The organism is Limnohabitans sp. MMS-10A-192, from assembly GCF_003063335.1.
Classification (GTDB): domain Bacteria; phylum Pseudomonadota; class Gammaproteobacteria; order Burkholderiales; family Burkholderiaceae_C; genus Limnohabitans_A.
The window spans coordinates 115,344-449,684 of the sequence record NZ_NERX01000004.1 but is presented as its reverse complement, the minus strand read 5'-3'; the positions used below and the strand labels follow the sequence as shown (position 1 = coordinate 449,684).

Sequence of the window (334,341 nt, the reverse complement as noted above, 5' to 3'; positions counted from 1 at the left end):
AAACAGCTTCCACAGGCCCTTGGATCTTTTTGACAAAAGCGCGGGCCAAGCCCGAACTGATGGCCCAAAAGAGCAAAAGGTGCAACACCACCACCAGCCCCAGCCCAATCAGGTGCTTGGTCGGCTTGCGTTGCCGGCTGGCGTAATCGTCCATTGTTTCTTTTCTCCTTGTTTTGAGTTTCATTCAATGCAATCGTTTGCATGATACCTGCGTTTCCCATTCTTCAACACCTAGGGAAAACACCGATCAATGAATTTTGGACTTGTCGAATCGCTTGTTGCTCTATATGCACACTAGGGAAAGTCCTAATATTTAGTGATTTCTCGAGTGAAAACACCCAGGTCATGCGACCTCCAAACCGCCACCACCAAAAAAACATTTATTGCAATCGTTTTCATAGATTTGCAAAATACGCTACATCCAAGCTGTGATCACGACACGTGACACTCATGGATCATCATCTGCAACAATCCATTTTTGGTTTTGCAATCGTTTCAATGTTCTGGAGACCCTTCTATGAAGAAGCAAAAAATCGCCACACAAACCAAAGTGGCCGCTGCCGCTGCGCTGGCAGTATTTCAGTTGAGCGTTGCACACGCTCAAGCCAACAACGACGCGCTCAAACTCGATGAGGTTGTCGTGACCGGCTCCGCCACTGGCGGCAGCAAAATGAAACAAAGCTTGTCCATCAGCACACTGGATTCCGAGCAACTGACTAACACCGTAGCCAGCAGCTCCGCTGATTTGCTGCGCTCGGTCCCTGGTGTACGTGCTGAATCCAGCGGCGGCGAAGGAAACGCCAACGTCACCGTTCGTGGCGTTCCAATTTCGGCCGGCGGTTCGCGTTATGTCCAATTCCAAGAAGATGGCTTGCCTGTTCTTCAAATGGGCGACTTCAACTTCGTGACCCCCGACATGTTCCTGCGCTCCTCCTTGGGCACAGACGGTCTTGAAGTCGTTCGTGGCGGCTCAGCCTCAACCATGGCCACAAACGCACCTGGCGGCATCATCAACTTCATCAGCAAAACAGGCGATGTGGAAGGTGGAACCATTTCCGCAACCACCAATGTCAGCGGCCCCAGCCAGCGCCGTGTCGACTTTGGCTACGGCAAAGCCACTTCAGACACCTCCTCCGTTTACCTGAGCGGTTTTGTTCGCTCCGGCGAAGGCCCACGCGACACGCATGGCGTGAACATGGAGTCGGGTGGCCAATTCAAGGCGTCCTTCAACAAGGACCTGGGCGGCGGCAACAGCGTCAAACTGCATGCAAAACTCTTGGATGACAAAACACCCACATTGATGGCGTCGCCTGTCAACACCGTCAATGGCCAAATCGTGGCGCTGCCCGGCGTAGACCCACGTACGTTCTCCCCCTATGCGTCGAACCTACCTGCCATCTCTCAATATGGCATGCACGGCGGCGCTGCCAGCATGAACGAAGGTCTGCGCTCCAAATCCACCGCCATTGGGTCCGAGATCAACCTGAACTTGGGTGATGGCTGGACATTGAATGACAAATTCCGTATCTCCAACAACAGTGGCGGCTTCAATGGCATCATGCCCGGCAACTATGCTGACAACGCATTGCCAGCATCGGGTGCAAGCAGCTACACGGCTCTCTTTCTGGGTGCCAAATTCAACGATGTGGGCTTGGCTGTTAACGACTTGAAACTGAGCAAAAAACACGCACTGCAAGATGGTGCCAAGCTGACCACGACCGCCGGCGTGTTTGCTTCAAGCCAAAAGCTGGACATTGATTGGGAAATCGGTGGATTCAATGCGCCATTGGTTCCTGCTGCGAACTCCACCTACGGCAGCTACACATCTTGGTACAAGCGCCACATCAATCAAACCTACAACACCGTCTCCCCATATGCAGCCCTGAACTGGGAAAAGGGTGCGTGGGTTCTGGATGGTAGCGTGCGCATGGACCGTCAATCTGTCACGGGAACATACAACGCCAATGGCGATTCCTTGGGTGCACGTGGTGTCGACTACAAGTCCAACTTCAACGCCTACTCATTCGGCGCCAACTACAACCTTGACAAAAATACCGCCTTGTTTGCTCGCATCAGCGATGGCGCATCGTTCAACAGCGACCGAGTTCTCTTCCAGGAGAGCACGAGCAAATGCGGATTGACCTGCTTTGTTGGCAAAACCGTTCCCGTCAACGAAGTCAAGCAATACGAAGCCGGTGTCAAAAACAAAAACGGCAACCTGAGCACGTTTGTGACTTTCTTCTTGGCCAAGACAGACGAGTCCAACTATGACCTCACCACCGGCACAACATCTTTCACCAAATACAGCGCCAAAGGTGTTGAATTGGAAGCTGGCTACCGCATGGGTGCTTTTCGCATCAATGGCGGCTTGACTCTGACAGATGCCGAAGTCACCAGCAGCAACAATGCAGCCTATGTTGGCAAAGCACCTAATCGCCAAGCGAAAGCCATCTACCAGTTGAGCCCAACATACAAGTTTGGCGACACCACGGTGGGGGCTGCGGTGATCGGCACGACAAGCTCTAAAGACGCTCAGACTGTTTCAGGCTTGGAAGCCACCCTGCCGGCTTACACCTACGTCAATGCCTTCGCAGCACATGAGTTGAACAAGTCGACCACCTTGACGCTGAGCGTGAACAACTTGACCAACACTTTGGGTTACACCGAAGTCAACAACGAACGCTCTGCTGCTCGTTCGATCACAGGTCGTACCGTCAAAGTGGGTGTGAAATACAACTTCTAAGTTGACGCAATGGGCATCTTCTGGTGCCCGTTCTTCAACTTACAACTTGTTCCAAACCGCCTTCGGGCGGTTTTTTTCTTTCAAAGGCTTCAGACCCTGAATCGATGAAGGCGTACTCCCGGTCATAAGGCCAAAACTGAACTGACTTGTAGCGAAGCATGAAAAAAGCCAGTCAGTGATCTGACTGGCTTTTTTCTTTGGTTGGTGCTTTAAAGCTTCACCGCAGTTCAAATACCACCTGTTCATCTGCAGTGAGGCCATGGACTATGCGCCCTGATCGGGTTGCCAAATCCACTTCCAAACGGGCGTATGCAGAACCGTTTTGCCAATTCAATGTCAAGAGGTGTGCCGCAGGTGCTGAGCTGCTGAATGCGCAACCAAAAGCTGGGTGGGTATTCCGCATGCACATCAGATCAAGCAGGCGCTTGACGACTGGCTTGTTCAGATCACTCAGCACTTCTTCGCGCGTGTAGTAGTGGCGGTTGATGTCTCGTCCTACCTTGGTGGCATCCAACAGATCCATGTCGTTTTCACCCGCCAGCAAGCCCACGTAGTAGACCTGCGGAATGCCTGGCACAAAGAACTGAATCGCTCGCGCCACCAGGTAGGCTGCTTCATTGCGACCCAAGGCATCAAAGAATGTGCAGTTGACTTGGTACAAGTCCAGATTGGATGCAGCCGCGCCGGTCGCCTGGCGGCTTTGGTTGTTCGAGTTGCGGTGCATGCGCTCGACCAACTCGTCCAGTTCATGTGGTGGCACCAGGCCCGGGTTGTTGGCTCGATCGGTGGCATCTGCGCCGATGTCGATGATGCCGATGCCGTCGTGCGTATCGAGAACCGTCACTGCGTTGTTGGGACGTTGTGCAATCCAGTCCAGCAGCGGGCCGCTGCGCCCAAACTCCAGTGCGTGCAAGACCAAGGGGGGCAAAGCGAAGTCATACACCCAGTCCACCTGCTTGGCGATCTCCATCTGGCGTTTGTAGTACGAGTGGATCTCGACCAGCACCTCCAAGCCCAGCTCACGGCCACGCTGCGCGAAGGCTTTGATGAACTCAAAGGTCTCTGGCATCATGAAGCAGTTCGTACCGGCTTTCTTGATGGCATAACCTACCGCATCCAAGCGCACCATGGTGACGCCGCTTTGCGAGAGCTTTTGCAATATCGACTCCAAATAGGCCTTGCCCGCTGGCGTGTGCACATCAATGTCAATTTGCTGGGGTGTGAAGGTGGTCCAGAGCAAACGGCGTTCGCCATTGGCCAATGTGGTCACCGTGAAGGGCATGCCCGGACGTGGGCGGTAGACTGCCAGCAAGTCCTTTTCAGTAGCACCGTTTGGGAAGACCGATTCCATCGTGAGAAACAGTCCGTCGTATTCAGAAGCACTGCCCTTCTGCGAATAATCAAGGAACTGCGGCGACTCAGAAGACATGTGGTTGACGATCACATCCGCCATCACGCCCATCTTCGTAGACAGGCTTGCAATGTCTTCCCAGTCTCCCACGCGGTCGTCCACGCGTGTGTGGTCAATGGGGTCAAACCCCGCATCGGCACCATCAATTTTGTGAAAGAACGGCAGCAAGTGGACGCCGCCTACAGCCCCCATCAACGGTCCAGTCAAGAGCTCCTGGAGGTCCTTCAAGGTCTTGCCGCCAAAGCGGTCGACATAGGTGATCAATTGAACTTCGTTACGCATTTTTCTGAGACGTCAATTTCAAAATACAAGTCATGCAAGCCGCTTCACGCTGTGCTTGCTTTTTTTTCGGCAGGCACTTTCACCCGCAAAGTGGCCAGTGCCGCCAACACGAGCAAACCACCGGCCAGCACCAGCACGTTCCGCGGATCTCCGCCCAAAATGGGGTGATAAATCAGAGGCAAGGTCACGCCCTGAATGAGCATCGGAATGACAATGAACATGTTGAAAATGCCCATGTAAACGCCTGTTCTCTCTGCTGGAATGCTGCTGGCCAACATCACATAAGGATTACCCATGATGCTGGCCCAACCCAGACCAACGCCAATCATGGGGAGGAACAAGAGTGCTTGGTTGTGGATTTGGGGGATGGTCATCATGCACAGACCTGCAGCCACCAGGCACAGCGCATGCATTTTTCCAGCGCCCCAGCGGCGCGTGAATGGCACCATGGCCAGTGCGGCCACAAATGCCACCGCGTTGTAAAAGCCACCGATCTGACCATTGACCAACACCGCATCTCGGAAGCCCATACTGGTAGGGTCCGATGTATCAAACAGATTGCGTGCGATCGCATAAGTCACGTATTGCCAGTAACACATCATGGCGTACCACTGGAACAGCTTCATCCACGCCAGCTGCCGCATGGCTTGTGGCATGTCTTTGATTGCATCCACAATTTCTTTGAGGGTGCTGAGCCAGCCTTGCTGCTTGACTTTTAACGCGGCGATTTCTTGGGATGACAAGGGCAACTCTGGCACTTTCCAGATAGACCAGACGATGGTAGATGCAGACAGCAATGCGCCAATGATGAAAGCCACCTGTGTGATTTGCGGAATGTGATTCCCGCCCACCGCATCCTTGTTCATGCCCATCCACACCATGATGGAGGGCGCTAGGTACGACAGTGTTTGAGCCAGTCCAGTGAAAGCGCTTTGCGTCAAATACCCCAATGCATGTTGGTCCTTGGGCAGACGATCACTCACATAGGCGCGATAGGGCTCCATAGTGATGTTGTTGGCGGCATCCAGAATCCAAAGCAAACTCGCAGCCATCCACAGCGCTGAGCTGTATGGCATCGCCAACAAAGAGAGCGAGCACAGCACTGCACCGATGAAAAAGTACGGTGTGCGCCGGCCCCAACGTGATGTGGTCCTGTCGCTCATGGCCCCAACTATGGGTTGCACCAACAAGCCAGTGACAGGTCCAGCCAATGCAAGCAATGGCAAAGATGCCTCGTCTGCACCCAAATAACTGTAGATCGGGCTCATATTGCTTTGCTGCAGGCCAAAGCTGAATTGCAAGCCCAAAAAGCCGACATTCATTTGCACGATCTGTGAGATCGACAAAGTGGGCGGTGATGTTCTGATGGATGTCATCGGTCTTTGAAATGAAGGCGCTGCACATTGCAGCAAAACGCTGTGCCCCAATTTATCCGACTTTGCAATCGATTGCAATAGGGTTTTTACCTGTCGTGCAAAGCAGCGGGCTTCTTCGAGGGAATATTGTTTTTGCTGCTGCTCAGCGAGCGAGGATCGTCCACAACGCAGCCAACTCTACAGCCGTGACATCACCGCTCACCTTCGCCAATTGCTGGCGCGCTGCAGCTTTTTGATCCGATTGAATCAGGCTGATGGCGTCATGCAATCGAACCTCGTGCTCTCGGCGAAGACCGCCCGACTCAATCGCTTTGACGTAGGCCAAATGCGCAGAGGACCAGTTTTGGCGCGAGAAATAAACATCGCCTACGGCAGCCCAAGATGCACCGTCTTTGGCCGACTTCTCAAGTTGCACAAACAAGGCATCGTCTTCCCGGAGTTTCTTCTGCGCATCCGTTCGCAACTTGGTATGCACAGCAGAATCGGCGCCCTTACCCAAAATACCCGCATCAAAGCCCTTGTTGAGAACACGGATCGCCTCAGCTGGCAAACCCGCTTTCAAAGCCAATGCGGCCATTTCCATGTATTCGGCCGCATCTTCCATGTTGTCCGTTTGCTCCAACAAACGGTACAAGTCCAACTCCAATCGAGCGTTCAAGCCGACTTGTTGCGACATACGTCCGAGTACTTCTGCCCAATAAGCCTTGCTGGGGTAGTTCGACAACAACTGCTTGAGGGTATTCACATACCCGACATCGTCCTTCAGCTGGCGATAACTGATGGCCAAAGTGCGCAGCTCTGGTTCAGGTGTTTTCTTAGCGGTCGAAGCATCCAATCGAATTTTCTCAAGGACCACCTTCACGACCTCTGCGTGTTGACCAGAGGCAGCCAAGGACTGGACCATCGCCAAATGCACGGATGGATTGCTGCCTCCTTCTTGCAAGTATTGCCGCGACCATTTAACAACACGGGCAGGGTCCTTCAATTGCAGGGAGGCATTGATCAATGACTCCAGCAAAGGCCGCTTGTCGGTTTGAGGCACATCGCTTGAACCCACCAAGGATTCCAACGCCTCGACAGCGGCATCCCATTTCTGGACACGCAGCGCAGCCACCGCTTGCGTGCGCATGACCATGCTCTTTTCAAGCGATGTGAGTTGGGGAACCGCCAAAGCGTCACGCAACAAACCTAAGGCTTGTTCGTTCTGGTTGCTCTTGAGTGCCTCTTGCGCCGCGGCCAAAGGCTTGATCACTTCGTAGCGCATACCGCCCTGCGCCATGGCAGAACCGACCATCAGGCCCACCGCACCGACCAACACACTCAACTGTTGCAAATACTTGTTCATGATGCACCTTGGGGTCATGGTTAAAAGTGATGAGATTGTCTTGAATAAAGACAGCAAAATCGATTTCAAGTTGGCCATGTAACCAAAATGAATCTTTCACACAACCCGCCGCAGGCGCGCAACCGCAGCATCTGAAACCACCAAAGCTGCCAGCCGCCTCACATGCCAGAGGTTCATTCATTTTGAAAGCCCTCCAGGCACGTCACCCCGGGCGAAGACCTGAGGTTCCATCCCGAAACCCTCACACGCATGTCACCCCGGGCGAAGACCCGGGGTCCAGGCTTTCAGAACAGCGGGTTCCCGCATCCAGTGCGGGATGACAAAGCGAAAGCAGAGGGGATTTCTGGCGTTTTGATCAACCCGCTTTGCGCGCCCGCCAGGCGCCAAACACGGCGATCAAACCCGGCACCAAAATCAAAGCCCAAATGATTTTGGACAAGTGCGTTTGCACAAACGGCAAGTTCCCAAACAGGTAACCGGCCAGGGTCAAACCCACCACCCAAATAACACCGCCCACCACATTGAACAGCGTGAACTTGCTGCGCGTCATCTCGGCCACACCGGCCACAAAAGGCACAAAGGTGCGGATGAAGGGCATGAAGCGCGCCAGGATGATGGTGATGCCGCCGTACTTTTCGTAAAAAGCGTTGGCCTGCATGAAGGCCTGGCGGTTGAAAAAGCGGGAGTTCTCCCATTTGAAAACCTTGGGGCCAAAGTAGCGGCCAATGCTGTAGTTCGTCTGGTCGCCCAAAATGGCTGCAGCCAACAACAGGGCCATGGTCAAGGGCAGGTTCAGCAAGTCGGCACCGCACAGCGCGCCGACGATGAACAGCAGCGAATCGCCCGGCAAGAACGGCATGATCACCAGGCCGGTCTCCACAAAAATGATCGCGAACAAGAGCGCGTAAACCCAAGCGCCGTGTTGGCCCACAAAGGCCTCCAGGTAACGGTCGACGTGGAGGATGAAATCGAGGAGTTGCAAAAGGATGTCCATCCCGTGATTATCCCTGCCCAAGCCCTAAAATCAGGCGGTGACCTCCCAACAAAGCCCGGCGACCGCGCGCCGCCCCATCCGCGAACTCCCCGATGAACTGATCAGCCAGATCGCCGCAGGCGAGGTGGTCGAGCGCCCTGCCTCGGTCGTGCGCGAGCTGGTGGACAACGCCATGGACGCGGGCGCGCAAAGCATCACGCTGCGCCTGATGGGTGGCGGCACACGGCTGATTTCGGTCGAAGACGACGGCGGCGGCATTGCCCCGGACGAGCTGGCCACGGCACTCAAACGCCACGCCACCAGCAAGATCGGCAACCTCGATGAGCTGGAATCGGTGATGACCATGGGCTTTCGGGGCGAGGCGCTCGCGGCCATCAATTCGGTGTCCGAACTCACCTTGCTCTCGCGCATGGACGGCCAACCCACCGCCTTTGCGCTGGACGGCCGCACAGGCGAGATACGCCCAGCGGCCCGCGCTGTGGGCACCACGGTCGAGGTCAAGGAGTTGTTTTTCTCAACCCCTGCCCGCCGCAAATTTTTGAAAAGCGACAGCACAGAGCTGGCGCATTGCATCGAAGCCGTGCGCCGCCACGCCCTGGCCCGCCCCGACGTGGGCTTTGCCATCTGGCACGAAGGCAAGCTGGTCGAGCAGTGGCGCGTACACCCTGGCGCGGCAGGCCTGGAGCAGCGCCTGGCCGATGTGCTGGGCGAAGAGTTCGTGGCGCAATCCATTGCGGTGGAGTACAACGCCGGGCCGCTCAAGGTGGTCGGCCGCGCCGGTCTGCCCGATGCCGCCCGCTCACGCCCCGATCACCAGTTTGCCTATGTGAACGGCCGCTTTGTGCGTGACAAAGTGGTCATGCACGGTGCGCGCAGCGCCTATGAAGACGTGCTGCACGGCCACAAGCAACCGGCCTATGCGCTGTTCATGCAAATCGACCCCACGCTGGTGGATGTGAATGTGCACCCCACCAAGATCGAGGTGCGTTTTCGAGACAGCCGCGCGGTGCATCAGGCGGTGCGTCATGCCATCGAAAACGCACTGGCCGCGCCGCGTTCGCAAAACCTGAGCGATTCAGCCACAGAGGCCAAGGCCGACTTCGACCTGAAAGCGCCCGCCGCCAAGATCCTGCCCGAGTCGGCCAGCTGGCAGCAAGGCGGCATGGCTTTCGAGCGCCCTGGCCCATCGACCTTTTCTGCACCCAGCTACAAGCCCGCAGACTTTGTGCGGCCCCGCGTGGACGGCGAGCAGGCCATGGCCGACCTCAAAGCACTGTGGAACCCGCCCGAGCCCCGACAAGAAGCACACGACTCGGACGCACCGCGCTGGTCCGCACCTGCGCCATCGTTGAATGCCAACACAGCGGCGTCTGCCCTGCCCGCGCCCATTGCCGAACCCACCCAAGCCCTGCCAGAAGGCGATTGGCCACTGGGCCGCGCTGTGGCGCAGCTGCACGGCGTCTACATCCTGGCCGAAAACAAGCAAGGTCTGGTGGTGGTGGACATGCACGCCGCGCACGAGCGCATCGTGTACGAGCGCCTGAAAAACCAGCTCAACACCGCCGATAGCGAAGGCCCGCGCATCGCCAGCCAACCGCTGCTGATCCCCGCCACCTTTGCCGCCAATCCGACCGAGGTGGCCACGGCCGAGGCCTGCGCCGAAGCGCTGGAACAACTGGGCCTGGAAATCTCGCCCCTGTCGGCCAAGACCCTGGCCGTGCGCGCCGTGCCCACCAGCCTGGCGCAAGGCGATGCGGTCGAGTTGGCCCGCAGCGTGCTGGCCGAGCTGGCCCAACACGACGCGAGCACCGTGGTACAACGCGCCCAAAACGAGATTTTGGCCACAATGGCCTGCCACGGCGCGGTGCGCGCCAACCGGCGCCTCACACTCGACGAAATGAACGCCCTGCTGCGCCAGATGGAAGAGACCGAACGCTCCGACCAATGCAACCACGGCCGCCCCACCTGGCGGCAAATGAGCATGCGCGATCTGGACGCCTTGTTTCTGCGAGGCCGTTGATGCACCGTCACTTTGTTGTTGTGTTGCTGGCCCTCTTGCTGGGCCTGCAAGCGGTCACGACCGACTTGTACCTGCCCACCTTGCCCGCGATTCGCGACAGCCTGGGGACCAGCATGGGCGAGATCCAGCTGACTTTGACCGCACTGCTGCTGGCCTTTGGCATTTCGCAACTGGTCTGGGGGCCCATGTCTGACCGCTTTGGGCGCAGACCTGTTTTGTTGTGGGGCATGAGCGCTTATGTGCTGGCCTCACTGGCATGTGTGGCCGCGCCCGGCATTGATTGGTTGATCGCGGCGCGCGCAGTTCAAGGCATCGCCATGGGGGCAGCCGTCATGGCGGCACGCGCCATTGTGCGCGACCTGTATCCGCCGCACGAGGGTGCCCAAGTCATGTCCCAAGCGCTCACAGGCTTGGGTGTGATTGCATGCACCTGCGCCCCGGTGGGCGGCCTGCTCAGCGACTGGGTCGGCTGGCGCTACGCTTTGTTTTCCGTGACCTTGTTTGGTCTGCTCACCTTGGGCCTGTTGCTTTGGGGCTACCGCGAAACCCTGCCGCAACGCCGCATGGACGCGCTGCAGTGGCGCTCCTTGTGGCAATCGAACGTGGAGATTTTTCGCCATCCGGTGTTCCTCACCTGGTGTGCCCTGTCCTCGGCGTCTTACCTGGGCTTGTTCACCTTTTTGGCCACCTCGTCTTTCGTCTTCACGCAACAACTGGGCTACAGCAAAACCACCTACGGCCTGCTGATGCTCACCATGTCCTTGTCCTACATCGTGGGCACTTTTTGGGGACGCTGGATGTTGCGACGCACCAGCATCCACCGCACGGTGGGCTTGGCCGCCGTGCTGTCGGTGCTGGGTGGCGCGCTGCTGACGCTACTGGCCCACCTGGGTGTAGGGCAGGCTTGGTACGGCGGTTGGGCTGTGATGCTGCCGGTGTACTGCTACATGTTTGCCCATGGCGTGCACCAGCCTTGTGGACAAAGCGCAGCGGTCGCCCCCTTCCCGTTCAAAGCGGGCACGGCCTCTGCACTCAACGGATTTCTGATGATGTTGGGCGCCTTCTTCATGGGCGATTGGCTCGGGCGCAACATGGACGTGCCGGTCTTCGCCTTGGCGCACGGCATGCTGGTTTGGAGCACGCTGTTGGCCATTGTGGCCTGGACTGCGGTGCAACGCCATGGCCGTCCACTGACGCTGGAAGCCGCATGAGCCAAAGCCCTCAAACGATCGATGCGATCGCCATCGTTGGGCCCACGGCCAGCGGCAAAACCGCTGCGGCCCTGGCCTTGGCGCAAGCCCTGCAGGCGCAAGGCGGTGCCGAGATCATCAGCGTGGACTCGGCCCTGGTGTACCGGGGCATGGACATTGGCACCGCCAAACCCAGCCGCGAAGAACTGGCCGCCGTGCCACACCACCTGATCGACACCATCGACCCCTTGCAAAACTACAGCGCCGCTGAATTTGCGCGAGATGCGACTCGACTCATCGGCGAGATCCGTGCACGAGGCCGCATGCCGCTGCTGGTGGGCGGCACCATGCTCTACCTCAAAGCCCTGCTCGAAGGCCTGAACGACATCCCCGCCGCCGACCCGCAGGTGCGCGAAGCCATTCAGGCCCGCGCCGAACAAGTGGGCTGGCCCGCCCTCCACGCCGAGCTGATGCTGGTGGACCCTGTGACCGCCGCCCGCCTGGCCCCCGGCGACAGCCAGCGTGTGGGCCGCGCTTTGGAAGTGTGGACCGCCACCGGCCATACCTTGTCTTCCTTTCACCAAAGCGCCAAAGCCACAGCGCCCGATTGGCACATCCCGGTGCTGAGCCTAGAGCCACTGAAGCGGAGCTGGCTGCACCAGCGCATTGCCCAGCGCTTTGAGCTGATGATGGCGCAAGGCTTCATCCATGAGGTGCACCAGCTGCGTGCCCGGGGTGACTTGAACCCCGACCTGCCCTCGATGCGCTGTGTGGGCTACCGCCAGGCCTGGCAAGGGCTGGACGAAGGCTGGAGCGAAAAAGACATCGCAGAGCGCGGCATCTTTGCCACGAGACAACTGGCCAAACGCCAGATCACCTGGCTGCGCAGTATGGACTCGCGCCATGTGATCGCGGCCGATGCACCGGATGCTTTGGCGCAGGTGCTGAAAACGGCACTGAACGCCCTCTCTCACACAAAGTGACAAGCAATCTGCAGGTCGGCGGCTTCAGCCCCAACACGGGCCAGTCCAGTTGCGCAGACTGTCGTCGCTGAAACTCCGCCCTGCAGGAGCACTTCACTCTTGCGAACGGCGTGAGGCTTTCAACTTGGACTGAATGGCTTTGCCCTGCAAGCGCCGCTGCACCGCGCCATAACTGGGTTTGGTGGCCTTGCGGGCTTTGGGCGCTTTGGCAAATTGGTCGAGCAGTTCGTACAGCCGCGTCCAAGCATCCTGGCGGTTGGCCTCTTGCGTGCGGTAACGCTGGGCCTTGATGATGAGCACGCCTTCTTGCGACAAGCGGCTGTCGCCCGACTGGAGCCAGCGCGCCTTCACAGCTTCGGGCAAGGACGAGCTGGCCACATCGAAACGCAGCTGGATGGCGGTGGAGACTTTGTTGACGTTTTGCCCGCCCGGGCCTTGGGCGCGGATGGCGGTCAGTTCAACTTCGGCCTCGTGAATGTGCAGGGTGTTCATGGACTGCAGCGAGTATGCCGCAGAGGCTGCGACTGGGTGGTCATGAAGACCACACAGCTTTACTGCAGCGGCTCTTTCAAGGCATCCGGCACAGGGAGCGGCATGACGTCGATGCCTTCGTCCAGCAAGGCTTCGGTTTCTTCGCGCGTGGCCTGACCACGGATGTTGCGCTCTTCGCGTTCGCCATAGTGGATCTTGCGGGCTTCTTCGGCAAATTGGGTGCCCACATCTTCGGTGTTGGCCATGACGTGGCGCACCATGTGCAGCAAGGCCGCTTGCATTTGCGCCAGGGGTTGGGCCGTGGCTGCGGCAGTCTTGGCGGGCGCGGCGCTCGGGGCAGCGGCCTCTGGCGCTGCAGGCGTTTGGACTGGCTCTGTGCCATGGCCCAGGTTCAGGCGCGGTGCTGACAGCATTTTGGTGATCTCGCTGTCGTTGCACATGGGGCATGTGACGAGGCCCCGCGCACGTTGCGCGTCGTAGTCGTCTTGCGAGCCGAACCAGCCTTCGAAGCTGTGGCCCTGACGGCACTGGAGGTCAAGGACTTTCATGCGGAATGTTCAGGTGGCGCTTTGCCAAGTCAGCGGCCATGCGCCTGACAGGACATTCTGCAACCAAAGCGCGCCAGTGAGGGTTTTGGCGTCGGTCACCAGACCTTGCTGGCACCAGGCCATCAGTTCTTCGGGTGTGGCGGTGAACACGTCCAGAAACTCCTCCGAGTCCAGCTGGCGTTCACCCAGTGTGAGGTCTCGCGCAAACCAGATCTCGATCACTTCTGTGGAATAGGCGATCACCGGGTGAAGCACGCCCGCTTTGGCCCATTCACGGGCACGGTAACCGGTCTCCTCCATCAGCTCGCGCTGCGCGCACAGCCAAGGGTCTTCGCCTGCGTCCAGTTTTCCTGCCGGGAACTCGATCATGACCTGCCCCACCGGGTAGCGGAACTGGCGCTCCAGCACCAAGCGCAGGCTGCCATCGGGCATTTGCAGCATGGGGATCACCATCACTGCACCGGGGTGAATCACGTATTCACGGGTGGCCAAGCCTTGGTTGGGCAGACGGACCGTGTCCCGAAATGCATGCAGGAAGTGGCCATGCAGCAACTCTTCCTGCGAAACGCGGTGCTCGATCAGATGATCGTCAGACATGAGGGAACTCAGTGCAAACCGACAGCGCTCAATGCTGGCGGTGCATCAGGTAACGGTAGACGAAACCTGGAAAGGCCAAGGTCACAAACATGGTGCCGGTGATGGCATAAAACTCCCAGCCTTGGGGAGCAATTTGGCCACCGTGGTTTTCCAGCGCCAAGCCCACAGCGCCGACCACAAAATACAGCAGCACCAACTCAGCCAGCCGGATGGCCAGTGATTTGGTGCTGCGAGAGGGTCCGACCAGCAAGATGCGCTGGTTGGCAAAAGGCAAGTTGGCGGCCAGCAATGCCAGCGCGATCAAGATGCCGATTTGCCAGGACGTGGACATGCTTGAAAACTCAGACGGCCAACATGCGGGCGACAGCGTCGGCGCACAAAGCCATCAGCGCGCCAGGCGCCATGCCCAGCACCAGGACCAGCAAACCATTCATGGACAGCACGACACGCACATCGGCATCGGCCGAGACGGTGGTGGCCGTCACGGGCTCGTCAAAGTACATGACCTTGACGACACGCAGGTAGTAGAAGGCGCCGATCAAGGACATGATCACGGCAAAGATCGCCAGACCGATGTAGAAACCTTGACCCGAAGCCACCAGGGATTGCAACACGGCCAGCTTGGCATAGAAGCCAACCATGGGCGGGATACCGGCCAGAGAGAACAGGCAAACAGCCATCACACCGGCGTACAGCGGGCTGCGCTGGTTCAGGCCGGCCAGGTCGGAAATCTCTTCGCTCTCGAACCCTTGACGGGCCAGCAGCATGATGATGCCGAAGCTGGCCAAGGTGGTCAGCACATAGCCGACGATGTAGAACATGGCCGAGCTGTAGGCGTTGGCCGCCAAGGTGGTCTGGCCGTTGATCACGCCAGCGACGAAACCCAGCAGGACAAAACCCATTTGCGCGATGGTCGAGAAAGCCAGCATGCGCTTGAGGTTGGTCTGCGCGATCGCAGCCAGGTTACCGATCAGCAAGGAGCCAATCGCCAGGAAGGACAACATTTGCTGCCAGTCGAAGGCCAAAGGCAGCAGGCCTTCGACCAGCAAGCGGATCATGATGCCGAACGCCGCCAGCTTGGGCGCGCCACCGATCAGCAACGTGGCGGCTGTGGGGGCACCTTGGTAAACGTCAGGGATCCACATGTGGAAAGGCACGGCACCGATCTTGAAAGCCAGACCGGCCACGATGAAGACCAAGCCAAACACCAGCACTTGGTGGTTGACGTGACCCGAAGCGATCGCCTTGAGCACAGCGGCCAGCTCCAGGCTGCCGGTCGCGCCATACATCATGGACATGCCGTACAGCAAGAAACCCGAAGCCATCGCGCCTAGCACGAAATATTTCATGGCTGCCTCTGTGGCCTGAGCATTGTCACGACGCAGGGCCACCAGCGCGTAGCTCGACAAGGTCAGCAATTCAAGGCCCAAGTAAATGACCAGGAAGTTTTGACCGGAAATCATCACGCTCATGCCCAGCAAGGCAAACATGCTCAGGCTGAACAACTCACCGCCGCGCAGCATGTCGCGGTCAGCCGCGTAGGGGCGCGAGTACACCAAGGTCACCATCACGGCGATCGAGGCAAAGCACTTGAGCCAATGGCCCATCGGATCGCTGACCACCAGGTGGCCAAAGCCATACAGGGTCTGACCGGCGTCGGCGTACATGGCGTTGAGCCAGGCCACGCCACCCAAAGACAACAATGTCAAGGCGTAGGTGGCGGTGCGCTTGGGGCTCTTCACGAACAGGTCGGCCAGCGCGATCACGCAAGCCATGACCAGCAACACGATTTCAGGATAGATCGTCATCCAGCTGGTGGTGTCCATCATCATTCTTTCTTTTCTTCAGTTCAGTACTGAATGTTCATTGGGGCAATTTGGACAGGGCCACGTGCTTGAGCAAGTCGGCCACCGAGGTATCCATCACGTCGGTGAATGGCTTGGGGTACAGGCCCATGTAGAGCACGGCAATGGCCAGCAAAGCCATGACCAGGAATTCACGGCTGTTGATGTCCGTCAGTTCCTTGACGTCGTCGTTGGCCACAGGACCGAGGTAAACGCGCTTGAACATCCACAGGGTATAGGCGGCGCCAAAGATCAGTGCCGAAGCCGCCAGTGCGCCGATCCAGAAGTTGAACTTCACGGCACCCAGGATCACCATCCACTCGCCCACGAAACCGGCTGTGCCCGGCAGACCACAATTGGCCATGGAGAACAGCAAGGCAAAAGCTGCAAACTTGGGCATGGTGTTGACCACGCCGCCATAGCTGGCGATCTCACGCGAGTGAACGCGGTCATACAAAACACCGATCGACAGGAACATGGCCGCCGACACGAAGCCGTGAGCGATCATCTGAACGATGCCACCAGACACGCCCAGCGGGTTGAAGATGAAAAAGCCCAAGGTCACAAAGCCCATGTGTGCGACCGATGAATAAGCCACCAGCTTTTTCATGTCTTGTTGCACCATCGCAACCAAGCCCACATAGACCACGGCAACCAAGGACAGCACGATCATGAAAGTGCCCCACTCGTGCGCAGCGTCCGGTGCGATGGGCATCGAGAAACGCAGGAAGCCATAAGCACCGAGCTTGAGCATGATGGCGGCCAGCACAGCCGAGCCACCGGTGGGCGCTTCGACGTGAACGTCTGGCAACCAGGTGTGGAAAGGCCACATGGGAACTTTCACGGCAAAAGCGGCAAAGAAGGCGAAGAACAGCAAGGTCTGAACACTGCCGGCCAACGGCAGTTTGTGCCAGGCCAGGATGTCAAAACTTCCGTTCGATGCGGTGTACAGGTAGATGAGCGCGATCAGCGTCAGCAGTGAACCCATCAGGGTGTACAAGAAGAACTTGAATGCAGCGTAGATCTTGTTCGGACCACCCCAGATACCGATGATCAGGTACATCGGGATCAGCGTAGCTTCAAAGAAGACGTAGAACAACATCCCGTCGAGGGCACTGAACACACCGATCATCAGACCCGAGAGGATCAGGAAAGCCGCCATGTACTGGTTGACTTTGCGGGTGATGACTTCCCAGCCTGCAATGACCACGATCACATTGATGAAGGCAGTCAACAACACGAACCACAGCGAAATGCCATCCACACCCAGGTGGTAGTGCACATTGAAGCGCTCGATCCAGGTGTATTTTTCGACAAACTGCATGGCCGACGTGCCGAGCTCAAAGCCCTTGTAAAGCGGCAAAGTGACCAGAAAACTGACGACGGAGCCGACCAAAGCCACCCAGCGCACAGCGCGGGCTTGGCTGTCACGACCGATGGCCAGCAAGATGACACCGAAAACAATCGGTGTCCAGATGGCAAGGCTTAACAATCCCATTTTGATATCGTCCTCTAAACCGTTAAGCGAGCCAGACGAAATACGTCATCAGCGCGAACACACCCAGGATCATGACCAGGGCATAGTGGTACAGGTAGCCCGACTGGAAGCGGCGAACGGCTCCAGAAATCAGGCCCACCACTTTCCATGAACCGTTGACCACCAGGCCATCGATCAAAGCGCGGTCGCCCACTTTCCACAAACCGGTGCCGAGCATGCGTGCGCCACGGGCCAGGATGTTTTCGTTGATCCAGTCCAGGAAATACTTGTTCTCGAGGATGACGATCACGGGACGCAAAACACGTGCGAAGAATGCAGGCACTTTGGGGTTGACGAGGTACATGTACCAGGACACCACCACACCGGCCAAGGCCAGCCAGAAAGGCGCCGTGCTCAAGGCGTGCACCGCCATGGCCACGGGGCCGTGGAACATCTCGGCCATTTCTTTCATGGCGGGGTGCTTCTCGGCGTTCACGAAGATCACGTCTTTGAAGAACTCGCCGTAGAGCATGGGCTCGATCGCCATGAAACCGATCACCACCGAAGGAATCGCCAGCAAGACCAAGGGCACCGTGACGACCCATGGGGATTCGTGCGGTTCGTGATGGTCGTCGTGGCCATGACCGTGGTCGTCGTGACCATGGTGGGCATCCGGATTCTGGTCGTAGCGCTCCTTGCCGTGGAAGACCAGGAAGTACATGCGGAACGAATAGAAAGCGGTCACGAAGACACCGGCCAGCACAGCGAAGTTGGCAAAGCCCGCAGCGGCCAGATGGCTCTCATGCACGGCTTCGATGATGCTGTCCTTCGAGTAGAAGCCCGAGAAGAACGGCGTACCGATCAAAGCCAGCGAGCCCAGCAGCGAGGTGATCCAGGTGATGGGCATGTACTTGCGCACGCCGCCCATCCAACGGATGTCCTGGTTGTGGTGCATGCCCATGATGACGGAGCCAGCCCCCAAGAACAGCAAAGCCTTGAAGAACGCGTGCGTCATCAGGTGGAACACTGCGACCGAATAAGCCGATGCGCCCAGCGCCACGGTCATGTAACCGAGCTGCGACAAAGTGGAGTAAGCCACCACGCGCTTGATGTCATTCTGGATGATGCCCAGAAAGCCCATGAACAGCGCTGTGATCGAGCCGATCACCATGATGAAGTTCAAGGCGGTGTCCGACTGTTCAAACAGCGGCGACATGCGGGCCACCATGAAGATGCCGGCAGTCACCATGGTCGCGGCGTGGATCAGCGCCGAGATGGGCGTTGGGCCTTCCATCGAATCAGGCAGCCACACGTGCAGCGGGAACTGGGCCGACTTGCCCATCGCACCGATGAACAGGCAAATGCAGATCACGGTCACCAGCATCCAGTCGGTGCCAGGGAATGTGAGTGCGCCCAGCTCGGCCGTCTTGGCAAAGGCTTCGGCGTAGTTGAGCGTGCCGGCATAAGCCGCGATCAGGCCAATGCCCAAAATGAAGCCGAAGTCACCCACACGGTTGACCAAAAAGGCCTTCATGTTGGCAAAAATGGCGGTGGGCTTGTTGAACCAGAAACCGATCAGCAGGTAAGACACCAGGCCCACGGCTTCCCAGCCGAAGAACAGCTGCAGCATGTTGTTGCTCATGACGAGCATCAGCATGGAGAAGGTGAACAGCGAGATGTAGGCGAAGAAACGGTTGTAGCCTTCGTCTTCTTCCATGTAGCCAATGGTGTAGATGTGCACCATCAGCGACACAAAGGTCACCACGCACATCATCATGGCCGTGAGGCTGTCGATCAAAAAGCCCACTTCCATTTTGAGGCCACCCACCACCATCCAGGTGTAGAGGGTCTCATTGAAACGGGCACCGTCGATCACGCTCTTGAGCGTCATGGCCGACAGAATGAAAGCCACCAGCACGCCCAAAATGGTCAGGGTGTGCGACAGGCGACGGCCAATCCAGTTGCCACCGAATTGCGTACCAAAGATACCGGCCAGTGCCGAGCCCACCAGGGGCGCGAGCGGCACAACCAGCAGCGTGCTTGCGTTGAGGGTTTGACTCATATTCTTATTAACCCTTGAGCGAATTGAGTTCGTCCACGTTGATGCTGTTCTTGTTGCGGAACAACAGCACGAGGATGGCCAAGCCGATGGCCGATTCAGCAGCCGCCACCGTGAGGATGAAGAACACGAACACTTGGCCGTGCATGTCACCCAGGTAGTGCGAGAAAGCCACAAAGTTCATGTTCACGGCCAGCAACATCAATTCGATGGCCATGAGCAAGACGATCAGGTTCTTGCGGTTCAAGAAAATGCCGATCACGGCCAATGCAAAGAGCATGGCGCCGAGCGACAAGAAATGTCCGAGGGTCAAGGCCATCATTTGTTCTCCTGTGCAGCTTCGGGTGCCACGGGGGCTGGGGCTGCCTGGGTGGCCGCCACTTTGACGACCTTCATGCGGTCAGCCGCACGCACTCGAACCTGAATCGAGGGGTTGATCGCCTTGCTGTCCTTGCGCTCACGCAAAGTCAGGGCAATCGCCGCCACCATGGCCACCAGCAAGATCGACGCAGCGATCTGGATGGGCATCAGGTATTCGGTGTACAGCAAGATGCCCAGGGCTTTGCTGTTGGACACGGGTGCCGCACCGGCAACCAACGCCACCGCCTTGGGCACCTCGGACAAACGGAAACCGCTCATCAGGACTGCGCCCATTTCAAGGGCCACGATGGCCCCCAAAGTGGCAGCCAAAGGAAAGTTTTTCCAAAAGCCCTGACGCAGTGTGTCGACGTTGATGTCCAGCATCATCACCACGAACAGGAAAAGCACCATCACCGCACCCAGATAAACCAGCACCAAAGTGATGGCCAGGAATTCGGCATTGAGCAGCAGCCAGATGGCTGAGGCCTGGGAAAAGGCCAACATGAGGTACAGCACAGCGTGCACAGGGTTGCGCGCCGTCACCACCCGGAAGGCTGAAAACATCAGCACCACCGAGAAGAGGTAGAAGAAACCGGTCTTGACGTCCATAGGTCTGTCTTTTTAAATGTTCAGGACTGAGCCACGTTCAACGGTAAGGAGCATCGGCCGCTTTGGCAGCAGCAATCTCTTTTTCGTAACGGTCGCCCACGGCCAGCAACATGTCTTTGGTGAAGTACAGGTCGCCACGCTTTTCGCCGTGGTACTCGAAAATCTGCGTCTCGACGATGGAGTCCACCGGGCAGCTTTCTTCGCAAAAGCCACAGAAGATGCACTTGGTCAGATCGATGTCGTAGCGTGTCGTGCGGCGCGAGCCGTCTTCGCGCTGGCCCGCCTCGATGGTGATGGCCATCGCGGGACAAACGGCTTCGCACAGCTTGCAGGCGATGCAGCGCTCTTCACCGTTGTCATAACGGCGCAGGGCGTGCAGGCCACGGAAACGTGGCGACAGCGGTGTTTTTTCTTCCGGAAACTGCACCGTCACCTTGCGGGCGAAAGCGTAGCGACCGGTCAGGGCCATGCCCTTGAACAACTCCACGAGCATGAAGCTCTTGAGGAAGTCCTTGATGGAGAAAGAAGATGTCATGGTGGTCATGTTCTGTACACCGCTCATTTCCAGATGTTCCAGGGTGAGAACAGCCAAGCGCCCACCACCAGCAGCCACACCAAGGTGACCGGAATGAAAATCTTCCAGCCCAGACGCATGATCTGGTCATAACGGAAGCGCGGGAATGTGGCACGGATCCAGATGAACATGGACACGACCAGGAAAGTTTTCAGGCCCAACCAGATCCAGCCGGGGATCATGTTGAACAAGGCGCTGTCGATGGGCGACAACCAGCCGCCCAGGAACATGATCACGGCCAGGATGGACACGAGCCACATGCTGGCGTATTCGGCCAGGAAGAAGATCGCAAAGCCCATGCCCGAGTACTCGACCATGTGACCGGCCACGATTTCGGCTTCGCCTTCCACCACGTCAAAGGGGTGACGGTTGGTTTCGGCCACACCCGAGATCAGGTACACCAAGAAAATCGGCAACAAAGGCAACCAGTTCCAAGACAGGAAATTCAGACCCATGCGGGCCATGCTGCCTTTGTCTTGGGCCAACACGATATCGGTCAGGTTCATGCTGCCCGAAACCATCAGGACGACCAGGAAGCAAAAGCCCATGGCAATCTCATAGCTGACCATTTGGGCCGATGCACGCAAAGCACCCAAGAAGGCGTACTTGGAGTTCGATGCCCAGCCCGCGATGATCACGCCGTAGACCTCGATCGAGGTGATGGCCATCACCAGCAACAAGCCAGCGTTCAAGTTGGTCAAAGCGACTTCAGGGCCAAAGGGAATCGCCACCCAGGCGGCCAAAGCCGGCATGATGGCCATGATCGGGCCCAGACGGAACAGGCCCATGCTGGCCGCAGTCGGGTTGATCAACTCCTTGGTCAGCAGCTTGAGCGCATCCGCGATCGGCTGCAACAAGCCCATGGGGCCCACGCGGTTGGGGCCGTGGCGCACTTGCATGAAGCCCAGCAGCTTGCGCTCCCAAAGGGTGAGGTAAGCCACAGCGCCCATCAGCGGCGCCAGGATGGCCACGATCTTGAGCAAGATCCACAGCACTGGCCAGACCAAGGTGGCCCACCAAGTGGCGGCAACCAGGTTCAGGCCGCCGTTGTACAGAGCGTCAATCATGCTGTCACCTCCTGGCGAGCGTCGGCAGTCAACTGCAGCGAAGGTGCGCGGCGCACGATGCCATCGAGTTGATAAATGGCAGCCACAGCAGGTGTACCGGCCGCAGCAGCCAGGTTGATCGCAGCACGTGTGGCGTTGGATGCCACCAATGGCTTGGCCGTGGCACGGGCCAGCACGTCTTGCGAGGTCTCAAAAGACACGCCCGGCACGTCCAGCAAATTGGCCAGCACGCGCAGCACTTTCCAGGCTGGACGGGTTTCGGCCAGAGGCTTGACCACAGCGTGGAAGCTTTGCAGGCGGCCTTCGGCATTGACGAAGGAGCCCGATGTCTCGGTGAACGGTGCGATCGGCAACAACACATCGCTGAAAGCCATGTTGGCTTTGAATGGGCTGAGTGTGACGACCATCTCGGCCTGGACCAGAGCCTGAGCAGCAGCACTGCCTGCAGCGCTGTCGAACTCGGGTTCGGTGTTCAGCAAGAGGGCGGCCTTCAAACCACCGGTCAGCATTTGGCCAGCGTGCTTGCCGCCGGTTTGCGGCTGAGCACCGACCCACTGCGCACCCACGGTGTTGGCAGACTCGGTCAGGTAACCCACGGTCGCGCCGGTTTGCTCGGCGATCCAGTTGGCCAGGGCCAGCAGGCTCGATGCATTGGCATGGTGCGCTGCGGCGTTGCCCAGCAACACGGCCTTGCGCTCGCCGCCCAGCAAAGACTTGGCGATGGCTTGGGCTTGCGCGGTGGCGTTGCCAGCCACAGGAGCGGCAACGCCCTTCTCTGCGGCAATCGCTGCGGCCACATCGGCCAGGGCTTGCGCCCAGCCCGATGCGTCGGCCAACACAGCTTGTGCCACGGGCATGGCCCAGGCATCGGCGTGGCTGAATGCAGCTTGCGAGGTGATGACGTTCAGCTGAGCGCCGTGGCGCACAGCGTGGCGCACGCGCAAAGCGAACAAAGGGTGGTCCTTGCGCAGGTTGGAACCCACGACCAGCACGCGCTGCAATGTGGACAGCGATGCAATCGATGTGCCCAAAGTGCGCACGCCTTCGGCAGCGCCAAACTCGGCGTTGCGCAGGCGGTAATCGATGTTGTCCGAACCCAAGCCGCGCACCAAAGCGCCAGCCAGGTACAACTCTTCAACCGTGCTTTGAGGGCTCACCAGTGCGCCGATGCTGTTGGCACCGTGGTCACGCTGGATGTTCTTCAGGCCATTGGCCACGTACTCCAAAGCGGTCTGCCAGTCGACTTCTTTCCACTCGCCGCCTTGCTTGAGCATCGGCTGTGTCAAACGCTCGGCACCGTTCAAGGCCTCATACGAGAACCGGTCGCGGTCGGCGATCCAGCACTCGTTGACGTCTTCGTTTTCCAAGGGCACGACGCGCATGACCTGGTTGTTCTTGACCTGAACGATCAGATTGGCACCCGAAGAGTCGTGTGCAGCAATCGACTTGCGGCGCGACAACTCCCAAGTGCGGGCGTGGTACCGGAAGGGCTTGCTGGTCAAGGCACCCACGGGGCAAATGTCGATCATGTTGCCCGAGAGTTCGGAGTCGATGGTCTTGCCCAGGAAAGTCTCGATCTCGGCGTGTTCGCCGCGGTGGGACATGCCCAGTTCCATTTGTCCAGCCACTTCCTGACCAAAGCGCACGCAACGTGTGCAGTGGATGCAGCGGCTCATCTCTTCCATGGAGATCAGTGGACCGGCTTCCTTGTGGAAGACCACGCGCTTTTCTTCTTCATAGCGCGAGGTGCTGCCGCCGTAACCCACAGCCAAGTCTTGCAACTGGCACTCACCGCCTTGGTCGCAGATGGGGCAATCCAGCGGATGATTGATCAGCAAAAACTCCATGACCGACTTTTGAGCCGCAATGGCCTTGTCGCTCTTGGTGCGCACGATCATGCCTTGCGTGACCGGTGTGGCACATGCGGGCATGGGCTTGGGGGCTTTTTCAACTTCAACCAAGCACATGCGGCAGTTGGCCGCAATCGAGAGTTTCTTGTGGTAGCAGAAATGGGGGATGTAGGTGCCTGCTTTTTCAGCGGCATGCATCAACATGCTGCCTTCGGCAACTTCCACTTTCTGACCGTCGAGTTCTATTTCAACCATGGGTCTTCACCGTTGTTGCGTCGGCACCGACCAGAGAGGTCTTGTGCTCGATGAGGTGTACAAATTCGTGACGGAAATGCTTGAGCATGCCGCGCACCGGCATGGCCGCTGCGTCGCCCAAGGCGCAAATCGTGCGGCCCATGATGTTGCCGGCCACGCTGTCGAGCATCTCGATGTCGCTGGCTCGGCCCTGGCCGTGCTCAATGCGGTCCACCATGCGCCACAGCCAGCCTGTGCCTTCGCGGCAAGGAGTGCACTGACCGCATGATTCGTGGGAGTAGAAGTAAGACAGTCGCGCCAAAGCCTTAACCATGCAGCGCGTGTCGTCCATCACGATCACCGCACCCGAACCCAACATCGAACCGCCCTCTTTGGCGATGCTGTCGTAGTCCATGGTGAGCTTCATCATCAACTCAGCGGGAATGACGGGCGACGACGAGCCGCCAGGGATCACCGCCTTGAGTTGGCGACCACCGCGCACGCCACCGGCGAGTTCGAGCAGCTTGGCAAACGGCGTGCCCATGGGCACTTCGTAGTTGCCGGGACGCTCCACGTCACCACTGACCGAGAAGATCTTGGTGCCGCCGTTGTTGGGCTTGCCGCATTCGAGGTAGGCCTGACCACCATTGCGGATGATCCAGGGCACTGCCGCGAAGGTCTCGGTGTTGTTGATGGTGGTGGGCTTGCCGTACAGGCCAAAGCTGGCAGGAAACGGTGGCTTGAAACGGGGCTGGCCTTTTTTGCCTTCCAGCGACTCGAGCAAAGCGGTTTCTTCGCCGCAGATGTAAGCGCCAAAACCGTGCGAGGCGTGCAACTGGAAGCTGAAGGTGCTGCCCAGGATGTTGTCGCCCAAATAGCCTGCAGCGCGAGCTTCTTCGAGGGCCGCTTCAAAGCGCTCGTAGGTGTGGAAAATTTCGCCGTGGATGTAGTTGTAACCCACGCTGATGCCCATGGCATAAGCGGCGATGATCATGCCTTCGATCACCGTGTGCGGGTTGTACTCCATGATGTCGCGGTCTTTGCATGTGCCCGGCTCGCCTTCGTCCGAGTTGCAGACCAGGTACTTTTGGCCCGGGAACTGGCGGGGCATGAAGCTCCACTTCAGACCCGTGGGGAAACCCGCGCCGCCGCGACCGCGCAAACCGGATTCCTTCACGGTCGCGATCACCTGGTCTTGGGTGAGGCCTTCGCCGCCGTCTTTGCCCAAGATCTTGCGCAAGGCCGCATAGCCGCCGCGACCTTCATAGTCTTTGATGCTCCAGTTCGAGCCATTCAGACCCGCGTAAATTTGCGGGTTGATGTGGCGGTCGTGGAAGCAAGTCTCCTCGCCCGTGGCCTGGAATTGGTTCAATACTTGTTGGACGTTCATCAGACGGCCTCCGCTTTCTTGAGGCTGTCGACCAACTGATCCAGTTTGTCGTGGCTCATGAAGCTGCACATGTGGCGGTCATTGACCAGCAGCACCGGCGCGTCAGCGCAAGCGCCTTGGCACTCGCTGGGCTGCAGGGTGAACAGGCCGTCTGCGGTAGTTTCGCCCGCATGCACGCCCAATTTGTGCTCCAGGTGCTCCAGGGCTTTTTGGCCACCACGCAGCTGGCAAGGGAGGTTCGTGCAGACGTTCAGCTTGAACTTGCCCACCGGCTTTTGGTTGTACATGTTGTAGAAGGTGGTGACTTCGTGCACGGCCATCACGGGCATGCCCAAGACTTCGGCCACGACTTGCTCACTGTCGGGGCTCACCCAACCAAGTTCTTGCTGCACGATCGACAGGCAGGCCATGACAGCCGACTGCTTTTGATCCGCAGGGAACTTGGCAACTTCACGCGCAAAGCGTGCTTTGGTTGACTCAGAGATCATCGGTCAATCTCTCCAAAAACGATGTCCATGGTCCCGATGATCGCGACCGCATCGGCCAGCATGTGGCCACGGGCCATTTCATCGAGGGTAGCCAAATGGGCAAAGCCCGGGGCACGAATTTTGAGGCGGTAAGGCTTGTTGGCCCCATCGCTCACCATGTAAATGCCGAACTCACCTTTGGGGTGTTCGACAGCGGCATAGGCCTCGCCTTCAGGCACATGGAAACCTTCGGTGAAGAGCTTGAAGTGGTGGATCAAGTCTTCCATGTTGGATTTCATGCCTTCACGCGAAGGCGGTGCAATCTTGTGGTTGTCGGTGATGACCGGGCCGGGGTTGGCACGCAACCACTTGACGCACTGCTGGATGATGCGGTTCGATTCGCGCATCTCCTGCACGCGCACCAGATAACGGTCGTAGCTGTCACCGGTCTTGCCGACTGGCACATCGAACTCGACTTTGTCGTACGCGTCGTAGGGCTGCTTCTTGCGCAAGTCCCAAGCGAAGCCGGAGCCGCGCAACATGGGGCCGGTCATGCCCAGGTTCAGGGCGCGCTCAGGTGGCACCACGCCGATACCGACCGTGCGCTGTTTCCAGATGCGGTTGTCGGTCAGCAGGGTTTCGTATTCGTCCACGCACTTGGGGAAACGCTGCGTGAAGTCGTCGATGAAGTCGAGCAAGGAACCGCTGCGGTTCTTGTTGAGCTGCTCGATGGCCTTGGCGTTCTTGATCTTGCTGACCTGGTACTGCGGCATGCTGTCAGGCAGATCGCGGTATACACCACCGGGACGGAAATAGGCTGCGTGCATGCGCGCGCCGGACACGGCCTCGTACATGTCAAACAAATCTTCACGTTCACGGAAGGTGTAGATCAGGATGGTGGAGCTGCCGCAGTCGTTGCCGTGGGAGCCGAGCCACATGAGGTGGTTCAGAACACGGGTGATCTCGGAGAACATCACGCGGATGTACTGCGCGCGCATGGGCACTTCCAGACCCAGCATCTTCTCGATGGCCAGGCAGTAGGCGTGCTCGTTGCACATCATCGACACGTAGTCCAGGCGGTCCATATAGGGCAGCGACTGGATGTAGGTCTTGTGCTCGGCCAGCTTTTCGGTGGCGCGGTGCAACAAGCCGATGTGGGGATCAGCGCGTTGCACGACCTCGCCGTCGAGCTCCAGCACCAAGCGCAGCACACCGTGTGCTGCAGGGTGCTGGGGACCGAAGTTCAGGGTGTAATTTTTGATTTCGGCCATATCAGTTCAGGCCTCCGTAGTTCTCTTCACGGATGATGCGGGGTGTGATTTCACGGGGCTCGATGCTCACGGGCTCGTACACCACACGCTTGCGTTCGGCGTCGTAACGCATTTCGACATGGCCCGACAGCGGGAAGTCTTTGCGGAACGGGTGACCGATGAAGCCGTAGTCGGTCAGGATGCGGCGCAGGTCGTTGTGACCTTCGAACACAATGCCAAACAAGTCAAAGGCTTCGCGCTCGTACCAGTTGGCAGAGTTCCACAAATCGTTGACCGAAGCCACCAAAGGCAGATCGTCATCAGGGCACAGCACCTTGACGCGCACGCGCTGGTTGAGGCTGACCGACAGCAAGTGCACGGTCACGCCGAAACGCGGGCCGTCGGTGCCGACTTCGCGGTAAGCGGAATAGTCCACACCCGCCAAGTCGATCAGTTGTTCAAATTTGCACCCTGCTGCATCGCGCAGGGTTTGCATCACGCTCAGGTAATGGGCTGCGTTGACATGCACTGTCACTTCGCCCAGAGCGATGGTGATGCGGGCAACGCGCTCACCCAGCGCAGCGGCCAGGGTGTCTTGCAGGTCTTCGGGGCGAATGGCGAAATCGGTCATCGTCGTCTTCCCCTCAAACACGCGCAATGGTGTGTGTGCGGCGGATCTTCTGCTGCAATTGGATGATGCCGTAGATCAAGGCTTCGGCCGTGGGCGGGCAACCTGGCACATACACGTCCACCGGCACCACGCGGTCGCAACCCCGCACCACCGAATAGCTGTAGTGGTAGTAACCACCGCCGTTGGCGCACGAACCCATCGAGATGACCCAGCGCGGCTCAGACATCTGGTCGTAGACCTTGCGCAAGGCAGGCGCCATCTTGTTGCACAGCGTGCCGGCCACGATCATCAGATCGGACTGGCGGGGACTGGCGCGAAAAACCTCGGCGCCAAAGCGACCGAGGTCATAACGGGCTGCAGCTGCATGCATCATTTCGACCGCGCAGCAAGCCAGACCAAATGTCATGGGCCAGAGCGAGCCGGTCTTGGCCCAGTTCACCACCGAGTCGTAACTCGTGGTGATGAACCCTTCTTTCATCACGCCTTCAATCATTTTTTATCCTCAAGCAGGCTGAATGCTGTTGTCAATGCGGACCATCATTCCCAGTCCAGGGCGCCTTTTTTCCATTCGTAGACAAAGCCCACGACCAGAATGGCCAAGAAAATCACCACGGCCACAAAGCCAGCGACACCGACTTCCTTGAGCGCAACCGCCCAGGGAAACAGGAAGGCGATTTCCAGATCGAACAAGATGAACAAAATGGCCACCAGGTAGTAGCGCACATCGAACTTCATGCGGGCGTCTTCGAAGGCCTCGAAGCCGCATTCATAAGGGGAGTTTTTTTCCGCGTCAGGTCGGTTGGGGCCGAGGATGTAACCCAAAACCTGGGGAATGATGCCGACAGCGATGCCGACCAAAATGAACAAGAGAATGGGGAGGTATTGGTCGAGGTTCATCTTGAGACTGACGGTATTACCGAATGAAGAGCCCAGGCCTTGAGCCCGGGCTTTTCTGATTGTCTGGTGCCGTCGGCGAGACTCGAACTCGCACAGCTTTCGCCACTACCCCCTCAAGATAGCGTGTCTACCAATTTCACCACGACGGCGGGATGCATTGTCCAGATGGCTTGAGGAAAGCATGTCGCCACACTTTTTGCTCTCCGAACAATCCCGAATTCTACTCTGAAAACAGGGTCATTTCCCTGTCAAATCTCGGAAATTTGTGCACAGCAACAAAGCTGAGCTGAAGCTTACTTGGCAGGTGCTGCCGGTGCGTTGCCAGGAATCTGCGAGGCGGTGCTGTTGTCCGCCGCGGGCGCTGCAGGCGCACTCACAGCCGCGCCTTCGAGCACACTGCCGGATGCCGCTGCCGGACGGTTGTTACCTAGATACGCCAGGAGCAATGTGCAGACAAAGAAAACACCAGCCAGCACAGCCGTTGTGCGCGACAGGAAGTTGGCGCCACCGGTAGCGCCAAACAAGCTGCCCGAACCGCCGCTGCCAAAAGCCGCACCCATGTCTGCGCCTTTGCCATGCTGCACCAGGATCAAGCCGATCATGGCCAAAGCAGACATCATTTGCACCACCAAAATCACGGTCATCAAAAAGCTCATCTTTTTCTCTCCAAAATCAATCTTCAAAATCTCAGCGGGACGCTGAATTCAAAATAGTCAAAAAATCATCCGCCTGCAAGGCCGCGCCCCCCACCAAGCCACCATCTATATCGGGCTGTGCCAGCAAGGTCGCCGCATTCACGGCATTCATGCTGCCGCCATACAGGATGGCAATCCGATCAGCTTGCGAACTGGCCGCCTGCAGCTGCTTGCGCAGCAAAGCGTGAACAGCCTGTGCCTGCTCAGGCGCAGCGGTCACGCCCGTACCAATCGCCCAGACAGGCTCATAAGCCACCACGATCTCACTGATGCAATGCCCATTGGCATGGATCACAGCAGCCAATTGGCGCTTGACCACGGCTTCGGTTTGGCCTGCTTCGCGCTCGGCCTGCGTTTCACCCACACACACAATGGGGGTGATCCCAGCTGACAGGGCACGCTGCGCCTTGACGGCCACCAACGCATCGGTTTCCGAATGGTATTGGCGACGTTCTGAATGACCAACGATGCAGTAACGCACCCCAAAGTCGTGCAACATGCTGGCTGACACTTCGCCGGTGTAGGCCCCTGCTTCATGGGCCGACACATCTTGCGCCCCCCAGGCCACAGGCGAGCCGGCCAAAAGTGTTTGCATCTGCGCCAAATAAGGCGCAGGCACACACACCGCAGCACGGCATGTCACACCGGACAACCCCGATTGAATGGCTTCCAGCAAGGCTGAATTGGTGCGCAGGCCACCATTCATCTTCCAGTTGCCAACAATCAGTTTGCTTTTCATGCCGGCATCCAAGTCAGAACAATCTTGCCCACGTGTTGGTTGGATTCCATCAGGGCATGCGCCTGCGCTGCACCAGAGGACAAACCACCACCGGCTTGTGTCGCAACAAACACGCTGTGAATCACCGGTTTGATGCGTCCCGATGCCAGAGCAGGCCACACGTTTTCGCGCAAAGCGCGAGCGATGGCCCCCTTGAATTCGATGGAACGTGGACGCAAGGTAGAGCCTGTGATGGTCAAGCGACGGCGCAAAACCAGGCCTGCGTTGAAGCCACTGTCCAGACCGCCTTGTACCGCGATGATGACCAAGCGACCGTCTTCGGCCAAAGCTTCGACCTCACGCGCCACATAGTCGCCAGCGACCATGTCCAAAATCACATCCACGCCTGCCCCGCCGGTCAGGCGCTTGGCCTCGGCGACGAAATCGTGGGTTTTGTAGTTGATGGCGTGGTCCGCACCCAATGCCAAGCAGGCTTGGCATTTGTCGTCCGATCCCGCCGTCACGATCACGGTGGCCCCTGCGGCCTTGGCCATCTGGATGGCCGTGACGCCAATACCGCTGGAGCCGCCTTGAATGAGCAAGGTCTCGCCCGCTTGCAGATGCCCGCGGTCAAACACATTGCTCCAGACGGTGAAGAAAGTCTCCGGCAGAGAAGCCGCTTCGATGTCGGTCAAGCCCTTGGGCACAGGCAGGCACTGGGCCACCGGTGCCACACAAAGCTCGGCGTAACCGCCACCAGCCACCAAAGCACATACCCGATCGCCCACAGAAAAACCGGATGCGGCCATGGCCAGGGCATCGCCCGCCATCACCACACCGGCCACTTCCAGGCCCGGAATGTCCGAAGCACCGGGCGGCACAGGGTACAGGCCTTTACGTTGCAAGACATCGGGACGATTGACCCCGCTGGCTGACACGCGGATGAGCAACTCCCCTGCCCCGGCAACCGGGTCAGGGCATTGTGCAGGCACCAGCACCTCGGGGGCGCCAGGACTTTGAATTTCAATGACGTTCATGAAGCAATGCTCGGTTGGAATCCAGAACGGGTGACCTCCGGGCCACCCGCAGCCCTTGATCAGCCCTGTGCAGGACGGTCCAACAAAGCCTTCATCGACAACTTGATGCGGCCTTTTTCGTCGGTTTCCATGACCTTGACTTTGACGATCTGGCCTTCGCTCAGGTAGTCAGACACTTTCTCAACGCGCTCGTGGGCGATCTGGCTGATGTGCAACAGGCCGTCTTTGCCAGGCAACAGGTTGATCAAGGCACCGAAGTCCAAGATCTTCGTGACTGGGCCTTCGTAGACCTTGCCGATTTCGACTTCGGCAGTGATCTGCTCGATGCGCTTCTTGGCGATCTCGGCCTTCTCGCCGTCGGTGGCCGCGATGGTGATCGTGCCGTCTTCAGCGATGTTGATCTGGCAACCGGTTTCTTCGGTCAGCGCACGGATGGTGGCGCCGCCTTTGCCGATCACATCACGGATCTTCTCGGGGTTGATCTTCATGGTGAAGAGCTTGGGCGCGAAATCCGACACTTCGGTGTTGGCCGTGCTCATCGCTTCTTGCATCTTGCCCAGAATGTGCATGCGGGCTTCTTTGGCTTGGGCCAAAGCGACTTGCATGATTTCTTTGGTGATGCCCTGGATCTTGATGTCCATCTGCAAAGCGGTGATGCCGTTGGTGGTACCGGCCACTTTGAAGTCCATGTCACCCAGGTGGTCTTCGTCACCCAAGATGTCGGTCAACACCGCGAAGCGGTTGTCTTCCTTGATCAGGCCCATGGCGATACCTGCCACGTGGGCTTTCATCGGCACACCGGCGTCCATCATCGACAAGCAGCCGCCGCAGACCGAAGCCATGGACGAAGAACCGTTCGATTCGGTGATCTCGGACACCACACGCAGGGTGTAGGGGAACTCTTCTTTGGTCGGTAACACAGCGGCCAAAGCACGCTTGGCCAAACGGCCGTGGCCGATTTCGCGGCGCTTGGTCGAGCCCATGCGGCCCACTTCGCCAGTGGCAAAGGGAGGCATGTTGTAGTGGAACATGAAGCGGTCTTCGAACTCGCCAGCCAAAGCGTCAATGCGCTGTGCATCGCGCTCGGTACCCAGGGTGGTGATCACCAAAGCCTGGGTTTCGCCACGTGTGAACAGGGCCGAGCCGTGTGTGCGGGGCAGCACGCTGTTGCGGATTTCGATGGGGCGCACGGTGCGTGTGTCGCGACCGTCGATGCGGGGCTCACCGGCCAAAATCTGGCTGCGCACGATGCGCGCTTCGATTTCGAACATCAGGCCGTCGAGCTTGACGCTGTCAAAGGCCACGCCCTCTTCAGCCAAAGCCACTTTGACCGAAGCGTAGGCTTCACGGCAAGCGTGTGTACGGGCTTGCTTGTTGCGGATTTGGTAAGCAGCGCGCAGTTTTTCTTCTGCCAAAGAAGCCAGCTTGGCTTCGAAAGCCGTGTCGCGGGCAGGCGCTTGCCAGTCCCACACAGGCTTGCCAGCTTCGCGCACCAGCTCGTGGATCGCGTTGATGGCGATCGCCGATTGCTCGTGACCGTACACCACACCACCCAGCATGATTTCTTCGGACAGTTGTTGGGCTTCGGATTCGACCATCAGCACAGCGGCTTCTGTACCAGCAACCACCAAGTCCATCACGCTGTCTTTGCGCTGGGTCTGGCCAGGGTTGAGCACGTATTCACCGTTGATGTAACCCACGCGGGCAGCGCCGATGGGGCCGTTGAATGGGATGCCCGAGATGGACAAAGCGGCAGACACGGCGATCATCGCGGCGATGTCGGCGTCCACTTCAGGGTTCAAAGACACGGTGTGGATGACCACGTGCACATCGTTGTAGAAACCTTCGGGGAACAGAGGACGGATCGGGCGATCGATCAGGCGGCTGGTCAGGGTCTCGTGCTCGCTGGGCTTGGCTTCACGCTTGAAGAAGCTGCCGGGGATCTTGCCCGCAGCGTAAGTCTTCTCGATGTAATCGACCGTGAGGGGGAAGAAGTCTTGACCGGCTTTGGCGATCTTGGAACCCACGACGGTGGCCAGCACCACAGTGCCTTCCATGTCGAGCAGCACGGCGCCGCCGGCTTGGCGAGCGACTTCGCCGGTTTCCATCTTGACCGTGTGCTGGCCCCATTGGAAAGTTTTGGTGACTTTATTGAAAATAGACATGTTCAGAACTCCTGAAAACAAAAGCGCATGAGGCTGCACTGTGGGCCCGGAAGTTGACGCTCTGAACTCGATGCCATTCCACAAAACCTTGAATTGAAAGCCTTGTGGAATGACACAGCGCGGGTTCTTTGTGACAAATTCCGACTGAAAAAAAGAATAAAGCGCCTGAGCTAGTGAACTAACTCAGGCGCTTTTCATCTGGAGAGACGATTACTTACGCAGGCCAAGCTTGGCGATCAGCGCAACGTAACGGTCAGCATCACGGGACTTGAGGTAATCCAACAGTTTGCGGCGACGGCTCACCATGCGCAGCAGACCGCGGCGACCGTGATGGTCTTTGGCGTGTGTTTTGAAGTGAGGTGTGAGCTCGTTGATACGGGCTGTGAGCAAAGCCACTTGGACTTCTGGGGACCCAGTGTCGTTGGCAGCACGTGCGTTGGCCTTGACGACCTCGGCCTTGATTGAAGATGCAATCATGGTATTTCCTTGTTTTTCGCCGGATTCTTGAGGAATTTCAGCGGGTTAATGACTTGCGCCAACGGCCGGAAAAGCTATTGGCGTGCGCTTTGCAAATCGCAAAACAGGCGGATTATAGCCCGTAATCGCTCACCCTGGACTTGATCCTGCACCAGTCTCCCCGGACCGCACCCCCCTTATCACCCCCCTTATCACCCCCCTTATCACGCCCGCCCCCTTGTCACCCCGGACTTGATCCGGGGTCCATGCAGCTGCACTGGATGCCGGGTCAAGCCCGGCATGACAAGCTGCACCCGAAAATGGCATTCAAAGGGTTTTCACCCTGCAAGTTCACAAGACAAATCCCTAAAGTGAAGGCAAAGGAGCCATTTGCATGAAATTGTCTTTCACTCAAACTTTGTCCAGCGCCCTGCTGATCGGTTTATCAGTCTTGCACGGCCCCAGCGCCATGGCCCAGACCTACCCCGCCAAGCCCATTCGGCTGGTGGTCACCTTCCCTGCAGGCGGCGCGCCCGACATTTTGGCCCGGCTCTTCAGCGAAAAAGCCCAGCTGGGCCAGCCGGTCGTCATCGACAACAAACCCGGCGCGGGCGGCAACATCGGGGCCGACATCGTGGCCAAATCACCAGGCGACGGCTACACCCTGGTCATGGGCACCGTGGGCACGCACTCGATCAACGGGGCGCTGTACGACAAGATGCCCTACGACATGGTGAAGAACTTTTCCCCCATCTCGCTCGTCGCCTCGGCCCCCAACCTGCTGGTGGTCAACAACGACCTGCCCGTCAAAAGCGTGCCCGAGCTGATTGCCTACATGAAGGCCAACCCCAACAAATTGTCGTTTGGCTCGCCTGGCACCGGCACCTCGGTGCACGTCTCGGGTGAATTGTTCAAGTCCATGACCGGCACCAGCATGACGCATGTGCCCTACAAAGGCCGCCAATTTGCCATCCCCGACCTGGTGGGCGGCAGCATCCAGCTCATGTTCGACAACATGCCCTCGGCCCTGCCCATGGCCCGCGAAGGCAAAATCCGCGCTCTGGCGCAAACCACCGCCAAACGATCCCCCGCCGCCCCCGATGTGCCCACCATGGCTGAATTTGTGCCCGGCTTCGAAGCCACCACCTGGTTCGCCATGTTCGCTCCGGCCAACGTGCCCAAGCCGGTCATCGACAAACTTAATGCTGAAGTCGTGCGCGTGTTCCGCCTGCCTGAAGTTCAAGATCGCCTGAAAACCCTGGGCCTGGATCCCGTGCTGTCCACCCCCGAAGAACTGGCCCGATACCAGGCGGTGGAAATCACCAAATGGGCTAAGGTGGTCAAAGAGTCCGGCGCCAAGGCGGAATGACCCCGGCCCTGAGGCTCAAGCGGCAGCCAGCCAGGCCTTGAGCCGCTCCACCCCCTGTGCCAGCCGGCTCAGGTCTTTCGACGCAAAGCACCAGCGCAGCCAGCCTGCGGCCTCGGGGGCGAAGGCTTCGCCGGGGCCCAGACCCAAGCCAGCTTCGGCCACCAGCCGTTTGGCGGTGGCGACCGAATCGAGATGGCCTTCGAGTTTGAAAAACGCGTACATGCCGCCTTTGGCCGGGGCCAGCTGAACGCCAGGCACGGCCTGCAACAGCGGCACCAGCGTGTCGCGGCAAGCTTTCAGGTGAGCCACCACGCGGGGCGTGATGTCGGCGGTGTTTTGCAAAGCCACCACACCGGCCCGTTGGGTGAAGACCGAGGCACACGAGGTGTTGAACTCGATCAGCTTACCCATGTGGTGTGTCATCGCCTCGGGCATGACCAGCCAACCCAAGCGCCAGCCGGTCATCAAGAAGCTTTTGGAAAAACTGTGCACCACGACCAGGCGGTCGTCGGGCTCGGCCACATCCAAAAATGAAGGCGCGCAGCCGTTGGCCGTGTCTGCTTCGTAATACAGGCGCTCGTACACCTCGTCGGCCAACACCCAGGTGCCGGTGGCGCGGCAGTGCGCCAGGATCTCGGCTTGCTCGGCGCGGCTGAGCGTCCAACCCGTGGGGTTGTTGGGCGAGTTGACGATGAGCATGCGGGTGGCGGGCGTGATGGCGGCTTTGAGCGCGGCCATGTCGAGCTGCCATTGGCCGTTCACCGGGCGCAGGGCCACGCATTTCAAATCGGCGCCCATCACCAGGGCTTGTGCCGTCAAGTTGGGCCACACGGGGGTGATGGCGACGACTTCGTCACCGGCGTCGATCAGGGCTTGAGCGGCCAGCATCAGGGCATTCACCCCGCCTGAGGTGATGGCGATGCGGGCGGTGCTTATGGGGCCATGCAAGGCCGACATGTAATCCGACACGGCCTGGCGCAGCTCGGGCAGGCCCAGGTTGTGGGAATAGAACGTCTCGCCCTTTTGCATGGAATCGATGGCGGCTTGGCGCACCACATCGGGCGTGACTTCGTCGGACTCGCCAAACCAGAAGGCCAGCACATCGGGGCGGCCCATGCCCGCGTTGGCCACTTCGCGGATGCGGGACTCTTCCAGATCGAGCACGGTCTGGCGCATGAAAGATGTTGAATGACTCATGCAGTGATCCTAACGTCTTGCGCCCTGTCCATCACCAAGCGCTTGCGAAATTGAACCGCTTGACTATCATGGACAGCACAAAAAACAGGGAGGAAAACATGCGCAAACGTTGGGTATCGGCATGTGTGGGCAGCCTCGGATTGAGCCTGTGCCTGAGTGTGATGCCACTGGCCGCTAAGGACTTCACAGCCACCAGTGGGACGGAAAAAATCACCAAGCCCAAAAAAGTCAAAGCACCCAAAATGCCCCACGACAGAAGCGGTTCAGAGAACAGCGCCCAACGCGACAAACGCTTGTTGCGCGAATGTCGGGGGCGGCCCAATGCGGGTGCCTGCGAAGGCTACGCCAACTGAGCTGGCCTGCGGGTGATCAGGTCCACCACTGCCGCAAGCCGCTAACCCGCACGCTGGGCCGTGCAATGGCCGCTTCGAGCAGCCCGGCCTGGGCTTCGATCAGGGTGAACTGTTCGCGGGCGCGGGTGATGCCGGTGTAGACCAGCTCGCGCGAGAGCACTTCTGCGCCGCCAGGCGGCAACACCAGTGCGGTGTGCAAAAACTCCGAGCCCTGGCTTTTGTGCACCGTCATGGCAAAAGCCGTTTCCACATGCGCCAGCCGCGTCACGCTGACCGAGCGCAGCTGATCGCCATCGAGGAACCAGGCCTTGAGCTGTCCTTGGGGGTTGGGCAGGACCACGCCCACATCGCCGTTGAACACACCCAGCTGGGTGTCGTTGCGCGTGACCATGACCGGGCGACCGGCAAACCATTCACCTTGGGGCTTGAGCCATCCTTGATCGGCCAGCGCTTTTTGCACCGATGCATTCAAGCCCTCGGTGCCCCACTCGCCCTGACGCACGGCGCACAGCAGACGAAAGCGGTCAAAGGCCTGCAAGACCGCTTGCACCCAGACTTCGTGCGCGCCCTCGCCAGGGCCACGGGCCATGCAGGCCAGGTAATCGGCATAAGAGGGCTTGCCGCTCAAGCCCCGCGCCAGATCGCTCACGGCCAAAGGACTCAACGCCTGCTGCGCACACAAAGGCTGCGTGCCTGCGCCAGCATCAGCGCCTTGCAGCACCTGGCTTGCAGCGGCCGCATCACCCCGGTTGACGGCCAAAGCGAGCTGGCCAATCGGGCCGCCAAAACGGCGGCTTTCGCGCAGCATCACGGTTTGCTGGGCCAAAGGCGGCGCTGACGAGCCAGCGGCCAGATACGCCGCACCCAGCGCCTGCCCGGCCACAGTCTGCACAAACTGGGCCGTGTCGGTGCTGTAGTGGCCTTGCGCCGCGTCGCGGCACAAATCGCCCAGCACCGCACCGGCCTCGACCGAGGCCAGCTGGTCCTTGTCGCCCAGCAGCACCAAGCGCGCATGCGGCGGCAAGGCTTGCAGCAAAGCGTCCATCATTTCCAGGTGCACCATCGAGGCTTCGTCCACGATGAGCACGTCCACATCGAGCGGCTGGGCCGCATGGTGGCGGAACTGGCGCGAATCGGGCCGCGCACCCAACAGCGAATGCAAGGTGCGCGCAGGCCCCATGCGCTCGACCAGCGCTTTGAGGTCCAGCCCCGCATCGGCGGGCACCGTCATGTCCTGCAGTGCTTTGTCGATGGATTGCTTCAAACGCGCGGCGGCTTTGCCGGTGGGCGCGGCCAGCGCCACGCGCAAGGGGCTGACCGTGTCGTGCAACGCCAGCAACAAAGCCAGCAAGCGGGCTGCGGTGTAGGTCTTGCCCGTGCCCGGCCCGCCGGTGATCACCGACAAGCGGGCACGCAAGGCCACAGCGCAGGCCATTTTTTGCCAATCGATCTCGACCGCTGTTACATCGGCCGGTGCAACATCGCGCGGTGCAAAAAAGCGGTCCAACCAGGCCCGCGCAGGGACCTCGGCCACCGGCAGGGGTTCGCAGGCGCGGTGCAGCAGGCCCTGCCCCACCCGCTGCTCGTAAGCGGCATAGCGGCGCAGGTACAAAAGCGGTGCATCGGCCGTGCCGCCCAGCACCAGGGGCTGCCCCGCATCGGGGGCACCGGGTGCGCGCAGGCAGGCGGCCTGCAATTGCGCACGCCAGGCGCTCACATCGGCGGGCAATTGCGCCCACAAGGCCTTGAGCCCCATCAGGCCATCGGCCCACAGCGCAGGCCAGCCCAACAGGTCCAGCGGCGCATCGCTCAAGGCCGCCACCGACAAACAGGTGTGGCCTCGCCCTTCCATCTGCGCCAGCACGGCAGCGGCCACCAGCACCGCCGCTGGGGCTTGCGGGTCCAGCCGGTGCAATTGCTCGGCCAAGGCACTGTCCAGGCGGCGCAGCAAGCCTTGGTCGGCCCAGTGGTGCAGCCACTGCAAAGCCTGCGCAGCACTCAGGGTTTGTGCAGGCAGGTCCTGCAGCCAATCCATCTGGGCCGCAGGCACCACCAGGGCGCGGGGGTTTTTGCGCACGTTCATGCGACCTCCTTGGGGGTCAACATGGCGTCCAGCGCATCGAGCAAAGCCACCGGCGCGGGCAAGGTGCAGCAGCCTCCTGCCGGCCCGTCGATGCCACGCAAAAACAAATACACCGCGCCGCCCAATTGCTGCGCCGGGTCATAGGCCTGGCCCAAACGGGCACGCAGCAAGCGGTGCAGCGCCAGCATGTACAGCGCCGCCTGCACCTCGTAGCGGTGGTGCGCCATGGCCTGGTCCAGCGCTTGCGCGGTGTAGGCCGCATCATGAGTGCCCAGGTGGTTGGATTTGTAGTCCAGCACCCAGTAGCGCCCCTCGTGCTCGAACACCAGATCGGCAAAGCCCATCAACATGCCGTGCAATTGCGCATCGGGCAGCTGCGGACGGCTCACACCGGGCAGCAAATGCTGCTGGCACAGCGCGTCGATTTCCTGCGCGTGCAAGCGCTCGGCAGGCAACCAAAATTCCATCTCGGGCAACAAGGTGCCCAGCGCATTCAATGCAGTCTCGGGCCCACGCAGCGGCTGGGCCACCACACGGCTGAGCCACTGCAGCACCTCGGGGGCCTGCGCTGCATAGCCTGCGCGTTCGCAGCGTTTGAGCAGCCGCTCCGCCAAGGGCGTGCCGGGCTGCAAGGCGAAGTTTTCGGCGGCCAACCATTCGAGCTGGTCGTGTAAGAAATTGCCCGCACTGGGGCCCCGTGCAAAACCATGCCAGGCCTGCGCAACGGGCGTGCTGGGCCACAGCAGGGCGTCCACGGCAGGTTCGTCGTCGGCCGGGCGCGGCGTGGCCATGTCCAGCCCGGTGTGCGCCAGCGGCTGCGAAGACAAGTCCCGCGTCAAGCGCGAAAAGCTGGCAATGGTCCAGCGCTTGTCGATGACGGCGGTGCTGTGCAGCGCATCGCGCAGGGCGGCCTGTTGTTCGGTGCGTTGCCAACAGGTCAAGGGCACTTCTGGCGGAGCTAGCGCGAGCTGCACCGACAGGGGCTGACCTTGCGCATTCGTTTCCAACGCCTGCCACCGGCTGGCCCAGTCGCTGGCCTCCAGCGCTTGGCCGCCGCTGAGCAAATGGCCCGCTGCGCTGTCGTGGTTCACACAGGTTTTACCGTTGCCGCGTTTGACCGCGCTCCAGCCCAGCCACAAAGCATGCCGCGCACGGGTCAGGGCCACGTACCACAGGCGCAGGTCTTCGCGTAAACGATCATGATCAGCGCCCTTGGCATCGGTCTTGTCAAAAGCCAGCGTCCAGCGGCGCTCGCCTTGGGCATCGCTCACTTGCAGCACAGCGGCCTTGTCGGCTGTCACCACGCGGTGGCTGTGCGCAAAGGGCAGGCAGACCACGGGGTACTCCAGACCCTTGCTCTTGTGGATGGTGATGACTTTGACCAGGTCTTCATCGCTTTCCAGCCGCACGGTCTGCTCTTCGTTCTCGCTGGCACTGCCGTCCAGCGCCTCGTCGATCTGCTGGGCCAGCCAGCGGATCAGGGCTTGCTCACCGTCCAGCTGCTGGCTGGCCGCTTGCAGCAACTCGGCCAGGTGCAGCACATTGGTCAGGCGGCGCTCGCCATCGGGCTGGCCACGCCAACGCCCGGCCAGCTGCAGCACATGCAGCGACTGGCGCAGCATGGCCAGCACGCCCTGGCTTTGCCAGGTCTGGTGCAGCTCGCGCATCTGCTCGGCACGCTGGTCCAGCAATTCGTCTTGCGTGGCCAGATCGTGCAACTCGTCCAGGCTCAGGCCCACGGTGCGTGTGCCCAAGGCGGCACGCACGCGGCGCATGTCTTGCGGCTCGGCCACCCCGCGCAACCACAAGCACAGGTCTTGCGCTTCGTCGCTGGCAAACACCGAGTCGCGGTCGGACAGGTAGACCGAGGCCACGCCACGCGCACGCAGCGCGTCGCGCACGGCCGCGGCCTCCACACCGGTGCGCACCAGCACCGCGATGTCTTTGGGTTTGAGCGGGGTGTCGCCTTTTTGCGGATCGACAAAGCGCGCCTGCGGATCGCTCAGCCAAGCCACGATCTGCTCGGCACACAGGGCCGACAAATGCGCGCGCGCATCGCGCTGGCTGCGCAGTGTGTCATCGTGCACCACGGTCATGGCGTGGATCGGGCCGGTGCTGCTGGTCAGCACTTCGGCGCGGCCCTTGGCGTCCACGCTCTGGAAAGGCAAGGGGTCGTCTGCGCCCTGGCGGTAACCAAAGGCGTCGGGCGGGATCTCGAACCAGCGGTTGACCACATCGACCACCGCTTGGGTGGACCGGAAGTTGGTGCCCAGCACATGGTGGCGGCCTTGCGTGGCGCGGCGAGCGGCCAGGTAGCTCTGGATGTCTGCGCCTCGGAAACCATAGATCGATTGCTTGGGGTCACCGATCAAGAGCAGCGCCGTGTCTGGCCGGTTCTCGGCCGTGCGGTAAATGCGGTCAAACAAGCGGAACTGCAGCGGCGAGGTGTCCTGGAACTCGTCGATCATCGCCACCGGGAACTGCTCGCGCAGGCGCTGGGCCAGGCGCTCCCCCGCCTCGGGATCGGCCAGCGCCACATCCAGGCGCTGCAGCATGTCGGCAAAGCCAAACAGACCGCCGCGGCGCTTGAGCTCGGCCATGCGTTGCTGCACATGCTGGCGGGCGTGCAAACGGGCGATCTGCGTCGGGTCTGGCAAGGCCAGCAAAGCGGCCTGCAAATCGGCATAGGCCTGGCTTTCTGGCGGCAGCTGCACCGCGTCTTCACCGGGCTTGCGGCAAGCGAGCAAGCCATCGGGGGTGAAGCGCTCCCAGCCGGTTTTCATGTCGGCTTGCAGGGTTTGCGCATCGGCCGGGCTTTGCGCCCAGGCCTTGAGCACGCCCAGCCATGCCGCACAGTTTTTATAGCTCAGCTTGCGGCCATCCCAGCTCGCCTTGTGATGCGCCAGCTGCGCCTCGATCCAACCCAGCAAGTTGTCGGCCTTGACATCCCAGCCCTGCTTGAGCGCCTGCAGTTGCGCAGCGCGTTCGGCCTGTGCCGCGCCGAACACCTGCGCCAGCGTACCGGGTTCAGCATCGGCCAAGGGCACGGCCATCAGGGCGCGCATGTCCTTGTCGAGGGCGGCCACATCGCGCCAGATGCCTTGCACCTGTGCCACGCCGGTGGTGGACATGGGGTAGAGCTGTTGACGCCAATAGTCCTGCACGGCTTCCAGGCGCAGCGCGGCTTCGTCGCCGACCAGGTTTTCTTCAAACAGGTTGCCGCTGTCAAAAGCGTGTTCGCGCAGCATGCGCTGGCACCAGGCGTCGATGGTGTACACGGCCGCATCGTCCATGGCCTGCGCGGCCAGCGCCAGGCGGTAAGCCGCTTGTTCGCGCTTCGGGCCTTCGGGGTATTCGGCCATCAGGCTGTTCAGGAAATCATCTTCGACAGTCAAGAGACCACGGAACACCTGGGCGGCCTCGGTCAGGCGCGCACGGATGCGGTCCGACAGCTCCCGCGTGGCGGCGCGGGTGAAGGTCATCACCAGCACATCTTGCGGCAGCATGGGGCGCACGGGCGCGGTGCCACCTTCTGTGTCCTGTGTCCCGTGGCCCAGCACCAGGCGCACATACAGCGCGGCAATCGTCCAGGTCTTGCCGGTGCCAGCGCTCGCCTCGATCAGATGGCTGCCGCGCAGCGGAAAGGTGCTGGCATTCAGGGCGTGTGCGGTGCTCATGCCTGCTCCTCGGCGTCATCGCCACTGTCGGCATTGGGCAAGGGCTCGATCACGATGTCTGCGGCCCAGGCTTGCAAGGGCGCATAAACCGCGTCGGCCAGGCGCTCGAACGCGCCAGTGTCCAGCAAGGACTGCAGCGTGGGGTAGGTGCGTGCCAGCGCCGGGTCTTCGCCCAGAGCGCCGCGTTTGAAGTCGCTGCCCTCATAAGCATCGGCCAGCGCGTTGCGGTTGTCCTTGTCTTTGAGCCACTGCAGCGCCAAGCCGGGCGGCAAAGGCAAGGGCCAACGCATGCCCTCGACCCAGGTGTCCAGCAAAACCTGCAACTGGGCACGGGCCTGCTCGGGGTCTTGCGGGGGCACGCGCAGCACGGCGTTACGCCCCACCACCACACAAGGCAAGGGCTGGTGCATGGCGGCAGCCGCCAAAGAAAGCAGCCAAATGTCGATCAGTTTGTCGGGGTAGGCCTGTGGCGTTTTGGGCAGCAAGTTGGCCAGCTTGCTGGCACGCAGGGTGAGCGAAAGCGCCCCGCCCTCTCCCCACAAGAGGCCGCTGAGTGCGTCTTGCAAATGCACGTTCGGTGGATCGTTCGGTGTGGCCTGCGCCTGCGGCAGATCGACCAAGAGGCGCTCGGCCACTTCGGGGTAGGCCAGGCGCTCTTGCAAGGCGGCGCCCAGCAGGGTTTGCAGCTGGTGACTGAGCTTTTGGGCTTCGAGCACACCCACACCGGCCAAGGGCAAGGCCCCGGCCTGGCGCAGGCGCTGCACCACGCGCTGCGCGTGCGCGGGCAGCTCATCCAAGCTCAGGTCGGTGGGCACATGCGCCAGCTCGTGGTCCAGCAGCTGGTACAGGTCCAGCCCGCCCAGGCCAAACAGTTCTTCGTCGTGCAGCGCGCTGCGCTCGTCGTCCAGATGGACTTGCAAACGCTCTCGAAAAAACGCGCCTACAGGCTTGCGCAGAAAGCGCGCCAGCTGGGTGAGCGTGATGACCGGAGTGCCGGTGGCGGACTGCAGAGGTGGCAACAAGACTGGATCGCCGCGTCGGTGCGCTCCTCGCGATGACGGCTTGGAGGCTTCGTCGTCGTGGGCGCCTTTTTTCTCGTCATCGCGAGCGAAGCGTGGCGATCCAGTCTGCGCTGCCCGCCACTCCTTGGCATAGGTATGCAGCGCACTGCCCTCTTCAAAATAAGCCCGGCTGAAGGGCTGCAGCGGGTGCACCGTGGTCAGGCGCTGGGCGTGACCCTGGCCCCAAAGCGCATCGATCTCGTCGCGCAATTGCGACACCAGCACCGAGGGCGGTTGTTCGCTGTTGTCGCGCACGCTGCGGCCGCTCCAGCTGACGTACAGCACGCGCCGCGCCGACAGCAGGGCTTCGAGCATGAGCTGGCGGTCGTCGTCGCGGCGCGAGCGGTCGCCGGGCCGGGCCATGCCGGGCAGGCCCAGCAAATCAAAATCGGCAAGCGGGCTACGGCGCGGGTAGTCGCCGTCGTTCATGCCCAGCAGGCACACCATCTGAAACGGGATCGCCCGCATGGGCATGAGCGTGCAGAAGGTCACGCCTCCGGCGCGAAAGCGTTGCTCCAGCTTGGGCACCTTGAGCGCTTCCAGCCAGGCCGAGCGGGCCACGGCCAAGGGCACGGCCTCTGCAAAATCGGCCTGCTCAGCCGCCTTGCCCCAGTCGTTCAGGGCCTGGTCCAGCGCCGACAGGGCATTGCGGTCGGTGTCGTCCTGCGGCTTGAACAGCGCCGCCAGCAAAGCCCGCCCGCGCTCGGCCCATTGCGCAGGGCTGGCCGCTGTGGCACTGCTCTGCCACCAATCCATCAGCGCCTGCAGCAAATGCGCCAACGCACCGGCCAGCTCGGCGTCAAGCCCACCGACTTCCGGGTACGGGTCAGGGCCTGAAGCAGCTGGCGGCATCGGGTCCGCTCCGCAGGCGTAACCCATCAACATGCGTTGCACGCCAAACAGGGCCGAGTTGTCTTCGCCACAAGCGGCCAGGCCCAGGCCTTGGCGGTGCTGGGCCGACAAGCCCCAGCGGATGCCCGAGCCCGCCATCCAGCGGGTGAGCGTGGGCAATTGTTCGGGCTTGACGCCAAAGCGGGCCGCCAATGCGGGCACTTCGAGCAGCTCCACCAACTCGCTCATGCGGCCACGCTGCTGCGGCAGGGCCAGCAGCCACTCCACCGCGTGGATCAAGGGGCTGTTGGCTTGCGCGCCCAGGTCGGCGATGTCAAAGGGGATGAAGCGGGCATCGCCCCGCTTGTATTGGCCAAACACGGCGCGGATCGCCGGGGCCATCACCTCGATGTCGGGCACCATGACCACCACGTCGCGCGGCGAGACCTCCGGCATCTGGTGGAACCATTGCAGCAACTGGTCGTGCAGCACTTCCAGCTCGCGCACCGGGCTGTGCGCCACCTGAAACACCACCGAGCGGTCATCGGCTTGCAGCGGGGCATCCACCGCGTCTTGTGCCGATTTCAGGTCGCGGATGCGGTTTTGCAATTGCGTGAGCAAGCCCGTGGCATCGGCCCCCGGCGCATCGTCGAACAAATCGAGCTTGACGCCGGGCACGGCTTCTTGCGCGGCCTGCACATCGTCGAACGCATCGAGCTGGCGGATGAAGTCGCGCCCTTGCCGGCCCCAGGCGGCCAGCAAGGCGGGCGTATGCCAATGCATTTGCGCCAAGGGCGTCTCGGACAGCGATTCTTTTTTGTAGCCATGACGCCTGCGCTCAGCCCGCAGCCATTCGCGCCCGTCCATGATGTCGCCCCAGTGGTACTGGCAGGGGTTGGGCACGGCCAGCAGCACCTGGCTGTGCGCGGCCAGCGCCGCCAGCATGTCCAGCAGCTGGCCAGGCATGTGGCTCATGCCAAACACCGACACGCGCCGCGCCACCGGGCTGGCCAGCGCCTCGCCCGAGCGCAAGCGGGCCAGCGCCCGCACATGCAAGGCCGGGCGCGTGGCCTGGCGTTCGGCCTCGTTCAGCGTGGCCAGCACGCGGCGCCACAGCGCGGCTTGCCACAGCTGGTCGGCGGGCAAGTCCGCCTGCCCTGCGGCTTGGCGCAACACGTCGCGGCCAGCGGCCCAGTCGTCAAGCCAGTCAGGCCGGTAAATTTGGTACTGGTCAAACAGGTCGGCCAGGCGGCTGGCCAGTTGCAGTAAGCGGTCGGGCTCATCGCCCCGCAAAAACCCCGCCACCGGCTGGAACACCGCATCGCCCATGCATTGGGGCAACAAAGCCATCAAGCGCCAGGTCATGGGCAGTTTGTCGAGCGGCGAGTCGGGCGGCACATTCTGCGCGCCCAGCACCTGCCGGTAGGTGCGCCACAAAAAGCGCGATGGCAGCTCCACCCGCGTGGCCGCGCACACGCCGCCCTGCTGGGCCAGCGCCATCTTAATCCACTCGGCCATGCCATTGCTTTGCACCAGCACCACCTCGGGCTCCAGCGGCCCCAAAGGCTGACGCGACAGCCAGCCCGACAGGGTTTCGGCCAACACCTCGGAGCGGTGGCTGTGCAGGGCAATGAAGCCCGAAGGAATGGCAGAAACGGACATGCGGAGGGGTCAGGCGATCAGGCTGGGAATACGACAAGAATAGCCGCAATCTTGCCCCGCGCCGGGCTCAAGGCACGAGCCACGGGCGCCCCGTTTTTTGCCCATTTTTTAAGCACAACGCGCCACACCAGGCAGGATGCGGCTTGGCGCAGTTGTTCATGGACTTATCCACAGCTTTGGGCACGGTCTGTGGGGAAAGTTGGACCACATCCACGCAACAGCCCAACCCTGCGCCGCCGTGGACCACTGTCACCCCGGACTCGATCCGGGGTCCATAGAGGCTGAAGAATGGATCCCGCATCCAGTGCGGGATGACAAACACCAAATGCATCACGCATCCATTGTGGGATGACAAATCCCCAATGCATCGCCTGACACGGGCTCAGTTGGCTTTGGTCTGAAACAGCTGTCATCGTCATGACTGGTCATGCCCGAAACCCGCACTACAGTGCAGGCATGACGCATTTTTACGAACCCCGCCTGGGCCACGGCCTGAAACACGATCCTTTCAACGCCATCGTCGGCCCGCGCCCGATCGGTTGGGTGTCGAGCCGCAATGCCAGCGGGGGGCTCAATCTGGCGCCCTACAGTTTTTTCAGCGCTTTCAACTACGTGCCGCCGCTGATTGGCTTTTCCAGCATTGGTCGCAAGGACACGCTGAACAACATCGAGGCCACCGGCGAGTTTGTCTGGAACCTGGTCACGCGGCCCTTGACCGAGGCGATGAACAAGACCTGCGATGCGGTGCCGCCGGAGGTCAGCGAGTTCGATGTGGCAGGCCTCACCCCGCAAGCGTCACGCATCGTCAGCGTGCCCCGCGTGGCCGAAAGCCCGGTCAGCTTCGAGTGCAAATGCACCCAGATCCTGCAGATGGAAGGCATCGATGGCCAAAAGGTCAACACCTGGATGATCTTTGGCCAGGTGGTGGGCGTGCACATCGATGAGCGATTGCTCAAGGACGGCATTTACGACACAGCCAACGCCCAGCACGTTTTGCGCGCTGGTGGGCCGGCGGACTATTTCACCATCGGGCCTGAGCAGTTGTTCAAGCTCTACCGGCCCGAAAGCTGGCAGGGCACGCTGCCCAAAAAGTAAAGCACCCGCTGCTCAGGCCTTGTTGGCTTGGCCAGCGTCGTGCACCAGTTGCGCGATCTCGGTGGGGCCCAACAACTGCAGCGGGTGTTGCTGCGCCAAGGCCACAGCGGCTGGGCTGAAGGACCCCAAACTCATGCAGCTGCACGAGAAGGCCTCTTGGCTCTCAACAGCGGCCAACAGTTCACGCAAGGGCTCGGCCCCCACGCTGGCGGCTTTCCAGCGTTTGGCGCTGACCAAGGTGATGCGGCCGTTTTTCTCAATCTTAAAATCTGCGGGGCCATTGTTCAGCGGGCGAACCTCAAAACCTTGCTTGCGCAAAGCGGTTTCGACCACGGCCGCAAATTCGCGCCAGGCCATGGCTCGGGCCTGCCCTGTGAGCGCGTCGATGCGATCGTTTGACAGTGCGTTTCTTTGCCGCCAGGCGGCCATGACGCCGATGACCAAAAACGGAAAGCCGCCCAGCATGCCCGCTGTTTTGTAGGCATCGGGCAACAAGGCACCGGCCGCCAAGGCCACCGCCAGCATCACCACAAAGCTCACCCACCATGGGGCGCGCAACAAGGTCGCGAACAGCGACTTTTCAGACATTTTCAATTTCATGGTCAGCTCAAATGAGGTTTACCGCAACACCCCACTGCAACTTCAGCTTGGCCACGGCACGCCAGTGTAGTAGGCCGCGCGACAGGCCCCATTGCCCCTGCGTGCTAAAGTGAATTCAACGTCACTTGCGCAGGTTTCAACCATGACCCATTCTCACGACCCCAGCCCCACACACGAGCACACCGAGACCGACTGGAAGCACGATGGCGTGCGCGTGGTGCCAGGCGATCAGCTGGACGGCAACGTGCCCTCCACCCCCGGCATGGACCGCAAAGCGGCCATCAACTTTGCCCGCGTCGGCGCCCAAAAACTTTGGGCCGGCACGGTGCACATCCACCCCAATGCCAAAACAGGTGCACACCACCATGGGCCTTTGGAGAGCGTGATCTATGTGGTCAAGGGCCGCGCCCGCATGCGCTGGGGCAATGCACTGGAGTTCACCGCCGAAGCTGGACCGGGTGATTTCATTTACGTGCCGCCCTATGTGCCGCATCAGGAAATCAATGCCAGCGCAGACGAAACGCTCGAATGCGTGCTGTGCCGCAGCGACGGCCAGGCGGTGGCGGTCAACATGGACATCGAGCCCGCCGAAAAACCAGAGACCGTGCTCTGGATCGACCCCACCCATCCGCAAGGCGGGGTCTGAACACTGCCCTTCACGCGGGCTCTGTGCGTCTCACCCGGCCAGGCGGCCGGGTGTTTTCGTGAGCGCCAATCAGTCCAGCGTCACGCCGGCATTCTTGACGACTTGGCCCAGGCGAATGGACTCTTTGCGGATCAACTCACCAAACTGCTGAGACGTGCCGCCCACCACCGGCGTGCCGATGGCTTCCCACTTTTTCTTGAATTCGGCGTCGTTGAAAATCGCGTTCAACGTGGTGTTGAGCTTTTGCACGATGGGCGCAGGGGTGCCCGCACGCACCGCGATGCCGTGCCAGCCCGTGATCTCATAACCGGCAATGCCCGCTTCCATCATGGTCGGCACATTGGGCAGCGAGGGGTGGCGCTTGGCCGAGGTCACCGCCAAAGGCTTGAGCTTGCCGCCCTGGATGTGCGGCAGTGAGCTGCCCAAGATGTCGAACATCACCTGCACCTGACCGCCGATCAAGTCGTTGAGTGCGGGGCCCGCGCCACGGTAAGGGATGTGCGAGATGTTGGTGTTGACTTGGGTGTTGAAAATCTCGCCGGCCAAATGCTGGGGCGTGCCGTTGCCCGCCGAGGCGAAGGCCAATTTGCTGTCGGGCTTTTGCGCCAGGGCAACCAGTTCCTTGACGTTGTTCACTGGCACGCTGGGGTGCACTTCCAGCACCAAGGGGAAGGACGAGATCTGGATCACAGGGGCCAGATCGGTCATGGGCACAAAGGGCATGCTGCGGTACAGCGTGGGGTTCACGGCCATGGGGCCGCTGGCGGCCAGCAGCATGGTGTAGCCGTCCGCTGGCGCTTGCTTGGCCACTTCGGCGCTGCCCAGGTTGCCGCCTGCGCCGCCTTTGTTGTCCACGATCACGGTGACGCCCAGGCGCGTGCTCAATTCACTTTGCAGCATGCGCGCCATCAGGTCGGTCGGGCCGCCCGGTGGGTAAGGCACCACAAAGCGGATGGTTTTGCTGGGGTAGTTGTCCTGGGCCAGCGCGGGCAATGCGGTGGCACCCAAAAGGGCCGCTGAGAGTGCTGCGACGAAAGTGCTGCGTTTCATGGTGTTGTCTCCTGTAGAAATGGGAAAGCTCAAGCGGCAAAAAAAGCTTCACGCGCTTGGGCTGCGGTGTAAAGGCTGCGACCCAGCACGCGGGCCGAGTCGGCGATCTGACGCACCAAGGCGGCGTTGTCCGGGGCCACTTGGCCGTTGTTGAGCAAGAGGTTGTTTTCAAAACCCACCCGCGCATGGCCGCCCAAGGCCACAGCGGTGGTGGCGCAAGCGTGCTCGCCTGCGCCAAAGGCGCACATGGACCAGGGCTCGGTACCGGTGTGGGCCATCACAAAAGGCAAGAGGTCTTTGGCCTCCGAGGTCTGGCCTACCGAATAACGGCCCAGCACAAACAAGAGCGACCAAGGCGCATCGGGGATCACGCCTTGCGCCCGCAGGGCTTGCCAGCGCTGCAGGTCGGCCACGTCGTACACGATGACTTGGGTCATCACACGCTCTTTGGCCAACCAGCCAAAGAACTGGGCCAGACCGGCCTCGCCGATCTCGGGCTGGTCCACTTCGCGCAGACCCACCGACACGGCTTCGGGCTTGAGCGCGGTGACCATGGCGATTTGCTCAGGCGCCTTGTACACACGCGCCGCTTCGCTGGTGATCTGGATGATGAGTTCATCCCCCACCGCCGCCTTGACCGCTTGCTGCGCATCGCGGTAGCCCTGCACGTCGAGGCTGTGGCGGCCCTCTGCGTCGCGGATGTGCATGTGGATCATGGCCGCACCGGCATCCAGGCACTGCTTGGCGGTTTTCCCCAGCTCCGTTGCAGTGATGGGCAGGGCCGCGTGGTCAGGGCGCTGCTTGTAGGCGCCATTGGGCGCGACGGTGATCAGCAGAGGATGCGAAAAAACAGCCATGGGTTTGCCTTGTCAAAAACGGGGGGAGGACATCAATCGTGGGGAATCAATCAAGCGGGTTCAGCGGCGGCAGCTCAGAGGCCAGCAAATCCAGGCCCTGGCGCAGCAAGCGGTCGTAGCGCTCGCGCTCGGCCTTTTGGGTTTCGGGCGTCCAGGTAAAAAAGCCCTGCCCCGTCTTCATGCCCAGGTCACCCCGAGCCACGCGCTCTTGCAACACGCGGGCGGGCTCGGCGTTCACCGCCAAGCTGGGGTACATGCTGGCGGCGGCGGCGGTATGCACTTCCAGACCGGCATGGTCACGTTGCATGACCGGGCCAGCGGCCAAAAACCGAAAGCCAAACCCAAAGCGCACGGCCGCGTCCACGTCTTCGGGCGAGGCCACGCCTTCGTCGATCAGGGCGAAGGCTTCACGCGCCAGAGCGTGCTGCATGCGGTTGGCCAAAAAGCCGGGCTTGTCCTTGCGCACCAACACCGGCACGCTGCCGCAGCCGCGCATGAAGTCGCACAGTTGTTCGGCTTGCTGCAAGTCGGACTGGGGGCCGAGCACCACCTCCACGAGCGGCACCAAATGCGCGGGCATGAAAAAGTGCAGACCCAACATGCGCTCGGCCGTGGGCAAGCCCTGGGCAATGGCGCTGATCGGGAAGCTGGAGCTGTTGCTGCACAGCAGGGTCTCGGGCGCGGCCAGTTGCGCCAAGCGCGCAAACAGGGTTTGCTTGAGCGGCAGCTTTTCTGGAATGCACTCGATCAAAAGGCTCACACCGGGCCAGCTCACATCGCTCAGGTCGGCCACGGCTTGGACTCGCTCGGTGCGGTGCGCCATGCCCAAAGGCTCCAGGTTGTGGCGCACGTGTGCGGCCAGTGCTTGGCGCTTGGCCGCATCGGGCTCGATGACGGTGACCTGGCTGCCACCACGGGCCAGCACGATGGCCACGTCCATGCCCATGGTGCCGCCGCCGACGACCACGGTGCGGGCTTGTGAAGGGTGTGAAGAAATCATGAAACGCGCATTTGTCTATGAGAATGCGCCGAGTCTAGGAAGGCCCCATTGCCTCGTCCAGCCGTTTTTTTCTATAAACTGATCTGTAATGCATATCAATTGGACACCCCGCGATCTGGACATCTTTCTGGTGCTGGCCGAAACCGGTAGTTTCAGGCGCACGGCAGCGCAAGTGCATTTGTCGCAATCGGCGGTGTCGGGTGTGATTGCCCGGCTTGAAGATGCGCTGGGCACCCGCCTGTTTGACCGCACCACACGCAGCGTGCACCTGACGGCCGCAGGCCAGGTGTTCGTGGAACAAGCCAAACTGCTCAACGCCCAAACCCACGAGGCCGTGCAACGCGTGCTGCACATCACGCAAATCCAGTCGGGCAAAGTGAGCCTGGCGGCCCTGCCCTCGCTGGCGGCCACGGTGGTGCCGCGCGTGATGGCCCGCTATGCCGAGCAACACCCGGAGATTGCGCTGCAATTGCACGACACCTTGTCTGGCCCTGCTTTTGACCTGGTGCGCGCAGGCACGGTGGACTTTGCGCTCACAGCGGCCAACCCCGACTACGCAGACCTGGACTACACGCCTTTGTCGGCCGATGGTTTTGTCTTGCTGATTCCCTTGAACCACCGCCTGGCCAAAGGCAAAACCCCTTTGAACTGGCTGCAGGTGGCCGAACTGACGCACATCTCGATGCCGCTGCCCGCCAGCGTTCGCCAGTACGCCAATGCGGCTTTCATCGAACACCGCATCGCCTTTCAGCCGCGCTACGAAGTCGAGCACATCGCCACCATCCACGCCATGGTCAAAGCCGGCCTGGGCGTGGCCGCTCTGCCCGAGCTGGCTGCGGCCTTTGTGCAGCAAGAAGGCGTGCTCACCCGCCGCCTGACGGGCCCGGACATCCAGCGCCCGCTGGGCGTGGTCACCCGCCGAAACCGCAGCCTGTCACCGGCCGCGCAAGAGATGGTGCGCATGCTGCGGCAAGAGACCACGGCCTTGCTGCCGTGAAATCGCCAAGCCACACCTTTGACCTCAAAATCCATTCTTTCCCGCAAAGTTCCCCAATGACACCAGCAACAGCCCGACTCTGCGACTTGGCACAAGCCGATGTGTCCACCATCATCGCCATGGCCTGGCAGGACGACACGCCATTCGAGGCCATTGCCGCGCAGTTTGGGCTGAGCGAGCCAGCGGTGATTGAATTGATGCGCGGGTCGCTCAAAACACGGTCGTTCCGGGTTTGGCGCATGCGGGTGCGCGGCCGTACGGCCAAACACCAAACCCGTCAAATCAGCGCCCAAGGAGATCAGGACAAGGTGAGCCCAGGTGACTTGCTCAAGCAAGCTTTGAGCGAAGCGCAGGAGACGTTTCCTTTGCCGCCATCGCCTCTGAGCCGCGAATCTCTGCGCTGAAATCCTCGGCGTGCTGAACGCCGGTCAGCAAAGCAGCAGGGTTTTCAAACCCCGAAGGGCTGGGCAAGATCGACTCCAAGACCATGAGCACGTTCTGCAAACGCGGGTCGTTGGCATGTGCATCGTCGGTGGTGTCGTTGATGCAAAAAAATTCCAACGCTCCAAACTCGGCCACCAGCGCCTGCAGTTGTGCGTCTTGATCGGCCTCGCCCGTCGAGACATACCGGTGGCGGTAAGGCCGCACACTGGCCACGCCATGCGCCAAGGCCCAGCGCAACACAAAGTCCGAGACGATGGTGGGCTTGTCCCAGCTGCGAAACACGGTGGACCGCACGGCGGCAAACAACTCGGGCGCCGTGTCCTCGAGCTCCAGCAAGATGGACTTGAGCATGGGTCGGGGTGAATGCGCAAAGGTGCGGAAGGTGCTTTGGTACAGCGGGTCTTGCTCGCGCAAGGCCGCTTTGCCCGATCGGGCTTTGTCGCTCAGCCACTGGATGGACAGGCGGCAAGCGTTTTCCAGCGAGGTGGCGTCCATGCGCATGGCTTCGTCGGTGACTTCCGGGTCGTCCGACCACGTGACATGAAAGCCGCCGGGATGGAACCAGTCATCCAGGCGCACCGGCGCGCCAAAAAACACGTCGTCGTTCAAATAGAAATAGCGTTCAGACAAACCGGGGATGTGGTGAATCCAGGACTCGATGTGCCCCGAATCAAAGGTGGGCAAGGACGCTTCGGGCATCAGGTCACGGTGGTCCACCAGCGTCAACCGGTCCGAGGGGCGCAGCCAATCGGGGGCCTGGGCGTCGGTGACGATGTACACATGGCCGTGGTCGGGGAAAAACTTCTCCAGCGCGCGCAGGCTGTAACGCAGCTCGTGGTTGTCGCGAAAACGGCCCTCCACATTGCTGTAGCGCGCCATGGCTGCGCTGGAGTCATGGGCCAGCTGCTGCAAAGCCGTCTGGCGCTTGGCACGCCAATTCGAATCGTTGCCGTCGACCCACAGATAAACGATGTCGATGGGCGAATCTGGGGCTTGGTAGTCTTGGTTTTGCGGCACCGGTGGAGTCTAGCAGCGGGGCCAAGGGGCTGGGCAATACCCCTGCAGTGGCCATGGCGCGGGTTGATCGGGTCTATCGCCCGCGTCACGTAAATTCGGAAATGGCCTCTTGCAGCTCGAACAGTTCGGTGATGGCTTGGCCAAATGAGCGGGTGCAGGCGATTTGTTTTTTAGGCGAGTTCATGGGCTGCAGGTCGAGTGCGGGCTAGCTGCCGTGTTCGCGCAGCTGGGCTGCGCCCATTTTGATGCCCAGTGCTTTGGCCACGTCAGAGCAGGCAATGGCGCAGCCGTCGTTGTTGGAGAGGACGACGAGCGGGCGGTATTGCCGCCAGGGCTAGAAAACGCGTTCGCAGCTGCAGTAGAAGTTGTTGCAGTCGATGAGGGTGAGTTGAGGTTTGGGGGTGGGCATGGGGTCGCCGGATTGTGTATGGATGAACCGTATATCGAGGCGATCAGGCTGTGGCGGACAAAGCTGGTTTGTAGCTAATTTGGGGGCATTTTGTCGCTATAGTTGGAAGCTTCTGCTGTGCCAGTGGGTACGGGAGGGTAATTGCAAGGGCCGGGTGCCGAGGTTGAATTGAAACCCATGGCGCAAGGCGATTGCAACGATTTCAACAAAAAGCTGTGTGGACGCGGACCGGGGTTTTGCACTGTGTTGACGGACATGTACGTTCATCGTGTGACCGTCATGCGGACTGCCATGAAAGGCTCTGGCGCCCACGACGCTTCCAAATTCGTACCAACCTGAAGTTTTGCGAAATCGGGTTGGTATTGATTTGGGCAGTTGCAACAATGTATGACTATGAAAAACCTGATTCGATTTGTAGTGCTTTGCCTGTTGGGTTGGGGAAGTGCTTGCGCCCAGAGTAATTTGCCTGCTTGTCAGGGTAGTGATGTAACTAGGTGGCGTAATTGCTTTGGTACTGTCGCCTTTTCTGATGGCGGTATATTTGTTGGTGAGGTCAAGGATGGGAACAACCGCAGCGGGAAAGGTATTTACACCTATGCTAATGGCGATAAATATATTGGTGATTTTTCTTATGGCAACCGCAACGGGCAAGGTACTCTATATGCCCCAAACGGCTCAATCGTTAATCAAGGTATTTGGGCTAACAATAACTTTGTCAGCTCTGCACCAGTACAGCAAGCAGCCACACCCAACAGAGAAATAGAAAGACTTCGTGCAGAAGCAGAAGAAGCTAAACGCAAACAAGCACAAGCCGAAGCAGAACTGAGACTTGCTCAACAGCAAGCCACACAAACAACACCCATTTCGCCAACCACGACCCCATCAGCAGTCCCTACGGGTAAGCGTGTCGCGCTGGTCGTTGGGAATAAAAACTACAAAGTCCGCCCACTCGCCAACCCGCTGAACGATGCAGATGACATGTCTCGCTCACTGCGCACCAGTGGGTTTGAGGTGATTGACCTCAGAGACGCAACACTCCAACAGATGCGTTCAGCTGTTCGCCAGTTCGGTGACAAACTCCTGAGCTCCGATGTTGGCTTGGTTTATTACTCTGGGCATGGTGTGGAGGTCAAGGGCCGTAACTACTTCATTCCAGTCAATGCAGACATACAGCGTGAAGATGAGATTACCGACCAAGGACTGGATGTGTCCTTGGTCTTGGAGAAAATGAGCACCGCAGGCAAGGGCGTCAACATCCTCATCGTTGATGCTTGCCGGGATGACCCCTTTGGCCGGAGCTTTCGCTCAGCATCAAGGGGTCTTGCGCAGATGGATGCGCCAAGAGGAACCATCATTGCCTACGCAACATCACCCGGAAAGGTGGCATCTGATGGTGATCCTAGAGAGCGTAATAGTCCGTACACAAAGCATCTTGTGAAGGCCATGCAGTCGCCCAATAAACCGATTGAACAAGTGTTCAAAGAAGTACGCCGGGCTGTGCAGGAAGAAACCAAGAATCAGCAGACCCCTTGGGAGAACACAAGCTTGAGCGGTGATTTTTATTTCAAGGTTTTGCGATAGGCGCCGCTCGAACTAAGTACGCCATACCGAGCGCGCCCATCGACAGCGTCACGCACAACGCCCTAAAAAAACCTCGCCCACATTGTGGGCGTCGTTGTCGTTTACGCCTTGGCCCAACTTCAGCCCTAGCTGGTCATCAGGCACGCGAACCTACCGATGCAGACATAAGCCAAGCGAAAATCCGAAGGCAAAAATCTGGACCGCCCGGAGGAGGAGTTCAAGAATTACAAGCTGGACAAGCACACCAGATGAAAAAAATCACTTTCTGAAAATAATCGCTTTTTTATGATCCCATCTGGAGCCTATGCTTCTGATGTTTGCAACGATAAGAAAGAGCGTGAAAGCACTGTCATTGAAATTACCTGCCGTATGTCTTTAGAGTTGGATATAAAAATGACGCATCCAATGATGGCATCATTTTTAAAACACGTGGAGATGGATAATGAATTGTGCAATTTTCCAGCCACACCAAGCCATCATAAATTTATTAAAAAATCACTAAACGACTAAGATACCTGCATGGGCAAATTATGGTTTTAATCAAGAAAAGGCAGAAATAAAAAATACTGGCAAATTTCCTAAATAATCTAAAACCGGATATTGCAGAACAAGATACGAAATGTATGGACCGAATTCGAAACCTTTTTTTCCGTTAGAAAATAATTAAACCCTCCTGGAAAATTTTAATGTATCAACATCGACCAGATTTAGATCAGCCAAAAGACGAGGTGGTTTTATGGCGTTACTTCACACTTGTGAAGTTTGAGAAACTCATCAAAGATCAATCGATATTTTTTTGCAGGGCGGATAAGTTCGATGACCCACTTGAGGGACGAACCCCAAGAGGAACTGTTCGTGAAATGTATAGATCTTCCCCTCCGTTTGTAGCCGGTGCCGTTCAGATGGTTCGGGACATGTTTCGAGGAAAAACATACGTATCGTGTTGGCGGGAAGACCAAGAAGAATCACAAGCTATGTGGTCAAGTTATGCAGCTAACGCGACTGGTGTTGCTGTAAAGACCACAGTTGGTCGTTTGAAATCGTCTATTACGGCAGAAGAGTCGTTTGTCCTAGCTAGGGTGCGGTATTTGGATTTTGATTCTCATCCAAATGTCAATGACATCCACCAACAAATGCTTATTAAAAGCCTTGATTTTCAAGGCGAGTCAGAAGTAAGGTTGATTCACTTGACAGATGTCGCTGGCGGACGGCTGGATGAGGTTATGCAGCCCAAAACAGAACCAGGTATAAATCTGAAGACGAATCTCTGCGATCTTATGGAAGAGGTCGTAATGGGAGCCAATGCGTCCGAATCTGATATGAAAAGTGTAAAAAGAGGACTAGTAGAAATCAACTGTTTAGCCAAGCTACGCATGTCCAATTTAGGACAGTCAAGTCCCACTCGCAAAGGCTGAAGTTGAGCGTTTGATGTTTGCCGCCGCTTGATATTGCAGAGATTCGCGTGGCACACAAGATACCGAGTCCCAACTCCCCCCCAGCGTCAACACCCCTGCGACCGAATCGGCACTGAAAAACCCCGCATTAAACGCTAACAGACCTCGCAAAATTGCACACCTCCTTGAATTTATGCACAATCAACCTTGTTTTTAAGCGCAACATATAAGGATTCCAGCATGCAAAGCATCACCCTAGAGCAGCTGCGTACTGCAAACGACGCCGGCGGTGTGTCGGGCGTAACCTTGAAAGGGCAAGGCGGGGCGTTCCTGGTTCAGATCGACACCCGTAGCGGCTCAGGTGCCCTGCTATCAAAGGCACGCAGCACCGAGCCGCGCCGCTTTGGCAATCCGCTGACGGCGTTCAATGTGTTGCGTGAAATTGGCATCACAGTGGGCCAGTTCGACGCGACCGACTACGACCCGTCCGACAAAGAGCCAAGTACGGGTAACCGAGGCAGGGCCATCGCCATGCGCGGCGCACACGAAGCCGCCGCCTATAACCAGTGGCTGGCCAGCGAAATTCAAGCATCGCTGGACGACCCGCGACCGAGCATTGCCCATGATGAAGTCATGGCCGACATGGACGCCGACCTGAACGCCTTGAGTCAGAAAATAGGAGCATGACGCAGCCGCTTTTTCGCGTCGAATGGCGTCCGATGGCCCGCGAAGACTTGCGAGCCATAGTGCGCTACATCGGCAAGGACAAACCAACGCGAGCCCAGAGCTTCGGCCAAGAATTGCGCGACAAGACCGGGAGGCTGGCACAGCATCCACAGCTTGGCCGACAGGGCCGGCCGGGTTTGCCAGAATGGTTGCGCGAACTGGTGGTGCACCCGAACTACATCGTGTTTTACCGCGTGCTGTCAGATACCCGAACCGTCGAAATTTTGAGAGTGAAACACGCAGCGCAACAAATGCCATAAGGTGCGTGCGCCAGCGGACCGACGCCTGGCCCTTCCATTTGCTTGAATACCCCCACACCCGTTTGCAAGCGAGCTTTTATGCGCTGGTTTTTTTCTGTTCTGTTCCTTTTTTGTGGAGCCGCCATGGCCGTTGAAGAACCGCGTTACACCGTGCTCGTTTCAGACCCACCTTTTGAGGTGCGCCGCTACGCCGCCTTCACGGTGGCCCAAACGCAAATCCAGGGCGACTTTGACGCTGCAAGCCGCAGCGGCTTTCGGCGGATTGCGTCTTACATCTTTGGCGACAACCTGCAAGCCGGGTTGGGTGCACAGCGCAAGATTTCGATGACCGCGCCCGTCACCGTGGTGCCCGAAGATCAAGGTTGGCGCGTGCATTTTGTGATGCCGTCGGCCGAAAGCGTGCAGACGCTGCCCCAACCGCTCAACCCGCAAATCGAGCTGCGCCCCGTGCCCGAGCACGATGTGGTGGCCGTGGGCTTTAGCGGCTTCACCACGCAGGCGAGCATTCAAGAACAAACCGGGCGGCTTAAGGCTTGGGCACAAGCACGCCAACTCAAGCTCAGCCCCAGAGCCCAAATCGCCCGCTACGACGACCCCTTCACGCTGCCGTGGAATCGGCGCAATGAAATCCTGATCGACCTGCTGCCTTGAGAGAGGGCCTGTGCGTCCTGGCCCAATGCATGTGTCAACGGTCATGGATCCCGGATCAAGTCCGGGATGACAAACCGGAGGGGTGCTTCTAAAGCGTGCACCCTACAACGCCAAAATCTCCACGCTCTGCGTGAGCAGCGGTCGGCACAGGATTTTGTAGCCGTCGGCGTCAAAGCCTTCAGCCACCTGACTTGCCACTTGGCTGAGCTGGTGCGCGGCTTCGGGGTTGGGCGCGCTGCCCAGGTAGCACCAGTGGTTGACGACGTGGATTTGCGTGAGTTCTTCATCGCGCTCGACCAAGCCCACCGCGCCCGGGTAAGGCCAGCATTCCACGCGCAGCGCCAGCAAGCTGGTGAACAGCCGCTCGCGGTGCGCCTGTGGGCTTTCATCGCCTCGGCATACACCGGCGCATTGGCGGATGGCGGCCCTGAAGCAGGCTTTGCCAGGGGGCAGTTTTTCCAGGCCCAGCGGGCCGTAGCACAGCTTGTTTTGGTCAGCGATGGCGCGCAGCGCGTCGAGTGCGGCATGGCGGCTGGCAAACAGGCCGTACAAATCGGGCTGCGCGGCAAAGTCGATGTCTTTGGAATACACCACCTCGGGGACCCCGTCGCTCACGCGCAGGCTGCACAGTTGTTTGTTGCGGCGCAGCTTCTGGTTGAACAGCGGGTGCTGGGCCTTGATCATTTGCGCTTCGAGCAAGAGCGCGCCGATCTCGCCCGCCGTGCGGATGTGGCTGATGCGCTGGGTCTGGCGCAGCATGCGCGCCTCGTCGGGCGTGCGCAGGTGCGACAGCAGGCGGGCGCGGATGTTGATGCTTTTGCCGATGTACAGCGGCAAGTCGCCCTCTTGGCCGTGGAAGGTGTAGACGCCTGCGCCCGTGGGCGCGTCTTCGATCGCTTCGCGCAGGTGCTGGGGGTATTCGTAGATCCGGCTTTCTTCAAAGTCGTCTCGGCGGCGGCGGGGCAAAGGCATGGTGGTGGATGGGCCAAACAGGGCAGGATGCGAAGAGCGCCAGAGGGGGTCAGAACTTGGCCCCAAAACACTGGTTATATTTACAGTATACTGAACGGGTCATGCTTTCCGCAGTTGCCTGACATGCTTGATTTGCGCCCCCTGCCTTGCGGCTCGGGGCGCTTTTTTATGCCTTGCGTTGAGCCCAGGGTTCAGCACATGCGGGCGCTCAAGCTGCCCAGCGGCGCAGAAAACTCGGCGCGCCAGTGTTCACCCACTTGCAGCGGCCAAGCGTCTGTCCAGGTGCCGGTGGTGATCACGTCGCCCGCTTGCAGGTCCACCGCGCCGGGGCATTGGCGCAGTTCTTTCAAAAAGTGGTGCAAGGCGTTGAGCGGGCTGTCGAGCACGTTGGTGCCGGTGCCCTGCTCCACCGCCTGGCCGTTTTTGAACAGCGTGACCTGGGACTGCGCCAGCAGGGTGTGCAAGGCCTGTGCATCGGCGGCCAGTTGCTGAACGGGCAGGCGCTGGCCCACCAGCAGGCGGGCGTGCAGGCCGCTGTCGGCCATGGTGTCGGTGGCGGTGAACTTCCAGTCCAGGCAGTGCGACTGCACGACCTCAAAACCCGGTGCGATCCAGTCGATGGCTTCGAACAGCTCCTGCAGGTTGGCGTTGGCCGCTGGCGTGATCTTCATGCCGAAGACGATTTCGGGCTCCAGCCGGGGCTGGCAGGTGTGGGTCAGGTCGATGCTGCCCTCGGCAGACCCCGATGCGGCGGGCTCGGCAACGCTAAGGCCTGTGTCCCAGACCGTGCCCCACATGGGGCCAAACACCTCGTAGCGTTGCCACAGCGTGCGGTTGGTGAATCCAATTTTGTAGCCCTTGGCCACTTCGCCGCGCTGCTGGCGCAACTGGCGCACGGCCAGGGCTTTCTGGTAGGCCGCCGCCGTGTCGGGGCCGCCCACCACGCCGGGGGCCTGGCCCCACAAACGGGCTTGGTCGTGGTGTTGCAAGAGTTGTTCGGGGCTCATGTTCGGTCTCCGGTCATAGAGGTTGAAATGTGAAGGTCAAACAGCCACATAGCGGCCATCGTCCAGCGCATGGATTTGCCCTTGCGCCTGCAGCTCGGCCAAGTGCATGCCAATGGTGTTGCGCTCGGCGCAGGGCACAAAGGGCACGTCGTAGCCTTGCGGGTACAGCAGGCGGCGGTCCACCAGCTCGTCCAGGCTGTGCGGGCTTTGCAGGTAGCCCAGCAGTTGCGCGCTGCGCTCGTCGATCTTGCTGGCAAAGCGGGCCAAATCGGCCAAGAACTGAGCCCGGTCGGTGATCACCGCTTTGTGGTGCGAGGTGGCCCAGATGCGGGCGTCCAGCTCGGCGACTTTCTTTAAGGTTTGCCGAAAGTCACTCAGGCTGGAGGTGGCGTCGCCGTAATACGGGCCAAAGCCGCTCAGGTCGATGTCGCCAATGAAGGCCAGGCCTTCGCTCTCGACCACCAGGGCGCAGTGGCCTGCGGTGTGACCCGGCAGGTGGTGCGCCCGCACGCGCACGCCGCCGCCCAGGTCCCAGACAGCGCCGTCGGTGTAGCCAGTGGCGTCGGGCCGGGGTTGGTAATGGAAGTCCTTTTGCACAATGGCGTGCATGGCGTCCAGCACCTCGGCGGGGTAACCGTAGTGTTGGCACAGGCCGTCCCACGATTGGGCCGCCGCCAAGTCGGCCTCGTGCACCTGCACGCGGGCTTGGGGCAGGCGGTGCAGCCCCGCCATGTGGTCTTCGTGCACATGGCCCAGGATGACCAGGTCCACCGTGTCCAGCTCGGGGCCAATGCGGTTGGCCACCTCGGGCGTGTCAAAGGCCACCCGCATGTCAGCGCCCTGCACAATCAGCTGGTTGCCGTCGGGGTATTTGCCCGATTTCTCTCCCAGGTGCACCCGCACCGCTCCAAAATTCAACACCGACGCCATTAGGGCCCTTCCTGAACAGCGCCCCATCCAGGGCGCGACAAGCCACTATAGCCAGCGTGACAGACCGGCGCTGGCACACGCGCTACAGTGATCCGCATGACCGACGACTTGCCCTCCCCCGCCACGCTGGCCGCCACGGCCTTGATCGACAGCGACCACCCGAATGTGATCGCTTTGGCGCGCCAGCACGCGCAAGGCGCCACCGACCGCGAACGCGCGGTGTCTCTGTACCTGGCGGTGCGCGACCATTTCCGTTACGACCCCTACCGCATCGAGCTGTCCACCGAAGGCATGCGCGCCAGCTCGGTGATTGCCCAGGGCTCGGGCTGGTGTGTGCCCAAAGCGGCCTTGATGGCGGCGGCTTGCCGCGCCGCAGGACTGCACGCCCGACTGGGTTACGCCGATGTGCGCAACCACCTGAGCACCGAGCGCTTGCGCCAAACCATGCAGACCGATGTGTTCATCTGGCACGGCTATGCCGACATCTGGCTGGACGGCCAATGGGTCAAGGCCACACCCGCTTTCAACATTGAGCTGTGCGACAAGTTCGGCCTGCTGCCGCTGGAGTTTGATGGGCGAAACGATTCGATTTACCACCCGTTCGACAAATCAGGCAATCGGCACATGGAGTACGTGAAACAGCGCGGCACCTTTGACGACATGCCGCTGGCGCAGATCGTGGCGGATTTTCAGACGGTGTATGGCAGCTGGATGGGCAGCCAACAAGCGTTGGACAGTGCTGACTTTCAGAAAGACGTGGACACAGAAACCCGTTGAGCAAGCCCCTGGCGCCCAGCCATCACAGGCCTGGGAAGAAAGTACCGCTCACACCCAGGCGCTGCGACCACACAAGGTCGACACCAAGCCCTGCGCCGATGCGTCATCAAGACCGTGGCCACGCCAGACCGTGTGGGCATCTGCACGAACCACCAGCAAGGGGTGTTTGTATTCGTCAGGCAAGTTCTTGACCTGTGAAACATCCAGCACCCGCAGTGGCATGCCTTGGTGTTCTGCCGCCGCTTGCAAAGCCTGCAGCGCATCGTCATGCCCCGGCTGCAAACACAGCAAGGTGTAAACGGGACCCAAGGCGTCGTACAGCGACTGTCCTTCACCCAACCAGAAATGCGGCGCACGGCAGCCGGGCACGGTGGATGCCGTGAAGCTGCCCATGCTGTACTCGGGCGCTTTTTCACCGTCGTAAACCATGACGGGTGACTGGTCGTAGTAGTAACCAAAGTTCAGGCCCGCGCAGCAGTATTGCTGCACGTTCAGGTCGTACAAGTTTTGGCCAAAGGCTTCGCGGGCGGCTTGCCCCTCTGGGCTGTCGTCTTCCAGATTCAAAGGAATCTCGCGGTGACGCTGGCTCATGGCGTGTGCGTGGTTCATGGCAAAGCGCGAGACCTGCTCGGTGATCGGGTGGCGCTCTTTTTCGTAGGCCGACAAGGCCTCGGGCGCGGCCCAACCTTCGATTTGCGCCGACAGGTGCCAAGCCAGGTTGGCCGCATCGGCCAGGCCCGCGTTCATGCCGTAACCGGCGTACGGCACCCACAGGTGCGCGGCGTCTCCGGCCAAAAACACGCGGCCTTCGCGCAGCTTGTCGCTCACCAGGCGGCGGCCAATCCAGTCTTCGCGGCTCATCTGTTCGTACTCGAAGTCTTCGCCCACACCGAGGATGGTGCGGATGGCCCAGTCGCGATCCACCGCGTCAAAGTCGGCTTCGTGGTCGCGCAGGTAGTTGTGGATGAGCCAGACTTCTTGGCCGTCGATGGCGTAGATGTTGCCGCTGCGCCGGGGGTTGACGGTGAACATGGCCCAGGCCGCCGGGGCATGCAGGCGCGCCTTCAGGCCAGGCGCGCGGATGCAGGTGCTTTGCACACGTTGCACCACCTCGTCACCCACCAATTTGGCCCCAATGGCTTTGCGCACCGCCGAACGGCCGCCGTCGCAGCCCACAAGATAAGCGGCCTGAATTTGCAGCGGCGGCGCATCGGGCGTGTCCAGGTTTTGAATGCGCACGCTCACCTGGCCGTCGGCTTGTTCAAAGTCCAGCACTTGGTGCCGGTACAAGGTGGTGATCAAGCCTTGCTGGGCCACATGCCCCTCCAAAATCGGCTCGATGTAGCGCTGGTTGATGCGGTGCGGTGGCTCGGGCGTGGGCCAGTCGCCGTCCGGGCCGCTGTGGTCGGTCAGGCGGGTGCTGCGCCCGGGAATGTGGATGCGGGCAATTTCTTGCCCCACCGTGCTGGTTCGGTACGACACGTCGTGCGGGTAATCGTCGGGCAGGCCTGCGGCGCGCAGGTCTTGGGACACGCCCAAAGCGCGAAACAGCTCCATGCTGCGGGCCGAGATGTGGTTGCATTTGACATCGGGCAGCGCGCCCGCAGGCCGCATTTCGACCAAGGTGCAGGCAATGCCGCGGCGCGCCAGGCACAGCGCCAGGGTCATGCCCACAGGCCCTGCGCCCACCACCACAACGGGTGCATTCCAACTCATAGCGGTACTTTCAAAGGGTCGTATTCAAACAGCCAGTCGTAGCGGCGGCGGACTTTCTCGGGCTCCCACTCGCTGCTGACGTAGTCCACCGCTTTGGCGGGATCGGACAGCTGGGGGTTGTGAAAGCGCTGGGCGTTGTCGCGCGAGCGGTTGACGATGTCGGCGGTGCGTTGCCAGCGCAGTTTTTCAAAGCGGGCCAAGGCGTGTTCGGTGGGTTCATCCAAGGCCAGGCAGCGCGCCATGACGGCGGCGTCCTCAATGGCCATGTTGGCCCCCTGCGCCAAAAACGGCAAGGTGGGGTGCGCCGCATCCCCCAGCAGGCAGATGTGGCCCTGCGCCCAGCCGGTTTGCGGGGCGCGGCCCAGCAAGGCCCATTTGAAAGGCTGATCGATGGCCGACATCAACTCACACACATCGGCATGCCAGTGGCCAAAGTCTTGCAACAGCTCAGCGTGCGTGCCGCGCTCGGTCCAGGATTCGCTGCGCCAGCCTTCACGTTCGATGATGCCCACCACGTTCATCAAGGCCCCGCCACGCACCGGGTAGGTGATGACGTGCGCCCCCGGGCCGACCCAATTGGTGCCGACCTGCGCCCGCAAGTGTTCAGACACGCGCTCAACAGGCACCAGCCCACGCCAGGCCAGCAAACCGGTGAATTGCGCCTTGTCTTCGCCCAACAACTGTTCGCGCAACACCGAGTGCACACCGTCGGCCGCCAGCAAAGCATGAGCGCTGTGCTGCGAGCCGTCGTTCAATTCAAATGTCACCCCCGAGCCTGTGGTGCTGGCCTTGACCACACGCGCGTTCAGGCGCACAGGCCGGTCTGAGCGGGCCTCGAAGGCGTCCAGCAAAATTCGGTGCAAATCGCCGCGGTGCACCATCCAATAAGGGGCACCAAAGCGGGCCAGGCAATCGTCGCCCAGATCGAACAGCGTCCAGCGCTGGCCGGTGTTCCACATGCGGATCTCTTTGCCCCGGGCCTGGCTGACGCAGCTTTGCAAAGCCTCGCCCAGACCCAGCGCCAGCAAGACACGAGAGCCGTTCGGCGAAATTTGCAAGCCCGCACCCAGCTCACCCAGTTGCGAGGCTTGCTCGAACACGTCGACCTGAAAACCCTGTTGCAGCAAAGCCAGCGCGGTGGTCAATCCGGCAATGCCGGCCCCGGCAATGGCGATGCGCCTGGGGGCCGTCATTGGGCTTTGATGTTGTTGTCTTTGGCCACCTGCGTCCACAACTGGATTTCGCTGGCCATGGTCTTGCCCAACTCGGCAGAACTGGTGCCCAAGGGGCGTATGTCGAGCTTGGCCATGCGCTCGGCCACATCGGGCAAAGCCATGATGCGGGCGACCTCTTCTTGCAAACGCTTGAGGATCGGCTCTGGGGTGCCGGCTGGCGCGAGCAAGCCGCTCCACAAGTTGACCGACAGGTCAATGCCCTGCTCTTTCAGGGTGGGCACTTGGGCGTAGCTGGCCAGGCGCTGCTCAGAAGTCACTGCCAAAGCGCGCAATTTGCCCGACTTGACCAAGGCGGCGATCGGGCCGGAGTCGATCAAGGTCATTTGCACTTCTTGCGTCAGCACGGCGTTGATGGACGGTGCACTGCCTTGGTAAGGCACGTTCAGCGCCTTGAGGCCAGACTTGGCTTTGACCAATTCCATGATCAGCTGAAAGGATGCCGATGGGTAGGAGTAATTGGTCTTGTCGGCATTGGCTTTGGACAAGGCCACCAGGTCCTTGAAAGTTTTGGCAGTCGAGGCTTCGTTGACAGCCAAGATCAAGGGGAAAGAGCCCACCATGGAAATCGGGGCCAAGTCGGTCAAGGGGTTGAAGGGCATTTTGGCCACCAACACCGGGTTGAACACCATGGGGCCGCTGGCCGCCATGAGCAAGGTGTAGCCATCTGGGGCGGCTTTGGCCACAAAGTCCGAGCCCACCACGGCGCCTGCACCCGGTTTGTTGTCGACCAAAACGGGCTGCCCCAGTACGGGGGCCAATTTCTCGGCGACCACGCGGGCCAGGATGTCGTTGGCACCGCCAGGTGCGTAGGGCACCACGATGCGCACGGCCTTGTTGGGCCAAGCCGCTTGCGCCCAGGACTGGGCCGGGGCCAAGGTGGCCAAAGATGCGGCCAAAGACATGGCAGCAGCAGCCACCAGCTTGCGGCGTGCAGCGGATGTGAGGCGAATCGTCATGGTGTATCTCCTGTTTTTTGAGGGATGAAAATCAAATCTTGGCGACCGAAGCCACCAGCAAAGCGGCCTGGCCTTGGTCGAGCGCTTGCAAGCAACGGGCAATGGCCGCAGGCAAGTCTTCGGCGCGGGTCACGCGTTCACCGTGCGCACCAAAGGCTTGGGCCACTTGTTCAAACCGGCGCTGCTCGCCCTTCAAGCGGGCCTGAAACTCACCCGCCTGGGCGGCAGGCCCATCCGGGTGCACGCGCAGCACCGCTTCCTTGACGGCTTGCCAGCCGCCGTTGTCCAGCACCACCGTCAGGATGGGCAGGCCTTGCGCTTGCGCCACCGCATAGACCGAAGTGGGCGTTGAGAAATGGAAACCGCCATCGCCTTCGATGTGCACCACCCGGTCGTTCGGTCGGGCCAGCTTGACGCCCAGCGCCATGCCGGCGCTGTAGCCCAAGCCCCCGCCTGCCCCACCCAGAAAACTCATGGGCTGAGTGCGCGGAATTTGCTGCAACACAGCAGGCGAGTTGCGAATGGCTTCGTTGATGACCACGTCGTCAGGGCGCAGCTGCGCGCCGATTTGGGCGCACACCCAGGCAGGGTTGAGGGCGTCTTCTGTTCCCGGGTTTTGTGCAGCGGCCGCCACACGCCCCAGCCGCTGCTGGCGCTGGGCGCTCCAGCTGGCCATGCGATGGGCCACTTTCTGATGAAAGGCCTCGTCGGCCAGAGACAGCACGGCCTGATGCAAATCGCGCAAGGCCTGCGCGCAGTCGGCAGGCCAGCGCAGGTCGCTGGCAAAACCCCATACCGGAAAATCTTTTTTGATCGGGTCCACGTCGATGTGCACCCAACGGGTGTCTTCGCGGGGGCGGGTTTGGTGCGGCAGCCAAGGCACGTCGATGTCGAGCAGCAAGCCCCAATCGGTGTCGGGCAAAAGCGGCGTTGGGTCAAAGCCAAAAAAGCACGGTGATTCGCGCGAGATGCACAGCCAAGTGGGGCTGAACTCCACCACCCGGATGCCGCACAACTCGGCCAAAGCCTCCAGCGCCTGCACCGCCTCGGGCTTGCGACCCAAATAAGAAGTGATGACCAGCGGGTTCTCGGCCGCCATCAACTCGCGGGCGATCTGCAGCGTGGCCTCGGCAGGCAAGGCCCCCATGCGCACCGCGCCGTAGCGGGCGGCCGGGTAAGACTTGACTTGCTCAGGCGTCCAGGGCTCGATCAAGGTTTCGCGCGGCAGTGTCATGTACACCGGACCGGCAGGCTCAGTGTGCATGACGCTGTGGGCGCGGCGCACCACCTCTTTGGCCACCACACCCGAGGGCAAGTTGTAGTCCCACTTGACGTAGGGGCGCACCAGCGAGGCGATGTCGAACGGGTCTTGCACGTAGTGCACATAGTTGTCGCGGGCACCGGGCACTTCGCCGTGCAGGGCATACGGGGCTTTGCCTGCCATCAGCAGCACCGGCAAGCGGGCGCGCATCAGGTTGTGCATGCCCATGGCCGCGTTGGCGGTGCCCGCGTCCACATGCACCATGACGCCCCTGCCCTTGCCCGGTCACCGCCGCATAACCCCCGGCCATGTGGATGGCCACGTTTTCATGCGGGCACAGCACCACCTCGGGCATGGCTTGGCCCTCGGCTTGCAGGCGCGCCATCTCGTCGATCAGGGTCACATGGTCGGTGCCCAAATTGGAAAACAGATAACGGATGCCGGTCTCTTGCAGGCCTTCCAGAAAGTACCGTGCCGTGGTGTGTTGCTTCTCGGGGTTTGTCGAATCGGTCATTGGGCGGCATCAATCGTTGCAGGGCATGAACACATGTTTGGTTTCCATGAAATCGTTGAGGCCTTCCACGCCGTGCAAACGACCAAAGCCACTTTGGCGGTAGCCACCTGTCTCGATTTCTGCAAACAGTCGGTTGTGGGCGTTGACCCACACATTGCCAAACTTGATGCGCCGAGCGATCTTTCGGGCCGCACGGTGGTCCTGGGTCCAAACCGATGAGGCCAGGCCATAGCGTGTGGCGTTGGCACGCAGCACCGCTTCATCGTCTGTCGTGAAGGTCTCCAGCGTGATCAGCGGACCAAAGATTTCATCTTGCACAAAATGGCTGTTCAAGTCCTGCGTCGCCACCAATGAAGGGGTGATGAACGCACCGCCACGGGGCGTGTCATCGGGCACGCGTCCGGCCAGCAACACGCGGCAGTCTTGCGATGCGGCGCGCACTTCCTCCAGCAAGCGGGTCTGGTTGCGTTGGTCGATCAGCGGGCCCATGCCCGAGCTGGGCTGGTCGCCCGGCCCCACTTTGACCTGCGCCAAAGCGCGGGCCAGTTGCGCCGAAAAATCGGCGGCCACCGATTCGTGCACCAGCACCCGGCTGATGGCGGTGCACATTTGCCCCGCCATGACGCAAGCGCCGCCCACAATGCCGCGCACCGTGGCGCTCAGGTCAGCGTCGGCCCGCACAATGGCCGGGGCCTTGCCACCCAGCTCGAGTGACAGGCGGGTCAGGTTCTTGGCGGTGGACAAGGCGATTTGCTTGCCCACATGGGTCGAGCCGGTGAAGCTGATGACATCCACCTCAGGGTGCGCACACAGGTGCTGCGTGGCCACGATGTCTTGCTCAATGAAGGAGTTGATGACGCCTGCCGGAATGCGCTCGTCGGCCACCAGACAGGCCATGACCTGGGTGTGCACCAGTGCGGTCTGGTGCGCGGCCTTGATGACCACGGTGCAGCCCGCAGCCAGCGCCGGGGCCAAGGAGCGCACCAGCAAAGTGACGGGGGCATTCCAGGGCACGATGATCGCCGCCACACCAATGGCTTCGCGCTCGATGTGCGAGTAAACCTCGGGCTCCATCTCAATGACGCGGCCAAACAGGTTGCGCGCCAAGCCTGCGTAATAGCGCAGCTCGGAAATGCTGGCCATGACTTCGCCTTCTGCCTCGCGCTGCAACTTGCCATTGAGTTGCACCAAGGTCTGTACCACCTGGGCTTTGTTTTGCTCCAGGCGGTCAGCAAACACCCGCAGCACATCCGAGCGCAGTTTGGGCTGCTGCGCCCAAGTGGTGTGTTCAAAAGCATGGCGGGCACAGGCGATGGCCGCCTCGACCTCTTGCACACTGGCGGCTACAAATTGCGCAGCTTTTTCGCCTGTGGCGGGATTGAACGAGTCGCCACGCATGGCGAGCGTGTGGTCCTTGACCCATTGGCCATGGATGTAGTTTTCTGCGAGGTGCACAGTGAAAGGCCTTGCGGTGAGCTGTCGGTACCCACCACAAGCTTCGGGTCGCAAGTTCGGGCATTTCGACAAGGGTTGTCCACGATTCCAAGCGATGCCATACAGTTAGCATACTAACGAAATCAGCTACCGAATCCTATCTGTGCGTGCCTTCGACTCCTATTGGGTCAAACCCTGAACGTGACTGAACAGCACAAGGCTGCAGCCGCAAGCGGGTGCACCGTCGCGGCGAGCATCCATGCGGACAGCTCAGGCCATGGCCCAATCGGCCATGTGGGGGTGTTCTGCCGCTGCGGGGTGCAGGGCTTGCTGCAAAGCGCACTTGAAAGCCGCCAGCACCACGCCATCGTCCAGCTGCATGATGCCGTCCTTGAACACCGATTGGAAGAAGACCTCTGGCGTGACCTGCGGCATGTTCTTTTTCAGATAGTCAGCAACCAGCTCCAGATAAAAACTGACAAATTCAGGCATCAAGGCCAGGGTCTGCCCGACTGGCAACAGACCCGCACGCTCGGGCACAGCCAACAACTTCAGGGGGTTTTCGTTGTAAAGCCCAAAACGCATCCACGCAAATTTGGGATAGTTGGTCTGCGCACGCCACGTTGGATAAGACGACTTGAAATAGGTCTGCATGCACTGGTCGGTCAGCACCATGGCCAGCAAGCTGAGCACAAAGCGGGGGCGGTCGTGGACGGCGATCAACTCCAAGTCCTGCGCCACATGTTTCCAGTCCTTGCCGCCAAAACAGAGCAGGTCTGGGTCGTGAAAAATGTCTTTCAAAACCTGTGGCACGGGGCTCAGTTGCAATGCGCCCAGGTCTTTTGGAAAGTCCTTGCTGAAGTAACGCTTGAATGTCATCGGGGCTGCCTTTCAGGATCGAGATCCGTTTGGAAGAGGTCTATCTATCAAACTCCCTGACGGGTACCGAAACCAAGCTTCAGCACCCAACTTTCTCAATCTTGATCACTGACCCATCAAGATTGATGTTTTTATAATTTTTGTTTATCTTAATATTCATTTTTAACAAGTAAACAAAACCTAGGGATGTTTTACAACTTGTTTCAATGCCCCGAAACATGGCGCAGGACCTTGCGGGGAATGGCACGGCCCCCAGCCGCAGCTGGACGAATGACAAAGCCAGACGAAAAAAAAGGCGGTGTCACCGCCTTTTCAATCCGCATCCGCCGCCACTTACGGGGCCGGGCATCAGCCAGGCCTCACCATGCTGCAGCTGCTGGGCATGCTGGCTTGCTCAGGCTTGATCTGGCGGATCACCTTGAAGCCGTAGCCTGAACCTTCCACATCAAAGGGCACGCCCGCTGCACCCTGGCGCTCCATGACGCCCACAACCAAGGGCTGCTGGAACTGGTGGTCTTGTGCGCGCATGGTGCCGGTCTGGCCGGCCATGCTGACGCGGGCTTTTTCCAGCGCGAGGGCCACCGCCACCGGTTCGGTGCTGCCCGCTTTTTCGACCGCTTGCGCCAAGGCCTCGACCATCAGCTGCATGCGCACATGCACATAGTCTTCCGAGGGCTTGGGAAAGCGCTGGCGAAAAGACCGGTAAAAGGCTTCGCTGGCCTTGCCCGGCACATTGGGCAGCCAGTCGGCCACCGCGATCACGCGGCCCACGCCGGCATCACCCAACGCCGCTGGCGCGCCAAGAGCGTTGCCATAGAAGGTGTAGAACTTGCCCTCGTAACCAGCTTCGCGTGCGGCTTTGACCAAGAGCGTCAGGTCATTGCCCCAGTTGCCTGTGATGACCGCTTGCGCCCCGCTGGCCTTGATCTTGGCGGCATAGGGCAAGAAGTCTTTCACCCGGCCCATGGGGTGCAACTCATCACCCACGATCTGCACATCCGGGCGCTTGTCGGCCAGCTGGCGTTTGGCTTCGCGCAGCACGGCCTGGCCAAAGCTGTAGTCCTGACCGATCAGGTAGGCCGATTTGATCTTTTTATCCTCCTGCAAAACCTGCATCAAGGCCGTCATGCGCATGTCGGCGTGCGCATCAAAACGGAAATGCCAGAAACTGCACTTCTCGTTGGTCAGCGCCGGGTCCACCGCCGAATAGTTCAAGAACAACACACGCTTGGCCGGTTCGCGCTCGTTGTGTTTGTTGATGGCATCGATCAGGGCTGCCGCGTTGGCCGACGAGTTGCCTTGCAAGACCACTTGTGCGCCGTCGTCGATGGCCGATTTGAGTGCCGACAAAGCCTCTTCGCTTTGGCCCTTGCTGTCATAGCGCTCCAGCGCCATGGGGCGCAGGCCCTGCGCGGTCTTGACGCCGCCGCGTGCGTTGACCCGTTCAACCGCCCAGGCAATGTTGCGCACCACCGCCTCGCCGGTGTTGCCAAAGGGGCCGCTCAGCCCTTCGATCAGGGCCAACTTGATGGGCGCAGGTGTTTGGGCCCAGACGGGAGACAGCGCCAGAGCACAGGCCAAGGACAGCACCGCGCGACGTGAAATGAAAGACAAATGCATATGAAAAAAAGAACCCATCCAAAAGTGGTTTGGAGCTAGAAAGGGGCGCAGTGTAACGGGTCTTGATCCAGGACTCTGAGACATGGACCCCGGGTCTTCGCCCGGGGTGACAAGGGATGGGCTTGCCGCCAGCTGCCATCCCGCACCCGATATGTGTCATCCCGCACCCGATGCGGGATCCATCTTCATGGCCATGCGCGCCAGGTCAGACCAGCTCGTGCAAAGGCCAGCGCGGTTTCACATCGAAGCTGTAACGTGCCTCGGCCGTCTGCGCGCCCGACTGCAAGCGCATCGCGGCGGCCATGGCGATCATGGCGCCGTTGTCGGTGCACAGGTGCAATTCGGGGTAATGCACGCGCACCCCAGCTTTGGCGCAGGCGGCATTGAGCTGCGCACGCAACTCGCGGTTGGCCCCCACGCCACCGGCCACCACCAGGCGCTTCATGCCGGTGGCCTTGAGTGCATTCATGGATTTTTTAACCAGCACTTCCACAATCGCGGCCTGGGTGGAGGCCGCCAAGTCGGCCCGCTCGGGCGCGCCTTCGGTGTGGGCAGCAGGGCCAATCTTCTGGCTTTGGGTGAGCACAGCGGTTTTGAGGCCCGCAAACGAAAAATCAAAGTCACCACTGTGCAGCAAAGGCCGGGGCAGCTTGTAGGCCGCAGGGTTGCCCTGCTCGGCCAGGCGCGACAGGCCCGGGCCACCGGGGTAAGGCAAGCCCATGAGCTTGGCCGATTTGTCAAAGGCTTCGCCTGCGGCGTCGTCAATGGTTTCGCCCAGCAGCTCGTAGCGGCCCACGCCGTCCACCCGCATCAGCTGGGTGTGCCCGCCTGACACCAACAGCGCAATGAAGGGAAACTCGGGCGGGTCGGCGCTCAAAAATGGCGAGAGCAAATGGCCTTCCAGGTGGTGCACGCCCAGCACCGGCTTGCCCAAAGCAGCGGCCAGCGCACAGGCCACGCCCGAGCCCACCAACAGCGCCCCGGCCAAGCCCGGCCCCCGGGTGTAGGCCACCACATCGACATCGAACAAAGTCGCGCCCGCCTCCGCCATGACCTGGCGCGTGAGCGGCAGCACCCGGCGGATGTGGTCCCGGCTGGCCAGCTCGGGCACCACGCCGCCATAGGCCTGGTGCATCTCGATTTGGCTGTAGAGCGCGTGCGACAACAGACGCGGCAAAGCCTCGCCGGTGGTCTCGACCAAGGCCACGCCGGTTTCGTCGCAAGAAGATTCGATACCCAAAATTCGCATAACAGGTAGTTTAGATGCGGATGCGCCCCCGCCTTGGCATTTGGTTTAATTCTTCATCTGCACTTTGACCCGAGCACACCATGTCCACCACCACCCTGCGCGTCATCTCTTCCATGGCCACCAAAGCTTTGTTGACCGACCTCGTTGCGCTGCTCAAAACCCACGCACCCCAATACGAGGTGCAGGTGGAATCGGTTGGCGGCGTCGATGCCGCCAAACGCGTGCAAGCCGGTGAAGCCTTTGACTGCGTGGTGCTGGCCAGCAACGCCATCGACAAACTGCTGCAAGGTGGCCAACTGCTGCCAGGCAGCCGAAAAGACTTGGTGCACTCCAGCGTGGCGGTGGCCATTCCTCAAGGGGCTGCGCTTGTCGACATTTCTACAGAAGAAGCACTCAAACAAGCCGTCTTGCATGCGCCCACACTGGGCATCTCTACCGGGCCCAGCGGCGTGCAACTGGCGGCGCAATTCGACCGCTGGGGCATCTCCGAGCAAATCCAAGACCGCATGGTGCAGGCAAAACCCGGCGTGCCGGTGGCCGCCCTGATCGCGCAAGGCGAAGTGGCACTGGGCTTTCAGCAACTGAGCGAGATGATGGGCGTGCCGGGCATCACCGTGCTGGGCCCCCTGCCCGAAGCGGTGCAGATCAACACCACCTTCTCGGGCAGCGTGGCCGCCACAAGCGACCAAGCAGACGCTGTGCGCACCATGCTGGCGTTCTGGGCATCGGCCGCTTGCGCCGGCACCAAAGTGCGGCACGGCATGCAGGCGGCTTGAACATTTGCCCCGGGCACTGCAGAGCCGGACGCTGCTTTTCCAGAAAGTCGGCGCGTTTCTTGCGTGTTTTGCCCCATGCCAGAAGCTTTGAGAATCGTCGTCATCATCTCCGACCCCGCCTTGGTGGCCGAGGGGGATGAGCAGGCACAAGCCATTGAAGAGCGCTCACGGCTGCTGCGCATTGGCCTGCTCGAAGCGGGCTACAACTTGGTGGCCACCCTGCCTGCCGATGTGTTTTTGACCGAGCGCCTGGCCCAGTTGCAGGCCGACATGGTGATCGTGGATGCCGAGAGCGACGCCCGCGATGCGCTCGAGCACGTGGTCATGGCCACGCGCGACGAGCGCCGCCCCATCGTGATGTTCACCAACGACAGCGACACACGGCCCATGAACGAAGCCGTGGCCGCAGGCGTGACGGCTTACATCGTGGCGGGGTTGGCGCCGGAGCGCATCCACCCCATCCTGACCGTGGCGATGGCGCGCTTCAAACACGAACAGGCCTTGCTGGCCGAACTCGACAGCGCCCGTGGCCAGCTGCAAGACCGCAAACTGATCGACCGTGCCAAGGGTCTGCTGATGCAGCGCCAGGGACTGAGCGAGCAAGAGGCCTATGGCAAATTGCGCAAGGCGGCCATGAACAAAGGCGTAAAACTCTCTGACATCGCGCAACAAATGGTCGAGATGGCCGAGTTGCTGGGCTGAACGGGCACCTTTCAGACGCACCTTTCAGACGCACCAGTGCAGTGCACCCGCACCCGACAGGTGCAATCAAAGCCCCAAACCCCCAAGAGAACCCTGGCACGCCAATTGCATTGAAATCAACAAGACCAACGAAGGTCACACGTGAGATCACCCAAAGGCGGGTGAGCTCACACCGGACAAAGGCGTCCCCATGCGTTCGCGCCCTGCACAGCAGGCGCGGGTGACATGAGGACGCCTTTTTTTGTTTTTCAAAACCGCACCAGGAGTTTCGCCATGACCGACATTCTGAAAACCAGCTTCAACCGCCGCACCGTGTTGCAGGCCGCCGCCGTGGGCGCAGCAGGCGTGTCGCCCGCCCTGCGCTCAGTGGTCTACGCCGCAGGCTCTGACGCCCCCGAGAAAAAAGAAGTCAAGATCGGCTTCATCCCTTTGACCGATTGCGCCAGCGTCGTGATGGCCTCGGTGCTGGGGCTTGATGTGAAGCACGGCGTCAAGTTCGTGCTGAGCAAAGAAGCCAGCTGGGCTGGTGTGCGCGACAAGATGGTCAACGGCGAACTCGACTTTGCCCATGTGCTGTATGGCCTGGTGTACGGCGTGCACTTGGGCATGTCGGGCCCCAAAAAAGACATGGCCATTCTGATGAACCTGAACCACAACGGTCAGGCGATCACGCTGTCCAAAAAACTGGCCGACAAAGGCGCCGTCGATGGCGCGGGACTGGCCAAGCTGATGCAAAGCGACAAACGTGACTACACCTTTGCGCAAACCTTCCCGACAGGCACCCACGCGATGTGGCTGTATTACTGGTTGGCGACCTACGGCATCAACCCGCTGAAAGATGCCAAAGTCATCACCGTGCCGCCACCGCAAATGGTGGCCAACATGCGTGTGGGCAACATGGACGGTTTTTGCGTGGGCGAGCCCTGGAACCACCGCGCCATCATGGACGGCATCGGGGTGACCGCCGCCACCACGCAAGACATCTGGAAAGACCACCCCGAAAAAGTACTGGGCAGCACCGCCGAGTTCGTCAAGAAATACCCCAACACGGCACGCGCCGTGACAGCCGCCATCATCGAAGCGGGCCAATGGATCGACGCGAGCTTGCAAAACAAGCTCAAGATGGCCGAGACCGTGGCCGACAAGTCGTATGTCAACACCGGTGTGGACGCGATCAACCAGCGCATTTTGGGCCGCTACCAAAACGGCATGGGCAAGACCTGGGACGACCCCAACCACATGAAGTTTTACAACGAAGGCACGGTGAACTTCCCCTACCTGTCTGACGGCATGTGGTTCATGACCCAGCACAAGCGCTGGGGCTTGCTCAAAGACCACCCCGATTACCTGGGCGTGGCCAAACAGATCAACCAGATCGCACTCTACAAAGACGCGGCCACTGCCGCCAAAGCTGCCGTGCCCAAAAGCGACATGCGCAGCCACAAAGGCATTGATGGCGTGGTCTGGGACGGCAAAGACCCCAAGAAATACGCCGACGGCTTCAAAGTCAAAGCGTGAAGGAGAACCCCATGGTCAGCGCCGTTTTCCATTCACCCACCGGGGGCAAAACTGCCTCTGTCAAGCGGCCCCCCCCGACTGCCGCAGAGCTTGCCGCCGCCACAGCCAAGGCTGCCACGCAAATGCAACGCGCTCGACAGTGGCACAACTTCTGGATGGCGGTCTTGCCGCCGCTCATGGGTCTGGTTCTGTTGATCGGTTTGTGGTCACTGGTGTCCATCACCACCAAGGGCAGCATCCCCAGCCCTTATGAAACAGGCGTGCAGGCCATCGACATCTTCAGTGATCCGTTCTACCGCAAGGGCCCCAACGACCAGGGCGTGGGCTGGAACGTGCTGATGTCGCTCGAACGCGTGGCGGTGGGCTTTGGCTTGGCGGCACTCGTGGGCATCCCGGCGGGCTTTGTCATCGGGCGCTTCACCTTCCTCTCGCGCATGTTCAACCCGCTGATCAGTTTGCTGCGCCCGGTGTCGCCATTGGCTTGGCTGCCGATCGGCTTGCTGGTCTTCAAAGGCGCAAACCCGGCGGCCATCTGGACGATTTTCATCTGCTCGATCTGGCCGATGATCATCAACACCGCCGTGGGTGTGCAGCGCGTGCCGCAGGACTATTTGAACGTGGCGCGGGTGCTCAACCTGTCGGAATGGAAGATCGCCACCACCATCCTCTTCCCGGCCGTGCTGCCTTACATGCTGACCGGTGTGCGCCTGGCCGTAGGCACAGCGTGGCTGGTGATCGTGGCCGCCGAGATGCTGACGGGCGGTGTGGGCATCGGCTTTTGGGTCTGGGACGAGTGGAATAACCTGAACGTCAAGAACATCATCATCGCGATCTTTGTGATCGGCTTGGTGGGCTTGATTCTGGAATACGCCTTGATCCGCATCGCCACCGCATTCACTTATGAGGACGTTGCATCATGAACAACGATTCCAAATACATCCAGATCCAAAGCGTTGAGCAGACCTTCAAAACCAACAAGGGATTGTTCCCGGCGCTGCGTGACATCCACCTGGACATCGCCAAGGGCGAGTTCGTGGCCCTGATCGGCCACTCGGGTTGCGGTAAATCCACCTTGCTCAACCTGATCGCTGGCTTGACCACCCCCACCGCAGGCGTGCTGCTGTGCGCCAACCGCGAGATCGCAGGCCCCGGCCCCGAGCGCGCTGTGGTGTTCCAGAACCACTCACTGCTGCCCTGGCTGACCTGCTTTGACAACGTGCACCTGGGCATCGAGCGGGTGTTTGGCAAGACCGAGAGCAAGGCCCAGCTCAAGGCGCGCACCGACGCCGCGCTGGACATGGTGGGCCTGACCCACGCTGCGCAAAAGCGCCCCGGCGAAATCTCGGGCGGCATGAAGCAGCGGGTGGGCATTGCCCGTGCGCTGGCCTTGGAGCCCAAGGTCTTGCTGATGGACGAACCCTTTGGCGCGCTGGACGCCCTGACCCGCGCCAAGCTGCAAGACGAACTGCTGGAGATCGTGGCACGCACCCAAAGCACCGTGGTCATGGTCACGCACGACGTGGACGAGGCGGTGCTGCTGTCCGACAAGATTGTGATGATGACCAATGGCCCTGCCGCCACGATTGGCGAAGTCTTGAGCGTAGATTTGCCCCGCCCGCGCCAGCGAGTGGAGTTGGCCGAAAGCGCCGACTACCAGCGTTACCGCAAAGCGGTGATCGACTTCCTTTACACACGCCAGGCGCATGTGGAAAAGACTGCTTAAGGACAAGACCATGGACATGCGCGTCAACACCAAAGAAAAAATGAAACTGGTCATGGTCGGTAACGGCATGGCCGGGGTCCGGGCCATCGAAGAGCTGCTCAAGCTCGCGCCCGACCTGTACGACATCACCGTCTTCGGTGCCGAGCCGCACCCCAACTACAACCGCATCCTGCTCTCACCCGTACTGGCGGGTGAGCAAACACTCGATGAGATCGTGCTCAACGACTGGGCCTGGTACAAGGACAACGGCATCACGCTGCACGCTGGGTGGAAGGTCACGGCAGTCGACCGCGTCCAGCGCGTGGTCACTGCGCAGAATGCGGCCGGTGAGAGCCTGCAAACGCCCTATGACCGACTGGTGATCGCCACCGGCTCCAACCCCTTCATCTTGCCCCTGCCCGGGAAAGACCTGCACGGCGTGCTGGCCTACCGCGACATCGCCGACACGCAGGCCATGATCGACGCCGCCACTCAATACCCACACGCAGTGGTCATCGGCGGTGGCCTGCTGGGACTGGAAGCGGCCAACGGCCTGATGAAGCGTGGCATGCAAGTGACCGTGGTGCATGGCAGCGACTGGCTGATGGAGCGCCAGCTCGACAAGGTGGCCGCGCAAATGCTGCAAACCTCGCTCGAAGCGCGCGGCATGCAGTTCCGCATGAGCGCGCAGACTTCAGCCTTGATCGGAGACGAGACAGGACGGGTCAGCAAAGTCGAATTCAAGGATGGCACGCATGTCCCCGCCGATCTGGTGGTCATGGCCGTGGGCATCCGCCCCAACACGGCGCTGGCCGAAAGCATGGGCCTGCATGTGCACCGAGGCATCGTGGTGAGCGACACCCTGCAAACCGTGACCGACCCGCGCATCTGGGCCGTGGGCGAATGCGCCGCGCACCGGGGTATTGCCTACGGCCTGGTGGCCCCGCTGTTTGAGCAAGGCAAAGTGCTGGCCAACCACCTGGCCGAGTTCGGCATTGCCCGCTACACAGGTTCTTTGACCTCCACCAAACTCAAAGTGACGGGCATCGACCTGTTCAGCGCGGGCGACTTCATGGGCAACCCCGAGTGCGAAGAAATCGTCATGAGCGACCCGGCTGGCGGCGTCTACAAAAAGCTGGTGCTCAAGGGCGACCAGTTGGTGGGTGCCTGCCTGTATGGCGACACGGTGGATGGCAGCTGGTACTTCAAGCTGCTGCGCGACGGCCGCAGCGTGGCCGACATCCGCGACAAGCTGATGTTTGGCGAATCGAACATTGGCGATGTGGGCCACCAGGGCCAAAGCAAAGCCGCCGCCATGGCCGACACCGACGAGGTTTGCGGCTGCAATGGCGTGACCAAGGGCGCAATCTGCAAAGCCATCAAGGACAAGGGCCTGTTCACGCTCGACGAAGTGCGCAAACAAACCAAGGCCAGCGCCAGCTGCGGTTCGTGCACCGGCTTGGTCGAACAGATTCTGATGTTCACCGCCGGTGGGGACTATTCGGCCACGCCCAAGCTCAAGCCCATGTGCGGCTGCACCGAGCACGGCCACCAGGCGGTGCGCGACGCGGTGCGCGACCACAAACTGCTCACGGTGGGCGGCGTGTTCAAGTTCATGGACTGGCGCACGCCCAACGGCTGCGCCAGCTGCCGCCCGGCCGTCAACTATTACCTGATCAGCACCTGGCCCAAAGAGGCGCAAGACGACCCGCAAAGCCGCTTCATCAACGAACGCAGCCACGCCAACATCCAGAAAGACGGCACCTACAGCGTGATCCCGCGCATGTGGGCGGGCGAGACCACCGCCGCCGAGCTGCGCCGCATCGCCGATGTGGTCGACAAGTACCAGATCCCCACTGTCAAGGTCACGGGTGGCCAGCGCATTGACTTGCTGGGCGTCAAAAAAGAAGACCTGGTGGGTGTGTGGAAAGACATCGGCATGCCTTGCGGCCATGCCTATGCCAAGGCCCTGCGCACGGTCAAAACCTGCGTGGGCAGCGAGTGGTGCCGCATGGGCACGCAAGACAGCACGCAAATGGGCAAGGACCTCGAAAAAGCCATGTGGCGCATGTACGCACCGCACAAGGTCAAGTTCGCCGTGTCGGGCTGCCCGCGCAACTGCGCCGAAGCCGGCATCAAGGACGTGGGCATCATCGGTGTGGACAGCGGCTGGGAAATGTATGTCGGCGGCAACGGCGGCATCAAGACCGAAGTGGCGCACTTTTTCACCAAGCTCAAAACCGCCGAAGAAGTGCTGGAATACACCGGCGCGTTCATGCAGTTGTACCGCGAAGAAGGCTGGTACCTGGAGCGCACGGTGCATTACATCAACCGGGTAGGTCTGGACTACGTGAAGAAAAAGATCCTGGACGACGCCCTGCTGCGCCAGGCCTTGTGGGCCAAGCTGCAAGCAGCGCTCGAAGGCGAGCCCGATCCGTGGTTTGAGCTGCAAGAAGCCAAGGTGGACACCCGCCAGTTCGAGCCCCTGACCACCGCCTGAATCAAGACAAGGAATCCCCATGACCGCATGGACAAAAATCTGCCGGGTGGAAGACATTCCGGTGCTGGGCTCGCGCCGCGTGGCGCGTGACCAAGGCCTGGACGTGGCCGTGTTCCGCAACGACGCCGACGAGGTGTTTGCCCTGCTTGACCGCTGCCCGCACAAGGGCGGGCCGCTGTCGCAAGGCATCGTGTTTGGCACCAGCGTGGCCTGCCCGCTGCACAACTGGACGATTGGCCTGTGCGACGGCCAGGCGCAAGCGCCCGACGAGGGCTGCACACCGCGCTTTGAAGTCAAGGTCGAGGCGGGCGTGGTGTTTTTGAATGCCGATGAATTGGTCGGTCATGCGACGGACCTGACACGGCCTGTTGCAGGACCGGTGTCACGCAAGGCCATGACCGCATGAACAATGTCCTCGTCACTGCGAGCGAAGCGTGGCAGTCCATACATGGATCGCCACGTCGCTGCGCTCCTCGCGATGACAGCGCCACACCATGATCCCCATCCTGCAAGAAACCCGCTCCACCTGCCCCTATTGCGGCGTGGGCTGCGGCGTGGTCATCGAGTCGCTCGGCGCTCAGATCACCGGCGTGCGAGGCGACCCTCTGCATCCGGCCAACTTTGGACGCCTGTGCACCAAGGGCCAGTCGTTGCACCTGACGGCGGCACCGCAGGTGACCGCGCAAACCCGGCTGCTCACGCCCCAGTGGCGCCCTGTGCGCGGCCAGGCACCGCAAGCGCTGGACTGGGACGCGGCCATGCACATGGCCAGCCAGCGGCTGGCCACCATCGTGCAAAACCACGGACCCGACGCGCTGGGCTTTTACATCTCGGGCCAGCTCCTCACCGAGGACTATTACGTCTTCAACAAACTGGCCAAGGGCCTGTTGGGCACCAACAACATCGACAGCAACTCGCGCCTGTGCATGAGCAGCGCGGTCGCGGGCTACAAGATGACCTTGGGGGCCGACGCCCCGCCTGCCTGCTACGAGGACATCGCGCACGCGCAGTGCCTGTTCATTGCGGGCAGCAACGCGGCCTGGGCCCACCCGATTTTGTTTCGCCGCATCGAAGACGCCAAACGCACCAACCCGGCGCTCAAGATGGTCGTGGTCGACCCGCGCCGCACCGACACCGCCGACATGGCGGACCTGCACCTGGCGATCCAGCCCGGCACCGACGTCATGCTGTTCCATGGCCTGCTGCACATCATGTTGGCCCAGGGCTGGACGCAACCACACTACATCGCCGCCCACACCTCGGGCTTTGAAGCTTTGCAAGCGCTGGTGGCCGACCACACCCCTGCGCATGTGGCCCAGATTTGCGGCGTGCCCGAAGCTGATCTGTTCACCGCGGCCCGCTGGTTTGCGGGCGTGCAAGAAGACGGCACTGAGCGCAGCCCGACCCTCAGCCTGTATTGCCAGGGTCTGAACCAGTCGAGCAACGGCACCGCCAAAAACGCGGCGCTCATCAACCTGCACCTGGCCACCCAGCAAATCGGGCGCCCTGGCGCAGGCCCCCTGTCGCTCACAGGTCAGCCCAACGCCATGGGCGGGCGCGAAGTGGGTGGCATGGCCAACCTGATGTCGGCGCACCGCGATCTGGTCAAACCGCAACACCGCGCCGAAGTGGCCGCCCTTTGGGGTGTGGCCGATGTGCCCGCCAAACCAGGCCTGACGGCCGTCGAGATGTTCGAAGCTGCTGCCGATGGCCAGATCAAGGCCCTGTGGATCGCTTGCACCAACCCGGCGCAGTCCATGCCCGATCAAAAAACCGTGCGCCGCGCCCTGCAACGCGCAGAGTTCGTGGTGGTACAAGAAGCATTTGCCACTGCCGCAACATGCGACTTTGCCGACCTGCTTTTGCCCGCCACCACCTGGGGCGAAAAAGAAGGCACGGTGACCAACAGCGAACGCCGCATCAGCCGTGTACGCGCTGCCGTGGCAGCACCAGGCGAGGCCCGCGCCGATTGGGCCATTGCAGCAGACTTGGGTCGGCGCTTGGCCGTGGCGCTGGGTCGCCCCCAAGACGCGCGACTGCTGAGCTACCCCACACCCGAGTCGGTCTGGAACGAGCACCGCGAGAGCACCCGTGGACGCGACCTCGACATCACGGGTCTGAGCTACGCCCGTCTGGAAAACGAAGGCCCCACCCAATGGCCCCTGCCCGAAGGGGCCAGCACCGGGCAAGCGCGCCTGTATGCCGATGGCCAGTTCCCCACCCCCGATGGTCGCGCACGCTTTGCCGCCGTGGCCTGGCAACCGGTGGCCGAAGAACGCGTGTCGCAGTTTCCGTTTTCCCTCACCACAGGCCGCTTGCGCGACCAGTGGCATGGCATGACCCGCACCGGCACCGCAGGACGCCTGTATGCCCACAGCCCCGAGCCCTGCGTGCAAATGAACCCGCAAGACGCCCAGCGACTGGGCCTGCAAGACGGCGAGCTGGTGCAGGTGCGCAGCAAGCGCGGCAGCCTGGTGCTGCCGGTGCAGGCCAGTCCACAGGTCGCCCCCATGCAAGCCTTCATCGCCATGCACTGGGGCCCCGAGGTGCTCAGTGGCCGCGATGCACAGGGCGAGGCGGGACTGGGCGTGAACGTGCTGACCACCTCCAGCTACTGCCCCACGTCCAAACAACCCGAGCTCAAGCACGCAGCGGTGCAGATCACCCGCGCCGCCCTGTCGGCCGATGCCAGCTGGCAAGTAGCAGCCATGGCCTGGCTGCCAGCCGACCAGGTCTGGACGGTGCGCCAGCAATTGCAAAAGCTGTTGCCGCAATTCGACTTTGCGCACCTGGTGCCCTTCACCGACGCCAGCGCGGCGCTGACCGATCAGGCCCCACGCACCGGTTTGCTGCTGCGGGCGGCCTGCAGTCAAGCTGTCGATGCCGCGCTGCTGCACACCGTGGCCGAGGCCCTGGGCCTGAACAGTCCGGACACCTTGCACTACCAAGACGCGGTGCGCATGCAGCGCCGCTCGGTGAAGCTCAGCGCATCCGATGTGCTCCCACCCAACACCCCAGGCCAGCGCAGCCTGCAAGGCTTTTTGGTGGCAGGCGACAGCCGCTCAGGCCGCTGGCTCAAGACCTTGTTGCAAGAAGCCACGCCACTCCACTGGCCAGCCCGCCAGTGGCTGATGGCCTCCGACGCGCCGCCCGAAGGGGCCGCGCCGGCCAGCCGCCAAGTGTGCAGTTGCCTCAATGTGCGCGAAGACGCCATTGCCGCCTGCCTGCGCACCCAAAGTGGCAACGAAGAACAGCGCCTGGCCGCGCTGCAAGGCCAGCTGCGATGCGGCACCCAGTGCGGCTCCTGCGTGCCCGAGTTGCGCCAAATCATCCGGCAGACAGCGGTGCCCGCCTGAGCACGTCCACGCATACCCATATAACGAACAGTTATCTGACTTCCTTCACAATCCGGCACATGGGAATCAGCCACTACATCAAGGACATCGGCCGCGGCAAAGACGGCGCGCGGGCGCTGGGCCGCGCACAGGCCGCCGACCTGATGGGCCAGATCCTCGACCAGCAGGTGAGCGACCTGGAGCTGGGCGCGTTTTGCATCGCCATGCGCATCAAGGGCGAGACGCCCGAAGAGATGGCCGGTTTTCTGGACGCCACCCATGCCCGGTTGAACAAGGTCCACACCGACCAAACACCTACAGTGGTGCTGCCCAGCTACAACGGCGCCCGCAAACTGCCGGTGCTCACGCCGCTTTTGGCGCTGCTGCTGGCCCGCGAAGGCGTGGCCGTGGTGGTGCATGGCGCGGCCACCGAAGACAAACGCGTGAGCAGCCAGGCGGTGTTGGCGCACCTGGGTGTGAATGCAGCGAACCCTGTGAGCCCCGCTGCTGCCGGGCAAGTGCAGTTCATCCTCACCGGCGTTTTGAACGCCGGGCTGGACCGCCTGCTGGCTGTGCGCCGCGTGGTGGGCCTGCGCAACCCCGGCCACAGCCTGGTGAAACTCATGAACCCCTGCGATGGTCCCGCGCTGGTGGTGAGCAGCTACACCCACCCCGAATATTTGCTGTCGATGTCGGCCACTTTTGCCCTGACAGGACAGCATGCCTTGCTGCTGCGCGGCACCGAAGGCGAACCCGTGGCCGATGCACGCCGCACCCCGGCGATGGACGTTTTTAAAAATGGCCAGACGGTGCGCGTGCAAGACCAACGAGAAGGCTCGCTCGTGCAAGTGCCTGAACTGCCCACGACCGACGCTGCCGCCACCGCCACATACACCGAGCATGTGCTGCAGGGCTTGCTGCCGGTGCCCGAGGCGATTGCACAGCAAGTCCAACACATTCTGCGCGAGGTGAAAACATGAAGACCCCTACACCGTTTTCAGACTTGGCCAGCACAGCGCACATCGCCCAAACTGGATCGCCACGCTTCGCTCGCGATGACAAGGCACAGGGCATGGGAAGTTGCACCCTGGTTGGCGCAGGCCCCGGCGACCCCGAACTGCTGACCCTCAAAGCCGTGAAAGCCATTGCCAGCGCCACGGTGCTGCTGGTGGACGATCTGGTCAACGACGCGGTGCTCGAACACGCCTCGCCCAGCGCCCGCATCGTGCATGTGGGCAAGCGCGGCGGCTGCAAGAGCACGCCACAGGCTTTCATCGACAAGCTGATGATCACCGCCGTGCAGGAGGGCGAGCATGTGGTGCGCCTCAAAGGCGGCGACCCCTTCATCTTTGGCCGAGGCGGCGAAGAGGTCGAACACCTGCGCCAAGCGGGCATCGACGTCGAGGTGGTCAACGGCATCACCTCGGGCCTGGCAGGCATGAGCAGCTTGGGCGCGCCGCTGACCCACCGCGAGCACGCGCACGGCGTGGTGTTTGTGACCGGCCACGCCAAACCCGGCGACAGCGGGACCGACTGGGTGCAGCTGGCCACCACGGCCCACCAGGCCAAGCTGACGCTCGTGATCTACATGGGCGTGAGCAGCCTGGACCACATCAGCCGTGGCTTGCTGCAAGGCTTGCCAGCACAGACCCCTGTGGCTGTGGTGCAGCACGCCAGCTTGCCCACACAGCGCCAGGCACTTACCACACTGGGCGAACTGGTGGCCACCGTTCAACACGAAGGCTTGCAAAGCCCCAGCATCATCGTGGTGGGCGATGTGGTGCAAGGGGCTCGGGCGTGGCATGGGTCACAAGAGTCCGCGCATCTGAACCATCGCACCGCCTGAGGTCTCTGACCGGGGCTTTACAAAAGAAAACACATTGCTCACAGCCTTGCGCCTGCGCTGGGGCCTTCGCCCCTAGACTCCTGCCTGCACGGCCCGCCGGGCTGGCTCAACAGGGAGAGAACCATGGGAATTTTTGATGCGATCGCAGGCCAGGTGGCCGGGGCTTTGTCCAACACACAACCATCCGCCGGGGGCGTGAATTTGATGGGTGTGGTGAGCCAGTTGCTCAACAACCCTCAGCTCGGTGGCCTGTCAGGTCTGATGGGGGCCTTCCAAAGCAAAGGGCTCGGTGACATCGTGGCCTCCTGGATCGGCACGGGCAGCAACCTGCCGATTTCCATGGAACAAATCCAGTCCGCCCTGGGCCACGGCCCCTTGCAGGCCATGGCCGAAAAAGCCGGTCTGTCCTCTGACCAAATGGCATCGACTTTGTCTGAGCACCTGCCCGGTCTGGTGGACCAGTTCACCCCCAACGGCAAACTGCCCGAAGGTGATCTGATGTCTCAGGGGCTGGGCATGCTGCAAGGCTTCATGAAGTCGAACGGCTAAATCAGCACAGCACGCCCATGCGGCGTGAGGCCCTTGGCCCTACACTCCTTGTCCATGAATACTTGGGACGTGGTGATCGTGGGTGCCGGGGCTGCCGGTTTGTTTTGTGCCGGCGTGGCGGGCCAGCGCGGGCTGAAAGTGCTGGTCATCGACCACAGTGACAAGGTGGCCGAGAAAATCCGCATCTCGGGTGGCGGGCGCTGCAACTTCACCAACCGGCGGCTCGACGCATCGGCGCCGCAAAAACACTTCATCAGCCAGAACCCGCATTTTTGCCGCTCGGCCCTGTCGCGCTACACGCCTCTTGATTTCATCGATCTGGTGCAAAAGCACGGCATCGCCTTCCATGAAAAGCACAAGGGTCAACTCTTTTGCGACCACTCGGCCGAAGACATCATCCGCATGCTGCTGGCCGAATGCGATGCCGGTGGTGTGACACTGCGCACCGCTTGCAGCGTCAAAGCTGTGCGCCATCTGGAGGGCGGCGGCTATGCGCTCGACACCCCCCAGGGCCTGTTCGAGACACGGTCACTGGTGGTGGCCACAGGCGGCCTGTCCATTCCCAAGATCGGCGCCACAGCTTGGGGCTACGAAGTGGCCACGCAGTTTGGTCTGCGCTTGGTCGAGCGCCGCGCGGGCTTGGTGCCGCTGACTTTTGACGGTGAGGCCTGGGCCCCCTATGCCCAGCTGGCCGGGCTGGCTTTGCCGGTGGGCATTGAAACCGGCGAGAAGAAAACACGCATGCACTTTGACGAGGATTTGCTCTTCACGCACCGGGGCCTGTCGGGTCCGGCTGTGCTGCAAATCTCCAGCTACTGGCAAGACGGCACCCCCATCCGATTGAACCTCGCACCGGAAGTGGACCTGCCCGCGCGATTGCAAGAAGCCAAGCTGCGCTCCAAAAAACTGTTGGGCAATGAACTGGCCACACTGGTGCCCAGCCGACTGGCCGAAGCCTGGGTGGGTCAGGACGCGGCCTTGCAGCGCACATCGGCAGAAGTGCCCGACAAGGCGCTGAACAAATTGGCCGAGGCCTTGTCCAACTGGTGCCTCACGCCCACCGGCAGCGAAGGCTACAAAAAAGCCGAGGTCACTCTGGGCGGCGTGGACACGCGCGATCTGTCCTCACAAACGATGGAATCCAAACAGCCTGGGCTGTACTTCATTGGCGAAGTGATCGACGTTACCGGCTGGCTGGGCGGCTACAACTTCCAATGGGCCTGGGCCAGTGCGCACGCCTGTGCGCAAGCGCTGCCGGGGCCAGCTTGAGCCCACGAAACAATTCACGCCACAACAGGCTTGCCCGAAATGGATTTTGGTCCATCCGCGTCTTGTGAAGCCAGCAGTACGCCCTCTTGGCGAAAACGCATGCAGATGTCAAACATGAGATCGGACACCAAGCCCTTTTGACCGTTTTGCAAGTCGTTGATCCAAAAGCTCGTTTCCAAATTCACCTCGCTGGCCGCGACCGAGACAATCAGCACATTCCCTGCGGGCTCGGGCAAGACCCTGGGAGTGGTCTTGAGCGACTGCAAAATCAAGTCGCGGGCACGTGGGTAGTCGGCCACATCGGCGATTTTCAACAGAAACGAGACACGAAAATCATCGTTGCTGAGGGTGTGGTTTTGCAACACACCTTTGATCACGCTGCTGTTGGGAATCAAGCTTTCTGTGCCCACCGAGTCGCGCACCACCACCGCGCGGCTGCTCAGCTGCACCACACGGCCCGTGATCTGGTTGATGGTCACATAGTCGCCAACCTTCAGGGCGCGTTCAATCAAGACGTAGACACCGCTCACAAAATTGACCACAAACTCTTGCAAGCCAAAGCCCAGGCCAATGCCCATGGCCCCGGCAAATGCGGCCAGGGTGGTCAAATCCACCCCCGAGCTGACCAAGACCCCGACCAGGGTGAAGACGAAAATGCCCATGCTGAACAGCCGCGTCAGGATCAAGGCATCGTTGGCCTGGATCGTTTCTTGGCGTGCATAGCGTTGCAACAAACGATCCACCAAATCGGCGATTTGCCCCGCCACGGTCAACGCCACCACGCCCATGAGCACACCGGTCAAGATGTTGGCGCCCTTGAACACCTGAGCGCCAATGGAAAACTCGATCGATCGAACCTGCGAAATCAGCGGCTGAAACAGGCCGAAGAATGTGAGCACAGTCACCAGGACCACCGACCACTCGATCAGGTGCAGAAAAATCCGCAATACCTCGTGCGGGTGCAGCACATGCCTGAAGAACCAGCCGGAGACACGGATCGCCATGACCCACAAGGTCAAAGACAAAACCTTCCACAAGACCATCAGCTCATGTGAAGTTTGTCCCAAGGCCCGGCCCATGAAAAACAAAGCCGCCATGCAAATCACGGCCACCACAGCTGGCCCCGTGGTTTGGACACCGGCATGCCAAAGCCGGGGCCACTGCCCTTGCACAGGGATGCGCTTGAGCAAGCGCCAGCGCACCAGATAGCCGAGCGCAATGCTGAGCAAACACAAGGTGCACTGCAGCGCAAAGCTGGCCAACTCCAAAGACAGGTAGGCGTGGTAGGCCATCGACTGGTAGAAACCATCGCCACTCATGACAACCTCGTCGATGCGCATAAAGTTCATGCTCACGTGATGACTCCCTGCTCAATAACTGAAGCGTCGGCCCAATTGCACAAAGACGTTGTAGACGCCACCGCTGCCCCGGGCGGTGCCCAAGTAGATGTCACCGATCTTGCTGTCGACGGCGACAAACAAAGTGCCGCTGTAGAGCTTCTTCATAGCCGAGCCTGAATTCCAGGCATCGCCCGTTTCAAGCACCGTGCCGATGTAGGTGCGCTGGTTGAACAGCCCGCCGTCGGTCATCCGGTACATGTAGGTGCCTTGAAGGTGGGCCAGTTGGTCGCCGACCAACTGGCCCATGCGGTAAGCCCCCATGGCCTGAAATCCGCCCAAGTACAACTGGCTAGGTGCGCGGCAAGTGTCGCAATCCAATTTCACGCGGTCTTGTGCCAGATTGAGGCCCACATTGAAAATGTGGGGCCCAAGCGCGTGGGCCCATTTCGCGTTCAAGCGCGCACCGGAATACACCGCCCCCGAGATGCCTTGCTCCAAACTGGCGTTCAAAAAATAACCGCGCGTCGGGAAGCTCAATGAATCCAGTTGATCCACTTGCACCTGGGTTTTCAAGCCGTTGTAGCGCAAGGTCTCGGTGTTCGAACCTGTGGTCGTTTCCAGCTCGGAGGTGGTGTCCAGCGATCGGCGAATGCTGCTCGATGTCAGGCCCACCTTGACGTTCACCTTGCGATCCAAGTCGTACACCAGCTTGGCATCCCAGCTCTGCGTGGTCTGGCTGTAGTAAGCCAGTTTGATGTTGCTGTGGTCCTCAGGGAAATAAGACGACCGATACAGCGGCAAGTTGTTGCGGTCCCAGGACACGCCCGTCTCTACGCTCCAACGGCCCGACAAAGGCTGGAGCAAACGTGCAGCCAATTCAGACTGTGTGCCCAGTCGGGCATCGAGCGAGAACTCCAGACCGGAAGGCGTCAACCAAGGACGCCGGTAACCGAACCCTGTTGTGAATTGGGTCATGCCGCCCACCTCGGATGAAAAGCCCAAAGTCGTTTTCAGGAAGTGTGGGCTGTAGGGCTTTTCGCGCACATGGACGATTAATTTGTATTGATGGCCTTGTTGTTGCTGCAAGCTGTAGCTCACCAAATCAAAGAATCCACTGGTGTAGAGCTCATCGATGTAGCGTTCAGTTTCGGCTGGGGTGAACTCTTGATTCACCAAGGGCGCCATGACCGACTGAATGTAGCTGGCAGACACATCTTCTTGTCCTTGGGCCTCGATCGCCACAATGTGCTTCTCCCGCTGGTCAAATGACAAACGATTGAGCGCCGGGGCATCCTGCGCTTGTGTCTTGACCGCCCTCAACACGGTCCAACGGTTTTCCACACTGGCGACGGCCGCTTGCCCGCGTTGGGCAATTTCGGCAGCCCGGTTGAAATCTGCAAAGCCAATGTCGGCCAACTGAGGCTTCACAAGAATGTCCTGCGGACGCAACAAAGCCAAGTTCCGTTTTTCATTTTGGCGAATCAAGATATCCACCATGCGGTTGGCCACCGCCAAGGCATGGTTGGCCGACTCCGTTTTCCCCTCTTCCGTGCCACCTGCCAGAAAAGAGGCCACGATGACATCAGCGCCCTCATGCAAGGCGACCTCGATCGGCAAGTTGGCCACCAAGCCACCATCGACATAGGTCTCGCCATCGACCTCGACCGGCGCAAACACAGCAGGCGCGGCCATGCTGGCACGGATGGCCAGATGCAAAGCACCTTGGTCAAACACCTTCATTTCGCCATCGCGGTAACGGGTCGCCACGGCCCTGAATGGGATTTTCAAATCATTGAAATTCACTTGTGGCGGCACATGGGCCGTCAAATTTTGCAGAAGTGCCAAAAACCGCTGACCGTCACTGACGCCACGAGCGAAACTGGGCCCACCGTTCTTGATGCCGAACTCAAGATCCACGGGGTATTTTTGCTGGTATGCCCGAGTGCGTGATGGCAGCTCAAGCCGGTTGAGCTGGTCCAGGGCCACTTTCGAAGGATCCAGCCCACCGACCACGCGCTCAATTTCATCCGTCGACAAGCCGCTGGCATACAGGCCACCAATCACCGCGCCCATGCTGGTGCCCACGATTCGGGCGATGGGGATGCGGTCTTGCTCCAGCTTGCGCAAGACGGCCAGATGGGCAAAGCCCTTGGCGCCACCACCGGCCAACACAACGACCACCGAGGGTGGCTTGGCGGCCTCCGTCGTTTGGCCCAGGGCAAGGCAGGAGGTCACGCCCAGGGACAGGGCCAAAATCAGCTGTTGAAAGAACATAGGGTGCGCTTGGTCACGAATAAATTGATCATTTTTGATGCATTTTATTAATTTTTCCAAATTACACCCGTGCAAGCGCGAGGTAAATTGCGTTCTTTCGTAACAAGCCCAGTGCAAAGTCGATTCAAGTGCGCAAAGCACTTGTTGCATGGGGCTATAATCCGAGGCTTTGCTGGCAAACCCCCGTCTGCCAAATACTAGTTCGTGACGGGGAACCGCTGGTATCGGGTTACAAGGCGCGATCTTCCTTGCAACAGCGACCGGCACACATTTTGGAAATTTGATTCAATGACCACCATCCGCGTGAAAGAAAACGAGCCGTTTGACGTTGCCCTGCGTCGCTTCAAGCGCACCATCGAAAAACTCGGTCTGCTGACAGACTTGCGTGCCCGCGAGTTCTACGAAAAGCCCACCACCGAGCGCAAGCGCAAAAAGTCGGCAGCCGTGAAGCGCCACTACAAGCGTGTTCGCAGCATGCAATTGCCCAAGAAGATGTATTGATCTTCTGCTTTGTATGACCCGCAAGGGTCTGCGAACAAGCCCGCTGGAGGACGCTCAGGCGGGCTTTGTTGTTTCTACCCTTCCCCTTTTTTGCCACTCACCAGGAGCCCCGCATGAGCCTGAAAGAACAGATCACCGAAGACATGAAAACCGCGATGCGGGCCAAGGACAGCGAGCGCCTGGGCACCATCCGCTTGTTGTTGTCGGCCATGAAGCAAAAAGAAGTCGATGAGCGCATCGAACTCGACGATGTGGCCGTGGTTGCCATCGTGGACAAGCTGATCAAGCAGCGCAAGGATTCGATCGCGGCATTTGAACAAGCCGCCCGCCAAGACTTGGCTGACAAAGAAAAAGCCGAAATGGCTGTGCTGCTGGCTTATCTGCCCGCCCGCATGTCGGCCGAAGAAGTGGCCACCGAAGTCAAAGCCATCGTGGCCGAGCTGAGCGAAGAAATGGGCAAAAAAGTGGGCCCCGCCGACATGGGCAAAGTCATGGGCGCAGTGAAAACACGTCTGGCCGGCAAGGCCGATATGGGCGAGGTGTCTGCCGCGGTGAAAGCGGCCCTGGCAAGCTGAGGCCTGAGACTCAGCCCGCCAGGCTGAGTGCGCTGTCTTGGAGGCATCCGATGAAGACGCTTTGCTGCGTCTTCATCCTCTCCTGCCGCAACCTGAAGCAACACATCGGGCCCCTGAGCAACTCTGCCGGGGCCGAAATGGTCCTCACCTGCATGGAGGCCTCAAACTGTTTGGCCTGCTGGTGGGCAATGGCCCACAGCATCGAGGTCTGGCTGATCAGACGGAGGGCGAGCAAGGACGAATCCGTTTGCACATCAGGCCCCCTGCCTGAGCGATCGCCACTGCGGTACACAGAGAGCATCCTGTCAATTTTGGGGCGCAAAGGGGTGTTGGCCGGTGGCAACACCCAAGCTTCTTGCGCCAAATCCGACCAACTGGGTTTTTTCTTTTTGTGCAGGCGATGCCCCGGAGCGGCCAAGATGGTGCTGTGCTCTTCGTACAGCGTTGTCACCTCCACCAGGTTCAAGTCCACCCGCAACTCGGCATGGGCCAGCATGAGGTCGATGCGGCCATCCAGCAATTGCTCATAAAGCACCTCCAGCGGCTGCATCTGGGTGCTCAACAACACATCGGGCAACATGTCGCGCGATCGCGCCATGGCACGCGCCAAGACCTCAGGCGAAAACGAAGCCAGCACGCCCACGCGCATCTCTGCGTTGACACCCGTCGACAGGCCCAGCAAATTCTCCTCAGCCAGATCGATTTCGGCCAGGACCCGGTTGGCATGCTGAATCAGGCTCAGCCCAGCCGAGGTGGGCACCATGCGCTTGGTGGTGCGCTGAAATAAGCTCAGTTGCAGCTGGGCCTCCAGTTGCAACAAGGCCCGAGAGGCCGCAGGCTGGGTGGTGTGCAAAAGCTCGGCGCAACGGCTGAGATTGAGTTCACGCCCCAAAACACTCACCAAACGGAGTTGTTTCAGTGTCAAAACCCTTTGCAAATTGAAAGCCATCACCAATCATACCGATTGAGGTATGAATTGGCATCAATTTCTCATTTGTCCCGCCCGCTCCAGCTTTGAATAATGGCCCATGCACCCGCTTGGGACTTGATCAAACAACCTGACTTGGAGACACCGCACCATGCGCACCAACCCAACTGCCCGTCGATGGACCCATGGCCTGCTGGCCAGCTTGCTGCTGGTGCTGGGCTCGTCCGCTCTGGCGCAAAACTACCCGAACAAAACAATCCGCATGGTGGTGCCTTGGCCTGCAGGCACCCCCGCCGATGTGGCCGGCCGCATCGTGGCCGAAAAAATGGGGGCAAGCATGGGCCAGCCCATCGTGGTGGACAACAAACCCGGGGCCGCGGGCACGATCGGCATGGCCGATGCATTGCGACAACCTGCCGATGGGTACACCCTTTACTTGCTGTCATCGGCCTCGCTGGTGGCCCCGCTGCTGTTTCCAACACAGACCATTCCTTTCAAAAATCTGGAAGCCGTCGGCCACATGGCCTGGAGCTACAACGTGCTGGTGGCCCCGATCACCAGCGCACTCAAGGGGCCGGCCGACATCGTGCAAACGGCCAAAGCCAAGCCCGGCGGCTTGAGTTTTGCATCAGGCGGCAACGGCACCCCAGCCCACCTGGCCGGGGAACTGTTCAAGCAGCAAACAGGCACCGTCACCACCCATGTGCCCTACAACCAGTTTGGCCTGGCCATTGGCGACCTGATCGCTGACCGCACCAACTTCATGTTTTTAACGGCCTCAGCCGCCATCCCGCAAATCAATGGCGGCAAACTCAAAGCCATGGCCGTCACAGGCGCCAAACGTCTGCCCGCCCTGAAAGACGTGCCCACCATGTCCGAACAAGGTTTCGGTGACTTCGTGCTGCGCTCGTTTGACGGCATGATGGTCAAGTCGGGCACCGCCAAAGAAGTGATCGATCGCCTGAACACCGAACTGAACAAAGCACTGAACCTGCCCGATGTGCGCGAGCGCCTCAGTGCCCTGGCGCTGGAGCCCGAACCCATGAGCGGGGCCCAATTTGACAGCGTCATTGCCACTGAAACCGAGAAATGGCAACGCATCGGGCGTGCAGCGCAAATCAAGGCCGATTGAATGCACGCCCCCATGACCGAAACCGACGTCATCATCGTCGGCGCGGGCTCTGCAGGCTGCACCCTCGCCGCCCGTCTGAGCGAAGACCCCACGTTGCAGGTGACCCTGATCGAAGCAGGCTCGCCATCCAGATACCCTTGGCTGAACATCCCGATCGGCTATTTCAAAACCGTGGGCAACCCGGCGCACGATTGGCGATTTGAAACCCAGCCCGAAGCGGGCATGGCCGAGCGGCGTCTGCCATGGCCCCGAGGCAAAGGCCTGGGCGGCTCCAGCCTGATCAACGGCATGCTGTATTTGCGCGGTCACCAGCAAGACTACGACCACTGGCAAGCACTGGGCAATCCGGGCTGGTCCTGGGCCGATGTGCTGCCGTATTTCCAGCGGGCCATGGGCACACGGCAAGTGCACGCCGCCGATGGGCAAAACGGGCCATTGTGGGTGTCCGACTTACCCCATGATCCGCTGTCCGATGCGTTCATCGCAGCGGCTGGCCAGAGCGGCATCGCACCGATCGACGACTTCAATGGCGGAGACAACACCGGCGCGGCTTACTTTCGCATGAACACGCGACGTGGACAACGCATGAGCACCGAGCGCGCTTACCTGCGCCAGGCCATGCAGCGCGCCAACCTGAAGGTCATCAGCGGTGCACAAGTGACCCACATCTTGATGCAGGGCCAGCGTGCCCAAGGCGTGACTTGGACGCGTGAAGGCCAGACCTGCCGATTGCATGCCCGGCATGAAGTGGTGATTTGCGCTGGCGCCATTCAATCGCCACAACTGCTGCAACTGTCTGGCATTGGGCCTGCCGAACTGCTCAAGCGGCACCAGATTGCACCCGTCATCGATTTACCGGGGGTAGGCGAGAACCTGCAAGACCATTTGCAGGTGCGCCCCTCCTTTCGCTGTCAAGGCGTCGAGACGCTCAACGACGTGGCCAACAGCCCGTGGCGCAGTGCCCGCGACTTTCTGCGTTACCAGCTCACGCGCACAGGCCCCTTGGCCACCGGGGTGTACCGCGCCGGGGCTTTTTTATCGCTGGACAACGCGGCACAGCCCGACTGGCCCAATGTGCAGATCCATTTCGGTCTGGTCAGCTTCGACCGCCCTCACCAACCACCCCACCCTTTTCCAGGCATCACGCTGTCGGCCTGCATCCTGCGCCCACAAAGCCGTGGGCGCATCCAGATTCGCAGTGCGGACCCCCTGAGCCCGCCAGACATCCAGGCCCACTACCTGAGCGCCGAAAGCGATCAGCGCCTGGCCGTTCAGATGGTGCGCAAGATGCGCGAGATCGCCCTTCAGGCACCACTGCAACGCTACATCGTGCAAGAGCACGAGCCTGGAGCCCCCACCCAAAGTGATGCCGACATCCTGGACTGGATACGCCGCCGCGCAGGCAGCATTTTTCACCCCGTAGGCACTTGCGCCATGGGTCCGAGCACAGACCCGATGGCGGTGGTCGATGCGCGGCTGCGCGTGCATGGCCTGCAAGGCCTCAGGGTGGTGGACGGTTCGGTCATGCCGCGCATCGTGTCGGGCAACACCAATGCGCCCATCATCATGCTGGCCGAAAAAGCCGCTGACCTGATCCGAGAAGACTTGCGGGCCTAAGCGCCGGGCGGAGATGCCTTCCAGCGGGCACGGCTGCCCCCCTGCCTGCGTCCGGTTGCACCTTCGGGCTTGTGCCTTTGCGCCACGGCTAATGCCCGCGCTTGCATGGCACTCAAACTGTGCGCCAAAGCCTGCCGCTGGGCTGAACCCAAGTCGTGCAACAGTTCATGGTGCACTTGCACCACACGTGGAAATATTGCGGCAAACAGCGAGCGCCCTGCTGGCGTGAGCAAGACCCTGGCGCGCCGACCATCACCCGGCACAGCCTGGCGCTCCACCAGCCCCTTGCTCATCAGGGCTCTGAGGGTTTTGGAAGCTTGGGAGCGGTCCACGGTGGTGCGCGCCGCCAGGTCCGAGGGCGACATGGCGTTCAGTTCGGCCAGCATGGCCACAAACTGCCACTCTTCGCGGGTGATGCCGTACTCGTTTTCGCAAATGCGGGTCACCAGCGAACCGCTGATGCCCAGGAGCTCGGACAGACGGAAGTTGAGCAAATCGAAAATCGATCGCGGATCTTCAAACTCGGGCAATTGGCTTTGCGCGGCCAGCGATGCTTTGGGAAAGCCCATGGTGAATGCGGCCTGTCTACGGGAAAAACCTGAGGATAATGGATTTTTTCCATCACCTGCTTGCTGCCTATGCTTGAGCGCATGAGCACAACACCCCTCAACGCCTCCATTCAATCGCCCATCGACATCCGCAGCGCCAACGCGCAGCACATGTACCACCCGATGATCGACCCCAAGGCGGTCCAGGCTGCACCGCCTTTGATCATTGACCGGGGCGAAGGCGTTCACGTCTACGACATCGACGGCAAGCGTTATCTGGACACCGTGGCCTCGCTGTGGAACGTGAACGTGGGGCACAACCGGCCCGAGGTCATCAACGCCATCAAGGCGCAGCTGGACAAGCTGGCTTATTACTCCACCTTTCAAAACACCTCCAACCCGCCCGCCATTGAACTGTCGGCGCGACTGATGCGCATGTTCGCACCAGAAAAAATGAACAAGGTGTTCTTTTCCTCTGGCGGCTCGGACGCGGTGGAAACCGCGCTCAAACTGGCGCGCCAATACTGGAAGCTGAACGGCCAGCCCGAGCGTCACCAGTTCATCTCGCTCAAATGGGGCTACCACGGGGTGCATTTTGGCGGGGCGTCCATCAACGGCAACCCGATGTTCCGCAACGCCTACGAACCGCTCCTGCCGGGCTGCCACCTGGCCGAAACGCCCTACACCTACCGCAATCCCTGGAACGAAAGCGATCCGGCCCAGTTGGCCCAGTTGTGTCTGACACAACTGAGCCAACTGATTGAGCAAGTCGGGGCGCACAACATTGCCGCCCTGGTGGCCGAGCCGGTGCAAGGCGCAGGCGGCGTGATCGTGCCGCACGAGCGCTACTGGCCGGGCCTGCGGCAACTGCTCGACCAGCACGGCATCTTGCTGATCAGCGATGAGATCGTGACTGGCTTTGGTCGCATCGGCGCCATGTGCGGTGCCCGCGCTTGGGGCGTGGCCCCCGACATCATGGCCATGGCCAAGGGCATCAATTCGGGTTATGTGCCCTTGGGTGCCACCCTCATCAACGAACGCGTAGCCAGCGCCTGGAACCAGCCCGGCGTGCCTGCCGCCCTGATGCACGGCTACACCTACTCCGGCCATGCGCTGGCCTGTGCTGCGGCCAATGCCAATCTGGACATCGTGGCCAGCGAAGACCTGCCCGGCAACGCCAGCCGCGTGGGGGCTTACATGCAAGACAAGTTGCAGGAACTAATGCACTACGCCCATGTGGGCGAGGTGCGTGGCAAAGGCATGATGTCCGCCATCGAACTGGTCACCGACAAAGCCAGCCGGGCCATGCTGGTGCCGCCCTCGGCCTACATCCAGACCCTGGTGGGCACGGCCCGCGACGCAGGCGCCATCATCCGCGTGCAAGGCAACCGACTGATCTTGTCGCCACCCTTGGTCTTCACGCGCGAGAACGTGGACGAAGCGCTCAGGGTTTTACACATTGCCTTCCAGGCCGCAGAAAAAGTTTAATCATTTCACCCACACACAAGACCGACAGGAGACCTTCATGACACACCGCATCCGACTGATCGCCCTCGCTGCCTTGGCAGTTGCCGCTGCCCTGCCCGCCCTGGCGCAAGACAAGTGGCCCAGCAAGCCCATCGAGATCATCTACCCCTACCCGCCAGGCAACGACATGGATGTGGTAACCCGCTTGCTGGCCGAAGGCATGAGCAAGCGCCTGGGCGTGCCGGTGCAGGTGATCAACAAGCCCGGCGGTGGCGGTGTGGTGGGCTTTGCCGAGATGACCCGTGCCAAACCCGATGGCTACACCATTGGCACCTGGACACCCGGACCCGGCATCTCCCAAATCATTGCGGGCAACACCCCCTACAAAATGGCCGACTACCAATCGGTGGGCGGCATGCTGATCAACGACTTTGTGCTCGCCTCGCGCGGTGACATCCCGGCCAACAACCTCAAAGAGTTTGCCGCCTGGGCCAAACAATCGGGCAAAACCGTGACCATTGGCAGCTACGCGCCGGCGGCCGTGCCCGCCCTGATTGCGGCCAAAATCGCCAAGAAAGACGGCTGGGCCTACAAAGTCGTGGCCTTTCCCAACCCCAGCGCCAAAGAACTGGTGGCCGGCGATGCCGATGTGACCACCGCCGGTGCCGAAGGTGCGGTCTCGTATGCCAAAGCCGGGCAAATCAAGATCCTCTCGGCCTGGGGTCCTTCGCGCAACCCGGTCTTTCCCAACGTGGCCACGCCCGTTGAAGAAGGCTATGGCGAGATTTACTCCTGGGGCGGCATGGCTGCACCGGCGGGGGTGCCCAAAGACATCGTCAACAAACTGTCTGCGGTGATGATGGAAGCCCTGAAAGACAAGCCCGTGCAAGACCAGTTCAAGAAAGCGGGCATCCCGGCCCTGCCCATGAGCGCCGATCAAATGAGCAAGCGGGTGATGGATGACGCCAAGTGGATCGCCGAGCTGATGTCTGAATTGGGTTTTGCCAAAAAGTGAAACCCTCATCTGACACTTTGACTCGGTCATGGGACAAGGGGCTGGTTTTGCTGCTGGCCTTGGCTGCTGCGGCGGCGATGCTGGCCACGCCCCAATTGATCAGCCCTTTTCCTGCGCAGGCGGCTTGGTTTGAATCGGCTGCTTTTTTTCCGCGCGTGACCTTGGCCCTGGCCTGTGCGGCAGGGGCGGTGGAGTTGTACCAACGGCGCAACGCCATCGAGGTGGCCGACTCCGATGAGCTGGACTCGAGCACCGCCAGCATGCGCCAGGCCTTGGGCATGCTGGCCTTGTTTGGGCTTTACATGCTGGCGGTGCCCTGGCTTGGCTACTTGTCGAGCACTTGGCTCTTTTTGATGGCCAGCGGGGCCTGGCTGGGTCTGAGCCGAGGTGCCACACTGGGCCTGAGTGTGCTGCTCTCCGTGGCCATGTGGGCGGTGTTTGTGAAAGTGCTGAAGGTCTACTTCGGCCATGGCTGGTTGATCTGAGTATGGAATTTTTCGACAGCCTGAGCCAAGGCTTTGCATCTTTGGGCACCTGGCCCATCGCGGTGTCTTTATTGATCGGTGCGGCCTTGGGCATCATCGTGGGTGTCTTGCCTGGTGTCGGACCTGGCGTGACGATCGCGGTGCTGTTGCCCTTCACTTACGGCATGGCCCCGTTGGCGGGCATTTCGATGTTGCTGGGGGTGTATTGCGGTGCGTTTTACGGGGGGGCGGTCACCTCCATTTTGATCCGCACGCCGGGTGAGGCGTCTTCGATCATGACCATGTTCGATGGTTACCCGATGGCTAAGAACGGCCAGGCACAACGGGCATTGTCTTTGGCATTCATGTCGGCTTTTGTGGGCGGCATCACCAGTGCTTTGCTGTTGGGGCTGGCGGCCAGGCCCATGGCCAGTTTTGCGGCACGCTTTGGTGCGCCGGAAAGCGTCATGGCCATCGTGCTGGCCGCCGTGTGTGTGGGCAAAGCCTACCGCAAGCAATTTGCATCGGCCATGATGATGATGGGCCTGGGCTTCTTTTTGGCCACCGTCGGGATCGACCCCAACTCCAACGAACAGCGCTACACCTTCGGCATCGACGGTGTGCTCAGCGGCATTCCGCTGGTGCCCGTGGCCGTTGGGCTGTTTGGCATGGCGCAAGCGCTGGTCATGGTCAGCTCGCCAGTGCCCCAGTTTGATGCCTCGCTCATCCAAAACGCGGGCTTGTCGTGGCGCGGATTTTTGGAGCCCTTCAAATACCCCAAAGCCATGGCCAAGGGTTTGTTTCTGGGCTCGGCCATCGGTGTGCTGCCGGCTGTGGGGGCTGCGTTGTCCACTTCCCTGGCCTACTTTTGGACCCAACGCGGTGCCAAAGACCCCACGCCGTTTGGCCAAGGCAACCCCGAGGGCATCGTGGCAGCCGAATGCGCCAACAACTCCAACTCCGGGGGCGCCATGATCACCGTGCTCACGCTGGGCATCCCGGGCGATGCGATCACCGCCATCATCATGGGCGTGTTCGTGGTGCATGGCATCGTGCCCGGCCCATCGCTGTTCATGGACCGCCCTGAAATCATCAACGGTGTCCTGGCCTCCTTGCTGGTCATCAACGTGGTGATCCTGGCCTTGCTGGTGATCACCGTCAAACCCTTGGCACGCCTGGCCTACGTCAATCCACGCATTTTGGGACTGGCGATTTTGGCCTTGTGTTTTGTCGGTGCGTTTTCAGCCGCCAACAGCATGTATTACGTGATCATCGCCGCCGTCTTTGGGGTGCTGGGGCTGGTGTGTGCACGCGCCAACATCCCGACCATTCCCCTGATTCTGGGCATGGTGATGGGCGACACACTTGAAGCCACGCTGCGCCAAACCCTGGGCCGCAGCGAAGGCTCCTTCATGCCCTTCATTGAACGCCCCATCTCGGCCATCCTGCTCGCCACCACGGCGCTGCTGCTGGTGTGGCCCCTTGTGACGGGCCTGTTGGCCAAACGCCTCTCCAGAACATGAACACCACCGCCTACATCACCGATGAATTGTGCTTTTGGCACGACCCGGGCAACTACGCCCTGATGCTCAAACCTGGCGGCTTTGTGGAGCCCTACAACCGCCACATCGAAAACGCAGATCCCAAACGGCGCCTGCACAACTTGCTGCAAACCAGCGGGCTGATGTCGCAGTTAAAAGTCATGCCCGCGCGTGATGCGCAGGTGCACGAACTGACCCGGCTGCACAGTGCCGATTACGTGAACAAAGTGCAAGCCATTGCCCAGCAAGGTGGTGGCGACACGGGCATTGGCGCGCCGATTTCATCCAACGGCTGGGATGCAGCAAGGCGGTCTGCGGGTTGCGCCCTGAGCGCTGTCGATGCCGTGATGGGGGGCCAGGCCCAAACAGCCTATGCCCTGACGCGCCCACCTGGCCACCATGCCGAGCCCGAGCAAGGCATGGGCTTTTGCGTGTTTGCCAATGCCGCCCTGGCTGCGGCCCATGCCATCGAGGTGCACGGACTGGAGCGCGTGGCCATCGTCGACTGGGATGTGCACTTTGGCAACGGCACCCAGAAATGTTTTGAACACCGCAGCGATGTGTTGACGATTTCGGTGCACCAACAAGCGGGCTATTTGTTCGTCAAAGGCGAGGCCGACGAACTGGGTCAAGGTGCGGGGGCCGGCTACAACATCAACATCCCGCTGCCGCCCGGCTGCGGATTTGGGGCTTACCGCGAGTCCTTCGAGAAAGTCATCCTGCCCGCACTGGACGCCTACAAACCCCAGCTGATCATCGTGGCCTGTGGCTACGACGCCGGGCGCTTCGACCCACTGGGCCGCATGATGCTGGACGGCGTGGCCTTTCGCTGGATGACCGATGCGGTGCTGTCCATGGCCCGCAAGCACGCGCAGGCCCGCATGGTCATGACCCATGAAGGTGGCTATTGCCCGGTGTCGGTACCGTTTTGGGGCATGTCGGTGCTGGAGCAAATGAGCGGCATCCGAACCGAAGTGGTGTGCCCCTTCACCGGACAGCACGACCAAATGCCTGCGCAAAAACTGCAGGCTGAACAAGCCCGTTTGGTGCAGTCACTGGCGGGCTATTTTGAAGACATCCGCCAGAAACATTGGGCCTGAAACCCTCCCCGATCAGCGCGCCAGACGTGGCTCCTGGCCGTTCAATGGTCAGCTGCCCGCCACCTTCATGCGGTTGATGAGGATGGAGCCCGTGGTCTTGGCACCCATGTTGTAGGTGTCCGAACCCATGGCTTCGATGCCCATGAACATGTCTTTCAGGTTTCCGGCAATCGTGATCTCCTGCACCGGGTAAGCGATCTGGCCGTTCTCCACCCAAAAGCCACTGGCGCCACGTGAATAGTCACCGGTGACGTAGTTCACGCCCTGCCCCATCAACTCGGTGACAAACAGGCCTGTGCCCAGCTTGCGGATCATTTCATCCAGGTCATCGCCAGCTTGCGTCAGGCGCGAAGTCATCGTCAGGTTGTGCGAGCCACCGGCGTTGCCCGTGGTCTTCATGCCCAGTTTGCGGGCCGAATAGCTCGACAGGAAATAGCCCTCGACACGGCCACCTTTGACCACCTGGCGGCGCACCGAGCGCACGCCTTCGTCGTCAAAGGGCGAGCTGCCTTTGCCACGCAACAGATGCGGGTCTTCTTCGATGTCAATGTGCTTGGGGAAGACTTTCTTGCCCAGCGAGTCGAGCAAGAAACTGCTCTTGCGGTAAAGCGCACCGCCACTGACGGCCTGCACAAATCCACCCAGCAAGCCCGCCGCCGCAGGCGACTCAAACAAAATGGGGCATTCGGTCGTGGCGATTTTGCGCGCGCCCAAGCGGGACAAGGCACGCTCGGCAGCGTAGCGACCCACCGCCTCGGCAGAGGCCAACTCATCCGCCGAACGCATCGAGCTGTACCAGGCGTCGCGTTGCATCTCGGCGTTGCGGCCTGGCAGCTTGGCAATCGGAGCCACCGAGATGCTGTGGCGCGAACTGGCATAGCCCCCTCGAAAGCCGTGTGTGTGGGCGCTGAAAAAATGGCTTTGCTGCGCCGAGACCGCAGCGCCATCGCTGTTGGTGATGCGGCGGCTGGTCTTGAGCGCTGCCGCTTCGCATTGCAAGGCCAACCGCGCGGCTTCTTCGCTGTTGATCGACCAAGGGTGGAACAAATCCAGATCGCGGTGTTGGGTCTCGATATCGGCCGCATCGGGCAGGCCAGCGGTGGGGTCTTCTGCGGTGAAACGGGCGATGTCATAGGCGGCTTGCACGGTGCGCTCGATCGCAGCCTTGGAGAAATCAGAGGTGCTGGCATTGCCACGGCGATGTCCAACATAAACCGTCACGCCCAAGGACTTGTCGCGGTTGCGCTCCACGTTTTCCAGCTCGCCCTTGCGCACGCTGACCGACAAGCCGCAACCTTCCGACGCTTCGGCGCCTGCGTTGGTGGCGCCCAGTTGCTTGGCATGGTGCAAGGCGGTGTCGACCAGTTCTTCAAAGTGGTCACGCGAGTAGCTGAAGCCATCGTGTGGCTTGGAAGTGGAAGCTTGGGCGGGTGCGGTTTTGTTCACGGAAGGGCTCTCGAGGCAGATGGTGGGCGCGAAGCCCACAGTGGCCGCTATGATACTTGCCACCCAGCCTGCGCGCTGTCCTTGAGAACGAGTTCCCCCAGTCATGTCCCGTAAACCCAAAAAAGGCTATTTCGTCCGTGGTCAATTTGTTGCCGAAGGCAGCGAACTGGACCTGGAGTTCAAACGCGAACTCAAGTTCGGACTGGAAGGTCCCAGCCGCACCGAACTCAAGCGCGAAAGCACCGAACTGCAAGAGCTGGGCGTGCAACTGCTGACCCTGCGCCGCGACCTGATGGCCGGGCTCAAACTCCCCGACAAACTGGCCGACGGTCTGGTCGAAGCCAACCGCATCACCAACTTTGAAGGCAAACGCCGCCAAATGCAGTTCATTGGCAAGCAAATGCGCTTGCTCAGCCCCGAAACCCTGCAAGCCGTGCGCGAAGCGCTCGAGATCCAGCGCTTGGGCAGCGCCAAAGACACGCAGTCGCTGCACTTGGCAGAGGCATGGCGCGATCGCCTGATCGCCGACGACGCCGCCGTGGGCGAGTGGATCGCACAGTACCCCCAAACCGACATTCAACAACTGCGTGCCCTCGTGCGCCAGGCCCGCAAGGACGCTGTTCCGGTCTCCAATGCGGCCGTATCGCAGGGGCTTGCCCCACGGCAAAGCCGGGCCTACCGTGAATTGTTCAAGCTGCTCAAAAACATTCTGACCGGCGAAGACGATGACACAGCAGAGGAAGGCAACGATGACTGAGCTTCAGCATGACCCCATCAAGATCGGGATTGTCTCCATCAGCGACCGCGCCAGCACCGGCGTGTACGAAGACAAGGGCCTGCCGGCCTTGCAAGAATGGCTCAGCCGCGCCCTGCGCAACCCCATCACGTTCGAGCCGCGCCTGATCCCGGACGAAAAAGACCGCATCAGCGCCACCTTGATCGAGTTGGTCGATGCCGGTTGCAGCTTGGTGCTGACCACCGGCGGCACGGGCCCTGCCCTGCGCGATGTGACACCCGAAGCCACGCTGGCCGTGGCCGACAAGGAAATGCCCGGCTTCGGCGAGCAAATGCGCCAGATCAGCCTGAAATTCGTGCCCACCGCCATCTTGTCACGCCAGGTGGCGGTGATTCGTGGCCAGAGCCTGATCATCAACCTGCCGGGCCAGCCCAAATCGATCGCCGAGACGCTCGAAGGCCTGAAAGACGCCGATGGCAAGCCGGTGGTGCATGGCATTTTTGCGGCGGTGCCCTATTGCGTGGATTTGATCGGCGGTCCTTACATGGAAACGAACGACGAAGTCTGCAAAGCCTTTCGCCCCAAAACAGCCATTCGGCCTTCGCGCTGACCAACTGGCGTCGGGGCTGAAGCCACCGATCTACAGACAAGCCCTCACGGGAGGTTGCCCATCTGTCTTTGGGTATAATCCATTTTTCTCGGCAAGAGCGACAGCAGCACCTCCGGCTAGACCACCGCCATCAGCGCGAAGCCCCCTATGGGTCGGTCACCGTTCCGCAAGGACTGCATTCCAAATGTTCGCCCCTCCATCTTGCCATTGCAGTTTTGACGCCCATATAGGACGTTGACCCTGTGTCTTAACAAGCCCGCGCCGGGATGTATTTGGCGCTGACTGTGTCTGTTTCCTTGTCTGTTTTGAAGTCTTGAGGTTGTTCATGCCCGCTCAAAAGCCGAAGAAGCCTGCCCAGGCCCCCGCCCAATCCAAAACCGTGGCCAAACCCGCACCTGCCAAAAAAGCCCCAGCGCCCGTCGCCAAAGCCAAGGCAAATGACAAAGTGACTGCCAAAGCACCGGCCAAGCCGACCGCCAAAGCAGCCGCCCCAGCGGCCAAGCCCACCCAAGCCCCGGCAACTCCTGCCAAGAAAGCCGCCTCCGTGCCTGCCAAGAAATCCGAAGTGACCGACAAGAAAACCACCGCCAAAGCCAAAGCGGCTGAAGCCGAAGTCGTGGTGAAAAAACCCAAAGCCACCAAAGCTGCCGATGTGGCCGAAGCGCCTGCCAAAAAGCCTGCGGCCAAGAAAGCCGTGACCGGCGCCAAACGCGGCCCCAAGAAAAAGGGCAGCATCGCTGAGCCCTCGTTCGACGATGAAATCATCGACATCGAAGAGGAAGTCGAAGCCGAACCCGTCTCGGACACCGCCGAGAAGGTCAAGCCCCTGCGCATGAAGATCAGCAAGGCCAAAGAACGCGCCTTGATGAAGGAATTCGGCCTGGACGAAACCGTCCTGACCGAAGCCGAGATGGTGCAGCGCCGTGACCGTCTGAAAGCCCTGATCAAGCTGGGCAAGACCCGTGGCTACCTCACCAACGGTGAAATCAGCGACCACTTGCCCGACAAACTGGTCGATGCCGAAACCCTGCAAGTGGTGATCGCCACTCTGAACGACCTGGGCGTAGCGGTGTACGAGCAAACGCCGGACGCCGAGAGCCTGATCATCACGGACAACGCGCCCACAGGCTCGACCGAAGAAGAAGCCGAAGAAGCCGCCGAAGCCGCCCTGTCCACCGTGGACAGCGAATTTGGCCGCACCACCGACCCCGTGCGCATGTACATGCGCGAGATGGGCACCGTGGAACTGCTGACCCGAGAAGGCGAGATCGAGATTGCCAAGCGCATCGAAGGCGGCTTGATGGACATGATGGCTGCGATCAGCGCATCGCCCGCCACCATCGCCGAAATCCTGCGCATGGCCAACGAAATCCGTGAAGGCAAGGTTGTGATCTCCACCGTGGTGGACGGTTTCGCCAACCTGAACGAGGCCGACGACTATGTGGCGGAAGAAGACTTCGACGAATTCGACGAAGCCGACGACGACGATGGCAAAGGCGGCTCCAAGGCCCTGACCAAGAAGCTCGAAGAGCTCAAGAACCAAGCGCTGGAGCGTTTTGACCGCATCACCGAATACTTCGAAAAAGTGCACAAGGTGTACGACAAGGAAGGCTGGGGCACACCGGCTTACGTCAAGGTACAAACCGCCCTGTCCGAAGAGCTGATGACCATCCGCTTCACCGCCAAGACCATTGAAAAGCTGTGCGACATGGTGCGCGGCCAGGTGGACGACGTTCGCAAGAAAGAGCGCGAACTGCGCCGCATCATTGTGGACAAGTGCGGTTACCCGCAAGACAACTTCATTGCCGACTTCAGCGGCCGTGACAAAAACGGCAAGCGCGTGGAATCGCAGTTGCTCAACCTCAAGTGGATTGAGAAACAAGCCGCTGCGGGCAAGAGCTGGAGCGCCGTCATGGGCCGCAACATCCCGCCCGTGCAAGATCTGCAGCAAAAGTTGATGGACCTGCAATCGCAAGTGGTGGTGCCGCTCGATGAGTTGAAAGACATCAACAAGCGCATGAACGCTGGTGAGCGTGCTTCACGCGACGCCAAGAAAGAGATGATCGAGGCCAACTTGCGCCTGGTGATCTCGATCGCCAAAAAGTACACCAACCGTGGTCTGCAGTTCCTCGACTTGATCCAGGAAGGCAACATCGGTTTGATGAAGGCGGTAGACAAGTTCGAATACCGCCGTGGCTACAAGTTCTCGACCTACGCCACTTGGTGGATCCGTCAGGCCATCACCCGCTCCATTGCGGATCAGGCCCGCACGATCCGCATCCCGGTGCACATGATCGAGACGATCAACAAGATGAACCGCATCTCGCGTCAGCACTTGCAGGAATTCGGCTTTGAGCCCGATGCCTCCATACTGGCCGAGAAGATGGAAATCCCGGAAGACAAGATCCGCAAGATCATGAAGATCGCCAAAGAGCCGATCTCCATGGAAACGCCGATCGGTGACGACGACGACAGCCATTTGGGTGACTTCATCGAAGACAGCACGCACACCGCACCCATCGACGCGGCCCTGCAAGCTGGCCTGCGTGATGTGGTCAAAGACATTCTGGACAGCCTCACGCCCCGCGAAGCCAAAGTGCTGCGCATGCGTTTTGGCATCGAGATGTCCACCGACCACACGCTGGAAGAAGTGGGCAAGCAGTTCGACGTGACCCGCGAGCGCATCCGCCAAATAGAAGCCAAGGCGCTGCGCAAGCTCAAGCACCCCAGCCGCAGCGACAAACTGCGCAGCTTCATCGACTCGATGTAAACCGCTCAAGCGGCCAAAGCACAAAGCCTCCCGACTGCAAAGTCGGGAGGCTTTTTCTTTGCGCAGCGGCGCACTGTGCCGCTGAAAAATCAGAATCACTCAAGGCCAACACACCCATAAAACCCAATTACTTTCTAAATTCACGTCGGAATGAAGCTCATATGTGCGAAACCGAACAATATAAATATTGTTTTTTATTAAAATAAATGTCAAGAACAGCAAAAAGGGCCGTAAATGCTAAGTCCGGGCAGTAATTTGATGGTTCAGCAATTGCCATCCGATAAATATGAAAAATTACGCCCGTCTTTCCAACTGGTTTGTCTGGAAGCCGACCAGTTGATCTTCCGGCCGCATGAAGCCATTCAATTTGTCTTCTTTCCGGTGAGCGCCATCATCGCCATGCAAATTGACATCTCGGATGGTTCTTCAGCCGACATTGTCCTGATTGGCAAAGAAGGCATGGTCGGCAGTGGTGTGATGGGCGGCAACCAGAATTTCAGCCGCGCACGCGTGAAATTTGCAGGGTTTGCCTACAAATTACCTTTGAGCGTGTTCCAGTCGGAATTGGCGCAAGACAGCGGGTTCCTCAAAATCTGGATGGCCACCACGCGACAGATGATTCTGCAGATTGCCATGCCCACCATCTGCAGCAGCAAACACAGCAATGAGCAGCAGATCGTTCGCTGGATCATGAACACCCTGGACAAGACACAAGGGCACACGCTCCAAATTACCCACCAGGACATCGCAGACACCTTGGGCATTCGCAGGGAATCGGTCACCCTGACCGCTGGCAAATTGAGCCACGAAGGGCTGATCGAAGTCAGGCGGGGGCAATTGGAAGTCCTGGATCGCTCCGGACTGGAAGCCAAGGCCTGTGAATGCTATCGGGCGATGCACCCTGCCAAGAAGCACTGAAAACAACACCTCACAATCACACCGGACCATGGGCATGTTCACCTCTTTAAAGACATCAAAACGTGCCTTGGGCTTTGGCATTGCCCTCATCGCTGCAGTGGTGCTCGTGCCAGCCCTGGCCAGCTTTCAAAGCATCAACGCCATCGTGAACACCCACTATGTGACGATCAAATCACCCATCGAGGGGGCCTTGGACGGCTTTGTAAAAATGCCTGGCCAGCCGATCGCGCAAGGCGAAGAATTGGTCCGAATCAGCAACACCCGATTCAAGGAAAGTGCCGTCAATGAGATGGAGGTGGAGCAAAAAACCCTGGCCGAAAGAAGCCTGGGCCTGCAGCAGCACCTCAAAAATCTGCAGCAGCTTCAAAAGGATTTGAAAAATCGGGTCTCTGTCCACCGCACGCACGAATTTCTCAGACTCGAGGAGCAACTGGCCCAGGCCCAATCCGAGAAAAAGGCCCAGGAAAGCCTGATCCGGGAGCAACAAATGCTGGCGCAACGCAACGCCCTGCTGGTCAAGGAAAACTTCATCTCCCCGGCCCAAAACGAGGCGGCGCAATACGCACTCGAAGTCACAAAAAGCAGACTCGACATTTTTCAGGCCCGCATCCGGCTTCTGGAAACCGAAAAGCAAGCCGTCCAAAGCTTTGTTTACCTGGGGGAAGGACGCAACGACGTGCCGTACACCCAGCAGCGGCTTGATGACGTGCGCCTGCAGATCACCGAGGTATCCGCTCGCCTGCGCGAGAACGAACGGCGCAGCGCCGATGTTCAACTGCAGATCAGCCAGGAACGCGACAACATGGCCATCTCGCGCGAGGTGCGGATGCAGTCACCCAGCACGGGGGTTTTGTGGCGCAAGTTTGGCAGCAACGGCACCGAGGTCGTGATAGGCACCGACCTGGCCCATGTGATCACCTGCGACAACCTGTTCCTCGATGTGGCGGTGCCGGAATCATCGCTCGAAACTTTTCAGATCGGCAAACCGGTCCAGTACCGCCTGATTGGCAGCACCCCATGGCGCACAGGTCACATCCTTGCCGTCACGGGCAGTGGCAACAACTTGCAAGACACGACCTTGGTCGCACAACTGCAGCGTGAAAAAAAAGACGCCCGGATATTCGTCAAGATCAATGCGGCTGACCTGGACAAACCCCAGGAAAACTTGTGCTTTGCAGGCCGCAAAGTCGACGTCAAAGTGCCTCGTGAATGGCGCCCCTCGGTGTGGCTGAGCCGCCTCAGCTCATTCCTCATGTAATCGCCCACATGGATTACATCCCCCTGCTGCTGGTCGCCGCATTCTTCTTGCTGGTTTGGGATGCCCCGCGCCACCAAATCAAGACTCGGCGAATGGTGTGCCTGATCCCCGCACTGCTGTGCCTGCAGTACCTGTCCTGGCGTTTGTTCAGCACCGTCTGGCCCGACAACGAGGACAGCGCCTGGGCTCAGACCTGGATTTGGGGCGTTTGGGGCATTGAAGTCTTGGCCTTCATCGAGGTGGCGGTCTTCTTGTTGATCATGAGCCGCACCAACACGCGAAGCGAAGAAGCCAACCAACACCAGATGCCCAGCCCGCTGCCTGAAGTGGACATCTTCATTCCCACTTACAACGAACCGCTGGACGTCCTGGAAAAAACCATTGTGGCGGCCGCAGCCGTGGACTACCCGCACAAAACTGTCTGGGTACTGGACGATGGCAAGCGTGACTGGTTGCGCACGTTTTGCGAAGAAACGGGCGGCGTGCGCTACCTGACCCGAGCCGACAACACGCACGCCAAGGCCGGCAACATGAACCACGCATTGACACACGCGAAGGGTCAGTTCATTGCCGTGTTCGATGCGGACTTTGTGCCCTCCAAGAACTTCATCCGACGCACCTTGGGATTTTTCAGCGACCCGGCGATTGGCATCGTGCAAACGCCCCAACATTTCTACAACAAAGACCCGATCCAGACCAACCTGGGCCTGATGCAGATCTACCCTGACGAGCAACGCTTGTTTTTTGACCAGATGGCGGCTTCCCGCGATGCGTGGCAAGCCGCCTTTTGCTGTGGCTCTTGCAGCATCATGCGTCGCCAAGCGGTCGATGCCGTTGGCGGCATTCCCACCCAAAGCATCACGGAGGATCTGTTGACCACCTTGGTCATGTTGCGCAAGGGGTACCAAACCATTTACCTCAACGAACGCTTGAGCATGGGTCTGGCGGCTGAATCGATCGAAGGCTTCTTCGTGCAACGTGAACGCTGGTGTCGTGGAGCCATTCAATCCCTGTTCCTCAAAGCAGGCCCTCTCGGTCCTGGCTTGAGTGTCGTCCAAAGGATCCTGTTTTTCCCCACCAGTTGGCTCACGCAATACGCCGTCCGCCTGATGCTCATCGCCATTCCTTTGGCGTATTTGCTTTTGGGTTGGCTGCCTTTTCACTTCACGGACGCGGCCGACATGGTGTTTTACCAACTGCCTGTTTTCTTGTCGTTTTTTCTGGCGATGCGTTGGCTGGTCGGTGGCCATTTTTCGCCGCTGGTCTCCGGGCCTGCGGGGGTGTTCGCCAGCTTCAGACTGGCGCCCACCGTGGTGGCTTCCCTCATCAAACCCTTTGGCAAGCCTTTCCGGGTCACGCCCAAGGGCTCGGACGCGGCCAATGGCGCTCGGGTGGAGTTCTTCAGCCTAGGCATGATTTTGCTGTGCATGGGTTTGACGCTGCTGGGCTTGCTGCTGAACGTGGTGCCGGAGTTGGCGGTGGTGCCCCATGACGAATTTTTCCCCATTGCCATGTTCTGGTCGATGTTGAACGTCGTCACCTTGGGCCTGGCGGCATTGCTGTGTTTTGAAGGCCCTCGCTTGAGAAAGGAAGAGCGCTTTTTGATGGCGGAATCGGCCATTGCCCACGATGGCGAAACCCAGGTGGCGGTGAACATCATCGATGCCAGCGTCGATGGCTGCAAATTGGCCCTGCCGTCAACAGGCCATGGCCTGTTCCAAAAAGGCACGGCCAGCCTCACGGTGGCTGGCGTAGGCCGCGTGAAGATCCATCCCGTGCGGCAAAACGCCACCCACTTGGCCGCCACTTTTGAATACGACAGCAAAGCGCAGCGCAACGCCATGATCTGCAAACTTTTTTCAGGGGAACACACCACGGTCGCCCCAGCAAGCAGCTCAACCCGGCAACTCATGTCTTCTTTATGGGAGAAAACATTCCATGGCTAAACACCCTTTGACGTCATTGAGGGGCATGCCTTGCAGCCTTCAACGCATGGTCCAAGCCCTGACTGCCATCGTCTGGACAGTCGCTGCGCAAGCCTATGCTCAAACCTCAGCGCCTCCACAACAAGCACCCGTGTGGATCGGATTTGACGACGCCTATGGGCTGAAAACCAACACCTCCGCCATCGCCACCGAATGGGGCATCAAGGCAGCGATCGAAGAAATCAACAACAAAGGTGGCGTTCTCAACGGAAGACCGCTGAAGCTGGTCACCACCGACAACAAAGGGATCTCCGCCCGAGGCAAGGACAATTTTGTTCAACTGGCAGGCACCCAGGATCTGGTCGCCGTGTTGACGGGCAAATACAGCCCCATCAGCGTGGAGATGCTGCCCGAGGCACACCGATTGAAAGTGCCCTTGATCAGCGTCTGGGGATCGGCAGACCCCATCACCGATCACGAGCACAAGCCCTCTTACTCGTTTCGGGTCTCACTCAAGGACGACTGGGGTGTCGAAGCCATGATGAAGCGCCTGTCCTCCAAATACAAGGTGAGGCAAGCCTGCGCCATCTTGCCCAACACAGCCTGGGGTCGCTCAGCAGAGCAAGTTATCCAGGCAAAGTCCGGGCCACAAACGGCCCAATTCCCGGTGGTGCGTTGGTACAACTGGGGAGATGCATCTTTGAAGGAACACTACAAAGCCTGCTTGGACTCCCGCACGCAAGGCCTGCTGTTTGTGGGCAATGAGAAAGAGGGTGCCATTTTGATCAAAGAAATCGCAGCGCAGCCCCCATCCATGCGCATGCCGGTGGTGTCGCATTGGGGCGCGGTGGGCGGCACCTTGCACGAGTTGGCCAATGAAGAGCTCAACATGGTGCGCATTGATTTCATCCAGACTTTCACCTTCATCAACAACAAGCGGCCTCGCGCCATCTATCTTGCAGATTGGATCCTGAAAAACAACGGGCTGAAAAGCACGCAAGATATTCCCAGTCCCGTTGGCGCTGCGCATGCTTACGACACGGTACACCTGCTGGCCAAAGCGATTGACACAGCAAAAACCACATCGCCTGAAAAAATCAGGGATGCATTGGAAAAATTGCCCGCATTCCAGGGGGCCGTCAAGAACTACCCCAAGCCGTTCACGAATCACCGTCATGACGCCTTGGACAAGTCACAAGTCCTTTTTGTCAAGTTGACACCCTTGGGCCAATTGATTCCGCAAGACTGACATGAGCCGTTTGAAGTCGCTCAAAACCCAGATCAGCCACGATGTTTTCAGGCTGTTTGGTGCCTACATCCTGGGGGTGACATCGATCAGCATGCTCTTGGCCATTTACGGGATTTTTTTCTACCAGCAAGAAGAGTTCAGGCATTACAAGGCATTGATCTCCACACGACTGGGTTCCGAAATCAGCGCATCCTTCCGACAAGCCAACGATTTGGCACAGTCTCCCGGGGTCTGGACCGGGCTGACTGACTCGGTGGGAAGGGCTTCGTATCTCCTGCCGCTGTTGGAAAAATCCAATCAAAACAAGTACTACAAGTTTGACCTTCTTGATTACCGTGGCAGATTTTTCATCCACAGCAGCAACGCTGTGGGTTTGCTTTTGGACAACCCTTCAAATATCCAGAGAACAATTGACGACAGCCAGCCCCATTTGGAAGTGGTCAGCATTGACCAGACCGACTATCTGACGGCCAGCATGCCGATCTCGGCCAACTTCACGGACAGCACCCTCGGCGTGGTTTTGCTGCACATGGATCTCGACAAGATCATGACCACGCTGAATTTTCCTGATGACTTGAATATCAAGTTCAGCCTTTCGCCATTTGTAGAAACCGCGTCTGATCTTTCCAAGCACAGCGATGCATTCAAATTTGAATGGAACGATGTCGGCAAAGACTACGCCATCCACATCCAACTGCAACAAAGTTATTTATCTGCTTTCCTGTTTGTCATGACAGGGCTGGGGGCCTCATTGGCCTGTGGAGGCCTGCTGTTTTTTGGGCTCAGGCGCTGGACCCGACTTTTTTCAGAACGCACCACACGCAGGCTCGACGATCTTGTGCAACTGGCCTCTGACACCGTCGAGGGACGGGGTGATGGCTCCCTCATTGACCATACCGGCGATGAAATTGCCAAGGTGTCAAACGCCTTGCAAAGCATGCTGGAAAAGCAAAGACTGGCAACGCAGAAACAGACGATTTTCTCTAGGGTGTTCGAGACCGCGGCTGAGGCCATTTTGATCACGAACAAACAGGGTCTGGTGGTGGAGGTGAATACCGCATTGACAGACATGACCGGTTACACCAAAGACGAACTGCTCAACCACCCTGCCGGTCGGCTGTACATCCAGGACGAGATGAGCATCGATTTTCCAACTATTGCCGAAAGCGTGCGGGAACGCGGCACCTGGCGTGGTGAAACTTATTTTTTAAGCAAACAGAAAACGCCCTTGCCTGTGCTGCTGTCGGTGTCCACTTTGCTGGATGCCCATGGCATGAGTCAGGGGCATGTTTCTGTTTTTTCAGACATCCGGGCCATTCGGGAGGCGGAAAAAAAACTCAAGGATCTGTTGAACGAAGACCAATTGACCGGATTGCCAAATTACCGGGGATTTCTGAAATACATCCAACAAAAAGGGGATACGTCGAAATTTGCCATGTTGTTCATCGACCTGGACAACTTCAAAAACATCAACGACACATTTGGGCACGATCAAGGCGACGAGGTGATTCGCCAAATCGCACAACATCTCAAAGCCAAGCTGCCCACAGGCAATTTCTTATGTCGCCGCTCGGGCGATGAATTCATAGCCGTGCTGGATGTTCATGAACCGCTCGCCGATTTTCAGGACAAGTTGAACCTGATTTTCAAACCCGCTGTTTTCAACGTCAACCACATGGGCACCGTGCACATCACTGCGACTTTCAGTGCGGGAGCGGCTTTGTTTCCTGATCACTCCCGATCGATCCATGAGCTGCTGATCTATGCGGATACAGCGCTGCTCAGTGCCAAGGAATCCGGGCGCAATCAGATCCAATGGCTCAATGCCCAGATGCTGGCGGCCACCTCCCGAAAAAGCAAAGTCGACAGCAAGCTGGCCGTGGCCATTCGCGAAGGCCGCATCTTCCCGCATTACCAAGCCGAAGTGGATCTGCTCACCGGGAAAATCATTGGGGTTGAAGCCTTGGCGCGGTGGCATGACGAAGAACTGGGCATGGTCAGCCCAGCAGAGTTCATCCCCTTGGCCGAGCAATCGGGCGCCATAGACCCACTGACACAAAACTTGTTCGCCCAAATCATCCAAGACAGCCGCGCGATACGCACGCGCTTTCCGGGCGCGACCATCGCTTTGAATTCATCACCTCAACTGCTGTCCGGAAAACGTCTGTTGACGATGCTGACACATCTGGCGTCAGAACTTGACAATGGATTGGATGGTTTTGTGCTGGAAATCACAGAAACGGATTTCGCCCTGAGTGCGCAAGAGTTGGCCAGTCAACTTCAAGCCATCATGCGGTTGGGCGTACGAATCGCGATCGATGATTTCGGCAAGTCCTATTCATCCCTTTTCCGTTTGGCCAGCATGCCGATTCAAAAATTGAAAATTGACATGTCATTCACAGCCGGCATGGAGCGGGAAGAAAACATCAAAATCATTTCCGGAATTCTGGCTTTGGCGCAATCGCTGCGGCTGGAGGTGACGGCGGAAGGCGTTGAAAACCGATTTCAGCAAGACACACTGATCAAGCTGGGTTGCCAACAAGCTCAGGGCTTTTTTTATTCAAAGCCCTTGAGTCTCCAGGAACTCCTCACGCTGCCCGACCATTTGGTTCCAGCGAAAACCCCATGAAAATCGCTACAAATCAAACACCCTATTTTTGACCCAAACTGACCGGGGCGTCACGGTCTGGACGCCCTTGATCGAGCGGCTTTCAACGCGACTGTGCTCTGTTGCCGTAAGGACAATGGTTCGGGCGTGGCCCCACTTGGGGATGCAAGCGGCAGGTGTTGGGGCGTTTGTCGTAGACCGTGCAACGCCGCGTCTTGGCGTCCAAAAACTGGCAATCGCCACTGGCACGGCGGGCCAGGCTGAAGATGCTGTTTTTAAAATTGAAGTGGTCGATCAACCCCGCCTTGGACAAGCGCTTGGCGATCTGCTTGGGGTCTTCGTGCTCGGCTTCAAACGGGTCCACCAGCTCCAGGCGCACCAGATCGGCCATCTTGACCTCGACCGGCATCGTGCAGCAATTGGCCGCGCAGCTGTCGCACAAGCCGTTTTTGTAACGGGTCCAAGTTTCGCAACGGTCAACGTCAACAACGGCAATGGGAGATCTCATGGCATGGATTATCCCCGGATGCGCACCGCCAGCTTGCCGAACTGCTGACCACTGGCCAGGCGATCCAGTGCCGCATGGATCTCGTCCAGGTCGTACGTGTGTTCGATGAGGGGCCGCACGCCCTGCTGCTGGCAAAACTGGGTGAGTTGTTGAAGCTCCGCCAGATTACCCAAGGTCGAGCCCAGGATCTGCAACTGACGGATGAACACCCGGCGCAGATCGGCTCCGGGCTGGTCGCCGGTGGTGGCGCCGCAGGTCACGATGCGCCCGCCCCGCACGGCCGAGCGCAAGGCGCTGTCCCAAACGGCCGCGCCCACGTTTTCGAACACCACATCCACCCCGCGCTTGCCGGTCAGGCGCATGACTTCCTGCACCACGTCCTGTTCGCGGCTGTGGATGGCGGCGTCGGCCCCCAGCGCCAGCGCACGGTCCAATTTTTCCCGGCTGGTGGAGGTGACAAAGACGCGTGCACCAATGGCCTTGGCCAGCTGCAGGCCTGCCAATGACACACCGCCCCCGATGCCAAAAATCAGCACCGTCTCGCCCGCTTGCAGCCGGGCGCGGCTGGTCAACATGCGCCAGGCCGTGAGGTGGTTCACGCCCAGAGCGGCCGCTTCTTCAAAGCTCCAGCCATCGGGCATGGGCACCAAGTTGCGGGCGGGCACGCTGATGTATTCAGACAAAGTGCCGTCGCGGTGCTCACCCAGCAAGCTCATGCGGGTGCACAGCACCTCTTCGCCTCTTTGGCAAAACTCGCAGGTACCGCACACCACGGCGGGGTACACCAGTACCGCTTGCCCGATGTGCAGGCCGTGATCGCCCTCATCCAGCGCCTCAATGACGCCCGCGCCATCGAGCCCCATGGTCTGCGGCAGCGTGTGGGTGATGCCCGCGCCGCTGTCGCGCATGTACAGGTCCACCCGGTTGAGTGTGGCCGCGTGCATGCGTACCAGCACCTCGCCCGGTTGACGCTCTGGCATGGGCCTTTCGCCCATGGTGACCACTTCGTTGCCGCCGTGGCCGGTCAGGTACGCCGCTTTCATGTTCGATCCTTGTGAGTTCAAGACGCTTGGGCTTCGCCCCAATAGTGGAAAGTCATCGGGCGCGGTCCTGCCAAATAAGCCGCTTGCGTGGTGGCGGCAAAGCCTGCGGTGTCGAGCAAACTGGGAATGTCGCGCCCCAGATGACAACCACCCGCCAGCGGACCCCAAAGCGGCTGCAAACGGTCTTGCCAGCGGCGCACGTTGGCGTCGGGCGCGCGGCCATGCTCGCAAAACAGCAGCTTGCCCCCCGGCACCAGCACCCGGCGCATTTCGCGCAGAGCCTGCGCCGCATCGGGGATGCTGCACAGGGTGTAGGTGCAGACCACGGTGTCAAAGCTGGCGTCATCTGCGGGCAATTGTTCCGCCGACAGGCCCATCAGCTCCACTTCGATGCCCGCCTCTCGGCTGCGTTTTTGGGCCAGACGGTGCATCTGCATGGCAGGGTCTACGCCCACCAAGCGGGTGATGCGGCTGCGGTCGTAAAACGGCAAATTGCGCCCGGTGCCCATGCCCACTTCGAGCACACGGCCATGGGCTTGCGGCACCAACTGGCGGCGCTGCTTTTGCACCATGGGCAGGCCGCAGGCGATGTCGATCAAGTAAGGCAGCAAGTGACGGTCGTACCAATTCATGGGGGTATTGTCAGCGGGCTTCTCAGAAGATGGGTTCCCCGGTCAAGCCGGGGAATGACAGCAATGAACTCGTCATCCTCGGGCTTGACCCGAGGATCCATGCCCCCAACCCATCAGCCCTTCTTGGCCACCAAGGTCAAGATGTCATAGCTGGCCACCACTTCGCCCAGCTGGTTGGTGACTTCCACGTCCCAGGCAACCACCCCTTGACCAACGCCGTTCGCGTCTTTCTTTTGGCGGTCGATCTTGCGCTTGGCCGTCAAGCGCGCCTGGATGGTGTCGCCAATGCCCACGGGCTTGATGAAACGCAGGGTGTCCAAGCCGTAGTTGGCCAGCACCGGGCCAGGGGCGGGCGAGACAAACAAGCCCGCCGCAGCCGACAGCACGAAGTAACCGTGCGCGATGCGCTTGCCAAAAGGCGAATCTTTGGCCGCGATCTCGTCGAAGTGCATGTAGAAATAGTCGCCTGACAGGCCACCAAAGGCCACGATATCGGCCTCACCCACGGTGCGGCGGTGGGTGAGCAGGCTCTCGCCAATTTGCAGCTCTTCAAAGTAGCGGCGGAAGGGGTGGACTTCGGTCTCGATCAACTTGGCGCCGCGCATGTACTCGCCCGTGACGGCGGCGATCATGGTGGGTGAGCCTTGCAGCGCGGTGCGTTGCATCAGGTGCTTGACGGCGCGGATGCCGCCCAATTCTTCACCGCCGCCTGCGCGGCCGGGGCCGCCGTGTTTGAGGGGTGGCAGGGGTGAGCCGTGGCCAGTGGACTCCACCGCCGATTCACGGTCGAGGATGTGCAGGCGACCGTGCAACGCTGCGGCGACCGGAATGATGCGGGCTGCGATTTGCGGGTCTTTGGTGACCAGCGTGCCGACCAGGCTGCCTTGGCCGCGAGCGGCCAGTTGCAGCGCTTCGTCGATGCCGTCGTAAGGCATGAGCGTGCTCACAGGGCCAAAGGCTTCCACGTCATGCACGCTGTCGGTCTGCAAAGGCTTTTGGCACAGCAGCAGCGTGGGCTGGAAGAACGCACCACCTTCGACGCCCTGACCCACAGGCTTGAAATCAGCACCACCGCCAAACACCAGCTCAGCGCTTTGGCGCAGCAAGGCCACGCGCTCGGCCACGTCGGCTTGCTGCGAATGTGAGGCCAGCGCGCCCATCTTCACGCCTTCGACGGAAGGGTCGCCCACCACCACTTTGGCCAAACGGGCCTTGAGCTTTTCGGCCACGGCATCCAGGTGCTGGCGCGGCACGATGGCGCGGCGAATCGCCGTGCACTTCTGGCCCGCTTTGACAGTCATTTCACGGGCGACTTCTTTCACGAACAGGTCGAACTCTTCGTCATCGGGCGTCACATCGGGCGCGAGGATGGCGCAGTTGAGCGAGTCGGCTTCGGCGTTGAAGGGGATGCTGTGCTTGACCACGTTGGGGTGCACACGCAGCATGGCGGCGGTGTCGGCCGAGCCGGTGAAGGTCACCACGTCCTGGCCGTTCAGGCGGTCGAGCAGGTCGCCGGTGGAGCCGATCACCAGCTGCAAAGCGCCTGCGGGCAAGATGCCCGATTGCTCCACCAAGCGCACCATGGCTTCGGTCAGGTAGCTGGTCGACGATGCGGGTTTGCCGATGCAAGGCATGCCCGCCAAAAAGCTGGGTGCGAACTTTTCCAAAAGGCCCCAGATGGGAAAGTTGAAGGCGTTGATGTGCACCGCGATGCCACCACGCGGCACCAGGATGTGCGTGCCCGCAAAGCCGCCCTTTTTGCCCAGCGGGAAAGCCGGGCCTTCGTGGATCAGGTTGCCGCTGGGCAGCTCGTTGCTGCCCATGCCGGAATAGGCAAACAAGGTGCCCGCACCGCCTTCGATGTCCACCCAGCTGTCGGCACGCGTGGCGCCCGTGTGGGCCGAGATGGCATACAGCTGCTCTTTGTGCTCACCCAAGTACTTGGCCAGGGCTTTGAGGCGCTGGGCGCGCTCCTGAAAGTCGAGCTTGAGCAAGTTGGGCAGGCCCACGGTGCGGGCGTAATGCACCGCGTCACCAAAGTCGAGTGCTTTGGCATGGGTTTGGTAAACCGTCTGGCCGTTGAGGGCGCTGCGCAGGGCTTGCGCGCCTTGTTGGCCGATCCATTGGCCACCGATGAAACTTTGCAGGACTTGGGACATAGGGTGAGCTTTCTAAATTGAACAAAGCCCGGTCCAAATGAATTAACCAACCGAGCGGTCGGGAAATTCTAGTCGTTTTGGATGTGGCATTCACGGTCGAAGAAGCAGGGGTTTCCCTTGCCTACTTTGGCAAGGGAAACCCCGCCACGTGAGCCCGTGGGTCAAGGGTTTTCCATGATCAGAAGTCACTTGTGCGTGATTCCATGAAATTAATAAGTATGCTTATAATCTCACCACTTTCTTCATGTTCACCCAATGGAGCTTCCATGAGTACAACGCCTTCCCAACTCCCCGTCATCGTCGCAGGTGGTGGCATTGGCGGACTGGCCGCAGCCCTCGCCCTGGTGCGTCAAGGCTTTCTGGTCACCGTGCTGGAACAAGCCCCCGAAATCGGCGAGATCGGCGCGGGCATCCAGCTCGGCCCCAACGCCTTCCACGCGTTTGACGCCCTGGGCATTGGCGACAAGGCCCGTGGCCGTGCGGTGTACACCGACTACATGGTGATGCACGACGCGATCGACGAGTACCAAGTCGGCAAGATCCCCACCGACGAAAAATTCCGCCAGCGCTTTGGCAACCCCTACGCCGTGATCCACCGGGCCGATGTGCACTTGTCCTTACTCGAAGGCGCGCAAGAAACCGGTCAAGTGCAGTTTCACACCAACACCCGCGTGGTGCGCATCGAGCAAGACGACACGGGCGTGACCGTATGGGACCAGAACGGCAAAGCCTTCAAGGGCTGCGCTTTGATTGGAGCCGACGGCGTCAAGTCGGTGGTGCGCGAGCAGTTTGTGGGCGACCCGGCCCGCGTCACGGGCCATGTGGTGTACCGCGCCGTGGTGGACAAAAAAGACTTTCCGCAAGACCTGCAATGGAACGCCGCCGCCATATGGGTGGGCCCCAACTGCCACCTGGTGCACTACCCCTTGCGCGGCGGCGAGCAATACAACGTGGTCGTGACTTTCCACAGCCGCGAACAAGAAGAATGGGGCGTCAAGGACGGCAGCAAAGAAGAAGTGCAAAGCTACTTTCAGGGCATTTGCCCCAAGGCACGTCAGCTGATCGACCTGCCCAAAACCTGGAAGCGCTGGGCCACCGCCGACCGCGAGCCGATTGGCCAATGGACCTATGGCCGCGTCACTTTGCTGGGCGACGCCGCCCACCCCACCACCCAATACATGGCCCAAGGCGCTTGCATGGCCATGGAAGACGCCGTCACTTTGGGCAAAGCCCTGCGCACGCACCACAACAACTGGCCGAAAGCACTGGACATGTACCAACGTGCCCGCGTGGCCCGCACGGCCCGCATCGTGCTATCGAGCCGAGAGATGGGCCGCATCTACCATGCCAAGGGTGTGGAGCGCTTGGTGCGCAATGACTTGTGGCGCGGCCGGGGCGCAGAGCGCTTTTATGATGCGATGGAATGGCTGTACGGCTGGAACGTGGGCAACTGCCTCGATGCCGCTCAAAACACCTGATTGCACGGAGACAAAAATGAACGATCTCGGACGAATCGAAGACCTGCCCAAAGACTATGTGCAGGACCTGCGCGACCTGAATCTGGTGCCCCTGTGGCCCAGCCTGCGCGGCGTGCTGCCGCCCAAGGTGCCCACGCGCCAGACCCAGCCCACTTGCTGGGCTTACAAAGACATCAAGCCGCTCTTGCTCAAAGCGGGCGAGTTGACCCCGATCGAAAAAGCCGAGCGCCGCGTGCTGGTGCTGGCCAACCCCGGTCATGGTCTGGACAAAATGCAGGCCTCAGCCGCCATGTACTTGGGCATGCAACTGCTCATGCCCGGCGAGTGGGCCCCCAGCCACCGCCACACGCCCAACGCGGTGCGCATGGTGGTCGAGGGCGAAGGCGCCTGGACCACGGTGGACGGCGAGAAATGCCCCATGAGCCGGGGCGACTTGATCCTCACGCCCACGGGCCTGTGGCACGAGCACGGCCATGACGGCACCGACCCGGTCATCTGGCTGGACGTGTTGGACCTGCCTCTGGTCTATTACATGGAAGCCAGCTACCACATCAACGGCGACCGCCAGACGGTGCAGCCTGGCCGCAGCGACCAGCAGTACGCACGTGGCGGCGTGGTGCCCAGCCATGTGTTTGATCGCAGCAAAAAGGCCTACCCCATGCTGCGCTACGCCTGGAAAGATGCCAAAGCGGCGTTGGAGGCGCTGGCCGCTGACAACACCGGTTTGGAGCAGGTGCAAGTGACCTACACCAACCCCGAAACCGGCGGCGACGCTGAAAACATCTTGGGCTTTTACGCCCTGATGCTGCGCCCTGGCCAAACCCTGCGCTTGCCTGCCCGCTCGCCCGCCCAGGTGTTCCACGTCATCGAAGGCGCGGTGCAAGCGCAAATCGTGGCCAGCACCTTCACACTGGCCGAAGCCGACACCTGCTGCGCGCCCGGCTATGAGGCCGTGACGCTTAAAAACATGAAGGCCGATCAAGCAGCCTTCATCTTCATCGCCGACGAATCGCCGCTGCACCGCAAGCTGGGTGTGTACGAAAACCGCGGCTGACATGACGCACCACCGTCATCGCGAGGAGCGAAGCGACGTGGCGATCCAGCAATGGATTGCCACGCTTCGCTCGCAATGACGAATTCAAAAAATACAAACACTGAAACCACTCAATGACCTCTTACCTCTTCACCCCGCCCGCCGTTCAATCTTTGCCCATTCGCGGCAAAACCGAGCGCTTCCCCATCAACCGCATCTTCTGCGTGGGCCGCAACTACCATGCACACGCCGTCGAGATGGGCCGTCCGGTCGACAAGAGCGTTGAGCAAGCCTTCTACTTCACCAAGTCGCCCCAGACCCTGGTAGAAAGCGGCGCGACCGTGGCCTACCCTCCCCGCACCAGCAACTACCACTTCGAGATGGAGCTGGTGTTGGCCATTGGCAAAGAAGGTTTTCGCGTGAGCGAAGCCAACGCGCATGAACTGGTGTATGGCTACGCCGCAGGTCTGGACATGACCCGCCGCGACCTGCAACTGGTGGCACGCGACAAGGGCCGCCCCTGGGACACGGGCAAGGACATCGAGCAAGGCTCGGTCTGTACCGAGATCGTGCCCATGCCCGGCGTGGTGATCGAGAACGGCGCCATTGCCCTCGAAGTCAACGGCACGACCAAGCAATCGTCCAACGTGGACAAGCTGATCTGGAACATCCGCGAAATCATCGCCGACTTGTCGACCTACTACCACCTGCAACCCGGCGACCTGATCTACACCGGCACACCCGAAGGCGTGGGTGCGGTGGTGACCGGTGACCAGATCACCGGCCGTGTCGAAGGCGTGGCCGAGGTGGCGCTGACGATTGGCGCTGCCGAGTAAGGCGGCTGCCCATCAGAAAAGTGCGGACCTCCATCACAATGCATGGATTGCCGCGCTTTGCTCGCAATGACAAACAATGAACCGTCCATGAAGCTCTACAACTTTTTCCGAAGCGGCACCTCGCACCGCCTGCGCATTGCGCTCAACCTCAAAGGCATCGCCACCGACTATGTGGCCGTCGATCTGCGGGTCGAAGAACACCTGAAAGACGCCTTCAAGTCGGTCAACCCGCAGCAGCTGGTGCCCGCGCTCGACACCGGCGAGCAAGTGCTGATCCAGTCGCCCGCCATCATCGAGTGGCTGGAAGAAAAGTACCCCAGCCCTGCCCTGCTGCCCGCAGGTTCTGACGAACGTGCCCATGTGCGTGCGCTGGCGGCGATTGTGGGCTGCGACATCCACCCGCTCAACAACCGCCGCATTCTGGAAACTTTGCGCAAGCAGTTCGGCGCCAACGAAGACGCCATCAACGCCTGGTGCGCCACTTGGATCAGCGCGGGCTTTGACGCCTATGAAGCCCTGCTGGCCGCCGACACAAAGCGCGGTGCATTCAGCTTTGGCAACACGCCCACCCTCGCCGATGTGTATTTGATCCCGCAAGTGGAAAGCTCGCGCCGCTTCAAGGTGGACCTGACACGTTGGCCCCTGATCTGCGCGGTTGAGAAAGCTTGCAACGCGCTGGAAGCGTTCCAAAAAGCGGCACCAGGCGCACAGCCCGACGCCTGAGCGATGGGCTGGGCGGTGCCTTTGGCGCTGTCAGTTTCAAACAATGCAGGTCCGGATAATTCGGCAGGATTCATTTCTGCCCGAGTTTCACCGTGTTAGAACGCTTGGTTTACCGCTCCAAAACCACCCACAAGCTGGGCAGTCTGCATTTGTTCAACCTGTTGAGCCTGTGCCGCGAGAAAAACAAGCGCCTGAACATCACGGGGCACCTGCTCTACACCGAAGAAATCTTTGTGCAATGCATCGAAGGGCCGCCCTCGTCCATCGAAGGTCTGTGGCAAAGCCTGCTGCGCGATGAACGGCACCACGACATCGAATTGCTGTCCCGTGGGCCTCTTCAAGAGCGGCACTTTACCGACTGGAGCATGGCTTTTTCCAGCTATGCGCACTTCAACAAATACAACATCGCTGGCTTTTTCCCGATCGACCGCGACGGCATGAACGATGCCGCCAAACGCTGCTCGGGCGACTGAGCCTTCAGGCAAACACCTCGGTATCGACTTCGCTGTTGGCCTGGTCGTTGTAGCGGTCACCGGCCACGGTGTTCTGGTTGATGAGCGCTTCCACACGCGTGATCAAACTGGCATCGAGCAGCACATCCACCGCCGCCAGATCGTCCAGCAAATGGTCGACCGAGGTGGTGCCCGGGATCGGGAGGATGTCTTCGCCCTTGTGCAGCAACCAGGCCAGCGCCAGCTGTGAGGGGCTGCAACCGGCCTCTTGCGCCAGCGCGTTGTAGGCGGGCAAGAGCTTCAGATTGGCGGCGTAATTGGCAGGCGCAAAGCGCGGCATGGTGCGGCGGATGTCTTTGGCGTCCAGATTTTCAAGGTCCAGCGGACCGCACAAAAAGCCACGTGCCACCGGGCTGAAAGCCACAAAGGCGGTGCCCAATTCGCGGCAGGCCTGCAACACCGCGATCTCGGGGTTGCGCGTCCACAGCGAATACTCGGTCTGCACGGCGGCAATCGGGTGCACCGCATGCGCTTTGCGCAGCGTGCTGGCCGACACCTCCGACAGGCCGATCGTCTGGATCTTGCCCTGGCGCACCAAATCGCTCAGAGCGCCCACGCTGTCTTCGATGGGCACGCTCTTGTCCCAGCGGTGCAGGTAGTACAGGTCGATCACCTCGGTTTGCAGGCGACGCAATGCGTCTTCGCAGGTCTTTTTGATCGTCTCGGGCCGGCCGTCGATCACACGCACCTTGGTGCCATCGCCCTTGTCCACCCCTTGCATGCCGCATTTGCTGGCCAGGGTGAATTTCTGGCGGTGCGGCTTCAGCACTTGGCCCACCAGCATTTCGTTGGCACCGAAGCCATACAAAGCGGCGGTGTCGAAAAAGTCCACGCCCTGGTCGAGCGCGGTGAGCAAGACCCGCTCGCCTTGTTCGGCAGAGACGGGGGCGCCATAAGCATGGCTGAGGTTCATGCAGCCCAGGCCAATGGCGCTGACGTTGAAGGGGCCTAATTTGCGGTGTTTCATGCACTGATCTTAGTGGCAAATGCCGATCAGGCCAGCAGGAGCGGGCCAAGCAAGACGGCAAAGCGCACACCCATGTTCGATAATCGCACACCCCCACTGGAGCTTGCCTTGCCCCCCACCGAAACCACATCACTCGATGCCCGTGACTGGATTGCCGGTCTTGAAAAAGGCCTGTCCATCATCGAAGCCTTTGACGCGGCCCACACCCGCCTGACCGCCACCGAAGCCGGACTGCGTTGCAACATGACGCGCACGGCCGCACGCCGTTACCTGAAAACACTGGCGCATCTGGGTTATGTGGGCACAGACGGCAAGCTCTTTTGGTTGATGCCGCGCATCTTGCGACTCGGTCATGCCTACCTGGAGTCCGCCCGCCTGCCACGCTTGGTGCAACCGTTTTTGCAGCGCATCACCGCAGGCACCGAAGAGATCGCTTACCTGGGCGTGGTCGATGGTGACGACACCGTCTTCATCGCCCGCAGCGACAGCCACCGCCACACCTCCAGTGGCTACCTGCCCGGCTCACGCATGCAAGTGCAAGTCACGGCGGCCGGCCTGGCTGTGCTGGCCAGCATGGACGAAGCGGCGATGGACCAGTGGCTGGACACGCATGAACTGCGCGCGTTCACTTCGTACACCGTCTCCAGCAAGGCCGCTTTGCGCCAGGAACTGATCCACTTCAAGCGCCAAGGCTGGGCCGTGTCCGAGCAGCAGCTGGAGCTGAATTTCCGGGGCATCGCCGTGCCGCTGCTGGACCGCAACAACGTCGCCCACGGAGCGATCAGCGTGACCATGCCCATCAACCGCGAAGTGACCGACCATGCCCTGCACCGCCTGCTGCCGGTGATGCAGGAGGCCGCCCGCAATTTGCGCCCCTTGCTCTGAGCGCCCGAGCAGCCCCGCTCAAAGCTCACAGCTCAGGGCGAGCGGACGGCTGTGAGGACCTGTCAAAAAAGTTCCAAGGCATGCTTTGCGCATCCACTTTTTCAAGCCGCCCCGGCTGCGCCAGTTGGTGCCAGTTGTCGATCAAATTGGCATTGGCCGAAATCAAATGCCCTTCGGGGTCCTTGAACCAGACCATGTAAGGCTGCTTGACCAGCATCTCCTGCTGCTCACGCTCACGCGCCAGCTTTTGGGCCGCCTCGCGTTTTTCCTGCGTCACATCGATCAGCACCAATTGGCACTCCTGCCCCTCATCGTCCAGCGTGGCTTCGATGCGCACCATGATCTCGGCCCGGTGATCGGTTCCGCACAAAGTGATTTCGCAATGACGTCGGCATTTGCCACTGAGCACTTCTTCCAGAAAATCGGCAAACCGAGGTTGGTCCGAAAGCTGGATGAAGTTCTGAAATGGTTTGGCCCGGCTTTGAGAGCGCTGGATGTCCAGCATGATGGCCCCCGCCAAATTGGTCTGCACCACCTGCCCTTGGGCATTCAAGCTCACAAAGCCAACGGGCGCGAAATCGTAGGCGTCCTGGTACTTTTGCAACAGCGTGCCATCTTCGGGCTCTGAACAGCCATCGTCCACAGACCGCAAGGGAGGCAAATCGCCCATGCGCCCAACGTGTTCAAACAAGCGGCTGGTTTCCGCATTGACCAAAGAAAAGCACTCACACACCCCTGAGGTCAAACCACCCCGGTCGAGGATGGCGATTTTGCCGCGCCCACTGGCCACATGACCCGCCGCCTGCAACTTGCCCAGGGCTTGCGTGACCGATTCACGGCGAACCCCCAGCATGTTGGAGATCATCTCGTGTGTCACGCGCAGCTGGTCACTGTCCAAGGCATCCTGATTGGTCAACAACCAATAGCACAGCCGCTCAATGACCGAATGGTGTCCGATGCACACAATGCTTTGCGACATCTGGGTGATCAAGACCTGCACATAGCAAAGCGCCAGCTGTTGCAGTGCACTGCAACGGGACAACTCCTCGACGAAGACATGGGTCGGCATGCGGTAGCTTCTTCCCGAGCACTGCACCATGACACGGTGGTTCATGGACGTGCTGCCCAAAGCCAGCGACACCCCCACCATCCCATCACGGCCGATCATGGCCAGCTCGGAAGAATCACCGTCTTGCGTGTTGGACACCAGCGATGCGGTGCAGCTGGTCGGGAAATACACAAAATCCAGCGCATCCCCCGGCTCGCACACCACCTGACCCGATACCCAATCGACCGGCTTGAGATGCTCGGCCATGCGGGCGTAGTCGCTCAAGGGGATACCGGCCAGAATTCGGTTTTGACGCGCACTGTCAACGAAGGGGTAATTCATCTCGATCTTTCGGTACATCGCAACGGCTGCCAAGCGTCGCTGTTGAACATCGAATGACCTTGATTGCTTGAGCAGATCAGGCTTGCACCATGGCCATCCACTGAGAAGTCATGTTCTGGCAATTGCGTTGCACCGACCACTGATCAAACGGTATGAATGTCTACACATGCACGGCTATGCCTTTTGGGCTGGGACACCGCAAGGTGTACGCACAAACCGGCATGGGCCTACCCTTTACTGCTGAGGACACCACAGGCCAGCAAGCCTGGATGTTTCGCAACGCAGCTTGCCCGCCTGCAACCTGCTGAAATGGCGCGCTCCCCTCCCCATGAAAAACACCTCAAAGTTGGGATGGGTGTCCCAACTTTGAGGTGCAGATCACAAGGGCGCCGCTGTCGTGATGGCGATGGCGAACCGGTCTCAGACCGAAGCGGCCGCAGTGGTGTGCGCACCACCCAAAAACAGACGTTCCATTTGCGGATCGGCCAAAATTTCGGCAGCCGATTTGTAGAGCACCAAACGGCCCGACTCCAACGCGATGGCGTTGTCCGAATACTTGAGCGCGCTCTTGACGTTTTGCTCCACCATCAGCACCGTGGTGCCCTGGTCGGCCAGCTTGCGCAGCAGCTTGAACACGTCTTGCACCACCATGGGCGACAAGCCAATCGAGGGCTCGTCGATCAGCAAGACCTTGGGGCGCAGCAGCAAGGCGCGGCCGATCTCCAGCTGCTTTTGCTCACCGCCCGACAGGGCCGAGGCGCGTGAGTTCATGCGCTCTTTCACCCGTGGGAAGAATTCCAGCACTTCCGGGATGCGTTCGTGCGTGGTCTTCATGCCCAGCGTGATGCCGCCCAGCTCCAGGTTTTCATACACACTGAGCTGGCCAAACAGGTTGCGGCCTTGCGGGACAAAAGCGATGCCATCGGCCAACAGCGCTTTTTGCGTGGCACCCGTGATGTCCTTGCCGTTGAGCAAGACCTTGCCTTGGCGAGGTTTGAGCAAGCCGAACAGCGTTTTGAGCACGGTGGACTTGCCTGCGCCGTTGGGGCCGATCAGCAGCGTGATCGAGCCCTTGGGCACTTTGAAAGACAGGTTGTTCAGGATCATGAAATCCTTGTAACCCGCGACCACGTCGTCGAATTCGATGCAGGTGTCTGTTGTTGCTGCTGTCATGTCAGTTCCCCAAATAGGCGTCGAGCACCTGCTTGTTGGCGCGGATTTCGTCGGGCGTGCCGATGGCCAAAACCTGGCCCTCCACCATCACCATGATGCGGTGGCACAGGTCCATCACGAAGTCCATGTTGTGTTCGATCACGACAAAACTTCCCTTGCGTGTCTTATTCAGCTCTTTGAGCAAAGTGCTGATGCCGCCCACCAGGGAAGGGTTCACACCGGCGCAAGGCTCGTCCAGCAAGACCAGATCGGGCTCGCTCATGAACGCCATGGCGATGTCCACCAGCTTTTGCTGGCCATAGCTCAGCTCACCGGCCTTCTTGTCGGCCACATGGCGGATGTGGAACTGGTCGATCAGGGCATCGGCCTTGGCACCCAAACCCGAATCGGTGGGCGCAAACATGCGGCTGAACATGGAACCCTGGTGCTCTTGCGCGGCCACGATCAGGTTGTCGCGCACGGTCATCTTGCCAAACACCTGCAGGGTCTGGAAGGTGCGGCCCACGCCACGGCGGTTCAATTCGAGCGGGCCGAGTGTGGTCACGTCCTGGCCGTTGAGCTCAATCTTGCCCTCGTCCGGGGTGATCTGGCCCAGCATGCTGTTGAACAAGGTGGTCTTGCCCGAACCGTTGGGGCCGATCACGCCAAAGATTTCGCCGGGGCGCACTTCGAAAGACACACCGCCCACGGCCTGAATGGCGCCGTAGGCCTTCTTCATGTTGCTGACTTTGAGGACAGGCTGGATCATGCTTTCACTCCTTGGGCAGCGCGAGCGGCCGAAGCAGCGCGTGATTGCCGGCGCGCCTTGAGGCGGTCCGGAATGCTGAGCAAGCCATCAGGCAACCAGATCATGAGCACCACCACCGACGCACCGAAGACGAACAAATACCAGGCTTGCGCAAAGCGCAACCATTCAGGTAACACCACGCCGACCGCCGAGCCCAGAATCGGGCCCAAGAAGTAGCCCGGGCCACCGACCACCACCATGAGGTACATCATGATGGACGCGCCCACAGTGAACAGAGCCGGGTCAATGAACTGCACTTGCGAGGCATAGAGACCTCCGGCCACACCGGCATAGACCGCGCCGATGGCAAAGCTCAGCAAGGTGTAGCTGCGGGTGTCGATGCCCAGACTCTCGGCACGGATGGCGTTGTCACGCAGCGCCGTGAAGGCCTTGCCCCAGGGCGAGCGCAGCAGGCCCCACAAGAGCAGCGCCAGCACGATGGTGAAAAACAGCACCAGATAGTAATAAGCCAAGTTGCCATCGAAGCTGATGCCGCCCAGGCTGGGACGCGCGATGTTGTTGATGCCGTAAGTGCCGCCCGTGAGCCACTCTTCGTTGCGCATCACCAGCCACAAGGCGGTGTTGAAACCCAAGGTGGCAAAGGCCAGGTAGATGGTTTGCACGCGCAGTGCCGGAAAGCCCAGGGCCAAGCCCACCACAAAGCAGAACAAGGCCGCCATCGGCAGGCCGAGCCAGAAGCTCAAACCGGCTTTGAGGAAGATGGCCACGGTGTAAGCCCCGATGCCAAAGAAAGCGGCATGGCCCAGCGACTTTTGACCGGCGTAACCCACCGTCAAGTTCAGGCCCATGGTGGCGATGATGAACACCAGCCAGGTGGTGAACATGTGGATGCCGTAGTTCTTGAGGAAGCCCGGCACGATGATGAGCGCGGCCAAAACGAGCAGCGCGAACAACAGGTTGAGCTTTTTCATACTTTGCGCTCCTCTTTCTTGCCGAGCAGGCCTTGGGGCTTGAACAGGATCACGACCATGAAAATGACCAAAGCCACCGCGTCTTTGTAAGCGGGTGAAATGTAGGCCGCAGCCAGGTTCTCGCAAACACCCACCAGCAAGCCGCCCACCAGCGCACCGCGAGAGTTGTTGAAGCCGCCGATGATGGCGGCAAAAAAGGCCTTGTTGCCCAAGCCCTCACCCATGTCGAACTTGGCCAGATACGTGGGCGTCACCAGCAAGGCGGCCGCAGCGGCCAGGATGGCGTTGATGGCGAAGGTGTAGAAAATCATGCGCGGCACGTTGATACCCAACACCGAAGCGCTTTCGGTGTTTTGTGCCACCGCCTGCATGGCGCGGCCCGTGACGGTCTTGCTCAAAAAGGCTTGCGTGACCAGCACCAGCACCATGGCAAACACAAAGGTGCCCACGTCACCGGCGGAAAACGTCACACCGGCCACGTCAAAAATCACATCAGGGAAGACCTGCGGAAAGGGCTGAGGCTCCGCGCTGTAGCCCGCACGCACGCCGTTGCGCATGGCGATCGACAGACCGATGGTGGCCACGACGATGGGCATCATGCCGTACTTGAACAGAGGATCCACCAGACCGCGCTTGAACAACCAGCCCAAAATCAGAACCGACAGCACGATGCTCAAGGCAAACGCCACATACAGCGACAGGCCCGAGCCCATCAGCATGACCATCATGAAGGCGGGCAGCATGACGAATTCGCCCTGCGCAAAATTGATGGTGCCGGACGCTTGCCACAGCAAAGTGAAGCCCAAAGCCGCCAGCGCATAAATGCTGCCGGTGGCCAGGCCACTGAAGAAGAGTTGTAAAAAGTCGGTCATGGGTGAACTCCGAAAACGGGGGGTGCAGGCCATTCCAAGGCCGCCTGCGCGGGCTCAAGCGGCCCGCTTGGCCGGAAAAAAGGCGGGCCCCAAAGGAGCCCGCCTCGTTTTCAAAACGCCAATTACTTCTTGGCGTTCAACGCAGGCAAGGTGGCGTTGATCACGGGGTGACCGTTCTTCACCTCGACCAGGAAGCTTTCGCGGTCCAGATCGCCTTTGTCGTCAAAGCACACGTCCATCAGGATGCCGGGGTGTTGCTTGGCGCTGAAGCAGCTGTTGCGGATCGCTGCGGCCGTGGCTTTGCGGTCGACCTTGCCAACTTTTTCCATCGCGGCCTTGAGCACGTACATGCCGGTGTAACCCTTGATGCCGTTGTGGTCCGACTCAGATTTGTATTCGGCCTTGTACTTGGCACCGAAAGCCTTGAACGCGGGTGCATCGACCGTCAGACCCACGTGGGCCAAAGCGCCGTTGGCGGCTTCACCGGCCAGCTCGATCACTTTCTGACCGGTCAGTGTGGTTTCACCGATCAGCATTTTTTTGACGCCTTGCTTGCGGAACTCGCGCAGGGCACGGGCCGACTCTTCTTCGTTGGTGTACACGAAGATCGCGTCGGCATCGGTTTGCTTGGCCTTGAGCACGGCAGCGGAGAAGTCCACCTGACCGGCATCGGTCGAGATGTCGGCCACGATCTTGGTGGAGGTGCCTTCCAGCAGTTTGGTCAGGGTGTCACGACCGCCTTTGCCGAAGTCGTTGTTCACGTAGACGATGGCCAAAGTCTTGGCTTTGGAGTTGATGAACTTGGCCAACTTGGGGAAAGACACGCTCTGACCGAAGGCGGTGCGGAACACATAGGGGTTGCCTTGTGCGGTGATGGCTGCCGCTTCACCGCCGGTGAAGTTGGGTGTTTCGCCACGCTTGGATTCGGCCATGGAAACCATGATGGAGCCGGAGTACACGGGGCCAAAAATGGCGAAGGTGTCGTTGTCCACGGCCTTTTGTGTCAAGCCCTTGGCCACGCCCGGGTTGGTCTGGGTGTCTTCCGTGGTGTAGCTGATCTTCTTGCCCAAGATGCCACCCGAAGCGTTGATTTCCTTGATGGCCAGTTCCACGCCGTTCTTGAACACGGTGCCGGCGGTGGTGCCAGGGCCGGACAGTTCGACGATGTTGGCGATCTTGATGTCTTGGGCTTGTGCCAGACCAGACACGGCCAATGCAGCGCAGACGGCCAGGGTTTTCAGGGTAGCTTTCACAGAGGTCTCCTCGTTGGTGGAATCAGGCCAGCTTGCACGGCCAGTGGGTTGAAAAAACGTTTTTCCATGCAGGGCAAGGTGATGGGAATGTAGTGGGCATTTCCATCATCTTGGCGAAGTGGGTGGGGCCGATAGTTCAATGATCGCGCAAATACGATCGATGATCGAACGTATTAGGGGTTAGACCCGAGTTTGGCGGGCGAAGACAAAGCATGCCGGGCCGCCAAATGGGCGAACACCAAACCAGGGCCGATCGTGATGCCGGGGGCCGGGTACACGCCACCCATGATGGAATTCATGTCATTGCCCACGGCATACAAACCGTCAATCGCCTGGCCTTGTGCATGGAGCACCTGCGCATGTTCGTTGGTCTGCAGGCCTTGCGCTGCGCCAATGTCGCCGGGGTAGAGCTTGACGGCGTAGTAAGGGCCTTCGCTGATTTGGCCCAAATTGGGATTGCGGCCACCGGCTGCGGCATCACCGATGTTCTGCTGGTAAGCCGTGACACCGCGCTGGAACTGCGTGTCCACGCCGGTCTGGGCAAAAGCATTGTTGCGTGCCACCGATTGGGCCAAGCCCTCGGGTGAGATGCCCAGCTTGCGGGCCAATGCATCCAGCGTGGCGGCTTCGGTCAGGTAGCCATCGGCCAGAAACGGCGCCAGCCCTTTGCCACCAGGGCGCACCATGCCCATGCCGTATTGACGCAGGGCTTTGGCATCGGCCACCAAATAAGCGGGAATGGCTTGCTGCGCCGACTGCATGCCCAGCGCAAACAGGTGGTACGAAGTGCTCTCGTTCACAAAGCGCGCACCGGCTTGGTTGACGGTGATCATGCCGGGCTTGGCGCGGTCCATCACAAAGTGCGGGAACACCGCCGTGCTGCCATCGGCACGTTTTCGCAAAGAGACCGGCGCCCAGAAGGCGGGGCTTTGTGCGCCCTGCCCTTCAACGGCGCCCAAGCCGCGTGCCAAAGCCTGCGCCTCGCCGGTGTGGCCGGGAGCGGCGGGGCACCACTCGGCGGGAATGCCGGGCAATTTTTCAGCGCGCAAAACCGGGTCGCGGTTGAAGCCGCCACTGGCCAGCACCACGCCATGCTTGGCCAGCACGCGGGCCTTGCCGGTGGCGCTGCTCAAACGCACGGCCACCACCCGGCCTTTGTCGTCGCGCTCCAGTGCATCAACCGAGGTCTTGAGCGCCAAGGTCGCCGTGCCTTGCTTGGACAAGGCATACAGCAAGTGGCCCACCAAGGCATTGCCCATCACCAAACGGGTGCCGCGGGCGTGGGACAGGCGATCGCGCAGATGCCGCCACAGGATGCTGAGCGAATGCTTGAACGAGGGCCAGGACTGGGTCATGGCCAGCAAATGGTTGATGTCGGTGCGGTCCACCATCATGCCGCCGAGCACCGTGAATTCAGGGATTGGCGGGCGCAGCAGCGGGAACAATTCCCCCAGCAAGCGGCCATCGAAAGGCACGGGCTCCAACGCACGGCCATTCAAGGTCGAGCCAGGCAAATCGCTGATGTAGTCCGGATGCTTGGGGTAAGGACGGAACCTCACTGGGGTCTGCGCTTCGATCTTGGCCACGGCCTCGGGACCGCTCTTCAAAAAGGCGTCACGCAAGGCCGCTGGCGCTTGCGAGCCCACAGCATGGTTCAGGTAAGTCGTCACATCGGCCAGGGTGTCGTTTGGGTTGACTGCTGAACCGTGGTGCGTGCCCGGCACCCAGGTCGTACCCGCTGACCAGGCGGTGGTGCCGCCCACAAATTCGGTGCGCTCGACCACCAGCACTTTGGCGCCATCGATGGCGGCAAACAACGCCGCCGACAAACCCGCACCGCCCGCACCGATGACCACCAGGTCAAATTCGGTGCCGTCTTTCAAGCCATCCAAACCGTTCTTCAGGACTTGCATCTCATTTCCCCATCAAAAATTCGACCATCAGGTCTTTCACTTGGGCGAACATCTCTGTCCCCGTCAGGGTCTTGCAACCCAGCGCACGGGCTGTGGCAATCATCGGTGGCACAGCCGGCGCGGTGATCACACAGCCCACAAACATGTCGGGCGTGAAGCGGCTCGAATCGATGGGATGCGGATCGCCTTCTTTCATGCCCATGGGCGTGGCGTTGATGGCGATGTCAAAGCCCGTGGGGTCACTGCTGCCAGCGACCACACTGCACTGGCCCAGCGAGGTCAAGCGCTGCATCAAGGCATCGCGCCGTGCCGTGTCTTCATCATGTATGGCCAGTTCCCGCAGGCCGCTTGTGGCCAGCGCATACGCAATGGCCGAGCCCGCTCCGCCTGCGCCCACCAGCAAGGCTTTTTGGCCCGCCAGCTTGAGGCCTTTCAAAGCCAAAGCCTGCACATAGGCTTGGCCATCAAACATGTCGCCATGCCAAGAGCCATCCGCATTGCGGCGCAAGGTGTTGATGGATTTCAAAAATGCGCCGCGCTCCGAGGTGGTGGCGCACAAGTCAAAGTAAGCGAATTTGTGCGGCACCGTGACGATGATGCCGTCCACGTTTTGGCACAGCGACACGCCCGCCGTCCAGGCGGCCAAATCGGCCGGGGCCACATGGGCCGGGATGCACAAGGCGTTCAGCCCCGCATCCTGAAAAGACTGGCTCACGCCCGAAGGCGATTTGACTTGGGCAATTGGGTCACCCACGATGAAATGGATGCGCGAAGCACCGTCCAGAGTCAAAGGCTTGTTCGTGTTCATGGCCGCGATGATACATAAAAACGGAATTAGATTCCATTTTTGAATTTATTTCCGAAAATCAATATACTTGCGCCATTGAAACCCCTTGTCACCCTGCAAAGCCCCATGCAAAAGTTCCCTCTGGCCGTGATTGGCGCTGGCGTGATTGGCCGGACGCACATCGAGCGCATCCTGAAAACACACGAGTTCGCGCTGGTGGGCGTGGCCGAGCCGGGCGAGGCCAGTCGCCAGTGGTGCGCCGAGCGGAACGTCCCTGTTTTTGACAAGCACCAGGCCCTGCTAGAGGCCACCCGCCCCCAAGGCGTGGTGATCGCCACCCCCAACGCCACGCACGTGGATGTGGCCGCCGACTGCATGGCTCGCGGCATGGCGGTGCTGATCGAAAAGCCGGTGACCGACACGCTGGCCGCTGCCGAGCGCCTGATCCAGATCGAACAAGACACCGGCGTGCCGGTGCTGGTGGGCCACCACCGCCGCCACAACCCAATCTTGCAAAGGGCCCGCCAAATCGTGGCGGACGGTCGCTTGGGCCAGGTGCTCAGCGCCAACGTGATGGCCAACTTTTACAAACCCGCGGCTTACTTTGACGTGGCCTGGCGCCGCCAAGCCGGTGGCGGGCCGGTGCTGATCAACCTGATCCACGACATCGACATGCTGGTGTTTTTGCTGGGTGATGTGCGCGCGGTGCAGGGCAGCCTGTCCAGCGCCGTGCGGGGTTTTGAAGTGGAAGACACCGGCTCGGCCCTGCTGGAATTTGCGGGCGGCACGCAAGCCGTGATGACGGTCTCGGACACCGCCGTCTCGCCCTGGTGCTGGGATTTTTGTGCAGGAGAGCAAAGCCAGTACCCGCGCCAGAACGTGCAGTCGCACTTTTTGTCGGGCACGCAAGGCTCGCTGTCGCTGCCCGATCTGGCGCTGTGGCGCTACGAAGGCGAGCGCCACTGGCACCACGAAATGGTGCGCGAGCAAAGCCGGGTACACGAGATCGACGTGTACGTGCAACAGCTGCGCCACTTCCGCGCTGTGGCCGAGCGGCGCGAACAGCCGATTTGCTCGGCACTGGACGGCTGGCGCACCTTGCAAGCCACTTTGGCCTTGCTGCAAGCGGCCCGCAACGGCCAACGTCAAACCTGCCCGACCTTCACGGCATCAAGGAAACACACATGAGCGGCGTTCTCGAAAGAACCCTGGGCATTCTCGAATTGCTCTCACAACACGGCGAAGGCCTGGAGCTGGCCGCCATTGCCGACCGGCTCGACATCCCCCGCAGCGGCACGCACCGCCTGCTGACCGATCTGGTGCGCCTGGGCTATGTGCGACAGACACGCGGCCACGGCGACTACCTGCTGACCACCAAGCTGGTGTCCATGGGCCTGAGTTATCTGAGCAACAGCGGCATCGTGGACATCGCGCAACCCCTGCTCAACCGCCTGGCAGAGGTTTCTGGCGAGCTGGTGCGCTTGTCGGTGGTCGACGGCGAACGCCTGACCTGGGTGGCCCGTGCCCAAGGCGCCCGCCAAGGACTGCGTTACGACCCTGACATGGGCAGCGATGCCCGCCTGTCCTGCTCCTCATCGGGCTGGGCCTTCTTGTCCACGCTCAGCGAAAACGATGCACTGGCCTTGGTGGCCAAACAAGGCTTGGGCTCACCCGAGCAATTTGGTCCTGCCGCTCCCACCAGCTTGCAAGCGGTGATGGACGCCGTGGCCCAGACCCGCGAGCGCGGCTACAGCCTGACCACCGACACCTACACCGCAGGTTTGTCGGCGATGTCCGCACCGGTGCGATTTGCCGGTCAGCCGGCGTTTGGCGTGCTGACCATCGCAGGCCCCACCGTGCGCTTCACGGCCGAAAAAATGGCCGAGCTCGCGCCCGAACTGCTCAGCATTGCGCAACAACTGGCGGCATCCAGCGGTGCCTCGCCTTTCTTCAGCCTCACGGCCGAGACCGGCGCGGCCACACCCACCGATGGGCGCAAGCCCATTTACGCGGAGTGACATGAACCGCCAGATGCAGGCTCCAAGCCCCAAGCCCCAACACTGCGACCTGCTGGTTGTCGGCTCTGGCGCAGGCGCGCTGTCGGCCGCCGTGACCGCGGCCCACCTGGGCCTCAAAGTCATCGTGGTCGAGAAAGACGCACAGTACGGCGGCACCACCGCCTGGTCGGGCGGCTGGATGTGGGTGCCGCGCAACCCGCTGGCCGTCGAAGCGGGTCTGCTGGAGCGCATTGAAAAACCGCTGTCGTACCTGCGCCGCGAATTGGGAGAAAAGTTCGACGAGTCCCGAGCGCTGGCCTTTCTGACGAACGCCCCGCGCATGGTCGAGTTTTTCAGAAAGAACACCGCGCTGCAGTTCATCGACGGCAATGCGATTCCCGACTTTCATGGCCACACCATCGATGCGGCCACCGGTGGCCGCTCGATTTGCGCGGCCCCGTTTGACGCCCGCCAGCTGGGCGAGCGCCTGCACGATCTCAAACCCCCGCTGCACGAGACCACACTCTGGGGCATGGGCATCGCCTCGGGCGCGGAGCTGCGGCATTTTTTGAACGCCCTGCACAAGCCAGCCTCCTTCTGGCACGTCGCCAAACTGCTGCTGCGCCATGGGCGCGACCTGTTGCTGCACCGCCGTGGCACGCGACTGGTCAATGGCAATGCCTTGATCGGCGGGCTGGCCAAGTCGGCGCTGGACCTGGGCGTGCAAATCCGCGTCAACAGCCCGGCTGTGCGGCTGCTGCAAAGCGAAGGGCGCGTCACGGGCGCCGTGGTGCAAACACCCCAGGGCGAAGTCAGCATCCACGCCCGCTGCGGCGTGGTGCTGGCCACAGGCGGCTTTCCGCACGACCCTGCACGCAAACAACAACTGCTGCCCCACGCACCGACTGGCCACGAGCACTGGTCGGCGGGCAACCGCAGCAACACCGGCGACGGCCTGCGCCTGGGCGAATCTGCTGGCGGCGTGGTGGCAGGCGACCTGGTGCAAGCCGCAGCGCTGGCCCCGGTGTCTTTGGTGCCTCGCGAGGATGGCAGCGTGGCGCACTTTCCGCACCTGATCGAACGCGCCAAGCCCGGCCTGATCGCCGTCACCGCGCAAGGCCAACGCTTTGCCAACGAGGCCAACTCGTACCACGACTTCATGCAGGACCTGCTGGCCGCGACACCCACCGGTCAGCCCCCCGAAGCCTGGTTGGTTTGCGATCACCACTTCATCCGCTACTACGGTCTGGGTGCGGTCAAGCCTGCGCCCATGCCACTCGGCCCCTGGCTGAAAAATGCTTACCTGAAACGCGGGCAGTCCCTGGCCGAACTGGCCCAAGCCTGCGGGATCGATGCGCAGGCGCTGCAAGCCACCGTGCAGCGCTACAACGCATTGGCCCAGGACGGCAAAGACCGTGACTTTGGCAAAGGCGAAACGCCCTACAACCGCATCCAGGGCGACGCCATCAACGCCACACGACGCGGCCTGCGCAACCCCTGCATGGGCCCCATCGAACGCGGTCCGTTTTATGCCGTCAAAGTCGTCATGGGCAGCTTGGGCACCTTCGCCGGTTTGCGCGTGAACGACCACGCGCAGGTCATCGACACACAAGGCCAGGCCATCCCGGGCCTGTATGCCGGTGGCAATGACCTGAGCAGCATGATGGGCGGCCACTACCCGGCCGGTGGCATCACACTCGGCCCGGCCATGACCTTTGGCTTCATCGCCGCACACCACGCGGCTGGCCACGACCTCGACAGCTCCCCACTGACTGCCAAGGACACCGCACCCCAAGCATCCACTGACATGTCACCCCCGGTGTCCAGCAACATGTCACCCCGGACTCGATCCGGGGTCCATGCCCGCCCCCCACTGGATGCCGGATCAAAGTCCGGCATGACAGCCCCTCTTCACACCCATCAGAAAGCCCACACCATGTACTACGAACTCGCCACCATGACCCTGCCCTTTGGCACCGCAGGCCAAGCCGCCACGAACGTGCAGGCCTTTGCCAGCGCCCCCGAAGCCCAAGGCGAATTGCTGGGCTGCTGGTTCACCGACATTGGCGTGCTCAACCAGATGATCGTGCTGCGCGGCTTTGCCACGCTCGACGCCTTGCAGGCCGAGCGCGAGCGCACCCAGCAAAGTGCCAGTCCGTTCGGTTGCGGTGAGATTGTCCAGACGCTGGAACAGCACAGCTACAAAGGCTTCCCCTGGATGAAGCCCGTGCGCCCCAGTGCCGAGTCCGGCATCACAGGCCCGGTCTACGAAATCCGCACTTACGGCATCAAAACCGGTGGCGTGCAGCCCACCATCGACCTGTGGGAACAGTACGTGCCCGCACGCGACAAACTCTCGCCTTGCGTGGTGGCCATGGTGGCGCTAGACGGCCCGCTGCGTTTCACCAACATCTGGGCCTACGACAGCCTGAACGCCCGCAGCCAGATCCGTGGCGAAGCGGTGGCCCAAGGCATCTGGCCGCCCAAAGGCGGCCCGGCGCACCTGACCACGAACATGGTCTCGACCATCGCCATGCCCACCGCTGTGTCGCCATTGAAATAAACCGCCATGTCTCGCATCTACTCCCTCGCCTACCTCGGCTCGCACCGCTGCTCGCCCGCCGAGGCGATCCGGGTTGCGGCGCAGACCGGCTACCAGTTTGTGGGCCTGCGCCTGTGGCCCAACGCCCCCGGCGCGCCGCAGCAACACCTGCTGGACCAGCCAGCGGCCCTGCGCGAAACCCTGGCCGCACAACGCGACACCGGCGTGGGCGTGTTCGATCTGGAGATCATCCGCATCAACGAGCAGTTTGACCCGCACACCTGGGACGCACTGTACGACGCGGGCGCGGCTCTGCAAGCCAAGGCCATTTTGGTGGCCGGAGATGACGCCAACGAAACCCGCCTGACCGAGAACTACGCCCGCCTGTGCGAAGTGATGAAGCCTTTTGGCATGACGGCCGATCTGGAGTTCATGCCCTGGACCGCCGTGAAAGACGCTGCTTCGGCGCTGCGCATCGTGCAGAACGCAGGCAACCCCAACAACGCCGGCATCCTGGTCGATGCGCTGCACTTTGGCCGCTCCACCACCACGCTCGACGACATCCGCGCCATCCCGCGCGAGCTGCTGCATTACGCGCAAATTTGCGATGCCCAAGCGGGTCTGAATTTCACGACCGAAGAAATGATCCACACCGCCCGCTGCGAACGCCTGCTGCCCGGCGACGGCACCATCGATGTGCAGGGCCTATTCAATGCCCTGCCCGCCGACTTGCCCGTGAGTGTGGAAGTGGTCAACTTTGGCCGCGAAGCGAACACCCCGGTGCAGGACTGGGCCGCCGAATGCCTGGCCAAGAGCCGCCCCTTTGTGGAAGCCTGAGCCATGTTCCGACGTTTTGAAAAACTCTCCCGCCTGCCTTTCTTCTTTGGGGCACGTTGGTTCAGCAGTGCTTGAACAGCACAGATCTGCGCTTCAAACGCGAAACTTCGCCACTTTCACCCCGAACTCCGCCGCTGTCACCCCGCGCCCTCAACTGTCACCCCGGACTTGATCCGGGGTCCATCGCTGATGACCTGAGCACCTGAATACATGAAAACCTGGATGCCGGATCAAGTCCGGCATGACAAAAAACCTCAAGGACCCACCATGGACTTTTCTATCAACGACGAACAAAAAATGATGATCGAAACGGTGCGCCGTTTCATCGCCGAAGAACTCAAGCCACTCGAAGACGAAGTCGAGGACAAAGGTTTTCTGGACAACGCCAAAGCCCAAGCGATCCACGACAAAGCCAAGGCCCTGGGCCTGTACGGCATGAACATGCCCGTCGAATTGGGCGGTGGCGGCCTGTCCACCATGGACCGCATCCTGTGCGAAGAACAGTTCGGCCACACGAGCGACATCCTGATCCGCCGGGCCTTTGGCAATGTCTACGAGCCCCTGCTGCACTGCAAGGGTGAGCAAATCGAGCGCTGGCTCAAACCCGCCGTGGCGGGCACACGCACCTGCGCCATCACCATCACCGAATCGGGCGCGGGCTCGGACGCGGCAGGCATCAAAACCAAGGCCAAGAAAAACGACAAGGGCTGGGTGCTCAACGGCACCAAACACTTCATCAGCGATGGCGAGTGGAGCGACTTCTTTTTGGTGTCGGCCAAAACCGGCGAAAAAGAAATCTCGATGTTCATGGTCGACAAAGGCCTGCCCGGTTTCACCGTGGGCAAGGACCAGAAGATGATGGGCCTGCGTGGCACGCCGCATCTGGAATTGTTTTTTGACAATGTACAACTCGAAGACGCCGCCTTGCTGGGCGAAGCGGGTCAGGGCTTCAAGCTGGCCATGGGTGCGCTCAATGTGGTGCGCTTGGCGCAGGTGGGCGCACGCGCCGTGGGCAAGGCCACGCATGTGTGCGAGCTGATGCTGAATTGGGCCAATGAGCGCCAGCAGTTCGGCACCAAGATCGGTGATTTCCAGATGGTGCAGCAGATGATCGCGGACAGCGTGATCGAGATCAACGCCGCCCGCTGGATGGTCTACCACGCCGCTTGGATGCTGGACCAAGGCATGGACGCACGCGAGCAAATCGCCATGGTCAAGGTGCACGCTGCAGAAACTTTGGGCCGCGTGGTGGACCGTGCGGTGCAGGTGTTTGGTGGCATGGGCTTTTGCAAGGAGCTGTCCATCGAGCGCTATTACCGCGATGCCCGCATTTACCGCATCTATGACGGCACGAGCGAGATCCATCGCGGCGTGATCGCCAAGAGTGCGATGAAAAAAGGCGCTGTGCTTTTTGATGTGAACCGCTGACCTTTCTGGTGGATCACGTTTGCTGCCACATCACGGGCCGGACAAAGGGGATGGGCGACCTCCTCATAACGGGGTACCGAAAAATCGTCGGCCGCCCATCCCCTTCATCCGGCTGCTGGTGTCCGCGTAGGTCGGAGCTTCAGCTCCGACATGGAAACCAGAATGAAGCTGAACGTCGGAGCTGAAGCTCCGACCTACAAAAGCTGTGCAACATCAAGACATGTACACAACCACCAGCCCATCGGGGATGGCGTGGGGGCCGTGGCCGATTTTTCTGGTACCCCAGCATGAGGCCGCGGCCCCCACGCCATGCCCGATGCAGCAAACCCAAAACACAATTGACGAGACACCAAAATGAAAACCAAATTCATGACCGCCGCCCAAGCGGCACAACTGATTCAAGACGGCGACACCGTGGGCCTCATGGGCGGCGGTGGCGGCCTGATGGAAGCGACCCATTTGTTTGAAGCGGTGCAAGAACGCTTCCTGAGCACGCAAACACCCAAGAACCTCACCGTCATGCACGCCCTGGGCATTGGCGACAAGAAAACCAAAGGCATGAGCTGCTTCGCGCACGAAGGCCTGGTCAAGCGTGTCATCGGTGGGCACTGGGTCTGGTCACCGGCCATGCAGCAACTGGCCCTGGCCAACAAGATCGAGGCCTACATCCTGCCTGGCGGTGTCTCAAGCCAGCTCATGCGCGAAATCGGCGCAGGCCGTCCTGGCCTCATCAGCCACGTGGGCCTGGGCACCGTGTGCGACCCGCGCCATGGCGGAGGCCGCATGAACGATGCGGCCCAAGACGATCTGGCCGAAGTCATCACCATCGATGGCAGCGAATACCTGCGCTACAAGCCCTTCCCGATCCATGTCGCCATCGTGCGCGCCAGCAGCGCCGATGAAGACGGCAACATCAGCTTCGAGCACGAAGCGGCCAACCTGGACGCCCAGTCGCTGGCCTTGGCGGCACGCAACAGCGGCGGCAAAGTCATCGTGCAAGTCAAGGAGCGCCTGCCCAAGGGCGCCCTCAAGGCCCGCGAAGTGCGCATCCCCTCGGCCTGGGTGGACGCCATCGTGGTCGACCCTGAGCAGTCCACCAGCTACGCCATCCCGTTTGATCCGGCTTTCAGTGGCGAGCTGACCGGCGCTGAACGCGCGGCCAGCGAAGCGCAAGACCACGCCCGCGAACTGGCAGCCTCGCAGGAGGCCTTCAGCGAACGCCAGGCCGTGGCGCGCCGTGCCTACCAGGAACTCTTCAACACCGGCAAGGCCCGCCCGGTGATCAACTACGGTGTGGGCGTGCCCGATGCCGTGGCCAAGCTGATCGCGGCGCGCAACGAACAGCACCGCATCTACCAAACCATCGAGCACGGCACCTACGGCGGCACGCTCATGGACGGCGTGCTGTTTGGCTACGCCCGCAACGCCACCGCCATGTTGGACGCGGCCACGCAGTTCGACTTTTATGGCGGCGGCGGTCTGGACATCGCCTTTTTGGGCTTTGGCGAATTCGACGAAGAAGGTTCGGTCAACGTGTCACGCCTGGGCGGCGTGACCGTGGGCCCTGGCGGCTTCATCGACATCGCCCAAAACGCCAAGAAAGTGGTGTTCTGCGGCACGCTGGCGGCCAAAGGCGTCAAGCTGGAAACAGGTGACGGTCAAATGCGGGTGACTGCGCAAGGGGCGGTGAAAAAGCTGGTCAAAAAAGTGGACCAAATCACCTTCTCCGGGCCGCAAGGCTTGGTGCGCAAACAAGAGGTGCTGTACCTGACCGAGCGCGCCAGTTTCAGGCTCACGCCCCACGGGATCGAGCTGTTCGAGATCGCCCCCGGCATCGACTTGCAGCGCGATGTGCTCGATCAGATGGACTTTGCACCACGGGTGGCCCAAGACCTCAAGGTGATGGACAACGCGCACTTCAAAGCCTGAAGTTCAAATCGCCCCCGATCAAGCCTGACGCCCGTCAGGCTTTTTCGTTTTGATCATGGTGATCACGCCGAAGGGGCAACGCCTTTCGCACTTGCTGCAACCTGTGCAGCCCGGCGCATCGTCCAGCACCGCGTGTTTGCGCCAGCCCCCGGTGTGCAAACTCAACACATGCGGCGGACAAGCCGCCACACACCAGCCGCAGCCGGTGCAGCGCGGGGTGTTGATGTGGGGCAGCAGCATGCGTCGCTCAATTCAAAGCCGCGATGACGATGCCCGCTTCATCGATCTGTGCGGAGGCGCTTTGCCCCACTTTGGGCGAAATAGCGGATGCAAAGCCCACCAACTGAACGCCAGCGGGCAAGCGCACAGACACTTCACCACCTTTGGCCGATCGTGTTGCCCGCGTGACCACACCGGTCAAAGTGTTCTTGCCATCGACATCACCTTCCGTCGAGTCGAGGTGAACGGCCGTGGCTTTGCACAAAGCCAGCACATCCAGCCCTTTGCGCAGGCCCAGCAACTGCACACTTTCTCGCGTGATGCGCGAATGGATCGCACTGCCATCGGCCAGCAGCAACTGCACCCTCACCTGCCCCATGTGCGGTTTGATGGCGCCCACGGTGCAGGGGAACTGGTTGCGCATGCTGGTGCGCAGGGCAAAGGCAGCACGGCCTGTGGCCAAGTCACCGCTGTCAATCAGTTGCAGCACCTGACGGCGAGCCTTGGCCATGGCCTCGGCAGCCAACAGCACCTTTTGCCCCGCATCGGTCAACAGCGCCCCGCCGCCACCGCTGCCGCCCACCACCTTCTCGACCAAGGGCGTGCCTGCCAGGTTGGCCAAGGTTTCCAGGGCTTGCCAGCCGGCCTTGTAGCTGACCCCTGCGCCGCGTGCGGCTTCAGAAATGGAGCCCACTTGGGCAATCCTGCGCAGGATGTCGATGCGCTTGTCGCTGGCTTCGTGGCCCAGGACGTCGGCCAGTGGCAGTCGTTTGGTGTTCATGGCGATGGTTCCTTGCTTGACCGCTATTCTGAATCAGAACAGCGCAACGCATCCGTGCTAAAGTTTCGCTATTCCATAAAAGAATATCGACATTCTCCATGAAAAGCTTGCTGATCGCCCTGTCTGCCTGCATGCTGGCCTTGCCAGGCCATGCCGACACCGTGTCCGTGGCGGTGGCCGCCAACTTCACGGTGCCCATGCACAAGATCACCGCTGCTTTCGAGCAAGAGACGGGGCACCGGGTCACTTTGGCTTTTGGCTCGACCGGACGGTTTTACGCCCAGATCAAAAACGGCGCACCTTTTGAGGTCTTGCTCGCGGCCGATGACGAAACGCCTGCCAAGCTTGAGCAAGAAGGTCTGAGCATCAAAGGCAGCCGGTTCACCTATGCGGTGGGGCAGCTCGTGCTCTGGAGCCCGCAAGCGGCCATGGTGGATGCGCAAGGCCAGGTGCTCAAGACCGGTCGCTTCAACAAAATCGCATTGGCCGATCCCAAGCTGGCCCCCTACGGCCTGGCGGCCCTTGAAACCATGACACGGCTGGGCGTGCTGGCGTCCCTGCGCCCCCAATGGGTCTTGGGTGAGAACATCGCGCAGACCTACCAATTCGTCTCGACGGGCAATGCACAACTGGGCTTTGTGGCCTTGTCGCAGGTCCTCACCGATGGCCGCATCGCCCAAGGCTCGGCCTGGGTCATCCCAGAAGAGCTGCACACGCCCATCCGGCAAGATGCGCTGCTGCTGCGCCAAGGCCAAGCCAAACCCGCCGCTTTGGCCTTGCTGCACTACCTGCAAAGCGAAAAAGCCCGCCACATCATCCGCGCCAGCGGCTACAAGGTTTAACCACCACCCTGCCCATGGACCACGAAACCCTGCAAGCCATCTGGCTGACCCTCCAACTGGCCATAGCGACCACCCTGGTGCTCTTGACCGTGGCCACACCGCTGGCCTGGTGGCTGTCGCAAACACAGTCGCCATGGCGTGCGCCTGTGGGCGCGCTGGTGACTTTGCCGCTGGTGCTGCCGCCTTCTGTGCTGGGTTTTTATCTGCTGGTGGTGATGGGGCCACAAGGCCCGCTGGGCCAATTGACGCAAGCGCTGGGCTGGGGCGTGCTGTCCTTCAGCTTCACGGGTTTGCTCATCGGCTCGGTGATTTTCTCGCTGCCCTTTGCGGTGCAGCCACTGCAACACGCCTTTGAAGCGCTGGGCCCTCGCCCCATGGAGGTGGCCGCCACCTTGCGGGCCAGCCCTCTCGATGCCTTCTTTTCGGTGGCCTTGCCACAAGCACGTTCCGGCCTGATCACTGCGGCCATCCTGAGCTTTGCCCACACCGTGGGCGAGTTCGGCGTGGTGCTCATGATCGGCGGCAACATCCCCGGTCAGACACGGGTGGTCTCCACCCAAATTTATGGCCACGTCGAGGCCATGGAGTACACACAAGCCCATTGGCTGGCGGGCGGCATGGTCGTGTTCTCCTTTGCCGTGCTGATGGGACTGGCCTTGCTGAAAAACCGCCACAGCCGGGTGTGGCCATGAGCGAGCTGGTCATTCAACTGAATCTGCCGCGTGCCGACTTCGCACTGCAAGTGGATCTGCGCTTGCCCCAGCACGGCATCACCGTGTTGTTTGGTGCATCGGGCTCGGGCAAAACCAGCGTGCTGCGTTGTGTGGCCGGGCTCGAAAAAGCCCGCAATGCGCGCATCGCGATCGGCAACGAAGTCTGGCAAGACGACGCCAAGGGGCTCTTCGTGCCCACGCACCAACGCGCCATGGGCTATGTGTTCCAGGAGGCCAGTTTGTTCGCGCACTTGGACGTCATGGGCAACCTGCGCTACGCCTTGAAACGCTCACGCAGTGCGCAGTCCGGCAAAAGCCTGGAGACAGCCATTGAACTGCTGGGCATTGCACACCTGCTGCAGCGACAGCCTGCGCAATTGTCGGGCGGCGAACGGCAACGCGTGGCCATCGCCCGCGCCCTGGCCACAGACCCCCGCGTGCTCTTGCTGGATGAGCCCATGGCCGCGCTCGATCAGGCACGCAAGCAAGACATCCTGCCGTGGCTGGAGCGCTTGCGCGATGAATTGCACGTTCCGATGGTCTACGTGACCCACTCGTCCGATGAATTGGCCCGCCTCGCCGATCACTTGGTTGTGCTCGAGCGTGGCAAGGTGCAAGCTGCAGGGCCAGCCCAAGCGGTGATGACCGCGATCGAACCTGCGGTTGTGGTGGGCCAAGATGCCGGGGCCTTGCTGCAAGGCCTGGTCATGGCGATCGATGCCCCATGGCATCTGGCCCAAGTCTCATTCCCCGGAGGCGCTCTGTGGGTGCGCGACAGCGGCTTGAAGGTCGGGCAGGCCGTGCGCTTGCGCGTGCTGGCACAAGACGTGAGCCTGACCACCGAAGAGCCACGCCACACCAGCATCCAGAACCACCTGCCTTGCGTGGTGGATGCCATTGCGGCGGATGCACACGCCTCTCAGTGTTTGATCCGGGTGCGTTGTGGCGGGTCATTCTTGCTGGCCCGCATCACTCGGCGGGCGCTGGCAGCACTGAACCTGAACGTGGCTTCAGTGGCCTGGGTGCAAGTCAAATCGGTGGCGATTGTTCAATGAAACTGGGCATCAAGCGCCTGCGTTTTTTTGTGCCAAAGCTGTCACCGCTTGCATGAAAGCTGGCGGCACAACCGCCACCTTGCGGCTGTCTCGCTCGATGAACACGATGCCGATTTTGCCGCGTGCCACCTCGCGGGCCGTGTCCAGACACTCCATGCGGTAGACCAAATCAAAGCCATATTTGTTGTAGTCCTGCGGCACCATGCTCACGCGCATGGTTTCACCGTGAAAGCCTTCGGACTTGTATTGCGCCACCATGTCGCCCACCACGATGGGGCGCCCGGCCACATTGCCTTCGGTGTAACCCAGCGATTTGAAAAAACGCACACGCGCCTCGGACACCAAAGTCAGCAGCTGCGCATTGTCGAGGTGCCCGCCCTGGTTGACGTGGCTGATGTAAATCTGGATGTCGGTGGCAAAAACGAACTGATCGGGAAGGTCAAATTGGATGCGGGGCATGTTGGATGGTCAAAGCAAAACAGCCCCTATTTTCGCTGGTCCAGCGCCACGTCAGCCGTGCTGGCGGGCCCACTCGGGCAGCGGCGCGGACTTGTGCAGCACATCCTGGTGCAGCCACGTTGCGCTCTTGCGGGCACGCTCGGCCACCGTCTCCAGCGGCAGCTGCTGGTAGTCGTCGTTGAACACTTCAAAGCTGTAATCGCCCCGGTAACCGATGCGGTCCAGGCGCAGCACCAGATCGGCCAGTTGCTCGCTGTGCACGCCCTCGCCCGGAAACACACGGAAGGTGCGGGCCGTGGTCATGCGCTCTTCAAAGGTGGGGGTTTCCTGCCACATGAAGTCGGACAGCTGCACCAGGAAGATTTTGGACGGGTCCAGCTCTTCGATGGCGTCCAATGAGGTCTTGGCCGCGAAGATGTGGAAGGAGTCCAGGCCAATGCCGAGGTTGGGGCAATCGGCGCGGCAGACCACGTCCCAGCTGGTGGGAAATTCGTTGACCGTGCGGCCCCAGGACAGCGCTTCGTAAGCGATCTTGATGCCCATGGGCACGGCCAGCATGGCCAGCTTTTTCAGGTCGGCGGCAATTTGATCGAGGTCTTGCGTGGCGTGGCGCGAGGTGGACGAGCAGGCCAGCAACACCTTGCTGCCGGTGGCTGCGCACATCTCCAGCATCGATTTGGCGATGTCGAGTTTGTAGCTGTGCAGATGGCCCGACAGGCCTTCAAAATCGCGCAGCACCTGAAAGCCCGTGGGCCGCATGCCACTTTGGCGCACGGCCTCCACGGCCGCTTTGACACCCCCCGGGTGCGTGACCAAATCGCGGGCCATCAACATCACCTGAGAAAAGCCAGCACCCTTCATGGCGGCGAGCTTGGCCTCCAGCGTGCCTGCCATGGTGATGGTGTCCATCCCGTAGCCGTCGAGCAAGTTCATCACGGCTTCCTTTTATTGATGGACAAGCTCGAAAGCCACCGAACCCAGCGCAGCGCGGGTGAGCGCACCACGGTCTTCGGGGTGCAGCTGGGTGGACTCGACAAACTCCACACCACGGGCCTTGAGTGCCGCCACGGCCTCGGCCACATGGGGCACGCCAAAGCCGATGCGTTGCAGGCACTCGGGGCTGTCGTCGGCATCCATCCAAAGCTCGGGTTCGATCAGCTGCCACAAAAAGGTGCCGCACGGGCTCTTCATCAGCTTGCCCTTGGGCAAGATGCCAAAGCGCTCTTCATCGGGAATGCTGCTGAAGTCGAACATGTGTTCGTAATAGGTCTGCCAATCGGCGCTGCGCCCAGCACCGATGTACTGCACCACACCGAAATAACTCATGCCCGCCAGCGCAGGCGGGTTGGGGTCCACCGTGGGGATGGGCTTGAAGTCGATGTCGTAGATCGAAAACTCCTGCCAGCGGTCCACAAAGTAAAAGCGGCTGCCGCCCGGGCCGTGGATGGCGGGGATGTGCAGCTCCATCGCCTGCGCGTGGCTGCCCACGCTCCAGGCGCCCAGCTCGATGCAGCGGTTGTGGGCTTTGAGGGCATCCTGCACACGGAAAGCCACCGCAGAAATCACAGGCTGGCCATCCACCGTGCCGCTCACGCGGGCGTCGTCGGGGCTGGCGTTCACCACCAAGTTCATCGCGCCCTGGCGGTACAAAGTCACTTCCCGCGAGCGGTGGCGCGCCACGGGCCGAAAGCCCATGTTCTCCAGCACCTGGCCCAGCGCCTGTGGGCGGCTGGTGGCGTACTCGATGAATTCAATGCCCGCGATGCCCAAACGGTTGGGCATGTCGGGGACGGCTTCGCGATCGACTTTGTTCAAGGTCATCTGTGCACTCCGTGATGGGAATTCTTTGGGCTTCACTCGTTTGGCTTCAGTAGCTCAGCCTGGCACCACTGCGCAGCACTTCTGCGGTGGTGGTGGGCAAGCCGAAATATTCCAGATACGCCGGGATTTGCTCGTACAGCATGTCCGTGCCCACCTGGGTGAGGCAACCACGCGCTTGCGCAGCGGCCAAGAATGCGGTGGTCTCAGCCTTCATGACCACTTCGCCCACAAAGGTGTCGGCTGACAGGCGCGACACGTCCATGGGCAGCGGGTCGCCCTCGTTCATGCCCATGGGGGTGGCGTTCACGACCAGATCGTGGTCCACAGGATCGTTCGATCCGGTGCGCACATCAATCTGGGGGTAATGGGTTTGGAGGCGTTGGGCCAGGGCCTCGCAACCCGCAGTGTTCACATCGAACAGGCTGATGGCGGCAATGCCTGCGCCCGCCAAAGAGGCCGCAATCGCACAGCCCACGCCGCCGGTGCCGACCACCAACACACGTTTGCCGGACAAGTCAAAACCCTTGCGCTGCACACCGCGCACAAAACCTGCGCCATCGAACATGTCGCCCACCAGGCGGCCATCGGCCAGGCGCTTGACCGCATTGCAGGCACCGGCCACGCGCACGGTGGCGGTCACCTCGTCGAGCAAGCCCACAGTGGTGACCTTGTGCGGCATGGTGATCAAGGCGCCACGGATGTTTTCCAACGTGAACACCGACTTCAGGAAAGCGCGATAGTGCTCGGGCTTGCAGCCCATGGGCACGACCACCGCATTGATGCCCGCAGATTCGAAATACGGGTTGTAAATCATCGGCGACTTGAAGGTGTGCGTCGGGTAGCCGATGTGGGCGATGATGTCGGTGTTGCCGTTGATCATGGGTTGGAGAATTTGTTCATCAGGCCGCTTGTGCAGCCGACACACCCGCGCGCAGCGCCAGCAAATAGCTGTCAGCACCAAAGCCACAGATTTGGCCTTTGACGATTTCGGCAAACACAGACTTGTGGCGGAATTCTTCGCGGGCGTGGATGTTGGACATGTGCAGCTCCACCACGGGGCACGTCAGCACGGCCAGCGCATCGCGGATCGCGTAGCTGTAGTGGGTCCATGCGCCAGCGTTGATCAGCACGGCGTCGACATTGTCGAAATACGCTTGGTGAATGCGCTCGCACATGTCACCTTCATGGTTGGTCTGATAGCACTCGACCTCGGCACCCAACTCTTGGCCCAGTTTTTGCAGGCTGGCATTGATTTCATCGAGGGTGATGGTGCCGTATTGCTTGGGATCGCGTTTGCCAAACATGTTGTGGTTCACGCCGTGCAGCATCAAGACTTTCATGACATCTCCTTGAGATAAAAAAGAAGGCTTCGCCACACACGCGGCGAAGCCTCGGGGTGCAATTACTTGCCCGACTTCTTGGCAGGCGCTGCCGCTGCAGTGCGCACCTTGTCGATTTCAGCTTGCAGTTCCTTGACCAGGTCCTGGCCCACAGTCACGCCGTACTTGGCGGTCACAGGGCGCATTTTGTCGCGCAGCTTGGCCATTTCGGCTTCTGGCAACTGGGTCACTTGCATGCCGTTCTTCTTCAAGTTGTCGGTGATGCTGGCTTCCAGAGCACGGGCTTTTTCACGTTGGAACTTGGCCGATTCGGTGGCCGCATCGGCCACGATTTTCTTCTCGGCAGCCGACAGCTTTTCCCAGAACTTCTTGCTGATGATGACCGACTGGGGGTTGTACTGGTGGCCCGTCAAAGCCAGGTGTTTTTGCACTTCGTACAACTTGGCACCGTTGATGGTGGCCACGGGGTTTTCTTGGCCGTCCACGGCTTTTTGCTCCAGCGCGGCGTACAGCTCAGGGAATGGCAGCGGTGTGGGGTTGGCGCCCAAAGCCTTGACCCAGTCGACGTTGATCGGGTTGGGGATCACGCGCAGCTTCAGGCCTTCCAGGTCTTCCACTTTGTTGATGGCGCGCTTGCTGTTGGTGATGTTGCGAAAACCCAGCTCGTAATAAGCCAGACCGATCATGCCCTTTTCTTCCAGTTTGGCGTGCAGCTTTTTACCGAAAGCACCGTCCACAGCCGCGTCGGCTTCTTTGCCTGTGCCGAACATGAAGGGGAAGTCAAAAATCGCGAATTCCTTGACCTGCGAAGCGAAGATGCCCGAGTTCATCGACGCCATTTCCAAAGTACCGCCCTGGATGGCCGACACGTTGGCCTGGTCGCTGCCCAAAGCACCGCCGGGGAAGACATTGACCTTGATCTTGCCGCCCGAGTTTTTCTCGACGATTTCCTTGAACTTTTCCATGCCCAGCACGATGGGGTGACCCGCTGCGTTCTGGTTGGCGAACTTGATGGTTTTGTCTTGTGCGGACGCCACACCGGCTGCGGCCAGAGCCACGCTGGCGATCAAGGTCTTGATAAATACACGTTTCATGAGTTGTCTCCAGAAAAAAAATAGAAGGACGTACGCTGTGCATCAAGCGGCAAGTCGTCAGGCGTACCCGATCAGACGACCTCACCAGAAATCAATAGAACCAGCGCGCGGGCACCATCACCAGCGCAGGGAAGGCCACCATGGCAAACATGATGATGAACTGGGCGATCATGAAAGGCATCACGCCCCGGGTCACCTCGTCCATGCTCACTTTGCCCACACCCGCCACCGCATTCAGCACGGTGCCCACAGGCGGGGTGATCAATCCAATGGCATTGTTGATGATGAACAACACACCGAAATAAACCGGGTCAATGCCTGCGGCTTTGACCACGGGCATCAGCACCGGGGTCAGCAGCAAAATGGTGGGCGTCATGTCCAGCGCCGTGCCCACCACCATGGTGATGACCATGATGGTCAACATGAGCAAGCGAGGACTGTCCAACAGGGGCTGCAACAGCTCAATCAACTGGGCCGGCAAATTGGCCACCGTGATCAACCAGGCCGACACCATGGCGGCGGCCACCAAAAACATCACGATCGCACTGGTCTTGGCCGAGCTCACAAACAGCGGGTACAGGTCTTTGATGCTCAACTCGCGGTAGATGAACGTCGAGATCAGCAAAGCATAGACCGCAGCAACCACCGCCGCTTCCGTCGGGGTGAACACCCCAAACTTCAGGCCAAACACCACGATGAGCGGTAACACCAAAGCCCAGGTCGCCTCGCGCATGGCCACCATGATTTCACCCATGGATTTGCGCGGCGGCACCTGCACCACTTCGCGCCGCGCCAACCACCACCAGGTGATCCACAGCGATGCGCCCAGCAGGATGCCGGGCACGATGCCCGCCATGAACAATTTGGAAATGGAGACATTGCCCGCCACACCAAAGATCACAAAACCAATGCTGGGCGGAATCACCGGTGCGATGATGCCCGCCGATGCGATCAGGCCTGCCGAGCGTGCCTTGTCGTGGCCCGCAGCCACCATCATGGGCAAAAGCAACGAAGCCAGTGCCGCCGCATCGGCCACGGCCGAGCCGGACAGCGCCGCCATGATCACGGCGGCCATGATGGTCACGTAACCCAGACCGCCTTTGATGTGGCCCACGCAGGCCATGGCAAAGTTCACGATGCGGCGAGACAAGCCGCCTGCGTTCATGATCTCGCCCGCCAGCATGAAAAACGGCACGGCCAGCAAAGGAAAGCTGTTGGACCCTTCGAGCAGGTTTTGCGCCAGGATCTGCGCATCGAACATGTCCATGTGCCACATCAGCGCCACACCACAAATCAACAAGGAAAACGCGATCGGGATACCAATGGCCATGGCACCGAGCAGCGAAAAAACAAAAATAGCGATCGTCATGTCAGTCTCTTGTCCGTTCAGGCTTTGTGGGCGCCATGGGGCGACTCTTCGGATTCCTGGATCATGACCAGGTCTTCATCGCGCACCTGGCCGGTGAGCAAGCGCATCAACTCGGTCAACAAGATCAAGCCGCCCAGCACCGCAAACACCACACCGGGTGCATAAATCCAGGCCATGGACACTTCCATCACCGCGCTGGTGCTGCCCAGATTGATCACGGTCTGCTGGTAAGCGCCGCTGAACAACAACCAGCAAATGAACAACATGGCCAAGTAAGACAAGGCCAGGCAAACCTTCTTGCCCGCAGGGCCCAACTTGCCCACCAACATGTCGGTGCCCAGATGCCCATGCTCCTTGAGGGCAATGACCGCACCCATGAAAGTCATCCAGACAAACAACCAGCGCGACAGCTCTTCCGACAAGGTGATGCCCGAGTTGAAGCCATAGCGCATGACCACGTTGCCAAACACCAGCACCACCATCACGGCCAAACACAGGGCAATGACGACATTCAGGGCTTTGCAAAACCCGTCAATGAATTTTTGAACCACCACAGACCTCCTGATTAACATTGTCCATAATGTACGAACTGGTTAGTTTTCTAGATACAGGGATAACCCGTATATGCCAAAACCATCAGGTCCTAGCTGTTATGCCGAAATTTGATGACTGACAAAACGCAAGATCAAGTCCACCACATGCTCGCGTTTGAGGGTGTTGGCCTTCTCAGGACTGGCTCGGTCCTGAAAGATCAGGCCAAAGGTGTGGCGGTTCGAGACGTTGAAGAAGGTGAACGCCGAGATCGCCGAGTGGATGTCCACCGGATCGAGCCCTGACCTGAACACGCCCTGCGCCACGCCCCGGTCGTACACCGCCCTCACGGACTGGATGGCATTGCTGTTCATCGCCTGAATGCTTTGGCTCTGGCGCAAATAGTCGCCGCGCTGGATGTTTTCGTTCATCACCAGGCGGATGAAGTCTTCGTTGTCGCGGTGGTGGTCATAGGTGAACGCCACCAACTTTTGCAGGGCCTGCACCGGCGGCAGATCGCCCAGATGCAAATCCGACTCGATGGCCCGCATGCGGCGGTAGGCCTCTTCGAGCACCGCCAGGTACAGGCCATCCTTGCTGCCGAAGTAGTAATAGATCATGCGCTTGCTGGTGCGCGTGGCAGCCGCAATCTCGTCGATGCGTGCGCCGGTCAAACCCTTGTCCGCAAACTCGTGCGTGGCCACCGCCAGGATCTCGGCCATGGTGCGGGCCGGGTCGTTGGTGCGCCCTGACTCACGGGCGGTGGGCACCTCGGTTGGCTTGAGCTTTGCAGAATGTACCAGTTGGTTCATTTTGCAAGTATAGGCGGTCCGCTGTCACGTTCTGATCAGGGCAAGCCCTGATAGGGCCGTTGCGGAAAAGTTCACAGCCTGCCGATGCAGGCTGCCCCATCACTCACGCTTCAGACGCGTCTTCCTCAGGGGCAGCACGGTCAATTTTTTCCATGTTGTCCAAGAGCTTCAAAAAGTAATGCAGGGTGTGGGCCATGTCGCCCATCGAGAAATCCTGCAAGACCTGCTCGTAATAAGCCTTGATCTTGGGCTGGGCCTGAACCAGCCAGACATGGCGGCCTGTATCGGTCATCACCACCAGACGCGAGCGGCGATCACGGCCGTCGGTGCTCATCTCGATGTGCCCGTCACGGGTCATGCGGGTGATCAAACCCGACAAGTTCTGCCGACTGACCATGAGGTAACGCGCCAGCTCGCCCACGCCCATGCCTTGGGCCGCCTCGGGCCGCGACAAAGCGCCCAGCACCGCCCATTGCTGCGTGGTCAAGCCTTCATCCTGCACGGCCCTGCTGCCTGTTTTATGCAACATGTTGGCACATTGATAAAGCTTGAAAAAAATCCGGTTGGCCAGTTCCATGCGAGCGTCAACAGTTTTATTCATAGGGAAAACGATAGGTGATTGGACAACAAAAAACCTTGATGGGCAATATATGGAAACCCTAGAATGCGTCAACTTGTTGTCATATGTGCAGCAAACCAAGTTTCCCAACCTCATTCATCTGACGGAGAAAAGCATGAAAAACCTCAATGGCAAAACCGTGATTGTGACCGGTGGCGGTGGCGGCATTGGTGGGGCCACCTGCCGCCGTTTTGCCGCCGAAGGCGCCCAAGTCGCCGTCTTTGACATGAACATGGACGCTGCGCAAAAAGTCGCCGCCGAGATCAACGCAGCAGGTGGCTGCGCTGCTGCCTTCGCCTGCAACATCACCGACCGCGCACAAGTCGATGCCGCTGTGGCTGCGACCGAGGCCCAATTGGGCCCTGTCGATGTGTTGGTCAACAACGCCGGCTGGGATGTGTTCAAGCCCTTCGTCAAAACCGTGCCTGCCGAGTGGGACAAGCTGATCGCCATCAACCTGACCGGCGCCCTGCACATGCACCACGCCGTGTTGCCCGGCATGGTGGCGCGCAACTACGGCCGCATCGTCAACATCGCCTCGGACGCCGCACGCGGCGGCTCGTCGGGCGAAGCGGTCTATGCCGCCTGCAAGGGCGGTCTGGTGGCCTTGTCCAAAACCTTGGCCCGCGAGCACGCCCGCCACAACATCACCGTCAACGTGGTCTGCCCCGGCCCGACCGACACCGCCTTGCTGGCCGGTGTGGCCGAAGGCGCACGCGACCCCGCCAAGCTGATCGAAGCCTTCCGCAGCGCCATCCCGCTGGGCCGTTTGGGTCAGCCCGACGATTTGGCCAGCGCCATCGCCTTCTTTGGCAGCGACGACGCTGCCTTCATCACCGGCCAGGTCATCAGCGTGTCTGGTGGCTTGACCATGCACGGCTGATCGGCCTCACCTCACCTTTTTGGAGAACCCCATGCAATTCGAAGACATCCTGTACGAAAACCGCAACGGCGTGGCCTGGATCACGATCAACCGCCCCGAGAAAATGAACGCGTTTCGCGGCACCACCTGCGATGAACTCATCAAGGCCCTGAACAAAGCCGGTTACGACAAGAGCGTGGGCGCCATCGTGCTGGCAGGCGCTGGCGACCGCGCTTTCTGCACAGGCGGCGACCAGTCGGCCCACGACGGCAACTACGATGGCCGCGGCACCATTGGCCTGCCCATGGAGGAACTCCACACTGCGATTCGCGATGTGCCCAAGCCCGTGATCGCCCGCGTACAAGGCTTTGCGATTGGCGGCGGCAACGTGCTGTGCACGATTTGCGACCTGACCATCTGTTCCGACAAAGCCATCTTCGGCCAAGTCGGCCCCAAGATGGGTTCGGTCGATCCGGGTTACGGCACCGCCTTTTTGGCGCGTGTGGTCGGCGAGAAAAAAGCCCGCGAAATCTGGTACCTCAACAAGCGCTACTCCGGCCAGGAAGCCGTGGACATGGGCTTGGCCAACATCTGCGTGCCGCACGAGCAACTCGACGCCACCGTGCAGGAATGGGGCGAGACCATCTGCGAGCGCAGCCCCACAGCGATCGCCATTGCCAAGCGCAGCTTCAACATGGACACCGCCCACCAGGCGGGCATCGCGGGCATGGGCATGTACGCGCTCAAGCTGTACTACGACACCGAAGAGTCGCGTGAAGGCGTGAAGGCCTTGCAGGAAAAGCGCAAGCCCGATTTCCGCAAGTACGCCAAGTAAACGCTCAGACAGAGGACAACAGATGAATCCCAATCCCTACATCAACGAAGACCTGCAGGCACTGGCCGAGACCGTGCGCCGCTTTGCCGATGAAAAAATCAAACCCGGCTTTCTGGAACGTGACAAGACGCGCGAGTTTGACCTCGCCTTGTTGCGCGAGATGGGCGATCTGGGTTTCATCTGCCCCGAAGTGCCTGAAGAGTTCGGTGGCCTGGGCATGGGTTGCGTGGCCGCAGGCGTGATCCACGAGGAAATCGCCCGCGCCGACCTGAGCTTTTCTTACCTGAACTTGCTGGCCTCGCTCAACAGCCAAATCCTCTACAAGTACGGCAAGCCCGAAGTGGTGCGCCCCTGGCTCGACAAAATCCGCGAAGGCCGTGCCATTTGCGCGATTGCCCTGACCGAGCCGCGTGGCGGCTCGGACGCGGCCAACCTGCGTTTGCGGGTCGAGCGCGACGGTGACTTCTACGTCATCAACGGCGAAAAAACCTCCATCTCGGCCGCCGACCAGGCAGACATCACCGTGGTGTTTGGCCGGACCGGCACGCCCGAAGACGGGGCGCACGGCGTGACCGCACTGTTGGTGCCCATGGACACCCCGGGCCTGACCACCAGCCGCTTTGACTGCCACGGCCAACGCTCGATCGGCCGCGGCTCCATCTTTTTCGAGAACGTGCGTGTGCCCGTCAGCCACCGCTTGGGCGACGAGAACAAAGGCTTTGTGCAGGTCATGCACGGCTTTGACTACTCACGCTCATTGATTGGCCTGCAATGCCTGGCGGTAGCGCGTGCAGCACTCGATGAAACCTGGGAATACATCACCCAGCGCCAGGCCTTTGGTCAGCCCTTGTCGGCTTTCCAGGGTGTGACGCACCCTCTGGCGCAATACGACACCGAAGTCGAAGGTGCGCGATTGGTCTGCCTGCAAGGCCTGTGGCTCAAGGACCAGGGCTTGCCTCACTCGGCCGAGGCCGGCATGGCCAAGTGGTGGGGCCCCAAGCTGGCCTACGACGTGATCCACCAGTGCCTGCTGTGCTTTGGTCACGGCGGCTACGACCGGGGCCTGATGGAGCAGCGCTTGCGCGATGTGCTGGGCTTCCAGATCGGTGACGGCACAGCCCAGATCATGAAAACCATCATTGCGCGCACCCGTGCGGGGCGCAAGAACGTGCCTGCCTGAGTACCCCCAAAACAAAAATATTTCACCCCCCCAAGGAGACAAACATGGAATTCGATGCTGTTTTATTGCCTGCCCGCCGCGCCCCGATGATCGCCCAAGGCCTGTGGCATGACCGCACCATCAACGGTGAACTCGATGCCTGCCTGGCCGCCTGTCCTGACAAACTGGCCCTGACTGCTTACCGCGTCGAAGCCGGTGACGTGCGCCGCTTCACCTACCGCGAATTGGCGCAAATGGCCGACCGCGTGGCGGTGGGCCTGAGCCGCCTGGGCGTGCAAAAGAACGACATCGTGGCCTGCCAGTTGCCCAACTGGTGGCAGTTCACCGTGACCTATCTGGCGTGCTCGCGCATCGGTGCGGTCATCAACCCGCTGATGCACATCTTCCGTGAGCGCGAACTGAACTTCATGCTCAAGCACGGCGAAGCCAAGGTCATCATCGCGCCCAAAACCTTCCGGGGGTTTGATTTCGAGCAGATGATCACCGCCATCCAGCCGGGCCTGCCCGACCTGAAACACATCGTGGTGATCGACGGACAAGGCGCCAACAGCTTCGAAGCCCTGCTCAGCGGCCCCGAATGGGAAAAGCAAGCCGATGCGGCGGCCATTTTGAACGCGCACCGCCCTGGCCCCGACGACATCACCCAGCTGATCTACACCTCGGGCACCACGGGTGAACCCAAGGGCGTGATGCACTCGGCCAACACCGTGATGGCCAACATCATTCCTTATGCACAGCGCTTGCAACTGGACGCTGAAGACGTGGTGCTGATGGCCTCGCCCATGGCCCACCAAACCGGCTTCATGTACGGTCTGATGATGCCCATCATGCTCAAGGCCAGTGCTGTGCTGCAAGACATCTGGGAGCCCAAGAAAGCGGTCGAAGTCATCAACGCCGAAAAGGCCAGCTTCACCATGGCCTCCACGCCCTTCCTGGCCGACCTGACCAAGGGCGTGGCCGACAGCAAGACGCCTGTGCCCTCGCTCAAGACCTTCCTGTGCGCAGGGGCCCCCATTCCCGGCCCACTGGTGGAGCAGGCCCGCGCTGCACTCGGCACCAAGATCGTGTCCGCATGGGGCATGAGCGAAAACGGTGCAGTAACCCTCATCGAGCTGAACGACCCGGACGAACGCGCTTTCACCACCGATGGCCTCGCATTGCCGGGCGTGGAGCTCAAAGTGGTGGAAGTCGACGCCTCCGGCCCCGCCTTGCCTTCAGGCGTACCCGGCAAGTTGTATGTGCGCTCGTGCTCCAACTTTGGCGGCTACCTCAAGCGGCAGCACCTGAACGGCACCGATGCCGAAGGCTGGTTCGACACCGGCGACCTGGCGCGCATGGACGCGCAGGGCTACATCCGCATCACCGGCCGCAGCAAGGACGTGATCATCCGTGGCGGTGAAAACATCCCGGTGGTCGAGATCGAATCGCTGCTGTACCGCCACCCCGCCGTGGCCATGGCGGCCATCGTGGCCTACCCCGACGAGCGCCTGGGCGAACGCGCCTGCGCCGTGGTGGTGACCAAGCCCGGCCAAAGCATGGACTTGCCCGAAATCGTGCATTACCTGAAAGAAAACCAGGTGGCCACGCAGTACATTCCCGAGCGCCTGCAGCTGCTGGACGCCATGCCCGCGACCCCCTCGGGCAAGATCCAGAAGTTCAAGCTGCGCGAACAACTGCAAGCCATGCTGGCCCAAGGCTGATGGTCACCCACACCATGACCGAGCCCACCATCCTCACCGAAACGCAAGGTCGCGTGGGCCTGATCCGCCTGAACCGTCCGGCGCAACTCAACGCCCTGAACGACGAGCTGATGGATGCGCTGGGCGCAGCCTTGCTGGCATTCGATGGCAACGCCGACATCGGGGCCATCTTGATCACCGGCAGTGACAAGGCCTTTGCCGCCGGGGCCGACATCGCGGTGATGGCCGACTGGTCCTACATGGATGTTTACCAAAGCGGCTTCATCACCCGCAACTGGGAAACCATCCGCCAGGTGCGCAAACCGGTCATCGCGGCTGTGGCGGGTTACGCCATGGGCGGTGGCTGTGAATTGGCATTGGCTTGCGACATCATCGTGGCTGCCGAGTCGGCGCAATTCGCCTTGCCCGAAATCAAGCTGGCCATGCTGCCCGGCGCAGGCGGCACGCAGCGCCTGCCACGCGCAGTCGGCAAAGCCAAGGCCATGGACATGTGTCTGTCGGCCCGCATGCTGTCGGCACAAGAAGCGGACCGCTATGGCTTGGTCTCGCGTGTGGTGCCTGACGCGCAACTGCCAAGCACCGCATTGAAACTGGCCACTCAGATTGCGGGCTACTCATTGCCCGCGCTGATGGCCATCAAGGAATCCGTCAACCGCGCCCACGAAAGTGCCTTGAGCGAAGGCATCTTGTTTGAACGGCGCGAGCTGCATGCCCGCTTTGCCAGCAGCGATGCGCACGAAGGCATGAACGCCTTCCTGGACAAACGCAAACCTGTTTTCCAGCACCGTTGACGCCATGTTTCGGCCACTTCAAACGCACGGCGCCCTTTGGCAAAGGGGCTCAGAAATGGGTCTGAACATCACTGCCCATTTGCGCCAAAGACTTGGCACGGTAAGCCTTGGGGGTCATGCCGATGTGCTTGCGAAAGAAGCGGCTGAAATAGGCGTCGTCCTCAAAGCCGAGTTCGGACGCCAGTTGCTTGATGGGCAAAGCGGTGTAAACCAGTTCGCGTTGCGCTTCCTGGATCAAGCGGTCGTTCATGACCTGCAGGCTCGATTTGCCCAAGACCTCGCGACACAGGCGCGAGAGTTGACCCACCGTCACACCGACCTGGTCGGCGTAGCTTTGCAAAGAATGCTCGGTGCGGAAATTCTTGTCGATCAAGCTGCGGAATTTTTCGATTTGCCGCGCCTTGCGCGAGATGCTGTAGTGGGTTTGGGTGTCCGTCTGATCGGACAATTTGCAAATGCGGTGCACTTGCACCATCAGGGCCAACAACAAAGAAGTGCCTGCCGCCACCTGACCTTCAGCCGGTGTATGCGACTCTTGCTCCAGCGCCAAAAACAAGGGCATGAGCTGGTCGATGTAGCGCATCTCCGACTGCAAGGAAAGCAAACGCGGCGTGCGTATGGTGTCCAGCAAGGGCGGCATCATCAAGGCAGCCGCCGATTCCAGCGCCTTTTGCATGGCCGTGACCACCGGGCCATTGGTGTCTTTGGAAAACCGGAACCCGTGCACATGACCCGCCGGGATCAACATCACGCAGGGCGCGTGCAGTGTTTGCTGCACATGCTCAATCTGCACATCCACATGCCCCTCGGTGAGGTAAAGCACCTGGATGAAGGAGTCGTGCCGGTGGGGATGGATCAGCCAGTTGTACAAGGTCGAACGCTGCGGAATCCATTCGAAATTGAATGCCGCCGATTCTTCATGTCGGCTCGAATCGCCATACAGATCGTAATTCGGGATAACCCTAGAAACCGCCATTTTCACACTCCAGTTCGCACGAATTGTCCTGTTCTTCGATCGAATCGTCAAAAAAAATTTCGACCCTCATTCCAACAATCATTGGCAGAGAACAGGAACAAGGACATGGTCATGAGTGGAGACAAAAGCTGGCTTGAGCTGCAGGGCCGCGTGTGCGTGGTCACCGGTGCGGCCAGCGGCATCGGCGCATCGGTAGCCCAGCGTTTGACGCAAGTGGGTGCACGCGTGGCACTGCTCGATCGCGATGCACAGGGCTTGCAGCGCATGCACGATCAGCTGCAAGCGCAAGGCGCGCAGACCCTGGCGGTGAACTGCGACATCAGCGATGCGGCCAGCGTGCAGGCGGCCGCAGAAAAAGTCCAGTCCACATGGGGCACCGCCTACGCACTGATCAACAACGCAGGCCTGCTGCGTTCTGGCGGCTTGGCCGATGTGAGCCTGGACGACTGGAACGCCGTGCTGGCGGTCAACCTGACGGGCTACCTGCTGTGCGCCCGCGCCTTCGGTGCGGCCATGCGCGAGGCCGGTGAAGGCTGCATCGTCAACGTCGCTTCCATCTCAGGACTGTTCCCGCAAAGCCACAGCGGTGCCTACAGCGCCAGCAAGGCCGGCGTGCTGCAGATGTCCCGCCAACTGGCCGTCGAATGGGGCCCACAGGGCGTGCGCAGCAACGCGATCTGCCCCGGCATGATCCGCACCGCTTTGTCGGCCAAGTTTTACGAAGAGCCTGGTTTTGAGGCCAAGCGTTCAGCCGTCACCGCCAGCCGCCGCATCGGCGAGCCGCAAGACATCGCCGATGTCGCGATCTTTCTGGCCAGCCCCCGTTCGGGCTATGTCAACGGTGCCGAGCTCGTTGTCGACGGGGGCATGTCCTGCATGTTGATGGACATGGTGCCGCGTCCTGGCTTCAACCAAACCGCTTGAGGAAACAAACATGACAAACCATTTCGAATGTGATTTGCTGGTGGTGGGCTCTGGTGCCGCAGGCTTGTCTTGCGCCATCACGGCCAAAAAACGGGGCCTGGATGTGGTGGTGATCGAGAAAGAACCCGTGTTCGGCGGCACCACCGCCCTGTCGGGTGGCGTGCTCTGGATTCCCTTGAACGCGCATGGCCGCAAGCAAAACCCGCAAGACACGCTGGAGGCCGTGCGCACTTACATGATGCAAGAGACCGGCGCCTATTACGACGAAGCAGCGGTCAGCGTTTTCATGGACCAGGGCCCCAAGATGGTGGACTTCTTCGAGCGCGAGACCGAGATGAAATTCATCCCCACGCTCTACCCGGATTACCACCCTGACGTGCCTGGCGGCGCGCCGATTGGCCGCTCCATCCTGGCGCAGCCCTACGACATCCGAGGTCTGGGCAAAGACATGCCGCGCTTGAAACCCCCGCTCAAGACCATCACCTTCATCGGCATGATGTTCAACTCGTCCAATGCGGACCTCAAGCATTTTTTCCAGTTCACGAAATCACTGACGTCCTTTTTGTACGTGGCCAAACGGCTGGTCAACCACCTCAAGGAACTGGCGCTGTACCAACGCGCCATCAACGTGACCAGCGGCAATGCGCTGGCCGCACGTCTGGCCAAATCGGCGCTGGACCTGGGCATTCCGATCCTGACCTCGACACCGGCCAAACGGGTGCTGACCGAAAACGGCCAAGTGGTCGGCATGGGGGTTGGAGGCGAAGGTGGTGAGCGCGAAATCCGCGCACGCCGGGGCGTGGTGCTCGCTTGCGGTGGCTTTCCGCAAGACGTGCAGCGCATCGCCAAGGCTTATCCGCACCTGCAAAGTGGCGGGGAACACCTCTCCCCTACCCCCGAAACCAACACCGGTGATGGCGTGCGCATGGCCGAGACTGCAGGCGCCGATGTGGACTTGCGCTTCAAAGATGCAGCCGCCTGGATGCCCGTGTCCAAAGTGCCCTATGGCAACGGCGAATTTGGTGTGTTCCCCCACTTGCTGGACCGTTACAAACCCGGCGTGATTGGCGTGCTGCGCAACGGCAAGCGCTTCACGAATGAATCGAACTCGTACCACGATGTGGGCGTGGCCATGATCGAAGCCTGCAAGGGACAAAAAGAAACCGTGATGTGGCTGGTCTGTGACAAGACCACCTTGGGCAAATACGGACTGGGCTTCGTCAAACCCGCGCCCATGCCCTTTGGCAAATACATCCGCAATGGTTACCTCTTTGAGGGCAAGACCTTGGCCGATCTGGCGCAGGTCACCGGCATCGATGCGGCGGGTCTGGAAGCCACCGTGCGCGAATACAACACCGGTGCTGTCAAAGGTGTGGACGAACAACACGCCCGTGGCACCACCGCCTTCAACCGCTACCTGGCCGACCCCAACCACCAGCCCAACCCCTGTGTGGCACCGGTTAAAAAAGGTCCGTTCTATGCGGTCAAACTGTTGATGGGAGACCTGGGCAGCTTCGATGGCATCCAGACCAGCGTGGTGGGTGAAGTCAAGAAAAGCGATGGCTCGGTCATCCCTAGTTTGTACGCCGTCGGCAACGACCGGGCCAGCATCATGGGTGGCAACTACCCGGCCGCAGGCATCACGCACGGGCCCAACATGGTGTTTGCCTATGTGACGGCCAACCACATCGCCGACAAGGCGGGGGCCTGACATGCGCACGCTCATCAAGCCTTTGGTGGACCACCGCATCTACACGATTGCGCTGCGCAAGATGCCGGAGTTTCTGGACGTCTTCAACCGCCTGGCCATGCCCATATTGTTGGACACGCTGGGCCACCCCATGGGCTTTTACACCAGCCTGGTGGGGCCGCAAAACCAGTTTGTGCACCTGTGGGGCTATGACGATTTGGCGGACTACGAACGCCGATGCCGTGCACGCGACAGCCATCCGGACTTTGCTGCGTACTTGCAGGCTTCGGCACACCTGATCACGGCGCAAGAGACGCGACTGATCCGCAACGCCCCGATGCCCGCATGGAGCGTTGCATGAGCGCCGCACCTGTGGCCATCGTCACCGGTGCCGCCGAGGGCATCGGCTGGGCCACGGCACAGCAGCTGGCCCATGCGGGTTGGACCGTGGCCTTGTTCGATCTGAACGGTTCGCTCGCGGCTGAACGTGCGCAGGCCCTGGGTGCTCAGCACTCGGGTTGGGCCTGTGATGTGACCGATGCGGACGCGGTGCAAGCGCGGGTGACCGATGTGGTGGCGCGCCATGGCCGCATCGATGGACTGGTGAACAACGCCGGGATCCCCGATCAGACCGCACCAACTTTGCAGCAAGACATCGCCGCGTTTGACAACGTGTTGGCTGTGCATTTGCGGGGTGCCTTTCTCATGTCGCAACAAGTGATTGCGCAGATGACCCAGCAAGCCCGTGATGCCCACGGCAACCGGGGCGCCATCGTGAACATCGGCTCCATCGCCAGCTTTGGCGGCATTCCCGGTCGCAACGCTTACTGCGCGGCCAAGGCCGGTGTTCTCGGCATGACCCGGGCACTGGCCAGCGAATGGGCGCGCCGTGGCATCCGCGTGAACGCTGTGGCGCCCGGTTATGTGAAGACCGCCTTGGTGGCCAGTCTGGTCGATCGCGGCGCCATCGATGCCCAGGCGATTGCCCGCCGAACCCCCATGGGACGCATGGCTGCCCCCGAAGAAATTGCCCAGGTGATCGCCTTTTTGGCCTCACCCCTTGCCAGCTACATCACCGGTGCGGTGTTGCCAGTCGACGGTGGCTGGACCGCCTTGGGTGCGCCCGAGGCGGCACTTGGTCCGCTTGAAGAAGATTAAAAAAGGAGACACCCCAAATGTTGACGATCAATTTATTCAACGGCCTGGTCTACGGCGCATTGCTCATCGTGATGTGCTCGGGCCTGGCCCTCATCTACGGCCTGCGCCGGGTGGTGAACTTTGCCCATGGCTCGCTGTACATGTTGGGCGCTTACCTGGGCTATTCGATCTCGTTGCACAGCAATTTCTGGGTGGCCTTGGTCGCGGCCCCGGCCATCATGGCTGTGTTCGGCGTCTTGCTGGACCGCTATGGCTTTCGCCTGCTCCAAGACCGCGACCCGCTCACGGTGGTGCTCGTCACTTTCGGCCTGCTGTTGGTCATTGAGGATCTGGTGCAAACCACTTGGGGCAAAAGCAACCTGTCCGTGCCAGTCCCTGAAGCCCTGGCCTTCAGCGTCGACTTGTTTGGCACGCCTGTGCCGGCCTACCGCTTGTCGGTGATCGTGATCGGTTTGCTGGTGGCGCTGGGCCTGAGCCTGTGGTTGCGCTTTTCCAAGGTGGGTTTGTTTGTCCGTGCCGCCAGCACCGACCCCGTGACCACCTCCATGCAAGGCGTGAACACCGATTTTCTGAGCGCAGGCGTGGTGGGCTTGGGCACGGCGCTGGCGGGTATAGCCGGTGTGGTGGCCGCGCCCTTCCTGTCCTTGTCACCGGCCATGAGTTCTGACGTGATCATCGACTCCTTCGTCGTGGTCGTGATCGGTGGCCTGGGCTCTTTGGCTGGTGCGTTCATCGCGGCCTTGGTGTTGGGCATGGTGCAGGCCATTGGTGCGGTCTACCTGCCCGATGCCGCGGTTTTGCTGCCCTTCGTGTTCATGATCGGCATCCTGATCTGGAAACCCTCCGGTTTTGCCGGCAGCCGTACTTGATCAAGAGGAGTTGATGAGCATGAGTTTGAAAAAATCTTCCCTGGGTGCCCTTGCAGCGCTGGCCATGGGGGCCGTGGTGGCCTTCGGTGTGTCGTCGAGCACGCTGCTGTCGCTTCTCACGCAGTCCATCATTTACGCGGTGTTTGCACTGGGTGTGGGCGTTTTGCTCAAGCAAAACGGCATGGTCAGCTTTGGCCACGCTTTGTTCTTCGGCGGGGCCAGTTACCTGATCGGCATCTTGCTGCAGCTGCAGCTCATGTCGGCCGAACTGGCCATTGTGGTGACCTTGCTGGCCGTGACGGCGGCAGCCTTCCTGATCGGGCTGGTGATCGTGCGGGTACCCGGCGTGGCCTTTGGCATGTTGACGCTGGCCATCGGTCAGATGTTTTTCCTGTCGGCATCACGCGCCCGCGGTTTGACCGGCGGCGCTGACGGCATGAACATCGATTGGCCTTCGCGTCTGTTTGGTTTTCCGATGTCGCAAATGCTCAAGCCCGCCACGATGTTCCTGGTCTGCTGGAGCACGCTGGTGGTGGTGATGTTCCTCTTGGCATGGCTGATGCGGACCCGCTTTGGCGGCATCACCGAGGCTGTGCGCGACAACGAAGAACGCGCCCGCTTCATTGGCATCACCACCTTGCTGCCACGTGCGGCGGTGTATGCCCTGTCCGCCTTGGTGACCTCGGTGGCGGGTGTGCTCTCGGCCATGAACACCGGCTTTGTCTCCCCTGAAAGCATGCACTGGAGCCTGTCGGGTGTGGCTTTGATGATGGTGGTTGTGGGCGGCTTCAAGGCGCTGTGGGGCCCTGCAGTGGGTGCGGTGGTTTATTTCATGTTCAAAGACATTTTGGGTGAACACGCCACGCACTGGATGACGATTTTCGGCATGGCCCTGATCGCGGTCATCGTGTTCTCGCCCACAGGTGTGGCGGGATTGTTTGACCGCTGGGTCCTGGGCAAGAAGCCCTCGATCAAGGTCGGCGGCCACTGAGCGGGAGAACAGCATGACAAATTACGTATTGCAAGCAGACGACGTGGCCATCCACTATGGTGGCGTCAAGGCGGTCGATGGCGTGGCCCTCACGCTTGAAAAAGGCCAAATCCGAGGCCTGATTGGCCCCAATGGCGCAGGCAAATCCACCGTGATCGACGCGATCACCGGCAGGCGCAAGCTCACACGGGGCAAAGTCAGTTTGCTGGGGCAAGACGTGTCGGCCCTGGGCGTGGTGGAACGTCGCATGCGCGGCTTGTCGCGCAGCTTTCAGCGCACCAGCATCTTCGGCCAAATGACCGTGTACCGCCAGATTGAGCTGGCCTCACACAAGATGGGCGTCAAAGATTCCGCTGCCGACGCCGAAGCGGTGCTCAAGGAACTGGACCTGTGGGCGCTCAAAGATTCGACGGCCGAAGATCTGGGCTACGGCGAGCAGCGCCGACTGGATCTGGGGCTGGCATTGGTGGGTCGCCCGACGGTGCTGCTGCTCGACGAGCCGATGGCGGGCTTGTCGGTCAAGGAATCTTTGGATTTAGCGCAGCACTTGAAAAAACTCACCTCCAGCTGGGACGTGTCGGTCTTGCTGGTGGAACACGACATGGATGTGGTGTTTGGCATCTCCGATGTGGTGACGGTGTTTGAGTTGGGCCGTGTGATTGCCAGCGGGGCGCCAGCTGAAGTGCGCGCCAATCCACGTGTCCGTGAAGCTTATTTGGGGAGCGCAGCATGAGCGCCTTGTTGAGTCTGAAAAACGTCCACGCCTACTACGGTGCGGCGCACATCTTGCACGGCCTGGACCTGCATGTGAACCCGGGTGAGCGGGTGGCCCTCATCGGGCGCAACGGGGTGGGCAAGACCACGGTGGTCAACACCATCCTGGGGCTGGCCAGTTTGCAAGATGGGCATGTGGCTTTTGGTGGCAAAGAGCACACCAAGCTGCGCGCCTACATGGCGGCGCAGCATGGCATAGCGGTGGTGCCGCAAGGTCGGCGCATTGTGGCCAACCTGACGGTGGAAGAGAACCTGATCCTGGGCGCCGCCGTGGGCCGCAAGGGGCCTTGGTCAGTGTCCGAAATCTACAAAATTTTCCCGATCCTGCAAGAGCGCGCCCACACACCGGGCACGGCGCTGTCGGGCGGCCAGCAACAGATGTTGGCGGTCGGGCGTGCGCTGATGGCCAATCCAGCCTTGATCTTGCTCGACGAGCCCACCGAAGGCCTGGCCCCCGTGATCGTGGACCAGCTGGCCGTCATCTTCAACCAGGTGGCCGACCAAGGCACGGCGCTTTTGTTGATTGAACAAAACATGAGTCTGGTCGTGCGTGTGGCTCGGCGTTACCTGGCCATGGCCAAGGGCGCCATCGTCGCGCAGGGCGAAGTCGTCAATTCCCGTGATGGTCTGCATGCACTTGAAAACCACGTCATGGTCTGAGCGTCCCATTTTCCCCAACCGATGTCCGGACGGTTTCCGGCAAATTCCCACAAAAGGAGACAAGCATGTTCAAAATGAAAACCATCCAGCGTTCCCTCGCCGCTGCGGCCCTGATCGCTGCGCTGCCCATGGCGGCTGTGGCACAAGGCAAAGAGCCGGTCAAGGTCGGCCTGGTGTCGTCCAAATCGGGCGTTTTTGCTCAACAGGGTGAAGAGGTCATGCGCGCCATCAAGTTCGCCATCGACGAAGCCAACGCCAAAGGTGACGTGGACGGTCGCAAAATCGAAGTGAAGGAAGCCGACGACGAAGGCACACCGGATGCGGGTCGTCGCGAAGCTGAAAAACTCGCCCGGGATGGCTACAACCTCTTGATCGGTGCGATCCCCTCCTCCATCTCTCTGGCCATTGCCCAGAACCTGGACCGCTGGGATGCCGCTTACTTTGTGGTGGCCAGCAAGTCTGACAAGTTGACCGGCGACACCTGCAAGCCACGGAGCTTCCGCACCAACCACTCCGACGCGATGGACATCGCGATGATCAACGCTTGGGCCAAGAACATCAAGGGCAACAAATTTGCCGTGATCGCTGCCGACTATGTCTGGGGTCGTGACTCTGGCGAGTCGTTCAAAAAAGCGGCCGAAGCTTCCGGCAAAAGCGTTCCGTTGAGCCTGTACGTGCCCATGGGCACCAAGGACTTCTCGCCCTACATCGCCCAACTCAAGGCCGCCAATGTGGACGGAATTTGGGTGGCCGAAGTCGGTCGTGACGCCATTGCCTTCGTCAAGCAAGCCGAAGAATTTGGCCTGATACCCAAGACACCTTTGATCGGTCACTCTCTGATCTTGAACTTCATGATCAATGCGACCGGTAAGGCCCTGGAAGGCACACCTGGCACAACCGGCTACACGCCCGACATTGACACGCCCAAGAGCAAGGCTTTTGTGGCCGCCTGGAAAGCCAAGTTCAACCGCCTGCCCACCGACAACGAAGGTCAGGCCTACAACGGTGCACAGGTCATGCTGGAAGGCGTCAAGCTGGCCAAGAGCAACAAACCTGAAGAGGTCAGCAAGGCCCTGCGTGGTGCCCAACTGGACACCATCTATGGCAACGTGACCATGCGTGCGGCGGACAACCAACTGGTCTTGCCCAACTACGTGGGTCGCGCCAAGATGGCCGATGGTGTTTTGCGCCCTGTGGTCGAGCAAACCTTCCCTGCGTCCATCGTTCCCGCAGCTTCGCCACTGTGCAAGATGTGATACCCGGCTGATGTGAAGACCAAGCCGCCTGTGCTTCATCGCCAGGCGGCTTTTTTACGGGAGATCAAGCATGCATATTTTGGTGACCGGTGCGACCGGTGGCATTGGCCGAGGCATCTGCGAGGTGCTGGCCGCACAGGCAAAGCAAGAACTGAAGCTGACGGTGGCCAGCACGCAAAACGGCGAACGCCTCTCACACTTGCTTCAGGCCCTGCGTGACATGGGCGTGCAAGCGCAAGGCGTGGTGGGCGATGTGACCCGCCCCGAAGATGCACGTCGCATGGTGCATGAGGCGCAGACTGGCCATGGCGATCTGAACGCCTTGGTCTGCGTGGCGGGTGCATCAGGGCCAGGCCAACTGGCCGACTTGTCGGTGGAGCAATGGGACTTGACGTTCAACCTCAACACCCGCTCGGTCTTCCTGATGGCCCAAGCGGCTTACCCCTCGCTCAAGCGCACATGCGGCAGCATCACGGCCATTGCCTCCATGTCGGGCTTGCATCCGCATCCGGGTTATGGTGCTTATTCGCCGGCCAAAGCGGCGCTCATCATGCTGTGCCGTCAACTGGCGCAAGAGTGGGGGCCAGAAGGCATACGAACCAACACGGTGTGCCCGGGCATGGTCCGAACCCCGCTGACCGAAGCGGTCTACCAAGATGCCGACACCAAAGCGCGGCGCGAAGCCCTGGTGCCCATGGGGCGCATCGGTCGGCCCGATGACATTGGGCAAGCCGTGCATTACCTGATCAGCGCGGGCGCAAGCTACGTCAATGGTCAAAACCTCGTGGTCGATGGCGGCGTGGCCGACCACATGCTGACCATGATCCCGGGGCGCCCCGGTAAACCAGCCGTGAAAGACTGACATGAATACGACTTATCTCTCGCAATCGTTTGGTCTGCAAGGTCGCACCGCTTTGGTCACCGGCTCAGCCAGAGGCATTGGCCTGGCCATCGCCACCGCACTGGGGCACGCTGGGGCGCGGGTGCTGATCAATGACCTGCACCCGCAAGCCGCCGACGATGCTGTGCACAGCCTGCAAGCGCTGGGCATTGAGGCGCGTGCAGCCTGTTTTGATGTCGCCGACATGGCCGCTGTTCAGACGGCAGCACAAGCGCTGGACACGGCGGGTTGGTCGGTCGACATCCTGGTGAGCAATGCCGGCAACCAAAATCGCAAAGCCCTGGTGGAGATGAGCCGGGAAGAATGGCAAAAAATTCAGGACGTGCATGTGGGCGGAGCGTTCAACTGCTCCCGGGTGTTTCTGCCGGGCATGTGTGCACGGGGTTTTGGCCGGGTCGTCATGACCTCGTCGGTCTCGGGCCAGTCCACCATGCCGCTCATTGGCGCTTATTCCACGGCCAAGGCGGCCTTGGGGGCCATGGCCCGCGCGATCGCGGTCGAGTATGGCGCCAGCGGCATCACGGCCAATGCGATTGCGCCAGGCTTTGTGCGCACCGAATTCACAGCCGGTTTGCAACAGCGCGCAGGTTTCGAGGATTTCTTGCGCCAAGAAGTGCCGCAAGCGCGTTGGGCCACGCCCGAAGACATCGCCCCAGTGGTTTTGTTTCTGGTGTCCCCCGCAGCTTCGTATGTGAATGGCCAGACACTGGCCATTGATGGCGGCTTGCTGGCCCAGATGTGAAAGGTCACAACTCAAAGCCTGTGTTTTCAGCAGCAAGCCACACGCTGCTTCAAGCGCTGGGAATGAAGCCTGCAAAACCGCAGCAGCATCGGTGACATGACCGGCCCTCGATTTATTCCATACTTGCACCCTTCCTCATCGGAGCACGCATGAAAACAATCGGCATGATCGGCATTGGCATGATGGGCCATGGCATCGCGAGCAATTTGCTCAAACACGGGCACAGCCTGACGGTGCTGGAACACCCCGGCAACCAGCCGCTGGACGCCCTGCTGGCCGCAGGCGCACACACCTGCACCACGCCCCAGGCGCTGGCCGCGCAATCGAATGTGATCATCTTGTGCGTGACCGGCACGCCACAGGTCGAGGCGGTGCTGCTGGGCGAAGACGGCGTCTTGAAGGGCATGCGGCCCGGCACCATCGTCATCGACTGCTCCACGGCCGTGCCCGCCTCCACCGAAAAGGTCGCAGCCATGGTCATTGCTCAAGGCGGTCAGTTCCTCGATTCGCCCATGACGCGCACCCCCAAGGAAGCTGCCGAAGGCCGATTGAACTTGTTGGTGGGCGGCGATGCGGCTTTGTTCGAAACCTGCAAACCCATCCTGGCCTGCTTTGCAGAAAACATCGTGCACACCGGCCCGATTGGCTCGGGCCACCGCATGAAGCTCTTGCACAACTACGTGTCGCTGGGCACCGTGACCTTGCTGGCCGAAGCAGCTGCTTGCGCCCAACGTGCGGGCGTGGACGCCCACACGTTTGTGGAAGTGCTGTCCAAAGGCGGGGGCTGGGGCGCGGCGCTGGACCGCCTCAAACCCACTCTGACGTCTGGCGACACCTCGGGCCTGCGGTTTTCGATGAGCAACGCGCTCAAGGACCTGAGCTACTACAACCAGATGGCCATCGACACGCAGGCCGACCACACCGTGGCGCAGGCCGTCAAAAACACGCTGGATTTCGCCTGCAAAGAAGGCGACCCGAATGCCCTGGTGCCGGAGTTGATCGGGCTGCTGGTCAAGCGCCAAGCGAGCTGAAAAAAGCCCCTGCGGGAGGGGCTCGTTTCAGACCAAAGGCACGGTGAGTTTTTCGATCACCGCTGCGGTGTCCGGGCGCACGCCGCGCCACCACTCAAAGGCCTCGGCCGCTTGTTCGGCCAACATTCCCACACCGTCGGCCAAGCGGGTGACGCCCGCTTGCTGCGCCAGTTTCAGGAAAGGCGTCAAGCCCTTGCCGTAGGCCAGCTCATAAGCCAAACAACCCGGCGCAAAGGCCGCAGCGCTCAGTGGCGGCAATTGCGCCGTCAAGCTGGCCGATGTGGCGTTGAACACAACATCGAAAGTTTGCCCGCCCAGATCGGCGTAACCCACACCGCGCACCGGCACGCTGGCGCTTTGGTGTTGGCGGGCCAAGTCGGCCAATTCTTCGGCTTTGGCCACCGTGCGGTTGACGATCACCACCTCGGCGGGGCCCTGCGCCAGCATGGGCAGCAAAGCGCCCCGCGTGGCACCGCCTGCGCCCAAAATCAAAATCCGGCGGCCCTGCAAAGGGCAGCCCAAGTTGTGCACCACATCGCGCACCAGGCCCACACCGTCAAAGTTTTCGGCATAGACCTTGTCACCTTCAAACTTCATCGCGTTCACGGCACCGGCCATTTGCGCGCCGGGCGCCAAGTCGGTGGCATAGGCAAAAGCGTCCAGCTTGAAAGGCGCCGTCACATTCATGCCCCGGCCACCGGCCGCGCGAAAAACGTCCACCGTTTGGGCAAACTCGCCCAAAGGGCTCAGCAACTTGGTGTATTCGATGTCCTGCCCGGTCACTTGGGCAAAAGCGGTGTGGATGAGCGGCGACTTGCTCTGCTCGATGGGGTTGCCGATCACGGCGTAACGGTCTGTCATGAAATCAATCCGGAAACATGGGCGTCAAGGCCTGAATCTTAGCCGCCCGGGCATTCGCTGATCTGACCGCCAAGCAGAGCGCACAAAGAATGCGCCAGATCATCGACAAAAATTCAGCTACGCTCATTGCGCACAGATTGAAAGTCCAGTCTCAAAACATGGAAGGAGGCCTTTGATGCCTAAGAAAAAGATGGATGCCGAAATGCAGGCCTTTGCGCAAGATGTGCTCACCTCTATCCGGCAAGCCAAGCGCGGCGAAAGCCGGGTGCATCAGGTCACGCTGTCTGCAGCAGCCGAGGCCCGGGCCAAAGTGGGCTTGACGCAGTCTGCTTTTGCACAGTTGATGGGCGTGTCGGTGCGCACCTTGCAAAATTGGGAGCAAGGTCGCAGCCAGCCCTCGGGGGCCGCGCAAACCTTGATCAAGGTGGCTCAGCAGTGGCCTGATGTTCTGCGTTCGATGGCCTGACACGCAGGCGTCAGCGTTTGCCCCCAAGCTGTTCTAGATTGCACGATCCCATCAGGAGACACAACATGAACATGGTTCAACGCATCGGCCAAGGGCTGATCGCACTGACACTCGGCGCAGGCGCCACAACGCACGCGCAAGAAACCCCACAAAGCGGCAACTGGGTCGTCAAAGACTTCAAGTTCCACACCGGCGAGGTGCTGCCGGAGCTGCGCCTGAACTACACCACGCTGGGTGACCCCAAAAACGAGGCGGTGCTGATCTTGCACGGCACCACCGGCTCTGGCGCAGGCATGCTGGGCGCAGCGTTTGGCGGCGAGTTGTTTGGCCCCGGCCAGATCCTGGACGCCAAACGCTACTTCGTGATCTTGCCGGACGCCATTGGCACCGGCAAATCCAGCAAACCTTCGGACGGTCTGCGTGCCAAGTTCCCGGCCTACAACTACGACGACATGGTTTCCGCCCAACACCGCTTGGTCACGGAGCATTTGGGCATCCGCCATTTGCGCCTGGTGCTGGGCAACTCCATGGGCGGCATGCAAACCTGGATGTGGGCCATGAAATACCCCGAGATGATGGACATTGCCGTGCCCATGGCTTCACTGCCCTCGGCCATGTCGGGCCGCAACTGGATGCTGCGCCGCATGCTGACCGAATCGATCCGCAAAGACCCGCTGTGGATGGGCGGCAACTACAAAGAGCCGCCACCGAGCTGGCAGTTCGCTTCGGTGTTTTATTCAACAGCCACCAGCGGCGGCAACCAGGGTCTGCAGAAAATAGCGCCCTCCAGCGACAAGGGCGATGCCCTGCTCAAACAACGACTCACAGCGCCCATGCCGGGTGATGCCAACGACCACCTGTTCCAGTGGGAATCTTCCAAAGACTACGACCCCTCTGCAGGGCTGGAAAAAATCAAGGCATCCGTGCTGGTGATCAACTCGGCCGATGACGAACGCAACCCGCCCGAGCTGGGCGTTCTGGAAAAAGCTTTGGCACGCATCAAAACGGCCAAGGCCTTGATCATCCCTGGCAGCCCCGACACCTTCGGGCACGGCACGACCGGCAATGCACGCTTTTGGAAAAAAGAAGTGGGCGAACTGCTGCAGTCCGCACCACGCCTGGCGCGCTGAGACGGGCACACGGGCAGCGCTGCGCTGCCCTGCCCTGCCCTTTCCTTTGCCTTGCAAGGGCAGGGCGAACGGTCAAGCCCTGATCAGCGGCACGATGTTGTCGCCCCCGGTGGCCCCAAACGCCTGCTCTTTCAAAATGGTCAGCTGGTCCCGCACCTGCGCCGCTTTTTCGAATTCCAGATTGCGGGCATGTTCCATCATCTGCTTTTCGAGCTGCTTGATGGCCTTCGCGATGTCTTTCTCGCTCATGTCCTCGACCTTGGCCTTTTGCAGCGCGGCCTGCTCCAGGCGCTCGGCCTCTTTGCCTGATTTTTCGCTGTAGACGCCGTCGATGAGGTCGCGCACCTTCTTGACGATGCTCTTGGGCGTGATGCCCATGGCTTCGTTGTGCGCCAATTGCTTGATGCGCCGACGCTCGGTCTCGCCCATGGCTTTTTTCATGGACTCGGTGATGCGGTCAGCATACAAAATGGCGCGCCCATTCAGGTTGCGCGCCGCCCGGCCGATGGTCTGGATCAGGCTGCGCTCGGCACGCAAGAAACCTTCTTTGTCCGCGTCCAGGATGGCCACCAACGACACCTCGGGGATGTCGATGCCCTCGCGCAACAAGTTGATGCCCACCAGCACATCGAACACCCCCAAGCGCAGGTCGCGCAAAATTTCCACCCGCTCCACCGTGTCCACATCGCTGTGCAAATAACGCACCTTGACGCCGTTGTCGCTCAGGTAATCGGTGAGCTGCTCGGCCATGCGCTTGGTGAGCGTGGTGATCAGCACCCGCTCGTGCTTGTCGGCACGGATGCGGATTTCTTGCAGCACATCGTCCACTTGGTGGGTGGCGGGACGCACTTCGACCTGCGGGTCGACCAGGCCGGTGGGCCGCACCACCTGCTCCACCACCTTGCCCGCGTGGGTCTTTTCATAATCGGCTGGCGTGGCCGAGACAAAGATGCACTGGCGCATGCGCTTTTCAAACTCTTCGAACTTGAGCGGTCGGTTGTCCAGTGCGCTGGGCAGGCGAAAGCCGTATTCCACCAGCGTGGTTTTGCGCGCCTTGTCGCCGTTGTACATGGCATTGAGCTGCCCAATCATCTGGTGGCTCTCGTCCAGGAACATGATGGCGTCGGGCGGCATGTAATCGGTCAGGGTGCTGGGCGGGTCACCGGGGGCTGCGCCCGACAAATGCCGGGTGTAGTTCTCGATGCCCTTGCAGTGCCCCACTTCGGACAGCATCTCCAGATCGAACCGGGTGCGCTGCTCCAGCCGCTGCGCTTCCACCAGCTTGCCCATGCCGACCAGTTCTTTCAGGCGCTGGTCCAGCTCCAGCTTGATGGTCTCCACCGCCGCCAGCACTTTGTCGCGGGGCGTCACATAGTGGCTCGACGGGTAGACCGTGAAACGCGGGATCTTCTGCCGGATGCGGCCCGTGAGGGGGTCAAACAATTGCAAGCTTTCGATCTCGTCATCGAACAACTCGATGCGGATCGCCAGCTCGGAGTGCTCGGCCGGGAACACATCGATGGTGTCGCCGCGCACACGAAATTTGCCGCGCGAGAACTCCATGTCGTTGCGCTGGTACTGCATGCGGATCAGCTGGGCGATCACATCGCGCTGGCCCAGCTTGTCGCCGGTGCGCAGCGTCATGATCATGCGGTGGTAGCTCTCGGGCTCGCCAATGCCGTAAATGGCCGACACCGTGGCCACGATCACCACATCGCGCCGCTCCATGATGCTTTTGGTGCACGACAAGCGCATCTGCTCGATGTGCTCGTTGATCGCCGAGTCTTTTTCAATGAACAAGTCGCGCTGGGGCACATAGGCCTCGGGCTGGTAATAGTCGTAGTAGCTGACGAAGTACTCGACCGCGTTCTTGGGGAAGAACTCGCGGAACTCGCTGTACAGCTGCGCGGCCAGGGTCTTGTTGGGCGCAAACACAATGGCGGGCCGCCCCAGCTGAGCGATCACATTGGCCATGGTGAAGGTCTTGCCCGAGCCGGTCACACCCAGCAGGGTCTGGAACACCTCGCCGTCGTGCACGCCCTCGACCAGCTGCTCGATGGCCGTGGGTTGATCACCTGCAGGCGGGTAAGGCTGAAACAGCTCAAAAGGCGAGCCTGGGTAGCTGACAAATTGGCCTGCGGCAGGGGCGGAGGAAACTTCAGTGAGCTCGGTCATCGGGAGGGCCATGCAGGCCGTTAAAATCAGGGACAACCCGAAAGCCTAACCGAGGAACGGGTTTCCCGCCACACCTGAACAATTCCCAAGGACTTTTCATGTCTCTGTTTTCTGCCGTCGAAATGGCCCCCCGCGACCCGATCCTGGGTCTGAACGAACAATTCAACGCCGACACCAACCCCAACAAGGTCAACCTGGGCGTGGGTGTGTATTTCGACGACAACGGCAAGCTGCCCCTGCTGCAATGCGTGCAGGCCGCCGAAAAAACCATGATGTCCACCCCTTCGGCCCGTGGTTACCTGCCGATCGACGGCATCGTGGCCTATGACAACGCCGTCAAGGCCTTGGTGTTTGGCGCCGACTCCGACGTGGTCAAGTCCGGCCGCGTGTCCACCGTGCAGGCCATTGGCGGCACGGGCGGCCTGAAAATCGGTGCCGACTTCCTGAAAAAAGTCAGCCCCAACGCCAAAGTGTTGATTTCTGACCCTAGCTGGGAAAACCACCGCGCCATCTTCGTGAACGCCGGTTTTGAGGTCGACAGCTACGCCTATTACGACGCGGCCAAGCGCGGCGTCAACTTCGAGGGCATGTTGGCCAGCCTGAACGCGGCCGCTGCAGGCACCATCGTGGTCTTGCACGCTTGCTGCCACAACCCGACTGGTTACGACATCACCGACGCCCAGTGGGACCAGGTCATCGCCGTCGTGAAAGCCAAGGGCCTGACAGCCTTCCTGGATATGGCCTACCAGGGCTTTGGCCACGGCATCCAAGAGGACGGCGCTGTGATTGGCAAGTTTGTGGCTGCGGGCCTGAACATCTTTGTGTCCACCTCGTTCTCCAAGAGCTTCAGCCTGTACGGCGAGCGCGTGGGTGCCCTGTCGGTGGTGGCCACTGACAAGGAAGAAGCTGGCCGCGTGCTGTCGCAACTCAAAATCGCGATCCGCACCAACTACTCCAACCCACCCATCCACGGTGGCGCGGTGGTGGCAGCCGTGTTGAACAACCCCGAGCTGCGCGCCCAGTGGGAAAGCGAATTGGCCGAAATGCGCGTTCGCATCAAGGCCATGCGCCAAAAACTGGTGGACAGCCTCAAAGCGGCTGGCGTCCAGCAAGACATGAGCTTCATCACCACCCAAATTGGCATGTTCAGCTACTCTGGCCTGACCAAGGACCAGATGGTGCGTCTGCGCTCCGAATTCGGCGTCTACGGCACCGACACCGGCCGCATGTGCGTGGCTGCGCTCAACAGCAAAAACATCGACTACGTCTGCCAGGCGATTGCCAAGGTGGTCTGAGCCATCGCGGGTTCAAACCACGCCCCCAAAACCGCCCTTTTCAGGGCGGTTTTTTCATGGGTCGCCGAGTCGACACCCGATTAGGGAGAACACTCGAAAAATTTGGCGCCAAGTCCTGTAGGATTGCTGCACCGCACCATATCTTGGTCACGTCACAAGGGAAACTGTCACATGCTCTACCAGATCTTCGAAACACAGCGCTCGATCATGGAACCTTTTTCCGATCTCGCGCAGGCCGCAGCCAAGCTCTACAGCAACCCGCTGAGCCCCATTTCGCAGACCCCTTTGGCGCAACGCGTGTCGGCCGGTTATGCCCTGATGCACCGCCTGGGCAAAGACTACGAGAAGCCAGCATTCGGCATCCAGACCGTCAAGGTCAACAAGACCGACGTGGCTATCCACGAACGCATCGAGATCGACAAGCCTTTTTGCGAGCTGCGCCGCTTCAAACGCTTCTCGGACGATCCCGCCACCCTGACCCAGCTCAAGGCCCAGCCTGCCGTCTTGATCGTGGCCCCTTTGTCGGGCCACTACGCCACCTTGCTGCGCGACACCGTCAAGACCATGCTGCAAGACCACAAGGTCTACATCACCGACTGGAAAAACGCCCGCTTGGTGCCCCTGTCCGAAGGTGAATTCCACCTGGACGACTACATCAACTACGTGCAGGAATTCATCCGCCACCTGCAGTCCATTTACGGCAATTGCCACATCGTGAGCGTGTGCCAGCCCACCGTGCCCGTGATGGCCGCCGTGTCGCTCATGGCCAGCCGTGGCGAAAAAACCCCGCTGACCATGACCATGATGGGCGGTCCGATCGATGCGCGCAAGTCGCCCACTTCGGTGAACAACCTGGCCACCAATAAGAGCTTTGAGTGGTTCGAGAACAACGTGATCTACCGCGTGCCGGCCAACTTCCCTGGCGCCGGTCGCCGTGTGTACCCCGGTTTCTTGCAGTACACCGGTTTTGTGGCCATGAACCCCGACCGCCACGCCACCAGCCATTACGACTACTTTAAGGACTTGATCAAGGGTGACGACGCCAGCGCCGAAGCCCACCGCAAGTTCTACGACGAGTACAACGCCGTGCTGGACATGGACGCCGATTACTACCTGGAAACCATCCAGACCGTGTTCCAGGACTTCAAACTGGTCAACGGCACTTGGGATGTCAAGGGCGTGGACGGCAAAGTCGAACGCGTGCGCCCACAGGACATCAAAGGCACCGCCTTGATGACGGTGGAAGGCGAGCTGGACGACATCTCGGGCTCGGGCCAGACCCGCGCTGCGCAAGACATGTGCACCGGTGTGTCCGCCAGCGACCGCCTGCACCTGGAAGTGCCAGGCGCTGGCCACTACGGCATCTTCAGCGGCAGCCGCTGGCGCACCATCGTGTACCCACAGGTGGTGAATTTCATCAAGGGCCACGCTGCACCTGCAGCCAAAGCCGTGGTCAAAGCTGCACCCGTGCAAGCCACTCCGGTCAAAGCCGAGGCTGTCAAAACGGCCCCTGTCGTCCAAGCCAAAGTGGAGGCGGCCAAACCAGCGGCCCCTAAAGCGCCCACCAAAGCCACCGCCAAGCCCGCAGCCAAGGCCCCAGTGAAGGCAGCGGCCAGCAGCAAGGCCAAAGTCGTGGCCAAGCCAGCGGCCAAAGCCAGCACGCCGGCCGTCAAGACCAGCTGGGTTGAGCCCAAGAAAAAAGCCTGAGGCCCATGCCCACCTCCCAAGAAACAGCGCCTGAGATCCAGGCGCTTTTTCAATGCCTGAACGATGCGCTGCCGCAAACGCAGTGCACGCGTTGTGGCTTCCCCGACTGCGCCAGTTACGCCATGGCCATGGCACGTGGCGAGGCGGCCATCAACCAATGCCCACCAGGCGGCCAAGCGGGCATCGAGCGGCTGGCCCAACTGACTAAACAGCCGGTGGTGCCGCTGAACCCCGAGCACGGTCAAGAAGGCCCCCGCCAAATGGCCATCATCGACGAGACTTGGTGCATCGGCTGCACCTTGTGCATCAAAGCCTGCCCCACCGATGCCATTTTGGGAGCCAACAAGCTGATGCACACCGTGATCGAGCCTTGGTGCACCGGCTGCGAGCTGTGCATCCCGGTGTGTCCGGTCGATTGCATCCAGTTGGAGAACGTCACTGGCGAAAAAACTGGCTGGGCCGCCTGGTCAGCCGAGCAAGCCCACACCGCACGCGAGCGCTACGCCTCGCGTCAGCAACGCCTGGTGCGTGAAGATCAGGCCCACCAAAAGCAGCTGCAGGCCAAAGCCGAGCACAAGCTGGCCGATTTGGCCGCCCACACCAAGGGCACCGAAAGCACGCCCGAGGTGGACCGCAAACGCGCCATCATCGAAGCGGCACTCGCCAAAGCAAAAGCCCGCCAGACCGGGGTCTGACGGGCGCGGGGTCAAGAGGGTCACAAGGGCTGGAGGGCTTCAGCGGATTCGTCCGCCCAACGCAAGCCTGTGTCACCCCCGACTTGATCGGGGGTCCATGGCTTCGGCCATCATGGATACCCGCGTTCGCGGGCATGACACCTTCTGGCTGATCGGACCTTCAGGTCCGACACCTCATCAATGTGCGTTGGCCGCCAAAGCCGCAAAGGCCTTGACCACTTCAGCCGGTGCCTGCACCAGCTCGATCAACACGCCCTCACCGCCAATCGGGAACTCGTCGTTCGCCTTGGGGTGCAAAAACGTGATGTCAAAACCGGCCGCGCCCTTACGGATACCGCCGGGCGCAAAGCGCACGCCCTGCGATGTGAGCCATTCCACCGCGACCGGCAGGTCGTCAATCCACAAGCCAATGTGGTTGAGTGGCGTGGTGTGCACAGCGGGCTTTTTCTCGGGGTCCAGCGGCTGCATCAGGTCAACCTCGACCTTGAAGGGGCCGGTGCCGATGGCGCAGATGTCTTCGTCCACGTTCTCGCGTTCGCTTTTGAAGGTGCCGGTCACCTCCAGGCCGAACATGTCGACCCAGAGCTTTTGCAGGCGGGCCTTGTCAGGCCCGCCGATGGCGATTTGCTGAATGCCCAAGACCTTGAAAGGACGTGTCATTTATTCGAACTCCACGATCATCTGGTCCACCGTGAGCGACTCGCCTTTGGCAGCGACCACTTTCTTCACAACACCGTCTTGCGCCGCGAACAGCACGTTTTCCATCTTCATGGCTTCGATCACCGCCACGCGCTCACCGGCTTGCACCTTCTGGCCAGGCTGCACCGACACCTCGACCAAGAGGCCAGGCATGGGCGAAATCACGTAGCGGCTCAGGTCCGGTGGTGCCTTGAAAGGCATGAGCTTGTGCAGCTCGGCCATGCGGGGCGACATCACCAGCGCTTCGATGCGGGTGCCGTTGTGCTGGACCTGCAAAGCCAGCGGGTTTTTGACGGTGCCGCGCTCAACCTGTGCCGTAAAGGGCTTGCCGTTGCAAGTGCCTTCAATGCGGATGTCGTTCAGGCGCGAGTTGCTCTCGATCGCGTAGGTCTTGCCGTCCACGGTGATCTGCGCCACGCCGGACTTGCCGACGAACTCGTCCACATGCACCTGCACATAGCGGTTGTTGCCGCCTTGGCCGAGTTCGACCACGGTGTAGTCTTGGCCGACTTTGACGTCGTAACCGGGCAGCTGACCGCTCAGGCCCGCAGCGCGTTCGCGCGACTTGCGGCGCACGAAGGCGGCCAAGGCGGCCAAAAAGTCATGGTCATCGTGCGGCACGTCTTCGGCACGGAAACCGTGGGCATAGTGCTCGGCAATGAAGCCAGTGTTGAACTCGCCCGTCACGAACTTGGGGTGCGCCAGCAAAGCGGCCTGGAAGGGGATGTTGGAGCTGATGCCGCGAATCACAAAGCCGTTCAGGGCTTCGCGCATTTTGGCAATGGCCTCATTGCGGTCTTTGCCGTGCACGATGAGCTTGGCGATCATCGAGTCGTAGAACATCGGGATCTCACCGCCGTCTTGCACGCCGGTGTCCACACGCACGCCCTGCAAGGCGCTGGTGTTGCCCTGGAACATGGTTTGCTTGGGCGTTTGGAAACGCACCAAGCGGCCTGTCGATGGCAAGAAATTGCGGAAGGGGTCTTCGGCGTTGATGCGGCACTCGATGGCCCAGCCGTCGCGCTTGACGTCGGCTTGCGCGAACGAGAGTTTCTCGCCAGCGGCCACGCGGATCATCTGCTCCACCAGGTCCAAGCCGGTGATGCACTCGGTGACCGGGTGCTCCACCTGCAGGCGGGTGTTCATCTCCAAGAAGTAGAAGTCCTGGTCTTTGCCGACCACGAACTCGACCGTACCAGCCGACTGGTACTTCACGGCCTTGGCCAGGGCCACGGCCTGCTCGCCCATGGCCTTGCGGGTCGCGTCCGAGATGAAAGGCGATGGTGCCTCTTCGATCACCTTCTGGTGGCGACGCTGGATCGAGCACTCGCGCTCATTCAAGTACACCACGTTGCCGTGGCTGTCGCCCAGGATCTGGATCTCGATGTGGCGGGGCTCGAGCACGTATTTCTCGATGAACACGCGGTCGTCGCCAAAGCTGTTGCGCGCTTCGTTGCGGCAAGAGGTGAAGCCCTCGAAGGCTTCTTTGTCGTTGAAGGCCACGCGCAGGCCCTTGCCACCACCACCGGCCGAAGCCTTGATCATGACGGGGTAGCCGATGCCCTTGGCAATCTCGACCGCCTGCTCGGCGGTGTCAATCGCGTCGTTGTAGCCGGGGATGGTGTTGACCTTGGCTTCGTTGGCCAATTTCTTGGACGCGATCTTGTCACCCATGGCCGCAATCGAGTGGGCTTTGGGGCCAATGAAGGCGATGCCTTCGTCTTCGCAGCGCTTGGCGAACTCGGTGTTCTCGCTCAAGAAGCCGTAACCTGGGTGAATGGCTTGTGCGCCCGTGGCCTTGGCGGCTGCGATGATTTTTTCAGCGACCAGATACGACTCGCGCGAAGGCGCGGGGCCGAGCAAGACGGCTTCGTCGGCCAATTGCACGTGGCGTGCTTCCTTGTCGGCTTCGGAGTAAACGGCCACGGTTTGGATGCCCATTTTGTGGGCGGTGGCGATGACACGGCAGGCGATTTCGCCGCGGTTGGCAATCAGAATTTTCTTGAACATATGGAATCCTTTTATCTGTCATCCCGGGCTTGACCCGGGATCCATGGATGGCGGATCAAGTCCGCCATGACGGGGTACCGATCACAGTGGAATGTTCCCGTGCTTGCGCCATGGGTTTTCAATCTTCTTGTCTTTGAGCATGACCAGCGAACGGGCAATGCGCTTGCGGGTTTCGTGCGGCTGGATGACGTCGTCAATGAAGCCACGGGCACCGGCCACGAAGGGATTGGCAAAGCGGGCTTTGTATTCGGCTTCTTTGGCAGCGAGCTTTTCAGGGTCGCCTTTGTCTTCGCGGAAAATGATTTCCACCGCGCCCTTGGCACCCATCACCGCGATTTCGGCATTGGGCCAAGAGAAGTTCACATCGCCGCGCAGGTGCTTGGAGGCCATCACGTCGTATGCACCGCCGTAGGCTTTGCGGGTGATGACGGTGATTTTCGGCACCGTGCACTCGGCGTACGCGTACAGCAACTTGGCGCCATGCTTGATGATGCCGCCGAACTCTTGCGAAGTACCGGGCATGAAGCCGGGCACGTCCACAAAGGTGATGACAGGGATGTTGAACGCATCGCAGAAACGCACAAAGCGGGCCGCTTTGATGGAGCTCTTGATGTCGAGACATCCGGCCAACACCAAAGGCTGGTTGGCCACGATGCCCACGGTCTGGCCGTCCATGCGGGCAAAACCGATCAGGATGTTCTTGGCGTAGTCGGGTTGCAGCTCGAAGAAGTCGCCATCGTCCACGGTCTTGACGATGAGTTCCTTCATGTCATAGGCCTTGTTGGGGTTCTCGGGCACCAGGGTGTCCAGGCTCATGTCCATGCGGTCGGTCGGGTCGCCGCTCTTGCGCACGGGGGCCTTCTCGCGGTTATTCAGCGGCAGGTAGTTGTAGAGGCGGCGCAGCATCAGCAGCGCTTCCACATCGTTCTCGAAGGCCATGTCGGCCACACCGCTCTTGGTGGTGTGGGTCACGGCGCCGCCCAGCTCTTCGGCCGTGACTTCTTCGTGGGTCACGGTCTTGACCACATCCGGGCCGGTCACGAACATGTAGGACGAATCCTTGACCATGAAGATGAAGTCGGTCAGGGCTGGCGAGTACACCGCACCACCGGCCGAAGGGCCCATGATCATGCTGATCTGAGGCACCACGCCCGAGGCCATCACGTTGCGCTGGAACACTTCGGCGTAACCGCCCAAAGACGCCACGCCTTCTTGAATGCGGGCGCCGCCCGAATCGTTCAGGCCGATCACAGGTGCGCCAACCTTCATGGCCTGGTCCATGACCTTGCAAATTTTCTCGGCATGGGTTTCGGACAAAGCGCCGCCGTACACCGTGAAGTCCTGGCTGTACACAAACACCAGGCGGCCGTTGATCATGCCGTAGCCGGTGACCACGCCGTCGCCGGGGATCTTGTTGTCGGCCATGCCGAAGTCGGTGCAACGGTGTTCAACGAACATGTCCCACTCTTCGAAGGTGCCCTCGTCGAGCAAGACTTCGATGCGCTCACGGGCCGTGAGCTTGCCTTTGGCGTGCTGCGCATCAATGCGCTTTTGCCCGCCACCCAAGCGGGCCGCAGCGCGCTTTTTTTCCAGTTGTTCGATGATGTCTTGCATGGTTGCTCTCTCTTTTCTCCAGGAAGATTCAGGTTGACTCTGCGCTTTGATTTTTCGTTTCATAAGCACTGAGCAGTTGACGGGCCGCAGTCGAAGCGGCCAATTGGCCCGCTCCGACTTGTTGACTCAGTTGGGGCAGCAGCGTTTGCACACGCGGCTGCGCCCGGAAGTTTTGTTTCAGACCGGCGTCGATGCGCTCCCACATCCACGACAGGGCTTGTTGTTGGCGGCGGATGCCAAAGCGGCCGTTCTTCAATTGGATGGCTTTGAACTCGCTCACCGCCGCCCAGAAACTGTCCACGCCTTGGTTCAACAGCGCGCTGATCTGGACCACCTTGGGGTGCCAGACGCTGTCGTCGCCGTGCATGTGGCCCGATGAGGCGTGCATGCCCAGCAGCTGCAAGGCGCTGGTAATCTGCAGCTGCGCACGGGTGGCGGCGATGGCGTCGATGTCGGCCTTGTTGATGACCACCAGATCGGCGATCTCCATGACGCCTTTTTTGATGGCCTGCAGATCGTCGCCCGCATTGGGCAGTTGCAGCAGCACAAACATGTCACTCATATTGGCCACAGCCGTTTCGCTCTGGCCCACGCCCACGGTCTCGACGATGACCACGTCGTAGCCTGCGGCTTCGCAGACCAACATGGATTCACGGGTTTTCTCGGCCACACCACCTAAAGTACCGCTGCTGGGGCTGGGGCGGATGTAGGCCTGAGGGTGCACCGACAGGTGCTCCATCCGGGTCTTGTCGCCCAGAATCGAGCCGCCCGACACGGTGCTGGACGGGTCCACCGCCAGCACCGCCACGCGGTGGCCTTGGCCGATCAAATAAAGACCCAGCGCCTCAATGAAAGTGGACTTGCCCACGCCCGGCACACCGCTGATGCCCAATCGAAAAGAATTACCCGTGTGCGGCAACATGGCCGTGAGGAGTTCGTCGGCCAGAGCGCGGTGGTCGGTGCGGGTGGATTCGAGCAGCGTGATGGCTTTGGCCATGGCGCGGCGCTGCACCGGCGCGGTGCCGTGCAACAAACCTTGCAACAACTGATCAGGCCTCACGCTGGCGTCCCGCTGCGACCGTTCAGGCCACGGCCTTCTTGATCTGCTCCAGCACGTCCTTGGCGCTGGCCGGGATCGGGGTGCCGGGGCCGTAGATGCCTTTGACGCCAGCGTCGTACAGCATCTCGTAGTCTTGGCGCGGGATCACGCCGCCCACGAACACGATGATGTCGTCAGCGCCTTGCTTCTTCAGCTCGGCAATGATGGCGGGCACCAGGGTCTTGTGACCAGCGGCCAGAGTAGACACGCCCACGGCGTGCACGTCGTTTTCAATGGCTTGGCGGGCGCACTCTTCAGGGGTTTGGAACAGCGGGCCCATGTCCACGTCAAAGCCCAGGTCGGCATAGGCGGTGGCGACCACTTTGGCGCCCCGGTCGTGGCCGTCTTGGCCCAGCTTGGCGATCATCACGCGGGGGCGACGGCCGTTCTGGTCAGCGAACTCTGCGATTTCTTTTTGCAGTTGCTCCCAACCCGCAGCCGAGTCGTAAGCGGCCGCGTACACACCGGTCACCTTTTGGGTGTCGGCGCGGTGGCGACCATACACGGACTCCAGTGCATCGGAAATCTCACCCACGGTGGCGCGCAGTCGGACGGCTTGAATGGACAAGTCCAACAGGTTGCCCTGACCGGATTCGGCCGAAGCGGTGAGCGCCGCCAGAGCGGCTTGCACCTTGGCGCTGTCGCGGCTGGCGCGGATGGCTTTGAGGCGTTCGATCTGACCGTCGCGCACTTTGACGTTGTCGATCGACAAACTGTCCACCAGGTCTTCCTTGGCCAGCTTGTACTTGTTGACGCCGACGATGACGTCTTTGCCGGAGTCGATGCGGGCCTGCTTTTCGGCCGCAGCGGCTTCGATCTTGAGCTTGGCCCAGCCACTGTCCACGGCTTTGGTCATGCCGCCCATGGCTTCGACTTCTTCGATGATCGCCCAGGCCTTGTCGGCCATCTCTTGGGTCAGGCTCTCCATCATGTAAGAACCGGCCCAGGGGTCGATCACGTTGGTGATGTGGGTCTCTTCCTGAATGATCAGCTGCGTGTTGCGGGCGATGCGCGAGCTGAATTCGGTGGGCAGCGCAATGGCTTCGTCCAGCGAGTTGGTGTGCAGCGACTGGGTGCCGCCAAACACGGCCGCCATGGCTTCGATGGTGGTGCGCACCACGTTGTTGTAGGGGTCTTGCTCGGTGAGCGACCAGCCCGAGGTCTGGCTGTGCGTGCGCAGCATGAGGCTCTTGGGGTTCTTGGCATCAAAGCCCTTCATGATGCGGCACCACAAGAGGCGCGCTGCGCGCATCTTGGCGATTTCCAGGTAGAAGTTCATGCCCACGGCCCAGAAGAAGGACAGGCGCCCCGCGAAGTCGTCCACGTCCATGCCCTTGGCAATGGCGGTCTTCACGTATTCCTTGCCGTCGGCCAGGGTGAAGGCCATCTCGAGTGCTTGGTTGGCACCGGCTTCTTGCATGTGGTAGCCCGAGATCGAGATCGAGTTGAACTTCGGCATGTTCTTGGCCGTGTACTCGATGATGTCGCCGATGATCTTCATCGATGGCTCGGGCGGGTAGATGTAGGTGTTGCGCACCATGAACTCTTTCAGAATGTCGTTCTGAATGGTTCCGCTCAGTTTGTCTTGCGAGACGCCCTGCTCTTCGGCGGCGACCACGTAGCCTGCCAACACCGGCAGCACCGCGCCGTTCATGGTCATCGAGACGCTCACTTTGTCGAGCGGGATCTCGTTGAACAGGATCTTCATGTCCTCGACCGAATCGATGGCCACACCGGCCTTGCCCACATCGCCTTCCACACGGGGGTGGTCGGAGTCGTAACCGCGGTGCGTGGCCAAGTCGAACGCGACCGACACGCCCTGCCCGCCTGCGGCCAAGGCCTTGCGGTAGAAGGCGTTGGATTCTTCAGCGGTGGAGAAACCGGCGTATTGGCGGATCGTCCAGGGGCGCACGGCGTACATGGTGGCTTGCGGGCCGCGCAAGAAAGGCTCAAAGCCAGGAAGCGTGTTGGCGTAGGGCAAATTGGCCGTGTCTTCGGCGGTGTACAGCGGCTTGACGATGATGCCGTCAGGTGTCTTCCAGTTCAGGGCGTTGACATCGCCACCGGGGGCGGATTTGACCGCTGCTTTTTGCCAGGCTTCCAGGTTGGACGCGTTGAATTCAAATGATTTTGACGACATGGCTCACCACTTTCGAGACAAATAGAACTTGTGCTGATTTTGGCAGCCCATGGCTGCATAAGCGCTTACAAGTACCGTGATTCATAATTATTGATGCAGAATATTTTAACCGGCTTACAATCCACAGCAAGAAACTGACCCGAATTTATCCATGTCTGCCCTGTCACTCGCCCCCCGCGCCCTGTACGAAGAAGTGGCCGAACTGCTTCGGCAACGCATCTTTGCGCGTGAACTGGAGCCCGGCAGCTGGATTAACGAACTGCGCATTGCCGAAGCCTTGGGCATCAGCCGCACGCCTTTGCGTGAAGCCCTGAAGGTGCTGGCCGCCGAAGGTCTGGTGACCATGAAAGTGCGCCGAGGCGCATACGTCACCGAGGTGAGTGAAAAAGACTTGCGCGACGTGTACCACCTGCTGGCCCTGCTGGAGTCTGACGCGGCCCGCGTGGTGGCACAGCGCGCCAGCGAGGCCCAGCTGGCCCAGATCCAGACCCTGCACCAGGATCTGGAAAAAGCGATGGACAACCGCGATCGCTTTTTTGAGATCAACGAAGCCTTCCACATGCTGCTGATGGAAATCGCCGACAACCGTTGGCGCGACCAAATGGTGGCCGACCTGCGCAAGGTGATGAAGCTCAACCGGCACAGCTCCCTGTTCAAGGAAGGCCGGATTGAACAGTCACTGGCCGAGCACCAGGCGATTGTTCAGGCGCTGGCCGATCGCCAGCCCGAAGCCGCCGCCGAGCGCATGTCGGCCCACTTCATGAGCGGCTTGCAGGCCGCGCAGTAAGAGAGTTATAGATCCGGTCCGATGAAGTGGACATGAAAGTGCAGGCTCTGTTTTTGTCATCCCGGGCGAAGACCCGGGATCCAGTGAGCACCACAACCCTTTGCAAAGACCAGCAGAGTGCAATGGATCCCGGATCAAGTCCGAAACGACGGACAAAGCAACTCCTGGATCACAGAAATTGAAGATTTGCCCCAGCATTTTCAAACTTCACTGGGCCGGATCCATAAAGACTCAGGCGCGCTTTTGGGCGGGACCACCCGACAGAGCACTCAAGAATGTCAACACGAAGCTGCAATCGTCATCCTGCAGCACGCGCATGTCGCCCAAGGCAACGGGGGCCACGTAAGCCCGAATGACTTGCAGTGCAGCCATGCGCTCGTCGATTTTGGCGACAACAGCACCCGCCAGGCGCTGAATGGCAGATGCATCCAAAGCGCCTTGGTCGCGTTCGCTGAGCAACAGCGCGATTTCGGCCAGGGTGAAGCCCAGATCCTTCAGATGCCGAATTGCCTTGAGCCGGTCCAGCGTGTCACTGCCATATTGGCGATAACCGGCTTCGGTTCGGCTTTGGGGCGCAATCAAGCCCGCATCCTCGTACAAGCGCAATTGGCCGCGGCTCACGCCAGCGGATTTGCACAAGACGCTGGTGGTCTGCAAGGCCTTGAAATCATGGGCGGTGGTCAGTGTTTTGATCATGTTGGCACCCATCCTAAACCCGGCACCAAGGGACCGGGTCAAGGGGTTTTCAATCGCCTTGGACAAAAAAAGCGCTTGACATGGCACCAAGGTACCGGGTTTCCAATGCTTTCTTTGACACATGAAACAAGGAAGTTCGCCATGCACAAACACCCAACACCCCACAAATCAGCCCTCATCACCGGGGCCTCTTCAGGCATCGGCCAAGCCTTGGCCCATCACTTTGCCCAAGACGGCTACCAGCTGGTGCTGGCCGCCCGCAGCGTGGTCAAGATGCAGGCCCTGGCCGATGATTTAAAGCAGCAATTCAAGGTTCAGGTCATTGTCATCGGTGCAGACTTGGAAACCGAAGCGGGTGCCGTGCAGTTGCACGCCGACATTCAGGCACGCGGCATCGTTTTGAGTGCCTTGGTCAACAACGCAGGCTACGGTGCATTTGGCGAGTTCAAGGACACGGCGCTCGGGTCCGAGCTGGCCATGATGCAACTCAACATGAACACGGTGGTGGTGCTGAGCAAGCTGTTCTTGCCGGATTTGCTCGCAACGCGCGGCAAGATTTTGAACACGGCGTCCACGGCGGCTTTTCAGCCCGGGCCCTACATGGCGGTGTATTACGCCACCAAAGCATTTGTATTGAGTTTCTCGGAGGCCCTGGCGAGTGAGCTGGAGGACACCGGCGTGACGGTGACCGCGCTGTGCCCTGGCCCCACCGCCTCGGGCTTTCAAGACAAGGCCCAACTGGGCAACTCGGCCCTGATCAAAGGCAAGACACTGCCCACATCCAAAGAGGTGGCCGCTTTGGGTTACCGCGCCATGCAACGCGGCCAGCGGGTTTATATACCGGGCTTCATGAACTGGGCCATGGCGGAAAGCATGCGCTTCACACCGCGCAATCTGGCCACCAAAGTGGTAAAGATTTTGACCCGCCCCATCGCTTGAGAACGACGCCATGATCAACCCACTGAACAACTACTTCAGCGCGGAAAAGCAAGAAAGCGTGATCTTCATCACCGTGGGCCTGGTGGCCATTGGTGTAAGCGCTTGGCTTTGGATGAACGGGCATCGGCTCAAATCCATGGCCTACCCGCTGGTCGTCATTGCGCTGATGCAAATGGTGGTGGGCGTGTCGATCTATCTGCGCACTGACCATCAGATCGCCACCCTGAGCGCGCAGCTGCAGCAGGAACCTGCGGCGCTGAAGGCCCAGGAAATTCCACGCATGCAGACGGTCATGAAAAACTTTTCGATCTACAAGGCGGTCGAAATGGTTCTGCTGATCCTCGGGCTGGGCCTGCTTGCCTTTTGGCAGCGCCACGACCTGGCAGCCGGGATCGGTATCGGCTTGGTCTTGCAGGCCGCTTTGACGCTGACGCTGGATATCTTTGCAGAGACGCGAGGATCCATTTATTTATCTGCCCTGCACGCCTTGCCCGGCTGATGCATCAGGTTTAGGGCAAGGGGCATGGCCCTGCGGCCCGTGTCGCTCGTTCAGTCGGTGACCACCGCACCCCGCGCCAAGGCGGCACGCGCCAGCTGCCAGACTTCGCGCGGGGGCAAAGGCTTGAGCTTGTGGTCGCTCCAGACCTGTCGCCACAAACGCCCACCGCGCTGGCCGTGGTACAGCCCCAACATGTGTCGGGCAATGGCATACCAAGGGCAGCCGTCTTCGGCAAAGGCACGTTCCATGTACGCGACCATCGCCTCTTCCACCGCTTCGCGGCTGGGCACCTCATGGTTATCGCCGTAAAACTCCGCATCCCAGGTGCTGAGCAGCCAAGGGTTGTAATAGGCCTCGCGGCCGATCATCACGCCGTCGGCGTGCTGCAAATGGGCAGCGATCTCGGCGTTGGTCTTGATGCCACCGTTCACGGCAATCGTCAGACTGGGGAAATCTTGTTTGAGCTGGTAGGCCAGTTCGTAGCGCAGCGGTGGGATCTCGCGATTTTCTTTCGGCGACAGGCCATCGAGCCAGGCGTTGCGGGCGTGCACGATAAAAACCTTGCAACCGGCCTCGCTCACGGTGCCCACAAAGTCGCGCACGAAGTCGTAGCTTTCGATCTTGTCGATGCCAATGCGGTGCTTCACCGTCACGGGCACATCCACCACATCCAGCATGGCCTTGACGCCATCGGCCACGGTGCGCGGCTCGTTCATCAAGCAGGCACCGAAAGCACCGCGCTGCACACGGTCTGAGGGACAGCCGCAGTTGAGGTTGATCTCGTCATAGCCCCATTCCTGCCCCAGCTTGGCGGCATGGGCCAGATCGGCCGCATCGCTGCCACCCAGCTGCAGGGCCACGGGGTGTTCTTCGGCATTGAAGCGCAGGTGCCGCTGCACACTGCCGTGGCGCAAGGCGCCGGTGGTCACCATCTCGGTGTAGAGCAAGGTGTGGCGCGTCAACAGACGGTGCAAAAAGCGGCAATGGCGATCTGTCCAATCCATCATCGGCGCAACAGACAAGCGCCAGGGATTGAAAGACGGGGTCGGCGAGGTAACTTCAGACATGGTGCCGATTATCCCAGCCGCCAAGGACCACACCGGCAGAAACAACAAACCCCGCCGAAGCGGGGTTTGAAACAGGCCGTCGAAACGACTCAACCCATGTGCAAACCACCGTTGACGGCAAAGTCGGCACCTGTGGTGTAACCGCCGTCTTCGCTGGCCATCCAAGCGATGATGGAGGCGATTTCGCTGGGCTTGCCCAAACGCTTGACGGGCACAGTGGCCACGATCTTTTCCAGCACGTCAGGACGGATGGCGTTGACCATGTCGGTGCCGATGTAACCCGGCGACACGGTGTTGACCGTCACGCCCTTGGTGGCCATCTCTTGGGCCAAGGCCATGGAGAAACCGTGCATACCGGCTTTGGCGGCCGAGTAGTTGGTTTGACCGGCTTGGCCTTTTTCGCCGTTGACCGAGCTGATGTTGATGATGCGGCCCCAGCCTTTTTCGACCATGTCGGCAACCACTTGCTTGGTCACGTTGAACATGGAGTCCAGGTTGGTGTTCATCACGGCTTGCCAGTCTTCACGGGTCATCTTCAGGAACATGCGGTCCTTGGTGATACCGGCGTTGTTGACCAGCACGTCAATGGGGCCGTGCTCAGCCTTGGCTTTGCTGAAAGCTTCGACGGTGGAATCCCAGTCACCGACGTTGCCAACCGATGCGTAGAACGTGAAGCCCAGGGCTTTTTGTTCGTCCAGCCATTTGGCGTAGTCACGGGTCGGGCCGCAGCCGGCGATGACCTTGAAGCCCTCTTGGTGAAGGCGCTGGCAAATTGCGGTTCCGATACCGCCCATGCCACCTGTGACGTAAGCTACTTTTTGACTCATGTTTGTCTCCTGGTTATGAGTGAAGTGAAATCAATGAAGCCCGCTCAAAAAGCGCATGGTTGGCAACCCTATACAGCTGGGCAGTGCGCCAACCAACGCAACTTGAGCGTGCAGGGTTTTAAACGCGCTCGACCGCCAGGGACACGCCCATGCCACCACCGATGCACAGGGCAGCCAGACCTTTCTTGGCATTGCTGCGCTGCATTTCGTGCAGCAAAGTCACCAAGATGCGGCAACCAGACGCGCCAATGGGGTGGCCAATGGCGATCGCGCCGCCGTTGACGTTGACCTTGGCGGGATCGATGTCCAGCGCCTGGTTCACAGCGCAAGCTTGTGCGGCAAAGGCTTCGTTCAACTCGAACAGGTCCACGTCTTGGGCTTTCCAGCCCGCGCGGGCCAGCGCCTTTTGCGAAGCAGGCACAGGGCCCATGCCCATGGTGGCAGGATCGAGGCCGGATGTGCCGAAGGCGGCAATGCGGGCCAAGGGCTTGAGGCCCAAGGCAGCAGCCTTCTTGGCCGTCATGACCATCACGGCGGCAGCGCCGTCGTTGATGCCCGAGGCATTGCCTGCGGTGACGCTACCGGCCTTGTCAAACGCGGGGCGCAGACCGGCCAGCACTTCTTCGCTGGTTTTCTTGTTGATGAATTCGTCGGTGTTGAACACCAGGGCATCGCCCTTGCGCTGAGGGATCAGCACGTCAACGATTTCATCCTTGAACTTGCCCGCTTCTTGAGCGGCCGCTGCCTTGCGCTGGCTGCCTGCGGCCAGGGCGTCTTGCATTTCACGGGTGATGCCGTGGGCCTTGGCCACGTTTTCAGCGGTGATGCCCATGTGGTACTGGTTGTACACGTCCCACAGGCCGTCCACGATCATGGTGTCGGTCATTTTCCAGTCGCCCATGCGTTGGCCGTCGCGGCTGCCATTCAAAACGTGTGGGCTGGCGCTCATGTTTTCTTGGCCACCAGCGATGACGATTTCGCTGTCGCCCCAGGCCACGGCTTGCGCGGCCAGCATGACGGCCTTCAGGCCCGAGCCGCACACGGCGTTGATGGTCAGAGCCGGGGTTTCTTTGGCGACACCGGCTTTCATCATGGCTTGGCGGGCGGGGTTTTGGCCTACGCCTGCGGCCAGCACCTGGCCCATGATGACTTCACCGATGGCGTCCACGGGCAAACCGCTGCGCTCGAGCAAGCTCTTGATGACGATGCTGCCCAGCTCGGTGGCCGGGGTTTTGGCGAGCGAGCCGCCAAACTTGCCCACGGCGGTGCGGGCGGCTGCAACGATGACGATGTCTTCCATTTTTGTCTCCAATAAAAAAACGAATCAGGCCTTGGCCTTGACGTAACGGCCCGGAGCCGCTTCGATGGCTTTGAACTTGCTGGCTTTGCCGTAGGTTTTGGGCGCTGCAATTTGCTTGCCTGCATGGCCTTTGAGTCAGTCCGACCAGTCGGTCCACCAGCTGCCTGGCTGCTCTTTGGCGTTGGCAATCCAATCGTTCACGTCCGACGGGAATTTGCTTCCCTCGCTCAACCAGTGGCTGCGCTTTTTGGCAGCTGGCGGGTTGATGACGCCGGCAATATGACCGGATGCGCCCATCACAAAACGCTTCTTGCCCGGCAGCACTTGCGTGCTGGCGTAGGCGCCACCGATGGGCACGATGTGGTCTTCACGCGAGCCGTAGATGTAGACCGGCATGTCCACTTTGCCCAGGTCAATGGCTTCACCGCATACCTTGACCTTGCGGGGCTTGACCAGGTTGTTTTCCAAATAGGTGTTGCGCAGGTACCAAGCGTAAAACGGACCGGGCAAGTTGGTCGAGTCGCTGTTCCAGTACAACAAGTCAAATGGCGGCGGCGTTTCGCCCTTGAGGTAGTTACCCACCACATAGTTCCAGACCAGATCATTCGGACGCAGGAAGCTGAAGGTGGATGCCAGGTCCTGGCCCTTGAGCAGGCCGCCCTGGCCCATCTGCATTTCACGGAACTTGACGAAGTTGTCGTCAATGAACACATCCAGAATGCCGGTGTCGGTGAAATTGATCAGCGTGGTCAGGAAGGTGGCGCTGGCCACCGGCTTTTCGCCCCGCGCAGCCAGCACGGCCAGCGCGGTCGACAAGATGGTGCCGCCCACGCAAAAGCCCAGTGCATTGATCTTGGGTGCGCCGGTGATGTCTTGCACCGTCGCGATGGCTTTGATCGCGGCGTGCTCGATGTAGTCGTCCCAAGTCTTGTCCTGCATGGACTCATCGGGGTTGCGCCAGCTGACCACAAAGGTGCGGTGACCTTGACTGACCGCATAGCGGATCAAGGAGTTCTCGGGTTGCAAGTCGAGGATGTAGAACTTGTTGATGCAAGGCGGGATCAGCAAGAAAGGCTTTTCATAGACCTTGGCCGTCAGCGGTTTGTATTCGATCAGCTGGAAGAACTCGTTTTCAAAAACCACAGCGCCTTCGGTGGTCGCCACGTTTTTGCCCACTTCGAACAGGCTCTCGTCGGTCATTGACACATGGCCTTGCTGCATGTCGTGCATCAGGTTCTGCACGCCCTTGGCGATGCTCTCGCCTTTGGTTTCGACGGCTTTCTTTTGCGCCTCGGCGTTGAAGGCCAAAAAGTTGCTGGGGGCGGCGGCAGCAACCCATTGCTCGATGGCAAAACGGATGCGGGTGCGTGTTTTTTCGTCGGCGTCGACCGCATCGGCCAAGCCCATCAAGGTACGGGCATTGAGCAAATACGTGGCCGCATTGAAAGCGGCCACGGGATTGGACATCCAGGCATCGCCCGAGAAGCGGCGGTCTTTGACCTGCAAGCTGTTGTGCAGGCTTTGGTTCCACAGCTCAGAAGCATCTTTGAAATACTGACCTTGCAAGGTCTGGAGCTTTTCAGGCGAAAATTTCAGGGCTGGCACAGCGGCGTCGGCACCCGGTTTCAAGCCGCCCAGGTCGATGGTCTGAAAATGCTGCATGGCCTGGCCCCAGCTTTTGGACAGGTTCTGCTGAAAGCCTTCGGACATTTGGGTCCAGAATTCGGGGGAAGAAGCGTTCATCATGTCTCCTGAAATTACCGTATTTATTGACTTCTACTGGTTCCAGTATCTGTCAACTTGATGTCTCCTAAATTACAACCCGAGAACAAAATGTATTTGATCGTCATCGCATGGCTGTATGTCACGCTGCTCATGGCATTGGCCGAAGCCTTTAGTTCACAGGGCAGTGTGTTGGGCGCCATCATCACTTTCCTCTTGTATGGCCTGCTGCCCATGTCACTGGTCGTCTACTTGTGGGGCACGCCTTTACGCCGCAAAGCAATTCGCAGACAAGAACAAGAACAGGCCACCCATGCGCAGAGCACCACATCGGCATCACCGCTCCAGCCAAATGCAAGCAGCCATGCGACCGGATTGCCCGAGGAGGCGGCTGTCACGCCGATGAGAGAAAAACCGTGAGGCTTGGCTGACGGTACACCATGCGGCCTGGCTGTCGTTGCCATAAATCCGGGTGATGCCCATGCCCTGCAGGCGCTGGCGGGCCAATCCAGCCAGATCGGCCAGATATTTGCCCTCTGTGTGAGGCACAAAACAAGCGTCTGCTCGCGGGTCTGCATCGCAAAACGCAGCGTGAACTTCTGCGCCAACTTCAAACGCCTGCGGCCCGATGCAAGGCCCAAGCCAAACCAGGACATCGGCGTGCCCCTTGGGGCCTGGCGGCACACCTGCGAGCAAATTCTCCAACACGCCTGCACCGCCCTGCCCGGCCAAACCACGCCAACCTGCGTGCGCTGCTGCCACCCAAGTGCCTTGTGTATCGCAAAACAAGACCGGCAAACAATCGGCCACCATGATGGTGCAGGCCACATCCGCCGTTGTCGCCAGGCAGGCATCGGCTACCGTGCCATCTGCCGTCAATTGATCCAGCGCCACACAGTGGGTACCATGGACTTGTTGCAGGAAAACAGGGCGCCGCTGCAAAGCAGCTTGCAAACGGGATCGGTTGACAGCGACGGTATCGGGTCGATCTCCGACATGGTCGCCCAAGTTCAGGCTGTCATAAGGCGCGGTGGACACCCCACCGTGGCGGTCTGTCATCACCGCACTGACATGGGCGGGGGCTGGCCACTCGGGTTGCAGCCAGGTCGCAGAAAAGTCAGGTTTCAACAAAAGGCACTCCTCAACACCCGGCGCGCGTCATGCACCGGGGCATCCAACATCACCTCACTTCATGCGCTCCAGCATAAACCGAAATGGGTCAGGCTCCGGCCTGTGTTCGGGGCAGGTGGCCACATTTATTGTGTAATCCAGCCATGCCCAGACCAGCACCATCTCCCGAACTCCCATGGGTCAAGGACTCAGAACCCTTGCCGCCTGTGCACTTGGCCTGGGGCGCCAACTCGCCCGCCCCCGGACTGTTGGCGGCTGGCCAGGATCTGACGGCTGCCCGCTTGCTGGAAGCTTATGGCCACGGCATTTTCCCGTGGTTCAGTCCAGGTCAACCGGTGCTCTGGTGGAGCCCTGACCCACGGATGGTCTTGCCTGCGCACCGATTTCGGTTTCACCGCTCATTGCGGCAAAGCCTCAAGCGCAGCTTGCTGAATCCGGCATTTGAGCTGTGCTTTGACCGTGATTTTGCGCAAGTGATAGAGCGCTGCGCGAAGGCGCCTCGCGCCGGACAAAACGGCACCTGGATCGTGCCCGAGATGATCGCGGCCTACAAAAACTTGCACCGTCAAGGTCATGCCCACAGCGCAGAAGTCTGGATCGACGGAGAACTGGTGGCAGGCCTTTATTTCGTCGCACTGGGTCATGCAGTGTTCGGGGAATCGATGTTCACCACCATCACCGATGGCTCCAAATTCGCACTGGCGAGTCTGGTCAGCGTGTGCCTTGAGCACGGTATCCCCCTGATCGACTGCCAACAAAACACAGGCCACCTGGCCTCCATGGGGGCGCATGAGATCCCCAGGGCGGACTTTGTGCACACCGTGACACAAGCGAGGCAACAAAGGGACATCGATTGGGCCCGCCAATCCCTATACTGGGATGCATTGATGGCCATCGACAACCCGGCGTGACACACCTGAACGACCTTCCCTTGCAGGCCTTGCAGTTTTATGCAACGGCGCCCTACGAATGCAGCTATTTGCCGCAACGCATGGCACGCTCGCAAGTGGCCACGCCCAGTCACCTGATTCAAAATGAGGTCTACTCAGAGCTGGTAGACCAAGGCTTTCGCCGCAGCGGGATGTTCACCTACCGCCCCTACTGCGACGGCTGTAACGCCTGCATGCCTTTGCGAGTTCGTGTGAAAGATTTCAAACCCGATCGCAGTCAAAGGCGTGCGCAACAACAACATCGGCATCTTCAAACCCGTGTGCTGGATCTGCAGTTTGATCCCGAACATTACGCTTTGTACTTGCGTTACCAAACCGCCCGCCACGTCGGTGGTGGCATGGACCAAGACAGCATCGATCAATACAGTCAATTTCTGTTGCAAAGCCGCGTCAATTCACGCATTGTCGAATTTCGTGAACCCGGGACCGATGGCACAAATGGCACCTTGAAAATGGTCAGCATCGTGGACGTCTTGAACCAGGGCCTGTCTGCGGTCTACACCTTCTATGAGCCTGAAGACAAAGCCAGCTATGGCACCTATGGCGTACTTTGGCAAATTGAACAAGCGGCCCAATTGGCTCTGCCCTACGTTTACCTGGGTTACTGGATCGACCACAGTCCAAAAATGAAATACAAATCACGCTTTCACCCCTGCGAGATACGGGTCGACGGACAATGGCAGCCCTTCATGCCTGCTTGATTATTTTTCACAGTATAAAATCAGCCCTCTCTGCTGAACCCCATGAAAAAAGAACACGTCCTCGCTCCTTCCCCCACGATCCAGGTGATTGAACGCATGTTCTCGCTGATCGATGTGCTCGCATCGCGCGAAGAAGCCATCTCGCTCAAAGAGATCAGCGAAAAAACCGGCCTTCACCCCTCCACAGCGCACCGCATCCTGAACGATTTGGCCACCGGACGTTTCGTGGACCGCCCCGAAGCGGGCAACTACCGACTGGGCATGCGGCTTCTGGAATTGGGCAACCTGGTCAAAGGTCGTCTGAATGTGCGAGATGCAGCTCTGGCACCCATGCGCGAGCTGCACAAGCTGATCCAGCAACCCGTGAACCTGAGCATGCGGCAAGGCGACGAGATCGTCTACATCGAGCGGGCTTACAGCGAACGCTCTGGCATGCAGGTGGTGCGCGCCATTGGTGGCAGAGCGCCCTTGCACTTGACCTCAGTGGGCAAACTTTTCTTGGCAGCAGACGACCCTTTGCGTGTACGCTCTTATGCCACCCGTACCGGCCTGTCAGGTCAGACACGCAACAGCATCACGCAATTGCAAGTACTGGAACGCGAACTGTCGCGCGTCAAGCAATACGGCATCGCGCGTGACAACGAAGAACTGGAAATGGGTGTGCGCTGCATTGCCGCAGGGATCTACGATGACCAAGGCAAATTGCTTGCGGGTCTCTCGATCTCCGCTCCAGCTGATCGGCTCGATGAAAGCTGGCTGCCCAAATTGCAAACAACTGCACGCGAAATCTCAACAACCCTCGGATATAGCGAAAGCCTTTGAGTTGCTGCTACCCACTTTGCCACGAAAAAGGCCACCTTGCGGCGGCCTTTTAGCTTTGCGAATGTCCAAATAAATCAACTGGGCATCTGATCGGACAATGCTACATGCTTGCTGCTGATAGACAAGGCTGAAGACTTCTCTACCCAGCGCCGAACACGCTCTGCATCGGCAATACGACTGAGTTTGCCTGCGGAATCGAGAAACACCATGATCAACTTTCGCCCCGAAACCTGCGCCTGCATCACAAGACATTGACCTGCTTCATTGATGAAACCCGTTTTTTGGATACCAATGTCCCACTGTGGGCTTTTAACAAGTCGGTTGGTATTGTTGTACTGCAAGGTTCGGTGCCCCACAGCAATTTCACGGCCATGCGATGTCGACAGCTCACGCAACACGGGTTCTTTGTATGCAGCGCCGACCAAGGTCGCCAAGTCGTGTGCACTGGACTGATTATTGCTAGACAAACCGGTGGGCTCCACGTAGCGGGTATCTTTCATACCAAGCGATTTGGCACGACCATTCATTCGAGCAACAAAAGCATCGAGGCCACCAGGAAACGTACGACCCAAAGCGTGTGCAGCACGGTTCTCACTTGACATGAGGGCCAAATGCAACAAATCGCCACGGCTAAGAACAGTGCCAACGGCCAAGCGTGAAGAACTGCCCTTTTCGGTATCTACATCGGCCTGAGTGATCATGACCATTTCAGACATGGGCAACTGAGCTTCGGAAATCACAAGTCCCGTCATCAGCTTGGTCAATGACGCAATGGGTAAAACGGCTTGGTCGTTCTTGCTCAGCAACACTTCTCGGGTATCCTGATCAATCACCAAGGCCACACTGGAGCGCAAATCCAGTGGATCGGATGAAGCGTGCAAACCCGCTTTTTGCCCAAATGAAACACGCAAGGGGACTGCCGCAACGGCCGCGAATTGGGTCGTGCGTTTAGCCAACTTGACCGCAGCTGATGTTTTTTTCTTGCTGCTTTTGAGTGTCTTGTGTGTCACCTCTTTTCGTTGCTTGGCTTCGGCAAAATCTGGCGCAAGCAAAAAAGCACCTACAAGTCCAGCGGTCATCATCGTGATGAATCGCCGCGACCACAGGTTGGAAACAGAAGAAATTACAGTTGAATTCAGGCGCATTGCGTTATTTTGAAAAGCATTCACATTGAATATACCATCAGAGTCTACTGAAATAAAAAAAGTCACGCAAGAACAATAACTTGCGTGACTTTTATGAAGTTAAATAATACCAATTAAGGATTACATCAACCCTGAGCGGCCACCCGATCAGCTTTGCTCTGAAGCTTGTTGAGTGCGCTGAGGTAAGCCTTGGCAGAAGCGACTACGATGTCCGGATCAGAACCAACACCGTTAACCACACGACCGCTGTTTTGCAAGCGCACCGTCACCTCGCCCTGGCTTTCGGTCGAGCCGCTGATAGCGTTGACCGAATAAAGCACCATTTCAGCGCCACTTTTGACAATCGACTCGATGGCTTTGAGTGATGCATCAACGGGTCCATTTCCATCCGAATTGCCACGGACCTCTTTACCCCCCACAGTGAACACCACCGCCGAATGCGGACGCTCACCGGTTTCACTGTGTTGCGACATGGAAACAAAACCAAACTGCTCCTTGTCTGCTGTGACACTCTCATCGCTGACCAAAGCCAGAATGTCTTCGTCGAAAATTTCACTCTTTCGGTCAGCCAACTCCTTGAACTTGGCAAAAGCATTGTTGATTTCTGTTTCGCTCTCCAAGATCACGCCCAAATCTTGCAAACGCTGCTTGAATGCATTGCGGCCACTCAGTTTGCCGAGCACGATTTTGTTGGCGGACCAACCGACATCCTCTGCACGCATAATTTCGTAAGTGTCGCGGGCCTTGAGCACCCCATCTTGATGAATACCGGATGCATGTGCAAAGGCGTTCGCGCCCACCACGGCCTTGTTGGGCTGAACCACGAAGCCCGTGGTCTGGCTGACCATACGGCTAGCAGCCACGATGTGGCTGGTGTCGATACCGATGTCCAAACCGAAGTAATCGCGACGGGTTTTGACCGCCATGACCACTTCTTCGAGCGAGCAATTGCCTGCGCGCTCGCCCAGACCGTTGATCGTGCACTCGACTTGGCGAGCACCACCAATTTTGACACCCGCCAAAGAGTTCGCCACGGCCATGCCCAAATCATTGTGGCAATGGACCGACCAAATGGCTTTGTCGGAGTTAGGAATGCGTTCGCGCAAAGTTTTGATGAATTGACCGTACAACTCCGGTACGGCGTAACCCACTGTATCGGGCACGTTGATGGTCGTGGCGCCTTCTGCGATCACCGCTTCGAGGACACTGCACAAAAAGTCCATATCACTGCGGTACCCATCTTCTGGACTGAACTCGATATCACCCACCAAATTGCGAGCGAAACGCACCGACTGCTTGGCCTGCTCAAAGACTTGGTCAGGGGTCATACGCAACTTCTTTTCCATGTGCAATGGCGATGTTGCAATGAAGGTGTGAATTCGGCCACTGTTCGCACCTTTGAGCGCCTCTGCCGCTCGCGCGATGTCGCGGTCATTGGCGCGCGACAGAGAACAAATTGTCGAGTCTTTGATCGTATTGGCGATGGCCTGAACAGCTTCAAAATCTCCGTTCGAGCTGGCGGCAAAACCAGCTTCGATCACATCCACGCGCAGACGCTCGAGTTGACGCGCAATGCGCAGCTTCTCATCACGGGTCATGGATGCGCCTGGCGACTGCTCGCCGTCACGCAAAGTGGTGTCAAAAATAATCAATTTGTCAGACATATTCGCTCCTGGTCAATAACCGCAAATCCATGCACCAATGCAAAAGGCCCGTTGCGGATGGCATACGGGCCTTTGAGGACAATGTTCGCGTGCGCTACACATCCCGCCCGTGAGGCGTTAGCAGTAGTGCCAGCAAAAATTTGTTCATGCATTCACTTTATCACAGAAAAATCAGCCTCTTGTCATGGACAAGACATCACTGATGAAGACCCCGCTCCTCGGGTTCATCGGTCGAGGTGCTGATCATGCTGGCTGGCTGGCCTTTGGCCTTTCGCCAGACATAAATGGCATATCCGCTCAGGCCGTAACCCACAAAGATGGCGAACAGCACGGTAGGCGGATCGATGTTCACGACCGCGATGCCCAGCGCCACCAACACCAGCGAAACAAAGGGCACCGTCTTTTTCATGTGCATGTCTTTGAAACTGTAAAACGGCACATTGGTCACCATGGTCAAGCCTGAGAAAAGGGCCACAGCAAACATCCACCAAGCCACACTCTGGGGATCAACAGCGTTTTCCATCATGATCCAGATGAACCCGGTGACCAAGGCTGCAGCGGCTGGTGAAGGCAAACCCTGGAAATAGCGTTTATCGACCACCGCCGTGTTCACATTGAAGCGCGCCAAGCGCAGTGCTGCACAGGCGCAGTAAACAAACGCGGCAATCCACCCCCAGCGTCCCAGGCTTTTAAGGCACCAGACATAGGCGATCAACGCAGGCGCTGCACCGAACGACACCATGTCAGATAAGGAGTCCATTTGCTCACCAAACGCGCTTTGGGTATTGGTCATGCGGGCAACTCGGCCATCCAAGCTATCGAGCACCATAGCGCACAAGATGCCAACAGTGGCCAAATCAAAGCGTCCATTCATGGCCATGACAATGGCATAAAAACCGCCAAACAAGGCAGCCAAGGTGATCATGTTGGGCAACATGTAGATGCCTTTGGATGGCTTGCGAGAAGACGCCATGATTTCAGCGTCATCAAATTTATCGGTATCGTTGTTCATCATCCATTCCTGTCAGAGGCTGGTCGAGCAAGGCGCCAGGTCATGAGTTTAAGTCAGTCACGACGCCCATGAAAAAAGGCCACCGCGGTGGCCTTTTTCAAGTTTGCAATATGCAAATCAGTTGCGGGTTTGGTCAACCAGCTTGTTCTTCGCAATCCAGGGCATCATGGCGCGCAGTTGAGCGCCCACTTGCTCGATCGAATGCTCAGCATTCAAGCGGCGACGTGCCGTCATGCTTGGGTAGTTGGTCTTGCCTTCCAAGATGAACATCTTGGCGTATTCACCGGTCTGGATGCGCTTCAAAGCTGCGCGCATGGCTTCGCGAGACTTTTCGTTGATGACTTCGGTACCGGTCACGTACTCGCCGTATTCGGCGTTGTTCGAGATCGAGTAGTTCATGTTGGCGATGCCGCCTTCATACATCAGGTCAACGATCAGCTTCAACTCGTGCAAGCACTCGAAGTAAGCCATTTCAGGCGCGTAGCCGGCTTCGGTCAGGGTTTCAAAGCCCATCTTCACCAATTCCACGGCACCGCCGCACAGAACGGCTTGCTCGCCGAACAAGTCGGTTTCGGTTTCTTCTTTGAAGTTGGTCTCGATGATGCCGCCTTTGCCACCGCCGTTGGCCATGGCGTAAGACAAGGCCAAGTCACGGGCTTTGCCGGACTTGTCTTGGTACACAGCGATCAAGGATGGCACGCCGCCGCCTTTGAGGTATTCGGAGCGCACGGTGTGGCCTGGGCCCTTGGGGGCGACCATGATCACGTCCAGGTCAGCACGTGGGATGACCTGGTTGTAGTGCACGTTGAAGCCGTGGGCAAAAGCCAGTGTGGCGCCTTGCTTCATGTTGGGCGCGACGTTGTTTTGGTACACCTCAGGGATGTTCTCGTCAGGCAACAAGATCATGACCACGTCAGCGGATTTGACAGCGTCGTTGACTTCCATAACTGTGAGGCCAGCTTTGGCGACTTTGTCCCAAGATGCGCCACCTTTGCGCAGACCCACGACGACTTTGACGCCGCTTTCGTTCAGGTTCTGGGCGTGTGCATGACCTTGCGAGCCGTAACCAATGATGGCTACGGTTTTGCCTTTGATCAGGGACAGATCACAGTCTTTGTCGTAAAAAACTTTCACGGGGTTCTCCTTAGGAATAAACAGGTTCAAGAGTTAAGTTTAGACGCGCAGGATGCGCTCGCCGCGCCCGATACCGCATGCACCGGTGCGCACGGTCTCCAAAATAGCGCTGCGGTCGATCGCCTCCAAAAAGGCGTCGTTCTTCGATTGGTCACCAGTGAGCTCAATCGTGTAGCTCTTGTCGGTGACATCAATCACGCGGCCACGGAAGATGTCGGCCATGCGTTTCATTTCTTCGCGTTCCTTGCCCACGGCGCGCACCTTCACCAGCATCAGCTCGCGTTCGGTGTAAGCGCCTTCGGTCAGGTCCACCACCTTCACCACCTCGATCAGGCGGTTCAGGTGCTTGGTGATTTGCTCGATCACATCGTCAGACCCTGCGGTCTGGATCGTCATGCGCGAGAGGCTGGGGTCTTCGGTTGGGGCCACGGTCAAGGACTCGATGTTGTAGCCACGTGCCGAGAACAAGCCCACCACACGGGACAAGGCGCCCGCTTCGTTTTCGATCAATACAGCAATGATGTGTTTCATGATTACAGGTCCTCCGCGCTCAACAGCATCTCGGTGATGCCTTTGCCAGCCTGAACCATGGGGAACACGTTTTCGGTCGGGTCCGTGCGGATGTCCAGGAAAACCGTGCGGTCCTTGAGTCTGCGGGCCTCGCGCAAGGCAGGCTCCACATCCTCCGGCTTTTCCACCAAGATGCCGACGTGGCCATAGGCCTCCGCCAACTTCACGAAGTTGGGCAAGGCATCCATGTAGCTGTGGCTGTAACGACCAGAGTAATCAATCTCTTGCCACTGGCGCACCATGCCCAAGTAACCGTTGTTCAGGGCCAGAACTTTGATGGGCGTGTTGTATTGCAGGCAGGTCGAGAGTTCCTGAATGCACATCTGCACCGAGCCTTCACCCGTCACGCAAAAAACTTCGCTGTCAGGCTTGGCCAGTTTGATGCCCATGGCGTAAGGAATGCCCACACCCATGGTGCCAAGACCACCGGAGTTGATCCAGCGGCGTGGCTCGTTGAATTTGTAGTACTGCGCAGCCCACATCTGGTGCTGACCCACGTCGGATGTGATGTACGCATCGGCGTCCTTGGTCATGTCCCACAAGGTCTCGATGACCTTTTGTGGCTTGATGACCGTGCTGTTGTTGCTGTCGTACTTCATGCAATCGCGTTTGCGCCAGCCTTCGACCGTCTCCCACCACTGCGCCAGCGCCTGGGGGTCGGGCTTGAGGCCGGATTCGCGGATCATGCCCATGAGTTCGGTCAGCACGTCCTTCACATCGCCCACGATCGGCACATCCACCTTCACGCGCTTGGAAATGCTCGACGGATCGATGTCAATGTGGATGATCTTGCGGTCCACCGAAGCGAAATGCTTGGGGTTGCCGATCACACGGTCGTCAAAACGTGCGCCCACTGCCAGCAACACATCGCAGTTTTGCATGGCATTGTTGGCTTCGAGCGTACCGTGCATGCCCAGCATGCCCAGGAAACGGCGGTCCGTGGCGGGGAAAGCACCCAAACCCATCAGGGTGTTGGTGACCGGCACGTTCAGCATATCGACCAAAGCGCGCAGCTCTGCGCTGGCATTGCTCAGCAGCACGCCGCCGCCGGTGTAAATATAGGGGCGCTTGGCCGCCATCAGCAATTGCAGGGCCTTGCGGATCTGACCGCCATGACCCTTACGCACCGGGTTGTAAGAGCGCATCTCGACCGACTCGGGGTAGCCCGAATACAAGGCCTTGTTGAAAGAAACATCTTTCGGAATGTCCACCACCACAGGACCAGGTCGGCCGCTGCGTGCGATGTGGAAAGCCTTTTTCATGACCTCGGCCATGTCTTTGGCGTCTTTGACCAGGAAATTGTGCTTCACGATCGGGCGCGTGATGCCCACGGTGTCGCACTCTTGGAAAGCATCCAGACCGATGGCGGCAGTGGGCACTTGCCCGCTGATGATGACCATCGGAATGCTGTCCATGTAAGCGGTAGCGATACCGGTGACGGCATTGGTCAAGCCAGGGCCCGAGGTCACCAACGCCACGCCCACTTCGCCCGTCGCGCGGGCGAAGCCGTCGGCAGCATGTACAGCCGCTTGCTCATGGCGCACCAAAACGTGCTGAATAGTGTCTTGCTTGTAAAAAGCGTCGTAAATGTGGAGCACGGCACCACCTGGATAACCCCAAATGTATTGCACGTTCTCTGCTTGAAGCGCCTTGACCAGGATTTCTGCGCCACGCAGCTCTTGTCCGCTGGCCGCGGCTTGTGCCGTTTCGGCTTTGTTCATGTCCATATTCAACCTTTGTGAATTTCTCTAACGAAAAACCTTGGGTGCCCCTGGGCTCGACTCTTTTGAAGTGGCTTTGGGACTTGAGACCAACGACATGGGCACCAAACTGTAAAAGTGCCGGACGGTGATCCGTTTGCTTTTTTTCAATTGCAATCTGACATTATCGCATTTGTACGGCTCATTTCCGAAAACCTGCGGCCATACATCACCAAGGCGATTTGGCAGTGAGATAATCTCGCTCACAAAGCGCGGCCCATCTATTGGAATCGCGCACTCTTTCATTACACACAGGCAACAGCCTCGCACGCGCGAAGGCTCATAAACAGTTGGCATCGGACTCAGAACTTTCAGACTTTCTGAAAAACGTGGAAAAAAAAGCCTTCAAGCGCGCTTACTACCATGTGCGGGACGAAGATGCGGCCTTGGACATCGTGCAAGACAGCATGATCAAGCTTTGTACCAATTACGCGGACAAACCGATCGCTGAGTTGCCATTGCTGTTTCAGCGCATCCTGTCCAACACCGTGCTGGATTGGTTTCGTCGGCAAAAAACCAAAAATGCCCTGTTCACCAACCTGAGTGACTTCGACTCCGATGAAGGCGACGGGGGTTTCGACCTGCTCGAAGTCAATGCCAGCAGCACGCAAGAGGCCGCCGCAGAGAGTGCAGAACAATGGATTGGCAGGTTACAAACCCTTGAACACATCGAAACAGCGGTCATGGCCCTGCCCGCACGTCAACGGGAAGCCTTCCTGCTGCGTTATTGGGAGGAGCTGGACGTGGCGGAGACCGCGGCCGTGATGGGCTGCTCAGAAGGCAGCGTCAAAACCCATTGTTCTCGGGCCATTCAGGCTCTGAGCAAAACTTTGGAAAACCAGGGACTGAGACCATGAAAAATCAAAATACATCAGAACAACTCAACATGGACCGTTTGGGCCGCCATTTTTCGGCTCAGCTGAGCATGGCCTCCCCTGGCTTGCCCCATGACATCTCCGAGCGCCTGCGCGTCGCCCGCCAACTGGCCATGGCTCAACGCAAACCGGTCATGCAGCTGGGGTTTGCCCAAAACACAAGTATTCAAAACAATGGCACCCTGACCGCATCCGGCGATGAAGGCCTCAACATCTGGAGCATTCTGGCTTCTGCTTTGCCCTTGCTGGCTTTGGTGTTGGGCTTGAGCGCCATTCAATGGATCCAGCAAGACAGCCGGACCAACGAACTTGCAGCCATCGACTCGGCTTTGCTGACAGACGAACTGCCTCCTGATGCCTACGCAGATGCAGGCTTTGTTCAATTTTTGAAACAAGGGCTCAGTGACCGTGTCAAGAATGACTGAAGTTTCGAAAAACGCCATGCACTGTGCCGTCATGCTCAAACTGTGCTGCGGCATCGCGCTGGGTGCCTGGTTTTTCGTCAGTGCCGCTCAAACAGTGCCCGCTGTTACACCAGCCACCCCGAATGCGACCGCGGCGGGCAGCCACTGGCATGAGCTCAAGTCTCAGCAAAAGCAAGCCTTAGCACCCTTGGCTGCGCAATGGGGCAGCTTGACACCTCAGCAACAGAGCAAATGGCTGGCCATTTCCCAAAACTTCAGCCAATTGCCGGCCAATGAGCAAAGCACCATGCACACACGCATGGCCGATTGGGTCGCCTTGAGCCCCCAGCAACGCAACCACGCACGGTTCAACTTCAACGCCATACAAAGCTTGCCCAAAGAGGACAAGAGAGCCAAATGGGAAGCCTATCAAGCACTGTCTGCGGAAGACAAGCGCTTGCTCTCTGTTGGTGCCACCGGCCCCTCGAAAAGTGCGGCCACCATCTCCAAACCCGCTGAAACTCTTCGTTTGCTGGCTCCGCAAGCGCGCACAATCGACAGTGCCAAGGACATCACCCGCCCAGGCGCCAGTGCACCGCCATTGGACCGGAAAACCCTGCTACCCAAAGCCCCTAAAGCGGTCGACAGCCAGCAACCGATGGACTCTCCCGCGCACACCGAAGGCTCTTCCTCGTGACGAAACATGATCCCGTTGTGAAGACACCCACCGATTTGACTGCACCTTCCTTGAAACGTCGTATGGCCTGCTGGCTTTACGAAGGCATGCTGCTTTTTGGCGTCGTCTTTATTTCGGGTTATCTTTTCAGCACACTCAGCCAAACAAAACACGCCCTGGACCACCGCCCGGGCATGCAAGCGTTCTTGTTTCTGGTTCTGGGCATTTACTTCACATGGTTTTGGTCTCGCGGCCAAACCCTGGCCATGAAAACTTGGCACATCCGTGCTGTTGATGCACATGGCCAGCCTCTATCACAGGCTCGTGCGCTTCTTCGCTATCTGCTCAGTTGGGCTTGGTTCCTACCGCCTTTGGCGTTCACCGTGCCCTTTGCCTTGCCTGCTGCCGAAGTGGGTGTGATCACACTCGGATGGATCGTGATCTGGGCCTTGCTGAGCCGATTTCACCCTCAAAAACAGTTTTGGCATGATGCATGGGCTGGCACCCGATTGATCTCAGCCGCATAACGCATTTTTCCTGCACCATGTTTGACAAGACCCCATCCAAAGAATCCGTTAATGCTCAAAAAACACGCAAAGGCCTGAGCCGTGTTTTCCATGCCGGTGGCTATTCGATTCAGGGGCTGAAAGCCGGTTGGCACGAGACTGCTTTTCGCCAAGAAGCCGTGGCTGCGATGGCTCTGATACCCATGGCTTTTTGGCTCGGGCAAAGCTGGCCAGAGACAGCATTGCTGGTCGGCTCGGTTTTACTGGTCATGATTGTCGAGCTGCTCAACACGGGCATTGAGTCGGCCATCGATCGCATCGGCCCCGAGTGGCATGACTTGTCCAAACGTGCGAAAGACATGGGCAGCGCAGCCGTTTTGCTCAGCTTGTTGCTGTGCGTCGGCATTTGGACAGCGGCCATCCTCCAGGCCCTGCGGGCCTGAACAAGCGCTTCGACATGAAGGCACCTGCATTTTCCATCTGCGTTTACTGTGGCTCACGCAACGGCGATGACCCTCGTTTTGCCGAAATGGCAAGACAAGTCGGCACCTGGATAGGCGCACACGGCGGGCAACTTGTTTACGGCGGTGGCCGCAACGGCCTGATGGGCATCGTCGCTCAGGCCACCCTGGCCGCTGGTGGACAAGTCGTCGGCATCATCCCCACCGCCTTGGTTGAAAAAGAATGGGCGCATCACGGCCTGACCGAACTGCATGTGGTGGACACCATGCATGAACGCAAAAGAATGATGGCCGAGAAAGCCGATGCGTTTTTGGCCTTGCCTGGCGGCATCGGCACCTTTGAAGAGTTGTTTGAAGTCTGGACCTGGCGCCAACTGGGTTACCACGATAAACCCATTGGCATCTTGAACTGCCATGGCTATTACGACAGCCTGATGGCCTTCATCGATCAAGTTGTGTCACATGACTTCATGGGCACGTGGCAAACAGAACTGGTGACCACGGCCACAGAGCCTCTGGCTTTGCTCCAGTTGCTGGTTGAACAATCGGGCATGAGCCTGCCCGCTCGAACTGAATTGATCTGACCCAGCCAGCTGGGGCTGTGGCAAAACGCCAAAGCCCACTGACTTGGTGGGGATCAGATGGCGGTATCGTCTTGCTCGCCCGTGCGGATACGGACCACACGCTCGACCGAAGTCACGAAAATCTTGCCATCACCGATCTTGCCGGTGCGCGCTGCTTTGATGATCGCGTCCACGCAGCGGTCCACGTCATCGTCCTTGACCACCACCTCCACCTTCACCTTGGGCAAAAAGTCGACCACGTATTCAGCGCCGCGGTACAGCTCGGTGTGGCCTTTTTGACGACCAAAACCTTTGACTTCCGTGACGGTGAGACCGGTCACACCACATTCGGCCAAACCTTCACGCACCTCCTCCAGCTTGAAAGGTTTGATGACGGCAGTGATCTGTTTCATGGGGAATCCTCTGGGAAAAGTTAAGCGCGAAATTTGTTGGTCATAGGATAACGCCAATCCTTGCCAAAACTGCGGTGTGTCACGCGAATGCCCACGGGCGATTGGCGGCGTTTGTACTCGTTGAGCTTGATCAGGCGGGTCACTTTTTCCACATCGGCACGCTCAAAACCATCGGCAATCAGCGCCTCCACGCCCTCGTCGTTTTCCATGTAGCGCTGGATGATCGCATCCAGCACCTCATAAGCGGGCAAGCTGTCCTGGTCTTTTTGGTCAGGGCGCAGCTCGGCGCTCGGTGGCCGGGTGATGATGCGCTCAGGGATCGGCTGGCTGCCCGTGCCATACGGATCGTTCAGATTGCGCCAGCGTGCCAAGTCAAACACGCGGGTTTTGACCACGTCTTTGATCACTGCAAAGCCACCGGCCATGTCACCATACAGCGTGCAGTAACCCGTGGCCATCTCGCTCTTGTTGCCCGTGGTCAGCACAATGGCCCCGGTCTTGTTGGACAGCCCCATGAGCAAGGTGCCGCGAATGCGGGCCTGGATGTTTTCTTCGGTCGTGTCTTCTTTCAGCCCCTCAAACTGCGCCGAAAGGGCTTGTTTGAAGCCATCGAACAGCGGCGCAATCGAAATCTCGTCATAACGCACGTTCAAGCGTTTGACCATGTCACGCGAATCGATCCAGCTGATGTCGGCCGTGTAGGGCGAGGGCATCATCACCGCGTGGATCTTGTCGGCCCCGATCGCGTCCACCGCAATCGCCAACACCAGCGCCGAATCGATGCCGCCCGACAGGCCCAAAATCGCGCCCTTGAAACCGTTCTTGCCCAAATAGTCACGCACGCCCAGCACCAGCGCATCCCACAGCTCAGCGTCTGCGCTGGCCAAAGGCACCAGCGCATCGGCCGCAGCGGTCAACGCCAGGCCCTGCTGGCTCACTGCAGCTTGCACTGCCAAATCCGATTCACGGAAACCCTCGGCCCGCGCCACGGTCTCGCCTTGGGCGTTGAGAGCAAACGAGCGCCCTTCAAAAATCACCTCGTCCTGGCCGCCCACCAAATGCGCGTAAATCAGGGGCAAGCCGCAATCGGCCACGCGCTCGCGCATGCGCTGCTCGCGCTCCGGGCCCTTGCCTGCATGGAAAGGCGACGCGTTCAGCACCGCCAGAACTTGTGCGCCCGCGTCACGCGCCAGGCGGGCAGGTTCGTCAAACCAGGCGTCTTCGCAAATCAGCAAGCCCACCCGCACGCCTTCAACCTCGAACACCCCCACGCCGTTGCCTGGCGTGAAGTAACGGCGCTCGTCAAACACCTGGTAATTGGGCAGCTCACGCTTGTCATAGGCGCAGACCACCTGCCCTTCGCACAGCACGCTCGCGCGGTTGTGGCGGCGCGTCACCGCCACGCTGCGGGTGCGCAGACCGCCGCCTTCGGGGTGGCCCACCACCACATGCAAACCTTTTAACCCAGCCAGTTCGCGGGCCACTGTTTTCAGGGCATCATCGCAGGCGTCAATGAAGGCGGGGCGCAGCAACAAGTCTTCGGCCGCGTAACCGCAAATCGAGAGTTCGGGCGTCAACACCAGGCGCGCACCCTCTGCATGCGCCCGGGTGGCGAAATCGATGATCTTGCGGGCATTGCCCTGCATGTCACCGACGACAAAGTTGAGCTGGGCCACACGAATTTGGAGAGTCATACAGGTGCTGGAAAATGTGAGCTTGAATTATGTCACCCGGGTGCAAGACGACCTGAGCGCCATCGCGCCTGAAGCCTGGAACGATTTGCTCGCCCGGCAAGATGCGCCCTCCCCCTTCATGCAACATGCCTATTTGTCGGCCATGCAGACCAGCCAATCGGCCGCGCCCGAGACCGGCTGGACGCTCCAAGTCATCAGCCTGTGGCGCAGCACCGCGCAAGGCGATGTGTTGGCCGCCGCTTGCCCGCTCTACATCAAGACCCATTCGCGCGGCGAATACGTGTTTGACCACGCCTGGGCCGACGCCTACCAGCGCCATGGCCTCGACTACTACCCCAAAGCCCTGGTCGCCTCGCCCTTCACACCCGTGCCCGGCAGCCGCTTGCTGGCCGAGTCAGACGACGCCCGCCAAGCCCTGCTGGCCGCCTTGCTGGACATTTGCCAAAGCAACGGCATCCCGTCCCTGCACATCCTGTTTGGCAGCCCGCAAGACCTGCAAGCCTGCGAGCAAGCCGGACTGCTGCAGCGCGACCAGGTGCAGTTTCATTGGCAAAACCAAGGCTGGCGCGACTTCGATGACTTTTTGGCCAGCCTGACGCAAGAAAAGCGCAAAAAAATCCGGCAGGAACGCCGCAAAGTGCAGGAGGCGGGCGTGACGTTTCGCGCCGTGCGCGGCCCCGACATGACGGAAGGCGACTGGGCCCTGCTGCTGCGCTGCTATCAGCAAACCTATTGGGAACACGGTAACCCGCCCTACCTGACCCCGGCGTTTTTTGAGGCCATGCGCACCGACATGGCCGCCAACTGGCTGTTGTTTGTGGCCGAACACGAAACGCAGCCGATTGGCATCAGCCTGATCGGCCTGCACCTGGACGCCCAAGGCCAGCCCGAAGTGGCCTATGGCCGCTATTGGGGGGCACTGGCCCGGGTGGACTGCCTGCACTTTGAAGCCTGCTACTACCAGCCCATCGAGTGGTGCATCCAGCACGGCCTTAAGCGCTTTGAAGGCGGCGCACAAGGCGAACACAAAATGGCCCGCGCCCTGCTGCCCACCCCCACCCACAGCGCGCACTGGCTGGCACACCCAGCGTTTTCAGAAGCGGTGGCGCGGTTTTTGGAGCGGGAAAAAGCGGGGGTGGAGAACTATCTGGACGCCTTGCACCAGCATTCCCCCCTGAAGAAAGGCCCATAAAAAAACGCCTGCACGGTTTGTACCGCACAGGCGTTTTGGGAGATTTCAACGGCTTCCAGCAGAAGCCGTTGAGACCGGCGATCAGGCCTTGTTGTAGTTGGCGATGCCGTCCAGGATTTCCTTGTGGGCCGACTCAATGCCTTCCCAACCCTTGACCTTGACCCATTTGCCTTTTTCGAGGTCTTTGTAGTGCTCAAAAAAGTGGGCGATTTGCTTGAGTTGCAACTCATGGATGTCGTCCAACGACTTGATCTTGGCGTAGCTGGCCAGGATTTTTTCGGTGGGCACAGCCAGGACTTTGCCGTCCATGCCGCCTTCGTCTTCCATCAGCAAGATACCAATGGCGCGGCAAGGCACGACCACACCTGGGGGCAGTGGGAAAGGGGTCATCACCAACACGTCGACCGGGTCACCGTCACCGGCGATGGTCTGGGGCACATAGCCATAGTTGGTGGGGTAGTGCATGGCGGTGCCCATGAAGCGGTCCACAAACAAAGCGCCGGACTCTTTGTCCACTTCGTACTTCACAGGGTCGGAGTTCATCGGGATTTCGATGATCACGTTGAACGCTTCAGGAACTTTGCTGCCAGGGGTGACTTTGTTCAGGGACATGGTTGTCTCGTTGGAAAAGTTGAGGGAATTGGAATCCTAGGGATTAACCCCGATTTTACTTTCACCGGGCTTGCGCCTCCCCCAGCGGTTTGAGGCTGTCTCTGGCGTGATTTCCAAAAACTGTGTGGGGATCACAATCGGGCCCATGCAACTGAATTTCATCGCCAACCAATCCGTCCCCGCCCTGGCAAGGCAAACCATCGATGTGCTCGACCCGTCTGACGGACAGGTGTTCGATCAGATCCCGCGCAGCCAGGCGGCCGACATCGATGCCGCCGTGCAAGCGGCTCGGGCAGCCTTCAACGGCCCTTGGGGCAAGCTGACCGCCGTGGAGCGCGGCCGCTTGCTCATGAAGCTGTCGCAAAAAGTGAGCGAGCACGCCGCCGAACTGGCCGCCCTGGAGCAGCGCGATTGCGGCAAGCCCACCAAGCAGGCCGCTGCAGACTCGGTGGCTTTGGCGCGTTACTTTGAGTTTTATGCCGGGGCCTGCGACAAGCTGCACGGCGAGACCCTGCCCTACCAAAACGGCTACAGCGTGCTGACTTGGCGCGAGCCGCATGGCGTGACGGGCCATGTAATCCCCTGGAACTACCCGATGCAAATTTTTGGGCGCAGCGTGGGCGGCGCTTTGGCGGCAGGCAATGCCTGCGTGGTCAAACCGGCCGAAGACGCTTGCCTATCGCTCATTCGCGTGGCACAGCTGGCCTCCGAGGTGGGTTTCCCGCCGGGGGCCATCAACATCGTCACCGGTTACGGCCATGAGGTGGGCGACGCGCTGGCCCGCCACCCAGGCATTGACCACATCAGCTTCACCGGCAGCCCCCGCGTGGGCACGCTCATCCAGCAAGTGGCGGCTGAGCGGCACTGCCCCGTGACACTGGAGCTGGGCGGCAAAAGCCCGCAGATCATTTTTGACGACGCCGACCTGGACGCGGCGATTCCGGTGGTGGTCAACGCCATCGTGCAGAACTCGGGCCAGACCTGCAGCGCGGGCTCACGCGTGCTGATTCAGCAAGGCATTTACGAACCGCTTTTGAAGCGCTTGGGCGAGGCTTTCAGCCGCCTGCAAGTGGGCTCTGCCGCCATGAACCTGGACTTGGGGCCCTTGATCCGCGCCAGCCAGTTGGAGCGCGTCACCGGCTTTTTGGACCAGGCCAAGGCGGATGGCATCGCCACCGTGGCCCAAGGGCAAATTGCTGCGGGCGTGCCTGCGGGTGGTTTTTACCAGGCCCCCACCTTGTTGCGCGATGTGCCGGTGATGCACCGTTTGGCGCAAGAAGAAGTCTTTGGCCCGGTGCTTTCGGCCATGTGCTTCACCGACGAAGACCACGCGATCGAATTGGCCAACGCTACTGAGTTTGGATTGGTGGCCGGTATCTGGACACGCGATGGTGGCCGCCAGTTCCGCATGGCCAAGCGCGTGCGCAGCGGTCAGGTGTTCATCAACAACTACGGCGCAGGCGGTGGCGTGGAGCTGCCCTTTGGCGGGGTCAAGTCTTCGGGCTATGGCCGCGAAAAAGGCTTTGAGGCGCTGCTGGGCTTCACCACCCTCAAGACGGTGGCCATTCAGCACGGCTGAAGCCACTGGGTTCAACCCCTTTGTGTACCCCCCAATTCATGGGCGCTCCAAGCTTTGGCTCCCTCGATTTGAGCTGGGATCCATGCATTGGTCATCCCGAACTTGATCCGGGATCCATGCATTCATCATCCCGGACTTGATCCGGGATCCATGGCATGCAAGAGAGATGGACCCCGGGTCTTCGCCCGGGGTGACAAATGCAAGGGTCTTCCCGCGAGGTGATCCATGGGGCGCGGAGGCTGGGGCACAATCGAGACCATGTCTGAACGCGTCATTCCGCTGGTTGACCAGCGCCACCCCAGCTTGCCTTTGCCCCCCGTCTTGGCGGGTCATGACCTGAGCACTTTGCCCCTGGACGGCCTGCGACGTCCGCTGACCGATTTGCGGATCAGCGTCACGGACCGGTGCAACTTCCGCTGCAGTTACTGCATGCCCAAGGAAGTCTTTGACAAGGACTACGCCTACCTGCCGCACAGCCACCTGCTGAGCTTTGAAGAAATCACCCGCATCGCCACCGTTTTTGTGGGCCGGGGCGTGCGCAAAATCCGCCTCACGGGCGGCGAGCCGCTGCTGCGCAAGAACATCGAAATTCTGATCGAACAACTGGCGGCCCTGCGCACGCCCGACGGCCAGCCGCTGGATTTGACGCTCACCACCAACGGCTCGCTGCTGGCGCGCAAGGCCCAAAGCCTGAAAGACGCGGGCCTGCAACGCGTGACGGTGAGCCTGGACGGGCTGGACGACACCATCTTCCGCCAAATGAACGATGTGGATTTTCCGGTAGCCGATGTGCTGGCCGGGATCGAAGCTGCGCAGGCCGCTGGCCTGGGGCCGATCAAGGTGAACATGGTCGTCAAGCGCGGCACCAACGAGCACGAAATTTTGCCGATGGCCCGGCATTTACTGGGCACGGGCATTGTGCTGCGCTTCATTGAATACATGGACGTGGGTGCGACCAATGGCTGGTGCATGGACGAGGTGCTGCCCAGCGCCGAGGTGGTGCGCCTGCTGAATGCCGAGCTGCCGCTGGTGCAGCTGGACCCGGCCGCCCCGGGCGAGACCGCCGAGCGCTGGGGCTACGCCAACGCACAGGGTGAACACGACCCGTCGCTGGGCGAGATCGGTGTGATCAGCAGCGTGACGCAGGCCTTTTGCGGAGACTGCAACCGCGCCCGTTTGTCCACCGAAGGCCGCTTGTACCTGTGCCTGTTTGCCAGCCAGGGCTATGACCTGCGCCAGCTGCTGCGTGACCCGGCGCAAAGCGACAGCGCGCTGGCCGCCACGGTGGACGCCATCTGGCGCGGGCGGACTGACCAATATTCGGTGCTGCGCAGCCTGCGCGGGCCGGACACCGCCAGCGGCCCCGGCCGCCGGGTGGAAATGAGCTACATCGGAGGCTGAACGCCATGAACCACACAACACCGGCCATCACAGGCCTGATTTTGGCGGGCGGGCGCGGCTCACGCATGGGCGGCATAGATAAAGGCATGCAAAACTTTCACGGCTTGCCGCTGGCGCTGCAAACGCTCATGCGCCTGCAGCTGCAAAGCCAGCCACTGCAAGAAGTGCTGATCAACGCCAACCGCAACTTGGCCGCCTACGAGTCGCTGGGTGTGCCGGTCTGGCCCGACAGCATCGATGGCTATGCGGGGCCTCTGGCCGGTTTCCTCACGGGCCTGGAGCGCTGCGAAACGCCGCTTTTGCTCACCGTACCCTGCGACACGCCCCTGTTTCCGCTCGACTTGGTCGAGCGCCTGTACCAAGCCATGGACGAGCAAGACGCCGACATGGCGATGGCTGCCGCACCCGAGGCCGATGGCGCGGTGCGCGCCCAGCCGGTGTTTTGCCTGCTCAAAACCGATTTGCTGGAAAGCCTGGTCAAGTTCACCCAAAGCGGCGGACGCAAGATCGACGCTTGGACGGCCCAGCACCGCTGCGCCATCGTGCCCTTTGACCAGCGCGGCGACAGCGCCAACGCTTTTGCCAACGCCAACACGCTGGCCGAACTGCAGCAACTCGAAGCCCTTTGAAGCCCGTTGCCTCGCAACGCCCGTGCAAACATCACCATGACCACGCCCCTCAGCCTGAACGAGATCGCCGAACGCCTGCAAGGCTACGACCCGCAAGCCCTGTCGGCACGCCATGTGAACGACTTTCTGGCCCAACTGGTGCAACCAGTGCGCGAACTGGAAACCGTGCCGCTGATGCAGGCACATGGCCGCATCCTGGCCCACGATGTGGTCTCGCCCATCAGTGTGCCCCCGCACGACAACTCGGCCATGGACGGCTACGCCCTGTGCGGTGCACAACTGCTGACAGACCGCCCCACCCCACTGCAAGTGGTGGGCACCGCCTTCGCAGGCGCCGCCTGGCAAGGTACGGTACAAACTGGCCAATGCGTGCGCATCATGACCGGGGCCATCATGCCCGCCGGGCTGGACACTGTGGCCCCGCAAGAATTGGTAAGAACCGAGGGTGACACGGTCCACATTCCGCCAGGCATGCTGCAAGCGGGCGACAACCGCCGCCTGTTGGGCGAAGACCTGATGGCAGGCAAACCCGCTTTGTCAGCGGGAACCCGATTAACACCTGCCGCCTGTGGCTTGCTGGCCAGCCTAGGGCTGCCCACCGCCACCGTCTGGCGCAGGCCCAAAGTAGCCTATTTTTCAACCGGCGACGAAATCCTGAGCCTGGGCGAAGCGCCCCGGGAAGGCGCGGTGTACGACAGCAACCGCTACACCGTGGCAGGCCTGGTGCAGGCGCTGGGCTGCGAGTTGATCGACATGGGTGTGGTGCGCGACGACCCGGCGGCCTTGGAGCAAGCCTTTGTGGATGCCGCCGCGCAGGCCGACGCCATCATCACCAGCGGCGGTGTCAGCGTGGGCGAAGCCGACCACACCAAGGCCATGATGAAAAAACTGGGAGATGTGGCGTTTTGGCGCATCGCCATGCGCCCCGGCCGCCCCATGGCGGTGGGCCGCATCACGCAGGGTGAGCGCTCAGCCGTGCTGTTTGGCCTGCCCGGCAACCCGGTGGCGGTGATGGTGACGTTTGCTGCTTTTGTGCGCCCTGCCCTGCAGCAGCTCATGGGCTGGCAAGCGCCGCCCTTGCCCCTGCTCAAAGCCAAGAGCACCGAGGCGCTGCGCAAGAAACCCGGCCGCACCGAATACCAGCGCGGCATCGTCAGCACCAATGCAGCGGGCGAGTTGCAGGTCAGCATCACCGGCAACCAAGGCTCGGGTGTGCTCAGCTCCATGGTGCAGGCCAACGGCCTGATCGTGCTGGGACATGCACAAGGCAACGTGGCTGTGGGTGATGCGGTGGACGTGATGATGTTTGACGGACACCTCTGACGACCGCAGCGCCACAAAAAAGGAGCTGAATTTCTTCAGCCCCTTTGGATTTGAAACCTCAATCGGTTCGGCTCAATGCGCGCCTGTCGCAGGCTCCTCCAGCGCAAGCGCCTTGTTCGGGCCTGGCACGCTCTTGCGGGCCAACAGCGAGTACATGGTGGGCACCACAAAGATGGTCAGCAATGTGCCCAAGCTCATGCCGCCCACAATGACCCAGCCGATTTGCGTGCGGCTTTCAGCGCCAGCCCCTTTGGCCAAGGCCAAGGGCACAGCACCCAACACCATGGCACCCGTGGTCATCAGGATCGGACGCAGACGTTGGCCACTGGCTTTGACCAAGGCCTGCATGGTCTCCACGCCTTGTTCACGCAATTGGTTGGTGAACTCGACAATCAAAATGCCGTGCTTGGTGATCAAACCGACCAAGGTGATCAAGCCGATCTGTGAGTACACATTCAGTGAGCCCCCCGTCCATTTGAGTGCCAGTAAAGCACCGATCATGGACAGCGGCACCGACAACATGATGATGAAAGGGTCGATGAAGCTCTCAAACTGCGCGGCCAGCACCAAAAAGATGAAGAACAGCGCCAACACAAAAACGATCACCAAGGCACCTTGCGAATTGCGAAATTCGCGCGAGGTGCCATTGAGCTCGGTGGTGTATCCCGGCTTGAGCACTTTGGCTGCGGTGGCATCGAGGAACTTGAGGGCCTCACCCAATGAATAGTCCGGCGACAAGTTGGCGGTGATCGACACCGATCGGCGCTGACCAAAGTGGTTCAACTCACGGGGAGACACACTTTCACGGATTTTCACGAGGGCTGACAACGGAATCATCGCGTCGTTGCGTCCCCGGATGTAAATGCTCTCCACATCGTCTGGCGTGTTACGGCCAGAGGCCTGTGTTTGCACGATCACATCGTACTGCTCGGCATCCCGCTTGTAGCGGGTGACCACGCGCCCACCCAGCATGGTCTCCAATGCTTTGGCCACAGCATCCACACCGACCCCCAATTCGGCCGCTTTGGCGCGGTCGACTTCGATGCGCAATTCAGGCTTGTTCAAGCGCAAATCAACATCGGGCGCAACGATGCCGGGGTTCTTGGCAATTTCATCCAGAATTTCGCGCGTCACCGCATTCAGGTTCTGGTAACTGTCCGAAGTTTGGATCACAAAATTGACGGGGCGCTCGCGAAAGCCTTGCCCCAACGATGGCGGGGTGATGGCAAACGCGTTCACACCGGGCAAACCATTGAATTTCGGGCCCAACTCACGGGCAATTTCCAGTGTGGTGCGCTGGCGTTTTTCCCAATCAACAGCACGGTAAATGACCGATCCTTGCGCCACTGTGGGGTTACCAATGTTGGCAAAAATGCGGTCAAATTCAGGATAGGCCTCGCCCATGCGCTCCAACACTTTGGCATAGCGGTCGGTGTAATCCAGGGTCGAGCCATCTGGCGCTGTGACGGTGGCCAACAAAGTACCGCGATCTTCCATCGGGGCCAACTCTTGCTTCATGCTGGGATAAACCAGCGCAATTGCCACGCCACTACCCACCATGATCAACAGCACCAGCCAACGCGCTTTGCGCAAGACCCAGCTCAACAAGCGCTCATAAGCATCCGACAAAGCCGTCAACAAGCGCTCCATCGTGCGGTCAAACCAGCCCGGGTTGGGGTTGTGCTTGAGCAACTTAGAACTCATCATGGGTGACAGCGTCAAGGCCACAAAGCCGGAGACGATCACAGAGCCGGCCAAGGCCAGCGCAAACTCCGTGAAAAGCTTGCCTGTACGACCGGGCGTAAAGGCCAAGGGCGCGAACACCGCAGCCAAGGTCATGGTCATCGCGACCACCGCAAAGCCAATTTCACGGGAGCCCTTGATGGCGGCCGAAAATGGGTCCAACCCTTCCTCGATGTGACGGTAAATGTTCTCCAGAACCACGATCGCGTCATCCACCACCAGACCAATCGCCAGCACCAGCGCCAGCAGTGTCAAGGTGTTGATGGTGAAACCCGCCAAAGCCATCATGGCAAAGCTGCCAATCAAGCTGACCGGGATGGTGATGATCGGGATGATCGATGCGCGAACGGTACGCAAGAAAACAAAGATCACCAAGGCCACCAAAACCACGGCTTCCACAATGGTCTGGAACACACTTTTGATGGAGCGGTCGATGAACACCGAGTTGTCGTTGGCCACCGTGATGGTGATGCCAGGGGGCAAGTCAGCCTCCAAACGCGGCATCATGTCGCGCACGCCTTTGGACAACTCCAGAGGATTGGCCGTGGCCTGACGAATCACACCTGCAGCTACAGCATGGCGACCGGCCAAGCGAACTGCGCTGCGTTCATCGGCTGCAGCCTCTTCCACTTTGGCGACATCCCTGATTTTGACGGGAAAACCATTGACCGTTTTGATCACGATGTCGGCAAACTGAGCCGGACGCGTGAGGTCGGTTTGCGAGGTCACCGTGAACTCGCGGTTGCTCGACTCAATGCGTCCTGCAGGCAACTCCAGATTGCTGCGTCGGATCGCATCTTCCACATCTTGTGGTGTGAGTTTGTAGCCTGCCAGGCGTTCGGGCTCCAACCAGACCCGCATGGCGTATTTGCGTTCACCGTAGATGCGCACATCGGCCACACCCGTGACGGTTTGCAACCGGGGTTTGACCACCCGGTTGATCATGTCGTTGATCTGCAAGGGGTTGAGCGTGTCGCTAGAAAACGCGAGCCAAATCACCGGAAAAGCATCGGCCTCGACCTTGGCAATCACCGGCTCTTCAATGGCTTGAGGCAAGCGGTTGCGCACGCGTGAAGTGCGGTCACGCACTTCGGCGGCGGCCGTGTCAGCGTCTTTTTCGAGGCGAAAACGGACCGTGATCTGCGACTGCTCGGCACGGCTGATGGACGTGATCACATCCACAGCGTCAATCCCCGCAATCGAGTCTTCGAGGGGTTTGGACACTTGCGTCTCAATCACCTCGGCCGAGGCGCCTGGGTATTTGACACTCACAGTGACCGTCGGCTCATCGATCTTGGGATATTCACGCACCGACAAACGGTCAAAACTGACCGCGCCGATCAGCAAGATCAGCAGCGACATGACGACGGCCAGAACGGGCCTGCGGATGGATGTCTCAGCGAGTTGCATCTGCACCTCGCAAGCAAGGGTTGGGGCCACTCAGCGGCTTGGCCGCGGGTGCTGCACGGGCCACATTCGGATTGCCCGTGTTGTTCACCACACCGGCTGGGGACAAACCCGCTGAAGACGCAGGCGGGACTGCTGCGACTGCAGGCGTTGAAGCGGAGGGGGCCGCCCCTGCCACAGGCTTGCCACTGGCTGGACGAGACATGTCCACCACGCGCACGGGCGTACCGTCTTTTTGCAAGCGTTGATGACCGGCGACCACCACGGTGTCATCGAGTTCCAGCCCTTCCAGAATTTCCACTTTGCCAGGTTGGCGCAAACCCACTTTGACAGGCACACGCTGCGATATCAATGTCTCGGGTTTGTCACCAGGAATGACCTTGACCACGAAAGTGCGCCCGCCCTGCGGCACGATGGCTTCTTCAGGAATGACCAAGGCCGAGGGTCGAGAACCAAACACGGCATTGACGCGTGCAAACATGCCAGGGCGCAACTGCTGCTGGCGATTGTCAATGCAGCCACGCACACCCACCGAACGTCCATTGGCATCAATCAATGGATCGACAGCCTGCACCACAGCGGCAAATGAGCGCCCGGGCAAAGCATCCAAGGTCAGCTGTGCGCTCTGACCTGCGCGTACTTTGGCCTGAAAACGCTCAGGCAAGCGAAAGTCCACCAGCACAGCATCGATGTCTTCGATGTTGACCACATCGGCGCCATCCTTGAGGTAATCGCCCACGTTGATTTGGCGCAGACCCGTGACGCCATTGAATGGAGCGATGATCTTCAGGCGCTGCAAGGTCGCCTGCGCCAAATCCAACTTGGCCTGGGCGACCTCCAAAGCGGCCGCACTTTCATCGAGCGAACGTTTGCTGATGAAATTTTGAGCCACCAACTCTTGGTTGCGCTTGTGGTTGGCGGCAGCAATCGACATTTCGGCTTTGGCTTGCGAGAGCTGAGCGGCCTGCAGCTGATCATCCAATTGCACCAGCAGCTGCCCTTTGCTCACGCGCTGGCCATCGTTGAAGAGGATTTTGGCCACGCGCCCTGCCACTTCCGGGCGGAGCATGACGCCTTGGCGGGACCGCAAACTGCCCACCGACTGGGCTTCATCGACCAAGGTGATCGATGTGACTTTGGCGACCTCCACCGCTGGGGCCCTGGCTGCACCTGGCGCTGTCGCTGCGCTGGGCGTCTGATCACCCGAAGAAGGGCGCTGTGCCCACCAAGCCACACCAGACGCCACACACACACCGATCACTGCGATCAGCACGTACTTCTTTTGATAAGCCATTGCAGAAATCCCGCTACATTGAAGACGCAAACAGTTTCCGAATGTAACAGTCTTGTGCCCGATTCCTGCGAGGGAAAACGACAGGCTTGGCAGCCAAACACCGGTGTTTTCAGTTCTTTACATGAGGTTTACACGCCAAGAGTTCAGCGTTGGAGGACCTTGTCCACCCCTTGATTGGCCAAGGCGTCGGCCCTTTCATTACCGGGGTCTCCCGCATGGCCTTTGACCCAGCGCCACTCAATTCGGTGTCCCGCACTGGACACCACATGGTCCAGCGCTTGCCACAACTCGACGTTTTTGACCGGTTGCTTGGATGCGGTACGCCAGCCTTTGGCTTTCCAGCCGTGGATCCACTCGGTGATGCCTTTGCGAACGTATTCGCTGTCCAAATAAAGCGTGACTTGGCAAGGCCGCTTGAGCGCTTTGAGACCTTCAATCACGGCCGTGAGTTCCATGCGGTTATTGGTGGTACCCAATTCGCCGCCAAAGAGTTCGTGGACATGCTGGCCAGATTGCAGGCGAACGCCCCAGCCTCCAGGACCAGGGTTGCCCTTGCAAGCCCCATCGGTATGGATAACAACGTGATTCAAGAGATATCTTTCGAGGCCGTCCGGCCGCTGATAGGAGAGTCTGATCTGGCCAAGGGCACAGCAGTTGCAGCGGGCGATCGTACAGTGCGCCAGCGACGACCGTCGAGCCAACGGCTACCGGACACCCGCTTGGTGGCCACAATCAAATAAACACCGCCCAAAATCGGCCACCAGCGCTGCCCTAATGCATCCAATCGGTCGAGTCGCCGCATCCAGCGTTCACTGGCCAAAGCCGGTGGCCAACCCATGAAGCGGCTGACCTGAACCTCAAATCCAAGCAAACGCAGCCAATCCCTTAAACGCCGGTAGCCAATCAGATGCGACTCAAAACTGCCCAGGTCACCCGTTTTACGCTGCGCTCGCTCATATTGCCACCCCCAAAAGCTCACGGGGTTCAAACCAGTAATGAGGACTTGGCCCTCCGGGATCAGGACCCGCTCTACTTCGCGCAAACAAGCGTGCGGATCGGCCGATCTTTCCAGCGCATGCGGCAAAACGACCAAATCCAGGCTATCGGCAGACCACGGCCATGCCCGGCTGTCAAAACCCACATGCGGGTGCATCGGTGCATCGGCCCCGCTTGTGTTTGCATTGACTGAGGACTCGGCTTCAAATTCAGTCTGTGCCAACCAACGGTGCGGCATGCGGTTGCTTCGTAAACTGTGCAAATCTGGCCAGCCCAATTGCAAGGCGTGGTACCCAAAGACATCGGACAGCAGTTCGTCGGCTTGGGTCTGTTCCCAAGCCAGCAAGCGTCCAGCAACGGACTGACCCAAATGGCCCAGCCAAGACGAGGCTGAATACTTACTTTCTATAATCGGGGACTCCATGAAACTCATCCCTTTGCCCGCATTCACAGACAACTACATTTGGTTGTTGCACGATGACCATCATGCCCTGGTGGTCGACCCCGGCGACAGTGCCGTGGTGTTGACTTGGCTGGCAGAAAATCCCGCGATCAAACTGGACACCATTCTAGTCACGCATCACCATGCCGATCACACGTCAGGGCTGATCGAGCTGACAGAAAAAACACAAGCTCAAGTGCATGGGCCCACCATGGAAATCATGCCACGGCCAGTCCATGGTGTTCAAGATGGGGATGAGATTGACTGGCATGGCCTTCGTCTGCAAGTGATCGATGTCCCCGGCCATACAGCAGGGCATATCGCTTTTTGGACCCAACAGGCAAACCAAGCGCCCCTGCTGTTTTGCGGTGACACCTTGTTCTCCGGTGGCTGTGGTCGCTTGTTTGAAGGCACGCCTGCACAGATGCTCAAGTCTCTTGACCGCTTGGCAGGTTTACCCGGCAACACACTTGTCTGTCCGGCGCACGAATACACCTTGTCCAACTTGAAATTCGCATTGGCGGTTGACCCTGATAATGCGGCACTGCAGACTTACTTTGATACCTGCACACAGAAGCGCCAAAAAGGCCTGCCCACTTTACCCGTGAGCCTGTCTACCGAGTTGGCAATCAATCCTTTTTTGCGAAGCCGCAGCCGTCCCGTGGCTACAGCAGTTCAGCAACGCCAAGCATGGGCTGTGGACGATGTCTCCACCTTTGCCGCATTGCGTGCATGGAAAAACGAATTCAAATGAACCTGATTTTTCAGATGTGGTCTTCAAGTCGTCCTGCCGTTTTGGCGGTGACAGCAGGTTTTTTCCTGTTTCTCACCGGTTGTGCAAGTACTGCGCCAAACACTGAATCGCCACCAGCGCCTGTGCAGGCTCCCGTGGTCAAGCCCAAGCCCGCCCAGACCGTGCAGGTCACCAGCAATGACACCCCTGTCTCGCTCAAGCCCCGAGCCAACCTGGGCCTGACCCCCGCGACGGACATCTGGGAGCGCATTCGCCGAGGCTTTGCCATGCCAGACCTCAACGATGAGTTCGTGCGCAATCGAGAGCAGTGGTACGCCAGTCGGCCAGACTACATCTTGCGCATGACCGAACGTTCACGGCCATACCTCTTTCACATTGTTGAAGAGCTCGAGCGCCGCAATATGCCCACAGAGCTCGCTTTGCTGCCGTTCATCGAATCGGCCTTCAACCCGAACGCTGTGTCTTCAGCCAAAGCCGCGGGCATGTGGCAATTCATGCCGGCCACTGGCAAGTATTTCGACTTGAAACAAAATCTCTTTCGCGACGAACGCCGTGACGTGCTTGAATCTACTCGGGCCGCACTGGATTACCTGCAAAAACTCTACGGCATGTTTGGCGACTGGCACCTCGCTCTGGCTGCCTACAACTGGGGCGAGGGCAGTGTCGGTCGTGCTTTGGCTCGCAACAAAGCGCAAGGCAAGCCCCTCACCTACAGCGACTTGAACATGCCCAACGAGACGCGCTATTACGTCCCCAAGTTGCAAGCCGTCAAAAACATCGTGGCGCAACCTGAAGCGTTCAACACCCAATTGCCATTGATCCAGAATCACCCCTTCTTCAAGAGCGTGCAAATCGACCGCGACATTGACGTGACCGTCGCAGCACGACTGGCGGGCATCAGTGTTGAGGACTTCAAAACCTTGAATCCTTCGATGAACCGCCCTGTGATACTTGCAGCAGGGACACCCCAGGTCTTGCTGCCTTGGGACAACGCCACAAGCTTTGAAATCAACTTGCAAAACCATGCCAACCAACGATTGGCCACCTGGACCGCTTGGCAAGCACCCCGCACGATGAAGGCCGACGAAGCGGCAAACTTGGTGAACATGCCCACAGATCTGCTTCGCTCCGCCAATGGCATACCGCCCAACATGATGGTCAAAGCTGGATCGACCTTGCTGGTCCACCGCAAAGGACAACTGGACAACGATGTGACCGAACACACAGCCGACAACGCCCAGTTGGCCTTCGCACCAGAAATTGTCTTGCGCCGCATCATGGTCAGCGCCCGCAAAGGCGACTCACTGGCCAGCCTGGCAGCCCGACATGGTGTGAGCGCAGCAAGCATGGCCACTTGGAACAAGCTCAAACCCAATGCCCATTTGAACGCTGGCCAAAGTTTGGCGGTTTTGGTGCCCACATCCCAATCACCACGGCTGAGCGCCAAACCCGCAACGCACAAGAAAACAGGGCCTGCGCCCGTGGCACGTCGACCCGCACCCAAGCTCGCCAAACGCTGAAGCAAAGCTCAAACGGCAAATCGGAGTTTGGATTTGCCTGCAAAATTGTTGGTGTAAAGACGCTCAAGTGATTGCCGACTCATCGGACCATAGCCCGTCAAACGGGCATGGGCCTGCCATGCATTGAGTACAGGCTCGGCGTCAAACAAACCATCCATGGCGTACGATTCGCGCAGCTTCTCAAAAGCACCCAAGTACAGCGCTCGGTCACCCATCCAGTACGCTGGAGGAACATGTTTCAAAATGTCCGTCAGGCCAGCCGTCTGAAGCCATTTGAGTGCGTGGATCACCGCATCGCTCAAGGCCTGAGCCACTTCTGGCTGGCGTTGCAAAAATTCAGTCCGTGTGAACAAGCATGCGCCAGGCACATCCCTCGTCATCACCTTGCGCGTTGAAGTCATGGACCGAGCATCCCCCAATATGCGGATTTCGTTTTTTTGCTCAAGGCCATGCATCATAGGATCGGGGTTGCACAAGGCATCAATCATGCCGTTGCGCAAGGCCTCTGAAACGCTGGCGGAAGTCCCGACTTCCACGAAAGTCACATCTTCGGGCAGCAAGCCGTGCTGCAACAACCATTGGCAAGACATCCAGTGGGTAGACGAGTCGAGGGCAGAAACGCCAATGCGGGCCCCCTTGAGTTCCATCACCGACCGCATGGCGGCGCCTTTGCGAATGGACACACCCAGCGCAATCTGAGGCGCGCGCCCCAATTGCACAAACCCTTGGTAACCCAGTCCTTTTTGCTGAAGGCCAAACAAATGCTCAAACGCGCCGGCTACAACATCGGCTTGGCCGTTGATGACGCTGCCTAACGCTTTGCCGCCCCCCTCTTGAGAGACCCACTCCACGACCAAGCCCGCTTGCCGAAAATACCCGAGTTGCTCGGCCAGCGTCAAAGGCAAATGGTAGAGGCTTTGCCTTGCTGCCAATGCGATTTTGACCCGCAAGTTGGCGCGTGGGGCCTCCGCTGCTGACAACGCGCCACTGGCCAGCGACCCCAAGGATGCCAGCATGAATAAACGTCGTGGACGGATCAACCGCGACAATTTTGCACTCCCATTGAAACGACCGATGATTCGATGTTCAGAGCTTAAATGCGCAGATATAAGTTCGCATCAGGATCAATCCTGAGCGGGTTTTCACGTAATGGATTGCAAGTATTGGAACGGGTCGTTGGTCGAGCGCCTGGCACCATTCACGCGGTTGCCAACTCAGCGCCTGTCGACCAGTGCATGCGCGATGGTGCCCAAATCGACATATTCGAGTTCACTGCCCGCAGGCACGCCACGTGCGAGCCGGGTCACCTTGATACCCTGCTGGCGAATCATCTCTGAGATGACATGTGCCGTCGCCTCACCCTCGGCCGTGAAATTGGTGGCCAAAATCACTTCCCGCACCAGACCATCACCCACTCTTTTTTTGAGTTTGGCCAAACCAATATCGTGTGGACCAATCCCATCGAGGGGACTGAGTTTGCCCATCAACACAAAATACAAACCTCGGTATGTATCCGTTCGCTCGATCGCAGACTGGTCTGCAGGCGTTTCGATCACACACAACTGACTGCGCTCGCGCGTCGCATCCTGGCACGTGTCGCAAAGCTCTGCTTCGGTGAAAGTGTGGCAACACGCACAGTGCCGGACGTTGTCCACTGCATTTTGCAAAGCAACGGCCAATTGACGCGCCGTAGCCCTGTCGTTTTGCAGCAATTGAAATGCCATGCGCTGTGCGGATTTGATGCCCACACCCGGCAAGCCCTTGAGGGCTTGAACCAAAGTGGCGAGTGCGTGGGTATCAGCCATGAACAGCAGTGCTTTCGATGAACGGTCAGAAAGGCAGTTTCATGCCCGGTGGCAATCCAGCCGTCAGCTTGCCCATTTTCTGCTGGGACACGTCTTCAGCGTGACGCACCGCATCGTTGAATGCAGCGGCCACCAAGTCTTCCAGCATGTCCTTGTCATCGGCCAGCAGGCTCGGATCAATGGTCACGCGGCGCACATTGTGCTTGCAAGTCATCAAGACCTTGACCATGCCCGAACCGGATTGGCCCTCGACTTCCACATTGGCCAATTCATCCTGGGCTTTTTTCAAGTTGTCTTGCATGGCTTGCGCTTGTTTCATCAAGCCAGCGAGTTGTCCTTTGTTGAACATGGAATTTCCTTCAATTTCAGTTGTTTCAGTGAGAAAAGGTCAGATCACCTGCAAGCTGCCGGGCACAATGCGCGCGCCGAAATCCCGCACCATGGTCTGCACCAGCGGATCGTTTTCAATCAATTCCTGAGCGGCCACCATTTTGGCGGCAGCAGCGACAGCCAAGCGCTTGGCTGGACAGTCGAGCACAGGACCGAGCTCGATTTGCAGGCGCACTTGACCATGCCCTGCTGCGGCCAAAGCCGTTTGCAAGCGTTCACGGCTGGCCGGGTGGTTCAAGGATTCACGCTCAATGCGCAGCATCCACTGGTCAACATCACGCGCCACCAGTTGCGACTGCAAAGCCAATTCGCGCACCAACGCGGTGATGGCTTCTTGCGCCAGCAAGCCCTGCACCACGCCAAACCAGACATCGCCTTCTGCGGTGGTCTGCAAGGGTGTGGCGGGCGCGGTCTTGGGCACATCCACACGGGCAGAGTCAGAGGCTTCGCGCACGGGCAAAGAACGCAGACTCGACCCGACTGGAACAGACGACGACAAGGACGCCACAAACGCATCTGCTGCATCGTCGCCGGGATAGTCGGAGGTGTCGGGCAGATCCTCCCAAGGTGGCGGCTCAGACACCGGCACCATTGGAGGCGCTGCCGAAGGCGCAGAACTGGGGGCAATCGCTGCTTGTGACGCGACTGGGGGAGCTGGTGGGGACTGCGAGGCTGGTGCTGGCCTGAGCACAGCCACTACAGGCGAAGGCGCCAAAGATGGCTGAGCAGGTGTGGCCGGGACTTCAGTTACTGGGCTACGGCTGATTCGCGGACTTTTTTTTTCAGCCGATCCTGCTTGTGGTTTGAACGCCAACAAGCGCAGCAAAACCATGGTCAAAGCAGCATACTCATCAGGCGCCAAACCCAACTCGGGACGCCCATGCAGGCACAAGCTGTAAAGCAGCTGTGTTTCCTCTGCGGGCATGGCGTGGGCCAAATCGGCCAAACCCTGAGTATCGGGATCATCGCCGTCTTGTGCCATACCAGGCACCATCTGCATCACGGCCATGCGTTGCAACAGCATCGCCATGTCTTCCAGCGTGGCAGCAGCAGACACGCCTTGCAGACGCAAAGCATTGACCTGCTCGACCACGGCCGCACCATCGCCTTCGGCCAAAGCACGGATGAGCTGCAACACATGGGTACGATCCACACTGCCCAGCATCTGACGCACGCCCGCTTCTTGCAGTTGGCCGTTGCCGAAAGCGATGGCCTGATCGGTCAAGCTCAAGGCATCGCGCATCGACCCCCGTGCGGCCCGAGACAACAAGCGAAGTGCTTGCGGTTCAGCACTCAATTGTTCGGTGGCCAGCACGCGTGTCAGGTGTTCGAAAACGGTCTCGGGCGCCATGGGACGCAGATTGAACTGCAGGCAACGCGAGAGCACCGTGACGGGCACCTTTTGCGGATCGGTCGTTGCCAAGACAAATTTCAGATATTCAGGGGGCTCTTCCAGCGTCTTCAACATCGCATTGAAAGCGGTGTTGGTGAGCATGTGCACTTCGTCGATCATGAAGACCTTGAAACGCCCCTGCACAGGCTTGTAAACAGCTTGCTCCAGCAGGCTTTGCACCTCGTCAACGCCCCGATTGGACGCGGCATCCAGCTCGGTGTAATCGACAAAACGACCAGCATCGATGTCACGGCAAGCCTGGCAAACGCCACACGGCTCAGCGGTGATGCCGCCCTGCCCGTCTGCACCTTGGCAATTGAGCGATTTGGCCAAGATCCGGGACACCGTGGTTTTGCCCACGCCCCGCGTGCCCGTGAACAAATACGCATGGTGCAAACGCTGTTGCACCAAGGCATTGGTCAAGGCCTGAACCACGTGCTCCTGCCCCACCATTTCGGTGAAATTGCGAGGGCGGTATCTGCGCGCGAGAACAAGGTAAGACATGCTTCTGATTCTATCGGGCCGCAAAGCCATTCCGGGAAATGCAGCCATCAAAGCATCAAGTCCTGCGCATAAAAAGGGAAAAAGTACGGCCAGGCACAGAAAGCCTCCCAAGCTCGCCTACAATTGAAGGCGACGGGCCTTCCCGCATGGTGAAGCGGCCAACCGGGTCAGGTGGGGAACCAAGCAGCCCTAACTGTGGAGCCAGTGCCGGGGTCAAGGCTCGTCAACTAACACCTGTAAAAATGCGCCCTTAGGGCGCATTTTTGTTTGTGCATCCAGCAAAGGCGCACAAAGAAAAAGGCGCCGAATGGGCGCCTTTTTGAAAATCACACCACCGGGTGGTGTGGGCCTTGGCAAATCAAGCCATACGGCGACGCAAAGAAGGAAATGGCAAGGCTTTGACCTTGTTGGAGCTCACCAAGCGGGGGGCCTGAGGCGCTGCGCGGAGCAACTCCGCGACCAGCGCGTCCGCATTGGCGTGTGCGCCTGTTCGGTTGGATTCGAACGCCAAACGGGTTTGCTGAGCCACTTGGGCCACAAAATTTTGAGGGTAATCCCGAACATTGAAACCTCGCAGGGCCATCACTTTCATGAAGGCGTTGGCCGCCTCTTCAACGGCACACTGGTATTCTTTGGATGCATCTGGAGTCATGTCGACCTCGTTCATTGGATGAAGTTACTCACACATCCTCAACGCAGCACAAGACCATTAGGAATACATCGATCTCAAGTTTTTTTGAAAATATTTTCCAAAACATCCAGCGCTGCCTGTTTGCCACTGGCCAAACAGGCGGTCAACAGGTAGCCCCCCGTTGGGGCCTCCCAGTCCAACATCTCCCCGGCGCAATAAACATGAGGGCAATCTTGGAGCATCAAACCCGCCGTCAACCCCTCGAAGGCCACCCCTCCAGCCGTGCTGATCGCCTCTTCCACGGGTCTGGCCGCCTTAAGAGTCAGCTTCAAGCCTTTGATGCAAGTCGCCAGTTTTTCGGGTTGGCTCAGTGCCTCAGGAGGGCACAGCTCATGCAACAGCCCCATTTTGACCCCATCCAGGCCCAGACGGCTCTTGAGATGACTGGACAAACTGCGACTGCCCCGAGGCCATTTGACCGCAGACAAAACCTGCTCCAGGGACTTGTCTGGCAGCAAGTCCATCAGCAACTCTGCCCGACCGTGGGCTTCCAGGTCATTGCGTAACCAAGCTGATGCGGCATACACCAAACTGCCCTCGATGCCTGACTCGGTCACCACAAACTCGCCTTTGCGTGAAAACCGCGCTGGCGCACTGTCGTCAGCCCAAGCGGGCACTGAAACCGCCACCGACTTCATTGGAAAGCCTGCAAACCGGGTCCGAAAGTGATCGCTCCAACCGGCATCGCACCGCCCAAGCACATCAAAACCGCAATTGGCGGGTTTTAGCGGATTCACGGCAACACCTCGGGCCCCCAGCACTGGCACCCAGGCACCATCGGAGCCCAAACGCGGCCAGCTCGCACCACCCAAAGCCAATACAGTGGCCTTGGCACGGACAGTCAGCGTCGTCGCTTGCGCAGATTGATCGAAAAGCAGGCGCTCCTCCTGCCAACCCAGCCAGCGATGGCGCATGTGGAACTGCACAGGCACACCCGAGGCGGGATGACGCAGTCGGTACAGCCAGGCCCGCAGCAGCGGGGCCGCTTTCATCTCGATCGGAAAAACACGTCCGGATGTACCCACGAATGTTTCGATGCCCAAATCATGCGCCCAATGCCTGACCGCTTGCGCATCCATGACATCCAGCCAGCGCCCGACTTGGACAGCCTTTTCATCATAGCGATGGCGAAACGATGTTGAATCCTCGGAATGGGTGAGGTTCAAGCCACCACGCCCCGCCAGCAAAAATTTGCGCCCCACAGAAGGCATGGCATCAAACAAATGCACACGCACCCCGGCCTGAGACAAAACGTCTGCCGCCATCAGGCCGGCAGGGCCACCTCCGACGATGGCGACATCAACAGCAAGATCGGATGAGGTTGTAACTGTGGGTATTGGGCTTATCAAAGACATCAAAACAAAGGGTGGCAACACACGCGTGACAGATGCGCGTGTCTGGATTCTGTCAAAATAGCCTCAACTTTAGCCGCATCTTCAATGTTCACAAGGAAAAGGCCATGGCCAGCGATTTGATCAAACACATCACCGACACCAGTTTTGACGCCGACGTGCTCCAGTCGAGCCAACCGGTGGTGGTCGACTTCTGGGCCGAATGGTGCGGCCCCTGCAAAATGATCGCCCCGATCTTGGACGAAGTGGCTGGTGCCTACGAAGGCAAACTGCAAGTGGCCAAGATGAACGTGGACGAGAACCGCGACATCCCAGCCAAGTTCGGCATCCGTGGCATTCCCACCTTGATGATTTTCAAGGACGGTCAACTGGCAGCCACCAAAGTCGGCGCCATGAGCAAATCTCAATTGACAGCTTTCATCGACCAGCAATTGGCCTGATGGCGCATGGCTGCGGCATGAACCGCAGGCCAGCAGATAAAACCGGGACATTCGTACCCGGTTTTTCTTTTTCTGGCCCTGCCAAAAACCTGTCATAATTTCCGTAAGGCATCCCCAACAGGGAAACCCGCCTTACTCACCGGTCGATCCTGCCCCTGACCTCGGGCGACGCCCGGTTCTGAACACCTCCACTCGGTTCACTGATGACGATCCACAACGGGTCGTTGATATACAGGCCAACTCCCATGCATTTGAACGAACTCAAGGCACTTCATGTGTCCGAACTCCTGAAGCAAGCCGACACGCTCGAAATCGAGAACACCGGCCGCATGCGCAAACAGGAGCTGATGTTTGCCATTATCAAAAAGCGCGCCAAAGCGGGCGAACAGGTCTTTGCCGATGGCGTACTCGAAATCCTGCCCGACGGTTTCGGCTTCTTGCGCAGTCCCGACTCCAGCTACACGGCCAGCACCGACGACATCTACATCAGCCCCAGCCAGGTGCGCCGCTTTAACCTGCACACCGGCGACATGATCGAAGGCGAAGTGCGCATTCCCAAAGATGGCGAGCGCTACTTTGCCCTGACCAAGCTCGACAAGGTCAACGACGACCTGCCCGAGAACAACAAACACAAGGTCATGTTCGAGAACTTGACGCCTCTGTTCCCCAAAGAGCAGATGCGTCTGGAGCGCGAAATCAAGGGCGAAGAAAACATCACCGCCCGCGTGATCGACATCATTGCCCCGCTCGGCCGCGGCCAGCGCGCACTGATCGTGGCGCAACCCAAGTCGGGCAAGACGGTGATGATGCAGCAGATCGCGCATGCCATCACCGCCAACTACCCCGATGTGCACCTGATGGTGCTGCTTGTCGACGAGCGCCCTGAAGAAGTGACCGAGATGCAGCGCAGCGTGCGCGGCGAAGTGATCTCGTCCACCTTTGACGAACCCGCTTCGCGCCATGTGCATGTGGCCGAAATGGTGATCGAGCGCGCCAAGCGCTTGGTCGAGCTGAAAAAAGACGTGGTGATCTTGCTGGACTCGATCACCCGCCTGGCCCGTGCATACAACAACGTGGTGCCTTCATCAGGCAAAGTGTTGTCGGGTGGTGTGGATGCCAACGCCCTGCAGCGCCCCAAGCGCTTTTTTGGTGCGGCCCGCAATGTGGAAGAAGGCGGCTCGTTGACCATCATCGCCACGGCCTTGGTCGACACCGGCAGCCGCATGGACGAGGTGATCTTTGAAGAATTCAAGGGCACGGGCAACTGCGAGATTCACCTGGAACGCCGCCTGTACGAAAAGCGCGTGTTCCCGGCCATCAACTTGAACCGCAGCGGCACGCGACGTGAAGAGTTGCTGCTCCAGCCCGAAGTGCTGCAAAAAACCCGCATCCTGCGTCAATTCATGTACAACATGGACGAAATCGAAGCGATGGAGATGGTCTTGAAGAGCATGAAAGCCACCAAGAACAACTCTGAATTCTTCGACATGATGCGACGCGGCGGTTGATGCCCTATAATCGATTGGTTTTGCGGAAAGTGCACTCAGATAGGCTGAAGTGTGGCTACCGTAGCGAAATAAAAGGATTTCCCCATGAAAGACGGCATTCACCCCAACTACCGTGAAGTTTGCTTCCAAGACATGTCCAATGGTTTCAAGTTCGTGACCCGTTCATGCGCCAACACCAAAGAGATGATCAAAATGGAAGACGGCCGCGAGCTGCCTTGGTACAAGCTGGACACGACCAGTGAGTCGCACCCCTTCTACACCGGCACTCAAAAGTCGGTGGACAACATGGGCGGCCGCGTGGAGAAGTTCCGCAACCGTTTCGGCAAGATTTCCAGCGGCAAATAATCGGCTGGTCGCAATCCCCACAAGGGCAGTCCGGGCAACCGGCCTGCCCTTGTTGCATTGGGAAATCACTTTTCACAACCTCCAGACCTGCTATCTTCTGATTCTGTGAACCACCCTACCCCAGCCATCGTTGCTCAAAATGCTGTGCGCCGACTGCCGCGCCTGGCTTTGATTTTGCTTTGTGCAGCCTATGTGCTGCCTGGTTTTTGGGGACGTACGCCCTGGAAATCCAACGACATCGAATCGTTTGGCTACATGCTCCAACTGGCCCAACCCGCTTTGGGTGAAATGGTCAGTTGGCTCAGACCCACCTTGCTGGGACAGGTGGACGACAACCTGAGTTTGCTGCCCTATTGGCTGGGTGCCGCCGCCATCCGTTGGGCACCCACAGGCTGGGAAGATGTTTTTGCTCGCATACCGTTCATGGCCATGCTGGTGATCACATTGACCTCGACTTGGTATGCCGTTTATGCGCTGGCACGTCACCCTGCCGCACAGCCCATCGCCTTTGCTTTTGGCGGAGAAGCCAAGCCCAAAGACTACGCTTGCGCACTCGCTGACGGTGGTTTATTGGCCCTGTTGGCCTGCCTGGGGCTGGCACGTTTGTCGCACGAAACGACACCGGCGCTAACGCAGCTGTGTCTGTCCTCACTGCTTTTTTTCGGCCTCTCCACGTTACCGCGACACCGCATCCCAAGCGGCATAGCCATCGCCGGTGGCATGCTCGGACTGACACTGTCTGGGGCGCCCAGCTTGGCCTTGTGGCTGGGCGTTGGCGGTTCACTGATTCGCGCCGTCGCCCATCAAGATCCGACGCAACGCAAACTCAGCATGCTCGACTTGGGCACATTGGCATTGATTTGTCTGCTGTGCATCACCACGGCGGGGGCGCTGGACCTTTGGCGCTGGCGCGTGGTCGCGCATCAGATGGTGGACGTCCATGTTCTCGCCAAACTGATCATGTGGTTCACTTGGCCTGCTTGGCCACTTGCGCTGTGGTCCCTGTGGCGCTGGCGCAATCAGCTTTCACAAGGCTGGCGCTACCCGCATTTGGGTTTGCCTATTTGGTTTGCGGCCGTCACCATTGGCGCCACATGGTTCACTGGCCTGTCCGATCGGGCCTTACTGGTTTCACTGCCTGCAGTGGCCACTTTGGCCGCATTTGCATTGCCCACCTTGCGTCGCAGTCTGAGCGCATTGATCGACTGGTTTACCCTCCTGTTTTTCAGCGTGTGTGCCCTGATCGTCTGGGTCGTCTGGATCTCCATCCAAACGGGTATACCGGCCCAGCCGGCCGTTAACGTCGCCCGACTGGTACCGGGCTTCACGCCGGAGTTTTCATGGCCCACCTTGGCGCTGGCGCTGAGCGCCACAGTGGCATGGTTGGCTTTGGTCAAATGGCGCATTGGACATCACCGCACAGCCATCTGGAAAAGCATGGTTCTGCCCGCCAGTGGTGCTGTGCTGTGCTGGTTGCTGGTCATGAGCCTGTGGTTGCCCATGCTTGATTTTTCGCGCAGCTATGCGCCGATGGTCAAGAAAGTCACCGACGTCACTGGCCCGATCGCCTGCCTGCAATATGCAGGGATCACCAGGGCTCAAGGCACGGCTTTTCATTGGCATGCCAAAGTCAAACTTATGCCAGCCCAAGCCCCCCAATCGGAATGCCGCTGGCTGATCGTGGACAGTGCCAACCTGCCCTTGCTGTCAACCAAGCTTCAAATGCTTGGCTGGACACCAGCTGGCAAAGCACGCCGCGTCCAGAGCAAAGAAGAAGGCATGGTCATTTTTCGCCCAACACGGCCGCTGCCTTGAGCGATGTCTGAGCTGGGCATCATCGCCCGTCACGCGGGCACAGTGCTCATCGGCCAGTTGGCCGTGATGGCCTTTGGTGTGGCCGACACCTTGATCGCCGGCCGTTACAGTCCACAAGCCTTGGCAGTGCTCTCACTGGCCTCATCGATTTACATCAGCATTTATGTGGCGCTCAACGGCCTGCTTCAATCGGCGCTCCCGGTATGGGCTCAATTGCGCGGCGCGGGCCGCTCGGTAGAGATTGGCCAATCCGTTCGCCAAGCACTCTATATTTGTGCGGGTGCAGCCCTCATCGGTTGCACTGGCTTGTGGTTTCCCGAACCTTGGTTGAGCTGGACCGACGTCCCCCCTGCGCTTTGGCCCGATGTGCGCAACTACCTTCGGGTACTGGCCATCGCGCTGGTGCCTTCCTTGCTGTTTCGCATGTACAGCACACTCAACCAAAGCTTGGGTTACCCCCGGTTGGTGACTTTCTTGCAAGCAGGTGCCTTGCTGGTGAAAGTTCCTCTGTCCTGGGCTTTGACCTTCGGCATTGACCTGAGCCTCATCCAAACCGAGGGCATGGGAGTGGTGGGCTGTGCCTGGGCCACACTGGGCGTGAATACATTCATGTGTCTTACTGGCCTTTACTTGCTGCGCACGCAAGACATTTACCACCCGTACCAGTTGTGGAGAAAACTGGAGGCGCCACAGTGGCCTGCACTTTGGCGATTTCTGCAACTGGGTGTGCCCGCCGGCTTGTCCATCATGGTGGAAGTCACCTCATTCACTTTGATGGCCCTGTTCATTGCTCGTCTGGGTGCCGTGTCTTCCGCCAGCCATCAAATTGCCGCAAATTTGGCTGCCGTGCTGTACATGGTGCCGCTGGCCCTGGGCATCGCCAGCAGCGCACGCACAGGCTTTTGGCTGGGCGCAGCGCAAGCACACAAGGCACGCCAAGCAGCGGGCCTGGGGATCGGACTGACCATACTGGCCGCACTGTTCGGTGCAGGCTTGCTGGGCACATTCCGAGCCGACATTGCACAAGCATTCACCACCGATGCGGCCGTGGCACAGGCTGCAACTTTGTGGCTGGGCTGGGTCGCGCTTTACCACTTGGCAGACGCGGTACAGGCCGTGTGCGCTTTCTTGCTGCGTTGCTATGAGATCACCTTGGCGCCCTTGATCCTCTATGCCACATTGCTCTGGGGGCTTGGCCTGTATGGCGGTTACCGCCTCGCCTACCATGGCATCGGTCCTTGGGCACAGCGCCCCAGCGTGGACGCCTTCTGGATGACCAGCACAGTGGCATTGGCCATCGTGTCAGCCTTGTTTGCGGCGCTGGTTTGGCACGCTTCGCGCCCCAAGCACAAACCCTGAAGCAAGCACTTCGTATCCCTGATCAGTCACGCAAGCAACCTCAACCTTTTGGAATTTGGGTTAAGGTCAATTCTTCACAAATAACTTTTCAAGTCCGCCATGATCCTCGAAATCGCAGACATCCGCATCCAGCCAGGCCAGCAAGCCGCATTTCAAAAAGCCATCGAGCATGGTCTGAGCACGGTCGCCAGCCAGGCCAAGGGCTTTCGCGGCGCCAAGGTCAACCACGGCATTGAAAATCCCGAACGCTATGTGCTACAAATTTTCTGGGACACGCTGGAAGACCACACCGTCGGTTTTCGTGAATCGGACTTGTTCACCCAATGGCGTGCGATCGTCGGCCCCTTCTTTGCAGCGCCACCGCAGGTCGAACATTTCAACCTGACTTTCCAGTCGACCTGATCCAAGAACCTGATCGGCTTCACTGCGCTTCATGACCGGCCACCAAGCGGGTCAGTAAATCGACAAACTGCAATTGGTCGGCAGCGCTCAAGGGCGCCAAAATTTGCGTTTGGACATCCGCCACTGCAGCCTGCATGTTGGCCAAGGCTTCCACGCCTTGCTGCGTGACAACCAGAAGTTTGCGCCGACGGTCCGTGGCATGGGGCTGTCTGCGCAGCCAACCTTTGGACTCCAAACGGCCAATCACCGATCCCGAGGTGGCAGGATCAAAAGCAACACGTTTGGCCAAGGTGACCTGATCAATGTCAGGTGTGTCTTGCAAGGCGTTCAAGATGGCAAATTGCACCGGCGTGATGTCGGCCTCGGCCAGGCGTTGCGCAAAAATACCTACCGCTATCTGCTGTGCACGCCGAATCAGGTGCCCAGGTGCAGTGGCCACATCCAAACGCTTCGTCATGCTGTCAAGGCTTCCGTATTTTTTAGGGTTATTGCGGGGCGGCATTGCGATGCCCAGCCTCTATAGTAAGCCCACTTACGAACACATTTTCACGACGCCCTTCCTCCCTTCACAGAAAGTCACCATGCGTTTTGTATTCGAACCCTCAGCACCAGTTTCTTTGCCGGTCACAGGCCAAGACGAGCGTTTCCCGGTACACCGTGTTTATTGCGTAGGACGAAACTACGAAGAACACGCCAAAGAAATGGGCTTCACAGGCCGTGAACCCCCCTTCTTTTTTCTCAAGCCCTCCGACAGCTTGGTGGTCGTGGATGCGGGACAAAGCGGCACCATGCCCTATCCCAGCCTCACCAATAACCTGCACCACGAAATTGAACTCGTCGTGGCCATCGGTGTGGGCGGCAAAAACATCAAGGCAGCAGATGCCGAAAAGCACATCTACGGCTATGCCGTGGGCTTGGACATGACACGCCGCGATCTGCAAAACGACATGAAAAAACAAGGCCGACCTTGGTGCATCGGCAAAGCGTTTGACCAATCAGGCCCCATCGGCCCCATCACCCCAAAAGCCAAGGCTGGTGATGTGAACAACGCCGAGATCAGTCTGCAAGTCAATGGCGTCGACCGTCAACGCAGCAGCGTGGCCAAATTGATCTGGAACATTGCCGAAACCATCGAGCACCTCTCCGCTGCTTGGGAACTTCAAGCGGGCGACCTGATCTTCACGGGCACCCCCGAAGGTGTTGCAGCAGTCGTACCAGGTGATCGACTGGTGGGCCAAGTGGCTGGACTGGGCAGCTTGAGCATTGTTGTTCAACAATGAAAAAAAGTGCATAAAAATCCAAAATATCAGTATTTACCCGCATAAATTCCGATTTGACTTGCAACATAATTCATGTTCAGGTCATTCCGATCCGATGGCATTGGGTAAACACCAATTAACCGACCGCTTGGTTGGTTTTAAGATCCATCGCAAGACAAACCCCTTAGGAGCTCTCTGAATGAAACAACTGTTGAAACAAACCGCCTTCGCCGCTGGCTTGGCGCTCATGGGCTTGGGCGTCAACGCTCAGACCGTCACACTGAAAGTTCACCACTTCCTGGGCCCACAGTCCATTCAACACACCACGATGCTGGGCGACTGGTGCAAAAACATCGCTCGTGACTCCAAAGACCGCCTGAAGTGCGACATCTTTCCTGCCATGCAATTGGGCGGCACACCAGTGCAGTTGTATGAACAAGCCCGTGATGGCGTGATCGATGTGGCTTGGACTTTGCAAGCCTACACACCCAAACTGGCCAAACTCGAAGTGTTCGAGTTGCCGTTCATGATGACCAACGCTGAAGCCACCAGCCGCGCCGCTTGGGACTTTGCACAGAAGTACGCACAGGAAGACTTCAAGGACGTGAAGATGCTGGCCGTCCATGTGCACGGACCAGGCAACATCTATTCCAAGTCCAAGGCCGTCACCAGCATGGCTGACCTCAAAGGCATGAAAGTGCGCGCCCCTACGCGTCAAGTGAACAAGATGGTCGCCATGATGGGTGCCACGCCAGTGGCCATGCCTGTGCCACAAGTGCCTGAAGCCTTGTCCAAGGGCGTGATCGATGGCGCCGTGATTCCCTACGAAGTGGCACCTGGCCTGAAGGTCAACGAGTTGACCAACTTCACGGCAGAAACCGACCGCAGCTACAACGCGCTCTACACCACCGTGTTCGTGGTCCCCATGAACAAGGCCAAGTACGAATCTTTGCCTGCCGATCTGAAAGCCGTGATCGACAAAAACTCTGGCCGTGAAATGTCTGCCTTCTTTGGCAAAACACAAGCAGGTCAAGACGTGCCCAGCAAGAAGGTGTTCGAAGCTTCTGCCAACCAGAAGATCAGCATCATCCCCAAAGCTGAACTGGAAAAGTGGAAAAAAGCCACCGACCAGCTGGACGATGCTTGGGTAGCTGAAATGACCGGCAAAGGCATGGACGGCAAGGGCATGTTGCAATCTGCCACCGACCTGATCAAGCAATACACCAAGTAAGTCAACGACTGAGAACCTGAGCAAAGGCTGATGGCAGCTGGCTCAGGTTTTTTTATCGCCTATAGTTTTAGTCTTTGCCAGCGTCTTCGCTACCCGTCGAACTGGTTCTTGCGCTCACCTTTTTTATACCTGCAAACACCATGATGTTTTCAAACTCTCTGGAGCGGATTGCCCGGCTCTGCAGCATATTGGGAGGGTTGGTCATGACCGGCCTGATGCTGATGACTTGCTACAGCCTGATTGGCCGCAACTTTTTCGACACCGCCCTGATCGGCGACTTCGAGCTGACTGGGGTCGGCGCTGGCGCTGCCATTGCGCTGTTCATGCCGCTGTGCCAACTCAAGCGTGAAAACATCATCGTTGACTTCTTCACGGCCAAATGCAGTGAGGCCTTCAACTTCAAGCTCGACCGCTTGGGCGACCTGTTCATGACCATTATTTTTGTGTTGCTGGCCTGGCGTTGCGGCGCTGCAGCCATCAACGCCAAAGAGACCATGGGTGCCTCCATGCTGCTGGGTTTCCCCGACTGGATCGTGTTCACCAGCATGTGCATCCCCTTCGGAATCACCGCATTCATTGCTGCAATGCAAGTCCTCACCAAATTTGAAAACAACGATAAGGCCTCGTCATGACCCCGATCACTTTGGCTTTGCTGATTTTCGGCATCATGCTGCTGCTCATGATCGTGCGCGTCCCCATCGCAGGCGCCATGTTCCTGGCCGGTACGGCCGGCTTCATCCTGCAGACCGGCGTATCGCCTTTCCTGAACTTCCTGAACAACCTGGCCTTTGCCCGTCTGGCCAACTACGACTTGTCGGTGATTCCCTTGTTCATCTTGATGGGCCACTTCGCCACGCAAGGCGGCATCAGCAAGGCCCTCTTTCAATTTGCTGCTGCGGTGATGGGTCGCTTCAAGGGCGGCTTGGCCATGGGCGCTGTGCTCGCCTGCGGTGCATTCGGTGCGATCTGCGGCTCATCCGTGGCCACGGCCGCCACCATCACGGGTGTCGCCTTGCCTGAAATGAAACGCCACGGGTATTCAGGTCGCCTGTCCACAGGCACACTTGCTGCGGGCGGCACCTTGGGTATTTTGATCCCCCCCTCTGTTCCCTTGGTGATCTATGCGATCCTGACAGAACAGAACATCGCCAAACTGTTTGCTGCCGCCATGATGCCCGGCATCATCGCGATGGTGGGTTACATGATCGCCATCGCGATTTATGTGCGCTTGGTCCCTGGTCAAGCACCTGACCAAGAAGAGCGTGAAAGACTGACGCTCGAATCTCTCAAAGGCATTTTGCCCATCGCCACCATCTTCATCATCGTCTTTGGCGGTATTTATGCGGGTTACTTCACACCCACTGAAGGTGCCGCTGTTGGCGCAGCGTCCACTTTTTTGGCGGCCCTTTTGAAACGTGAATTGACTTGGGAAAAATTTCTCAATTGCTTTCACGCCACCGCACTGAGCAGCGCCATGATCTTCATGATCTTCATGGGTGCTGACGTGATGAACGCTTCATTGGCGCGCACCCAGGTGCCTGGTCAATTGGCAGAACTGGTGGTCTCGATGAACCTGGCCCCATTGATGGTGGTCTCCGGCATTTTGTTGCTCTACGTTTTGCTGGGCGCTGTGATGGACGAGTTGTCCATGCTCTTGCTGACCATCCCGATCTTCTTCCCCATCATCATGAAGCTCGACTTTGGCATGACCCCGGAGTACACCGCCATCTGGTTCGGCATCATGGTGCTGATGACCGTGGGCTTTGGCATGCTGGCACCCCCGGTGGGCCTGAACGTGTATGTGGTCAACGGCATGGCCAAAGACGTGCCGTTGAGCGAAAGCTACAAAGGCATCATGCCTTTCCTGATCAGCGACACCATCCGGACCTTGCTGCTGCTGTTCTTCCCGGGCATCACGCTGTTCCTGATCCCGTACCTGACCTGATCCCATACAGCCTCGACAAAAGCCTCCACGGTCAAAGACCCTGGAGGCTTTTTTCTGAGGGAAATGGTTAGACTTGCAGCCAGCCCACACACTTGAAGCACCCACATGATGTTTGACCGCACCATTCGATACTGCCGGCAATGCGGCGCACCCGTCGCCCGCCGCCTGCCCGATGACGGTGACACCCGTGAGCGCGCCATTTGCACCGCCTGCCACACCGTGCACTACGAAAACCCGCTCAATGTGGTGGGCACCGTGCCATGGTTGGGCGACAAAGTCTTGCTGTGCAAACGCAACATCGAGCCGCGCAAGGGCAAATGGACATTGCCGGCAGGCTTCATGGAACTGGGTGAATCCACTTCGCAAGGCGCTGCCCGAGAAACCACAGAAGAAGCCGGCGCCCAATTCATCATGGAAGACCTGTTCACCGTGATGAGCGTGCCCCGAGTGGGCCAGGTGCATTTGTATTACCGCGCCCGCCTGACCAGCGACGTGTTCGACCCTGGCCATGAAACGATGGAAGCACAGCTGTTCAGTGAATCCGAGATTCCCTGGGATGAACTGGCATTTCGCACCGTGCGTGAAACACTGGAACATTACTTTGCGGATCGGTCGCGTGGTGCATTCGGCACACACGCTTTTGACATCGAATAAAAAATCCACGACAGCCCCGGATTTCCCGCTGACCACTTGGATAATGAAGTCGTTGACTTCACTTTTTTCGAAATTCAAAAGGCTTCGCATGATCAAATCCCTCTGTGCCCTTCTGACCAGCAGCTTGGTGGCTGCCGCCGCCATGGCTCAAACTGCAGCACCGGCTGCAGCCCCAGTGCCCACCATCGTGCCCGCAGTGACCACCGCACCTGCGACTGCGCCAGCGGCTGCAACGCCAGCCAAAGCAGAAGCACCGGTGAAGAAAAAGCACGCACAAAAGGCGGACAAAAAAGCGGACAAAAAGGCTGAAAAGAAAACGGCCAAAAAAGCCAAGAAAAGCAAGAAAAAAAGCAAAAAGTGATCGCTTGGACCATCTCCGATGAGGCATGACGCTTGCAGCGCAGTCGCAAAAAAAGGCCACCGCGAGGTGGCCTTTTGCATGGACAAGATGAGCGGACTACTCAAACATTGATGGCCTCTGCCGACCCCGCCTGCTTGCGCAATTCAAACTTCTGAATTTTGCCGGTGCTCGTCTTGGGCAACTCACCAAACACCACCGCACGCGGCACCTTGAAGCCCGCCAAGTGTTGCTTGCAGTGCGCCACGATCTGCTCGGCTGTGACCTGGGCATCGGCCTTCAGCTCCACAAAGGCGCAAGGCGTCTCGCCCCAGCGCGCATCGGGCTTGGCCACCACGGCCGCGGCCAGCACAGCGGGGTGACGGTACAGCACATCTTCCACCTCGATCGACGAGATGTTCTCGCCGCCCGAGATGATGATGTCCTTGCTGCGGTCCTTGATCTTGAAATAGCCGTCCGGGTACTGCACCGCCAAGTCGCCGCTGTGGAACCACCCGCCCGCAAAGGCCTCTTGCGTGGCCTTGGGATTCTTCAGGTAACCCTTCATGGTGATGTTGCCCTTGAACATGATCTCGCCCATGGTCTCGCCGTCTTGCGGCACAGGCTGCATGGTTTCGGGGTTGAGCACCCGCACATCACGCTGCAGGTGGTACCGCACGCCCTGGCGGGCGTTCAGCCGGGCCCGCTCGCCAATGTCCAGTGCATCCCACTCGGGGTGTTTGGGGCACACGGTGGCGGGGCCATAGACCTCGGTCAGGCCATACACATGGGTCAAATCAAAACCCATTTGCTCCATGCCTTCGATCATCGATGCGGGTGGCGCAGCGCCCGCCACCATGGCCTTGATGCCGGCGGGCACGCCCGCCTTCATGGCGGCTGGGGCGTTGACCAGCAAGCCGTGCACGATGGGTGCGCCGCAGTAATGCGTCACGCCATGGTCGCGCATGGCATCGAACATGGCCTGCGCATCGACCTTGCGCAAACACACGTTCACGCCCGCACGCGCCGCCACCGTCCACGGAAAGCACCAGCCATTGCAATGGAACATGGGCAGCGTCCACAAATACGCAGCGTGCTTGGGCATGTCCCATTCCAGAATGTTCGAGATCGCGTTGGTGGCTGCGCCACGGTGGTGGTAGACCACGCCCTTGGGGTTGCCGGTGGTGCCACTGGTGTAGTTCAGCGCAATCGCGTCCCACTCGTTGGCGGGCAGGCTCCAGGCAAAGTCGGCATCGCCACGGGCCACAAAACCCTCATAGCTCACTGACCCCAGCTTTTCACTTGGGCCGGTGTACAGCGCGTCCTCCACGTCGATCACCAAGAGCGGTGTCTTGGACTGTCGCAGCGCCAGCGCCTTTCTCATGGTGCCCGAAAACTCCGGGTCCACGATCACCGCTTTGGCCTCGCCATGGTCGAGCATGAAGGCGATGGTTTCAGGGTCCAGTCGGGTGTTCAGGGCATTGAGCACAGCGCCCGCCATGGGAATGCCAAAGTGCGCCTCCACCATGGGCGGTGTGTTGGGCAAAATCACGGCCACCGTGTCGTTCTTGCCAATGCCCGCCTGCGCCAGCGCACTGGCCAACTGACGGCTGCGGCGGTAGGTGGTAGCCCAGTCCTGGCGCAAATCGCCGTGCACGATGGCCAAGCGGCTGGGGTACACCTCGGCAGTGCGCTCGATGAAACTCAGCGGCGAGATGGGGGCGTGGTTGGCGGGGGTTTGGGGCAAATCCTGGTCGAAGATGCTGACTTTGGTTTCGGTCATGGAGAGGTCCTGTTTCGGCTGACGGTCAGATGTTGAACAGTTTGCCTGACCCAGCGCTGAAATCCATGCTGGTTTGCCCCGAAAGAGGTCACGCATATCGGCGAAAATAGCCCCTTATGGCCATCCCCCAGTCTTTCATCCAGGAGTTGCTGTCCCGCGTCGACGTGGTCGAGGTCGTGGGCAAGTACGTGCAACTCAAGAAAGGCGGCGCCAACTTCATGGGCCTGTGCCCTTTTCACGGCGAGAAATCCCCCAGCTTCAGCGTCAGCCCCACCAAGCAGTTTTTCCACTGCTTTGGCTGCGGCAAGAACGGCAACGCCATCGGCTTCCTGATGGAGCACGCGGGCATGACCTTCATCGAAGCGGTGAAAGACCTGGCGCAACAAACCGGCATGGTGGTGCCCGAAGAACAACAATCGCCCGAAGACCGCGCCAAAGCGGCTGCGCAAAAGGCCAAGCAAGACAGCCTGAGCGATGTGCTGGAAAAAGCCGGGCAAGCCTACCGCGAGCAACTCAAGATCACCCCCCGTGCGGTGGAGTATCTGAAAGGCCGAGGCCTCTCCGGGCAAATTGCCAAGCGCTTTGGCCTGGGCTATGCGCCCGAAGGCTGGCGCAGTTTGGCTAGCATCTTCCCTAAATACGACGACCCGCTCTTGGCCGAGTCGGGCCTGGTCATCGTGAACGAAGAAGACGACAAGCGCTACGACCGCTTTCGCGACCGCATCATGTTCCCGATCCGCAACATCAAAGGCGAGTGCATCGGCTTTGGCGGACGCGTGATCGGCTCGGGCACACCCAAATACCTCAACTCACCCGAAACACCGGTCTTCCACAAAGGCCGCGAACTGTATGGCCTGTACGAAGCCCGCGAAGCCCTGCACAGCGCAGGCTATGTGCTGGTCACCGAAGGCTATATGGACGTGGTGGCCCTGGCCCAGCTGGGCTTTGCCAACGCCGTGGCCACGCTGGGCACCGCCTGCACGCCCGACCATGTGCAAAAGCTGTTCCGTTTCACCGACGCGGTGGTCTTCAGCTTTGACGGCGACGGCGCAGGCCGCCGCGCCGCCCGCAAAGCGCTCGACGGTGCCCTGCCCTACGCCACCGATGTGCGCAGCATCAAGTTTTTGTTTTTGCCCGCCGAGCACGACCCCGACAGCTATGTGCGCGAATTTGGTCAGGACGCTTTTGCCGAGCAGATCAAACAAGCCATGCCCTTGTCGCGCTTTTTGATCGAAGCGGCCAGCGCCGACTGCGATCTGCAAAGCGCCGAAGGCCGCGCACGATTGTCCAGCCAAGCCCGCCCGCTGTGGCAGTTGCTGCCCGACGGCGCGCTCAAGCAGCAATTGCTGTCGGAGCTGGCCCAACTGATCCAGCTGGAAACAGCAGGCCTTGAAAAACTCTGGGGCCAGCAAGCGGCCACCGACCAGCGCTTTGCACCCGCTGCGCGCCCTGCAGCGGCGTCCGCCCCCCAGTCGGCCAACGCCGCCTTCAGCCAGGCTGCCAGCGCAGGGCACGACGACTACCCCCACTTTGAGCCGCACTACGGCGAGCCACCGGCCTGGTCGGGTGCCAACACTTTCGTGCCGTCCAACGGCAACAGCACCTGGAAAAGCAAGAACCCGAACTGGACCCCCGGCTTCAAGGGCAACAGCCGCTTCAAGCGCGACCAAGCACCGCCCTACACCGGTCCGCGCACCATACCGGCCAGCCGTGCCGACCACGCCGCGCGCCTGCTGTTGAGCAACATGGCGCTGTGGGAAACACTGGCCGGTGAAGACCACGCCATGCTCTGCGCCCTGCCCGAACCGCATGGCACGCTGTTCGCATGGTTGGAATCACAGTTCCACGAACACGGTGCACTGGGCTGGTCCGCACTGCAAAGCGAGATGCAAGGCCAAGCCTTTGCCGATGACGCCAAACGCTGGATGGCCCAGGACAATCTGGGCACCGTGGCCGGTCAGGAAGACGCCACCCCGCCCGAACCGCAAGAAGCCCGGCAAGAGCTGCGCAGGCTGCTCAACATGATGTTGATTGACCGCTTGAAGCAACTCGAGACCGAAGCCCTGACCCAGGCCAGCTCAGGTCAAGACCCCGAAGCCCAGCAACGCTGGCGCAGCCTGCACGAGCGGCGCAAAGAACTCATGGCCGCAGCGGCGATCTCAAACGCGCAGTGATCTTGTTATCGTGAGTGACGTCCTATGGGGCATCGCGAGCGAAGCGCGGGCGGCTATCCAGCCTTCGCTTGGGTGCAGCGGGTGGATTGTCACGTCGCTGCGCTCCTCGCAATGACGAATGACGTGTCATCGCGAGCGCAGCGTGGCGATCCAGTGCTTGAATGCGCTGCAGCGGCGAACCACAAGGCACAGATCCTGTGCGCTGACGACTTTCAGTCGTCCCAGCTTGGGGGCTACTTGCCCACCAGCTGATTGAGCTTGTCGGCCTCAAAGTTTTCGTGCGTGGCGGCGTCGCGTGGCAGGTGCACTTGTTGGTGCGCGCACAGTTGCTCCAGCGCTTTCCAGATCATGGCGATCTGGTGTTCCTGTCCGGCGGCATTGTCGATCAAGCCGCGCATGGCCTGGCTCAGCGGGTCGTCGTTTTGCGTCACGCCATAGGCCGAAAAACCCATTTTGGACGCCACTTCTTCGCGCTTGGCATCCTGCTCGGCCTGGATGATGCGGGCCGGGTTGCCCACCGCTGTGGCGCCTGCGGGCACCGGCTTGGTCAGCACCGCGTTGGAGCCCACTTTGGCTCCATCGCCCACTGTGAAACCGCCCAGCACTTTGGCCCCGGCACCGATCACCACATCGCGGCCCAGTGTCGGGTGGCGCTTGGCCCCTTTGTAGAGCGATGTGCCGCCCAGCGTGACGCCGTGGTAAATCGTGCAGCCTTCGCCGATCTCGGCCGTCTCGCCGATCACGATGCCCATGCCGTGGTCAAAAAACACCCGCTCGCCAATCTGTGCACCCGGGTGGATCTCGATGCCCGTGAGCCACCGCGAGATGTGCGAGATGAAGCGCCCCAGCCACTTGAAGCCGTGGTTCCAGCACCAGTGCGCCCGGCGGTGCAGCACCAAAGCATGCAAACCGGGGTAGCAGGTCAAAACCTCCCAGGCGGTGCGGGCCGCAGGGTCTCGGTCAAGGATGCACTGGATGTCGGAGCGGAGGCGAGAAAACATAAGCCCTAGTCTATCGCTTGGCCTGGGTGGCCTGGATCATGGCCTTGGCCACCCCACGCAGGATGTGGATTTCTTCCGGGCTCAAATCGGCCCGGTTGAACATCTGGTTCAGACGCGGCATCAGCTTTTTGGGTGCGGCCGGGTCCAGAAAGCCAATGTCGGTCAGCGCCTGCTCCCAATGCGCCAACATGCCCGCCACCTGCTGGGCGTCGGCCTTGTCGGCAGGCGCGATCACGTCCTGCACAGGAAAGCCGCCCAAAGCCACGCGCCAGTCGTAGGCAATCACTTGGATGGCCGAGCCCAAATTGAGCGAGCCAAACTGCGGATTCGTCGGGATCGACAAGGCCACGTTGCAGCGGTAAACGTCTTCGTTTTTCATGCCAAAGCGCTCGGAGCCAAACAAAAAGGCCACGCACTGCTCGGGCGCGCCGGGCTTCGTCAGCTCGGCAAAATGCTCACGCGGTGATCGGGTGGGCGGGCCAAAGTCGCGCGGCGTCATGGCCGTGGCGCACAAATGGGTCACGCCGTCCAGAGCTTCGTCCAGCGTCTCCACCACACGGGCATTGGCCAGCACATCGTTGGCGCCGCTGGCGCGCTGGATGGTCTCTTCCTTGCGCAGCACATTGGCCCAGCGGGGTTTGACCAGCACCAAGTCGTCAAAACCCATGACCTTCATGGCCCGGGCGGCTGCGCCCACGTTGCCGGCATGGCTGGTCTCTATCAGGATAAATCGCGTTTTCATGCCCCGATTGTCCATGCTGGGATGGCACGCAGACGACATGCACCAGCGGTTCTTGGCGCCAAAATGACGAATCCACATGGTTTTCATGAGAAAATGCGCCCTTCGCCGCCGCGATCGTGCGTGGGCCAGTCCAGTTCTTCACACAATTTATGTCGTCCAATCTCCACCCCATGCTCAACGTGGCCGTCAAGGCTGCGCGCGCCGCTGGCGCCATCATCAACCGCGCCGCGCTCGACGTTGAGGCTGTTCGCATCTCGCAAAAGCAAGTCAACGACTTTGTGACCGAGGTCGACCACGCGAGTGAAAAAGTCATCATCGACACCCTGCTGACCGCCTACCCTGACCACGGCATCCTGGCCGAAGAGTCGGGCAGCCAGCACGGCAACCCCAACGCAGACCACATCTGGATCATCGACCCCCTGGACGGCACGACCAACTTCATCCACGGCTTTCCTGTTTATTGCGTGAGCATTGCCCTGCAAGTGCGCGGCAAGATCGAGCAAGCCGTCATTTACGACCCCACCCGCAACGACCTGTTCACCGCCACCAAAGGCCGTGGCGCGTTCATGAACGACCGCCGCCTGCGCGTGAGCAAGCGCATCCGCTTGCAGGAATGCATCATCTCCACAGGCTTCCCTTTCCGCAAGGGCGACAACTTCAACCAATACCTGCGCATGATGGGCGATGTGATGCAACGCACCGCTGGCCTGCGCCGCCCAGGTTCTGCCGCGCTGGACCTGGCCTACGTGGCCGCAGGTTTCACCGATGGTTTCTTTGAAACCGGCTTGTCGCCTTGGGACGTGGCTGCAGGATCGCTGCTGGTCACCGAAGCCGGTGGCCTGATCGGCAACTTCACCGGCGAGTCCGACTTCCTGGAACAAAAAGAATGCCTGGCCGGTGCGCCGCGCATTTACGGCCAATTGGTCACGATTTTGGGCAAGTTCAGCAAATTCGCCAGCGCTGGCGACAAAGCCGCTGTGCGCAGCGCCGTCGATACGCTGAGCCGCGAACGCACCTCGGACAGCCACGACCCGGAAGCCGAAGCCACGAACGCAGCGGCTGAAGGCGACGAACCCAAAGACGCACCGTTTTAAGCCATGAGCGCGCTCGACCTGAGTGCCCACACCCCCATGATGGCCCAGTACTTGGGCATCAAGGCGGAGTTCCCTGACACGCTGGTGTTCTACCGCATGGGCGACTTTTACGAGTTGTTCTTTGCGGATGCTGAAAAAGCCGCCAGCCTGCTCGACATCACCCTAACGCGCCGGGGCCAGTCCGCTGGCCAGCCGGTGGTCATGGCGGGCGTGCCCTTCCATTCGGTCGAGACTTATCTGGCCCGCCTGATCAAGCTGGGCGAATCCGTCGCCCTGTGCGAACAGGTCGGCGACGTGGCCACCGCCAAAGGCCCGGTGGAGCGCAAAGTGGTGCGCGTGGTCACCCCCGGCACCCTGACCGACACCGAACTGCTGCCCGACAAGAGCGAAGCCATCTTGCTGGCCGTGCACCAAGCGGCCAAAAACCGCTGCGGCCTGGCATGGCTGAGCGTCACGCAAGGCGTGGTGCACCTGGCCGAATGCGCACAAGACGAACTGGCCGACTGGATCGACCGCATCAGCCCCAGCGAACTGCTGGCCAGCGCGGGCATGACGCCCACCTTTGAGCAAAAACTGCGCGGTCTCAAAACCACCGGGCGCGGCAGCTGGGCGCTGGCCCTGCGGCCCGACTTTCAGTTTGATGCAGGCCTGGGCCAGCGCAAGCTGCTGGAGCAGTTGCAAGCCGCATCACTCGCCGCGTGGAGCGCCGACACGCTGAGCGACGCCCAAGCCGCCGCTGCTGCGCTGCTCACTTACGCCGAACACACTCAAGGCCGCAGCCTGCCGCATGTGCAGCGGGTGCAGGTGCAGCGCTCGGACGCGCTGATCGACCTGCCCGCCAGCACTCGCCGCAACCTGGAGCTGACGCAGACCCTGCGCGGGGAAGATTCGCCCACGTTGTTTTCGCTGCTCGACACCTGCATGACCGGCATGGGCAGCCGCCTGCTCAAAAGCTGGCTGCTCAGCCCGCCGCGAGAGCGCGATGTGGCTCGGCAACGCTTGATGGCCATCGCCTCTCTATCGTCATTCCCGCGCACGCGGGAATCCATGGATCCTCGGGTCAAGCCCGAGGATGACACTCATGGCGTCACACCCGAAGATGTCACAAACGGGTTAGAGGACGAACTCCGGGTTTCAGGTCCCGCCTACAAACGCCTGCGTGAACAACTCAAAGGCGCAAGCGACGTGGAGCGCATCACCGCCCGCACCGCGCTGCGTCAGGTGCGCCCACGCGAGCTGGTGGCCCTGCGCCATGCGCTGGCGCGTGCGGCCTCGCTGTCTTTGCAATTGCAAACGCTCAACCCCGAGCCCGGCACCTTGCTGGCCGGCATGGCCCGCTGGCTGACCCCGCCCACGCATTGCGCCGAACTGCTGCAAATGGCCTTGCTCGAAGAGCCCGCCACTTTGGTGCGCGACGGCGGCGTGATCGCCGACGGCCTCGACGCCGAGCTGGACGAGCTGCGCGGCATCCAGACCAATTGCGATGCGTTTTTGCTCGACCTGGAAACCCGCGAAAAAGAGCGCACCGGCATTGCCAACCTGCGCGTGCAGTTCAACAAGGTGCACGGCTTTTACATCGAGGTCACGCAAGGTCAACTCGACAAAGTGCCGGGCGACTACCGCCGCCGCCAGACCCTGAAAAACGCCGAACGCTTCATCACGCCCGAGCTCAAGACCTTTGAAGACAAGGCCCTGTCGGCGCAAGAACGCGCCTTGGCCCGCGAGAAGTGGCTGTATGAAGGCCTGCTCGACCAATTGCAGCCCTTTGTGCCCGCGCTCACCGCTTTGGCGCAGGCCATGGCCAGCCTGGACGTGCTGTGCGCACTGACCGAGCGCTCGCTCACCCTCAATTGGTGCGCGCCCGAGTTCAGCAAAGAGCCCTGCATCGAAATCCGCCAGGGCCGTCACCCCGTGGTCGAAGCCCGCTTGGCCGAGTTGTCAGGCGCCAGCTTCATCGCCAACGACACGGTATTGGGCTCGCGCCAGCGTTTGCAGATCATCACCGGCCCCAACATGGGCGGCAAATCGACCTACATGCGCCAGGTGGCATTGATCGTGCTTATGGCCAGTATCGGCAGCCATGTGCCCGCCAGCCGCTGCCGCCTTGGCCCCATCGACGCCATCCACACACGGATCGGTGCGGCCGACGACCTGGCCAACGCCCAATCGACCTTCATGCTGGAGATGACCGAAGCCGCGCAAATCTTGCACAGCGCCACGCCGCACAGCCTGGTGCTGATGGACGAGATCGGGCGCGGCACCTCCACCTTTGACGGTCTGGCCCTGGCCAGCGGCATCGCCACGCACCTGCACAACAAAACGCAGGCCTTCGCGCTGTTTGCCACGCACTACTTCGAGCTCACCGAATTCCCGGCCACACACAACGCCGCCGTCAACATGCATGTGAGCGCGGCCGAATCCGGCGCGTCCATCGTGTTCTTGCACGAGCTGCAACCTGGCCCCGCCAGCAAGAGCTATGGCGTGCAAGTGGCGCGTCTGGCGGGCATGCCTGCAGCCGTGCTCAACCACGCACGACATGCCCTGAGCGCTTTGGAATCGGGCGCCCAAGATGCACGCGCCCAGGTGGACCTGTTTGCCCCGCCGCCAGAAGCCGAAGCCGCTGGCCCCACCGCTGTCGAGGCGGCGCTGGCCCAAATCAACCCCGACGCTTTGAGCCCCCGCGAAGCGCTCGATGCCCTGTATGCCTTGCAGCGCCTGCTGCCCAAAAATTAAAGAGTTGATTCATGACTTATTGCGTTGCCGTCAAAACCCGCGCCGGTCTGGTGTTCCTCTCTGATTCGCGCACCAACGCGGGCCTGGACCAGATCAGCACCTTCCGCAAAATGATCGTCTATGAAAAAGCGGGCGACCGTTTCATGACGCTTTTGTCGGCGGGCAACCTGAGCATCTCGCAGTCGGTGCGCGAAGTGCTGCAGATCGAAAAACTGGTCGAGCCCGGCCAAGACGAACCGCTCACCATCTGGAACGCCAAAAGCATGTTCGACGCCACTCGCGTGCTGGGCGCAGCCGTGCGCCGCGTGTACGAGCGCGATGCTGCGGCCCTCAAAGCCTCGGGTGTGGAGTTCAACGTGTCGATGATCTTCGGCGGCCAGATTGGCGGCGAAGGCATGCGCTTGTTCCAGGTCTATTCGCCCGGCAACTTCATCGAAGCCACCGACGAAACGCCCTACTTCCAGATCGGCGAGTCCAAATACGGCAAACCCGTTTTGGATCGCGTCATCACCCCCGACACCCCACTGGACGAAGCCGCCAAGTGCGCCCTGGTGTCGATGGACTCGACCCTCAAGTCCAACCTGTCGGTCGGCTTGCCGCTGGACATGGTGGTCTACAAAGCGGGCAGCCTGCAGACCGACCGCATCATGTGCATCGACGAGCACAACCCCTACTTTCAGATGTTGCGCAGCAGCTGGGGCGACAAGCTGCGCCAGATGTTCGACAGCATCGAAGACCCCATGTGGAACGGTGGCGCGACCGACATCCCGCTCATGGTGCCGCCTGTGCGCAACGCCTTGCTCAAGAAAATCACCACGCCGGACGAGAAGCTGATCTGATGGCCGCCCGCATCGTCTTCTCGCACGGCAACAGCTTTCCGGCCAGCACTTACCGGGTCTTGTTCGACAGCCTGCGCCAGCGCGGGTTTGAAGTCGATGCGGTGGAGATGTATGGGCACGACCCGAAATACCCGGTCAGCAACAACTGGCCGCACCTGGTGCAGCAACTGGCCGACTTTGCGCGTGCCCAGCAGGGTGATGGTGCACCCGCTTTTTTGGTGGGGCACTCACTGGGCGGCATCCTGAGCCTGATGTGCGCCGCCCGCCACCCCGAGTTGGCGCGTGGCGTGGTGCTGATCGACTCGCCCGTGCTGGGCGGCTGGCGCGCCACCACGCTGGGCCTGGCCAAACGCACCCCTTTGATCGGGGCGCTGTCACCCGGACGCATCAGCCAAAAACGCCGCCACCACTGGCCCAGCGCACAGGCCGCGCTGGAGAGTTTCAGCACAAAAAATCCTTTGCCCGCTGGGACCCGCAGGTCTTGCGCGACTACATCGAGCACGGCACGCACGACGAAGGTGGCCAGCGCGTGCTCAGTTTTGACCGCGATGTGGAAACCGCGATCTACAACAGCCTGCCGCACAAACTCGACAGCCTGCTCAAGCGCCACCCGCTCAAATGCCCTGCGGCCTTCATCGGCGGCACGCACTCGGCCGAAATGCGCCAGGCGGGGGCAGAACTGACCCACAAGGTGGTCAAGGGCCGCATCATGATGCTCGACGGCTCACACCTCTTCCCCATGGAAAAACCCCTGGCCACGGCAGCGGCCATCGAAGCAACGCTGCGCAACATCGGGGCCTGATCCGTTCGTGAAAGTCACCATCCCGGACTTGAAGCGAAACTCGTCATCCCGGACTTGATCCGAAATTCGTCATCCCGGACTCGATCCGGGATCCACAGCTTGCAGGGGAGATGGACCCCGGGTCTTCGCCCGGGGTGACAGAACAAGGTCTTCGCCCAACTCGTCATCCCGGACTTGATCCGGGATCCATAGCATGCAGGTGAGATGGCCCCCGGGTCTTCGCCCGGGGTGACAAAACAAGGTCCTCGCCCAACCCGTCATCCCGGACTTGATCCGGGATCCATGGCTTGCGGGGGGCGTGGACCCCGGGTCTTCGCCCGGGGTGACAGAACAATGTCTTTGCCCGGAGTGACAAAACAAGTTCCTCGTCGAGATGACAAGACAACTTTTCAGCCAGAAGTCAAAAAACAACGTCTCTGACCGACTCAAGCCCCGAAAAAATTCATGGTGCCCAAGTCACCAGACCGCTGTAGCTGGTGCCCAGAACCACCAAGCCGAACACGATCCGGTACCAGGCGAAGACCTCAAAGCTGTGGCTGGAGATGAACTTGAGCAGCCAGCGCACGCACACCCAAGCGCTGATGAAAGAGAACAACAAGCCGACACCAAACATCGGCGCATCGGCCATGCTGAGCAAGGCGCGTTCTTTGTACAGGCTGTAAGCCCCCGCGCCAATCAGCGTTGGAATCGCCAGGTAAAAAGAAAAGTCCGTCGCCGCCTTGCGCGACAAGCCCAACAGCATGCCGCCAATGATGGTGGCGCCGCTGCGGCTGGTGCCCGGGATCATGGCCAGGCACTGCACCAGGCCCACCTTGAGCGCATCGCGCCCGCGCATGTCTTCCACCTCGTGGATGCGCACCGTGCTGGCGGGACGACGCTCAGCCCACAAGATGATCAAACCGCCCACGATGAACGTGCTGGCCACAACGCCCGGGGTGAACAAATGCGCCTTGATGGCCTTGCCCAGCAGCAAGCCCAAAATCACTGCGGGCACAAAGCCGATGAACACATTGAAAGCAAAGCGCTGCGCCGCCGCGCTGTGTGGCAAGGCCTGGATGGTCGAGCTGATCTTTTGCCAATACACGATGATCACCGCCAGGATGGCCCCGGTCTGAATGGCAATTTCAAATACCTTGGACTTGTCATCATGCAGCCCCAGCAAATGACCGGCCAGGATCAAATGCCCTGTAGAAGAGATCGGCAAAAACTCTGTCAAACCTTCGACCAGCCCCATCACGGCGGCTTTGAGCAGCAATAAAGAATCCACAAGTACTCCAGAAATTTGGAATGGATTATCGCTCGCAGGGCTGCGCATCAGACTGAACGAAGGAATCTTCATCAGAACCTGTGTCAAAGTACTGTTTAAAAATAATCAAGGAGGAACCATGCAGTGGATTGATGTATCGGCTTGTTTGGTGACTGGCGCATTCACTTTGCTGCCAGGACGCTTGTTGGGCCAATGGCTTTGGTTTGGGTCTGTGGGGTGAGTATGTCCAAGCCAACCCTCCAGCAAACCACCCGCCTTGGCGCTCTGGCCATCACCGCCGTGTGGCTGGCAGTGGCTGCCGTGCTGTACCTGGTGTTTGATCGCATTGAGCAAAACCGCCAGGCGAGCCTCAAGCCCTATGCCCTCAGCTCGGGCGATCTGGTCATACCGCGCCAGAGGGACGGTCATTTTCATGTGGAAGGTGAAGTCAACCGCCAGCCTGTGACGTTTTTGGTCGACACCGGCGCCAGCCATGTGAGCGTGAGCCAGGCACTGGCGCAACAAGCGGGACTGCCTTCGGGGCAGGACATCACTTTGCACACCGCCAACGGCCAGCGCCCCGGCCAATTGGTGCGAAACGTGCCGGTGCGTGCAGGCCACTTGGTGCTCAACGATGCAGGCGTGACCGTGGGTCTGAACGGACTTCGGCCTGAACAGGCACTGCTGGGCCAGAACTTTCTGAAACACTTCGATGTGGAAATCCGACGCGACGAGATGATCCTGCGTCAACGCCCCTGAGGGCCTGCAAGCTCAAGCGGCAGCTGAAGCGCCATCAGCGGCGGCTTTGAGCAGCAACAAAGAATCCACAAGTACTCCAGAAATTTGAAGTGGGTTATCGCCGCTGGCCCCATACGCCACGTCCGGCGCCGCGTACAGCGTCTCGTCCATTGTGAACACTGGGCGCCACACGCCCATGGCCACCCCATACAGGGCGCGGCAAAGCATGACCGTGGTGTTGCTGAATGGATGGCGGTCTGTAGATCGGCATCATCTGAGGGGCATACATGGGCGCCGGCCTGACCATGACCTGCGGGTAATAGACCACCGATGGCGCCGGGTGGGCATAAACCTGCGGATGCCCTATGCGTGACTGGATCACCACCGAAGGCTCCACCATCACGGGGTGGGCGCAGCCGGTCTGCGCAAAAGCGGCCCCCAGCAAACCCAACAGGTACGCCGCTCTGGACATGGCATTTGGGACTGAAAAACGCATGGATGGACTCCTTGGATCACGTTGGCTTTTCTTGAAAGCAGACTCCCCTTGTCCCTTAGCGCGCCAGCCACACCATCCGAGGACAAACAACGCTTCACAATGGTGTCCATTCGTAACGCCGCCCAGCGGGATTGCCCTTTGGCAAGCCCTAAAATCAATCGCTATGACCACCCCCACCAACAACGACACTTCCGCTGACCACAAAGTCAGCAACTTCCTGCGCCAGATCATCGAAAACGACCTGGACAAAGGCACCTACGCCACCCGCCGCTGGGCAGGCAGCCCCGGCGACGCCGCGCACCACGCCGCTGGCCAGCCCGACCCGGCCAAGATCCGCACCCGCTTTCCTCCCGAGCCCAACGGCTATTTGCATGTGGGTCACGCCAAAAGCATCTGCATCAACTTTGGCCTGGCCAAAGAATATGGCGGCGTGTGCCACCTGCGCTTTGACGACACCAACCCCGAAAAAGAAGACACCGAATACGTCAACAGCATCATCGACGCCGTGAAATGGCTCGGTTTTGACTGGGCCCAACTGGGCCAGGCCGCCGGAAGCGCTGCGCCCTACCAGGCCAGCGACTACTTCGACTTCATGTACCGCGCCGCCGAGGCGCTGATCCAAGCCGGTCACGCCTATGTGGACGAGCAAAGCGCGGAAGACATGCGCGCCAACCGGGGCGACTTTGGCAAACCCGGCGTGGACAGCCCTTTCCGCAGCCGCACGGTGGAAGAGAACTTGACGCGCTTTCGCGAAATGCGTGACGGCAAGCTCGCCGACGGCGCGGCCGTGCTGCGCGCCAAGATCGACATGGCTTCGCCCAACATCAATATGCGCGACCCGGCCATCTACCGCATCCGCCGCGCCACCCACCACCACACGGGCGACGCCTGGTGCATCTACCCGATGTACACCTTTGCCCACCCCATCGAAGACGCGCTGGAGCAGATCACCCACAGCCTGTGCACGCTGGAGTTTGAAGACCAGCGCCCGTTTTACGACTGGCTGATGGAGCGCCTGTGCGAGTGCCAACTGCTGGCCGCGCCTGCGCCCAAGCAATACGAATTTGCCCGCCTGAACCTGACCTATGTGATCACCAGCAAACGCAAGCTGGCGCAACTGGTGAACGAAGGCAAAGTCAGCGGCTGGGACGACCCCCGCATGCCGACCATCGTGGGCCTGCGCCGCCGGGGCTACACGCCCGAGAGCCTGCGCCTGTTTGCCGACCGCATTGGCGTGACCAAGAGCGACAGCTGGATCGACTACAGCACGCTCGAAGGCTGCCTCCGCGAAGACCTGGAAAACAAAGCCCACCGCGGCATGGCCGTGCTCGACCCCGTCAAGCTGGTGCTGAGCAACTGGGCCGAGGCCTTTGGCTCAGATGCCTACACCGAAGACTGCACCCAACCCGCCCTTCCCCACAGCGCGATTGCCGAAGGCAAGGATGGGAAAGATGGCACTGAAGGCGCCATGACCCCCGCTGACCGCGTGTTCAAGATCGGCAAAGAAGTGTGGATCGAGCGCGAAGACTTTGAAGAAGTGCCGCCCAAGGGCTACAAGCGCCTGTTCCCCGGCAACGTGGTGCGCCTGAAAGGCGGCTACGTGATCGAATGCACCGGCTGCGCACGCGACGCGGCGGGCAACGTGACCGAAGTGCAGGCCAAAGTCATCCCCGGCACCAAGAGCGGCACGCCCGGCGCCGACAGCGTCAAAGCCAAAGCCGCCATCACCTGGGTGGCCGTGGCCGACGGCGTGCCAGCGGAAGTGCGCCTGTACGACCGCCTTTTTGCCGACGCGCACCCCGACGCGGGCGGCAAAGATTTCTTGCAGTCGCTCAACCCGAACAGCCTGAAAGTGGTCACGGCCTATGTGGAGCCATCACTGGCCGCCGCGCAACCGGACCAGAAGTTCCAGTTTGAGCGGTTTGGGTACTTTGTGGCGGATCGACTTGATCATGATGCTAGCACCAAACCGGTGTTTAACAGGGTGACGGGGTTGAAGGACAGCTGGGGCAAGTGAGCTCGTTCTGCCAATTTGCCAAGCTGTCATGAAAATTGTCACGTGGAATTGCAATGGTGCACTTCGCAATAAAACCGAAGCACTAGACGAGCTCCGCGCGGACGTTTATGTCGTCCAAGAATGCGAGAACCCGGCCCTGTCAACTTCTACATTTCAAAACTGGGCTGGCGATTACTTGTGGATTGGAAACTCGAAACACAAAGGCTTAGGGATCTTTCCAAAGAATGGCAATCACGTTCGCGCGGCGGACTGGTTTGGAACATTTTCTCAACCAGGCGTGGTTAATAGCAATCAAGCATCGCAATGGTCAACAACGGACCTCAAACTGTTTGCCCCCTTTATCCTGAACGAAAAATACCAAGTACTTGGCTTATGGACTAAGGCTGAAAATGCCGACGCCTTCCGCTACATTGGGCAACTTTGGAAATACCTGCAAATCCACAGAGACCAGCTTCGTAATGGCAACACCATTGTGTTGGGTGATTTCAATAGCAATCGAATATGGGACAAGCCAGATCGCTGGTGGAACCACTCTGATGTGGTCGAAGAATTAGCTGACATTGGGCTCCAAAGTGTTTATCACCATCAAAAGTGTGAGCGCCAAGGAGAAGAAACTACACCCACTTTCTTTCTCCAACGCAACTTGAGCAAGTCTTATCACATCGACTATGTTTTTGTGTCCGATGACTTGCTGCAACATTGCAAAATTCAAATCGGTGACAGTCATCAGTGGCTTAGCGTAAGCGACCATATGCCAATGTCACTGGATATCAACGCAGCAGCCTAATCTGTTGGCAATATGAGTCCAGAAAAGATCCTCCACTTCTGGTTCACCGAACTCACCCCAAAGCACCACTTCGCCAAAGACGCCGCCTTGGACGAAACCATCCGCGCCCGCTTCGGTGCCACGCTGACGGCGGCAGCTCGGTGTGAGTTGTTTGCTTGGCGCGCCACGCCCGAGGGGCGCTTGGCCGAGGTCTTGGTGCTCGACCAGTTCTCGCGCAACGTCTACCGCGACACCCCCCAAGCCTTTGCGCAAGACGCGCTGGCCTTGGCGCTGGCGCAAGAGCTGGTGGCCAGTGGGCAGGACTGCAGCCTGCCCCTGGCGCAGCGCAGCTTTGCCTATATGCCCTACATGCACAGCGAGTCCGCCCTGGTGCACACCCAAGCCGCCCTCCTGTTTGCGCAGCCGGGCCTTGAAGACACCCTGCGCTTCGAGCAGCGCCACCAAGCCATCATCGAGCGCTTCGGCCGCTACCCCCACCGCAACGCCATCCTGGGCCGCGAGTCCACGCCCGAGGAGCTGGTGTTTTTGAGTAAGCCGGGGTCGGGGTTTTAGCTTCAAAGCGGCGTCCATTTATTAGCAAATGTGCTAACATCTTTTTCCATGAATTGGTCCATCACCTACTTCAATGACAAAGTCCGGCGCGAGGTGATGTCCATGCCCGCAGGCATCGTTGCAGACTATGTGCGGCTCACAGATGCCATGGCCATTCACGGTGCGGACCTTCGTATGCCCCACTCCAAAGCGATGGGCAACGGACTGTTTGAGTTACGCCCCAAGGGGCCAGAAGGTATTGGTCGGGTGTTTTACTGCACGCAGGTGGGCAGATCCATCGTGGTGCTGCACTCGTTCGTGAAAAAGACACAAGAGACCCCGGATGCTGAGCTTCGGCTGGCCCGTAAACGACTGAAGGATGTGCACCATGGCTGAAACTGGCTACAAACCCGTGCCGCATGACGCGGCTTTTCGCAAAGCACTGCTGGGCAAGCCCGGTGTGCAAAAGGCGTTTGACGAACTGGAAGAGGAATACACCGCACTGCATGCCATGCTTGAAGCACGTCAAGCCGCAGGCCTGACCCAAGCGGAAGTGGCCACTCGCATGGGAACGACTGTTTCCGCTGTGTCCAGGCTGGAGGCGTCTTTGCGCAGCGAAAAACATTCGCCCTCTTTTGCCACACTGCGCAAATACGCGCAGGCTTGTGGCAAAAAACTGGTCATTCAGATGGTATGAATTGCACAGTGATGCCGGCACTGGACGGCCAGTCACCCCGCACCGCGCTTTAGCAAGTCACACCCACCATGACCACCCCAGACATCACCACCCTCGCCGCCCTGCGCGCCCTGTACGGCCCCGCCCGTGAGCGTTCGCTCAAAAAGGAAATCCCGGCGCTGGACGCACATGCGGTGCAGTTCATTGGGCTGTCGCCGTTTGTGGTGCTGGCCAGCACGGGTCAAGCGGGCGACATGGACGCTTCGCCTCGCGGGGGTGAGCCGGGGTTCGTCAAGGTGCTGGACGCGCAGACGCTGCTGGTGCCCGACGCACCGGGCAATAACCGGCTGGACACGCTGGAGAACATCATCGCCACCGGGCGTATTGGCTTGTTGTTCATGGTGCCGGGTTTTGACGAGACTTTGCGGGTGAATGGCCGCGCTGTGCTGTCCACCGACCCGGCTGACTTGGCGCTGTGCGCCGATGCGCGGCGCACGCCTGCGCTGGCCATTCGCGTGGCGGTGGCGTCGGTGTATTTGCATTGCGGCAAGTCGCTGATGCGCTCGCAGTTGTGGGACGCCTCACGCCACGCCAACCGGGCGCAGCTGCCCAGCATGGCCGAGATGATGCGTGACCAGATCCGCGCTTTCAAAGGCGAAGAGATCGAAGCCGAAACGCAAGCCCAGATGCTGGAGCGCTATCGGCAGTCGTTGTGAACGCGTGCACTGTTGCGGTGCAGCAAGTTGTTCCGTGCTTCTGTGAATGAAGCTGTGGACAACTGCAGGGATATCCGCGTAAACCCTTAAACCATGCGGGCTGGCACGGACTGCCTTTTAAACAGGCAACCGCTCTGGCTTATTTTTTCTGCACCGGGTTGGCCAGCAGCAAGTTGGCCGGATAGGCCCGCATGAATTCACGTGCTTTGTCGATCGGTGCGCTCAGCCAAGCGGCCAAGGCCCCTTCGTTCAGGATGGCGGGCATGCGTTTTTCGTTGCCGTTTTGGCCGTAGCGGTTCATCAGCGCGTGGCTGTTGGCGTTCACCGTGAGCAAGGTGAAGCTGGTGATGCTTTCGCCGTCTTTGGCCCAGTGTTCCCACAAACCAGCCACACCCATGGGTTTGCCGTCCACGCGGGCGATGCGGGTGGGCACGGCTTTGCCGCTGCGCCAGTCGTCTTCCAAAAAGGCTTGCATCGGGATGATGCAGCGTTGGCCTTTGAGCCAGGTGTCGCGCGTGGGCGTGGCGGTGCTCATGGTTTCGTAGCGGGTCACGGCCAGTTTGGTCGAGCGCAGTTTGGCGTCCGAGGTGGACTTGACCCAGCCGGGCACCAGGCCAAACTGGCCCTGGGCCAGTTCCATCACCAGCGGCTGCTCGGCGTCTGCTGTGGCGGTGTCGCCCTCAGCCTGTGCCTTGCGGATGAAAAAGCCCTGTTTGCGTGGCCAGACTTCTTTGTCCAGCAGGGTTTCGGGGGCCGAAACGCCAAAGGCCTCGGCATAAAGGTCGGCGCTTTTCAGGCATTCGTATTGAGAGCTCATGCGGGGGATGCTAACCCACGCGACCTGATACGCTCACGCCCTCTGCCTTGTCACCTGCCCCGCCCATTGCCCCTCATGCTGATCCGCTTCAACAAACCCTATGGCGTGCTCAGCCAGTTCACCCCCGAGGGGCGCTGGCAGGGCCTGAAGGACCACATCGACCTGCCCGGTGTGTACGTGGCCGGGCGGCTGGACGCCGACAGCGAAGGTTTGCTGCTGTTGACCGACGATGGCCAACTGCAGGCGCGCATTGCCGATCCGCGCTTCAAGATGGAAAAGACTTATTTGGTGCAGGTCGAGGGCGTGGTGGACGACAAAGCGCTGACGGCGCTGGCCCGGGGCGTGACGCTGAACGACGGCCTCACCCTGCCCGCCCGCGCCCAAGCGGTGACGCCGCCAGCTGACTTGTGGCCGCGCAACCCGCCGATCCGCGAGCGCAAGAACATTCCGACTTCGTGGCTGGAGTTGTCCATCCGCGAAGGCCGCAACCGGCAAGTGCGCCGCATGACGGCGGCGGTGGGCTTGCCCACGCTGCGCCTGATCCGCACCGCCATTGGCCCGTATCACTTGCGTGACCTGCCTTCAGGCACATGGCAGCAGGTGGAATAGGGTTTCGGACACAATCGCGCATCCGCTCAATCACCAACAAGGAAAAACATGTCCGATTTGCTCCAGAAAATGCAGTGGCGCTACGCTTGCAAAAAAATGGACCCGACCAAAGTCGTGCCGCAAGACAAAGTCGACCGCATCGTGGAAGCCGCACGCCTGGCCCCCACATCGAGCGGCTTGCAGCCGTTTGAAGTGATCGTGGTCAGCAACGCCGCTGTGCGTGCGCAGATCCAGCCCAAAGCCTACAACCAGGCCCAAGTGACCGAAGGCTCGCACCTGTTGGTGTTTGCCGCGTGGGACAACTACACGGCCGAGCGCATCAACCACATGTTTGACCTGACCAACGCCGAGCGCGGTGGCACCAACGAAGGCTGGGAAAACTACCGCAAGATGCTGTTGGCCAATTACCCAGGCCGCGATGCCAAGGTGAACTTCGAGCACGCTGCTCGCCAGGCCTACATTGGCTTGGGCGCTTCCTTGATTGCCGCAGCTTTTGAAGAAGTCGACGCCACGCCGATGGAAGGCTTTGAGCCTGCCGCTGTGGACGAGATCCTGGGCCTGGCCGCTCGCAACCTGCGCAGCGTGGCCATCGTGCCGCTGGGCTACCGCGCTGAAGGCGACTGGCTGGTCGGCCTCAAAAAGGTCCGCCGCCCACGCGAGCAGTTTGTGACCGAAGTGAAATAAGTCATGGATGCCGGATCAAGTCCGGCATCCATGGGTTTACTTAAGTCCGGCATGACGTTGACTTGTTCAAGTGCGGCATAACCTTGAGTTATGGATACCGGATCAAGTCCGGTATGACATCTGATTGCTCAAGTCCGGCATGGCGTTGGCTTGTTCAAGCCTGGCCCGACATCCAGCGATGGATATGTCACCCCGGGCTTGACCCGGGGTCCATCGCGTCACAGGGCATTGACGCTGATCAAGTCCAGCGCAGCATCGCCCATCAACGAGTTTGTGCCTTACCATCGAAGACTTCCCAATCCGGGATGACCACCGAGGATGCATCATGGCCAAAGGCGAACAACGCAGCAACAAAATGGCCAAGAAGCCTAAAAAAGACACCTCACCGCCCAAGACGTTCACCTCGGACCGCCCCATGGCACCCAGTACGTTTGTGGCGCCTCGCGGCAAAGTCAAACCCTCCTGATCTGCTGCCCTGATGGGCCCGGGCTCACTGGCCCTTTGAGTTTTCGATGACACCGATCCATGAAGACGAGCATCTGCTGGTGCTCGAAAAATCCAGCGGACTGCTCTCTGTGCCCGGTCGCGGCCCGGACAAGCAGGACTGCCTGTCCAAACGCGTGCAAGACGTCTACCCCGAAGCCCTGATCGTGCACCGGCTCGACCAGGACACCTCCGGCTTGCTGCTCATGGCGCGTGGCATCGAGGCGCAGCGCCGCCTGAGCCGTTTGTTTGAAACCCGACAGGTCAAAAAGCGCTACGTGGCCGTGGTGGCGGGTCATCCCGCCCAAACGCAAGCCGCGCAAGCGGCCGACGAAGAGGGCTGGCGCACGATCGACGGCCCCATCTTGCTGGACTGGGAGCGTCGCCCGATCCACATCATCCACCCCGATGGCAAAGCCAGCCGCAGCCGCTGGCGCGTGCTGGATACGGGCGAGACGGCCACCTTGATCGAGCTGGAGCCCGTGACGGGGCGCACCCACCAGCTGCGCGTGCACATGCAAAGCATTGGCCACCCCATGCTGGGCGACTCGCTGTATGCACCGCCCAACATCAAAGCACTGAGCCCGCGCTTGATGCTGCATGCACAAGAATTGGCGTTTGCGCACCCCTTCACCGAGGCCGAAATGGCCTTCAAAATCCCCACGGCATGGTCGGCGTCGGCGCCTTATTTGGTCATCTGATCACCATCTCCATCTGGCCCAGGGAAGGGGCCTGCGACTGGCTACAATTCTCAGGTTCCAGAAATACCAATTAGGCTATGTTGTTTGATCAAAAATCGCTGTCTTTGACGGCACCAAAGCATTCATATTCCAGGATGATTTGGGCGCTGCAAGTGGCCCTGGGCTTGACCGGTGCACTGACCGCTCAAGCGGCCCTGTCTCCACAAGACAGCATCAAGCAGGCCATTCAGACCGGTCAGCTGGAGCAAGCGCTCAAGCTCGTTCAGCAAGAGCGCCAAGCCGCGCCCAAAGATGTTCAGCTGCGATTCCTCGAAGGCGTGATCCAGGCCCAGCAAGGCCAGACCGACAAGGCCATCGACACATTCAAGAAACTCACCGAGTCCAACCCCGATTTGTCCGAGGCCTACAACAACCTGGGCGTGCTGTATGCGTCCAAAGGCAAGCTCGAAGAGTCGCGCACCGCACTGGAAAAAGCCCTGCTGACGCACCCCAGCTATGCTGCGGCTCACCGGAATTTGTCGGACATCCAAAGCCAGTTGGCCAAACAGACCTATGCCAAGGCTTTGCAAGTGGACAGCAAGGTCAAAAACAGCACCCCGCAACTGACCTTGCTCGGCAGCATGGACCCCAGCAAGCGTGCACCAGCACAAGTCGTTGCAGCTGCTGCACCAGTTGCCACTGCCCCTGCTGCTGCGCCGGTTGCACCTCAAGCACCAGCGCCAGCCAGTGAGGCCGCCAAACCCGCAGCTACAGTGCCCGTGGCGGCAGCACCCAGGGCACCCACTGCCGCTGCCGCTGCGCCTGCATCCGCGCCTGCGCCCGCAGCAGCCAAGCCAGCCGCAGTGGCGCCCGCTGTGGCTGTGACACCTGCGCCTGTCGTTGCAGCGGTGGCAGCCCCCAAGCCTGAGCCCAAGAAAGATGACGCTCAGCAAAAGCAAGCCAAGGCAGACAGCACCGACATTCGCAATGCCGTTGCGGCCTGGGCCAAGGCCTGGAGCCAAAAGGACATGAACCGCTATTTGGGCGCCTACGCCAGCAGCTTCACGCCGCCCGACAAAATGTCGCGCGCCAAATGGGAAAGCGATCGCCGCACGCGCATCGTCTCCAAAAAAACCATCAGCGTGGAAGTGAACAACTTCAAGGTTGAGGCCACGGGCAACAAAGCCACGGCCCGCTTCCAGCAAATCTACGAGTCGGACAACTTCAAGGGCAACAGCCACAAGACCCTGGAATTGGTCAAGCAAGGAGACCATTGGCTCATCACGCGTGAGACGGTGAATTGAACTTCCCGCGCTTTCCCACTCGACAACAACCGCGCAAAAGCAAGGCATCCTGGCACTTGCGATGGGCTGTGCCGACCTTGCTGGTGGCATCTTTTGGCCTGACCGGCTGGTGGCTGTCAAACCACAACCGTTTGCCAGCCAGTCTGCAAGACAGTTTCAAGGTTTCTCCAGAGCCCATGCGCTGGAAGCTCGAATTCGAGCCCAGTGCCACGGCCGCCGTCATCAACGCCAAAGATCCTGAGACGCTGGTCCGCCAGATCTACCAACACCTGGGCGAAGGCGAACGCGCTCAGGCCTTGGACACTGCACGTGTGTTGACCACCCGATTTCCCACATTCCAATTGGGCCAACTGCTTTACGCGGATTTGCTCAACATCAGCAGCCTGCAGCCCGTTGAAGGCGTCGATCTGGATGCCGATACGAAGCCTTCCGCCATGCGCCGGCTTGAAGAATTGGTCATGGAGGCCAAGCGCCGCATGACGCGCACGGCACCTCAGGCACTGGAAGGTCAGGTGCCTGCCGCCGTGGCGTTTCTGGCCGCTCAGCAACCCTACCTCGCGGCGGTGGATGCATCGCGCTCTCGTTTGTATTGGTTTGCCAACCGCACCGGTGCGGACGGCCAGCTCAAACTGGAGTTGATCAAAGAGACCTATGTGTCGGTCGGCATCAACGGCGTGGGCAAAGTCAAGGAGGGCGACGGCAAAACCCCCATTGGCGTGTATTTCATCCAGAAAAATTTGCCCGGCGCCACGCTGCCAGATTTGTTTGGATCGGGTGCTTTGACACTCAACTTCCCGAACGCTGTGGATGCCATGCGCAACAAGACGGGCTCGGGCATCTGGTTGCACGGCACGCCCAGCGCTCAGTACTCACGCGCACCAGAGGCCACCGACGGCTGCGTCGTGCTAGCCAACGCCGAAATCGAAGAACTGCTGCGTTTGCCCGGCTGGCGCATGACGCCCGTGGTGATTGCCGAAAAGCTCGACTGGATTCCTGCAGGGCAAGTGCCAACCACGTACACCCAATTTCAGCCCACATTGGACCAATGGTTGGCTGATCGCCAAAGCGGCGATGCTGAAAAACTCAAGCGCTACTACAGCCAGCGCTTTGAGCGCGATGCGCTGGACCTGGACCATTGGTGGCCCAAGCTGGTTCAAGGCGTACAAGGCCCACGCAAAGCCAAACCACTCGAAGTCGTGTCCGTTCTGCACTGGAACGATGGCGAAGAAACCATGGTCGTGACCATGAGCGACCCCAACATTAAAGACAAACGCCAAGCCGTTTACCTGCGCACCTATTGGCAAAAGGAAGCCAACCAGTGGAAGCTGGTGTTTGAAGGTCCGACCTGATCGGCCCGAGCCTGCACCGCGCATGAGCCAGGACATCCCATTCTTCAATGCCCGCATCGCGCCCGATGGCGGCAGCTTTGACGCCTGGCGTGAACAAACTTTGCTGGACTCTCTGGAGCAAGGCGGCCTGCAGTGGCCCAGCTCCTGCCGCTCGGGCACCTGCCGCACCTGCATCGGCCAGTTGGTCTCAGGCCAGGTGCGCTACGAGATGGCCTGGCCCGGCCTGACCGCTGAAGAAAAAGCCGAAGGCTGCGTGTTGCCTTGCGTGGCGTACCCGATGGGTGACGTGTCGCTCAAAGACCCCTTCGCTGACTGAGCTTGGCCATGTGCATGGGCAAGCTGGGGCGTGCCTTGGCACGGCACGCCCGGCACCTCACTCGTCGATGCCCAGCTCCTGGATCTTGCGGGTGATGGTGTTGCGCCCGATGCCCAGTTTTTGAGCCGCTTCGATGCGGCGCCCCCGCGTGGTCGACAGGGCCGCCTGGATCAGGCTGGTTTCAAAACGCCGCGTGAGCACATCCCATACATCGGTGCGCCCGGCATGGAGCAAAGCCAAGGCCTCTTCCTCCAGCCCCGACTCCCACACGCCCCCTGAGGCGGTCACAGGCGCGGTCGAAGGCGTTGCCGCCAGCGCACTTGCGGTGGGCAAAGCACCTGCATCTGACGATGGGGCCACCGACGCCGTGGCCGCATCACCGGCCACCACAGGGGTGGGCGCACCCGCTGCCAAGACCTCTGGCGGCAAGTCCTTGAGCTCAATGAGCTGCGACGGCGCCATGACGGTCAGCCAGTGGCAAATGTTTTCCAACTGGCGCACGTTGCCCGGAAACTGGAACTGCCCCAGCTTGTCCATGGCCGCTTCTGCCATGCGCTTGGGCTCCACACCCAGCTGCTGCGCACTGCGCTGCAGGAAATAACGTGCCAGCATGGGCACGTCTTCGCGGCGTTCGCGCAGCGCAGGCAAACGCAAACGGATCACGTTCAGGCGGTGGAACAAGTCTTCGCGAAAGACGCCTTGTTTGACGCGCTCTTCGAGGTCTTGGTGGGTGGCGGCGATCACGCGCACATTGGCCTTGACCGCGCTGTGACCGCCCACGCGGTAGAAATGGCCGTCCGACAAGACACGCAGCAAACGGGTCTGCAAATCAAAGGGCATGTCCCCGATTTCATCGAGGAACAAGGTGCCGCCATCGGCCTGCTCAAAACGCCCGCGCCGTGAAGCTTGTGCGCCCGTGAAGGCACCCCGCTCGTGGCCGAACAATTCACTCTCCAGCAAATCCTTGGGGATGGCTGCGGTGTTGATGGCCACAAAGGGCTGGTTGGCACGGGGCGAATGCTTGTGCAGCGCATGCGCCACCAATTCTTTGCCCGAGCCCGACTCGCCTGTGATCAGCACGGTCACATGGCTTTGCGCCAAGCGGCCAATGCCCCGGAAAACGTCTTGCATGGCCGGGGCTTGCCCGAGCATCTCGGGCGCTTCCACCAATTTCTCTTCGGCCACGTCTTCGCGTTGGCTCTCGTCCACCGCCCGGCGGATCAGCTCCACCGCCTTGGGCAAGTCAAATGGCTTGGGCAGGTACTCGAAGGCGCCGCTTTGGAAGGCCGAGACGGCACTGTCCAGATCGGAGAAGGCCGTCATGATGATGACGGGCAAACCGGGCATGCGCTGCTTGATGGTGGCCAACAGGTCCAAACCCGAGCCCCCGGGCATGCGGATGTCGCTGACCAGCACCTGCGGGCCATCGCGCCCTTCTTCCGAGTCGAGCGCTTTCAGGACCTCGCGCGGGTTGGTGAAACTGCGCGTGGGCAGGCCTTCGCGCAGCAATGCTTTCTCAAGCACAAAGCGGATGGATTGGTCATCGTCTACGATCCAGATCGGCTTCATTTGAGGGGCTTTCTTGGGTTCAAGGCAACGGAATCAAAATCTTGAAATCCGTACGACCGGGCTCGCTGTCACACTCGATCATGCCGTGGTGCTGTTGCACAAAAGTTTGTGCCAACGTCAGCCCCAGGCCTGAGCCGCCTTCGCGTCCCGATATGAGCGGGAAGAAAATGCGGTCCTTGATCGAGTCTGGTACACCAGGCCCGTTGTCGATCACATGCAATTCCAGTGCCAGGCGATAACGCTGCTTGCCAAACGTGACTTGCCTCAAGATTCGGCTCTTGAATGTGATCTGTCCATCGCCTTGCGCGATGCGATCCGACAGGGCCTGCGCCGCATTGTGCGAGATGTTGAGCACGGTCTGAATCAACTGCTCACGGTCGCCCCGGAACTCCGGAATCGAGGTGTCGTAATCGCGCACCACCTTCAAGCCCTTGGGGAACTCGGCCAGGATCAAGGAGCGAACGCGCTCGCACACCTCGTGGATGTTCACATCGCCCACCACATGTGGGCGGCGGTGCGGCGCCAGCAAACGGTCCACCAAGGTTTGCAGGCGATCGGCTTCGTGGATGATGACCTGCGTGTATTCGGTGAGGTCTTTGTTGTCGAGCTCCATCTCAAGCAACTGGGCCGAGCCGCGGATACCGCCCAGCGGGTTCTTGATCTCGTGGGCCAAATTGCGAATCAGCTCCTTGTTGGCCAGCGCCTGCTCCAGCAGGCGCTCTTCACGCTCTTGGCGGGTTTGCTGCTCCACCGGCAGCAGCTCGATGATCACCTCTTCCGCACGGTCCGAGGGTGCAACGATCATGTGCACCGGCAAGCTGTCGCCATGGTGCAAGCGGTTGAGCATGGCTTCGTAGCGCAGCGCTGCAAACTCGTTCGACCGTGCGCCGATCAAGGCATTTTTCAATGGCTGGGGATCGGCAAAAAAATCAGGCAAATAAGCGCCCATCAAACTGCGGCGCGACATGCCCATCACGTCTTCCAGGGCCGCGTTGACAAAACTGATGCGCCCTTCGCCCTCGATCACGGCGATGGGGGTGGCCAACAAATCAAAGGCCTGAAAACGAGAGACGGGTGAAGACATGGTCTTGCTCAAGGGTTGGCCGCCACAGGGCGGCGGGAAAGCTCACGCTGAAGGCTGTCGATGTCACGCTGGTTGCGCTCGATGGCGGCTTTGGCGGCCGTCACCTTCTCGGGCGCTTGGCCCACAGGCAGGTCCTTCAAGGCCTGCTGCAACTGCGCTTGCTGGCGCTTGGCCTGGTCCAGCTCCTGCAGCAAGATGGCGCGGGCCTGCACATCGCGTTCGCGCTGCGTGGCAGGCAAATCATCCGTTTTGGTGCGCGCAGATGGCACCAAGGCTGTGCCCTCATCCGATGTGGTGCGAACAGCCTGCGGCGCACCGTTGGGGCGTGTGGCTCCGATCACCGTGACGGCAGACGAGATGGCCACGCGCACACAAGCGGCCTTGCCTTGCGGTGCATTGGTGTACTCCTGCCCGCAGCGGTAAATGGTGTCCTGTGCTTGCGCAGCCATGCAGCCCACCAAGACCCACAAGCAGCAAAGGCAAAAAAAAGGACGGCCGAAGCCGTCCTTTTTTGCACTGAGCTGTGCAATCCGCATGTGCAGGATTACAGGGAGAAGTACATGTCGTATTCGACAGGTGCCACTTCCACGCGGCTGCGGTTGACTTCTTGCATCTTCAAGTCGATGTAAGCGTCGATCCACGAATCGGTGAACACGCCGCCTTTGGTCAAGAAAGCGCGGTCAGCGTTGAGGGCTTCCAGGGCCTGGTCCAAGCTGGAGCACACAGTGGGCACCAACTTGTCTTCTTCTGGAGGCAGGTGGTACAGGTCTTTGGTGGCAGCTTCGCCGGGGTGGATCTTGTTTTCCACGCCGTCCAAGCCAGCCATCAACAGGGCTGCGAAGCCCAGGTAAGGGTTGCACAATGGATCGGGGAAGCGAGCTTCCACGCGACGGCCCTTGTCGGATGCCACGTTAGGAATGCGGATCGAAGCGGAGCGGTTCTTGGCAGAGTAAGCCAATTTCACAGGCGCTTCGTAGTGAGGCACCAGACGCTTGTAGCTGTTGGTGCCAGGGTTGGTGATCGCGTTCAGGGCGCGAGCGTGCTTGATGATGCCGCCGATGTAGAACAGGGCGAATTCAGACAAACCAGCGTAACCATTGCCAGCGAACAGGTTCTTGCCGTCTTTCCAGACGGACTGGTGAACGTGCATGCCGGAGCCGTTGTCGCCAGCGTAAGGCTTGGGCATGAACGTGGCGGTTTTGCCGTAAGCGTTGGCCACGTTGTGGATCACGTACTTTTGCATCAGGGTCCAGTCGGCGCGCTCAACCAAGGTCGAGAAACGGGTGCCGATTTCGCACTGACCAGCGCCCGCCACTTCGTGGTGGTGCACTTCGACTGGAATGCCAATCGATTCGAGGATCAGGGACATCTCGCTGCGCATGTCGTGCGTGCTGTCAACAGGAGGCACTGGGAAGTAGCCACCCTTGACACGGTTGCGGTGACCGCTGTTGCCGTTTTCCATCTTGGTGCCGCTGTTCCATGGGGCTTCGGCTTCGTCGATGGCGTAGAAGGTGTTGTTCGGCTCGGTGCTCCAACGCACGTCGTCAAACAAGAAGAATTCGGGTTCTGGACCGAAGAAAGCGGTGTCGCCCAGGCCAGCTTGCTTGAGGTATGTCTCAGCGCGCTTGGCGATCGAACGTGGGTCACGCTCGTAGGCTTTGCCGTCGGTGGGTTCGATCACGTCGCAGATCAGGACCAACGTGACTTCTTCAAAGAAGGGGTCAATGAAGGCGCTGTTGGCGTCAGGGATCAACAACATGTCGGAGGCTTCAATGCCCTTCCAACCAGCGATCGAAGAGCCGTCAAACGCTTGACCTTCTTCGAATTTGCTTTCGTCAAACTGCGACACAGGCGCAGTAATGTGCTGCCACTTGCCACGGGTATCGGTGAAACGGAAGTCAACGAACTTGACTTCGTTCTCTTTCACCATCTTCATCACGTCTGCGACGGTCTTGGCCATCAAATTCTCCTGGTTGGAAAAGGTGTTAAAAATCTACGCTCAGCTTATGCAGTTTCTGTGCCAACTCTGGCTCAGACCCGCACACCCGAACAGCCTTCAATTGTGCCTCTGACTGAAGGACTTCTGAGCCCGCCGCTTGAAAAAAGCCGCCAAGCCATAACACCAAATTGGTGCAATTATGAACCAGTTTGGTGCAATTAAAGGTTTCGCACCAATTCTGGGCCATAGCTCAGACCCAGGGTTTCCAGCGAAGACCTGAGCTGGACATAAGCCGCCTCGGCCAGCACAGGATCACCCTTGACGCCCAGCTCAATGTGCCGCCCCCATTGCGGGTGGTCGACGCTGGGCAAGCTGAACACTTTGACGCCCGGATGCTGCGCTTCGATGGATTCCATGAAAGGCGTGAGCGTGGACTCCATGGCCCCCAAAATGATCACCGACTTTTCAAGCTGCGCGTTTTTCTGAAAGTGCTGCGCATAGCGGCTGTCCAGCACCGACTCGATCATGGGCCAGGCCATTACCGGGAAACCCGGCACGAAATGCACCGCACCACCCTGGGCGCCAGCGCAACTGAACCCCGGGATCTTGTTGTACGGGTTGCGGATGATCTGCGCGCCTTGGGGAAAGACACCCATGTTCAAGCGGTGCACATTGTCTGCACGATCGGGTTCGTAGGGCACGCCCTGCTCTTTGGCCGTGTCCTGCATGCGTTCGCGGATCAGGCTTTCCGCTTCGGGGTGCAAGGCCAGCGGCACGCCCAGCGCCTTGCCCGCGCACTGGCGGGTGTGGTCGTCTGGCGTGGCGCCGATGCCCCCGCAAGAAAACACCACATCGCCCGAGGCAAAGGCACGGGCCAGCGTGGCGGTGATGCGCTCGGGCGAATCGCCCACGTATTCCACCCACGTCAGGCTCAGGCCGCGTGCGGTCATCAGCTCGATGACTTTGGGCATGTGCTTGTCCTGGCGTTTGCCGGACATGATTTCGTCACCAATGATGATCAGACCAAATGTGGGCGTCATGTGCAAAGCTTTCTGAAAAAAGTCTCAAGGTATGCGGCGCGGATCGACATCCGTCACGCCATCTGGGTCCAGCCCCAAACGGGCCGAGACGTGCAAGGGCACAGCGGGCAACACTTCATCCACATGGGCCTGCACAGGCTCGTGGCGCAAAGCCTGCAAGGCGGCCAGCGCATAGTGGGCAAACCACAAAGAAGAAAAAGCAAACACCAGGGTGTAGATCCAGATGGCCACCGGCACCAAAATCACAAAGGCCGCTGCAAACAAAGCGCCGGAAGCCCACACCAGGCTGGGCGCGGCGCCCATCAAGCCGGTGATCACCCCGATCGCCAGCAAGCTCATGCGGTGGCGGGCCATCAGCGTGTGGCGCTCGTCCTGGCTGGCAAACTCGGCCAGCACGTCAAACGCCATCACTCGGTAAGTCAGCCAGCCCCAGACCAAGGCGGGCAACAACATGGCCAAAGGCGGCACCAGCCACAAAGGCAAAGTCAGCAAGAAGGCGCCCAGTGCCAACAACACCGAGCCCAAAGACCACAGCACACTGCGAACAAAGCTGGCGCCCTGCTTGCGTTGCATCTGCGGGAAGCGCCTGTCCATCACCATGCGGGTCAAGGCCGGGGTCATGAGCACAGAGACCGCCAGCAAAGACACCACCACCACCAAAGGCGTGACCGAGAAAATCACCAACAGCGGGCCGACCACCGTCTTGAGGTTGGCAAAGCCCACCCCTTCGAGCCAGCGCCATACGCCATCGAGCCAACTGGACGCTTCGAGCCAACGCTGAACCGTCAAGACCGCCACATCCCAATACATGTAGCCCAGAAAGCCCGACAAGGCGACGGTCAGGACCAAAGGCAAAAGTGACAAGCCGATGACGCGTGGCATCAGGCAATAGATGGCGGCACGCCAGAAAGAATCGATCAACAACTTCATGGCGCGAAGCTTATCAGCTCACCGAGCACTGGACTGCCACGTCGCTTCGCTGCTCGCAGTGACGCAGGAAAAAGCGCTCAGGCCCGGCCCAGCAACCGCAGCAGGCCCTGCCGCTGCTGCGCCCAAAAGCCCTGGCCGTAATCGCGGCTTTGCTCGACTTGGTCGCGCACGCCAGTGGCGTCGTAGCGCAGCTGGAAATCAGCTGTGCCAAACAGCATGTCCCACCAGGGCAAAAGCACGCCGAAGTTGCAGCCACCCAGGACCTTGCGGCCTTCGAAGTCGGACTCGTGGCCAATGCCGATGCTGTGGTGCCTGCGGTGAAAGCGCGGGCTGACCCACAAGCGCTCGCCCACAGGCCCGAACCACATGCGCACATTGGCGTGCTGGAAGTTCTCACTCAACTGGCTCACGGCCACCAGCGCCACAAACTGCCCAGGGCCCACGCCCACCAACATGGCCACAGCGGCCAACACCAAGCTGGTGATGACATCGTCCAGCAGGTGGTTGCGGTTGTCGGACCACATCGTCATTTGCCGCTGCGAATGGTGCAAGGCATGCAGCGCCCACCAGCGTGCCGACTGGTGCTGCGCCCGGTGCATCCAGTAATGCACGAAATCGAAGAACACCAGGTAAATCACAAAGCTGACCACCGCTTGGTCGGTCACGCCAGGCCAGACCTGGTCAAGATGCCAAGTGGGCAAACCCATTGTGCGCAGCTGGCCCCAGACGTTTTCAAACCAGGTCTCCAGCGTGAAGAACATCACCAGCTTGAACAGCCCCAGGCGGTGGATCACCGTGTAGAGGATGTCGATCTTGACCGCCCACGCGTCGGCCAGCGGCTCTGCCGGCCAGCGTTTTTGCAAGGGGCCAATCACCACCAGCATGACCGCGATCTGCAGCAAGCCCACCACCAACCAGCCCGTGCCTTCGTAGGCTTTTTCCAGCAAATTTCCTTGGCCCAGCGCAAAGCCCACAGGCTGCACCAGGGTCTCAAAAAGCCATTGCTGCAAAAAAGCGAATGCGTCTGTCAAAGCGTCCATGGCGTCATTGTCCTGAAACAGCATGCCCCGAGAGTTCCAGTGGGTGTTGTGCGATCCAGCTCTTGTACTGAGGGTGCTCGCGCAAGGTGGCAAAGCACATGCCCTTGGCCTTGAGCCCTTCAATCAGCGGCTCCAGCACCGCAGGCGCCCAAGGGTCTTGCCGCGACCAGATGCCCAAATGCGCCATCAAGATGTCGCCCGGGCGGATACGGGTCAAAGCCTTTTGCAGCAACTGCGCGTTGGGGAATTTGTCGCTGGGCAATTCATCGCCCAGAAAACCCGCATCGGCCCAGTCCACATGCGCAAAGCCGCACTGACGGGCCGCCTGCAATAAAGCGGGCGATGTTTTGCCGCCCGGCGCCCTGAACAGCGGCAAAGGCCTCTGACCGGTGATGTCTTGCAAACGCTGCGCGGCTTGGCGCAAATTGGCGCAATACTGCGCAGCCGTCCAAGTGAGGTTTTGCCCGGCCTGAGCGCCAGAGCTGGGGCGAATTTGAAAGCGCCCGGTGTCAGCGCCCTTCAGGTCGGCCCGCCAATACGCGTGGTCCCAGGTGTGCGATGCAAAGGCATGGCCTTCGGCAGCGCGCTCGCGCCACCAGGGGGCCCAGTGCTGGCCCAAAGTGCCGTCGCCCTGCTGGGTTTTCTCTTGCGCCGCAAAGAAAGTGACCTTCACTTGCTGGCGTTGCAGCACCTGTGCCATCAAGGGCGCCACGCCCATGTGGCCGGTGTCCAAGGTCAGGTAAACCGGCTGAGGGCAAGCTGCGGTTTGTGCCGCAGCCAAATTGGCGACTGCGGTCAAACCGCAGATGACCAAGGTGCGAAGCTTATTGGCGTGGCGCATGGTCCAAAGTCCACACCCCGTGCGGCGACTTGCCCACCGGCACCTGCTTGACCACTTTGCGCGAAGCGATGTCGATCACGGTCAATTTGCGGGCCCAACGTGAGGCCAACAAAATGAATTTGCCATCGGCCGTGATGTCCATGCAGTCTGGGCCGGAAGGGCCTGGGAACTCGGCCACCACCTGCAAGCTTCTGTAGTCGATCTGGCTGATCGTGTTGGCCACGCGGTTGCTCACCAGCACATGCTTGCGGTCGCCCAAAGCCCGAAACGCATGCGCGCCCTTGCCTGTGGGCAGCTTCTTCACCAAGCGCGGCTGCGGACCCGAGATGTCGTACACCTCCACCCCGTCGCTGGCGGTCAGGCCCACCAGCAGCAATTTGTCGTCCGGCGTGCCAAACACATCGGCAGGCATGGGGCCCACGGGGGTGCGCGACTTCACCGTCTGCGTGGCCAGATCTACCGACAACAGCTCATTGCTGTCCTGGATCGATGCCCACACCGTGGTGCTTTTGCTGTCGATCCACAAATGGCTGGGCGTCTTGCCCGTCTGGATGCGCTTGGACAAAACAGCGTTGTGACCATCCCAGCGGTAAATGTCCACATGGTTCAAGCGGTTGGCGGCGGTGACAAACCACTTCATGTCGGGCGAAAAACGCAGCTGATACGGGTCCAGAATGCCCGTCACCGTGCGCTGGATCTGCGCCGTGCGCGGGTCAATGAACGTGAGCGAATCGCTCAGCGCATTGGCCACGATGACCGACTTCTCGTCCGGCGTGAGGTACAGGTGGTGCGGCTCTTTGCCCGTGGGGATGCGTTTTTGCTCCGTCCAGCTGACCGGGTCGATCACGCTGACATTGCCATCCAGAGAATTGAGCACAAATACGGGTGCTGGCGCGGCAGCAAAAGCGCTCAATTGGGTCAAACAAAAGAGCCACAGACCCAAGGTACGGAAAAATCGGTTCAAGACAATCACGCGGTAAGCTTTCAAGTAACCTTTGAGTGTAATCGCCCCCCGAGAAAGACAATTGATGCAAACCAGCTCTTTGCGCCACCTGAGTGTTCTGGGCACACGCCTGGAGGTGCAACACATCCAGCCTGAAGGGCCTTCATCAGGGCCCACACTGGTGTTTTTGCACGAAGGCTTGGGCAGCGTGGCCCTTTGGCGCGACTGGCCCGCCCGGCTGTGCGCCCAACTTGGCCTGCCGGGAGTGGTCTATTCACGCCAGGGCTATGGTCAGTCCGAAGCCACGCCCGACGTGCGCGGCCCCTCACGCATCGACAAGGGCCAACGCCATGGGCGCCTCTTGCCTGACTACATGCACCGCGAAGCCCTGGCGGTTTTGCCCGCCTTGTTGCAAGCCTTGAACATTGAACGCCCCCTGCTGCTGGGCCACTCGGACGGCGGCACCATCGCCCTGCTCCACGCCAGCCAGCACCCGGTGGCCGGCTGCATCGTCATGGCGCCCCATGTGATGGTGGAAGACATCTCGGTGCAAGCCATCACCGCTGCACGCCAAGCCTACGAACAAGGCCCCCTGCGCCAACGGCTGGCAGCTTTTCATGCCAATGTGGACTGCGCCTTCTGGCAATGGAACGATGTCTGGCTCAGCGACGCCTTCCGAACATTCGACATCCGCCCCGAACTGCACACCATCACGGTGCCCTTGCTGGCGATACAAGGCGAAGACGACCCCTACGGCACGATGGCGCAAATCGACGACATTGCCCAAGCCGTGCCGCAAGCGCAGCTGCTGAAACTGCCCGCCTGCGGGCATTCACCGCACAAGGACCAGGCGGAGGCGGTGGCCGGGGCTGTGCAAGACTTCGTGAGCACTCTTGAGTTGGGTGGCGTGAGCCCCGACGGACCTCACTGCTGCACTCGGTCTGGGCCGAAGCCAGGAACGCACCCCGGCCTTGGCTGCTGAAATCATCTGGGTTTGAGCAAAGCCAAATCTTCGTCCGTCAACCAACGCCATTGACCCGGCGCCAGATCATTCAAAACCAAGCCGCCAATTTGCGAACGGTGCAAAGCTTCCACCCGGTTGCCCACCGCCGCCAGCATGCGTTTGACCTGGTGGTATTTGCCTTCGGTCAGGGTCAGCTTCAGGTGCAGCTCGCCCACGGCCTCGCAAGCCGCAGCTTTGACGGGCTTAGGGTCATCGTCCAGCACCACGCCGCTCAGAAGTTTGTCCACCATCTCAGGGGTGATCGGGTGCTTGGTGCTCACTTCATAGACCTTGGGCACATGGTGCTTGGGTGAACTCATCTTGTGGATGAACTTGCCGTCATCGGTCAGCAGCAGCAATCCCGTGGTGTCCTGGTCCAACCTGCCCACCGCCTGCACGCCCTGCACAGCGGCTTTTTGGGGGCGCTGGCGCAAGGGCGCGGGCAGCAAGGTGTAGATGCTCGGCCAAGTCGATGGCTTTTGCGAACACTCGGTGCCTGCGGGCTTGTTCAGCAGCACATAAGCGTGTTCTTTGAAAGGCCAATCGGTGCCCTGCACATTGAACATCAAACCTTCGGGTTCGAAGAATTCACCCGCATCGGTGACCACCTCACCAGCCACCTTGACGTAGCCTTGCTGAACGAGACCGGCACACACACGGCGGGTGCCAAAACCCTGGCTGAACAAAATGTCTTCCAGGCGCATGGGTTTGAGGGATTTGGCTTTCATGGGGCATGATTGTCGCCTCGAAATGCCACAGACTTTGCAGGAGCCCCATGACGATGAGCGCAGCACTCGACACTTTGACCCGCATGAACAACACGCTCACGGCCTGCGTGCAGGGCACGGTGTCCCAAAACGTGTTGATCCAACAGTGGCGAAGCGATGCTGCCCTGTTGGCCTTGCCTGAGAAGTTCGGCGTGGTGCTTGGCAATCTGCTCGACCGACTGGAATCCAGCGCCCTGTTCAGCGAAGAAAGCTGCTCGTTCAGCCAGAAGGACTTGCTGGACAGCCTGCAAATGTGGCTTGAGAAAGCCCAACAAGCATCACGTTAAGCGCCCTCCGCCTTTGGCCAGCCATCCCGGACAGTCACTCGTCATCCCGGACTTGATCCGGGATCCATCTGCCACACCGCCACCACAAGCATTCCACAAGTACCGTGCACGGGCATGGCCCCCGGGTCTTCGGGGTGACAGGCTGGATGTGCCGCGATTCTTGATGATCAAGGGCCCCAACGACAAGGGGCCCCGAAGGGCCCCTGGTTTTGTGCGAAGCAGCTGATTACTTGAGCGCCTTGAAGCGCACGCGCTTGGGCTTGGCGCCTTCTTCGCCCAAGCGTTTCTTCTTGTCGGCTTCATATTCCTGGTAGTTGCCGTCAAAGAACACCCACTGGCTGTCGCCTTCGGCGGCCAGAATGTGCGTCGCAATGCGGTCCAGGAACCAGCGGTCGTGGCTGATGACCATGACGGAACCCGCAAACTCCAGCAGCGCGTCTTCCAAGGCACGCAAGGTTTCCACGTCCAGGTCGTTCGAAGGTTCGTCCAGCAGCAACACGTTGCCGCCTTCGATCAGGGTCTTGGCCAAGTGCAAACGGCCGCGCTCACCGCCCGACAGCATGCCGACCTTCTTTTGCTGGTCGCCACCGTTGAAGTTGAAACGGCCGCAATACGCCCGGCTGGCCATCTGGAACTTGCCGACGTTGATGATGTCCAAACCACCCGAAACGTCTTCCCAGACGGTCTTGTTGTTGTCCAGATCATCGCGGTTCTGGTCCACAAAGGCCATCTTCACGGTCTGGCCGATCTTGACCTCGCCACTGTCTGGTTGTTCTTTGCCAGAAATCAGTTTGAACAGGGTCGATTTACCGGCACCGTTGGGGCCGATGATGCCGACGATGGCGCCCGCAGGCACCTGGAAGCTCAGGTTGTCGATCAGCATGCGGTCGCCAAAGGACTTGCTGACGTTCTTGAACTCGAACACCTCGTTGCCCAGACGCTCGGCCACAGGGATGAAGATCTCCTGGGTTTCATTGCGCTGCTGGTATTCGTAGTCGCTCAGCTCTTCAAAGCGGGCCAAACGGGCCTTGCTCTTGGCTTGACGGCCCTTGGGGTTGGCGCGGGCCCACTCCAGTTCCTTCTTCATGGCCTTGGTGCGGGCGTCTTCGGTGCGCTGTTCCTGCTCCAGGCGGGCTTCTTTTTGTTCCAGCCAGGTGGAGTAGTTGCCCTTGTAGGGGATGCCGTGACCGCGGTCGAGTTCCAAAATCCATTCGGCGGCGTTGTCCAGGAAGTAACGGTCGTGGGTGATGGCCACCACGGTGCCCGAGAAACGCGACAGGAACTGCTCCAGCCAGTCCACGCTTTCAGCGTCCAAGTGGTTGGTGGGCTCGTCGAGCAGCAGCATGTCGGGGCGCGACAGCAGCAAGCGGCACAGCGCCACGCGGCGCTTTTCACCGCCGGACAGGTTGCCGATCACGGCGTCCCATGGGGGCAGGCGCAGCGCGTCGGCGGCGATTTCGAGTTGGTGGTCAGAAGCGTCACCGGCGGTGGCGATGATGGCTTCGAGCTTGGCCTGCTCGGCGGCCAGCGCGTCAAAGTCGGCGTCTTCTTCGGCGTAGGCGGCATACACCTCTTCGAGGCGGGCCTGCGCGGCCTTGATCTCACCCATGCCGTTTTCCACCGACTGGCGCACGGTTTCAGTGGGGTCCAGCTGGGGCTCTTGCGGCAGATACCCGATCTTCAGGCCCGACATGGGGATGGCTTCGCCTTCGATCTCTTTGTCGATGCCAGCCATGATCTTGAGCAAGGTGGACTTGCCCGAACCGTTGGTGCCCAGCACGCCGATCTTGGCGCCGGGGAAGAAGGACAGCGAGATGTCTTTGAGAATCTGACGCTTGGGCGGCACGATCTTGCCGACCCGGTTCATAGAAAAAACGTATTGAGCCATGGTGTAACCTGAGTGAAATAGCGCGGGCTTGCCTCTGGGAGGGCAAGCTCAAAACCGCTGACCTGAAAACCAGATCAGGGCTGTGCAACCCGACATTATCCCAGCAGAAGCAGCCCAGCGGCCAATCCGGGCACGCACAAGGCCAATCGGGCCCGAAATCGGCCCCCTCAGCCCCTCAGCGCTTGCCAAAAATGGCCGTGCCCACACGCACCATGGTGCTGCCCTCCAAAATGGCGGCCTCCATGTCGGCCGACATGCCCATGGACAAGGTGTCCAGCTCTAGCCCCTGCCCCTTCAGGGCTTCGAGCAACTGCCGGGCCTGCCGATGCACCGCACGGGCGGCTTCTGGCGACTCGGCTGGCTCGGGAATGGTCATCAACCCACGCAGTTGCACGTTCGGCAAAGCAACGACGGCTTGGGCCAGCTCGGGCAAATCCTCTGGGGTCACGCCCGATTTGGTCTCGCCGCCGTCGACATTGACCTGGATGCAGACCTGCAAAGGCGGCAAGCTGGCCGGCCGCTGCTCCGACAGGCGCTGGGCGATCTTCAGGCGGTCGATGCTGTGCACCCAGTCAAAGTGCTCGGCCACCAGGCGGGACTTGTTGCTCTGGATGGGTCCGATGCAATGCCACTCCAGGGGCAAATCGCGCAAAGCGGTGATCTTGTCCACCGCTTCCTGGATGTAGTTTTCGCCAAAGACGGTTTGCCCGGCGGCATGGGCCTGGCGCACCGCATCGGGCCCCCAAGTTTTGGAGACGGCCAGCAAGCGCACGCTGGCCTCGGGGCGCCCTGCGGCCAGGCAAGCGGCCTGCATCTGCGCATGCACTTGCGCCAAATTGTCTGCAATCGAAGCGTTCATGGCCCCAAGGGTACCAAACGCCATGTCGCCCAATACACAGACACGCTGCGGGGTTGGGCGCGGGACTGCTAAATTAGCGGCCTATCTTTTTCACCCTCGAGACACATCCATGAGCCAAATCGCCAACAAGACCTACGAACCGACACCCGCCCGCCAAGTGGCCTTTTTGGGCCTGGGCGTGATGGGTTACCCCATGGCCGGGCACCTGGCCCGTGCCGGTCACCACGTCACCGTCTACAACCGCAGCGCCGCCAAAGCCGCCGCTTGGCTGGCCGAGTGCCCTGGCAACGCCAGCGCCCCCACCCCGCGCGAAGCCGTTGCCAATGCCGACATCGTGTTCGCCTGCGTGGGCAACGACGCCGACCTGCGCAGCGTGGTCTTAGGGCCAGACGGCGCATTCGCTGGCATGAAGCCCGGCGCCATCTTTGTGGACCACACCACCGCCTCGGCCGAAGTGGCCCGCGAGCTGTACGGCGAAGCCCAAAAGCTGGGCCTGCACTTTGTGGATGCGCCCGTGTCGGGCGGCCAGGGCGGCGCGCAAAACGGCGTGCTCACGGTCATGTGCGGTGGCGATCAAGCAGCATTCGACAACGTGCGCCCTGCCGCCATGGCTTTCTCGCGTGCCTTCACCCTGCTGGGCGAATCGGGCGCTGGCCAGCTGGCCAAGATGGTCAACCAGATCTGTATCGCCGGTCTGGTGCAGGGCTTGTCCGAAGCCGTGGCCTTTGGTCAAGCCGCTGGCCTGGACATGCACCAAGTGCTGGACGTCATCGGCAAAGGTGCCGCGCAAAGCTGGCAAATGGACAACCGCGGCAAGACCATGGCCGATGACAAATTTGATTTTGGCTTTGCCGTGGACTGGATGCGCAAAGACCTGGGCCTGGTGCTGGATGAAGCCAAACGCAACGGCGCCCGTCTGCCAGTGACCGCGCTGGTCGACCAGTTCTATGCCGATGTGCAGAAAATGGGCGGCGGCCGCTGGGACACCTCCAGCCTGATCCGCCGTCTGCGCTGAGCGTTTTGGGCATAAAAAAAGCGGCCACGGCCGCTTTTTTCATCTGGCGCTGAGCAATCTCACTTGGACATGGGCGGTTGGCTCAGCCGCTGCAATTCAGCTTCAGAGATTTCTTCAAACACGCGCACCACCTTGGACACACCGCCGACGCTGCGGGCGATATCGGTTGCACGTTTGGCTTCACGAGGGGTCACGCGGCCCATCAGGTAGACGATGCCGCGCTCTGTCACCACTTTGATGGCGTTGACCTGCAGGTCTTTGGCGTCCAGAAAGCCTGCCTTGACCTGACCGGTGATGACCGTGTCCTTGGAGCGTTGGCTCAGGCTGCTAGGCAAGGTCACGGCCAAATCATTGACCACGGTGCGCACATTCTCCTGGCTTTGAGCCAGCTTCTCTGCACGCTCTTTCAGTGCTTGCGTGCGCACTTCACCGGTCAACAAGGCCTGCTTGTTGTAGCTGGTCACGTTCAGGTGAACGCTGTCGCCCAGCTCTTGACGGATGGCGCTGCCCACTTTGATCTCGATGCCTTCATCTTCCACTTGCGAGCCCGTGGTGCGGCGATCGGTCGCCACCACCCCCGTCATGACTGCGCCACCCAAAAGCAAGGGCGCACAAGCCGACAAACCCGACAGGGCCAATGCAGCCAAAGTGCTCGTCAAAACCAAGGATTGAAGATTGCGTTTCATTTAAACAGGCTCCTGTTCACCCAACAACTGGGTGTCTATTCCATCACACAAACAGTGCAGCACCAGGTGCTGCACTTCGCGAATTCGCGCCACACGCTCATGAGGCACGCAGACATGCACATCGGTCTCGCGCAGCTGGCGCCCCAAAAGACCGCCGTTGTGGCCCGTCAAGGCCAGCACAGTCATCTCACGCTCATGGGCCGCTTGCACGGCTTCGACCAAAGCATGCTCCTCACCGTCGGCACTGATCAAGACCAGCACATCACCGGTCTGTCCCAAAGCACGCACCTGAAGCGCCAAAGCCCGACCATCTGGCCAGGCCGAAGCCATCAGGCCGTCCGAGGCCAGCGCCAGGGCGGCCAGGCCAGGCCGACCGCGCTCAAAGCCCCCCACCAACAACAAGGCCAGATACTGGGCCATGGCCGACGAGGCACCCATGCCCGCCGTCAAAACTTTGCCACCACCGGTCACGCAAGCGAGCACCGCCTGGACGGCCGCATCCACCGGCTTGGCCAAAGCCTCGGCCACTTGGTAGTGCAGGTCGGCACTGTCGATGAAATGCTGTTGAATGCGCAGGTCTAACATGGCTGGGGATGATAACCGCCCCTCCACACTTCACCGGGGCATTTCCCATGATTTTTGGTGTCTTGCCGTACGTCCTTCAAGCCGCATCAAAGGCTGCTGGCAACCACTGAGGTCCTTGTGCCTCAATCGTGACCACATCAAAGCGGGTCGGCGGCAAACGCCGCCAACGCAGCAGGTAGTGGTTTGCCGCAAACACGATGCGCCTTTGCTTTTGGAAACTCACACTGGCCGCTGCGCCGCCAAAGTCGCTGCGGCTGCGTTTTCGCACCTCCACAAACACCACCGTGCCGTCGGGCGTTTGCATGATCAGGTCGATTTCGCCGCCGCCACGCCCGGGCGTCCGATAATTGCGCTGCAGCAAGCGCAAACCGCGCTCTTGCAAATAGGCCAGCGCCTCGTCTTCGCCCGCATCACCCCGGGCCTTGGTCGTGGCGCTGCCGCTACCGTCTTTTTTGAGGAATTGCATTGACTCCGTCTCCCTTGTCTGCATCGTTCGCCCCAGCCCTTGCCGCCGCGAATGACGCTGCCGGACAGCAAAACCACCCGGTCAGCACACTGTATGTCGTGGCCACCCCGATTGGCAACCTGGCCGACATCAGCCTGCGCGCTTTGCACGTGCTGCAAAAAGTCGACGTCATCGCCTGCGAAGACACCCGCCACACCCAGCAGATGTTGCGCGCCTACGGCATTGACCGCCCGGGCGCCCAATTGCTGGCGGTGCACCAACACAACGAAGCCGAAGCCGCGCAAACCGTGATCGCGCGCCTGGCCCAGGGCGAACGCGTGGCCTATGTGAGCGATGCGGGCACCCCCGCCATCAGCGACCCGGGCGCACGCCTGGCGGCGGCTGTGCGGCAGGCCGGTTACCGCGTCTTGCCCCTGCCCGGCGCCAGCAGCGTGATCACGGTGCTGAGTGCCTCTGGCATGACCGGGGACGGTGGTTTTGTCTTCACCGGCTTTTTGCCCAGCAAAGCGGGAGAACGCCAACACGCCGTACAAGCCTTGGCGCAAGAAACCCGCGCTGTGGTGCTGCTCGAAGCCCCGCACCGCATCGAGGCGCTGGCCCAGGCGCTGGCGGTGTTGGGCGAGCGGCGCATCACCGTGGGACGGGAGCTGACCAAGCAGTTCGAGCAGATTGAGACCGTGGTGGCGCAAGACTTTGCGGCCTGGTTGGCTGAAAAACCGGACCGCCAGCGCGGTGAGTTTGCCTTGGTGGTGCACGACGCACCGGTCACCCAGACCAGCGGCGAAGGCTTGCGGGTGCTGCAATTGCTGCTGCCCGAACTGCCTTTGAAAACCGCCGTCAAGCTGACGGCCGAGATCACGGGTGAGTCGAAGAACGCGCTGTACGAGCAGGCTTTGGCGTTGAAGAAATAAACCGGTTGGGGATCACGCACACGGACCCTGGATCCAGTCCGGGGTGACAGCTTGCGCGCTCACGGGCGATCCAACCTTGTCATCCCGGGCTTGACCCGGGATCCATGAACACTGCTCAGCGTTTGCGCAAGCCCAGCCACATGACGGTGGACACCACCACCAAAGCGCCCACCAGCTGCATGGGCGCGATCGACTGACCCAGCAAGGCCCAAGCCAGCACCAGTGCAAACACGGGCTCCACATTCATGATGGCCGAGTTGCCCACCACGCCCAGCTTGGGCAGAACCATAAACATGATGGTGAAGGCCGTGCCGTACAAGAAGCACAACATGCCCAAACCCCACCAGCCGGGCTGGGCTGTGGGCAGGTGAAAGCCGCCTTGCGACATGGCGGCGGTGATCGAAAAAATGGCGACCAGGCCCATGGTCGAGAAGGTGCGCAGCCGACCGTCCAGGCCGCCCGCCTCGTGCTCCATCAGCACCATGGCCAAACCAAAGGTGGCCGAAGCCGCCAAGGCAAAAGCGATGCCCACCCCGATCTGGCTCCAATGCGCTGCCGCCCCCAAACCCGATGCGGCGCCGAACACATCGAGCGCCAGCGCCAGCCCCATCAGCATCAAGGGCATGGCCATGAGCACAGCACGCTCAGCCTTGTGGCCATACAAAACACGGGCCCAAAAAGCGGTGGTCAGCGGGTAGGTGTTGAAGGCCAGCAAAGCCAGCGCCACCGGCAAGCGGGCCACCGACGAATACAGACACACGCTTTGCACCGCGATCAGGGCGCCGATGGTCAACAGAAATTTCTTTTGCCGCAGCGTGGTGGCCAAGGACACCTTTTGTTGCCAGAGCACAAAACCCACCACCAAGGCCGTGACGAAGCTGCGCGCGCTGACGGCGGTGACCACATCCACGCCGTTGTTGAAGGCCAAACGGGCCGCCACATGGTTGGCCCCCATCATGAAGGCGATCAAGAGCAGTGTGGCAAAAGCGGTGCCCGTCAGGGCTTTGCGTGCGGTCGTCATGGTTTCATTGTGCGGGGTACAAGCCCAGCCCACTGGCATGCAGGCGACTCAAACCCAGAAGCGCATCGGTGAAGGGCGTGGCCACCTGCGTGAGCTGGCCCAGCTCGCGCACCGCGCTGACCAAGGCGTCCAGCTCCACCGGCTTGCCCGCTTGCACATCTTGCAGCATGGAGGTCTTGAACGCCCCCAACTTGCGGGTCATCGCGTGGCGGTCTTCGGGCTCTTGCGCAATCGGGATGCCGATGCGCTCGCCAATGGCTTTGGCCTCCAGCATCACGTTCGAGATGAAGCCGCGCACCAGCTCGTCGTCGAGGATGCGGTCGGTGGTGGCCCCGGTGATGGCGCTGACCGGGTTGACGGTCATGTTGCCCCAGAGCTTGTACCAAATGTCTTTTTGAATCTGCGGCGACAGCGTGGCGTTGAAGCCCGCTTGTTGCAGCAAGGCGTGCAAGGCTTGCACGCGAGGCGAGCTCTCGCCCGAAGGTTCGCCCACGATCAGTCCATCGCCGAAGTGGTGGCGGATCACGCCGGGTGCATCGACCGAGCAGCTCGCATGCACCACGCAGCCGATGATGTGCTGGGCAGGCAAGGCTTGGGCTATCGCGCCCTCGGGGTCCACCGAGCTGAGCGAGCGGCCTGCGACCGGCCCGCCAAAGCCCTGCAAAAACCACCAAGGCACACCGTTCATGGCTGTGAGCACCACGGTGTTGGGGCCGATCAGCGGCCCCACCTGCGCGGCCACCGAGGCCAATGCCGGGGCCTTGACCGAGATGACCACCAAGTCCTGTACCCCAAGGGTGGCCGCGTCGTTGGACGCGCTCACGGGCACGCTGTGCAGCGTACCGCCTTGGTGCATTTGCAAGCCGCTCTTTTGCAAGGCTTGCAAAGTATCCACACGCGCCAGCACGCTGACCTGCGCACCCGCTTGGGCCAAGTGCACACCCATCCAGCCACCAATGGCGCCTGCGCCGACGATGGCCACTTTCTTGAACTGGACCTCGCTCATGCGCGCCACCCGCTGTCCGTGCGGTCCATCTGGCGCACCAAGGCTTCAAAAACGTCTTGCCCTGCACCGTGGTTCGGGTTGAACTGCAAGGCATCGCGTGTGCACTTGGCGGCAATCGATTCGGGCACCGGGATCGGTTGGCCCATGCTTTGCGTGGCCAGCTGGATCTCGCAGGCGCGTTGCAGCGTCCACAAAACGGCAAAGGTCTGCGGCAAGGTCTGGCCCCAGGAGAGCAAGCCGTGGTTGCGCAAGATCACGGCGGGCTTGTTGCCAATGCTTTGCAGCACACGCGGCGCTTCGTCAGCATGGATGGTGATGCCCTCAAAGTCATGGTAGGCCACCATGTCGTGCAGTTGAGCCGAATAAAAATTGCTTTGCGAGAGGCCGCCTTGCAGGCAAGCGACCGCCACGCCTGCCGTGGTGTGGGTGTGCATCACGCAGTGCGCACTCTCGATGCCGCCGTGCAGCGTTGCATGCACCACGAAACCCGCCGGGTTCACCTTGTAGGGCGAGCCGTCCAACACCTCGCCTTGCATGTTGATCTTGACCAGGTTGCTGGCCGTGACCTCGCTGTAATGCAAGCCAAAGGGGTTGATGAGGAAATGCTTTTCGCCACCGGTCACGCTGTCGGGCAGGCGCAGGGTGATGTGGTTGTAGATCATCTCGGTCCAGCCGAGCATGGCAAACACGCGGTAGCAGGCGGCCAGCTGCAAACGTGCCTGCCACTCGTCGGGATGTACTTGCGCTTGCAGTGAAGGCACCACCGCTTGGGGTGTGGGGAACATGTCGGATCTCCTTGTGTTTTTGAACGTCGCCAGAATTTGAGCTTTGCCTTCATCACCCTGGACTTGTACTTTTGCTTTTGCTGTGGCTTTAGCTTTGTCACCCCGGACTTGTGCTTTGGCTTTGTCACCCCGGACTTGATCCGGGGTCCATGTGTCACTGCGCCTGCACTGGATGCCGGATCGAGTCCGGCATGGCCAACAGTTGCGATTGATCCGGCTCAGGTTTGTTGGGCTCAGATCCCCATCAATAGGTCGCACCTCGGGTGGGCGCCACAGCGGTAATGGCCGATTTGAAATGCGCCGCCAGATCGGCAGTCTGGCGCATCAGGATTTGCGTATCGAGGCCCACGGCCACGAACACCGCACCCAGCTGCAGGTACTGCGCAGCCAATTGCCGGTCGGGCGTGAGGATGCCGGGCGCCTTGCCAGCCTTGAGGATGCGGGCAATCGCATCGGCAATCGCCGCCTGCACATCGGGGTGGGCCGCGTTACCCACATGGCCCATGCTGGCCGAAAGGTCGGCCGGGCCGATGAACACGCCGTCCACACCGGGCGTGGCGACGATCGCGTCGAGGTTCTTCAGCGCCTCACGCGACTCAACCTGTACCAGCAAGCAAACTTCTTCGTTGGCGCGCTTGAAGTAGTCGGTGTAGTGGCCCCAGCGCGAAGCCCGAGCCCCGGCCATGCCGCGCACGCCGCCTTGGCCATCGTCCTGGGGGTAACGCATGGCTTGCACCAGCTGCGCGGCCTGCTCGGCCGTGTCGACCATGGGCACCAGGATGTTTTGCGCGCCGAGGTCCAGGTATTGTTTGATGAGCGCCGTCTCACCCACGGGCACGCGGCACACCGCATGGCTGCCGGGGTATGCGGCCAGCGTTTGAAGTTGCGCCTGGATGCTGCGCAGGTCGTTGGGGGCATGTTCACCGTCGATGACGAGCCAGTCGAATCCGGCCAGGGCGCAGATTTCGGCAGTGTAGGCACTGGCCAGCCCCATCCACAGGCCGATCTGGGGGCGCTTGTCTTTCAGGGCTTGTTTGAAAAGGTTGTGGGGTGTTTGCATGTCAGTTCCTGGGGGTTAAACAAATCGAAATTCAAGCTTGCCCAGCGGTCCATAGTCCGCGTCAAACACATCACCCACTTTGGCGGGCGCGGGCTTGGTGAAAGAGCCAGCCAAAACAATTTCTCCAGCTTGCAGGTGTTCGCCCCATGGGGCCAACTTGTTGGCCAACCAGGCAATGCCCACAGCGGGGTGCCCTTGCACGCCCGCTGCCAAGCCGGTTTCTTCGACCACACCGTTTTGGCGCAGCACCGCCCCGCACCAAGGCAGGTCGGTGGTCAGTGGCTCCACCCGCTTGGCCCCGAGCACGATGCCTGCATTGGCCGCGTTGTCGCTGATGGTGTCGTAGACCTTGCGCATGACCTTGGTGTGGCGGTCGAACTGCTCGATGCGCGAATCGATGATCTCGATCGCAGGAGTCACGTACTCGGTGGCCTCCAAGACTTGCCGCACCGTCACGTTGGGCCCGCGCAGTTCTTTCTTGAGGATGAAGGCCAGTTCGACCTCGACACGCGGGGCGATGAAATTCTTGAATGGGATGTCCAGCACCTGGCCCGGCGTGCAGGTGTACAGCATGTCGTCCAGCAGCGTGCCGTAGTCGGGCTCGTCGATCTGGCTGGAGACCTGCATGGCGCGGCTGGTGAGGCCAATCTTGTGGCCGATCATGGTGCGCCCTTCGGCGAACTTGATCTGCATCCAGGCGCGGTTGATGCGGTAGCCGTCTTCGATCGTCATGCCCGAGTAGCGCTTGGAAAAGTGCTCGATCTGCACGCGGGTTTTTTCAGATTGGTTGAGCTCGTGTGCGAGCTGTTGAATCTGGTCGTCGGTGAACACGGACATGGTTCAAGCCTTGTTGAAAAGCGGATGGAGGTTGCTGTGCTTGGCGTCGAACACTTCAGGCCCCACGTCAATTTGCAGCGTGATGCCGATGTGGCGCTGTGCCATCACGGGGGCAAAAAAGTCTTGGGCAACTGTCAGCAGCGTCTGCCCTGCACGTTGTTGCGTGGCCTCGCTGCGGCCACGGCCCATGCGCATGTTCAGGTACACAAAGGCGTAGTCACCCGTGCCGCCTGCCTCGCGCCCTGCAGCGCCGCCATCGGCCACCGCGTAATGCGGCGCGGGGTAGGCCAGCACACGCGTGCCGCCCGTCGGGAAAACCTGCTTGTCCTCTTCGTCTTTGACGGTGAGCATGGCGTCGGCCATCTGGCGGCACAGGGTGGTCATCTGGACTTCGGCGTCCAGTTGACCGGTGTAGAGGATCACGAGATGGGGCATGGGGCTTCCTTTGACTTTGTCATCCAGACTTTTCAGTTTTTCATCCAAAATTTTTAGTGTGTCATCCAAGCTTTTTAGTGTGTCATTGAAGCTTTTTAGTTTGTCATCCTCGGGCTTGACCCGAGGATCCATGGTGGTTCGGAGATGGATCCCGGATCAAGTCCGGGATGACAGAAAAATCCAAGACCGGGATCACCGAAAGACACATCCGTGTTGCGCATGCTCACAGCCTCGTGCTCACAGCGGTGTAACCCTGCGCACTGCTGGCTTGCGCGGCCGGAATGTGCTCACCCGTTTGCGGCGTCACCTCAAAAATGGCGTTCAGCTGTCCGGTACCCGAAGCGCCAAAGTAGGGTGTCACCATGTCCACACCGCCGTCGTAGTCCGTCCAGCCCAAAGCGCCCATCAGCATGGCGGTGTCGTGCATGAAGCCTTCCCCGTGGCCTTTGCTGGCGTACTCGGGCAGCATCTCGCAAAAGGCTTTCCATTCGCGCTGGTCCCACATGCGCAGCACCTGCTCGTCGAGTTTTTCGAGGAAGGGGCTCCAGATTTTGTGGGCGAATTCAGGGGCCAAACCGTTTTGGGCAAAGCGGTGGCTCAAGCTGCCGCTGGCCAAAAAAGCCACCTTGCCGTCGTAATGTTTTTCCACCGCTTCGCGCATGGCCCAGCCCAGGCGGGCGCTGTCATTGAGGTAGTGCGAGGTGCACAGGGCCGAGACCGAGATCACCTTGAAGTGCTGGTCTTCGTTCATGTAACGCAGCGGCACCAGCGTGCCGTATTCGGGCTGCAAGGTGGTGGCGTCGTGCGCCAGGGTTTCCACACCGTAGTCGTTGGCCACTTGTGCCAGCAAATGCCCCAGCGCCGGATTGCCAGGTGACTCGAAGGTCATGTTGCTGATGAAGTGCGGCAGTTCGTTGCTGGTGTAAACGCCCTTGAAGTGCAGGCCGCAATTGATGTGGTAACCGGCGTTGACCAGCCAGTGCGTGTCAAACACCACCAGCGTGTCCACGCCCATAGCGCGGCAACGGCGGCTGATTTCCTTGTGGCCGTCGATGGCGCTTTGGCGTGTGCCAAAGCGCGGACCGGGAATCTCGCTCAGGTACATGCTGGGCACGTGGGTGATTTTGGCGGCAAGCGCTAATTGGCCCATGGTCAGACTCCCCAATGCGGGATGTGGTGACCGCCCAGCGAGACCGCCACGTTTTTCGGCTCACAAAACACTTCGTAGCTCCAAGTGCCGCCCTCACGGCCGGTGCCGCTGGCCTTGGTGCCGCCAAAGGGTTGGCGCAGGTCGCGCACGTTTTGGCTGTTCACAAAGCACATGCCGGCTTCGACTGCAGCGGCCACGCGGTGCGCTTTGCCCAGGTTCTCGGTCCAGACGTAGCTGCTCAAACCGTATTCGATGTCGTTGGCTTTTTCAATGGCGTCGGCCTCGTCCTTGAAGGGGATCAGGCAAGCTACGGGGCCAAAAATTTCTTCTTGCGCGATGCGCATGCGGTTGTCCACGTCGGCAAACACGGTGGGCCAGACGAAGTTTCCGTTTTTCACATGCGCGGGCAAGTCGGCGGCGTAGCCGGGTTGATCCAGGCCACCGCACAGCATCGTTGCGCCCTCTTTGGGTCCGAGTTCGATGTAGCTGCGTACCTTGGCCATGTGGGCTTTACTGATCATCGGGCCGACAATGGTTTTTTCATCCAGCGGGTCGCCCACGGTGATGCGTTTGGCGCGCTCGGCAAACTTGGCAGCGAAGTCGGCGTAGATGCTTTGCTGCACCAAGATGCGGCTGCCTGCGGTGCAGCGCTCGCCGTTGTTGCTGAAGATCATGAAGACGGCGGCATCGAGTGCACGATCTAAATCAGCGTCTTCAAAGATCACAAACGGGCTCTTGCCGCCGAGCTCCATGCTGAACTTTTTGAGGCCTGCGCTCTGCACGATGCGGTTGCCCGTGACGGTGGAGCCGGTGAAGCTGATGGCGCGCACATCGCGGTGCGACACCAATGGTTCGCCCGCCTCTTTGCCGTAGCCGTGCACCAGATTCAAAACCCCGGCGGGCACGCCTGCTTCAAGGGCCAGCTCGCCCAGACGTGCAGCGGTCAATGGCGACAACTCGCTCATCTTGAGCACGGCGGTGTTGCCAAAAGCCAGACACGGCGCGACCTTCCAGGTGGCGGTCATGAAGGGCACGTTCCACGGGCTGATCAGCGCGCACACGCCGACCGGGTGGAACAGCGTGTAGTTCAGGTGCGTGGGCGTGGGGTAGGTGTGGCCGTCCACACGGGTGCACATTTCGGCAAAGTAGTGGAAGTTATCCGCCGCGCGCGGCACCAGCTGCTTGCCGGTCTGGCTGATGGTCTGGCCGCAGTCTTTCGTCTCGGTCTCGGCAATCTCAGGGACGTGTTTCGTGATCAGATCGCCCAGTTTGCGCATGATCTTGGCGCGCTCGGTGGCGGGCGTGCCCGCCCACTTGGGGAAGGCGGCTTTGGCGGCGGCGACGGCAGCGTTGACTTCCGCTTCGCCGCCGGAGGCGACTTCGGCCAGCACTTCTTGCGTGGCCGGGTTGACGGTTTCAAAGTAGTCGCGGCCTGCGACGGACTGGCCGTTGATGAGGTGGTCGATTTTCATGGGGTTCTTTCAGAGAGCGCTTGCTGTCAATGCGAGTGAGTCAAAGTGGTCATTGCGAGCGAAGCGTGGCAATCCAGTCTTGAGTTTGATCACGCACCATGGCCTGAACCAACGCCTCTGCTGGATTGCCGCGTCGCAAGCGCCTCGCAATGACAGGCCATAACAAGCTCATGCTTTGACGATGGTGTTGGTCAAAGCGCCGAGGCTTTCAATCTCGGTGACGATCACGTCACCGGGGTTCACGTTGACCACGCCGTCGGGCGTGCCAGTCAAGATCAAGTCCCCGGGGTTGAGCGTCATGAAGCTGCTGAAGTATTCGATCAGCGTGGGCACATCGAAAATCATGTCGGCGGTGCTGCCGCTTTGCGTGACCTGGCCGTTGACGGTGGTCTGCAACTTCAGAGCCATGGGGTTGGGGACATCGGCCGCGTCGACCAACCAAGGGCCAATCGGCGTGCAGGTGTCGCGGTTTTTCACGCGCAGATTGGGGCGGTACCAGTTTTCCAGGTAGTCGCGTATGGCGTAGTCGTTGGCCACGCTGTAACCGGCCACGAAGTCGTAGGCATCGGCCTTCTTCACGTGGCGGGCCGTGCGGCCGATGACCACCGCCAGCTCGCACTCGTAGTGCATGAACTTCACCTCGGCCGGGCGATAGGTCATGGCCTTGTGCCCGACCAGCGAAGCCTCGCCTTTCATGAAAGCCAGCGGTTCTTCCGGCGCCTTGAAGGCCAATTCCTTGGCGTGGTCGGCGTAGTTCAGGCCTAACGCGATCACGGTGCGCGGCTGGGGCACTGGCGCCAATGGCGGGAGCCAGACGACCTCGTCAAAGCCCACCCGCCGACCGGCGTGAGGCCCCTGGGTCAGCCACAGCTGACCGTCCGATTCGATGGCTTTGTGGATGCCACCCGACCAAGCGACGCGTGCGTGCTTCATGCGGCACCTCCTTGCAGACGAACGGTTTGTTGCAGGCTGACAAAGCCCGGCGCTGAAATCATGACGCGGTCACCGTGTCGGGCTTTGGGGCGCGTGCCATCGGGCAGGCAGTCGGTGCCCACCATCAGCACATCGCCAGGCTGCAAGCTCATGAACTCGCTCACATCGGCCAGCAGTGTGGCGGCATCGCGGACCATGGACGACAAGCGCACACGCTGCACCACGGCATCGTTCAGGCGCACTTCGATTTCCAGATCGTTCCAGTCGCTCAAGGCCTGGCAGGCCGTGGTTTGCAAGGGCAAAGCCAGGTAGCCGTCACGGCAGCGGTATTTGATCGGCGGGCGGTAGTAACTCATGTGCGGCACAGACCAGTCGCACAGCAAGGCCCCGGCGGCCACCTGACCCCCTTCACCGATGACCAGCCCCAGTGTGCCGCCCACATCGACTTCCTTGATGCCGTCTTCCAGCAGCAGGTCGTGCCCGGCCGGGTTGAAGGTGTTGGCGCTCTTGACATACAGCACAGGCGCTTGGGGTGGTGCCTTGTGCGGCTCGTCGTTCATGCGCGGCGCTCGGATGTCCCACTCTCGGCGAAAGTTGAGCAAGGTGCCATACACCGTGCCCTCGGGTTGCCAGGGCCGTTGTGAAGTCCGGGTCATTTGCATGTCTTATGCCTCCTCGTTCATGTCTTGGTCGGCGCTGTCCTGCGGCACTTGCAGGGCGATCACGCCGTCGAGCAATTCGTACAAAGCTGTCAATTTGGTCTTGCCCAGTTCACGCTCCATCCAGGCGTAGTGCGCTTCGATGGTTTCCGACAGGGCTTGCACTTTGGCCAGCCCTGCGGCCGTGGCCCGCACCACGGTGCGGCGGGCATCTTGCGGGCAACGCGCCCGATCGATCAGGCCATCGCGCTCCATGCGGGCCAGCACACCGGTCAGGCTCGGGCCCAGCAAATACGCCTCGCGGGCCACACGACCGGTCTCCACCCCTGCCACCTCATCGGCATGCTCGCCCAGCACCCGCAGCACACGCCACTGCTGGTCGGACAAGCCATGCTGGCGCAGGCTGGGCCGCGTGTGCGCCATGACCGCCTCGCGTGCTTCCAGCAGCAGGCGGGGCAAATTGCGGTGAACAAATGGGGTGCGGCTCGTCATTTATTTAACATGTTAAATGATTTCTCCACACCACAACATCGGGACAACCCTGAGACACCCGCCAAAGCCATTACAGTCAGCGCATGTCTTCATGTCTTGACCTCTTGGGCTTGTCCGCCCCCATCATCCAGGCCCCCATGGCCGGGGTGCAAAACCACCGGCTGGCCGCCGCCGTTTGCCGTGCGGGCGGTCTGGGCTCATTGCCAGCCGCCATGCTCAGCGCCAGCGACTTGCAGGCGCAATTGCAAGCGCTGAGCCAAGCCACAGACAAGCCTTACAACGTCAACTTCTTTTGCCACGCGCAGCCCACACCCGATGCGGCCCAAGAAAGCGCTTGGCGCGAGCAGCTGCAGCCCTTTTACCGGGAACTGGGTCTGGACGCAGCAAACATCGCCAGCGGCCCGGGCCGGGTGCCGTTCAACCACGCGTCAGCCGATGTGCTGGAAGCCTTTCGCCCTGCGGTGGTCAGCTTTCACTTCGGCCTGCCCTCACCTGAACTGGTGGCCCGCGTCAAAAGTTGGGGCACCATCGTCTTGTCGTCGGCCACCACGGTCGATGAAGCCCTCTGGCTGCAAGCGCACGGCGCCGATGCCGTGATCGCCCAGGGGCTGGAAGCAGGTGGCCACCGGGGCATGTTCCTCAGCAGCGATGTGTCCACCCAAATGGGCAGCTTCGCCCTGCTGCCCCAAATCGTTCGAGCCGTGCGCGTGCCCGTCATCGCGGCCGGGGGCATCGCCGACGCGGCGGGCGTGCAAGCGGCCAAAGCGCTCGGAGCGGCGGGCGTGCAAATTGGCACCGCCTATTTGTGCAGCGACGAAGCCAACACCAGTGCCTTGCACCGCACCGCGCTGCTGTCGCCTGCGGCGCGGCACACGGCCTTGACGAATGTGTTCACCGGCCGGCCTGCACGCGGCATCGTCAACCGCGTCATGCGCGAACTGGGTGCCATGAGTCCGCTGGCGCCCAACTTCCCGCTGGCCACGGCGTCCATGGCACCGCTTCGCGCAGCGGCCGAAGCCCAAGGCCGCAGCGACTTCACACCCCTGTGGGCGGGCCAGAACACAGCCCACATGCAGACGGGCCCCGCAGCAGACATCACACACCGCTTCATCGCCGCTTGGCGGGCTTGATCAGGCACACTACAAAGCTCATCTGACGTTCGCACCCAACACCGCACATGGCCAAAGACAAATCGATTTACACCTGCACCGAATGCGGCGGCACCAGCGCCCGCTGGATGGGAAAATGCCCCAGCTGCAACGCTTGGAACACGCTGATCGAGGGCTCGGCAGAACCGGCTGCGGGCAAAAACCGTTTTGGTTCGGTGCATGCCTCACTGGCCCCCACGTCCGAGGTGTTGCCGCTGTCGCAAATTGAAGCGGCCGACTTCGAACGCCACCCCACCGGCATCGACGAGCTGGACCGCGTGCTGGGCGGCGGCATGGTCGAAGGCGGTGTGGTGCTGATCGGTGGCGATCCGGGCATTGGCAAATCCACCTTGCTGCTGCAGGCGGTGGACGCTTTGCAGCGCAGCGGCATGAACACGCTGTATGTGACGGGCGAAGAAAGCGGCGCCCAAGTGGCCATGCGTTCGCGCCGCCTGGGCCTGCCGGATTCATTGGTGCCGGTGTTGCCCGAGATCCAGCTTGAAAAAATCCTGCACACCTTGCAGTCGCGCCAGCCCAACATCGCCATCATCGACTCGATCCAGACGGTGTATTCAGACCAACTGACTTCCGCGCCCGGCTCGGTGGCGCAGGTGCGTGAATGCGCGGCGCACCTGACGCGCACCGCCAAATCCACCGGCACCACCATCGTGCTGGTCGGCCATGTGACCAAAGAAGGCGCACTGGCTGGCCCCCGCGTGCTGGAGCACATGGTGGACACGGTGCTCTACTTTGAAGGCGACACGCATTCGAACTTTCGCCTGATCCGCGCCATCAAAAACCGCTTTGGCGCGGTGAACGAGATTGGCGTGTTCGCCATGACCGAAAAAGGCCTCAAGGGCGTGAGCAACCCCAGCGCCATCTTCTTGAGCCAGCACACCGAGCCGGTGCCCGGCAGCTGCGTGATGGTCACGCTCGAAGGCTCGCGCCCGCTGTTGGTGGAGATTCAGGCCCTGGTGGACTCAGGCGGCCCGAGTCCACGGCGCTTGAGTGTGGGCCTGGAACGCGACCGCTTGGCCATGTTGCTGGCGGTGCTGCACCGACATGCGGGCGTGGCCTGCATGGACCAGGACGTGTTTGTCAACGCCGTGGGCGGTGTGCACATCCGCGAGCCCGCGGCCGACCTGGCGGTGATGCTGGCCATCACCAGCAGCCTGCGCGGCAAGCCGCTGCCCAAAGGCTTCATCGCCTTTGGCGAGGTGGGCTTGGCTGGTGAAGTGCGCCCTGCCCCACGTGGCCAGGACCGCCTGAAAGAAGCCGCCAAGCTGGGCTTCAAAGTGGCCGTAGTGCCCAAAGCCAATGCACCCAAGAAGAATGACAAGTCGTTTGAAGGCCTGACCATTTACCCGGTGGACCGGATCGAAGAAGCGATGCAGGTGGTGCGGGGGCTGGATTGACCCCCTCTTGAGCAAGGCACAATCCCCCTCCATGAATTTCACCAAAATCCTGGCCCCTGTGGCCATCATTGTTTTCACTGCGGGCGCTTGGCGTCAATTTGGTTGGGCGGGCGTCGCTTTAGCCGCTGGCGGCGTGGTCATGTGGATCTTGCTGCATTTCACGCGGATGATCACCATCCTGAAAAAAGCCGCCAACCGACCGATTGGCCACGTGGCCAGCGCCGTGATGCTCAACGCCAAGCTCAAAAAGGACGTCAGCCTGATGCATGTCATCGCCATGACACGCTCACTGGGCAGTCTGCAAAGCCCCAAAGACGAGCAGCCCGAGGTTTTCACTTGGACAGACACGGGGCAATCCAGCGTGACTTGCACTTTCATCGGAGGCAAATTGACCGAATGGTCACTGCATCGCCCCGAAAATACAGAACCGATGACCCCGTAAAATGGGTATTTTTACAGCCAACAAACCCTCTTCTAAGGAACCCTGATGAGCGTCGTAATTCCTTCTATGTCAGACCGTGACGGCAAAATCTGGATGGACGGCCAAATGGTCGATTGGCGCGACGCCAAGATCCATGTGCTGAGCCACACCCTGCACTACGGTTGCGGCGCCTTTGAAGGCGTGCGCGCTTACAAAACCGAGCAAGGCACGGCCATCTTCCGCCTGCAAGAACACACCGACCGCCTCTTCAACAGCGCCAAGATTTTGCGCATGAATATCCCTTTCACCAAAGACCAAGTCAACCAAGCACAACGCGATGTGGTCCGTGAAAACAATTTGGAAAGCGGCTACATCCGCCCTCTCACCTGGATTGGCGATAAAAAGCTGGGCGTGAGCCCCAAGGGCAACACCATCCACCTGATGGTCGCAGCTTGGACCTGGGGCGCCTACTTGGGCGAAGAAGGCATGAAACGCGGCATCCGCGTGAAGACCTCCAGCTACACCCGCCACCACGTCAACATCACCATGACGCAAGCCAAGGCGGTGAGCAACTACACCAACTCGATCCTGGCCAACATGGAAGTGACCGACGAAGGCTACGACGAAGCCCTGTTGCTCGACACCTCGGGCTTCGTGTCCGAAGGTGCTGGCGAAAACATCTTCGTGGTCAAAGACGGCGTGATTTATACACCCGATTTGTCGGCCGGGGCCTTGAACGGCATCACCCGCAACACCGTGTTCCACATCGCCAAGGACCTGGGCCTGGAGATTGTGCAAAAGCGCATCACGCGCGACGAGATCTACATCGCCGACGAAGCCTTCTTCACTGGCACAGCCGCCGAAGTGACGCCTATCCGCGAATTGGACCGCATCGAACTGGGCACGGGCAGCCGCGGCCCGATCACCGAGAAAATTCAATCCGCGTTCTTTGACATCGTCAACGGCCGCAACCCCAAGTACGCCCACTGGCTGACTTTGGTTTAAGGACACCACAACATGAGCAACACCATCGAACTGCTGGCCGCTGACCTGAACCCCCAAGGCGGCGTGTTCTGCCCCAGCCCCAAAGCCGACATGAAGCTGTGGAACAGCCACCCCAAGGTGTACCTGGACGTGGCCAAAACCGGCCAAGCCAAGTGCCCTTATTGCGGCACCGAGTACAAACTCAAGGCGGGTGAGGTTGTGGGGCACGGACACTGAGCTGGCTCCGTTTTCGCAGTCGCCGCATGGCTGAAACCTCTGTTCATGACTTGGATGACGTCACGATCATTGTCGTGACGTACAACAGCGCCCATTGCTTGGCAGAATTGGGCCGATCCTTGGCCGAATGCCCGCACATCGTCATTGCAGACAACGGCAGTGATGATGGTTGCGCTGCTGCTGCCAGACGGCATCTGCCAAACGCGCAGGTGATTGAGCTACAGCGAAACCTGGGATTTGGAACCGCCAACAACCGGGCGCTGAAACAAATCAAAACCCCCTTTGCGCTCCTGCTGAACCCCGACTGCGAGATCACACCCGCAGCCATACGGGCACTGATGCAAACGGCCCAGACTTACCCCCAGGCCGCCCTCATTGCCCCACAGCTGCTGCATGCAGACAAGAGCCCGGACATCAACTACCGTTGGCCTCATCTGCTGTGGGATTCGAAAGGGCCGGGTATTCAAGAGGGTCCTGCCTGCGTGGGTTTTGTATGCGGAGCCGCTATGCTTTTTCGAATCCAAGCCTTCGATGACATTGGATTCTTTGACGAGCGGTTTTTCCTCTACTACGAAGACGATGACCTGTGCGTGCGGCTTTTCAATGCCAAGCGCGCCATGATCATTGACCCCGCGATCACTGCGGTGCATCGGTCAAGGGGCTCCGTCAAAGGGAAAAGCCCCTTGAAGAGCGAATTCATTCGCGGATATCACCACGCGCAATCCAAGCTCATCTTCACGGCCAAACACATTCGGCTTGAGCAAGCCATTGCGCAACGAAAAAAGCTGATCATCCAGACTTGCTTGGCTCTGCCACTGCGAATACTTTTACCGGCACCCCGCCTGATTGCTCGAATGTATGGTCGACTTCGTGGTGTGATCGATTGGAAACCCCATGAAAACTAATGCCCCTACCTTGTGCATTGGCATCCTCACCATGAATGAGGAACGCCGCATCACACAATGCATAGAAAGCGCTAAATTCGCAGACCAGATCGTGGTGGTGGACAGCGGCAGCAAAGACAACACGGTCGCCATGGCACAGACCCTCGGTGCGCAAGTGCACACCCATGCTGACTGGCAAGGTTTTGCCGAACAACGCAACCGCCTGCTTCAATACGCCACTTGTGACTACATCTTCTTTCTGGATGCGGACGAGGTCATCACACCGGAATTACAGGCTGAAATTCAAGCTGCTGTATCGAGTGGGCGCAAGGCCGCATGGAAAATCCTTTGGAATCAAGTCGCTTACGGCAAGTCGCTGACTCGGATGAAGTCTACGGGCGGGGTCATGCGACTTTTCCAGTCTGCCAATTTACTCCGCTTCGAAGGGGTGGTTCACGAACACGCTGTACTCGCAGACCCAACGACACCTGTGATCACTTGCAAAGGGCGATTGCTTCATTATTCGCGTGAAACGGTTTACGGCAGCTTGCAAAAATTGGCTCAATACGCTCAGCTGGGTGCTGCAAAACGCGCTAAAGCAGGCAAGCGCGGCGGCGTATTGCGTGGTTTCGCGTCGGCTTTTGCAAACTTCATCCAGCTTTACTTTTTCCGGCGTGGTTTTCTATGCGGTGCTGAAGGCTTTCTCTTTTGCTTCTTCATCGCCCTGGAATGCTTTTTCCGTTATGCCATGTTGCATTACGACAAAGACACTCTTGAAAAAATTGTGACACGGTAAATACATGCACATCCTTTTCATCAACAGGGCGGTGATTCCAGTTTTCGCCTATAGTGGAACAGAGAGAGTGATCTGGGATTTGGGCCTGGCCTTGGTCAAAATGGGGCACCGCGTCAGCTATTTGGTCCCATCAGGCTCTCAATGCCCATTCGGGCAAGTCATCGAGATTCAGGAAGAACTCGACTGGCAAAGCCAAATCCCGGTAGATGTGGATGTGGTTCATTTCCAATTCAACCCAGGTCTTGAACTGACACTGGATCGTCCTTGGCTGATGACTCAGCACGGCAACTCACAGGTGGGCGAGGTCCTGCCCGCCAACACGGTCTTTGTTTCTCGCGATCATGCTCAAAGGCACAACGCCCGATGCCATGTGCACAACGGACTGGATTGGTCCGCTTATGGGCCTGTCGAGCTGAGCAAGCCCGATGATTATTTCCACTTTCTCGGCAAAGCAGCATGGCGGGTCAAAAACGTTCAAGGAGCGATTGACACTTGTTTGCAAGCACCGGCTAATTTGGTGGTCATGGGTGGTAACCGCTTGAATTTAAAACGTGGATTTCGATTCACCTGGTCTAGAAAAATCCAGTTCAAAGGCATGGTTGGAGGAGAAACTAAATTTTCCGTGATGAGGCGATCCAAAGGCTTGGTCTTTCCCGTTCGATGGCACGAGCCATTTGGTTTGGCCGTCATCGAAAGTCTGTATTTTGGTTGCCCAGTGTTTGCGACACCCTATGGCGCGCTACAAGAACTGGTTCCTGCAGCCTGCGGTGTTCTGTCTAACCATCAGTCGGATTTGGCTGCAGCACTGACCGAACAGTTGTTCGACCGTGAGACTTGTCACCTCCACGCACGCGAAAATTTCAATGCCGAAAAAATGGCGCAAGGTTATTTGCATGTTTACTCGAGCTTGCTGAGTGGCGCCCCACTGAATGAAACACAGCCCTGTATGATCGAGCCCGCATCGCCATTACCTTGGCTCAAGAACAGTCACAGATAGGCAGCGTCTCGAGTTTCAACGCGGCGCTCGACACCATCGGACCTCAAAACAAGCCCCCTGCTCCGGCTTGTGCACACAGCGCACAGTGCCATGGTGGCGCTCCACAATCGACTTGACCAACGATAAGCCCAGCCCCACCCCACCCACGCGCTCACTGGCGCCGGGCAAGCGGAAGAAGGGCTCAAAAATGCGTTCACGGTATTCAGGAGGCACACCTGGCCCGTTATCGCACACAGTCAAAAGCACTTGCTTTTTTTCTGACCGCAAAGACAAAACAATGCCTTCGCCATCTGCAGCAGTTGCGCCATACCGGCGCGCGTTTTCAAGCAGGTTGCGCACCATGCGGCGCAGCAGTTTGGCCACGCCCTGCACTTCCAGCGTATGCATGCCGCCCGGCACATCCAGCAAAGCGCCTACGCGGGCGCATTCTTCAGCGCACAAGCCCACCAAGTCCACCGCTTCGATGGTGCCCATGTCGGCTTCTTTGGCATCCAGTCGGCTGGCCAGCAAAATCTCGTCGATCAACTGATCGAGCTCGGCCATGTTGCGCAAGATTTCAGCGCGGGTGCGCTGGCGCATGTCGGCATTGGCCACATCCATCAACTCCAGACCCATGCGGATGCGGGCCATCGGCGAACGCAATTCATGCGAGGCGTTGGCCAGCAAAGACTTTTGCGAAGCCATCAGCCCCTCAATGTGCCCAGCCGCCTGGTTGAAGCGTTGCGACAAATCGGCCACTTCATCGTCGCCTTGCACCGGCACGCGGGCCGATAAATCGCCCTCGCCCCAGCGCTGCACACCACGTTGCAGACCTTCCAGGCGCTGCGTCAAGCGCCGCACCACCGGGTACAAACCCAAGGCCACGGCCAGCCCGATCAAGCCCAACATCCAGAAAAAACCATACGGCGGTGTGGCCCACCAAGGTGGCTCACGGTGCAGACGATGCGGGGGGCGACCATCCTCCCACTTGCGCTGGATTTGCAGTTGCACCTCGCGTCCGTCGGGCAGGGTGAATGCAAAATCCAAAGGCATGCCCGGGCGCTGTCTCGGGGCGGAAGTCCCCAACACTTCGCCTTGAGGCGTCATGATGATCCAGTCGCGCGGCATGGGCGGCGGCGTGTTGTGCTCCATGCTGGCTCGCCAAAACCACCCGACCACCAGCATCAACACGGCCACGCCAGCCACCACGGCCAGCCATATGCGCAGGTACAAATGCCTGGACAGCCCTTTGAACATCACTCAGTCCTGCTGGCGCGCAAACACATAGCCCACGCCGCGCACCGTCAAGATGCGTTGCGGTGCTTTCGGGTCGGCCTCAATGGCTGCGCGGATGCGCCCCATGTGCACATCGATGGAGCGGTCAAACGCTTCCAGCTCACGCCCGCGCACCGCTTCCATGATCTGGTCGCGCGTCAGCACGCGACCTGCGCGTTCGGCCAGCGCCACCAGCAGATCAAACTGGTACGAGGTCAAATCACACGCTTGTCCCTTGACAGAGACGCGTCGTGCATCGCGGTCAATTTCCAAAGAACCAAACTGCATCGCCTGCGCACTGGTCGCCGTGTCTGTGCCTTTGCGCCGCAAGATGGCTTTGATGCGGGCCAGCAACTCGCGCGGCTCAAAGGGTTTGGGCAAGTAGTCATCAGCCCCCATCTCCAGGCCAATGATGCGGTCCATCGGGTCGCCTTTGGCCGTGAGCATGAGCACCGGCACCTGACCGAGCGCACCAGGCAAGGACCGGATGCGCTGACACACTTGCAAACCGTCCATGTCGGGCAGCATCAGATCCAGGATCACCAGGTCCACACCCGCAGATTGCAGCCGTGACAAACCCGTCTGGGCATCGGGCGCGTGACTCACCTCAAAACCTGAAGCACCCAGGTATTGCGACACCATGCCCGCCAAGCGGACATCGTCTTCAATCATCAATAGTTGTTGCATGAATGCATCATCCTCTTTGAGCCAGTGCCGGGCGTATCGCTTGTGTAAAGCTGGGTAAATCTATCGGGTTTGCGCGCGCTGCGAAGATGGTGGAGATGGACCCCGGATCAAGTCCGGGGTGACAGTTCTGCTAAGTCATCCCGGCCTTGAGCCGGGATCCATGCATGCTTAGGGCAAGGTACTCATTCACTGCGCGCATGCACCCTTGAGGCCAACGCCACCAACAGCAACACCGGCACACCCAACCAAGCCGTCACCTGAAAGAAATACGCGTAGCCGTAGGCGTTCACAAAGTCCCCCGAGAACCCCGCGATGAACTTGGGCAACAACAACATCATCGAACTGAGCAGCGCATACTGCGTGGCTGAATAACTGATGTTGGTCAGCGAAGACAAATAGGCGATGAACGCAGCCGAGGCGATGCCGCTGGCCAAGTTATCGGCAGACACCACCCAAATCAGCGCCGTTACATCGTGGCCGACACCGCTGAGCCAGGCAAACAGCATATTGCTCGCTGCGCTCAAGATGGCGCCCAGCATCAGGATGCGCATCACGCCCCAACGGGCCGACAACACGCCGCCAATGAACGCCCCCAGCAAAGTCATCACCACGCCATAGACCTTGGTCACCGCCGCCACTTCGTCCTTGGTGAAACCCATGTCCACATAAAACGGGTTGGCCATGATGCCCATGACCACATCGCTGATGCGGTACACCGCGATCAGCGCCAGCACCAACACCGCCTGCCAGCGGTAGCGGCGCCAGAAATCGGCAAACGGATCGACCAGCGCACCCTGCACCCACTCGGCCACATTGCGGGCAGGCTTCATCGCAGCGGGCACGGGCTCGGGCGAGCCCAACACCATCAACATGCCTGGCAACAAACTGAACGCCATCACCAAATAAGCGGTTTGCCAAGCGGCCTGTGCGTAGCCCGTGGTCTCTGCGCCTTGCGCACGTGCGGCAATCCACAGCACCCCGGCACCAGCCCAGATCATGGCCAGGCGATACCCCGTTTGGTACGTGGCGGCCAGCGCCGCTTGCGCGTTCACTTCGGCCGACTCGATGCGGTACGCGTCCAGCGCGATGTCTTGCGTGGCCGATGCAAACGCCACCGCCAAAGCACAGGCCACCAATGGGCCCAGCACCTGCGACGGGTCATTCAAAGCCATGCCCACCAAGCCCACCATGATGACCGCCTGCGACAGCAGCAACCAACTGCGGCGACGACCCAAGCGCGCCGTCAGCCACGGGATCGGCAAACGGTCCACCAAAGGGGCCCACATCCATTTGACACCGTAGGCCAAACCCACCCAACTCAAATAGCCGATCGTGCTGCGGTCAATGCCCGCCTCACGCAGGCGAAAGCTCAAGGTGCCCAGCACCAGCAACAGCGGCAAGCCCGCCGAAAACCCCAACAACAGCATGCGCAAACTGGCCGGTTGCAAATACAAACGCAGCGACTCACGCCAAGTGCGTGCAGACGCTTCAGGAGGGCTGGTGTTTTCAATCATGGCTCGATTATCAGGCCATGCAAAATGACAACTTCTTGGTTATGATCAGCCTCTATGTGCTGGCTCTGCGACCTCAAAACCCCCTCATCCTCTTTGGCAACTTCTGGCGGACACCGCTGGAACGCGCGCAGGGGTTTCTTGTTGGCTGCAGGTGCCACGGCCGCAGGCTCGGCCTTGGCACAAGTCGACGTCGGCTCGGCCTCCAGCATGCGCAACCTGGTGCCCGCCGAAACCCTTGAAAACTCGGCTCGTCAGCAGTACAGCCAGGTGCTGGCCGATGCGCGCTCCAAAGGTGCATTGGCACCCGATGGCCACCCCCAACTGCAACGCCTGCATGAGATTGCCAAACGACTCATCCCACACACCGCGCAATGGAATTCACGAGCCCGCGAGTGGAAGTGGCAAGTCAACCTGATCGGCAGCAAGCAGCTCAACGCCTGGTGCATGCCCGGCGGCAAGATCGCGTTCTACACAGGCATCCTGGACCAACTGCATTTGAGCGACGACGAAGCCGCCATGATCATGGGCCACGAAATGGCCCACGCCCTGCGCGAGCATGCCCGCGAACGCATGGCCAAAAGCAAAGTCACCGGCGTTGGCCTGTCGATTGCCTCGCAATTGCTGGGCTTGGGTGCGCTGGGCGATGCAGCGGCCAATATGGGCACGCAACTGCTGAGCCTCAAATACAGCCGCGACGATGAAACCGAAGCCGACTTGGTGGGTTTGGAGATCGCTGTGCGCGCAGGCTTCCGTCCCGAAGCCAGCGTTGCGCTGTGGAAGAAGATGCAAGCCGCGTCCGGCGGCAACAACAACGCCTCTTTCTTGTCCACCCACCCCAGCGGCGCTAACCGCATCCAAGAGCTCGAAGCCAACCTGCCCAAAGTGCAGCACCTGTACGAACAGGCTGCGCAACGCTGATCAACCGTCGGCGCCAAGATCAGCGGTCTGCGTCTGCGAGCCTCAGCCTTGGTCTTGGGCGTCGATCGCGCCATTCTCGCGGTCAAGGGTGTTGTTCGGTTCAGTCCCATTTTTGGGAAAACACATTTTCTCGCCATCCCAGCGCTGACCGCACCAGCAATAGCCATCCTCATTGATGATGCACGTGCCCGTGCCACAGCATCTCTCATCTTGGGTCATGTACCACTCCTTTTTCATCAGCGCCGCTTGTGCAGCGTCGGATAACATCCATTGTCTCAGCTCCGTTCTTTGTTGGGGCACAGCCAAAGAAAAGCCACATGCACCACACCGCCTTGAACGTTTTGGGCACCGCCCTGATTCCTTGCTCCTATGATCCATTAACGGGCTACTTCAGGGACGGTTGCTGCCACACCGACGAGCACGACCAAGGCAGCCACGTTGTGTGTGCCAAAGTCACCCAAGCGTTTTTGGATTTCTCGCTGAGCCGAGGCAACGACCTCATCACACCCCGTCCCGAATTCAGGTTCGCCGGTTTGAAAGATGGTGATCGCTGGTGCCTGTGTGCTTTGCGCTGGAAAGAGGCCTTGAACGCTGGCGTTGCGCCTCCGGTCGTTTTGGAGTCAACACATGCGCGCGCCCTGGATTTCCTGACCTTGCACCAATTGCAGTCGTGTGCCTACGGAACGCGAGATGAACGATGACACACCGCCGGCACATGACGCTCATTTACCGTTTACGCCTGCACTGGAATCACCCACTTTGCGATCAAACACCAGATAATTGATGCATGCTGCAATACCAAACCATCCCCGTCACGCCCTTCCAGCAAAACTGCTCCTTGATCTGGGACGACCAGACGCGCCAGGCTGCGGTCATCGATCCGGGTGGCGATCTGCATGTGTTGCTGGGGGCCGTCAAACAACTGAACCTCAAGCTCGAACAAATCTGGATCACCCACGGCCACGTGGACCATGCGGCAGGCACAGCCGATCTGGCCGAGCAATTGCAGCTGCCCATCATCGGCCCGCACCCGGGTGACCAGTTCTGGATCGAAGGCCTCACACAGGCTGCGTCCATGTATGGCTTCCCGCCTGCTCGCGCGTTCAAGCCCACCCGCTGGCTTGCTGACGGCGACACCGTGACACTGGGCAGCCACACACTGCAAGTGCGCCACTGCCCTGGCCACACGCCTGGCCATGTGGTGTTTTATTCGCCAGACATCCAGCGCGCCTTTGTGGGCGATGTGCTGTTTGCCGGCAGCATCGGTCGCACCGACTTCCCGCAAGGCAACCACGAAGACCTGATCAACAGCATCACCCAGCGCCTGTGGCCCATGGGCGATGACACGGTGTTCATTCCAGGGCATGGACCAGAAAGCACATTCGGGCGCGAGCGCAAAAGCAACCCTTACGTGCGCGGCACCTGAAGCATGTGATGCGGGCATGGATCCCGGCTCGAAGGCCGGGATGACAAAGTCCTCACCCCACAACCATCCCGGGCTTGACCCGGGATCGCCCCCACCACTGTCATCCCAGGCTTGACCCGGGATCGCCCCCACCACTGTCATCCCAGGCTTGACCCGGGATCCATGTCTCGGACTTTAAAAAGCGTACAGTCAAGCCAACCCAGCGCCCCTTGAGTTTCGTCCGTGCGCTGTCACGATTGCGCTTCTGAACGCCACACAACCCGGCTACCTGACCAAACAACAAAGCATCCCCGTCGCAGGTGCAGATGACTTGATCATCCGCTCGCTGCTCGACAAAAACCAATTCCATGACCCGCTGGATGAGGCGCTCAACCTGGGCATTTCATCCGCCACTTGGCCCCTGTTTGGCTTGCTCTGGCCCTCCGGATCGCGCATGGCTGAGCGCATGGCGCTGCGCACGGTCACAGGCGAACGCATTCTGGAAATTGGCTGCGGCCTGGGCCTGACGAGTTTGGTGGCGCATCGGCGCGGCGCCAACATCACGGCCAGCGACTGCCATCCGCTGACCCATGCATTTCTTGACAACAACACCCGCCTGAACAACTTGGGGCCGATCGAATACCGCCACGGCTTGTGGGGCACCGCCGCTGTTCGCGACGACGGTATGCCGGTCCTCACGCAAGCACACGATGCCGCCTTGACGGGTCTGTTCGACCTGATCGTAGGCAGCGACATCCTGTACGAGCGTGACGACGAGGGGACACTGGCGCAGTTCATCGACGAACACGCCGCCGTCCGATCCGAGATATGGGTGGTCGACCCCAACCGGGGCAACCGCGCCGCGTTTCACAAGCACATGGCAAGGGTGGGCTTTGCCATGCACGAACAGGTGCTGGACCAGGCAGCGGACAAGGGTGTGGATGCTTATAAAGGGCGCATGCTGACTTACACACGATGAAGACATGGATCCCGGGGCAAGCCCGGGATGACAACGGTGGGGATGGTTCCCGGGTCACGCCCGGGATGACTGTGGAGATCGGGATGACAGTGGGATGACATTTCAGGGTTGTCACCTCGGACTTGATCCGGGGTCTATGCTTGAGCCACCACGCAGCGCACTTATTGAGCACTGACAAAACACACATATTGAGCCACCGCGCAGCGCAATTCTTGCGCCGGCTCCTCCTCACAAGCTCAGGTCGTAGCCAATCGTGATCGGCGCGTGGTCTGAAAACTTTTCGCCTTTGTATATGTGCTCGGTGCGGGCCTTCTCGGCCACCGCAGGCGTGGCCAAGTGGTAGTCGAGGCGCCAGCCCACGTTCTTGGCATAGGCTTGGCCGCGGTTGCTCCACCAGGTGTAGCAATCGTCGGTGGTCTCGGGCTTGAGGCGTCGGTACACGTCCACCACACCGCCTTCGGTGGTCAGCTTGGTCATCCAATTGCGCTCTTCGGGCAAGAAGCCGCTGTTCTTGAGGTTGCCCTTCCAGTTCTTCAAGTCGGCTTGCTGGTGGGCGATGTTCACGTCGCTGCAGACCACAAAATCGCGCTCGGCCTTGAGTGCCATCAGGTGCGGGTACATCTTGTCCAGAAAGCGGAACTTGGCTTCTTGCCGCTCGGGGCCGGACGAACCGCTGGGAAAGTACACGCTGATGACAGACAGCTTGCGGCTGGGCGTGTCAAAGCGCACTTCGGCGTAGCGGCCCTCGGCATCGAACTCATCGCCGTCAAAACCGATCACCACATCGCTGGGCTCGTGGCGGGTGTACACGCCCACGCCGGAATAGCCCTTTTTCTGGGCAAAGTGGAAATGGCCCTTCAATCCGGCCAATTCTTCAAACTTGCCCGCCACATCGGGAGCCTGGGCTTTGACCTCTTGCACGCAAATACAATCGGGGTTCTCTTGCGCCAGCCAGGCTTCGACCCCTTTGGTCGTGGCCGAACGGATGCCGTTGAGGTTGAGGCTGGTGATTTTGAACAAGGATTTCCCCATGGTGACAGGACAGGCAAGCAGCGCCGACACACAGGCGCTCGCTCAAGAATTTGTGCAGTTTGCAATCGAATCGGGCGTGCTGCGCTTTGGTGAATTCAAAACCAAAGCGGGCCGCATGAGCCCTTACTTCTTCAACGCCGGTCTGTTTGACGATGGCGCCAAGCTCAGCCGACTCGCGCAATTTTATGCAAAAGCCCTGCTGGCCAGCGGCATCGAGTTCGACATGATCTTTGGCCCTGCTTACAAAGGCATCCCGCTGGGCGCGGCCGTGGCCATCGAGCTGGCCCGTCTGGGCAAAAACGTGCCCTTTGCCTACAACCGCAAGGAAGCCAAAGACCACGGCGAAGGCGGCTCCCTGGTCGGCGCCCCACTCAAAGGCCGCGTGCTGATCGTGGACGACGTCATGAGCGCGGGCACCGCCGCCCGCGAATCGATTGCCCTGATCAAAGCCGCAGGCGCCACCCCCCACGCCATGGCGATTGCCCTGGACCGCCAGGAAATGGCCACCGAAAAACAGGCCGATGGCTCGGTGCAAGACGTGCCCCACAGCGCCGTGCAATACGTGCGCAATACCTTGGGCATGGGCGTGTGCTGCATCGCCCAGTTGTCGGACTTGCTGGCCTATTTGTCAGCGCAGGGCGGCAACGAAATGGGTCAACACCTGCCCAAAGTGCAGGCCTACCGCGACCGCTACGGCGTTTGAGCGCTCAGACGGCTCGCTCGGTCACAAGGCCTGCGCGGCTGGAGAACTGGACCAAGCTGTCCATGGCCTCCAGTTGCACGCGGGCGCTGCGCTGGCCATACACCTCGGCGCGCAGCCAGGTGCATTCGAAGGCCAGCAAGTCGTCAGAGGCCAGGCTGCACCACCAGACGCGGCCTTCGCCGTCCCAGCGGTAGCCGCGTGACTTGAGTTTGTCTTTGGCTTCAAACGGTGCACCGGTGGCCCGCAGTTTGTAGCGGGTCTGCCCTGCCCCATTCAGCAAACGTGACAAGCCGGTCTGGCCATCGGCCAAGGGCGATGACAAAACTTGCAAAAGCGCGTGACAGTCGACTTGGGCGCGGTGCGCGTCGTAGAACCAGCCGCGCTCGGAGGCCAAAAATTCGAGCTTGGCCGAGCCGCTGCCTTCTTTCTTCCAGTCGATGCCGGCAAAGGAGCAGTTCCAGGCTTTGCGCGCAAAGACGGGCCAGCGGACTTCGACAAAGGGGCGGTCAAAACCGGCGTTGTGCGCCACGATCAGGTCGGCTTGATCGACCAGGGCGGTGACCGCCGCGTCATCGATGCGCTGGCCTTGGACCATGCTGTCGTCGATGCCGGTGATCTCGGTGATTTGCGGCGGGATGGGTTTGCCGGGGTCTTCGAACGATTCGTAGAGGGTTACCGGGCCAACGGGCTGACCGGTGGCGCTGTCCACCAGCACGGACAGCATGGCCAGCTCGATCACTTTTTCGTTGCGCGCATCGAGGCCAGTGGTTTCGGTGTCGAGCACGATGACGCGCCGTGTTGTTTGGCCATTCAGCGGGCCATAGTCGGTGCGCGGCTGCAAGCGGCGCAGAACGCGAAAGTCGGGGTGCTGCGACAAGGTCTGCGCCATGGCTTCGACATCAGAGGCCTGCTCGGGTGCGCCGTGTGCCGGCAACACTGGCGGGGCATGTGCGGTCAAGGCCTCTGGCAGAGCGTGTGCGGCTGGGCTTAGACTGACCACCGCTGGGGCTGGCTGTGTCAATTCAGACAACGTCAAATCAGGCAATTTGACCGTTGGCACGGCGGTCCTGCCGGTCTTGGCTTTGACGGATTTGGCCGGGGCCGGTGCTGGCTCGGCCTCAAAGCCGAAAAAACTCATCTGGTCTGTTTTGCTCATAAGCCGAGATTAAACCGCAACGCCAAAGACAAGTCAGGGCTGAAGCCACCGACCTGCGCAAAACCACAAACTGGCCTGGCAGGTCGGCGGCTTCAGCCCCGACAGGTGTAACGTCCCAACTCAGTCCAGCTTGATGCCCAGGTCCACCGCCAGCTTGATCCAGACGGGCACTTCGCCCTCCCAGTCCTTGCGGGTGTCGGCCAGGTTTTTGGGCTTGTTGGGAATGGCGAAGGTTTCGCGCAGCTTGGCGGCTTTGTCGGTGTTGGACCAGGCCACGGCTTCGTCGGCCATGCGTTTGAGCACCGCCTCGGGCGTGCCTGCAGGGGCCACCAAGGGCAAGCCGCCTTCCAGCGTCACCAGCTTGTCGGTGTTGCCCTGCTCGGTCAAGGTGGGCACATCGGGCAGCTTGGGCGAGCGGTAGCTGCCGGTCACGCCGATGGCACGCACGCCGCGCGAGGCCATGGCGTTGAAGGCCTGAAAGCTGCCGACGGCAATTTGCGATTGGCCCGAAGCCACGTCCAGCCACATGGCGGCCTCGCCCTTGTAGTGCACCGACTGGATCTGCGTGCCCTGTTGGCGGTTGGTCTGGTCGGCCACCATGTGCGGGTAAGAGCCTGGCGCGTAAGTGCCCATGGAGGTGGGGTTCTTTTTGGCCCAGGCCACAAACTCGGCCATGTTCTTGGCGGGGATCTTGTCGTGGATGCCCACCACCAGCGGACCAGACGGGAAGACGGTCACAGGCGTCAAATCCTTGTCGAGGTTGTAGGGCAGCTTGGAGTAAAGAATGCGGTTTTGCCAGAAGGTGCCCGATGTGCTCATGACAAAGGTGTAGCCGTCCGCTGGCGCTTTGGCGGCTGCATCGATGCCGATGATGGCGCCTGCCCCGGGTTTGTTGTCAATGACCACCGGCACGCCCAGCTTGGTGGACAGGTATTCGCCGTAGTTGCGGGCGTAGGCATCGGTCAGGCCACCGGGGGGAAAGGCCACCACGATGCGGATGGGCTTGCTGGGCCACTTGGCGGCCTGGGCCCAGGCAGTGCCCACAGCGCTGCTGGCCGCAACGATGCTGACAGCCAAAGCTGCGGTCTGAAGAAGGTGGCGGCGGTCTGTGCGTGTGGTGTGGGTCATGGTTGCTTGCGGTGGTGAATGCCTTGCAGTCTAGGTGCGGCCCGTGCGGTTTTGAATTGGGGTTTCAACCCATGGCCCCCACGCGCTGGCCCAGGCTTCAAACGCAGATCCAAGGCCTGCATACAGTCCGTCAAGCTTTGTGCGACAATGGACGCCGTTGCAGCCTCCAGTTGCCGCAACATCAGCACTTCTGCTGGGGCCTGACCCAGGCAACGCTCAAAACAAGCGCCTGCGGTTTCCATGCCCACCTTAAGACTTATCGGCCAACACTGGTAACTGCCAAACGCAGTTGAATGAGCCGATACCTGCGCCGGACATGGCGCTCTGTGAAAAATGAACTTTGAAGAATTGAATTTGGCTCCGGCCATCATGCAAGCTGTGCGCGAGCTCGGCTACGAAACACCCACCCCCATTCAGGCACAAGCCATTCCGGCCGTGCTCGCAGGTCAAGACCTGTTGGCCGGTGCACAAACCGGCACCGGCAAAACGGCCGCCTTCACCCTGCCCATGCTGCACAAGCTGAGCCTGAGTGAGCCTGGCCAAAACCGCTTTGGTGGCAAAGCCATCCGCGCTTTGGTGCTGACCCCCACCCGCGAATTGGCCGCTCAGGTCGAAGAGTCGGTGCGCGACTACGGCAAATACCTCAAGCTCGACTCCACCGTGATTTTTGGTGGCGTGGGCATGAACCCGCAGATCAACAAGGTCAAGCGCGGCGTGGACATTCTGGTGGCCACACCCGGCCGTTTGCTCGACCTGCAAGGCCAGGGTTTCCTGGACCTGTCGACCATCGAAATCTTGGTGCTGGACGAAGCCGACCGCATGCTCGACATGGGCTTCATCCACGACGTGAAGAAGGTGCTGGCCCTGGTGCCCAAGGAAAAGCAGAGCTTGCTGTTCTCGGCCACCTTCAGCGATGAAATCCGCGAGCTGGCGAACAACCTGCTGAAGAACCCGCAAAGCATCCAGGTCACGCCCAGCAACACCACGGTGCAGCGCATCACGCAAGTGATCCACCCCGTGGGCCGCAACAAGAAAAAAGACGTGCTGCTGCACATCATCCAGAAGAACGACTGGAGCCAGGTGCTGGTGTTCACACGCACCAAGTTTGGCGCCAACAACGTGGCCGACTTCCTGACCAAAAATGGCGTGAAGGCCATGGCCCTGCACGGCAACAAGAGCCAGACCGCCCGCACGCAAGCGCTGGCCGGCTTCAAGAGCGGCGAGATCCGCGCTTTGGTGGCCACCGACATTGCGGCACGCGGCATCGACATCGAAGACTTGCCACACGTGGTGAACTATGAAATCCCGAACGTGTCGGAAGACTACGTGCACCGCATTGGCCGCACAGGCCGTGCGGGCGCCAGCGGCGAGGCCGTGAGCCTGGTCTGCCTGGACGAAGAAGGCTTCATGATGGACATCGAGCGCTTCACCAAGCAAGAGATTCCAGTGCAACTGCTCGAAGGCTATGGCCCCGAAGCCGGTGAAGTGGCCGAACCCATCGCCATGGGTCGCCAGACTCTGTGGGGCGGCGCAGGCAAGCCCCCAAGCCGCGATGTGATGGCTGCAGCCGCCAAGGCCGCACGCCAGGACATGATGCAACGCATCCGCGACAACAAAGCCCCCGGTGGCAGCTCCGGTGGCCAGCGTCAGCCACGCGCTGAAGGTCAGGGCCAGCCCCGTCCGTCACGCAATGGCCCAGCCCCCTCACGCCGCAATGGCCCACAAGGCGCACCGCGTTTTGAAGGCCAAGGCGACGGTCGCCGAGAAGGTGGTCGCGGTGATGGCGGTCGCGGTCAAGAGCAGCGCGGCGATCCGCGTTTTGACAACCGTGGCGATGGCCAAGGCCGTCCAGCACCACGTGGTCCGCGTCCTGAAGGCCGTGGCCCAGGTCGTGGTCCACAAGGCGGGGGGCAAGACCGTCGCAACCACGATGACGAGTTGCCACGCCACATCGACCCTTTGAAGACCACGCAGTTTGCGCGTCTGGACTTGCCCAACCGCAAGCCTGTGCGCACCAGCGGTCAACCTGACCCGACACGCACCAGCATCGACAGCCTGGCCAGCAGCGGTCGTCGCCATGGCGGCGGCGGCGGTGGTGGTTACGGCGGCGGCAATGGTGGTGGCAAAGGCGGCGGCGGCGGCGGCGGCGGCGGTGGCCGTGGCTTTGGCGGCGGCGGCGGTGGCAACCGCGGCGGCTTCGGTCGCTGATCGACACCCCTCATGAATGAGCCCGCAGATGAGGGCTCTTTTTTTTGGGCTCTCAGCCCATGCACACATGGATCCCGGGTCTTCGCCCGGGATGACATGCCGGACTTAGGAAATTGGCCATACCGGACTTGAGAAATTTGTCATACCGGACTTGCAGAATTTGTCATACCGGACTTGATCCGGTATCCAGGCTGTTCATGCACCCCGCGAAAAACCATGGATCCCGGGTCTTCGCCCGGGATGACATGCAGGTCCCGATGACGTACAGATGCGGACGACATGAGGGGTGCGTGCAGCGGCCCGCGCACCTGCACTTCAGTCGCGCACGAACAGGGTCACCAGCGGCTCGGGGCCGGCCTGGCGGCTCCAGTGGCCGTGGACGGTGGGGTCAAAGGTGGCGCCTTCGGGCAGGGTGTCGCCCGAATAGAAAAATTCGCCCGGACCAAAGATACGCGAGCTGCCGTCTTGCAAAAAGATTTCCATCTGACCGCTGAGCACGAACAACCATTGCGTGGCGCCGGTGCAGTGGAATGTGCTTTGAAAACCCACCGGGCTTTGACGCAATTGGTAGCCGCCGCTGGACATCAAGGCCGACAAGCGGCTTTGTGGCGTGCCTTCGGTGAGGTCAATACTGTCGTCGCGAAAGCGTGCGCGGCCATCGGTGTCGGTGAAGAGGATGACTTTTTTCAGTGTGCTCATGGCTTGCGTTTCAACAAAGAGAAGAGGCCCCGATTGTCGCCGAGTCAACAGGCTGAATCTGCCCCTCTGTCATAGTCGGGGCCTTCATCCTCACGCTTGGCGCATGCCCCAAAGCGGCCACCACCTCCACCAGCACACATGAACACCTCTGCTTTGAAAATCGTCTTCCACGGTCAGAACGCGGCCAACTTCCGCCAGGGCTTTGAAAGCCTGATCGCACCCGAACACCAGGTGCTGGACCTGAGCGATGCACTCGACCAAGCCGATGAACGCGCACATTACGAAACTGCCGATGTGGTGATCGGCATCCAACTCAACGCCGACATGCCCCAGCCGCTCAAGGCCCGACTGTTTCATGCGCCTGCTGCGGGCACCGATGCGGTCAACACCGCGCTCTTGCCCGCGCACTGCACGCTGGCCAATTGCTTTGGCCACGAAAACGCGATCGCCGAGTACGTGATCGCCGCGCTGCTGATGCGCCATGTGCCACTGGCGCAGGCCGACCACGATTTGCGCCAGCAACGCTGGACTTATTGGGCCGGTCGCCCCACGGCTTTGCGCACCGAGTTGGGTTCGCAGACTTTGGGCCTGGTGGGTTTTGGCCACATCGCACAGACGGTGGCCCAACGCGCCAAGGCCATGGGCATGCGCGTGCATGTGGCCAACCGCAGCCCCATCAATCATCCGGTGGTGGACCGCAGCTGGACGCTGGATGGCTTGCACGATTTCATGGGCACCTGCGATGCGGTGGTGGTCAGCCTGCCTTTGACCGAGAACACACAGGGCCTGGTCGATGCGCGGGCGATCGCGGCCATGCGCCCCGATGCGCTGCTGCTGAACGTGGGACGCGGCGCGGTGATCGATGAAAAGGCTTTGTACGAAGCCCTGAAGGCCCGCCAGATTGGCGGCGCGGTGATCGACACCTGGTACCAGTACCCCACGCCCACGCAAGCAGAACGCGCACCTTCGCAGTTTGATTTCGCATCGCTGGACAACGTGTTGATGACACCCCACATGTCGGGCTGGACCTCGGGCACGGTGCGCCGCCGTCAGGAAACTTTGGCCGACAACATCGGGCGTTTGAGCCGGGGCGAGGATCTGGTCAATGTGCTGAAGGCGGGCAGCGTTTGAAGCTGGACAGGACCGGGAAGGCATGGATCCCGGGTCAAGCCCGGGATGACATCTTGTGCGCAGTCAGTGATGACATTTTGCCAGGCGGACGTGATGAACGATGCACGGATCCAGGATCGGAGCCGCAATGAAAGTGCTGTGTCACCGCGGGCTTGACCCGGGGTCCATGTCTTTGTGCACACGCAGTTGGTGGCTTCGGCGCAGGCCCATGTCGGGGCTCAAGTCGGCGGCCTTCAAATACTTCTTTTGTCACCCCGGGCTTGACCCGGGGTCCATCTCCCGAATACTCAGCTGCTTTGCCGCTGCACGATTTCAAAGCCCAGGTCGAGCTGCGGCGCAGCGGGCGCCTCGCTTCGCATCAAGCTCAGCAACATGTGCGCGGCCGCCTCGCCGATTTGGGCGCGCGGTGTGCGCACCGTGGTGAGCGTGGGCAGCATCTGGTCGCTGCCGGTCAGGTCGTTGAAGCCTGCGATGGCCACTTGTGAGGGCACCGCAATGCCCAGGCGCAGCGCGGCCATGAGGGCGCCTTGCGCCAAGTCGTCGTTGCAAAAGAAGATCGCGTCCACCGCTGGACGCTGCTGCATGATTTGCTCGAACAAGATGCCACCCAAGGCCAGCGATGAGGGGGCGGGGTTCAAAAATTCCAGCGTGGGTTCGTAAACACCGGCCTCTTGCAAGGCACTGCGCCAGCCGTACAGGCGCTGCATCACACGCGGGTCGAGCTGCGCAGCGGCAAAAGCGATGCGCTTGCGGCCGGTCTGCAACAAATGCCGCGTCATGGCGGCGCCTGCATCGGTCTGACGAAAGCCCACGCAATACGGGGCGTCATCGCGGTCTGTAGCAGGAAGATCCATCAGGTGCACGCAGGGCACCTGGCTGCTCTCCATGAGTTTGCGGGTCGCCGGGTTGTGGTCAAGCCCCGTGACCAAAAGGCCTGCGGGACGGTGCAGCAGTTGTTCGCGCAGCAGCTGTTCTTCTTCGCTGGCGTCGTAGTGGGTCACGCCCATCAGGGTTTGGTAGCCGCCTGCACGCAGGGTTTTCTGGGCCGCGTCGAGCAGGTCCACAAACAGGGCGTTGGACAGCAGCGGGATCAGGATGGCCACGTGGTTGCTGCGCTGCGAAGCCAAGGCGCGTGCGGCTGGGTCGGGCACATAACCGAGCTTGGCCGACACGGCCTGCACGCGTTCGATCAGGGCCGGGTCTACGGCCCTTTCGCCCCGCAAGGCACGGGACACGGTGCTGGGGCTGACCCCTGCGGCGCGGGCCACATCGCTCAGCGTGATGCGGCCAGTGGCACGGTGGCTTTTGGGCGCCTTGGGAAGTGAATCAGAAGCGTTGGGCAAGGGTTAATCCGGAGAAAAATTCGGTGCGTCAGTCGATAGGATAGCGCTATCCCAAAGTTTGGGGCGAAGTTTTGAATTTTTCGTGGAAAACCCTGATTCACGAAGCCAACGCTAAAATCTTCGTTCTCGCTTTTTTTTGAATTCATTGGACAGCGCTGTCCAAGACTCGTTTTTCGACTGGAGTGATTGAAGTGTCCAAACCCGAAGTGCTGGCCGTGGCCAAACTCCACCCTTTCTATCAAAAAGCGCTGGAATCGGTCTACACGGTGCACGACCGCACCCACATCACCGACCCCGCTGCTTTTGCCGCACTGGCCCCGCGCATCGTGGGCGTGGCAGGCACGGGTGAGGCCAGCGTGCCGCGCAGCCTGCTGGCGCAAGTGCCCAACGCCAAGGTGGTGTCGGTGTTCGGCGTGGGTTATGACGGTGTGGATGTGGCCGCCGCCATCGAGCACGGCATTCCCGTGACCCACACACCCGATGTGCTGACCGACGATGTGGCCGATCTGGCCATGGGCCTGGTGCTGTCGGTGGGCCGCACCATCCCGCAAGCCGACCAGTTTGTGCGCGCAGGCCAGTGGCCCAGTGGCCCCATGCCCTTGGCCCGCAAAGTCTCTGGCGCACGCCTGGGCATCGTGGGCCTGGGCCGCATCGGCAAAGCCATTGCCAAGCGCGCCAGCGGCTTTGGCATGTCGATCGCCTACACCGCACGCAGCGAAAAGGCCGACTCTGGTTTCCAATTCTTCCCCACTGCAGCTGAGCTGGCCGCGAACGTGGATTTCCTGGTGGTCATCACGCCCGGCGGCGCAGGCACCAAACACCTGATCAACGCCGAAGTCCTCAAGGCGCTGGGTGCGCGGGGCTTCCTGATCAACGTGGCGCGTGGCAGCGTGGTCGATGAAGAGGCGCTGATCGCTGCGCTGCAAAACGGCACCATCGCAGGCGCAGGCCTCGATGTGTTTGCCAACGAGCCGAACGTGCCCGAAGCACTGTGGAGCATGCGCAACGTGGTGCTGACACCGCACATGGCCAGCGCCACCCATGAGACCCGCCAAGCCATGGCCGATCTGGCTTTTGCCAACATGCAGGCCGGTACATCGGGCCAAGCTCTGAGCACGCCCGTGCCCGAGTGCATGGCGATGGTGAAGTGATTCCCAGTCCCACGACATGAGCACAACGCCAATGCGCCTGATCGTCATGGGGGTCTCCGGTTGCGGCAAGTCGACCCTGGCCGCCGCCCTGGGCCAGCGCCTGGGTCTGCAGATGGTGGACGGCGACGACCTGCACCTGGCGGAAAGCGTGGCCAAGATGCGCGCGGGCATTGCCCTGCAAGACGCCGACCGCTGGCCCTGGCTGGACCGCATTGGCGACTACCTGGCGCAAGCCGAGGCGCCGGGCCGCGTGGTCGCTTGCTCGGCGCTCAAGCGCGTCTACCGCGACCGCATCCGTGCGCAAGCGGGCGATGTGTGCTTTGTTTTCCTGGACGGCGACTTTGAGCTGATCGACCAACGCATGCGCCAGCGCGTGGGCCACTACATGCAAGCGGGCTTGCTGGACAGCCAGTTCCGCACCCTCGAAAAACCCCAGGCCGATGAGACCGATGTCATCCGCCTGCCCATCACCGAACCAGTGCAAGACATGGTCGCGCAGGCGCTGGCCGCATTGCAGGCCAGAACGTCTTCGCGCCTGCACCCTGCCCTCTGATTTTTAAAGGACCCTTCATGTTCATCCGCTGTGCATTCTTCCAAGGCAACGTCAAACCCGGCATGGAAGACGCTTTCAACCGCTACATCCGCGAAAAGCTGGTGCCCTTGTGGACGCGCTTTCCCGGCGCACAAGAAGTGCGTGTGTTGCGCCAAGTCGAGAGCGACGTGAATGACCCGCACTTTGGCATGGTGCTGTCGGTGCGCTACCCCAGCCGCGAGTCGATCGAGATCGCGCTGGCTTCCGCCGTGCGCATGGAAAGCCGCGAGGTGTCCAAGGATTTGATCGCCATGTTCGATGGCACTGTGTTTCACACCGTCTTCAGCGCTCAGGAGTTCGCGCTGCCCACCGATTGATTTTTTTCGACCGTTCTATTAACCAGGAGACAAAACCATGAAACTTTCCCGCATCCTTCTCGCCTGCCTCGTGGCTGCCGTCGGCTCCAGCGCTTACGCCGCCAAGTTCAACCTGAAAATGGGCCACGCGGTCAACGCCACCGACGGCCAGCACGCCGCCGCCCTGAAGCTGGCCGAACTGGTCAAGCAGCGCACCAACGGTGATGTGGAAATCACCGTGTTCCCGGCCAACCAACTGGGCAATGACGCGGCCATGATCAACGGCACACGCGGCGGCACGATTGACATCGTCTCCAGCGGCGCCTCCAACTTCAACGGCATCGTGCCCAACACCGCAGCGATGGAATTGCCCTTTGTGTTCCGCAATGCGCAACACGCCTACACCGTGCTGGATGGCGCCGTGGGCACGGGCGTGCTCAACGAGTTGGCTCCGCACGGCCTCAAAGGTCTGGCTTACTGGGAAAACGGCTGGCGCGCTTTCACCAACAACAAGCGCCCCGTCAACAAGCCCGAAGACCTCAAGGGCTTGAAGATCCGCTCCACACCCAACCCGTACCACATCCAGGCGTTCAAGCTGCTGGGCATGAACCCTTCGCCCATGCCGATTGCCGAGCTGTACACCGCTTTGGAAACTGGCACCTTTGACGCGCAAGAGCACCCGATCAACGTGACCTGGTCGTCCAAGTTCTACGAAGTTCAAAAGCACCTGACGGTGAGCAACCACGTTTACTCGCCGCTGGTCGTGGCGATGAACAAAGCCAAGTTCGACAGCCTGCCTGCCAACTACCAAAAAGTGGTGGTGGATGCCGCACGCGAAGCGGCCACTTACCAGCGTGGCTTGAACGCGTCCAACGCAGGCAAGGTGATTGCAGAGCTCAAAAAATCGGGCATGCAAGTGATCGAGAACGTGGACATGGCCCCGTTCCAGAAGATCGTGTCGGCTGAAATCGCCAAGACCTTCGGCGAGAAGAGCGGCACCGCTTTGCTCAAGGCCATCGAAGACACCAAGTGATGGTTTGAGAGACATCACGCCCCCTCTTTGGAGGGGGCTTTTTTGCGAATGACGTATGAAAAAAATCAACGACCTTTTCTTCAAGCTGGCGGAATTCACGCTGGTCATCATGTTGTCGGCCATGGTCATCATGGTGTTTGGCAACGTGGTGCTGCGCTACGGCTTCAACGACGGCATCATCAGCTCGGAGGAGTTGTCGCGGTTTTTGTTCATCTGGATCACCTTCCTGGGCGCGATTGTCACCATGCGTGAAAACGGCCATCTTGGATTGGACTCTGTGGTGCGTAAACTCAGCCTCAGCGGCAAAAAAGCGGCTTTCGCCATCTCCAATGTGCTGATGCTCGGCTGCTGCGCCCTGATGTTTTACGGCACCCTCAAACAGCACAGCATCAATGCCACCACGCGCTCAGCCGTCACCGAAATCCCCATGAGCTGGGTCTATGGCGTGGGCTACATCACCAGCGTGGCCATGGGCCTGATGATCATTGGCAAGCTGGTTCAGCTGGCCAAAGGCAATTTCAATGAATCCGATTTGATCCAGGTGCAAGACTCCGAAGAAGTCGTGACCGCGCACACCAACGAGGCCACCAAATGACCGTGCTTGTTTTCATCGTGTCGCTGCTGGCCGCCATGGCGCTGGGCATGCCGCTGGCCTTTTCCCTCATCGTCTCGGGTGTGGCCTTGATGCTGCACCTGGACAACTTCGACACGCAAATCGTGTCGCAAAACCTGATCAACGGGGCCGACAACTTCCCGCTCATGGCCGTGCCCTTTTTCATGCTGGCCGGTGAGTTGATGAACGCAGGCGGCATGAGCCGGCGCATCGTCAACTCGGCCATGGTCTGGGTGGGTCACTTCCGTGGTGGCCTGGGCTATGTGGCGGTATTCGCTGCCATCGTGATGGCCAGCCTGTCGGGCTCGGCCGTGGCTGACACTGCCGCACTGGCTGCGGTGTTGATGCCCATGATGCGCGACGCCGGTTACCGCATGGACCGCTCTGCCGGCTTGATTGCGGCGGGCGGCATCATCGCGCCGGTCATTCCGCCTTCAATTGGCTTCATTTTGTTTGGCGTGATTGGCGGCGTGTCCATCTCCAAACTCTTCATGGCGGGCATCTTTCCCGGCATCCTGATGGGCCTGGCCCTGATCGTGACCTGGTGGATCGTGGCGCGCAAAGACAAGGTGGTGGTGGCCGAAAAGGTGCCGTTCAAAAAACGCATCTCGGTGACGATCAACGCGTTCTGGTCTTACCTGCTGGCCATCACCATCATCGGCGGCATGAAGATGGGCATCTTCACCCCCACCGAAGCGGCCGTGGTGGCCGTGGTGTATTCGCTGTTCGTGGGCTTGTTCATCTACCGCGAAATCAAGTTCAAAGACCTGTACCGCATCATTCTGGCAGCCGCTAAAACGTCGTCGGTGGTGATGTTCCTGGTGGCAGCCGCTCTGGTGTCGGCGTGGCTGATCACGGTGGCCAACATCCCGGCGCAGATCGTCGAAATTTTGCGGCCCTTCATCGACAACCAAACTTTGTTGATGGTCATGCTGATGCTGCTGGTGATGATTGTGGGCACGGCGCTGGACTTTGCGCCCACGGTGCTGATCTTGACGCCCGTGCTGATGCCCTTGGTGCGCGAGGCGGGCATTGACCCGGTCTACTTTGGCGTGCTGTTCATCATCAACAACGCCATCGGTTTGCTCACACCGCCTGTGGGCACGGTGCTCAACGTGGTGTGCGGCGTGGGCCGCATCCCGATGCACGACGTCATCCGTGGCGTCATGCCCTTCCTCTTGTCCCAAGTCGTGGTGATGGGGACTTTGATCGCCTTCCCAAGCCTGGTCATGATGCCTCTCAAATGGTTGCTGATGAAATGAACGTTCTCGACACTTTCCAACTCAAGGGCCGCCGCGCCCTGATCACGGGCTCGTCGGCTGGCATTGGCCTGGCTTTGGCCGAGGCCCTGGCGCAAGCGGGTGCCCATGTCATTTTGAATGGCCGCACCGCCAGCAAGGTGGATGCGGCAGCGCATGCTCTGCAAGCCCAGGGCTTGTCGGTCAGCACAGCGGTGTTTGACGTGACCGAGGCCGACAGCGTGCGTGCGGCGGTGGAGCAGATCGAGGCCGAAGGCCCGATTGACATTTTGGTCAACAACGCGGGCATGCAGATTCGCGGCCCGCTGCACGAGTACCAGGACGCCGACTGGCACACCATCATGAAGACCAACCTGGACAGCGTGTATTTCGTGGGCCAGGCAGTGGCCAAAAAAATGATCCCGCGTGGACGCGGCAAGATCATCAACATCTGCTCGGTGCAAAGCGAGCTGGGTCGCCCCGGCATCGCGCCCTACACCGCCACCAAGGGCGCGGTGAAGATGCTGACCAAAGGCATGGCGATTGACTGGGGCCAGTTTGGCATCAACGTCAACGGCATTGGGCCGGGTTACTTCAAAACAGAACTCAACCAAAAGCTGGTCGATGACCCCACGTTCAGCAGCTGGCTGGTGGGCCGCACACCCAGCCGCCGCTGGGGCGATGTGCAAGACCTGGGCGGCGCGGCGGTCTTTTTGGCCAGTGACGCCTCACGCTTTGTGAACGGCCATATTCTTTACGTTGACGGCGGCGTGACCGCCACCCTTTGAAGCTTTTGCGAGGAACCTCCCATGAAATCCGTTGTCTGCCACTCGGCCAAAGACCTGCGCATTGAAAACACCGAACTGCCCGCTTTGGGCGAACACCAGCTGCGCGTGAATGTGGCCTACGGTGGCATTTGCGGCTCGGACCTGCATTACTACCAGCACGGCGGCTTTGGCACCGTGCGCATCAAGCAACCCATTGCGCTGGGGCACGAAGTCTCGGGCGTGGTCGATGGTTTGGGCTCGGGCGTTCAGGGTACGGTCAAAGGCCAGCGCATCGCCATCTCGCCTTCGCGCCCTTGCGGCCACTGCCGCTTTTGCCAGGCGGGGCAACACAACCATTGCTTGAACATGCGCTTTTACGGCAGCGCCATGCCCTTCCCCCACATCCAGGGCGCGTTTTCCGAACAAATCATCATCGAGGGCTACCAGGCCCACCCGATTGCTGACCACCTGAGCCTGTCTGAAGCCGCGCTGGCAGAGCCCCTGTCGGTGGGCTTGCACGCGATTCAGCGCGCAGGCAGCGTGCTGGGCAAGCAGGTCCTGGTCACAGGTTGCGGCCCGATTGGCTCACTGCTGATTGGTGCTTTGCGCCGTGCAGGTGCAGCGCGCATCGTGGCCGCCGACATCGCCGATTTGCCGCTGAAGTGCGCCAAGGAAATGGGCGCGGACGAGACCATCAACCTGAAGACCCAGCCGGAAGCGCTGGACAAATACAAAGTGGACAAAGGCCAGTTTGACGCCGTGTTCGAAGCCTCGGGCAGCGAAGCCGCTTTGCGCGTGGGCCTGGACACCATCGTGCCACGTGGCGTGCTGATCACCGTGGGCATGGGCGGCGACATCAGCCTGCCCATGACACAAGTGGTGGCCAAAGAAGTGGACCTGCGCGGCACCTTCCGTTTTCACGCCGAATTTGCCACCGCCGTGCGCTTTTTGAACGAAGGCCTGGTCAACGGCAAACCCGTGATCACCGGCATCTTGCCAGTGGAGCGCGCCATCGAAGCCTTTGACCTGGCCGCCGACAAGAGCCAGTCGCTCAAGGTACAGATTTCTTTCGCGAACGCGTGACAATCTCTTTTGGTATTTGAATTTCAGAAAGCTTCACCCATGAAAAAAGTTGCCCTCGTCACTGGCGCCAGCTCAGGCATTGGCCAAGCGTGTGCCCTTGGATTGCTCAATGAAGGCTGGCAGGTGGTCCTGGTCGGACGCCGCGCAGAGGCCTTGCAAGAGACCATTGCCAAAGCCGGTGCCAATGCCGCCAACGGCGTGGCCATGCCCGCCGACGTGTCCAGCGAAGAACAGGTCAAAGCCTTGTTCGACAAGGTCCGAGCCCAATTCGGTCGCCTGGATTTGCTGTTCAACAACGCCGGTATTTCGCTGCCCACCACACTGCCTGGCGACGTGACCGGCGACGACTGGCGTCGCATGGTGGATGTGAACCTCAATGGCGCGTTTTATTGCCTGTCGTATGCCTTCAAGCTGATGCAGGAACAAAGTCCGCAAGGCGGCCGCATCATCAACAATGGCTCCATCTCGGCCCATGTGCCACGTTACGGCTCGATCGCCTACACCGCCACCAAGCACGCCGTCTCGGGCCTGACCCGCGCCGCTTCGCTGGACGGCCGCGCCTTCAGCATTGCTGTGGGGCAGATCGACATTGGCAACGTGGCCTCGGACATGACCGAGCGCATGGCCAAGGGCGTGGCCCAGGCCGACGGCACCATCAAGCCCGAACCTCGCATGGACATGTCGGCTGTGGTCGAAACATTCCTGAGCATGAGCCGCCTGCCCTTGTCGGCCAACATCCTGTTCACCACGGTGATGGCGACCAACATGCCTTATGTGGGGCGTGGCTGATCCACTGACTGCCTGAGTGATACGCCCCTGTGCAGTTTGCCAATTTGGGGCGCATCCGTCGCTTGTGCCATCCTTCGTTTGTGTCATCCGGATTTTTAAGTCTGTCATCCCGGACTTGCTCCGGGATCCATGATCCACTTCCGACAATTGCAAAGAGCAGCACTGCACCATGTATCCCGGGTCTTCGCCCGGGATGACAAAACAGGGCGGCGCTGACATCTGCTTCTGTCAACCCGCATAATTCAAAAATTGCCACACCTGTCTATCCAAAGACGGTCAGCCTGGATTTTTTAAACCTGTCATCTCGGACTTGATCCGGGATCCATGAACCCTTGCGACCTTTTTTTATCGGCTCACACGCACCACCGCATCGGCGCGCTTGTGCAAGTCGGGCAGCAGCTCCAGACCCAGCCCGGGTTTGTCGTTCAGGCTGATCATGCCGTTTTTCACCTGCGGCAACTCGGTCACCAATTCCTTGTACCAACCGCTGTAAAAGGCCCGCACACTCTCCTGAATGAGCGCATTGGGCGCGTGCAGTGACAAGTGCGTGGAGGCCGCCCACACCACCGGCCCCGTGCAGTCGTGCGGGGCCACGGGCAGCTGCCAGGCGTCGGCCATGGCGGCGATCTTGCGGGCTTCGGTCAAGCCACCACACCAGCTCAAATCGAGCATGGCCACGCCCGCCACGCCGGTTTGCAAATAGTCCTTGAAGCCCCATTTGTAGCTGAGCGTTTCGCTGGCACAAATCAAAGCCTTGCAGTCCACCGCGTACTGCTTGAGCAAATCGAGGCTGTCCATGCGGATCGCGTCTTCGTGCCAGAAGGTGTCGAACTCTTGCAAGGCGCGTGAAATCTTTTGCGCCATAGGCAAGCGCCACAGGCTGTGGAACTCGACCATGATGTCCATCTTGTCGCCCACCGCTTTGCGGATCTTGCGAAACGGCTCCAACGCTGTGTTCAGGTCTTGCGGGCTGATGTACTGGCCGTGCGATTTTTCGGCGGCCATGTCAAAAGGCCAGATCTTCATGCCGGTGATGCCTTCGTTCAAAAGCGACTCGGCCACCTCGTCGGCACGGTGCAAAAAGCCTTGCAGGTCTTCGTAAGGCCCGGCGTTGTTGCCCAAACCCCAATTGCTGCTGGTCTGGTTGACGTTGCTGCGGATGTACTGGTAACCCGCGCAGGTGTTGTACACGCGGATCTCGTCGCGGCTCTTGCCGCCCAAAGCCGTGTAGACCGGCATGCCTGCGGCTTTGCCAAAGATGTCCCACAGCGCGATGTCGACTGCCGAGTTGCCGCGTGTCTCGACACCGGACCCACGCCAGCCCAGATAGCCCGTGATGTCGCGCTGGCGTGACTCGATGGCCAGCGGGTCTTGTCCCATCAATTTGGGGGCCACCCACTCGTGCAAATAAGCCTCCACCGCCTGCGCGCCCATGAAGGTTTCGCCCAAGCCCACCAAGCCCTCGTCGGTGTGCAATCGCACCCAGATGATGTTGGGAAATTCGTCCAGGCGGATGGTTTCGAGTTGCGTGATTTTCATGGCGAGTCCAATTTCAGACGTTAAAAAAGCCCCACAGCTTGTGGCTGTGGGGCTGACGGCAGTGGATCAACCGCCGCGTGCTTTTTTCAACTCATCTTGCACAACCTTGATGGCGTCGGCACCGATCGAGTCCTTGTGCTTGTCATAGACCGAAGCCACTTTGGCGCGGATGCGGTTCTGTTCGGCTGCGCTCACTTCGTTGACCTGCATGCCCTTGGTCTTCAACGTGGCCAGCGACTTTTCATTCAAAGTACGGTTGGCTGCGCGCTCCACTTTCTGCCCTTCCATGGCGGCTTCACGCAAAACGGCCTGCTCCTGAGGGTTGAGCTGGTCCCACAGCTTTTTGCTGTAAAGAATCAGGAAAGGCGTGTAGGCGTGACGCGTCACGCTCAGGTACTTTTGTACTTCATTGAACTTGGAGGTTTCAATGGTCACGAAGGGGTTTTCCTGACCGTCGATGGTCTTGGTCTCAAGCGCTGTGAACACCTCCGGGAAGGCCATGGGCACAGCATTGGTGCCCAGGGTCTTGAAGGTGTCCAGGAAGATGTTGTTTTGCATGACGCGCACTTTGACGCCGTCAAAGTCTTCCAGCTTGGTCACTGGGCGCTTGCTGTTGGTGAGGTTACGGAAACCGTTTTCCCAGTAAGCCAGGTTCACCAAGCCAGCCGCTTCGAGCTTGGCATTGAAGTATTTGCCTGCAGCGCCGTCGAGCACCGCATCGGCTTCTTTTTCGTTGGCAAACAAGAAGGGCAGATCGAAGACGCCCAGTTCCTTGACGATGCCCACCAGCGGCGAGCTGGAGGTGCACACCATCTCTTGGGTGCCCGCGCGCAGGGCTTGGGTGGCTTGCAAGTCACCGCCAGCAGAGCCGCCCCAGAAGGCCGTGATTTTCATCTTGCCACCGGTTTTGGCGGCCAAGATTTCTTGCATTTTTTTGACGCCGACACCGACCGGGTGGTCTTCGTTCACACCGTTGGTGAATTTGATGTTGCGGTCGGCGAACTGTGCCATGGCACCGCTTGCGACCAGGAATGTGCCCGCCAACAGGGTCACCAGATTTCTGCGTTTGAACATGTTTGTCTCCTCAAGATTGAACACAGGGTTAAAAAATCAGCTCAACATCCACTTCATGGGCACGATCACCAAAGAAGGGAACGCCACCAGCAAAAACAGCACCGCCAGTTGCGCGAGCAGGAACGGCATCACCCCTTTGAATGCCGTGTCCATGTTGATTCGGGCCACGCCACACACCACATTGAGCACCGTGCCCACAGGCGGTGTGATCAGGCCGATGGCGTTGTTCATGATGAACATGACGCCAAAATAAACGGGGTCAATACCGGCTTGTTTGACCAAGGGCATGAGCACAGGTGTCAGGATCAGCACTGTCGGTGTGAAGTCGAGCGCGGTGCCCACCACGATGACCAACAGCATCAAGATCACCATCAACAGCATCTTGTTGTCCATGAAGGGCTCCATCATTTTGGCCACTTCTGCAGGAATGTTGGCCACCGTGATCAACCAAGCGCTGACCATGGCTGCCGCCACCAGGAACATGATCACAGCGGTGGTTTTGCCTGCCGTCAAGATCAAGCCGTAAAGCTTGGACCACTGCAACTCGCGGTAAACAAAAGCGCCGACCAAGAAACTGTAAACAGCCGCCACCACAGCGGCCTCGGTCGGCGTGAACACCCCGAACTTCATGCCGCCAATGATGAACACGGGCAAACCGAAAGCCAGCAAACCTTCGCGCGTTGCGCGCAATTTTTCGCTCAATGACATGCGTGGTGCAGGCTGCACGTTGTCACGTTTGGCCACCCACCACCAGGCCAAGCCAATGGCCACCCCCATCATCACACCCGGCACGATGCCAGCGATGAACAACTTGGTGATGGACACGTTGGCGGCCACGCCAAAAATGATGAAGCCAATGGACGGCGGAATCACGGGCGCGATGATGCCGCCTGCGGCAATCAGACCTGCAGATCGCCCCACGTCATAACCCGCAGCACGCATCATGGGGATCAACAGGGCGGCCAACGCTGCGGTATCGGCAACCGCCGAGCCCGAGAGCGACGCCATGATGATGGCGGCCATGACCGCCACATAACCCAGCCCCCCTCGGAAATGCCCCACCCAAGCCATGGCCATGTTCACGATGCGGCGGCTCAAACCGCCTGCGTTCATGAATTCACCCGCGAGCAAGAAAAACGGCACCGCCAACAAAGGGAAGTTGTCTGCGCCGTCCACAAAGCGCTGCGCCAGAATTTGGCTGTCAAAGGCCGGAATGACGCCGGTTGCAGCCAGGTAAGCCATCAAGGACAAACCGCAAACCAGCAAGGAATAGGCGATCGGCATGCCGATGGCCATGGCGGCCAGCAGGCTGAGAACAAAAATGCTGACGGTCATGCGCGGCTCCCGGTGTGAGCAGGTGGCAAATCCGCTGTGTCTTCAGACTCGATGACGACCACCAGATCTTCTTCGCGCAATTGCCCCGTCAACAATTTGTAAAGCATGGACAAGTTGATGATGGCCATGACCACGCTGACCACATAACCAATGCCATAAACCCAAATCATGGAAATGCCCACCACGGGGGACACATTGCTCACTTGCAATTCGTGCATTTGCCAAGTGCCCATCAAAAACAAAATATTGCAAGCCAACATCAAGGACTCGCTCAAGAAGAAGCAGGTTTGTTTGCCCCGCAATGACAAGCGACGCACCAAGCTGTCCACGCCCAAATGGCCCTTGTCGCGCATGGCCACCATGGCCCCGATGTAGGTCAGCCAGATGAAGCAGTAGCGCGACATTTCATCTGAAATATCAATGCCCGAGTTAAAGCCGTAGCGCAGCACCACGTTGCCAAAGACCATGAACACCATGGCCACCAGACAGAGGACCACCAGCAGCTCCAGGAACTTGAAAAACAGATCAATGATTTTTTGCATTCAGCAGCTCACCTTCAAACTTTGCTCGATCGCGTGGGCATGCCCGAAACGCGGGGTAATTTTCGACGCGTGGACAGCACGCGTTCAATGTCGTCGTTGGCCCCATTGATCAGCACCATCAGCGCCCGCTCGGCTTTGGCCGGTGAATGCGCGATCACGGCATCAAGCACGGCCCGGTGCAAAGGCAAGGAGCTGCGCGGACCATCCTTGATGCGCGTCGACAGCTCGAAACTGGTGCGCAGCAAGGCACCAAGCGCCTTGCCCATTTGAACCAGCATGCGGTTGTGAGACGCCGTCAACAAACCTTGATGGAAGCGCAAGTCGTGTACGACATAGTCGCCCCCGTTTTCAATCGCATATTTCATGCCCTGGTAGGCGTCTTCCATTTCGGCGATGTCAGCAGCGGTCGCCTTTTCGGCGGCCATGCGGACTGCGGCGGGTTCCACCACAGCACGCAACTCTTGCAAATCCCGCAAAAACTGAGGCGTCAAGCCCGCTTGGGCCTGCCAAGTGATCACATCCGGGTCAAACCAATTCCACTGCTCGTCGGTCAAGACGCGTGTGCCCACCTTGGGGCCGGTGGAAATCAGGCCCTTGGCCACCAGCGACTTGATGGCTTCGCGCACCACCGTGCGACTGACCCCCAGCTCTTCGCAAAGCACGGGCTCTGGCGGCAGGCTAGCGCCCACGGCATATCGCCCGGACAGAATGGCCTGTCCCAGCAAATCCAGCGTGTGACCGTGTACGTTTTTAACCATGCAGAAAATCCATTGGCGTCAATCATATGATGAATGAACGTCGCCCAAGCACTGAGGAAAACCCTGTATGTGTCGGGTGCGCGTCAAGGGTTTTTACCCATGTCACACGGTTTACATCTGAATCGATTTTTCTCTATCATCATACGATTGAATCGTTTTATTTCCCCCATCCTTCTTACACCACCATGTCTTCATCTTCACGCAAAAAACCCGAAGAACTCCGCAGCCAGCAATGGTTTGGCCGCCAAGACCGCGACGGCTTCGCCTACCGCAGCTGGGTCAAGGGCAAAGGCGTGCCGCACGACCAGTTTGATGGCCGCCCCGTCATCGGCATCTGCAACACCTTCAGCGAACTCACGCCTTGCAACTCGCACTTTCGCACCTTGGCCGAGCAGGTCAAGATCGGTGTGTATGAGGCGGGTGGCTTTCCCCTTGAGTTTCCAGTGATGTCGCTGGGCGAAACCCTGTTGCGCCCAACTGCCATGCTGTACCGCAACTTGGCGTCCATGGACGTCGAAGAGAGCATTCGCGGCAACCCGA

General features: G+C 60.1%; 318 protein-coding genes, 1 tRNA gene, 1 other RNA gene and 5 pseudogenes (1 of these 325 cut by a window edge). 165 read left to right on the top strand and 160 right to left on the bottom strand.

Annotation, left to right across the window (positions count from 1 at the left end; genetic code table 11):
- Nucleotides 1–517: 517 nt before the first annotated feature.
- Nucleotides 518–2,743 (top strand): TonB-dependent siderophore receptor, encoded by a 2,226-nt coding sequence (locus B9Z43_RS11355; RefSeq protein WP_108325523.1) that lies wholly within the window; start codon nucleotides 518–520, stop codon nucleotides 2,741–2,743.
- Between the two features lie 217 nt (nucleotides 2,744–2,960).
- Here the strand turns inward: B9Z43_RS11355 and gtfA are convergent, their stop codons facing one another.
- The 4 genes from gtfA to B9Z43_RS11335 all read right to left on the bottom strand — a co-directional run bounded on the left by gtfA (nucleotide 2,961) and on the right by B9Z43_RS11335 (nucleotide 8,151).
- Complete coding sequence (gtfA, locus tag B9Z43_RS11350) at nucleotides 2,961–4,436, bottom strand: sucrose phosphorylase (RefSeq protein ID WP_108325521.1); 1,476 nt, start codon at nucleotides 4,434–4,436, stop codon at nucleotides 2,961–2,963.
- Between the two features lie 44 nt (nucleotides 4,437–4,480).
- Nucleotides 4,481–5,812 (bottom strand): MFS transporter, encoded by a 1,332-nt coding sequence (locus B9Z43_RS11345; protein WP_108325518.1) that lies wholly within the window; start codon nucleotides 5,810–5,812, stop codon nucleotides 4,481–4,483.
- A gap of 142 nt (nucleotides 5,813–5,954) precedes the next feature.
- Entirely contained in the window at nucleotides 5,955–7,157 is a 1,203-nt protein-coding gene (locus B9Z43_RS11340; RefSeq protein ID WP_108325516.1) for a lipopolysaccharide assembly protein LapB, read from the bottom strand.
- 355 nt (nucleotides 7,158–7,512) lie between these two features.
- A complete protein-coding gene (locus tag B9Z43_RS11335) occupies nucleotides 7,513–8,151 on the bottom strand; it encodes a DedA family protein (protein ID WP_108325514.1) in 639 nt (212 codons plus the stop codon).
- A gap of 37 nt (nucleotides 8,152–8,188) precedes the next feature.
- Here B9Z43_RS11335 and mutL point away from each other — a divergent pair, with 37 nt between their 5' ends.
- Genes mutL through miaA form a run of 3 tightly spaced genes read left to right on the top strand, consistent with a single transcriptional unit; the run spans nucleotide 8,189 to nucleotide 12,344 of the window.
- Entirely contained in the window at nucleotides 8,189–10,171 is a 1,983-nt protein-coding gene (gene mutL / locus B9Z43_RS11330; protein WP_108325512.1) for a DNA mismatch repair endonuclease MutL, read from the top strand.
- The gene (locus tag B9Z43_RS11325) at nucleotides 10,171–11,382 is read left to right on the top strand and encodes a multidrug effflux MFS transporter (RefSeq protein ID WP_108325509.1); all 1,212 of its coding nucleotides are present in this window, start codon (nucleotides 10,171–10,173) and stop codon (nucleotides 11,380–11,382) included. The genes mutL and B9Z43_RS11325 overlap by 1 nt, the downstream gene beginning before the upstream one ends.
- On the top strand, nucleotides 11,379–12,344 hold the full coding sequence (gene miaA, locus B9Z43_RS11320) for a tRNA (adenosine(37)-N6)-dimethylallyltransferase MiaA (protein WP_108325507.1): 966 nt from the start codon (nucleotides 11,379–11,381) through the stop codon (nucleotides 12,342–12,344). The genes B9Z43_RS11325 and miaA overlap by 4 nt, the downstream gene beginning before the upstream one ends.
- Nucleotides 12,345–12,437: 93 nt before the next feature.
- On the opposite strand, the gene arfB is transcribed toward miaA, so the two are convergent.
- The 24 genes from arfB to rpsO form a co-directional block, all read right to left on the bottom strand.
- Nucleotides 12,438–12,836: an alternative ribosome rescue aminoacyl-tRNA hydrolase ArfB gene (gene arfB / locus B9Z43_RS11315; RefSeq protein WP_108325505.1), complete on the bottom strand. Its 399-nt coding sequence runs from the start codon at nucleotides 12,834–12,836 to the stop codon at nucleotides 12,438–12,440.
- A 59-nt stretch (nucleotides 12,837–12,895) separates the two neighbouring features.
- Nucleotides 12,896–13,384 (bottom strand): DUF1178 family protein, encoded by a 489-nt coding sequence (locus B9Z43_RS11310; RefSeq protein WP_108325503.1) that lies wholly within the window; start codon nucleotides 13,382–13,384, stop codon nucleotides 12,896–12,898.
- 9 nt (nucleotides 13,385–13,393) lie between these two features.
- A complete protein-coding gene (locus B9Z43_RS11305) occupies nucleotides 13,394–13,981 on the bottom strand; it encodes an NUDIX domain-containing protein (RefSeq protein WP_108325501.1) in 588 nt (195 codons plus the stop codon).
- Between the two features lie 28 nt (nucleotides 13,982–14,009).
- Entirely contained in the window at nucleotides 14,010–14,312 is a 303-nt protein-coding gene (locus B9Z43_RS11300; protein WP_108325499.1) for a DUF2818 family protein, read from the bottom strand.
- Between the two features lie 10 nt (nucleotides 14,313–14,322).
- Nucleotides 14,323–15,810, bottom strand: a complete 1,488-nt coding sequence (gene nuoN / locus B9Z43_RS11295) for an NADH-quinone oxidoreductase subunit NuoN (RefSeq protein ID WP_108325639.1) — start codon at nucleotides 15,808–15,810, stop codon at nucleotides 14,323–14,325.
- Between the two features lie 34 nt (nucleotides 15,811–15,844).
- On the bottom strand, nucleotides 15,845–17,323 hold the full coding sequence (locus tag B9Z43_RS11290; protein WP_108325497.1) for an NADH-quinone oxidoreductase subunit M: 1,479 nt from the start codon (nucleotides 17,321–17,323) through the stop codon (nucleotides 15,845–15,847).
- Between the two features lie 22 nt (nucleotides 17,324–17,345).
- Nucleotides 17,346–19,364 carry an NADH-quinone oxidoreductase subunit L gene (gene nuoL, locus B9Z43_RS11285; RefSeq protein WP_108325495.1) on the bottom strand — a complete coding sequence of 673 codons (2,019 nt, stop codon included), beginning with the start codon at nucleotides 19,362–19,364 and terminating at the stop codon, nucleotides 17,346–17,348.
- A gap of 7 nt (nucleotides 19,365–19,371) precedes the next feature.
- A complete protein-coding gene (nuoK, locus tag B9Z43_RS11280; protein WP_108325636.1) occupies nucleotides 19,372–19,680 on the bottom strand; it encodes an NADH-quinone oxidoreductase subunit NuoK in 309 nt (102 codons plus the stop codon).
- Nucleotides 19,680–20,330, bottom strand: a complete 651-nt coding sequence (locus B9Z43_RS11275; RefSeq protein WP_108325493.1) for an NADH-quinone oxidoreductase subunit J — start codon at nucleotides 20,328–20,330, stop codon at nucleotides 19,680–19,682. Before B9Z43_RS11275 ends, nuoK begins: the two co-directional genes overlap by 1 nt.
- Nucleotides 20,331–20,367: 37 nt before the next feature.
- On the bottom strand, nucleotides 20,368–20,874 hold the full coding sequence (nuoI, locus tag B9Z43_RS11270; RefSeq protein WP_108325633.1) for an NADH-quinone oxidoreductase subunit NuoI: 507 nt from the start codon (nucleotides 20,872–20,874) through the stop codon (nucleotides 20,368–20,370).
- Nucleotides 20,875–20,888: 14 nt separating this feature from the next.
- Nucleotides 20,889–21,971: an NADH-quinone oxidoreductase subunit NuoH gene (nuoH, locus tag B9Z43_RS11265; RefSeq protein WP_108325490.1), complete on the bottom strand. Its 1,083-nt coding sequence runs from the start codon at nucleotides 21,969–21,971 to the stop codon at nucleotides 20,889–20,891.
- Nucleotides 21,968–24,076: an NADH-quinone oxidoreductase subunit NuoG gene (gene nuoG, locus B9Z43_RS11260; RefSeq protein WP_108325488.1), complete on the bottom strand. Its 2,109-nt coding sequence runs from the start codon at nucleotides 24,074–24,076 to the stop codon at nucleotides 21,968–21,970. Before nuoG ends, nuoH begins: the two co-directional genes overlap by 4 nt.
- Complete coding sequence (gene nuoF, locus B9Z43_RS11255) at nucleotides 24,069–25,445, bottom strand: NADH-quinone oxidoreductase subunit NuoF (protein ID WP_108325486.1); 1,377 nt, start codon at nucleotides 25,443–25,445, stop codon at nucleotides 24,069–24,071. Before nuoF ends, nuoG begins: the two co-directional genes overlap by 8 nt.
- A complete protein-coding gene (nuoE, locus tag B9Z43_RS11250) occupies nucleotides 25,445–25,933 on the bottom strand; it encodes an NADH-quinone oxidoreductase subunit NuoE (RefSeq protein WP_108325484.1) in 489 nt (162 codons plus the stop codon). Before nuoE ends, nuoF begins: the two co-directional genes overlap by 1 nt.
- Nucleotides 25,930–27,183: an NADH-quinone oxidoreductase subunit D gene (locus tag B9Z43_RS11245; RefSeq protein ID WP_108325482.1), complete on the bottom strand. Its 1,254-nt coding sequence runs from the start codon at nucleotides 27,181–27,183 to the stop codon at nucleotides 25,930–25,932. Before B9Z43_RS11245 ends, nuoE begins: the two co-directional genes overlap by 4 nt.
- Nucleotide 27,184: 1 nt before the next feature.
- Nucleotides 27,185–27,793: an NADH-quinone oxidoreductase subunit C gene (locus tag B9Z43_RS11240; RefSeq protein WP_108325479.1), complete on the bottom strand. Its 609-nt coding sequence runs from the start codon at nucleotides 27,791–27,793 to the stop codon at nucleotides 27,185–27,187.
- A 13-nt stretch (nucleotides 27,794–27,806) separates the two neighbouring features.
- Entirely contained in the window at nucleotides 27,807–28,286 is a 480-nt protein-coding gene (locus B9Z43_RS11235) for an NADH-quinone oxidoreductase subunit B family protein (protein ID WP_108325477.1), read from the bottom strand.
- Between the two features lie 44 nt (nucleotides 28,287–28,330).
- Nucleotides 28,331–28,690 (bottom strand): NADH-quinone oxidoreductase subunit A, encoded by a 360-nt coding sequence (locus B9Z43_RS11230; RefSeq protein ID WP_108325474.1) that lies wholly within the window; start codon nucleotides 28,688–28,690, stop codon nucleotides 28,331–28,333.
- A 64-nt stretch (nucleotides 28,691–28,754) separates the two neighbouring features.
- Nucleotides 28,755–28,839: transfer RNA gene (locus B9Z43_RS11225), tRNA-Leu, on the bottom strand.
- Nucleotides 28,840–28,983: 144 nt separating this feature from the next.
- Complete coding sequence (secG, locus tag B9Z43_RS11220) at nucleotides 28,984–29,346, bottom strand: preprotein translocase subunit SecG (RefSeq protein ID WP_108325631.1); 363 nt, start codon at nucleotides 29,344–29,346, stop codon at nucleotides 28,984–28,986.
- A 31-nt stretch (nucleotides 29,347–29,377) separates the two neighbouring features.
- Nucleotides 29,378–30,124: a triose-phosphate isomerase gene (tpiA, locus tag B9Z43_RS11215; RefSeq protein ID WP_108325472.1), complete on the bottom strand. Its 747-nt coding sequence runs from the start codon at nucleotides 30,122–30,124 to the stop codon at nucleotides 29,378–29,380.
- Nucleotides 30,121–31,140 (bottom strand): NAD(P)H-quinone oxidoreductase, encoded by a 1,020-nt coding sequence (locus tag B9Z43_RS11210; protein ID WP_108325470.1) that lies wholly within the window; start codon nucleotides 31,138–31,140, stop codon nucleotides 30,121–30,123. The genes tpiA and B9Z43_RS11210 overlap by 4 nt, the downstream gene beginning before the upstream one ends.
- A gap of 59 nt (nucleotides 31,141–31,199) precedes the next feature.
- Nucleotides 31,200–33,305, bottom strand: a complete 2,106-nt coding sequence (pnp, locus tag B9Z43_RS11205; RefSeq protein ID WP_108325467.1) for a polyribonucleotide nucleotidyltransferase — start codon at nucleotides 33,303–33,305, stop codon at nucleotides 31,200–31,202.
- A gap of 210 nt (nucleotides 33,306–33,515) precedes the next feature.
- Complete coding sequence (gene rpsO, locus B9Z43_RS11200) at nucleotides 33,516–33,782, bottom strand: 30S ribosomal protein S15 (RefSeq protein ID WP_019428565.1); 267 nt, start codon at nucleotides 33,780–33,782, stop codon at nucleotides 33,516–33,518.
- Nucleotides 33,783–34,155: 373 nt separating this feature from the next.
- Here rpsO and B9Z43_RS11195 point away from each other — a divergent pair, with 373 nt between their 5' ends.
- Nucleotides 34,156–35,130, top strand: coding sequence for a tripartite tricarboxylate transporter substrate binding protein (locus tag B9Z43_RS11195; protein WP_108325465.1), 975 nt, complete (start codon nucleotides 34,156–34,158; stop codon nucleotides 35,128–35,130).
- 15 nt (nucleotides 35,131–35,145) lie between these two features.
- On the opposite strand, the gene B9Z43_RS11190 is transcribed toward B9Z43_RS11195, so the two are convergent.
- Nucleotides 35,146–36,306, bottom strand: coding sequence for a pyridoxal phosphate-dependent aminotransferase (locus B9Z43_RS11190; protein ID WP_108325462.1), 1,161 nt, complete (start codon nucleotides 36,304–36,306; stop codon nucleotides 35,146–35,148).
- 119 nt (nucleotides 36,307–36,425) lie between these two features.
- Between B9Z43_RS11190 and B9Z43_RS11185 the strand changes: the two genes are divergently transcribed.
- Nucleotides 36,426–36,680 carry a hypothetical protein gene (locus B9Z43_RS11185; RefSeq protein ID WP_146183910.1) on the top strand — a complete coding sequence of 85 codons (255 nt, stop codon included), beginning with the start codon at nucleotides 36,426–36,428 and terminating at the stop codon, nucleotides 36,678–36,680.
- Between the two features lie 16 nt (nucleotides 36,681–36,696).
- Here the strand turns inward: B9Z43_RS11185 and recD are convergent, their stop codons facing one another.
- Genes recD through recC form a run of 3 tightly spaced genes read right to left on the bottom strand, consistent with a single transcriptional unit; the run spans nucleotide 36,697 to nucleotide 45,994 of the window.
- Nucleotides 36,697–38,763 (bottom strand): exodeoxyribonuclease V subunit alpha, encoded by a 2,067-nt coding sequence (gene recD / locus B9Z43_RS11180; protein WP_108325458.1) that lies wholly within the window; start codon nucleotides 38,761–38,763, stop codon nucleotides 36,697–36,699.
- The gene (gene recB, locus B9Z43_RS11175) at nucleotides 38,760–42,440 is read right to left on the bottom strand and encodes an exodeoxyribonuclease V subunit beta (protein WP_108325456.1); all 3,681 of its coding nucleotides are present in this window, start codon (nucleotides 42,438–42,440) and stop codon (nucleotides 38,760–38,762) included. The genes recD and recB overlap by 4 nt, the downstream gene beginning before the upstream one ends.
- Complete coding sequence (recC, locus tag B9Z43_RS11170) at nucleotides 42,437–45,994, bottom strand: exodeoxyribonuclease V subunit gamma (protein ID WP_108325453.1); 3,558 nt, start codon at nucleotides 45,992–45,994, stop codon at nucleotides 42,437–42,439. The genes recB and recC overlap by 4 nt, the downstream gene beginning before the upstream one ends.
- Before the next feature lie 417 nt (nucleotides 45,995–46,411).
- Here recC and B9Z43_RS11165 point away from each other — a divergent pair, with 417 nt between their 5' ends.
- Complete coding sequence (locus tag B9Z43_RS11165; RefSeq protein WP_233250015.1) at nucleotides 46,412–47,089, top strand: flavin reductase family protein; 678 nt, start codon at nucleotides 46,412–46,414, stop codon at nucleotides 47,087–47,089.
- 12 nt (nucleotides 47,090–47,101) lie between these two features.
- Here B9Z43_RS11165 and B9Z43_RS11160 read toward each other — a convergent pair whose 3' ends face one another.
- Nucleotides 47,102–47,689: a restriction endonuclease gene (locus tag B9Z43_RS11160; protein ID WP_108325451.1), complete on the bottom strand. Its 588-nt coding sequence runs from the start codon at nucleotides 47,687–47,689 to the stop codon at nucleotides 47,102–47,104.
- Between the two features lie 142 nt (nucleotides 47,690–47,831).
- Here B9Z43_RS11160 and B9Z43_RS11155 point away from each other — a divergent pair, with 142 nt between their 5' ends.
- Complete coding sequence (locus tag B9Z43_RS11155) at nucleotides 47,832–48,335, top strand: cupin domain-containing protein (RefSeq protein WP_108325449.1); 504 nt, start codon at nucleotides 47,832–47,834, stop codon at nucleotides 48,333–48,335.
- A 69-nt stretch (nucleotides 48,336–48,404) separates the two neighbouring features.
- On the opposite strand, the gene B9Z43_RS11150 is transcribed toward B9Z43_RS11155, so the two are convergent.
- From B9Z43_RS11150 to B9Z43_RS11140, 3 genes are read right to left on the bottom strand one after another with little or no spacing between them, the layout of a single operon-like run.
- Nucleotides 48,405–49,385 carry a tripartite tricarboxylate transporter substrate binding protein gene (locus B9Z43_RS11150; protein WP_108325447.1) on the bottom strand — a complete coding sequence of 327 codons (981 nt, stop codon included), beginning with the start codon at nucleotides 49,383–49,385 and terminating at the stop codon, nucleotides 48,405–48,407.
- A gap of 29 nt (nucleotides 49,386–49,414) precedes the next feature.
- Nucleotides 49,415–50,242, bottom strand: coding sequence for a 3-keto-5-aminohexanoate cleavage protein (locus tag B9Z43_RS11145; protein WP_108325445.1), 828 nt, complete (start codon nucleotides 50,240–50,242; stop codon nucleotides 49,415–49,417).
- Between the two features lie 46 nt (nucleotides 50,243–50,288).
- Nucleotides 50,289–51,242: a 3-hydroxyacyl-CoA dehydrogenase family protein gene (locus tag B9Z43_RS11140; protein ID WP_108325442.1), complete on the bottom strand. Its 954-nt coding sequence runs from the start codon at nucleotides 51,240–51,242 to the stop codon at nucleotides 50,289–50,291.
- A gap of 88 nt (nucleotides 51,243–51,330) precedes the next feature.
- On the opposite strand from B9Z43_RS11140, the gene B9Z43_RS11135 reads away from it, so the two are divergent.
- Nucleotides 51,331–52,239 carry a LysR family transcriptional regulator gene (locus tag B9Z43_RS11135; RefSeq protein ID WP_108325439.1) on the top strand — a complete coding sequence of 303 codons (909 nt, stop codon included), beginning with the start codon at nucleotides 51,331–51,333 and terminating at the stop codon, nucleotides 52,237–52,239.
- A 56-nt stretch (nucleotides 52,240–52,295) separates the two neighbouring features.
- Complete coding sequence (locus B9Z43_RS11130) at nucleotides 52,296–52,643, top strand: TIGR03643 family protein (protein WP_108325437.1); 348 nt, start codon at nucleotides 52,296–52,298, stop codon at nucleotides 52,641–52,643.
- Here B9Z43_RS11130 and B9Z43_RS11125 read toward each other — a convergent pair.
- Both B9Z43_RS11125 and B9Z43_RS17400 read right to left on the bottom strand, forming a co-directional pair.
- Nucleotides 52,567–53,700, bottom strand: a complete 1,134-nt coding sequence (locus B9Z43_RS11125; protein ID WP_108325435.1) for a stealth family protein — start codon at nucleotides 53,698–53,700, stop codon at nucleotides 52,567–52,569. The genes B9Z43_RS11130 and B9Z43_RS11125 overlap by 77 nt on opposite strands.
- Nucleotides 53,701–53,929: 229 nt before the next feature.
- Nucleotides 53,930–54,109 (bottom strand): annotated as a pseudogene (locus tag B9Z43_RS17400) (hypothetical protein); the annotation flags it as partial.
- A 393-nt stretch (nucleotides 54,110–54,502) separates the two neighbouring features.
- Between B9Z43_RS17400 and B9Z43_RS11115 the strand changes: the two are divergent.
- The 6 genes from B9Z43_RS11115 (at nucleotide 54,503) to B9Z43_RS11095 (ending at nucleotide 58,721) form a co-directional block, all read left to right on the top strand.
- A complete protein-coding gene (locus B9Z43_RS11115; protein ID WP_158270107.1) occupies nucleotides 54,503–55,690 on the top strand; it encodes a caspase family protein in 1,188 nt (395 codons plus the stop codon).
- 285 nt (nucleotides 55,691–55,975) lie between these two features.
- Nucleotides 55,976–56,200, top strand: coding sequence for a hypothetical protein (locus B9Z43_RS17055; protein ID WP_146183919.1), 225 nt, complete (start codon nucleotides 55,976–55,978; stop codon nucleotides 56,198–56,200).
- A 176-nt stretch (nucleotides 56,201–56,376) separates the two neighbouring features.
- Nucleotides 56,377–57,105 carry a DUF2971 domain-containing protein gene (locus B9Z43_RS11110; protein WP_108325430.1) on the top strand — a complete coding sequence of 243 codons (729 nt, stop codon included), beginning with the start codon at nucleotides 56,377–56,379 and terminating at the stop codon, nucleotides 57,103–57,105.
- 219 nt (nucleotides 57,106–57,324) lie between these two features.
- On the top strand, nucleotides 57,325–57,771 hold the full coding sequence (locus tag B9Z43_RS11105; protein ID WP_108325428.1) for a hypothetical protein: 447 nt from the start codon (nucleotides 57,325–57,327) through the stop codon (nucleotides 57,769–57,771).
- A complete protein-coding gene (locus tag B9Z43_RS11100) occupies nucleotides 57,768–58,070 on the top strand; it encodes a type II toxin-antitoxin system RelE/ParE family toxin (protein WP_108325425.1) in 303 nt (100 codons plus the stop codon). Before B9Z43_RS11105 ends, B9Z43_RS11100 begins: the two co-directional genes overlap by 4 nt.
- Before the next feature lie 123 nt (nucleotides 58,071–58,193).
- A complete protein-coding gene (locus B9Z43_RS11095) occupies nucleotides 58,194–58,721 on the top strand; it encodes a heme-binding protein (RefSeq protein ID WP_199222294.1) in 528 nt (175 codons plus the stop codon).
- 102 nt (nucleotides 58,722–58,823) lie between these two features.
- On the opposite strand, the gene cho is transcribed toward B9Z43_RS11095, so the two are convergent.
- The 3 genes from cho to B9Z43_RS11080 form a co-directional block, all read right to left on the bottom strand.
- Entirely contained in the window at nucleotides 58,824–59,693 is an 870-nt protein-coding gene (gene cho / locus B9Z43_RS11090; RefSeq protein WP_108325419.1) for an excinuclease Cho, read from the bottom strand.
- A 191-nt stretch (nucleotides 59,694–59,884) separates the two neighbouring features.
- Nucleotides 59,885–60,700 (bottom strand): 2-keto-4-pentenoate hydratase, encoded by an 816-nt coding sequence (locus B9Z43_RS11085; RefSeq protein WP_108325417.1) that lies wholly within the window; start codon nucleotides 60,698–60,700, stop codon nucleotides 59,885–59,887.
- 36 nt (nucleotides 60,701–60,736) lie between these two features.
- Complete coding sequence (locus B9Z43_RS11080) at nucleotides 60,737–61,630, bottom strand: MBL fold metallo-hydrolase (protein ID WP_108325414.1); 894 nt, start codon at nucleotides 61,628–61,630, stop codon at nucleotides 60,737–60,739.
- A 96-nt stretch (nucleotides 61,631–61,726) separates the two neighbouring features.
- On the opposite strand from B9Z43_RS11080, the gene B9Z43_RS11075 reads away from it, so the two are divergent.
- The gene (locus B9Z43_RS11075) at nucleotides 61,727–62,407 is read left to right on the top strand and encodes a transglutaminase family protein (RefSeq protein ID WP_108325412.1); all 681 of its coding nucleotides are present in this window, start codon (nucleotides 61,727–61,729) and stop codon (nucleotides 62,405–62,407) included.
- Nucleotides 62,408–62,455: 48 nt separating this feature from the next.
- On the opposite strand, the gene B9Z43_RS11070 is transcribed toward B9Z43_RS11075, so the two are convergent.
- The 9 genes and pseudogenes from B9Z43_RS11070 to tsaD all read right to left on the bottom strand — a co-directional run bounded on the left by B9Z43_RS11070 (nucleotide 62,456) and on the right by tsaD (nucleotide 73,271).
- On the bottom strand, nucleotides 62,456–64,123 hold the full coding sequence (locus B9Z43_RS11070) for an FAD-dependent monooxygenase (RefSeq protein WP_108325410.1): 1,668 nt from the start codon (nucleotides 64,121–64,123) through the stop codon (nucleotides 62,456–62,458).
- A complete protein-coding gene (locus tag B9Z43_RS11065) occupies nucleotides 64,120–65,316 on the bottom strand; it encodes an FAD-dependent monooxygenase (RefSeq protein ID WP_108325408.1) in 1,197 nt (398 codons plus the stop codon). Before B9Z43_RS11065 ends, B9Z43_RS11070 begins: the two co-directional genes overlap by 4 nt.
- Nucleotides 65,313–66,314, bottom strand: a complete 1,002-nt coding sequence (locus B9Z43_RS11060; protein ID WP_108325406.1) for a tripartite tricarboxylate transporter substrate binding protein — start codon at nucleotides 66,312–66,314, stop codon at nucleotides 65,313–65,315. Before B9Z43_RS11060 ends, B9Z43_RS11065 begins: the two co-directional genes overlap by 4 nt.
- 31 nt (nucleotides 66,315–66,345) lie before the next feature.
- The gene (locus B9Z43_RS11055) at nucleotides 66,346–67,839 is read right to left on the bottom strand and encodes a thiamine pyrophosphate-requiring protein (protein WP_255417096.1); all 1,494 of its coding nucleotides are present in this window, start codon (nucleotides 67,837–67,839) and stop codon (nucleotides 66,346–66,348) included.
- 73 nt (nucleotides 67,840–67,912) lie between these two features.
- A pseudogene (locus B9Z43_RS17505) lies at nucleotides 67,913–68,089 on the bottom strand (acetolactate synthase); the annotation flags it as partial.
- Between the two features lie 9 nt (nucleotides 68,090–68,098).
- A complete protein-coding gene (locus tag B9Z43_RS11050) occupies nucleotides 68,099–69,544 on the bottom strand; it encodes an aldehyde dehydrogenase family protein (RefSeq protein WP_108325403.1) in 1,446 nt (481 codons plus the stop codon).
- Nucleotides 69,545–69,793: 249 nt separating this feature from the next.
- A complete protein-coding gene (locus tag B9Z43_RS11045; protein ID WP_108325401.1) occupies nucleotides 69,794–70,402 on the bottom strand; it encodes a hypothetical protein in 609 nt (202 codons plus the stop codon).
- A gap of 348 nt (nucleotides 70,403–70,750) precedes the next feature.
- Nucleotides 70,751–72,022 carry a branched-chain amino acid ABC transporter substrate-binding protein gene (locus tag B9Z43_RS11040; RefSeq protein WP_108325399.1) on the bottom strand — a complete coding sequence of 424 codons (1,272 nt, stop codon included), beginning with the start codon at nucleotides 72,020–72,022 and terminating at the stop codon, nucleotides 70,751–70,753.
- Nucleotides 72,023–72,227: 205 nt separating this feature from the next.
- Entirely contained in the window at nucleotides 72,228–73,271 is a 1,044-nt protein-coding gene (gene tsaD, locus B9Z43_RS11035; RefSeq protein WP_108325397.1) for a tRNA (adenosine(37)-N6)-threonylcarbamoyltransferase complex transferase subunit TsaD, read from the bottom strand.
- Nucleotides 73,272–73,351: 80 nt separating this feature from the next.
- Between tsaD and B9Z43_RS11030 the strand changes: the two genes are divergently transcribed.
- From B9Z43_RS11030 to B9Z43_RS10975, 12 genes are all read left to right on the top strand, one after another.
- Nucleotides 73,352–74,047, top strand: coding sequence for a substrate-binding domain-containing protein (locus B9Z43_RS11030; protein WP_108325395.1), 696 nt, complete (start codon nucleotides 73,352–73,354; stop codon nucleotides 74,045–74,047).
- Between the two features lie 75 nt (nucleotides 74,048–74,122).
- Nucleotides 74,123–74,749, top strand: coding sequence for an ANTAR domain-containing response regulator (locus tag B9Z43_RS11025; RefSeq protein WP_108325393.1), 627 nt, complete (start codon nucleotides 74,123–74,125; stop codon nucleotides 74,747–74,749).
- Between the two features lie 273 nt (nucleotides 74,750–75,022).
- Nucleotides 75,023–76,267: a CmpA/NrtA family ABC transporter substrate-binding protein gene (locus tag B9Z43_RS11020; protein ID WP_108325391.1), complete on the top strand. Its 1,245-nt coding sequence runs from the start codon at nucleotides 75,023–75,025 to the stop codon at nucleotides 76,265–76,267.
- Nucleotides 76,268–76,278: 11 nt separating this feature from the next.
- Nucleotides 76,279–77,187 carry a nitrate ABC transporter permease gene (gene ntrB, locus B9Z43_RS11015; protein WP_108325389.1) on the top strand — a complete coding sequence of 303 codons (909 nt, stop codon included), beginning with the start codon at nucleotides 76,279–76,281 and terminating at the stop codon, nucleotides 77,185–77,187.
- The gene (locus B9Z43_RS11010; RefSeq protein WP_108325387.1) at nucleotides 77,184–77,990 is read left to right on the top strand and encodes an ABC transporter ATP-binding protein; all 807 of its coding nucleotides are present in this window, start codon (nucleotides 77,184–77,186) and stop codon (nucleotides 77,988–77,990) included. Before ntrB ends, B9Z43_RS11010 begins: the two co-directional genes overlap by 4 nt.
- Before the next feature lie 10 nt (nucleotides 77,991–78,000).
- A complete protein-coding gene (nirB, locus tag B9Z43_RS11005; protein WP_108325385.1) occupies nucleotides 78,001–80,469 on the top strand; it encodes a nitrite reductase large subunit NirB in 2,469 nt (822 codons plus the stop codon).
- A gap of 19 nt (nucleotides 80,470–80,488) precedes the next feature.
- A complete protein-coding gene (gene nirD / locus B9Z43_RS11000; RefSeq protein WP_108325383.1) occupies nucleotides 80,489–80,875 on the top strand; it encodes a nitrite reductase small subunit NirD in 387 nt (128 codons plus the stop codon).
- 88 nt (nucleotides 80,876–80,963) lie between these two features.
- Nucleotides 80,964–83,825, top strand: a complete 2,862-nt coding sequence (locus tag B9Z43_RS10995; protein ID WP_199222293.1) for a nitrate reductase — start codon at nucleotides 80,964–80,966, stop codon at nucleotides 83,823–83,825.
- Between the two features lie 59 nt (nucleotides 83,826–83,884).
- Entirely contained in the window at nucleotides 83,885–84,784 is a 900-nt protein-coding gene (gene ybiB, locus B9Z43_RS10990; protein WP_108325381.1) for a DNA-binding protein YbiB, read from the top strand.
- A gap of 92 nt (nucleotides 84,785–84,876) precedes the next feature.
- Nucleotides 84,877–85,650, top strand: coding sequence for a uroporphyrinogen-III C-methyltransferase (gene cobA, locus B9Z43_RS10985; RefSeq protein ID WP_108325623.1), 774 nt, complete (start codon nucleotides 84,877–84,879; stop codon nucleotides 85,648–85,650).
- A 123-nt stretch (nucleotides 85,651–85,773) separates the two neighbouring features.
- Nucleotides 85,774–86,199 (top strand): YidB family protein, encoded by a 426-nt coding sequence (locus B9Z43_RS10980; protein WP_108325379.1) that lies wholly within the window; start codon nucleotides 85,774–85,776, stop codon nucleotides 86,197–86,199.
- 54 nt (nucleotides 86,200–86,253) lie between these two features.
- Nucleotides 86,254–87,468: an NAD(P)/FAD-dependent oxidoreductase gene (locus B9Z43_RS10975; protein ID WP_108325377.1), complete on the top strand. Its 1,215-nt coding sequence runs from the start codon at nucleotides 86,254–86,256 to the stop codon at nucleotides 87,466–87,468.
- A 14-nt stretch (nucleotides 87,469–87,482) separates the two neighbouring features.
- Here the strand turns inward: B9Z43_RS10975 and B9Z43_RS10970 are convergent, their stop codons facing one another.
- Both B9Z43_RS10970 and B9Z43_RS10965 read right to left on the bottom strand, forming a co-directional pair.
- Nucleotides 87,483–88,817, bottom strand: coding sequence for a mechanosensitive ion channel family protein (locus B9Z43_RS10970; protein WP_108325374.1), 1,335 nt, complete (start codon nucleotides 88,815–88,817; stop codon nucleotides 87,483–87,485).
- A gap of 21 nt (nucleotides 88,818–88,838) precedes the next feature.
- The gene (locus B9Z43_RS10965; RefSeq protein WP_158270106.1) at nucleotides 88,839–91,082 is read right to left on the bottom strand and encodes a patatin-like phospholipase family protein; all 2,244 of its coding nucleotides are present in this window, start codon (nucleotides 91,080–91,082) and stop codon (nucleotides 88,839–88,841) included.
- Nucleotides 91,083–91,370: 288 nt separating this feature from the next.
- Here B9Z43_RS10965 and rpsU point away from each other — a divergent pair, with 288 nt between their 5' ends.
- On the top strand, nucleotides 91,371–91,583 hold the full coding sequence (rpsU, locus tag B9Z43_RS10960) for a 30S ribosomal protein S21 (protein ID WP_019428257.1): 213 nt from the start codon (nucleotides 91,371–91,373) through the stop codon (nucleotides 91,581–91,583).
- A gap of 113 nt (nucleotides 91,584–91,696) precedes the next feature.
- Complete coding sequence (locus B9Z43_RS10955) at nucleotides 91,697–92,158, top strand: GatB/YqeY domain-containing protein (protein ID WP_108325370.1); 462 nt, start codon at nucleotides 91,697–91,699, stop codon at nucleotides 92,156–92,158.
- Nucleotides 92,159–92,168: 10 nt separating this feature from the next.
- Here B9Z43_RS10955 and B9Z43_RS10950 read toward each other — a convergent pair whose 3' ends face one another.
- Nucleotides 92,169–93,107 (bottom strand): LysR family transcriptional regulator, encoded by a 939-nt coding sequence (locus B9Z43_RS10950; protein ID WP_108325368.1) that lies wholly within the window; start codon nucleotides 93,105–93,107, stop codon nucleotides 92,169–92,171.
- 130 nt (nucleotides 93,108–93,237) lie between these two features.
- On the opposite strand from B9Z43_RS10950, the gene B9Z43_RS10945 reads away from it, so the two are divergent.
- Both B9Z43_RS10945 and B9Z43_RS10940 read left to right on the top strand, forming a co-directional pair.
- Complete coding sequence (locus B9Z43_RS10945) at nucleotides 93,238–94,218, top strand: tripartite tricarboxylate transporter substrate binding protein (protein WP_108325366.1); 981 nt, start codon at nucleotides 93,238–93,240, stop codon at nucleotides 94,216–94,218.
- A gap of 12 nt (nucleotides 94,219–94,230) precedes the next feature.
- On the top strand, nucleotides 94,231–95,835 hold the full coding sequence (locus B9Z43_RS10940; protein ID WP_108325620.1) for a GMC family oxidoreductase: 1,605 nt from the start codon (nucleotides 94,231–94,233) through the stop codon (nucleotides 95,833–95,835).
- On the opposite strand, the gene B9Z43_RS10935 is transcribed toward B9Z43_RS10940, so the two are convergent.
- On the bottom strand, nucleotides 95,832–96,404 hold the full coding sequence (locus B9Z43_RS10935) for a MarR family winged helix-turn-helix transcriptional regulator (RefSeq protein ID WP_108325364.1): 573 nt from the start codon (nucleotides 96,402–96,404) through the stop codon (nucleotides 95,832–95,834). The genes B9Z43_RS10940 and B9Z43_RS10935 overlap by 4 nt on opposite strands.
- Before the next feature lie 81 nt (nucleotides 96,405–96,485).
- Between B9Z43_RS10935 and B9Z43_RS10930 the strand changes: the two genes are divergently transcribed.
- From B9Z43_RS10930 to B9Z43_RS10910, 5 genes are read left to right on the top strand one after another with little or no spacing between them, the layout of a single operon-like run.
- Nucleotides 96,486–97,871: an aminotransferase class III-fold pyridoxal phosphate-dependent enzyme gene (locus B9Z43_RS10930; RefSeq protein WP_108325617.1), complete on the top strand. Its 1,386-nt coding sequence runs from the start codon at nucleotides 96,486–96,488 to the stop codon at nucleotides 97,869–97,871.
- Between the two features lie 37 nt (nucleotides 97,872–97,908).
- A complete protein-coding gene (locus B9Z43_RS10925) occupies nucleotides 97,909–98,865 on the top strand; it encodes a tripartite tricarboxylate transporter substrate binding protein (RefSeq protein ID WP_108325362.1) in 957 nt (318 codons plus the stop codon).
- A 17-nt stretch (nucleotides 98,866–98,882) separates the two neighbouring features.
- Nucleotides 98,883–99,350 carry a tripartite tricarboxylate transporter TctB family protein gene (locus B9Z43_RS10920; protein WP_146183921.1) on the top strand — a complete coding sequence of 156 codons (468 nt, stop codon included), beginning with the start codon at nucleotides 98,883–98,885 and terminating at the stop codon, nucleotides 99,348–99,350.
- Between the two features lie 2 nt (nucleotides 99,351–99,352).
- Complete coding sequence (locus B9Z43_RS10915; RefSeq protein WP_108325358.1) at nucleotides 99,353–100,852, top strand: tripartite tricarboxylate transporter permease; 1,500 nt, start codon at nucleotides 99,353–99,355, stop codon at nucleotides 100,850–100,852.
- Entirely contained in the window at nucleotides 100,849–101,970 is a 1,122-nt protein-coding gene (locus B9Z43_RS10910) for a class II histone deacetylase (protein ID WP_108325356.1), read from the top strand. Before B9Z43_RS10915 ends, B9Z43_RS10910 begins: the two co-directional genes overlap by 4 nt.
- A 48-nt stretch (nucleotides 101,971–102,018) precedes the next feature.
- Here the strand turns inward: B9Z43_RS10910 and pmbA are convergent, their stop codons facing one another.
- Nucleotides 102,019–103,521: a metalloprotease PmbA gene (gene pmbA / locus B9Z43_RS10905; RefSeq protein WP_233250062.1), complete on the bottom strand. Its 1,503-nt coding sequence runs from the start codon at nucleotides 103,519–103,521 to the stop codon at nucleotides 102,019–102,021.
- Between pmbA and yjgA the strand changes: the two genes are divergently transcribed.
- From yjgA to B9Z43_RS10865, 8 genes are all read left to right on the top strand, one after another.
- Nucleotides 103,520–104,173, top strand: a complete 654-nt coding sequence (yjgA, locus tag B9Z43_RS10900; RefSeq protein ID WP_108325351.1) for a ribosome biogenesis factor YjgA — start codon at nucleotides 103,520–103,522, stop codon at nucleotides 104,171–104,173. The two genes, pmbA and yjgA, sit on opposite strands and share 2 nt — an antisense overlap.
- Nucleotides 104,166–104,762 (top strand): molybdopterin adenylyltransferase, encoded by a 597-nt coding sequence (gene mog / locus B9Z43_RS10895; RefSeq protein WP_108325348.1) that lies wholly within the window; start codon nucleotides 104,166–104,168, stop codon nucleotides 104,760–104,762. The genes yjgA and mog overlap by 8 nt, the downstream gene beginning before the upstream one ends.
- Before the next feature lie 325 nt (nucleotides 104,763–105,087).
- Entirely contained in the window at nucleotides 105,088–107,532 is a 2,445-nt protein-coding gene (gene rpoD / locus B9Z43_RS10890) for an RNA polymerase sigma factor RpoD (protein ID WP_199222292.1), read from the top strand.
- A gap of 270 nt (nucleotides 107,533–107,802) precedes the next feature.
- Nucleotides 107,803–108,450, top strand: coding sequence for a Crp/Fnr family transcriptional regulator (locus B9Z43_RS10885; protein ID WP_233253959.1), 648 nt, complete (start codon nucleotides 107,803–107,805; stop codon nucleotides 108,448–108,450).
- A 34-nt stretch (nucleotides 108,451–108,484) separates the two neighbouring features.
- A complete protein-coding gene (locus tag B9Z43_RS10880; RefSeq protein WP_233250064.1) occupies nucleotides 108,485–109,708 on the top strand; it encodes an HlyD family secretion protein in 1,224 nt (407 codons plus the stop codon).
- An 8-nt stretch (nucleotides 109,709–109,716) separates the two neighbouring features.
- Nucleotides 109,717–111,654 (top strand): glycosyltransferase, encoded by a 1,938-nt coding sequence (locus tag B9Z43_RS10875; protein WP_108325339.1) that lies wholly within the window; start codon nucleotides 109,717–109,719, stop codon nucleotides 111,652–111,654.
- Complete coding sequence (locus B9Z43_RS10870) at nucleotides 111,647–112,882, top strand: ABC transporter substrate-binding protein (RefSeq protein WP_233250065.1); 1,236 nt, start codon at nucleotides 111,647–111,649, stop codon at nucleotides 112,880–112,882. Before B9Z43_RS10875 ends, B9Z43_RS10870 begins: the two co-directional genes overlap by 8 nt.
- Nucleotides 112,883–112,958: 76 nt before the next feature.
- Complete coding sequence (locus B9Z43_RS10865) at nucleotides 112,959–115,511, top strand: bifunctional diguanylate cyclase/phosphodiesterase (RefSeq protein WP_233253958.1); 2,553 nt, start codon at nucleotides 112,959–112,961, stop codon at nucleotides 115,509–115,511.
- Between the two features lie 82 nt (nucleotides 115,512–115,593).
- On the opposite strand, the gene B9Z43_RS10860 is transcribed toward B9Z43_RS10865, so the two are convergent.
- The 4 genes from B9Z43_RS10860 to paaZ form a co-directional block, all read right to left on the bottom strand.
- Complete coding sequence (locus B9Z43_RS10860) at nucleotides 115,594–115,998, bottom strand: YkgJ family cysteine cluster protein (protein WP_108325333.1); 405 nt, start codon at nucleotides 115,996–115,998, stop codon at nucleotides 115,594–115,596.
- An 8-nt stretch (nucleotides 115,999–116,006) separates the two neighbouring features.
- Nucleotides 116,007–117,041, bottom strand: a complete 1,035-nt coding sequence (locus B9Z43_RS10855; RefSeq protein ID WP_108325330.1) for a zinc-binding dehydrogenase — start codon at nucleotides 117,039–117,041, stop codon at nucleotides 116,007–116,009.
- A gap of 17 nt (nucleotides 117,042–117,058) precedes the next feature.
- Nucleotides 117,059–117,673 carry a class I SAM-dependent methyltransferase gene (locus tag B9Z43_RS10850; protein WP_108325327.1) on the bottom strand — a complete coding sequence of 205 codons (615 nt, stop codon included), beginning with the start codon at nucleotides 117,671–117,673 and terminating at the stop codon, nucleotides 117,059–117,061.
- Nucleotides 117,674–117,786: 113 nt separating this feature from the next.
- Entirely contained in the window at nucleotides 117,787–119,832 is a 2,046-nt protein-coding gene (gene paaZ, locus B9Z43_RS10845) for a phenylacetic acid degradation bifunctional protein PaaZ (RefSeq protein WP_108325325.1), read from the bottom strand.
- Between the two features lie 266 nt (nucleotides 119,833–120,098).
- On the opposite strand from paaZ, the gene B9Z43_RS10840 reads away from it, so the two are divergent.
- The 5 genes from B9Z43_RS10840 to B9Z43_RS10820 all read left to right on the top strand — a co-directional run bounded on the left by B9Z43_RS10840 (nucleotide 120,099) and on the right by B9Z43_RS10820 (nucleotide 124,375).
- Nucleotides 120,099–121,310, top strand: coding sequence for a 3-hydroxybenzoate 6-monooxygenase (locus B9Z43_RS10840; protein ID WP_108325322.1), 1,212 nt, complete (start codon nucleotides 120,099–120,101; stop codon nucleotides 121,308–121,310).
- A gap of 16 nt (nucleotides 121,311–121,326) precedes the next feature.
- Nucleotides 121,327–122,364 (top strand): cupin domain-containing protein, encoded by a 1,038-nt coding sequence (locus B9Z43_RS10835; RefSeq protein ID WP_108325320.1) that lies wholly within the window; start codon nucleotides 121,327–121,329, stop codon nucleotides 122,362–122,364.
- A 113-nt stretch (nucleotides 122,365–122,477) separates the two neighbouring features.
- Nucleotides 122,478–123,179, top strand: coding sequence for a fumarylacetoacetate hydrolase family protein (locus tag B9Z43_RS10830; RefSeq protein WP_108325317.1), 702 nt, complete (start codon nucleotides 122,478–122,480; stop codon nucleotides 123,177–123,179).
- Between the two features lie 87 nt (nucleotides 123,180–123,266).
- Nucleotides 123,267–123,902 carry a maleylacetoacetate isomerase gene (gene maiA / locus B9Z43_RS10825; RefSeq protein ID WP_108325314.1) on the top strand — a complete coding sequence of 212 codons (636 nt, stop codon included), beginning with the start codon at nucleotides 123,267–123,269 and terminating at the stop codon, nucleotides 123,900–123,902.
- Between the two features lie 92 nt (nucleotides 123,903–123,994).
- Entirely contained in the window at nucleotides 123,995–124,375 is a 381-nt protein-coding gene (locus B9Z43_RS10820) for a BLUF domain-containing protein (protein WP_158270105.1), read from the top strand.
- A 4-nt stretch (nucleotides 124,376–124,379) separates the two neighbouring features.
- On the opposite strand, the gene B9Z43_RS10815 is transcribed toward B9Z43_RS10820, so the two are convergent.
- Nucleotides 124,380–125,381, bottom strand: coding sequence for an aldo/keto reductase (locus B9Z43_RS10815; RefSeq protein WP_108325309.1), 1,002 nt, complete (start codon nucleotides 125,379–125,381; stop codon nucleotides 124,380–124,382).
- Between the two features lie 72 nt (nucleotides 125,382–125,453).
- Here B9Z43_RS10815 and B9Z43_RS10810 point away from each other — a divergent pair, with 72 nt between their 5' ends.
- Nucleotides 125,454–126,266 (top strand): IclR family transcriptional regulator C-terminal domain-containing protein, encoded by an 813-nt coding sequence (locus B9Z43_RS10810; protein WP_108325609.1) that lies wholly within the window; start codon nucleotides 125,454–125,456, stop codon nucleotides 126,264–126,266.
- Between the two features lie 25 nt (nucleotides 126,267–126,291).
- Here the strand turns inward: B9Z43_RS10810 and B9Z43_RS10805 are convergent, their stop codons facing one another.
- The 8 genes from B9Z43_RS10805 to B9Z43_RS10770 all read right to left on the bottom strand — a co-directional run bounded on the left by B9Z43_RS10805 (nucleotide 126,292) and on the right by B9Z43_RS10770 (nucleotide 135,394).
- A complete protein-coding gene (locus B9Z43_RS10805; protein WP_158270104.1) occupies nucleotides 126,292–127,656 on the bottom strand; it encodes a helix-turn-helix domain-containing protein in 1,365 nt (454 codons plus the stop codon).
- Between the two features lie 420 nt (nucleotides 127,657–128,076).
- On the bottom strand, nucleotides 128,077–128,829 hold the full coding sequence (locus tag B9Z43_RS10800; RefSeq protein WP_108325304.1) for an ABC transporter ATP-binding protein: 753 nt from the start codon (nucleotides 128,827–128,829) through the stop codon (nucleotides 128,077–128,079).
- 1 nt (nucleotide 128,830) lies between these two features.
- Nucleotides 128,831–129,577, bottom strand: a complete 747-nt coding sequence (locus B9Z43_RS10795; protein ID WP_108325301.1) for an ABC transporter ATP-binding protein — start codon at nucleotides 129,575–129,577, stop codon at nucleotides 128,831–128,833.
- Nucleotides 129,574–130,548, bottom strand: a complete 975-nt coding sequence (locus tag B9Z43_RS10790; protein ID WP_108325299.1) for a branched-chain amino acid ABC transporter permease — start codon at nucleotides 130,546–130,548, stop codon at nucleotides 129,574–129,576. Before B9Z43_RS10790 ends, B9Z43_RS10795 begins: the two co-directional genes overlap by 4 nt.
- The gene (locus tag B9Z43_RS10785; protein ID WP_108325296.1) at nucleotides 130,545–131,420 is read right to left on the bottom strand and encodes a branched-chain amino acid ABC transporter permease; all 876 of its coding nucleotides are present in this window, start codon (nucleotides 131,418–131,420) and stop codon (nucleotides 130,545–130,547) included. Before B9Z43_RS10785 ends, B9Z43_RS10790 begins: the two co-directional genes overlap by 4 nt.
- A gap of 122 nt (nucleotides 131,421–131,542) precedes the next feature.
- Nucleotides 131,543–132,673: an ABC transporter substrate-binding protein gene (locus tag B9Z43_RS10780; protein WP_108325293.1), complete on the bottom strand. Its 1,131-nt coding sequence runs from the start codon at nucleotides 132,671–132,673 to the stop codon at nucleotides 131,543–131,545.
- A 173-nt stretch (nucleotides 132,674–132,846) separates the two neighbouring features.
- On the bottom strand, nucleotides 132,847–134,586 hold the full coding sequence (locus tag B9Z43_RS10775) for an FAD-dependent oxidoreductase (protein WP_108325291.1): 1,740 nt from the start codon (nucleotides 134,584–134,586) through the stop codon (nucleotides 132,847–132,849).
- Nucleotide 134,587: 1 nt separating this feature from the next.
- Nucleotides 134,588–135,394: a shikimate dehydrogenase gene (locus B9Z43_RS10770; RefSeq protein WP_108325288.1), complete on the bottom strand. Its 807-nt coding sequence runs from the start codon at nucleotides 135,392–135,394 to the stop codon at nucleotides 134,588–134,590.
- A gap of 105 nt (nucleotides 135,395–135,499) precedes the next feature.
- Here B9Z43_RS10770 and B9Z43_RS10765 point away from each other — a divergent pair, with 105 nt between their 5' ends.
- The 7 genes and pseudogenes from B9Z43_RS10765 to B9Z43_RS10740 all read left to right on the top strand — a co-directional run bounded on the left by B9Z43_RS10765 (nucleotide 135,500) and on the right by B9Z43_RS10740 (nucleotide 144,106).
- On the top strand, nucleotides 135,500–136,561 hold the full coding sequence (locus B9Z43_RS10765; RefSeq protein ID WP_108325606.1) for a Gfo/Idh/MocA family protein: 1,062 nt from the start codon (nucleotides 135,500–135,502) through the stop codon (nucleotides 136,559–136,561).
- On the top strand, nucleotides 136,558–137,391 hold the full coding sequence (locus B9Z43_RS10760) for an IclR family transcriptional regulator (protein ID WP_108325286.1): 834 nt from the start codon (nucleotides 136,558–136,560) through the stop codon (nucleotides 137,389–137,391). The genes B9Z43_RS10765 and B9Z43_RS10760 overlap by 4 nt, the downstream gene beginning before the upstream one ends.
- A 1-nt stretch (nucleotide 137,392) precedes the next feature.
- Nucleotides 137,393–139,168, top strand: a pseudogene (locus tag B9Z43_RS10755) (FAD-dependent oxidoreductase); the annotation flags it as partial.
- A gap of 9 nt (nucleotides 139,169–139,177) precedes the next feature.
- Nucleotides 139,178–139,933, top strand: a complete 756-nt coding sequence (locus B9Z43_RS17545; protein WP_369910214.1) for an NIPSNAP family protein — start codon at nucleotides 139,178–139,180, stop codon at nucleotides 139,931–139,933.
- A gap of 6 nt (nucleotides 139,934–139,939) precedes the next feature.
- Nucleotides 139,940–140,749 carry a sugar phosphate isomerase/epimerase gene (locus B9Z43_RS10750; protein WP_108325282.1) on the top strand — a complete coding sequence of 270 codons (810 nt, stop codon included), beginning with the start codon at nucleotides 139,940–139,942 and terminating at the stop codon, nucleotides 140,747–140,749.
- Between the two features lie 267 nt (nucleotides 140,750–141,016).
- The gene (locus B9Z43_RS10745) at nucleotides 141,017–142,177 is read left to right on the top strand and encodes an acyl-CoA dehydrogenase family protein (RefSeq protein WP_108325603.1); all 1,161 of its coding nucleotides are present in this window, start codon (nucleotides 141,017–141,019) and stop codon (nucleotides 142,175–142,177) included.
- A 354-nt stretch (nucleotides 142,178–142,531) separates the two neighbouring features.
- Nucleotides 142,532–144,106, top strand: a complete 1,575-nt coding sequence (locus B9Z43_RS10740) for an acyl CoA:acetate/3-ketoacid CoA transferase (protein ID WP_108325280.1) — start codon at nucleotides 142,532–142,534, stop codon at nucleotides 144,104–144,106.
- Between the two features lie 18 nt (nucleotides 144,107–144,124).
- Here B9Z43_RS10740 and B9Z43_RS10735 read toward each other — a convergent pair whose 3' ends face one another.
- Together B9Z43_RS10735 and B9Z43_RS10730 are read right to left on the bottom strand one after the other, a co-directional pair.
- Complete coding sequence (locus B9Z43_RS10735) at nucleotides 144,125–144,346, bottom strand: ATP-binding protein (RefSeq protein WP_108325277.1); 222 nt, start codon at nucleotides 144,344–144,346, stop codon at nucleotides 144,125–144,127.
- A gap of 7 nt (nucleotides 144,347–144,353) precedes the next feature.
- Entirely contained in the window at nucleotides 144,354–145,106 is a 753-nt protein-coding gene (locus B9Z43_RS10730) for a TOBE domain-containing protein (RefSeq protein WP_108325275.1), read from the bottom strand.
- Nucleotides 145,107–145,204: 98 nt separating this feature from the next.
- Between B9Z43_RS10730 and modA the strand changes: the two genes are divergently transcribed.
- The 3 genes from modA to modC are packed head-to-tail and all read left to right on the top strand — an operon-like array spanning nucleotide 145,205 to nucleotide 147,716.
- Nucleotides 145,205–145,948 carry a molybdate ABC transporter substrate-binding protein gene (gene modA / locus B9Z43_RS10725; protein ID WP_108325273.1) on the top strand — a complete coding sequence of 248 codons (744 nt, stop codon included), beginning with the start codon at nucleotides 145,205–145,207 and terminating at the stop codon, nucleotides 145,946–145,948.
- Between the two features lie 14 nt (nucleotides 145,949–145,962).
- A complete protein-coding gene (modB, locus tag B9Z43_RS10720; RefSeq protein WP_108325271.1) occupies nucleotides 145,963–146,640 on the top strand; it encodes a molybdate ABC transporter permease subunit in 678 nt (225 codons plus the stop codon).
- Entirely contained in the window at nucleotides 146,637–147,716 is a 1,080-nt protein-coding gene (gene modC / locus B9Z43_RS10715; RefSeq protein ID WP_108325269.1) for a molybdenum ABC transporter ATP-binding protein, read from the top strand. The genes modB and modC overlap by 4 nt, the downstream gene beginning before the upstream one ends.
- Before the next feature lie 9 nt (nucleotides 147,717–147,725).
- Here modC and B9Z43_RS10710 read toward each other — a convergent pair whose 3' ends face one another.
- The 10 genes from B9Z43_RS10710 to B9Z43_RS10665 form a co-directional block, all read right to left on the bottom strand.
- A complete protein-coding gene (locus tag B9Z43_RS10710; RefSeq protein ID WP_108325267.1) occupies nucleotides 147,726–148,175 on the bottom strand; it encodes a thioesterase family protein in 450 nt (149 codons plus the stop codon).
- Between the two features lie 51 nt (nucleotides 148,176–148,226).
- Nucleotides 148,227–149,108, bottom strand: coding sequence for a sugar phosphate isomerase/epimerase (locus tag B9Z43_RS10705; protein WP_108325265.1), 882 nt, complete (start codon nucleotides 149,106–149,108; stop codon nucleotides 148,227–148,229).
- A gap of 12 nt (nucleotides 149,109–149,120) precedes the next feature.
- Nucleotides 149,121–149,996 (bottom strand): 4-hydroxyphenylpyruvate dioxygenase, encoded by an 876-nt coding sequence (locus B9Z43_RS10700; protein WP_108325263.1) that lies wholly within the window; start codon nucleotides 149,994–149,996, stop codon nucleotides 149,121–149,123.
- Nucleotides 149,997–150,042: 46 nt separating this feature from the next.
- The gene (locus tag B9Z43_RS10695) at nucleotides 150,043–150,876 is read right to left on the bottom strand and encodes a shikimate dehydrogenase (RefSeq protein ID WP_108325261.1); all 834 of its coding nucleotides are present in this window, start codon (nucleotides 150,874–150,876) and stop codon (nucleotides 150,043–150,045) included.
- A gap of 19 nt (nucleotides 150,877–150,895) precedes the next feature.
- On the bottom strand, nucleotides 150,896–151,336 hold the full coding sequence (gene aroQ, locus B9Z43_RS10690; RefSeq protein WP_108325259.1) for a type II 3-dehydroquinate dehydratase: 441 nt from the start codon (nucleotides 151,334–151,336) through the stop codon (nucleotides 150,896–150,898).
- A gap of 62 nt (nucleotides 151,337–151,398) precedes the next feature.
- Nucleotides 151,399–152,430 carry a TRAP transporter substrate-binding protein gene (locus B9Z43_RS10685; RefSeq protein ID WP_108325257.1) on the bottom strand — a complete coding sequence of 344 codons (1,032 nt, stop codon included), beginning with the start codon at nucleotides 152,428–152,430 and terminating at the stop codon, nucleotides 151,399–151,401.
- 91 nt (nucleotides 152,431–152,521) lie between these two features.
- Nucleotides 152,522–153,799, bottom strand: a complete 1,278-nt coding sequence (locus B9Z43_RS10680) for a TRAP transporter large permease subunit (protein WP_108325255.1) — start codon at nucleotides 153,797–153,799, stop codon at nucleotides 152,522–152,524.
- A gap of 17 nt (nucleotides 153,800–153,816) precedes the next feature.
- Nucleotides 153,817–154,350, bottom strand: coding sequence for a TRAP transporter small permease (locus B9Z43_RS10675; protein WP_199222291.1), 534 nt, complete (start codon nucleotides 154,348–154,350; stop codon nucleotides 153,817–153,819).
- Nucleotides 154,351–154,449: 99 nt separating this feature from the next.
- On the bottom strand, nucleotides 154,450–155,142 hold the full coding sequence (locus B9Z43_RS10670; RefSeq protein WP_108325251.1) for a TetR/AcrR family transcriptional regulator: 693 nt from the start codon (nucleotides 155,140–155,142) through the stop codon (nucleotides 154,450–154,452).
- Between the two features lie 103 nt (nucleotides 155,143–155,245).
- Nucleotides 155,246–155,743 (bottom strand): MarR family winged helix-turn-helix transcriptional regulator, encoded by a 498-nt coding sequence (locus B9Z43_RS10665; protein ID WP_233250067.1) that lies wholly within the window; start codon nucleotides 155,741–155,743, stop codon nucleotides 155,246–155,248.
- Nucleotides 155,744–155,876: 133 nt separating this feature from the next.
- Between B9Z43_RS10665 and badH the strand changes: the two genes are divergently transcribed.
- From badH to B9Z43_RS10640, 5 genes are read left to right on the top strand one after another with little or no spacing between them, the layout of a single operon-like run.
- Nucleotides 155,877–156,644, top strand: a complete 768-nt coding sequence (gene badH / locus B9Z43_RS10660) for a 2-hydroxycyclohexanecarboxyl-CoA dehydrogenase (protein WP_108325598.1) — start codon at nucleotides 155,877–155,879, stop codon at nucleotides 156,642–156,644.
- Between the two features lie 31 nt (nucleotides 156,645–156,675).
- On the top strand, nucleotides 156,676–157,458 hold the full coding sequence (gene badI, locus B9Z43_RS10655) for a 2-ketocyclohexanecarboxyl-CoA hydrolase (RefSeq protein WP_108325249.1): 783 nt from the start codon (nucleotides 156,676–156,678) through the stop codon (nucleotides 157,456–157,458).
- A 22-nt stretch (nucleotides 157,459–157,480) separates the two neighbouring features.
- Entirely contained in the window at nucleotides 157,481–158,638 is a 1,158-nt protein-coding gene (aliB, locus tag B9Z43_RS10650; RefSeq protein ID WP_108325247.1) for a cyclohexanecarboxyl-CoA dehydrogenase, read from the top strand.
- Between the two features lie 44 nt (nucleotides 158,639–158,682).
- A complete protein-coding gene (aliA, locus tag B9Z43_RS10645; protein WP_108325245.1) occupies nucleotides 158,683–160,338 on the top strand; it encodes a cyclohexanecarboxylate-CoA ligase in 1,656 nt (551 codons plus the stop codon).
- A 14-nt stretch (nucleotides 160,339–160,352) separates the two neighbouring features.
- Nucleotides 160,353–161,129 carry an enoyl-CoA hydratase gene (locus B9Z43_RS10640; protein WP_108325596.1) on the top strand — a complete coding sequence of 259 codons (777 nt, stop codon included), beginning with the start codon at nucleotides 160,353–160,355 and terminating at the stop codon, nucleotides 161,127–161,129.
- Between the two features lie 49 nt (nucleotides 161,130–161,178).
- Here B9Z43_RS10640 and B9Z43_RS10635 read toward each other — a convergent pair whose 3' ends face one another.
- Nucleotides 161,179–162,105 (bottom strand): helix-turn-helix domain-containing protein, encoded by a 927-nt coding sequence (locus tag B9Z43_RS10635; RefSeq protein WP_108325243.1) that lies wholly within the window; start codon nucleotides 162,103–162,105, stop codon nucleotides 161,179–161,181.
- A gap of 111 nt (nucleotides 162,106–162,216) precedes the next feature.
- Between B9Z43_RS10635 and B9Z43_RS10630 the strand changes: the two genes are divergently transcribed.
- From B9Z43_RS10630 to B9Z43_RS10575, 12 genes are all read left to right on the top strand, one after another.
- Nucleotides 162,217–163,029: an SDR family NAD(P)-dependent oxidoreductase gene (locus B9Z43_RS10630; protein ID WP_369910192.1), complete on the top strand. Its 813-nt coding sequence runs from the start codon at nucleotides 162,217–162,219 to the stop codon at nucleotides 163,027–163,029.
- Nucleotides 163,030–163,039: 10 nt separating this feature from the next.
- The gene (locus tag B9Z43_RS10625; protein ID WP_108325238.1) at nucleotides 163,040–164,740 is read left to right on the top strand and encodes an FAD-dependent oxidoreductase; all 1,701 of its coding nucleotides are present in this window, start codon (nucleotides 163,040–163,042) and stop codon (nucleotides 164,738–164,740) included.
- A gap of 1 nt (nucleotide 164,741) precedes the next feature.
- Entirely contained in the window at nucleotides 164,742–165,080 is a 339-nt protein-coding gene (locus tag B9Z43_RS10620; protein WP_108325236.1) for an NIPSNAP family protein, read from the top strand.
- Entirely contained in the window at nucleotides 165,077–165,877 is an 801-nt protein-coding gene (locus tag B9Z43_RS10615) for an SDR family NAD(P)-dependent oxidoreductase (RefSeq protein WP_108325234.1), read from the top strand. The genes B9Z43_RS10620 and B9Z43_RS10615 overlap by 4 nt, the downstream gene beginning before the upstream one ends.
- Before the next feature lie 17 nt (nucleotides 165,878–165,894).
- On the top strand, nucleotides 165,895–166,746 hold the full coding sequence (locus B9Z43_RS10610) for a branched-chain amino acid ABC transporter permease (RefSeq protein ID WP_108325231.1): 852 nt from the start codon (nucleotides 165,895–165,897) through the stop codon (nucleotides 166,744–166,746).
- 19 nt (nucleotides 166,747–166,765) lie between these two features.
- Nucleotides 166,766–167,737: a branched-chain amino acid ABC transporter permease gene (locus tag B9Z43_RS10605; RefSeq protein WP_108325593.1), complete on the top strand. Its 972-nt coding sequence runs from the start codon at nucleotides 166,766–166,768 to the stop codon at nucleotides 167,735–167,737.
- 13 nt (nucleotides 167,738–167,750) lie between these two features.
- Nucleotides 167,751–168,470 carry an ABC transporter ATP-binding protein gene (locus B9Z43_RS10600; protein ID WP_108325229.1) on the top strand — a complete coding sequence of 240 codons (720 nt, stop codon included), beginning with the start codon at nucleotides 167,751–167,753 and terminating at the stop codon, nucleotides 168,468–168,470.
- Nucleotides 168,467–169,171: an ABC transporter ATP-binding protein gene (locus tag B9Z43_RS10595; RefSeq protein WP_108325227.1), complete on the top strand. Its 705-nt coding sequence runs from the start codon at nucleotides 168,467–168,469 to the stop codon at nucleotides 169,169–169,171. The genes B9Z43_RS10600 and B9Z43_RS10595 overlap by 4 nt, the downstream gene beginning before the upstream one ends.
- A 65-nt stretch (nucleotides 169,172–169,236) precedes the next feature.
- A complete protein-coding gene (locus B9Z43_RS10590; protein ID WP_108325225.1) occupies nucleotides 169,237–170,427 on the top strand; it encodes an ABC transporter substrate-binding protein in 1,191 nt (396 codons plus the stop codon).
- A 70-nt stretch (nucleotides 170,428–170,497) separates the two neighbouring features.
- Nucleotides 170,498–171,289 carry an SDR family NAD(P)-dependent oxidoreductase gene (locus B9Z43_RS10585; RefSeq protein WP_108325223.1) on the top strand — a complete coding sequence of 264 codons (792 nt, stop codon included), beginning with the start codon at nucleotides 170,498–170,500 and terminating at the stop codon, nucleotides 171,287–171,289.
- A 1-nt stretch (nucleotide 171,290) separates the two neighbouring features.
- Entirely contained in the window at nucleotides 171,291–172,070 is a 780-nt protein-coding gene (locus B9Z43_RS10580) for an SDR family NAD(P)-dependent oxidoreductase (RefSeq protein WP_108325221.1), read from the top strand.
- A gap of 149 nt (nucleotides 172,071–172,219) precedes the next feature.
- Entirely contained in the window at nucleotides 172,220–173,101 is an 882-nt protein-coding gene (locus tag B9Z43_RS10575) for an NAD(P)-dependent oxidoreductase (RefSeq protein ID WP_108325219.1), read from the top strand.
- A gap of 27 nt (nucleotides 173,102–173,128) precedes the next feature.
- On the opposite strand, the gene aroE is transcribed toward B9Z43_RS10575, so the two are convergent.
- Complete coding sequence (gene aroE, locus B9Z43_RS10570; RefSeq protein ID WP_108325217.1) at nucleotides 173,129–173,962, bottom strand: shikimate dehydrogenase; 834 nt, start codon at nucleotides 173,960–173,962, stop codon at nucleotides 173,129–173,131.
- A gap of 175 nt (nucleotides 173,963–174,137) precedes the next feature.
- Here aroE and B9Z43_RS10565 point away from each other — a divergent pair, with 175 nt between their 5' ends.
- Nucleotides 174,138–174,428 carry a DNA-binding transcriptional regulator gene (locus tag B9Z43_RS10565; RefSeq protein WP_233250068.1) on the top strand — a complete coding sequence of 97 codons (291 nt, stop codon included), beginning with the start codon at nucleotides 174,138–174,140 and terminating at the stop codon, nucleotides 174,426–174,428.
- Between the two features lie 71 nt (nucleotides 174,429–174,499).
- Nucleotides 174,500–175,558: an alpha/beta fold hydrolase gene (locus tag B9Z43_RS10560; RefSeq protein WP_199222300.1), complete on the top strand. Its 1,059-nt coding sequence runs from the start codon at nucleotides 174,500–174,502 to the stop codon at nucleotides 175,556–175,558.
- A gap of 72 nt (nucleotides 175,559–175,630) precedes the next feature.
- On the opposite strand, the gene uvrB is transcribed toward B9Z43_RS10560, so the two are convergent.
- The gene (uvrB, locus tag B9Z43_RS10555) at nucleotides 175,631–177,733 is read right to left on the bottom strand and encodes an excinuclease ABC subunit UvrB (protein ID WP_108325211.1); all 2,103 of its coding nucleotides are present in this window, start codon (nucleotides 177,731–177,733) and stop codon (nucleotides 175,631–175,633) included.
- Between the two features lie 98 nt (nucleotides 177,734–177,831).
- Here uvrB and B9Z43_RS10550 point away from each other — a divergent pair, with 98 nt between their 5' ends.
- The 3 genes from B9Z43_RS10550 to rsxB all read left to right on the top strand — a co-directional run bounded on the left by B9Z43_RS10550 (nucleotide 177,832) and on the right by rsxB (nucleotide 181,430).
- Nucleotides 177,832–179,028 carry an amino acid aminotransferase gene (locus B9Z43_RS10550; RefSeq protein ID WP_108325209.1) on the top strand — a complete coding sequence of 399 codons (1,197 nt, stop codon included), beginning with the start codon at nucleotides 177,832–177,834 and terminating at the stop codon, nucleotides 179,026–179,028.
- 171 nt (nucleotides 179,029–179,199) lie between these two features.
- Nucleotides 179,200–180,735: a polyhydroxyalkanoate depolymerase gene (locus tag B9Z43_RS10545; protein ID WP_108325207.1), complete on the top strand. Its 1,536-nt coding sequence runs from the start codon at nucleotides 179,200–179,202 to the stop codon at nucleotides 180,733–180,735.
- 5 nt (nucleotides 180,736–180,740) lie between these two features.
- Nucleotides 180,741–181,430, top strand: coding sequence for an electron transport complex subunit RsxB (rsxB, locus tag B9Z43_RS10540; protein ID WP_108325204.1), 690 nt, complete (start codon nucleotides 180,741–180,743; stop codon nucleotides 181,428–181,430).
- Between the two features lie 177 nt (nucleotides 181,431–181,607).
- On the opposite strand, the gene B9Z43_RS10535 is transcribed toward rsxB, so the two are convergent.
- The 5 genes from B9Z43_RS10535 to scpA form a co-directional block, all read right to left on the bottom strand.
- Nucleotides 181,608–182,090 (bottom strand): VOC family protein, encoded by a 483-nt coding sequence (locus tag B9Z43_RS10535; protein WP_108325202.1) that lies wholly within the window; start codon nucleotides 182,088–182,090, stop codon nucleotides 181,608–181,610.
- Complete coding sequence (accC, locus tag B9Z43_RS10530) at nucleotides 182,091–184,139, bottom strand: acetyl-CoA carboxylase biotin carboxylase subunit (RefSeq protein ID WP_108325200.1); 2,049 nt, start codon at nucleotides 184,137–184,139, stop codon at nucleotides 182,091–182,093.
- A gap of 81 nt (nucleotides 184,140–184,220) precedes the next feature.
- Nucleotides 184,221–185,753 carry an acyl-CoA carboxylase subunit beta gene (locus B9Z43_RS10525; RefSeq protein WP_108325197.1) on the bottom strand — a complete coding sequence of 511 codons (1,533 nt, stop codon included), beginning with the start codon at nucleotides 185,751–185,753 and terminating at the stop codon, nucleotides 184,221–184,223.
- A 28-nt stretch (nucleotides 185,754–185,781) separates the two neighbouring features.
- On the bottom strand, nucleotides 185,782–186,813 hold the full coding sequence (meaB, locus tag B9Z43_RS10520) for a methylmalonyl Co-A mutase-associated GTPase MeaB (protein WP_108325195.1): 1,032 nt from the start codon (nucleotides 186,811–186,813) through the stop codon (nucleotides 185,782–185,784).
- Nucleotides 186,814–186,835: 22 nt separating this feature from the next.
- A complete protein-coding gene (gene scpA, locus B9Z43_RS10515; protein ID WP_108325193.1) occupies nucleotides 186,836–188,992 on the bottom strand; it encodes a methylmalonyl-CoA mutase in 2,157 nt (718 codons plus the stop codon).
- A gap of 151 nt (nucleotides 188,993–189,143) precedes the next feature.
- On the opposite strand from scpA, the gene B9Z43_RS10510 reads away from it, so the two are divergent.
- Nucleotides 189,144–189,779 (top strand): GntR family transcriptional regulator, encoded by a 636-nt coding sequence (locus B9Z43_RS10510; RefSeq protein ID WP_108325190.1) that lies wholly within the window; start codon nucleotides 189,144–189,146, stop codon nucleotides 189,777–189,779.
- A 231-nt stretch (nucleotides 189,780–190,010) separates the two neighbouring features.
- Here B9Z43_RS10510 and B9Z43_RS10505 read toward each other — a convergent pair whose 3' ends face one another.
- Entirely contained in the window at nucleotides 190,011–190,475 is a 465-nt protein-coding gene (locus B9Z43_RS10505) for a MerR family transcriptional regulator (RefSeq protein WP_158270103.1), read from the bottom strand.
- A 141-nt stretch (nucleotides 190,476–190,616) separates the two neighbouring features.
- On the opposite strand from B9Z43_RS10505, the gene B9Z43_RS10500 reads away from it, so the two are divergent.
- Together B9Z43_RS10500 and B9Z43_RS10495 are read left to right on the top strand one after the other, a co-directional pair.
- On the top strand, nucleotides 190,617–191,414 hold the full coding sequence (locus B9Z43_RS10500; protein WP_108325185.1) for an SDR family oxidoreductase: 798 nt from the start codon (nucleotides 190,617–190,619) through the stop codon (nucleotides 191,412–191,414).
- Nucleotides 191,415–191,424: 10 nt separating this feature from the next.
- Entirely contained in the window at nucleotides 191,425–191,913 is a 489-nt protein-coding gene (locus tag B9Z43_RS10495; protein WP_108325183.1) for a hypothetical protein, read from the top strand.
- Nucleotides 191,914–191,963: 50 nt separating this feature from the next.
- Here B9Z43_RS10495 and dusA read toward each other — a convergent pair whose 3' ends face one another.
- The 4 genes and pseudogenes from dusA to phaC form a co-directional block, all read right to left on the bottom strand.
- Nucleotides 191,964–192,980: a tRNA dihydrouridine(20/20a) synthase DusA gene (gene dusA / locus B9Z43_RS10490; protein ID WP_108325591.1), complete on the bottom strand. Its 1,017-nt coding sequence runs from the start codon at nucleotides 192,978–192,980 to the stop codon at nucleotides 191,964–191,966.
- Nucleotides 192,981–193,069: 89 nt separating this feature from the next.
- Nucleotides 193,070–193,807: an acetoacetyl-CoA reductase gene (gene phbB / locus B9Z43_RS10485; protein ID WP_108325181.1), complete on the bottom strand. Its 738-nt coding sequence runs from the start codon at nucleotides 193,805–193,807 to the stop codon at nucleotides 193,070–193,072.
- Nucleotides 193,808–193,925: 118 nt separating this feature from the next.
- A complete protein-coding gene (locus tag B9Z43_RS10480; protein ID WP_108325179.1) occupies nucleotides 193,926–195,107 on the bottom strand; it encodes an acetyl-CoA C-acetyltransferase in 1,182 nt (393 codons plus the stop codon).
- Between the two features lie 24 nt (nucleotides 195,108–195,131).
- Nucleotides 195,132–196,850 (bottom strand): annotated as a pseudogene (gene phaC / locus B9Z43_RS10475) (class I poly(R)-hydroxyalkanoic acid synthase).
- A 90-nt stretch (nucleotides 196,851–196,940) separates the two neighbouring features.
- Between phaC and B9Z43_RS10470 the strand changes: the two are divergent.
- Nucleotides 196,941–197,249: a hypothetical protein gene (locus tag B9Z43_RS10470; protein ID WP_108325177.1), complete on the top strand. Its 309-nt coding sequence runs from the start codon at nucleotides 196,941–196,943 to the stop codon at nucleotides 197,247–197,249.
- On the opposite strand, the gene pgeF is transcribed toward B9Z43_RS10470, so the two are convergent.
- Nucleotides 197,166–197,888 carry a peptidoglycan editing factor PgeF gene (gene pgeF / locus B9Z43_RS10465; protein WP_108325589.1) on the bottom strand — a complete coding sequence of 241 codons (723 nt, stop codon included), beginning with the start codon at nucleotides 197,886–197,888 and terminating at the stop codon, nucleotides 197,166–197,168. The two genes, B9Z43_RS10470 and pgeF, sit on opposite strands and share 84 nt — an antisense overlap.
- 215 nt (nucleotides 197,889–198,103) lie before the next feature.
- Between pgeF and aat the strand changes: the two genes are divergently transcribed.
- Genes aat through B9Z43_RS10450 form a run of 3 tightly spaced genes read left to right on the top strand, consistent with a single transcriptional unit; the run spans nucleotide 198,104 to nucleotide 200,433 of the window.
- Nucleotides 198,104–198,871, top strand: a complete 768-nt coding sequence (aat, locus tag B9Z43_RS10460; RefSeq protein WP_108325175.1) for a leucyl/phenylalanyl-tRNA--protein transferase — start codon at nucleotides 198,104–198,106, stop codon at nucleotides 198,869–198,871.
- On the top strand, nucleotides 198,868–199,611 hold the full coding sequence (locus B9Z43_RS10455; protein WP_108325173.1) for an arginyltransferase: 744 nt from the start codon (nucleotides 198,868–198,870) through the stop codon (nucleotides 199,609–199,611). Before aat ends, B9Z43_RS10455 begins: the two co-directional genes overlap by 4 nt.
- A gap of 42 nt (nucleotides 199,612–199,653) precedes the next feature.
- On the top strand, nucleotides 199,654–200,433 hold the full coding sequence (locus B9Z43_RS10450) for an IclR family transcriptional regulator (RefSeq protein ID WP_108325171.1): 780 nt from the start codon (nucleotides 199,654–199,656) through the stop codon (nucleotides 200,431–200,433).
- Nucleotides 200,434–200,507: 74 nt separating this feature from the next.
- On the opposite strand, the gene pbpG is transcribed toward B9Z43_RS10450, so the two are convergent.
- The 6 genes from pbpG to B9Z43_RS10420 all read right to left on the bottom strand — a co-directional run bounded on the left by pbpG (nucleotide 200,508) and on the right by B9Z43_RS10420 (nucleotide 207,685).
- Nucleotides 200,508–201,515 carry a D-alanyl-D-alanine endopeptidase gene (pbpG, locus tag B9Z43_RS10445; protein WP_108325169.1) on the bottom strand — a complete coding sequence of 336 codons (1,008 nt, stop codon included), beginning with the start codon at nucleotides 201,513–201,515 and terminating at the stop codon, nucleotides 200,508–200,510.
- Nucleotides 201,516–201,703: 188 nt separating this feature from the next.
- Entirely contained in the window at nucleotides 201,704–203,242 is a 1,539-nt protein-coding gene (locus B9Z43_RS10440) for a 2-isopropylmalate synthase (protein ID WP_108325166.1), read from the bottom strand.
- A gap of 196 nt (nucleotides 203,243–203,438) precedes the next feature.
- On the bottom strand, nucleotides 203,439–204,254 hold the full coding sequence (pssA, locus tag B9Z43_RS10435; RefSeq protein WP_108325586.1) for a CDP-diacylglycerol--serine O-phosphatidyltransferase: 816 nt from the start codon (nucleotides 204,252–204,254) through the stop codon (nucleotides 203,439–203,441).
- A gap of 117 nt (nucleotides 204,255–204,371) precedes the next feature.
- The gene (ilvC, locus tag B9Z43_RS10430) at nucleotides 204,372–205,388 is read right to left on the bottom strand and encodes a ketol-acid reductoisomerase (RefSeq protein ID WP_108325164.1); all 1,017 of its coding nucleotides are present in this window, start codon (nucleotides 205,386–205,388) and stop codon (nucleotides 204,372–204,374) included.
- A 39-nt stretch (nucleotides 205,389–205,427) separates the two neighbouring features.
- The gene (gene ilvN / locus B9Z43_RS10425; RefSeq protein WP_019429372.1) at nucleotides 205,428–205,919 is read right to left on the bottom strand and encodes an acetolactate synthase small subunit; all 492 of its coding nucleotides are present in this window, start codon (nucleotides 205,917–205,919) and stop codon (nucleotides 205,428–205,430) included.
- Between the two features lie 2 nt (nucleotides 205,920–205,921).
- Complete coding sequence (locus B9Z43_RS10420) at nucleotides 205,922–207,685, bottom strand: acetolactate synthase 3 catalytic subunit (RefSeq protein WP_108325162.1); 1,764 nt, start codon at nucleotides 207,683–207,685, stop codon at nucleotides 205,922–205,924.
- Between the two features lie 323 nt (nucleotides 207,686–208,008).
- Between B9Z43_RS10420 and B9Z43_RS10415 the strand changes: the two genes are divergently transcribed.
- Genes B9Z43_RS10415 through B9Z43_RS10390 form a run of 6 tightly spaced genes read left to right on the top strand, consistent with a single transcriptional unit; the run spans nucleotide 208,009 to nucleotide 211,224 of the window.
- Nucleotides 208,009–208,575, top strand: coding sequence for an RNA polymerase sigma factor (locus B9Z43_RS10415; RefSeq protein ID WP_108325160.1), 567 nt, complete (start codon nucleotides 208,009–208,011; stop codon nucleotides 208,573–208,575).
- Complete coding sequence (locus tag B9Z43_RS10410) at nucleotides 208,572–209,018, top strand: DUF3619 family protein (RefSeq protein WP_108325158.1); 447 nt, start codon at nucleotides 208,572–208,574, stop codon at nucleotides 209,016–209,018. The genes B9Z43_RS10415 and B9Z43_RS10410 overlap by 4 nt, the downstream gene beginning before the upstream one ends.
- Before the next feature lie 16 nt (nucleotides 209,019–209,034).
- Nucleotides 209,035–209,694, top strand: a complete 660-nt coding sequence (locus tag B9Z43_RS10405; RefSeq protein ID WP_158270102.1) for a DUF3106 domain-containing protein — start codon at nucleotides 209,035–209,037, stop codon at nucleotides 209,692–209,694.
- A gap of 50 nt (nucleotides 209,695–209,744) precedes the next feature.
- A complete protein-coding gene (locus tag B9Z43_RS10400) occupies nucleotides 209,745–210,200 on the top strand; it encodes an RDD family protein (protein WP_255417094.1) in 456 nt (151 codons plus the stop codon).
- A 17-nt stretch (nucleotides 210,201–210,217) separates the two neighbouring features.
- Nucleotides 210,218–210,622: a diacylglycerol kinase gene (locus B9Z43_RS10395; protein ID WP_108325152.1), complete on the top strand. Its 405-nt coding sequence runs from the start codon at nucleotides 210,218–210,220 to the stop codon at nucleotides 210,620–210,622.
- Between the two features lie 14 nt (nucleotides 210,623–210,636).
- On the top strand, nucleotides 210,637–211,224 hold the full coding sequence (locus B9Z43_RS10390; protein ID WP_108325584.1) for a TIGR00730 family Rossman fold protein: 588 nt from the start codon (nucleotides 210,637–210,639) through the stop codon (nucleotides 211,222–211,224).
- Nucleotides 211,225–211,277: 53 nt separating this feature from the next.
- On the opposite strand, the gene B9Z43_RS10385 is transcribed toward B9Z43_RS10390, so the two are convergent.
- Both B9Z43_RS10385 and B9Z43_RS10380 read right to left on the bottom strand, forming a co-directional pair.
- Nucleotides 211,278–211,616 (bottom strand): P-II family nitrogen regulator, encoded by a 339-nt coding sequence (locus B9Z43_RS10385; RefSeq protein WP_108325150.1) that lies wholly within the window; start codon nucleotides 211,614–211,616, stop codon nucleotides 211,278–211,280.
- A 20-nt stretch (nucleotides 211,617–211,636) separates the two neighbouring features.
- Nucleotides 211,637–213,310, bottom strand: a complete 1,674-nt coding sequence (locus tag B9Z43_RS10380; RefSeq protein ID WP_108325148.1) for an NAD+ synthase — start codon at nucleotides 213,308–213,310, stop codon at nucleotides 211,637–211,639.
- Nucleotides 213,311–213,314: 4 nt separating this feature from the next.
- On the opposite strand from B9Z43_RS10380, the gene B9Z43_RS10375 reads away from it, so the two are divergent.
- A complete protein-coding gene (locus B9Z43_RS10375; RefSeq protein ID WP_108325146.1) occupies nucleotides 213,315–214,502 on the top strand; it encodes a GNAT family N-acetyltransferase in 1,188 nt (395 codons plus the stop codon).
- A gap of 81 nt (nucleotides 214,503–214,583) precedes the next feature.
- Here the strand turns inward: B9Z43_RS10375 and ppa are convergent, their stop codons facing one another.
- Complete coding sequence (gene ppa / locus B9Z43_RS10370) at nucleotides 214,584–215,114, bottom strand: inorganic diphosphatase (protein ID WP_108325144.1); 531 nt, start codon at nucleotides 215,112–215,114, stop codon at nucleotides 214,584–214,586.
- A gap of 145 nt (nucleotides 215,115–215,259) precedes the next feature.
- Here ppa and B9Z43_RS10365 point away from each other — a divergent pair, with 145 nt between their 5' ends.
- The 4 genes from B9Z43_RS10365 to glp all read left to right on the top strand — a co-directional run bounded on the left by B9Z43_RS10365 (nucleotide 215,260) and on the right by glp (nucleotide 220,046).
- On the top strand, nucleotides 215,260–216,693 hold the full coding sequence (locus tag B9Z43_RS10365) for an aldehyde dehydrogenase family protein (RefSeq protein ID WP_108325141.1): 1,434 nt from the start codon (nucleotides 215,260–215,262) through the stop codon (nucleotides 216,691–216,693).
- Nucleotides 216,694–216,951: 258 nt separating this feature from the next.
- The gene (gene moaA, locus B9Z43_RS10360) at nucleotides 216,952–218,094 is read left to right on the top strand and encodes a GTP 3',8-cyclase MoaA (RefSeq protein ID WP_108325580.1); all 1,143 of its coding nucleotides are present in this window, start codon (nucleotides 216,952–216,954) and stop codon (nucleotides 218,092–218,094) included.
- 5 nt (nucleotides 218,095–218,099) lie between these two features.
- Entirely contained in the window at nucleotides 218,100–218,723 is a 624-nt protein-coding gene (mobA, locus tag B9Z43_RS10355; RefSeq protein WP_108325139.1) for a molybdenum cofactor guanylyltransferase MobA, read from the top strand.
- 36 nt (nucleotides 218,724–218,759) lie between these two features.
- Nucleotides 218,760–220,046 (top strand): gephyrin-like molybdotransferase Glp, encoded by a 1,287-nt coding sequence (glp, locus tag B9Z43_RS10350; protein ID WP_108325578.1) that lies wholly within the window; start codon nucleotides 218,760–218,762, stop codon nucleotides 220,044–220,046.
- 72 nt (nucleotides 220,047–220,118) lie between these two features.
- Here glp and B9Z43_RS10345 read toward each other — a convergent pair whose 3' ends face one another.
- From B9Z43_RS10345 to B9Z43_RS10330, 4 genes are all read right to left on the bottom strand, one after another.
- Nucleotides 220,119–223,199: an efflux RND transporter permease subunit gene (locus B9Z43_RS10345; protein ID WP_108325137.1), complete on the bottom strand. Its 3,081-nt coding sequence runs from the start codon at nucleotides 223,197–223,199 to the stop codon at nucleotides 220,119–220,121.
- A complete protein-coding gene (locus tag B9Z43_RS10340; RefSeq protein ID WP_108325135.1) occupies nucleotides 223,186–224,490 on the bottom strand; it encodes an efflux RND transporter periplasmic adaptor subunit in 1,305 nt (434 codons plus the stop codon). Before B9Z43_RS10340 ends, B9Z43_RS10345 begins: the two co-directional genes overlap by 14 nt.
- 143 nt (nucleotides 224,491–224,633) lie before the next feature.
- The gene (gene rnhA / locus B9Z43_RS10335; RefSeq protein WP_108325133.1) at nucleotides 224,634–225,080 is read right to left on the bottom strand and encodes a ribonuclease HI; all 447 of its coding nucleotides are present in this window, start codon (nucleotides 225,078–225,080) and stop codon (nucleotides 224,634–224,636) included.
- Nucleotides 225,077–225,910, bottom strand: a complete 834-nt coding sequence (locus tag B9Z43_RS10330; RefSeq protein ID WP_108325131.1) for a class I SAM-dependent methyltransferase — start codon at nucleotides 225,908–225,910, stop codon at nucleotides 225,077–225,079. Before B9Z43_RS10330 ends, rnhA begins: the two co-directional genes overlap by 4 nt.
- Here B9Z43_RS10330 and gloB point away from each other — a divergent pair.
- Together gloB and B9Z43_RS10320 are read left to right on the top strand one after the other, a co-directional pair.
- On the top strand, nucleotides 225,909–226,682 hold the full coding sequence (gene gloB / locus B9Z43_RS10325; RefSeq protein WP_108325129.1) for a hydroxyacylglutathione hydrolase: 774 nt from the start codon (nucleotides 225,909–225,911) through the stop codon (nucleotides 226,680–226,682). The genes B9Z43_RS10330 and gloB overlap by 2 nt on opposite strands.
- Before the next feature lie 14 nt (nucleotides 226,683–226,696).
- On the top strand, nucleotides 226,697–228,202 hold the full coding sequence (locus B9Z43_RS10320; RefSeq protein ID WP_108325576.1) for a transglycosylase SLT domain-containing protein: 1,506 nt from the start codon (nucleotides 226,697–226,699) through the stop codon (nucleotides 228,200–228,202).
- Nucleotides 228,203–228,210: 8 nt separating this feature from the next.
- Here the strand turns inward: B9Z43_RS10320 and B9Z43_RS10315 are convergent, their stop codons facing one another.
- The 4 genes from B9Z43_RS10315 to dnaX form a co-directional block, all read right to left on the bottom strand.
- Entirely contained in the window at nucleotides 228,211–229,218 is a 1,008-nt protein-coding gene (locus B9Z43_RS10315; RefSeq protein WP_108325127.1) for an ABC transporter substrate-binding protein, read from the bottom strand.
- 198 nt (nucleotides 229,219–229,416) lie between these two features.
- On the bottom strand, nucleotides 229,417–230,007 hold the full coding sequence (recR, locus tag B9Z43_RS10310) for a recombination mediator RecR (RefSeq protein ID WP_108325125.1): 591 nt from the start codon (nucleotides 230,005–230,007) through the stop codon (nucleotides 229,417–229,419).
- Between the two features lie 25 nt (nucleotides 230,008–230,032).
- Nucleotides 230,033–230,356 (bottom strand): YbaB/EbfC family nucleoid-associated protein, encoded by a 324-nt coding sequence (locus B9Z43_RS10305; RefSeq protein ID WP_108325123.1) that lies wholly within the window; start codon nucleotides 230,354–230,356, stop codon nucleotides 230,033–230,035.
- Between the two features lie 39 nt (nucleotides 230,357–230,395).
- Complete coding sequence (dnaX, locus tag B9Z43_RS10300; protein WP_108325121.1) at nucleotides 230,396–232,294, bottom strand: DNA polymerase III subunit gamma/tau; 1,899 nt, start codon at nucleotides 232,292–232,294, stop codon at nucleotides 230,396–230,398.
- Nucleotides 232,295–232,425: 131 nt separating this feature from the next.
- Here dnaX and ffs point away from each other — a divergent pair.
- Nucleotides 232,426–232,522, top strand: an RNA gene (gene ffs, locus B9Z43_RS10295) — signal recognition particle sRNA small type.
- Nucleotides 232,523–232,652: 130 nt separating this feature from the next.
- Here ffs and B9Z43_RS10290 read toward each other — a convergent pair.
- Both B9Z43_RS10290 and B9Z43_RS10285 read right to left on the bottom strand, forming a co-directional pair.
- Nucleotides 232,653–232,946 carry a hypothetical protein gene (locus B9Z43_RS10290; protein WP_108325574.1) on the bottom strand — a complete coding sequence of 98 codons (294 nt, stop codon included), beginning with the start codon at nucleotides 232,944–232,946 and terminating at the stop codon, nucleotides 232,653–232,655.
- 74 nt (nucleotides 232,947–233,020) lie between these two features.
- Entirely contained in the window at nucleotides 233,021–234,340 is a 1,320-nt protein-coding gene (locus tag B9Z43_RS10285) for a TIGR03862 family flavoprotein (RefSeq protein ID WP_108325572.1), read from the bottom strand.
- 104 nt (nucleotides 234,341–234,444) lie between these two features.
- Between B9Z43_RS10285 and trxA the strand changes: the two genes are divergently transcribed.
- The 6 genes from trxA to B9Z43_RS10255 all read left to right on the top strand — a co-directional run bounded on the left by trxA (nucleotide 234,445) and on the right by B9Z43_RS10255 (nucleotide 240,206).
- On the top strand, nucleotides 234,445–234,777 hold the full coding sequence (gene trxA / locus B9Z43_RS10280; RefSeq protein ID WP_108325119.1) for a thioredoxin TrxA: 333 nt from the start codon (nucleotides 234,445–234,447) through the stop codon (nucleotides 234,775–234,777).
- A 245-nt stretch (nucleotides 234,778–235,022) separates the two neighbouring features.
- Complete coding sequence (gene rho / locus B9Z43_RS10275) at nucleotides 235,023–236,285, top strand: transcription termination factor Rho (protein ID WP_108325117.1); 1,263 nt, start codon at nucleotides 235,023–235,025, stop codon at nucleotides 236,283–236,285.
- 84 nt (nucleotides 236,286–236,369) lie between these two features.
- Nucleotides 236,370–236,630, top strand: coding sequence for a type B 50S ribosomal protein L31 (locus B9Z43_RS10270; RefSeq protein WP_108325113.1), 261 nt, complete (start codon nucleotides 236,370–236,372; stop codon nucleotides 236,628–236,630).
- A 105-nt stretch (nucleotides 236,631–236,735) separates the two neighbouring features.
- Nucleotides 236,736–238,445 (top strand): hypothetical protein, encoded by a 1,710-nt coding sequence (locus B9Z43_RS10265; RefSeq protein ID WP_233250073.1) that lies wholly within the window; start codon nucleotides 236,736–236,738, stop codon nucleotides 238,443–238,445.
- A 3-nt stretch (nucleotides 238,446–238,448) separates the two neighbouring features.
- The gene (locus B9Z43_RS10260; RefSeq protein WP_108325111.1) at nucleotides 238,449–239,804 is read left to right on the top strand and encodes an MATE family efflux transporter; all 1,356 of its coding nucleotides are present in this window, start codon (nucleotides 238,449–238,451) and stop codon (nucleotides 239,802–239,804) included.
- Nucleotides 239,805–239,903: 99 nt separating this feature from the next.
- Complete coding sequence (locus B9Z43_RS10255; RefSeq protein WP_108325109.1) at nucleotides 239,904–240,206, top strand: antibiotic biosynthesis monooxygenase; 303 nt, start codon at nucleotides 239,904–239,906, stop codon at nucleotides 240,204–240,206.
- Nucleotides 240,207–240,225: 19 nt separating this feature from the next.
- Here B9Z43_RS10255 and B9Z43_RS10250 read toward each other — a convergent pair whose 3' ends face one another.
- Nucleotides 240,226–240,663, bottom strand: coding sequence for a MarR family winged helix-turn-helix transcriptional regulator (locus tag B9Z43_RS10250; RefSeq protein WP_108325107.1), 438 nt, complete (start codon nucleotides 240,661–240,663; stop codon nucleotides 240,226–240,228).
- 124 nt (nucleotides 240,664–240,787) lie between these two features.
- On the opposite strand from B9Z43_RS10250, the gene B9Z43_RS10245 reads away from it, so the two are divergent.
- From B9Z43_RS10245 to B9Z43_RS17160, 6 genes are all read left to right on the top strand, one after another.
- Nucleotides 240,788–241,486: a fumarylacetoacetate hydrolase family protein gene (locus B9Z43_RS10245; RefSeq protein WP_108325105.1), complete on the top strand. Its 699-nt coding sequence runs from the start codon at nucleotides 240,788–240,790 to the stop codon at nucleotides 241,484–241,486.
- A gap of 178 nt (nucleotides 241,487–241,664) precedes the next feature.
- Nucleotides 241,665–242,696 (top strand): TRAP transporter substrate-binding protein, encoded by a 1,032-nt coding sequence (locus tag B9Z43_RS10240; protein WP_108325103.1) that lies wholly within the window; start codon nucleotides 241,665–241,667, stop codon nucleotides 242,694–242,696.
- Between the two features lie 203 nt (nucleotides 242,697–242,899).
- Nucleotides 242,900–243,328 carry a TRAP transporter small permease gene (locus B9Z43_RS10235; RefSeq protein ID WP_233250074.1) on the top strand — a complete coding sequence of 143 codons (429 nt, stop codon included), beginning with the start codon at nucleotides 242,900–242,902 and terminating at the stop codon, nucleotides 243,326–243,328.
- Nucleotides 243,325–244,641, top strand: a complete 1,317-nt coding sequence (locus B9Z43_RS10230; RefSeq protein WP_108325098.1) for a TRAP transporter large permease — start codon at nucleotides 243,325–243,327, stop codon at nucleotides 244,639–244,641. The genes B9Z43_RS10235 and B9Z43_RS10230 overlap by 4 nt, the downstream gene beginning before the upstream one ends.
- A 105-nt stretch (nucleotides 244,642–244,746) precedes the next feature.
- Entirely contained in the window at nucleotides 244,747–245,295 is a 549-nt protein-coding gene (locus B9Z43_RS10225) for an NUDIX hydrolase (protein ID WP_108325095.1), read from the top strand.
- Nucleotides 245,222–245,656, top strand: coding sequence for a hypothetical protein (locus B9Z43_RS17160; RefSeq protein ID WP_158270101.1), 435 nt, complete (start codon nucleotides 245,222–245,224; stop codon nucleotides 245,654–245,656). The genes B9Z43_RS10225 and B9Z43_RS17160 overlap by 74 nt, the downstream gene beginning before the upstream one ends.
- Before the next feature lie 100 nt (nucleotides 245,657–245,756).
- Here the strand turns inward: B9Z43_RS17160 and B9Z43_RS10215 are convergent, their stop codons facing one another.
- On the bottom strand, nucleotides 245,757–247,415 hold the full coding sequence (locus B9Z43_RS10215; protein ID WP_108325090.1) for an acyl-CoA synthetase: 1,659 nt from the start codon (nucleotides 247,413–247,415) through the stop codon (nucleotides 245,757–245,759).
- 116 nt (nucleotides 247,416–247,531) lie between these two features.
- On the opposite strand from B9Z43_RS10215, the gene dnaG reads away from it, so the two are divergent.
- A complete protein-coding gene (gene dnaG / locus B9Z43_RS10210) occupies nucleotides 247,532–249,589 on the top strand; it encodes a DNA primase (RefSeq protein WP_108325088.1) in 2,058 nt (685 codons plus the stop codon).
- A 233-nt stretch (nucleotides 249,590–249,822) separates the two neighbouring features.
- Here dnaG and cysE read toward each other — a convergent pair whose 3' ends face one another.
- A complete protein-coding gene (cysE, locus tag B9Z43_RS10205; RefSeq protein WP_108325086.1) occupies nucleotides 249,823–250,590 on the bottom strand; it encodes a serine O-acetyltransferase in 768 nt (255 codons plus the stop codon).
- Between the two features lie 10 nt (nucleotides 250,591–250,600).
- Nucleotides 250,601–251,332: an RNA methyltransferase gene (locus B9Z43_RS10200; protein WP_108325568.1), complete on the bottom strand. Its 732-nt coding sequence runs from the start codon at nucleotides 251,330–251,332 to the stop codon at nucleotides 250,601–250,603.
- 149 nt (nucleotides 251,333–251,481) lie between these two features.
- On the opposite strand from B9Z43_RS10200, the gene B9Z43_RS10195 reads away from it, so the two are divergent.
- From B9Z43_RS10195 to B9Z43_RS10180, 4 genes and pseudogenes are all read left to right on the top strand, one after another.
- Nucleotides 251,482–252,426, top strand: a complete 945-nt coding sequence (locus B9Z43_RS10195) for an inositol monophosphatase family protein (RefSeq protein ID WP_108325083.1) — start codon at nucleotides 251,482–251,484, stop codon at nucleotides 252,424–252,426.
- A 3-nt stretch (nucleotides 252,427–252,429) separates the two neighbouring features.
- Nucleotides 252,430–255,159, top strand: a complete 2,730-nt coding sequence (mutS, locus tag B9Z43_RS10190) for a DNA mismatch repair protein MutS (protein ID WP_108325081.1) — start codon at nucleotides 252,430–252,432, stop codon at nucleotides 255,157–255,159.
- A gap of 11 nt (nucleotides 255,160–255,170) precedes the next feature.
- Nucleotides 255,171–255,998: a proteasome-type protease gene (locus B9Z43_RS10185; RefSeq protein WP_108311433.1), complete on the top strand. Its 828-nt coding sequence runs from the start codon at nucleotides 255,171–255,173 to the stop codon at nucleotides 255,996–255,998.
- Nucleotides 255,998–256,800 (top strand): annotated as a pseudogene (locus B9Z43_RS10180) (alpha/beta fold hydrolase). The gene B9Z43_RS10185 and the pseudogene B9Z43_RS10180 overlap by 1 nt, the downstream one beginning before the upstream one ends.
- Nucleotides 256,801–257,242: 442 nt before the next feature.
- Here the strand turns inward: B9Z43_RS10180 and B9Z43_RS10175 are convergent.
- Complete coding sequence (locus tag B9Z43_RS10175; RefSeq protein WP_108325079.1) at nucleotides 257,243–258,067, bottom strand: undecaprenyl-diphosphate phosphatase; 825 nt, start codon at nucleotides 258,065–258,067, stop codon at nucleotides 257,243–257,245.
- A 222-nt stretch (nucleotides 258,068–258,289) separates the two neighbouring features.
- Here B9Z43_RS10175 and B9Z43_RS10165 point away from each other — a divergent pair, with 222 nt between their 5' ends.
- Nucleotides 258,290–258,805 carry a TIGR02281 family clan AA aspartic protease gene (locus B9Z43_RS10165; protein WP_158270100.1) on the top strand — a complete coding sequence of 172 codons (516 nt, stop codon included), beginning with the start codon at nucleotides 258,290–258,292 and terminating at the stop codon, nucleotides 258,803–258,805.
- 94 nt (nucleotides 258,806–258,899) lie between these two features.
- On the opposite strand, the gene B9Z43_RS17045 is transcribed toward B9Z43_RS10165, so the two are convergent.
- Nucleotides 258,900–259,280 carry a hypothetical protein gene (locus B9Z43_RS17045; protein ID WP_146183924.1) on the bottom strand — a complete coding sequence of 127 codons (381 nt, stop codon included), beginning with the start codon at nucleotides 259,278–259,280 and terminating at the stop codon, nucleotides 258,900–258,902.
- Nucleotides 259,281–259,443: 163 nt separating this feature from the next.
- Between B9Z43_RS17045 and B9Z43_RS10155 the strand changes: the two genes are divergently transcribed.
- The 6 genes from B9Z43_RS10155 (at nucleotide 259,444) to B9Z43_RS10130 (ending at nucleotide 264,007) form a co-directional block, all read left to right on the top strand.
- Nucleotides 259,444–261,297, top strand: a complete 1,854-nt coding sequence (locus tag B9Z43_RS10155; RefSeq protein WP_108325071.1) for a glutamine--tRNA ligase/YqeY domain fusion protein — start codon at nucleotides 259,444–259,446, stop codon at nucleotides 261,295–261,297.
- Nucleotides 261,298–261,325: 28 nt separating this feature from the next.
- Entirely contained in the window at nucleotides 261,326–262,084 is a 759-nt protein-coding gene (locus B9Z43_RS10150) for an endonuclease/exonuclease/phosphatase family protein (protein ID WP_108325069.1), read from the top strand.
- Between the two features lie 12 nt (nucleotides 262,085–262,096).
- Nucleotides 262,097–262,636, top strand: a complete 540-nt coding sequence (locus tag B9Z43_RS10145; RefSeq protein WP_108325067.1) for a DUF924 family protein — start codon at nucleotides 262,097–262,099, stop codon at nucleotides 262,634–262,636.
- Nucleotides 262,637–262,684: 48 nt separating this feature from the next.
- Nucleotides 262,685–263,011, top strand: coding sequence for a type II toxin-antitoxin system RelE/ParE family toxin (locus B9Z43_RS10140; RefSeq protein WP_108325065.1), 327 nt, complete (start codon nucleotides 262,685–262,687; stop codon nucleotides 263,009–263,011).
- Complete coding sequence (locus B9Z43_RS10135; RefSeq protein WP_233250075.1) at nucleotides 263,004–263,312, top strand: helix-turn-helix transcriptional regulator; 309 nt, start codon at nucleotides 263,004–263,006, stop codon at nucleotides 263,310–263,312. The genes B9Z43_RS10140 and B9Z43_RS10135 overlap by 8 nt, the downstream gene beginning before the upstream one ends.
- A 68-nt stretch (nucleotides 263,313–263,380) precedes the next feature.
- On the top strand, nucleotides 263,381–264,007 hold the full coding sequence (locus tag B9Z43_RS10130) for a pyridoxamine 5'-phosphate oxidase family protein (RefSeq protein ID WP_108325059.1): 627 nt from the start codon (nucleotides 263,381–263,383) through the stop codon (nucleotides 264,005–264,007).
- 139 nt (nucleotides 264,008–264,146) lie between these two features.
- Here B9Z43_RS10130 and B9Z43_RS10125 read toward each other — a convergent pair whose 3' ends face one another.
- Entirely contained in the window at nucleotides 264,147–264,824 is a 678-nt protein-coding gene (locus B9Z43_RS10125; protein WP_108325057.1) for an SOS response-associated peptidase, read from the bottom strand.
- Between the two features lie 75 nt (nucleotides 264,825–264,899).
- Between B9Z43_RS10125 and B9Z43_RS10120 the strand changes: the two genes are divergently transcribed.
- From B9Z43_RS10120 to B9Z43_RS10095, 7 genes are all read left to right on the top strand, one after another.
- Entirely contained in the window at nucleotides 264,900–265,433 is a 534-nt protein-coding gene (locus B9Z43_RS10120; protein WP_108325055.1) for a pseudouridine synthase, read from the top strand.
- 48 nt (nucleotides 265,434–265,481) lie between these two features.
- Nucleotides 265,482–266,117, top strand: coding sequence for an NAD(P)H-dependent oxidoreductase (locus B9Z43_RS10115; RefSeq protein ID WP_108325053.1), 636 nt, complete (start codon nucleotides 265,482–265,484; stop codon nucleotides 266,115–266,117).
- Nucleotides 266,118–266,442: 325 nt separating this feature from the next.
- Complete coding sequence (locus tag B9Z43_RS17280) at nucleotides 266,443–266,583, top strand: hypothetical protein (protein WP_199222290.1); 141 nt, start codon at nucleotides 266,443–266,445, stop codon at nucleotides 266,581–266,583.
- A 46-nt stretch (nucleotides 266,584–266,629) separates the two neighbouring features.
- Nucleotides 266,630–267,301, top strand: a complete 672-nt coding sequence (locus B9Z43_RS10110; protein WP_108325051.1) for an RluA family pseudouridine synthase — start codon at nucleotides 266,630–266,632, stop codon at nucleotides 267,299–267,301.
- A gap of 134 nt (nucleotides 267,302–267,435) precedes the next feature.
- Entirely contained in the window at nucleotides 267,436–268,584 is a 1,149-nt protein-coding gene (locus tag B9Z43_RS10105) for a nuclear transport factor 2 family protein (RefSeq protein WP_108325049.1), read from the top strand.
- Between the two features lie 56 nt (nucleotides 268,585–268,640).
- Nucleotides 268,641–269,933, top strand: coding sequence for a murein L,D-transpeptidase family protein (locus tag B9Z43_RS10100; RefSeq protein ID WP_146183925.1), 1,293 nt, complete (start codon nucleotides 268,641–268,643; stop codon nucleotides 269,931–269,933).
- A gap of 22 nt (nucleotides 269,934–269,955) precedes the next feature.
- Nucleotides 269,956–270,249 (top strand): 2Fe-2S iron-sulfur cluster binding domain-containing protein, encoded by a 294-nt coding sequence (locus tag B9Z43_RS10095; protein WP_108325045.1) that lies wholly within the window; start codon nucleotides 269,956–269,958, stop codon nucleotides 270,247–270,249.
- 57 nt (nucleotides 270,250–270,306) lie between these two features.
- Here the strand turns inward: B9Z43_RS10095 and ntrC are convergent, their stop codons facing one another.
- From ntrC to B9Z43_RS10050, 9 genes are all read right to left on the bottom strand, one after another.
- Entirely contained in the window at nucleotides 270,307–271,818 is a 1,512-nt protein-coding gene (ntrC, locus tag B9Z43_RS10090) for a nitrogen regulation protein NR(I) (RefSeq protein WP_108325043.1), read from the bottom strand.
- A gap of 19 nt (nucleotides 271,819–271,837) precedes the next feature.
- Entirely contained in the window at nucleotides 271,838–272,902 is a 1,065-nt protein-coding gene (gene glnL / locus B9Z43_RS10085) for a nitrogen regulation protein NR(II) (RefSeq protein WP_108325566.1), read from the bottom strand.
- Nucleotides 272,903–272,910: 8 nt separating this feature from the next.
- Nucleotides 272,911–273,351, bottom strand: coding sequence for a hypothetical protein (locus B9Z43_RS10080; RefSeq protein WP_146183926.1), 441 nt, complete (start codon nucleotides 273,349–273,351; stop codon nucleotides 272,911–272,913).
- A gap of 95 nt (nucleotides 273,352–273,446) precedes the next feature.
- A complete protein-coding gene (gene glnA, locus B9Z43_RS10075) occupies nucleotides 273,447–274,862 on the bottom strand; it encodes a type I glutamate--ammonia ligase (protein WP_108325039.1) in 1,416 nt (471 codons plus the stop codon).
- 197 nt (nucleotides 274,863–275,059) lie between these two features.
- Nucleotides 275,060–275,881, bottom strand: a complete 822-nt coding sequence (locus tag B9Z43_RS10070; RefSeq protein WP_108325036.1) for a molybdopterin-binding protein — start codon at nucleotides 275,879–275,881, stop codon at nucleotides 275,060–275,062.
- A 24-nt stretch (nucleotides 275,882–275,905) separates the two neighbouring features.
- Nucleotides 275,906–276,811 (bottom strand): EI24 domain-containing protein, encoded by a 906-nt coding sequence (locus B9Z43_RS10065; protein ID WP_108325034.1) that lies wholly within the window; start codon nucleotides 276,809–276,811, stop codon nucleotides 275,906–275,908.
- A 77-nt stretch (nucleotides 276,812–276,888) separates the two neighbouring features.
- The gene (locus tag B9Z43_RS10060) at nucleotides 276,889–277,851 is read right to left on the bottom strand and encodes a sterol desaturase family protein (protein WP_108325032.1); all 963 of its coding nucleotides are present in this window, start codon (nucleotides 277,849–277,851) and stop codon (nucleotides 276,889–276,891) included.
- 4 nt (nucleotides 277,852–277,855) lie between these two features.
- Nucleotides 277,856–278,692, bottom strand: a complete 837-nt coding sequence (locus B9Z43_RS10055) for a polysaccharide deacetylase family protein (RefSeq protein WP_108325030.1) — start codon at nucleotides 278,690–278,692, stop codon at nucleotides 277,856–277,858.
- Complete coding sequence (locus B9Z43_RS10050) at nucleotides 278,676–279,656, bottom strand: YncE family protein (protein ID WP_369910211.1); 981 nt, start codon at nucleotides 279,654–279,656, stop codon at nucleotides 278,676–278,678. Before B9Z43_RS10050 ends, B9Z43_RS10055 begins: the two co-directional genes overlap by 17 nt.
- 64 nt (nucleotides 279,657–279,720) lie before the next feature.
- Here B9Z43_RS10050 and B9Z43_RS10045 point away from each other — a divergent pair, with 64 nt between their 5' ends.
- The gene (locus B9Z43_RS10045; protein ID WP_108325028.1) at nucleotides 279,721–280,617 is read left to right on the top strand and encodes an alpha/beta fold hydrolase; all 897 of its coding nucleotides are present in this window, start codon (nucleotides 279,721–279,723) and stop codon (nucleotides 280,615–280,617) included.
- 2 nt (nucleotides 280,618–280,619) lie between these two features.
- Here the strand turns inward: B9Z43_RS10045 and B9Z43_RS10040 are convergent, their stop codons facing one another.
- Nucleotides 280,620–281,342, bottom strand: a complete 723-nt coding sequence (locus tag B9Z43_RS10040) for a pseudouridine synthase (RefSeq protein ID WP_108325562.1) — start codon at nucleotides 281,340–281,342, stop codon at nucleotides 280,620–280,622.
- A gap of 77 nt (nucleotides 281,343–281,419) precedes the next feature.
- Here B9Z43_RS10040 and B9Z43_RS10035 point away from each other — a divergent pair, with 77 nt between their 5' ends.
- Entirely contained in the window at nucleotides 281,420–281,692 is a 273-nt protein-coding gene (locus B9Z43_RS10035; RefSeq protein WP_108325026.1) for a hypothetical protein, read from the top strand.
- A 226-nt stretch (nucleotides 281,693–281,918) separates the two neighbouring features.
- Here the strand turns inward: B9Z43_RS10035 and ettA are convergent, their stop codons facing one another.
- Nucleotides 281,919–283,580, bottom strand: a complete 1,662-nt coding sequence (gene ettA, locus B9Z43_RS10030) for an energy-dependent translational throttle protein EttA (RefSeq protein WP_108325024.1) — start codon at nucleotides 283,578–283,580, stop codon at nucleotides 281,919–281,921.
- A 175-nt stretch (nucleotides 283,581–283,755) separates the two neighbouring features.
- Nucleotides 283,756–284,439 (bottom strand): YggS family pyridoxal phosphate-dependent enzyme, encoded by a 684-nt coding sequence (locus tag B9Z43_RS10025; RefSeq protein ID WP_108325022.1) that lies wholly within the window; start codon nucleotides 284,437–284,439, stop codon nucleotides 283,756–283,758.
- A 109-nt stretch (nucleotides 284,440–284,548) separates the two neighbouring features.
- On the opposite strand from B9Z43_RS10025, the gene B9Z43_RS10020 reads away from it, so the two are divergent.
- Entirely contained in the window at nucleotides 284,549–285,454 is a 906-nt protein-coding gene (locus tag B9Z43_RS10020; protein ID WP_108325020.1) for an NAD(P)-dependent oxidoreductase, read from the top strand.
- 59 nt (nucleotides 285,455–285,513) lie between these two features.
- Here the strand turns inward: B9Z43_RS10020 and B9Z43_RS10015 are convergent, their stop codons facing one another.
- From B9Z43_RS10015 to B9Z43_RS10005, 3 genes are all read right to left on the bottom strand, one after another.
- Complete coding sequence (locus B9Z43_RS10015; protein WP_108325018.1) at nucleotides 285,514–286,140, bottom strand: BON domain-containing protein; 627 nt, start codon at nucleotides 286,138–286,140, stop codon at nucleotides 285,514–285,516.
- Nucleotides 286,141–286,725 carry an SIS domain-containing protein gene (locus tag B9Z43_RS10010; protein WP_108325016.1) on the bottom strand — a complete coding sequence of 195 codons (585 nt, stop codon included), beginning with the start codon at nucleotides 286,723–286,725 and terminating at the stop codon, nucleotides 286,141–286,143. It abuts the gene before it with no gap.
- Nucleotides 286,726–286,801: 76 nt separating this feature from the next.
- Nucleotides 286,802–287,191 (bottom strand): YraN family protein, encoded by a 390-nt coding sequence (locus tag B9Z43_RS10005; RefSeq protein WP_108325013.1) that lies wholly within the window; start codon nucleotides 287,189–287,191, stop codon nucleotides 286,802–286,804.
- A 14-nt stretch (nucleotides 287,192–287,205) separates the two neighbouring features.
- Here B9Z43_RS10005 and rsmI point away from each other — a divergent pair, with 14 nt between their 5' ends.
- On the top strand, nucleotides 287,206–288,102 hold the full coding sequence (gene rsmI, locus B9Z43_RS10000; protein ID WP_108325011.1) for a 16S rRNA (cytidine(1402)-2'-O)-methyltransferase: 897 nt from the start codon (nucleotides 287,206–287,208) through the stop codon (nucleotides 288,100–288,102).
- A 115-nt stretch (nucleotides 288,103–288,217) separates the two neighbouring features.
- Here the strand turns inward: rsmI and B9Z43_RS09995 are convergent, their stop codons facing one another.
- From B9Z43_RS09995 to hpaR, 11 genes are all read right to left on the bottom strand, one after another.
- Nucleotides 288,218–289,123 carry a DMT family transporter gene (locus tag B9Z43_RS09995; RefSeq protein WP_108325560.1) on the bottom strand — a complete coding sequence of 302 codons (906 nt, stop codon included), beginning with the start codon at nucleotides 289,121–289,123 and terminating at the stop codon, nucleotides 288,218–288,220.
- A 4-nt stretch (nucleotides 289,124–289,127) separates the two neighbouring features.
- On the bottom strand, nucleotides 289,128–290,129 hold the full coding sequence (locus tag B9Z43_RS09990) for a 2-dehydropantoate 2-reductase (RefSeq protein WP_108325558.1): 1,002 nt from the start codon (nucleotides 290,127–290,129) through the stop codon (nucleotides 289,128–289,130).
- On the bottom strand, nucleotides 290,126–290,914 hold the full coding sequence (locus B9Z43_RS09985) for a class II aldolase/adducin family protein (RefSeq protein ID WP_108325009.1): 789 nt from the start codon (nucleotides 290,912–290,914) through the stop codon (nucleotides 290,126–290,128). Before B9Z43_RS09985 ends, B9Z43_RS09990 begins: the two co-directional genes overlap by 4 nt.
- A gap of 244 nt (nucleotides 290,915–291,158) precedes the next feature.
- Nucleotides 291,159–291,974, bottom strand: coding sequence for an aldolase/citrate lyase family protein (locus B9Z43_RS09980; RefSeq protein WP_108325007.1), 816 nt, complete (start codon nucleotides 291,972–291,974; stop codon nucleotides 291,159–291,161).
- A gap of 15 nt (nucleotides 291,975–291,989) precedes the next feature.
- Nucleotides 291,990–292,811, bottom strand: coding sequence for a 2-oxo-hept-4-ene-1,7-dioate hydratase (gene hpaH / locus B9Z43_RS09975; RefSeq protein ID WP_369910174.1), 822 nt, complete (start codon nucleotides 292,809–292,811; stop codon nucleotides 291,990–291,992).
- Between the two features lie 3 nt (nucleotides 292,812–292,814).
- Complete coding sequence (locus tag B9Z43_RS09970; protein ID WP_108325554.1) at nucleotides 292,815–293,246, bottom strand: 5-carboxymethyl-2-hydroxymuconate Delta-isomerase; 432 nt, start codon at nucleotides 293,244–293,246, stop codon at nucleotides 292,815–292,817.
- A 223-nt stretch (nucleotides 293,247–293,469) separates the two neighbouring features.
- Nucleotides 293,470–294,396: a 3,4-dihydroxyphenylacetate 2,3-dioxygenase gene (gene hpaD, locus B9Z43_RS09965; protein ID WP_108325005.1), complete on the bottom strand. Its 927-nt coding sequence runs from the start codon at nucleotides 294,394–294,396 to the stop codon at nucleotides 293,470–293,472.
- Between the two features lie 2 nt (nucleotides 294,397–294,398).
- On the bottom strand, nucleotides 294,399–295,868 hold the full coding sequence (hpaE, locus tag B9Z43_RS09960) for a 5-carboxymethyl-2-hydroxymuconate semialdehyde dehydrogenase (protein WP_108325003.1): 1,470 nt from the start codon (nucleotides 295,866–295,868) through the stop codon (nucleotides 294,399–294,401).
- Nucleotides 295,869–296,036: 168 nt separating this feature from the next.
- Complete coding sequence (locus B9Z43_RS09955; RefSeq protein ID WP_108325001.1) at nucleotides 296,037–296,801, bottom strand: fumarylacetoacetate hydrolase family protein; 765 nt, start codon at nucleotides 296,799–296,801, stop codon at nucleotides 296,037–296,039.
- Complete coding sequence (locus tag B9Z43_RS09950) at nucleotides 296,798–297,463, bottom strand: fumarylacetoacetate hydrolase family protein (RefSeq protein WP_233250076.1); 666 nt, start codon at nucleotides 297,461–297,463, stop codon at nucleotides 296,798–296,800. Before B9Z43_RS09950 ends, B9Z43_RS09955 begins: the two co-directional genes overlap by 4 nt.
- Nucleotides 297,464–297,466: 3 nt before the next feature.
- Nucleotides 297,467–297,952 (bottom strand): homoprotocatechuate degradation operon regulator HpaR, encoded by a 486-nt coding sequence (hpaR, locus tag B9Z43_RS09945; protein ID WP_108324997.1) that lies wholly within the window; start codon nucleotides 297,950–297,952, stop codon nucleotides 297,467–297,469.
- A gap of 83 nt (nucleotides 297,953–298,035) precedes the next feature.
- On the opposite strand from hpaR, the gene B9Z43_RS09940 reads away from it, so the two are divergent.
- From B9Z43_RS09940 to B9Z43_RS09905, 8 genes are read left to right on the top strand one after another with little or no spacing between them, the layout of a single operon-like run.
- A complete protein-coding gene (locus B9Z43_RS09940) occupies nucleotides 298,036–299,082 on the top strand; it encodes a nitronate monooxygenase family protein (protein ID WP_108324995.1) in 1,047 nt (348 codons plus the stop codon).
- Nucleotides 299,083–299,129: 47 nt separating this feature from the next.
- Nucleotides 299,130–300,515, top strand: a complete 1,386-nt coding sequence (radA, locus tag B9Z43_RS09935) for a DNA repair protein RadA (protein WP_108324993.1) — start codon at nucleotides 299,130–299,132, stop codon at nucleotides 300,513–300,515.
- Nucleotides 300,516–300,546: 31 nt separating this feature from the next.
- Nucleotides 300,547–300,957 (top strand): glycerate kinase, encoded by a 411-nt coding sequence (locus tag B9Z43_RS09930; protein WP_108324991.1) that lies wholly within the window; start codon nucleotides 300,547–300,549, stop codon nucleotides 300,955–300,957.
- A gap of 45 nt (nucleotides 300,958–301,002) precedes the next feature.
- Nucleotides 301,003–301,941 carry a branched-chain amino acid transaminase gene (locus B9Z43_RS09925; RefSeq protein ID WP_108324989.1) on the top strand — a complete coding sequence of 313 codons (939 nt, stop codon included), beginning with the start codon at nucleotides 301,003–301,005 and terminating at the stop codon, nucleotides 301,939–301,941.
- Between the two features lie 12 nt (nucleotides 301,942–301,953).
- A complete protein-coding gene (locus B9Z43_RS09920; protein ID WP_108324987.1) occupies nucleotides 301,954–302,157 on the top strand; it encodes a zinc-finger domain-containing protein in 204 nt (67 codons plus the stop codon).
- Nucleotides 302,158–302,183: 26 nt separating this feature from the next.
- Entirely contained in the window at nucleotides 302,184–303,062 is an 879-nt protein-coding gene (locus tag B9Z43_RS09915) for a glycosyltransferase family 2 protein (protein ID WP_108324985.1), read from the top strand.
- A complete protein-coding gene (locus B9Z43_RS09910) occupies nucleotides 303,052–303,837 on the top strand; it encodes a glycosyltransferase family 2 protein (RefSeq protein WP_108324983.1) in 786 nt (261 codons plus the stop codon). The genes B9Z43_RS09915 and B9Z43_RS09910 overlap by 11 nt, the downstream gene beginning before the upstream one ends.
- A gap of 4 nt (nucleotides 303,838–303,841) precedes the next feature.
- On the top strand, nucleotides 303,842–304,834 hold the full coding sequence (locus tag B9Z43_RS09905; protein WP_108324981.1) for a glycosyltransferase: 993 nt from the start codon (nucleotides 303,842–303,844) through the stop codon (nucleotides 304,832–304,834).
- Nucleotides 304,835–304,849: 15 nt separating this feature from the next.
- Here B9Z43_RS09905 and B9Z43_RS09900 read toward each other — a convergent pair whose 3' ends face one another.
- The 3 genes from B9Z43_RS09900 to B9Z43_RS09890 form a co-directional block, all read right to left on the bottom strand.
- Nucleotides 304,850–306,070 (bottom strand): HAMP domain-containing sensor histidine kinase, encoded by a 1,221-nt coding sequence (locus B9Z43_RS09900; protein ID WP_108324979.1) that lies wholly within the window; start codon nucleotides 306,068–306,070, stop codon nucleotides 304,850–304,852.
- 3 nt (nucleotides 306,071–306,073) lie between these two features.
- A complete protein-coding gene (locus B9Z43_RS09895; RefSeq protein WP_108324977.1) occupies nucleotides 306,074–306,775 on the bottom strand; it encodes a response regulator in 702 nt (233 codons plus the stop codon).
- Nucleotides 306,776–306,957: 182 nt separating this feature from the next.
- Nucleotides 306,958–308,289, bottom strand: coding sequence for an MFS transporter (locus B9Z43_RS09890; protein ID WP_108324975.1), 1,332 nt, complete (start codon nucleotides 308,287–308,289; stop codon nucleotides 306,958–306,960).
- Nucleotides 308,290–308,343: 54 nt separating this feature from the next.
- Between B9Z43_RS09890 and B9Z43_RS09885 the strand changes: the two genes are divergently transcribed.
- Nucleotides 308,344–309,207: a M48 family metallopeptidase gene (locus B9Z43_RS09885; RefSeq protein ID WP_108324973.1), complete on the top strand. Its 864-nt coding sequence runs from the start codon at nucleotides 308,344–308,346 to the stop codon at nucleotides 309,205–309,207.
- A gap of 42 nt (nucleotides 309,208–309,249) precedes the next feature.
- Here the strand turns inward: B9Z43_RS09885 and B9Z43_RS09880 are convergent, their stop codons facing one another.
- A complete protein-coding gene (locus tag B9Z43_RS09880; protein ID WP_108324970.1) occupies nucleotides 309,250–309,474 on the bottom strand; it encodes a hypothetical protein in 225 nt (74 codons plus the stop codon).
- Nucleotides 309,475–309,524: 50 nt separating this feature from the next.
- On the opposite strand from B9Z43_RS09880, the gene B9Z43_RS09875 reads away from it, so the two are divergent.
- The 3 genes from B9Z43_RS09875 (at nucleotide 309,525) to B9Z43_RS09865 (ending at nucleotide 311,591) form a co-directional block, all read left to right on the top strand.
- Nucleotides 309,525–309,908 (top strand): DUF2237 family protein, encoded by a 384-nt coding sequence (locus B9Z43_RS09875; RefSeq protein WP_108324967.1) that lies wholly within the window; start codon nucleotides 309,525–309,527, stop codon nucleotides 309,906–309,908.
- A gap of 86 nt (nucleotides 309,909–309,994) precedes the next feature.
- The gene (locus B9Z43_RS09870) at nucleotides 309,995–310,633 is read left to right on the top strand and encodes an MBL fold metallo-hydrolase (RefSeq protein ID WP_108324965.1); all 639 of its coding nucleotides are present in this window, start codon (nucleotides 309,995–309,997) and stop codon (nucleotides 310,631–310,633) included.
- Between the two features lie 310 nt (nucleotides 310,634–310,943).
- Complete coding sequence (locus B9Z43_RS09865) at nucleotides 310,944–311,591, top strand: SAM-dependent methyltransferase (protein WP_233250077.1); 648 nt, start codon at nucleotides 310,944–310,946, stop codon at nucleotides 311,589–311,591.
- Between the two features lie 228 nt (nucleotides 311,592–311,819).
- Here B9Z43_RS09865 and B9Z43_RS09860 read toward each other — a convergent pair whose 3' ends face one another.
- Nucleotides 311,820–312,611, bottom strand: a complete 792-nt coding sequence (locus tag B9Z43_RS09860; protein ID WP_108325552.1) for an exodeoxyribonuclease III — start codon at nucleotides 312,609–312,611, stop codon at nucleotides 311,820–311,822.
- 10 nt (nucleotides 312,612–312,621) lie between these two features.
- Between B9Z43_RS09860 and pyrE the strand changes: the two genes are divergently transcribed.
- Entirely contained in the window at nucleotides 312,622–313,326 is a 705-nt protein-coding gene (gene pyrE / locus B9Z43_RS09855) for an orotate phosphoribosyltransferase (RefSeq protein ID WP_108324961.1), read from the top strand.
- A 4-nt stretch (nucleotides 313,327–313,330) separates the two neighbouring features.
- Here the strand turns inward: pyrE and B9Z43_RS09850 are convergent, their stop codons facing one another.
- A complete protein-coding gene (locus B9Z43_RS09850) occupies nucleotides 313,331–314,482 on the bottom strand; it encodes a 3'-5' exonuclease (protein ID WP_108324958.1) in 1,152 nt (383 codons plus the stop codon).
- Between the two features lie 120 nt (nucleotides 314,483–314,602).
- Nucleotides 314,603–315,610 carry a tripartite tricarboxylate transporter substrate binding protein gene (locus B9Z43_RS09845; protein WP_108324956.1) on the bottom strand — a complete coding sequence of 336 codons (1,008 nt, stop codon included), beginning with the start codon at nucleotides 315,608–315,610 and terminating at the stop codon, nucleotides 314,603–314,605.
- Nucleotides 315,611–315,943: 333 nt separating this feature from the next.
- On the opposite strand from B9Z43_RS09845, the gene B9Z43_RS09835 reads away from it, so the two are divergent.
- Complete coding sequence (locus tag B9Z43_RS09835; RefSeq protein ID WP_108324952.1) at nucleotides 315,944–317,818, top strand: DEAD/DEAH box helicase; 1,875 nt, start codon at nucleotides 315,944–315,946, stop codon at nucleotides 317,816–317,818.
- A gap of 315 nt (nucleotides 317,819–318,133) precedes the next feature.
- Here the strand turns inward: B9Z43_RS09835 and B9Z43_RS09830 are convergent, their stop codons facing one another.
- The gene (locus B9Z43_RS09830) at nucleotides 318,134–318,517 is read right to left on the bottom strand and encodes a cupin domain-containing protein (protein WP_108324950.1); all 384 of its coding nucleotides are present in this window, start codon (nucleotides 318,515–318,517) and stop codon (nucleotides 318,134–318,136) included.
- Nucleotides 318,518–318,655: 138 nt separating this feature from the next.
- Here B9Z43_RS09830 and B9Z43_RS09825 point away from each other — a divergent pair, with 138 nt between their 5' ends.
- Nucleotides 318,656–319,648 carry a 2-hydroxyacid dehydrogenase gene (locus B9Z43_RS09825; protein ID WP_108324948.1) on the top strand — a complete coding sequence of 331 codons (993 nt, stop codon included), beginning with the start codon at nucleotides 318,656–318,658 and terminating at the stop codon, nucleotides 319,646–319,648.
- 287 nt (nucleotides 319,649–319,935) lie between these two features.
- Here B9Z43_RS09825 and B9Z43_RS09820 read toward each other — a convergent pair whose 3' ends face one another.
- Nucleotides 319,936–320,991 carry a LacI family DNA-binding transcriptional regulator gene (locus B9Z43_RS09820; RefSeq protein ID WP_108324946.1) on the bottom strand — a complete coding sequence of 352 codons (1,056 nt, stop codon included), beginning with the start codon at nucleotides 320,989–320,991 and terminating at the stop codon, nucleotides 319,936–319,938.
- A 191-nt stretch (nucleotides 320,992–321,182) separates the two neighbouring features.
- On the opposite strand from B9Z43_RS09820, the gene B9Z43_RS09815 reads away from it, so the two are divergent.
- From B9Z43_RS09815 to B9Z43_RS09775, 9 genes are read left to right on the top strand one after another with little or no spacing between them, the layout of a single operon-like run.
- Nucleotides 321,183–322,142, top strand: a complete 960-nt coding sequence (locus B9Z43_RS09815; RefSeq protein ID WP_108325550.1) for a 2-hydroxyacid dehydrogenase — start codon at nucleotides 321,183–321,185, stop codon at nucleotides 322,140–322,142.
- 16 nt (nucleotides 322,143–322,158) lie between these two features.
- Nucleotides 322,159–322,695, top strand: a complete 537-nt coding sequence (locus tag B9Z43_RS09810) for a gluconokinase (protein ID WP_108324944.1) — start codon at nucleotides 322,159–322,161, stop codon at nucleotides 322,693–322,695.
- Nucleotides 322,696–322,712: 17 nt separating this feature from the next.
- Nucleotides 322,713–323,051: a hypothetical protein gene (locus B9Z43_RS09805; RefSeq protein WP_108324942.1), complete on the top strand. Its 339-nt coding sequence runs from the start codon at nucleotides 322,713–322,715 to the stop codon at nucleotides 323,049–323,051.
- A gap of 37 nt (nucleotides 323,052–323,088) precedes the next feature.
- Entirely contained in the window at nucleotides 323,089–324,063 is a 975-nt protein-coding gene (locus B9Z43_RS09800; protein ID WP_108324940.1) for a TRAP transporter substrate-binding protein, read from the top strand.
- 55 nt (nucleotides 324,064–324,118) lie between these two features.
- Entirely contained in the window at nucleotides 324,119–324,658 is a 540-nt protein-coding gene (locus B9Z43_RS09795; protein WP_108324938.1) for a TRAP transporter small permease, read from the top strand.
- On the top strand, nucleotides 324,655–325,938 hold the full coding sequence (locus B9Z43_RS09790; protein WP_108324936.1) for a TRAP transporter large permease: 1,284 nt from the start codon (nucleotides 324,655–324,657) through the stop codon (nucleotides 325,936–325,938). The genes B9Z43_RS09795 and B9Z43_RS09790 overlap by 4 nt, the downstream gene beginning before the upstream one ends.
- The gene (locus B9Z43_RS09785) at nucleotides 325,920–326,702 is read left to right on the top strand and encodes a glucose 1-dehydrogenase (protein WP_108324934.1); all 783 of its coding nucleotides are present in this window, start codon (nucleotides 325,920–325,922) and stop codon (nucleotides 326,700–326,702) included. Before B9Z43_RS09790 ends, B9Z43_RS09785 begins: the two co-directional genes overlap by 19 nt.
- 21 nt (nucleotides 326,703–326,723) lie before the next feature.
- Nucleotides 326,724–327,764, top strand: coding sequence for an L-idonate 5-dehydrogenase (locus tag B9Z43_RS09780; protein WP_108324931.1), 1,041 nt, complete (start codon nucleotides 326,724–326,726; stop codon nucleotides 327,762–327,764).
- A gap of 39 nt (nucleotides 327,765–327,803) precedes the next feature.
- Entirely contained in the window at nucleotides 327,804–328,553 is a 750-nt protein-coding gene (locus B9Z43_RS09775; protein ID WP_108324929.1) for an SDR family oxidoreductase, read from the top strand.
- 345 nt (nucleotides 328,554–328,898) lie between these two features.
- Here the strand turns inward: B9Z43_RS09775 and B9Z43_RS09770 are convergent, their stop codons facing one another.
- The 5 genes from B9Z43_RS09770 to B9Z43_RS09750 form a co-directional block, all read right to left on the bottom strand.
- Complete coding sequence (locus B9Z43_RS09770) at nucleotides 328,899–330,092, bottom strand: mandelate racemase/muconate lactonizing enzyme family protein (RefSeq protein WP_108324927.1); 1,194 nt, start codon at nucleotides 330,090–330,092, stop codon at nucleotides 328,899–328,901.
- Between the two features lie 66 nt (nucleotides 330,093–330,158).
- A complete protein-coding gene (locus B9Z43_RS09765; RefSeq protein WP_108324925.1) occupies nucleotides 330,159–331,166 on the bottom strand; it encodes a TRAP transporter substrate-binding protein in 1,008 nt (335 codons plus the stop codon).
- 36 nt (nucleotides 331,167–331,202) lie between these two features.
- Nucleotides 331,203–332,501, bottom strand: coding sequence for a TRAP transporter large permease subunit (locus tag B9Z43_RS09760; RefSeq protein WP_108324923.1), 1,299 nt, complete (start codon nucleotides 332,499–332,501; stop codon nucleotides 331,203–331,205).
- Nucleotides 332,498–333,043, bottom strand: coding sequence for a TRAP transporter small permease (locus tag B9Z43_RS09755; RefSeq protein WP_108324921.1), 546 nt, complete (start codon nucleotides 333,041–333,043; stop codon nucleotides 332,498–332,500). The genes B9Z43_RS09760 and B9Z43_RS09755 overlap by 4 nt, the downstream gene beginning before the upstream one ends.
- A gap of 14 nt (nucleotides 333,044–333,057) precedes the next feature.
- Entirely contained in the window at nucleotides 333,058–333,801 is a 744-nt protein-coding gene (locus B9Z43_RS09750) for a FadR/GntR family transcriptional regulator (protein WP_108324919.1), read from the bottom strand.
- 185 nt (nucleotides 333,802–333,986) lie between these two features.
- Between B9Z43_RS09750 and B9Z43_RS09745 the strand changes: the two genes are divergently transcribed.
- Nucleotides 333,987–334,341: the start of an IlvD/Edd family dehydratase gene (locus tag B9Z43_RS09745; protein WP_108324917.1), read on the top strand. The gene runs 1,382 nt beyond the window's last position; only the first 355 of its 1,737 coding nucleotides appear in the window; it begins with the start codon at nucleotides 333,987–333,989; its stop codon lies beyond the right edge, outside the window.

Excerpts from the sequence above, each read along its gene's own strand:
- B9Z43_RS11355 (WP_108325523.1), top strand. The coding sequence starts at position 518 with ATGAAGAAGCAAAAAATCGCCACACAAACCAAAGTGGCCGCTGCCGCT.
- gtfA (WP_108325521.1), bottom strand. The coding sequence starts at position 4,436 with ATGCGTAACGAAGTTCAATTGATCACCTATGTCGACCGCTTTGGCGGC.
- B9Z43_RS11345 (WP_108325518.1), bottom strand. The coding sequence starts at position 5,812 with ATGACATCCATCAGAACATCACCGCCCACTTTGTCGATCTCACAGATC.
- B9Z43_RS11340 (WP_108325516.1), bottom strand. The coding sequence starts at position 7,157 with ATGAACAAGTATTTGCAACAGTTGAGTGTGTTGGTCGGTGCGGTGGGC.
- B9Z43_RS11335 (WP_108325514.1), bottom strand. The coding sequence starts at position 8,151 with ATGGACATCCTTTTGCAACTCCTCGATTTCATCCTCCACGTCGACCGT.
- B9Z43_RS11325 (WP_108325509.1), top strand. The coding sequence starts at position 10,171 with ATGCACCGTCACTTTGTTGTTGTGTTGCTGGCCCTCTTGCTGGGCCTG.
- miaA (WP_108325507.1), top strand. The coding sequence starts at position 11,379 with ATGAGCCAAAGCCCTCAAACGATCGATGCGATCGCCATCGTTGGGCCC.
- arfB (WP_108325505.1), bottom strand. The coding sequence starts at position 12,836 with ATGAACACCCTGCACATTCACGAGGCCGAAGTTGAACTGACCGCCATC.
- B9Z43_RS11310 (WP_108325503.1), bottom strand. The coding sequence starts at position 13,384 with ATGAAAGTCCTTGACCTCCAGTGCCGTCAGGGCCACAGCTTCGAAGGC.
- B9Z43_RS11305 (WP_108325501.1), bottom strand. The coding sequence starts at position 13,981 with ATGTCTGACGATCATCTGATCGAGCACCGCGTTTCGCAGGAAGAGTTG.
- B9Z43_RS11300 (WP_108325499.1), bottom strand. The coding sequence starts at position 14,312 with ATGTCCACGTCCTGGCAAATCGGCATCTTGATCGCGCTGGCATTGCTG.
- nuoN (WP_108325639.1), bottom strand. The coding sequence starts at position 15,810 with ATGATGGACACCACCAGCTGGATGACGATCTATCCTGAAATCGTGTTG.
- B9Z43_RS11290 (WP_108325497.1), bottom strand. The coding sequence starts at position 17,323 with ATGGGATTGTTAAGCCTTGCCATCTGGACACCGATTGTTTTCGGTGTC.
- nuoL (WP_108325495.1), bottom strand. The coding sequence starts at position 19,364 with ATGAGTCAAACCCTCAACGCAAGCACGCTGCTGGTTGTGCCGCTCGCG.
- nuoK (WP_108325636.1), bottom strand. The coding sequence starts at position 19,680 with ATGGCCTTGACCCTCGGACATTTCTTGTCGCTCGGCGCCATGCTCTTT.
- B9Z43_RS11275 (WP_108325493.1), bottom strand. The coding sequence starts at position 20,330 with ATGGACGTCAAGACCGGTTTCTTCTACCTCTTCTCGGTGGTGCTGATG.
- nuoI (WP_108325633.1), bottom strand. The coding sequence starts at position 20,874 with ATGACCACCATGACATCTTCTTTCTCCATCAAGGACTTCCTCAAGAGC.
- nuoH (WP_108325490.1), bottom strand. The coding sequence starts at position 21,971 with ATGATTGACGCTCTGTACAACGGCGGCCTGAACCTGGTTGCCGCCACT.
- nuoG (WP_108325488.1), bottom strand. The coding sequence starts at position 24,076 with ATGGTTGAAATAGAACTCGACGGTCAGAAAGTGGAAGTTGCCGAAGGC.
- nuoF (WP_108325486.1), bottom strand. The coding sequence starts at position 25,445 with ATGAACGTCCAACAAGTATTGAACCAATTCCAGGCCACGGGCGAGGAG.
- nuoE (WP_108325484.1), bottom strand. The coding sequence starts at position 25,933 with ATGATCTCTGAGTCAACCAAAGCACGCTTTGCGCGTGAAGTTGCCAAG.
- B9Z43_RS11245 (WP_108325482.1), bottom strand. The coding sequence starts at position 27,183 with ATGGCCGAAATCAAAAATTACACCCTGAACTTCGGTCCCCAGCACCCT.
- B9Z43_RS11240 (WP_108325479.1), bottom strand. The coding sequence starts at position 27,793 with ATGACCGATTTCGCCATTCGCCCCGAAGACCTGCAAGACACCCTGGCC.
- B9Z43_RS11235 (WP_108325477.1), bottom strand. The coding sequence starts at position 28,286 with ATGATTGAAGGCGTGATGAAAGAAGGGTTCATCACCACGAGTTACGAC.
- B9Z43_RS11230 (WP_108325474.1), bottom strand. The coding sequence starts at position 28,690 with ATGAACCTCGACCAATACCTCCCCATTCTCTTGTTCATTTTGGTCGGC.
- secG (WP_108325631.1), bottom strand. The coding sequence starts at position 29,346 with ATGAGCTTTTTGATGACCGTGATTTTGGTGGTGCAAATGATGTCTGCT.
- tpiA (WP_108325472.1), bottom strand. The coding sequence starts at position 30,124 with ATGAAAAGCAAACTGATTGTTGGCAACTGGAAGATGAATGGTGGCCTG.
- B9Z43_RS11210 (WP_108325470.1), bottom strand. The coding sequence starts at position 31,140 with ATGAACGTCATTGAAATTCAAAGTCCTGGCGCCCCCGAGGTGCTGGTG.
- pnp (WP_108325467.1), bottom strand. The coding sequence starts at position 33,305 with ATGTCTATTTTCAATAAAGTCACCAAAACTTTCCAATGGGGCCAGCAC.
- rpsO (WP_019428565.1), bottom strand. The coding sequence starts at position 33,782 with ATGATTGCATCTTCAATCAAGGCCGAGGTCGTCAAGGCCAACGCACGT.
- B9Z43_RS11195 (WP_108325465.1), top strand. The coding sequence starts at position 34,156 with ATGAAATTGTCTTTCACTCAAACTTTGTCCAGCGCCCTGCTGATCGGT.
- B9Z43_RS11190 (WP_108325462.1), bottom strand. The coding sequence starts at position 36,306 with ATGCGCCAGACCGTGCTCGATCTGGAAGAGTCCCGCATCCGCGAAGTG.
- B9Z43_RS11185 (WP_146183910.1), top strand. The coding sequence starts at position 36,426 with ATGCGCAAACGTTGGGTATCGGCATGTGTGGGCAGCCTCGGATTGAGC.
- recD (WP_108325458.1), bottom strand. The coding sequence starts at position 38,763 with ATGAACGTGCGCAAAAACCCCCGCGCCCTGGTGGTGCCTGCGGCCCAG.
- recB (WP_108325456.1), bottom strand. The coding sequence starts at position 42,440 with ATGAGCACCGCACACGCCCTGAATGCCAGCACCTTTCCGCTGCGCGGC.
- recC (WP_108325453.1), bottom strand. The coding sequence starts at position 45,994 with ATGTCCGTTTCTGCCATTCCTTCGGGCTTCATTGCCCTGCACAGCCAC.
- B9Z43_RS11165 (WP_233250015.1), top strand. The coding sequence starts at position 46,412 with ATGACTGGTCATGCCCGAAACCCGCACTACAGTGCAGGCATGACGCAT.
- B9Z43_RS11160 (WP_108325451.1), bottom strand. The coding sequence starts at position 47,689 with ATGAAATTGAAAATGTCTGAAAAGTCGCTGTTCGCGACCTTGTTGCGC.
- B9Z43_RS11155 (WP_108325449.1), top strand. The coding sequence starts at position 47,832 with ATGACCCATTCTCACGACCCCAGCCCCACACACGAGCACACCGAGACC.
- B9Z43_RS11150 (WP_108325447.1), bottom strand. The coding sequence starts at position 49,385 with ATGAAACGCAGCACTTTCGTCGCAGCACTCTCAGCGGCCCTTTTGGGT.
- B9Z43_RS11145 (WP_108325445.1), bottom strand. The coding sequence starts at position 50,242 with ATGGCTGTTTTTTCGCATCCTCTGCTGATCACCGTCGCGCCCAATGGC.
- B9Z43_RS11140 (WP_108325442.1), bottom strand. The coding sequence starts at position 51,242 with ATGATTTCTTCACACCCTTCACAAGCCCGCACCGTGGTCGTCGGCGGC.
- B9Z43_RS11135 (WP_108325439.1), top strand. The coding sequence starts at position 51,331 with ATGCATATCAATTGGACACCCCGCGATCTGGACATCTTTCTGGTGCTG.
- B9Z43_RS11130 (WP_108325437.1), top strand. The coding sequence starts at position 52,296 with ATGACACCAGCAACAGCCCGACTCTGCGACTTGGCACAAGCCGATGTG.
- B9Z43_RS11115 (WP_158270107.1), top strand. The coding sequence starts at position 54,503 with ATGAAAAACCTGATTCGATTTGTAGTGCTTTGCCTGTTGGGTTGGGGA.
- B9Z43_RS17055 (WP_146183919.1), top strand. The coding sequence starts at position 55,976 with ATGATCCCATCTGGAGCCTATGCTTCTGATGTTTGCAACGATAAGAAA.
- B9Z43_RS11110 (WP_108325430.1), top strand. The coding sequence starts at position 56,377 with ATGTATCAACATCGACCAGATTTAGATCAGCCAAAAGACGAGGTGGTT.
- B9Z43_RS11105 (WP_108325428.1), top strand. The coding sequence starts at position 57,325 with ATGCAAAGCATCACCCTAGAGCAGCTGCGTACTGCAAACGACGCCGGC.
- B9Z43_RS11100 (WP_108325425.1), top strand. The coding sequence starts at position 57,768 with ATGACGCAGCCGCTTTTTCGCGTCGAATGGCGTCCGATGGCCCGCGAA.
- B9Z43_RS11095 (WP_199222294.1), top strand. The coding sequence starts at position 58,194 with ATGGCCGTTGAAGAACCGCGTTACACCGTGCTCGTTTCAGACCCACCT.
- cho (WP_108325419.1), bottom strand. The coding sequence starts at position 59,693 with ATGCCTTTGCCCCGCCGCCGCCGAGACGACTTTGAAGAAAGCCGGATC.
- B9Z43_RS11085 (WP_108325417.1), bottom strand. The coding sequence starts at position 60,700 with ATGAGCCCCGAACAACTCTTGCAACACCACGACCAAGCCCGTTTGTGG.
- B9Z43_RS11080 (WP_108325414.1), bottom strand. The coding sequence starts at position 61,630 with ATGGCGTCGGTGTTGAATTTTGGAGCGGTGCGGGTGCACCTGGGAGAG.
- B9Z43_RS11075 (WP_108325412.1), top strand. The coding sequence starts at position 61,727 with ATGACCGACGACTTGCCCTCCCCCGCCACGCTGGCCGCCACGGCCTTG.
- B9Z43_RS11070 (WP_108325410.1), bottom strand. The coding sequence starts at position 64,123 with ATGAGTTGGAATGCACCCGTTGTGGTGGTGGGCGCAGGGCCTGTGGGC.
- B9Z43_RS11065 (WP_108325408.1), bottom strand. The coding sequence starts at position 65,316 with ATGACGGCCCCCAGGCGCATCGCCATTGCCGGGGCCGGCATTGCCGGA.
- B9Z43_RS11060 (WP_108325406.1), bottom strand. The coding sequence starts at position 66,314 with ATGACGATTCGCCTCACATCCGCTGCACGCCGCAAGCTGGTGGCTGCT.
- B9Z43_RS11055 (WP_255417096.1), bottom strand. The coding sequence starts at position 67,839 with ATGGTGCATGTGGACGCGGGCACCGCCAACGCGGCCATGGGCATGCAC.
- B9Z43_RS11045 (WP_108325401.1), bottom strand. The coding sequence starts at position 70,402 with ATGACATTCAAGCGTTACTTCAGCAAGGACTTTCCAAAAGACCTGGGC.
- B9Z43_RS11040 (WP_108325399.1), bottom strand. The coding sequence starts at position 72,022 with ATGCATTTGTCTTTCATTTCACGTCGCGCGGTGCTGTCCTTGGCCTGT.
- tsaD (WP_108325397.1), bottom strand. The coding sequence starts at position 73,271 with ATGCGAATTTTGGGTATCGAATCTTCTTGCGACGAAACCGGCGTGGCC.
- B9Z43_RS11030 (WP_108325395.1), top strand. The coding sequence starts at position 73,352 with ATGTCCACCACCACCCTGCGCGTCATCTCTTCCATGGCCACCAAAGCT.
- B9Z43_RS11025 (WP_108325393.1), top strand. The coding sequence starts at position 74,123 with ATGCCAGAAGCTTTGAGAATCGTCGTCATCATCTCCGACCCCGCCTTG.
- B9Z43_RS11020 (WP_108325391.1), top strand. The coding sequence starts at position 75,023 with ATGACCGACATTCTGAAAACCAGCTTCAACCGCCGCACCGTGTTGCAG.
- ntrB (WP_108325389.1), top strand. The coding sequence starts at position 76,279 with ATGGTCAGCGCCGTTTTCCATTCACCCACCGGGGGCAAAACTGCCTCT.
- B9Z43_RS11010 (WP_108325387.1), top strand. The coding sequence starts at position 77,184 with ATGAACAACGATTCCAAATACATCCAGATCCAAAGCGTTGAGCAGACC.
- nirB (WP_108325385.1), top strand. The coding sequence starts at position 78,001 with ATGGACATGCGCGTCAACACCAAAGAAAAAATGAAACTGGTCATGGTC.
- nirD (WP_108325383.1), top strand. The coding sequence starts at position 80,489 with ATGACCGCATGGACAAAAATCTGCCGGGTGGAAGACATTCCGGTGCTG.
- B9Z43_RS10995 (WP_199222293.1), top strand. The coding sequence starts at position 80,964 with ATGATCCCCATCCTGCAAGAAACCCGCTCCACCTGCCCCTATTGCGGC.
- ybiB (WP_108325381.1), top strand. The coding sequence starts at position 83,885 with ATGGGAATCAGCCACTACATCAAGGACATCGGCCGCGGCAAAGACGGC.
- cobA (WP_108325623.1), top strand. The coding sequence starts at position 84,877 with ATGGGAAGTTGCACCCTGGTTGGCGCAGGCCCCGGCGACCCCGAACTG.
- B9Z43_RS10980 (WP_108325379.1), top strand. The coding sequence starts at position 85,774 with ATGGGAATTTTTGATGCGATCGCAGGCCAGGTGGCCGGGGCTTTGTCC.
- B9Z43_RS10975 (WP_108325377.1), top strand. The coding sequence starts at position 86,254 with ATGAATACTTGGGACGTGGTGATCGTGGGTGCCGGGGCTGCCGGTTTG.
- B9Z43_RS10970 (WP_108325374.1), bottom strand. The coding sequence starts at position 88,817 with ATGAACTTTATGCGCATCGACGAGGTTGTCATGAGTGGCGATGGTTTC.
- B9Z43_RS10965 (WP_158270106.1), bottom strand. The coding sequence starts at position 91,082 with ATGTTCTTTCAACAGCTGATTTTGGCCCTGTCCCTGGGCGTGACCTCC.
- rpsU (WP_019428257.1), top strand. The coding sequence starts at position 91,371 with ATGACCACCATCCGCGTGAAAGAAAACGAGCCGTTTGACGTTGCCCTG.
- B9Z43_RS10955 (WP_108325370.1), top strand. The coding sequence starts at position 91,697 with ATGAGCCTGAAAGAACAGATCACCGAAGACATGAAAACCGCGATGCGG.
- B9Z43_RS10950 (WP_108325368.1), bottom strand. The coding sequence starts at position 93,107 with ATGGCTTTCAATTTGCAAAGGGTTTTGACACTGAAACAACTCCGTTTG.
- B9Z43_RS10945 (WP_108325366.1), top strand. The coding sequence starts at position 93,238 with ATGCGCACCAACCCAACTGCCCGTCGATGGACCCATGGCCTGCTGGCC.
- B9Z43_RS10940 (WP_108325620.1), top strand. The coding sequence starts at position 94,231 with ATGACCGAAACCGACGTCATCATCGTCGGCGCGGGCTCTGCAGGCTGC.
- B9Z43_RS10935 (WP_108325364.1), bottom strand. The coding sequence starts at position 96,404 with ATGGGCTTTCCCAAAGCATCGCTGGCCGCGCAAAGCCAATTGCCCGAG.
- B9Z43_RS10930 (WP_108325617.1), top strand. The coding sequence starts at position 96,486 with ATGAGCACAACACCCCTCAACGCCTCCATTCAATCGCCCATCGACATC.
- B9Z43_RS10925 (WP_108325362.1), top strand. The coding sequence starts at position 97,909 with ATGACACACCGCATCCGACTGATCGCCCTCGCTGCCTTGGCAGTTGCC.
- B9Z43_RS10915 (WP_108325358.1), top strand. The coding sequence starts at position 99,353 with ATGGAATTTTTCGACAGCCTGAGCCAAGGCTTTGCATCTTTGGGCACC.
- B9Z43_RS10910 (WP_108325356.1), top strand. The coding sequence starts at position 100,849 with ATGAACACCACCGCCTACATCACCGATGAATTGTGCTTTTGGCACGAC.
- yjgA (WP_108325351.1), top strand. The coding sequence starts at position 103,520 with ATGTCCCGTAAACCCAAAAAAGGCTATTTCGTCCGTGGTCAATTTGTT.
- pmbA (WP_233250062.1), bottom strand. The coding sequence starts at position 103,521 with ATGACTGGGGGAACTCGTTCTCAAGGACAGCGCGCAGGCTGGGTGGCA.
- mog (WP_108325348.1), top strand. The coding sequence starts at position 104,166 with ATGACTGAGCTTCAGCATGACCCCATCAAGATCGGGATTGTCTCCATC.
- rpoD (WP_199222292.1), top strand. The coding sequence starts at position 105,088 with ATGCCCGCTCAAAAGCCGAAGAAGCCTGCCCAGGCCCCCGCCCAATCC.
- B9Z43_RS10880 (WP_233250064.1), top strand. The coding sequence starts at position 108,485 with ATGTTCACCTCTTTAAAGACATCAAAACGTGCCTTGGGCTTTGGCATT.
- B9Z43_RS10875 (WP_108325339.1), top strand. The coding sequence starts at position 109,717 with ATGGATTACATCCCCCTGCTGCTGGTCGCCGCATTCTTCTTGCTGGTT.
- B9Z43_RS10870 (WP_233250065.1), top strand. The coding sequence starts at position 111,647 with ATGGCTAAACACCCTTTGACGTCATTGAGGGGCATGCCTTGCAGCCTT.
- B9Z43_RS10860 (WP_108325333.1), bottom strand. The coding sequence starts at position 115,998 with ATGAGATCTCCCATTGCCGTTGTTGACGTTGACCGTTGCGAAACTTGG.
- B9Z43_RS10855 (WP_108325330.1), bottom strand. The coding sequence starts at position 117,041 with ATGAAAGCGGCGTACCTGACCGGCCACGGCGGCAACGAAGTGGTCACC.
- B9Z43_RS10850 (WP_108325327.1), bottom strand. The coding sequence starts at position 117,673 with ATGAATTGGTACGACCGTCACTTGCTGCCTTACTTGATCGACATCGCC.
- paaZ (WP_108325325.1), bottom strand. The coding sequence starts at position 119,832 with ATGTCCCAAGTCCTGCAAAGTTTCATCGGTGGCCAATGGATCGGCCAA.
- B9Z43_RS10840 (WP_108325322.1), top strand. The coding sequence starts at position 120,099 with ATGAGTACAACGCCTTCCCAACTCCCCGTCATCGTCGCAGGTGGTGGC.
- B9Z43_RS10835 (WP_108325320.1), top strand. The coding sequence starts at position 121,327 with ATGAACGATCTCGGACGAATCGAAGACCTGCCCAAAGACTATGTGCAG.
- B9Z43_RS10830 (WP_108325317.1), top strand. The coding sequence starts at position 122,478 with ATGACCTCTTACCTCTTCACCCCGCCCGCCGTTCAATCTTTGCCCATT.
- maiA (WP_108325314.1), top strand. The coding sequence starts at position 123,267 with ATGAAGCTCTACAACTTTTTCCGAAGCGGCACCTCGCACCGCCTGCGC.
- B9Z43_RS10815 (WP_108325309.1), bottom strand. The coding sequence starts at position 125,381 with ATGAAACACCGCAAATTAGGCCCCTTCAACGTCAGCGCCATTGGCCTG.
- B9Z43_RS10810 (WP_108325609.1), top strand. The coding sequence starts at position 125,454 with ATGTTCGATAATCGCACACCCCCACTGGAGCTTGCCTTGCCCCCCACC.
- B9Z43_RS10805 (WP_158270104.1), bottom strand. The coding sequence starts at position 127,656 with ATGAATTACCCCTTCGTTGACAGTGCGCGTCAAAACCGAATTCTGGCC.
- B9Z43_RS10800 (WP_108325304.1), bottom strand. The coding sequence starts at position 128,829 with ATGACAGCAGCAACAACAGACACCTGCATCGAATTCGACGACGTGGTC.
- B9Z43_RS10795 (WP_108325301.1), bottom strand. The coding sequence starts at position 129,577 with ATGATCCAGCCTGTCCTCAAAGTCAGCAACATGAAGAAGGCCTACGGC.
- B9Z43_RS10790 (WP_108325299.1), bottom strand. The coding sequence starts at position 130,548 with ATGAAAAAGCTCAACCTGTTGTTCGCGCTGCTCGTTTTGGCCGCGCTC.
- B9Z43_RS10785 (WP_108325296.1), bottom strand. The coding sequence starts at position 131,420 with ATGACCGACTTTTTACAACTCTTCTTCAGTGGCCTGGCCACCGGCAGC.
- B9Z43_RS10775 (WP_108325291.1), bottom strand. The coding sequence starts at position 134,586 with ATGCAAGTCCTGAAGAACGGTTTGGATGGCTTGAAAGACGGCACCGAA.
- B9Z43_RS10770 (WP_108325288.1), bottom strand. The coding sequence starts at position 135,394 with ATGAACACGAACAAGCCTTTGACTCTGGACGGTGCTTCGCGCATCCAT.
- B9Z43_RS10765 (WP_108325606.1), top strand. The coding sequence starts at position 135,500 with ATGCAAAAGTTCCCTCTGGCCGTGATTGGCGCTGGCGTGATTGGCCGG.
- B9Z43_RS10760 (WP_108325286.1), top strand. The coding sequence starts at position 136,558 with ATGAGCGGCGTTCTCGAAAGAACCCTGGGCATTCTCGAATTGCTCTCA.
- B9Z43_RS17545 (WP_369910214.1), top strand. The coding sequence starts at position 139,178 with ATGTCACCCCCGGTGTCCAGCAACATGTCACCCCGGACTCGATCCGGG.
- B9Z43_RS10750 (WP_108325282.1), top strand. The coding sequence starts at position 139,940 with ATGTCTCGCATCTACTCCCTCGCCTACCTCGGCTCGCACCGCTGCTCG.
- B9Z43_RS10745 (WP_108325603.1), top strand. The coding sequence starts at position 141,017 with ATGGACTTTTCTATCAACGACGAACAAAAAATGATGATCGAAACGGTG.
- B9Z43_RS10740 (WP_108325280.1), top strand. The coding sequence starts at position 142,532 with ATGAAAACCAAATTCATGACCGCCGCCCAAGCGGCACAACTGATTCAA.
- B9Z43_RS10735 (WP_108325277.1), bottom strand. The coding sequence starts at position 144,346 with ATGCTGCTGCCCCACATCAACACCCCGCGCTGCACCGGCTGCGGCTGG.
- B9Z43_RS10730 (WP_108325275.1), bottom strand. The coding sequence starts at position 145,106 with ATGAACACCAAACGACTGCCACTGGCCGACGTCCTGGGCCACGAAGCC.
- modA (WP_108325273.1), top strand. The coding sequence starts at position 145,205 with ATGAAAAGCTTGCTGATCGCCCTGTCTGCCTGCATGCTGGCCTTGCCA.
- modB (WP_108325271.1), top strand. The coding sequence starts at position 145,963 with ATGGACCACGAAACCCTGCAAGCCATCTGGCTGACCCTCCAACTGGCC.
- modC (WP_108325269.1), top strand. The coding sequence starts at position 146,637 with ATGAGCGAGCTGGTCATTCAACTGAATCTGCCGCGTGCCGACTTCGCA.
- B9Z43_RS10710 (WP_108325267.1), bottom strand. The coding sequence starts at position 148,175 with ATGCCCCGCATCCAATTTGACCTTCCCGATCAGTTCGTTTTTGCCACC.
- B9Z43_RS10705 (WP_108325265.1), bottom strand. The coding sequence starts at position 149,108 with ATGAACTTGCTCGACGGCTACGGGATGGACACCATCACCATGGCAGGC.
- B9Z43_RS10700 (WP_108325263.1), bottom strand. The coding sequence starts at position 149,996 with ATGACCTTGAACAAAGTCGATCGCGAAGCCGTCCCCGACATGCCCAAC.
- B9Z43_RS10695 (WP_108325261.1), bottom strand. The coding sequence starts at position 150,876 with ATGATCAACGGCAACACCGACATCATCGCCCACATCGGCTACCCGACG.
- aroQ (WP_108325259.1), bottom strand. The coding sequence starts at position 151,336 with ATGAAAGTCTTGATGCTGCACGGCGTGAACCACAACATGTTTGGCAAA.
- B9Z43_RS10685 (WP_108325257.1), bottom strand. The coding sequence starts at position 152,430 with ATGAAACGTGTATTTATCAAGACCTTGATCGCCAGCGTGGCTCTGGCC.
- B9Z43_RS10680 (WP_108325255.1), bottom strand. The coding sequence starts at position 153,799 with ATGACGATCGCTATTTTTGTTTTTTCGCTGCTCGGTGCCATGGCCATT.
- B9Z43_RS10670 (WP_108325251.1), bottom strand. The coding sequence starts at position 155,142 with ATGAACCAACTGGTACATTCTGCAAAGCTCAAGCCAACCGAGGTGCCC.
- B9Z43_RS10665 (WP_233250067.1), bottom strand. The coding sequence starts at position 155,743 with ATGAATAAAACTGTTGACGCTCGCATGGAACTGGCCAACCGGATTTTT.
- badH (WP_108325598.1), top strand. The coding sequence starts at position 155,877 with ATGAAAAACCTCAATGGCAAAACCGTGATTGTGACCGGTGGCGGTGGC.
- badI (WP_108325249.1), top strand. The coding sequence starts at position 156,676 with ATGCAATTCGAAGACATCCTGTACGAAAACCGCAACGGCGTGGCCTGG.
- aliB (WP_108325247.1), top strand. The coding sequence starts at position 157,481 with ATGAATCCCAATCCCTACATCAACGAAGACCTGCAGGCACTGGCCGAG.
- aliA (WP_108325245.1), top strand. The coding sequence starts at position 158,683 with ATGGAATTCGATGCTGTTTTATTGCCTGCCCGCCGCGCCCCGATGATC.
- B9Z43_RS10640 (WP_108325596.1), top strand. The coding sequence starts at position 160,353 with ATGACCGAGCCCACCATCCTCACCGAAACGCAAGGTCGCGTGGGCCTG.
- B9Z43_RS10635 (WP_108325243.1), bottom strand. The coding sequence starts at position 162,105 with ATGGCGGTTTCTAGGGTTATCCCGAATTACGATCTGTATGGCGATTCG.
- B9Z43_RS10630 (WP_369910192.1), top strand. The coding sequence starts at position 162,217 with ATGAGTGGAGACAAAAGCTGGCTTGAGCTGCAGGGCCGCGTGTGCGTG.
- B9Z43_RS10625 (WP_108325238.1), top strand. The coding sequence starts at position 163,040 with ATGACAAACCATTTCGAATGTGATTTGCTGGTGGTGGGCTCTGGTGCC.
- B9Z43_RS10620 (WP_108325236.1), top strand. The coding sequence starts at position 164,742 with ATGCGCACGCTCATCAAGCCTTTGGTGGACCACCGCATCTACACGATT.
- B9Z43_RS10615 (WP_108325234.1), top strand. The coding sequence starts at position 165,077 with ATGAGCGCCGCACCTGTGGCCATCGTCACCGGTGCCGCCGAGGGCATC.
- B9Z43_RS10610 (WP_108325231.1), top strand. The coding sequence starts at position 165,895 with ATGTTGACGATCAATTTATTCAACGGCCTGGTCTACGGCGCATTGCTC.
- B9Z43_RS10605 (WP_108325593.1), top strand. The coding sequence starts at position 166,766 with ATGAGTTTGAAAAAATCTTCCCTGGGTGCCCTTGCAGCGCTGGCCATG.
- B9Z43_RS10600 (WP_108325229.1), top strand. The coding sequence starts at position 167,751 with ATGACAAATTACGTATTGCAAGCAGACGACGTGGCCATCCACTATGGT.
- B9Z43_RS10595 (WP_108325227.1), top strand. The coding sequence starts at position 168,467 with ATGAGCGCCTTGTTGAGTCTGAAAAACGTCCACGCCTACTACGGTGCG.
- B9Z43_RS10590 (WP_108325225.1), top strand. The coding sequence starts at position 169,237 with ATGTTCAAAATGAAAACCATCCAGCGTTCCCTCGCCGCTGCGGCCCTG.
- B9Z43_RS10585 (WP_108325223.1), top strand. The coding sequence starts at position 170,498 with ATGCATATTTTGGTGACCGGTGCGACCGGTGGCATTGGCCGAGGCATC.
- B9Z43_RS10580 (WP_108325221.1), top strand. The coding sequence starts at position 171,291 with ATGAATACGACTTATCTCTCGCAATCGTTTGGTCTGCAAGGTCGCACC.
- B9Z43_RS10575 (WP_108325219.1), top strand. The coding sequence starts at position 172,220 with ATGAAAACAATCGGCATGATCGGCATTGGCATGATGGGCCATGGCATC.
- aroE (WP_108325217.1), bottom strand. The coding sequence starts at position 173,962 with ATGACAGACCGTTACGCCGTGATCGGCAACCCCATCGAGCAGAGCAAG.
- B9Z43_RS10565 (WP_233250068.1), top strand. The coding sequence starts at position 174,138 with ATGCCTAAGAAAAAGATGGATGCCGAAATGCAGGCCTTTGCGCAAGAT.
- B9Z43_RS10560 (WP_199222300.1), top strand. The coding sequence starts at position 174,500 with ATGGTTCAACGCATCGGCCAAGGGCTGATCGCACTGACACTCGGCGCA.
- uvrB (WP_108325211.1), bottom strand. The coding sequence starts at position 177,733 with ATGACCGAGCTCACTGAAGTTTCCTCCGCCCCTGCCGCAGGCCAATTT.
- B9Z43_RS10550 (WP_108325209.1), top strand. The coding sequence starts at position 177,832 with ATGTCTCTGTTTTCTGCCGTCGAAATGGCCCCCCGCGACCCGATCCTG.
- B9Z43_RS10545 (WP_108325207.1), top strand. The coding sequence starts at position 179,200 with ATGCTCTACCAGATCTTCGAAACACAGCGCTCGATCATGGAACCTTTT.
- rsxB (WP_108325204.1), top strand. The coding sequence starts at position 180,741 with ATGCCCACCTCCCAAGAAACAGCGCCTGAGATCCAGGCGCTTTTTCAA.
- B9Z43_RS10535 (WP_108325202.1), bottom strand. The coding sequence starts at position 182,090 with ATGACACGTCCTTTCAAGGTCTTGGGCATTCAGCAAATCGCCATCGGC.
- accC (WP_108325200.1), bottom strand. The coding sequence starts at position 184,139 with ATGTTCAAGAAAATTCTGATTGCCAACCGCGGCGAAATCGCCTGCCGT.
- B9Z43_RS10525 (WP_108325197.1), bottom strand. The coding sequence starts at position 185,753 with ATGCAAGACATCATCGAACAACTGGAAAAAAAGCGCGCTGCGGCCCGC.
- scpA (WP_108325193.1), bottom strand. The coding sequence starts at position 188,992 with ATGTCGTCAAAATCATTTGAATTCAACGCGTCCAACCTGGAAGCCTGG.
- B9Z43_RS10510 (WP_108325190.1), top strand. The coding sequence starts at position 189,144 with ATGTCTGCCCTGTCACTCGCCCCCCGCGCCCTGTACGAAGAAGTGGCC.
- B9Z43_RS10505 (WP_158270103.1), bottom strand. The coding sequence starts at position 190,475 with ATGATCAAAACACTGACCACCGCCCATGATTTCAAGGCCTTGCAGACC.
- B9Z43_RS10500 (WP_108325185.1), top strand. The coding sequence starts at position 190,617 with ATGCACAAACACCCAACACCCCACAAATCAGCCCTCATCACCGGGGCC.
- B9Z43_RS10495 (WP_108325183.1), top strand. The coding sequence starts at position 191,425 with ATGATCAACCCACTGAACAACTACTTCAGCGCGGAAAAGCAAGAAAGC.
- dusA (WP_108325591.1), bottom strand. The coding sequence starts at position 192,980 with ATGTCTGAAGTTACCTCGCCGACCCCGTCTTTCAATCCCTGGCGCTTG.
- phbB (WP_108325181.1), bottom strand. The coding sequence starts at position 193,807 with ATGAGTCAAAAAGTAGCTTACGTCACAGGTGGCATGGGCGGTATCGGA.
- B9Z43_RS10480 (WP_108325179.1), bottom strand. The coding sequence starts at position 195,107 with ATGGAAGACATCGTCATCGTTGCAGCCGCCCGCACCGCCGTGGGCAAG.
- B9Z43_RS10470 (WP_108325177.1), top strand. The coding sequence starts at position 196,941 with ATGTATTTGATCGTCATCGCATGGCTGTATGTCACGCTGCTCATGGCA.
- pgeF (WP_108325589.1), bottom strand. The coding sequence starts at position 197,888 with ATGACAGACCGCCACGGTGGGGTGTCCACCGCGCCTTATGACAGCCTG.
- aat (WP_108325175.1), top strand. The coding sequence starts at position 198,104 with ATGCCCAGACCAGCACCATCTCCCGAACTCCCATGGGTCAAGGACTCA.
- B9Z43_RS10450 (WP_108325171.1), top strand. The coding sequence starts at position 199,654 with ATGAAAAAAGAACACGTCCTCGCTCCTTCCCCCACGATCCAGGTGATT.
- pbpG (WP_108325169.1), bottom strand. The coding sequence starts at position 201,515 with ATGATGACCGCTGGACTTGTAGGTGCTTTTTTGCTTGCGCCAGATTTT.
- B9Z43_RS10440 (WP_108325166.1), bottom strand. The coding sequence starts at position 203,242 with ATGTCTGACAAATTGATTATTTTTGACACCACTTTGCGTGACGGCGAG.
- pssA (WP_108325586.1), bottom strand. The coding sequence starts at position 204,254 with ATGAACAACGATACCGATAAATTTGATGACGCTGAAATCATGGCGTCT.
- ilvN (WP_019429372.1), bottom strand. The coding sequence starts at position 205,919 with ATGAAACACATCATTGCTGTATTGATCGAAAACGAAGCGGGCGCCTTG.
- B9Z43_RS10420 (WP_108325162.1), bottom strand. The coding sequence starts at position 207,685 with ATGGACATGAACAAAGCCGAAACGGCACAAGCCGCGGCCAGCGGACAA.
- B9Z43_RS10410 (WP_108325158.1), top strand. The coding sequence starts at position 208,572 with ATGAAAAATCAAAATACATCAGAACAACTCAACATGGACCGTTTGGGC.
- B9Z43_RS10405 (WP_158270102.1), top strand. The coding sequence starts at position 209,035 with ATGCACTGTGCCGTCATGCTCAAACTGTGCTGCGGCATCGCGCTGGGT.
- B9Z43_RS10395 (WP_108325152.1), top strand. The coding sequence starts at position 210,218 with ATGTTTGACAAGACCCCATCCAAAGAATCCGTTAATGCTCAAAAAACA.
- B9Z43_RS10390 (WP_108325584.1), top strand. The coding sequence starts at position 210,637 with ATGAAGGCACCTGCATTTTCCATCTGCGTTTACTGTGGCTCACGCAAC.
- B9Z43_RS10385 (WP_108325150.1), bottom strand. The coding sequence starts at position 211,616 with ATGAAACAGATCACTGCCGTCATCAAACCTTTCAAGCTGGAGGAGGTG.
- B9Z43_RS10380 (WP_108325148.1), bottom strand. The coding sequence starts at position 213,310 with ATGACTCTCCAAATTCGTGTGGCCCAGCTCAACTTTGTCGTCGGTGAC.
- ppa (WP_108325144.1), bottom strand. The coding sequence starts at position 215,114 with ATGTCCCTGAACAAAGTCACCCCTGGCAGCAAAGTTCCTGAAGCGTTC.
- B9Z43_RS10365 (WP_108325141.1), top strand. The coding sequence starts at position 215,260 with ATGCAACTGAATTTCATCGCCAACCAATCCGTCCCCGCCCTGGCAAGG.
- moaA (WP_108325580.1), top strand. The coding sequence starts at position 216,952 with ATGTCTGAACGCGTCATTCCGCTGGTTGACCAGCGCCACCCCAGCTTG.
- mobA (WP_108325139.1), top strand. The coding sequence starts at position 218,100 with ATGAACCACACAACACCGGCCATCACAGGCCTGATTTTGGCGGGCGGG.
- glp (WP_108325578.1), top strand. The coding sequence starts at position 218,760 with ATGACCACGCCCCTCAGCCTGAACGAGATCGCCGAACGCCTGCAAGGC.
- B9Z43_RS10345 (WP_108325137.1), bottom strand. The coding sequence starts at position 223,199 with ATGCAACTCGCTGAGACATCCATCCGCAGGCCCGTTCTGGCCGTCGTC.
- B9Z43_RS10340 (WP_108325135.1), bottom strand. The coding sequence starts at position 224,490 with ATGGCTTATCAAAAGAAGTACGTGCTGATCGCAGTGATCGGTGTGTGT.
- gloB (WP_108325129.1), top strand. The coding sequence starts at position 225,909 with ATGAAACTCATCCCTTTGCCCGCATTCACAGACAACTACATTTGGTTG.
- B9Z43_RS10330 (WP_108325131.1), bottom strand. The coding sequence starts at position 225,910 with ATGGAGTCCCCGATTATAGAAAGTAAGTATTCAGCCTCGTCTTGGCTG.
- B9Z43_RS10320 (WP_108325576.1), top strand. The coding sequence starts at position 226,697 with ATGTGGTCTTCAAGTCGTCCTGCCGTTTTGGCGGTGACAGCAGGTTTT.
- B9Z43_RS10315 (WP_108325127.1), bottom strand. The coding sequence starts at position 229,218 with ATGCTGGCATCCTTGGGGTCGCTGGCCAGTGGCGCGTTGTCAGCAGCG.
- recR (WP_108325125.1), bottom strand. The coding sequence starts at position 230,007 with ATGGCTGATACCCACGCACTCGCCACTTTGGTTCAAGCCCTCAAGGGC.
- B9Z43_RS10305 (WP_108325123.1), bottom strand. The coding sequence starts at position 230,356 with ATGTTCAACAAAGGACAACTCGCTGGCTTGATGAAACAAGCGCAAGCC.
- dnaX (WP_108325121.1), bottom strand. The coding sequence starts at position 232,294 with ATGTCTTACCTTGTTCTCGCGCGCAGATACCGCCCTCGCAATTTCACC.
- B9Z43_RS10290 (WP_108325574.1), bottom strand. The coding sequence starts at position 232,946 with ATGACTCCAGATGCATCCAAAGAATACCAGTGTGCCGTTGAAGAGGCG.
- B9Z43_RS10285 (WP_108325572.1), bottom strand. The coding sequence starts at position 234,340 with ATGTCTTTGATAAGCCCAATACCCACAGTTACAACCTCATCCGATCTT.
- trxA (WP_108325119.1), top strand. The coding sequence starts at position 234,445 with ATGGCCAGCGATTTGATCAAACACATCACCGACACCAGTTTTGACGCC.
- rho (WP_108325117.1), top strand. The coding sequence starts at position 235,023 with ATGCATTTGAACGAACTCAAGGCACTTCATGTGTCCGAACTCCTGAAG.
- B9Z43_RS10270 (WP_108325113.1), top strand. The coding sequence starts at position 236,370 with ATGAAAGACGGCATTCACCCCAACTACCGTGAAGTTTGCTTCCAAGAC.
- B9Z43_RS10260 (WP_108325111.1), top strand. The coding sequence starts at position 238,449 with ATGTCTGAGCTGGGCATCATCGCCCGTCACGCGGGCACAGTGCTCATC.
- B9Z43_RS10255 (WP_108325109.1), top strand. The coding sequence starts at position 239,904 with ATGATCCTCGAAATCGCAGACATCCGCATCCAGCCAGGCCAGCAAGCC.
- B9Z43_RS10250 (WP_108325107.1), bottom strand. The coding sequence starts at position 240,663 with ATGACGAAGCGTTTGGATGTGGCCACTGCACCTGGGCACCTGATTCGG.
- B9Z43_RS10245 (WP_108325105.1), top strand. The coding sequence starts at position 240,788 with ATGCGTTTTGTATTCGAACCCTCAGCACCAGTTTCTTTGCCGGTCACA.
- B9Z43_RS10240 (WP_108325103.1), top strand. The coding sequence starts at position 241,665 with ATGAAACAACTGTTGAAACAAACCGCCTTCGCCGCTGGCTTGGCGCTC.
- B9Z43_RS10235 (WP_233250074.1), top strand. The coding sequence starts at position 242,900 with ATGACCGGCCTGATGCTGATGACTTGCTACAGCCTGATTGGCCGCAAC.
- B9Z43_RS10230 (WP_108325098.1), top strand. The coding sequence starts at position 243,325 with ATGACCCCGATCACTTTGGCTTTGCTGATTTTCGGCATCATGCTGCTG.
- B9Z43_RS10225 (WP_108325095.1), top strand. The coding sequence starts at position 244,747 with ATGATGTTTGACCGCACCATTCGATACTGCCGGCAATGCGGCGCACCC.
- B9Z43_RS10215 (WP_108325090.1), bottom strand. The coding sequence starts at position 247,415 with ATGACCGAAACCAAAGTCAGCATCTTCGACCAGGATTTGCCCCAAACC.
- dnaG (WP_108325088.1), top strand. The coding sequence starts at position 247,532 with ATGGCCATCCCCCAGTCTTTCATCCAGGAGTTGCTGTCCCGCGTCGAC.
- cysE (WP_108325086.1), bottom strand. The coding sequence starts at position 250,590 with ATGTTTTCTCGCCTCCGCTCCGACATCCAGTGCATCCTTGACCGAGAC.
- B9Z43_RS10200 (WP_108325568.1), bottom strand. The coding sequence starts at position 251,332 with ATGAAAACGCGATTTATCCTGATAGAGACCAGCCATGCCGGCAACGTG.
- B9Z43_RS10195 (WP_108325083.1), top strand. The coding sequence starts at position 251,482 with ATGTCGTCCAATCTCCACCCCATGCTCAACGTGGCCGTCAAGGCTGCG.
- mutS (WP_108325081.1), top strand. The coding sequence starts at position 252,430 with ATGAGCGCGCTCGACCTGAGTGCCCACACCCCCATGATGGCCCAGTAC.
- B9Z43_RS10185 (WP_108311433.1), top strand. The coding sequence starts at position 255,171 with ATGACTTATTGCGTTGCCGTCAAAACCCGCGCCGGTCTGGTGTTCCTC.
- B9Z43_RS10165 (WP_158270100.1), top strand. The coding sequence starts at position 258,290 with ATGTCCAAGCCAACCCTCCAGCAAACCACCCGCCTTGGCGCTCTGGCC.
- B9Z43_RS17045 (WP_146183924.1), bottom strand. The coding sequence starts at position 259,280 with ATGCGTTTTTCAGTCCCAAATGCCATGTCCAGAGCGGCGTACCTGTTG.
- B9Z43_RS10155 (WP_108325071.1), top strand. The coding sequence starts at position 259,444 with ATGACCACCCCCACCAACAACGACACTTCCGCTGACCACAAAGTCAGC.
- B9Z43_RS10150 (WP_108325069.1), top strand. The coding sequence starts at position 261,326 with ATGAAAATTGTCACGTGGAATTGCAATGGTGCACTTCGCAATAAAACC.
- B9Z43_RS10145 (WP_108325067.1), top strand. The coding sequence starts at position 262,097 with ATGAGTCCAGAAAAGATCCTCCACTTCTGGTTCACCGAACTCACCCCA.
- B9Z43_RS10140 (WP_108325065.1), top strand. The coding sequence starts at position 262,685 with ATGAATTGGTCCATCACCTACTTCAATGACAAAGTCCGGCGCGAGGTG.
- B9Z43_RS10135 (WP_233250075.1), top strand. The coding sequence starts at position 263,004 with ATGGCTGAAACTGGCTACAAACCCGTGCCGCATGACGCGGCTTTTCGC.
- B9Z43_RS10130 (WP_108325059.1), top strand. The coding sequence starts at position 263,381 with ATGACCACCCCAGACATCACCACCCTCGCCGCCCTGCGCGCCCTGTAC.
- B9Z43_RS10125 (WP_108325057.1), bottom strand. The coding sequence starts at position 264,824 with ATGAGCTCTCAATACGAATGCCTGAAAAGCGCCGACCTTTATGCCGAG.
- B9Z43_RS10120 (WP_108325055.1), top strand. The coding sequence starts at position 264,900 with ATGCTGATCCGCTTCAACAAACCCTATGGCGTGCTCAGCCAGTTCACC.
- B9Z43_RS10115 (WP_108325053.1), top strand. The coding sequence starts at position 265,482 with ATGTCCGATTTGCTCCAGAAAATGCAGTGGCGCTACGCTTGCAAAAAA.
- B9Z43_RS17280 (WP_199222290.1), top strand. The coding sequence starts at position 266,443 with ATGGCCAAAGGCGAACAACGCAGCAACAAAATGGCCAAGAAGCCTAAA.
- B9Z43_RS10110 (WP_108325051.1), top strand. The coding sequence starts at position 266,630 with ATGACACCGATCCATGAAGACGAGCATCTGCTGGTGCTCGAAAAATCC.
- B9Z43_RS10105 (WP_108325049.1), top strand. The coding sequence starts at position 267,436 with ATGATTTGGGCGCTGCAAGTGGCCCTGGGCTTGACCGGTGCACTGACC.
- B9Z43_RS10095 (WP_108325045.1), top strand. The coding sequence starts at position 269,956 with ATGAGCCAGGACATCCCATTCTTCAATGCCCGCATCGCGCCCGATGGC.
- ntrC (WP_108325043.1), bottom strand. The coding sequence starts at position 271,818 with ATGAAGCCGATCTGGATCGTAGACGATGACCAATCCATCCGCTTTGTG.
- glnL (WP_108325566.1), bottom strand. The coding sequence starts at position 272,902 with ATGTCTTCACCCGTCTCTCGTTTTCAGGCCTTTGATTTGTTGGCCACC.
- B9Z43_RS10080 (WP_146183926.1), bottom strand. The coding sequence starts at position 273,351 with ATGGCTGCGCAAGCACAGGACACCATTTACCGCTGCGGGCAGGAGTAC.
- glnA (WP_108325039.1), bottom strand. The coding sequence starts at position 274,862 with ATGGCCAAGACCGTCGCAGACGTGATGAAGATGGTGAAAGAGAACGAA.
- B9Z43_RS10070 (WP_108325036.1), bottom strand. The coding sequence starts at position 275,881 with ATGACGCCCACATTTGGTCTGATCATCATTGGTGACGAAATCATGTCC.
- B9Z43_RS10065 (WP_108325034.1), bottom strand. The coding sequence starts at position 276,811 with ATGAAGTTGTTGATCGATTCTTTCTGGCGTGCCGCCATCTATTGCCTG.
- B9Z43_RS10060 (WP_108325032.1), bottom strand. The coding sequence starts at position 277,851 with ATGGACGCTTTGACAGACGCATTCGCTTTTTTGCAGCAATGGCTTTTT.
- B9Z43_RS10055 (WP_108325030.1), bottom strand. The coding sequence starts at position 278,692 with ATGCGCCACGCCAATAAGCTTCGCACCTTGGTCATCTGCGGTTTGACC.
- B9Z43_RS10045 (WP_108325028.1), top strand. The coding sequence starts at position 279,721 with ATGCAAACCAGCTCTTTGCGCCACCTGAGTGTTCTGGGCACACGCCTG.
- B9Z43_RS10040 (WP_108325562.1), bottom strand. The coding sequence starts at position 281,342 with ATGCGCCTGGAAGACATTTTGTTCAGCCAGGGTTTTGGCACCCGCCGT.
- B9Z43_RS10035 (WP_108325026.1), top strand. The coding sequence starts at position 281,420 with ATGAGCGCAGCACTCGACACTTTGACCCGCATGAACAACACGCTCACG.
- ettA (WP_108325024.1), bottom strand. The coding sequence starts at position 283,580 with ATGGCTCAATACGTTTTTTCTATGAACCGGGTCGGCAAGATCGTGCCG.
- B9Z43_RS10025 (WP_108325022.1), bottom strand. The coding sequence starts at position 284,439 with ATGAACGCTTCGATTGCAGACAATTTGGCGCAAGTGCATGCGCAGATG.
- B9Z43_RS10020 (WP_108325020.1), top strand. The coding sequence starts at position 284,549 with ATGAGCCAAATCGCCAACAAGACCTACGAACCGACACCCGCCCGCCAA.
- B9Z43_RS10015 (WP_108325018.1), bottom strand. The coding sequence starts at position 286,140 with ATGAAACGCAATCTTCAATCCTTGGTTTTGACGAGCACTTTGGCTGCA.
- B9Z43_RS10010 (WP_108325016.1), bottom strand. The coding sequence starts at position 286,725 with ATGTTAGACCTGCGCATTCAACAGCATTTCATCGACAGTGCCGACCTG.
- B9Z43_RS10005 (WP_108325013.1), bottom strand. The coding sequence starts at position 287,191 with ATGCAATTCCTCAAAAAAGACGGTAGCGGCAGCGCCACGACCAAGGCC.
- B9Z43_RS09995 (WP_108325560.1), bottom strand. The coding sequence starts at position 289,123 with ATGACGACCGCACGCAAAGCCCTGACGGGCACCGCTTTTGCCACACTG.
- B9Z43_RS09990 (WP_108325558.1), bottom strand. The coding sequence starts at position 290,129 with ATGAGCGAGGTCCAGTTCAAGAAAGTGGCCATCGTCGGCGCAGGCGCC.
- B9Z43_RS09985 (WP_108325009.1), bottom strand. The coding sequence starts at position 290,914 with ATGTTCCCCACACCCCAAGCGGTGGTGCCTTCACTGCAAGCGCAAGTA.
- B9Z43_RS09980 (WP_108325007.1), bottom strand. The coding sequence starts at position 291,974 with ATGCAAACACCCCACAACCTTTTCAAACAAGCCCTGAAAGACAAGCGC.
- hpaH (WP_369910174.1), bottom strand. The coding sequence starts at position 292,811 with ATGTCCGTGTTCACCGACGACCAGATTCAACAGCTCGCACACGAGCTC.
- B9Z43_RS09970 (WP_108325554.1), bottom strand. The coding sequence starts at position 293,246 with ATGCCCCATCTCGTGATCCTCTACACCGGTCAACTGGACGCCGAAGTC.
- hpaD (WP_108325005.1), bottom strand. The coding sequence starts at position 294,396 with ATGGGCCAATTAGCGCTTGCCGCCAAAATCACCCACGTGCCCAGCATG.
- hpaE (WP_108325003.1), bottom strand. The coding sequence starts at position 295,868 with ATGAAAATCGACCACCTCATCAACGGCCAGTCCGTCGCAGGCCGCGAC.
- B9Z43_RS09955 (WP_108325001.1), bottom strand. The coding sequence starts at position 296,801 with ATGAAGCACGCACGCGTCGCTTGGTCGGGTGGCATCCACAAAGCCATC.
- B9Z43_RS09950 (WP_233250076.1), bottom strand. The coding sequence starts at position 297,463 with ATGCAAATGACCCGGACTTCACAACGGCCCTGGCAACCCGAGGGCACG.
- hpaR (WP_108324997.1), bottom strand. The coding sequence starts at position 297,952 with ATGACGAGCCGCACCCCATTTGTTCACCGCAATTTGCCCCGCCTGCTG.
- B9Z43_RS09940 (WP_108324995.1), top strand. The coding sequence starts at position 298,036 with ATGTCTTCATGTCTTGACCTCTTGGGCTTGTCCGCCCCCATCATCCAG.
- radA (WP_108324993.1), top strand. The coding sequence starts at position 299,130 with ATGGCCAAAGACAAATCGATTTACACCTGCACCGAATGCGGCGGCACC.
- B9Z43_RS09930 (WP_108324991.1), top strand. The coding sequence starts at position 300,547 with ATGAATTTCACCAAAATCCTGGCCCCTGTGGCCATCATTGTTTTCACT.
- B9Z43_RS09925 (WP_108324989.1), top strand. The coding sequence starts at position 301,003 with ATGAGCGTCGTAATTCCTTCTATGTCAGACCGTGACGGCAAAATCTGG.
- B9Z43_RS09920 (WP_108324987.1), top strand. The coding sequence starts at position 301,954 with ATGAGCAACACCATCGAACTGCTGGCCGCTGACCTGAACCCCCAAGGC.
- B9Z43_RS09915 (WP_108324985.1), top strand. The coding sequence starts at position 302,184 with ATGGCTGAAACCTCTGTTCATGACTTGGATGACGTCACGATCATTGTC.
- B9Z43_RS09910 (WP_108324983.1), top strand. The coding sequence starts at position 303,052 with ATGAAAACTAATGCCCCTACCTTGTGCATTGGCATCCTCACCATGAAT.
- B9Z43_RS09905 (WP_108324981.1), top strand. The coding sequence starts at position 303,842 with ATGCACATCCTTTTCATCAACAGGGCGGTGATTCCAGTTTTCGCCTAT.
- B9Z43_RS09900 (WP_108324979.1), bottom strand. The coding sequence starts at position 306,070 with ATGTTCAAAGGGCTGTCCAGGCATTTGTACCTGCGCATATGGCTGGCC.
- B9Z43_RS09895 (WP_108324977.1), bottom strand. The coding sequence starts at position 306,775 with ATGCAACAACTATTGATGATTGAAGACGATGTCCGCTTGGCGGGCATG.
- B9Z43_RS09890 (WP_108324975.1), bottom strand. The coding sequence starts at position 308,289 with ATGATTGAAAACACCAGCCCTCCTGAAGCGTCTGCACGCACTTGGCGT.
- B9Z43_RS09885 (WP_108324973.1), top strand. The coding sequence starts at position 308,344 with ATGTGCTGGCTCTGCGACCTCAAAACCCCCTCATCCTCTTTGGCAACT.
- B9Z43_RS09880 (WP_108324970.1), bottom strand. The coding sequence starts at position 309,474 with ATGTTATCCGACGCTGCACAAGCGGCGCTGATGAAAAAGGAGTGGTAC.
- B9Z43_RS09875 (WP_108324967.1), top strand. The coding sequence starts at position 309,525 with ATGCACCACACCGCCTTGAACGTTTTGGGCACCGCCCTGATTCCTTGC.
- B9Z43_RS09870 (WP_108324965.1), top strand. The coding sequence starts at position 309,995 with ATGCTGCAATACCAAACCATCCCCGTCACGCCCTTCCAGCAAAACTGC.
- pyrE (WP_108324961.1), top strand. The coding sequence starts at position 312,622 with ATGGTGACAGGACAGGCAAGCAGCGCCGACACACAGGCGCTCGCTCAA.
- B9Z43_RS09850 (WP_108324958.1), bottom strand. The coding sequence starts at position 314,482 with ATGAGCAAAACAGACCAGATGAGTTTTTTCGGCTTTGAGGCCGAGCCA.
- B9Z43_RS09845 (WP_108324956.1), bottom strand. The coding sequence starts at position 315,610 with ATGACCCACACCACACGCACAGACCGCCGCCACCTTCTTCAGACCGCA.
- B9Z43_RS09835 (WP_108324952.1), top strand. The coding sequence starts at position 315,944 with ATGAACTTTGAAGAATTGAATTTGGCTCCGGCCATCATGCAAGCTGTG.
- B9Z43_RS09830 (WP_108324950.1), bottom strand. The coding sequence starts at position 318,517 with ATGAGCACACTGAAAAAAGTCATCCTCTTCACCGACACCGATGGCCGC.
- B9Z43_RS09825 (WP_108324948.1), top strand. The coding sequence starts at position 318,656 with ATGAACACCTCTGCTTTGAAAATCGTCTTCCACGGTCAGAACGCGGCC.
- B9Z43_RS09810 (WP_108324944.1), top strand. The coding sequence starts at position 322,159 with ATGAGCACAACGCCAATGCGCCTGATCGTCATGGGGGTCTCCGGTTGC.
- B9Z43_RS09805 (WP_108324942.1), top strand. The coding sequence starts at position 322,713 with ATGTTCATCCGCTGTGCATTCTTCCAAGGCAACGTCAAACCCGGCATG.
- B9Z43_RS09800 (WP_108324940.1), top strand. The coding sequence starts at position 323,089 with ATGAAACTTTCCCGCATCCTTCTCGCCTGCCTCGTGGCTGCCGTCGGC.
- B9Z43_RS09795 (WP_108324938.1), top strand. The coding sequence starts at position 324,119 with ATGAAAAAAATCAACGACCTTTTCTTCAAGCTGGCGGAATTCACGCTG.
- B9Z43_RS09790 (WP_108324936.1), top strand. The coding sequence starts at position 324,655 with ATGACCGTGCTTGTTTTCATCGTGTCGCTGCTGGCCGCCATGGCGCTG.
- B9Z43_RS09785 (WP_108324934.1), top strand. The coding sequence starts at position 325,920 with ATGGTTGCTGATGAAATGAACGTTCTCGACACTTTCCAACTCAAGGGC.
- B9Z43_RS09780 (WP_108324931.1), top strand. The coding sequence starts at position 326,724 with ATGAAATCCGTTGTCTGCCACTCGGCCAAAGACCTGCGCATTGAAAAC.
- B9Z43_RS09775 (WP_108324929.1), top strand. The coding sequence starts at position 327,804 with ATGAAAAAAGTTGCCCTCGTCACTGGCGCCAGCTCAGGCATTGGCCAA.
- B9Z43_RS09770 (WP_108324927.1), bottom strand. The coding sequence starts at position 330,092 with ATGAAAATCACGCAACTCGAAACCATCCGCCTGGACGAATTTCCCAAC.
- B9Z43_RS09765 (WP_108324925.1), bottom strand. The coding sequence starts at position 331,166 with ATGTTCAAACGCAGAAATCTGGTGACCCTGTTGGCGGGCACATTCCTG.
- B9Z43_RS09760 (WP_108324923.1), bottom strand. The coding sequence starts at position 332,501 with ATGACCGTCAGCATTTTTGTTCTCAGCCTGCTGGCCGCCATGGCCATC.
- B9Z43_RS09755 (WP_108324921.1), bottom strand. The coding sequence starts at position 333,043 with ATGCAAAAAATCATTGATCTGTTTTTCAAGTTCCTGGAGCTGCTGGTG.
- B9Z43_RS09750 (WP_108324919.1), bottom strand. The coding sequence starts at position 333,801 with ATGGTTAAAAACGTACACGGTCACACGCTGGATTTGCTGGGACAGGCC.